We start from the raw sequence: 455,340 nt of genomic DNA, 5'->3' as shown, positions 1-455,340 counted from the left end.
GATTTCCGGCAGCAACGGCCGTGTCGTTGAGCGGGCCAAGAAAAAGGCCCGGGGCAAGGTTGGAGTTGTTTCCGGCGGCGGCTTTGGTCACTTGCCGTTGTTTGCCGGGTATGTCGGAGAAGGACTACTGGATGCCTGCGCTGTCGGGCATGTGTTCGCCGGTCCGTCTTATGACGACATATCGGAAAGCCTGAAGGCCGCTGACCACGGCGGCGGCGTGTTGTCGGTCATTGCCAATTATGGCGGCGACACCATGGTGTTTGGCATGGTCAATGACATGTTGACCGCTGAGGGTGGGGACTGCGCCACCGTGATTGTCGCTGATGACGTGGCCAGTGCCGACAAGGAGCGAGCCGAGACGCGCCGAGGTGTGGCTGGGATCGTCTTCGCGTTCAAAGTTGCTGGAGCCGCAGCGGAAAAGGGACTTGCTCTACCTGAGGTGAAAGCCGTGACTGAAAAGGCCATGGCTGGTTGCCGGTCCATAGGGGTAGCTCTATCGGCCTGCACAGTACCCCAGGCCGGCCAGCCTACATTTGAGCTTGAAGACGATGCCATCGAAATGGGCATGGGCATTCATGGCGAGAAAGGATTGTGGCGCGGGGCGCTTAAACCCGCTGACGAAATTGCCGCAGAGATGGTCGAGCGACTGTTGGACGATCTCAAACCCGTAGCGGGGACCAAGATAGCGGTACTAGTCAACAGTCTTGGCGCCACACCGCTGGAAGAACTTTATATCCTGTACCGCAAAGTAGCCCAGCTGCTCGAGGCAGCGGGTCTGAAAATCGCCTACTCGCTTGCTGGTGAATACGCGACTTCAATGGAAATGGCGGGAGCCTCGGTGAGCGTTATGCAGGTCGACGATGAACTGCTCGGTCTGTTGAATGCCCCTGCCCAATGTCCCCTGTGGAGAGCGTGATGGCGACCGTCTTCACGGGAACGGATGTCGGCGCAGCCATGCGGCGCGTCGCACTAGTGCTAGTCGCGAGCAAAGATCGATTTAACAAGCTTGATGCTGCGGGTGGTGACGGTGACATGGGCACTACCTTGGCGACAGTTTCACAGGCGTTGCTCGCCGATAAGACACTTTATTCGGATGATGTCGGCGAGAGTCTAATGTGGATTGCAAAAACAATTGCACGGACCTCAGGCTCCAGCCTGAGTGCCGTAGTAATGACGGGACTGATCACACTGGGAAAGACTTGGGCGGCAAAGCACGAAGTCGCCTGGATCGAGATGGCTCCCGCGTTGTCAAATGCCGTTGAGACCATGCAGGCTCGGTCGAAAGCCAGACTTGGCGACAAGACGGTGCTGGACGGAATAGCTCGGGTCGCAAAAAACATTGAAGGGATATCGACTGCAGAAAACATGAGAGCCACAGCGCAACAAGCGACCACTGATGCGCTGGCGGAGTTTCGAAGTCGCCCGGCAATCATGGGGAGGCTGCGGCTTGACCCATCCAAAGGTGTCGGAACCGACGATCCGGGCATGGTTGCACTGCATGTTGCCGTGTCGGCCATGGCAGGGTCGCTGTCTGATCGAGCAATGGGCGGATCCAACAAATGACCGATCCGCGCCCGAACTTTTCCACCATGTCTCACCAAACAGATCAGACGCCCAGGCGGATACCCGCGAGAGCAGATGTCGTTGTTGTGGGCGCTGGCATCATCGGAACCGCCACCGCCTTGTTCCTTGCACAACGCGGGCTGTCGGTCGTCGTTTGTGAAAAAGGTCGTGTCGCATGCGAGCAATCCAGCCGCAATTGGGGGTGGGTGCGCAAGATGGGGCGCGATCCAGCCGAGATACCCATGGCTATCGCCAGCGCAAAGCTATGGGCTGGAATGAATGCGCTTACCGGCACCGAGACAGGATTCCGCGAAACCGGCATCTACTATTTGTGCAAAGATCAGAAGGACATCCAAAAGTATGAAGAATGGCTAGCGTTCGCCAAGGAGCATGATCTCGATTCCTCGCTGCTTAGACAAAGTGGTTTGAAAGAGCGTTTCCCAACGCTCAAGGGTCATTGGGAGGGTGCGCTATTTACCAAAAGCGATGGACGCGCCGAACCTTCCATGGCGACGCAAGCCATGGCGGCATCATTGCGCACACGCGGCGGACAGATCATTGAAGATTGTGCCGTCCGTTGCATTGAAACAGCGGGGGGCTCCGTCCATTCCGTTGTAACGGAGCATGGCGAGATTCGCTGTAAATCCGTCGTCCTGGCAACTGGCGCCTGGACGAGGCTATTCTGCGGCAACTTGGGCATCGATTTCCCCCAGTTGAAAGTGATCGGATCGGTCATGCGCACGCAGCGGCTTGACGGGCCTCCTGAGTGTGCGGTCGCGGGTCGAGATTTCGCTTTTCGCAGGCGCCTTGACGGTGGCTATACGATCGCGCAGAAAAACGCGAACATTGCGCAAATCGTCCCGGATAGCTTCCGTTTGTTCTTCCAGTTCCTTCCCGCCTTTCGGTCCGAAGGGAATGAAATACGGCTTCGCTTCAGCGGTCAGTTCTTCAGGGAAATGAACACCCCGAAGAGGTGGCGATCGGATCAGGTCACCCCCTTCGAAACAACCCGGGTTCTCAACCCAACGCCTTCGGAAAAAATACTTAGCGAGGGGCTGAGCAACCTAACGAAAGCTTTCCCAGAGTTTGCCGATGCCAAAGTCGAAGAAAGGTGGGGATGTGCTATTGATGTCACGCCTGATGCGGTGCCCGTGATCGACACGTTTGACGAAATTCCGGGCTTGGTAATCGCCAGCGGTTTTTCGGGCCATGGATTCGGAATCGGGCCGGGGGCGGCCCATCTAGTCGCTGATATGGTGACGGCCCAAAGGCCGATCGTATCTGCAGAGCCGTTCAAATTGGCTCGGTTGAGGAAGTTAGCTGTATCCAGTATGGAGCAAGCAAGAGGGCAAGATTCCGGCTCGACTTCAGCCGCACGGAACGGGCCAGTCTAGGTGCGGCGAACCGGTGGGCGGCGCCACGCTGATGAGGAAGATGGGCATCGAGGCTCTTACCGCCGCCCCAACACCTCGGAGCCGGCGCCGGGCCACAGTCTATCCCTACCGCAACTGTATTGCTAGCTGAGCCGCGTCACGCAACGGGCCCAGCTCTGGATTCCGCAGCCATTTTGAGGAGCACGATGCCACCCTATAGATCTCAGCATCGTCATGCGAGCAAACAAATTCTTTTTTTGAGTCACTTTCGACTATCCGTCATCAATGGCGTGATGGACCAAGGAATCAAGTCGACGGCACGCCTAAGTATCGCTTTGCTCTGTTCGAGAGAGGGTGAAGTGGCGATAACATGTCCTATACAGTCGCGATAATCACCTTTACGGACGATCGGCGTCTGAGATTTAATATATAACTTAACCTCGGCAACACCTGATATAGCAGCCGCCTGACTGTCCCCGTCGATCCAATCAAGGGTGCCATCGCGATCAGGAACCAGGAACTGCGCGGCCGCAATGTGCGAATGCCTTCTGCGCAAATCCACGTCGCCGCCACTGGCAAGCTTGATATGTTCGGCTACGAGATCGATACCAGAAGCTAACTTGACCAGTTGAGGACCGGGCGAACCAGAAAGACGCGGATTAACTTCAATGACGACTGGCCCACGCTTCGTCCACCGGAGTTCAATGTTTGTTGGCCCCCAGCCAAGGCCAAGAGCGCGCAAGCAACTCAGCGAAACATCGCTGATACGCCCATGTTCCTCGTCAGTCAGCAAAGCCGGAAAGGTGTTCTCATGATAGACGAAGTTCGGTGGGGGACCGAAGTCCAGGGTGGAAATCCCAATGACCTCTTTCCCCATTATCTCAGCGACATAAAGGGGGCCTTGCGCGAATTCTTCGATCAGCATCCTTGGCGCAGACCGCCATATGTGCTGCCCGCCCAACAGATGGTTCGTGTGTTCGACCACCTCATCGGCAGTGGAGCACAATCGGACGCCGACGCTGCCGCTGCCCACCGCAGGCTTAACGATCACCGGCAGTCCGATTTCCGCGGCAGAATCGGCTACATCCGCTGCATTGGCCGCCAAGCGATAAGCAGGTACCGGAACGCCTGAGGCTGCGAGAAGTTGACGCTGAGTGTACTTATCTAAGCATTGTTCAATAGCTTCCGGGTTCGGTCCAGGTAGATTGAAGTGCCGACAAAGCTTGCTGGCTGTCGCATAGAACGAATCCGCAGCACTTGTGATGCCAGCAATGTCATAGGTTGCACGGAGCCGGGAACATTCGCGGATCAGCGCATCCAGATCGTCTGTATCAACACGGATTGTCTCAGCCCCTTTCGCCGTGAAATGGTCATACCGAGTTGGATCAGCCGAAAGGGTAATTGGCTGGAGGGCAAGACGTTGAGCGGCCTGGACGTAGAGCAGACCCGAGCCCATTACCGTACCTCCAATCAGGATCAGCGCTCTTGCCATCGGCTGTGGACCCTTCTATGCGTGCCGTGCAGCGGTCCGGAGGATTGTCGGCATCTTTGTAGCCGCGCTTGACCTCAGACCTTGCCCCGAGACTACCATCGTCAACGATCTTGCGGCGTTAAGACTCTGCGAATTTTATTTCGAGTTTTGTTGCAACGCTGCCGTTCGAACCTTCGTGTGCGCCTTTGCAGAGCCGGACAGGGAAGGAGTACACCTGTAACTGAGACACAGAAATCGCGGTCAGTTCTCCGTCTTAAACTTATGCTGCGTTTTCCATCTGTCGTCAGCGTGAAGGTGCGCGTGAAGGGCGTGAATGCTTCTGTTCGTATTCCTCCGGGGCTGAAATAGGCGAGCGCCGAATGCAGCTGCGTATTCCGTTGAAGCCGACCAGTCATTCCGACTCTGATCCTGGGTCTCATTGATGTTTGAAGCCGGCGACCCGACAATGCGCGAGCCGGAAACGCACTTCTCAGTCTCGACCGGCTCCGGGACCGGCAAAGTATCGCCCGTTCCTTCAGCCCCGTCGTAATCGCGAAGGCAGGCTCGAAAGCCCCGCTCTCCACGGCAGGTAAGGCGGCCATCAGGTCTGTCGGCATGGCTAGAAGCACTTCACGCGCCTGCCGGCGCCAGTCCGAAAGCGGATGCGCGCGAGATCATGCCGTCGCGCCACATCCATGAACCCGTGCGCCGGGCGGAAAGAGAGCATGAGGAACTGTGGGGCGGTGGCGGTGGCTCTCTGAACGGGCCGGAACCGCGCCACAGAAAGTGCCCGTTTGGTCCGCCGCAACGTGATTCCCCACAGTTTATGAATCGCGCTATCTGAAACTCTTTTCGATCACAATCCAAGATACAACCGATCAGTATTGCAGCAGTAGGCTTACTTTAAGTCTAGGTTATACAGATCGATGTTACTTACACAACCCGTCTCATTAAAACTGGGCGGGAGACTCTGAACTCTTCTGAGCCGCTGGCGCCCATGAGACCATTCATTATGCACCGATTGGGATGCGGACCTTGACGACAGTGCCCGCTCCGGGTTTGCTATCGATGAAAAGCCTCCCATTGAGTGTGGCGACCATCTGGGAACAGCCGGTGAGGCCGAGGCCGACGTGATTCCCGGCCCGGGTCGAAAAGAAGGGCGTCTTTGCTTTGCGCAGGACTTCTGGCGTCATGCCGACACCGTTGTCTGCGACCTCGAGCAACAGAACGCTGCGGCAAAAAATAGGCCGGTGCACGACCGATGCCTTTACGACAACGCTCGGCCTGTCGATGTTTTCGACCGCCGTGAGCGCGTTCTGCACGAGCTCGCTCAGCACCAGTTGAAACTGGGTTGCCGGCACGGCTTGCGTTCCCGCCTCGGAATCGACTGACAGTTGCACGATGCCGTCCCGATCTTTGAGGTCCAGCAAAAGCTTGGCGAGCGGCAGGACATGCGAATCTCGTTGCGAAAAGGCGATCTTGAGCAAACCGTCATTGATGGATTCGAGCTCATTCGCCGCACTGCGGGCAGCCTTCAACATCTCTTCTCTCGGAGGTTGCTCCGAACCGGTGCCCTCCAGAAACAGTCGCAAAGCGGTGACGCGGGAGCGCGTCATATGCGCGAACAGCGAGGCGAACGAGCGCATGTGTCGATCGCGACGGCTGACGTAAGCGTGACGCTGATGGGTTATGAGATAGAAGATCGCGATCAGTCCCAGCGCAATCGCGAACATGAACCAGTTGCGGGATGCGGCTATATCGATTTGAGCAGTTTCCTGGAGCGTCGTACTGTGATCAACGGTGGCACTAGAGATCTCGTACATGTCCTGTTCGAGATTGGTCATGTGGTCGAGGGCATCCGCATAGTTGGAACCAGCTTCGACGACCGGCGCGACGTTTTGCTCGACTGTCCGACGCACGTTTTCCAGGAGTTCGATGTCTTTCTGCGGGAAGAAATGCTGCAGGTACGGCAGCGCCAGAAGCTGAGCGATGTTGACGCTCACAAGAGCCATTTGCCGATTGATGTCAGGATCGAGCTTGCCGGCTTCGTCGGCGAGACGGATATAGCCATGGACCCTGACAAGCCGCTCGCGCACCTGGGTCGCACGCCATTGAATCTCGTAGGTCTGGTTGAGGATCTCGTCCGTCTCTTGCCTGTAGCGGTCCGATCGGACGAACGCCCAAGTGCTGAGGAGGAGGGCGAGCGCCAGCCCAAGATAAGGCAAGGCAGCAAAAAAGCGGCTGGTGCCGAATCTCATTGGTCCGCGCGCAGCACAACCGGGAAGAAGACCCAGATAGCATTACGGGCTGGGACATAGGAGGCGGGCAGGCGATCGAAGGGCCAGACCATGAAGATCGGACCTTTCTCGTTCATGGTGATGGGGCGGAACTGCTGATCGCCTTTGCATCGTCCTTGGCTGCGGTCATCCTTTGTACATTGGCGCTCGACCGCCAGGATAGGCGCATATGACTGGATCTCGTCCATGCGAAGTTCAGACACGAAGTCGTCGTAGGCGACCACCTTGACTTTAGCGACGTTGGCGAGCCCGGTTTTCGCCCATATGTCCTTCAGCAGGGGCCCCCGATAGACGATCTTCTCGTCCTCTTTCGTCCAGGGCGTGCGCGTATCGTAGGTCTGTTGCGGAAATTCGGTCTTCAACTGCTCGACGGTAAGGGTTTGGATGGCCTTGCCCGATGCATCTTCGAGCGTGAGCGTATCGGGATTCGTGAGGGCGCCCTTGCCGGCCGTTGGCCCGGCAACAGCCATCGCGACTGCGAAGGCAAGACAAGGAGCAAGAGTATCACGCCGCATCTGGTTCAACCTCTTCATATTCGCGTGGACCGTCGTCCTTGGCGAAAAGCACGCACGGTCCGCGGGACCCGCGGGGATCATACGCATAGCCTTTTAGCGCCAATGCCTGGGTGATATCGCGGATTCCGTCCAGTCCATACAAGTGATCATGCAATTCCAGGAAGACGCGCTCGATGCCCGGGAGCTTGGCGTGCTGCAAGAGTTCCCTTTCGGCGCCTTCTATGTCCATAACAAGGACGTTGGCGCCGTGCTGGACGATGAAGTCGTCGGCGTCAGTCGAGACAATCGTCATTTCGCGCTCGTACGGCCCCTGATCTTTGTCCATTGAGGACATCCAGAGGTCCTTGCGGAGATAGAAGGTGAATGGGCGTGGCGGACCGGCTGCAAGAATCCCTTTCAGTAGGACCACGTTGTCCAGATCGTTGGCGTCGACGACGCGCTGGGCAAGGGCAACCGACGCCGGATTTGCTTCGAAGGCCCATACCTGAACGTCCGGGATCTGAGCGATAAGCGAGGTGATGATGCCGATGCCTGAGCCGAGTTCCAGAACGCGATCGCCGGGCTTCACGGCCTTCGATATCCACTTGGCTTCCTTGGCTTCATAGGTTTCGTTGTCGAGAGCCTGCCAGATGACAGGCGAGACGTCGTTAGGGCGCAGGGGCACCTTGACCCCATGGACGGTCATCAATGACATCTGATTAAAGACCCTGCGGTAGCCTGTGTCCGTTCTTCATCAATTTTGCCCGCGCCTGTTTGTAATATTTTTCCGCCGAGCTGGGATCAATGCCGAGGCGACCTGCCATTACCTGGTAAAACTGCGTACGCGTCATGCCTGGCTCGCGACGGGTCATCATGTCGATAATCTCCTGTTCTCTTGGCGTCAGGACGGAATAGCGAACGTCGGGCATGGTCATCGCCACACGCGAAAGCCGAACTGCAAATCCGTTGGTGGAAATGTCGTCGAGCACGTCATTGAACACGCCGGGCTCCAGCCCGGTCTTACCGAGATAGCCGGCCGCGCCTATTTGCCGAAAAATTTCGGCCTCAGAATCTTTGTCTGAGCCCGTTACGACGATATGGATCGCGCTTGGCGAGGCTTCGATGATTGTGCCGACAACGGCCACGCGATCAGCGTCCAGCGTCGGGTCGAAGCCGGGAAGTCCCGGATCAATGACGACCAGATCGAACTCAGCGCTCCGAAGCTCGCGCGCAGCGATTTCCAACGTCTCGGCGCCAAGGACCACACAATTTCCGAGACTCGCCCGAATCTGGTCCATAAGCGCCAGCCGCATCAGATTCTGATCTTCGACAACGAGCGCACGAAACACTGGCAGCAGGTCCTCACCGATCGATTGGCAGGCAGGTTTTCATCTTTCGCGACGGAAAAATAGGGATGCCATCATCCCTTTTTTCTCCGGCGGGACCGGGACAGTGTTGCTATGCGGGAGGAGCCGAACCACTCGGAGCAGTCGATGCCGATCCAACTTGTGTGCAGCAGCAAGGGCAAGGCACGAGAGGCGGACGCAGTCGTGGATCTGATCGCGGCGCACCGCCGCGCCATTTCAGAGCTGGAGTGTCTCGGGAAACGTTTGATGCACGCCGAAGAGGCCGAGGCGCAGCTGATCGGGCCACGGCTTTTTGGCGAACGAAACGGTTATTCGACGGCAGGCAGCGATGGCGCCGGTGGCCGATGTTGGCGAGCTGAAAATGAAGGCCGCATATTTCGCGCGGCTCATCTTCCTTCGGACAAAGCTGGCAAGAGGATGGCGGCCCTTGAGAATAAGGGGATACAGCCTGACTAGATCAGCGGGGAATGTGATTTCGTCGCCATGACGCGCGCAAGAAACTTCCACTGGCTACGCATGGTAGGTGACCGCGGATTCGCCGCGTCGAGGGCGATTGCGGAGCTCGACCGGATAGGCGCTGCCAATCGGAGACTTCAGCGGATCTTGCGCTTGCGCTGGCAACCGATCAGATTGCCGCTGACTTGGATTATCAGACGAGATATGCGACGGGCGGTTGCCAAGTTGATTGCAGCTGAGCCCACGAACGCGCCGGACGCTTGCGATAAGATACTTGGTGTCGCAGCCGTCATGATCGCCACTGGCACCGACATTGGTGACGAACAACAAGCCCGGCTTCTTGCGTCCACGGCACGCTTCCGGGACGAAGTCGCGGAACTGTTTTGCTCGAAGCAACCGAAACCGAAATCCGCAACCAGGTTCGCCAGGCGGATCAGGCGCTAACGCCGCAGATTGAACCAGTGCCGGGACACAGACCCGTCTTTGGCAGAAATATCGAAGTAATACGGATCCCCGCGCGACGGACGAGGCATCGAAATCGTATCACTGCATCCTTCGCGACGGCTGCATGTATTGCGACCCTTCTGGACGCACAGACTCGGTTCGCTGCGCGTGCCGTGACCGACCTCGGAATATCCGACGCTCCAGCCGGCCGGACAATCGGCGTATTTTTCGTAGCCGGGCGAGCCGGTACCTGCTTCGGGGCAGGTGGGCCACGAGAAACCCCAGCTGCTCATGGCCGAGATCAATCGATCCATGGGCGGGTGGCAGGCAGGCACGCCATGCCAGGATGGGTTTGATGACGACGCGCACAAAAGCACTTCGCAACCCCACTCGCTGGCCTGCGTGTCAACAACCGCGGCTGCTAGCGAAGCCAATGCGCTCGACGCGAGGACAATGGTGGACCTGATGAGCCGCATAGTCATTTCTCCTGAGCATCCAAATTCAGCGGTCTGATCGGCGCGGCCGTTTGCGCGCGTCGGCGAATGGCGGAGAGATCTCTCGCGATCGCTCAGCCAGTAGATTGAAGTCGGCGACCGGTTGTCTCTGCAGCGTTCGATCGACGGCCCTTCCGCGCCACTCGTCCATGTCGAGCACGTAGGTGGCCCACATCCCGGATCGGGCCGTCATGGCGTGGCGTTGCCACGCGTCGTACCCTGGAAGGGCAGGGGAGGTGACCAGCGCCCAGCCGACCCGCAGCATCTCGACAGCGAGGTCGCGTCCCCTCGTGGAACAGGCACCGACATAGGCGCCGTCTGAATTAAACGCGGTCGCCCGACACGTCACGTGATCGTCGCCGACCACCCTCTTGAGCCAGGCCTTGGCAAGGGGGCCGCACGGCACGGGTTTCAGCACAGTGTTCTTGCCGTATCGGGTTGGATCGAAGGCCCATTGGGGCAGTTCGCACACATCTATACCGGCAAGACGGACTTTCTCGGCCGATCGCGGAAACCAGAGTGTCCGTCCATCGATGACCGCTACCCGGCCGACGATTGCCTTAGAGATAGTTTGGCTGGACGGCGAAGACGGCCCCGCTCCCGGCCCGATGGCGTCGGCCGGCCAGCTAGGGGAGGCGGCAACCGACAGCGCCAGAAGAGCAGCAAAACAGGTCGCTCGCATTCTCATTGGATCGTCGGGCTCCGTGCCGCGGCACGACCGAGCAGGATCGCCGGATGCTGCACGTCCTTGAACTGCCACAGGCCAGCGTGCTTTTCACGCGCAACCTGTTCAGCTACCGCATATGCGGGCGAGTAAGGAAGGCCGTCCGGCTGCAGAGCGGCGAAGGCGTAGCCAGACGTGATCACCAGATTGCCAAGATCCAACTGATCGGCGCCGACTGTCGCATAGCAAACGACATAAGTAACTTTGGCAATCGTCGCTATCGGCGAGCAGACCGGCTTGGTGTCAGCAATGAATGCCGCCATGACAGCAAGGGAGGCTTCGCCGCAATCCTCTCGGCGGCCGGAGCTATCCGCATAGTACGTGCCGCGCAGGCAAGACTGCACACCGTAGAGGTGATACCTCGCACCGGCGTCTGCCCAGCTGTCGCCGCTCTCGAGCGCCACGCCGGGCCGGAGATTGAAATAGCCTGCGGGGGCGGCGGCGACAGGCCCCGAAATCACGGCGGCCAATACGACAGCGAGCGATCTCATTTCGTCTTGATCCGGGGATCTGCCCACATGCCGTAGCCGCCACCCCGGCCAATCTTTTCTGCCTGCTCAAGATCTGGCCGTGCGAGGCCTCCGCCCGGCTTCTTGGCAAGTCGATGCGTGCCGAGCGATACCAATTGCTCCTCGAACATGTCGACCGTGTCGAGACTGCCGGGGTAGTTGTAGTAGCCGTAACAGGTCGCGTCCTGGATAGGCGCGTTGGCTTCGGTGACGAAGGCGCGGCAATAAATCACCTTTGGCGACTTCAACAGTGTCTTGAGCCCTTGCTCGGCATAGTCGGCGCAGCTGCCGGCGAAGTTCTCGCGACGGTTCACCATGTCGCCCTCGCAGGGCTCGATACCGAAGAGGTGGACGGTGACCTTGTCGTCGACCGCGAAATCGGTCGGCGAAACCGTTTTGAAGCCAGTGGCTGAGGCGAAGCCTTTACGATCCGTGACGCCGCCCTTGCCGTCGTAATATTCGATGACCAGCACGGTTTTCCCGGGTGCGGCGAGCGAACGGATATAGGCTTGGTCGACGGGACCCGCGGCAAGCGCCGGCATGGCCATCAAAAGGGACAGACCAAGGCTGCTGAGGCAACGTTTCATCGGGGCCGTTTTCCTCGGTTGCGGGCGGTGGTGCGAATTGCAATGTGCTCTTTTCGCATTTTCGACGCAAGAAAAAATCATAGGCAAATTGACATTCTTTTTTATCTGACATACCGATTCCTGCATTCGACGTTCCCGCCTCGGATGATCTGGAATGGCCTTGTCACGTTTTCACTCGCAAGTTTTGCACTACGTCGCGCCAGTCCTGCTCGCGGCCACAGGAATGCATTCCGCCGGCTCGGCACTCTCGGCAGAACAAAGGCGTGAGACTGCGCAATCCACCGTCAGTTCCACTCAAACTGCGGGTCCAGAGACCGATTCCGACGCAGTGGACAGCGTCTTTCGCAATCGTTGGCTCGATGGTGCCCGGCAATACGTTGTTTCCGCAGACGGCAAGCTTCAAACGGCGGATGGTCCACTTGGCGACGTCGATGCGAAAAGAGCAAGCACCGTCGAGTCTGCCAATGATGGCCCTGGCCGGCAGAGTCAATTTGACCTTTCTACAATCAAGACTGCATTGCCATGTGGGCCATCACCTCTAACGGCAGCGGAAATTGCTCGTCTGGTGGTCGAGGCGGCACAAAAGTACCGGGTCGATCCCGCTTTCGCGCTCGCTGTTTCGACGGCCGAGAGCCGTCTGGATCGCGATCGCAATTCGCCCAAGGGCGCTCGCGGGCCGATGCAGCTCATGCCTCCGACCGCAGATTTTCTCGGGGTCTCCGACGTTTGCGATCCCGCTGAGAACATCGACGGTGGGGTCAGGTTGTTGAAGTCGCTGTTCGAGACCTACCGGAATCCGCTGATCGTCGCGGCTGCCTACAATGCGGGCGAGACCAACGTCCAGAAGTACGGGGGCGTGCCGCCATTCCCGGAAACCGTCCGCTTCGTCGCCGAGGTGATCAATCGCCAGATCGGAATGCCCCTGCCAAGGGCAACGGACCAAGGCACGAAGGGGACTTTGAGCCAGAGAATTGACGACGGCGCCGCGACCGGCGTGCTTGCCAATGCCAAACCGCGCCAGTGGGTTGGCGGCGTGATGCAATTCTAGAAGGAGACCGACATGAAGAACCACATCCTCTCGCATATTGGGTCACCCGCCGTTCGACCCGCGTTGCTCCTGCTCATCGTCGCGGCACTGGCGGTCACAGCCGCTGAACCGGCCCTCGCCCAGCAGACGTCCGGCGCGTTCGCACCGCTGGAAACGGCCGTCCAGATGATCGTCGATTTCATCACTGGGCCTTTCGGGCGGCTGCTGGCGATCATTGCTGTGATCGGCCTCGGCTTCCTCGCCTTTGCTGGGCGGCTCTCCTGGTTCACGGCCGGCGCTGTCGTGATCGGCATCGGTCTCGTCTTCGGCGCCCCGGCGATCGTCGACCAGATGATCTCGGCTGTCGGGAAGTGACCCCATGCGCGAGTTCTCTGACGACAAGCCGCATCTGACGCCGCTGGTTATCGGCCTGACGCGGCCGCCGATGATGTGGGGCATACCGCTCACTGCCTTCTATCTGATCATCGGCGTCACACTGATCGCCTTCCTGGTGACGACGAGCTTCTGGGCCGCGACGATCGCCCCCGTCGCCTATCTGGCGCTCTTTGCGCTCACCAGCCGTGATATCCGCATCCTTGACCTCGCCCAGGTCGCTGGTCGCCGCACGCCGCGGACGCCGAACAAGCTGTTCTGGGGCACAAACTCTTACGGGCCATGACCATGCTTACTGTCGTTGCCGACGAACTGGGTTTCGGACGCGAGCGCCGCCGCGAACGGTCGATCGCCTCGCACATCCCTTACATGCGCCACCTTTCCGACACCGTCATTGGCCTCGCAAGCGGTGCCGTGCTCAGCGTCATCAAGCTCGATGGGTTGTTCTTCCAAACCGAGGACCAGGCCGAGCTCAACATGCGCGCCAGCGTGCAGAACACCTTGATCCGCGCGCTCGGATCAAGCCGCTATTCGCTGTGGTCGACGGTGATCCGCAGGCAGGTCAAGCCGGAGCTCGGCGGCTCGTTCTCCGATCACTTCTGCGACCTTCTCAATCAGCGCTACTCGGCGGTGCTTAGCGAGAAGCGCATGTTCGCCAACGAACTCTATTTGACGATCGTACGGACCGGCATGCGCGGTCCCTTAGGAACCGCCGAGGCGGTCTCAAGGCTGTTCGATCGGTCCACGCGGCCGCAAGTACGCCGGCAGCGAACCCACGAACACATCAACGAGCTGGAAGAAGTCGTCGGCAACGTCACACGCGAGCTCCAGAAATACGGCGCACGTGCTCTCGGCGTCACCTATCGCGACGGCGAGCCCTATTCCGAGCCGTGCGCGTTCTTCAACGCCATACTGACTTGCGGCCTGTCGCGGGACATGCGGCTGCCCCGCATGGGAATCCGCAGCTATGTCGGGACCTCGCGGCTGCATTTCTCACGACGAACGTTGCAGGCGCAGGGTGCCACGGACGCCGACAATCGCTTTGGCGCGATGCTGTCGATCAAGGAGTATCCGCCGTTTTCGGGCCCGGGCATGCTCGACGGCCTGCTCCAGGTCAATCACGAGTTCGTCCTTACCCAGTCCTTCACGCTTGCTGACAAGCCGGTCGCGCAGGAACGGATTTCACGCCTGCAGCGGCAGATACGCGCTTCCGACGAGGCCGGCAGTACGGTCGAGACGGACATCGACTTTGCGCTCAACAGCCTGGTCAATCAGGAAGCAGTGTTCGGCTATCACCATTTCAGCCTGCTCTGCCTGTCGCGCGAGTTGGCCGGGCTCGACAAGGCAGTCTCGGAGCTTGGCGCCTGCCTCACCGACATGAACGTCAACTGGCTGCGCGAGGACCTGAACATGGAGGCGTCCTTCTGGGCGCAACTGCCGGGCAACCATGCGTACATCGCGCGCTCCTGCATGCTGTCCAGCGCTAACTTCTCCGGCTTCTCCTCCATGCACAATTTCGCGACGGGTCAGGCGTCCGGCATCCATTGGGGCCTGCCGATCTCGATCCTCGAGACCACGTCGCAGACCCCCTACTGGTTCAATTTTCACCAGCGTGACGTCGGGCATTTTCTGGTCACGGGCCCGACGGGCTCCGGCAAAACCGTCGCGCTTACTTTCCTGCTTGCGCAAGCGTTTCGCATCTCGCCCGAGCCTCGGGCAGTGTTCTTTGACAAGGACGAGGGCGCCTCGATCTTCATTCGCGCCGTCAACGGCAACTATGAGGTCCTGCAGCCCGGCACGCCGACCGGTTTCAATCCGCTGCAACTGGAAAATACCCCCGCGAACCGCGAATTCCTGGTTCGTCTTCTGAAGGCCATGCTGTCGCCCGCAGGCGGTCACGGCTTCTCCCAGGAAGAGGAAGACACGCTCGAGCGCGCCATCAGGCGCATTTGCGAGGAGCCAGTCGAGCAGCGGACGCTCGCCAATCTGTCCGGGCTTCTCATGGGGCGCTCACGCTCGGCCGCCAATGATCTCCAGTCGCGGTTGAGGCCATGGTTCGAAGGCGAAAAGGCATGGCTCTTCAACGCGCCGCACGACGCACTCTCTTTTTCCGGCAGGCGCATCTTCGGGTTCGACATGACGCATATCCTCGATAATGAAGACGTGCGCACGCCGGCACTGATGTATCTGTTCCACCGCATCGAAGAACTGCTCACAGGCGATCCCGTCCTGATCTTCATGGACGAGGGCTGGAAGCTGCTGCAGGACCCAGCGTTTTCCAGCTATATCGTCGACAAGATGAAGACGATCCGCAAACTGAACGGGATCGTTGGCTTCGGCACCCAGTCAGCCGCGGATATAGCCCGGGCGCCGCAATCGCACACTTTGATCGAGCAGTCGGCGACAAACCTGCATTTCCCGAACCCGCGCGCGGATGAGGAAAGTTACATCCGACGCTTCGGTCTGACGGCCAAGGAATTTGCCTTCATCCGCAACACGCCGCCGGAGCGGCGGACCTTCCTCATCAAGCATGGCAACGATTCCGTCATTGCCCGGCTGGACCTTTCCGCGATGCCGGACATCGTCAAGGTGCTGTCCGGCCGCAAGGACACGATCGAAGCCTGCGCGGCGCTGCGTGCCCGCCTTGGCGAGGATCCGGCGGCGTGGCTGTCCGATTTCTGCGGATGGGGGAGGGCGGCATGATCCGACGAATTCCCCTGTTGCTCGTTCTTCTCGCGACGCCGGCCGCGGCCGATATTCCGACCATCGATGGAACTACACTGGATGAGCGCCAGGACCGGAACGACAAGACCACCGAAATCGATCATGTGGACCGCGATCGCTACACGACCAATGAAAGCGTCACCTGCGCGGTGTATCGGCCGGGCCGCAAGGATGATCCGGTCGCCGCGGCCAACGCAAATCCATCGATCGCAGGCATGGTGCGGCGTGTCGCGCGCGAAGAGGGGATCGACGAGAACCAGTTTCTGGCGCTCGTCTATCAGGAGAGCCGGTTCAATCCTTGCGCCAAGTCCAGCGCCGGCGCGATCGGACTGTCCCAGCTCATGCCAGGCACGGCTTCGGACCTCGGCGTCAATCCTTACAGCATCGAGCAGAACCTGCGGGGTGGCGCCCGCTATTTCAAGCAGCAGCTCAAGCACTTCGACGGAAACGTCTCGCTGGCGCTCGCCGCCTACAATTCCGGTTCGGGCAATGTCGAAAGCTATGGCGGAATTCCGCCGTATCGCGAAACACAGGATTATGTCCGCGTTATAACGCAGAAATGGCTGCCTGCCTTCGGCGGGTCGGACAAGTCGGGCATTCCGCTGAACTATGGGAGCACGAGCACAGCCTATGAAGGCATGCGCTCCAGCACCGTGAACGCTTTTGCGCTGACGAGCGCCACAGGCGACGGCTCAGGCGATGTTGCATCCTGGTTCGAGCAGTTCGGTTCTGCCGCGACCGGCACGGAGCAGGACAGTTGGGACCAGAATTCCGGTGCCCGCAACGCCAACATCGATATGCTCAATCGTATGATCGGTCTCGGCGCCAGCCTGGCCGATCTCGTCAACTCCAGGAATGCGGTCACCCTGAGCGACATTTCCGGCGCCAGCCGCTCCGGCCGCTACCAGGACGGTGACGGCGGTGACAATCGAGCCATTACCGGCTTCTGCGACGATCGCACCGGCCTGGTCTGGAATCCCGAGATCAAAGCTTGCGTCCAACAACTCAACCAGAACGCCGAACTGCTCCTCGTTCCTCAATGACTGGAGATTCCTCATGAGACGCATTCTCTTCCTTGCTGCCGCCACGGCCATCACTTCGACGGTAGCGCGTGCCGATATACCGGTCATCGACAAGACCAACTACGCCGTCGCCAAGGATACGGCTGAGAAGACCTCCAAGATCCTTGACACGAATAAGGATATCCTGACGACGGTCGAAAAGACCCTCCAGGCGGTCACCGGCGATCGAGGCAGCGATGCCGGATCGCTGAAGGACCTCGCCATCGGCAACGGCTTCAGCGTCACCTCGGTCCCGTCCTTCGACAGTCTTCTGCAGAGCGGCATGCCTAACTTCGGCTCGATGGGGCCGGAGATCGCGAAGGCGGCGACGCTTTTCGTAAACGGCCTCCAACTGGTGAAATCGCTCTCCGGCAAAGACGATAGTTCGCTTGCCAGCGACAAATCCTACGAGGAACTGGTCAAGACTGTGCTTGGCGTTTCGGCCCTGATCAACGGCTCGCAGCAAGCCGTCGAGAGCCGAAGGGCAGCGCTCGAGAGCGCGGGGCAGGGGATCGGAACCTCGAAGGACATCAAGGGCTCGATCGACCAGAACACGCAGCTTCAGGTGCAGACCGGCCTTACGCTGAACGAGATGATCGGCACGATGAACGGCGCGGTGCAGTCGCTGCAGGCCGACAACCAGCGCAAGCTCACCGACATCTCCAACACCAGAAAAGCGCTCACCTACGAATGAGCCCAGTGAAGGTTACCACCCTCATGTCCATTGTCGCGATCTCGCTCCTCGCTGCCGGCTGCGGCACGCCGAAGGAGAAGACAGCACCCTGCAAGCGGCCGGCCAATCTCACTGGCTATGCCGAGGATCCGCGTGTCGAGTGTGGACCAATGCGATCGATCAATCCGGACCGCGGGGCGGCGCTGGCCGCGATCGATGGCCTGGCCGGACAGGCAGAGTAGGACAAGGCAGTGGAGGACTTCATTGGCGACCTGCTGCAGCGTATCGACGCGTCGGGTCAGAATTTCTCGCAGCGTGCTTACGAAGCACTGAGCGCCGATCTCGAGCCGCTGCTTCGGTTGCTCTTCGCTCTCGTCGTGCTCCTTTACGGAACGCAGCTGTTTCTCGGAACATCCCGGCTGAGCGTTGCCGAGATCATCGGCCGTCTTGCCCGCGTCATCGTCATATTCATCCTTGTCGGCACATGGTCCAATTTCGACGCGCTCGTCTATGACTGGCTGACCAAGGTGCCGGAAGCAGCCGGTCGCGCCGTGCTCGCCGCCTCAGGCACCGGCGTGACGGAACCGACCAATGGCCTATCGCAGATCTGGAAGACGGCGAATGTCGCGGCCTCGACTTTTTCCGAACAGGCCGGCTATTTCTCGGTGCTGCCGGCACTGATCGGCATGGTTATCATGGTCTTTGCCGGCCTCTTCGTGGCGATCGCGCTCGGCATCCTGGTGCTTGCCAAGGTGATCCTGTGGGTGCTGCTCGGCACCGCGCCGATCTTCATCTCCTGCATGCTTTTCAATCCGACCCGCAATTACGCCATCGGCTGGCTGAACCAGTCGCTGCTTTATGCGGTGATCCCGCTCTTCGTCTATGTCATCGCCGCTTTCCTCATTGCGGCCATGGCGCCCGAGCTCACCAAGATCAACCAGATCTCCGGCAACCGGGAGCTGAAGCTCAGCGACTTCGCCGCCTTCATCATGCTCTGCCTTGCCGGCTCCTTCGTGCTGATCCAGATCCAGTCGCTTGCCCAAGGCATCGTCGGCGGGCTGGCGACGCCGATCGGACATCGATCACGCTCGCTCACCGACCGCGGTATCATGCTCGGGCGCATGGCGATCGGCACGTCGTCGCGACAGATGCAAGCCGCCGTCCATCGCGTGCAGGCGCAGCTTCACCCGCCGCGCAACATGGCCCGTGAGGCAATGCAGCGCGCCATCACAGCCAACGGAACACCCGGATAGTCGCTCCAGCCGACCGATGATTGTCCAAACCAAACTCGACGGAAAGCATGGCAGACAGCACCGACGACAGACTGCGATCATACTTCCAGCAAGGCGATATCTGGGAAGTAGAGATCATCAAGCGGGCGAAACGCTCGAGCCGCATCGCCTGGTTCTTCGCTCTGGTGTTTGCCGGCATTGCCGCACTCAGCGTTCTGGCAGTCGTTCTGATGCTGCCGCTCAAGAGCTTCGAGCCATACCTGGTCGAGGTCGACAGGAACACCGGCTACATCGAGGTGAAGTCGGGTCTGACCCGGCCGGCCAATCTCACCGAGCAGGAAGCAGTGACGCAGGCCAATGTGGTGCGCTATGTCCGCAGCCGCGAGGGCTACGATCCTTACGCGATCGAGGAAAATTTCGGGATCGCCGCCCTTCTTTCGACGGGCGACGCGGCGCGCGAATTGCAGGCGCTCTACAGCGCCGCCAGCCCTCAGAACCCCGCCAAGGTCTATGGCAAGCTGAAACGGGTCCTGGTCGACATCAAGTCGGTCAGCTTCCCGAACAATTCGACGGCGATCGTGCGCTTCTCTACCACGGAAAAAAGCGAGACCGAAGCGATCGACCGGCATTGGATCTCGGTCGTGCGCTTCCGCTACACCGACACGCCCATCAAGAACGAATGGCGCTTCGAAAATCCCCTCGGCTTTCAGGTTTACGACTATCGCCGCGACCAGGAAACCGTGACGCCGGGAAGCCCGTGATGAGGACGACAATGGTCCTCGCAACGGCACTATGCCTTGTCGCCTTCGGCTCCGCCGCCCTCGCCGCGCAGACGCCAAAAGGCGGGTCTCTCGATCGACGCATCACCAGCGTAGTCTACCAGGAGAACAATGTCGTCCAGGTCTCGGCGACCTACGGCATCTCGACCATGATCATTTTTGACGAGGAAGAGAAATTCCAGACGATCTCGCTCGGCGACACCGACAGCTGGCAGGTCGTCCCGGCCGACAAAGGAAATATTCTCTTTGTCAAGCCAATCGCCAAGAATGTGACCACCAACATGAACGTCGTGACCGACAAGCGCATCTACTATCTGGAGCTGCGCGACAACGCGCCGGAAGCGGGCAGGGAGATCTTCGGCATCCGCTTCATCTACCCGGAAAAGAACCTCAACGTCGCCTTGCGCAAAGAGGCGGAGCAGCGCGCTGCCTGGCCGAATATTTCCGCCATAGACAAGGCCAACGTCAACATAGACTATTCCTTCTCGGGCGACGCACGGCTGAAGCCGCTGATGGTCTTTGACGACGGCGCCAAGACGTTCTTCAAATTCGACCGGCGCGTGCCGGCGATGTTCGCCGTCAACTCCGATTTCTCCGAAACGCTGGAGAACTTCCGCAAGGAGGGTGAATACATCGTCGTCGACGGGACAGCCACGCAGTTCACGCTGCGCGACGGCGACGAATGGGTCTGCATCTTCAATCTCAGAAAACCCGATTTCGGCGCGCCTGACCCCGGTGTCCTTGGACCTGTCGAGGATCCTCATGCGACAAAGCGCAGGAGGAGTGGCAATTGATCCAGCGCAGCCCCGAGCTTGAGGTTCTGGCAAGCGGCGATGAGCCGGCGATCGCCGACAGAAATGTTCGGCGCAAGCAGCTCATCGGCGGCGGCGCGCTTATCTTGGCCGGCATGGTCGCGGGTTATTTCGTCGTCGCGGGCGGACGGCCGCAGCAGCGCGATATGCTATCCGGCCACGAAGAGTTTTCGACCACGACGTTTCGTCCGCCGTCCTTCGTTCGTGACGGCGGCGAGCCGCAGCCGAAACCGGCGGAGCCGGAAGTCCTGCAAATCCCGCCGCCGCCGCCGGCGAAGGAGGAAGCAAAGCCCGACACAACGGAGTTCAACGTGCCTCCTCCACCACCGCCTGCGGCAGGGCCCGAACCCGCCATATCGGCAGCGCCACCGGCGGACGAATTCCCGAAGCGCTACCGCTCCAGCATGGTGGTCTTCGACAACAAAGGCTCAAGCGGTGAGCAACTCGGTTCGGCCGCCGGAGAAGGGGAGCGCGCTACCGTCGCTGGCGAGGACCGCAACAGCAAATTCCTGGCGTCGGCGATCAGTCTGGGCGACCGCACAGCGAAGGCCAGAACGATCGACCGTATCGATGCGCTGGTGCCGGAAGGAACGCTTATTCCCGGCATTCTGGAAACGGCGATCGTGAGCGACCTGCCTGGCCAAATCCGCGCCATCGTTTCACAGGACGTCTATTCCTTCGATGGCCGGCGCGTCCTCATTCCGACCGGCACGCGGCTGATTGGCGAATATCAGTCCGACATCGTGCGCGGCCAAAAGCGCATTTTCGTAATCTGGACACGGATGCTGCGCGACGATGGCGTCAGCGTCCGTCTCGATTCCATCGGCGCCGACAGTCTCGGCCGGTCCGGCCTGACCGGGCAGGTCGACAACAAGTTCCGGGAACGCTTTGGCGCCGCGATCCTGCTGTCCATCGTCGGCGGCGGCGCCAGCTACCTGACCGGCTACGGCAGCCAGTCCGCGACCAGCACCAGCGACGACGGTCAGCGTGCAGAGGATATTGCTCGCACCACGCTCGCGCAGACCTTCTCCGACATGGCCAACCAGGCCCTCGGCGACAGCCTCAAGATCCCGCCGACCATCAACGTGGCGCAGGGCGAACGAATCTTCGTCTTCGTGCGGCAGGACCTCGACTTTTCCGCGCTCTACGATGATCCGGTATCCGAGGCACTCAAGGAAATCCGTCATGAACGTGGTCTCAACTGAGTTTGGCCGCAACGATCGTCACTATTTTCTCTATCGCGCGCTGGAGCCGCTCAAGCCATTTCTCGAAGATCCCCGTGTCGTCGAGATCTCGATCAACCGCCCGGGTCATGTCTATGTCGAGCGGCTTGGTGACGAGCATATGGCGTCCTTTTCCGTGCCGGAGCTGACGACGGCAGAGATCGTCAACATCGGCGAGCGTGTGGCGGCCTCGACGAACCAATTCATCAGTCCAGCGAGCCCGGTCCTGAGTGCCGCCTTGCCGACGGGCGAGCGCATCCAGGTCGTTTTGCCGCCTGCGGCGCCCGAGGGCGGCGCCGTCTCGCTGCGCAAGCAGGTCGTCAGCGACTTCAGCCTCGACGACTATCGCGACAGGGGCGCATTCGAACGGGTATCTGTCGCCGTCGGTGGTGTGAATGATGTCGACCGCGGACTGATCGAGCTCCTGCGCAAGGAGGATATCTATGGCTTCATTCGGTCGGCGATTGTCAATCGTGTTTCGATCCTCGTCAGTGGCGGCACCTCGAGTGGCAAGACGACCTTCCTCAACGCCTGCCTCAAATCGGTCGACGAGCGTGAACGCATCATTACGCTCGAGGACACGCGGGAGCTGTTTCCGCCGCAGCCGAATGCGGTCCATCTCCTGGCTTCCAAAGGCGACCAGGGCACCGCCAGCGTGACAATTCAGAGTCTGCTCGAGGCCTCGCTTCGCATGCGGCCTGATCGGCTGTTTGTCGGCGAGGTGAGGGGATCGGAGGCTTTCTCGTTCCTGCGCGCCATTAACACCGGGCACCCCGGCTCGATGACGACGGTACATGCCGACACACCGCTCGGCGCTTACGAGCAGTTGGCAATGATGGTCATGCAATCAGGTCTCTCCGCCGCTTACCCGAAGGCAGACCTGATCTCCTACATCCGCAGCGTCATCCCGATCGTCATTCAGCTTCGCCGCGACGGCGGCCGTCGCGGCGTTTCCGAGATCTTCTTTGCGCGTGGGAAATGACCATGATTGGCTCCCTACGACTCGTCTACATCGCGTTCTGTCTGGCGATTGCCTTCGCCACCTGGCTGCTTGGCTATGGCCTGGCGCTGAAGCTTCTCTACGGTGACGGCCGCATCATTCAGGCAACGATCACCACAAACCCGTGGGCGCCTCTCCAGCAGCTCGCTCTTTATGCTGACAATCCTGTACTGCGAAGAATCGGTCTCGGCGCCGCGATCCCCGCGCTCCTCGTCGCCGGCATAGTCGCCTATGTCGGTCTGCGGCCCGTATCCAATCCGCTTGGCGACGCACACTTCCAGAACGCCATGTCACTTCGCCGCGGTAAATGGTTTCGACGCAAGGGGCACATTCTCGGGCGTTTCGGCCGCCAGATCCTGCGCGTCGATGACGAGCGTCATCATCTGGTCATCGGACCGACACGCTCAGGGAAGGGGGCTTGCTACGTCATTCCGAACGCGCTCGCGCATGAAGGCTCAATGATCGTTACCGATCTCAAGGGCGAGATCTTCCGGTCGACCGCTGGCTATCGCAAATCGAAGGGCAGCCAGGTTTTCCTCTTCGCGCCCGGATCGGACCGGACCCACCGCTACAACCCACTGGACTTCATTCGCACCGACCGCGGGGACCGCACGACCGACATCCAGAACATCGCCAGCATCCTCGTTCCCGAAAGCATCGATTCCGAAAACTCGATCTGGCAGGCGACGGCACAGCAGGTGATGGCCGGCGCGATCAGCTACATTAACGAGAGCGTCTTTTATCGCGGTCGCCGCAATCTCGGCGAGGTCACAGCCTTCTTCAACAGCGGCGTCAACCTGCAGGCGCTGATGGAATTCATCAAGGAGAAGGAGCCTGGCCTGTCGCGCTTCACCGTCGAGAGCTTCAACGCCTACATCGCGCTTTCCGAGCGCGCCGCGGCCTCCGCGCTGCTGGACATCCAGAAGGCACTGCGGCCTTTCCGCAACGAGCGCGTGGTCGCGGCGACGTCGGCCACCGACATGGATCTGCGTTCCCTGAAATACAGGCCGATCTCGATTTATCTGGCGCCGAACATTACCGACATCACGCTGCTGAAGCCGCTGCTGGCGCTGTTCGTCCAGCAGACGCTCGACACGCTCCTGCTCGAGCATGATCGCCGGTCGATATCGGTTTATTTTCTTCTGGATGAGTTCCGGCAGCTGAAGAAACTCAGCGAGATCACCAGCAAGCTGCCCTATGTCGCTGGCTACAACATCAAGATGGCCTTCATCGTCCAGGATCTGAAAAACCTCGATGAGATCTATGGCGAAACCGCACGGCAATCCTTGATGGGAAACTGTGGCTATCAGCTCGTCCTCGGCGCCAACGACCAGGCGACCGCCGAGTCGGTCTCAAAAAGCCTTGGCCGTCGTACCGTCCGATATAAGACAGAATCTCGGACGATCGAACTGATGGGGTTGCATCGCCGCACCAAGGTGGAGCAACTGAGGGAACGCGATCTGATGATGCCGCAGGAAATCCGCCAGCTCCCGCCTGAAAAAATGCTCGTACTGGTCGAAGGACAGAGCCCAATCCTCGCCGACAAGCTGCGCTTCTTCGCCACGAAGCCATTTCTCGAGCGGGAGGCTTTCTCACGCAACCACGTCCCCTCGGTGCCAGCGATGGAATTCTTCCCGCCGATGGCCGTGCCAGCGACCACTGGGAGCTACGCCAGTTCGGGTGAGGAGCATGAAATTCTCTCCCATTTGCCGCCTACGGTTGGATCATTTGACCCATCGAAGGAAAATGACAGCAAAAAGTCCATTGTGAAAGGCAACACGGCTGTCGCCTCTCACAGCTCTCGGCGTCGGGAACCGCCTTTCGAGGCGCTGGAATCGCGTTTCGATTCAGCTACGGCGAAATTGAAGAAACTGGTGATGGCGAAATCGACAGGAGGCCCGAGAGATTGGTCGATGGTATTTGATGAGACCGTTCCAGACGCTGACTTGGAACGCGGGCTGGAAACGGCGTGAGCCAACCATATCGGATGGATACCTGCACTCAGGATTCGGTGAACCAGTTTTCGACCACCAGCCCAGGCACACGGGAGAATTCGCGCTCATTGTCTGTGACCAAGACAGCGTTGATGGCGAGAGCTTGTGCTGCGATCCAGGTGTCGTTTGCACCAATGGGTGTACCGTGACGCTCAAGGAGGGCACGGATTTTTGCATAATGCCGTATTGTGTCCTGGTCGATGCCGACCAGCGGTAGGCGCTGCGTCAAGGTGGCCAGACGGGCGCGATTGCGGTCACCATAGGCACTTTTCTCCGCGCCGAACTCCAATTCGCCCATTACGATCGCAGAGAGCCGGATAGCGCTTATTTGCTGGGCCTCCAGCCGTTTTCGCACCTCCGGGCGGCCTTTCATGGCTGCAATGAGAATATTCGTGTCCAAAAGATAGAGCGACGCCACGATCTAGTCGTCCAGCGAGGCCACATCCTCCGCAGGCTTGTCCTCTGGTGCAACCAGATCGAACTCGTCGGCATCCACCCAAAAATCACGAAAGGCGTCGGCGGCAACACGGCGATGGTCAGGCACCATGCGCGCGATGACCTTGCCATGTCGGGTGACAGCAATTTCCTCGCCCGCCTCGACTTCGGCGAGGAGCCCGGAAAAATTCGCTTTTGCCTCAACGACGGAGATACTCTTCATCGGCGCAAGTCCAATATATGGCCACATGGCCAGAATATAGAGGCTAGGGTAGTTTCGTCAAATGCTTGACCGGCCTTGTAACTTGAGATTGCTTGATGCTGGATTGCAATTTAAAGTTGCATAATCTATCTTATGGAACAACCTAACGCATTGAAATAAAAAGGTCATTTCCCATCTCATTCCCTTAACAGCCGGATGTCCAGCTCGAATCGCTCGACGCGCGCGATCTGAACTGCTGCGGCCGCAGAGTGGCGTGGATTGATAAGGACATTGCGATCAGGGCTATCCGCAATCGGTACGATTGCCGACGGAACAAAGAGCAGCGCGGTATCATTTGCGGTTAGCCATTCGTCGCCAAGGCGCTGCGTCATTGCTTCCTGCCGGCGCCAATCAGCAGGAAGGTCATCGGTGGTTCGATGCGAGGCAGGGATCTCATCCGCGACATCGTACATTACCATGCCGAGCGCCGGCAGTAGCGCGGGGTCTTCAACGTGGACGAGCTTCTCCAGGATGCAGAGCGAGGGCGACGTAGCGGCGTAGGTGACTGGATGCCCGACCGTATTCCAGCGGCCATCGAACAGCAGGCCGTAGCCGCCGTCCATCGCACTCGCATACTGGAGGCTCGAAAGCCGCCACAACCGCATCAGGCGGCGGCGCCCCAGGCGATCTTCCCGAGGATGGTTTCCACGACGCGGGCGCCGGCCTCGGTCTGGGCGACGCTCAAAGGCGTCTCGCCACCCAATTCGCCGAGCTCCTTACGCAGCCACCGATTGGCCTTTGCTGTATCCCCAAAGGTCTCTTCCGCCAGCGCCTGGATGCGAACCAGTCTCACGGCGCGGTCGGACTCTTCCACAGTCAGCGGCTGGTTCTTCTCGGCCCGATGGCGACGGGTGCGCTGCGGGATGACGAAGCGCTCGATCTCCTGCTCACTGAGGCCGGCAAGCGACAATCCCTTCAATGTGGCCAAGGGCAATCTGCGACGGACGATCATGGCGAGATCAGCCTGAGAACGAACATCTGTTCCCAGCACGCTCGGTCCGCCGAGCTTGCGTGAAACCTCTTCAATGACAGCAATGGCAGTGGCCATAGTTCAACTCCGGCAATGTGCCTACAAATTTAGGGCATATTGCCGGAAATTACAATGGTCGGAGTGCTGATGCACGCCACTAGCCCAAAAACCAATCCCGAACGGGTGAAAGCCAGCTTTCGACCGCTTTATAGACCTCGACCAGCCACGTCTCCATAGCACCCAGCTGATGCCCGAACAAAATCAATGGGCCGATGACAATCAGAGCCAACAGTGCCAATCCCACAAAGCCATCCGGACGATCAGCACTGTCGTCGGGCGGCGGAAGCGGTTTGATGTGCCAATGCTGCCTCATTGTCCTGACCTAGCGTTCCTGCTCGCTACGCTCGCGGTCGTGCCGCTGCTCGACTTCACGCTCCAACTCGCGCAAGCGCGGAACCTGCTGCTGTGGCGGATCCGCCCGATACTCCTCATTCAACTTCGCCGCACGGCTTCCCGGTTCAGATGGTCCAGATGTAACCCGTACGTTGTCGTCACGTCTCTGTTCTGCTTCTGCGCGGCGCCGGCTCTCCATGTGGATTTCGTTGTTCAGATCGTGTCTGATCGTTGCCATATCGCGTATGTAGCCGTTGCCGTCGATCGCGGCTCGGGCAGCCTCCCGCAACAGATCGGCGTATCGGATCTCCGCCTCGCTCAATTTTGCGATCCGGGCGTCACGCTCGGTTTCTGTTTCGGCAAGGCTCGAAGCGGGTGATCGGCTGTCGCGATTTTCCGGCTCGTAAAGGCGATGAACGGCGATCCTTGCGGCGTCGATGCGGGCGAACAACTCGTCACCGGCTCGCACCATCTGCTCGTCATGCTGTCGTGCAGGGAGATTCCTTGTAGGATCGTACATGTCGATCGCCCGCTGGGAAGCACGGTGCTGAGCCTCCTCCTTCAGCGCCTCCTGCAGGTTTTCCTCTCCCTTCGATTGTTCGTAGAGATAGGTGTTCCCGTCGAGTGCTTGCCGGGCGTAGCGTTGAAGCACGGCGTCATATCGACTTGACGCCGCAAGATAGTCAGCGCGAATGGTTGCACGCTCGTCATCGGATAGGTCACTGCGGGAATACTCATTCGAGAACCTGGTCGTGGCGCGCTCAAGTGATTGGGCGGCAGCATCATACCCGGCCAAGATCTCATCTCCTTCACGCACAGCCATTTCGCCATGGCGAGCGATTGCACTGTCGAAGAGATCATCCCGCGAGAGGAGTGCCTCGCTATCGAAGCGTCTCTGATCCGGATTATCTTTCACCTTTCCATCTGCTGTGCCGTCGGCACCGGCCCGCTCCGCCATCTGGAACTTGACCGCATCCTGCGGAAGCTGCGGCGCGTCCCGTTCGCCCTGACCCTGTGGAGCAGCCTCGAGACGCTCGGCCTGAGCCTGTCGCTCCGAAAGCTCCAGATACTCGCGACGGATTTCCACCACCTCGCGTGCCGTCGCGGCGATCTCGTCGAAATCCTTTTTCTCGACCGGCTCGATCGCGGCCTCGACGGTTGCGAGCACTGCTTCGACGCGCTTTTCATAGGCTTCGAATTCCGTTCGTGTCATCGAACGCATGGGCAGGCCTCCAACTGCGACCAATTTCTCTAACTCTATCATATTGGCTTTCAAATTTGTAGCATTATGCGAATTTTCAAATTTCCCGATGTCGATTTGACTTTCTCCTAATGCCGTCTGAAGGCGATCTATCTGCTTGGTCGCAAAGTCGGCGACGGCTTTTTCGGGCCTTCCGCGCATGACCTCGTCCCAGGCTTGGACCGCTTCGACAGCGTAGTCGGCGCTGCGCGCCGATCGGGCCGCAGACTGCTGGTTGGTACGTTTGCGATCATAGCGGACCTGTGCGGCCCTGCTTGTGCCTTCGTGCTCGGTCCGCCCGGCGTAACTCACCGGCCGCACCTGATTGCGCGCATATGCCGGTGGATTGCCAAATTCGCGGCGGTCGGTCATCTCCATGTCGATGCCATACTCTCTCGCCTTCTCGGCCATCAGCGCACGCCATTGCCGGAATATTTGCGGGCTGGTCACGATCCGATCACCCGTCTCAGAGCGCATGGTGACGATGGCATGGGCATGGACATGCGGACGCTGTCCGCCCTGCCCCATTTCCTTCGGATCGTCGGCCGGATCATGCAGTGCGAACACGTATCGGTGACCGCCAAACTGCTCACCAAGAAAATCGCGCACCGCGGCCTGGAATGCCGTTACACCTGTGCCGGCGCGTGCCGAGACGATGAGATGCATGACGTCCCTGCCCTTGCGGCTGTGCAGCTCCCGCCGCCATTCCTTCTGGACCAGGTCGCCGGCTTTTTCGAAGTCTCTGACGATGCGGGCCGTCTCATCACGCACGCCACCCTGTTGCATGCGCTCGACCAGATCTCGTACCCGCGCCGTGGCGAATTCCACGCCATTGCCGTAACCGCGGAACCGTAAACGGACTTCCGCTTCGCGGCTGACGTCGGAATTGTCTACCCTCTCCTGGACAATCGCCGTTGCCTTGGCGTCAGCGGTCAGGCGCTCGCCGCTTGGGTCGCGCAGCACGACGACGCCCCGAACCTCGAACTCGCCGACGTTCTTCTCCTCGACGGCATAGACAAAGCGCCGCTCGCCAAAGCCTGCTCTCAAGGCCTCACGAGCAAATTCCTCCCGATCGTCTATGCCCGCGACCGATGCCGCGATAATAGAAGCTTGAAACATGCCGACATCGCGACTGGCGGTGCGGTTGTCGAATAGACGCTCCCAATCCTCGCGCAATTCGGCGAGCGCTTGCTTGCCGACGATGCGCTCGCCTTTTTCGTTCTCCACCGGCAGTTCACCCGAACGCGATGCATAGCTCATCATGGCTGCCGCCCGGATGCCGCCGCCATAGGAGGCAAGCTTGACCACCGCCGGCTGGCTTCCCCGCGCCAGCGCCGCAAACCGAGCATGCATTGGCCGGCCACCACCGGTTCCGCGGAAAGCAACGGCGCGGCCCTGCCGCCGCGCGCCGCCCCAACCACCAACACCCGCCGGCAGATGGGCAACCCCTCCCCTTCGCGGCCGGTCCCAGTCGAGCTCCTCGTGCCCGCCCATCTGCAATTCGTGCAGCAGCGCCGCGCGCCGGCGCTCCCAATCCCGCTCGAAGGCGCCCAGGAAGAACTCCATCACGTCGCCTCACCGCGCCGGGATGCGCCGGCACGCTTCGTCATCGCAGCGAGCTCGGCCGCGACCGTGGTTGCGATCGCGCGGGCATCGTCGATTGCTCCTTTGAGATCCGAGCCAGCCACAGACCGACTTCCATTAAGGGCGCGGGCAATCTGATTGAGGTTGCCGCCAACGGCGCGCATGTCCTGGATGAGCATCTCGAGGACCGCCCGATCTTCCCTGTTCATGAACGGCCTGACACCGGCGCCCTCGAGCGAGAGCGATCGGATAAAGGCCGAAACGGAAAGCCCCGCTCGTTCTGCAGCGGTTTCCACGGCAGATATCTCATCCTCCGCAAAGCGGATGTGGGCGACCTTCTCCCGCCTAGCGGCCCGTCGTGAACGCAATGCGTCCGGCGCTTTCATCGGCGATCTTTCCTGCCTTTGCGGCCGCAGGCCGCGGATCGAGGGCTCGTCCCTCGATTGTCAGGAAAAATGTATCACATTTTTCCGTATCCTGCCAACCCAAACCGACATTGAATTTATCCTTAAACTGCCGAAATTCCATTTTTCTATGGTCATTATGACTCTACATTTCTATACTCGTGCAAGCGTGGAGTCATACGAATCCACATCTCCACGGACATGGGTTCGTGTGTGAGTAGAAACACATATTTGTAGGAGAACGCAGGATGTCGACCGTGATCTCCGCCATCAACGGCAAGGGTGGCGCCGGCAAGACCACCGCGCTCATGAATATTGCCGGCGAATATGCCTTGCGGGGCCTGACCGTCGCGATGATCGACATGGATGCCCGCAGCAATTTGACCAAGTGGTGGAGCGACTGCCGGGAAAAGGAAGCGCAGGCAGAGGGGATCGATGTCCTTGGCCATAAGACCGCCAAAGCAGTTAGCGCCTTTCTGGATCGTGCAGCCGACAGTTTTGACTACGTTCTGATCGACACGCCGGGAGAGGACACCGCGATCATCGATCCGGTGATCGGATGGTCCGACCTGGTGATCTCGCCGATCCAGGCATCGAAGCGGGAGGTGCTCGGGGCGATCGATTGTTTCGAGTCCGTCCTGCGCGTCAACGACGCGCTCGGTCGCGATTGCCGGCATGGCGTGCTGCGGACGCGCGTCTCGCTGACCGTTCGTCATACCGAGCTTTATCGCAAGATTCGTCCGATCATCGAGGACAAGGTCGGCACCTATCTGTTTCGGACCGAGGTGATGGAGCGCAACGTCTACAAGGACATCCAGAACGGCATCGGCACGCTGCAGATGCAGGATTTGACCGAGGCAGTCGCCAAGGCGCGCCGCGAGACGCGGAGCGTCGTCGAAGAGATCGATACGCTTCTCAAGCTTGGCGGCGAAAATGGGGAAGTGGAATGAGCCGCCGGGAAAACCTGTCGCTTGCTGAGTTCGCGACAGCGCCTCGAAAGCAGATCGCCGCTGGCCCCGTCAACGTGCGCCAACAAGACATAGCGACCAGATCGCCGGAACCGCCAAGCAGCAAGCCGGAGGTCGAAGTCGACATGCGGCAGGAGGCAAGAAAGGCACTGCGGCGGGTGAAGCGCGAACGGGTGAAGGGAGAAAACTTCTTCGTCAATGTAAGTCTCGACCGGCAGACAAAACGCCGGTTGAAGCTGGCATCGTTCAACACGGAAACGTCGATGCAGGCGATTATCGAAGCGGCGATCGTCAGATACCTCGATGAGATCGGCGCTTGAGGAAGACGGTGATTTGATCCGCGGCTAATTTTTCTGCTACTAATGTCAAATTGGCTCTGCTTTCGAATGAATTGAGCCGATAAGGGCGAATGCGCAGGTCAGACCGACGCGCATTTTTGGGCAACAGGGAACGGGCAGAAGCCGCCGCCATGGCGATCAAGGATGTGCAAAAATATATCGAGGAGCAGGGGCTCGTCGAAACGACCGATGAAGAATCGGAAAAGCCGATCTACAGGAAGCCCGGCTTTGAGGGTATTCGAAGCTTTGGCGAAATGGAGCAAATATTCAGCCAGTTCATCCGCGAGCACCGCGACGCCAAGCGGCTGAACCGCGCGCAGATGGGTACAATGGTCGGCCTGCACGAGACCATCTTCGCACGCTACGAGCGGGCCTTCTCCAAGCTCCAGGCGACGCGGCTGATCCATCTTTGCGAGATTCTCGACTGTTCGCCGGTGGAGATGATTCACGCAGCAGCCCCTCACCTGTTCGGGGAAACCCGGAAGGAAGCCGACGACAAATTGAAGCTGATGTTGCGAATCTTGGACATGCCCCCATCGACGGCATCCAGCCTGCTCGGCATGATCGAAGGATTGGTGGGCGAACGCGACCACTCAGGTCAGTCATAAAGGAAAAGGAGGCAAATCCCGGCGTGCGCAGTGCCCGCCCGCCCGCGACCTGCCGGTCACCCGCCCGCTTCGCGCTGGAGTCGTCGGGGATGCGCGCCGGCGGGCCGACCTTCGCGAGAGGATCGTCACGCGGATGCGCGGAGACCGCTTGCGGGCTCTGGGAGCGCCATATGGGGCGCGAGTAGAGCCGTGCCCGAAGGGCCTCGCCCAACGCTTTCTTACCGAAGACAAGCCAACCATGCGTCGGCCGACGCTGCGATCCATCATCGCCACGAATCGATCGAGCGGGATCGATTCAGCAATGTCGTTGGACGCCGCTTCCGCAGGAAGCGAGACTCCAGCCATGGATCACGACGAAACAACCCCGGTTCATCTTCACCGCATCGACCCGTCACGGAACATGCGGCGTTTCTATACGCTCGTGATCCAGCCAACCTTGTTCGGCGGCGTTTCCGTCATCCGTAACTGGGGCAGGATCGGCACAAACGGCCAGTCGATGATGGAGACGTTCGACAGCGACGACGCCGCGACCAACGCCTTCAGCCGGCTCGAGCGCACGAAGCGCCGCAAGGGATATCGCGACAGCGGACTTGCCTGACCCCACTCGAAGTAACGAAATACCAGGAATCCCGCGCTTTTCAGTGGATGCGGGCTGCAACCTAAGCGTGGCCTCTACCGCCGCGGCGAATTCGTCGCCATAGGAAAAGGATTGATCCAGCTGAAAGGGGACCCGCCCGACATGACTACAGCGACCGAGATTGCCGACAAGATTGCCGCAACTCAGAACCTGACCATGGCGCAGGCCAAGGCCATTGTTGACGGCGTCTTTAAGGAGATTGCGTCCGCGGCGGCGAGCGGGGCCGAGACGAACATCCCCGGCTTCGGAAAATTCAAGGTGAAGGCGACGCCGGCCCGTGAAGGCCGCAATCCGGCTACCGGCGGAACGATCAAGATCGCGGCCTCGAAGAAGTTGGCCTTCGTGCCGGCGAAGGCCGTGAAGGACGCGCTCAACGGCTGAGGCCGACAAGCGCGTCCAATGCGCGACACCCCTAGAAGGGCGGATCGCTGCTGAAGAGGCTTTCCTGCTCGGCCCAGATCGCCTCGCGCTCGGCCAGCGCCATCGCCAGCTCCTCCTTGATCCAGCGCCGCTCGTCGGCGTCGACGGCGTTCCGCAGCTCGGCCCGAAGCTCCTCAATGTGTTGATCGATCGACATCGTCATCTCCTTGATGTTTGTGAAGGACGACGCCGGCGGCGATGGCGGGCCGGAGGGGTCAAGGATCGCGCAGCGACCGCCGGAGGCGGCGAGTGGGGGAGCCGAAATGCGCAAGCATTTTGGGGGACCGCTCGTCCTTGAGGCCTTCGGAGCGCCATGGCACCATGGGACGACCTGAGCAGACACCCCGTGCCCGGATATGCGACCGGAAACCGAGAAGCACGCGCGGCACCGTCCCGTGTGAGGCGCCAACGTGACCACCGTGACAGGTCAGCGTTGTGATGACGTTCGACGGAGGCGGCCCGGGTTGGCAAAAAAAGAGGCCCGTGCCGGACGCTTGCCCGGCACGGGCCTCTTTCGTGGCTACTTCGATCGCAGATGCCGCAAGAATGCTGCGAGCGGGCCGTCATGCGGCTGTCCGTCAGCGCCCTTGGCGAGATGTTCTACAAGCAGCAGTGCGACATCGTCGGGAAGCGGCATGAAGTCGAACCCGCGTGATCGCGCTGCCGCGTGCAGCGCGTCGAGCGTTTCGTACTCGCAGTCGCTGGTGCCGAGCCACAAAGCGAGATCGTCGCCGCTCTCTTCGGGGAACGCCTGCAGGAACAAGGTGCGAAGCGGCGGATCATAGCCGATGACGGCGTTGGGATCGGAGCGGTGGTCGCTGGTGACGGTGATGGTGTAGCGGCTCATTGAAGCCTCCTGATCGGGTGGAGCGAAAAGAGAGCCGGCCCCTTGCGGAGCCGGCTCGCTGCGGTTCACTGCGGGTTGTTCCACAGGATCACCTTTTTGTTCTCGTCCCCGCCGGGGGCGGGAGCGAGGTTGCCGAAGATCACGCCGATCTCGGGGGCTTCCAGCTTGACCGAGAGGTATTCCTCGCCCGAACGCTGGGAGATGCGGTGCCAGCCGGCTCCGATCTCGAAGCCGGTGCGCTTGTTGACGATGCGGTAGTCGGGAGCATCCTCGCGGGTCTTGTTGGCGTTCGGGATCAAGGTGATCGGGGCGTTGACCCGCAGCGTGGCAAACACGCCTTCCATCGAGCCGTCGGCCTTGGCGGTGAGGTTTGCGATCGTGGTGGCCATGGTACTTCTCCTTCGGTTGCATCGGGATCATTCCCGATGGCGCCAAAGGAGGGGGCCGTCCTGCTGCGGTCACTCGGCACAAATTCTGGAAAATTCTATTTGCCGCAGACAGCGGGCCGCACTTTCAAGGGCCCCGCTTGCGGGAAGGAAAGTGCCTGGCCCGCAACAAAAACCGAAATCGAATTTTCCTGAATATTCGCCGAGTGTACCCCCAACGGGGGTTGACCGCACAAAGCAGGCGGTCGTCTACAAAGGCGACATGAAACGGGAATGGCCCCGGATGCAGCAGATGGACAAGAACTCAGGCCGCCATCGCTTGGCCGCACACGCTGCCGGATCGCCGGAACATGTTTGTCGCGCACCTCTCGGGTCATGTCGTCTGCGTTGTCACATCTCGAACAGCAGCCTGGCGCGTGAACTGCCCTGTGCGTTCGGTATGGCGGCACAGCGGTTTTGAGATCGGAGCCGACTGGCCACGAAATTCAAGCCATCGCTGGTGATGCCTCGCTGCCATGACGGATGACCGCGCAGGCCAGGATGTTCGGCAATCTCGCTGCCTCCCCCGGGTGGCGAGGCGGGCAAGATGATTGTCCTGCACAACGCCCTGCGGCTCTGCGCGTGGGCCGGTTTCGAAAGGGGCCGGCTCCGGCCACTCATACAAATGGAGTTGGGGGCTCGGGCCGGATCAAGCATCGGATCGCACCCGCCTGGCTGTCGGCGGGACCGCACCTACATCATCCTGGCAACGCCAGACGCTCGTCCGGCGTCATGCGGGCTTCGGCTTGGCGGCGAATGTCGGGATCGGCATGGCGGAGCATGGCGCACCAATCTTCCACATTGTACGTGGTCGCCATGCTGCCCCTGGCCAGATCGTAAATAACGCACGGCTTGTTCGAGATGGCGAGCCGAAGCACGTTGACGGCCGTGCCGGCTGATGAGCCGTCCCAGACCATCATGCCAAAGTCGGCCCGCCGCGCCATCTCCCGGTCTTTGGCGGCGTGGACCCAGCACCCTCTGGCATCCTCAGGAGAAGGAACATGGTAGGCGGCCCAGTCGCCCAGATTGTTGCGGGGTTCCTTGCCGGCATGGAAGACCCCGACATGCTCGTACTTGTAGCCCGCAAGCAGGCCCTGCATTTCGGCATCTGCTCCCGGCGCGTCACCGATCAGCACGCCGTGCTCGGCCGCAACGATCGCGCCGATGCGTTCGATCGCGGGGACCGGCAGCTCGAAGATGTCACGCGAACCGCCAAGGAATATTATCGTCATTGGTCGCTTTCCTTTCTCTCAGATCAACCGCCCCCCGGCCCGGCCGCCCTCTCCCTCTGGCCCCGCGCGAGGGATCGTCACCCGAAGTCCGAGACGGCGAAGCCGGCTCGGGGAGCGGCGGCACGCCGCGAGTAGAGCCCGGCCGGCCGGAGGCCGGCCCGCCCAACCCGTGTCGGAGGACTTTTGGCCACTCTCCATCCTGCGCTCTTTCGCACCGCGCTCCCGCCGGATTGCTGACCGGAACGGGTGTGCACACGCGAAGAACCCGACCGTGAGCGGGTCGGATTCTTCGACGCGGGGAATGAAAGCGGCGCTCACGCGCCACCTTCCGTGAACCGCCAGACGGGGATGCCGAGTCGTTGAGCCTTGTCGGCCAGGTTCTCGGTGATGCCGGAGCCGGGGAAGACGATCAGTCCGTAGGGCATGACCGAGAGCAGCTGATCGTTTCGCCGGAACGGGGCGGCCTTCGCATGCCGGTTCCAGTCCGGCTTGAAAGCGATCTGCGTGACCTTGCGGTTCTCGGCCCAGCAGGCGGCGATCCGCTCGGCGCCGCGTGGGCTGCCGCCATGCAGCAGCACCATGTCCGGGTGCTTCTCGCGGGCTTTATCCAGCGCGTCCCAGATCCGGTCGTGATCGTTGCAGTCGAGGCCGCCGGCGAAGGCGATCCTGGTGCCGGCTGGCACCAGCACCTCGGTCTCGGCGCGACGGCGCGCGGCGAGGAAGTCGCGGCTGTCGATCACCGCCGCCGTCATCGCCTGATGGGAGACCTTGGAGCCGGTGCGCGGCCGCCACGCCGAGCCGGTCTGTGCTTCGTAGAGGTCGGCGGCCTCGTCGCGCATGATTTCGAGGACGTTGCGGCGCTCGATATAGGTGATGCCTTCGGCCGTGAGCCGTTCCAGCTCGACGGACTTCACCTCCGAGCCATCCTGCTCGCGTTGGCTCGACCGCTGCGCCTCCTCGTTGCGGTCGAGGCTGCGGCCGACGCGTTCGGCCGCGCGATGGAAGACGTTGGTGAAGGACCAGAGCAGGTCGTCGAGGTCGGGTTCGAGCCTGGTGTCGCCGAGCATGCCGGCGAAGGTCTCGACGATCCCGGCCAGGCCGGCCCGGATCACGCTCTCGTCGGGGAGCGGACGGGGATCGGGCTCGTCCTGATGTGGACGATGGCCGTACATCTGCAGTTCGAGGATGACGCGGTCGGTCGGCGAGGAGGCGTGGTAGGGCTCGTAGGCGTCGTCGAAGGGAAGCTCGTAGGTCATGGCGTGTCTCCGTCGGTTGTGGCCGCGCTATAGCGGCCTGACAGCGCATCCCGGCCGCGCTCCGGGCGCGGCCGCACCGAAGGCCGGAGCGAAGCGGAGGACGGCGCAGCCGTTGCGGCCGTGACCGGGGGGTGGCAGGGATCGCCTCTCAGGCAGGCCGCGGGCGCGGCCTTTCCGGCGGACTGCGCGCCCATGGTTGCGAGACTTCCGGTGATGCCGCCCTACCCGCCTGTAGCCCCTTGACCGCTCATCCCGACGTCAGGAACTGACGGGCATCTTCCGGGGCGAGCTGATCGCTGAGCCATGCCGCGAGATGGGTCGCACCGCGATGGCGCAGATCGTCGTTGAAGTCGCCGAGCTGCGGGCGAAGCACTATAGCGAGAATGCCGGCCTCGCCTGCGCGCCGGCTGAGCCGCTCAATGCCATGTCGGCCGGCAGCGTCGGCATCGGCCGCGATGTAGAGGCGGCGGCAGTCGGGCGGGAAGGACAGGCCGGCAAGATGATTGGCCGAGGTCGCGGCGGCCACCGGCAGTGCCGGCATCACGACGCGGAGCGAGGCCATCGTCTCCAAACCCTCGCCGGCGACCATGACCGAAATTGATGCGCCAGGCTCTATGCCGAGCCAGATGGCGTTGCCTAGAAGATTGCCGAGCGAGCGGCGCGGATCGGCAACCGGCGCCTTTCCGTTGCCGTTCGAATCCAACCAGGTGCGTTGCAGGCCGGTGACGCGTCCGTCGAGGGAAGTGACGGCCGCGATCAACGCGGGGAGGGTCTGCGTCTCGCCGGTGACAAGATCGCGGTAGTAGCAGCCGGGGTGGAAGCGCAAGGCGCGTTCACGCGCGGCGAGCAGGATGCCGCGGCAAGCAAGATAGCGTTCGGCCAGCGTGCCGGCGATCGGCTGCGACATGGCGAACAGGCGACGCGCGGCGTCGGGTGAGCCGCGTGCCGCGGCTGGCTGGCGCTCCGCGCCGGAGTCTTGCGCCGGCGGTCGCGGCATGGCGAGGAAGCGGCGCGCCTCGTCCGCGACATCGCGGAACTCGATAAGCCCGCAGCTTTCGCGAATGACATCGAGGAGATCGCCGAACTCGGACGTCGCCTCGTCCACCCACTTGCCCGCCGGGCCTTTAGCGTTGCTTCTCAACCGCACATGCATGGAGCGGCCGCGCGTGTTGCGCACGTCACCGACGATCCAGTGATTGCCCGAACGATGGCCGTTAGAGAGATATTCGCGGCACACCGCCTCGGCATGATCGCCAAGACGGCGCGCCAGCTCGGAGGCCGAGCCGGTCATGATCGCCTCCTATCAAGCCGCCGCCGTGCGGTCGGTGACGCCGGTGAGCCGGTGGCGATCGAGAAGCGATGCGAGCATCGCGGAGCCTTGCTCAGCCGTCGGGATGAACAGCCTGAGCTTCCAGGAGATGATCTCCGCGATCAGGCCCAATGCCTTCAGGCGCGGCACCATGGCGTCGGTGAAGCCGATCAGCTCGACGCGGTAGTCGTTCATGACGCGGCTGCGGCGCAGGACCAGGCCATCGGCAAGCTGCAGGCCGATCCGTCCCTCCACAAGTCCGGTCCAGGCCTCCTCCGGCGCCAGTGTCGGGACATTGTCGATGCCGAGATTGCGCAACATGGTGGCGACCAGCGTCGGCGCGATGTGACGGCCGATGATGCGTTCTCCGGCATCGGTCTGGATCCGGTAGACCTGGCAATCATGGTCCGGCAGCCGCCGCCAGATCGGCAGCAACAGGCCGGTGACGATGTGGAAGGTGCTGGTCGTGAATTCCGGAACGGCGGTGACTTCTGCCTGCCACAGCTCGCAGAACAGCCTTCGGTCGGCGGGCTGCCAATGAGTTTCGGCAAGGGCATCGAGACCGAAGCGCAGCTCGTCGGTCGGCCGCAGCAGGCGCACCCGGTGCTCTATCGTCCCGTCGTCGAGCATCAGACTTGCCGTCGGCAGCTGGATCGCCGCGCGGCTTGACCGCGCGTTGACCAGGAGAACCGACTGCGGTTCCGCGCGTGCGATCGCCAGTGCTTCGGACAGGCCGAGCGGGCGGATGCGATCCTTGCGTGCCACGGTCAGCACATGAGACTGCGCGCCGGAGACCGGATGCGTGTAGACTGTGCGGCGATCGGTTACGATGATGCTTTCCGCCGTGATCGTCTCCAGCCCCTTGTCATAATTGCCCGCGGCGATGGCGCCTTCTATTCTTGCCGTCATCAGCTGCTCGAACACTTCGAACAGCAGGTTCTGGGTTTCGATGCGCAGCGCCAGCAGCCGGTTGAGCCAGGTCGTGATCGGCGGCAGCTCGTCGCGCAGACCGCCTTCTTCCGTGGTGAGAGACAGCCCGGTGACCGCCTCGAAGGTCGTCAGCGAGCAGCCCTCGATCTTGCCCTGGTGCAGCAGATGGTAGAACTGACGTAGCGCCGCACGGGCGTAGGGGCTTTCGAGATTGTCCTCGGACCGGAACAGCCCTGCCCCGCCGGTCTGACGCTGGCCGCGGGTGATCGCACCAAGCGTGTCAAGCCGTCGGGCAATGGTCGACAGGAAACGTTTGCCGGCCTTCACATTGGCGGCCATCGGTCGGAACAGTGGCGGCTGCGCCTGGTTGGTCCGGTGCGTCCGGCCGAGTCCCTGGATGGCGTTGTCGGCGCGCCAGCCGGCTTCGAGCAGATAGTGCTTGCGCAGTCTCTGGTTTTTCGCGCCGAGATCGGCGTGGTAGGAGCGGCCGGTGCCGCCGGCATCGGAAAAGACCAGTACAGTCTTGACGTCATCCATAAAACTTTGAGTCTCTGCGAGATTGGCCGAGCCGGGCCGGTTCTCGACGGCGAGCCGGTCGATGCCGTCGCGACCGGTCTTTTTGACGATGCGGCGCGAGCGACCGGTAACCTCGGCGACGGTGTCGGTGCCGAAATGGTGGAGGATCTGGTCGAGTGCGCTGCCGACGGGCGGCAGCGAGGCCAGCTTCTCGATCATCTCGTCGCGGCGGCGCACAGCCTCGCGGCACTGCACGGCATTGCCTTCTGCGTCATGCACAGGGCGTGAATAGACGTTGCCATCGGCATCGGAATATTCCTCGAAGAGCTGGGTCGGGAAGGAATGCATCAGATACCCGAGCACAAATTCGCGCGGGGTCACGTCGACGTGGAGGTCGGACCATTCCTCTGCCGGGATCTCGGCCAGCCGCCGTTCCATCAGCGCCTCGCCGGTCGAGACGATCTGCACGACCGCCGAATGACCGTCGGCGCGGTCCTGCTCGATCGCGCCGATCAGGGTCGGCGTCATCATCGAGGTGATGAGATGACTAAAGAAACGCTGCTTGGTGCTTTCGAAAGCCGAGCGTGCTGCGGCTTTGGCATTGCGGTTCAGCGTGCCGGTCTCGCTGGTGATATTGGCGGCCTCGAGCGCGGCGGTCAAATTGTTGTGGATGACCTGAAAGGCGTCCGCATAGGCGTTGTAGATGCGGATCTGCTCTTCCGTCAGTTCGTGCTCGAGCAGGTCGTATTCGACGCCGTCATAGGAGAGCGATCGCGACGTGTAGAGGCCGAGCGATTTGAGATCGCGGGCGAGCACCTCCATGGCGGCGACGCCGCCATCCTCGATTGCCGCGACGAACTCGGCGCGGTTGGCGAAGGGAAAATCCTCGCTGCCCCAAATCCCGAGCCGCTGGGCATAGGCCAGATTCTCGACGGCGGTTGCGCCGGTCGCGGAGACATAGACGACACGGGCGTCGGGTAGCGCATGCTGAAGCCTGAGGCCCGCCTTGCCCTGCTGTGAGGGTGCCACATCGCCATGTTCGCTTTTGCCTCCGGCGGCGTTGGCCATGGCGTGGGCTTCGTCGAATACTATGACGCCATCAAAAGACTTACTTGTTCCTATCGCGCCTCCGGCGCTCCCCGCCTCTTGGCTCACCCAATCAATGATCTGCGCAATGCGAGACTTCTTGCCGTCGCGCTCCTGCGAGCGCAGCGTCGCATAGGTCGTGAACAGGATGCCTTCGGCAAGGCGGATCGGCGTGCCCTGCCGATAGCGCGAGAGCGGCTGGACGAGAAGCCGTTCCTGCCCGAGGGCAGCCCAATCGCGCTGTGCGTCTTCCAGCAGCTTGTCGGACTTCGAGATCCAGATTGCGCGCCGACGGCCCTGCAGCCAGTTGTCGAGGATGATGCCGGCGACTTGTCGCCCCTTGCCGCAGCCGGTGCCGTCTCCCAGAAACCAGCCACGGCGAAAGCGAACAGCATTCTCTGCGCCGTCGGGAGCGGCCGCGACGACGTCGCAGGTTTCATCCACCGTCCAGGCGCCGGCGAGATGGTCGGAATGGGCTTCGCCGGCATAGATGACGCTCTCGATCTGGGCATCGGATAGCAGCCCTTCATCAATGATCGCATCAGGAAGGAGAGGCCGGTACGACGGTTTCGGCGGCGCGACAGCGGCCATCGCCGCCGACTGGACGAGCGGGCTCGGATGGGGTTTCGCACGCGGGATGTGAATCGACTGCAGCGCATAGCGCTCGTAGATCGTGTCAGTGAGGCGACCGCCCGCCTCGGGTATCCAGTCGCGCAGTTCATAGGAAAGAGGAACAGCTGATGTGCTGGCCGAGGTGGTCGGACGGACTGGCTTCGCCCGGGCGACAGGAAGAACTGGCCGCGTGCTCTTCGCGACAGCAGCCGATGCTGCGATCGGCGCAGCTCTGGCAGCAGAGCGCGCGGCCATGTGCGTGGCGGCATTCCGCAGGATTCCGTTCGACAGGGCGCCGATCGAATCCGGAAAGCCGCCCGGTGTGCGTGGCGGCAGGTCGGAAATCCAGGAGAGCAGTGTCTCGACATCGGTAGCCTTGCCCGGCGAGGCCGCGAATGCGGACGGATCGGACGCTGGCCTCTTGTCGATGATGGTCAGGCGGGTTTCCGCCGTCGTGCCGTGGCGGGCGTAGACGCGACCATCGATCGCTGCGGTGAAAACCACCCTGCCCTGCTGCTGGAGCCGCTCGAAGGCCGGCCGCCATTTGGGGTTTTCGGGCGAGAGCCCGGTGCCGGTTATGGCAACCAGGCGACCGCCAGCGCGCAGACGGGCAAACGCTGAAGAGACATGCCGCCATGCTGCATCGGCGACATGTCCGTCGACATAGGCGCCCACGGTGAAGGGCGGGTTCATCAACACCACGGATGGCTCGACGGCGACGTCGAGATGATCGTCGATATGGGCGGCGTCATGCCGAGAAACCGGAACGCGCGGGAACAACAGGCCGAGCAGATCGGCGCGTGTCGCGGCGATCTCGTTGAGCGCGAGCGGCGCCCGGGCAATCTCGGCATGGACGGCAAGAAGGCCGGTGCCGGCTGAAGGTTCGAGAACGAGGTCCGAAGAGGAAATCGCGGCAGCATGAGCGGTGACGAAGGCGAGCGGCAGTGGCGTGGATAACTGCTGCATGGCCTGGCTCTCGTCGGAGCGCCGCGTGTGAGTGGGGAGGAGTTCGGCGATGCGTTTCATCATCGCCAGCGCCGCCTGCGGCGAGGCCGATCGCGACAGGATCGCCGAGCCGAAGCGGCGCAGAAACAGGACCTGAGCGGCTTCCAGCGCCTCATAGGCGTCCTTCCAGACCCAGAAGCCTTGCGCATCGGTGCCGCCGAAGCTGTCGGTCATGGTCGCGCGCAGCGCTGCGGTGGTGACGGGCTTGCCCTGTTCCAGGACGGGAAGAAGCCGGGTGGCCGCCTGATGAATCGCCTGGGCGGTGTCGATGGTGCGGATCGCCGGCGCGGCAGGGGGAGCGACCGTCCGGGCGACGGTCGATGTGGTGGTGACGATGTTCATGGAGATGTCCTTCGAGCGAGAGTGTCCGCCCTGCCGGCGCGCTCTCTGCGCTCCGGCAAGGCCGCACTCCTCCCGGCCCCTCTCTCCCTCCAGCGATGTGGGCCGAAAGAACCGGCGAACGACTCTTGGACTGACGGCTAGGTGTCGCTGCTGTGCGGCGATCCGGGCCACGGCGGAACGTCCGGCGAGATGTCGCGTGCTTCAAGCGCGAAGCCTGCTAGAAGCGCGCGCAGGTCGGTCTCGCTCTGGATGTCATCGATCTTAAGTTGCGCCAGACGTAAAATTAGCGCCGCTGTCTTTGGAAACAGGGGGCGCGCGCCGTCGAATTCGATCGCCTCGGCGATTTCATCACGGCCCTCCATATCGACGCGATCGATATAGGAAATGAGCCCTTCACGGCGCTCATCGGCTTCGATGGATTCCGGATAGCTCGCCGAGAGCATCATCTCACTGGCAAGCTGCGGGGCCGCGGCAATCGCGTCAGCGTCGTTGCCGGCATCGATTGTCATACTGTCCCAGCAGCGAAGCCAGAAGCGGAGCTTGACGACATATTCGGTCATTGCCCGATCTCCCCTGTGCCGCGTGAAGTCGCGCGAACGCAGGGCTCAGCTGGCGCAGCCGTGGCGGTGTTTTCCAAGATTTCCAGTACGACGGCGTCGTCATCGAGTTTGTACGCAAGCGCACGGGAGAGAAGAAGGATGGCGTGCTCTTCCGGCAACCCGGGCCAAGTTTCTGTGACGACACGCAGGATGACGGCGCGATCGCGCGGGAAGGCATATGCGTTGATTGCCCATTTGATCAGGCCTGGAGCATGAACGAGCGGGCTCGATCCGAGTCGATATGTCGGCATGTGAACCTCCTGAGGGTTGGGCGGAGCGATCGCTATTTTTGCTCGTTGGAGTCTCGGCGTTCCTCGATGATCGCCCTGGCTTTTTCGACCGCTGCCATCGCCTTTGGCAACCAGCGTTCGAACTCCACCTGCGAAACGCCCATGGGTCGTGCGACGAAAGCGAGCTGGTCGAGCAGCTCAGAGAAATGATCGGCCTTGCGTTGGATGGTCTCGTCGAAATGCGACGGTACTGGGATCTCCTTGCCCTCATAGGCGGCGCCGCCGCCTTTCCAGATGCCCGTGACATAGGTGGGGCCGGCGCACTCATAGTCGGGCAGTTCACTCGACCAGTCGTCATCCTCGATGGCGAGGCGACATGCTTCTTCGGGCGTGGCGGCGTCGTAGACTCGATGTCGGTAGTACGGCATGCGGTAGGTGGTTTCGATCGTGAACCTTGACATGGTCTTGCTCCAGTCATGGAAAAGCGATGCCCGACGCAAGCGCCGGGCAGGGAAGGGAAGTCGGGGACTCGGTCCGGTTCCAGTCGGCGCGCCGAAACCGGCGATCGGTGATGTCGTCCTGATCGATTTAGTTTCTAGCTAGGTGATCAGGACGGTGCGGAAAGGAGGGATTTCGGCCGGTCGGGCACGGTCGACGACGAAGACCTCATCCGCATTAGCTTCGAAAAGCATCAGGATGCGATCGCCGACCGCGACGAATTCATTGATCCAGTGACGGTCGGTATCGCGGTATTTTTCAGCGCGATCGGGCGGCACGTAGACGATGGTAAAATGCGACAGCGTCTCGCCCGTCGGTGCCGCATAGAAGTATTCCTTCACCTCGATCACGACACCCCCGGTGCCGTAGGAGGTCGAGACCGTATCGCCGGGCCAAACCAGATCGGCGACGGTCGGGGAGCCGGGCGGTGTGCGCCGGTATCGGCACCTGTCCGGAGCTCCAAGGTCGGCAGTGTAAGCGGAGTGCGCCTCCCAGGTCGGCTCGTCCGCCTGTCGCGGCGGCTTACGATGGTTTCGCATCGTTGCCCCCTCTCTTCTTCGATCGTGCGTGGACTGCCGGCATGAGGCTGTCGATCTCTTCGTCGGTCAGATCCTCCAGAAGCTTGAGGGTCGTGCCCTGCCCGACGGTGTAAACAAGGATGGTCCGCTTGCCATGATGCTCCAGTGGCCAGGCATTGGGGTTAGTCTCGCCAGCGATGCCCCTGAAGTCCGCATGTGTGGCGGACCAGATCGCCTCGAGCTTTTCCTCGCGCGTCATGCTGTCGACCGCACCCGTCTCATGCGCGATGATCGCTGCCCGCATGGCATCGGGGCTGCGTTTGTCGGAGAGATCGCAGAAGCCGTGGAACCACCGTTCGCGGCCGCGGATCCTGATCGCGAAGAAGACGCTGGTGACATTGCCGGCCTTGTATTCGGACATGCCGAACATGCCGGTTCGCTGGAAGAGCGGCGGCAGAAGTCCGAGCATGAAGTGGTATTCGCTGGCCGAAATCTCGAACCACTCCGACGCATACGGCACGCCGGACAGGGGATCGACACCCGGCGTATCGCTGTGACGATCGAATAGGGCAAACATCTGCGACCGGGTCGCAACGCCCTCGAACACCTTTCGGAACGGGGGATGGGTGGACATGACATGTCTCCGGAATAGCCGGGCCTCCCGCCGCGCGGGGGTGCTACGGCGAGAGAGGGTCGGCGGTGGGGAATCGTGGGGCTGCTTCAGGCGGCGCGGCGATCGGCGGGCTGTGCTGCTTCGCGCCCGATACCGGTGATGGCGCGGACGGCGGCCGCGAGCGCCGGAACGTCGTCGAGCATGGCGAGCGCTACGAAGTGATTGGCTCCGCCGGTATAATCCTTGCGGCCCTTGCAGGTGCGGATCAGGATGCCGTGGCCGGAGGACATGGCGAACTGACCAACCTGGATGTATACCCGGTCATGGTGCAGGGTAATTTCGCCGGAAACGGCGATACCCGCCTTGTTCGAACGCAGGTCAAAGCTGCCAGGCGGCAGCGCCAGTTCTGCAGCGAGTTTCTTCAGCCGCGAGCGGGCGGTCGTGTGAAAGCGTCTTTTCTGCTGCTCGTCATAGGAGCAACTTCTGGTCCAGTCGAACATGTCGATCTCCATGAAACGGAACAGGCCCGGCGATCACTCGCGCGATCCCGGGCCTGTCGGTGGTTGGTTTATTCGGTGTAGAAGTCAGGCTGCCGCGCGGCCCTCGATGATGTCGGCGCCGACTTCGTCGGCTGAGACCTCTTCGAGATAGGCTCGGCTATACCGGTTGTTCGCGAGCCAGCGTTCGGCCGCCTCGCGGTCCCGGGCGAGATGCACCAGCTCCGGGCTGTCGCCGAGATCCTGCAGTACGCGGACCATGCCGATCGCCGGACGTTCGACGACGCAGGTTGCTCTCTACGGAGTAGGTGCGACGGACTGAGATGACGACAACGCCGCCCTCTCCGAAATCGCCCTCATGCAGGGTAAAATATGCTGGCGAGCTGTAGGTCGCGCGCGTTCGCGGCGGCTCCTTCTTCACCAGGCGGCCGGTGCCATTGCGGCTCTCCCAGGCGGAGAGCTTCTTTCTGAAACGGGCCAGCGGCTTTGGTGTTGAATCAAAGTATCGGATGACGCTCCCCAACGGGGCGGAATCGTAAACGATGTGGGCTGACATGCGGATCTCCATGTCGGAATACATAAAGGGCCCGGCGGGGATGCCGGGCCCGGTGCGAAGCAGGAGGCCGTTTACTCGGCGGCCTCTAGCTGGTCTGTTTCCTCGTCGGCGACGGTCGGTTCCTCGGACGCTGCGTCGGCGAGGAAGGCCGGCAGCTCGGCGGCATCGCCGTCAAGAGCCGTCTCGTCCGCGGTGACGGTCTCGCCGGCGTCGACTGACGAGTCGTCACCAGCGAGGCGCAGCGGCTCGGGCAGCCAGTTCGACCCTTCGAGAAGGCGAGCGGCCTCACGGGCCATCAAGTCCTTCTTCATGTGGTCGATCAGTTGCGCGGAGTCCTCGCCGCGGGCCTCGCGCACCGCCTGGACGATCCTGGCCTTGGTGACGCGGCCGAGATAGTTGTCGACGGTCGGTTCCCAGCCGGCGGTGACCATGTCGAAGCCGAGCGTCGCGGCGAGCGCATCGGCATGGGCCAGCGCACCCGGACGCTTGTTCCAGGGCTCGACCACGGCGTTGAGCGAGAGGGACGCGCAGTGCGCGAACAGCGCCTTGCGGCTCGCTTCGTCGAGGCCGAGCAGGAAGTCCCAGAGCTTGTCGCTGTCTGGCATATCCCTATCCCATGCCTCGTGACGCTCCGCGATCTCCTTGGCCCAAGCAGTCTCAGCAAGGCCCTGGACCTGGCCAAAACTGTTGCTCGCAAAAGTGACCTCGAGGCAGCTGTCCTTGGCGAAGCGGTAGAACACCTGCAGCACGAGGGCATGGAGAACGGCGACGAAGGCGACGTCGACGTCGCTCGCCAGCGCGTTGCGCAGCGCCAGCGTCTTCTGCGCGGTGAGGTCGAAGACAAGCCGTTCCGGCAGAGGCTTGATGCCTTCTTCCTCGGGCTCCTCGGTCGCTTCGGATCCGCCGTTCGTGGACCGGCCGTTCACGACGACGCCATTGGCGCCGTTCTCGTCGAACTGCGACGCGTCGCGAGCCCTGCCGTCGGCCTCCTCGTCATCGTCCACCTCGACGCGGGGTTCATCCTCGGGACGAACGAAGCCGGCTTCTACCTGCAACTGGCCGTTGGCGCCGAGCGTGACGAACGCCCCGGCAATGGCCTTCTGCGCCGGATCGTAGACCTGGGGACGATCGCCAAAACCGTCGAGCTCGGCGCCGAGCTGATCGAGCCTGTCCTCGATCTCCTGGTCGGCGTCTTCCATCTCGGCATATTTGGCGTCGAGCGCATCGTACTCCGCCTTCACCGCGTCGTGGCGGGCAATCTCCTCTGCGCTCATTTCCGCGGGTTCAGCATAGACCCGCCGCATGCCGGAGGTGTGGCCATAGGGGAAGCTGATCGCCGCCTCGACCCACTTCCATCCGTCGGCGCGGATGGTCTCGGCGTCGATCTTCAGCCTGTCGAAGACCAGTTGCTCGAGCAGTGCCGCATCCTGGAACCAGCCGCCGGAATCCTGCTCGAACAGGTCGCGCAGGATGACGCCGCCAGCAGCTTCGTATGCCTCGGCGCCGACATAGACCGCACGGCGATCATCGGCGCGAACCGTGGTCTCCGTCAGCAGGCGCCGGATGTAATAGGGCTCCTGCATGTGCGGATTGCCGGAGATGCGTTCCCAGACCTGCTCCTGGCGGGCATGGTCGTTGGAGATCGAGAACGCCATGATCTGGTCGAGGCGGATTTCGTCCTTCTCGTAAAGCTCAAGCAGCTTTGGCGATACCGAGGCAAGCCTCAGGCGCTGCTTGACGGTGGCTGCCGATACGAAGAAGCGGGCGGCGATCTCTTGGATGTCGAGACTCTGCTCCTTCAGTGCCTTGAACGCGCGGAACTGGTCGAGTGGATGCAGGTTCTCGCGATGCACGTTCTCGGCAAGCGAGTCCTCCTCGGCCGACGTCGTTCCGCTGCGATTGACGATGCAGGGGATCGGCTCGTTCTTCGCCAAGCGCTTCTGCTTGACGAGAATGCCGAGCGCGAGATAGCGGCGGCCGCCGGCGGGCACTTCATAGGTGCCGGTCTCCTCGCCGTCTCCAGCGAGAACGGGACGGACGTTCAGGCTCTGCAAGAGCTTGCGCCGACCGATGTCCTCGGCGAGTTGCTCGATGGTGACGCCGTCCTTCACCCGGCGGACATTCTGCTGCGACAGGACCAGCTTGTCGTAGGCGATGTTCTCCGAGGGGTTCATTGCGATCTTCTGAATGGCGCTTTTTGCCATGGTCAGGGTCTCCATGACGGGCGGCCCGGGAACTCTCCCCGAACCTCCAAACCCGTCAGGAACCCTCTCCTCCGCCCTCTGCCTCTCGCCGCCGCCGCGCCGGCGCAAGCCGGTGGCCTCAATGCGGTTCGGCGACATCGACTCGTCCAGCCTTGCACAGCGCGTCGAGCATGCGGGCATGGTCCATGAGGATGTGGATGAGCGCCTGGCGATCGACGGTGACCGTCTTGCTGGTGCTGCGCGTACGATCGTGCCGCTCGTGCAGGGTCTCGAACTCGGCAAGAGTGGTGTAGAGCTGGAGAATGGGGCGACCGCTCATGGCGCGGTCCTCGGTTCGGCCGGTGCGGACATGGCTCCGACGCCTGGGATGTCGCCGTCAGCATCAAGCTCGGTTGCAAGCCAGGTGCGGATCCCAACCGGATTGAAGAACTTGACCACCGGGACATGATCGCGATCGCTCTGGCGGCCGTTGGCGAGGAACTGTCCGCGCTGGTCAGCTGTCAGCAGCGGCATTTGGATCTTGGCAGTATCGTGCATGGGTGGCGCTCCATGACGGACGATCGAAAGCCCGCCTTCGGACCTCGTGGTCCGTCACGACGAAAGGCGCCGCCCTCGTGGTTGTGGGGACGGCGCCTTGAAGTGGCGATGAGAGGGACGCCGGCATGCGGTATGTAGATCGCCGGCCTGGGCGGGGATCAGTGGACGAGGTCGAGGAGCTTCTTGGCTTTGCCTTCCATTTCGAGCCGCACATCCTGATGCTGCTTGTCGCGCGCAACGCGCGTGATGCCTTGGACGAAGTCGAACACCGATGCCGGCGGATGGCCTTCGTCGGTGAGCACAGCATCGATAATCTTCGTGGTTTCGCCTTTCGAGAAGCCGCGCTTGCGCAGGAATGTCGTCCGATCATCGTCGTTGCGGGCAACAACGCGCTCGCGCGCTGCCTTGATGCCGTTGACGAAGGGCATGGGCGAGGATTCCGCGAACTGGATCAGCGCCGGTTCGGCTTCCAGCGCAAAGCGCGAGGCGGCGTATTTGGAGTGACGGATGGTGATTTCCTGGAAATCCTCGACGCCCCACAGATTGCGATTTTGGCATACGGCTCGCAGGTAAAAGCTTGCGATTCCTAGGGTTTTCGAGCCGACCTCGCTGTTCCAGGCGTAGAATCCGCGGAAGTAGAGATCCGGTTCGCCGTTGGGCAACCGGCCGGCTTCGATGGGATTGAGGTCGTCGACCAGGAACACAAAGATGTCGCGGTCCGAGGCATAGAGCGTTGTCGTGTCCTTCGAGATATCGACGTTGGGGTTGTAGAAGCCTGTTGACCAGTCGAGTACGCCCGGTACCTTCCAGCGCGTGTCGCCGGTGCCGTTGCCGGCGATCTTTTGAACGGCGTCGATCAGTTCTGAGTCGAATATTCTGCCGTAATCTGGACCTGTAATGGCTCGAAGCTCCAGACGGCCGTTCTCGATCTCGAGCGTTTTTACTTGCTCGGCGCGGTGCGTGGATAGGCCATACTGCAGATTGATCCCGGCAAGCGCGGCTGGCAGCTGGCGCAGATAAGTCGTAGGCGCACCGACCAGGCTGGCGAGTTGGCCAAAGCTCCAGTGTGTCGGCGTAACCGGCATATTGCCATCCGGGAGCATGAGGGTGAGCCGCTCGGGATTGTCGCGGGATGCTTCGACGCGGATCGCCTCGCTTTCCACGATGCGCGTCTTGCTGCGTTCGGACCGCCGCTTCACAGCACTGTTGAGGTCGGTGAGCGACAGGTAACGGTCGTCGTCAGGCCGGTTGAACCATTCCGATGACACGCGCCCGATACGCTGGCCGCGGCTGACATCGACCTTGTAACCATTGGGCGTCGTGCGTGACGGCGCCAGAATCTCCATATGGGTCATGATCTTTCTCCGCGACGGGTGCCGGGAGCCTCTCTCCTGGCCTCGACCCGCCATCGCATCCCGGCCTCCCCTCTGCCTCTCCAGCGCCGGCCAATGCCGGAAGGGCACCAACGCCGCGATCGCTCATGCCATAGGAACATCAATTATCTGCACCAAGGCCTCGGCTGCGTCAGTCATTCGTTGCAAAAGGCAAACTCGGCGACTGCCCTGCTCTGGGTCGCACGATTATCCAAGCGAGCGGGTTGCGCTTGTTGCAAAGGCGTGACTCAATGGGCTCACAGGGATGCGGCGGCGACCTGGAGCTTTGGAGGTGATGCGGCGGTTCAGGATTTGTGGTTCGCTCTATAGGGAGGATGCACCTGAGCTTCAGGAAGCTCTGACGATCGCTTATCAACGGCACGAGCGGCCGTTGTGCATGTGCCGGGGCGACGGTCTGCCCATGTACATCGCGCGCATGGGCGGCCTTTACGTGATCAAGCGCATGCCGCTCAGCGGCGACGAGCACGATCCCTCATGTGCGTCTTACGAGTCGCCATACGACCTTTCGGGTCTTGGCGCCCTGATGGGCAGCGCCATACAACTCGACCCGCAGACCGGGATGGCGGCGCTGAAGCTGGATTTCAGCCTGTCGAAGATCGGCAGTCGCGCGGCCTCGCCGCAGGCTGGTCCGGGCTCAGACAGCGTTTCGAGTGAGGCGAAAAAACTGTCGTTGCGCGGGCTGCTGCATTATCTGTGGCACGAGGCGGAGCTGACGGTCTGGACATCGCTTTGGGCGGGAAAACGTCATTGGTGGAATGTGCAGTGGCACCTGCGTGAGGCTGCAAAGCAGATGGTCGTTAAGGGTCGCCCGCTGGCCGAGACGCTGTATGTGCCGGAGGCATTCCGAGCCGAGAAAAAAGACGTGATCGAAAGGCGTCGCGCTGAAGCGCTGGCGCCGCTGGCGACTTCGGGATCGGGTCCACGCAAGCTGATGATCCTTGTCGGCGAGGTGAAGGAGTTCGAGCCGGCTCGCGTTGGTCAAAAGCTGGTCATTCGCCACGTGCCGGGCTTTCCGTTCATGGTCGAGGATGACCTGCATCGTCGCCTGCGGACGCGCTTCGAACGGGAATTTTCGTTGTGGGAGGCGGACGACCGCTCCCATCTTATCGCTATTGCCACGTTTGGGGTCAATGCGGCGGGGCTTGCGGTGATCGAGGAGATCGCAGTGATGGTCGTGAATGAGAACTGGATACCGTACGACTCCGTTCACGAACGGAAGCTGGTCGACGTCCTCGCAAGGATGAGGGACAAGAGCATCAAGGGATTGCGATATAACCTGCCGGCGGAGCAGCCGATCGCCAACGCGATGATACAGCGCCTCGGTCAGTCGATTGCGCTCTACATCGTGCCGGCTGGAGTCGACAACAAATTTGAGCTGATGCTGAACGACATGATCGAGGCGCGCCCGCAAATCGGTTCGTGGATCTGGCGCGTGAGTGACGGCGAGATGCCGTCACTACAACTGTAGCGGCCGCCTTAAGCGGCCGCGACAGGGCCGCCGCAAGCGCCTCGACGAGTTGAAGACTGGAGACGGGCCCGGCCTACCTGTCCACCTGAAAAGACAGGTCAGCTGAGAGCTGGTTCGCCTGGAGCTGCTGCTTGAACAGATTCAAATCTGTAGAGCCGAACGCAATGCGCTCCTTCGGTCTCAGGTCAAGAAAGCAACCAGCCTCACGAAATGCTCTGGGCATAAAGGGAATTGGCGTTGAGGTCGCCACGATTTGTGGACGGAGGCACAATATTGCCATTTCGATAATCCCCGGCGGATCGCCTCCTACGCGGGTATTGCCCCTACGCCGTGGCAAAGCGGTTCAATCGATCGGGAACAAGTCGAAGGCCGGCAATCCCCGCCTCCGGGTCACGCTTGTACAGACGGCTTGGCTCTGGTTGAGGCATCAGCCGAATTCAGCGCTCTCCAAGTGGTTTCGCGAGGTCGTCGGAAGAAATCAACGATCGTGGCGCTGGCGCGAAAATTGCTCGTGGCACTTTGGAAGTACGTGACATCAGGTGTGGTGATGGAAGGCGTCATCACAAACAAATCCTGATCAGTTCTGGCAGATCCAGGTCGACGAACCGGGGGTGCGCATGGCTAACCGCCGTTTTGCTAGAATGGTCTCGTCGTCCTGAGCCTGGCCGCCGTATGCGGGATATTGGTGCAGCCGAATTTTAAGGGCGACCGGATGTGAGGTTGATGGGCTCAGCTGTGAGCCGTGTCTTGGAATTGGCTCAGACCTGGATTCTAAAATTTCCGGAGGTTAGCATGCAGCATTGACAACAAAGGTCCCATGTGAGCGGACCCCCCCTGAGGGTTGATCGTGGAAGATCCGGAACAGGACCAGGAAAGCCATCGCAGAAGAGCGGGGTTGGGTTGCTCCTCATGGACAGCGCCGGTGCATGCCGATCTTGCGAACTGGATGAACGCCGAGGCTCTGTGCCGCAGCTGGCTGGTTGTTCAGGTGAGCTTGTTGCCGCGAACCCGCGAACCCATGCGATCCTCAGAGGTCGCAACCACGACACGGCCCGAAGACGCCAAGCCAACGGCGCCTGCTCAGCCGCGCACCCGAATTGCGACGCCTTGAAAGCAGAACCGCGCTCGCTGCTGGCCCGACGGAGCTAGCGCGCAATCGCTCGGCTTACGCCAGGCGCGATCATGGCGCTGGCGGATCGCAATGGAGAGAAGAAGCGACGCAATGCGCGTCGTAAATTCTCAATCGCCGCGCAGGATTTTTGCTTCAAGCGCCGCTGCGACGAAAGCTCGGCGGGCGGCCGGTGGATGGCTCTCACCGCGCAACACGCGCAGACACGCGTCCATCGCTGCCTTGCGCTTTTTCGTTTCACGCGTGAGATCCCGCAGCAAGATCGTGGCCGCGTCATTGACATCGAACACGACGCGCTCCGCGGCGTGGCGGCTTACCTGGACCACGACCGGCCGCTCAAATCTGCTCAACTCACCGTTCCCCCAAAGTCGTGCGGCAAGGTCCGCTCGGCCCAGCTTTATGCCTCACCCGAGGTGACAGAGGCGAACCCGAAAGCCCAACTCGATCGCTCGGCGGCTATCCGATCGCCATAAGCACTGTCATCCCGGCTTTCCGGAATTACCAGCGATGATGGAGATTCTTCCGCCCTTGTCCGCGCTCGGTGAAAATCTGAACGGAATACCCCCAAGCTTGGCTACAATCCACCCGTCCCTACGCGCGCCGCTTCTTGCAGGCGGCGATCCACTGCATGGCAGAGATTGGATCTTCGAGGATGGCGACCTGCCTGGCGAAATCGATAAAAGCATGCTGCGCGGCGGTCACGGGCTTGTGCCCATCCTCTGCGTCATAGCAAGCCCGAAGAGCGGTCTGGTGGGTCAGATCTTTTTGATCCTCAGGCCAGTCGTTGAGGAAATCGATGGCGTCCTCGAGGCTCGCAATCTCTTGGACGATGTAGGTCGCACGCTTCACGAAAATAGGGCTCCCGAACTCCTCTGCATCCATGCGCTCCTCCCACTTGGCGAACCCCTGCTTTGCACGAGCATTCCGCTCGGCAACCATCGCAATGTGCTGTCCGGACCGAGACGGTTCAAGGGGCTGGATCGAATATTTCTCCTTGGCGCAGGTGCCTAGGGGAGGTTGCGGGATCAGGGCATTAAGATGCGCGGCGCAGGTTGATTTTCGAGGCCGTCAAAGGCGGCGAAACGAAACCCATTCTGCTCGAAAGCAGTTTCATGAACCGCAAAACCCCTCGGCGGGTCCGACCGATTTTTTTGCCGGAAGCTGTCGGCATCAGGGTAGAACCATCGTGTGCCTCGGCCCGCAATTTGGGACCCAGTGCTACGGGAGCCCTGACTTTGATTGCATTCTGTGGCTGCCTTCATTAATAAAACCGATCCGCCGCCGTTTATCAAAGCAGGAGCATTGCGTGACAGAAGAAGCCGAAAACAATACTGACGCCCTCATCGAGCTTACCGCCGAAGTCGTGTCGGCCTATGTGTCGAACAATCCACTCCCGGTAGGTGAGCTTCCGGCCCTGATCGACCACGTGCATGCCGCGTTGCAGGGCACGATGGGCGGTCCGGCCGCCAAGCCCGAGGAGCTCAAGCCTGCAGTCCCGATCAGGAAGTCGGTCACGCCGGACTATATCATCAGCCTGGAGGACGGAAAGAAGTTCAAGTCGCTGAAGCGGCATCTTGCGACCCACTATGGTCTGACGCCCGAAGAATACCGGGCGAAATGGAGACTATCGGCAGACTATCCGATGGTTGCCCCGAACTATGCCGCCGCGCGCTCAGCTTTGGCGAAGACCATGGGCCTCGGCAGAAAACCCAATGAGACCCAACAGGCCGCACCGGTAAAGAGGAGCCGCAAAAAGGCGGCCGCCTGATCGTCCCGCTTGCTTGTTGGCCAGGTGCCGTTTGAAAGGCGGGATCTCCCGGCTTCGGCATCTCTGCGATCCACAGCGAACTCGCCTACGTCCCGCAGCGCTGACATGATCGTGGAGAAGGCCTCCTTGTGTCTGCCGGACCTCGGGACGGCTCGTCGAGTTGCCAGCCTTCAAAGGGTGAGAGCTCAGCATGGCTGCAGGGGGCTACCGGACAATAACGATGCTGCCCGGCTGATCCGACAGGGGAAGCCGAAGGTCCTCAAGGCGCATAGTGTAGATTTTCTGTGCCAGCGTGGTTTGGCAGCAAAGCCTGCGGTTCTTTTGGTTAACCGAATACAAGGCGGAGGGCCAACGGGGCATAATTGCGAAAACCTGGATCAGGTTAGCTCGGCGATGACCTAAGGGAAGATCGCGTTTTCACTATCTTCGAATTTCCAAAACCCTTGGCTTCCCAACTGGGCTGTCCAAATTTGCGGTTGAAATTTACTTTTTCAGAATTGTTCGGTGTTAGGGGACCGACCAATACGCAGCTGACTACTCTAGCGCGGGGGAGTGTAAGAGTGATGCAGCGTCTGTCTGCCGCAAGGCTCGGCGACCTCCTGGCGGGAGACCTGCGTGCTTTTGGCGGGCCCTCAACGATCGAACCGCTTGCCGGCCGCATCAGGGCGGAGCAGGTCAGTATCGTGCTTCGCAGCACGCTTCTTGGCATGGCTGCGAACATACTCAATGCGGCCACTTTTGTTATCGCGGTCTGGGGCTCGCCCGACCAGACGAAAGCCATCCTCTGGGCGAGTGTGATCATCGCCGCCGCTGGGTTCGTAGGCCTAAGAGCGAGATCATCGTTTCAGTCAGTCAAACCAAGGTCAGTGTCTCGCCGGACAACGCAAAACCTGGTGCGAAACGCCTTCCTGTTCGGCACTTGGTGGGGTGCACTTCCCGTTCTGTTCTTCGGAGGAGCAACGAGTGCCGCCCAGGTTGTCATTACCTGCCTGAGCGCTGGCATGATCGCAGGCGGTGCCGCTTCTTTTTCCACGATTCCTATTGCGGCCGTCGCGTATACGCTGCCGATCTTCGTCGGTTCGGCGGTTGCGATTGTGTGGCTGGATGGAGCCGTCAATGTGCCCGTCGCAATCCTGATGGTGAGCTACGCCGTCACGCTGTTTCGTGCCGTGCTTGCTCACGCGTCCGAATTTACCCGACGCTTCATTCTGCAAGCGGAAAGCGAAAATGCCATTCGCAGGGATGTTCTAACGAGTTTGCCAAACCGGTTCAGCTTCAACGAGCGGCTGGAAAACGCGTTGGTGGACGCAAAGCAGTTTGACCAGCACTTTGCGTTACTCTTGTTCGATCTTAACAATTTCGACGAGGTGAACGATCGCTTTGGCCGCGCAACAGCGGATGCCCTTTTGGTCGAAGTGGCTGCGAGACTTCGGAAATCGACGCGGGAGAGCGATGGCATCGCGAGATTGGAGGGCGACGAATTTGCTATAATCGTCACGTGCGATATTAGGCCAGATCAAATCAGGTCCTTAGCCAAACAGATCATCGATGGCATGCGCACCCCTTTCATGATTGAAGCACGCGAAATATATTGCAGGGCCTCTATCGGTATCGCTTTGACGCCCACTGACGGTTTGGATGCCAACCAACTCCTGCGCTGCGTCGACACCGCGCTACAAAGGGCCAAGACGCTGGGGACGGGCTCCATCCAGTTTTTCAGCGCAAACGACGATGAAGCTGCCACAAGGCGCCATGCCCTTGAACGCGATCTGGCATCTGCGCTCGCCAGTGACCAGCTTTGGCTTGCATTTCAACCCTTTCTCGATCTCGGGAGCGATCGCATCCGAGGTTTTGAAGCGCTTCTGCGGTGGCAGCATCCGACCCTTGGCGCAATCCCTCCCTCGGAGTTCATACCTATCGCCGAAGAAACGGGTTTGATTCACTCCATCGGACACTGGGCTGTCAAAACGGCTTGTTCGGCGGCTGCGCGCTGGCCGCGCGACTTGCGGGTCTCCGTCAACTTGTCGGCAGTGCAGCTTAAGAACAAGGCCTTGCTAGATGGAATTTTAGAGACCTTGGCTGAAGCCGGTTTGGAGCCCCGGAGACTGGAGGTCGAGATTACAGAAAATGTTCTGATTTCGAATTTTGAAGAAACAATTTCGTTATTACAATCGTTAAGTTCGTTATCCGTAACAGTTGCTCTTGACGATTTTGGTACCGGCTATTCATCGCTGACTTATCTTCGTAAATTGCCTCTTTCGCGGCTCAAGATCGACCGATCTTTTGTTCAGGATATGCTCACCGATGCGGACTGCGCCGCGATTGTGAGATCATTGGTTGAGTTGGCGCATGAGCTTCGAATTGAGGTAACGGCCGAAGGCGTCGAAACTCCCGACCAGCTCGACTGTCTGCGCCGCGTCGGATGTGATGAAGCTCAGGGCTATTTAATCGGGAAACCTGTCCGGATTGACGACATTCCTGGCATTGCTGCGAAGCCGTTTGGTCAGAAGCAGGTACTCGAATAGCAAGACCGGCACCTTGGCGGCGATGGTCTGGTTGTCTCGAATCTCGACGGGGACGGCCGCCTTGCTCAGGTAGGCTGAAGGCCGCAAATCCTTGTGCAAGCACTGGCAGTAGCCCTGTGACGAAGCATCACGTCGGTCGAGCGGCGCCGGCGCTGGTTTCGGGAGGAGAAGGCGCGGGTGTTCGCGGCGACGTTTGAGGCAGTGGCCAGGCGCGGGGTACGTCGAGACGGCATTGCGTCGAGATTTAGCAGATTTGAGAAGCGGGTCGTGTTCGGGTTAGCCGCCATAGCTCAGAGCGCATCGTGTTCAATGTTAGTGATGCTGCCGCTATCCTGCCGCATGATCTTCATCGTCAGACCGAGAAAACGGAAAGGCAGCGATGGACGCCTGTCTGCAGGGTATTGCGTGGTGAGGCCCATCCACCAGCTGCTCGAAAAGCTTTCGATGCAGCCGCGCTTGAAGCAATGATTATGCGCAGCGATTAACCCTTGCGCTGGATCTCGATCTCGGCCGACGACATCGTCGACCGCAAGCGCCAGCTCGAAGCGCATTTTCCGCTTAAGCGCTTTATTCAAGTTTTGGCCGTAGATTCTGGGATGTGCCGCTCGTCGCCGCCTCAATCATTCTTGGTGGGCTGTTCGGCGCGACCGCATTGCCGGTTGCCACCTGTGGCCGCATTCGTCGGAGGCAAAAGAGTTTCTCTCAATTTTGCCAGCCGCCACGGTTCAGTCGAGATTACATGCGAGACGGCCGATAACGGAAAGCAAAGGCTCGCAAAAAATGAGTAGAGTGGCTGGATCAGTTGAAGATTTGGCTGCGCCGACGACGTTTGCGCCCCTCATGCAGCCGACCTTTCGTTCGATCTGGCTCGCTACCCAGGTCTCTTCTCTCGGCTGGTTGATGCAGACTGTCGCCATCAGCTGGCTGATGGCGACGATCTCGACTTCCGATCTGATGGTTGCGCTGGTCCAGGCTTCATCGAACCTGCCCGCTTTCATCTTGTCCGTCTTCGCCGGAGCCCTCGCCGATAATTTCAGCCGTCGCAGGGTCATGTTCGCCGGCCGCTGCCTGATGGTGATAGGATCTGCGATGCTGACCGCTGTTGTGGCGCTCGGCTTTGTCAGTCCGTGGATGATCCTCGGCTTCAGCTTCCTGATCGCATGCGGGGGTGCTCTTCACGATCCCGCCTGGCAGGCCTCGGTTGGCGATATCGTCGACCGCCGCGATGTCCCGGCTGCCGTGACCCTGCTCTCCGTCGGCTTCAACACGGTCCGGACCGTGGGCCCGGCGCTCGGCGGCATCGTGGTTGCCTCGTTTGGGCTTTTGGCAGCTTTTACCGTGACCACACTCACCTATCTGGTTCCTTTGGGCACGATATGGCGCTGCAGGTGGAAGGTTCGCTCTTCGCCTCTCCCGCGCGAGTCGATGAGGACGGCGATCTATGACGGGCTGCGCTTCACGGCGATGTCTTCGGAAATCAAGGCGGCGATCGCACGCGGAACCCTGTTTGGCCTGGCAAGCATCGCCATTCTCGCACTGCTGCCGCTGGTAGTCCGCGATCATCTGGGAGGCGGACCGCTCGCCTATGGCACGCTCATGGCAGGCTTCGGGACGGGCGCCGTCTTCGCCGGCATCTCCAACGGCACATTCAGACGGAGCTTGTCGCAAGAACGTCTGATGAAGCTCGCGTGCGTCGCCTGCGCGGCCTGCTCCCTCTCCCTTGCACTGACCTCTTCGATTCCGGTGGCCGCACTTGCGCTCGCCTTGGGCGGCGCCGGCTGGGTCACCGCCTGGTCCGGGGTTGGCGTGAGTGTGCAGCTGGCGAGCCCGCGCTGGGTCGTGGGACGCACGATTTCGATCTACTATGCATTGATAGATGGCGGCATCGCGGCCGGCAGCTGGGTATGGGGCACGGTCTCCCAAAGCCATTCCCTGACGTGGGCGCTGGAGGGTTCCGCTGGAGCGCTACTTCTCGTCGCTGCAGCTGGCATTCTGTTTCCTCTACGCGAGCGCCGCGAGTCCGAGCCCGATCCCTTGGAGGAATTCGACGCCCCAGCTGTCGCTCTCAATTTGAAGCCGAGAAGCGGTCCTATCGTGGTCAAGGTCGAATATCGGATAGCCGAGAAAAATGTCGAGGCCTTCCTCGAGTTCATGCGGCAGCGCAGGCATATCCACAGCCGCGTCGGTGCTCGGAACTGGACGCTTCAGCGCAACCTGCAGAAGCCCATGCAATGGACAGAGACATTCCGCACGCCGACCTGGACGGACTACCTTCGCCTCAACCATCGTCTCACGGAAGTAGACAAGGAATTGGACGAGCGTGTCTCCCGGTTGCAGGCGGGAGAGGCAGCGCCTCAAATGACGCTTTCGATTGAGCGGCCGACCAGCACGCCTCGTAAACGCGCAATCCTCCCACTTCCCCGTCATTGAAGCCTGACCGTCACGTCTAGGCACCAGCGATTGCTAATGTTGGTACTGCTAATGGTCGTGGCGAACGCGGAACAACCACCGGGATTCGATGGTCAGCGGCGCAGATGTACAACAGGCTGTCTCGCGCGAGTGGGTACGCAATGTCCTGTTCCGCGACAGAAGCCAAAGACCAATTTCATCCGGTCAGGACGTGGCTCCTAACAGCCTCCCGGATGCGGATACCAATCGCGTGCTGGGTTGATGTGGAAAATGCGTGGACGACGGACACGATGGGCTTAGACGAACTTCGCAATCCCTCAAGCGCCGAGAGCACTATGAAGCAACAGCGATCCTTTGTCGTCGAGATCAGACAGAAGCGTGGCCTCGTAAAGCGGCCAGAGTCGATCTGGGCTGGCATCGACCTGGCCGCCATCACGAACGATGTCGCGAAAGCAAACACGAAAGGTGCGGTCGCTGAGGCGACGCGGCAAGCCGATTGGTCCTGGCGAAAATCTTTCCCAGCCCGTGTTCACCACCTCTGAAGAAGTGTCCCAGGCCAAGGAGATGACCGTGCCCGATGCATCGCCTCCGGAGCCACCAACGATCGAGAAAGCGCCGGTTCCGGATGCATCTCAGTCACCCACTGGAGACCGACGAACTCCGCAAGAAGCGGTGGCAGAAAGATGTTCCTCTGCCGCGAGGTGAACGATGGAAGCGGCGCCTGCCGTGGGCGCTGCGCCAGAGCCGGGCTGAGCGGTAGGTCGACTGTTCAACGGGCCAGAAGGAGAATAAAAGCGTGCCTGCGGCCCCCTCACTGGCATACCGCTCGCTCAAGACGATCCGTAAGCGCCAATGATGATCGATCAGAGCCTGCCCCGCACTCCGCTGACCACATGCCGGGCGCGCCCGAGGACGAGCGCGTGGCTGTGGCGCACAATCGTGTCCTCGACGTGCAATCGACCGCGGCGAGCGAGTCTTCAAGTGCCAGTGCGCCGGTCGCCAGAGCAGACCAACTGGCTCCTTCGTAACGAGCCGAACCCTTCAGGCCACCGCGTCCGGCGAACCGCTGGGCGATCGCCATCTGGTCGGCTCGAAGCACGTTGACGCAGAAATGCCGATGCTGGTTGATGGCTGCCCACGTTGACGAGTTCAGGTTGATGCTGACCACCATCACCTCGGGTTCGACAGACAAGGAATGGGCGGTGGTCGGTCCGCTTCGTTGACTGTCTCGCCGCGCTGTTTCGTCTCCTCGCGTTAGCGGAAGTTAAATTTCGAGCGTTTCAGCTTGCCGCAAATTAGGGTCTCGATGGCATGTTTGCATGACTTTTGGGGCGGGCAGGAAGACTGATGCGCGGACGGGGATGGATCAAGGCCTTGCGTCAGGATGAGGCGCGGCAGATGCGTGTGCGCATCGCGGAACTGGAGCGCAACCTCATGGCGACCACGCCACAGGGGCGCCATCGACGTTTTGAAGCCGGGAATGAACTTCGCATTGCGAAATTCCGCCTCGAGCGGCTCGAGGAATGCATCGCCGGAATAGCGGAAAAATGTGGGGCTTAGCGGATCTCGCCGCTCTCGAAATTGCCGCGCTCCGGCCGAACTGTGCCTCCGATGCTATGATCACAAAGCTGGTGGTTTGACGCCGGTCGAGAGCATCTCTTCAAGCAGCGCTGGGCGGCAGACGCGCAGGCGGCAGGATGAGTCTGCCTGGAGACAAACGCAAGGGGTTGGTTGGTGCGGACGAGGGGCAAACGCCTTCCGGAAAAGGGCTTTCCCTCCCACGCGTATCTTCCACAGGTAGGCAGCTGCACCCCGTGCGCCATCCTGCAGGACACAACTACCATAGCGAGGCAATCCCGGTTGAAGAGGCGTCGTTTGACTCGGAGATGTTCCTCTGGGGCATCGACCTCTTCATCATGGCTATTACTCGGAAGCCCATGAGTCTTGGGAGATCTGTGGCGCTCAAGCCATCGGCTTTCGGAAAGACCGGCGACGCTTCGTCTCAACGACTATTCCAGCCGTATTTTTCGCGTTGAAAGCGGCCGTTTGCTTCGGCTTCGGTTGGGGCGGGGCATCAGGCACCCTTGGCTCCGGCGTCTTCTTGGTCTCTTCCTTGTTCTTGCGGGCGCAAAGCAAAGCCTTGGCGCTCGCGGCCTCCGCATCCGATACCTCGCCGGCCGGCTCGCCATCAAGATCGACCCGCACAGCGCCAGCATTCAGTCCCGCCAAGTACCTGGGCATGCTGGTATAGGCGCGCAGGGCTCTCCTCAATTCATCATCTGACAGTTCGCCGTCCAGCACGCGAATGTCATGATGGATGCCGATCCTAAGCGGCATGGGCGCTTTCGGATTGAACGCCGCAGGCCACTTTGCCGATAGGTGCCGGAAAAGCTGTGCGGGCGATTTCCCTCGGTTGGGGGTCGTCATGATCAAGCCTCGCCCGATTTGTTTTGTTCCCAGTTCGGACGCTCCGTAGCACCCATATATGCAATGATTGTGGACGCCTGAAAAAGTTTCCGGGCAGGGGCAAAGCAGCGCATCCTAGCTTCCAGATGAATACCGTTGCCCTCCCAATCTCCTCGCGACTTCTGAGGAACGGAAACGATCAATCGGACGACCAACCTTCCGAACGCGCAAGAACTGTCGGCTATGCCGTTGGGCAAAGGACGGCTGCCCCGAGTTAATCGGCGGCAACTTGGCATGGGAAGAAAAAACAATTCCAATCAAGAAGCCAGCCGCGAAACGCTAGGCTAACGCCTAAGGTCCGGAGCTCGCCTTCTGCTCAACGCAATCACAAGGATGGCGTTGAGCAGCGTAACGAATCCTACATCCTGATGATGCCAAGGCGTCCTGGACGTGGCGATCTAGTACCCGATTTAGCGTAATAACGAAAAAAGCTTGCAGTTTTTTCGACACGCCGCCGCTCAAAAAGTCCCATGTTCGCCTTTGGCAACGGCTGGCTGGTCATGCGAGCTTCCTAACCGGGGCGGCTATTCCAAACCGATCGCTCTGAAGCTGCCCGCACCCGCTCGTCGCTAGCCACCGCGCCCGCGCCAGATGGGATGTCCAAGCCCGACGGGCCCGTTCCGGCTGGCGCTCTGGGTCAATGTTCAAGATGGCTCGTGACATCTTGCGCCAGTCGAGGCCCATCTCCTCCGACATCAGCAGGACGGAGTAAGTCTGAAAGTGCGCCACGTCGTAAGGCGTGACCTCGGCCAACTCGGGTGTTTCATTATCGATCCAGGCCTCCTCCTCCTCCTTTGGGGGCGCGTCGATGTAGCGGCCAATCGAGGCCAGGTGCTCCGCAATCTGATAACGCAAGTGATCGCGGCTGCCGTAGCGCGCATCGATTTCGCCGAGCTTCTTGTACAATCCCCTACGCTTGCCGCGCGGAACATCGGTATCGCCCAGGGAGTAACAACTCGGACCGACGGCGCAGATATCGCAGCCCGTTGCGACCACGTCCTGCACGAATGCGGGAATGTCCTTTTCTTGCATGCGCTTCATTTCAATAGGCCTCTTCTGATTTCACATTTCCTTATCACAGATCACCCAATTTGCAACCCTGCCGTGCAATCTTGGGCGTCACTGCGGCGCGCGAGCACCTTCCCTCCCAGTTCAGCCCAGTGAATCCGCCGCGCGCGCCTCGCCCCGGAGCCCGGAAGAATTAAATCTTCCCTGTGCAGGAAGAACCGACGCGCGAAGAACTCAAGATTTGGGTATTGCTCCCTTCCTGCGCAGCGCCCTGCCGATAGCGCAGCCTGTCGGGGCAGAAGGCAAGGAAGGTAGCCCGCAAGTGTCGGAGAAGCTGCGGCTTCCAAGTTGGCGCCGCTCGCACGGTTGCTGAGGCCGGTTTACCCTATCGAACACTATGCCGACCGAGAAAGATTGGGCGAAGCCAAAGCTCCGCCCGGTGGACACCCCAACCCACGCCGACCGTTAACTGGGGCTCGGGCGAATGCGTAGACGTGGGGACAAAGCTCTGGGACAGTTGGGAGGATGATGCGCTCGTCGCGAACCCGGAGGCGCCGGTCTGCCAGACTAGTGGTCGTAGGGAATCGGCCCACGCTCTCAGTTAAATCAGGAGACATGATCCGAAAACCGAAGCTTTGCGAGCTCAGTTCCTCTCCCGCTTAGTGGCTATTGTGTTCGCTATTCTGCCATACGCCTAATGAGATTGTCCCACCTGATGACCGTCCCTAACTTGGCTGAGATCGAACGCTCGCCGCGTCTTCACGGTCGGCAAAAAGGCGCGCCCTTCCGTTGCGTTACCTACCGCGGGTGTCGCGTTTGGACCAGTTTTATGCAAGTGCGAGCACCAAAACACCGTACAGGTACGCCGTTGACGAGCGGCCCGGCATGGTACACGTTTGATTAAATCGGTTTAGCCGCGTCACCTCACAGAGCACGGCCACGTTCTGCAACATGCACCACCAAGCAACACGAAACAAAAATGGCAACGCTCGGGAAAGCCGCGATATCAATTTGGACTTGATCGCGGTTGTCGCTGCCGTGACAGACCGCGAGCCTTGCGTCCTCACCATCGGAGAGCAGGATGCATTGCCCTCAGGGCCGTTCGAGCTCAGCCACCGATCGCTGCAGTCTGGCCTGAGGGACTGGGTCGAACAACAGACAGGCCATCCGCTGGGCTATATCGAGCAGCTCTATACCTTCGCTGACCGAGACCGCATCGAGGCTGGGCGCCAACAGCGCAACATCTCGATCAGCTATCTTGCGCTGACCCGGCAAGAAGCTATTGCCGTGTCACGCAAGAGCGACTGGAAAAGCTGGTACGCGTATTTTCCATGGGAAGACCACCGGTCCGGCGCGCCGGAAGCGCTGAGCATCCTGCACCGGCGTCTGATGGCCTGGGCGAAGGGTGCCAGCAGTATGGCAGCGCGGCGCGAACGCGGTCAGCGCGCGGCGATCGCGTTTGCCTTCGACGATCGCCCCTGGAACGAGGACCTTACGCTGCAGCGCTATGAGTTGCTTTTCGAGGCGGGCCTAGTCGAAGAGGCTGGCGGCAACGCGAGCATGACGCTCCCGGCAACAGTGTCAGGCAAGGCGATGGTCTGCGATCATCGCCGGATCCTTGCGACTGGCATCGCGCGGCTGCGCTCCAAGATCAAATACCGGCCGGTCGTCTTCGAGCTCATGCGACCGACCTTCACGCTGCTGCAACTGCAGCGAACCGTGGAAGCGCTGGCCGGCCGGCTCATCAACAAGCCGAACTTCCGCAGGCTCGTCGAACAGCAGGAGTTGGTCGAAGAAACAGGCGAAACCGCCCTCGATACGGGCGGGCGGCCGGCAAAGCTCTTTCGCTTCCGACGCGAGGTCCTCGATGACCGGGCAGTTGCCGGAACAAAATTGCCGCTTTCGCGGGCTTGACACCTTTATAGTCGGCGTAGATATATGCCGCTTGTTGTCACCCGGAACATAAGCGGAGGCGCGGATGATTGGCGCGTTACCTACGGCCGCGTCGCTCTATGAGCGCGTCCGGCGGGTGATCCCGCCAATCGAATGGCCGGCCTTTGCCGACGACATCGATGCGATCCTGGCGCTGAAGCGCGAGCGCAACGCCGTCATCCTGGCGCACAATTATCAGACGCCAGAGATCTTCCACTGTGTTGCCGACATCGTCGGCGACAGCCTGGCGCTTGCCCGCAAGGCAATGACGGTCGCGGCGGACGTGATCGTCGTCGCCGGCGTGCACTTCATGGCCGAGACGGCGAAGCTCCTCAATCCCGACAAGACCGTGCTCATTCCCGACCTTGCCGCCGGCTGTTCGCTGGCGGACTCGATCACGGCCGAGGACGTCCGCCTGATGCGCCAGCGCTATCCTTCCGCTCCAGTCGTGACCTACGTCAACACCTCTGCGGCGGTGAAAGCCGAGTCCGACATCTGCTGCACCTCCGGTAATGCGCTTGCGGTGGTGAAGTCGCTCAACGCGCCACGCGTCATCATGCTGCCTGACGAATATCTGGCGAAAAACATCGCGGCGCAGACCAAGGTCGAGATCATCGCCTGGAAGGGACGCTGCGAGGTGCATGAGCGCTTCAGTGCGAACGAAATTCGCGATCTGCGCGAGGCCCATCCGGGTGTGACCGTGCTTGCCCATCCAGAATGCCCACCGGAGGTGGTCGCCGAAGCGGACTTCGCCGGCTCGACGGCGGCGATGTCCGACTATGTCGGACGACACAAACCGGCGCGCGTCGTGCTGATGACCGAATGCTCGATGAGCGACAACGTCGCGGTCGAGCACCCGGACGTGGATTTTGTGCGTCCGTGCAACCTTTGCCCGCACATGAAACGCATCACGCTTCGTAACATCCGCAGCGCGATCGAGGAAAACCGTCACGTCATCACGATCGATCCGCGTGTCGCCGAGCGGGCCCGCTGGGCCGTCGAGCGCATGCTCTTCGTATGACCCCAGACGTCCATGACATTGGCGGGGCGCCGGTCATTGTCGGCGCTGGCATCGCCGGCCTGATGACCGCGCTTCACCTGGCGCCACAGCCGGTCGTTATTCTTTCCCGCGCTCCGCTCGGAACCGAAACCTCAAGCACGTTGGCCCAGGGCGGCCTTGCCGCGAGCCTGGGGGACGACGACAGTCCCGAACTCCATCTGACCGACACGCTTGCTGCCGGCGACGGCCTTTGCAATGAAGCGATCGCCAGGCGAGTCGTCGAGTCAGTCCCCGCAGCCGTCGACCACCTCATTCGTCTGGGCGCTCCTTTCGACCGCGCGTTAGACGGAAAACTGCGGCTCGGCCTGGAGGCGGCTCATTCGCGGCGCCGCATTGTCCATGCCGCAGGTGATGGCACCGGCCGCGAGTTGTTCCGCGCGCTGCTCGCCGTGGCGCGGCGAACCCGTTCGATCACAATCATGGAAGGTGCGACAGCCCTTCGCCTGGTCGTTGCAGAGGGCGGCATTGTGGGCATGTTGGCCGTCCTGCACAGTGGCGTGTTTGCTTTGCCCACCCGCCGTGTGGTGCTTGCGACCGGCGGTATCGGCGGCCTCTTTGGCGATACCACGAACCCGCTTTCCTCATACGGGCATGGCCTTGCGCTCGCCGCCTGTGCCGGCGCGGAGCTCGCAGATCTTGAATTCGTGCAGTTCCACCCGACCGCGCTCGACACGCCGCGCCGGCCAATGCCGCTTATAAGCGAAGCGGTACGGGGCGAAGGCGCGGTGCTGGTGGACGAATACGGTCACCGCTTCCTTGCCGCTATACCTGGCGCTGAATTCGCATCGCGCGACGTGGTTGCCCGCGCAATCGCCAATCAGCTCGCCGCCGGGCATCGTGTCTATCTCGACGCCCGGCGATGCCTCGGGCAAAAATTCGCAAAACGCTTCCCGGCGATCGACGCCGCTTGCAAGCAGGCCGGCATTGATCCGGCCATGGAGCCCATTCCCGTGCGTCCGGCAGCTCACTATCACATGGGCGGCGTGGCGGTAGACGCTGAAGGGCGCAGTTCCGTTGGCGGCTTGTGGGCCTGCGGCGAGGTCGCATGCACAGGGCTGCATGGCGCCAATCGTCTCGCCAGCAACTCGCTGACCGAAGCCATTGCGACAGCCGCCTGGGTCGCGGCAAGTGTGGCCGGGACCTCAACCGGCCGGCAATGGCCCAGGCTGCCGGCAGTCTTTCCATTGCGACCCGACCCTTCACCTTTACGCCAACTTGTCTCTAATGCGCTTGGCATCTTTCGAAATGGCAAAGCGCTGCGCGAGGCGATCTCGACCCTTCTGCCGATCGCCGTTGGCGAGACAGCAACGGCCGACCCGGCCCTGGTTGCGCTGTTGATCGCGATTGCGGCATTGCGCCGCGAGGAGAGCCGCGGTTCGCACTACCGGTCCGATTTTCCTGGGCGCGAAGCTGCCGCCCTCCCCTCGCGACTGACGCTCTGCACAGCCTTTGAGAGTGCCGTCGCGCTCAGCTGGCAGAGATCCGAACGGAGCCGTTGATATGACATCCCTTGCACCGCTTCCCCAGATGATAATGGAACCCATCGTGCGCAGTGCCCTTCTGGAAGATTTTGGCAGGGCCGGCGACATCACCAGCGATGCGATCATCCCCGCCGATTGCAAGGCGACGTTTGCATTGACTGCGCGGCAGGCTGGTGTTGTGGCCGGGCTCGATCTGGTCATGTTTGCCTTCCTGCTGGTCGATCCTGGGATCAGCATGCAGTTGCGCTGCCCCGAGGGCGGCAAGGTTTCGGCCGGCGAAACCATCGCGATCGTAAATGGGTCAGCGCGCAGCTTGCTGACTGCGGAACGGACGGCGCTCAATTTTCTATGCAAGCTGAGCGGCATCGCAACGGCGACAGCCTCGCTGGTCAACGCGGTGCGCGGCTATAACGCAAAGATCGTTTGCACAAGAAAGACGACGCCTGGCCTGCGTGTCCTGGAAAAATATGCCGTGCGCGCCGGCGGCGGCGCCAACCACCGCTTCGCGCTCGACGATGCCGTGCTCATCAAGGACAATCACATCGCTATTGCCGGTGACATCCGCACCGCGATCGAGAGGGCGCGTGGCGCCATAGGTCACATGGTCAAGATCGAGGTCGAGGTCGACACGCTGGACCAGTTGGAGATGGCGCTGCAGGCGAGCGTCGACGCCGTACTCCTCGACAACATGTCGCCCGAGGACCTGGCCCAGGCTGTGGCTATGGTCGCCGGACGCGCGATCACCGAGGCCTCGGGTCGGGTGACCCCGAGAACGGCTCCGGCAATTGCTGCGACCGGGGTCGACCTTATCTCGGTCGGCTGGCTCACCCACAGTGCCCCCATCCTCGACATCGGCCTGGATATGCCGGCTGACCGGAATTGCCGCAGGCATCTGAACTGACGGAGAGGATATGAACCGCAATCGCAGGAACTCCTTTGGCCGCAGGATGACCTGCGACAGGTCCGCTCCAGTTGCACCTCCACCGATTGCCGACGAAAGGCTGCGCAATGACCGGCAATACGGTTCCATGGGTGGGGAGGGAGAGTTGACGGAAAAGGGACAAGCAAAAGACCGCGTCGAAGCACTTGGCGTAATCGTCTGCCGGCTCGATGAGCTGCGCCAGCTGGCGGCCTCGCAGGGGCTTGAACTTATCGGTTATCTGCTGGACGTCGCTTTCAATGAGTCATGCGACGCGATCAGAAGGGAGCGTTTATCCGCTCACGGCCAAGAAACCACGGAATAGCGTCCGACACCACACGGGCCCCCAGGGGGCGGTGGGAGGATCGAGAGTCATTTTGGAGGACGGGATGCGCAAAATCGTTGCCGGCAAGCTGCACGGCATCCATGTCACCGAGGCCAATCTCGACTATCACGGCTCGATCACGCTCGATCCCGACCATTGCGATCAGGCAGGCATCCTGCCGATGGAATTCGTAGAGATCTGGAACAAGAATTCGGGCGCGCGGATTTCGACCTATGTCATCCTCGGCGAACGCGGCTCGCGCTGCTGCATTCTCAACGGCGCCGCGGCCCGCACCTGCCAGCCAGGCGACCAGATCATCATCTGCAACTCGGTCTATGTGGACCAGGCGGAGCTCACCGCGCTCAAACCGCGTGTGCTGACCTTCGACAAGGATAATCGGATCGTTGACCGCCTGACCTATTCGGTCGAGCGCGATGCGGGCGGAGGCTACAGCTTCTCCATCCTCGACGAAGCTCGCACTCCCCTGCCCGTGCCGGCGCTGGTGGGCAGATCGTGACGGGCTCCCAAGTCCGTTTTCTTGGCTGATACCCAAACCTTTTTGCTGATGGAGGTGGAATGAACGCGGAACTTGGCCCGGACCTGACATCGGACCCTCTCGGTTGGGCCCATCCGCCCTGGACGCGAGAGGAAGCCCAAGCTATCCACGATCTGCCGTTCAACGACCTGCTCTTCCGGGCTCAGACGATCCATCGCGAGAATTTCGATCCCAACCGGGTGCAGTTGTCGCGGCTGCTCTCGATCAAGACCGGCGGTTGCCCCGAGGACTGCGGCTATTGCAGCCAGTCTTCGCATCACCAGTCCGGGCTCAAGGCCTCGAAGCTGATGGAGATCAAACGCGTCATCGCCGAGGCGACGAAGGCGCGCGATGCGGGTGCCACCCGCTATTGCATGGGCGCCGCCTGGCGCAGCCCCAAGGAGCGCGACATGGACGCGGTGGTCGCCATGGTGGAGGGCGTGAAGGCGCTCGGCATGGAGACCTGCATGACGCTCGGCATGCTCGACCTCGATCAGGCGCAAAGGCTCAAGCGGGCCGGGCTCGACTACTACAACCACAACATCGACACCTCCGAGCGCTACTATAGCGAGGTCATCTCGACACGAACCTTCAATGAGCGGCTGGATACGCTCGCCAATCTCCGCGACAGCGGCATCAAGGTCTGCTGCGGCGGCATCGTCGGCATGGGCGAGGAGAAGGCCGACCGCATCGACATGCTGGTGACGTTGGCTAACCTGCCGGAGCCGCCCGACAGCGTACCGATCAACATGCTGATCCCGATCGAGGGCACACCGCTCGGCGAGGCCGAACCGATCGAGCCGATCGAATTCGTGCGCACCATCGCGCTTGCCCGCATCATGATGCCAAAATCGCATGTGCGGCTCTCGGCCGGCCGCACGGCGATGAGCGACGAGATGCAGGCGCTGTGCTTCTTCGCCGGCGCCAACTCTATCTTCGTCGGCGACACCTTGCTGACCGCCGAAAACCCCGGCGAGGACAAGGACAGCGCGCTGTTTCGCCGGCTGGGCATCAAGCCTTTTGCGCGCGAAGCCCAGTGAACGGGCGCGCGAACGGCCGGGCTTTGCTCGACCGCTACGAGGCCAGCCTGCGAGGGCTGGCCCGCAAGGACCGGCTGCGGAGCCTCAGCGCCCGCTGTGGCGCCGACTTCGCCTCCAACGACTATCTCGGCCTCGCGCGCTCGAAGCGCATGGCCGACGCGGTCGCGGCCGCACTCGCCGCCGGTACGCCTATTGGGGCGACGGGTTCTCGGCTGCTGCGCGGCAACGACCCCGAACACGAGGCACTCGAAGCCAAGGCGGCTGGTTTCTTCGGCGCCGAGCGCGCGCTGTTCTTCGGCGGCGGCTATGTCGCCAATTTCGCGGTGCTCACCACCTTGCCCCAGAAGGGCGATCTGGTCGTGCTTGACGAACTCATCCATGCCAGCGCGCATGAGGGCGCGAGAGCCGGCCGCGCCGAATTCACGCAAGCCGCGCACAACGATGCGAACGCCGTCGACGATGCAATCGCGACCTGGCGCGCCAGAGGCGGCGTCGGCCGCGCCTGGATCGTAGCCGAGAGCCTCTACAGCATGGACGGCGACCGGGCTCCGCTCGGCGAACTGATCGAGGTCGCGGATCGCCACGATGCATTCCTGTTCGTCGACGAGGCGCACGCCACCGGTGTCTATGGTCCGGACGGGCGCGGTCTGGCGCACGATCTCGAAGGCCGCGACAATGTCGTGGTGCTGCATACCTGCGGCAAGGCGCTGGGCGCATCCGGCGCGCTGGTCACCGCGCCGGCAGTGATCTGCGACTATCTCGTTAACCGTTGCCGGCCCTTCATCTATGCCACCGCGCCCTCGCCGCTGATGGCGGTGGCGGCGGCAACGGCCCTCGACATCGTCGTCCAGGAGCCGGATCGCCGCGAGCGTCTAGCGAGGCTGGTCGCGCTTGCCGGCAAAAGGGCCGAGGATCTTGGCCTGCCCGCGAGCGGTTCTCAGATCCTGCCGATCATCGTCGGCGACAATGCCCGTGCCATGTCGCTGGCGCAGGCCTTGCAGCAGTCGCGCGGCTTCGATGTGCGCGGCATTCGCCCGCCAACCGTGCCCGAGCGCACGGCGCGGCTGCGGATCTCACTGACGCTGAATGTCGGCGAAGCCGATGTCTCGGCACTGTTTGATGCTTTGGCTGCAGAATGGGAGCGCGCCCGATGACGGTGCAGATTGTCATTACCGGCACCGACACAGGCATCGGCAAGACGGTGTTCGCATCGGGCCTGACCGCGCTTCTCGATGGCATCTACTGGAAACCGGTGCAGGCGGGCAACCGCGAAGAGACCGACAGCGAGGTTGTCTCTCTTCTGGCAGGACTCTCTCCCGACCGGGTGTTGCCGGAAGCCTGGCGCCTGAGAGAGCCGCTGTCCCCACACCGCGCCGCGGAGTTGGACGGGGTGGAGATTGATGCAGGTCAACTCGCACTGCCTAGGACGGACCGTCCGCTCGTCGTGGAGGGCGCCGGCGGACTGATGGTGCCGTTGAACAGGCGCACATTCTACATCGACGTCTTCGCACAGTGGAACGCGCCGGTGGTGCTTTGCGCCCGCACCGCGCTCGGCACCATCAACCACACGCTGCTCTCGATCGAGGCGCTGCGCGCCCGCTCAATCCCGCTGCTCGGCGTGGTGTTCATCGGCGACAGGATGGTCGATACGCAAAAAACGATCGTCCAGATGGGCAAGGTGCGCGTGTTGGGTCGCCTCCCCTTTCTCCAGTCGCTGACACCTGGAACACTTTCCGCGGCCATGACGGCTTCGTTTAATGCCGCCGACTTCGCGGAGATCCGGGCATGAACCGCTCCGCTGTCTGGCATCCCTTCACCCAACATGCCACCGAGCCGGTGCCGACGACGATCGTGCGCACCGAAGGCGCCTATGTCGAGACGCGCGAGGGCAAGCGCATACTCGACGCGATCTCCTCCTGGTGGGTCATCACCCACGGCCATCGCCACCCGAAGATCGTGGAGGCGATCCGCGAGGCAACTGAGACGCTCGACCAGGTGATCTTTGCCGGCCTCAGCCATGAGCCGGCCGAGCGATTGGCTTCGGCGCTGGTGGACATGACGCCGGCGGGCCTCGACTGGGTCTTCTTTTCCGACAGCGGCTCGACCAGCGTCGAGGTGGCGCTGAAGATGGCGCTCGGGTTTCAGCGCAACAATGGCGCGCCGCGCTCGCGTATCGTCGTCATGGAACACAGCTATCACGGCGACACCATCGGCACGATGAGCGTCGGCGCGCGCGGCGTCTTCAACGCTGCTTACGAACCGCTGTTGTTTCAGGTCGACACCATCCCCTTCCCTGCCGCCGGCCACGAGCAGCAGACGCTCGATGCCTTCGAACGGCTTTCGCGTGACGGCGAGGTTGCCGCGCTGATCGTCGAGCCGCTGGTGCTTGGCGCCGGTGGCATGCTGATATATCCGGCCTCAGTTCTCGCCGAACTCAAGCGCATTGCCGAGCGCTCGGGGACGCTTTTCATCGCCGACGAAGTCATGACCGGCTGGGGCCGCACAGGCACCATGTTCGCCTGCGAACAGGCGGCGGTCGCGCCCGATATTCTGTGCACATCCAAGGGACTGACGGGTGGATCGTTACCGCTTGCGGCGACGCTTGCCACCGACGCGATCTTCCGAGCGCATTACTCGACGGATCGGTCCAAGACCTTCTTCCATTCGAGTTCCTACACTGCAAACCCGATCGCCTGCGCGGCAGCACTGGCGAATGTCGAAATCTGGAACGACGAGCCTGTGGCGGAACGCGTGACAACCCTGTCGAGGATGCAGGCGCAGAAGATTGCACGGTTCAACGGGGACCCGCGTTTCGACAATATGCGCACGGCCGGCACCATCGCCGCGCTCGACCTTCGTGTCGGCAATGCAGGCTATCTCGCCGAGGTCGGCCCAAGGCTGCGCGCCTTCTTCCTCGAGCGCGGATTGCTGGTGCGCCCCCTCGGCAACGTCATCTACGTGCTGCCGCCCTATTGCGTCACGTCGGACGAGCTCGACCAGCTTTACGACGCTTTCGACGAGGCTGCTGAACTTGCGGGCGACAAAAGATGAACCGCACGGCGCGCATCATCGGCCTTGGCCATCATGTGCCGGCGCGCCGGGTGGGCAATGCCGAGATCGAGGCAAGCCTCGGGTTGGAAGGCGGCTGGATCGAGAAGCGCACCGGCATCCGCTCGCGTTTCTGGGCGGAGCCTGGCGACACGCTTTCCGGACTGGCGGCCAAGGCAGGCGACATGGCGCTGCAAGCCGCCGGCATCGACCGCAAGGATATCGGCCTGCTGCTGCTCGCCACCTCGACGCCGGATCATCTCTTGCCACCGAGCGCGCCGCTGGTGGCGCACAGGCTCGGCCTTGAAAGCGCCGGTGGGGTCGACCTGGCCGGTGCCTGCGCGGGGTTCATCTACGCCATGACCTTCGCCGACGGCTTCGTGCGCCTGCACAACAAGCCGGCCATCGTCATCGCCGCCAACATTTTGAGCCGCCGGATCAATCCGACCGAGCGGGCGAGCGCCGTATTGTTCGCCGATGCCGCAGGTGCGGTGGCGCTGGCTCCGTCAAATGATCCCAGCCACGGCATACTCGGTGCCTCGGTTGCCTCGGATGGGTCCGCTTATGGCCTGATCCATATCCCGGCAGGCGGCAGCAACCGTCCGTTCTCCGACGAAATCGACATTGCCGAAACCCGCATGACCATCGCGAACGGCCGCGACGTCTTCGTCAAGGCCGTGGAGATGATGAGCCGCTGTTCCGTCGAGGCGCTGGCAGCGGCCGGCCTTTCGGCACCAGAGATCGCCCGTTTCGTGCCGCATCAAGCAAATGCCCGCATCTTTAACGCAGTCGGGAAATCGCTCGGCATCGAGGACGGGCGCATCGTCAAGACCATCGCCGACCATGGCAATTCGTCGGCCGCGACGATCCCCCTATCCCTGTCGGTGGCGCACGGGGCAAAACCCTTTCGACCGGGCGAGAAGCTGCTGCTGGCAGCCGCCGGCGCAGGCCTTACCGGCGGGGCGCTGGTGGTTGGCATTTAGACGGGCCGATTCTGCCCTGATGTGCGCCTGGCGATTACATTTTCATAAATCTTTACAACGGCATCAACAGTCATGGTCGATTCTGCGCCCCTCTGTTGCAAGGGTTGGGGACGGCCTGAGTGCGTCGGCTATAGGTCGTGTTGCCTGACGCGCTCGCTTCATCATCGCTCTACGATGACGAGGTGAGCCGTGTCTGCATCACCCGAGGATGGTTTCAACCGTCATCGCCTGCGCGGCAGAGTTCGCTACGATTGACACAGACCACGGATCGCCTCGAGCGCCAAGATCACAAGATGTGCGTCATTGCAGTGGCACTTTCGAGGCTCCCGTGGGCCTCAAGAGTTGACAGGGCGGCGTCGCATCGTCCAACCTAGGCGCCTCACCAGGGGAGTCCCGGCAAGGGGCTGAGATACTGCTATCGCGCGCAGTGACCCGTTGAACCTGATCCAGTTCATACTGGCGTAGGGACGGTGCGAGGTTTCGCGGGTCGGCAATCCGGCTTCGGCATTCGGGCGGTGCCCGTCTTCCATGCGAAGCGTCACTTCATCCTCTTCGCGTGGACTGGGTCTCCGTTGCAATCGAGCAAGGAGGCTCACTCATGAATGCCCTTACCCCGACCGTCACCGTCGGCGAATTGCCCGCTTCGAAGAAAGTCCACAAACCGGGCCAACTTCACCCGGGCCTGCGTGTCCCGATGCGCGAGATCTCGGTTCACCCAAGCGCCGGCGAGCCGCCGGTGACGGTCTACGACTCGTCCGGTCCCTACACCGACGCGACGGTGAAGACCGAGATCGAGCGCGGCTTGCCGCGGTTGCGCGAGGCATGGATCGAGGCGCGCGGCGATGTCGAGCGCTACGAGGGCCGCACGGTCAAACCCGAGGACAACGGCTTGGTCTCCGCCGATCGCCTGACGCCGGAGTTTCCGACGCGCAACAGGCCGTTGCGCGCTACCGGCGGCCGTGCCGTCACCCAGCTTGCCTACGCACGCGCCGGCATCATCACACCGGAAATGGAGTTCGTCGCCATCCGCGAAAACCTCGGCCGTGGGCAGTTGCGTTCGAAACTTCAACGCGATGGCGAGGGCTTCGGCGCCGCGATCCCGGACTTCGTCACCCCGGAATTCGTGCGCGAGGAGGTGGCGCGCGGCCGCGCCATCATTCCCTCCAACATCAATCATCCCGAGAGCGAGCCGATGATCATAGGCCGCAACTTCCTGGTCAAGATCAACGCCAATATCGGCAATTCCGCCGTCACCTCGTCGATGGCTGAAGAGGTCGAAAAGATGGTGTGGGCGATCCGATGGGGCGCCGATACGGTGATGGACCTCTCCACCGGCCGCAACATCCACAACATCCGCGACTGGATCGTGCGCAACTCACCGGTGCCGATCGGCACGGTGCCGCTCTATCAGGCACTCGAGAAGGTCGGCGGCATCGCCGAGGCGCTGACCTGGGAGGTCTATCGCGATACGCTGATCGAGCAGGCCGAGCAGGGTGTGGATTATTTCACGATCCATGCCGGCGTGCGGCTGCCCTACATTCCGCTGACCGTCGACCGCGTCACCGGCATCGTGTCGCGAGGCGGCTCGATCATGGCAAAGTGGTGCCTGCACCACCACAAGGAGAGCTTCCTCTACGAGCATTTCGAGGAGATCTGCGACATCTGCCGCACCTATGACGTGGCGTTCTCGCTTGGCGACGGCCTTCGCCCCGGCTCGATCGCCGACGCCAACGACGCCGCCCAGTTCGCCGAATTGGAAACGCTTGGAGAGCTGACGAAGATCGCCTGGGCCAAGGACTGCCAGGTGATGATCGAAGGCCCCGGCCATGTGCCGATGCACAAGATCAAGCAGAACATGGACAAGCAGCTCGCGGTCTGCGGCGAAGCACCGTTCTATACGCTCGGACCGCTCACCACCGACATCGCGCCCGGCTACGACCACATCACATCAGGCATCGGCGCGGCGATGATCGGCTGGTTTGGAACAGCAATGCTTTGCTACGTCACGCCAAAGGAACACCTCGGCCTGCCCGACCGCGACGACGTCAAGACCGGCGTCATCACCTACAGAATTGCCGCTCACGCGGCCGACCTCGCCAAGGGCCATCCGGCCGCCAAGGCCAGGGACGACGCGCTGTCGCGGGCGCGCTTCGAGTTCCGGTGGGAGGACCAGTTCAACCTCTCGCTCGATCCGGAGACGGCGCGCGCCTTCCACGACAAGACCCTGCCGAAGGAGGCGCACAAGCTGGCGCATTTCTGCTCCATGTGCGGCCCCAAATTCTGCTCGATGCGGATGTCGCACGACATCCGAGCGGAAGCCCAGAAGGAAGGGCTCGCGGCGATGGCGGCGAAGTACCGGGACGGCGGCGACCTCTACATGCCCGTCGACGGCACCGCGGAGCGCACGGACACGCCATGAAGGTGCTCATTCGCGGCGCAGGCGTTGCCGGGTTGACGCTCGCGTACGAACTGGCAATGCGCGGCGCCGATGTGACCGTGGTCGATAAACGCGAGGAGATCGCCGGCAATGCCTCCTGGCAGGCCGGCGGCATGCTCGCGCCCTGGTGCGAGCGCGAGAGCGCCGAAGAGGCGGTGCTGACGCTCGGGCGCGGCGCGGCCGACTGGTGGGACAGAGCATTGCCCGGTCATGTATCGCGTAGCGGTACATTGGTGGTGGCGCCTGCCCGCGATGCCGGCGAGTTGGATCGCTTCGGCCGCCGCACGTCCGGCTTCAGGCGGCTCGGCGCCGATGAGATCGCGGCGCTAGAACCGGCGCTCGCGGGCCGGTTCGGGCGCGGCCTGTTCTTCACCGACGAAGCGCACCTCGACCCACGCAAGGCGTTGCTCGCGCTAAGCGAAGCGCTGCTTGGCATGGGCACGCGCATCGAGTTCGGTTGCTGCACGGTGTCAGCCATCCCGGATGTCGAGGTGGACTGCACCGGCATCGCCGATCGGCGACCGGAATTGCGTGGCGTGCGCGGCGAGATGCTCATGCTGCGAACAAGCGAGATCTCGCTCGCCCGACCGGTGCGCCTGCTTCATCCGCGAATCCCGATCTATGTCGTGCCGCGCGGGGAAAACCTGTTCATGGTCGGCGCGACGATGATCGAGTGCGATGCCGCCGGCCCGATCACTGCGCGCTCGACCATGGAGTTGCTCAGCGCCGCTTACGCGCTGCATCCGGCCTTTGGCGAAGCTGAGCTGGCCGAAACCGGCGTGGGCGTGCGCCCCGCATTCGCCGACAACCTGCCTCGCGTCGAGTGCTACGGGAGGCGCATTCGCATCAACGGCCTCTACCGCCACGGCTTCCTGCTCGCGCCGGCCATGGCGCAGCAGGCGGCCGGCATCATCCTGGGAAATCCCGCCGCAAAGGAGTTGACCCTTGAAGCTCACTGTTAATGGCCAGTGCCATGAAGTCGCGGCAGGGACGCTCGCCGCGCTGCTTGTCGAACTCGACTTCCAGGGCGGTTGGCTCGCCACCGCACTGAACGGCGACGTTGTGCCGACCCAGGAGCGCGACAGTTGCCGTCTGACTGACGGCGATCGTATCGAAATCCTCTCGCCGATGAAGGGGGGCTGACCATGCTCGAGTTCTACGGAGAGGAACTGTCGTCCCGCCTGCTTCTTGGCACCGCGCTCTACCCTTCACCTGCTGTTATGGCCGATGCCGTGAAGGCGTCCGGCACGGAGATCGTCACGGTGTCGCTCCGCCGCGAGACCTCCGGCGGCAAGTCCGGCGGCCAGTTTTGGTCGCTGATCCAGTCACTGGAAGTTCGCATCCTGCCCAACACCGCCGGTTGTCATTCGGTGAGCGAAGCGGTCACGACGGCGCGGATGGCGCGCGAGGTGTTCGGCACTGATTGGATCAAGCTCGAGGTGATCGGCAATAGCGACACGCTGCAGCCTGATGTCTTCGGGCTGGTAGAGGCTGCAAGAATCCTCGCCTCGGAAGGCTTCGAGGTTTTCCCCTATACGACCGACGACCTGATCGTTGCCGAGCGCTTGCTTGATGCCGGCTGCAAGCTGTTGATGCCCTGGTGCGCGCCGATCGGCTCCGCGCGCGGGCCGCAAAATCCCGAGGCGCTGCGAAGCCTGCGCGGCCATTTCCCCGATATTCCCCTGATCGTCGATGCCGGCATCGGCCGTCCGTCGCATGCCGCAGCCGTGATGGAGCTTGGCTACGACGCAGTGCTTCTTAACACGGCGATAGCCAAGGCCGGCGATCCCGTGGCCATGGCCGCGGCCTTTGGCAAGGCGATCGAAGCTGGCCGCGGGGCCTATTGCGCCGGCCTGCTCGAGCCGCGCGACATGGCCGTCCCCTCTACCCCAGTCATCGGCATGGCAGCATTTTCATGAAGCTCGATCCGTTCTACCTGATCGTCGATTCCGCCGCCTGGATCGAACGTCTGGTGCCGCTTGGCGTGAAGCTGGTGCAATTGCGCATCAAGGTCCAGGACGAAGCGTCACTGCGGCGAGAGGTTCGTACCGCCAAGGCGATATGTGACCGCCACGGTTGCCAGCTCATCGTCAACGACTACTGGCGTATCGCGATCGAGGAGGATTGCGATTTCGTCCATCTCGGCCAGGAAGATCTTGCAGAAGCCGATGTGAAAGCGATCCGCGGGGCGGGCCTGAAGCTCGGCCTCAGCACCCACGACGACGCCGAACTCGAGACCGCGCTGCAGGCCGAGCCGGACTATGTCGCGCTTGGTCCGATCTACCCGACCATCCTCAAGGCAATGACATGGGCGCCGCAGGGACTGGGCCGCATCGCCATCTGGAAACAGCGCGTCGGCGCGCTTCCACTGGTGGCCATTGGCGGGCTTACGGTCGAGCGCATTGCCGGTGTCTTCGCGCAGGGCGCGCAATGCGCCGCAGTCGTGACCGACATCACCCGCAACACGCATCCCGAGGCGCGGGCGGCTGAATGGCTGGCGGCGACAGCCCAATGGCGATGACGCCGCATGTGCTCATCGTCGCCGGCTCCGATTCGAGCGGCGGTGCGGGAATAACCCGCGATGTCGAGACCGTTTCGGCGTTCGGGCTGCGCAGTTGCCTCGCTGTCACGGCCGTTACTGTGCAGACGCACTCTGCCGTCGAGCGGATCGAGCAGATGCCGCCCGAGCTTATCGCCGCCCAGATGCGCGCTGCCTTTGCCGCGAACACGGTCGCTGCGGTCAAGATCGGCATGCTGGGCACGGCAGCGGCGATCGAGGCGGTCAGTTTCGTCCTGGCGAGCAATCCGCAAGTACCGGCGGTGCTCGACCCGGTGCTGGCCTCAACCTCGGGACGGCGGCTGCTGGAGGACGATGCCATCGACGTGCTGTGCCGCGACCTGATGCCGGGTTGCCGGCTCGTGACGCCCAATCTGGTCGAACTGGCAGCGCTGATCGGATCGGGGCTGGCCCCCGATGAAGAAAGGGCGCGTCTTCAGGGCGAGGAACTGTCGAAGACCCTCGGGACGGCTGTGCTTGTCAAGGGTGGACACGGGCGCGGAAGGAAGTCGGTCGATTTCCTGTTGCAGCCAGACAATCCAGCCATTGAGTTTGAAGCGCCTCGCCTGCGGCAAGGGATGCGCGGCACTGGTTGCATGCTGTCTAGCGCCATCGCCGCATCTCTTGCGCTCGGCATCTCGTTGGAAGAGAGCGTGCGCGCTGGGAAGCAATTTGTCTTCGATGCGCTCGCCCGATCGGCGACAACCTGACCCTGGTCTATCGGTATTTCTCCAGGCGGATAGTTCCATCCTGGACCTCCGTCATTGTATGCAGTCCCTGCGAAAGCACAGCGCCAGGGTAGATATCCCGCCGCCGACCGACTAGCCCACTGCCTCGAGGAGATCATCTCCTGCCCCTGCGTCCGGCGCTGCTCCGCCACCTGAAATCACCAAAACTGTTTGCAGCAATCGACCGCCTCCCAGCTCTCGGCAAGCCCGCCGACATACGCACCTTCGAGGTTACGAATCCGGCGACCGGCGAGTTGCTGGCGGAACTCCCCGCCATGGGCGTGGAGGAGACGCGCGCCGCGATCGACAAAGCCGACGCGGCACGGCATGGGTGGGCGGCGCTGACCGCGCGTGAGCGCAGCGACATGCTTTGGCGCTGGCATCAGCTGATCATCGACCACACTGACGACCTTGCCTCCATCCTTACTGCCGAAATGGGCAAGCCGCTCGCGGAGGCGAAATCCGAGGTAGCGCATGCTGCCGCCTATCTGCAGTGGTACGCCGAAGAGGCCAATCGTATCTATGGCGAGACGATCTCGGCGCCCTCGACGGACCGCCGCATGCTGGTCATTAAGCAACCAATCGGCGTTGTTGGCGCAATCACCCCATGGAATTTTCCAGCTTCCATGGTGGCGCGCAAAATCTCGCCGGCATTGGCCGCCGGATGCACGATCGTGCTGAAGCCTGCCGAACAAACCCCGCTCGTGGCAGGCGCCATGTTCGCCCTCGCCCACGAGGCCGGTTTTCCCGACGGCGTCGTGAATTTGATCTACGCCTCCGAAGGCGGGGCGATCGGCCAGGAACTTTGCGCCAATCCCAAGGTGCGTAAGATCAGCTTCACAGGCTCAACCGAGGTTGGACGGCTGCTGATGCGGCAGTGCTCGGACCAGATCAAGAAGCTTAGCCTTGAGCTCGGCGGCAACGCACCGTTCATCGTCTTTGACGATGCCGATGTCGACGCGGCGGTTGACGGCGCGATCCAGGCGAAGTTCCGCAATGCCGGCCAGACCTGCGTTTCGGCCAACCGCCTTTACGTCCAGTCAGGCGTGCACGACGTGTTTGTTACAAAATTCGTCGAAAAGGTCCGTCAGCTTTCGGTGGGCGACGGCTTCAAACCCGACGTGGCAATCGGCCCGCTGATCGACAGGCAAGCGCTTGCCAAAATCGAATCTCATATAGCTGATGCCGTCGCGAAAGGCAGCACGATCCGGTGTGGAGGTGCTCGCATAGGCAAGGAAGGCACCTTCTTCCCACCGACGGTACTTACCGATGTGACGAGCGAAATGGCGGTTGCGCAGGAAGAGACATTCGGGCCATTGGCGCCGGTCATCTCGTTCGTGGACCCGGATCAGGTCGTTCGTGAGGCCAACGATACGATCTATGGGCTTGCTGCCTATTTCTACGCTTCAAATCTCAAGCGCGTCTGGCAGGTTGCCGAGGCCCTGGAATATGGAATGGTCGGCATCAACACCGGCCGCATGTCCTCGGAGGCAGCTCCCTTCGGCGGCATCAAGCAATCCGGCATCGGACGCGAAGGGTCGCGCCACGGGCTCGAGGATTACCTCGAGATGAAATACCTGTGTATCGGTGGGCTATGATCTCCCGGGTCTAGCTGCCAGTTCAGGTCCGCCGCGGCTTAGGATCGCTCGTTCGGCAGCTACGATGTCCGACGTGAACAAACAACAAAGGACGGCTGCCCTGACCCAAGGGCGGCGCCCTGCCGGATCTCCTCTCCCGGCACACGCTCATGGAGGACTGCTACGTTGAGCGCTTGTTATGTGACGAACGCAAGTTACTTTTTTGTTAGGACGCTGTGGCTGAAGTAAATGCTTCTTACGCGACAGCGGCCCAATTGCTGTGGGCCGCCAATACCCCTAACGGGGCCATCGCCCGTCGGCCCTTGCCGCAAATTAGTCGCTCAAAGTCAGGCGAGGGACCGACTGCTCGGTGGGTCAATCGGGGCTAGCTATTGGGGACGTCACGACACCTGCCGTCGCCGCTCCCGGCTTGCTGCGATCCAGAGGATCCTAAGCCAGGCCAAGCTTCATTTTGAGTTCCGCGTTCTCCTTGCGAAGGCGCTGAGCGAGCAGCGCTTTTAGACGCTTGTTTTCATCCTCGAGCGCCAGCAGGTCCTTGAGATCGTCGCCACGGGCTTCAGGTGCGGAGGCTCGCTTCCAGTGATAGTAGGTCTGTTCCGATATGCCAGCCTGCTTTGCCGCCAGTTTCAAAGTGGCGCCGCGGCCCATGGACTTTTGCATCTCGGAGAGCTTCTCGGCTCGCTCCTTTGCAGAGTAGATTTTGCGGCTGGTTCGAATTGGTGCCGCCGCGTCTGACGTCCGAGCTCTTTGTCTCGATGATGGCCGCCGATATGTCCAAATCCCCCCAAATGGACCGCGCCTGTTTTGGAATGCCGCGCTTACGTTTGACTTCCACGATAAATGGTCGGGCTTGACGCCTCATAATGGTTCCTGCGAGGTGATTGCCAAAGGATCCCGGGGGCAGTTCCGTGCCGCGTCGGCGTTTATCCGCCAGCATGCGGTCTTGGCAACTCCCATCAGATTGCATCCTCCAGCGCGAGTCGCCGCGAGCAGAACACCAGAGAATATGCCGGCGCACAACGGATTTCATCGCTTTGAAGGCTTTCGCTCCAACCAAGCACTTGACTTAAGATTCGTTGATCAAAGCCAACGCATGGCCTTGGCATTCGAGGTCATGGACACATCATGGCAGACAAATGCTGGTCTTCCGACGCGCAGGCAACGCCGAACGCCAAGCACCATCTCTACGACGCCCGAGCGTTCTGTCACGCCTTTTCGATTCAGGCAGCGGCTTGATGCAACGCTTCAGCGCGCGGCAACGCCACCTCGACATTGTCGATTAGCCTCGTTTCCCCGAGCCAAGCGGCGACGAGCAGCCGCGCTGGTCGATCTAATGTGAGCATTGGGGCAAGATTACTATCCGCGCGCAGTTCGAGATACTCGACCTTCGAGAAACCGGCGGCGAGGATCGCCTCGCGCCCGACACTCAGCGTGCGAGGTACAGATTCTCCTAAACTCAGCTGCCTGGCGGTTTGGATCAGGACTTCAGCCAACCGAGGCGCCTTGTTGCGATCAGCCAAAGTGAGCCGCGCGTTGCGCGACGACATCGCCAGGCCATCGGCTTCGCGCACCGTCGGACCAGCGATGATCTCGATTGGGATATCGAGGTCACGGATAAGCTGGCGCACGACGTGGAGCTGCTGAAAATCCTTCTCGCCGAAAAACGCCAGGTCGGCCCCAGTCTGCAGAAGCAGCTTCGTGACCACCGTCGCCACGCCATCGAAGTGGCCGGGCCGAAACGTGCCGCAAAGCCCGTCGCTGACACCGCCGACCGAAACGGTGGTCGCGAAGCCTGGCGGATACATGTCGGCGGCATTGGGAGCATAAAGGATATGAGTGCCGACAGATGCGAGCTTCGCCGCGTCATCATGTTCCGTGCGCGGATAGGCGGCCAGATCAGCGGCATTGTTAAATTGCGTCGGGTTGACGAACAGCGTCACGATCACGCGATCAGCCTTGGCAAGTGCTGCCCGCACGAGGCTGAGATGCCCTGCATGCAGGGCGCCCATGGTGGGCACAACGGCAATCCTTAGGCCCTCGCGGCGCCAGGCGGCAACGATGCTGCGCAGTTCGGAGACGATGCGGACGATCGCGGTGCTCATTCTGCTGCTCCTTCAGTGACTGCGCCCGGCTCGTGGCCGAAGACGTGCTCAAGCGCTGGAAAGCGGCGCTCGCGCACATCCTTTGCGTATGCCGCGATCGCTGCCTCGGCGTCGCTTCCAAGTTCTGCGTACCGTTTGACGAATCTTGGACGAAAAGCGCTAAACAGACCCAGCATGTCGTCGACAACAAGGATCTGCCCGTCGCAGGCCGGCGATGCACCGATGCCGATTGTTGGGATGGCCACTTGCTCTGTAATCAGCCGAGCCAGAGCCTCCGGTATCTTCTCAAGTATGACGGCGAATGCGCCAGCCTCGGCCGCCGCCGTCGCATCACGCAGGATCCGTTCGGCATCCTCGCCTTGTCCCTGAATGCGATAACCGCCGAAAGCATTGACCGCCTGCGGCGTCAGGCCGACATGGCCCATCACGGGTATGCCGCGCGCGGTCAAAAACCGGATTGTTTCAGCGACGCTTTCGCCGCCTTCGAGCTTGACCGCCGCCGCTCCGGTTTCGGTCACGACCAGGGCCGCATTGCGGAAGGCCTGCGCCGGGCTTTCCTCGTAAGAGCCAAAAGGCATGTCGACGACCATCAGGGCGCTTTGAAGTCCGCGCCGCACGGCCTTGCCGTGCAGGATCATCATTTCGAGCGTGACGCCGAGCGTTGAAGGCATGCCGCGCAACACCATGCCGACACTGTCACCGACCAGCACCACGTCGCAAAAGCCGTCGACCAGCTTGGCGACGGGCGTTGTGTACGCCGTCAAGCAAACAAGTGGCGTCTTGGCCTTCCGCGCCACTATTTGCGGCACCGTCAAGGCCTTCGATCCCGCGGTTGCGCTCACCAGCCTCTCCTTCCCCTGCGTCAGCGGATGGAAGCATGTGCCACAATTTTGTGCAGTTGCGAAGAGAGAATTTGCAGCGCACAATCATTTGCCGACGACATTCTTCGTCATGACCAGTTTCGCGCGCCTGCAATCGAATTCAGTTCGGCAAGCGTCCCCCGATTTGGGCCGCTGACCCTCAGCCGGTGGATCTGTCACAGCAGACAATCAACAGCGACCAAGTGGGCAGCCTTTGCAATCGCTCGCTCTAATTGACATTGGCGCAACACCGGTTAGGCATCGAGCCGTTTGCGCGTGAAGTCCAGTGAACGGCAAAGGGTTGTTCGACCGCTACGTCTTACTCGATCACCACCGGCTCCTCGCCGCTGGCGCAGATCATGGCGAGCGTGTTGCGCGAGGTGCCGCAAGCGGGGTTGTGGTAGATCGTGATCGTCATGGCTTGGCTTTCAGTGGCTCGGATTGCTCGATTTCGGGCCGCAGCAGCCAGCCCATCAGCGCTAGCGCGACCAAGGCGCCGATCAGTTCGGCGACGATGAAGCCCGGCAGGTCGAGCGGCCTGATGCCGGAAAAGGTGTTGGTGAGCGAACGCGCCAGCGCGACGGCCGGATTGGCGAAGGACGTGGACGCGGTGAACCAGTAGCCGGCGGTGATGTAGAGTCCGACCAGCCAGGGCACGGCTCTTTGCTCGAACCGAAAGCCGGCGAGAATGACCGCGACCAGCCCGATTGTCGCGACAGCTTCGGAGAACAGTTGCGCGGGGCCTGCACGGAGTTTCGTGGCAATCTCCAGCACCGGCAGGGCGAACATCAGATGCGCTGCGACCGTGCCGGCTATCCCGCCGACGACCTGCGCGACCAGATAGGCTGGAAGGTCGCGGGCCGGCAGCGTCCGGTTCAAGCAGAACACCAGCGAGACGGCCGGATTGAAATGCGCACCGGAGATCGGCCCGAGAATGGTGACCAACACCACCAGCATGGCGCCAGTCGCGAGCGTGTTGCCGAGCAGCGCCAGCGCCGTGTCATGCGTTAGCGTCTCGGCCATGATGCCGGAGCCAACCACGGTCGCCACCAGGAGACCGGTGCCTATGGGCTTCGGCGGCAAACCGGCGCGGCAGATCGAAGGTTGTCATCTTGTTCCTGCCGGGATTGATTGCGCCATAGCGGCGGCATGACCGTTTCCGAGTGGGTGATGTTGGCGTGGGTTTCCGGATCTGCCGCTACCGGCCAGATCGCCTTGCTGGAATTGCTGGGCCGCAAGCCTCTTTTGTCGCCCGCAACCGACTGACAGTTTCAGTCCGCTGACTCTTACTTGCCGCGGGTCGTGATCCGTGGGGTCTCATGCCGTTGGCCCGTCACCACGGCACGCCAGTGCATCGCGAGTACGACAACGGCCGCGAGGGTTAGCGCGCCAAAGATTGTTGGCTCAAGGCCCGGCAGCACGGTCGCATTGCCGATACACGGATCGGCAAGCTCCTTGTGAAATTCAGTGCAGATACGAGCGGGATCGTTTAGCGTCCGGAGCTGCGACCAATCCCAAAGGCTGGCGCCTGGGTCCTTCTTGCCGTCGTTCAGCATCACCGTCGCAGAGAGAAACGTACACCAGAAATAGACCAGCGCAATCGCGGGCAGCAGGGAGAAGACTGTAATCATGGCGCCTTGATAGACGCGGCCTTCACGCGAGCCCGTATCGATCCCGTCGAAGCCAACAACCGGTATTCGCTCATGCCATTTCGAGCCGCCGCGTAGGGAATAGACGCGTCCAACGAGTGAGGTTAGTGCGAGCAAAATTGAACATATCGGGATTGCGATCATTACTGCAGGCACCCTCGCCTTCATGACCAGCTTTGCATCGAATATCTCTTCCCCGCCTTGCGCTACCACCCAAGAATTCAGGGCGTAATAGAGAAGAAGCGCACTGACCACAAACCAAACCTTGCTAAGCTGCGATTGCGTCATTTGCACCTCTTGATCGTTATGGGCGGCCACGGCTCGTCGGCAGACGGGCTACTGACCCGATAGCGCCATATCGAAATTCATTTTGAGTCGGGCACGGGCAATCAGATTTTTCGGCCCCACAGTGATGTCGAGAAGTTCAATCGAAGGAGTGTCAGCGGAAATCTTCAATCCCGGAACGTTGGTATTGTGAACGGCCTTCAAAATCTCATCGGACGCGTCGTTGATCTGCTTGTTGAGATCGACTTTCGAATGAGCCTCTAAATCTGCCAGGATCTGGGTTTCGAATAGGGATTGAGCTGCCTTCCAGAAGGCGTTGTCCAGGACCGTCGCGAAATGCAATTCACTGATCGAGATCGCTGTTCCAGTTTTCTCGACGCGGGGTAGCCCTGAGAGGTAAACCCAGCCAGTCGTATTCAGGAACTTGCCCGGCAGCTTTGCCTTGACCTTCAAGCCCACCACGACGGAGCCAGCGCTAGGATAGAGATCAACATCGTCGATCTTGACATCGACGGTGCCTGCGGGCGTCTGCTGCTGGAAATCGCGACCCTTAAGGTTCTTTGACAGCTCGGCCGACAGCAATTCATACGGTGTAGTTGCTTGCAGGGTGATATCGGCCTGACTTCGATCGGCTGATGTTTTACCCAATGGCGGCAGAGGCTGGGACTGCGTGGCAACTGGTTCTGCGGCAAGACTGGTCTTTGCCGCGACACGCACGGTCATCTTCATGCCTTGCGCTTCACCGACCAGGCCCGAAAAGCTCGCCGCTGTGGGGACGATGTTGAGATAGACCGGCGTGCTGTCCGCTCGGTCGATCTTGATCGAAATGGCGTGCCACTGGGCCTCAACCTTTGACCGAAGTGCCTCACAGGGCAGAGCTTTGGCGATGGCATCCTGTATCTTGGAACGGTGGTCATTGACCTGGCCGTTCAACACGTCGGCCAGTCCCAGATTGATCGGCCCTGCGCAGACTTGGGGGTGCCCCAGGTTTCCAAAATCAAAGCCGAGGCAGTTTTTGCCCACTACCTCTACCGAAGCACTGCTCACCCATCTGCCGGTTGGGGTTCCCGCGAGCACGGGGCACCACTTATCGTTCATATCGAGCTGCAGATCGAGGCCGGGGACCAGCCGAGCCTCGAAGTTCTTCCCGGAAAGCGAAAGCAGTTTGGCGAGGTCGCCGCCGACGCCGGCCTGACCGCTGACAAACAGCGGCTGTTCGACGTGAACGCCATTGCCCGCCTGGGCCACGACAAGAGGGCCATCGGTTTTGATATCAGCGTGCCAATGATAGTCGGCGCATTGGTTCGTAGTGCCAATGCTCGGCGCGGTAAGGTCAGGCACTTCAGCGCAAACACGGACACCGATCCAACGGCACTCAGTATGGTGTCCTACGTGTCCGGGATTAATATGCGGAATACCGACACATCCGATTTGACCATCTCCCTGCACTGGAACGGATTGCGGTATCTTCGATTGCGCTGCTTGCACTAGCGTCTCATACGGGATTTGCGCCACCAGCGTGAGAACGCTGTCTGTCACGGGTGCTGGCGGCACATCGGCAGTGCCACCATGGGGTGGCGCCTGGAACAGATTTTTTTCGCAGCCCGAAACGCTAAGCAAGATGAGAAGGACCGGAACGAACCGGCGAGCGGCGGCGGCAAAGTGAGCGACACGCAACTTCGTGTCCGGTCCGGTAAGCGCTGTCATGGACGTCTCCCCCAAGAATGCTCTGCACCTGCTGAAGCGGTGGCGCAGAGGGTCACCGCTTTGCGATCTCTACGTGATCGAATGACCTTCAGGTCCCCCATGCGCAGGCCGCCGAAGCGACTGCCGCCAAAGACAACCGAACAAGCGATCCCGCCCTACGAACTTCGCCGAGAACTCTATTCTTCACATTGACCGCACATTACTCTTTGTTGCATAGTGATGTAAGAGGAGTCTGGGGTTTTGGAAAGAAATTTCCCGATCAGCAGCGTGAGCCAAAAGGCCTTCGAGTGGAAGTTGTTAGCCGCTTAAACATACACCCTCTGAGCGCTAATCGTTTTAAGTCCAATCTCTCAATTACTATCATCAAATAGAGTTCTATCGACTTTCCCTATTCCTTGGAGGGAGGAACCTACCATGGCCGCGACTAATTTGTTCGACGAGCGACACCGCGCGGTAATGATTGCGGCTGCAAAACGATGGAAAGCACAGCCGCCAACGCCTGCGACGACGCAAGTGACGCCTTCGGAACAGGCGCGCTACGACGCTCGCCGTTCGAGCTTTGATCAGGCGAGCGAACTGAAGGCACAAGGCCGTCTTCCGGTGTTCGTCGAGCGGAAGATAGGCCCTACCCTGGACTGGTACACCTTGCCGCCAGACGATGCTGCCCGAGCCGCTGGCCGGCCGGTCGCGCGCATCGTGGCCAACGTCGATCCCAAGGTCGATCCGGTCGGGTTTGCGACCGGGTTCATGGTCTCACCTAACGTTCTTCTGACCAACTGGCACGTATTTCCGGATCCCGGCTCGGTACGAGGAACCGGGGCCAACTTTCTTCATGATGAGACGGCATCGGGTGTCGCCCGAGGCATCATTTTCGAGTTTGATCCGGATGCCCTTTTCTTCTCGGCGGAGGATCTCGATTTCGCGCTCGTCGCGGTGAAGCCGAAGGCGATCACCGGCGAGCTTCTCTCCTCTGTCAACTTCCTGGCGATCAATGGATCGCGGTCAAAGATCCTGCCTGGAATGCCGATCCGGATGATCGAATATCCTGATGGCGGGCCAAAACGCTATGCGATGCAGAATTGCCGGCTGCTTGAGCTGCGGGACGACGGCTTCCTCCGGTACGAGACCGACACCGAGGAAGGATCATCGGGCTCCGCCTGCTATTCGCAGATGTGGGAGGTCGTCGGCTTGCACCACGCCTCCATCCCAAAAATGCGTGGCACCACGATCCTCAACAAGGATGGCTCTGCGTGGTCACCTGGGCAACCGGACGACGGAATAGACTGGATCGCTAACGAGGGTGTGCGGATAAGCGCATTGGTCAAGGCCTTCGGCGGGCTTGTGCCGACCACGCCCGCCTCCAAGCATCTTTTGGACGAATTGCTGGCCAACACGACCGATCCCACCGATGAGGTCGCGAAGCTGGCGACGCCTCGCGCGCCAGAAGCGCTGCTACCTCCTGATCCCTCCAAAATCTTCGCAAACACGAAAGGAAACGTGATGGGCGGCGTTACCATGAATTTTTCCGGACCAGTGACGATCTTCGTTGGTAGCGCCGTGCCGGCATCACAGCTTCCTCAGGCGGCGGCCGAGATCACGAGAGACGAGGCGATCGAGAAAGCACTTCGCTTCGACCCCAATTACGACGATCGAGAAGGCTATAACCCTGATTTCCTCGAAAACGATATCACCGTGCCGCTGCCTCGCATTTCGCAGGAACGGGACCAGGAGATGTATAAGGAAAATGGCCAGACCGTCGTGCTCAAGTACCATCACTTCAGCCTGGCAATGAACGCTTCCCGGCGAATGCAGATGTGGTCAGCGGTTAACGTCGATTACGATGCATCGAAAAAGACCTCCAGCGGCCGCGCCTTCTTCGGTCAGGATCGTTGGGTATTTGACCCGCGAATCCCGCAGCAATACCAGTTGGGTGATCCCGATATCTACGCGCCCGCCAAACAGATTGACCGGGGCCATATCGTGCGCCGGGAAGACAATGCCTGGGGTGATACGCCAACGGAAATCGAGTTTGCCAATTCCGACACGTTTCACTTCTCAAATTGCACGCCGCAGCACGCCGCCTTCAACCGCTCCCAACCGGGAAAGCAATGGCCGGGAGTTCAAGGCTTGTGGGGCGGCTTCGAAAATCACATTCAACGCGACTTGCAAACCGGTGACACGCGCGCCTGCATCATAGCGGGACCGATTTTGGACGCGAACGATCCGTCTGAGGATTTTGGGACCGGCGTCGTGCAGTATCCTCTTGTCTTTTGGAAAGTGGTTGCGGTCTCGGCGCGCGATACCAACGGGCGCCGGTCACTACGCACCTACGGCTTCAGGCTTTCCCAAAAGGATGTCGTCGACCGCTTCGGAGTGGAATTCGCGCCCGGCGAGTATGCACGCTATCAAGTCGCCCTGTCAGCCATAAGCGAACAGGCCGGCGTTATTTTTGACGATGTCCTCTTGCGCGCCGATACACACGCCGAGGCGTAACGAGGCACTCGGCGTGGCAGCGACGGCCAGCTGCCGCATATCTGATCGCGTCGCTCCAGAAGGCCGCCGCTCACGCGGCGGCTGCTTCGGAGGCGCTGAAACGCGACAGATAGTCTGCGGCGCGTTGCGCGTGTGCCGCGGCGGCGAAGATCGCCCGCTTGTCCCCCTTCAGCACGGACAGCCAGTGCCCGATATAGGCGGCGTGGTCGTCGCGATCCTCGAGCCGCAGCCCCAGGTCGGCGCAAAGGAACGCGGCGCCCAACTCGGCAACAAGCTCCTCGCGGGAATAGCCGTCGTCTCCGAACCGCTTGCCGCCGAGATCACGGTCAAGGCGCGTGGCGTGCCGGGTCCAATGTGTCGACTCGTGGGAAATTGTTGCATAGTACGCCTGTGCATCCCGGAAGGTCTCGAAGGGGGGCATTTGGATAAAGTCGAGAGCCGGGCTGTAGAAGGCGCGGTCGCCGCCGTGACGGATGTCCGCGCGCGTCGCGGCGAAGAAGGCTTCGGCATGGGCAATTCGCTCATCCGGGTTGCGGACATTTTCGGCGCGGGCATAGAAGTGAGCCGGCAGATCGTCGACCTGCTCGACATTGAAGACCGTGTAGGCCTTCAGGAACGGGATGAAGCGCTCGGCCTCATCGCCGGTGGCCTCGTCGGTCTCGGTGCGCCGCAGGGTGTCGGCATACACGACGGGAGAGCCCTTTTCGCCCTTGCGGACCCGACCGCCCAGCTCGATGGCCTGCTTGAAGGTCATCCAGATCGGCGCGGCATAGTGCCCGGTCATCGCGGACGCCCAGAGCGTCAGGACGTTGATGCCGGCATAGGGCTTGCCGTTGTGGCGAAGCGGCCGGGAGACGTGGCCGGCGGCATGGGCGGCACTCCAAGGCTGCGTCCAGGGTTTTACGCCCTGCTCGAGGGCTTCGATGATCTGGTTGGTGATGCGGCTGTAGACGTCCTGCCGCGGGGTTTCGTTGGTATCCGACATGACCTTGCTCCTTTTGCGTCGGGTTTTTCTCAAGACGCGGAGAAGCAGGGCCGGGCGATTGAGCCGGCCGGTCAGGCCCTAACACGGTCCCGCCTCTTCCCGGCGGGAGTGGTGCGGGCGGGGTTTGACCGGGCGGCGCGCCTGGCCGATATCGCGGCAAAGATTGAGAAAACCACTGCAATGGGCAGATCGCCGGAACGCAGACCCGCCGGCAGGGAACTAGACAGGAAGCGCTACAAAGGCAGGCCGCACGCGCGCCAAGACGAATGGACGTCGCTACGAGAGACGAACGCTGCCACAGCCGTTTTCAGGTACGAGCCCATGGCTGGCCTGTGCGACTGGGAAAACGATGACGTCTGGGCGAGAGCCCTGCGACCTCTACTTGGGCTATGTATAGTCGACCTTCTCGCCGTCTTCCTTGACGAATTCGCGCACCGGATGGTCGAGCAGAGGTAGCACCGCCTCCGACGGCCGGCAGAGCCTCGTTCCCTTGGGCGCCTCGACGATCGGCCGGTTGATCAGGATGGGGTGGGCGAGCATGCAATCGATCAGCTCGTCGTCGCTCCATTTCGGATCGGCAAGCCCAAGCTCGGCATAAGGCGTGCCCTTCTCCCGCAACAGCTCACGCGGGGTGATGCCCATCGCCGCGATCAACTCAAGCAGCCGTTCGCGACCCGGCGGCGTCTTCAGATATTCGATGACCACCGGCTCCTCGCCGCTGGCGCGGATCATGGCGAGCGTGTTGCGCGAGGTGCCGCAAGCGGGGTTGTGGTAGATCGTGATCGTCATGACTTGCCTTTGAATGGTGGGGCTTTCAGTGGCTTGATTGCTGAACGGTTTCGGGCCTGAGCAGCCAGCCCATCAGCGCCAGCCCGATCAGGGCCCCGAACAGCTCGGCGACGACGAAGCCCGGCACATCGACCGGTCTGATGCCGGAAAAGGTGTTGGTGAGCGAGCGCGCCACCGCGACGGCCGGATTGGCGAAGGACGTGGAGGCGGTGAACCAATAGGCGGCGGTGATGTAGAGGCCGACCAGCCACGGCACGGCCTTTTGCTCGAACCGAAGGCCGGCGAGAATGACGGCGACAAGCCCGAATGTCGCTACAGCTTCGGAGAACCATTGCGCGGGGCCTGCACGGAGCTTCGTCGCGACCTCCAGAACCGGCAGGGCGAACATGAGATGCGCCGCAAGCGAGCCGGCGACACCGCCGACGAGTTGCGCCAGCAGATAGGCCGGAAGATCGCGGGCCGGCAGCGTCCGGTTGAGGCAGAACACCAGCGAGACAGCGGGATTGAAATGCGCGCCGGAGACCGGCCCGAGGATGGTAATCAACACCACCAGCATGGCGCCGGTCGCCAGCGTGTTGCCGAGCAGCGCCAGCCCCATATCAGGCGTCAGCGTCTCGGCCATAATGCCGGAGCCGACGACCGTTGCGACCAGGAGGCCCGTGCCTAAGGCTTCGGCGGCAAACCGACGGCGAAGATCGAAGGTTGTCATTTCATATTGCTGCCTGGTCCCGGGATTCGCCTTTGATTAGACCGTCTCCGCGGCCAAAATGCCCTGCACCTGTTAGAACGGTCCTTCCGGAGTAAAACCTATAAAATCACGATACCCAGGTAGACGAGGGTAGACAGCGCGAAAGGCAGCCATTTGGATTGAATATTTAGCCGCCGCCCTATGGCTTTATGCTGGTCGGCGGAAAGGCCGGCCAATTCCTGCAGATCGGCAAGCGTTTTCGATCACTACGGCATCAATCTTCGACAACATGACAACATGAAAAAATAGAGGCTCCAGATGACAACGAAGGCAGCCGTTAGGCCGATAAGAACAAGGTAGTCAGGCCAAGTCCAACTGGACAGTTGCCAAAGCGGGCGCAGCATTTCAGCCTTATATTACCTACGATAGTCGAACATCATTAGATGGTATGACCGGTGGATAACCGCAGCCGTGCCGGCGTGGCTTACGATCTCGGTATGCCTCTCGGCCCGTATATGCGCTGCCTATCATCTATGGCTCGCTGTAAGCCGACAGCTTTAGATTGGGAGCCTGCTGCAACCCTTCCCGATCCGAAGGCCGGGAAGGGAGGAACAAAGCCCGATGAGCTTCATTCGAAGAGAGAGTGACCCCATAGCGAATCTCTAGCGGTGGGGAGTCCTCGCCGCGATGAGATGTACCTGCCCACCAGACGCCGAGATCGACGCTGCGGCTCAAAGTGCTCTAAGGGCATTCCGGAAGGCTCAGAAGATTGTCAGGCAAAAAACGATCCGTCTGCGTTTTCAGATAATCCCTGCCATTGTGCTGCTTGACGGTAACCCATACAGTTTTCTCACCCTCGGATACGAAGTATGCGCTGGGATCGCGCTTCACGTTAGCGATAGCCTCTTCCTCAGGCACTTTCCATCGGACACCGCCATCGACGCCACCAATGTATTGGATGCGGCGGTGTCGATCTTCATGAGTTGGATGTTTGATAATGCACTGGATTTGTCGGCTCACGGTGTGCAGCCCTTTCTTTGGCGTGCGCCACAGGACAACTTCACAGATTCACCGGTGGGATATTCTGGTGATCGTTTTCAATGCCCAGCTGTCCTGTGTCTTGGTTGCGATAAGTGGCGACCATTGTAGCGAATCGTCGCCGCAAGTCATTTGATGACAAGAGCCCCGGCAAATGCAAGGCTTGCGCCACAAACATCACGCAAGAATCTCAGGTGCCTTTCTTTCGTCGTCTTAACAACTTGCAAGCTTTTTTGCTTAGACGTGATCGGCTTAATCAATCCGCGAGTTATGTACGACGCTTCTCGCGAGCCGTGCGGAGCATATCCGCAACCAAAATTATGAGCTGGATTCGGATATACTTAGCCGAACAAGAGTGTGGTGAAAATAAAGCGCTTTGCACCCGGCGCGGAAGTGGACTTCGATGGAAAGCAGCGCTTAGTACGCACCATTACTGCCCCCCTTTCCGAGCGAGAAGCGGTATACATTGCTGTCGCGTTTCTGAAATCCAAGCCTTTGGTAAAGCCGGTTTGCAGCCTCTCTGGATGGGCGGGAAGTCAGATCGACGGTCTTCGCTCCCGCGGCTCCTGACCGAGCGAGCGCCTCGCGAGTGAGGGCTTCGGCAATTCCTTGTCCGCGATAAGCCTCGTCAACGACTACGTCCTCGATGATTCCGCGCACCCCTGTGGGAATGCGGAAGACCACAAGAGTGAGCATACCGACAATCTTCTCGGAGGCGCGTGCGGCCAAGACGATGGTGGCCGGAGAAGCCACAATCTCTTCAAGTTCACCCTTGCTAGGCATCCTGGCTGATGATGACAGCTGCCTCACCAGTTCTGCGAACGACTCAGCGACCGCCGGCGTGATCGCAATTACTTCGTCTATCTCAATCTGCAATGAGAACCCGCCCCCTGCTTCGACCATCGCAACGCGAAATTACCCACCGTGCGAATGACTGCAACGGCCTCCTCGCCGGGCACCGAGAGTAAGGTTTGATCAATAGTGTCCAACGCATATCGCGCTAGGCCTAACGCGCTAGAGAAACCCTCTTACGCGTTAGGCGTTATTCGCAGCAATACATACTCCTTCTGACTCTCAGAAGGAACTTCAAGGCCATTGATGCGCGTTAGTGCAAAATTTCAGGTTGCCACCTTTTTTATGTCGTCTCCGTCACATATAGCCGACTACATGATCACAGCTATCCAACGCTTATTACTTCCGTGGAATATTTTTGCGTGAGCTCAACCGCCATTATCATATCTATCCTTCGTGGCGATGCTTGCGCCTTGGATTGCGGCGCCCTTATCGCAATCACGATTTGCTGAGTCAAGCTTGTTTTGAACAAGATAATGTGACAATTGTCTTTCGCCAAAAAGCGTCGCTATGGCGTCACTGTTTATCGGTAAAAAACATTGGAGAAATGTCACAGTATTACAATTGCGTTTCATAGGTGAATTACTCATTTTTTCGGTTCCGTGCTGGGCGGCGAAGGCGGGGGTTATTGGTAGTGGTTGAATCGATTGAAACGACACTAGGGATATGGGACGCGTCACTTCGCGAAGTGAAGTCGCGCATCAGGGGGCTTTTCCCTCAGGAGCGAGTGGCGACTTCGGCCGGTTTGTTCCTTGAAGGCCTGCTCCGGGACGAGCACCGCAAGACCGGCTGGATGAGAGCTAAGGCTGCGGGCGACCCAGGGCCCTGGCGCCAACAGGCCATTCTCGGAAGGGCCAAATGGGACGCAGACGCTTTGCGCGACATCGTGCGTAAATATGCGCTCGAAACACTGGCCGACAGCGACGCAGTCCTCGTCATAGATGAGACGGGCTTCATCAAGCAGGGCAAGACGTCCTGTGGGGTAGCGCGGCAGATCAACGGCTCGACGGGCAAAATGGCAAATTGCCAGATCGGCCTGTTTGCGGCTTATGTGTCCAGGCACGGGCATGCATTCATTGACCGCGCCCTGTATCTTCCGAGGGCCTGGACGGAAGACTCCGCCCGCTTGGCGCGGGCCCACGTGCCTGTGGGCGCGACTTTCACAACAAAGTCCCGCATGGCGCTGGACATGATCGCACGCACTGTCGGTGCCGACGTACCTTTAAGCTGGATAGCTGTTGATCACGTCTGGGGTGTCGACATTGAGATGGCTCTGCGGCGCTGGTGCAAGGGCTACGTAGTTGGCGTCAGCGCGAGCCACAATTTCTTCCTCACCCGACCCGCTTTTTCCCAGCAGGTCGGGACGGCAGAAGACATCGCACGATCCGTCCATCCCTCTCAGTGGCGGAGCCTGCCTCTGCAAGAGGGCCTGCAAGGTTCCGAAACTTGGGCTTACTGCCCCTTCGCTGACCTGGATGTCGCGGAATACGATAACGCACGTTCTGGGCTTTGGACTGCAGGGCTCTTGATCCGGCGCGATGCGAACCATGCTTTCCGGTACTTTTCAACATGGTCTCCAGCAGGAACCGAAATCGAAACACTCTTCGCGGTGCGGCAATGTTGCAAGATCGCCGAGGACGGCCTCGGCGCGGCGAAGAGCGAACTGGGTCTCGAACATAACGAAACCCGTTCTTGGCACGGGTGGCATCGCCACGTCTCGCTGGTCATGCTGGCTTACGCGATGGTGCAGACCGTCCGTCACAAGACGGGCCACTGGCCCTCTGGACCGGTTGGACGATTCATGGTGGCCAGCCGCCGGTTCGACCGCTTGCCAAGGATCCCCAAGAGACCCAAACCGGGATCACTCGGCGCCGTGTCAATCACCCCCTGGAACGATCAATCTGGCGAATGTCGCCGTAAGCCATTCCTCATCAAAATGCCGGCCAAACAGTAGAAACCGATAGTTCTGCCATGAGATCACCCCTCAAGAGAGCTCCAAGGCGTGCAAAAGCCCTAATCGCTGTCAGGTCGATAGATCGAGATTTCAGTGGTCTTGCGGGAGCAACTGGTTTGGAAGCGGGAATACCAGTGAAACAGTCCAAAAAATTGCAGAACTTGCACTATGCCCAGGCAATGTTGAGGCAAATTCGTCAAACAGCGCAGGCAGACGGAGAGAGCCTCCTGACCTATTTGGTCGAGATGGCTTACCTGGGAGTCAGTGATCGGATTAGGGCAACTTGGGCTTTGAAAGGCAACAATCCCAATCCCGACCCCTAGATCCCTCGGTCGAGCGATTTTCCCGGCTGCGCGGATTGGGACAGCGACCCTGCTGGCCAAGGGAATGGTCCCCAGTTTGGGACCGGCTCGTACAGCGTGTTGTCCCTATGCACCACGCGCATTGGACCATCGAACGTTTTGAACCGTTAAGCTGAACAAACGCAAGGAGAATATTTGTGACTAAGAGCAATACAGAAGTGACGACGGCGGGCGGAGATAGTACTGAACAGTCACCCGTCGAGCAGTTGGATGCTGAACGGACAGCCGCTGAAGAGCATGAGGTGGGGCAGCCGACCATTGAAGAGAAAACTGAACTGTCAGCTGTGGATTTGTCGTCTCTCACGGCCGATATCGTGTCGGCCTATGTCCGAGCCAACGCGATGCCTGTTGACGCTCTTCCGGATTTGATCGCCAGCGTGAATTCTGCCTTGAGGGGGATTGTACAGCCGTTTTCGACGGAAGAACCTGACCTCGTTCCGGCGGTCAGTCGAAAGCGGTCTGTGTTCCCCGATTATATCGTGTGCTTGGAGGACGGAAGGAAGCTCAAGTCTCTCAAACGGCATCTCAGAACGCATTTCAATCTGACACCCGACGAATACAGAGCAAAGTGGGGACTTTCCGCTGACTATCCGATGGTGGCGGCCAATTATGCCGCTCATCGGTCCGTCATTGCAAAGTCCGTTGGTCTTGGCCGCAAGACAGCCGGTCGTAAGTCATCTGCAAAAAAGCAAGGGTAATACCTCGCCTGCTCCCACCCGCTCTCGACCTCTGCACCTTTTGCCGCGGCAAACGCATCCTCCCCTGCGGAGTGATGGTGATGGGAATGCGGTTCAGCCATGGCGTAAAGCGTGAACAGCACGGTGGCGCCCGCTTCTCAAAGCCTGTTTTGCAATCCTTCTAGCGCTGATTGGGATCTCGTCTGCCGCCTTATGTCGCGGCCGACGACCGCGGCTGCCGCTCGAACTCCTATGGACGTCATCGACAGCCCTACAGGGCGCAAGACAGATGACAGAATGGAAACGTCAACGACGGGGCGAGCATATTTGTGGCGTGCCGGTCAAGGAATATTATATTACTTGGCCCTGCGTACAAGAACCTTGGGCTTCTGCTTTGAATGGGAAGCATGTGGGCCGGTTGGCGAACGGCCAAAGTATGAAGAAACCTAGAACGTCCCTTCACGGATGTAGCCGCGAAATCGTGCTATTGTAGGGATGGGCAACCTCGTCCCTAGTTCCCCGGCAGCCAGGCGTAACCGCCTTTCTCCTATCTTCGCTATAACAGCGGCGGTCTTGGGCGGACCCGACGCCTTTTTGAGGGACGCGTGCCAGAAATGAGCATTGGAGACGAACAGCGTTTCTCTCTGGCAGCTAAGAACAGCATCCGATACTTTATCGTCTACATAATTGATAGACATACTGGACCTCGTGGAGCCATTTCCAAGGAGCAAGACGAGGATGTTAGCTGTGGAGAGATTTTCGAGAAGGAGGTTTGGCGCCCTCGTGGCCGCTTTTGCGGTGACCTTGGTTGCTTTTTCCGCCCCTTTCGGGGCCGAGGCGGGCAGTCCGGACGCGGGTAAGCTGCCGTCCAAGATTCCGGAAGGCACTGTGCTTCGCATCGGCGATCCCGAGACGCAGAGGGCTCTGGAACTTTCCGGACTGATCAATCAACTGCCGTTCAAGGTCGAATGGGCCAATATCAGCGGCGGCCCACAGACAATCGAAGCTTTTCGCGCCAACGCGCTGGACGTCGGATCCGTCGCCGACATCCCGCCTATCCACGCGACCTGGACGGGCCTCAAGGTCAAGATCATTGCCGCGAAGTTCCGCAAGGAACCGGTCGCGCACCCGATTTATCAACTCGGCATTGCGCCGGGCGTTGAGGTCAAGACGCTCGCGGATTTGCGCGGCAAACGGATCGCCTTCAGCCCTGGTCAGGCACAAGGCGCGCTGGTGCTGAGGGTGCTGCAGGCTGCAGGCCTTAAAAGAGAGGATGTCACTCTCATCGAATTGCCCAGCAAGGGTGATGCCTATCCGGTGGCACTTGCCAGCAAGCAAGTCGACGTCGCACCGATCTGGGGTGTCCTCGTCAAGCACTATCTGCACCAGTATGGCGCCGACGGCGCCACCACCATCCCACACGGCCTGCGCGACGATCCGGCCCATCTCTACGCTCCACAGGCCGTGCTTGACGACCCGGCCAAAGCTGCCGCTCTCGGCGAATATGTGCGCTACTGGGCTCTTGCGGCCCGATGGGTGCAGGAACATCCCAAGGAGTGGATCGCGGGCTACTACGTCGCCACCCAAGGCCTCAACGCCGAAGATGGCCAGTATCTCGTCGACGCCGACGGTCAGTTCGACATTCCCCCGGACTGGAACGATGTGATCGTGCGCCAGCAGTCGACGATCGATCTCCTGGCCAGGGAACTGAACAGGCCTAGGATCAAGGCCGAGGACCTTTTCGACAGGCGCTTCGAGACGATCGCCGCAAATGCGTTGAACGCGTCCTGACGCTCGCTTCCCGAGATTGGAGACGACCCAGATGAACGCAATCTCAAATACCGCCGCGGTTGCACTTCCCGTTCCCTACGCATCGGATGAAAGGGGGTGATTACGCCCGCCGTACAGGCCCGCAAGACCGCGACGAGGCGTCGCCTAGCGCTTGGGCGAGCGATCCCGTTTGGCGCGCTGATCGGGCCCGCATTTCTTCTCGTGATCTGGTCCATCGGCAGTATCGCCGGCCTGATCGACCCAAGAACGCTGCCGGCGCCCTGGTCGGTTGTCGGCACGGCCATCGATCTATTAGCCGAAGGGAAGCTTCAGGATCATTTGATGACGTCTGCCTGGCGGGCGGCACAGGGGCTGGCGTTCGGCGTCCTGATCGGGACCACCCTCGCCCTCATTTCAGGTTTGTCGCGGCTCGGCGAGGCCATCATCGACGGTCCGGTTCAGATCAAGCGGGCGATACCGACGCTCGCGCTGATCCCGCTGCTGATGCTGTGGTTCGGCATCGGCGAGGGCATGAAGGTGACGACCATCGCGCTGGCTGTCCTGATCCCGATCTATATCCAGACCCACAGCAGCTTGCGCAGCATCGACAGCCGTTATGTCGAACTGGCCCAGACCTTACGAATGGGCTACGGCGAATTCATCCGTGAGGTCATCCTGCCGGGCGCCCTTCCCGGGTTCTTCCTCGGCCTGCGTTTGGCGGTGACCTATGCCTGGCTATCTCTGGTGGTGGTCGAGCAGGTCAATGCCACCAGCGGCATCGGCTATATGATCGATCTAGCGCGCAACTACGGCCAGACCGACATCGTCATCGTCGGCCTCGTCGTCTACGCGTTGCTCGGTCTCGGCTGCGACGGCATCGTCCGGCTCTTCCAGGAAAGGTCGCTGTCATGGCGTCGCACCTTGGCGGATTGAGCGGCGCGCCGCTGGTGCGTGTCGAGAGGCTCGTGAGGAGTTTCGGGCCGCGGACCATTCTGGACGGCCTCAGCCTCGACATCGAAAAGGGAGAGTTCGTTGCCCTTCTCGGCCGTAGCGGGTCAGGCAAGAGTACATTGTTGCGCGCGCTCGCCGATCTCGATGACAAGGTCTCCGGGTCCGGCCGGCTCGAGACACCCGATAAGAAATCGGTGGTGTTTCAGGATGCCCGACTGTTGCCGTGGAAACGCGTGCTGGAAAACGTGGTTCTTGGCCTCGACCTGCCGGATGCCGCCGAACGCGGACGGACAGCTCTAGAAGAGGTTGGCCTGAGCGGCCGCGAGACCGCATGGCCGGTTGAACTGTCTGGCGGGGAGCAGCAGCGCGTGGCCTTGGCGCGCTCGCTGGTTCGTGATCCTGAACTGCTGCTTGCGGACGAGCCGTTCGGCGCACTCGACGCGCTGACCCGCCTGCGCATGCACGATCTGCTGCGCCAGCTCTGCGCCCGTCACCAGCCGGCCGTGCTGCTGGTCACTCATGACGTGGACGAAGCCGTGACGCTGGCGGACCGGGTCTTGGTGCTCGACAAGGGCGGCATCGCCGCCGACATCGTCATCGATATCCCCAGGCCACGCGATCATGGCCACCGCCGGTTCGGCGAAATCCGCTCCGAACTTCTGCGTCATCTCGGCGTCGAGACAAAGCCTGTCTGCCGGTCTGAGGGGCCCCCAAGACTTCTCGCTCAGCCTCACCCCCAGGAGACCAACATATGCCCGCCAAATCACGACAGTTGAATCTCAACCTTTTCATCTATCCTGGCGGCCATCATGAAGCCGGCTGGCGCTACAAGGATTCCGCCCCAGATAGAGTGCTGGACATCGCCTATTATCAGGAACTGGCGAAGAAGGCCGAGGCGAGCAAGTTCGACGCGCTGTTCTTTGCCGACGGGCCTGCGCTCGCCGACAACATCCGCTACGCGAGCCGCTTCAGGCTGGAGCCGCTGACCTGGATTTCGGCGCTCGCCGCCGTAACGGAAAGAATAGGGTTCATCGCGACCGCCTCGACCACCTACAACGAACCCTACAACCTGGCCAGGCTGTTTGCTTCTGTCGATCATCTGAGCGGTGGGCGCGCCGGTTGGAACATCGTCACGACGGGTGACGAGGCCGCAGCGTTGAATTTCGGCTTTGACCGACATCCAACCCACGCCGACCGTTATGAGCGCGCCGGCGAGTTCGTTGATGTGGTAACCAAGCTCTGGGACAGCTGGGAGGACGACGCGCTCGTCTCGGATCGGGAGTCCGGCATCTTTGCCGACACCGACAAGATCCATCCGATCAACCACATCGGCAAATATCATCGGGTGAAGGGTCCGCTCACGCTTCCGCGCTCTCCGCAGGGGCGTCCGGTCTACGTCCAGGCGGGTTCATCGGAAGACGGACGGTCGTTCGCAAGCCGCTATGCCGAGGCGATATTCACGGCCCATCAGACACTCGGCAACGCGCAGGAATTTTATGCCGACATCAAGGCGCGGGTGAAGTCGGTTGGCCGCAACCCTAATCACGTCAAGGTCTTGCCCGGCATCAGCCCGTTCATCGGTTCGACCGAGGCGGAAGCCAGGGCTCTGCATGACGAATTCAATGAGCTGACGCAGCCGGAATATTCCCTTCACCAGCTACGCCGCATCGTCGATGCCGACCTTTCCGGCTACAATCTGGACGGGCCATTTCCGCGCGAGCTCATCAGAGTCGAGGGCGAGCGCGGTGCGAGCAGCCGGTTCCATGTCGTGCTTGACATCATCGAGCGCGAGAATCCAACCATCCGCCAGTTGCTGCACCGCCTCGCCGGCGCGCGCGGGCATTGGGTCCAGGCCGGGACGCCCGAACAGATCGCCGACAACATCCAGGAATGGTTCGACAATGGTGCCGCGGATGGCTTCAACGTCATGCCGCCCTATCTGCAGGGCGGGTTCGACATATTTGCCGAGGAGGTGGTGCCGATCTTGCGCCGGCGCGGACTTTTCCGGCACGACTATGAGGGGGCAACGCTGAGGGACCATTTCGGTCTGCCGCGCCCTGACAACACCTTCAGCCAACCTCAAAAGGCGAGCGCCTGATTATTGTGGGCCATGTCTCACATTTTCCAAGGCCGCTGCACGGTAGAGTGACCAGCAACGCAGTAAGACGGCGCAGACCGTTAGGCTCTTAACAAGAGACCAATCTCCAGAGGGACCTCATCAAGATCCGGCCCTCGGCCGGCTGAAAGAGGCCGATGGCAATTGAGCGCTCACAAGGTGGATTGGATGATCCACACCAGATATCTGCACGGATCACCTCCCAGAAATGGGCGGCCGGTCCTGGAATCGAGCCGCCGTCGCGAGCCTTTCGGGGCCGCGGAGGCTTCTTTGTCTGCTGTCCTCAGGGCGAACGTTGCAGCAAATGAGAGTTTGCAGCGAGTGCACCAGTTCGTCGTTCGATCCCAGTTGCACTCAGCAATGCCGGCGATATCGTTCATTTTGCGATTCGTCGCCTGGAGGATCTATGCGTCAGCAGACAAAGCCGTTCGTCGTCGAGAAGAAGACGTCCCGAAAGCTCAAGACCGACAACCAGAAGACATCGATCTGGGGGAAGTTGGATTTGACGCTGAGGCAGGATCTTGCAGCGCAACGAGATGCGCCTGAACAGAGGGCCGCTGCAGAAGACATCACAGGCCGGGACTCGTAGACGGGAAAATCACCTGCGGCTGATGGCCCGCCAACATCTCGCCAGTCGAGGCATTGGGGCTCTGCCCCTCCCACAACGATCTATGCCTCTTCGCTGGGCTCCAGTGGCGACGCCTTCGCCGGCCGGTAATCATCTCAACCCAACCGATTTCATGCCTGTCTTAATCACGACATCAACGCCGTTCCAGCCCATCCAGGTGTCCCCCCCGCAATTTAGGCCTGCCAATCTTCGTCGCGCTAACATTCGGGCAGCACAAGAGTGTAGTCGGCGCGCCCGATTCCACGTCCAGCTTCACAAATCCGTTGCGACGATTTCGTACATGAAGGGGGCGGCTTTGCTTTGCGGCCGTTCCCCCGAACAAGGATGAAAAAATGTCCAAGGTCACCGGTAAGTCCGAAATGATCGAAAACGTCGAATTCTCTCCCGTCGACCCGTCCAAGGTTACCGAGCGAGTCCGTGCTGTCGCGGACCAGAGCATTGAGAAGTCGAAGGAAATATTTTCCAAATTGAGCTCGGACGCTGAAACGGCTCAAACGGCTGTCAAATCGACGTTTGAAATGGCCAGGACCACCGGCAACGAGCTCCTCGTGAGAACGCTTGCCGCACTGCAGGCCAATGCCGAAGCCGGCTTCACGCACCTCGAAGCGCTGGTTGCCGTGAAATCGCCGTCTGAGTTCCTCGAACTGCAAGCCGCATTCCTGCGCAAACAGATCGAAAATTCGGCCGAGCACGCAAAGGCAATCCAGGCATTGATGTTGAGAGCTAGCGAGGATGTGTCGAAGCCGATTAAAGATGCCTTTGAAAAGGCCTGGGAAATCCGCAAGGCCGCTTGATTGCTTGAAGCAATCCGGGACGAAAGGTCAATATCTCGTCGACTGTCTTATCAGGCGAGACCGGCCTCGCGCCGGTCTTTTCACATTTGAGCCGACAACGTTGTCCTTTGCTGCCCGCCTGCGTGGGCTTGACACCATTGCCCTTTGCCGAGACCCGAGACTTCAGCGTCAATGCTTTGAAAACACCGACCGCGTTCTTTGTGTCTTTGTGCGCGGGTGCGGCGGTCAAGGCATCACTGAGCGCCGGCCGCCGGAATTTCAGCCGCAGGCTCACGCCCTACGGAGACGCACCAACCGGAACAAACAGCTTGTCGCCATTATGGTCGACTTCCACCAACTCCGGGCTTTGGTTCCTGCACTCCGCAAACCCGCGATGAAAAATGATCGCATTCATATAGGCGAAGGTCATTGCGAGTGCGGCGGTGCGCAATGGGTAGTCGGCAAGAGAATGCACGAGCAAAAACACTACAGAAAGAAACGCTGTCTTTTGAAGGGCGTCTCGGCGAATTTTGGTAAACGCGATCAGAAGAAGGAATAGGTACAACGCCATCAAAATGGCAGCGATCACTCCGCCCTCGAAGGCAAGTTCAAGATACTCATTATGTGCATGGTTTACGTAGGCTCTGAATATCATCTCCTCTTTTTCGTATATCTGGTAGGCCTTCTGAAAATTCCCAAATCCGACTCCGGTGACCCAGTTCTCTTTTATTCCTGCCATCGTCGTGCGGGCAAACTCTGCGCGGTAGGGACCAGGCAGTGGCGCGCGCCTATGGAGCCGTATGCACCCCGGATTTCTTCGGCCTCAACAGCGAGCTGACGCTGCAATATCGCGGCCGGCTCGACGCATCGCGACGGGACGCCGGACCGCCCGGGCTGAGGCGCGATCTGTTCGAGGCGATGAAGCAGGTTGCCCGAACCGGCGACGGACCGCTTGACCAGATCGCTTCGATCGGCTGCTCGATCAAATGGAAGGAGGCCGCATGAATGTCGGCGCAAGCAGGCCGTTTCGGTCTCCGAGGGCGATCCTGTTCGATCTTGACGGCACGCTGATCGATTCGGCGCCCGATATTGCGGCGGCCGTCAACGAACTGCTGGCCGGCAGCGACCTGCCGCCGCTCAGCGTGGATCAGGTCAAGGCCATGATCGGTGGCGGCGTGAAAAAGTTGGTCGAACGGGCTTTCGCGGCATCCGGAGCCCCACTTCTCGCCAGCGCGCTCGAAGAGGCCAACCGCGCCATGGCGCCAATCTACCGCAGACATCTGACCGGCTTGACGAAGCTGATGCCTGGCGTCAGGGAGATTCTCACGCACTTCCACCTGAACGGCACAGCCATGGGCGTCGCCACCAACAAGCCGCAATTGGCGACCCGCGAAATCCTGCTGCATTTCCACTTGACGGAATATCTCGGCGCGATCGTCGGAGGAGACGCGGTGACACACCTGAAACCGGCACCCGACGCTCTGCTGCTGGCGCTCGATCAGCTCGGGGTCGAACCCACCGACGCGCTGATGGTCGGAGACAGCAGCAGCGACGTCGGCGCCGCGCGCGCTGCCGGCATGCCCGTCGTTCTGCTGCGCGGCGGCTACACCCAGATCCCCGTCCAAGAGCTTGGCGCAGACCTTGTCTGCGACAGCCTGCTCGATCTGCCTTCCGCGATGCAGAGGCTACGCGCCGCTGCTTGATCCGCAGCGTCGATTAAAGCATGTCTCCCGAAAGTGGGACCCGGTTTCGAGACAAAGACATGCGTAAAATCAATAGTTTAAAGCGCAGGGAGCGAATCTGAAAGATCGCGACGCGCTTTAAGGAGGCAGTCACCGGCCGATCGTAAATCGAACGGCCGGCGAAGCCGTTGTTTCGAGAATTGCCATTATTTCGAAAATTGCTTGAGATAGGCGATGACGTTGGCCACGTCCTTGTCGTCCTTGAGGCCGGCAAACGCCATCTTCGTGCCTTTCACCATGGCCTTTGGATCATGGAGATAGGTCGTCAGTGTGGGTTCGTCCCATTTGGTGCCGGACTTGCCGGCGGCCACCATGGCTTGGGAATAGCTGAACCCCGGATGCGTGCCGGCCGTCCGGCCGATGACGCCGTTCAACGACGGACCGACTTTGTTCTGGTCCTTGTCCGCGACGTGGCAGACCTTGCATTTCATGAAGACCTTCTCACCCGCCGCGGCATCCTGCGCATGGGATTGGTTCGTAAAAGCCGCAAAGGATGCGACGGCGAAAAATGCGATAGTGCGCATGGCATTTCCTCATTGATCGTCAAGACGCCCCTGATGATTTGCATGCCATTGCTTTGACGAAGTCAACCATACGAAGGTCCACAGCAACTGTCCTTTCGCCTTTGTTGACGGCCTTAGGGCGAACGCGTAGCTTCAGGGTCATTCCGGATTTCCATGGGCACCTCGGGAACCCGGTCAGGCTGAGTTTGTCCAGGCTGATATTTTCCCAGGCAATGGGGCGGGCAGGATTTCGCCAGAGCGGGCGTCTTTGCGCGCAAGAGGTGCTGAATGAATATGGTCGACCTCGTATTGACGGTTTGCCTGAGTGCCAATCCCGGCAATTGCCGAAACGAGCATCTCTATTTCGAGAGCCGCGGCTCGCTGTTCCAATGCATGATCCTGGCGCCCAGCGAAATCGCGAGATGGTCGCAGGAACACCCGCCCTTCAAGGTCAGGCGCTGGAAATGCGCCTTCCCGACGAAGGACCGGGCGATCTGACCGGCGCCCCTGGTTTGTTGCAGTCCCGGGAGGAAACATCATGATTTCGCGCCGGAAAACGCTCCGTTTGGCAGCTCTCGGAACGGCCGCGATACTTGGATCACATCCCATTGCCGCCTCCGCCGCGCCCAAGGTTCGCATTGGCGTGCTGAAGTTCGGCACGGTGAGCTGGGAGCTCGATACGCTGAAGCAACACAAGTTCGACGCGGCCAACGGCATCGATCTGGAGGTTATCTATTTCGCCGGCGAGGATGCGACCAATGTCGCGATACTGGCCGGCGCGATCGATATGATCGTGACCGACTGGCTGTGGGTCTCGCGCCAGCGCTCGGACGGCAGCGATGTCACATTGGCCCCCTATTCGACGGCCGTCGGGGCGATCATGGTGAAGGACGCATCGCCGATGCGCGCGATCACCGACCTCAAGGGAAAGAAGATCGGCGTCGCCGGCGGGCCCCTCGACAAGAGCTGGCTGCTGATCCAGGCGCTGGCCAGACGCGATTACGGTCTCGACCTGCCGGCGATCAGCGACGTCGTCTTTGGCGCGCCGCCGCTGATTTCGGAAAAGGCAATTCAGGGCGAACTCGATGCGGTGCTCAATTTCTGGCATTTTTGCGCCCGGCTCGAGGCCAACGGCTTTCGCCGGCTGATCGGCGCCACCGATGCGGAGAAGGCGCTCGGAGCTGCAGGCCCGGTATCCGCGATCGGCTATGTATTCCACGACAAATGGGCCAACGAAAATCCGCAAGTCGTCCGCGGCTTCCTCCAGGCTTCGGCGCAGGCCAAGGATCTGCTGGCAAGATCCGACGAAGAGTGGCTGCGCCTTGCGCCGATTGTCCGCGCAGAAGGCAAGGAACTGGCAAAGCTGCGCGACCGCTATCGCGAGGGCATCCCCAGGCGGCCGGTCGCCGAGGAAGCGGCCGACGCCGGCAGGCTCTATCGTGTGCTGGCCGGGATCGGCGGCGAAAAGCTGGTCGGCAGCGCGCCGGAGATGGCGCCGGGCACGTTCTGGCAGGAACCGGCGAAATGACCGCAGGAGACACCGGCGACCGCACGCCTGGCGACACTGCCAGCCGTTCCGACCCTCGAGCGACGCTGATGCCCGCGCTGACGGTGGTGGCCTCCCTGCTCGGGCTTTGCCTGCTGTGGAGCCTGGCGGCGAATGCCTGGCCGAGCCGAGCCTTTCCGGGGCCGGGACAGGTCTGGCAGGTATTGCTGAGGGAGGCGGCGAGCGGCGATCTCTTCTACCATCTCGGCGCAACTCTCGGCAGGGTTGCCGCGGCATACATCGTTGCGATGATCGTCGGATCGGTGATCGGCATTCTCCTCGGCAGCTACCGCGGCGCGGACCGGTTCTTCAACCCCTGGGTAATCCTGTTCCTCAATATCCCTGCGCTGGTGATCATCGTGCTGGCCTACATCTGGTTCGGCCTCAATGAGGTGGCGGCGATAGGCGCGGTTGCCGTGAACAAGATCCCGAATGTCGTGGTGACCATGCGCGAGGGCGCCAGGGCGCTGGACCCGAGTTACGCCGAAATGGCGGCTGTGTACCGCTTCGGGCCGCTCGACCGCGTTCGCCACATCCTGCTGCCGCAGCTGCAGCCCTACCTGGCCGCGGCCTCGCGTTCCGGCATCGCCCTCATCTGGAAGATCGTTCTGGTGGTCGAACTGCTCGGCCGCTCCAATGGTGTGGGCTTCCAGATCTATCTCTATTTCCAGCTTTTCGACGTCGCTGCCATTCTCGCCTACACGCTGGCGTTCGTGGCGGTGATGCTCGTCGTCGAACTTCTTCTGGTGCAGCCCGTTGAACGACATGCAACCCGTTGGCGCCGTCGTCCCGCTTAGGGTCGACATCGCCGAAAAGACCTTCAGGTCCGCGCAAGGCGTCTCGGTCACGGCGCTCAAGAACCTTTCCTTCGAGGTCCGGCAAGGCGAATTCGCTTGCCTGCTCGGGCCATCGGGGTGCGGCAAGACCACGACGCTGCGTATTCTGCTTGGGCTCGACAGGCAGTTTTCCGGCTCTTTCCAGCTGCCTGAAGGCGGCTCGAACCGCATAGCCGCCGTGTTTCAGGAACCCACCCTGCTGCCCTGGCGGACGGTGGAGGAGAATGTCAGGCTGGCGCTGCCGAAAGACCTGCGAACGAAAAATCTCGACGGGCTGTTTGACACGCTCGGTCTCGCCGGCATGCGCTCGCTCTATCCGGCGGAGCTTTCGCTTGGCCTTGCACGAAGGGCAGCCCTTGCCAGGGCCTTCGCGACCGAACCGGCGGTGCTTTTCCTGGACGAGCCCTTCGTCTCGCTCGATGGGCGGACCGCCGAGCAGCTCCGTCACCTGCTTCTTACGGTATGGTCGGCCCGGCCTACGACCGCGCTGATGGTGACGCACAACCTGACCGAGGCCCTGACGCTGTCGGATCGCATCATCGTGCTCGCGCCGCGGCCCGCGCATGTGCTCGGCATTTTCGACGTAAGCCTGCCCAGGCAGCACCGCAGCCCAGAGGCAACGAGCGACCTTTTGCGGTCGTTCCATCAGCAATTTCCAGGCGTGACCTGATCACCCTGCAGCGGGCCGGGATGCCCTTGATGGGCGACGTGTTAGAAGCAACGCACGTCGGCTTCCGCCTGCGCCCGCTTCAACTCCGTTCGCGCGGCTTTCGCCGGTGCGCTTTCGCGAAACAGGCCTGCATTCTCGCCTGTCGTCAGAGACATGCTCTTGAAGGTCTCGGCCCTCTCATAATGGTCGTAAGGAAGGATCGAGGCGATGACATCGATCGAGCAGGAACAACTCTCCAACGCCTGACGTGTCTGGCCATTTGTCTGCATGCAGCCGAGCACATAGTCGACAATCGTCGCCGTCGGGTAGTCTCCCGCAGCGCCTGCCGGGTTTGCAAGGACTATTGTCGACGAAAGGAGGAGCGGCAGGATCGAAAATCCAACATATCTGACCATGAGAAATTCCTCCTGTTGCCTGGGCGCGGTGCGGCGAGACAGCATCGTCGCGCCCAGTTGGCGACATGCCGCGAGCCCGGTCAACCTCTCACCGCCTCCATATAGGACCAAAGGAGGAATGCCCTGCCCGTCCTCAACAGCGATCGAGGGCAGCTTGGTGATTCGCCACGCACCTATTTTCCTGAGTTCTTTTCACGCCCCCCCTTACTAACGGCAGCCAAGGATGTCACAACCGGCAACTTTGGTAAAATATGCATTCAATAAAGATCAATCCAATTATAATTGTAAATACAGATCAGTATGAATTTTATATATATCGGAGCTTAAGTCAAGCTTTTGGCAACCCTCCATCAAGAGGTTTATTTATATGTCTTCTTTATATTGCGTCGCAACATTTGTATGCTGCAATGCAAAACCATCACGGGGGTTTTTCCTTGCCTGGCATTATGCGATGACATAGCTTTACCTTGTTTCCGGCTTCAAGGACGTCGCCGTAATAAGGGAGCGGCGGCAGTCTTTCGTAGGCCAATCGGGCGGGTGTAGGGCTAGGTCGACTGAGTTGAGAGCAGAAATGCGCCTCTGCTAGTTTGATCTAGGTCGTGACACGCTGCCGGAAATACTTCCCAAATTGAATTGATTGGACGAGCTCTTGTGAGCTTTAAGATCGATTTCTCGTTGTGAACCTGGGAGGATTTTGATGCGCGCACTAACGCAAGCAACCTACATTGTATCGACCTCGGCGCTACTGTCGTTTGGCGCGCTCTATACGGCGTCAGCCAACGAAGAGCTCGCGAAAATGGCCAAAAATCCGAAAGACTGGGTGATGCAGACGGGTGATTACGCCAACACTCGTTACTCCCCGCTCAAGCAGATCACCAAGGAGAACGTGAAGAACCTGCAGGTCAAGTGGACCTTCTCGACCGGCGTGCTGCGCGGCCATGAGGGCGGACCGCTGATTGTCGGCGATGTGATGTATGTTCACGCGCCGTTCCCGAACACCGTCTACGCTCTCGATCTCAACAAGGACGGAAAGATCCTCTGGAAGTACGAGCCCAAGCAGGACGCGAACGTCATTCCGATCATGTGCTGCGACACGGTCAATCGCGGCGTTGCCTATGCACCTGCCGATGGCGACCGCCCGGCGATGATCTTTCTTAATCAGGCTGACACCAACCTCGTCGCGCTCGACGCCAAGACCGGAAAGCTTATCTGGACAGCCAAGAACGGCGATGAGACCAATGGTGGAAAGGGCGAATCCGGCACGTCGGCGCCCGTGGTCGTCAAGGACAAGGTTCTCGTCGGTATTTCCGGGGCGGAATTCGGCGTCCGCGGCTGGATAGCCGCCTACAATCTGAAGGACGGCAAGCTCGCCTGGAAGGCCTATTCGGAAGGTCCGGATGCAGACACCTTGATCGACCCCCAGAAGACCACGCAGCTCGGCAAGCCGGTGGGAAAGGACTCCGGCACCAATACCTGGGAAGGCGAACAGTGGAAGACGGGCGGCGGCACGACATGGGGCTGGTATTCCTATGATCCCAAGCTGAACCTCGTCTACTACGGTACCGGCAATCCCTCGACGTGGAACCCGGTCCAGCGTCCCGGAGACAATCGCTGGGCTATGACCATCTTCGCCCGCGATGCCGACACCGGCATGGCCAAATGGGTCTACCAGATGACCCCGCACGATGAGTGGGACTATGACGGCGTCAACGAGATGATCCTTGTCGACGACATGGAGATCAAAGGCAAGAAGCACGACGTGCTGGTGCATTTCGACCGCAATGGTTTCGCCTACACCATGGATCGCGCCACCGGCGACCTTCTCGTCGCCGAAAAATATGATCCGGCGGTGAACTGGGCCACCAAGATCAACATGGATCCGAAGAGCGACAAGTACGGTCGTCCAGAGGTCGTTCAGAAATACTCACCCCAGGCGAACGGTGAAGATACCAACACCACCGGTATCTGCCCCGCCGCGCTGGGAACGAAGGACCAGCAGCCGGCTACCTACTCGCCGAAGACGGGCCTGTTCTACGTGCCGACCAACCATGTCTGCATGGACTACGAGCCTTACAAGGTGAGCTACACGGCCGGTCAGCCTTACGTGGGCTCTACCGTGTCGATGTATCCCGCACCTGGCGGCGACAGCATGGGCAACTTGATCGCCTGGGATGCCGCCAAGGGCAAGATCGTCTGGTCGAAGCCCGAGCAGTTCTCGGTGTGGTCCGGGGCGCTCGCGACGGCCGGCGACGTGGTCTTCTACGGCACGCTCGAAGGCTACATCAAGGCGGTCGATAAGAACGGCAAGGAACTCTACAAGTTCAAGACCCCGTCCGGCATCATCGGCAACGTCACGCCCTTCGAGCATGACGGCAAGCAGTACATCGCCGTTCTGTCCGGCGTCGGCGGATGGGCCGGCATCGGTCTGGCAGGCGGATTGCTTTCGCCCGACCAAGCCGCGGCCTGGCACGGCGCCGTCGATCAGGGCCGTGCGCAAGGCGACCAGGCCACAGTCGTCGGAACCGCGGGTCTCGGAGCAGTCGGCGGCTACGCTGCACTTGCCGACTACACGACGCTGGGCGGCCAGCTGACCGTCTTCGGTCTTCCGGACTGACAGCCGGGAATGGCCTTAGAGCGAAGGCCTGAAAACAGGAGAGCCCGGATAACCCGAAGGTACTTCCGGGCTCTCGATCTGCCGCGCATCCGAAACATCGATCAATGCCGCGGCGTAACGGCAAACCCTTTGTCCTTGGCAAAATAAGGAAGCGTCTGAATGTCTGTTCGCATTGTAATTTCCGTTCTCGCCCTGGCTCTTCTGCCTCTGGCCAGCTCAAGTCTGGCCCGGGCCGAGGACAGTGCCGATAAAGCCAAGGCGGTGAAGGAAGAAGGCGGCAAGTATTTGGACGCGGATGGGAACCCGACCTACAAGATCGAGAATGGAACCGTGGATTGGTACACGTTCAGCGGTTACCGCCGCTATCACTCGGACTGCCATGTCTGTCACGGACAGGACGGAACGGGTTCAAGCTACGCGCCGGCCCTGGCCAACAGCCTCAAAAACATCGACTACCCCACTTTCCTCTCGATCGTCGCCCAGGGCCGGAAGAATACCGGCAACGGCAAGGAAAACGTCATGCCTGCCTTCGGCGATAACAAGAACGTCTACTGCTATCTGGACGATCTCTACGTCTATCTGCGCGCTCGTGCCGATGGCGCAGCACCCCGCGGCAGGCCGCCCAAGCACGAAGACAAGGCCAAGGCGGCGAAGGATGCCGAAGCATCCTGCATGGGAGGATGAAGTGACCGGCTGCGTTGCATCGAAGGCGCGCGTCGTTCTGCCCATTCTCGGCGCGCTCGCCCTGCTGCCGTCGAGCGCCTTGGCGCAAGGCGCCGGCCTCGGTGCTGCGGGAGAGCTGGTCGATCCCGACATTCTACGCGTCTGCGCCGATCCTTCGAACATGCCGTTTACCGACCAGAGCGGCCAAGGCTTCGAAAACAAGCTGGCCGAGCTGGTTGCCAGGAAGACAGGGCGGAAGTCGGTCGCCTACACATGGTTTCCGACCGTCATCGGTTTCGTGCGCAACACGCTCGGAGCCAACCGATGCGACGTCATCATGGGCTATGCCCAAGGTGATCCGCTGGTGCAGAACACCAATGCCTACTATCGCTCCTCCTATGTGCTTGTGCATCCGAAGGGCGACGACCTCGAGGGTTGCGAGACGATCGAGGATCCGAGACTCATCGGCAAGAGGATCGGTGTCGTCGAACGCACGCCGCCAACTGCCAACATGGCCGCCAACAAACTCTTGCGAACGGCAAAAATCTACCCGTTGGCCGTCGACACGCGCGTCACCCCGTCGATGGCAGAGGTTGTGATCAAGGACATGCTGGCCGGCAAGATCGACGCGGCGATCCTGTGGGGGCCGATGGCAGGCTACTATGTCAAACAACTCAAGGCGAACGTTACGATGGTCCCACTGGTCAAAGAAAAGACCGGCTCGCGTATGTCCTACCGCATCACCATGGGAGTGCGTCCATCTGACCAGGAATGGAAGCGTACGCTCAACAAAGTGATCCGGGAAAACCAGGCGGAGATAAACAAGCTCCTGCTCGACTACAACGTGCCGCTGATCGACGAACATGACAACCCGATCACGGCGGCGCCGGGATGAGATTGACCGGCGCGAGACGGCACAGGTGATGGAGGTAAGGAAGCGATCTTTGAGACAGGCAGTTATGCCATTCATGTTTGTTTCTATTGTTTGAGAACCCAGTGTTTCATTTGTCCATTTGTGAGGTGATGGACGAGCCATTGCACCGCCCGCAATGGCGCCAACGACATGACCGGCCCCTTCGGGCTGGCAGAAGAGGAGAATGCCATGAAGAAAAAGAGCTGGAAGAAACCGACCATGTGCCAGGTTGCTGCGGGCTTCGAAATTTCGCGGTATCTGCCTGCTGAAATTCCTCCCAGGAAGTAGGCCGCAGAGGTGCGTGTCCCTGACAATAGGGGCACGCACCCCTTGCCGTGTGAGGTCTTCGCGACGGGCTTTGCCGCGGGAAACGTTGGCGCGAAGCCGTTTGACATCGAGAATTTCCTGCCGGTCAGATGGGCCGCGGAGCAGGCATTGCAATGCGCGTGAAGATCATCGGATCGGCGGCGGGAGGCGGCTTTCCGCAATGGAACTGCAATTATCGCCTGAGCCGCGCGGCTCGCAGCGGGACTGCGGGTGTGCATTCACGAACCCAATCGTCCATTGCCGCATCGGCGGACGGGACTGGCTGGGTTCTCTTCAACGCGTCGCCCGACATTCGCCAGCAGATTGCGCAAACGCCTGAACTCCAGCCCGCATACGACGCGCCGCTGCGTTCGACGCCCATCCGCGCGGTGGTGCTGACCAACGCCGACGTCGACCATATCGCCGGCCTGCTCAGCCTGCGAGAACGACAGCCTTTCGCAATCTATGCAACGGCACAGGTGCTGGCGACGCTGGAGGCGAATTCGATCTTCAATGTTCTCGATCCGCAGATCGTGCCGCGGCGCCTCCTGACGCCGACGGAGGAACTGGCGATCCGCGATGCGGACGGCCGCGAGACCGGCATGGTCGTGGAAAGCTTTCCCGTGCCTGGGAAGATCGCACTCTATCTCGAGCAAAGAGACGATCCAGGCGCCGACTTCAGCTCCGATACGGGCGACACGATCGGAGTCCGTATCACCGGGGCCGGCAGCCGCGGCGCTGTCTTCTATATCCCGGGCTGCGCGGGCGTCGATGCTGCGCTCCGCGCTCGTCTGGCCAATGCCGCCTGCCTGCTGTTCGACGGCACCGTCTACACGGACGACGAGATGATCACTGCCCGCGTCGGCCCGAAAACCGGTGCGCGCATGGGCCACATCGCAATGTCTGGAGAAGCGGGTTCGATTGCCGGTTTGGCCGATGTGAAGATCGGCCGCCGTGTCTTCGTCCATATCAACAACACCAATCCGGTTCTCGACGAGAATTCCGCCGAACACGCGGCGGTCAAAGCGGCTGGCTGGGAAGTCGCCAGCGATGGGATGGAGATGGAATTTTGAGCGATTTTCACGATGCAGCCAAAGGTGGCCTGTCCAAGAGCCAGCTCGAGGCCGTGCTGCGGCAGGTCGGTGACGAGCGCTATCACAACCATCATCCTTTCCATCACAGAATGACCAGTGGCGCGCTGTCGAAGGCCGAAATGCAGGCCTGGGCGCTGAACCGCTATTGCTACCAGGCCGTCATTCCGCGCAAGGACGCCATGATCCTGGCGCGTGCCGAGGATCCGGCGTTTCGCGCCGCCTGGCGCAAACGCATCGAGGACCACGACGGCGAGGACGGCTGGAGCGGCGGCATCGCGCGCTGGCTGCATCTGGCCACCTCGCTCGGGCTCGATGCCGAGGCCGTCAAGAGCGAAAGGCTGGCGCTGCCGGCGACCCGTTTCGCCGTCGGCGCCTACCTTTCCTTCTGCACGAACCGGACGCTGCTCGAGGCGGTCGCATCGTCGCTGACCGAGATGTTCTCGCCGACCATCATCGGTGAGCGGGTGCCGGCGATGCTGGCGAAATACGACTACATCACAGAGGACACGCTGGGCTATTTCAGCCGACGGCCCCAACAGGCATCGCGCGACGCCGAGTTCGCCCTCGCCTACGTGCTCAGCCATGCCGATACGGCCGAACGCCAGCAGCAGGCGATCGATGCGCTGGTGTTCAAATGCGATATACTGTGGGCCATGCTCGACGCGCTTCAACATGCCTATGGTTCGCCGGGAAACATACCGCCCGGCGCCTTCCGCCCGGAGGCAGCCTGATGATGACGCTGCGCGAAAGAGCCATCGTGTCGTTGCGATCGGTGCCATCGCTGCCGAAGCATGTGCGCATACAGTACGACCCCGTGCGGCAGGCCTTCGCCGTGCTTTCGCCGGAGAAGGTGTTCTGGCCGAACGAAATCAGTCTCGACATATTGCGCCGCTGCGATGGGCGATCCACGGTCGGCCACATCATCGCCGATCTTGCCTCCGATTATGACGCCGATCAGGAGGCCGTGGCGGCCGACGTCATCGCCTTCCTGCAGGAATGGTCGGACAAGCTGCTGGTGAAGCTATGAGCGAGCCCGTTCTCCCTCCGATCGGCATGCTGGCGGAACTGACGCATCGCTGCCCGCTGCAGTGCCCTTATTGCTCCAATCCGCTCGAATTGCTGAAGGCCAATCGCGAGCTCGACACGCAGACTTGGCTCGATCTCTTCTCGCAGGCCGCCGATCTTGGCATTCTGCAGGTGCATCTGTCCGGCGGCGAGCCGACGCTGCGCCGCGACCTCGAGCAATTGATCGCCGGGCTTTCGGCGCGCGGTGTCTACACCAACCTGATCACCGCCGGCGTCGGCATTGCCGAAGGCCGCATCGAGGCCTTTGCCGAAGCCGGTCTCGACCACTTGCAGTTAAGCTTTCAGGGTGCTCGTCCGGCCACGACCGACCGTATCGGCAACCACGGCGGCAGCCACGAAAAGAAGCTGGAGACGGCACGCCGCACCCGCGCGGCCGGGCTGCCGCTCACCATCAATGCGCCGATCCATCGTCACAACATCGAGGAAGTGCCCGAATTCATCGATCTGGCCCTTTCGTTGGGCGCGGAGCGGCTCGAGATCGCCAACGTGCAGTATGCCGGCTGGGCGCTGGCCAATCGCGATATGCTGATGCCCGAACGTGCCGCGGTCGAGCGGCAGGCGGACATTGTCGCGGCGGCTCAGGAACAGCTAGCCGGCGTTATGAACATCGACTTCGTCACGCCCGACTATTTTGCCATCTATCCCAAGCCGTGTATGGGCGGCTGGGCGCGCGATGCGTTCATGGTGGCTCCGGACGGTACCGTGTTGCCATGCCATGCCGCGCAGACGATTCCTTCGCTCCACTTCGAGCGTTTCGGCGAGCGCACGCTTGCCGAAATCTGGACCGATTCACCAGCGTTCAATGCCTTCCGCGGCACCGGATGGATGCAGGAGCCCTGCCGAAGCTGCGAGCGTCGCGAGATCGACTGGGGCGGCTGCAGGTGTCAGGCGATGGCGATTGCCGGCGATGCCGCGGCTACGGATCCAGCCTGCATCAAGTCGCCGATCCACAACCACATGGCGATACTGGCCGACGCCGCGCTGGCACAGGCAGCGCCGGAGAGAAATGGCGCGGAAAGTTTCATTTTCCGGCGGATCGGCGCCACAACTCGACCTGACAAAAGCGCTTGATCAACCACGCTTTGCCCGCCCCCGTCGATGGCGTGCCGTGGAGCCACTGATTATGTCGGATGCCGGTGGGACTGCAGCAGCACGACATCGGCACCCTGGCGACAAAACGCGGAGATTCCGGGCGCGGGCGGCACGCTCATCCGCGGCGAATGCTCCATCGCGCTCAGCCCGCTTCCGCCGAGGCCCGGAACGCAGTCCGGCTTCGAAGCCAGCGTCAAGTTCGCAACCGCAAGCGAGTCGAAGTCGTTGCATTCTGCAGCATAAACATTTCAAGCGTGACTTAGACCGCTGTTTGCTGCAGTCATACTCCTCCCACGGACCACCCGCTCAGCCTGCGAGGGCTGGAGAAATCAAGTCCGAGCCAACCTGCTGAAAACCGGGCACACCGCATAGTTTCAGACCGGTCGCGATTTCGTCGAGCAGGACGTCCAAGACCCGCTCGACGCCTGCTCGTCCCTCCACGGCTCCAAACAGCGCCGCCCGGCCGATGGCGGCAGCGGCCGCTCCGCGGGCTTTTGCCTTGATGACGTCCATATGCCCGTCCGGATGCCGGAATCGATCAGGATCGGAACCCGGCCGCCGACTGCATCCCGCACCATTGTGATCGCGTCTATGCTCGAAACCGCCCCGTCCAATTGGCGACCGCCGTGGTTGGACATCCAGATCCCGTCCGCGCCCTCCGCAATTAGCCTCGCCGCATCGCCGGGGTGCAGGACGCCCTTGACGATCAGCGGCCCCTTCCACCAGTCGCGGATCGTCCGGAACTCGTTCCAGTCGAAACCAGCGTGGAGGTTGCGACCGACGCGCGCGGCGATCGTCAGCCCCGCGCCGGTATCGCCCAGATAGCCGCGCACATTCTCGAATTGCGGGAAGCCACCGCGAAGCAGCCGAAGCGACCATCCCGGATGCGCGGTCCCTTCGATCAGGTGCCGCAGGCAAGGCCGCAGCGGGATCGAAATTCCGTTCCTCAGATCCTTTTCGCGCTTGCCGCCCGTCTGGAGGTCGACGGTGACGACGAGCGCGGAATAGCCGAACTCCTCCGCCTGACGCACCAGCCTGTGATTGAAATCGAAATCCTTCAGCACATAGAGCTGAAACCAAAGCGGCCCCTGGACGGCCCTTGCCATCCGCTCGATGCCGGTCGTCGCCATGGTCGACAGCGTGTAGGGAATGCCCCGAGCCGCTGCCGCCGTGGCAATCGCGATATCGGCGCCGGGGCGCACCAGCGCGCAGGATCCCATCGGGCTGATCACCAGCGGCGTCGGATAGGTCTTGGACCACAATGTCGTGGTCAAATCCGGCCGGGACACGTCGGTCAAAACACGGGGCACCAGCCGGATACGCTCGAAGCCTGCGCGGTTGTCCCGCAAGGTCAGTTCCTGGCCTGCCCCGCCATCGACGAACTCGAAGATGGATTTCGGCAGCCGGCGGCGCGCCAACTGGCGAAAATCCTCCACCGATATGTTTCGATCGAGCCGCCCCATCGCGTCAAGCTGCGAGCCGGTCGCAGACGTTCCCGGTGATTTCCGCGGTCGATGACTTTCCCTTCAGATCGGCGCTGAGCCATCCACTCGCCAGGCACGCTTCCGTCACACGGCGGATTTGTTCGGCGGCCCGGCGCAGCCTTTCGTCGTCATGTCCGCGGCCGAGCCAGTCGAGCATGGCCGCCGCCGACAGGATCGTCCCGTAGGGATTTGCGATCCCCTTGCCGGCAATGTCCGGCGCGGACCCGTGCGCGGCCTGGAAGAAGCCCTTTGCGTCGCCGACCTCCGCCGAGGGTGCCATGCCCATTCCGCCGACCGTCGCCGCCGCCAGGCGAGACGCCGCCGGTGGAGGCGACATTGAGAATGGCGCCGGATTTGACGGATTTGAAATGCGGGACCACCGCGCGGGCGCCGTTGTATATCGAACGCATGTTGACGTTGGCGATGCGGTCGAACAGGCCTTCGTCCATCGTCTCCAGGGGCAAGGGCGGCTGCGCGACACCGGCATTGTTGACCAGTATGTCGAGCCCGCCGAAGGCCGAGCGGGCCAGATCGGCGGCGGCCGCAAAGCTCTCAAGCGTCGAGACGTCGCCGGTGATCGGCCGCACCTTGTCGCCGGCTTCGCGGCTGACGCGCACCGCGGCGGCTTCGTCACGGTCCATCAGCACGACCGACGCGCCCTCTGCCACGAATTTGTTGACGATGCCTTCGCCAAATCCCGATCCGCCACCGGTGACGATGGCGACTTTGCCAGCAAGTCTCATATCTGGTCCTCCGTTGCTGGAACCATCGGGGAAGACGCGCGCGTTTCACAGTCCGATTATCTGAACGCCCTTTTAGCTTTCCTTGTTTGAGGTCACCCGCACCGGGAGTAATAGTCGGCGCGAAATTGCCAGGAGGAGACGATGACGCTGAACTTCGACCCGAAGGCGAAGGCCACCACGCTCTACCATGGCGAGTTCCGGCCGATGTTCATCGGCGGCAGGTGGGTCGCGGCGCAGTCCGGCCAGGAGATGCAAGCGCTGAACCCGGCGACGGGCGAAGTGTTGGCGACGGTGCCGCGCGGCTCGGCCGCCGATATCGACGCGGCGGTAGCCGCGGCGCGCGCGGCCTTCGAAGGCCCCTGGTCCAAATTCTCGCCCTACGAACGGCAATGCGTGCTGCTCAGGATCGCCGACCTGTTCGAGAAGCATTGGGAAGAGCTTAGCGTCTCCGACACGCTCGACATGGGGCTGCCGATCACACGCACGTTGGCCAACCGGCGCCGGGTCATCGGCATGCTGCGCTTCTATGGCGGCATGGCGACCGCGCTGCATGGCGAGGCGATCGACAATTCCATTCCGGGCGAGATCGTCACCTTCACCCGGCGTGAGCCGGTCGGCGTCGTCGGCGCGATCATTCCCTGGAATGCCCCGACCGCCGCCTCGGTCTGGAAGATCGCGCCGGCTTTGGCCACAGGCTGCACCATCGTGCTGAAGCCGTCGGAGGAGGCGTCGCTGACGCCGCTGCTGATCGCGCGGCTGATGCAGGAAGCCGGCGTGCCCGACGGCGTCGTCAACGTCGTCACCGGAACCGGTGCCGAGGCCGGCGCGCGGCTCGCCGAGCATCCGGATGTCAACAAGATCGTCTTCACCGGCTCGACGCTTACTGGTCAAGCGATCGCCCGGGCGGGTGTCACCAACCTCAAGCGCGTCTCGCTCGAGCTCGGCGGCAAGTCGCCGATCATCGTCTGCCGCGACGCCGATATCGACAAGGCGGTTCCGGTCGCGGCCATGGCGGTGTTCGTGCATTCGGGCCAGATCTGCATTGCCGGCTCGCGGCTGTTCGTGGCGCGCGAGATCCACGACGAGTTCGTCCGCCGGGTCGCCGAGTTTGCCGGCAAGCTGCGCATCGGCCACGGTATCGAGGCGGAAACCGAAATCGGCCCGCTCATCAATGCAAGGCAGGCCGGCAAGGTGGAAGGCTACATCAAGGCCGGCAGCGACGAGGGCGCTGAACTGGTTGCCGGCGGATCGCGACTGACGGGCGAGCTCTATGACGGCGGCAACTTCATCGCGCCGACCGTCTTCGGCGCGGTGTCGGACAAGATGACGATCGCGCGGGAAGAGATTTTCGGGCCGGTCATTTCGGCGATGCCCTTCGACACGCTGGATGAGGTGGTCGCGCGGGCCAACGCAACGCCTTACGGTCTGGCGGCCGGTATCTTCACCACCAATCTCGGCACGGCGCACAAACTCGCGCGGCGCGTCAAGGCCGGCTCGGTCTGGGTCAACATGTACCACGCCATCGACCCGGCCGTGCCGTTCGGCGGCATGAAGATGTCCGGCTACGGCCGCGAGGGCGGCGTCGAGCATCTGCACGAATATCTGGAAACCAAGTCGGTCTGGATCCAGACTGACTAAACCGAACGCGCCGGAAACGTCAGTGGGCGAGCTCGCGCAGATTGGTGCGGATCAGGTTCATCAGCTGCTCGGAAAAAGAGTGATGCACATAGCCCCGCGCGGTGATGATGGTCGATGCCGCGGCCGACCACAATCAGACCCATGCCGACTGCCAGCGTGCCGAGGATCGAGACGTTCTTGAGGATGGCGATGATGTTCACTTGGCTCAGGAAATTGTTGAGCGTCGCCGAGAACACGATGAAGAGGACGATCGAGATCGCAACGACCACGAGTTCCTGCGACGCCTTGAAGCCAAGGCGCCTGCCGTCCGATTTGCCCGAACCAGGCATTTTCTTCCTCCCAGGCAGCCTGTGGTTGGCGCCTTCCTCAGGCAACCGGCTGCTCCGGAATCCTCCCAAGACACCCGAGCCGTTCGCCTCGTTGGGACAATTACGACTGGAGAGGCAGCGGACAATTTCGTTTTTCTGACACGCTGTGCAGTTTGCTGGCGCGCGAGGCCTATCCGGAGCCGATGTCGCGCTGCGCCTTCAGAGCCGAGAGCGGTCTGACAGCCAATATGCGTGAAGCGGTCCGCGTCATGCAGGTTGGCGAAAGAAGAGAGGTTCTTCAGTCGAAGAAGCCCGCATCCTCTTCCCTGAGATATTTCCTGGCTGCTTCGGCGTCGATATCGAGACCTAGCCCCGGCGCTTCCAGCAAGTCCACCATGCTGTCCTTAACGATCTGCGACGGCAGGCCGATGACGAGGTCCTCCCACCAGGGGTCGGAGGCGCTCGGATACTCGAAGGCGATGTAGTTGGCGGGCAAGGTGGCGCAGACATTGATAAGCGCGCCGAGGCCGAGCAGGCCGTTCGCGGTTCCGTGCGGCGCCATCAGGATCGAGTGCATGTAGGCGTGCTCGGCAACCCATTTGAGCTCGGCAATGCCGCCGACATCGGCAGGATCGGGGCCGATGACGCGCACCGCCTGAGTCTCGATCAGCTCCTTGAAATTGTGCCGCAGGTAGATCTGCTCACCGGTATGGATCGGCGTCGAGGTGGAGGTGGTCAGCTCCCGATAAGCCTGCGGATTGACCCACGGCACATAGTCGCCCGTCAGCATGTCCTCGAGCCACATCAAATTGTATTTCTCGACCGCGCGGGCGAACTTGATCGCATCGGGCAGCATCCAACCCGGGCCGCAGTCGAGCGCCAGGCTGACCTTGTCGCCCAGCACTTCCTTCATCGCGATCACACAGTCGAGCATGTGATTGAAACCGCGCTCGCTGATCACGCCCTGATCCATGGCGCCGTGATAGCCGGCCTTCTTCTGCGTCACGCCGTAGTGGAAGCCTTCTATGCTGTCCTTCATGTTGGAGTGGAACGAGATGCCTTGCTTGATCATGAAGAAGTTCTGCGGCTGCTCCATCATCCATTTGACGTCGGCGGCGTAGTCCTCCGGCCGGTCGCCCGAGCGCTTGCGGCGGATCGAGCCGTTGTAGACGCGCACCTTGTCGCGCACCTTGCCGCCAAGCAGTTTGTAGACCGGCACGCCCGCGGCCTTGCCGGCTATGTCCCACAGCGCGTGCTCGATGGCGCTTACCGCCGCGCCATAGGGCTTGAACGAGCCGCGCTGGCGGATCTTCAGCATCACCCGCTCGACGTCGGTCGGATCCTCGCCGATCAGCGCCTCGCGGAAATGCAGCACAAAGGGCTTGAGGTAGCTCTTAGTGAACTCGACTTCGCCAAGGCCATAGAGACCCTCGTCGGTCACGATGCGCACGATCGGATGCTTGCCTATGACGGCGCAGCGCAGGTCGGTGATCTTCATGGCGCAGTCCTATTTCACAGACGAGAAAGCTGTCGGCGTGAGCAGCTGGCTGTTGATATTGGCAATGATCTGCCCGTCGCGCTCAGACTCGTCCCGGGCCCTGTGCCATGCCGGATCGGTGACGAAAGCCGCCCATTTCGCCTCACGCTCGGCCAGCGATTCCCAGGCGAGGAAATAGGTGAGGCGATTGCTGTTTTCGCCGATCGCCGTGGTGAAAAACCCGGCTTGGCGGATGCCATGCCTCTCCCAGATGGCCAGCGTTTGGTCGGAAAAGCGCATGAGCAAAGCCGGCAGCCTGCCCGGCAGGCAGTCATAGATACGCAGTTCGTAGATCATGGTTTCGTCCGTTTCTTTCTTCGCCTCTCCCTTGGGAGAGGTCGACACGAATGGTCGGTCGTTGGCCCTGTGAACCTGGGGGAATGAGGGCAGAGGTCCTGGGCTAACTCCAGGTCCGGTCCCAGCTATATTCATTGTCCCAATGCTCGGTGGATTGCCATATCCCTGTGACACCGGGCTGCAGATGCTGGCTGATCACCTCGTCGACCACATCGTCTATGCCCAGCCCCGGTCTGTCCGGAACGGTGATGAAGCCGTCCTTCACAAGCGGCTTGGGAAGGCCTGTGACGATGTCGTCCCACCAGTCGACATCGGCGGAATGGTATTCGAGCGCCATGAAGTTCTCGGTCGCGGTCGCGACATGCGCCGCGGCCATCGCGGCGATCGGGCTTTCGGCCATGTGGATCGCCATCGCAACGCCGTGGTCCTGCGCCATGTCGCCGATCTTCTTGGTCTCGAGGATGCCGCCGCTGGTGAGCAGGTCCGGGTGGATTATGGAGAGGCCGCCGCTCTTCAGCAGAGGCTCGAAACCCTCCTTGAGATAGATATCCTCGCCGGTGCAGATCGGCACCGAGGTCGCTTGCTGCAATTGCCGGTACTGCTCGGTGTATTGCCAGGGAATCACGTCCTCGAGCCAAGCCGGCACGTATTTCTCGATACGGCGCGACAGGCGAATGCCGTCCTGCAGCGAGATGTGGCCGACGTGATCGATGGCTAGAGGGATCTCGAAGCCGATGACCTCGCGGACCTCGTGGATATATTGCTCGAGCAGGTCTATGCCCTTTTCGGTGAAATGCAGGCCCGTGAACGGGTGCTGCACGTTCTGCGCATCGTAGGCGAGATTGCGGGCCTTGCGCTCCTCGAGCGTGCCGCCGCGGCCGCGCGGATTGGCGCGAAACCCTTCGAGCGCGCCGGCGGGCGCTGTCACGGCGCCCGGAATGTGGGCGATCTGCATCAGACCCAGGTCCATCTTGAGGAAGGTGAAGCCGCGCTCCATGCGCGCCTTGAGGCGCTTGCCGGTTTCGGTGCCGCTCGGCTTTTCCGCATCGGTATCGCAGTAGACGCGCACGTGATCGCGAAACTTGCCGCCCAGCATCTGGTAGATGGGGACGCCATAGGCCTTGCCGGCGAGATCCCAGAGCGCAATCTCAACCGCCGACACGCCGCCGCCCTGCCGCCCATGACCGCCGAATTGCTTGATGCGGCGGAACAGGCGGTCGATATCGCAAGGATTCTCACCGAGCAGCCGGCTTTTGAGCATCAGCGCGTAGGTGGCGCTTGCGCCGTCGCGCACCTCACCAAGCCCAACAATACCCTGGTTGGTGTAAATCTTGAGCAGCGCCGAGGTGAACGGCGCGCCGACGATTTCGGCCACCCGCATGTCGGTGATGCGAAGGTCGGACGGCTTGGAGTTCGTGTTCACCCGATTGAGGGCCTCGTCGGCTCCACCCGTCTTTGGCATGACTTATCCTCGTTCTGGTAGATTGGTTCATGCCCCGCACGTGGGGCGGCGCAGAGCGCTGCTAGCCCAGCTCAATCTCGTGGGCCTGCAGGTATTCGCGGTTCATCTCGACACCGAGACCCGGTTTCGACGTCAGCTTGAGGCTGCCGTTCGAGACGTCGAGCGGGCTGTCGATGAGGTGATCGTATTTGGAGAGGTTCCACTCGGACGTTTCCAGTTTGTAGAAATTGGGAACGGTCATCATTACCTGCGCTCCAGCCACCACATTGACTGGTCCCGCGGCGTCATGCGGCGAAACCGGGACGTAGTAGGCTTCGCATAGGGCGGAAATCTTCTTGAGTTCGGTAATGCCGCCGGTCCACGTGACGTCCGGCATGATGTAGTCGGCCAGCTTGCTCTCGAGTACCGGCACGAAATCCCATTTCGTATGGCCGCGCTCGCCCCACGAGATGGCGGCGCTGACCTTCTCGCGCACCTGCTTGAGGGCGTTGAGGCTCTCGGGCGGGCAAGGCTCCTCGAACCAGTCGATCTGGCCGGCTTCCTCGAGGCTGCGGCAGAGGCGAATGGCGGTGGGGACGTCGAAGCGGCCATGCGCATCGATCAGGATATCGACATCAGGGCCTGCCGTTTCGCGGATCAGAGCCGTGAGTTCGGCCGCCTCGCGCTCATCCTTGCGTGTCATGCTGCCATCGAGGTAGCCGTCTCGCCGTTCGCGGGGCACGCCATCGACGCTGCGGCCCTGATGGGGGAAAGGATCGAACTTGAGCGCCGTGTGTCCGGACTCGACGATGTCCTGAATTTCGCGGACCACCGCCTCCTTGCTGGTGAATTTGGCCTGGTTGGGATGGGTGTAGAGCGCGATTTCATCGCGTACCGCTCCGCCCAGCAATTCGTAAATCGGCTTGCCGAGGACTTTGCCGCGGATGTCCCAGAGGGCTATGTCGATGGCGCTCACGCATTCGACGGCGGCGCCGCGACTGCCCATGTAGGTGAAGCTGCGGAAGATCTTGTGCCAGAGATGCTCGATGCGCGCCGGATCCTCACCTGCCACGGCGGCACCGATCTGCCGCAGGATCGTGCAGAGCGCGCGGTTGGCGAGCTTCGTCGTGGTGGTGATCTCTCCCCAGCCACTAACCCCCTCGTCGGTCGTCACTTCGACGAACAAGTACTCTCCCCAATAGGAGGCATCGGACTTGATCAGCCACGGCCGAACGCTCGTGATTTTCATCTTAACTACCCTATCGAATGGTCAGGTTGACGGTGTTCTGGACCGGATATCCTATCCGGCCCGCGCGGCGTTGCGCGCACGCATGTGTTCGAGGATGTGCCGGCCGGAGCCCTCGACATGGCGGGCAACGAGTTCGGCCGCCTTGTCTGCATCTCCCGCCTTTACGAGCGCGATGAGCTCGCGGTGCTCGCGAATGATCGCGGCACGTCGCGCAAGCGTGAAATCGAAACGCCGGCTCACGGCGCGCAGCACTTCCCGATGCTTCCACCAAAGCTCGGCGGCATGGCGGTTGTAGTGCCGCTGGTACATCACGGTGTGGAAGGCGGTATCGAGCTCACTGTGCCTGAATGTGTCGGCAAAGTTGTTCTCTTCGATCAGGCCCTGGATACGTTCGAGTTCGGCGATGTCCTCGACGGTGGCCATGTTCACAAACCATCGCGTCAGGGCCGGCTCGATCAGAACGCCGATCTCGTAGATATCGCGGACAAACTCCTGATCGATGGGTCGGACGCGCGCCCCGCGGTTGGGAGCAAAGATGACAAAGCCCTCGCCGCGTAACAGCTGCAGTGCCTCGCGCACGGGATTGGTCGAAGTGCCGTGACGCCGGGCGAGATCGGTGACCACAAGCCGTTCATTCGCGGCCAGCCGTCCCTCGATGATGTCTTCCCTGATCAGCTCATAAAGCGAGGCGCCCTCGCTGGAGGCCCCTATGGGGTCGATCCCCGCAGGTGGCTTGGCTTTAAAATCATTTGGTTCGGCCAAGGCCCGCTCCCCTAGGATAATACACACTCTATCCGATTATCACGCAAAGTTTCGATAAACAATGTACGATCCAGCGCGTTGACAGACAATTCACGATCTGAAAACGTACAAGGAGACCGAATGGATACACAGAGCGGTGTCCCGCGGTCGAATGAGCAAGGACCGCTTGCCCCGAAGCGAAGCGGCGTGGGAGAGAACCTGGAGGATACCTATGACGAGGATTACACTCGGCGGTGCCGTCCTGCGCGGCACTGTTTCGACTGCTTTAATGGCATCGTTGATGTCGGCGCCGGCGCTGGGCGCGCCGCCGGTCGACTTGAGCAAGTGGTCGCCGGAATATGTGCGCTCGATCGCGGGCACGCAGGATTTTGATACGGCGGGCGATTGCGCCAAGGTCACCCCGCTCGACTACAAGGGGCGACTGACTTTCTGGTATCAGGGCGTGTTCGAGGGTGACCCCGATCTTCTGCGCCAGTACTACAAGGATTTCTTCGCAAACTTCCGCAAGACCTATCCGAACATCCAGCTCGAGGACCAAGCCCTCACCTACAACGACCTGCTCGACAAGTTCCGCACGGCACTCCTGGGCAATGCCGCGCCGATGGCCGTCCGCCTGCAAATCCTGGGTGGTACCGAGTTCGCCTCGAAGGGCTATTTGCAGCCGCTCAAGCCCGAGGATGTGGGTTATTCGACCGAGGATTTCTGGCCCGGCGCCATGAAGGCCGTGACCTGGGACGGGGTGACCTACGGCATTCCGACCAATAACGAGACGATGGCGTTCATCTGGAACGCCGACATCTTCAAGCGCGCGGGCCTCGATCCGAACAAGCCTCCGGCAACCTGGGACGACGTCGTGAAGTATTCCAAGCAGATCCACGACAAGCTCGGCATTGCCGGTTATGGCCTCGTAGCCCGCAAGAACGCCGGCAACACGCCCTATCGATTCATGCCGCAGCTGTGGGCCTATGGCGGCGGCGTCTTCGACGAGGCGAAGGCGGACCCGACCTATAAGGACATCGAGCTCAACAGCCCGCAGAGTAAGGCGGCGCTGCAGGCCTCGTACGACATGTATGTTCGGGACAAGTCGGTTCCGGTTTCGGCACTCACCAACCAGCAGGCCGACAACCAGCCCCTGTTCCTGGCCGGCCAGCTCGGCATGATGATCTCCCACCCGTCCGACTATAACGTCATGCTCGACCTGCAGAAGAAGGCGACGGGCACCGACAAGGACAAGGCGCAGACGGTTATCGACAACATGCGCTACGGCCTCATTCCGACCGGTCCCGACGGTAAGCGCGCCGTCGTGTTCGGCGGCTCGAACATTCACATCCTGAAGCCCGAATATGTCGAGGGCGGCAAGGTGGACGAGCCGGCGGCAAAGGCAATCATCTGCATGTGGACGAGCCCCGAATGGTCGCTGAAGATGGCCTACGCCGGCTCGAACCCCGGTAACCTCAACGGCTTCAAGACCAAATGGATGAAGGAGCGTTTGGACAACATCAAGTTCCTCGATGTCACCACCTCGATGCTGCCATACGGCATCCCGTTCCCGGCCCTGCCGCAGTCGCCCGAGATCATGAACATCATCGTCCCGGACATGCTGCAGAATGCCCTGACCGGAGCGATGACCGTCGACCAGGCAGCGGATGATGCGGCCAAGAAGGTAAAAGACCTGATGGGCGGCGGACTCTAGCCGAAGCCTGACCTGCGATCTCACCGGCTGCGCCAATAACGCGGCCGGTTCGTTCCGAAGAACAAGGGCACGCCAAAGTGACGATCGTGAGCGGCAAGACCGAGGTTCGCCGAAGATTGCAACCTGGTTGGTCGGGCATGCTGCGAAAGATTTGGGGGCATCGCGCGGACTACGCGTACGTCGTTCCTGCGATCGCCGTGATGCTGATCGTCATCGCCTATCCGATCTATTATACGATCGAGCTGTCTTTCTTTAACACGCCGCCCGGCCTGCAGCTCCGGGACAAGATCTTCGTCGGCTTCGACAACTACACGGCCATCCTCACAAGCGAGGTGTTCTGGAGGGTCACCTGGAACACCCTTGTCTGGACACTGGCATCCACCTTCTTCTCCTTTGTCCTGGGGTTTGCCGCCGCGCTGGCGCTCCACCGCGACTTTGTCGGCCGTGGCGTCCTGCGCGCAATCCTGATCATCCCCTGGGTCATCAGCGCGGTCGCCGCCTCCTATATCTGGAAGTGGATCTACCATTCGGATTTTGGGATCATCGGCGCGATCCTGATCGAGCTAGGATTGACCGACCGGCCGCCCAATTTCATCGACAGCGTCGGCACGGTGCTGCCCTCCCTGATCGTCGTCAATATCTGGCGCGAGTTTCCGTTCGCCATGATCATGATGATGGCCGGCCTGCAGACAGTCCCCGACCAGTTGCTGCGCGCCGCAAAAGTCGACGGCGCCAATGCATGGCAGCGCTTCTGGCACGTCACCTTTCCGCATTTGAGGAACGTCTCGACGGTGACGATCCTGCTGCTGGCGGTGGCCAACTTCAATTCCTTCATCATCCCCTGGATCATGACCGGCGGCGGGCCGTCGAACGCATCGCATATCTGGATCACCCACATTTACGAACTCGCCTTCGGCCGGCAGCGCTGGGGGGTGGCATCCGCCTATTCGGTGCTTCTGTTCCTCATCCTGATGACGCTCGGCTACTTCTACGTCCGTGCGCTGAGCGGCGACGAGCGAAAGGATGGGAGCGCATGAGCACGATTGCCGAGACAGCCGCTCGAGGCCGGACCCGCCGCCGCATGCGCATCGATGGATGGCGGTGGGGCGGGCGCGTCTTCCTGGCGTTCATGCTGCTTTACACGGCGTTGCCGATGATCTGGATGCTGCTCACCTCGATCAAGTCCGGCTTTGCGGCAATGCAACTCCCGCCGCAATGGTGGCCTGACCAGCCCACCCTTGCCAGCTATCAGAAGCTGCTCGATCCGCAGAACAGCGTCGGCCAGGACTTTCTGCGCTTCTTCTGGAACAGCCTTTTCGTCTCGACCGCCACGACCATCCTTTCGGTGATCGTGGCTGTCCCTGCGGCCTACGCGTTTTCGCGCTTCACCTTCCCGGGTCGGAATTTCCTGTTCTTCGCCGTGCTGCTGCGCAACATGTTCCCGGCGGTGATCTTTCTCGTGCCGCTTTTCATCCTGATGCGCGCGATCGGGCTGGTGAACACGCATGGCTCGCTTGTTCTCACCTACCTGACCTTCGGCCTGCCGCTAGCGATCTGGCTGCTCAAGGGCTTCTACGACAACATCCCGGTGCAACTCGAGCAGGCGGCGCGCATCGACGGGGCGACGCGGCTGCAGGCCTTCATCCTGATCGTGATGCCGCTTTCGGCGCCGGGCATCATCGCAACGGCGATCTATTCCTTCATCGGCGCGTGGAACGAATACATCTACGCCTACACCTTCCTCTCCAAGAACGAACAGTTGACGCTGCCGGTCGGCATCCAGCGCTTCTTTTCGGAAAACACGACGGACTTTCCGGGCCTGATGGCCGCCAGCTTCATGATGAGCGTGCCCGTCGTGGTGCTGTTCCTCGTCCTGCAACGGTACTTCGTACGCGCCCTTACAGAAGGCGCGGTCAAGCATTAGGGAGTTGCCGATGGCCCATGTGGTCCTCAAAGATCTCGTCAAGACCTACGGCAGCTTCAAAGCCGTCAACGAAGTTTCGCTGACGGTCAATGACGGCGAGTTCGTTGCGCTCGTCGGCCCGTCAGGCTGCGGCAAGACGACCACGCTCAATCTCGTCGCGGGCCTGACCCCGATCACATCGGGCGACATCGTCATCGGCGACCGGGTGGTCAACGACCTCGACCCCAAGGACCGGGACATCGCAATGGTGTTCCAGAACTACGCGCTCTACCCGCAAAAGTCGGTCTATATGAACCTCGCGTTCCCGCTGCAGATGCGCAAGCTGCCCAAGGACGAGATCGACAAGAAGGTCAGGGAAGCGGCGCGCGTGCTCGACATGACGCAGCTGCTTGAGCGCAAGCCGCGCGAACTTTCGGGCGGGCAGCAGCAGCGCGTGGCGCTTGGCCGCGCCCTCGTCCGCGACCCGGCTGTGTTCCTGATGGACGAGCCGCTCTCCAACCTCGACGCCAAACTGCGCGTGCAGATGCGGTCCGAAATCAAGCGGTTCCATCAGGACCTGAAGGCGACGATCATCTATGTGACGCACGACCAACTTGAGGCCGTGACCATGGCAGACAGGATGGCCGTAATGAACGGCGGCTATCTGCAGCAATACGATTCGCCGGCGCAGGTTTTCGCCCATCCCGCCAACATGTTCGTCGCGAGCTTCGTGGGCAGCCCGGCAATGAGCCTTATTCCGCTGGAGGCATCGACGGCAAACGGCGATACCGTTCTGACGAGCGCGGAGGGCTGGAGCCTTGCGCTCTCGCAAACCAACGCGCGCAAGGTCCTGCGGGCGAGCACCAAGAAGATTGTGCTCGGTGCACGCCATTCGACGATCAAGTTGCACAAGAGCTCAGTCCCCGGTGCCATCCCGACCAAGGCCTATACGGTGGAGCCAACTGGAGACGTCACCTTCGTGCAGGCGTTCCTCTCCGGCGCCATCGTCAACATCAGCGTGTCACCCAACATCGCCGTCACACCCGACGAGCAGATCTGGCTCGAGTTCGACCAGGAGCGCATGCACCTGTTCGACGGCGAAACCGAAATGGCCCTCAGGGCTAACTGACGCGTGCGGAACGTGACCTGAATGACGACGAAGCTCAAGATCGCAGCGATCAAGCCCTATCCGGTGTGGGTGGGAACGCGTAACCAGATGCTCGTCAAGGTCGAGACCGACCAGGGCATCTTCGGCTGGGGCGAGAGCGGCTTGAGCGGTCGCGAAAGAGCCGTCGCCGGCGCGCTCGAGCACTATCGCAAGTTTCTCATCGGCCGCGACCCGATGCAGATCGGCCGGATCTGGCAGGAAGTTTACCGCAGCCAGTATTTCGAAGGCGGGCGCGTCCTGCAGGCGGCTATTTCGGCCATCGACATCGCCCTTCACGACATCAAGGGCAAGGCGCTGGGGGTGCCGGTCTACGAGCTGCTCGGCGGCAAGCAGCGCGACCGCATCCCCACCTTCGCCTCGACCGGAGACGAGGCCGAGGGCGATGCTGCCATCGAACGAGCTCGCGAACTCCGAGCGCAAGGATGGCAGGCGATCCGCTTCTTCCCTCTCGGCCAAAGCAGCAGGGACGTCTTCGAGCCGCGCGAGTCGATAGGCGCCACCGCGAGCATGCTGAACAAGGCACGCGAGGCGCTCGGCGACGACATCGTGCTTGGCATCGACTATCATCATCGGCTGTCGGTGGCCGAAGCGGCGAGCTTCTGCAGCAAGCTTGGCCGCGGCGTGCTTGATTTCCTCGAGGAGCCGATACGGGACGAAACGCCGGAGGCCTACGAATCCTTGCGTAGGATGACCGACATCCCCTTTGCCATCGGCGAGGAATTTGCCAGCAAGTGGCAGTTCCTGCCCTACATCGAACGCGGCATCCACCAGTTCAATCGGCTCGATGTCTGCAATGTCGGCGGGCTCACCGAGGCGATGAAAGTCGCCGGCTGGAGCGAGGCGCATTATGTGGACCTGATGCCGCACAATCCCCTCGGTCCGGTGTGCACGGCCGCGACCATGCATCTCGCCGCCGCGGTGCCCAACTTCGCCTGGCTCGAGACCAGGGCGCCGGAAAGCAAGCTGGGCTTCGACAATTCCGAATTCTTCCCCGTGCAACCACGGCTCGACGGCACCGATTATCCGGTCAGCGATTTGCCGGGGCTCGGCGTCGAGGTCAACGAAGAGGCCATCCAGGCCCAGAGTTTCCGTTTTTGGGAAGCGCCTCACCTCAGGCGCCGCGATGGTTCCGTCACGAACTGGTAGTTCAATTTCAACCGGAGGCGATAATGACGCATACTCCCGACATCACGCGGCCGCCCAAAGGCCTGATCGACGGCCTAAGGGAGATCGGCGCCGCGACTGTTGCAGGCACGCTTGGCCACATGGGCTTCCGCAACCCGCACATGGTCGGTCCGGTGGCGCAGAACCACGGCAAGTCGATCGTCGGGCCGGCGCTGACACTGCAGTTCCTGCCGCAGCGGCCGGACCTCTTCACCGAGGGGGAATATGCCGATCCGGAGACGCAACTGCACCGGCACGTGCTCTATCACGCGCAGGAGGGCGACGTGGTCGTCGTCGACGCGCGCGGCGACATGAGCTCTGGCGTCTTCGGCGATATGATGTCGACCTATTTCAAGGGCAGAGGCGGCGCGGGCATCGTCATCGATGGATGCATGCGCGACCGGCCCAATGTCGAGAAGCTCGATCTGCCCCTATGGCTGCGCGGCTGGACGCCTAACTACCATGTTCAGACCAGTATCTATCCGAACGCCGTCAACGTTCCGATTGCCTGCGGCGGCGTCACGGTGATCCCCGGCGATATCATCGTGGCCGACGACGATGGGGTGGTGGTGGTTCCAGTATCAATGGCCCCGCAGGTGATCGAAGAAGCGAAGAGTCATCACGATTGGGAGGAGTTCTCGCGAGAGAAGCTCATGCAAGGCGCGCCGTTGCAACGCTATTATCCGCTGCATGACGATGCCCGCGGGGAATATGAGGAGTGGCGCAACGCAAGACGCCGACACGGCCGGTGACGATCACGATGTTGTCCACCCTGCGGAATAGGCGACACAGCGGAGGCAGTTGCTCACCGGCTACTTCCCTCTGATGGGGCCGCAACAGCTCACCGTAAGTCAACAAAATCAAATCGATGCGTGGAGGATCGCCACCCGTATCCGGCCAACCGAAGATGTAAATATGCACTAACCCATTGATCTCGTATTGTCTGGCGAACCTAAAGATGAAGGGCAGGAATGAACATCGATACGAGGGTTGTTGAACACTATAGTAGATTGGGCGGCCTGGCTCGCTCCTCGCTACGCCGACTCCCTGTCAATGCGAGAAGCCCATGGTGCAGCTTCATTTCTGGCCGATTGCTCAGTGCCTCGTCTTGTTAACTCTTGCGAACGGCGTGCCCGTGATCGCCAAGAAGGTGCTTGGCGACCGGCTCGCTTGGCCGATCGACGGCGGCTGGCATTTCTGGGATGGGCAACCGCTCCTCGGCAAGTCGAAGACGCTTCGAGGGCTCGTTCTGGCAGTCCTGGTGACTGCTATCGGCGGGGCTCTTGTGGGGCTCAACGCACCAACTGGAGCGCTTGTCGGTTTTGGTGCCATGGCAGGCGACATGCTGTCGAGCTTTCTCAAGCGTCGGCTGCGATTGGCTTCAAGCGCTGAAGCGCCGGGGCTCGATCAGGTGCCCGAATCCCTTCTGCCCCTTATCCTTGTCAGAGGCATTGTTGGCCTATCGGCTTGGGATATTCTGATTGGGGTCGGGGCCTTCTGGATCGGCGAGCTACTGGTCTCTCGGCTTCTCTACATGCTTCGCATCAGAGACAGGCCCTACTAGTTCCGTACGGGCAAGTTGATGGAGCGTGATCTCTGGAAGACAGTTCAGACGGACTGCGACAACACTCGAGCCCGCACCGACAGAGGTGTAGCCGAACATGCCGCGATACATCCAGGCACCGGCGCCCATCCTTCGAGGAAGCTTTGAATCCAGGGTAATTGGGATCCCTCCAGGCAGACAGATCTGGCCGCCGTGCGTGTGACCCGCGAGCAGCACGTCGAACCCGGCGTGCACCGCCTGACGATATATCTCGGGAGTGTGGGAAAGCAGGATCGAGAATGCCTCGCGCGGCACTCCGGCTGCTGCCTTTTCGATATTGTCGACCCTGAAGAAATGCGCATCGTCTATTCCGGCCAGGTAGATGCGCTCGCCATTGCGCTCGACCACCTCGAGCTCGTTCATCAGCATGCGAACGCCCATGTCCTCCAGCGCTGGGACCATTCGCACAGTGTCATGGTTGCCAAGCACGCCGTATAGAGGCCCCCTCAGAGACGCTCGCACACGCGCGACGCCATCCAAAGCCGCCTCGAAAGGGCCAAACGTCTTGGCGCGGAAGTCTCCCGTGAGGACGCAGATGTCGTAATCCAGGTCAGCGACCAGTTCGATAACCCGATCCATTGCCGGGCGGCTCATATCGGCGTGGAGATCGCTGAGCTGCAATATCCGGAAACCTTCAAATTGGCCTGGCAGTTTCGCCGACGCGATGTGGTTGGTTCGGACCTGGACGTTGCCGGCATTGCGGCGCCCGCGCCCGTAGAGGCCGCAGACCCGAAGCACGTTGCGGATTACAGCATGGACCGAATACCAGTTTTCCAGGTGAAAGAAGTTCAGACCTTGGCCGAAGACTTGCGCCTCGTGGTCGTCTTCTATGCCCAGGCGCTGCATTGCATGGATTCGGCCAAGGCGTTCGTCCAACCTGAGGCTGATGTCAGTCATCGCGGCCCAAATCCATCGCGCAGTCGTTGCTGCCCGAATCTAGTGCTGCAAGGTCTCGATGTAACCCGTCAGATTGTGGATGCGTTCGGTGGTCACCACCTCGCCACCGCTTGGACCGTACGTCTTGGCGTCCTCTTCAAGAAACTGCCGACCCCAGACCGGCATCTCGCGATCGCCATGGCTCGGTATGGCGTAGCGACCGTCAATGGTGGCGAAGACCCTCGAATAGGGGAACCTGCCACCGTTGCGCTCGGACAGATGCGTCAGATCGGGCGGATGCTTGAGCAAAAAGTCGCCCAGCGGTCCGTCGCCCCTGCCGCCGACGCCGTGGCACACCGCGCATGAGTTCAGGTATTCCGCCTCGCCGTAGGACATTTCCTGGGCGGTGGCCGCGCTCATGGTCAATCCGACGCATGCCGCCATCGTCAACAGTCTCATACCACGCTCCCATCGCTGCCCGACGAAAAACTCTAATCCATCCTGCAGGCCCTGCTTTGACGCAACGCAATGCCGGCGTGTGCGGTCTCGTTACTGTTCCCGAACCTTAACCAGCGGGAGTGGCTGCCATGTCATTCAAGACGGTACTGACGATCACCGGACCGGACATGGGCGATGGCGATCTGCAAATCGCCGCCCGCCTTTGCGAAGAGGTTAGCGCCCACCTTGCCGTTCTCGTCGTGGTGCTCGCTGCGCCGCCACCCGTTGGCGAGTATGCCGAATTGAGCGGCAGCGTGGCGAGCGAAATTGTCCGCGACGCTATCTGGGTGGCCGCGGAGAACGCACCGAGCGCCAAACAGGTGATCGATCACCTTAGTGTAGTTCCTCGAGCCTCTGGCTCGAAGGGACAGACATAGTGCTTTGCACCTTCGGAAGGGTTCGATGTCTTCCGCCCTAGACCCAATGTGTTGAGAAGGGACCGCGCGAAATGAGACTGTTTCTGTGCGGCGATGTGATGACCGGACGTGGCATCGACCAGATCCTGCCGCACCCTTGCGAACCGACGCTGTTCGAGCCGCATGTCCACTCCGCTCTTGGTTACGTGAAACTGGCGGAAAGCCGTTCAGGCGAAATCCCACGAGCGGTGCCTTTCGACTATATCTGGGGCGACGCATTGGACGAGATCGATCGCCACGAACCAGACCTGAGAATCGTCAACCTGGAAACCAGTGTCACGGCCGATGGTCAGCCTGAGCCGAAGGGCATCAACTACCGGATGCATCCGGCGAATTTGGGCTGCATAGCTGCCGCGGACATCGACTGCTGCGTTCTTGCCAACAATCATGTCGCCGACTGGGGATCAGCCGGCCTGAAGAATACGCTGTGCGCGATACGACAAGCGGGATTCGCGACGGCCGGCGCGGGGCTCGATGCCGATGCGGCTGCCACTCCCGCCATGCTCGAAGCCGCCCCGGGCAAGCGGCTTCTCGTGTTCGCCTTTGCCTGCCCATCCAGCGGAGTCCCGGATCACTGGGCTGCCGGGGAGAGGCGACCCGGCGTGAATGTCCTTGCCAGCCTGGGCGAAAATGCCCTCGCAGCCGTCATCCACAGCATCGATCGCTGGCGCCGGCCCGGCGACGTAGTCCTCGTCTCCGTCCACTGGGGACCCAATTGGGGCTATGATGTGCCCGCCGCGCATATACGCTTTGCCCACGGCCTGATCGACAGCGCCCGCGTCGACGTCGTCCATGGGCACTCTTCGCACCACCCCCTGGCGATCGAGATCCATGCGGGCAAGCCGATCCTCTACGGATGCGGCGACTTCATCAACGACTACGAAGGCATCGGCGGACACGAAGCGTATCGTCCTGAACTCTCTTTGGCCTATTTCATCGATTTGGACGACGTAAGCCACAGTCGTCTCAGGATGGAAATGGTGCCCTTCCGCATGCAGAAATTCCGGCTCGTTCGCGCCAGCGAAGTTGAAGCCGCATGGCTCGGCCAGACGCTGGACCGCGAATGCCGGCGCTTTGCACGGCGCGTTCGCCTGAGCGATCAGAACACGCTGATACTGTCGACATAGGCGCATTCGACGACTTGGTAGATGCGGCGTGATCGGGTGTCGGCGAGGAAGACCCGAATTAACTGCCGACACTTGACTGACGCTGCGACCCCGGCAAAGATGGTTGCGCGGGGCATGGGACGCACGCGGAGGATGCGGCACGATGGAGGTCGGTGGCGTCGGTTCCATGGCCGATGGTCGGGCGGCGGATCGCAGTTCAGTCGCCGGCTATTCGGGTGAAAGCACGCGTTCATCTTCCAGCGCGTCTTCATCAGTTTCCGGCAGAAGTACTTCAACAAGCAGTTCGGATTCGTCTTCCGACAGCCGTTCCGATGGGTCGGTGGCATCTGCTCGCGCCGCTGACCGAGGTTCCGTCAATGGGTATTCCGGCGACAGCCGGCAAGGCGGCGGGACACGATCCGGAGGCTCGATGGCCGAGGGCCGGGCGGTCGACCGGAGTTCCGTTGCAGGCTACGCGGGGGATGGCAGCCGAGAGTCGGCTTCGTCTTCTGAATCGGTCAGCTCGATGGCGTCGGCCCGCGCGGCCGACAGGCGATCGGTTGCCGGCTATGCGGCGGATTCCGGTTCATACTCGACTTCCGTGGCGAACGCCTATGCGGAATATGCACGCTCCCGGCTGCGGGCCGGCCTGCCGGTGGGTGGCTCTTTTCGCAGCAATGTTCCGGCGAGTTTCCGCCAGGCCGAGATCGCCAGTATGAATGCGCTGGCGGCCTATCGGGCCGAGGAAGCGGCAGAAGGGCCCTTGGGGGTCTACAGTCCCGCTAAACCGGGCTGGCACGATTACGTCACCTCAAACATGGTCTGCAGCGCGTGTTCGGCGCAGGAGATCGCCGATCAGTTGGCCCGTTTTGCCGTCCCCGGGCAGGACCCGGCCGTGCCGGTGGTCGATGGCGCTATCTATTCGGTTTATGATCCCTTCGCCGGGATTTATGCTGGAGAAGTGCTGACCCACGTAACGGAAAACGGACTTTCGATAACCAACCGCACTCTTCCTGAGCACCTCTTCTACGACGGGAAAATCACCCGGACGGCGTGGCAGGCGGCCGATGGCTCTTGGCATGTCACCACTCATGGCATCGGCAACAACGTCGTGCCGGGTATGAGCGCGGTCAACCAATGGTCCGGGCCGGATATCTTCAACGAACTGGACCGGCAGATGCGTGAAAACATCGAACTCCACCATGGAAGTGCTCGGGCATCATGGTAGGGCGTCGCGGACTGTTGGCTGGATTGTTCAGCTTCGTGGTGGGGTACGGAATCATGGTAAGGCAGGCGATGCCGGTCAAATCGAGAGTCCAACTGCCGCTCCACAAGATCACGTTTACGCTTCCCGAGGACACCAAGGATGCCTTTTTCAGGCAGCTTAGGCAGTTCGCAGACACCTATGGATTTGCCATCCGCATTGCCCCGATTACGCCGGACGGCGAGCAGTTCGGGGTGCAGATGTACCAGGAAAGCATCAAGCTGCTTGGCGACAACGCCTTGGACACGAAGGAGGTTTTCATCGGCTTCTACCAGCAAGGCGAGAATGCGGTGCCTGCCCCGTATTTGACCAAACTTGTCGATGGCTTGAAGCAGGCTGTCCAGGCTGTGCCGGGCGTCACCGTCTTGAAAGAGAGTTGATAGGGCGTCTGCGGACGGACGATCTCATGGCGGGCTTCAACACGATCATCCGACGCTGCGTGTTGACCGCCTTGCTTGGCCTGGCGGCCGCCTCGGTCGTAGTCGAAGGGTATGCCATGGCACCGAGACTTGGACCCGCGCAAAAGCCGATCCGTTCGGTGGTTGTCCCCGTACGCAAGGATGTGAGAGAACAATTCTTCAGCCAGCTTCGGTTCTTTGCTGACACGCACGGTTTTACAATCCGGATTGCTCCCGCAACTCCGGACAACGAGTACTTCGGCGTGGCCATGCATCGCTCGGATATCCTGGTCACGTGCGACAGCGTCTGGAACCCGGAGGAGTTCGAGATTTCATTCTATCAAGATGGCGACCATCCTGTTGCATCCGGTTCTGTCGACAAACTGGTCGGCGATCTGAAGCAAACCGTCGAACAGGTGCCAGGCGTTACAGTCTCGAAAGAGGATTGAATTGAGTGCTCGCCGGCGTACGTGGCAGGCGGCCGAGGTTCCTGGCATGTCACCGCCCATGGCATCGGCACAACGTCGTGCCGGGCATGAGCGAAATCAACCAATGGTCCGGGCCGGATCTGCCGCACTGTCGAATTTCGCTACGGTATGCTTCCTTAACGCCAACTTCGGATTCCAGGCGTCCGAACAAGTGCTCGCCCTCGCCGTTTCTTAGGCTAAGATTGTTCCAACTGGCGGGAGGTCCGTCCCTTGCGAGAAGAGCAACGCAGGCTTGCGGCGATCTTGGCTGCCGACGTGGCAGGTTACTCGCGGCTGATGGCGGCCGACGAATCGGGAACGCTGGGACGGTTGAGGCGGCTCCGAGCTGAGGTGTTCGAGCCCAAAATCGCGCGGTTCCACGGACGCATCGTCGGCTCGGCCGGGGACAGCCTGCTGATCGAGTTTGGGAGCGCGGTTAACGCCGTGCAGTGTGCGATCGAGTTGCAGCGCGAGCTGGGCGGCGAGAACGCCGGGCTCTCCGAAAACCGGCGCATGGCGTTCCGTATGGGCGTAAACCTCGGCGACGTGATCGTCGAAGACGACACGATATACGGAGACGGTGTGAACATCGCGGCACGGCTTGAAAAGCTCGCGGAGCCTGGCGGCGTTTGCATCGCGCGCGCCATTTACGATCAAGTAAAAGGCAAACTCGAATACGTCTATACGGATATCGGCGAGCAACGGGTCCACAACATTGCGGAGCCGGTGCGCGCTTACCGTGTCATGTCCATTGAGCAATCCCCCACCAGCTCGTCCTTGCCGCCGGCCAAGGATGCGCTTCTCCGCAACCGACCATCGATCGCCGTGCTGCCTTTCACCAACATGAGCGGCGACCCAGAGCAGGAATACTTCTCTGACGGCATCACGGAGGACATCATTACCGACCTCAGCAAGGTCGGGGCGCTGGCAGTCACCGCGCGCAACACGACCTTTGCCCTCAAAGGCAAGTCGATGGATGTCAGCGAAGCGGCGCGGCAATTGCGCGTTTCGCATGTGCTGGAAGGCAGCGTACGCAAGGCGGGTAGTCGCGTTCGCATCACCGCGCAGCTGATCGACGGGATGAGTGGGCATCATGTGTGGGCCGAACGCTACGACCGTGATCTTAACGACATATTTGCGCTCCAAGACGAGATCGCGCGGGCCATCGTCGATGCCCTGAAGATCCGGCTGATGCCGGCCGAGTATGCTGCCATCGGCAAGCGCACGACCGAGAACGTCGAAGCCTATCAATATTACCTCATGGGACGGCAGCATTTCTTGCGCCTGGGCCGTCGCAATCACCTCTCCGCCCGACGCCTCTACCAGCGGGCGCTCGAGATCGATCCCGAATACGCGCTGGCGCGGGCCGGGCTGGCGCTAGCTGAAGGCATGTTGCTGAGATCCGGAGATCCCAGTGCAAACCTTGTCACCTTGAGCGCCGAGGCGCAGCGCGCGCTGGCTTTGGACTCGACGCTGGCGGAAGCTCACGTGGCCCAGGCGATGGCGCATTTCCAAAAGGAGCAAATCGAGCTCGCAGGCGCCGCCTGCCGGCGAGCAATCGCGCTCGATCCCGATCTCTACGAGGCGCACAGGACCTTGGGCGACGTGCTGCGCATGGAGCGCAAGTTTGCAGAGGCCGCGGCCGCCTACGAGAAGGCGGTGGAGGTTGATCGCAACAGCTATGGTGCGATGTGCATGCTCTGGGATTGCCGCAAGACGCTGGGCGACGAGGAGGAAGCCCACAGGCTTTCAGGGGAGTTGCTTATCCGCATCGAGAAAGCCATGCAGCTCTATCCGGACGATGGGGCAGCCTATGCCTATGGTTGTTACATCCTCCACAATCTCGGCCTGGACGAACGCGCCCTCCAGTGGGCCGAGCGCGCGATCACCATCGACCCGGAGGACTATAACAGCCACTACAATGTCGCGTGTTTCCTGGCGGCGATCGGCGCCGTCGAAAAGGCGATCGACACGCTGCAGCACTGCGTGCCGCAGCTTGGATTGCAGCAAGTGCACTGGATGGCGCAGGATGTTGATATGAATCCTCTGCGCGATCATCCACGCTATCTGGCGCTGATCGAGCGCCTGGAGCTCAGTTTGGCGAAGGCAGAAAGCCAATCAGGAAGCGGAACCGAAGGACGGCCTTCCGGAGCTTAGAGCCATTCCCCGCTCGGGACTGCGAGACGGCTTTGGGTCATGACTTCCGATTTCGAAAGGCGGCGTCGCGCCGGTCGGTGAGGCTGCGCCGCCGAGCGACGCAAGCCGCATTCTGCCCGGCTTCTGGGCAATCTTCACCGACTGATTACGCCCCGATACCTTTTGACCCGCTGCGATGGTGGGGGAGGAGCGCCGATCTGGGCCATTCTCGCGGTGGCGGCGGGGCGTGCCCGACGCGCGGGCACATCCACGCGGTCGTCAGGACGCCGAATGGCAACGACGGCAAGGACTTGCTGCACCACAAAGCACACGCGCATGATCCGGGGCACGGCCACCGCCAACCGTTCGGAATAAGAGTTGCTCGACATCGTACCCAAAGGCTCAACGAAACATGAACTTCCGAGTCGGAACGCTTGAGAGGAAAGAGGATTCCAATTGACTATTCGGGGGTTAACCTGTCGCGTCCCCTCGACCCGGCTCCCTCGCATGTTCCGCCAACTGCTTCAATTGCTCGGCTTACCCGCACTGCAATGCTGCTGGATGAAGTCCGACAGGAAGGTTGAAGCGTGAACGCACCTCCGATGCACAGCGATCGCCTGAGGCACTTTCGAGAATGTCCCCTCAACAACGCGGAAACCTGGATTCTCTTCGCAGAAACGTGACAGGGACTCGGTCAAGCCCGCAGCCGCATCGCACTGGGAGGATATAAGCATGTCCAGGGCGGAGGCGGGATTTTCGGTATGAAGGAGGATTGCATTTCTAACCTGTCGCTCAAGCTGCTTTGTATACGCAGCGGTTCTGGCGGCGGCGATGCGCACCCCTTCGACGTCGACATGCCCCACGCTGCCTAGCGGGCTACTGTCTGACACCAGAAAGCTGGCGGTCACCGTGGTATAGGGGGGCGAGAAGGATAACCTGTCGGCACGTGACGGATCGGGAGCAATGAATGCAACGTCCCACTCGTTGCCTTCGGCAGCCGCAAGAATGTCAGCGGCCGATCCGTATCGAACCAGCGACAAACAGCAGTCGAGTTCTGCCGCAAGTGCGATCGCGATCTGCGCGCTCGGCCCTGTTAGAACGCCTGTCACTGGATCGAGTTGGACAAGTGCGGCATTCGACATGTTGACCGCCGCTCTGATGACTCCCGTCGGTGCGATTTCAGTGAGGAGTTCATCACGTTCCGGCATCGCGGTACGCTCCTTGCGATGCAAATCGTGCCGCGAGTGCTTCCGATCCCCTCGCCAGAACAGCGACATCGACACCAACGGCAGTAAATAGTGTTCCCAGTGAGATGCACCGTGCCGCGAACTTCTCATCCGGGGTAAGAATGCCCGCAGGCTTGCCCAGCGCTTTCAGGCGTTCAATCGCGTCGACAATTGCATCGACCACCTCCAGGTGGCTCGGTTGGCCCCTGTGTCCGAAACTCGCTGCAAGGTCTGCCGGTCCTACGAATACGCCATCCACTCCCTCTACCGAGGCAATCGACTCGAGGTTGCCAAGCGCTTCCCGCGTCTCAACTTGCAGCAACAGGCAAATTTCCCGTTCCGCATTTTGCGCATAGTGCGCAACTCGGCCGAAACGAGTGGCGCGCGTCAGGGCAGAAACACCACGAATTCCACCCGGAGGATATCGCACGGCCGCGACTGCGGCTTTCGCCTCTTCCGCGTTCTGAACGTAGGGAATGAGCAGTGTCTGAACGCCAATATCCAGGAAGCGTTTGATGAGAACGGGGTCGTTGATGGCCGGGCGGACGACTGGGGAAACGTCGTATGGTGCGACCGCTTGCAATTGTGGCAGGACGGTCAGAACGTCACCCGGAGAATGTTCCGTGTCGAACAGGAGCCAATCGAAACCTGAAGGCGCGACGATTTCCGCGGCGTAGTTTCCCGGCAGGCCACACCACAGGCCGATCTGACTTTGACCAGCAAGGAGCTTCCGCTTGAACCGATTGACAGGATGTTCCATCTAGCACCTCACACGAACGACACGCCGATGGAGCCAACAGGGCCATAGTCGGCCTGGATGACATCGCCTTTCGCGATATCGACAGGACGCGTGAAGGAGCCGGCCAGGACTATTTGTCCCTTCTTCAGGCCACCGCCCACAGCATGAAGTTTGTTGACCAGCCACGCGATGCCGGCCGCCGGATGTCCCATGATCGCCGCCGACACGCCCGATTCCTCGATGATGCCGTTCTTGGAGAGAGTCGCTCCGACCCAACGGATATCGATGTCCATCGGGCGAATTATACGACCGCCAACGACGAGGGCGCCGAAAGCCGCATTGTCCGCAATGGTATCCGTGATCGCTCGAGGGACTTCGGTCCGGTAGTCGATAATCTCGAGCGCCGGGACAACGAACTCGGTCGCACGCATGACGTCATAGATCCTGGTGCCGGACCCGACGAGATCCTCACCCATAACAAAGGCCAGCTCGACCTCGAGGCGCGGCTTGATAAACAAGTCAGCCCTGATCTGCGCTCCGTCGTTGTAAAGCGCATCGTCAAGAATGCAGCCGTAGTCCGGCTCCGTCATCTTCGAAGCCATCTGCATTGCGCGTGACGTCAGGCCAATCTTATGCCCGACGATCCGTGCGCCCTTGGCTACCCTCGCCTCCGCCCACAAAGCCTGAATTCGGTAGGCGTCCTCGAGCTCGAGGTTCGGGTAGGTCTCGCTAGGCTGTATGATCGGCTTGCGCTCGATTTCAGCTTTGAGCAGCGCGTCTGCCGCGGCCCGGCGTTCTTCTTCGGTGATCATATCGTTTGCTCTGCTGATCGTGATTTATTTGATCGGGGGACGCGGCAAAACGGCTTCGCCGGGCTCCATGACATAGGTGTAGTCGAGCGAGAACCACGGACCAGGAATATCCGCTTCGTTCGGACGGGGCTCCTCATGACGAATGAAGTCGCCGGTCAGCGCTGCCGTGACACCGAACTGAACATCGGAGTCGATGTTCGGGTCGCTGGGGTCGAAGACCTGGGAAATCAGCGTCTTGTATCCATGCTTGAAGATCAGTGCGTGCAGGTGCGCTGGTCGGTACGGATGGCGTCCCTGAGCTTTGAGCAGGCGTCCGACCACGCCATCGACCGGTATCGGATACCCGACCATCTTGACGGTCCTGAACCAGAACCGACCTTGCTCGTCGGTCATGAATTTGCCGCGCAAGTTCATCTCGGCCTGGTCCGGGTCCTGGTTTTCATAAAGACCGACGGGAGATGCATGCCAGACGTCCACTTCGGCGCCGGCAATTGGCTTACCGTCGCGGTCAACGACCTTGGCATGCACGAACAAGGGAGTGCCCGGCGTCTCGGATCGGATGATCGACCCGCCATTTTCGACTCGCGGAGAGTTGAGGCGCCAGAATGGGCCCAACAGCGACTGGGAGGTCTCAGTCTGTCCTCTGTCGCCATTGTTCAGCAGGCAGACAAGTGAAGACACGCCAAGAGAACCGGCCATCAGCACAAACTCGTTGTGGTGATCAGTATGCAGCTTCCCGATCTCGTTCAGCATGGCTGTCGCCTCCCGAAACTCGACCTCCGTCAGTCGAACCTCGCGCACGAAGGCATGAAGATGCGTGACCATTGCCACGAGGATTTCTCGCAGGCGGGGGTCTTCAGTGCGATTCATCACAGCGAGGACGGCTGGCGTCAGATCGCTTTCAGTTTTGATCACCAAGTGGGCTACCTCCCGATTTCCCCGACTATCAAAATAATCGATTATCTGTCAAGGCCGCCACCGTGCATTCTCGCGGCTCCGAGAGGCCGAGCGGAACAGGATTTCGACATATAGTACATTGATTTAATTATGTTTTGTTTTCATAAAAAAGCTAAGGCTTGGCTTTTTTGCAAATTTCAGCGCACTCAAGTTGACATGAATAATCGTTTATTATATCGATCATCGACGATTAGCTCGGGGAGCCCTGGGAGGAACAATGGTACCGCATGACGACGGCGCATTTGCTCCGACGACAGAAGATGCTCCACCGTCTTCTGGCTTTCTCGATGACGGCAAAAACACGATTGGGAGCCAGCTTGCATCCCGTCTCCGTGAGGCGATCATCTCCGGCGAGCTTCAGGCCGGCAGCAAGATCAATCTCGACAAGGCGCGCAAGACGTTCAACGTGAGCCTCAGTCCGCTGCGTGAAGGGTTGGCGCGGCTGATATCGGACGGTCTAGTGGAGTTCGAGGACAATCGCGGCTACCGCGTTTCATCAATTTCCTTGGCCAATCTGGAAGAGATCACCACCCTGCGCGAAGAGTTTGAAGTCTTTGCGCTTCGCGAGTCCATGCGGCTCGGCGATGTGGAGTGGGAGGGCAACGTCATGCGCGCGCTGCATCGCCTTAACCGCACCGAGCGCGACGCGGCTCGGCCGGAGACACTGGAGCGCTGGGAAGAACTCCACCGCGAATTCCATCTGACACTAATCTCTGGCTGCGGAAAGCCGATCCTGCTCCATTTCTGCAGATTGCTTCTTAATCTCAACGACCGTTATCGCCGGGTGTTTCTGACCCGCACGTCGGGTGACCGCAACGTCAGCCAGGAGCATAGTGAGATCGCTCAGGGAGCCGTCGCGCGGGATCTGGACTATGCGTGCGATATGTTGCGTCAGCATATTCACCGCACGGGAACCAACCTGCGCAATCACCTTGCGACAAAGGGGACCTTGTGATGACCGTCGCGACGCCAAGGCCGGGTCTTGAACTGGGCGTGGCGCACTTTTCATCGATCGGGCTGCCGCCAAAGGAATTCGCCGTGACAGCTGCTCGGGCGGGTTTTGCCTCGATGGGGCTTCGTCTGCACCCCGCCTTTCCCGGAGCCCCTTTCTACGAGTTGCCGATGGGCAGCCAGAGTGCCCAGGAGTTCAAGACAGTTGCCGATGGCGAAGGCATCAAGGTGTTCGATATCGAGTTCTTCGTGATCGACGAGAGCTTCGTTGCTGCCTCCCACGAGGCGACCGTGGCAGCCGCTGCGAACATAGGGGCGCGCCGGCTGAGTGTTTGCGGCGATGATCGAGACGGCGGCCGTCTTGCCGCAAACCTGTCTGAGTTTTGCGCCGTCGCGGCGCGATATGGCATGTCGGTCGACATCGAAAACATGGGCTGGCGGACGGTAAGGACCTTTCGGGACAGCATAGAGGTGTTGAATGCCTGTGGCGCAGAGAACGCCGGTGCCCTCGTTGACGGGATTCACTTCTTCCGAAACGGAGCTTCGATCGACGAGCTTCGCGCAAATGCAGGGAAGGTAAAACACATCCAGCTTTGCGACGTCCGCGGTCCTGCGCCCAAAACATCGGACGCAATGATCGCCGAGGCGAGAAGCGGTAGGTTCGCTCCTGGAGAAGGCGAACTGCCATTGGAGGACCTCTGTGCGGCAACTGAATACGGCGCTGCTATCTCGGTCGAAGTGCCACTCGTCGGGTCGGTCGACCCGGAGGCACATTTAAAACACCTGCATGCCAGCGCACTGGGAGTTTTGAAACCGGATCATTGATCCGGCGCCGACGCGGCCTAGGCCGTCAGGGAGGAGGAAGTCTTACATGCGGTATACGTTCGATTTCGGTGCGGTCCTCGACCGCGCCCCGGAATTGCTATGGGGTTCGCTTGGAACGGTTGGCCTTGCGTTAGCTGGGATGCTCCTCGCACTCGTCATCGGGCTCCTGGGCGTCGTTGCAAGGAGTTCCAAGAGCGAGATCACGCGGGCTGTCGCGATCGTGTTCGTCGAGGTTGTGCGCAATACGCCATTCCTGGTGCAGATCTTCTTCATATATTTTGCCCTTCCTCTCATGGGCATCCGCCTCAATCCGACCGTCACGGCGATCATTGCCCTCGGCATCAATGGTGGGGCCTACGCAATCGAGATCATCCGAGGCGGGATCGAAAGCGTGTCGCGCGGCCAGATCGAGGCGGGTTTCGCACTTGGTCTTCACAAGGCGGACGTCTTCCGGCTCATCGTGCTCAAGCCGGCGCTGCGGGCGATTTATCCCTCGCTCACAAGCCAGTTCATCATGCTGACACTGACAACGTCTGTCTGCACGTCGATCGCCGCCTACGAACTGACCTCGGCCGCTCAGCGCATTGAGTCTGACACCTTCCGCAGCTTCGAAGTCTATTTCACGGTGACCGCTATCTACCTGGTCATCTCAAGCCTGATGATGGGCCTCTTTGCGCTCATTTCCCGCCACTACTTCAACTACCCGACGCGATAGGAAGCAGCCATGGGTCCTATCGGAGAAGATCAATTTTTCTTTTTGATGCAGGGTTTGAAATGGACCGTGCTGCTTGCGATCGTGGGCTTCATCGGTGGGGGGATATTCGGAATCCTGATCGCGCTCCTGCGCACCTCGAACAACAAGGTCGCCCGGACGATCACCGCAGGGTATATCGGCGTCTTCCAGGGCACGCCCCTTCTGATGCAGCTCTTCGTTGTCTATTACGGCGTTGCGCTGTTGGGCATCGACGTTAACGCGTGGATCGCGGTCGCAGTCGCCTTCACGCTCCATGCCAGCGCCTTCCTGGGCGAGATCTGGCGCGGCTCCATCGAGGCTGTGCCGAAGGGCCAGACGGAAGCCGCCAACGCCCTCGGTCTGCATTATGTCTCGCGGATGAAAGACGTCATTCTGCCGCAGGCCCTGAAAATTTCGATGCCGGCCACGATCGGCTTCCTTGTCCAGCTCACCAAGGGCACGTCGCTGGCAGCAATCGTCGGCTTCATTGAACTGACTCGCGCCGGTCAGATCATTTCAAACCAGACCTATCGTCCGCTGCTCGTCTTCGGAATTGTCGGCGCAATCTACTTCATCATTTGCTGGCCGCTCTCCCATGCGGGAAGTCGCCTTGAAAAACGGATGGCGAAAGCTGCCCGCTAACCGCTTCGCTCGAAGCAAAACTCTCTGAGGAGGAGAATAAGCATGCATAACAGTCGTAGGATTTTTCTCGGACTTGCACTGGCAACTATTGCCTTCGCAACCGTTGGCACTGCCGCCGCCTCTGCGGCAACTGTAGAGGAAATCAAGGCAAAGGGCACGCTCGTGGTCGGCATCCAGGGCGACAATGCGCCATGGGGGTTCGTCAACACAAGCGGCGTGCAGGACGGCTTCGACGCTGACGTCGCCAACCTTTTTGCCAAGGAATTAGGCGTGAAGGTTCAATTCCAGCCGCTCGCCGTTGCCAACCGAATTCCGGCGCTTACCACCGGCAAAGTCGACATCCTGTTCGCAACGATGGCGATGACGGAAGAACGCGCGAAAGCAATTCAATACAGCAAGCCTTACGCCGCCAACACGATTTCGCTTTATGCCGCCAAGTCCGACACGGTTACGAAGCCTGAAGACGTTGCCGGATGGGAGATCGGCGTTCCGAAATCCAGTTCGCAGGACAAGGCAGTAACGAACGCCGTCGGATCCACCGCAACGGTTCGCCGCTTTGATGACGACGCCGCAACCATCCAGGCTCTGGTCTCCGGACAGGTAAAGGCGGTTGGCGGCAACCAGTTCTATGGTCAGCGTCTGGATGCGGCGAGTGCCGGCACGTACGAGCGCAAGATTAACTTTTTGACGACCTACAACGGCGTCGGTACCCGTCTCGGCGAGAAGGACTGGAACGAAGCCGTCAACGCCTTCATCGACAAGATCAAGGCCAATGGTGAGCTTGCCGCCATCACGAAGAAGTGGATGGCGATCGATCTGCCGCAGTTCCCGGAATCCATTCCGAACATCCCGTTCACCGTGAAGTAAAGCCCAAATGGAGGGTTCCGTGCTCAATTCCGCAAAAGATCAATCGACATTGATTTCCCTTGAGGACGTGCAGAAGTGGTACGGCACTTTCCATGCCTTGAAATCCATCAGTTTGTCGGTCCGCAAAGGCGAAAAAATCGTCCTCTGCGGGCCGTCAGGCTCCGGGAAATCAACGTTAATCCGCTGCATCAATGCCCTCGAGACGATCGAGGAAGGCAAGATCGTCGTCGAGGGTCACGTACTGGACGGAAGCACCAAATCCATCGATGCTGTACGTCGCGAAGTGGGAATGGTCTTCCAGAGCTTCAATCTGTTCCCCCACATAACCGTACTTCAGAACTGTACCCTCGCCCCGATGCGTGTTCGAGGCGTAAGCCACGCTGACGCAGAGCGACTGGCTCGAAAATATCTCGAGCGCGTTCGAATCCTTGACCAGGCGGACAAATATCCCGCGCAGCTATCGGGCGGACAACAACAACGCGTCGCCATCGCCCGCGCGCTCTGCATGGAGCCGAAGGTCATGCTCTTCGACGAACCGACCTCTGCCCTCGATCCCGAAATGGTGAAGGAGGTGCTCGACACCATGATCGGGCTCGCCCGTGACGGCATGACGATGATCTGTGTCACGCACGAAATGGGGTTTGCCCGTCAGGTCGCTGACCGCGTCATCTTCATGGACTCCGGAGAAATCGTTGAAGAGGCCGAACCGGAGGTCTTCTTCAAGTCTCCCGGGCACCAGCGCACGAAAACCTTCCTCGGTGAAATCCTGGCCCATCACTGACTCTCGAAAGCGATGCCAATGCACGACAAGAAATTCCTCGTGGGACTGATCGGTGCCGACATCCAAATGTCAAAGTCCCCGGCCCTCCACGAAATGGAGGGGCGACGCCAGGGCCTCGATTACCGTTACGAGCTTCTCGACTTCGCCGAGCGAGGCCTTCCCGCCTCCGCGCTGCCGGACCTCCTAGACGAGGAAGAGCAGCGCGGTTTTGCCGGCAGCAACATTACACATCCGTGCAAGCAGACAGTGATCGCCCACCTCAATCGCCTTTCCGAGGATGCAGAGATGCTCGGTGCGGTCAACACCGTGGTCTTCCGCAACGGCGAGAGGATCGGCCACAACACGGATTGGTACGGTTTCTACGAGAATTTCCAGCGCGGCCTTCCGGACGTCGCGAAGTCGCATGCCGTCCTGCTCGGCGCCGGCGGCGCCGGTGTCGCCGTAGCGCATGCCGCCATCAAGCTCGGTATTGAGAGATTATCGATCTTTGACCAGGATTCAAAACGGGCAGAAACCTTGGCTCGGCAGTTGAACGATCGGTTCTCAAGGGATTGCGCGCGTGCCACGACGGATGTCGGCAGCGCCCTGCGCTCCGCGGACGGCCTTATCCACGCGACGCCGACAGGTATGAAGAGCCATCCTGGTTTGCCGATCGATGCGGAATGGCTTCTGCCACGGCATTGGGTGGCCGACATTGTCTATATGCCGCTCGTCACAGAGCTCCTTGCTCTCGCCGAAGGAAAAGGCTGCCGGACCCTTCGGGGCGGCGGCATGACCGTCTACCAGGCAGCAGCGGCTTTCGAATTGTTCACCGGGATAGCACCGGACGCAGAGCGCATGTCCCTTCACTTTACGGACCTATGCCGCCTGTCGGTTTGATGGGGATATCCCAAATGCCGCATATCATCATCGATTATAGCCGGGGCGCAGGCGAGCATGTAGCCATGGACCGACTGACGCTGACCGTGCATCGCTGCGTTCGCGATGGCGGCCTTGTGAAACCTTCCGCCGTGCGCACGCTTGCGCGGGAGGCGACATACTCCTGCGTGGGTGATGAGCATGTCGATCATCATTTCATCCAAATCATCGTGCGGATGGCACCGGGTCGTACTGCAGAAACCAAGCAGAAGCTTCTCACTGCCGTTCTCGAGGCCGCGCGGACGATCGCCGCGCCTGCTCTCGAAGCTGGAAAGCTCGGCTTGCGCGCAGATCTCTACGAGTCGGACCCTGATTTTGCTGTTCAAGCAATCGCGTTCGTCTGACCAGAACAGAGTGCTCAAGAAGGACACTATGCTATGAGTCTGATCTACGTTCTCAATGGACCAAACCTCAATCTGCTTGGCAAACGCCAGCCGCATATCTACGGGCATGAAACGCTCGCAGACGTAGAGGCGGACTGCCGCAAGCTGGCAGCCGAACTCGGCCATGAAATCCGCTTTCACCAGAGCAACCGGGAATACGAGATCATCGATTGGATTCATGAGGCGCGCGAGGACGGTGCAGGCATCGTCATCAATCCGGCAGCCTTCACCCATACCTCACTCGCCATCCTCGACGCTCTGAACACATTCGAGGGGCCTGTGATCGAGATTCACATATCCAATGTGCACAAGCGCGAAAGCTTCCGACACCATTCGTTCGTTTCGCACCGCGCGGACGGCGTGATCTGCGGCCTTGGAACGGAAGGATACCAGCTTGCCATCCGACGCGCGGCGACAATGATCAAGGCGGCGGGCAAGGGCTGAGGTGACCATGACCCAACGGGTTAAGCTGGCCGTAGTTGGGGCAGGCCTCATCGGTAGGCGCCATATTCAGCACGTCCTGGCCGAGCCCTCGGCGCAACTCAGCGCCGTGGTCGATCCCACGCCGGCTGGCGAGACCATTGCCAAGGAAGCCGGCGTGAAGTGGTTTCCAAGCTTCGCAGAAATGATTGCCGCAGACCTACCTGATGGGATCATCGTGGCTACGCCCAACCCGGCTCACGTTCAGAACGGGTTGGAAGCCGTTGAAGCCGGCATTCCTGCACTCATCGAGAAGCCTATCGCCGACGACATTATATCCGGGGAAAAGCTGATCGCTGCGGCTGAGGCAAAAGGTGTTCCTCTTTTGACCGGTCATCACCGCCGACACAATCCGGTGATGCAGAAGGGAAAGGAAATCATCGAAAGCGGAAAGCTCGGCCGCGTTCTTGTTGTCAATGCGATGTTCTGGCTATTCAAACCCGACGACTACTTCGACATCTCGTGGCGTCGTGAGCGCGGTGCGGGGCCGGTTTTCCTCAATCTCATCCACGATGTTGATAGTCTGCGCTACCTTTTCGGCGATGTGGCTGCGGTTCAGGCACGCGAGTCCAACGCGGTGCGCGGCAACGCAGTTGAGGAAACGGCTGTGATCCTGATTGAGTTCAAGAACGGAGTGTTGGGAACTGCGACAGTTTCGGACGCGGTGGTCGCACCGTGGAGCTGGGAGATGACAACCGGAGAGAATCCGGTTTACCCCAAAACCGAGCAATCCTGTTACTTGATCGGAGGAACGCATGGGTCGCTGTCTGTTCCGTCACTCGAGGTCTGGCGCAATCCTGGTAAACGGAGTTGGTGGGAGCCCTTTGACCAAACGCGTATCGAGGTCGACGACGAGGACCCGCTCGTTCTGCAGATCAGGCAATTCTGCAAGGTGATCCGCGGAGACGAACCGCCGCTTGTCAGCGGGCGTGAGGGGCTCAAAACCTTGAGGGTAGTCGATGCGGTGAAACGCTCGGCGGCAACGGGAGAGCGTATCGAGTTGAACTGACGCCTGAGTAATGTGACCGCCTGCTCGCCCTTCGCGTCTCCTTGCATCCGATGCGATGAGACGCCGGCTCAACACCGACGTTAGGCATCGCGCTTCTGGCGGAGGAAATCGTCGCCGCCGCTCTGTCTTCGCCGCCATCGAAACGCGCCTGCTTCGGCAATGACGCAACGCTTCATCGAATTTCTGGGTGACTGCTTGAAGCCGACTTAAGGCAGAAATCAACGTTCGCCTTTACGTGCCTTTTTGTCATTCGGTGCTTGGAGCCGGATGTCCGAAACGGGTCGCACCATGCCGTCTACTAGGTGCCCGTCCAACCACCGTTGTATGGCGGAAACCGGCCATATCCCCGTCATGTGAACGTTGCCGTGGCGGTCGCCGCCTGGATCGAGCCCTGGCCAAGGCGCCGTAGCTCCACATTCCTTGACATCGGGTACTTATCCGAAATTATGCAGGAAAGAAGGATCGCAAGCATGACGGGAATCGCGCTGTCGGGCGTATCAAAGCACTTTGGCGCAGTCGAGGTGATCCGCGACGTGAGCCTGGACATTGAGCCAGGAGAGCTGGTCGTATTTCTCGGTCCGTCCGGTTCTGGCAAGACGACGCTGCTCCGTATGATTGCCGGCCTCGAAAGCATTGACGAGGGCACGCTGACGATCGACGGGGTGCGCTCGGAAAACCTTGCGCCGGGCAGGCGCAACGTTGCGATGGTCTTCCAGAACTATGCGCTTTACCCACATATGACAGTCTCGGAGAACATGGCCTTTGGGCTAAGGAACATTCGGGTCGCGCCGGATGTTATACGCCAACGGATCGCTGAGGCTGCGCGTATCTTGGAGATCGAAGCGCTGCTCCACCGGCGGCCGTCGCAGCTCTCCGGCGGGCAGCGCCAGCGCGTGGCCATCGGGCGGGCGATCGTCAAGGAGCCCAAGGCATTCCTGTTCGACGAGCCGCTCTCCAATCTAGACGCGGCGCTTCGAGCCCGCACACGCGTCGAGCTCGCCGAATTGCATCAGCGTTTGAAGTCGACGATGATCTATGTCACCCACGACCAGGTGGAAGCGATGACGCTCGCCGACCGTATTGTGATCCTCAACAATTGCCGGATAGAGCAGATGGGAAAACCCGTCGAGGTCTATTCACGTCCGGCGTCGCGATTCGTCGCGGCCTTCGTCGGGTCTCCGGCGATGAACATTCTGCCTGTTACGGTTTCGGGCTCAGGCGACAGGCTCAATGCGCGCTTGACGGATGGATCGCTCGTCGAACTTCCGGGCGGGCCCGTCAACATGGATTGGCGCGAACTAGGAGTGCGGCCGGAATCGCTGACTGTAGTCGCGGAGGGCGGGGACGCATTCGCCACGGCCACCGTTGTCGAGCGCCTTGGCGAGCGAACGCTCATCTATGCGCGGCTCGCGGATGGGACGCAGGTGACGGCACAAGATCGCGGGCTTTCGAGCGTCAAACCGGGCGACGCCGTTCGGCTGAAGTTCGACACCACGGCCCTGCATCTCTTCGCCGCGGACGGATCGACCTGGCACGCGCACGCTGACGGGGCCTGAACCCGTCGGGTCTGAATCCGGTTCTGCGCGACGCGTTTTAGCCCTTGATACCTGCCGAGAGCGTTATCGCTTCGGTTACTCGGCGCTGGAAGAAAAGATAGGCCAGCGCCACCGGAAGGCCGGCCAGTACGGCTGCCGACAGCTGGCGCGCGTAGTAGACACCGAAGGCGTCATTGACCTGCGTAATGCCGACGGTGATCGTCATTATCTCGGTGCGGGTCACGGAGAGGAACGGCCACAAAAACGCATTCCACGTCCAGATGAAGCAGACGATCGACAGCGCCGTCGTTACCCCCCAGTTCATCGGCATGTAGATCTTGAAGAGGATCCCGAATTCAGACGCATTGTCCATGACCGCGGCCTCGCGGAAGTCCTTCGGAACCTGATCGAAGAACTGCTTGTACACGATGATAATGACGGGGTGGATAAGCTGCGGTAACATGATTCCGGCCCAGCTGTTGATCAGGCCAAGGTTGGCGACCAGCACGAAATGATTGATGATAAGCGCTGAGATTGGCACCATGAAGGAGGCGAGGATCAGCCACCATAGCGCGATCCGCCCCGGGAACCGCAACTGCGAGATCGCGTAGCCGCACAGCATCGAGATGAAGATGGTGATGACCGTTACGCCGACCGCGACCGCCACCGAATTGACGTACCAGGCACCGATCTGTGTGGTGGTCAGGGCGTCAATGTAGTTCTCCAGCGTCGGCGTCTCGGGCCAGAGTTCGATGTAAGGCCGGACCACCTCGTCGTCCGGTTTGAGCGATGAGATCACACCCCAATAGAGCGGGAACGCCCATAGGATGGCCCAGACGAGCGTCAGTGCCGTGATTATCCCGCCCCAAAAGTTCCAGCGTTGCGCAGCCATGACGTTCATCGGCGCCGCCTTTCGGCGAACCGGAGCAGTTGGAATTGCAGGACCGAGACGACGACCACAAGGACGAAGAGGGTGACGGCGACAGCCGCCGCCCTTCCTCCCTGGTTCTGCTGGAAGGCCTTCTGGAAGACGTAGTAGACGAGCACCATGTTATCATTCGGCCGTCCGCCGATCGAGAACAGATAGACCTGATCGAAGATCTTGAGCTGCAGGATGAGTTGGATGGTTAATACCAGCGAGGTGATCGGCCATAGCAGTGGCCAGGTGATGCGCCGGAACGTGGTCCATCGCGTCGAGTTGTCGAGCGCCGCGGCTTCGTAGATCTCCGCCGGTATTGACCGCAGTCCGGCGAGGAAGAGGAGGATCGAGAAGCCCGCGGTCCACCAGATCGTCACCCCGGCCACCGCCGGCAAGAACCAGAGGCGCGACTTGAAGACCGGTACGCGCGGGATTCCCAGCCAGTCCAGCGCATGCATCGCGATCCCGAACTGGAAATTCAGCGTCCAGTCCCAGATCAGATAGACTACGGACACTGGCAGGATGTAGGGCAGGAAGAACAGCGCCAGAACGATCGCCTGGAACCGGCCCTTGAGGCGCGACACGCCAAGCGCGATCAACAGCGCGATGAGCGTTCCGGGGACTACCGTCATCAGCACGAAGTAAGCGGTGTTCCAGACCGCACGCCGGAACATCGGGTCGTTGTCGAGCCGCAGGTAGTTGTCGAGACCAACCCACCGACCCGCGCCGATCAGCGGCGCATCGGTGAAGGAGATGCGGAACATCTGGACCGTCGGATAGACGAACGCCAGCAGGTAGATCGCCATGAAGGGAGCGACCAGCACCAGCGCGACCAGACGTTCAGTGCGGGAGTTGCGAAGCATGGCTCTTCCTCAAATATGACTGGGACCGCTCTCGACAGGACGGTCCCAGCCTTTGAGCCCTACATGCTGTTCAGCTCTTCCTTGATGGATTTCACCGCCTCGCCGGGCTCCATCTCTCCATTGAGGGTCGGCACGAAATAATTGGACATGATGTCGAAGATCGGCCCGGCAACACCAGCCTTAGGCGACTTCGGATCGAAGATCATGTTGGCCGTCAGCGTCGAGTAGGTCGCGTTGGGCTCCATTGCCTTGTATTCGGCCGTCTCGGTGACTGGCTTGTATGCCGGGATGTGGCCTGCCGTGGCCCAGAACAGCGAGTGCTTGTCCATCCATGAGATCACCTCGAGAACGGCGGCACGCTTTTCCGGGCTGATCTCCTTGCCCTTGTTCTTCGGGATTGCGAATGAGTGGCTGTCCGCATAGGTGCAGGGCTTGTCGAAGATCACCGGGATCTCGACGGCGCCCCAGTCGAACAGCTTGCCTTGCTTGGCAAGGTCGGTCATCGTGGGAACTTCCCAGACGCCGTTGATCATCATTGCGGCCTTGCCCGAGGTGAATAGGGCGACGGTTGCGGGATAGTCCGTGTAGGTCGACTGCAGCCCGGCCTTCGTCCACCCTTGCAGAACCGCTAGCGCCCTCGCCAGCTTTTCGGGATTGTCGCCGGCGAGGAACTCGTTGCCCGTCAGAAGCTCGCCGCCTTGCTGACACACCAGCGAATAAATGGTGCGGTACATGAAGTTGCCGTCGGCGGTGACGCTGCCCAACGGGAACTCGACGCCGGCATCCTTCAACTTCTGCAGTGTCGCGGTAAATTCCTCCTTGTTGCCCATGCCCACGGGACGGCCGTCGCCGCCGAGCACGCCTGCCTTCTTCAGGAGGTCGCGATTGTAGTACAGGACGATTGGATGGGTATCGAGCGGCACTGCGTATTGCTTGCCGTCGACCGTCACGGCGCCCATCGTCGTCTGGGCGAAGTCCGAGGCCGAGAGGCCCATCTTGCTCATGTCGTCGGCGGTGATTTCTTCGAGAATGTCCTGGCTCACCGCCAAGGGGATGCGGCTGGCATGATAGGTCATGACGTCTGGCGCCTCACCGACCGCGACCGAGGTCTGCACCTTCGCGTAGAAGGGCGTTCCCCACTCCAGCGTCGTGGCGTCGATCTTGATCTTGCCGGCGTGGGCGGCGTTGAAGTCGGAGATCATCTGCTTCATGCGCACACCGTCACCGCCGCCGAGGAAATCCCACCATGCGACGGTTTCTTCGGCCTGGGCCGCGACGACCCAGAATCCTCCGGCCGCAACCACCGCTATGGCCATCATCTTGCGAAAGTTCATCTCAGCTTCCTCCCGAGTACGGCGGTTAGATCCACCTTGAACATTTCAATGCTACACCAAACCAAACCGCCCGCAACGGATTTTACGGTATATATCTGATGGTCGGATATTAACTCAGAGCGTCACGCGCACCATCGAGTAGGAGTGCGGCGGCAAAGTCAGCCTCATTCCCTTGCCGCTGAGCGCTGCTCCGTTGCCTTTGACCGGCGATACGTTATCCGGCGCGTCCTTCGTGTTGCAGGCCTCGAGATCGTCGTGACGGATGATCGTATGCTCGATGGACTTGGCGGCGAACCGCTCGAGGGCGACGTCGGCCTCTATCGTCTCGGACCCATGCCGGTTGATTGCGAAGAAGGTCAGCGTGCCGGCGTTCGAATCGTGCACGCCTGCAATGTCGAGCCATGGCACCTTGTCGGCCGCGGCCGCGTCATAGGTAGGCACCTCGACCGCGAGTTGCAGCGCGGTGCCGCGGCCGTGCCTGGAGGCCAGCATAAAAGGCCAATAGATCGTTTGCCGCCAGGCGGTGCCGCCGGGATCGGTCATGATCGGCGCGATAACGTTCACCAATTGCGCAATGCAGGCGATGCGAACAATATCCGACCGACGGATGAAGGTGTTGATGATGCAGCCGACCTGCAGCACGTCCTCGAAATTGTAGATGTCTTCCAGAAGCCTGGGCGCTTCCGGCCAGTCCCAGCCGCGCATCCGCTCGGCGTCCCGCTTGCGCTGATGGTACCAGACGTTCCACTCGTCGAAGGAGATCTTCACGTCCCGCTTCGAGCGGGTCTTGGCCTTCACATAGTCTATAATGCCTGCGACCGTGCCAATGTAGCGGTCGAGCTTGGCCGGAAGAGCGAGATATTCGGCCGTGTTCTTTTCGTAGTTCTCGAAATACATGTGGAGAGAGATGTAGTCGACCTGCTCGTAGGTCGCTTCCAGCACGGTTGCTTCCCACTGCGGATAGGTCGGCATATTGGAATGCGACGAGCCGCAGACGACCAGTTCCACCGTCGGGTCGAGGCCGCGCAGCGCCTTGGCGGTCTCGTTGGCGAGATGACCGTATTCTTCCGCCGACTTGTGGCCAACCTGCCAGGGACCGTCCATTTCATTGCCGAGACACCAGAGGCGGCAGTTCCAGGGTTGCGCTCGTCCGTTCTTGGCCCTGAGGTCGGACCAGTAGCTGCCGCTCGGGTGGTTGACGTATTCAACGAAGGCCCGCGCCTCGTCGAGGCCGCGGGAACCGAGATTGACCGCAAGCATCATCTCGGTGCCGGCCTTTTCGGCCCAGTCGGCGAATTCGTGGATTCCAACCAGGTTCGGCTCCGTGGTGCGCCAGGCAAGATCGAGCCGCCGCGGGCGGTTCTCCTTTGGGCCTATGCCGTCTTCCCAATTGTAGGCGGAAACGAAGTTGCCACCCGGGTAGCGGCAGATCGGAGTGTCGAGCGCACGCACCAACTCGATCACGTCCTTGCGCATCCCCTGTGCGTCCGCTTGTGGATGTCCGGGCTCGTAGATGCCCGTATAGACCGCTCGGCCAAGATGCTCGAGAAACGAGCCGTAAAGACGTTTGTCGATATCCGCGACGGCATAGGCCGCGTTCGCCGTGACTCTGGCCTTCATGATCCCTCCCACTGCGGATTATCAATCTGACTTTCCGGTCTATATCCGGATCCTCGGATCAGTTAATGGCGGAGTTCGTTCGCCCGTCAAGGGCCTAAGATGCCGTCAAGCCTTCAGCAGGCGCAGAACGATGTCGTTGCTGTAATTGCCGAAGCCGCTGCCGAAGATATTTATGCCGCCGGGGTGACGCGCATCTTCCTTCACGCCGATTCGTATCCGGATCGAGCGGTGCCGCCCAAGCTCCAGATCAGCCAGCGAGCATTTGGAAACCTTATCATTGTTGCGATAGGTGCCATTGTTCGTGACGCGCCAGTGTGCGAGGTCACCATACTGCGATCCGGCCAGCTTCCACCAGCCGGGCGTATGCTTGCCGCGCTTGTCCCCATAGTCGGCCGGCGCCGTCCAGGTATCTATCTCGTGTCCGTTGATCGCTACCGTGATGTCTGATGGCCAATCCTTCGATGTGCCCGGCACCTCCGACGAAAGCTCCATCGCTAGTTCCAACCCGCCGACTTTGACATTGGCAAGCGCCGCATTGTTGGGAAACTGGTATTCAACGAAGCCGCGCGTGAACCACAGCAGCCCTGCCCGCATACGGTCAGGATCGAGGAAGGTGTCGGGCACATCGAGAAGTCCGATGACGCCGTCCTTTGAACACAGGCCGCAGGGAGCGGAAACTTCGCATCTCGTATAGAGTCCAAGCGGCATCGCCACTTCTATGACGCCGAGATCCTGCGCCGGGGTGCGGTCCTTAAAGACGACAACCAACTCGGAGAAGGTCGAATAGCAAACCTTCTGGCTTCCCTTGCGCGCCTTCTGTGATTTCGTCTCGATCAAACCTACATCGACAAGAACCTGGATGTTTGCGGAAATCGTCGATTGCGGAAGATCCAGTTCTTCGGCCACTTGATTGACGTTTTTCGGCCCCTTGCGGTGCAGCAGATCGAGAATCCGGACCCGGACCTCGCTCGCGAGGCTCTTCAACAAGTCAAGCCGCTCAAGCGGATCGACAACCATGATTTCATTCGACATATGGCCCGCACTCGTCACACGGGGTTATGTATCAGCAGATCAGATACAAATAAAGACGGTGGCGTTATGAATTGACCCCCCTAGCTGGCGTATCTTTCGTAGCGACTTCGTCATTCAATAGTTGACCAGCACGGCCACCACGGCGGCGTCGCCTGCGTTGACCAGTCCGGGGAAATGCCTGGCCGTCAGCATGCCCATGCACTTGGCAAAAGCGTCGCGGAACTTCTCATGCGCCGTTTGAAACGTGAAACGCGCGCGCCCCAGAACGGCTCGTCTTGCCGACAGGGATCATTGAGCGCGGATCCGTTGGTCCGCCTGCATCGATCCGTCGCGTGCCAATCTGGGCGGCGATCTCGCACGCGAAGAGGAGGCCCTCCGCGGGATCGCGAAACGGCAAACCGAACAGTCGTCCCGCCGAAGGCCCCTGCCCGATCATCTGCCGCGTGAGAAGGTGCTGGTCGGCCAATATTGCCCCCATGCACGGCTCTATCGGCAGTCGCAGATCTCCGTCCGCCCTGTCGTCGACCTTCCTCGTTAGACGCTAGCCGGCCTCCGTCCACCACATTCTGATTAGTCCACTGACCCGTTCGGTGGTAAGGCTCTTGGAAGGTGCCCCACTACCGCGATGAGCAACCCTCTCCTGTCCTGCCAACCGTTTGATGTCAGCGCCTCTTCCAGGCCTTGGGGGATGCCCCCTGAGCGACATCTAAGCCTTCCGAGGTAGCTCCGATTTTGAGCCGATGTGCTGCGCTCCGGTGAATTTAGTGTAAGCCAAACCACGATAATCTTGAGAAAAAACCGATACTAGGGCACAATTTGCGAACGGAAGTGGACAGCTATCTCAAGTCCGACCCTGTTGCGCCGGGCGACAGTTCGCGTCGGAGGAGCGGCGTCGATGGATCAGGGGTTCTTTCTTCTGTTCGCGGCGGCGTCCGTAGTCGCGGCTCTGACCTTGGTCTTGGCGCGGAACCCAGTTCACAGCGCATTGGCGCTGATGGCGTGTTTCCTTCAGATATCGGCGATCTTCGTCTTGCTCGAGGCGCCGTTGCTCGCAGTCATCCAGATTTTTGTCTATGTCGGCGCGATCATGGTCCTGTTCCTATTCGTGATCATGATGATTGATGTACGCGAAGCGGTGTTGCAGCGGTTCTTGCCGGGCAGCAATCTGCCTGCCCTGGTGCTGCTCGTCTTGCTCGGGGTCGAGATGCTTGTACTGGTGCTCAGGAGCGATCGCTATTCGGTCGCCAAGCCCGTCGCAATGCGCACCAGCGGTGAGGTCAGGCAGCTCAGCACAACGCTTTTCGCAGACTATCTCCTACCGTTTGAAGTCGCCTCCATCATCCTGCTGGCGGCGCTGGTAGGCGCCATCGTGCTGGCGCGGAAGGAGCCGCGGTGATGGTGCCGCTGTGGTGGTATGTCGTGCTCGGAGTGGTCCTGTTCGTAATCGGAGCGGGGGGCGTACTGCTCAGGCGCAATATTTTGGTCGTGCTGATGTCTCTGGAACTGTTGCTCAATTCGGTCAACATCAATTTTATCGCTTTCGGGCATTACTACGACGACTTCCGCGGGCAGATATTTGCAATCTTCGTCATCGCAATCACTGCGGCGGAGGTTGCCGTTGCCCTTGGTATCTTGGTCGCCCTCGCGAGGAACAAGTCCACTCTCAAGGTCGACGAAGTGACCATTATGAAAGGATAGCCGGTGATATCGATCCGGCCACTGCTTGCCGTCGCCGTCGCAATTCTTGCGGCTCTTGCAGTACTCCTTCTAGATAAGCGCGAGAAACTTCGCGATGCCGTCTCGCCGTTGGCCGCGATCGCCATGTTCGCAATTGTCGCCTCGATGGCGCCCACGGTGCTGGCGGGCGGGACAATCGATTTGCGCCTGTTCGAAATTCTGCCAGGGATCGACTTCGCTTTCCGCGTCGATGCGCTCGGCATGGTGTTTGCCACCGTCTCGTCGCTGCTGTGGATCGTGGCGTCGATCTATTCCATCGGTTACATGCGGCACTTGAATGAGCATGCGCAGACCCGGTTCTTCGCCTGCTTCGCCGCCAGTCTCGCAGCAGCCGCCGGCGGCGCCTTCGCCGCCAACCTGTTCACGCTGGTAATCTTCTACGAGGCGCTGAGCCTTGTGACCTATCCGCTTGTCTACCACCATGAGGACGAGGAGGGATGGGCGGGCAGCCGCAAGTACCTCGTCTATTTGATGGGCGCGTCAAAAAGTGTGCTTCTGGCCGCGCTTGCGTTGACTTACCAGATTGCAGGGTCGCTCGACTTTGTGGCGGGGGGACTGCTGGCGAGGGTCGACGCATCGGCGTCGCTGCTGACCATCATCTATTTCTGCTACCTCTTCGGCTTCGCCAAGGCCGCGGTGATGCCGATGCACGCCTGGCTGCCTGCCGCGATGGTGGCACCGACACCGGTAAGCGCGCTCCTGCATGCGGTGGCCGTCGTCAAGATGGGTGTGTTCTGCGTGCTGCGCGTGGTGTTCCATGTCTTCGGCGCAGGGCTGGTGGGGGGACTGGGGCTTGGCATCGTTACGGCCTATATCGTCTCGTTCACGATCCTGATGGCGTCCATCTACGCCCTGACGCGGGACGATCTGAAGGCTCGGCTCGCCTATTCGACGGTCAGCCAACTCTCCTACGTCCTGCTGGGCGCGGTTCTGCTGTCACCCGTCGCGATGGTCGGGGGCATCATCCACATCGCGGCGCATGCCTTCTCGAAGATCACGCTGTTTTTCTGCGCCGGTTCGATCTACTGCGCGTCCGGCAAACGCAACATCAGCGACATGGCCGGCATCGGCCGCAGGCTGCCCTGGACGATGGGAGCGTTCTTCGTCGGCTCGCTCAGCATGATCGGCGTGCCGCCCGCGGCGGGCTTCATCAGCAAGTGGTATCTGGCGCTCGGCTCTGCGGAGGCCGGGCAGACCCCGTTCCTTATCGTGCTCCTGATAAGTTCCGTCTTGAACGCCGCCTACTTCCTGCCGATCAGCTATGTCGCCTTCTTCGGGACGGAGGCGCGGGAATGGCCGGCGACCGTTCGTGAAATTCCAATGTTGACGATCCCGCTGGTCGCGACCGCCATCCTGTCGGTGTTGATGGGCATCTTCCCGGACTATTTCCTTGCCCTGGCGGAAAGGATCGTCAGATGATCAAGCGCGTCGTCGATTTCTTTGGCGATCATAGATATGCGACGCGTCGTCGCCGGCTATTCTATCTGGTGCTCGTCCTGGTCGCCGTGGCCGACTTTCTGGTCTTCCGCGACCACGCCGAATACCTGTGGGACCGGCTGCCTGGCTGGTCTGCTTTCTATGGCTTCGGCTCCTGCGTGCTTCTGATCTTCGTGTCCAAGTTTCTTGGCCATCGGTGCGGGCTGATGCGGCGCGAGGACTATTATGACTGACTTCGTCCATCCCGGCCTGCTGTTCATTCTCGGCGCGCTTCCCCTTCCCTTCCTAAGAGGGTCCGTCCGCAAGGCCTATGTGCTGCTGATCCCGACGCTGGCGATCCTCGCCGTGCTGACGATGCATCCCGGCAGCTACGGCGCGGCTCGGTTCATCGGGCAGCAAATCATAATTGCGAAGGTCGACAAGCTAAGTGTCCTCTTCGCCACCGTTTTCAGCATCATGGCATTGATCGGCACGGTCTATGCATTGCATCTGACGCGCGCAGGCCAGCATGTGGCGGCGTTCGTCTACGTCGGCAGCGCGCTCGGCGTCGTGTTCGCCGGCGATTATCTGACCCTGTTCCTGTTCTGGGAAGGTATGACGTTTGCCTCCGCCTACCTGGTCTTTGCCCAGCGCGGCGAGCCGGCATTCCGTGCTGGTTTCCGCTACCTCATGGTCCATGTCACCGGCGGCGTCGTTCTGCTCGGCGGCATCATTCTCCGTGGGTTCGCCACCGGTTCGCTGCTCTTCGGTCCGGTCGAAGGGGGACTGGACTTCGGCACCTGCCTGATCCTTGCCGGGTTCCTGCTCAACGCCGCTGTGCCTCCGCTGAACGCCTGGCTGACCGACGCCTACCCGGAAGCGACCGTCACCGGGGCCGTATTCATGAGCGCCTTCACCACGAAGACCGCTGTCTATGTGCTGGCGCGCGCGTTTCCGGGGACCGATCTTCTCGTCTGGCTCGGCACAGTGATGGCGCTTTACGGGGTCATCTACGCGGTGCTGGAGAACGATTGCCGGCGGCTCCTGGCGTATCACATCGTCAGCCAGGTCGGCTACATGGTGGCAGGCATCGGCATCGGGACCGAGATGGCGGTGAACGGCGCCGTCAGCCATGCCTTCGCACATATCCTCTACAAGGCGCTCCTCTTCATGGGCGCCGGGGCGGTGATCCATGTCACGGGGCGGCGCAAGCTCACCGAACTGGGAGGGCTCTACAAAACCATGCCGGTAACGGTTGCGCTCTACATGGTTGGCGCCTTTGCGATCTCGGCATTCCCGTTCTTCTCTGGCTTCGTGACCAAGTCGATGGTGGTGGCCGCCGCCGGACAGGATCATCGCGCGCTGGTGGTGCTGGCGCTGACGATGGCGTCGTCAGGGACCTTCCTGCACACCGGCCTCAAGCTCCCCTACTACATGTTCTTCGGCAAGGACCAAGGACTGGAGGCGCGAGAACCGCCGCGCAACATGCTGGTTGCGATGGGCATGGCGGCCGTGCTCTGCATTGCGATCGGCGTATTCCCCCAGACGCTCTATGCGCTTCTGCCTCATCCGGTCGACTTCGAACCCTACACTGCCGTCCACATCACCGAGAGCCTCGGCGTGCTGATGTTCACCGCCTTGGGCTTCGTCATGTTCCTCAAGGCGCTCGACCCCGAGAATACGATCAGCATCGATACAGACTGGTTCTACCGCATGGGCGCGCGGCACTTCATGTGGCTCGCCGAAAAACCGCTGGCGCGCTACGAGAAGGCGGTGAGCGACGTCTCCGAAACCGCGGCGCTGCCCTTCCTGCACGGGGCGGCACAGGCAGGCCTGCGGATCGATCTCCACGGCGTTGATGCGCTCGTGAACGGCGTCGCCCGCGCGATCATTCGAGGCGGCGGGCTACTGCGGCGGCTCCAGAGCGGCGTCGTCACCAACTACGCGCTGGCGATGATCGCAGGTGTGATCGCGGCCATCGCGGTATTCGCTGCGGCGTGGCGGTAGAGGGCGCCATGGCGGTCCCCCTGCTTAGCCTCATCGTCTTCACGCCAGCCGTCGGGGCAACGGCGCTGATGTTTATCCGCAATGACGATGTGGTGCGGTGGACGGCACTGGGTGTCACGATCCTCGACTTCGCGCTTTGTATCGCCATGTTGAGCGGCTTTGACACCTCTACCTACGGGATGCAGTTCACAGAGACGCGCCCATGGGTGCCCACGCTGGGCATCACTTACGCACTTGGTATTGACGGGATCAGCGCGCTCTTCGTGTTCCTGACCGCGTTGTTGGGCTGGATCTGCGTGCTCGCCTCGTGGACTGCGATCGACCGCAAGGTGAAGGAGTTCATGGTCAGCCTGCTGGCAATGCAGGCGCTGATGCTGGGCGTGTTCTGCGCGCTGGACCTGTTCCTGTTCTACGTCTTCTGGGAGGCAATGCTGATCCCGATGTACGTAATCATCGGCGTCTGGGGTGGCGACGGCCGGATCTATGCAGCATTCAAGTTCTTCCTCTACACGCTGGCAGGCAGCCTCATGTTCCTGATCGGTGTCATCGTGCTCTATTTCCACGGTGGCGAGACCTTCGATATCCGCACCCTGATGGCGCAGGATTTGCCGTTCCAGGTCCAGTCATGGCTGTTTTTTGCCTTCCTGATCGCCTTCGCGGTCAAGGTGCCGATGGTCCCGGTTCATACCTGGCTGCCGGACGCTCATGTGCAGGCACCGACGGCCGGCAGCATCATCCTCGCCGCTGTGCTCCTGAAGATGGGCGCTTACGGGTTCCTGCGGTTCTCGCTGCCAATGTTGCCTCAGGCGACGGCGCATTATTCGACGCTGATGCTGGTCCTGTCGGCGGTAGCTATCGTTTATGGCGGCTTGCTCGCCCTGGCGCAGGACGATCTGAAGAAGCTGGTGGCCTATTCCAGCATCAGCCACATGGGCCTGGTGACATTGGGAATTTTCACGCTGAACCTGCGTGGGCTCGAGGGCGGCATCCTACAAATGTTCAATCACGGCGTAACGACGGGAGCGTTGTTCCTGTTCGTGGGCCTTATCTACGAGCGGACCCATACCCGCAGCATCGCGGATTACGGCGGGCTGATGAAGGTGGCGCCGGTCTATACGGCGCTTCTTGCACTGTTCGCCTTGTCATCTATGGCGCTGCCGGGAACGAATTCTTTCGTGGGCGAGTTGCTGGTCCTGTCGGGCGCGTTCGCCGCCAACCTGGCTATCGGCGGTGTCGCCGTGCTGGGGGCCTTGCTGGGAGCGGCCTATCTGCTTGGCATGTACAGGAAAGTCGCGCTTGGCCCGGCCAGCGTTGGCTTGCGGTTCAAGATCCGCGACGTGAACGCCCGCGAGATGGCGGCGATCCTGCCGTTGGCCGTTTTCGTTGTTTGGATCGGACTCTATCCGAAGCCCTTTCTCGGAATCATCGACGCCTCGGTGGGGCATCTTCTGGCGCAGGTGCACGGCAAGGGGGGCGCCCAATGACCGCCGCCTTGCTTTTCCAGTCGATCCTGGCGAGCCTGCCCGAGATCGTGGTGGTTACCGGGGCCTGCATCCTGCTGATCCTGGGGCAGCTTGTGCGCAAGGAGCAGGAACATTTCCTTGTCTGGGCTTCAGTCGCGATCGTGCTGATTGCCGCCGTTGCAACACTCATGCTGGCTGACGAGGTGCGGCCGGCTTACTCGGGCATGTTCATCGCCGACCGCTTCGCGGTCTTCTTCAAGGTCGTGTTCTACCTGGCTACAGTTCTGACATTCCTTCTTTCGCGAAGATATGCCGAGATCGAGAGGATCGGGAGCAGTGAATACTATGTACTGCTGCTCCTGGCGCTTTCGGGAATGATGATCATGGCCTCGGCGATCGACCTCCTGTCGATCTATGTAGGCCTCGAACTGATGGTGCTCTGCACCTATGTGCTGACCGGTTTCCTGCGGCGGCAGCAGCGGTCGAACGAAGCGGCGCTGAAATTCGTGATCCTTGGCGGGGTCTCGACCGGGATTTTCCTTTACGGCGTTTCGCTGGTCTACGGGCTCGTCGGCACCACGCAGTTGGACAGGATGGCTGCGGCGGCGACCGGTGGTCCGCTCGATCCCGGATTGCTTCTGGCCGTGGTCTTTATCGTCGCGGGGCTGGCATTCAAGGTCGGCGCCGTGCCGTTCCATATGTGGGTACCGGACGTCTATGAAGGCGCGCCGACGACGATCACCGCCTTCATGTCGGTGGGGCCCAAGGCAGCGGGCTTCGCCGTGATCCTGCGGGTGTTCCTCAACCCGCTGGTCGCAGCCTCGAACGCCTGGATCATCGTCGCGGTCATTGCAGCCGTGACAATGGCGCTAGGTAGTTTCGTGGCGCTGGTGCAGGACAATTTCAAGCGCCTTCTGGCCTATTCCAGCATCGCCCATGCCGGGTTCGCCATGTTCGGTGTGGCGGCCGGCGGTGCGGACGGAGTGGCCAGCGTGATGCTCTATTTGCTGATCTATGCATTCATGAACCTCGGCATCTTCGGCACCGTGATCATGATGCGGAACGGCGATTTCTCGGGCGAGGTCATCGACGACTACGCTGGCTTCGCCAAGTCGCATCGCGGGCTGGCGCTTCTGATGCTGCTTTATCTGTTTTCGTTGGCCGGCATCCCGCCGACAGCCGGGTTCTTCGCCAAGTTCTACGTGCTGGTCGCGCTCGTCGAGCGGGGCTTCGTCATGCTGGCGGTGATCGCAGTGCTGCTGAGTGCCGTTGCTGCTTACTTCTATATCCGCATCGTGATGGTGATCTACATGCGCGAGCCGGAAGGCGCGTTCGTGCCGGCGCTGACGCCCTCGGTCCGCGCCACGCTCGCCTTCACCGCTGCAGGCACCATCGGCATCGGCCTATTTCCGGCGTGGTTTCTAAGGCTTGCCCAACATGCAGCAACCAGCGGCTGATCGATTGGATTTGCAATGATCCAATCGTCGGAATACTCTGGCGAACTAGAAAGGAATGCCCTTGTCGCTTCCAGGGCGCCCGCATCACCGGCCTCAAGGCGTCGGTGGCGGCCTGAGCAAAGCCCGCGGCGGGTGACCGGGGCTGTGCGACGTGACCGGAATGGAGTTCCTGCCGGTACTGTTCATGGTCGCCGGAATTGTTCTGGTGGCGACAGCTACCCTTTTTGTTTCCTCGCTGCTGCGCCCGTCCAATCCCTACCCCGCAAAGAACATGCCCTACGAATGCGGCATGGACCCGGCTGGTGAGGCCGCCGGCGGCCGCTTCAGGGTGCAGTTCTTCATCCTCGCGATCCTGTTTGTCGTCTTCGATGTCGAGACGATGTTCCTGTTTCCCTGGGCCGTCGTCCTGAAGGAAATCGGGCCGGTCGGCTATGTCGAGATGTTCGTCTTCATATTGCTGCTTCTCGTGGGCTTCGCCTACGCCTGGCTGAAGGGAGCGCTGGAATGGGAGGTGTAAACAACGCCATCCGCGACAGTGTCCTGTTCACCACGGCCGACAGCCTGATCAGCTGGGGCCGGAGGTCGGCGCTGTGGCCGGAGACCTTCGGCATCGCCTGCTGCGCCATCGAGATGATCTCGGCGGGCTGTGCCCGCTACGATCTCGACCGCTTCGGCGTGGTGTTCCGGCCTTCGCCGCGCCAGTCCGACGTGATGATCATCGCCGGCACCATAACGCGGAAATTCGCTCCCGTGGTGCGCCGGCTCTATGACCAGATGCCGGAGCCTCGCTGGGTCATCGCCATGGGCACCTGCGCGATCTCGGGCGGTGTCTACAACACCTATGCGGTGGTGCAGGGAGCCGAGACCTTCGTGCCGGTGGACGTGCATGTGCCCGGCTGCCCGCCACGGCCCGAGGCGCTGATGCACGGCTTCCTCCTGCTTCAGGAGAAGATCAAGAAATCCAGGGCGCTGGCAGGGGCGCCTGCGGAACGGGCCGCAGTGCCATGAGCGTGGAGACACCCCTCATCCCTGCCCTGATCGTGGAACGCTTCGGCGGGACGATCGAGCAGCTTGGTTTCTCGCACGGGGTTCACGCTTTCGCCGCTCCGCCTGGCATGATCGTCGAGCTTTGCCGGTTCCTCAAGGAACACCCGGCGCTGCGGTTCGATTTCCTGTCCGACATCTGCGGGGTCGATCACTACCCAGAAGCACCGCGCTATGAGGCGGTGTACCACCTCTTTTCGCTGCCGAACAAATGGCGTGTGCGGATCAAGTGCCGCCTCGGCGATCCGCCGCGGGTTCCGTCGGTGACGGGGGTCTGGCGCACCGCCAACTGGCATGAGCGCGAGGCCTGGGATATGTACGGGATCAGGTTCGAAGGCCACCCCGACCTGCGCCGGATCTATATGTGGGAAGGGTTCGAGGGCTTCCCGCAGCGCAAGGACTTTCCGCTCCGCGGCTACAAGGACAAGCTGAACCCGTTCGGCGCAGAGGGTCCGCCGCCGACGCAGCCCGACCTTGCCACCAAGGACATTCCACAGGGAGGCCGTTCCACACCCGGGACTTGAGATGACCGAAGTCACGGAACTGAGCCGGCCGGAAGCCGATACGCCCAACACCAGGGAGGTGCTTCTCAACCTCGGCCCACAGCATCCCAGTACGCATGGCGTGCTGCGGCTCGTCCTCGAACTGGATGGCGAATATGTCGCGCGCGTGGACCCGCATATCGGCTACCTCCACCGCGGCACCGAGAAACTGGCCGAGAGTTTCGCCTACACCCAGATTTTTCCGCTGACCGACCGGCTGGACTACCTCTGTCCACCCTCGAACAACCTGGCCTTCGCGCTTGCGGTGGAGAAGCTCCTGGGCATCCAGGCACCTGTCCGCGCGCAATATATCCGCGTGCTGATGGCGGAACTGGCGCGAATTTCCGGCCATCTCCTGATCACCGGCGCGCTTCCGATGGACCTGGGCGCCATGACCGCGCTGCTTTACGCCATGCGCGAGCGCGAAATGATCATGGACCTGCTGGAGATGATCAGCGGGGCGCGGATGCACACCTCATTCTGCCGGGTCGGCGGCGTGCGCGAGGACCTGCCCGATGGGTTCTTCCCTAAGATCCGAGAGTTCTGCGACATCTTCCCGAACCGGATCCGCGACTATGAACGGTTGCTCGACAGCAATCGGGTGTTCCTGAAACGCACGCAAGGGATCGGTGTGATTTCGCCCGAAGACGGCATCGATCTCGGCCTGAGCGGCCCGAACCTGCGCGCCTCGGGCGTCGACTGGGATATCCGCCGCGACGAGCCTTACGAAATTTACGACCAGCTCGATTTCAGGGTCATCACCAGGCAAGAGGGCGATTGCTATGCACGCTGGCGATGCCGGGTCGAGGAAATGCGCGAGAGCGTCCGGATCATCGAGCAATGCCTCGACCAGATGCCCGACGGGCCGTTCCAGATCGACATGCCGACAATCGCCTTCCCGGTGGACAAGGACCGGGTGCACTGTTCGATGGAGGCGCTGATCCAGCATTTCGACCTGTCGGCCTATGGCTTCAAGGTGCCGAAGGGCGAGGTCTATTCGGCGATCGAGGCGCCAAAGGGCGAGCTCGGCTTCTACATCGTCAGCGACGGGTCGCCGAAACCGTTCCGCATGAAGGTGCGGTCACCCTCGTTCGTCAACCTTCAGGGACTCTTCGGGGTCACCAACGCGCGCTATCTGGCGGATATGATCGCCGTGCTCGGCAGCCTCGACCCCGTGATGGCGGAGGTGGACAAGTAGCAGAGGATCTGGACGCGATGACCATGCGCGAAAAAATCGAAGAGGCGGCGGCGCGATATCCCGACCAGCGCTCGGCGATCATGCCCGCGCTTCTGATTGCGCAGAGGGAACATGGCCATCTGCCCGGCCCGGTGCTGGAAGAGGTCGCCGACATCCTCGGCGTCGAGCGTATCTGGGTCTACGAACTGGCGACCTTCTACACCCTCTTCCACACCGAGCCGGTCGGCATTTTCCACCTGCAGCTCTGCGACAACGTTTCCTGCATGCTGCGCCGATCCGAAGACCTGCTGAGGCACCTGGAGGAGGTGCTCGGGATCAAGAAAGGCGGCACGACCCCGGATGGGCTGTTCACGCTTTCGACCGTCGAATGCCTCGGTGCTTGCGAGATGGCCCCGGTGATGCAGGTCGGCGACGACTATCACGGCAACCTCGACATCGCGCGGATCGACGCGCTCCTGGACAGGCTGCGCGCAACGGTGCGGCGAGCGACAAGCGCCGATCTCGCCGCCGCAGGGCCGCCGGGAGAATAGCGCCATGTTCGAACCGGTCCTTCTCAAGAACGTGGACGCGCCGGATGGCCATCTGCTGTCGACCTATGAGGCCGGCGGCGGCTACAAGGCGTTGGCCAAGGCCCTGCGGGAGCACACGCCCGACGAGATCATCGACCTTGTCAAGAAATCCAACCTGCGCGGTCGCGGCGGAGCCGGATTTCCTACAGGAATGAAATGGAGCTTCGTGCCCAAGCGTGCCGGCAAGCCGAAATACCTGTGCTGCAACGCCGACGAAGGCGAGCCGGGCACCTTCAAGGACCGGATCATCATGGAGCGTGACCCGCACCAACTGATCGAGGGCATGGCGATCTCCGCCTACGCGATAGGAGCGGAAACCGCCTATGTCTATGTCCGCGGGGAATACACGCTGGCGATCGCGCGGCTGGAGCAGGCGATCGCCGAGGCTCATGCGAAGGGTTATCTGGGAACGCGTATCCTGGGCTCGGATTTCAGCTTCGCCGTGCACATCCATTGCGGAGCCGGCGCCTATATCTGCGGCGAGGAGACCGCGATGCTCGACTCGCTCGAAGGCAAGCGGGCGCAGCCGCGCCTGAAACCGCCGTTTCCGGCGGTCGAAGGACTCTACGCCAGCCCGACCGTTATCAACAACGTCGAGACGCTGGCCTGCGTCCCGCATATCGTGGTGCGAGGGGCCGACTGGTTCCGCGGTATCGGACCGGACAAGAGCCCCGGCCCAAAGCTCTATTGCCTCAGCGGACAGGTGCGCAAACCTGGCCTTTACGAGCTGCCGATGGGGATACCGCTGCGCGAACTGGTCTGTGATCATGCCGGCGGGCCGCTGCCAGGGCGCCAGCTCAAGGCGGTGATCCCAGGCGGGGTCTCGGCGCCACTGATCCCGGAGCGCGGGCTGGACGTCGGGATGGACTTCGACTCGTTGGCCGCTGCCGGCTCGATGCTCGGCTCGGCCGGGGTGATCGTGATCGACGACTCGACCTGCATCGTCAAAGTCGCCACTCGGATCATCGAGTTCTTCCACCACGAGTCCTGCGGCAAGTGCACCCCCTGCCGCGAAGGGTTGAACTGGGTCGTCAAGGTGCTGCGCCGGCTCGAGGCGGGCCAAGGCGAGCCGGGCGATCTGGAACAGTTGGGGGCGCTCTGCAAGGGCATTTTCGGTAACACGTTCTGCGCTTTGGGCGATGGCGCGGCAATGGGCCTGCGGGCAGCACTGGCCCATTTCGAAGATGAATTCGTCACGCACATTGAGGAGCGGAGGTGCCCGTTTCACTGAAGAGGGCGCAACGAGAGGACCGCGAGGAAGCCATGGTTCGCGTGACAATCGATGAACGAACGCTGGAAGTGGAGGCGGGCTCCACGGTGCTCCAGGCCGCCGAGCGTCTGGGCATCGACATCCCGACCTTCTGCTACCTGAAGCGGCTGCCGGCGCTAGCCTCCTGCCGCATGTGCCTGGTGGAGATTGAGGGGCAGCGGCGGCTGCAGCCTGCTTGCGCCACCGCGATCACCGACGGCATGGTGGTGCACACGAACACGCAGCTGATCGACGAGACGCGCTCTTCCATGCTCGACATGCTGCTTGCCAATCACCCACTCGACTGCCCGATCTGCGACAAGGGGGGCGAGTGCGAGCTTCAAGACATGGTGATGGCATACGGTCCCCGCGCAAGCCGGTTCCGCGATGCCAAGCGTGTGTTCCACTCCCACGACATCCGTCTCAGCCCGGTCATCATCATGAACGTCAACCGCTGCATCCAGTGCCAGCGCTGCGTCCGGATGTGCGAAGAAGTCGTCGGCGCGGTCGCCCTGGGCACCGTTGAAAAAGGCATGGATACCGCTGTCACTGGCTTCGAGGGCAGTCTCGCGAGTTGCGACCAATGCGGCAATTGCGTCGAGGTCTGCCCGGTCGGCGCGCTGATGAGCTTCCCCTATCGCTACAAGGCGCGGCCCTGGGATCTGGTCGAGACCGACACGGTCTGCCCGCATTGCGGCACCGGCTGCCAACTGACCGTCGGTACACGCAAGGGCGAGTTCATGCGGGTCCGCTCGAAGGTGGAGCACGGGGTCAACCGCGAAACGCTCTGCGTGCGCGGGCGATTCGGCCTCGACTTCGTCGGCAGTCAGGATCGGATCAAGCGGCCGATGATCCGTCGTGGCGGGGTCCTGGTCCCGGTTTCATGGGACGAAGCGGGCGACTACCTCCGCCGGCGGCTGTCGGCCGTCGCCGGCAAGGTTGCGGGCGGGCTGGCCTCGCCGCGCCTGCCCAACGAGGTGCTTTATCAATTCCAGAAGCTGATGCGGACGGCATTCCGGACCAACAATATCGACTGCTCCTCGCGCTGGTCCACGCCCTTTGACGCGCTCGGCCCGTTGGTAGCCTCCTTCTACACGCGAGCGCCGCTGGAGGAGGTAATCGGCAACGACTGTGTGCTTGTAGTCGGCGGCAACGTGACGGACGAAAACCCTGTCACCGAATATTTACTGCGAGACTGTGCACGGCGTCGACAGACCGGCTTACTCATGCTCTCGGCGCGGCCATCCCGCCTCGACGCCGATGCGCGGGCGGTCGTTCGCGTGCCGCCAGGCGGTGAGGCTCAGGGCCTTGCCGCAGTGGTGAGCGGACTGGGGGCGGCTGGTCAGGCATTGCCGGGCGACGTTTTTGCGGACATCGGCGTGAAAACCGGCCGGCCAGCAGCGGCCGCCGACAGTGACGATCCGGACCGCCTGGCCGCAGCGCTGCTGGAAGGCCGGAGCGCCACTGTGCTTGTCAGCGCCGACCTCTTGAGATCACCCCGGGCGCGCGCGACGTTGTACCAGCTCAACAACCTTTTGCAGGTCCTGCGCGCACTCGGTAAGGGCCTGGCGATGCAGTTCCTCTTCGACCGTGCCAATCAACTGGGCGCCTGGGACATGGGCGTACTGCCGACGGCGCTGCCGGGGTTGCGCGCGCTCGCCGATGATGCGGCACGCGCAACGCTCGAACGGGCTTGGGGCGCCGAAATCCCGTCTGAACCGGGCGCGGATTTCGACGCCATGCTCGAGCTTTGTAACGGGAAGCGAGTGGGTGCGCTCTATATCGCCGGAAGCGACCCAATGATGTCCTGTCCCGACCGGAAATTTGTGCAGCGGGCGCTTCGTGCCGCCGATCTCCTGATCGTGCAGGACGCGTTCCTCACGGATACGGCGGGCCTCGCAGATGTCGTGCTGCCGGCAGCGAGCTATGGCGAGGAATCCGGCACGTTCACTAACAACGAAGGCCGGACCCAGAAGGTCTGCAAATTCCGCGAATCCGCCCTCGAGGCGCGGGACAATCTGGCGATATTCGACTTCGTTGCGGTGCTTCGCGGACATGCGTTGCGGCCATCGATCCAAGGCGAAGTCTTCGGCGAGATTGCCCGGCTGGTTCCGGCCTACCAGGGGTTGACGCAGGACGGATTTGGTCCCGACGGAGCATTTACGAAGGCGGCCCTTGCACCGCCGGCAGGCGAGTTCTTCGCCCCCCCGCCAGCCCCCATTGCCGCCGGCGGGCTCATGCTGATCACCGGCAACTGCTTGTTCCACAACGGATATCTTTCCGAGCGCTCTGATATCCTGAGCACGGTCGCGGATGACCCATATGTCGAGATGAGCGCGCCGGATGCAGCCCAGCTTGGCCTTGCGGATGGCGATCAGGTGGTCGTGCGATCGGCCCAGGGCGAACTGACGGCGAAGCTCAAGGTCAACAAGCGTTTTCCCAACGGCCTCGTGTTCGTTCCCGAGAACTACAGATCCATGCGTCTCAACAGCCTGCTGCGGCGGGGCGAATACCCATGCCCGGTGGAAGTTGAAATGGCGCACGCGGCTTTCGAGATCGCCACTCTCGCCGGCGTCGGGGCGTGGCCTGGCAATCCGGGCTGAGGCACCACGGGTTCCCCGGCGTCCTGCCCCCTGCGCCTTGACCCGGCGGTCAGTGATAACCGGTCCCGGCAATGTAATCGTGCAGCACCTGCTCGTTGCTCATCAATTCTTCGAGGCGGTGCTTGACCACGTCGCCGATGCTCACCACGCCGACAACTGTGCCGCCATCCATGACCAGCACATGGCGCGTGCGCTGATTGGTCATGATCGCCATCACCGAGGGCAGCATATCCAGTGTCGAGCAGCTCGCCACACCGCGGTTCATGATCTCGGCGACCCGCATCATGGGCGCGTTGGTTCCGTGCTCGGCCACTGCATTGCAGCAGTCCCGCTCCGACAGCGTGCCTAGGCAATCCCCGGGGAAACGGCTGACGACCACGAAGCCGATGTTGTTCTCCCGAAACAGCCGCAGCACTTCCACCATCGTCTGGCTTGGAGCGACCGAGACGACCTCGGGAGCCTTGCTCTTCAAGATTTGGCAGACCAGCATCTGAGCCTCCTGTCTGCGCGCTCCGGCTTGCCACCCGGCGCGCCTTCACGTTCGACGGATATTCCGCCACCAATTGTATCCCTGCGACTCGCGCGTCTCGACCAGCACGTCCTGTTCGGTGTTCAAACGTGCAGCGACCACGCCGCCGCCGGTCGTCGCCTTGCCCGGCTTGGCGAGCAGGTCGTCACGCCCGATCACCAGGCCAGCTGAGGAAAAACTCGAGAATTCGTACTGTTGGCCAAGCGCGATCGCGTCCGCCGGGCAGGCGTCCTCGCACAACCCGCAGAACAGGCACCGGGCCATGTCGATCTCGAATTTCGCCGGGTGTCGGTTGCCCTTCTCGTCCTCGTAGGGAATCACTTCGATGCAGTCGCACGGACAGATCCGTGCGCAGAGCTCACAGGCTACGCATTTGATCTCGCCCGCTTCGTCGCGCTTCAGGAAGTGATGCCCGCGGTAACGCGAATAGGGCAACCATTTTTCCTTGTCCGGATACTGCATGGTCACGGATCTGGAAAACATGTAGCCGAAAGTGAGCGCCAGCGCGTTCGCCAGATCGGCGAAGAACGCCCAGCCGATCCATCTTCCAGCTCTGTCCACTGCGCGCGACATCGTCGCCTCGTTGCAGCCCCCTAGAGGAAAGCAACACCGGTTATGATTATGTTCGCCATCGACAAAGGAAGCAAGACTTTCCACCCGATCGCCATCAGTTGGTCGTAGCGATAGCGCGGGAAAGTGAAGCGGAACCAGATAAACAGATAGACGAAGAAGGCGACCTTGAGCACGAACCAGAGGAGCGGCGGCAACGGGACCAGCACGCCGTTCCAGCCGCCGAAGAACAGGATCACCGCCAGGACCGACGTCAGGAGCATGACGGCGTATTCACTGACCATGAAGAATGCGAAGCGGATGCCGCTGTATTCGGTATGGAAACCGGCCCCCAGGTCGCCTTCCGCTTCCGCCAGGTCGAAGGGAATGCGCTGCGCTTCGGCCAGGCCGGCTACGAAAAATACAAAGAACCCTACCGGTTGGTAGACGATGTTCCAGACATTGGCTTGCGCCCGCACGATGTCGAGCAGGCTCATGGATTGCGCCAGCATGACCACGCCGATGACCGCGAACCCCATCGGGATCTCGTAGCTGATCATCTGCGCGCAGGTCCTGAGACTGCCCAGGACAGCGTACTTGCTGTTCGCCGCCCAGCCGCCGAAGATAACGCCATAGACCTCGATCCCGATCACCGCAAAGACGAAAAGCAGCGCCACATTCATGTTGGAGACGTAGAGAGTGATCTTGGTGCCGAGCACCGAGACGGATTCGCCGAAGGGGACCGCGACGAACACCACGAAGGGCGGAGCGAGCGCCAGGATTGGCGCCAATTTGAACAGGAAGCGGTCGGCCTCGGCCGGGATGTGGTCCTCCTTGGTCAAGAGCTTGACCCCATCCGCCACCGGCTGCAGCAGCCCATGCCATCCCACACGCATCGGCCCCATCCTCTGCTGCATGTGCCCCGCGATCTTGCGTTCCAGCCAGGTCAGCGGCAATGGCAGCAGCAGCAGGATCGCAATCAGAAACGCGACCTTGAAGACGATCAGCCCAAGAGCAACGACAAGTTCCATGGTCCGAGGCCACTCGTTCACGGGATCAGACCCGCGACCCGATTAGCACTGCACAGTGGTCAGGCTGCGCGGGCGTGGCAATTGCCAACCGCGGCGCAACTTGTGCAATGGTATCACAGCCTTGCCATCACTGGCTACGATGCGTGGGACAGGGCGGCAGGGCGAACCGAACTGCCATTCGATATTGTCTCGTACAATTTCGACAGAGCGCCTATCCTCGCGTCAGATCAACCGTGAAGCTCGTGTCACAACGCAGCCTCAAGGGGCGGCGCCCGCGCTTCCTACCAGTTTTGCCTGGCACCTGGCGTTTTGGGACTGAGTATTGCGCGGCGCGGCAACAGCGTTAGGAGCGACCCATGCAGCTCAGTTCAGGCAGCTTTGCCAACGGTACGACGATCCCGCGGCGCTTCACTTGCGACGGTGAGGATCGTTCCCCTCCCCTCGGCTGGACCGGCGCTCCGGCCGGAACCGGCAGCTTTGTCCTTCTCTGCGATGATCCGGACGCTCCGGCGGGGATCTGGCATCACTGGGCGGCCTATGACATTGCGGCCGATTGTGTAGGGCTGGCCGAAGGCGCCGCCCAGCACGCCGCCAAGCAAGGCTTCAGGCAGGCTACCAACGATTTCCGGCGACCAGGTTACGGTGGTCCCTGTCCACCGCATCGCCACGGCCCGCATCGCTACCACTTCCGGCTGCTGGCACTGTCGATAGATCACCTGCCGCTCGGCAACGACCCACCGTGTCAGGGAGTCGAACGAGAAGCGCGCAAGCATCTCCTCGCCGAGGCGCTCCTCGTCGGAATATATGAGCGATGATGGTCTTCGCTCGTGCGAACTCTGGCAAATTTGAGGAAAGCCTGCGGGTCATGAGCGACAGCACTTGTCGTAGTGGCCCCGGCTGCTTGCTCGGCGTCCGCTCGCGGTGGGCACCGTCATCCAATTGAGCTACTGTGCGCGATCGAGCACCGCAGAAAGTGGCCGTAGTGTCGCCAAGCGCGTCCAGCGGCCCACTTGGCTGCTTGGGTGCACGTGTTTTTTGTGAATGGCGCTCGTGCCATGACCACGCCGATCGTCCTGCCTTGGCCGTTGCAAAGCCTCTTGGAGGCGGTGACGCGGGCGGTGCTGCAACCTGGCGACCTGCCTCACATCGATTTCTCGCGACCGATCGGCGAGGCCGGACTGGTATCGCCGGACTCCGTGTCGTGGCGCGTATTCAAGAACCCGCTCTCGCTGTTCATCGGCGGCGTCACCGCGGTGATCCTGGAGCTTGCTGAACCGCGCGTGCGCACCGGCATATGGGAGCATACCTCTTTCCGCCTTGATCCAATTCAACGACTGCACACCACGGGGCTGGCTGCGATGGTGACGGTCTATGGCCCCCGCACCATGGCCGAGGCCATGATCGCCCGCGTTCGGCGAATACACGACCGCATTGAAGGCGTGACATCGTCAGGCGAGACGTACCACGCCAATGATCCCAACCTTCTGAACTGGGTTCAGGCCACGGCGGCGTACGGCTTTGTCCAGGCTTATCACGTCTATGTGCAGCAGTTCTCCGCATCGGAGCGCGACCGCTATTACGCCGAGGGCGTACCGGCTGCGCGCCTTTTCGGCGCCACAGGCGCGCCGGGATCGGAAGCCGAGCTTGAAGCGCTGTTCCATGCGACCGCCGGACGGCTGGAGCGCTCGGCCATAGTGTTCGAATTCCTCGCGATCATGTGTTCAGCGCCTATTCTGCCGCTGCCGCTGAGGCCGGCGCAGCTCCTGCTGGTGGCGGCCGCCGTTGATCTGGTGCCCTGTTGGGTGCAGGCGCTGTTGGGGCTCACCGGCCACGGATTGCACACTTGGGAATCTGGGGCAGTCCGGCAGGCTGGGGCTTTGGCGGATCGCCTCGTTACGGAATCCAGCCCAGCCGTTCAGGCCTGCCGGCGGATGCGCCTTCCGGCCGACTATTTGTATGTCCGTCGCAGCGCTATCGGCGCCCGCCCATGATTGTCTTGTTCACGGATTTCGGCTTGCATGGCCCCTACACGGGTCAGATGAAGGCTGTGTTGCACCAAATGGCGCCGGGCATCCCCGCGATCGACCTCTTCTCCGACGCGCCGGTCGGCAATCCCAAGGCGTCGGCCTACCTGCTGGCGGCCTACGCGGAGTGGTTTCCCGCGGGAACCGTCTTTCTCTGTGTCGTCGATCCAGGCGTCGGAGGGACGCGCCCGTCGGTCATCGTCGAGGCCGACGGTCGCTTGTATGTCGGCCCCGGCAACGGCCTCTTCGAGCTGATCCAGCGCCGCGCGGCTGAGACGTTCAGCTGGGATATCGACTGGAAGCCAAAGGCCCTGTCTGCCAGCTTCCACGGGCGTGACCTGTTTGCCCCCGTCGCGGCCATGCTGGCACGCCGTGAGCCGCCGCCCGGCAGGCCGCGCCTGGATGAAGCAGATCGCCGTAGAGACTGGCCGGAGGACCTCGCCGAGATCGTCTATATCGACCATTTCGGCAATGCCCTGACCGGCCTAAGGGCGGCCAGGCTGCCGGCGGGTGCAAGGCTCGCCGCAGCAGATCGCGTGCTGGAGGCCGCGACGACCTTCGGCGATCGTCCGCCGGGCACGGCCTTTTGGTACGAGAACTCGAACGGCCTTGCCGAGATTGCCGTCAATCAAGGCCGCGCTGACGGCGAGCTCGGTCTCGCGATCGGCAGTCCTGTGGAGATCGTCCTTTGAACGAAACCGGTTGTCCGTTGCGGCGTTGATCTATCGCGATGCGCAAGTCAACGAAACGAGGCCCGGGCGCCGATCCGCCGAAGCTGCAAAAAGGCGATGACAAGGCGCGGGCGACGACCGGCAACAAGCGGCTTGCCGAGCAGATTCGCAAGGTTCTCGCCAAGCACTATGCGAGCAAATACCGGGCGCGGTGAAAAACGCGATTGCCGCACCCGGAATGAGCACGAAGGGAGGTCGTCATGACCGATGGTATTGCTCAGAAAACCTGTACGCCCTGCCGCGGCGGCGTTCCGCCACTGACGCAGGAGGCAGCTGAGGGCTATCTGTCCCAGACCCCTGGCTGGGAATTGGAGGAGGCGCATCTGCTGCGCCGCAAATTCAAATTTGCGGATTTCCGTCAATCGCTCGACTTCGTCGACAAAGTTGGCCGATTGGCGGAACAAGAACGGCACCATCCCGACATCTGCTTCGGCTGGGGTTATGCGGCAGTCTCGCTGCAGACACACAAGATCAAGGGATTGCACGAGAACGACTTCATCATGGCCGCGAAGATCGACCTCATCGCCGGTTCGTAGAGAGGCACCCCGCACCCAACGGCCGGGACGGGTCCAGAAGTTCGCATTCATGATCCGCACGTCATGGGTGCGATGCCGCAACGAAGAAGTACTATGTGGTCGACACGCCGCCGAGCACCGTTGTCGTTTCTTGACCGCCTGTGGTTCGCGCACCCGGCTCGTGTTATCGTGGTTGCGGGAAACGGCGGACGCGCCGTGAGCGCCCCGCCGGTTCCCCATTGTGGGAGGAACCAATGGCTCATTACGTATTACTGTCGAACTTCACCGATCAAGGTATCAGGACTATAAAGGATACTCAGAAGCGGGCTGAGGCCTTCAAGGCGATGGCCAGCAAAAGCGGGGTCAAGGTTCACACGCTGTTGTGGACGCTTGGCAAACATGATGTCGTAGTGATTGCCGAGGCAGAAGACGACATTGCTGCGACCGCACTAGCCTTATCAATCGCATCAATGGGCAACATCAGAACTGAGACGCTGAGGGCATTCGACACGGCAGATATGACCAAGATATTGGCAAAGATGGCCTGACAGCCGCTTTGCCGACGTGCGCGGGTAATCGAAGCCGGCGCTGGGCTTGAGTGCTCGGCGCCCAAGTCGTCTAGCTATGTCTCATCCCGCCAGACCAACCCGCCTCTCCCAGTGGATCTTCACCATGCGCCGGAACCGGACCGTGTGCGCCTGCTCTCCTGTTCCGTGGAATAGCTCGGCGCTCGTGCATTTCCGGCTCTTGCGTTGCTGGCAGCGCCACGGCCCGGATATGACCAGATGTTGAAGATCAACCGCGCGCTCATATTTGCCTCTCACAAACGGCCCTGCACGTCACCGGAGTTCATTGGGTTCGTCGCCGAAAAGCATTTCCAGCTTTTGGCGTAACGCCATCATTACCGTGCGCGCGACCGCGACATCGCCCGCGGAGAGCCGGCCGCAAGCTCCCCAACCAGAGGGCTCCGCAGCCGCAAGGCCGCGTTATAGGTCGCCCTGCCGCGAGCGGTCAGGACGACGAGTTGTGCGCAACGCTGATGCGGGTTCGGATCGAACGCGACGATGTGCTCTCTGTGCAGATCGTTGACGATCCGCTGCACGTTCTGACGGTTCCCCCTTGCGGGATAGGGACCACGGTCGGTCCGCCTGCCCCGCCGCGATCCTTCTACTACGTTTGATGAGCCTCAGCAGCCCACAAGTCAACAAAATCAAGATGATGCGCGGAGGTTCGCCACCGGGACCTGGCTAACGGAAGGAAGAAATATGTGCTAAATCATTGATAAATAACGACAATGGTGGGCCCGGAGGATGTGCCGGGACCGTTGATTTCATTGGCTTTCTCGTGGGCCAAAATCAGAAATCTTCCCGTATCGCTCCGTATGGTTCCGCGCCTAAGCAAAGGACGCTGCACAAGATGGGGCTTCATGCAGGTCTGAGCCCCCGACCACTGTGGCGAGCGAGCAATCTTGGGTGAGATGAGCAATGCTGGCCGCAAGCTCCATAGGTCCACCTAGGTGTTCAAGCACCTGGCGGGCAAGCGACTCCGACTCCTCCTTGGAAAGAGGCGGTACGTCGATGACGCTCAGACGGTCTCCAGAAAAGGAATAGCTGCTTGCCTGGGCCCGGATATGCTCAACTCCATATCGTCGGAAGACAATGAGCAATTTTACACGACCCACGTTGGCCGCGGCGTAATTGAACAATGGCTGGAGACTTGTCGCTGTCATGAGCATCATCGACGACGAGGAGCAGGTCACCGGAACCAAGCTCTTCTAGAGACACCTTGGTGATCTCCATTGTCGGTGAGACAAGCCTGATCCTAGTCGCAGACTGATCGGCGGCGATTTGGTCCAGAATGGCTTGGAGCTCGAGATTTGCCGCCGCCGCCAGACCCCGTTACCAGCGTCACGCCAACGTCCGGATTCTTGTGTGCTTCCAAGGCTTCAGCAAGGGGAGCTTCTCTGCCGACCAGCTGCCAAGTATGGGTGAACAAGGTTTCCTTGCGTGCGAGAGCCGCAAAGAATTCCTGAGCCGTTTCCCACGGACTTGTGGGAGAGACGCCGAGAAGGCTATTGTCGATGTAGTCATCAGCATCCCAAAGGCTTCGGGTCGTTCCTAATATTCGGTTCAATCCGCTCAATGACGGGCTCGAACGCGGCATTAGCGACTTCGATGAGCACAGATCGATCAGCCCCGGCGACTGGCAGGGACGCAATGATGGCATTGGGATCCATGAGAGGATGATCCTTTTGGAGTGGCGTTTGGGACATCAGCCTGCGGTCGCCATGCCGACGGTGGTTCTTAGTGTGGTGGCCAATCGAGCCCAGGCGCTACCCTATGCTTACATGCGCACAGGCAGGATACGTGAGAATTTCGCAGATGCGGTCCAAAGCAGATGGGGCAGCACCTGCGGGCAGTCCGTCATCCAGGTCCTGCAAGGTGGGAGCTGAGTTGCTTACCTCAGCAGTGCCGCTCGCCCGCGCTATGGCCGGCAGTTCTAAGCTTTAGAGGAATAATGCGGGGCCGTTTTCGGATGAAAACGCCGATTGCCAAACGCCGCACCGGCTGGAATTTTTCGCGCTCAGCCTCTCCGTAAGCCGTAAAAGCGCGGAAAATTACGTGTCGCTGAATTTTCCGCGCTTTTGGATTCACGAGCGGGAATTTTCCGCGCTTTTAAACTGATCGGAGCTATTTAAATCGCTTGAGAATCCATCCGTTGCTACAATATCAAAGAGCGCACGGGGCAGACCGACACCAACTGGAGGCAAAGCAATGGAAGAGATTCAGAAGCGCCGCGTCGGCCGCCCAATTGGCAGCGGCGTCAAGAACAACGATCAGGCCCTTGCCAAGGTCGCAAGTATCTTGCTGGATAATCCTTCCATGAAGGCGACTTCAGCCATGAGGCGGGTCCTCAATGATATGTCCAGCTCGCGGAGGGAGACAGACGTTACCTTGATCCGTCGATGGCAGGGGCGCTGGAAGCTGAACAGACAGAAATTCATGAACGAAGCGGCGGCAACGAGAGCTGCAAGGACGGCGAGAGCGCCCTCGCGCACGACGTCATCGATCTCCGACTCGGCTAGCGAGTACCTTATGCGGAAAGCCAAAGAGACGGCGAGTATGTACAATTTTTCGGAAGCATCTGCTCTCCAAAAGGCCGCGGCTGGATACCTCGATACGCCCCTCAGGAAAGAGGTACATGGTGTTTTAGACTCACTGGCGCTGAGGACGGCGCTGGGTCTTCACGAATCGTCCATTCAGCGAGAATTGCGGCGCATGACGGATTCCACTGTCATGGAACGATGCTGAAAGCCTTGGAGGAGCAGGATCGCTTCCTTGCCGAGCTGAAAAAATGGGGTTGAGGCTACAAAAACTGCCCAATAACGGCAATTGACGCCAAGGCAGCGCGCGACCGGTTCGCGAAGGACAGATTTCGGCCCCAGCCGGGACTGAAACGACGCATTTTGTAGGTATAATTTTCTAAGATGGCGCTTTTGCAATTGACGCCTGCAAGGGTGCCTCATGCTTGCGCCGTAAAACGCAACACGAGCGCAGACGGTTCAGTCTGTCGTTTGAACCTGGAATCTGGTGAAGGCAACCGAACCAATGGACAAGATCACAATCGACTTCTGGGGCTTTGCAATAACGGCCGAAGGGTTTTACGGCGTCTTGGCCGCGTCGGGGCTGGTGATGGCCATTGTCATTGTGTTGAAGGTCGGGAGGCGTCGGGGTACCTAAGGCTGCTTCTCGGCAAGACGGAGGGCATCGATGTGCGAAGCCAGTATGACATTGTTAAAGATTGGGCACTCCTATCCGACGACGAGGCGATGGAAGCCGAGATCGAAGGCACGGCAAGGACGCTACCACGTCGGTCGCCTAGTGTCCCTTGGAAGTGTCTGGCAATCGTGAAGATGCCGAATATCGATTCTGGTTCGATCTGTTTTTGAGACTTTCCAGAAAGGACGACGTCGGGTGGGCTTAGCCCGTAGGAGACTAACCTAACCAATCTGTCCCAGTTCGCATGGGACGCCACTCCCGCAAACGATAGCGGCTGCTCTTCGTGCTTCACACGCTAAGCTGTAAAGTCAAAGCCGACGCCGTACCTCCGTTCTATGACCCACTCGGGGACCAGCATCCCGCCATCGGCCAACGCGTTGCCTTTGCGATTGGCAAAAGGATTGGCGGAAAGGGCCATGAACGAGGATGACGACACCCTCTTCTTGGTCTTCGATGAAACCGAACAACCCGAAAACGCCGCCAGGTGAGAATGATGGCGAAGCGCCAGAATAGCATTGGTCTCCTTAGCCTCGAACCTTCCGCCAAGGCGGACTACCCCAAAGACTTGACGTCGCAGTCCTCCGACGGCGGAAGCCTGCGCCCGTATCGTTGGTGAAGACGAAACGATTGTTTCGAAACTTCAGGAACGAGGGCCACGTTGGCGGAACCGGCCTGACAGTTCTCACGTGGATAAGCACGTCGTCATGCTCCCGAGCGTCGGGGGCATCTACGACTGCGTAGTGAGTATGAGTTTCGGTTCTGCCGTCGGCTACCGCCATAACCACGTCAAACCGACTCGGGGGTCGCAGATGCGCAACTGAGATCGCTATAGCTTGCACATCATCCCCAGAGCTACGCTCGCCAAAGTACAGATTTGCCGCGCAGTTCAGTACCTGCTGGTGGTTGCACGCAAGAATGTCCGCCGTATTTGACACATCGATCCAGCCACCGACGTGCTCGGCTTGATAGACGTCGCCATCCAGGAGAACAGCCAACAGCGTTGGCGAAAGCGGCAGGAAGAGAAGCGCACCTGCGCTGGAGATTCCAAAAGATCTGTGCTGCGCATGCCTGTGCTGTTGATGCCAGCGGTTGGCGAGAGCAGCAGGGTCATCTGATGTGAGAAACGGCACCGAGGTAAGGTTGCGAACAACCCGCACCTTTAGATCGTCTACGACGCTCATCGTTTTGGCGTAGTGATGCATCGCCGAGATCACCGCACTTTTGACGGCCTCCTTGAAAGACGGTTGTTCGAAGTCCGCACCTTTGACTGACGTGGCAGCGAAAGCAAACTCCGCGGATCGACGCGCGGCGGCTTCTGTGCGGACATGCTGCAGGTAGGCGAAACGCCTGAGGATTGTGGCATGAAGATCCTTGATGACCGCACGTGGCTTGAGCAACGACGAAACGCAGTCGCCATAGTGTCCCTCGACGGTCTGGATTGCGGTTTCGAGCCTTGGGTCCTGCCCGTAGAAGTAATCCCTGGAACACTGATTCTTCACCGGGGCATCGAAGAATGATTGGTTGCGATCAAGGTTAAACAGGTGAATGGCTTTGCCTTCGGCACACACGCTGAAGGGCGATAGATGTACCCGGGGAACAAAGTGCTGGTTCTTGTTCTCCGCCATGCAATTGAGCGATCCGCCATTCCGGCACTGCCGTGGGGGCGCTCAAACACCCGCGCCAAGCCGTTGCTATCACACAGAGCTTCCAGCGGGAATGTACGTCTCAGGCCCGCCCTTCCTGGCACTCAATCGAAGAGACGTGACGAACGCCGTCGCAGGGTGGCGTTCGTTTCACGAAGCGTCAGACTTGGATGCGGCCGACGCGCTGTCCCGGGAGGACGGCTCCAAAGGAGACGGCGTGCAGGGCTGGCTTGTCCCCAACACGGGAGCGCAGCGAAGGAGCGGGCAGGAACGGGACAAGACGGCCGCGCCGGCTAGACCCGAGTAACCTTCCGATACCATGCCAAGGCGTCCGAAGGCCGGCGAAAAAGAATAGCGGTCGATCCTCGCTCAGGGCGAACCAGTAGTTCCGCTGAACATGAAGTCGGCGCGCGAGAAAGTGCCATCCGTGCGGTTTTATCGAACACGGGGATATGCTGCGCGATCTCCCGTTCCTTGACCAACCAGGCGAGGTTCGCTGCCGATCCGTAGGCGCTGTCGGCGGCCAGATGCGTCGGCTTCTGGGCCGCAAGCGGACTATTTGTTTTCGGGTTGGCCGGTCTAGAAACGGACTAACACGTCCAGCATAGCGCGGACCGCTTGGCGCCAACAGCCGTCCTGAGAACTGTCCGGTTGACTCCCCGCGGTTCGCAAGCGAATTTTCATCCAGGAGGTCGACAGATCTAACGGCGCGGGTCAACGGCGAAGGCGACCTGAATAAGAGCGTGCCTGCCAACACGATCCCCACGGAGCAATCACCGATCCCTAACTAGGGACGTCGCAAACCCTCCAGCCCTCTGGCTACCCAATTCGCGCTCTGTGTATGCGGTGAACTGTAGCAATCTCTGCCAAAAGAGTTCTTCAACCCGAGTCGAGGCAAATTCTTTGGACAGTTCTCCGATGCGTCTTGCAGTGTAGCGGATGTGGCTACACTCGTCGCCACTTAACTTGCATAGCGTTCGACCCAGCATGTCTAGGTTACGGTGCGGGCAATATGCCTCGAGCACGGGCTCCAACAACTTCTGGTGAATGCGGGTCCTCACCTCACCGAGGTTCACCTGAATCAAATAGTCGAGCACCCTCCAGGTTTCGAGGCTAGCGGCCTCGACCTGGCTGTGCTGCATGGGGGGAAACTGGGTCTCAACGGCCCCGCGCACATTATCTGGCAATGCGTCTGGAAATACCAGATCGGCGAGACGAAGGTACATTCGGCAATGACCTGCCTCATCCTCGACATGCTGGCTCAGATCGTCAACAAGCCCGGCACTTGTGCAAGCGTTGGCAATCTTCGCTAAGTCGCGGGAACCCTCGCCCTCTTTGATCGCATTCGAGACAAGCGACTGCAGCACCCATACCGGGTTCTCAATATGCGACCTAAAACTGTTGCCGTAGTCGGCGAGGAAGTATGGCGGCACGTGACGTGCAACAGCGTCGCCAAACAGCCGAAGGTAGTCGCGCGTTGCTATGTCGCCTTGTTCGTCAAGGGCAGTTTCAACAAAACGCGCGACGTAGTCCATTGTCATTTTTCAACTTCGAGCGGGCCATTGCAAGCGATAAAAGGGGCCATGCCGTCCTTGAAGGGTGAACTGCTGATACCGATTATCCCTGCGTTGATGGCAATGTTGTCGACCTTCAGGGTTGTCCCATCGACATAACCGGAAATGCGTATGCCTTTACCTCCAGCGAGGGACCTGAGGGCCTTAGCTTGATCTTCACTCAGTTCGAAGGAAAGCGGTGCTTCAGACATAGTCGAAAACTCCTTTGCCATAGAATTCACTGAACGCCGTTATAATTGCAAATCTTGCGATGGGAGACAATTGCAAAAGGACACGCTTCAAAGCAGAAGCGCCGCCAAACTCTTCAAGGTCAGCCAAGAATGTCCTAGTATCCGCCACAACGATTGCAGGACGCTCCCAACGCTCTTGCCCAACGCTGTAAATGATCTCTGCCAAGTGGTTATCGAACCACCAACGCGACACCGAAATGCTAACTGAGAGGGATTGGACGTAATGCCAGTAACTGGGAGGGATATGCAGGAGGTCGCATGGACCGACGATTGCATGACGTAACGACGGCACGCGTTGCCAGACATTGGGGTCCGTCGGCGAGGCATCGCAATGGTGCCCTCGCACTGTGGCGCCGTCCGTGAGCGCGAAGGTATCCCGTGGGTGGCAGACTGCAACATATTTCCACCCAAACAACTGAATGAAGTAATTATGGTTCGTGACGTAGTCGTTGTGGTTATCTTGATGAAAGGTTTGCACCGTTCCTGGCGGACCGATCCATATGTTGTCGAAGTATGCCGGCTCGCGTGATCGAGGTGAAACAGGCAATCGATGCGCGATGTCGACGAAGGACGCGTCACTCTGCCTGAGATAAAATTCAGTTGTGTCGAGACCAGCGAGATAATCGCCCAATCTCTGTTGCGCCCGGAGGTTCCGCCATCGTTCCTTATGCTCGAGCGTGACCAAGCGCGTCCCATGCCGTGCCGCGATACGCTGGGGTGTGAGGAGGGCAGCAAGTTCATCCAGAGCGGAAACGTCTCGCGACACCCAGGGAGTTTCCATCAGCTCTGCTGCGCACTTCATTCCGATGATGGGGATGCAACCTATTTCCCGAAATCTCACATCGGGACAAACGTATGACAAGTCTGGAGGAGCCGTCTGCAACATCCTCAGCCTCCAAGGGCAGCAACATATCCGCTTGGCAACTGGTCAGCATCGAACGCGGTCCAAGGGATATGATAGTGCACTCGGCTAAGATCCGACTGCCCATTTGCTTGCCATCGTTCCCGATGGGCTGCCAAGGTGCCGGCAAATTCGAGGCCCAGATCACCGAACACGACTATGTCGCGGCCGTGATAAAGCGCGCCCGAGCGGCGCTCGCTATCGATGAGACCGAAAGAGTAGTGTGTGAGGTCGAATGTACGCTCGACGCCTAGGTTCACAGCGCGGAAATTCGGTTCAGCGCCAAAAAGGTAGCTCCGGAATGCCAAAGAATCCAAAACAGGGTGACCAAAGCCTCGGCCCTTTTCAATATGCAAGAAGGACTTCGGTCGCGGATCAATAAGCTTTTCAAGCGGGATGTACCATGTGTCCTCATCTGCAATGGAACCGGTTGTAGGGACGGACACGGACATCCTAGCGCCGACCGTGAGTAGTCCTTTCTCGGTTGCTAGGAAGATCGTAAAGCAGTCCCCGCCACCCGGAATCGCTACAGGCATAGCGAGCATGCCTCCCGGCACCCGCAACGCCTCGCGAAGCAGTCGCGGGATGCCACGAAACGCAGAAGTGGCTATTATGACGTCGAAGAGACCCAGCTCGGGCAGTCGATCGACCCAATCACCTAATTGCACGCGCACACCAGAAGTGCCGATGAGGGCGCGCTGTGATTGATCGAAGAGGTCGGGAATAATCTCGCAACCAAATATCAGTGGGACGTCTCCTTCCCTGCCGGCTAGCAAGGAGAGTACTGACACCAGATAACCAGTTCCTGTTCCAATTTCGTATATGCGCTTCCCCCTCAGATCGCCGAGTTCTCTGATTATCCACCTAAGAAACGTTCGATCCGATATTGCTGAGAGAGTTGTCCCATCTGCGTCTGAGAACGTTCGAATAGGACCATCAAAACGCTCATGCCCCCTCGGGGCAAATCGCGCTATGTCCACCCCCGCGAAAGCGGCGTTGATGTCAGTATCGCCCATGGCACTAGGTTTAGCTAATTGATCTTACCTTAAGCTAATAGAGAGCGTCAGTTCGCACCGCGATGCAAGCACTTTTGCCAATACTAGTCTCCAGCTATCCATTTCAGTTGAACCCACATTCCATGCCTGTTCATGGCGCGACCGCGACGGCGCGCGTTGTCAACCGAAATGTCTGCTTCCGGGCAGAGGTAAAGTTCGCCTCTATGGCCGACACGAGGCGCAAAAGCTGCCAGGCGGCGTTGGGCCGTTGCAGGTTGGCAGTTTTAAGGCACAAATAGTCGGAAACGAACGTTGAGGCACCCCGCTAGGCATAGTCGTGACCTGACCCAAAGCTACCGTTTCGGCCAACACGGAAAAGCCCTCCAAAAGGGCCTCGCACTCAGTTCGCCATAGGCCGATTGCAGTGCGACGAATAGATCGCTTGCTGCGCTCAAACCCGGCTACAGCGAGAAATTCGCTACTGGTGCGGCATCGTGATGCCGGCCGCGGTCGGCGGCAGCGTGGTCGGTGCCTGCCAATTAACGTCGACTTTGCCCGACGCGGTCAGCCCTTGCGGGAGAAAGGCGGCCTGATCGAGCCTAACGACAAGGACGTAGTCACGGCGCTGTCCTGTCGGTGTGATCTGGATCGACCCCTTCTGTCCCAGCGTTGTAGGGATCTTGCCCTTGGTCAGTTCCAACTTGAACCACAGGGGGACCGTACCTGAAAACACCGGCGTGACGACATGGGCGAGCATGTAGATCGGCTGCGTGAGCCGCACATGGTAGGTTGTGCTGTCGCCATTGGGCGTATCAAGCGATGTCGACCCCGTCGCCGACTTCGCGCCCAAGGTAACCAGCGCGCCGCCGATTGGAATGGTGCCGCTTATCTTGCAGAACTCTACTTTGCCGCCGACCACTAAGCCGGCAAGGCCAAGTGTATTTTGAATGCGAAAAGCGAGGCCGTCATTCTCATTCCAGCTGTGATCGATATGATCGACGTGGAGCGCGCCGTAGAAAGCTTCGTTGAATGCCGGCACAACCTCGAAACCAATGCGACCTGGAAGCGGCCAAGGGCAATCGGTCCAAGTTCGAGCGATATAGCCCGAGTAGCCGTACGATTGATCGTCATCGTGCGATCGTTAAATCCAAGATTGTTGAATGCCTCGATCGTGTCTTCGATTGGCCTTCCGTGACGTCGAACTGGACATCCTGGCCTGCGCGCCCGCGGTACGGTGCCGCCATTCTTGAAGTGACCAGTGTAGCGCTCGCGGGGAAATAGGAAGCCATCGCTGCCGATTTAGTATTTCTGAAGGTCGGATTATAGTCTTTGCAGGCCATCTCGCTCAGAATAATTCGCGGCGGAGGGCACGTAGCAAAGATGGGTTCGCAAGCTCGATCAACGGCATCTTCTCTGTCGAAACGCCAACAGTGACGCGCAGTAGAACCGCGAAGGCGTGACGAACGAGATCGAGAGAGTGATCGTCGGCCCAATAGTCGCTGGACGGTCTCTTGCGCGTTCTCGCCCAAGTTGGTGGCACGCCATGAGCGATGTCATTCCTGATCGCAAATGCAAGACTGGCCGCATTGGACCATGTCTGAAGAAGGGTGCGCTCGTCTCCCGCTGGCAGCGGTTGACGCGAATGTTTCAAGCATCCCGATCAAATCAGAGATCATCTTCGCGTCGGTCTCGGGTCGAATGCCCTTTGGATTGACGCCCTTGAGCTTCCACAACGCCGCTCCAGGTGATGTTCGATGCTGGCGGCGAAGATGATGATCGGCGCAATGCGCTGGCCAACCAGCGGCTTCAACCCAAGCCGCTCTTCGAGGGTATCGGCCCTTCCATAGGTCATTCGCGATCTCGCGACACCTTGCCCGGACGGGGCGGACCATACATTTTTGCGGCAGCATCCTTCAAGATCCATTGTCGAGCATCCGCTCCGCCGGCAGCTTCTTGAGCCGCGCGTTCTCGTCCTCCAGCGCCGTCAGGGGACGGGCGTCGGACAATTCCATCCCCGCCAAACTTCGCCTTGAACTTATAGAAGGTCGCTGCCGAAATGCCGTGCTTGCGGCAAAAGTCCGCCGTATTCGCACCGAGAATGTCTCGGGGCTTGAAGATCGATCAATCGAACCAACGTTGTGGATAGGTGGCAGAGCGGTCGATTGCGCATCCCTGATAAGGAGGTGGACCTTCATCGGTCTCGTGGGTTCGAACCCCGCCCTGAATTAGAAAAGCCCGCTCCTGGATTCAGTCGAGCGGGCCCTTAAAGGCTATTTTGTTTTCGGCTATGGTCCGCGGGTCACTTCGATGTCGACCGTCCGGATGGGCCCATTTCCCTTGCGTTTTGGCCCTTCGACATTCTGCTGTTTGAAGACATTGGAAACATCATTTCCGTTTGACCCTCAACCCGCTTGCGGCCAAGCTTTTGTGGCGAAACAGCCGGCTGTCTTCCTACTTCCGGAAGATCTATCATCCCCCAGGCGTTCGACGGGCGTCTTCTAAATCTGGACTTTAGGAACTTGCTTTGAGCGCGGGCCGACCTCACCCTCGGATGCAGCCTCTCTCAGCATCGGTGCCGTTGGTGGATCAAGGCAAACCAAAACGCCAATCTCTGCGCTCTCCAGTTTGTGGATGGCGTCGACGCCAACGTGCAGTCCACCTTTTCGGACACAACCAGTTCGCCGGAAACCAAACTCCTTGGCGCTCTTCTGAATGAGGCCAAAACTGCTCCATGTCTGTCAAACCGGCGCTATTTCTTTTTTTTCACCCTTTGCGTAAGAGCGGATCCCGCGACCGATTTGACTGCCTTTGAGGAGCTGTTAGAACGAAGCAACTTGGATGCCGTCGAAGCAACTTTCTTGCTCGTAGTCTCATTGGGTTTCTTCGCCATTGGTTTTCCCCGCGCGGTTGAGTCGGAGTAATACGCATTGTGATGCGTCTGCAATCAACTGCCGGAGAGCACTGTCCCCAACTTTCATTTTCCAACACTCGGTCCGGTTCCGCAAACAACCAAGCGGAGCAGGAACTATGCTCGCCTTCATTGCCTTTCACCTTTTGTCGGTCGGCATCGGCTGTTCTGCCGTCCTCCGTGATCAGCCACGCTAAGGCACGCAGGAATTCGAAATATGCGAGCACATCTTCGATGAAGATGTTGGCGATGCAACGTTTCTCATCACAGTATTTGACAAGGTAGCCGTTGCGACCGCCGAGCCTGCTGCCGTTTAACCAAAGACCAAGTCTCGCTGTCCATGTCGGCAATCTCTCATGATTGGTGAGATCGGCGACGGCGTAACTGCGAAGCCGGCGGCGCTTCGCGTCCTCGGCTGTGAGCGTGATCTCGCGGCGCTTCGCCTCCGCCGCGATCTAGCCGCGCCGGCCGATTAACGCGTCAATTGGCGCAAGGTCATTGTCAGCGCGCAGCTTGAGATATTCGAGCATCGAGAAGCCTGCAGCAAGGATCGCCTGTCGGACCTTATGCAGCGCCTGCTCGATGGATCCCATTGGTGGTGCGGTCCTGACATAATCCGCAGTGAAATGCCCTTGAGTCTTCACGTCAGTAGGCGAGGATACGTGGTCGCAATTGAGGGCTGTACGAAACCTCGAAAAGTTGCGCGATTGTTGGCCAGTAAGGCAATCCATCCCGGTCACGCAAATGGTCAAACGGCAGCAGTCTTCCGAGGTCGATAAATTCAAGGGCATCGAAATTGGGCAGCCGGATCCACTTCTGGTTCTACCACACATCGCGTCGCGTCGAGTAGTGCGAACTGTTCGCCGGTCGCAGCTGCGAGAAATCGTTCCCCTGTCTGATACGACCGTCTATGAGATGGAACAGCGTGGCGAGTTCCCACGACGCTTCAATCTCACCGCCCGCTGTGTTGTTTGGGACTTGGCAGAAGTCGAAGCGTGGATCGAGGAGCGGCGGAATGCGTCATCTGTCGGAAAAATCAAGACCAAGCCTGCGCCTGACGTAAGACTACGAAAGGCAAGACCCGTCAAATCGGATCAAGGATAACCGCTGCCTCTGCAGGCGGCTGGAGTCTGGGCGTGTGCTTTTTGCCTGCCGCCCACGCATCGACCATGTCCGCCCATTCCTGCAGCATATGACGACGCTGCGGCTCATATTCAGCTCTGTTGTAGACACCTCGAGAGGACCGCCTGTCGTCGTGGGCAAGGCATTTCTCAATCCAGTCGCGATTAAATCCGATCTCGTTCAGGAGTGTTGAGCCGGTGCGCCGAAGGTCGTGCACTGTGAAAGGCGCGAGCGGAAAGTCTTGCTGCTTTGCCCGCTCGACAATCGCCGCGGTTACCCGATTGAACGTCGCGCGCGACATGGGCTCATCGGCATCGTAGCGGGACGGCAGCACATATCGGGAGTTCGCCGCACAAGTCTTGAGCGCGATCATGATATCGAGGGATTGCTGTGACAGGTAGACGTTATGCGGCTTCTTCCGCTTCATTCGCTCTTTTGGGATGCTCCAGACGGCGTTCTCGAAATCGACCTCGTCCCAAGTCGCCTCGAGTAGTTCACTCTTTCGGACCATCGTGAGCAGGATGAACTTTAGGCCGACCCGAATCGTCGGCAGCGTCGGCACGTTTTCCAACTCTTTCAGCATTATCCGGATTTCTGCAGGCGACAGAGCGCGGTCTTTCGCCTCGAACGTGGCAATTGAGGCTGGTCCCACCTCGTCCGCAGGGTTGGCGATCTTCTCGCCGTGCAGAATGGCGTAGCTATAGATCTGCTTCACGACATCGCGGATATGGACGGCGGTTGCCGGCGCACCACGATCCCTCACCTTTGCGCAGAGCGCCCGCAAGTCGTCAGGTGTTATTTCGGTTAGGAGTCTTTTTTCCCAAATCGGCAAAATGTCGCGATCGAAAATAGCCTTGCGCATCGAGCGGGTGCTATCCGCCATCTTCGCTTCCTTTAACCAGCGCTTGCCTTGATCCCCGAAGCTCGCCGTGCCTGACAGGCGACGCTTCTCGCGCTGCTTTTCTTGCGCCGGCGACTTTCCGGCTGCCACCATTTTTCGCGCGGCAAGGCAGCGGTCGCGTGCCTCTGCCAGCGTGAGACCTCCGTTCCCATATCGGCCCAGCGTCACAGTCTCTCTCCGACCATTGGTCCGGTAGTCGTACCGAAACGCAATCTGCCCAGTCGGAGACACCGCAGCGTACATACCGTCACGGTCGGCAACTTTGTACATTTTGTCTTTCGGTTTCAGCCGCTTAAGGGCAATATCTGTTAACATAATGACAGAGGATCGGATCACAACTTTGGTTTCTCGGCCGCCAATTTTACCGTCATTAATTTTACCGTCAACTGTTAGGAACGATCATTGTATTTCAATGCTTTGATGGGCAAGAAGTGAGTGCGCTTGCAATCGGCGGGACGACGGTATTACATGGCAGGAAAGAGAACGCTGAAACGCATGCCGTCAAATTTACCGCCAAATGATTCCGCTTCCAGGCGATAGATGGCGATAGATGCAGTAAGGAAAACACACTTATTTCAGAGGCTTATACAACTCTGATCGATACTTACCGAAAGCTAGCTAATGATGCACCTTTATTCCCACTCGATGGTTCCGGGCGGCTTCGAGGTCACGTCGTAGACGACGCGGTTGATGCCTTTCACCTCGTTGATGATGCGGGTGGCGGCCGCACCCAGGAAGTTCATGTCGTAGTGGTAGAAGTCGGCCGTCATGCCGTCGACGGACGTCACGGCGCGCAGCGCGCAGACGAATTCGTAGGTGCGGCCGTCGCCCATGACGCCGACGGTCTGCACCGGAAGCAGCACGGCGAAGGCCTGCCAGATGGCGTCGTAGAGGCCGGCCTTGCGGATCTCGTCGAGATAGATGGCGTCGGCCTCGCGCAGGATCTCCAGCTTCTCGCGGGTGATGCCGCCCGGGCAGCGTATGGCAAGGCCGGGACCCGGGAACGGATGGCGGCCGATGAAGCTCTCGGGCAGGCCGAGTTCCTTGCCCAACGCCCTCACCTCGTCCTTGAACAATTCGCGCAGCGGCTCGACCAGCTTCATGTTCATACGCTCGGGCAGGCCGCCGACATTGTGGTGCGACTTGATCGTCACCGACGGACCGCCTGAGAAGGAGACGCTCTCGATGACGTCGGGATAGAGCGTGCCCTGCGCCAGGAAATCGGCGCCGCCGAGCTTCTTGGCCTCTTCCTCGAAGACCTCGATGAACAGCCGGCCGATGGTCTTGCGCTTCTTTTCGGGATCGCTCTCGCCTTCGAGCGCCGTGATGAAGCGGTCGGAAGCGTCGACCAGGATCAGGGGCAGGTTGTAGTGCTGGCGGAACATCTCCACCACGCTTTGCGCCTCGTCCTTGCGCATCAGGCCGTGGTCGACCAGGATGCAGGTGAGCTGGTCGCCGACCGCCTCATGGATAAGCAGCGCGGCGACCGAGGAATCGACGCCACCCGACAGCGCGCAGATCACCTTGCCCTTGCCGACCTGCTTGCGGATCGCTTCGACCGCCTGCTCGCGATAGGCAGCCATCGTCCAGCCCGTGCTGAGGCCAGCGATATGGTGGACGAAGTTGCCAAGCAGCTTCGCGCCGTCAGGGGTATGGACCACTTCGGGATGGAATTGCACGGCGTAGAACTGGCGCGCCTCGTCGGCGATGGCGGCAAAGGGCGCCCCGGTGGACGTGCCCACCACCTGGAAGCCATCGGGAATGGCGGTGACGCGGTCGCCATGGCTCATCCAGACCTGGTGCCGCGTACCCTTGGCCCAGACGCCGTCGAACAGCGCGCAGTCGTCCTCGATCTCCAGGAAAGCCCGGCCGAACTCGCGGTGGTGGCCAGCCTCGACCTTGCCTCCGAGCTGGGCGCACATGGTCTGCTCGCCATAGCAGATGCCGAGCACCGGAATGCCGGCGGAAAAGACCTCATCGGGCGCGCGGGGCGAACCGATGTCGACGGTCGAGTGCGGGCTGCCCGACAGGATGACGGCTTTCGGCCGGATGCGGCGGAAGCCCTCGGCGGCAGACTGGAACGGCACGATTTCGCAGTAGACCCCGGCTTCGCGCACGCGCCGCGCAATCAGCTGCGTGACCTGGCTGCCGAAGTCGATGATGAGAACAGTGTCGGGATGTGTCGTCATGGAGGGCCTTTAAAGAAAGAAACGAGTCGACGCAATGGTTGTGCGCTGCGGCCTTCGGTCCTTCCCAAGCCCTTAAGTAAGGCGGATCGCGCCGGATACAATCGCTTGCTCCAGCAACCCGATTGCCGCGGCCAGCTTCTCGTCGATGACGTGCAGATATTCGGTCCAGTCGCCGACATGCCTGAGATCGGCAGCGCCGTCGGAAATGCCGCGCAGGCCGATCAGCGGCACGCCGAACAGCTGGCAGGCGCGCAGGCAGGCGAAGGTCTCCATGTCGACCATGTCGGCGTCGATCGCGTCATAGGCGGCGCCGGTGACGATCGCGCCACCGGAGGACAGCGTCGCGCTCCTGATGCCGGGGATGACGAAGGGCAGCGGCACCGTCACCGGCAGGTCGAGGAACGGCGTCGCGCCTTTCTCGAAGCCGAGCGGGGAGGCATCCATGTCGCGGTAGCTGACCGACACGGCCTGGTAGATTTCAGCCTGCTCCAGCGTGCGGCTTCCGGCGGAGCCCAGCGAGACGACGAGATCCGGCAGCGCGCCCGCCGCCTTCAACGTCGCAAGCTCGGCGCCCAGCCGCACGCCGGCCTCGACCGGGCCGACGCCGGTCATCAGCGGCGTGAACAGCTTTTGCAGATGCGGGCCGTATTCGGCCTCCGCCGCCATGACGACAAGAACGGATTTGTCTCCTATCCGCGCAGCGGTTGCCATGGATCACCCTTCTATCCCGTCGCGGCCGACCACCGTCATCATCGTGCCGGTCATTGTGGCGATCAGCTTGGCCTCGCCATCGACGGCGAAGGCGTAGGCCTGGCCGTCGGCAACGATGATGGTGCGGCCGGGCTTGGTCACCGAACCGCGGAACAGGAAGCGCTCGCCCCTGCCCGGCGCCAGGAGGTTGACCTTGAATTCGATGGTCAGCACGCTGGAATTCTGCGGCATCAGCGAGAACGCGGCATAGCCGCAGGCCGAATCCAGCGCGGTCGAGATGACGCCGGCATGCAGGAAGCCGTGCTGTTGCGTCAGCTCGGCGGCGTAAGGCATCTCGATCTCGATAATGCCGGGCGTGACCAGCGTCAGTTCCGCGCCGATGGTGGCCATTGCTTTCTGACGGGCAAAGGAAGTCCTGACGCGATCCTCATAGTCGGGAGCGGGTACGATCTTGGCTGCCATGGGCCTTCGCCTTCACTTTTGCTGGCGAAGCTTATTGCAGAGGCAGGCAGGACAGGCAATCTCTTATGTTGCAGCGCAGCAAAATGCCGGCTGCCTCAGGCGGCCCTGCGCAGAGCGTGGAAATAAAATCCGTCGGTGCCGCTGAGCGCCGGCGACAGCGAGATGCCGCCGGCGTCGGCGATGCGCGCGGCGCCTTCGTGGCCGGGGAAATGGCTGTTCCAGAGCTGGCGATGATCGACCGGCGCAAAGTCGCCGTGGCGCCCGCGGAAGGCCGCGACCTGCTCGCCGTTCTCGGCATCGAACACCGAGCAGGTGATGTAGACCAGCAGTCCGCCGGGTTTGACGAAGGCCTGCGCCGCGTCGAGGATCGCCTGCTGCTCGCCCTTGCGGGCATCGAGCTGCCTGTCGGTCAGCCGCCATTTGGCGTCGGGCCGCCGCCGCCAGGTGCCGCTGCCGGTGCAGGGCGCGTCGATCAGCACGATATCCATATGACTGGCCAGCGGCGTGAGTTCCGCGGGTTTGCTGACGATTTGGATGTTGCGGCTGTGCGCGCGGCGAATGCGCTCGAAGATCGGCGCCAGCCGCACCTTCTCCGCATCATGGGCAAAGAGCTGGCCTGTATTGCCCATCTCGGCCGAGAGCGCCAGCGTCTTGCCGCCGGCGCCGGCGCAATAGTCGAGCACCTGCATGCCGGGCATGGCACCGGCAAGTGCCGCGGCAAGCTGCGAGCCCTCGTCCTGCACTTCGAACCAGCCTTTCTGGAAGGCGGGCTCGGCCTGCACGTTCGGATGCCTGCCGTCACCGTCGATCGGCGGGATGCGGATGCCGTGCGGCGCGATCGCGGCGGGCGCCGCACCCGTGCCCTCGAGTTCGGCCAGCACCCTGCCGCGATCGGACAGCAAGGCATTGACCCTGAGGTCCAGCGGCGGGCGCATGGCGAGAGCCGCACCCTCCTCGACCCAATCCTCGCCATAGGCCTGTTCGAGCAGCGGCGCGCACCAGTCCGGAACATCGGCCCGCACGGCGTCAGGCGCATCGGCCGGCAGGCGTCCGGCAACCGCTTTCAATTCTGTGGCGCTGAGCAGAGGCGGCGCGAACTTGTCGCCGTCGAGCGCGTCGTTGAGCGACTGCGCCGTCTGGCCCCATTCGAGCAGCAGCGCGCCGAAGCCGATGGCGCGCGGCGTGTCCTCACCGAAGAGCCAGCCGGCCGAGCGCTTGCGGCGCAGCGCGTCGTAGACGATGTTGCCGATCGCCGCTCTGTCGCCGCCGCCGGCGAAGCGGTGCGACAGGCCCCAGTCGCGCAAGGCGTCGGCCACCGGGCGGTGCCGCCGGCCGATGTCTTCCAGAACTTCGATGGCCGCCGCCAGCCTTCCGCCCAGTCTCATTCCTGCTTCCGTCAACCGTTGCTTTCGGCCCTGCTCATAGAGCTTTTCCTGCCCAGATTGAAACAGTTCTGTTGCGATGAGGCCAAAAACGATCTGCGCAATGCCATCCTGAGAGCGAAAAACGGAACGCTTTTCTCGAAGCAGTCGACCGCCGGCGGAAAACAAGAACAAATCGACCGAAACATGAAAGGTGTCTAATGTTTCGGTTGGCGGATACAAGCAAGTCTCCTGGCTTAACCTCTCAGCTTTCCAAGTTTTGCCGCCAGGAATACTCTTTCGCCTGTGATTCGCGGCGCGGGAAACGCGGTTTGGCGGATCCTTACGAGGAGAGGGCAATGAAGACTTATTTGGCAGAAGTTCTAGGCACGTTCTTGTTGGTGTTCATCGGCACGGCCTCCGTGGTCACGGGCGGTTTCGGCGGCGCGCTGCCGCTCGGCCAGGAGGGCATCGGCCTGGCGTTCGGCATCGGCCTGATCGCCGCGGCCTATGCGATCGGCCCGATCTCGGGCGCGCATCTCAACCCGGCGGTGACGCTCGGCGTGTTCCTTGCGGGACGGATGCCAGCCAAGGATGTCGTCCCTTACTGGATCGCGCAGATCATCGGCGCCATCATCGCGTCGCTGGCGCTGTGGATCATCGTCACCGGCCAGGCCGGCGGCCACACCGGCGGTTTCGGCGCCAATGGCTGGGACGAGGCAAAATGGGGCATGAGCTCGGCCTTCCTGTGGGAGCTGATCGGCACCTTCACCTTCGTCACGGTGATCCTCGGCGTCACCAACGCCAAGCACACGACGGCCTTTGCGGGCCTGGTCATCGGCCTGACGCTGGCAGGAATTCACTTCGCCATGATCCCGGTGACCGGCACCTCGGTGAACCCTGCCCGCTCGATCGGCCCGGCGCTGTTTTCGGGCGGAGCCGCGCTCGGTCAGCTATGGCTGTTCATCGTCGCGCCGCTGATCGGCGGGGCTATTGCCGGCGTCGTCGCCAAGGCGGGCATCTTCGAAAAAGACTGAGCTTTATTGAACTCAACGCAAAAAAGGCGCGGGTCATGCCCGCGCCTTTTCACCTGGGAGGATGAGCCCTTACTTCGCGGCGATCTCGAAGCGATCGAGGTTCATCACTTTCGTCCACGCCTTGACGAAGTCCTTGACGAACTTCTGCTTGGCGTCGGCCGAGCCGTAGACCTCGGCAAAAGCACGCAGCTGCGCGTGCGAGCCGAAGATCAGGTCGGCGCGGGTGCCGGTCCACTTGACCGCCTTGGTCTTGCGGTCGCGCGCCTCGTAGACCTCGTCCGAGCCCGGCTCGGAACCCGCAGCCGGACCCCATATGGTCGCCATGCTGAGCAGGTTGACGAAGAAGTCGTTGGTCAGCGTGCCGGGCTTGTCGGTGAAGACACCGTGCTTGGAGCCACCTGCGTTGGCGCCGAGCACGCGCAGGCCGCCGACCAGCACCGTCATTTCCGGCGCCGTCAGCGTCAGGAGCTGTGCGCGGTCGACAAGCATCGCCTCGACCGACATCGGCAGCTTGCCGCGGGCATAGTTGCGGAAGCCGTCGACCTTCGGCTCCAGCGCTGCGAACGACTCGACATCCGTCTGCTCCTGCGAGGCGTCCATGCGGCCGGGCGTGAACGGCACCTTCATCTCATGGCCGCCGTCCTTCGCCGCCTTCTCGACCGCGGCGACGCCGCCAAGCACGACGAGGTCGGCCAGCGAGACCTTCTTGTCGCCAGACTGCGCCGCGTTGAACTCCTTCTGGATGGCTTCGAGCTTCTCCAGCACCTTGGACAACTGAGCCGGCTGGTTGACGTCCCAGTCCTTCTGCGGCTCAAGGCGGATGCGCGCGCCATTGGCGCCGCCGCGCTTGTCGGAACCGCGGAAGGTCGAGGCCGAGGCCCAGGCGGTCGAGACCAGCTCGGACACCGAGAGGCCGGTGGCCAGGATTTTCGCCTTCAGCGCGGCGATATCCTGTTCGCTCACCAGCTCATGGTCGATCGCCGGGATCGGATCTTGCCAGATCAGCTCTTCCTTCGGCACGAGCGGGCCGAGATAGCGTACCACCGGGCCCATGTCGCGGTGGGTCAGCTTGAACCAGGCGCGGGCGAAGGCGTCGGCGAACTGGTCGGGGTGCTGGTGGAAGCGGCGCGAGATCTTCTCGTAGGCCGGGTCGAAACGCAGCGACAGGTCGGTGGTGAGCATGGCCGGCGCGTGGCGCTTCGAGGCATTGTGCGCGTCCGGCACCGTGTCGGCGCCGGCGCCGCCCTTCGGCGTCCACTGGTTGGCGCCAGCCGGGCTCTTCGTCAGCTCCCATTCGTAATTGAAGAGGTTGTCGAAGAAGTTGTTGCTCCACTTGGTCGGCGTCGTGGTCCAGGTCACTTCGAGGCCAGAGGTGATGGCGTCGCCGGCAATGCCGGTGGCATATTTGCTCGACCAGCCGAGGCCCTGCGCCTCGATGCCGGCGCCTTCCGGCTCCGCGCCGACCAGGGCGGCATCGCCGGCGCCGTGGGTCTTGCCGAAGGTGTGGCCGCCGGCGATCAGCGCCACGGTCTCCTCGTCGTTCATCGCCATGCGGCGGAAGGTTTCACGGATGTCGCGCGCGGCTGCGATCGGGTCCGGATTGCCGTTCGGCCCTTCCGGATTGACGTAGATCAGACCCATCTGTACGGCGCCGAGATGGCCCTGCAACTCACGGTCGCCGGAATAGCGCTGGTCATCCAGCCACTTGGTTTCGGAGCCCCAGTCGACGTCCTGCTCCGGCTCCCACACGTCGGCGCGGCCGCCGGCGAAGCCGAAGGTCTTGAAGCCCATCGATTCCAGCGCGACGTTGCCTGCGAGGATCATCAGGTCGGCCGAGGAAATCTTGCGGCCGTATTTCTGCTTGACCGGCCAGAGTAGCCGGCGCGCCTTGTCGAGGTTGGCATTGTCCGGCCAGCTGTTCAGCGGCGCGAAACGCTGCTGCCCGGCGCCGGCGCCACCGCGCCCGTCGCCGATGCGATAGGTGCCGGCGCTATGCCAGGCCATGCGGATGAAAAGCGGTCCGTAGTGGCCGAAGTCGGCCGGCCACCAGTCCTGCGAATCCGTCATCACATGGTGCAGGTCCTTCACCACCGCATCGAGATCGAGGCTTTGGAATTCCTTGGCGTAGTCGAAGTCCTCGCCCATCGGGTCCGAGAGGTTCGACTGCTGGTGAAGAACGCCAAGGTCCAGCTGGTTCGGCCACCAGTCGCGGTTGGTCCGGCCGGCGGATCCATGCGCCACGGGGCATTTGCCAGCGCTGTTGTCGTCGGTTTTCGCGTCCATCTTACTCTCCGATTTTGCCGAGTTTTGAATTGAGTTTCCGGGGCAGCCAGCGGCCGCGCCAATCTGGAACGATTCCAGACTAGGGCGGCTCGGCGATAAAGACAAATTGCCTTTCCTGTTTTTTCCGATAGGATTTCCTTATGATCGGTCTCACCGTCAGGCAGATGCTTTATTTCGACGCGCTGGCGCAGACGCTGCATTTCGGCCGCGCCGCCAAGCTTGCCGGCGTCAGCCAGCCGGCGCTCTCCGCCCAGATCGCCGAGATGGAAGAGCGGCTGAGCTGCCCTCTGTTCGAACGCGGCGGCAAGACGGTGCGGATGACCGACGAGGCGCTCGTCCTGCAGCCGCGCATCGAGCGCATCCTTGCCGACATACGTGACGTAGAGACGACAGCCCGGCGCGGCCGTCCCGCCATGGAAGGGCGCTTCCGACTGGGCATCATCCCCACGGTGGCGCCCTATCTCCTGCCGCGGGTCCTACCTGAATTGAAGCGGCACTTCCCGGCGCTGCAGCTCGAACTGCGCGAGGCGGTGACCGCATCGCTGGTCGAGGACAGTGCCTCGGGCCGGCTCGACGCTTTTATCGCCGCGCTGCCGCTCGACCACCCGGGGCTGGTCACCGAAGAGCTTTTCCCCGACCGCTTCTTCCTTGCAGTCCCAGCCGGCGATCCGGCTTTCGCCTCGCCGCCGGTGCCGCCGGAAAGCCCGGCGCTGGAGCGGCTGATGCTGCTGGAAGAAGGGCACTGCCTGCGCGAGCAGGCGCTGGCCGTCTGCGGCAATGTGCGGCCGGTGGCGATGGCAAGTTACGGCGCCACGAGTCTGACGACGCTTCTGCAAATGGTAGCGCATGGGCTGGGCGTGACGCTGGTTCCGGAAATGGCGGCAAGCGCCGCCGGCGTGATGCCGGACCTGAGGATCGTGCCGTTCCAGGAACCGATGCCGCAGCGCATGATCTGCATCGCGTGGCGGCGCAACAAGGTGCGCCAGGACGAATGCGTGGAACTGGCGAAGATCATCCGCGGGCTGGATCAGGCCGTGCTGGCGGCGTGAGGTGCCGGGCGAAGCCAGTTCTTCAGCGAGACAATGTGGTCCTGGTGCAAGTGTCAACCGGTTGGACCCGGAACCGTCCGCTCTCTCCACGCATTTCGATGGATGGTGAGCAAGCCTATTTTCAACAATGCTGCGAGCGGGTCGCCGGCAGGCTGGACGATCAAGCTTGGCGATTCCCCCGTCATTGGCACGGCGATCCACAGCGGCTCCGACGTCGGGCGCGCTTGCCAGTCGCTCATGTGCATCCCCGACCCTGATCGGCTGCGGGAGGAGGATCCCTTCACCGAGCACTTCATTGCCGATTTCCCAACCCAGATTATCGTTCATCGATCGCGCTTCCAAGTCGATCTGAACCGAGCGCGCGAGGCTGCGGTCTATCGGTCGCCGGACCAGTCCTGGGGCCTGCACGTATGGCGAGAGCCACCGGCCGAGGACGTTGTGGACGAGTCTCTCGCCTTTCACGACGCTTTCTACAGCGAGCTCAGGCGTGTCCTTGCCGATGTCGAGACACGTTACGGCAGGTTCGTCCTTGTCGACGTCCACAGCTACAACCACCGGCGTGCAGGGCCGAAAGCAGTGCCTGCGTCGCAAGATGGCGCGCCTGATATCAATATCGGCACGTTCTCGATGGACCGCGCGCGCTGGGCGCCGGTCGTCGACGCCTTCACGGAGGCGCTGCGCGGCCAGGATTTCAACGGCGAGCCGATCGATGTGCGTGAGAATGTGTCGTTCCAGGGCAAGGGCGAGCAGGCCCGTTTCGTCCATGCCAATTTCCCCGGGACCGGGTGTGCCATAGCGGTCGAGTTCAAGAAGATCTTCATGGACGAATGGAGCGGCGAACCCGACTGGGCAGCGATCGAACGGCTGCGTTCCATGCTTGGGTCCACGGTGCCAGTTCTCGAGGCTGCGTTGCGGGGCATGACATGAAGCCAAAGCTCGTTGAGGCTATGTCTCCGTTGGCCAGGATCGAAGCGGACTTGGACGCGCTTTTCCGGGAGAGCAAGCCAATCCGCCGCGAGTTCGGCGACGGCAACCGTTTACACATCGATCGGCCGCTGCCGTTTCTCTGCGTCCATGTCGGGTCGCAGCAGGATGCGGCGTTCCAAATTGTTTCCGCCAACGCCTCCTATCTGATCGCTGCCGATAGTGACCTCGCCGGTGAGGTCGAGCGGCTGGTGGCGCGAAGGATGCGCGATCATTGCGGGGCATTCCTCGTGCTCGACATCGGCGAGTTGGCCGAAGACCGGTTTCTGACGGAGGACGTACCGTTCCTGCCGCCTTTCGAGATTGCACTGGCTAGCGGCGACACCGCGGCGGAGAAGGCGGCGCTCAAGCGCTTTGCCGCTGCGGCGTCCGGACGCGAAGCGAAATACCGCACGCCGCGCGTGGACGAATTCGTTCCCACGACCCGCGCCGAAGCACGGCTCTCGGATGATCTCGACGATGTAGCAGGCCTGACGGTACGCTTCGCGCCGATCTACAGGGTGCCTGGGTGCGAGCGCATCTATCCCGAATTGCGCGATCTTGTCGTCGCCAACATGGTGGATTCCGCGCTCCAGGCGGTCAGCGCCTTTCTGAAGGCATCAAAGCTGGAACCGCCGGCAACCCATCGTTCGTTGGGGCGGCGCGCCTATATCGACGCTGTCGTGCGCGCCGACCGGGCACTCGACAGCGTCGCGTCGACATTCGATTTCCTGCTTGCCGTCACACCGATCAACGCCGAACCGGCCTGGCTGGAATTCCAGGCAGGCGGCTTCGAGCATGTCCCAGCACTGCTCTACAGGCCGCTCGAATTCGAGGTCGCCGCGCAGAAGCGGAAGCTCTACTCGGTCTCGCTCGATCATCTGGAAGATCCGCTGCTGACCACGCTGTTCTCGCAAAAGCAGCAGGAGCTCGATCTGCAGCTGTCGATGCTCGCGGCGCGCGAGACGCCCCGTTTCGTCGAGCTCGGACGAGCACTCTATGGCAGCGTCGAGCCGAGTCTGGCGACGCGAGCACGCGCCATTGTCGAAAAGGTGCCCGGCGCTGCGTCGTCGGTGAGGCAGGAGGGATTGGGCGCCGATGCTGTCGCCGCAGCCGCGCGTGACATGATCGCTGGATACCGTGCCGCCTATTCCGATTTCGATGCTTCCGTGGAGATCCGCGGCGACCTGCCGGCCGGCCTCCTCGTCTCTCGAAACCGGTTGCTGGTTTCGCGCGATACCAACCTTCCACCGGAGCGTCTGACCGCGCTGCTCAGTCACGAGATCGGTGTCCACCTGGTGACCTATTTCAACGGCGATGCGCAGGGGCTTGCCATCTTCCGCAATGGGCTCGCCGGCTACGAGGGCATGCAGGAGGGACTGGCCGTGCTGGCGGAATATCTGGTCGGCGGCATGACCGCGGCGCGGCTGCGGCTGATCGCGGCCAGGGTTCTCGCGTGTCAGGCGATGCTCGACGGCGCGACGTTCGAGGAAACTTTCCGCATTCTCCATAAGGATTTCGGTCTCGATGATCGCAGCGCCTTCAACGTCGTTCTGCGTGTCTTTCGCGGTGGTGGCCTGGCAAAAGACGCCATCTATCTGCGCGGCGTGGTGCAGGTCCTCGATCATCTGAGAGGCGGCGGCAGCCTTACGCCGTTTTGGATCGGCAAGATCTCCGCCGCGCATTTCGGCGCAATCCAGGAACTCAATGCGCGCGGCTTGCTGCGCGCGCCGCGCCTCGAACCTGCATTCCTTTCTTCCGACGCGGCGCGTCCGCGGCTCAAGAAGGCGATGGCGGGAATCGATCCAATCGATATGGTTGGGACTTGAGGGAGCATCCCCGATGCGCATTGCGTTCTTCGTCAATTCGATCGAGAGCGAGACGCCAGGCTACACGACGACAACGCTGGCGCTGGCTGCAGTCCAGCGCGGACATTCGGTTGTCTATGTCGAACCCGGAGACTTCATACTGCGTCCGGATGACAGCCTGGCTGTCAGCGTCGCAGTCTTGCCGGACGCTTCCTACAAGACGCCCGACAAGCTGCATGCCGCCCTGAAGGATGCCGCGAAGCAGAAAAAGACCTTCGTGATAAGCGATATCGATATCCTGTTTCTGCGCAACGACCCGTCGCTCGACGTCAGGGATCGACCATGGGCCGCCAACGCAGGCATCATGTTCGGGCGGCTCGCAGCGGAACAAGGCGTCATCGTCGTCAACGATCCGGATGGTCTGGCGCAGGCACAGAGCAAGCTCTACCTGCAGACCTTTCCCGAAGCGGTTCGGCCGGCGACCCTTATATCGCGCAGCATTGCCGAGATCCGCGCATTCATCGACAAACACTCGAAGGGCTGCATCGTCAAACCACTGCAAGGGTCGGGTGGCAAGAACGTCTTCCATATCGCGACGCCTACCGATTCCAACCTCAACCAGATTTTCGAGGCGGCCAGCGGTGACGGCTATCTCATCGCGCAGGCGTACATTCCGGAGGCCAAGGCTGGTGACGTGCGTCTTTTCCTGATGAACGGCCTGCCGCTGCTGCGCGACGGCAGTTACGCCGCCTTTCGCCGCATCCCAGCCAAGGGCGACGTCCGCTCCAACATCCACGCCGCCGGAACCGCCCGCAAGGTCAAGGTAACTGACACGATTTTGCGCATTGCCGAGATGGTACGCCCCAAACTGGTCAGCGACGGCATGTTTCTGGTTGGACTCGACATCGTCGGCGACAAACTTCTGGAGATCAATGTCTTCACGCCAGGCGGACTGGCACGGCTCGCGGAGATGTACAAGACCGATTTTGCCGCACGTGTCATCGTCGCGCTGGAGGAGAAGGCGACGCTGCGCCGAGCCTATGGAAAGACCATGCCGAATTCGCGGCTAGCGACGCTTTGAGGAACGCAGACAAGTCGGATAGCGACTTCCTGCCGGTCGCCGTCCCATCCCTGCGTCCGATTGCTAAATTAGCTCGCACCAAAGCTTTCATGGTATAAATATCAAAAATACGAAAGTAAAAAATACGACAATATGAACCATGCCTGTCAAGAATGTCGTTCTTTCGTTACTAAAGCTTACGCTGCATATGAAAAGCGCCAGGACCAAAAGGACCGCGTCAGCCGACGGGAGCCCCAAGGTCAAGCCTCTGCCCGTCAGCAGGCTGGCGGCGGCGACCGCCGGTATGGTCAAACCGATCGTAGCGCAAGCCGAACCCATCGCAACGTTCAAACCGCGCTGCAGCTCATTGTTGAGTGAAGCGCGAACCGCCGAAATGGCCTCCGGCATCAAAACCAGCCCCGCGATCAACGCTCCCACGATGCTGTCCGCCTGGGTCACCTGGTAGGCAACGAGCGTGTCCTCGACACTTGCTGCGACCTGCTCGGCGAGCATGACAATTCCGATCAGCCCGCTCAACAGCAGCAGAATGCCGACAAAAACGCTTTCATGAGAGGCAGTTCGCGTCGAAACGTCGTGCGCCTGTTCCTGGACGAAGTCGTCCCGGTGGCGGACAGTCTGGGCGAACACGAAACTTGCATAGAGCAGCACCGAAAGGACGCTTACAAAACCAAGCTGAGCTGCCGAAAACGTGCCGGGATCCGTCGTTTGAGTGTAGGTTGGCAGAACAAGCGTCATGACGGTCAGCGCGACCAGAACCGCCAGATACGCGCTGGTCCCTTGGCGAACGATTGCCTGCTTGCGATGACGCCAGCCGCCAAGCGTGAGACAGGTGCCGACAACGCCGGTGGAGGTGATCATCACCGTCGAGAAAACGGACTCACGTGCCAGCGTCGGATTGTTCGCTCCATGCAGCATTATGGAAACGATGATCGACACTTCGATTGCCGTCACGGCAAAGGTCAGCACCAGCGTTCCGTACGGCTCCCCCACGCGCCGGGCCACTGCCTCGGCGTGGTCGAGCACCACGAAAATGGTGGTGAACATGATCGCGCACGAAAGCGCCCCGACAAGAATCCTGACGTTCAGCGAACCTTCGTCCACCGAGAGACCGCTGGCTCTGACCACGACGGCCATCACCAGGGCGGCCAGTGGCATCGCGTAGGAAGTCGCCGACCGTGCGATACCAGTCATTCAAGCCCCCAAACGCCGCGCGTTTCGGCGAACTTGGCGGAAAAGCGTGTGGGGAGCACCTCTCACGCCGTCTTCTGCGCCACCAGCCCCAGTTCCTCGATCATCGCCTGGCGCATCAAGAACTTCTGCGGCTTGCCGGTTACCGTCATCGGCAACTCGGTGCGGAAGCGGATGTAGCGCGGCACTTTATAGTGGGCGATCTGGCCGGCGCAGAAGGCCTTGATCTCCTGCTCTGTGGCGATCTGGCCGGGCTTCAGCACGATCCAGGCGCAGAGCTCCTCGCCATATTTGTCGTCGGGAATGCCGAAGACCTGCACTTCCTTGACCTTGGGATGGCGGTAGAGGAATTCCTCGACCTCACGCGGATAGACGTTCTCGCCGCCGCGGATGACCATGTCCTTCACCCGGCCGACGATGTTGCAATATCCCTCGGCGTCGATGGTGGCGAGGTCGCCGGTATGCATCCAGCCGTCGGCATCGACCGCCTCGCGGGTCTTCTCCGCGTCGTCCCAATAGCCCTTCATCACCGAATAGCCGCGCGTGCAGAGCTCACCCGGCGCGCCGACCGCGACGGTGGCGCCGTCGGCGCCGATCGCCTTCACCTCGACATGCGGATGGATGCGGCCGACGGTGGAGACGCGCTTTTCCAGCGGATCGTCGACGCTGCTCTGGAACGAAACCGGGCTGGTCTCGGTCATGCCGTAGGCGATGGTCACTTGGCGCATATTCATCAGCGACACCACCTTCTTCATCACCTCGATCGGGCATGGCGAACCGGCCATGATGCCGGTGCGCAGGCTGGTGAGGTCGAAGGTCGAAAAATCGGCATGGTCGAGCATGGCGACGAACATGGTCGGCACGCCGTAAACGCCGGTGCAGCGCTCCTGCGCGATCGCCTTGAGCGTCGCGCCGGCGTCAAAACCTTCGCCCGGGAAGACCATGGTCGCGCCCTTGGTGACGCAGCCCATCGTGCCCATCGACATGCCGAAGCAGTGATAGAGCGGCACCGGGATGCAGAGCCGGTCGTCGACGGTGAGCCTGATTGCCGAGGTGACGAAATTGCCATTGTTGACGATGTTCGCGTGGGTCAGCGTCGCGCCTTTCGGCGCGCCTGTCGTGCCGGACGTGAACTGGATGTTGATGGCGTCATTCGGCTTCAGGCTTTCGGAGATGCGGTCGAGGCTGTCATGCTCGTCGCGGCCGGCCATGGCCAGCACATCGCCGAAATTGAACATGCCGGGCGAGTTGTCGTCGCCCATGCGGATGACGATTTTCAGCGTCGGCAGTTTTTTGGCCTTGAGCTCGCCGGGTTCGGCCGTGGCGATCTCAGGCGCCAGCGTCTCGATCATGCCGAGATAGTCGGAGGTCTTGAAGCTGACGGCGGTCACCAGCGCCTTGCAGCCAACCTTGTTGAGGGCATATTCCAGCTCGGTCAGCCGGTAGGCCGGGTTGATGTTGACCAGGATGAGGCCGATGCGGGCGGTGGCGAACTGGGTCACCAGCCATTCCCAGCGGTTCGGCGACCAGATGCCGACCCGGTCGCCCTTCTCCAGCCCGAGCGCCAGGAAGCCGGCGGCTAAAGCGTCGACCGTGTCCGACAACTCGCTCCAGGTGAAGCGCTTGTCCTGGCCGACGAACACGGCGGCATCGAGCGTGGCGTATTTGCTCACCGTGTCGGAAAACAGTTCCGGAATGGTCTTGTCGAGCAAGGACACCGAGCGATCGCCCGAGACATGCGCCCTGCCGTCCATCGGGGCAATGAAGGTGCCTCCGCGCCCGCGCAGATTCGTGGCGTTCATGAGCTCGTCGAGTTTGATCGCCATCGCCGTCTCCTCCCGGGATGAGCCAGCCTATCAGCCGATAGCGGCGGTGGAAATCCGCCAAAGGTCCCCCTCCCCCTTGAGGCTAGCGTGCGCACACATTTGCTTCGGGCTCATTTTTGCGAGGCCAGAACGAAGCCGTCTGTGATGGCGTTGAAGCGTCTGAGGCCGTGGGTGAAGGTGATGGGCCCTGGCGGGCGTTCCTTTTCGTAGCCGTTCCAGCCTCCGAGCCTGGCGATACACCAGGCGGCCCAGGCGAGCGTGTGCGTGGGGTGCGGGTTCTTCTGCTTTTGGGTCTTGCCTTCAAGCTTGGCGATGAGCACTTCCAGGACGGTGATCTCGGTGGGATCGAAGAGGTGTGCGGCCTGGAAGCGCTGGCCCGGCGAACCACGCCCGTGTACGAGTTGCATGACCTTGGTGGCGACGACCAGAGCGGTGGCGGCCAGACGTTCGAGTGCATCGCCGTCGGCGATGAGACTTTCCTCCAGATCGATGGCCTGCGACTTCACGGTCCGAAACAGCTGTTCGACGCTCCAACGCGAGCGATACAGGTCGACGATGCGGCAGGCATCGGCGAGCGTTTCGACGCTGTGGGTGGTCAACAGCCGCCAGATCACCGCGTCCTTGGCCGAAGGTGGATCGATCTCACGCACTTCCACCATGTTGAGCGTGAGTTCGCGCGGATCGCGGCTGTCGGCGCCAAGGCGGGGCTGGCGCAAGCTCACCGCGGTGAAGCGAACGGCCAGTTCGACGGTGCGGGCCGGCCGGCCGGGTCGGGCCTGCAGTTCGAAGGCAATGCGGCCGGCTTCCGGCGTCTTGGCGATCGCGCCGAACAGGCGCTCGCCCCGGGTGCCCAAGGCCCGATCCCGTACAGCGCGGATGAGCACATGGGTGCGCTCGTCGGGCAGCCTTGCAAACACTTCGTAGATGTCGGCCTCGCGGTCGCCGATCACCGTCATCTGCGGCGCGTCGGTCAGCGCCTGGCATGCCGCCTTGGCGGTGCCGATCCACTTGTGGCTTTCCTTGGCTTCGATCGGCAGCGCCTGGTAGTCATCCGCCTTCTCTGCCTCGCGCCGCCAGATCGTGGCGCCTGCAAGGCCAAGGACCGAGCCGTCCACGGCATCCACGGCCAACGCCGGATGCACGAACAGCCCGATATCCGTGCCATTGCCGACACGACCGAGGCCGCGCTTGCGCGAAGCCTTGGCTTCATAGTTGATCTCGCTGCTGTCCTCGATGATCAGCACGTGGCGGCCGGCGGCCAGTTCGGCGGTTCGCGCCGCCGCCGTGCGGATGATCTCTTGCGTGCTCACGTGGCGATTGCGAAACAGGCGTGTGAACGCGACCTTCTCGGCGCGCGTGTCGGCCAGCCGGCGCATGCCCGTGCTGACACGCGCAAACATGCGCTCCAGAACCATGCTCCCCTTTTTTGCAGGCGCAGGTCGCCGAAGTAGCCAAGCAACGAAGCCATCGTCAAAACCTCCAGAATCAACAATGGCGGCTACAGAATCACATACAATTCAACCGCTTCAAGCCATTTTCCGACGGCGCCTCTTCACGCTTGACCACAGCACGAAGCAAATGTGTGCGCACGCTAGCCCCCTTGAGGGGAGGGTGCCTCGCGAAGCGAGGCGGGCGGGGTCGTCTCACGTCGAGCACTGCCGCGATGACCCCTCCCGTCCATCCGCCTTCGGCGGCTGTCCACCCTCCCCTCAAGGGGGAGGGATTCTCGCGGCTATATCGCGCAATTGCGCCTGATCGACCGCATCACGCTCCTTCTTCGAAGCCACCAGACAGGCCTGCGACTTCAGGATCACGCCATCGCCCAGCACCTTGAGGTGGTTGGCGCGCAAGGTCGAGCCGGTGGTGGTGATGTCGACGATGACGTCGGCCAGCCCCGCCGCCGGCGCGCCTTCGGTGGCGCCGAGGCTTTCGACGATGCGGTAGACCTGGATGCCGTGCTTCAGCGAAAAGAACTGCTGCGTCAGCCGCCAATATTTGGTGGCGATGCGCAAGCGTCGGCCATGGCGCTGGCGGAAATCGGCGGCGACATCGTCGAGATCGGTCATGGTGTCGACATCGAGCCAGATGTCCGGCACGGCCACCACGACATCGGCGTGGCCGAAGCCGAGGCGGGCGACGATCTCGGCGCGCGCTTCCCAGTCGGCAAGGTTCTCGCGCAACAGGTCCTCGCCGGTGATGCCGAGATCGACCGCGCCCTTGCCGATCTCGCCGGCAATTTCCGACGCGGACAGGAACGCCACTTCGACAGTGTCGAGGCCATCGATGCGGGCGCGGTATTTGCGGTCGTCCTGCGGCAGGGTCACCGCCAGCCCGGCCTTGGCCAGCACTTCCAGCGATTGCTCCTTGAGACGGCCTTTGGACGGGATCGCCAGCGTGATCATTTCGCGCTCTCCCGCAAGGCCTCGATGCGGTCGAGCCAGACCGAGAAGCCGACGCCGGGGATCGGCTTTTTGGCGCCAAGCAGCGTCAGCAGCCGGTCGTAGCGGCCGCCGCCGACCAGCGGCCGGTCGCCGTCGGCGGCCGCGATTTCGAAGACCAGACCGGTGTAGTAATCGAGCGGGCGGCCGAAGGCGGCGTCGTAGCGGATCTTTTCGACCGGCAGGCCGTGCGCTTCGATCGCGCTGGCGCGGGCGGCGAAATTCTCGAGCGCCGCGCCCAGCGACAGGCCGGCATCGGCGGCGAATTTTTCGAGTGCCTCGGTCGCGCCACCCAGCGCGACGTCGATCCCGAGAAAACCCTTCAGCGCCGAGAACGCCTCCTTCGACAGCCGCACGCTGCGCAGTTGCGCCTTCTCGATCAGCCGGCGCGCGATGTCGGCCGGCGCACGGCCGGACGAAGCCGACAGGCCGGCCTCTTCCATGCCGGCGGCGATATGCGCGGCAAGACCTTCCGCATCGCCGTCGAGCACCAGCGTGGCGACCGGACCGGAGAGCTGGCTGTTGCGCGGCGGGTTGGCGAGATCGGCAAGGGCTGCCTCCAGCATCGGCGCCGAGCCGAAGGCGCGCGCGAGCCGCATGCGCCAGCCGCGCGGCAGGCCGAGCGCCGCCAGCACCGCCTCGAACAGGGTCTGGTCGCCGAGCGTGATCGCGAGCGCCTGCCCGGGCAGCACCAGCGACAGCAGCGCGTACGCGTCGGCCAGCGAGCGGGCATCGGCAGCGGCCGTGTCGCGGTCGCCGAGATCCTCGATGCCGGCCTGGAAGAACTCGTTGCCGCCCTCACGGCGCTGGCGGAACACCTCGCCGAGATAGGAATAGCGGCGCGGCGTGCCGGCCTGGCTGGCGATGTGGTCGAGGCAGACGGGAATGGTGAATTCCGGTCTGAGACAAAGCGTCTTGCCGGTCTCGCTCTCGGTCAGGAAGATGCGGCGGCGCAGATCCTCGCCGGCCATGTCGAGGAACGGATCGGCCGGCTGCAGCACGGCGACTTCGACGGCGTGCGTGTCGCGCGCGGCGAAGAGTTTTACGATGTCGGCGGCGATGGCGGGGTAGCGGGAGGTCATGGGAAGGCTGGGCGCGAGGCACCCCCCTCTGGCCTGCCGGCCATCTCCCCCGCAAGGGGGGAGATCGGCAGTTTTGCCGACGGCAATCGTCCTGCAACGTCGGCGATTGGCGAAAGCCAAGGCGACATCCAATCTCCCCCCTTGCGGGGGAGATGTCCGGCAGGACAGAGGGGGGTGCTCAAGCGCCACCTTTCGCGCGATCGGCCGCCTGCGCCGCCAGGATCTTCTTCACCTCGGCCACCAGTTCACCTTCCACCACAGTCACCTGTGCCGGCCTTGCGGCGCGCCATTCGGCGTTGTCGGTGATCTCGGCCGACAGGCGCGCGCCTTCGATCAGGTCCTTGATCTGCACCTCGCCTTTGGCGCGCTCGTCGCCGCCCTGGATGACGGCGATCGGGCTGCCGCGGCGGTCGGCATATTTCAACTGCGCCTTCATGCCGGCGCCGCCGAGATACATTTCGGAGCGGATGCCGGCCGCGCGCAGCTCGGCGACCATCTTCTGGTAGCGGCCGAGGCTTTCCGTGTCCTTGTCCATGACCAGAACGACGACCGGGGCGACGACGTCGGAAATGTCGAGCTTGCCGAGGTTCTTCAGCGCCGTCATCAGGCGGGAGACGCCGATGGAGAAGCCGGTCGCCGGCACCGGCTCACCGCGGAAGCGCGAGACGAGCCCGTCATAGCGGCCGCCGCCGCCGACCGAACCGAAACGCACGATCTGGCCGTCCTCATTGGGGATCTCGGCCAGAAGCTCGGCCTCGAAGACCGGACCGGTGTAATATTCCAGGCCGCGCACGACGGAGGGGTCAATCTTGATTCGCGCCGGTCCATATCCAGCCGCGTCGCAAAGCAACGCAATTTCTTCGAGTTCGTTCAAGCCTGCTTCACAAGCCGATATGTTCCCGAGAGAGCCTTTCAGATCTTGTACGGTGGCATGGTTGCTGGCGCGCATTTCGCCGACTGCCGCGACGCAGTTCATCACCAACTCGATATGCGGCTTATCTAGTCCGGCGCCCTTGGTAAAATCTCCGCTCTCGTCCTTCCGACCCGTGCCCAGAAGTAGCTGCACACCCTCAACACCCAGCTTGTCCAGCTTGTCGATTGCGCGCAGAACCGTCAGTCGGCGTCCTGCATTCTCGTCACCACCAAGCCCGATTGCCTCCAGGACGCCGTCCAGCACCTTGCGGTTGTTGACGCGGATGACGTAGTCGCCGCGCTTGATGCCGAGCGCCTCCATCACGTCGGCCATCATCATCGCCATTTCGGCATCGGCAGCCACGCCCGGCGTGCCGATCGTGTCGGCGTCGAACTGCATGAACTGGCGGAAGCGGCCGGGACCCGGCTTTTCGTTGCGGAACACCCAGCCGGAGCGATAGCTGCGGTAAGGTTTCGGCAGGCGGTCGTAATTCTCGGCGACGAAGCGCGCGGTCGGCGCGGTGAGATCATAGCGCAGCGACAGCCACTGGTCGTCGTCGTCCTGGAAGGAGAAGACGCCTTCGTTCGGCCGGTCCTGGTCGGGCAGGAATTTTCCAAGCGCGTCGGTGTATTCGATCATCGGCTGGTCGACCGGCTCGAAGCCGTAAAGCTCATAGACCGAGCGAATGGTCGCCATCATCTTCTCGACGGCGCGGATGTCTTCGGCGCTGCGGTCGGCAAAACCGCGCGGCAGCCGCGCTTTCGTCTTTTCCGATTTGTCGGCCATGGGTTGGGTCTTTTCGCTAGATAAACGCTGACTTATTTCGAGCGGGCGTGTCCTAGACGATACAGCCTTGGGCGGCAAGGGTTAGCGCCCCTTCCCTTCCCCCCTTGTGGGAGAAGGTGTCGCCGAAGGCGACGGATGAGGGGTGTTCCAGCTTCGCACTGACGGCACTGCGGCCAACACCCCTAATCCGTCTCGGCGCTGCGCGCCGATCCACCTTCTCCCACAAGGGGAGAAGGCAAAGACGCGCCTTCGAAACAATTCCGCCATCAGCGCGGCACGCTGCAGACACAATCCAAGACCATAAAGCGCCCCGGAAACAAGGGGTTCGGGGCGATGGCGGAACAGATCGACATCATCGAGAGCGGCAAGCCAATTGCCAGGCTGCGGCCTGCCGATAGGCTCGCGCTCAAGCCGGCGCAGCAGCCGGCCGGGCCGTTCGAGGTTGCGGCGGAAGCGCAAAAGCCGACCTTGCGCGACGCGCTGGTGACGGGCCTGCTGGTGATCTACCCGGCCTTCGCGGCCGTGGCGGCCATCCTTGCCGGGTTGTTTTTGACGGGCGCCGGCGGCGTTTGAGTGCACCCTGACCTTCTCCCCTTGTGGGAGAAGGTGGATCGGCGCGCAGCGCCGAGACGGATGAGGGGTGTTCCAGCGGAGTGAGGCGCTGGCGTTCCCTGGAGCACCCCTCATCCGTCGCCTTCGGCGACACCTTCTCCCACAAGGGGCGAAGGGAAAGAGTGCTCACTTCGGCCGCTTGAACCTCTTCCTCTCCGCCTCTACCTCGGCACGGCACACACAGCCTTCGAGATGATCGTTGACCAGGCCCATCGCCTGCATGAAGGCATAGACGGTGGTCGGGCCGACGAAGCTCCAGCCGCGCTTCTTCAATTCCTTGGAAATCCTGACCGAGACCGCCGTCGTCGGATTGGCGCGCAGGTGCGCGAGGTCGACGATTTCGGGCCGCTCGTCGGGACCCGGCTCGAACTTCCAGAACCAGGCGGCTAAAGAACCGAATTCATCGGCGAGCTCGCGGGCTCGCTTGGCGTTGTTGATGGTCGAGACGATCTTGCCGCGATGACGGATGATGCCGGCATTGCCGAGCAGGCGCTCGACATCATGATCGGTGAAGCGAGCCACCTGATCGAAGTCGAAATTGGCGAAGGCCTCGCGGAAATTCTCGCGCTTGCGCAGGATGGTCAGCCACGACAGGCCGGACTGGAAACCTTCGAGGCAGATTTTTTCGAACAACCGGCGGTCGTCCGCCACGGGTCGGCCCCATTCGTGGTCGTGGTAGTGGAGATAGTCCGGCAGATTGCCATGCCAGAAGCAGCGCGCGATACCGTCGGGGCCGTCGAGCAGGCCGGCATTTTCGTATCCCATTGCCACAAATCCGTTCGTTAATGCGCCTCGGCGCCCGTTTTACCGTGGCTTTACCAGATTCCTGAACCGGCCGGTAACCACACCAAAAGGTTTACTGACAAAGCGGCATTTTACGCATTCCGATTCATGTTTCGGTTGCCGCTCCACGCCAAGGATCGCGACACCCGAGGGCACTCCCTCGGACGAGTTCGACGATCGAGGGGCGTTCCGATGAAGACAGCGTTCACTTTACTGCTCGGCGCAGCCGCGGTTCTTGCCGCCGGCGCGACGACCTCACTTGCCGATGACCGTTATGCCGACAGGCCGCCGGTGATGGTGAGCCCCGATCTTTCGGCGCCCTGGGTGCTGCAGCTCGGCCACGCGCCCGGCATCGTGCGCCCGACCCGGCAGGCGACGCAGCAGCAGCCGCGGCGGCTTTTCCAGGCGCAGCCCGATCAGCAGCGCACCGCGGCCGTGCAGCAGCCCGCCAAGCGCATGGCGATGCGGCCGCAGATCAATCCGATCTATCTGCCGCAGGAAGTCGCCTATGACGGCCCGCAGAAGCCCGGCACCATCGTCATCGATACCCACCAGAACTTCCTCTATCTGGTCGAGAAGGACGGCAAGGCGCGGCGCTACGGCGTCGGCACCGGCAAGCCTGGCTTCGAATGGTCGGGCACGCACAAGATCACCGACAAGAAGGTGTGGCCGGACTGGCGCCCGCCAGCCGTGATGATCAAGCGCGAGGCCGCCAAGGGCCGCTACCTGCCGACCTATCTCGCCGGCGGCATCGAGAACCCGCTCGGCGCGCGCGCGCTCTATCTCGGCACCACCGAATACCGCATCCACGGCACCAACCAGCCCTGGACGATCGGCGGCGCGGTGTCTTCCGGTTGCATCCGCATGCGCAACGAGGACGTCGTCGACCTTTACGAGCGCGTGAAAGTCGGAACGACGGTCGAGGTGATATAGTCACCGCGCATCAGCCAGTAAGGCGGCGCTGAGGCGTTTTTGGCGCCTGCTGTTGCTCTGAAGCCATAGCGCGCTTTTAGGAGACGTGCTTAGACTGGCAACGAATACGGGGGACGGGCCGTGTGGGGATACGGCCAGTCACGAAAGGGCAGCACGGGAAACCGCGCTGCCCTTTTCGCTTTCACGGCTGGCGGCAGGTCGCGCCGAAAGCAGGCCGTTTCGTTTTCGGGGGCTGATTTCCCGGCCGTCCTCTGCTATTGCAGCGCACAATTTCCCACGCCAACGGTTCCAGCTCCAAAGGTCACAGTCATGTCCCGGTCCGACGACAGCCGCTATCTCCGGGGTGGTCCGGTCGCCCAGCGCATCATCGCTTCCGTGCGCGAGGACGCGGCGATTGCCACGGCCGAAGGCTTTCCGCCGAAGCTCGTCTCGATCTCCGTCGGTGACATAGCGGCGGTCGAAGTCTATGTGCGCAACCAGCGCGCCAAGGCCGAGCTTGCCGGCATCGGCTTCGAGGAAAGGCATTTTGCCGCCGACACCACGGCGGGCGAGCTGGAAGCCGCCATCCACGGCCTCAACGCGGACCCGCGCATCACCGGCATCATCATCCAGCGGCCCGTGCCGGCGCATATTCCGATCAAGACGCTGCAGGCCGCGGTGCATCCGCTGAAGGACGTCGAGGGCATGCATCCGGCCTCGATCGGCAACATCGTCTACAACCAGCTCGATCTGGCGCCGTGCACGGCGGCCGCCTCGGTCGAGCTGCTCAAGGAGACCGGCCTCGATCTCAAAGGCCTCGAGGTGGTCGTCGTCGGCCATTCCGAGATCGTCGGCAAGCCGATCGCCTTCCTGTTGATGAGCGAGGGCGCGACGGTGACGGTATGCCATCACATGACGCGTTCGGTGGCGGCGCATGCGCGGCGCGCCGACGCCCTGTTCGTCGCCGTCGGCAGGCCGCGGCTGATCAAGGCCGACATGGTCAAGCCCGGAGCCTGCGTCATCGACATCGGCATCAATTCCGAGATCGGCCCGGACGGCGAAAGCCGCATCGTCGGCGACGTCGACACGGAGAGCGTCAAGGAAGTCGCCTCCTGGATCACGCCGGTGCCCGGCGGCGTCGGCCCGCTGACGGTCGCGATCCTGCTGCGCAACACCATGGTGGCGCTCAACCGCCAGCGCGCGCTCTACCGGGCGACCTATGGCTCGGCGGACCAGCTCGCGGCGGAGTAGGCGCGGCACGGCCCTTCACCCAGCCTCCGCTTCGCTCGGCTGACCTCGCCCCGTCGGGGAGAGGAGACTGTCGGCGCCGGCGCCAACCTCTTCTCCCCTCGGGGAGAAGGTGGCCGCGAAGCGGCCGGATGAGGGGGCCGCCAGCGACGAAGTTCACTCCGCCCCGACCAGGTTCCTCTCCGAAACGCCTTCGGGCTTCGGCCCGCCATAGGCCCAGTCGAGCAGCTTCACCGTATGCACCACCGGCAGCTTGGCGGCCGACGCGATCTGGGTGATGCAGCCGATATTGCCTGTGGCGACGATTTCGGCGCCGGTCGCCTCGATATTCCTCACCTTGCGGTCGCGCAGCTTCTTCGAAATCTCGGACTGCAGGATGTTGTAGGTGCCGGCCGAGCCACAGCAGAGATGCCCTTCGCGCGGCTCGCGCACAACAAAGCCTGCCTTGGCGAGTAGCTCCTTCGGCTGGCGCGTGATCTTCTGGCCGTGCTGCATCGAGCAGGCGGAGTGATAGGCAACGATCGTGCCCGGCTTGCGCACCGGCTCAGGCAGGTCGAGGGCGGCGAGATATTCGGTGATGTCCTTGGCCAGCGCCGAAACGTGCGCCGCCTTTTCGGCATAGGCGGGATCGAGGCGCAGCATGAAGCCGTAATCCTTGATCGTGGTGCCGCAGCCGGACGCGGTGATGATGATGGCGTCGAGCCCGCCCTGCTCGATCGCGCGTGCCCAGGCGTCGACATTCCGCCTGGCCGAGGCAAGGGCCTGATCCTCGCGGCCCATGTGATGGACGAGCGCGCCGCAGCAGCCTTCGCCTTCAGGTACCACGACCTCGACGCCGAGCCTTGTCAGCAAGGAGATGGTCGTCTCGTTGATGGCCGGATCGAGCACCGACTGCGCGCAGCCGGTGAGGATGGCGACGCGGCCGCGCTTCGCGCCCTGGCCGGCATGCACGCCGGGCGTGGCCATCGGCGATGCCGGCGGGATCGACGAGGGCGCGAGCTTCAGCATGGCGGCGACCGGCCTCAGCACCGGCAGCTTCTCGAACAGGCCGATGAACGGCCTGCCGAGCCCGGCCAGCTTCAATGCGGCGCGGAAGCGGCCCGGGTAAGGCAGCACGAAAGCCAGCATCGCGCGCGTCAGCCGATCGGGCAGCGGGCGCCTGTAGGTCGCCTCGATATGGGCGCGGGCATGGTCGACCAGGTGCATGTAGTTCACGCCCGAGGGGCATGTCGTCATGCAGGCAAGGCAGGACAGGCAGCGGTCGATATGGGTGACGATCTCCTTGTCGGCCGGCCGGCCGTTCTCCAGCATGTCCTTGATGAGGTAGATGCGACCACGCGGTGAATCGAGCTCATTGCCGAGCGTCACATAGGTCGGACAGGTGGCGGTGCAGAAGCCGCAATGCACGCATTTGCGCAGGATCTTCTCCGATTCCGCGACATGCGGATCGGCAAGCTGCGTGGCTGAGAAATTGGTCTGCACACAAAAATCCTTACTGTCCGAGAAGCCAGCTTTGCGGGTTCTTGACCGGCTCGCCGCGCTGCAGCGCCTGCAGCCCGAGGATGCAGCGGGCGATGAACCAGACGGCGACCGCAAACATCAGCAGGAAGCCGATCGCGAGCATCATCAGGACCACCGAGATCAGCGCGTAGAGAAGGCCGATCCAGAACGTCCTGATCTGGAATGCGTAGTGGCTTTCGACGAAGCCGCCCGCCTTGCCGCGATTGATGTAGGCAAGCACGATGCCGATGATGGCGGTCACGCCGATGGCAAGGCTGGCGAGGTAAAGAATGTAGATGACCAAGGCGTTGGTCTGGCCCGGCTCCAGCCAGCGATCGGTCTGGCGCGGTCCGCTGCCCGGGCCTGGATCGGTATTGCTCATGATGCTGCTCCCTCGGTTGGTCGAGCGAGAGTAGCAGAGCCGGCACCCGGCGCCATGCGGCCGGGGTTGAGAATCTGCTTCGGATCGAACTCGGCCTTGAGCCTGGCCGACAGCGCCGCCAGATGCGGCGGCTGCGGTTCGAACACCGGGAGCGCCGCGCGATGCGAGGCAGACGCCCGCACCAGTGTCGCGTGGCCGCCGCCATATTTGCGGATCAATCCGCGCAGCAGCCCCGCCTCCGGATCATCCTCGCGCATGGAGAGCCACACCAGCCCGCCCTGCCAGTCGTAGAAAGCGTCGACGGCCGCCTGCATGCGCAGCGCCATCACCATGTGGTGCGCCTGCGACGGCGCCATCGACACGCGCCAGACAGGCCTCTCGGCGCCATCGGCGAAGGGTGTGCAATCGCGGATGTCGCGCCACATCGCCTTCGAGGTTTCGCCGTCGATTTCTTGCAGCGGACCGGCCTTGCCGAGCAGGTTCCGCAACGCCTCGATGCGGTAGACGACCGACGGGCCAAAGCCTTCGACGCGCAACAGCGTCGCGGCATCGCTGCCGAGATGGCCGGTGGCGACGCGCGAAGCGATCCGCTCCGGCAGATGCGCCGCGCTCGAGGCTTCGGCGCTGGAACCCAGCGCCAGCGCCATGGCGGCAACCGCGGCATCGTCGAGCAGGCCGCGGATGGCCAAGGTCACCTCGGTCTCGGCCGCGGGCAGGACCTTGAAGGTGACGTCGGTCAGCACGGCGAGCGTGCCCCAACTCCCCGCCATCAGCTTGGAGAGATCGTAGCCGGTGACGTTCTTGACGACACGGCCACCCGACTTGAAGGCCTCGCCGCGGCCCGAGACGGCGGCGATGCCGAGGATATGGTCGCGCGCGGCGCCAGCCTTGAGACGCCGCGGGCCGGACAGGTTCGAGGCAAGCACCCCGCCGATCGTGCCCCTGCCCGGCTCGCCGCCAAGCAGCGCACGATAGTCCATCGGCTCGAAGGTGAATTGCTGGCCGTTTTCGGCGAGCAGCTTCTCGATTTCGGCAAGCGGCGTGCCGGCTCTTGCGGACAGCACCAGCTCGGCCGGTTCATAGAGGGTGACGCCGGAGAGCTTCGACAGGTCGAGCGTGTGCTCGGTTTGCAGCGGGCGGCCGATGCCGCGCTTTGAGCCATGGCCGAGGATTTCCAGCGGCGTTTCCTCCGCCGCCGCCCATTGGACGGTGGAGAGGACTTCGGCGGAAGTGGATGGGGTGAAGGTGGTCATGAGAGCACCTGGTTCCTCGCCCCCGCGAGGCGGGGCAAAACAGATAGGCTGCGTTTCGTCGCACCCCCCTCTGTCCTGCCGGACATCTCCCCCGCAAAGGGGGAGATCAGACGTCGCGTAGGGTTTCGCCAATCTCCAACGTCGGCGGGAAGGCGGCGCGCCGAAGCTGCCAATCTCCCCCCTTGCGGGGGAGATGTCCGGCAGGACAGAGGGGGGTGCTCAAGCGCCGCCATATCCACTCAAAACCTCGGAATGTCCGGAAACGCCAGCTGCCCGCGATGCACATGCATGCGGCCGAGCTCGGCGCAGCGGCGCAGCTGCGGGAAGACCTTGCCGGGGTTGAGCAGATGGTTGGGGTCGAAGGCGCATTTGACGCGCATCTGCTGGTCGAGGTCGATCTGGTTGAACATTTCCGGCATCAGGTCGCGCTTCTCGACGCCGACGCCATGCTCGCCGGTCAAGACGCCGCCGACCTCGACGCAAAGCCGCAAAATGTCGGCGCCGAAGCTCTCGGCCTTGTCGAGCTCGCCCGGGACGTTGGCGTCGTAGAGGATCAGCGGGTGCAGATTGCCGTCGCCGGCGTGGAAGACATTGGCGACGCCGAGCCCGTATTTCTCGGAGAGGTCGCGCATGCCGGCCAGCACGCGCGGCAATTCCTTGCGCGGGATGGTGCCGTCCATGCAGTAATAGTCCGGCGAGATGCGGCCGACCGCCGGGAAAGCGGCCTTGCGGCCGGCCCAGAAGCTCAGCCGCTCCTCTTCCGTCTGCGAGATGCGGCAGGTGGTCGAGCCGTTCTCGTAGGCGATCGTCTCGACCAGGCCGATCAGGTGATCGACCTCGACGCTCGGCCCGTCGAGCTCGACGATCAACAGCGCCTCGACATCGAGCGGATAGCCGGCATGGACGAAATCCTCGGCGGCGTGGATCGCCGGCCGGTCCATCATCTCCATGCCGCCCGGGATGATGCCGGCGCCGATGATGTCGGCGACGCACTGGCCGCCCTGCTCGCTGGTTGGGAAACCGACGAGCAGCGCGCGTGCCGTCTCCGGCTTCTTCAGGATGCGGACCGTCACCTCGGTGACGACGCCGAGCAGGCCTTCCGAGCCGGTCATGACGCCGAGCAGGTCGTAGCCTTCCTGGTCGAGATGGCTGCCGCCGAGCCGCACCACCTCGCCATTCATCAGCACCATCTCGATGCCCAGCACATTGTTGGCTGTGAGCCCGTATTTCAGGCAGTGCACGCCGCCGGAATTTTCCGCGACGTTGCCGCCGATCGAGCAGGCGATCTGGGAGGACGGATCGGGGGCGTAATAGAAGCCCTCCTGCTCGACGGCGATAGTGATGCCGAGATTGGTGACGCCCGGCTGGGCGACGACGACGCGGTTCGGGTAGTCGATCGCGACGATACGGTTGAAGCGGCTCATCACCAACAGAACAGCATCCTCGAGCGGCAGCGCGCCGCCGGAAAGCGAGGTGCCGGAGCCGCGCGGCACGACGCGGATGTTGCGCTCGTCGCAGTATTTCAGCACGCGCGAGACCTGCGCCACCGTCTCTGGCAGCACCACCACCAGCGGCAATTGCCGGTAAGCGGTGAGGCCATCGGTTTCGAAGGCGCGCATTTCATTCGCCGTGTCGACGACACCCTCGCCCGGCACGATGATGCGCATGTCGGCGACGATCTCGGCGCGCCGGTGCATCGTCCCGGCATCTGGCTTGGGCATGGCAAGGCCGGACATCGGCACTTCCTCCGCTCGACTGGTCAAAATCTTTTACCAGCTAGGGCGGTTCCTTGCAAACGCTGCTTTTGTCGCAATGGACGACGGGCGTGGCCCAAGCTTCCGCAGCGGCAATCTGCCGCTGGCTTTCTCCCCCCTTGGGGGGGAGATGTCGCCGAAGGCGACAGAGGGGGTCGCCGCGCGTGAAGCGCCAGCTTCCGTAGCCCCGCAAGCGTCGGCGCTCTATGTGAGACGACCCCCCTCTGGCCTGCCGGCCATCTCCCCCTCAAGGGGGGAGATTACTTATTCGCCGGGGTGCTTTGCCGGCTCGGAGTGCATGCGTCGCACACGGCGCACAGCCCACCAGACGAGCAGCACTGCAACCGGCACCGAAGCCGCAGTGACGACTTCCGGCGCGAAGGTGTGGCCGAAGATCGAGGCGCCTTTGGCGAGATAGCCGATTAGGCCGACGACATAGTAGGACACGGCGGCGACCGAGAGGCCTTCGACGGTCTGCTGCAGTCGCAATTGCAGCCGGGCACGGTTGTTCATCGAGGCGAGCAGGTCACGGTTCTGCTTCTCGACCTCGACATCGACCCAGGTACGCAGCAACGTGGTGGTGCGGGTGAGTTTTCGCGACAGATTGGCCTGGCGCTCCTCCACCGAGCGGCAGGTGCGCATGGCCGGCGCCATGCGCCGTTGCAGGAAGCCGGCCCAGGTGTCGTAGCCCTGCACAGGCTCCTCCTCCAACGCCTCCAGCCTTTCGCTGACGATACCGTCATAGGCGCGGCTGGCGCCGAAACGGTAGAGACTGGAGGCGGCGTCGGCCTCCAGCTCGGCGGCAAGCTCGGTGAGGTCGGCGAGCAGCGTCTGGCTGTCGCGGGTCTCGGCCGCCTTCATTTCCAACGTGGTCTGGGCCAGCCGGTCCTCGATGCGGCGGGCGCGGCCGGACAGCGTCAGCGCCAGCGGCAGGCCAAGCATAGCAAGCGTCCGGTAGGTCTCGATGTCGATCAGCCGATGCGACAAGGCGCCGGTGCTCGCCGGCGTCAGGCCGCGGTCGAGCACCAACATGCGGGTCAGGCCATCGCCGTCCTGACGGAAGTCGGTGATGATGGCAGCCGCGCCCCGCTCGACCAGCGAATAGCAGAGGCTGGTCGGGTCAAAGCCGGCGATCAGCTTCTCGCTCGCCTGCGTCCACTTGCGGATTTCGAGCCGGATGCCGGAGATCACGGTTCCGGGCGGCGAGAAGCCGTTGCCGAAGGGCGAATCCTCCTGGCCCCGACCGTTCTCGGCGAGCGGCCCTTCCCAGAGATAGGTCGAGAATTCGGTGTGCCGCTCCCAGCGAACCGTGCCCTTGCCCCATTTCATGGCATGGTGACGGGCATGGCGTTCGGGCGCCGCGATACCGAGGCGCCGCGACAAGTCGGACAGCACGGCATGGTCGACGGCGGCGCCGCCCTCGGTCATGAAGGAGAGCTGGATGAGCACACGCGGCTTCTCGACCAGCGGATGCGGCCGGGCATGCACCTCGCCCAATGCGCCGGGCCGCCCCTCATGCGCCGGAAAGCCCATGACGCTGCCTTGGGCGCGCGGCTGGAATTCGAGGTTGGACGTCTCGTCCGACACGGCTGGTCCCCCTTGTTTCGGCCCTTCGTGCAAGCCCGTCCTCTTGCGGCAATCAGCATTGCACGTAAACAGCAAATTTAGCAGGCATGAATGGGACGGCGCGGCCGCGGAGTCTACCGGATCCGGCGAATTGGATAAATAATTTGACCAGTTGGCGGCAGTGGCTTTAATCTGCGCGACATCCGTCCCATTCCCAGGCGCCCTCCGTTGAGCGATATCTTCTCCAGGATCGAGCATTCGCGCACCGCCGACGAGGTGCTGCAGCAGATCGAGAACCTGATCCTGGAAGGCGTGCTGCGTACCGGCGACCGGCTGCCGGGCGAGCGCGAACTGGCGCGGCAGTTCGACGTGTCGCGGCCGATCCTGCGCGATGCGCTGAAGGCGCTGGAGGGACGTGGGCTGCTGACGACCAGGCCGGGCGGCGGCACTCATGTCGCCGACGTCATCGGCCAGCTTTTCACCAAGCCGGTGACCGACCTCATCTCCACGCACCGCAAGGCGGTGACCGATTATCTGGAGTACCGGCGCGAGATCGAAGCGGTGGCCGCCGAATACGCGGCGCGGCGGGCGACGCCCGAGGATCTGGCGCTGCTCGACCGCATCATGGCGCGCATGGACGAAGCGCACCGGACCGGCGATTTCGACGACGAGGCGGATATCGACGTCGAGTTCCATCACGCGGTCTGCGAATGCGCGCATAACATCATCCTCTTGCACACGCTGCGCTCGTGCTACCGGCTGCTCTCCGAGGGCGTGTTCCAGAACCGGCTCCTCGTGTTCACCGTGCCCGGGGCGCGCGACGCGCTGCTTCACCAGCACCGGGCAATCCATGCCGCGATCAAGGCGGCCGACCCTGCCGCCGCGCGCAAGGCCGCGATGGACCACATCACCTATGTCGAGCGCTCCATGGCGGAAGCCGAGCGCAGCGGCGACTGGCAGCGGGTGTCGCGGCTGCGGCTCAGGCAGCGCTCGGAAGCCGGCGACATCGAACCAACACGCAAACGCTCCTAAGCATCGATCAAGCGGGGACCACCATGAGCGAAATTCTCACCATCGCCGACCTCAAGGACCTGGCGCGCCGCAAGGTACCGAAGATGTTCTTCGACTATGCCGATTCCGGCGCCTGGACCGAGAGCACCTACCGCGCCAACGAAGAGGATTTCGGCAAGATAAAATTCCGCCAGCGCGTGCTGGTCGACATGAGCAACCGCTCGCTGGAATCGACCATGATCGGCCAGAAGGTGGCGATGCCGGTGGCGCTGGCCCCGACCGGCCTGACCGGCATGCAGCATGCCGACGGCGAGATGCTGGCGGCGCAGGCGGCAGAGGCGTTCGGCGTGCCGTTCACGCTGTCGACGATGAGCATATGCTCGATCGAGGATGTCGCCTCCGTCACCAAGAAGCCGTTCTGGTTCCAGCTTTATGTGATGCGCGACAAGGATTTCGTGCTCAACCTCATCGATCGCGCCAAGGCGGCGAAGTGCTCGGCGCTGGTGCTGACGCTCGATTTGCAGATCCTCGGCCAGCGCCACAAGGATGTGCGCAACGGGCTGTCGGCGCCGCCCAAGATGACGCTCGCCAACATCATCGACATGGCCATCAAGCCGCGCTGGTGCCTGGGCATGGCCGGCACGCCGCGTCGAACCTTCCGCAACATCGTTGGCCATGCCAAGGATGTCGGCGACGTCTTTTCGCTGTCGTCCTGGACGACGGAGCAGTTCGATCCGCAGCTTTCGTGGAAGGATGTCGCCTGGATCAAGGAGCGTTGGGGCGGCAAGCTGATCCTGAAGGGCATTCTCGACAAGGAGGACGCGCTGATGGCGGCCGAGACCGGCGCCGACGCGATCGTCGTGTCGAACCACGGCGGACGCCAGCTCGACGGCGCCGCTTCTTCGATTTCGGTGCTGGAGGAGATCGCCGATGCGGTCGGCGACAGGATCGAGGTGCATATGGACGGCGGCATCCGCTCTGGCCAGGACGTGCTCAAGGCGCTCTGCCTCGGCGCCAAGGGCACCTATATCGGCCGGCCCTTCCTCTATGGACTCGGCGCGATGGGCAAGGCGGGCGTCACCAAGGCGCTCGAAATCATCCGCAAGGAGATGGACATCACGCTGGCGCTGTGCGGTAAGCGTTTGGTAACCGACATGGGCAAGGACCAGCTGCGACGCTAGGGCCTATTCATCGATCCGCGCTAGTTTCCCGTGATTACGACACGGGAAGACGCATGCCTTGATTGAGACCGGCATTCATTATCTCGACGCTCGCGGGCCGGACGGCATGCGGCTCTATGCGATCGGCGACGTGCATGGCCGCCATGACCTGCTTGCCGCGATGCATCGCCGGATCGAAAGCGAGCTGGAATATGCACCGTCATCCGATTGGCGCATCATCCATCTCGGCGACTATGTCGACCGCGGACCGGATTCCAAAGGCGTCATCGATTTCCTGATCGAGGCAAGAGAGCGCGACCCGCGCAACCTGACGCTTGCCGGCAATCACGACATCGGCATGCTGGAATTTCTTGCCGAGCCCGACGCGGACGGCCTGTTCATGCGCTATGGCGGTATCCAGACCGCGGCGTCATACGGGGTGAAGCTCTCGACCGGCAGCAGCTGGTTCGGCAGGCCGGACGAGGTGCTGGCGCACGGACACGCGGCATTGGTCGAAGCCTTGCCGCAAGCCCATGTCGACTTCCTGCGCTCGCTGTCCTTTTCAGTGACCTTCGGCGACTTCTTCTTCTGTCACGCCGGCATCAGGCCCGGCATTCCGCTCGAAAGCCAGAGCCCGCAGGACCTGATCTGGATCCGCGACGCCTTCCACGACCACCCCGGCCTTCACCCGAAGGTGATCGTGCACGGGCACACACCGGTGCCAGAGACCGAGGTTTTGGCCAACCGCGTCAATGTCGACACGCTCGCCTGGCAATCGGGAATGCTGAGCGCCCTTGCCGTTAACGGCGGCGACAAGCGTATCGTGACCGTGCAGGGAAAGGCGTTCTAGCCATGATCCCGGCTGTGGGGTCAGCTTTTCGTTTGTCGGGAAGGATCAGGCTTTAGCGAAGCGCGGCGGTGACGCCGTAGCCGTCAACGGCCTGGTGATTGTTGGCTGCATCGGCGGCGTAGATGCCGAGGCCGCACACGATGATGGCAGACAGCATAACAAAGGACAAAAGCGCTGCTTTCACGGACGTCATCTCTGGTTGAGCTTTCTGCATCTGTGCACGAGGCGGTTACCAATGCGTTGAAACGATAAAATGCGTCTCAATGTTTCGACGATTTCGCGCTTCTAGGCAGATTCTGTATCGCCGGTGTGTCGCGCAGATCACACAGAAGGTTCATTGCGGTTGCACGAACGATACAGGGCGGGCGCCTTCTAGGATGGCGAGCGAGCACAGGCCAAGGACGAAGCAGGTTTTCCCCAGGCGGAACTGCCATCGCGTGCCAATTATGTCACGCTTGGCGAAACGATCGGTGAGATAACTAGATCGTCGCCACCCAGGCGCGGGCGATCGCCAGTCCGGCGGCGTCGGCGTCGGGCCCGTTGCGGGCCATCTCGTCGTCGAGCTTGCCGGCCCAGTCGGGGTTACGCTCGGCAATCGTTGCCGCGAAGGACGTGCTCCAGTCGCGCACCAGCGGGCGGTCGGCCTCGAAATGGAACTGGAAGCCATAGACGGCGCGGCCGATGCGAAAGGCCTGGTTCGTGGCGACCTCGTTGCCGGCGAGCCGGACGGCGGTTTCGGGCAGGTCGAACGTGTCGTCGTGCCACTGGAAGATCGGGAATTCTTCTGGCAGCGCGCCGAGCACGGGATCGGCCTTGGCTTCCCTCGTCAGCGACACGCCGCACCAGCCGAACTCAACCGCCCGGCCGATGTGGTTTTCGGCGCCAAAGGCGCGGGCGACGAGCTGGCCGCCGAGGCAAATGCCGAGCACCGACCGGTCCCTGCCGGCGAATTCGCGCGTCAGTTCGAGCAGAGAGGGAAAATAGGGGTAGTCGTCGTCGGCCAGCGCATTCTGCCCGCCGCCCAGCACGACCATCGCATCGTGCCCGGCCGCGTCCTGAGGCAGCGGGTCACCCTCATAGGGACGCCGCAGGTCGAGCTCGGCGCCGGCCTCCTTAAGTGCGGCGCCGACCTGACCGAGGCCGGTGTTTTCGTAGTTCTGGACCACCAGCACCCGCATGAGAATCCTGCTGACATGAAATTGCACGGGCGAGCGATATCATGCCGCCCGCATTTCAGCCAAGGTGCGCGCCGGAGAGAAAGCTATGCCACTGCAGAACCGGGTCGATCCGTTCGGCGCCATCCACGCCGCGCCCGAGCGCGGCCTGTTCATGGGCAATCGCGGCATCATCCATGATCCCGAGACGAAGACGCTACTGAAGAAGCGCTGGGCGTTACAGGCCTGGATCATCTGCGTCTGCGAGTTCCGCAACGTGCGACGCGAGCCGATGGGCCGCAACCGCCAAAGTGACGGCCAATTGGGGGGCAAAGCCGGCTGGACCGAGCTGTTCTTCCTCGACGAGGTGACGGCATTGGCCGCCGGCCACCGGCCCTGCTTCTTTTGCCAGCGCGAACGGGCGACAGATTTCGTGGGCCGTTTCGGCGAGGCAATCGGCATTGCCGAACCGCGCGCGCCGATGGTCGACAAGCGGCTGCACAAGGAGCGGCTGGCTTCGGGCGGCCGGCCACCGGCCGTCGCAGCCGTGGAGCTTGGCAACCTGCCCGATGGCTCGATGGTGGCCGACAACGACACCGCCTATGCGCTCCGTGCCGGCAAGGCGCTCGGATGGTCGTTCGCGGGTTATGCCGACCCTATCGCCCTCGACAGTCTCGCCGGTCGGCCGCTTCGTCTGCTCACGCCTGCCACCAGCGTTTCGGTGCTGAGGCAAGGCTACGCGCCTGTCTGGCATCCGTCCGCCGATACTTGACGGCAACGCTGCCCTCGCCCATTGCTCGGCCATGCGCGCCAACTACAAGATGCAGCGGCTGTTCGTGCCGGACGATCTCGGACCAGGCACCGAATTCGATGCCGGACAACAGCAGAGCCACTATCTCGCGCATGTGCTGCGGCTCGGCGAAGGCGCGGAAGTTCTTCTTTTCAACGGCCGCGACGGCGAATGGTCGGCGGCGATCGCCGCCAGATCCAAGAAGGCAGTCCGGCTCAAGGTGCTCTCCCTGCAGCGGCCGCAGCCGCCACTGCCCGATCTGGTCTATTGCTTCGCCCCGCTGAAGCAGGGCCGGCTCGACTATCTGGTGCAGAAGGCGGTGGAGATGGGCGCCGGCATCCTCCAGCCGATCGTCACCCAGCATACGCAGGTGGCGAAGCCCGGCATCGACCGGCTGCGCGCCAATGTCGTCGAGGCGGCCGAGCAATGCGGCATCCTGGCCGTGCCGGAGGTGCGCGAGGCGGCAAAGCTGGAGCGGCTGCTCGGCGGCTGGGACAAGGAGCGGCGGCTGATCTTCTGCGACGAGGACGCCTCGACCAACAACCCGCTGCCGGCGTTGCAGAAGGTGCGGGAGAAAAAACTCGCGCTGCTGGTCGGGCCGGAAGGCGGATTTTCCGATGACGAACGCAGGATGCTGAGGGCGTTGCCTTTCGTCACCGCCATCCCGCTCGGACCGCGCATCCTGCGCGCCGATACGGCGGCGGTGGCGGCGCTCGCGGTGATGCAGGCGACGATCGGCGACTGGTAGGATCTTCCCTTCTCCCCTCGTGGGCTAGCGTGCGCACACATTTGCTTCGTGCTGTGGTCAAGCGTGAAGAGGCGCCGTCGGAAAATGGCTTGAAGCGGTTGAATTGTATGTGATTCTGTAGCCGCCATTGTTGATTCTGGAGGTTTTGACGATGGCTTCGTTGCTTGGCTACTTCGGCGACCTGCGCCTGCAAAAAAGGGGAGCATGGTTCTGGAGCGCATGTTTGCGCGTGTCAGCACGGGCATGCGCCGGCTGGCCGACACGCGCGCCGAGAAGGTCGCATTCACACGCCTGTTTCGCAATCGCCACGTGAGCACGCAAGAGATCATCCGCACGGCGGCGGCGCGAACCGCCGAACTGGCCGCCGGCCGCCACGTGCTGATCATCGAGGACAGCAGCGAGATCAACTATGAAGCCAAGGCTTCGCGCAAGCGCGGCCTCGGTCGTGTCGGCAATGGCACGGATATCGGGCTGTTCGTGCATCCGGCGTTGGCCGTGGATGCCGTGGACGGCTCGGTCCTTGGCCTTGCAGGCGCCACGATCTGGCGGCGCGAGGCAGAGAAGGCGGATGACTACCAGGCGCTGCCGATCGAAGCCAAGGAAAGCCACAAGTGGATCGGCACCGCCAAGGCGGCATGCCAGGCGCTGACCGACGCGCCGCAGATGACGGTGATCGGCGACCGCGAGGCCGACATCTACGAAGTGTTTGCAAGGCTGCCCGACGAGCGCACCCATGTGCTCATCCGCGCTGTACGGGATCGGGCCTTGGGCACCCGGGGCGAGCGCCTGTTCGGCGCGATCGCCAAGACGCCGGAAGCCGGCCGCATTGCCTTCGAACTGCAGGCCCGACCCGGCCGGCCGGCCCGCACCGTCGAACTGGCCGTTCGCTTCACCGCGGTGAGCTTGCGCCAGCCCCGCCTTGGCGCCGACAGCCGCGATCCGCGCGAACTCACGCTCAACATGGTGGAAGTGCGTGAGATCGATCCACCTTCGGCCAAGGACGCGGTGATCTGGCGGCTGTTGACCACCCACAGCGTCGAAACGCTCGCCGATGCCTGCCGCATCGTCGACCTGTATCGCTCGCGTTGGAGCGTCGAACAGCTGTTTCGGACCGTGAAGTCGCAGGCCATCGATCTGGAGGAAAGTCTCATCGCCGACGGCGATGCACTCGAACGTCTGGCCGCCACCGCTCTGGTCGTCGCCACCAAGGTCATGCAACTCGTACACGGGCGTGGTTCGCCGGGCCAGCGCTTCCAGGCCGCACACCTCTTCGATCCCACCGAGATCACCGTCCTGGAAGTGCTCATCGCCAAGCTTGAAGGCAAGACCCAAAAGCAGAAGAACCCGCACCCCACGCACACGCTCGCCTGGGCCGCCTGGTGTATCGCCAGGCTCGGAGGCTGGAACGGCTACGAAAAGGAACGCCCGCCAGGGCCCATCACCTTCACCCACGGCCTCAGACGCTTCAACGCCATCACACACGGCTTCGTTCTGGCCTCGCAAAAATGAGCCCGAAGCAAATGTGTGCGCACGCTAGCCCCTCGTGGGAGAAGGTGTCGCCGAAGGCGACGGATGAGGGGTGCTCCAGAAGACACCAACGTCTCACTCCGCTGGAACACCCCTCATCCGTCTCGGCGCTAGCGCGCCGATCCACCTTCTCCCACAAGGGGAGAAGGGAAGGCGCGCCATGCAGATCAAATCCAGTTGAGCCGTGGCTCAGGATTTTTCGCTTGATCGGCTACTGACATTTCGTCCATCTAGCGCCCGGCGGTCGGTCGGCCGCTGCGGAGGGCTTTTTCATGGCGCGCGACACAACCGATACCAGTCCCATCGAAGGCATCGACGAACTCGTCGGCTACCTGGCCGCGGGCAACAAGCCGCGCGACAAATGGCGCATCGGCACCGAGCACGAGAAATTCCCCTTCTATGTCGACGGCAATGCGCCGGTGCCCTATGGCGGCGAGCGCGGCATCCGCGCCATCCTGGAAGGCATGCAGGAAAAGCTCGGCTGGGATCCGATCATGGATGCCGGCCGCATCATCGGCCTGGTCGAGCCGACCGGCCAGGGCGCGATCTCGCTGGAGCCGGGCGGGCAGTTCGAGCTTTCCGGCGCGCCGCTGGAGTCGATCCACCAGACCTGCCGCGAGGGCAACGCGCATCTGGCGCAGGTGCGCGAGATCGCCGAGCCCCTCGGCATCCGCTTCCTCGGCCTCGGCGGCAGCCCGAAATGGTCGCTCGCCGAAACGCCGAAAATGCCGAAGTCGCGCTACGAGATCATGACCCGCTACATGCCGAAGGTCGGATCGAAGGGCCTCGACATGATGTACCGCACCTGCACGATACAGGTGAATCTCGACTTCGAAAGCGAGACCGACATGCGGCGAAAAATGCAGGTGTCGCTGAAGCTGCAGCCGCTGTCGACGGCGCTGTTCGCCAATTCGCCTTTCACGGAGAGCCATCCGAACGGCCTTCAGAGCTGGCGCGGCGACATCTGGCGCGATACCGACAACCAGCGCTCCGGCATGCTGGAATTCTGCTTTGCACCCGACTTCGGCTTTGCCGACTATGTCGAATGGGCGCTCGACGTGCCGATGTATTTCGTCATTCGCGACGGCCACTATCACGACATGACGCGCTACACATTCCGCCAGTTCATGGCGGGTGCCGCCCGCGGCGAAGTGCCCGACGGGCTACCGACAATGGGCGACTGGGCCAACCACCTGTCGACCCTCTTTCCGGACGTGCGGCTGAAGCGCTTCCTCGAAATGCGCGGCGCCGACGGCGGACCATGGCGGCGCATCTGCGCCCTGCCGGCCTTCTGGGTCGGGCTGCTCTATGACGAGCAGGCGCTGGACGCCGCCGAGACGCTGACATCGAGCTGGACCTACAAGGAAGCTCTGGCGATGCGCAACGCCGTGCCGGAGCAGGGCATTGCGGCGCCGTTCCGCAACGCCACCTTGCGCGACGTCGCCCGCGACGTGCTCGCCATCTCGCGCATGGGACTGAAGAATCGCTGCAAGAAGAACCGCGACGGCTATGACGAGACCTCGTTCCTCAACACCCTCGACGAGGTGGTGGCGCGCGGCACCACCAGCGCCGAGGAGATGCTGTCTGCCTATCACACACGCTGGGGCGGCTCGATCGAGCCGGTATTCATGGAATACGCCTATTAGCCGTTCGCCTGCCGCCTGACAGCGGCTCGGCAAAAGCCGCTTCAATCGGTGATGGAAACGAACTAGGTTCCTCCGTGAGGATATTGCGGAGGAGACCCCATGCCTTCCCTGTTCGACATTTTTTCGCAAGCCCAGAACGGCGCCGGCATGCAGGCGCTGGCTCAGCAGTATGGCCTGTCGATGCAGCAGACCCAGGCAGCGATCCAGGCGCTGCTACCCGCCTTCTCGCAGGGGCTGCAGCGTAACACCGCCGATCCTTACGGGATGGGCGCCTTCATGACGGCGATGGCGAGCGGCCAGCACGCCAAATATTTCGAGGACGCCACCAGAGCCTTTTCGCCGCAAGGCATCAACGAGGGCAACGGCATTCTCGGCCACCTGTTCGGCTCGAAGGACCTGTCGCGCGCCGTCGCCGCCCAGGCCGCGCAGGCCACCGGGCTCAGCCAGCAGGTGCTGCAGCAGATGCTGCCGGCGATGGCCTCGATGATGATGGGCGGGCTGTTCAAGCAGACCAACAACCAGATGCAGGCCGCCGGCGGCTTCGGCGGCGGCAGCAACCCGCTTGGCGAAATCATCGAGGAGATGATGCGGCAGGCGGGAGGCGGCGCGCAGGCGCCGCAACCGGCGCCCAATCCTTATGGCGACAATCCTCTGGGCAAGGTGCTTCAGGACATGTTCGGCGGCGGCACGCAGCAGCCGCAAAGCCAGCCGCAGCAGACGCCGAACCCTTACGGCGATAATCCGCTTGGCAAGGTGCTGCAGGACATGTTCGGCGGCGGCGCGCAGCAGACGCAAAACCAGCCTCAGCAGACGCAGAGCCCTTATGGCGACAATCCGCTCGGCAAGATGTTCGAGGAGATGCTGCGCCAGGGCGGCGGCTTCGGCTTGCCGGGCGGTCAGCCGGCGCCGCAGCAGCCGCAACAGCGCCAACCCCAACAGAGTGAGCCGCAGCCGCAGACCAATCCGAGCGGCCGGCCGCGAAACCCGTTTGACGACATTTTCGGCCAGATGTTCGAGACCGGCGCGCAGCAGCGCGACGAGTATCAGAAGGGCATGGAAACGATCTTCGACCAGTTCAAGCGCGGCATGGAACGGCGGTAGCGCTCAACTCAAAAGAAAAATGCCCGGTCCGCAGGGGGAACCGGGCAATCTGCAGGCAGGCCGGCGGGGAACCGGCTGGGAGTGTGGGAGCCTGCATGAAGCTTGGTCGCGCCGAGCCCTCAAAAAGGTTCACAGGCGACCGAGAATGCAGCCGCTCAGGCCACCTTGCGGGCGAGGTCCTCGATCGTGTCGGCGCGGTCGCTGGCAATCGCGCGCAGCTTCGCCGTCGGATCGCGGCCAAAGGGCACGGCAACGGCGACGTGGAGGTCGGCGCGGGTGAGGCCGATATCGGCAAGCTCGGCGTCCGACATCTCGCCAAGGCGGTAGAAGGCGCGGCGGTTTTTCCAGGCGCGGTAGGCGTTGACGAGAGCATTGACCACAAGCGTCGCAACGGCCGGACGCGTGGTGATGCGCGGGGTCTTGGAGGCGAATTCGATCGTGGTCATGTCGGTCTCTCCTTCGGAGTCGAGCGGACGAAACCAGGCAACCGGCGCCTTGGGAGAAGCGCCGTTGCGGTCTCGATACACTTAAAGTGATGCATGTCGTCGCCCCCAACCCGGGAGCCACTTTTGGGCGACATGCAGTGCCTTCATGTGGACAATGCCAATTTGCCATCGCGTGATTGATTAATCCAACGAATGTTTTTAATCTGTAGCATCAACATCAATGATGGATTGGACCGATGAAAGCGCCGCTCGATCTCGATCAGTTGCAGACCTTCATCTCGATCGCCGACACCGGCAGCTTCACCCGGGCGGCCGAAGAGGTGCATCGCACGCAGTCGGCAGTGTCGATGCAGATGCGCCGGCTGGAGGAGCGGATCGGCAAGCCGCTGTTCGAAAAGGACGGGCGCACCAACAAGTTGACCGAGGAAGGCGACAGGCTGCTGTCCTATGCCAGGCGGCTGATCTACCTCAACCGCGAGACTTTAGCCGCCTTCGACGACCAGCGGCTGGAAGGCACGATCAGGATCGGCACGCCGGACGACTATGCCGACCGTTTCCTGCCCGAGATCATGGCGCGCTTCTCGCGCTCCAACCCGCGGGTCGAGCTGACCGTGATCTGCGAACCGACGCCCGGGCTGGTCGAGCACATCAAGCGCGGCAATCTCGACCTCGCGCTGGTGACGCACAACGACACCCGCGGCCAGTCGGAAGTGGTGCGGCGCGAACCGCTTTTGTGGGTCACCTCGGCCAACCACGCCACGCATGAGCAGGAAATCCTGCCGATGGCGTTCGGCCGGCCGAATTGCGTCTGGCGGCGCGCCGCCGTCGACGTGCTCGACCGGCAGAACCGCGAGTATCGCGTGCTGTTCTCCAGCTTCTCGGCCACCGTGATCACCGCCGCCGTGCTTTCCGGCCTCGCCATCTCGGTGCTGCCGGAATGCGCGCTCAGGCCCGGCATGCGCGTGCTTGGCGAGGCCGATGGGTTCGATGCGCTGCCGGACTGCCGGATCGGCATCATGCGCGGCCAGACCTCGCAGCCGGAGATCGTCGACGCCCTGGCCCGCCACATTGCGGAAAGCCTCGACAACATTTCCGTGCCCGTCGGCGAGGAGACGGGAAGCTTCGACTTCGCGGCGCTTGCTTTCGCCAAGATGAAGCGGACCAAGGCGAACCAGATCCTGCCCGGCTGGTAGGGATCAGGCGCGCGCGGCGGCCGGCTCGACCTCATCCGGCGAAGCCAGACCGGAAAGGCCGAGCAGTTGGACCGGCTCGAGCGGCGGCGACAGGAGATAGCCCTGCAGTTGCCGGCAGCCCATGGCGACCAGCAGCATCTTCTGCGCCTCGGTCTCCACACCCTCGGCGGTGACGTCGACTCCGAGCGCGACGGCGAGATCGATCAGCGCCTTGACGATCGCCGCCGAGTTGCCTTCGCCATCGAGAAGCCGCACGAAGGAACAGTCTATCTTGAGCTTGTCGATGGCGTGGCGACGCAGGTGGCTCAGCGATGAATAGCCGGTACCGAAATCGTCCAGAACGATGCCGACGCCCAACTGGCGCAAGGCGGCCAGAGCCGCCCTCGAAGCATCGCTGTTGTCCAGAAGCACGCTTTCGGTGATTTCGAACTGCAGGCGCTGCGGCGCCAGCCCGGTGTCGGCAAGGATCGACGCAACCTGTTCGGGAAAGCCGGCGTCGCGCAATTGCAGCGGTGACACGTTGACGGCGAGCCACGGCAAGTCGGTCCGCACGGCGAAGCGGCAGGCTTCCTGCAGCACCCACGCGCCGAGTTGGCCGATCATGCCGCGCTCCTCGGCGATGGCGATGAACTGCGCCGCCGGCAATGCGCCATGCACCTCATGCCCCCAGCGGATCAGCGCCTCTGCGCCGAGGATCGTCTTGCCGTTCGCCGCGAACACCGGCTGGTAGGCGAGCCCGATGCCGGTTCCGCCGTCGAGGGCCTTGCGAAGCTCGGTCTCGACCTTGCGCTTGCGCAAGAGAAGGTCGTCCATGTCGCCGGCGAAGACCTGGTGCCGGCCGCGGCCGTTCTTCTTGGCTTCGTAGAGCGCGATGTCGGCCTTACGCAAGAGATCGTCGGCATCCGTCTCGTCGCCGGCCGCCAGCGCGATGCCGATCGAGGCGCTGACGAAGACCTGATCGTCCATGAGCTTGAACGGCTCCTGCAACTTCTGCAACAGCCGCTCGGCGATATCCTCGGCGGCTCGGATATCGCGGATGTCGACGAGGATCAGCGCGAACTCGTCGCCGCCCAGCCGCGCCACGGTATCCACCTCGCGAACGGTGTGCTGGAGCCTGGCTGCCGTCTGGCGCACCAGCTCATCGCCCGCGGGATGGCCGAGCGTGTCATTGATATGCTTGAAGCGGTCGAGATCGAGATAAAGCAACGCCACCCCTCCCATGTCGTGAACCGCCATATCCTGGCTAGTCCTGAGCAGGGCCCGTCGCAAGCGGTCCTCGAACAGCGCCCTGTTGGGCAGACCGGTGAGCGTGTCGTGGAAAGCGAGATATTGCGCCTCATCCTGGCTTGTCTGCAGCGCGGACGAAGCGCGGCGGAGCCGGCGCAGCAGGAACGCCAGAACACCAGCCGCCACAAGCAGCGCCACGGCCAGCGCCGGCGCCATCTTGCGCACCAGGGTAAGGCCGGGCCGTTCCTGGTTCCAGCCTATATAGCCGAGGATGACGCCGCGCGAATCGACCAGCGGAACGGCCGCCGCGCCGACCGGTTGCGACAAGGGCACGAGTCGCGCGCCCTCGAGCAGGTATTTCTCGGCGATTTTGCCGATGACGGCGTCGTTGATGAACTCCACCGACACATGCAGATATTCGCTGCCGGGCTCCTGGGTGACCCTGTCGGTGCTCGGCACCAGCGGCATGACGCTGAGGATCGCCGGCTTGCCGCCCAGCGACACCAGATCCCCGGCGACCATCTTGGCCGGCTGGCCGGAAGCGTCGGCCTTCGGCGGCTGGGCGAGCATGGCGCGCAATTTCTCGATGGTGGAGAGCATTGCCGGCTCGTCCTCGCGATAGGCCGACGGATCGAGCACCTCGCCCTCCCGCATGGCATGGACCGGAAGGTTTGCGGCGTCGAGGAGGTAGACCCGGTTGTGGCCGTAATAGGTATACATCCAGACGCTGAGATTCTCCTCGATCCAGGCCTGGTTGCCGGCCTTCACATTGGTGACGGCGTCATCCCAGACCGAAACGCTTTCCTGCTCACGCTGAACCGTCGCGATCTGATCCTTCAGGCCATCGGCGATGAATATCTTTTGGCGTTCGAGCGCGGCATGGTCGGCCTGGACTGCCGCGTAGAGGCCGAAGCCGACGACGATCGCCAGCGCGCAAACGGCAAGCATCAGCACGGTCAAGGTGACCTGATGCGTCAACGGGCTGCTGTTGGGGCGCGGGCTCATGCGTGCTTGGCCGACTGTATCGGAGCCAGTCAAAGCAAATTCGGCTTAAGATCGCGTTATAATATTAGCGAGGATTGGTCCCTGCCTTGACGCAGGCCGATAAGCGTTCCCCAATCGCATGATGAGTGAAGCAGCAACCGAATCACGCAGCAACGCCACCGAATACACGGTGAGCGAGATTTCAGGCGCGCTGAAACGCACGGTCGAGGACGCCTTCGGCAACGTGCGGGTGCGCGGCGAGATTTCAGGCTATCGCGGCCCGCATTCCTCCGGCCACGCCTATTTCGCGCTGAAGGACGACCGCGCGCGGCTCGACGCCGTGGTCTGGAAGACGACGATGGCCCGGCTGAAATTCCGCCCCGAGGAAGGGATGGAAGTGATCGCCAGCGGCAAGCTGACGACCTATCCCGGCAAGTCCAACTACCAGATCGTCATCGACAATCTGGAGCCGGCGGGCGCCGGAGCACTGATGGCGCTGCTGGAAGAGCGCAAGCGCCGGCTGCAGGCGGAGGGCCTGTTCGATTCCGGGCGCAAGCGGCGGCTGCCGTTCATGCCTCAAGTCATCGGCGTGGTCACCTCGCCGACCGGCTCGGTGATCCGAGACATCATCCACCGCATCAAGGACCGGTTTCCGCTCACCGTGCTGGTCTGGCCGGTGAGGGTCCAGGGCGAGACGACGGCCAAGGAAGTGACCGCGGCCGTCAACGGCTTCAATGCGCTCGCCTCGGACGGCGCGATACGACAGCCCGATCTTCTGATCGTGGCGCGCGGCGGCGGCAGCCTCGAGGATCTTTGGGGTTTCAACGACGAAGGGCTGGCACGCGCCGTCGCAGCCTCGCATATCCCAGTGATCTCCGCAGTCGGCCACGAGACGGACTGGACGCTGATCGACTTCGTCGCCGATATGCGCGCGCCGACGCCCACGGGCGCGGCCGAGATTGCGGTACCCGTCAAGGCCGATCTCGAGGCCACGCTGGCGAGCCTCGGGGCGCGGCTCAATGCCTGCGCTTCGCGCAATCTGGAGCGCAAGCGCCAGGCGGTGCGCGCCGCGGCGCGGGCACTGCCTTCGCCCGATCAGTTGCTGGCGCTGCCGCGCCGCCGCTTCGACGAGGCGACCAGCCGGCTGGGCCGTGGCCTGACGGTGAGCATCGAGCGCAAGCGCTCGAGGCTGGACCGGCAGCGGCTGACGCCAGCGACCCTGTCGCGCCGCCTCAACGAGACCCGCACGCTGACCGGCCGCGACATTGCCCGCGCGCGGGCCGCATTCTTTGCCATCGTTCGCCAAGGCCGGGCGCGCTTCCAGCGCACCTCGGCGAGACTGTCGCCGGCGCCGATCGTCAGGCGGCAGAAGCTGCAGGCCGATACGCTGGCCGGGCTGATGCGAAGGCAGGACCAGGCCCTGGCGCGGCAGCTTGATCGGCTGCGTGCGGCGCTTACCCAGGCCGACCGGCTGCTCTCCACCCTCTCGCACAAGGCCGTGCTGGCGCGCGGCTTCGCATTGGTCAAGGACGCCGACGGCGCCGTCATAAAGCGCGTCGCGGAATTGGCGCCGGGCGCGGCGCTGCAACTGGAATTCGCCGACGGCAGTGCCGAGGCCATCGCCACAAGTGGCGGAGCGCGGCCGAAGCTGGCCGCCAAGTCCTCGGGCAAGGCCAAGGAGCCCGGCAGCCAAGGCTCGTTGTTCTGAGGACGGGATGATCATCGACGACCCGCATCTCCGCACGCCCTCCGGCAAGCCCCGCCTGCGTTCGTTCGCGATAGCCCTGGACGGCACGCCCGGGCGCTTCAACGCCATCACCGACGTGCCGGGTGTCACGGTCGGCTACACGACGCTGATTTCCGGAGACGGCCCACTCCAGGTCGGCAAGGGACCGGTGCGCACCGGCATGACGGCGATCCTGCCAAGACCGCCCGGCGAGCTCGCGACGCCGGTGTTTGCCGGCGTGTTCAGCCAGAACGGCAATGGCGAACTCACCGGCACGCACATCATCGAGGAGACCGGCGCCTTCAATCTGCCGATCACCATCACCAACACCCATTCCTGCGGCGTCACCCGCGACGGCACGCTGCGCTGGATGAACCAAGTGCTGCCGGCGGCACTCGACAGCGCGTGGGGACTGCCGGTGGCGGCCGAGACCTATGACGGTTTCCTCAACGACATCAATGGCCACCATGTCGGCTTCGGTCATGTCTCCGCCGCGCTCGATGGCGCGACAGGCGGCGCCATCGAGGAAGGCAGCGTCGGCGGCGGCACCGGCATGATCTCCTTCGGCTTCAAGGCCGGGTCCGGCACCGCCTCGCGCATCATCGAATGGCAGGAAAGAAGCTACACGCTGGGCGTGTTCGTGCAGGCGAACTTCGGCAGGCGGTCCAACTTCACCATTCACGGCCGGCGCGTCGGGCCGGAACTCACCGAGCCGGCGATCCGCGAAGGCACGCCGCGCGCCGAAAAGGGCTCGATCATCGCCATTGTCGCCACCGACGCGCCGTTCCTGCCGCATCAGATGAAACGGCTTGCCCGGCGCGTGCCGCTCGGCATCGCCATGACCGGCGGCTATGGCTACCACAGCTCGGGCGATATCTTTCTTGCCTTCTCGACCGCCAATCCGGGGGCCGCGCTGGCGGCTTCAGGCCGCATCGCCCGCGCGTATTTCATCCCGGACGTCGATATCGACCCGTTCTTCGATGCTGTTGTGCAAGGGGTGGAGGAAGCGATCCTCAACGCGCTGATCGCCAATGAGGACATGACGGGGCGTGACGGCAATTTCGTGCCGGCGCTGCCAAAGGAATGGCTGAAGAACAAATTCGGCTAAGCCCCGCGCCCAGCCCAGGGGGCACAGGGCTTCCCGGCGCGCCGGGCCGGTGTCTTACTCGGACAGCTTGTCCGACGGCGTCTCGTGCGTGCTCTCCTCGGCGACTTCCTCGAGCCGCGAGGCGATCAGTTCCTGGATATCGCCGACTTCTTCCTGGATGTCTTCCAGAAGAATGCCTTCCTCGGCGGCCTCGGCGCAGCATTCCTTCGCCAGGGTCTCGGCCTGCTTCTCGATCTTGGCTGGAGAATGCTGGCAATGGACCTTTTCGCCAATCCATCCGCGCAAGAACTCGATCGCGTGTTCACTCATACTGCTTCTTCCCTAGCGGCTAAGCCGGTTTGGTAGTCATGAACGCCCCCATCCCGCTAACGGATGCACGCCCCATTCGACCCGAGTCGGCCTCGACCGGCAAGACATCTTGCCCGAGATCCACACAGTGGGAGGAATTGGAGGGTTCAGGGAACACGTTCAGATCGGTGAGGATGATGATGCTTCGCCAGGACCGTCAAAGATCCGCTCTCTTGTTTCTGCTTGCTTTTTCCCGGTTTTTCAGGCCGATTTCCGTCACTATACGCAACGCATTTACGGCAATCTCGCAGGCGCAGCAAATGGGCGAGAAACCGAAAGCCGCCGGTATATAGTGATATCCTCACGCAATGTCGACTCCGCTCGCCGTCCTGCTTCCTTCCGCCGCGTCAGGTGAGGCAGGCAACCATCGGATCACGAGCATATGGGCCGCGTTCCCAGGCATAGATGCGACGCCGCCATTGGCCCTTGAACGGTCAAGTCAGGCCCGCGTAACATCGCGCTGCTTCAACTGAGTCTGCTTCATTCGTCCGGGCTAATGTTCGGATCTGGTTGGATATTTTCCTTGCATACGGATGCAAAAAGCAGCGCGCCGGAGCGTGGCAAATCCTTTGCCCATGTGGCGGAAGCCTCCTGGGGAAAGGGCTTCAGCACCCTGCTCCGCATCATGCGCATGATGCTGCGCCACCCCTGGCAGGTCGCTATCACCATCGTCTCGACCTTGATTGCCGCGACGCTGCAGCTTCTCATTCCACGCCTGCTGGGGCGCGCCATCGATCAGGCGCAAGGCGTGATAGCCGAGGGCGCCGGCACTGCCGCGGAGCACGCGCTCTGGAACACGGCGCTCACGCTGCTCGTCGTCAGCGTCCTGCGCGGCCTCTTCACCATGGCGCAGAACTACTATGGCGAGGCCGTCGGCCATCAGACCGGATACGAACTGCGCCTGGCTTTCTATGAGAAAATCCAGCGCCTGAGCTTTGCCTTTCACGACAGGGTTCACACCGGCGATCTGATCACGCTCGGGCTGCTCGATCTCGACGGCGTGCGCATGTTCTTTTCCACCGGCGTCCTGCGCGTGGTTCTGCTCGGCGTGCTGATCGGCGTCGGTGCCTATCTCTTGATCAGCACCGATCCGGTGCTCGGGCTGCTCAGCCTCAGCTTCGTGCCGTTCGTCGCCTGGCGGTCCTCCGTCACCCAGTTGAGACTGCGCAGCACCTGGCTGACCCTGCAGCAGCGACTGTCGGTGCTGAGCCGAGTGATGGACGAGAACCTCGGCGGCATCCGTGTCGTGCGCGCTTTTGCGGCGCAGAGCCACGAGCTCAAGAAATTCGACCGTGCCAAGCAGGACGCGCTGGATCTCGCCAACGAGCGCGTCGATATCCGCGTCGGCAACACCAGCGCGATGAACTTCTCGTTCCTGGCGGCCATGGGGCTCGTGCTCTGGTTCGGCGGCCAGAAGGTGATGGCGGGTCAAATCAGCGTCGGCACGCTGGCGCAGTTCCTCACCTTCATGACCATCCTGCAGATGCCGGTGCGCCAGCTCGGCCTGATGGTCAACTCGTTCGCACGCGCCTCGACCTGCGGCACGCGGCTGTTCGAACTGCTAGACACCGAGCTCGACATCAAGGACGCGCCGGGTGCCAGGGACCTCGTCGTCACCGAGGGCGTGCTGCGCTTCGACGATGTCGGCTTCCGCTATGGGGGTTCAGGCGGCCGGCCGACATTGTCCGGTATTTCCTTCGAGGCCAGGCCCGGCCAGACCATCGGCATCGTCGGTCCCCCCGGCAGCGGCAAGTCGACCATCGCGCATTTGATCCCGCGCTTCTACGATGTGACCCGCGGCACCATCACCATCGACGGCCAGGACATCCGCGCGGTCACGCTGCAATCGCTGCGCAAGGCGGTCGGCGTCGTGCAGCAGGACGCCTTCCTGTTCACGACCTCGATCGAGAACAACATTGCCTATGGCAATCCCTGGGCACGCGAGACCCGCATCGAGCGGGCGGCCGAATCCGCCCAGTTGCACAACTACATCATCGGGCTTCCGGCCGGCTACACCACGATCGTCGGCGAACGCGGCGCGTCGCTCTCCGGGGGCCAGCGGCAGCGCCTGACCATCGCCCGCAGCCTGATGCTGCGGCCTTCGGTGCTGGTCTTCGACGATTCCACCGCGGCCATCGATGCCGGCACCGAACAGCGGATCCGGGCAGCGATGAAGCGCTTCGCCAAGGACCGCGTGACGCTCATCATCTCGCATCGGCTGAGTTCGCTGATGCATGCCGACCAGATCCTGTTCGTCGAGGGTGGCCGGATTGTCGAGTGCGGCACGCATGAGGAACTGCTGGCCTTGGGCGGACGCTACCGCGCGCTCTACGACCTGCAGCTACGGCCCGACGATGCCGCATTGGGAGCCGCGTGATGCCGGACCCGCGCGACGACGAGAAGGAAGACACCAGCGGACGGCCGGCAAAGGCGGTCGTCGGCTCGCACCGCGACGAGGAGGAGGTCTTCGGCAAGGCCTACGATCCGCGCGTCGTGCGGCGCATCTGGAGCTTCGTCAAACCGTACCAGTCCCGCATCTTCATCTCGGTCGCTGCGGTGCTGGTGTTCACGCTGACGCAATTGGCGATCCCGCTGGTCATCCGCTACGCCATCGACCACGGCATGGCGCCGGGCAGGCTCGACCGTTCGGTGATGGGCTGGGCGACCGCTGCCTTTGCCGTGATCATCCTCATCAACTACGCGGCCAGCTATGTGCAGGAGAGCGTCGTCGGCAAGGTGGCCGAGAATGTGCTTTCCGACCTGCGCCGCGCCATGTTCAGCCATCTGCAGCGGGTCTCGCTGAGTTTCATGGACAAGACCGAGGTCGGCCGGCTGATGTCGCGCCTGCAGGGCGACGTCAATTCGATGCAGGAATTCCTCGAGACGTCGGTCATGTCGGTGGGCGACATCGTCTTATTGTTCGGCATCGTCAGCGTCCTGCTCTGGCTGGATTTCCGGCTCGGGCTGCTGACGCTGTCGACCATGCCGATGCTGTTCGTCGTCCGCCTGTTCTGGCTGCCGCGCGCCAAGGTCGCCTTCATGGCCGCGCATGAAACCAACTCGATCGCCAACGGGGCGCTCGCCGAAGGCATTCACGGCGTGCGCACCGTGCAAAGCCTCGAACGCCAGCACGTCAATTTCGACCTCTATGACGAGAAGGTGCTGGCCAATCTCAATGCCCATCTGAGGTCGGCCAAATACGCGCAGGTGATGGTGCCGATCGTCGATACGCTGACCGGCATCGCCATGGCGACGGTCATCGTCGTCGGCGGTTCGATGGTGCTGTCGCACAGCCTCGATGTCGGCGTCATGGTGGCATTCCTGTTCTACATCCAGCGCTTCTTCGACCCCATCCGCTCGCTTACCATGCAGTACAGCGTCATGCAGCGCGCCATGGCTTCGGGCCAGCGCATCTCCGAAGTGCTCGACGTGCCGGTGGACGTCAGCGACAGGCAAGACGCGGTGGCGCTGTCGCGCGACATGGACGGGTCGGTCGAGTTCAGGAACGTCACCTTCGGCTACCGGCGGGACCAGCCGGTGCTGAAGAATGTCAGCTTCCGTGTCAATCCGGGCGAAACCGTAGCGCTTGTCGGCCCGACCGGGTCCGGCAAGTCGAGCTCCATGGCGCTGGCGCATCGCTTCTACGATGTGTGGTCGGGTCAGGTCCTGGTCGGTGGCCACGACGTGCGCGACCTGACGCAGGATTCGCTCGGCGATCAGATGGCCATGGTCCTGCAGGAGCCGTTTCTGTTTTCCGGAACGGTGCTGGAGAACATCCGCTATCACAAGACCAATGCTACCCGCGAGGAGGTGGTGCGCGCGGCGAAGGCCGTCGGCGCGCACGACTTCATCTCGCACTTGCCCGGCGGTTACGACACCGAGCTCGAGCAGCGCGGCGGCAATCTCTCGCTCGGCCAGCGCCAGTTGATCAGCTTCGCGCGGGCGCTGGTGGCCGACGCCAGGATACTGGTGCTCGACGAGGCCACGGCCAGCATCGATTCCTATACGGAGATGCTGATCCAGAAGGCGCTGACAAAACTGCTGGAAGGCCGGACCGGGCTCGTCATAGCCCATCGGCTCGCCACCATCCGCGGCGCCGACCGCATCATCGTCCTGCAGAACGGCGAGATCGTCGAAAGCGGTAACCACGAACGATTGATGCAACGAAACGGCCTCTACGCCCGCCTCTACAACATGAACTACGCCTCGTTCGACGACATTTCCGAGGAAGACATGGGAATGGACGCGGCGGCCGGCAAAGCGACGTGACCGTCAGGGAGCCGATGGTACCGTTGGCTGGGCTCGAACCAGCGACCCCCAGATCCACAATCTGGTGCTCTAACCAACTGAGCTACAACGGCACATCTACCTGACCGCAATCGAGGAGAAACCGTTCTCCGCGTCCGCGCTGTCGTCGGCGATGCGTCCAATACGGGCTATCAGAGTCTAATTCAAGGCCTTTGATTAGGCAAAGGCCGGTTCAACGACCGGCACCCGTTTTAGCCGGGCAAAAGAAAAGGCCGGCGGGAGGAGGTGCCGGCCTTTTCCTGTTACGAGCCAGCGGGAGGAGGTGCTGGCTGGTCACCCCGGGAACGGAGGGAGGAGGTTCCATCCCCGGGTATTCATCCGATCAACTCATCGCACATCTATTTGTCTGATGAAATGCGACGTTTTGATGCAGCTTTTGGTTGTACCTGTCAGGCCGCCTTAACGTCCTTGATCGCCTTCTCGAAGGCGGTCTTGACCGGCTTGGAGACGTCCTCGACCGCCTTGGAGGCAACGGCCTGCAAGTCCTTGGCCTGCTCGAGGGCCATCTCGACGCGCTTGCGCAGGAAGGCGGTCTGCAGTTCGACGACCTCGGAGAGCGTCTTGGCGCCGACAAGGGCTTCGAGGTGCGAGAAGCCGGCTTCGGCGTTGGCGCGCAGCACGGCGATGGTCTTCAGCGACAGGTCGCCGGAAACGGTCTTGGCGGTCTCGTAGGTCGACTCCAGAACCTTCTGGGTCTCCTCGGCACCGGTCTTCAACTTGGCATAGGCCTCTTTCGACTGCTCGACGCCCTTCTCGGCGAAGGCGCGGATCTGGTCGGTGGCCTTGGAGGCGTCGAAGCTCGGGAATTCCACGTTTTCGATGGTGTCAGAAGTCTTGGCAATCTTGGACATTTTCCAACCTTTCAGAGGCAGCGGCTTTGTCAGAAAGCCGTCTCGTTCACGTATGATGGCAATATAAAGGCAAATTTTGTGCATTGCAACATCTTTGTTGCAGCGCACCATAAAAATCGTCCGACCATTAACCAAGAGCCCAGAGATTTCGGTCGCTACACGGCATGGCTTGTGGACCTTCGCCCCGCAGGCTTTTATTAACAAAGCGTTAACCGAAATGCCCGCTGCCGGAGGGTTCGCCAGCGCATGCCGCCCGAAAACTACTCCTTCCTTGATGTCGCTGTGCTCGATGCCGTGCGCCAGCGCTTCGCCGCCGGCGACGCACTCGCCATATTGTCGGCCGATCTCGAGCAGGTGATCTGGGCCAACGGGCCAGGCGCCGCGGTGTTCGGCTATCCGGATATCGAGGCCATCATCGGCGCCTCGGCGCGGCTGCCGCTGATCGCCAGGCGGCAGATCATGGCGACCAGCGGCTTTCCGGAAATCGGCAGCGACCGCGCCATCACGGTACGGCTAGCGACCGGCATGGTGAGCCGCGCCGTCGGCTTCCTGGCCAGCACGGTAACGATGCCGGACGGCGAAAAGGCGATCATGCTGGCGGTGCCCGCGGCGCAGACCGGTTCGCGCAGCGTCGCCGAAATCGCCGGCCGTGCCATCGGCGGCTTCACCGAGGCCGGACATTTCATCGCCTTCGTCGATGCCCAGGGGCAAACCGAGGCGGCTTCGGAGGGCTTTGCGGCGCTCGGCATCAAGCCGGAGACCCTGGCTGCCCTGGTCGCGGACGTGGCAAGCGCGGGAGACCGCATCGTCAAGCGCCTCGTTCCCGGAGCGGACACCTCCTATCCGGCCGGCTTTGCCCGGCTCACCGACCAGCGCCATCTTCTGGTGGTGATCGACGAGGACCAGCTCGACGGCGAGCAGAACGACCGGCCCGGCGGCGATGACACAGCGGCAGCGCCGGAAAGCGCGCCTGCCGTCTCTGAAGACAAGAGCACCGCTGCCGAAGCCGAGCCGGTCCGAGAGAACGATATCTCGCCCCCGGCAGCGACCGCGGGCGGAGAAGCAGTCACGGCCCTGGCGGGGTCTGCGGACAGCGCCCAGCCAACGAAAGAGACCGCGACCACGGTCGACCACGTGCCGGATACGACCGAAGCAGGTAGGCCGGCTGCCGATGCGGGCCCTGCGCAGCACGACCATTGGTATTTTAACGCCGGCGTGGACGAGGTGAGTCCGCCTGAACCGGAGGTACCACCGCGGGTAGAACCGGCGGATGCTGCCGCTGAGAGCCTGCAGCACACAGCCGAAAGCGGGGCGTCGGCGCAGCCGGGCGCGGCTCGCAATATCGACCGTTCGGCGCCGCCGTTGCGTTTCGTCTGGCGCACCGACGCCGAGGGTAGGTTCAGCGCGCTGTCGCCGGAATTCGCCGACATCGTCGGCAAGCCGGCCGCCGATGTGATCGGCCGCCGCTTCAGGGACGTCGCCACGACTTTCGGTCTCGACACGTCGGGCGAGATCGCCACGCTGCTCGAGCGGCGCGATACCTGGTCGGGGCGTTCGGTGCTTTGGCCGGTGGCGGGCACGGACTTGAAGATACCGGTCGATCTCGCGGCGCTGCCGGTCTATGGCCGCAGCCGCGCCTTCGAGGGTTTTCGCGGCTTCGGCGTTGCGCGCAGCGCCGACGCCATCATGGATCCAGAAGCGCTCGGCATGGCGCTTGTACCCAATGGCGCCGCACCAGCCGAACCCGAACCTGCCGCCGGGCAACCGGCAGCCGAGCCGCCGAAGCCTGCCGACCCGTTCCAGGGCGAGGTGCCGGCGCTGACCATCGTGCCGAAGCCGGAGCGGCGCTACGCCGACAAGGTGATCCGTCTGGCCGAGCACCGGCAGCCGGCCAATGAGCCAGGAAGTGAAAAGCAGGGAAGTGACAACAGGCCTGGAAATGACAGGGGCCTGTCGATCCTCGAACGCAGCGCCTTTCGCGAGATCGGCGAGCGGCTGAGGAAGGACAGTTCCGCCCCGGCCGAGCCGACGACCGCCGCCCCCGCCGGGACCGAAAAGCAGCCTGACGCGATCTCCGCCGCCGACAAGGCCGAGACAGCGGCGGCACAACCGAAGACCGGTGGGCGGAAGGCCGGCGAGCCCGATCTGACGGCGGCCGATACGCGCCGGGATGAACCCATCGGGCGCGAAGCCAAGCAAACGCTGCCCCAGGCCGAGGCCGATGAGACGGCGGAGGCGGAGACCGAGGCGGAAGATCAGAAGGATCTGGCCCGGCTCGACGGTATCGACGACGCTTCCGAGGCAGCCGCCGGCCAGGACGAAACGCCGCCCGTCTCCGGCTCGCTGCTCGACTATGCCGGGCCGGAGAAGGCCGCCGACGAAGCGGACCAAACGCCGGATTCCGAAACCCGCCAAACCGAAGCGGTGGAAAAGGCGGCCGAACCGACGGCTCAGCGGCCCGTGGCGGGGGCGCCCGCCCCCGACGCAGGCGCGGATGACGACAGCATGACCGCCGACGATTTTCGCGACGCGCAAGACAGCGAGGATTGGGCCGGTTCCGATAGCGACAGCGCCCTGCCCGCAGTCGAAAGGCCTGTCGAAGCGAAAGCGGTATCGCCGGAACGGCCGCGCCTCGAGATGCCGCCGCTCAAGCTCGAAGGCTTCGTGCCGTCGGCCTTCTCCACCGGAGAGGAAGCGAGGGCGCCCGACACGTCCATCGTCGCCAGGCTGCCGGTGCCGCTGCTCATCCATTCCGGCGATGTGCTGCATTACGCCAATGACGCCTTCCTCGAGCTCACCGGCTATGACGCGCTTGAGGACCTTACCGATGCCGGCGGGCTTGGCGCACTGTTCGCCGAGCACTACGCCAACGACGGCGAGGCCGACGAAAGCGACCGTTCGCTGAAGCTCACGACCCGCCAGGGTCAGGAATTCCCGATCGATGCGTTGTTGCGCTCCGTGCCGTGGCGCGGCGGCAAGGCGCTGATGCTGGTGGTGCGCCGCACGGGCGAGGACGAGTCGCCAGCGACGAGTTTCAGCGCGGCGAATGACGAGCCGAGCCAGCAGCCGGATGTTTCGGAGCTGAAGTCGCGCATCGCCGAAATGCGCACCATCATCGACACCGCCACCGACGGCGTGGTGCTGATCGGCCGCGACGGCAATATCCGTTCGATCAGCCGCCCCGCGGAAGCCCTGTTCGGCTTCGACACCGATGAGATCGCCGGCAAGCCTTTCGCTTCGCTGTTCGCCATCGAGAGCCAGCGCGCGGCGCGCGACTATCTCGCCGGCCTTTCCGAGCCGGGCGTGGCGAGCCTGCTCAATGACGGCCGCGAGGTCATCGGCCGCGAGGCGCAGGGACGCTTCATTCCGCTGTTCATGACCATTGGCAGGCTGCCCAACGACAGCGGCTTCTGCGCCGTCGTGCGCGACATCACGCAGTGGAAGCGAGCTGAGGAAGACCTCACCCAGGCGCGCGCCGTGGCCGAGCGCGCCTCCTCGCAAAAGACGGATTTCCTCGCCCGCATCAGCCATGAGATCCGCACGCCGCTCAACGCCATCATCGGCTTTTCCGAACTGATGGTGGACGAGAAGTTCGGCCCCGTCGCCAATGACCGCTACCGCGACTATCTGCGCGACATCAACCGGTCCGGCAATCACGTGCTCGACCTCGTCAACGACCTGCTCGACATCTCCAAGATCGAGGCCGGCCAGCAGGAAATGGCCTATGAGGCGGTGTCACTCAACGACACGCTGGCCGAAACAGTGGCGATGATGCAGCCGCAGGCCAACCGCGAGCGCGTCATCATCCGTTCCAGCTTCGCCTCGCGGCTGCCGGAGGTGGTGGCGGACTTGAGAAGCGTGCGCCAGATCGCCCTCAACATCCTATCCAATGCCATCCGCTACACACAGGCGGGCGGTCAGGTGATCGTGTCGACCGCGTACGAGGCCTCCGGCGACGTCGTCATGCGCGTGCGCGACACCGGCATCGGCATGACCCAGGCCGAGATCGAACAGGCGCTGAAGCCGTTCAAGCAGATCAATGCGCTGAAGCGCGGACGCGGCGACGGCACCGGCCTCGGGTTGCCGCTGACCAAAGCGATGGTCGAGGCGAACCGTGCCCGCTTCACCATCACGTCAACTCCCGGCGAAGGCACACTGGTCGAGGTCGGCTTCCCTTCCACGCGCGTGCTCGCCGAATAATCGCGTCTTGAGCGGTTCACCGTTTCACGGAAACGGCAAACCGCTCTATCTCTTTGTTTTGACGCAATTCCGGACGGAAGACCGCTGCGCACTTTTCTGGAATTGCTCCAGGAAAAGAAAAAGGCGTCCAGTGGACGCCTTGAAAGATGGGATTGCTGTCACAACGGGGACTTGAGCGAATCTGATCCTCAGGGGACGAGGAACGGGATTTCTCCCTCAAGTTATACGCGACTATCGGCGTCGTCCCTTAACAAGTCCTTACCGGGGGCCGAAAAAATTTACGAATGTGTACCACTCGTGAAATCTAGGTAAATTCGGTCGCCAGAATTCGTTTACCATCTCGAGGCGCTTATTCCGCCAGCTGCGGCAGGTTCCTGAACAGCTCCAGCGCCTCGGGGTTGGCGAGCGCTTCCTTGTTCTTGATGGCGCGGCCGTGGACGACGTCGCGCACGGCGAGCTCGGTGATCTTGCCGGACTTGGTCCTTGGAATATCGGTCACGGCGACGATCTTGGCCGGCACGTGGCGCGGGCTGGCGCCGGTGCGGATCCTGGCGCGGATGCGCTTCTCCAGATCCTCGTCGAGGCTGACGCCGGCGGCCAGCCGGACGAACAGCACGACGCGCACGTCATTGTCGAAATCCTGGCCGATGCAGAGCGCCTCCAGGATCTCCGGCATCTGCTCGACCTGGTTATAGATCTCGGCCGTGCCGATCCTGACCCCGCCCGGATTGAGCGTTGCGTCGGAGCGGCCATGAATGATGATGCCGCCATGCGCCGTCCATTCGGCGAAGTCGCCATGACACCAGACATTGTCGAAGCGTTCGAAATAGGCCGCGTGGTACTTCTTGCCTTCAGGGTCGTTCCAGAAGCCGATCGGCATCGCCGGGAAGGCTTTGGCGCAGACGAGCTCGCCTTTCTCCTGCCGGATCGGCTTGCCGTCGTCGTCCCACACGTCGACGGCAAGGCCGAGGCCCGGTCCCTGGATCTCTCCGGTCCAGACCGGCTCTATAGGCACGCCGAGCACGAAGCAGGAGACGATGTCGGTGCCGCCGGAAATCGAGGCCAGATGCACGTCCTTCTTGATGCCGTCATAGACGAAGCGGAAATCCTCCGGCGACAGCGGCGAGCCGGTGGACGAGATGGTGCGCACGCTGCCAAGGTCATGGCTCTTGATGGGCTTCAGCCCTGCCTTGCGCACGGAATCGATGAACTTCGCCGAGGTGCCGAAATAGGTCATCTTCTCCGCGTCGGCGAAATCGAACAGCGCATTGCCGTCGGGATAGAAGGGCGAGCCGTCATAAAGCAGAAGCGTCGCGCCCGAGGCGAGGCCCGAGACCAGCCAGTTCCACATCATCCAGCCGCAGGTGGTGAAGTAGAAGAAGCGGTCGCCGTCGAGCAGGCCGGCATGCAGCCGCTGTTCCTTGACGTGCTGGATCAGCGTGCCGCCTGCCGAGTGCACGATGCATTTCGGAATGCCGGTAGTGCCCGATGAGAACAGGATGTAGAGCGGGTGCGAAAACGGCAGCCGCTCGAAAGCGAGCGCCTTGGCGGCGAAGGGCGAGAGCGCTTCTTCCAGCGCCGCCGCCTTGTCGATGGTGGCGGCGACATCGGCCGAGGTGCCGAGATAGTCGACGATCAGCACCTTGCGCACGGTCGCCAGTTTCTCGGCCACCGCCCGGACCTTGTCGGCGACCTCGATCGCCTTGCCGTTGTACCAGTAGCCGTCGGGCGCGATGAAGACGACCGGCTCGATCTGGCCGAAACGGTCGAGCACGCCCTGCTCGCCGAAATCGGGCGAGCAGGAAGACCAGACCGCGCCGATCGAACTTGCCGCCAGCATGGCGGCGATGGTCTCGGGCATGTTGGGCATCATGGCGGCGATGCGGTCGCCCTCCTTGACCCCAAGCGACAGGAAAAGCTGCTGCAGACGCGAAGTGAGTGCGTTGAGCTCGTTCCAGGACAGCCGGCGCTCGACCTTGTCCTCGCCGCGAAAGACGATGGCCAGGCCGCCGCCGGTCTTCTTCAAAAGATTCTCGGCGAAATTGAGCTTGGCATCGGGGAAGAAGGCGGCGCCCGGCATCTTCTCGCCATCGACGAGAACCCGCTCGCCCTTGTCGCCGACAAGGCCGCAGAAATCCCAGACCAGGCTCCAGAACGCTTCGCGATCCTCGATCGACCAGCGATGGAGCTCGGCATAGCTGGAGAAAGTCTCGCCTGACTTCTCGGCGGCGGCCTTCATGAAGGCGGTCATGGGCGCGGAGGCGATCCGGTCCTGCGTCGGCGTCCACAAGGGGGTGTCGGCGGCCATGATCGTTCCTCCCAAAGCGCGTCGCGATTGCGGCAGTTAAGCCTGATATCGCCTGCGTCGTTGTCCCAAAACCGGCGTGGCGTTTGCGGGCCGGACGGGCCTATGGCTTATGCATACCGCAGCGCGGCAGGGCAAGATTTTGTTGGAATGGCCGACACGGAACCGGCGTAAATGCCATGGCAAGGCCATAAAGACTTGAAAAGCGTCGGCGCTCGGTTACACCCGTCGGGCGGTTTTGTCGGCAACGGAAGCATACGGGGCGAGATGCCATCATCTTTGATCCGGCGGGGGGTATGGGTGATCGGCGTTGCGGTGCTGGTCATCGCGCTGGCCGTGGCCGCCCTGCCGCTGATTGCCTCGACGCGCATCGTGCGCGACCGCATCGCCTGGGAATTGAGCGCCTGGAGCGGTTTTCGCGTGACGATCGACGGTTCGCCGCGCATCGAGGTGTGGCCGAAGTTCCGGGCAATCCTCAGCGATGTGACGCTGTCGCAATGGACCGAGACCGACGCGCCGCCGGTGGTCGAAGCCGAGCGCGTCGAGGTCGACCTCTCGGCCATGGCCGCCCTGCAGGGCGACGTCCAATTCTCGACAGCAAGGCTGGTGCGGCCGACCATCAGGGTCGAGCGCACGGCGAGCGGCTTCTATCTGCCGCCGCTGCCCAGCGGCGGCCGCATCACGCGCTCGATCGACACGGCGCGCGGCGTGGTCACCGCGAACCCGCAGAAGCCCGATCTCGGCAGACTTCCCTCCGATCCGTTCGGCACCGTCGAATTCCGCGACGGCCGCGTCGTGACCTCGGCGGCCGGCAAGGACACCGAGATCCTGAGCAGCCTCAGCGGCCAGGTGAACTGGGCGGCGATGAACAGCGACGCCACGCTCACCGCGACCGGCATATGGCGCGGCGAGAGCGTCCAGATCGATTTTTCCTCGGCGAGGCCGCTGGTGCTGTTTGCCGGGGGCACCGCGCCCGTCACGTTCGCCTTCAAGGCCGCGCCCGCCACCTTCTCCTTCGACGGCGTCGCCTCGATGTCCGACAACGCCTATCTGGACGGCCAGGCGAAATTCGCCGCCCCTTCGCTGAGACGCCTGCTTGAATGGTCGCAGGCCGGCATCGCGCCGAGTGCCGCGATCGGCTCCGTCTCGGTCGCCAGCAAGGTGACGGCGTCGGCCGGGCGGGCGAAATTCGAGAACACGACGGTGGCGCTCGACAACAACCCCGGCATGGGGGCGCTGGACTTTTCGTTCAGCGAGGCCCTGCCCGTCATTTCCGGCACGCTTGCCTTCGACACGCTTGACCTTCGATCGTTCCTTTCCGCCTTCACGCCGATCGCTCCCACCGGCGACAAAGGCCCAGGCGAGATCGACACCAGCTTCGCCGACAAGATCAACCTCGATCTCAGGCTGTCGGCGGCGCACGCCACCGCCGGCCCGGTACAACTGGCCGACGTCGCCGCGACCGCGCAGGTCAAGAACGGGCTTGCCGTCTTCGACATCTCCGACGCGTCAGCCTTCAACGGCAACATCCAGAGCAGCCTGCGTTTCGACCGCAAGCCGGACGGCACTCAGGTCGAGATGCGGCTCCTGGCGTCGGATGTCGACACCGGCGCCTTCGCCACCGCGGCGGGGATGACGCGGCTGGTGCCCGCCGGCACCGGTACAGTCTCGGTCATCCTCAAGGGGCCGGGCAAGGCCTGGGATTCGATCTTCGAGAATGCCGATGGGTCGTTCTCGGCAACATTCGGGCCGGGCTCGCTCAACGGCCTCAACCTGCCTGCCTTCCTCAAGCGCAACGAACAGGGAGGGTTCTTCGCGCTCGACGATGTCGCCGACGGCTCGCTGCCGATCGACGGCGCCGAGATAAAGGCGAGCATCTCGAAAGGCGTGGCGCGGCTGGACAAGGCCGAGGTCAATTCCCAGAAGTACAAGATCTGGCTTTCCGGCATCGCCTCTTATGCCGGGCACGGGCTGGCGCTCTCCGGCGGCATCATTCCGAACGGTCAGCCGGCACAACAACCCGCGCAGCAACCGCCGCAGCAACCGGCCGCCGGCGGCCAGACGGCCGTGCAGGCGCCGCAGCCCCTGAACCAGTCGCTGTTCTTCGTCGGCGGCAACTGGAGCACGCCGTTCATCTCGCCGATCAGCCGCGGCATTTCGGGCCAATAGGGTTCGGCAAAAGCCTGCAGATATTCTCTCCGCACGAGGTGGGGAGAACGGTGGGCGCCAGTCTCGCCCACCGTCTGTTGCCTATCCGCGCTGCGCCGCCTGCTCGTCGCGCTGGCGCTGGACCTCACGGCGCTTGTTGGCGATCGAGGCAATGATGACGCCGATCGCGACGACGGCGATCAGGATCGTGCAGGCGGCGTTGATCTCCGGCGTCACGCCGAGGCGCACCTGGCTGTAGATCTTCATCGGCAGCGTCGTGGCGCCCGGACCCGACGTGAAGCTGGCGATGACCAGATCGTCGAGCGACAGCGTGAAGGCCAGCATCCAGCCGGAGACGATGGCCGGCATGATGACCGGCAGGGTGATCTGGAAGAAGGTCTTCACCGGCGGCGCGCCGAGGTCCATGGCGGCTTCCTCCAGCGAACGGTCGAAGGAGACCAGGCGCGACTGCACGACGACGGCCACGAAGCACATGGTCAAGGTGGTGTGCGCGAGCGTGACCGTGAAGAAGCCGCGGTCGAGCCCGACCGCCACGAAGAGCAGCAGCAACGACAGGCCGGTGATGACTTCCGGCATGACCAGCGGCGCAAAGACCATGCCGGAAAACAGCACCCGCCCCTTGAAGCGCGTGTAGCGCGTCAGGGTGATCGCCGCCAGCGTGCCGAGCACGGTCGCCACGGTGGCCGAGATGACACCGACGCGCGCCGTCACCCAGGTGGCGTCCATCAGGCCCTGATTGTGGAACAGCGACACGTACCATTTGGTCGAGAAGCCGCCCCAGACGGTGACCAGCTTCGATTCGTTGAAGGAAAAGACGATGAGCAGCACGATCGGCAGATAGAGGAAGGCAAAGCCGAGCACGATCGAGGTGACGTTGAAGCGGCTCCAGGTGGCGTTCATTTGCCTTGCTCCTGCGCGCGCGCCTGGGCCTGCTGGAAGAACATGATCGGAACGGTCAGCACCAGGAGCAGGATGACCGCCACCGCCGACGAGACCGGCCAGTCGCGGTTGGCGAAGAACTCGTTCCACAGCGTCTTGCCGATCATCAGCGTCTGCGACCCGCCGAGAAGGTCCGGGATGACGAACTCGCCGACGGCGGGGATGAACACCAAAAGGCAGCCGGCGATGACGCCTGGCAGCGACAGCGGAAAGGTGATCTTCCAGAAGGCTCCGGTCGGTGGGCAGCCGAGGTCCTGCGCCGCCTCGATCAGCGAATAATCCATCTTCTCCAGCGAGGAATAGAGCGGCAGCACCATGAACGGCAGGTAGGAATAGACGATGCCGATGAAGATAGCGGTGTAGGTGTTGAGGATGACCAGCGGCTGGCTGATGAGATGCAGCGACAAGAGCATCTGGTTGAGCAGCCCTTCCGGCTTCAGGATGCCGATCCAGGCATAGACGCGGATCAGGAACGAGGTCCAGAACGGCAGGATCACCAGCATCAGCAAGGTCGGGCGCACCGTCGCCGGCGCGCGCGCCATGCCATAGGCGATCGGATAGCCGACGATCAGCGTCAGCACCGTCGAGATGGCGGCGATGATCAGGCTGGTCACATAGGCGTTGAAGTAGAGCGCGTCCTGGGTGAGCCAGGTGTAGTTGTCGAAGTTGAGTTCGCGCAATCCCGCGAGGAATCCGGAAACGCCGTCGGTGAAATCGAGCACGGGCGTGTAGGGCGGCATCGAGATCGCCGTCTGCGACAGCGAGATCTTGAAGACGATGACGAATGGAACGAGGAAGAAGAACAGCAGCCAAAGATAGGGGACGATGATGACGAGGCGGTCGACGAATACCTTCGCCAGCCTGGTCGGCAGCGCCGTGGCGGTTTCGGTCGACGGGGCGGCGGTGGCGGCGATGTTGCTCATGGGCCGCTCCTACCTGGTCAGCACGACGCCGGCGTCGGGCCGGAAGGAGACCCAGGCGCGGTCGTTCCAGGTCAGCGGGTCCTCGGTGACGCGCGAGGCGTTCAACGCGCTTGCCCGGACAATCTGACCGTCGTCGAGCCTGATGTGATAGACGGTCATGTCGCCGAGATAGGCAACGTCATAGACCTCGCCCTGCAGGGCATTGACGGCATCGGCCGGCTTCTTCGACGAGACCTTGATCTTCTCAGGCCGGATCGCGAAGACGATGTCGGCGCCGTTGGCGGCATCGGCGGCGTTCTCGACGACGATCTGCGCCCCGGTCGCGCCGGTGATGCGCGTCGTATTCGCCGCCCGCTCGGCGACCTTGCCCTCGAACATGTTCACATTGCCGACGAAATGCGCCACGAAGCGCGAGGTCGGAGCCTCGTAGATTTCCGCCGGCGTCGCCACCTGCATCACCTCGCCCTTGTCCATGATGGCGATGCGGTCGGCCATGGTCATGGCTTCTTCCTGGTCATGGGTGACGACGACGAAGGTGAGGCCGAGTTCCTGCTGCAGGTCCATCAACTCGAATTGCGTCTCCTCGCGCAGCTTCTTGTCGAGCGCGCCGAGCGGCTCGTCCAGAAGAAGCACCTTCGGCCGCTTGGCGACCGAGCGGGCCAGCGCCACACGCTGGCGCTGGCCGCCGGAAAGCTGATGCGGCTTGCGCTTGGCGAACTGCTCGAGCTTGACCAGCCTGAGCATCTCGGCGACGCGCTTTTCGATGTCGGAGGCAGGCATGCCTTCCTGCTTCAGGCCGAAAGCGATGTTCTTCTCCACGGTCATATGCGGAAACAGCGCATAGGACTGGAACATCATGTTGACCGGCCGCCTGTAGGGCGGGATGCCACGCAAGTCCTGGCCGTCGAGCAGGATGCGGCCGGCCGTCGGCTCCTCGAAGCCCGCGAGCATCCTGAGCAAGGTCGACTTGCCGCAGCCGGAGGCGCCAAGCAGCGCGAAGAACTCGCGCTCGAAGATGGTCAGCGACAGATTGTTGACCGCGGTAAAGTCGCCGAACTTCTTGGTCACCTTGTCGAACTGGATATACGGCTTGGCGTTCGGATCATTCCATGGCGCGAAATCCCTGCGGATGCTGCCAAGCGATTTCATTGTCCCCACTCCGGTTCTGCTTCATGCCGCTAGACGGTTCATCGTTTCAAAGAAACGCAGAACCGCTTTCGCCTTTTTGTTCTTGTCGCAATTCCGGACGGAAAACCGCTTCACACTTTTCCTGGAATTGCTTCCAAAGAAAGCGACCCCGGCAGTTGGCTGCCGGGGTCGCTTCTCGATGCTTATTGGCCGGTTACGATCTTGGTCCAGGTGCGCGTGATGATGCGCTGTGTCTTGGGATCGTAGGGCTGCACGGTATAGAGCTTCTTGGTCGTCTCTTCGTCCGGATAGACCGAGACGTCTTCCAGCAGGGTCTTGTCGACGAACTGCTGCGAAGCCTTGTTGCCGTTGGCGTAGAGCACGTAGTTCGACGACTTGGCGATGACTTCCGGCGTCATCATGTAGTTGATGAACTCAAGCGCTTCGGCGACATGCGGCGCATCGGCAGGGATCGCCATCTGATCGAACCACATCTGGGCGCCTTCCTTCGGCACCGAATAGCCGATCTCCACGCCCTGCTTGGCCTCCTCGGCGCGGTTGCGCGCCTGGAATACGTCGCCCGACCAGCCGACTGCCAGGCAGATATCGCCGTTGGCCAAAGCATTGATGTATTCCGACGAATGGAACTTGCGGATATAGGGGCGGACCTTGAGCAGCGCTTCCTCGGCCTTGGCGATGTCGTCTTGCGAGGTGCTGTTCGGGTCGAGGCCAAGATATTTCAGCGTCGCCGGAATGATGTCGGCCGGTGAATCCAGCACATAGACGCCGCAATCCTTCAGCTTGGCGAGGCTGTCAGGATTGAAGAACACGTCCCAGCTGTCGATCTTGTCGGTGCCGAGCGCTGCCTGCACCTTCTTGACATTGTAGCCGATGCCGACGGTGCCCCACATGTAGTTGACCGAGTATTCGTTGCCCGGATCGTACTTGGCGGTGCGCTCCGAAACCACATCCCACATGTTGGAGATGTTGGGCAGCTTCGCCTTATCGAGCTTCTGGAACACGCCGGCCTGGATCTGGCGCGCAAGGAAGTTGGCGGTGGGCACGACGACGTCATAGCCGCTGCCGCCGGCCAGCAGCTTCGTCTCCAGGATCTCGTTGGAATCGAAGGTGTCGTAGACGACCTTGATGCCGGTTTTCTTGGTGAAGTCATCGATGATCGAGCTGTCGATATAGTCCGACCAGTTGTAGACGTTGACGACGCGGTCCTCTGCATGGCCGCCTGCGGCAAAGAGGGTCAGGAATGCCGAGGTCGCCGAAAGCAAAAGCGCTTTGCGGATCATGATGTTCTCCTTTGGTGAATGTTCCCCTGCCGGCTCGGCGCGATATGGGCGCGGGGCGGCGTTTGGTTCAGATTATTGAGCTTTCCGGAAGGCAATAGGCGCGCGCCGCTGGTGCCGCGCCGGATCGTTGAGCAGCGGTTGCAGCCCTTGCACCCCCTCCGGGAAGGTATCAGGGCGGCGTCAGCGGCGTTCGCCGCGGCGTAAGCAGAAATATGACGTTGCGGTCCGGCCCCGATGAGGCCGGCGGAGACACTTGGCAAGATACGCCTGTCTTGTTGTTGCCGTAATTGCAGCCTGCCCGCCCGGCGACACGCTTGTCAATGGCAAACGCTTATGTAGCATCAATTAGGCGCCGGCAGGCCTGTGATGCCGGGCCGCTCGGGGCGTGTCTGCCGCTTGAACTCAAATGCGATATGGACGAGCAGCGCCGTGACGACGACCGCGCCGCCGATGATGGTGCGCACCGACGGCACCTCGGAATGGACGAGCCAGACCCAGATCGGGCCGAGGATCGGCTCGAAGGTGCCGAGCAGCGCCGCGATGGCGGCCGGCACCAGCCGCGCGCCCATGGCGAAGAAGGCAAGGCCGACGCCGAGATTGATGACGCCGAAGGCAAAGAGAAACCCCATGTCGCGCGCGGGGACGGCGAATTCCGTGGCCTGGGAGGCAGCAAAGGCACCGGCAAGCAGCGCGCCGAGGCATGTGGCCGGCACCATGCGCACATGGGCGAAGCGCCGGGTGATCACCGTCGCGAACGAAAACATCACCGCGATCAGCAGAGCCAGCCCATCGCCGATCGGCGAGACGGACCCGCCCAGGGATTCGGAGACCATGATGGCGACGCCGGTGATGACGGCGGCAATGGCGACCCAGGTCCCCGGGCTCACACGTTCGCGAAACAGCACCCAGGCGAGCAAGGCCGCCAGAAGCGGCACGCCGGCCTGCATCAACAAGATGTTCGCGACCGTCGTGTAGGCGAGCGCGACGATGAAGCTCGTCGAAGCGGTGGCGAAGCAGAAGGCGACGCCGAGCCCGGGCAGGCCCATGTCGCGGAACAGCCTCGAGGTGCCACGCCAGCCATCGCGCCAGAGCATGAAGGCGATGAGGAAGACCACCGCCCAGAGCGAGCGCCAGAAAACCACGGTCCAGCTGTCGCCGACATGGATGAAGCGGGCGATGGTGCCGCCAAAGCTCCACATCAGCGCCGACAGGAAGACCAGCAGCATGCCGATCCGCTCCTCGCGCGGCGAGACGGCAGGCAAGGCAAGGCGGGGCGATACGGTATCGGACATGGCACGACTGTCAGCGAGTTGCGGGCGGCACGATCCACCGGGGACGACAAGACGATGTCCCATTCGCGTAGCGCAAAGGCGGGCGCCAGGCGTGATCCAGCAACCGCTGAAATGTGGGACAAAGCCAACGCGCTCCCCGAAAACCGCGGGCCTTGGGGGCAGGCGCTATCCCTGGAAATCGAAAGCGCTGAGGCCGGTCACCATCTCGTCGAGGCCGAGCGGGCGCGTCACCGGCGGCTCGGCGCGGGCCAGGCAGCCGACGCGCTCGCAGAGCCTGCAGGCCGGACCGACCGGCGTTGCCAGTACCGTGCCCTGCGCGGCCTTGCCGGCGAACGGTCCGGGCAGCGCCGCGCCGTAGACGATCTCGTCGCGAAAGCCGATGTCGCAGCCAAGCAGAAGCGCGGTGCGCCGCGGCCGTTCGGAGAAGGCGCCCTGCGGCCCTTCGAGCGTGCGGGCGATGCAGAGGAATTCGGCGCCGTCGGGCATTTCCACCGCCTCGACCAGGATCTGGCCAGGTTGCGAAAAGGCGGCATGGACGGGAAGCTTCGGACAGGCGCCGCCGAAGCGGCTCTGCGGATAGCCCTGACTGCCCGCCTTGCGGAAGCGGTTGCCGGCGTTATCGACCTCCAGCATGAAGAACGGCACGCCAGAGACGCCCGGCCGCTGCAGCATGGTCAGACGGTTCGCCGCCTGTTCGAAGGACACGCCAAAACGGGAACGCAGGACGTCGACGTCGTAGCGGGCGCGGACCGCCGCCGCATGAAAGGCCTGATAGGGCATCATCAGCGCATGCGCGGCATAGCGGCCGAGCTCGAAGCGGGCGAGCCGGCGCGCCTCGTCGGTGCCGAGCTTCAACGCCTGGATCTCGCTCGCCACGGCGACCGTCATGCGCATCAGGCTCGCTTCCATGGCGACTTCGCGCAGTTGGTCGAAGGGCGAGAGCCGCTCGGACAGGAACAGGCGCTGCGAATGGCGGTCATAGCGCCTGCGCCAGTTCGGCATGGTGGCGACGGGCAGCACCTTGACCACGATGCCGTGCTCGCGCCTCAGCCATGCCTTCAGCGCGCCGAACAGATCGTCTCCAGGATCGAGCACCGAAATGAAGGCTTCGGCTTCCTCCTCCAGCGCCGCGAAATGGTTCGGCCGACGCTCGAGGGTTTCGTGCACCTCGTCAATCGGCAGGCGGGTGCCGGACAATGCGGTCGCCCTGCCCTCCCGCGCCAGGAGCTCGTTGAGATCCGACAGCCGCTCGGCCTGCTCGCGATAAGCGCGAAACAGCTTCACCATCGCAGCGGAAGCATTGGGCGCGGTCTCGGCGAGATCGACCAGCTCCTGGTCGCCCGGCAATTCACCGGCCAGCAGCGGATCGCCGAACATCTCCTTCAGCGCCGCGATTGATCCCTTGGTCTCGCCCTGCAATTCGTGCGGGTCGATCTTGTAGACTGATGCCAGCTTGAGGATCAGCTGCACCGTCAGCGGCCGCTGGTTGCGCTCGATGAGGTTGAGGTAGGACGGCGATATGCCCAACCCCTCGGCCATCGCCGTCTGGGTCAGGCCCTTGGCGTTGCGAAGGCGGCGGATGCGCGGCCCGGCGAAAATCTTCTGGTCGGCCAACTCAATATCCTTGACAAGAATTTACATACTTTTTCCGCACTCAGCATCAATGTCGGCATTTACAAGTTTGACAAATTTACAGCGACCCTTTGTCAAATGCAACACAGATTTTCCCTTATTTTTCGGCCGAAACGCTGGTTTCATTCGCGGTTTTTCGCAGCGCAATGTAAATGATGTCATATACCGACGGCGCAAATCCTTCCACAGGCGCGGCGTTCCAAGAAGTGGCTACGAACGATCTGGAGTGACCTAATGACCGATTTTTACAACCTTGTCCCATCCGCGCCCGAAGGCCGTTTCGACGGCATCGAACGGCCGTACTCGCCGGAAGATGTGAAGCGGCTGCGCGGCTCGGTCCAGATTCGCCAGACGCTTGCCGAAAATGGTGCGAACCGGCTGTGGAAGCTCATTCACGAGGAAGACTTCGTCAACGCGCTAGGCGCCATGTCGGGCAACCAGGCCATGCAGCAGGTTCGGGCCGGGCTGAAGGCGATCTACCTGTCGGGCTGGCAGGTGGCGGCGGACGCCAACACCGCATCGGCCATGTATCCGGATCAGTCGCTTTACCCGGCCAATGCGGCGCCTGAGCTGGTCAAGCGCATCAACCGCACGCTGCAGCGCGCCGACCAGATCGAGACGTCCGAGGGCAAGGGGCTTTCGGTCGACACATGGTTCGCGCCGATCGTCGCCGACGCCGAGGCAGGCTTCGGCGGGCCGCTCAACGCTTTCGAGATCATGAAGGCCTTCGTCGAGGCCGGCGCCGCTGGCGTCCACTATGAGGACCAGCTGGCATCGGAGAAGAAGTGCGGCCATCTCGGCGGCAAGGTTCTGATCCCGACTGCGGCGCATATCCGCAACCTCAACGCGGCGCGGCTTGCGGCCGACGTGATGGGGACGCCGACGCTGGTGGTTGCACGCACCGACGCGGAAGCGGCGAAGCTGCTCACCTCGGATATCGACGAGCGTGACCGGCCCTTCGTCGATTACGACGCCGGCCGCACGGTCGAAGGCTTCTACCATATCAGGAACGGTATCGAGTCCTGCATCGCTCGCGCCGTCGCTTACGCACCGCATGCGGACCTGATCTGGTGCGAAACCTCGAAGCCGGATCTCGAGCAGGCAAGGAAGTTCGCCGAAGGCGTGCGCAAGCATCATCCGGGCAAGCTGCTCGCCTACAACTGCTCGCCGTCGTTCAACTGGAAGAAGAACCTGGATGACGCAACGATCGCGAAGTTCCAGAAGGAACTCGGCGCGATGGGCTACAAGTTCCAGTTCATCACGCTGGCCGGCTTCCATCAGTTGAATTTCGGCATGTTCGAGCTGGCTCGCGGCTACAAGGACCGCCAGATGGCGGCCTATTCGGAACTGCAGGAGGCCGAATTCGCGGCGGAAGCCCACGGCTACACCGCGACCAAGCACCAGCGCGAGGTCGGCACCGGCTATTTCGATGCCGTGTCGATGGCGATCACCGGCGGCCAGTCTTCGACCACCGCCATGCATGAATCGACCGAGCACGACCAGTTCAGGCCGGCGGCCGAGTAACAGAAGAAAAGTCAGAGGAAACGCCCTAAGGGCACTTACGTCGAGGAGAACAGCAATGGCATCGATCAGCCGCGTCAAGGAAAGGGCCGAAGAACAGTCGAGCGCGATGAGCGTCGACCAGCAGGCGACGATCCGCATGCTTGCCAACGACCTGCACAGGCTGAACCAGTCGGTGATGAAGGCAGTCGAGGCCGGCGTGTCGGTGGAACTGGTGCGCTCCGCCAGGCACCACGGCGGAGACGGCAACTGGGGCGATCTTTTGATCCCAGTGATCGTCACCCACCAGAGCCAAGGTTGACGTTACGTCAGCAATCTTCCGCGAGTGTCTCCCGTGCGCTATACGTTCGGGAGACTTTCGTTTTTTTCGAATTCCGCCTTTGATGACAGGGAGAACTTGCCCCGAATTTTAGTAATTCTTGCCATATTCCCATTTTCCACTATTTCAGCTTGACACCGCCGGCGATCTCGCGCCAATTGCGCTCAGGTTTCAACCCTGCATTGAATCAGAGCGCCTGCCCGCTATGTGTCCCGCCAATCGTGACGACCCTCGAAAACCAATAAAACCGGCGGAGCGCGGCGCGGCAGGCCGGCCATCCGCGGATTTCTCCAAGGTGCTTGTGGTCGGCAAATCGTCGATCAACCGGGTCGTGGTGTCGAAGATCGTGGAGAAGTCGGGGCTGAAGCCGATCTCGGAGTCACCCGAGACGGCCGAGAAAGCTCTGGCCAGCCTGGTCCCCGGCGCGGTGATCCTAGACGGCGGCCCCGACAACAAGGATTGCGACGGGCTGTTGTCCGGCATCGATGCGCTGCGGCGCGCCTCCGGCAAGGCGCTGCCTTCCGTGATCCTGCTCTCAACCAGGAATGGCACGCCGGACAGCCTTGGCCTGTCGAATGTGGTCGACGTGGTGGTCGCCAAGCCAATCACACCTGAAAGACTGCAACCTGTGATCGATCGGATGGTGGGCCGCGGCTAGACGGCGGCTTTCAGCCAGCCCTCACGATGGCCTCGACCAGGGTCGGCAGTTCGCCAAGATCGGCAATCCGGCGAAAACGCGGCGCCGCGACGGGCGCCTCCGCATGTTCGACCGCCCAGGTCAATTCGTGCGGCACATGGATGCCCCAGCCGCCGGCCTCGATGGCGGGAACCACGTCGGACTTGAGCGAGTTGCCGACCATCATGCTGTTCTGCGGACCGTCGCCATGGCGGCTGAAGATGCGGGCGTAGGTGTCGGCGCTCTTGTCGCTGACGATCTCGACCGCATCGAAGAGATCGCCCATTCCCGACTGCGCCAGCTTGCGCTCCTGATCGAAGAGGTCGCCCTTGGTGATCAGCACCAGATGGTAGGACTCCGCCAGCCTTTCGACCGTCTCGCGCGCATGCGGCAGCGGCTCGATCGGGTGGCTGAGCATCTCGCGGCCGGCGGCCAGGATTTCGCCGATGACCAAACCAGGCACCTCGCCACCGGTGATCTCGACGGCTGTCTCGATCATCGACAAGGTAAAGCCCTTGATGCCGAAGCCGTAGAGGGCGAGGTTGCGCCTTTCCGCCTCGAGCAGCCTTGCCGCGATGTGCTCATGATCGCCGTGCTCGGCCAGCAAGGCGGCAAAGCGCTTCTCGGTCATGCGGAAGAACTGCTCGTTCTGCCACAGCGTGTCGTCGGCATCGAAGCCGATTGTCGTAAGAGCGGACATGGGCAGACCCTTTGCGGATAGGTTTCATCTAGACCTTGTCGGCTGGCGCCGCCAGCAAGAAGACAGACGCGGCGGCAGGTCGACACTCGTTGTGGCGACTCTGGCGCCTCCCCTTCCCTTCCCCCGCGGGGCCCGGCTATACTTCGAAATCCGCAACACAATCTGGTGAATGATGCCGCCTGAAAAAAAGGAAGTCCGTCCGTCGAGCCGGGGGGGACGCGCCCGCACGCCTGCCTTCCTGAAAAGCGAACGCGGTGTGAAGAACTGGAAGGAGGCCAGCGCCTGGCTGGAATGGCGCGGCATCGAGGACATCGAATGCATCACGCCGGACCAGGCCGGCGTCGCCCGCGGCAAGATGATGCCGTCGAAGAAATTCACCTCCAACACATCGCTTGCGCTGCCTTCGGCCGTGTTCATGACGACGATCTCCGGCGGCTACCCGGAAGACGGCAACGGCTTCCACTATCCCGAGGATGACGGCGACCTGAAGCTTTTGCCCGACCTCTCGACGCTGACCGTGGTGCCCTGGGAGGAAGATCCGACCGCTGCCGTGATCTGCGATCTCGTCCATCAGGACGGCCGCTCCGTCGAATTCACGCCGCGCAACGTGCTGAAGCGCGTGCTGGCCGCCTATGACGAACGCGGCCTGAAGCCCGTGGTGGCGCCCGAGATCGAATTCTATCTGGTACGCAAGAACCCTGACCCGGACTACCCGCTGACGCCGCCCGTCGGCCGCTCCGGGCGGCCGATCGGCGGCGGCGCCGGCTATTCGATCGCCGGCGTCAACGAGTTCGACGAGTTGATCGACGACATCTACCATTTCTCCGAGCGGCAGGGCCTGGAGATCGACACGCTGATCCACGAGGAAGGCGCCGGCCAGCTCGAGATCAACCTGCGCCATGGCAATCCGATCGAGCTCGCCGACCAGGTCTTCATGTTCAAGCGCACGATCCGCGAGGCGGCGCTGAAGCATGAAATCTACGCCACATTCATGGCAAAGCCGATCCAGGGGCAGCCGGGTTCGGCAATGCACATCCACCAGTCGGTCCTCGACAAGAAGACTGGCCGTAACATCTTCTCGGCCGAAGACGGTTCCGAGACCGACGCGTTCTTCCATTTCATCGGCGGCATGCAGAAGCACGTGCCGAACGCGCTGGTGATGTTCGCGCCCTACGTCAATTCCTACCGCCGGCTGACGCAGGCGGCCTCCGCGCCCGTCAACACCAAATGGGGCTACGACAATCGCACGACGGCCTTCCGCGTGCCGCGATCCGACCCCGCGGCGCGGCGCGTCGAAAACCGCATCCCATCCTCCGACGCCAACCCCTATCTGGCGCTCGCCGCCTCGCTCGCCTGCGGGCTGATCGGCATGACGAAGAAGGAAAAGGCTTCGGCGCCGGTGCTGACCACGGCCAATGAGGACGAGATCGACCTGCCGCGCAGCCTGCTCGAAGCCGTCGACCTGTTCGAGGGCGACAAGGAGCTCGGCGCCATCCTCGGGAAATCCTTCGCCGCAACTTACGCGGCGATCAAGCGAGCCGAGTTCGAGACCTTCATGGAAGTGATCAGCCCGTGGGAGCGGGAATATCTGTTGCTGAATGTGTGAGAGAGCGAATAGCGAATAGAACAACACCAACTTCATTCCCTATTCGCTATTCGCTATTCGCTATTCGCTACTCGCTATTCGCTTTCCCTTACTGAAAAAGCCTCGCGTTCTGGCGAATCATGCCCTACCAATCCCCCATCTCCCCCGGCCGTTCCTGGTATGAGGACACTGTCGGGCCGCGTCCCGAATATCCGGCGCTTGACGGCGATCGGACCTGCGATGTCGTCATCATCGGCGGCGGCTTTACGGGACTTTCGGCGGCGGCGCATCTGGCCAAGGCGGGCACGAATGTGGTGCTGATCGAGGCGCACCGCTTGGGCGATGGCGCGTCGGGGCGCAATGGCGGCCAGCTCGGCACCGGCCAGCGCGCCTGGGCGGAGGAACTCGAGGACGAATACGGTCTCTCCCGCGCCAAAGCGCTTTTCGATCTCGCGGAAGAGGCAAAGACGCATCTGCTGGACTTCGCGGCAGCCAACCGGATCGAGATCGACTACATGCCGGGTCAACTGTCGGTGGCGCATAAGAAGCGTTATGTCGACGACTACAAGCGCCATGCCGAGATCATGGCGAGCCGCTTCGGCTATCCGCACATCGCCTTCATGAATGCCGGCGAGACCGCGGAGCGGCTGGGCTCGGCGCGCTATTTCGGCGGCACGCGTGATACCGGGACCGGGCATATCCACCCGCTGAAACTGGTGATCGGCACGGCAAAAGCTGCGGCCGCGGCCGGCGCGCATCTGTTCGAGCGGACGCCCTCGACCGGCATCGCCGCCAGCGGAGGAAAGGTGAGGGTCACCACCCCGAAAGGCACGATATCAGCCGAGAAATGCCTGATCGCGGTCAACGCCTATGGCGGCAATCTCGAGCCTGTCAGCGCCGCCCACATCATGCCGATCGGCTCCTTCATCGGCGCCACCGTGCCGCTCGGATCGTCCTCCAATGTTCTACCGGGAGGCGAGTCGGTGGACGATTCCCGCTTCGTCGTGCGCTATTTCCGCAGGTCGAAGGACGGCAGGCTTTTGTTCGGCGGCCGCGAGGTCTACGCCGTCAACGATCCGAAGGACATCCATATCCACATCCGCCGGCAGATCGCCGAGCTCTATCCGGCGCTCAAGGATGTCGAGATCACCCATGGCTGGGGCGGCTATGTCGGCATCACCATGCCGAGAAAACCCTTCGCGCGCGAGGTGATGCCGAACGTGATTTCCGTAGGCGGCTATTCCGGACACGGCGTCATGCTGTCGAACTTCTTCGGCAAACTTTACGCAGAGACGGTCGCCGGCAACCGCGACAGGCTGAAACTGATCGAGGATCTGAAGATTCCCGCTTTCCCGGGGGGCCGTCGTTTTCGCGCGCCACTGCTGTTCCTGGCGCTCAACTGGTTCGCGTTACGCGACCGGATTTGAGGGTCGAGCATCCCGGTGGAAGTGCTTGATTCGATGGAGAGCGCGTCTCCGCAGCACGTTGCAGAATCGTTAACAAATGCAGGAAATTTCGTAAAAAGGCGCACTCATGCCACAATCGCCGGCAAGAGATGCCGGTTCTGGGCGATAAAACGGGGATTTGCGCGGGCCTGCCCGCTGGAATTTCGGGACCGATGCCGATCAACCGCGACATGTCGCGGCAAGATCGAAAGAACGTCGGCCCGGTTGTTGGAGGTGGTCTAAGTGTATGAGCCCTTCAGTTTCGGCGCGCCGGAACGACGGCGCTTTGCAATGCAGTTCGGCTATGACATGCGGCCTTCGTTCTGGCAGAGCCTGCAGTCGAACGCGCATCTGGTGATCGCGGCCGTCGGTACCGTGGCGCTGCTCGGCGTGGCGGGGGTGGCGCTTTGGCTGGCCCTGCCAGCCAATGAACGGCAGGCGATCGCAAGCGCGGAGCAGAGCGTGCCCCCGATTCCGGTCAAGACGACGAAGATCGCTCCGGCCGCGGCGAGCGCTGTCAGTGTCGCCGCCGCGCCGCAAGCCGCGCCCAAGGCAGACGCGGTTTCGCCTGTCGCCGCCACGCGCAAAGCCGCCATCCCGGCGCTGGCATCGAACAGCCCGCGCTGGACTGCCCCGGATGCGGCGGGCGCGTCCGATGCGGCAGAAGCTCCGCCGGCCTCATCCGGGCAAGCCGCGGAGAAGCCGGCAACGCAGGACGACAAGCCAGCCGTTGCGGCCTTCGCCGAATCCGCGTCAGAAAATGATGCTTCGACCGCCTTGTCCGAGGTCGCGGCTCCCGCTCCGGCGGCTGGCCAGTCGGCGGATGCGAAAAAGCCCGACGACAAGATGGATGGCGCCCAGACCGCAGCCATACCGGAAGCAAAGCCGCAGCCTCCCGAGGCTCAGTCGGCGGCAACCGAGGACGCGGCTCTGGACACGCCGAAACCTCAGCCGGTCAGCGCTGGCGCCAATGGACGAATCCTGAGGGCAGTCACCATGCGCAGCGGCCCCAAGAAGGGCGCATCCGCTATCGTCACGGTGCCGGCCAAGGCGTCGGTGCAGGTGATGGGCTGCAAGAAATGGTGCGAGATCGTCTATAACGGCAAGCACGGCTGGGTCTACAAAACTTACGTCAGGACCGGCGCCTGATCCGTTCCTCGGCCGAGCCAGCCGCAAATGCCGTGAACGGCCCGAGCCGTTTTCGCGCCGGAGCGGCCGCTCAGATGCAGCGCCCGCCGTCCACCTCCAGCGCCACGCCGGTGATGAAGGCGGCCTCATCGGAGGCCAGCCACAGCGCCGCATTGGCGATGTCGAGCGGCGTCGAGAACCGGCCGAGCGGAATCGAGGCACGGAATTTCTCACGAATCTCCGGCGTGTCGGCGCCCATGAACTTCTCCAGCATGCCGGTTTCGCCGGCAACCGGGCAGAGGCAATTGACGCGGATGTTTTTCGGCGCCAGCTCGACCGCCATCGACTTGGTGGCGGTGATCGCCCAACCCTTGGACGCGTTGTACCAGGTAAGGCCGGGCCGCGGCCTGATGCCGGCGGTCGAGGCCGTGGTCAGGATGACGCCGCCGCCCTGCCGATCCATGATCGGCACCACGGCAAGTGCCGCATGATAGATCGCCTTCATGTTGATCGCGGTGATCAGGTCGAAGGTTTCCTCGTCGACGCCCAGCATGTCGCCATTGCGATGGGTGTAACCGGCATTGTTGATCATGATGTCGACGCGGCCGAAGGCGCTCTTTGCGGCATAGACCATCTCGTCGAATTCGGAGCGCTGCGAGACGTCGGTCTGGGTCCAGATCGCGCGGTCGCCGATTTCTCCCGCGACGCGCTCGGCCCCCTTGGCGTTGAGGTCGGCAACGACGACGCGCGCGCCCTCTTCGGCGAAACGCCTGGCCATGCCCTCGCCGAAGCCGGACGCCGCGCCGGTGATGATGGCAACCTTGTTTTCCAGACGCATCGTTTTCCCGCTCATCGAGATCGTCCCCAATTTGCACCGGGAGCCTGTCCATGACGCGACAGATGTCGCACTCATGATTTTCTCCCTTAGCTTTCGTCACATTCACGTTCTATGTTGCAGCCGCGAACGCTGCCGGAAGACGTCGCTTTGCCGACAAGCCTCCCGGCAGCGCCAGTGTCAAGGGCACATGCAGACCCAAACGATCCCCTGCGATTGGCCCTTGATGTGACACCTTGGCACTGGACGATTTAAATCGATTAGAATATATCAGCCCCGTTACCGGCGACCGGCATCAAATCGGACTGACCATGACCAGCCAGATCATCCCCGTCGACCCTTTCGACTTCGTCATCTTCGGCGGCACCGGCGACCTGTCGGAGCGCAAGCTTCTGCCCTCGCTCTACCACCGCCAGCGCGGCCAGCAATTCACGGAGCCGACGCGCATCATCGGCACGTCGCGCGCGAAAATGACCGACGCCGAGTTTCAGGCCTTCGCCAAGAAGGCGATTTCCGAGCACGTGAAGCAGGCCGACGTCGACGCCAAGGAGCTTGAGACCTTCCTGGCGCGCCTTTCCTACGTCTCGGCCGACGCGACCACCGGCACCGGTTTCGACAAGCTCAAGAAGGCGATCGGCGACAGCGACCGCATCCGCGCCTTCTATCTGGCGGTGGCGCCGGCGCTCTTCGGCGACATCTCGCACCAGCTCAAGGAGCACAGGCTGATCACGCCGAACTCGCGCATCGTGCTGGAGAAGCCGATCGGGCGCGATCTCACCTCGGCACGGGCGCTCAACGACGCAGTGGGCGATGATTTCCACGAAAGCCAGATCTTCCGCATCGATCACTATCTCGGCAAGGAAACGGTGCAGAACCTGATGGCGCTGCGCTTTGCCAATGCGCTCTACGAGCCGTTGTGGAATTCCGCCCATATCGACCATGTGCAGATCACGGTGGCCGAGACCGTGGGTCTCGAGGACCGCGTCACCTATTACGACAAGGCCGGCGCGCTGCGCGACATGGTGCAGAACCACATCCTGCAACTGCTTTGCCTGGTCGCCATGGAAACGCCGTCGTCGATGGACGCGGATGCCGTACGCGACGAGAAGCTGAAGGTGCTGAGGGCGCTCAAGCGCATCAACGGCAACGAGGCGCCGAAGCAAACCGTGCGCGGCCAGTATCGTGCCGGCGCTTCCGCCGGAGGGCCGGTCAAGGGCTATGTCGAGGAGCTCGGCAAGGACAGCAACACCGAGACCTTCGTCGCCGTAAAGGCCGAGATCGGCAACTGGCGCTGGGCCGGCGTTCCCTTCTATCTCAGGACCGGCAAGCGGCTGGCGACCCGCGTCTCGGAGATCGTCATCGAGTTCAAGCCGATTCCCTATTCCATCTTCGGCGACAGCGCCGGTCCGATCTTCCCCAACCAGCTGGTCATCCGCCTGCAGCCGGACGAAGGCGTCAAGCAGTATATCATGATCAAGGATCCGGGGCCGGGCGGCATGCGGCTGCGCCAGATCTCGCTGGACATGAGCTTCGCGCAGTCGTTCCAGGGCCGGGCGCCGGATGCCTATGAGCGGCTGATCATGGATGTGGTGCGCGGCAACCAGACGCTGTTCATGCGCCGCGACGAGGTCGAGGCGGCGTGGAAGTGGATCGACCCGATCCAGAACGCCTGGGAAAGCGCCAGGCAGGAAGCGCAGGGCTATACGGCCGGCACCTGGGGACCTTCGGCCTCCATCGCGCTCATCGAACGTGACGGACGGACATGGCACGAGAGCAACTGAGCGCCGCCGCCTACGCCTGGAACGGCTTTGCCGACCGCCAGCAACTGGCGGCCGCACTTGCAGGCAACGTCGCCGCCCGCTTGACCAAAGCGATCGACGAGCGCGGCACGGCGCTGCTCGCAGTATCCGGCGGGACGACGCCGGCGAAGTTCCTCGCAGCGCTCTCCGCCATACCGATCGCCTGGGACAAGGTCACGGTGACGCTGGTCGACGAGCGCTTCGTTCCGCCCGCCTCGCCGCGATCGAATGCCGGGCTGGTGGCGGCCAACCTGCTTCAGAACAAGGCTGCCGCCGCGCGCTTCGTGCCGCTCTATCATCAGGCGGCAAGCATCGAAGATGCGGCGACACTGGACAACGGAATGCTTGATGAGTTGCCCTGGCCGCTCGACGTCGTGGTGCTCGGCATGGGCGGCGACGGCCATACGGCCTCGTTCTTTCCCGATGCCGGCAATCTCGGCGAATTGCTCGACCCCTCCTCGCGGCGGATCGTGCTGCCGGTGCACGCGCCAAGCGGCGGCGAGCCGCGATTGACGCTGTCGATGGCGCGGATCATTGCCGCCGGCTTCATCGCGCTCCACATCGAGGGTGAGGACAAGCGCACCGCCTTCGACGGCGCGATGGGAGCGGGCGCGAAGAAGCCCATCCGCAAAGTGCTCGAAGCATCGCCGATTGCGGTAGAGGTGTTCTGGGCACCCTGATTTCACCAAGGAACAGTCCCGGAGGCAGTGGGAGGACGTTTCCGGGGCTCGAAAGGACCGACCATGACAGCCAGACGCGACATCGAAGCCATCACGGAACGCATCCGCCAACGCTCGAAAGCCGGCCGCGAAGCCTATCTTGGCCGCATCGCGGAGGCATCCGGCCGCGCCGCCAACCGGGCGGTGCTCTCCTGCGGCAACCTTGCCCACGGCTTTGCCGTCTGCAGCCCGTCGGAGAAGGTCGCGCTCGGCGGCGACCGCGTGCCGAACCTCGGCATCATCACCTCCTACAACGACATGCTTTCGGCGCATCAGCCGTTCGAGACGTTTCCGGCGCTGATCAAGGAAGCGGCGCGCGAGGCCGGCGGCATCGCCCAGGTCGCCGGCGGCGTGCCGGCGATGTGCGACGGCGTCACGCAAGGCCAGCCGGGCATGGAACTGTCGCTGTTCTCGCGCGACGTGATCGCCATGGCGGCCGCGATCGGCCTGTCGCACAACATGTTCGACGCCGCCGTCTTCCTCGGCGTCTGCGACAAGATCGTGCCGGGACTGGTGATCGCGGCCCTCACCTTCGGGCATCTGCCGGCTGTGTTCATACCGGCCGGACCGATGACGTCGGGCCTGCCGAACGACCAGAAGGCCAAGATCCGGCAGCTCTATGCCGAGGGCAAGGCGGGCCGCGCCGAGCTGCTCGAGGCGGAGTCCAAATCCTATCACGGGCCGGGCACCTGCACCTTCTACGGCACCGCCAATTCCAACCAGATGCTGATGGAGATCATGGGTCTGCATACGCCCGGCGCCTCCTTCGTCAACCCGGGCACGCCGCTGCGCGACGCGCTGACTAGGGAAGCGGCCAAACGGGCGCTGGCGATCACCGCACTCGGCAACGCCTACACGCCGGTCGGGCGCATGATCGACGAGCGCTCGATCGTCAACGGCGTGGTCGGCCTGCATGCCACCGGCGGCTCGACCAATCACACCATCCATCTGATCGCGATGGCCGCGGCAGCCGGCATCGCGCTGACTTGGCAAGACATCTCCGACCTGTCGGAAGCCGTGCCGCTGCTGGCGCGCGTCTATCCGAACGGGCTTGCCGACGTGAACCATTTCCACGCCGCCGGCGGGCTAGGCTTCCTGATCCGCGAACTGCTCGACGAAGGCATCCTGCATGAGGACGTGCAGACGGTCTGGGGCGAAGGCCTGCGGCCCTATGCGGTCGAAGCCAGGCTGGGCGCCGACGGCAGCGTGGTGCGTGAAGCGGCACCGCTGGAGAGCGGCGACGAAAAGGTGCTCGCGCCGTTCAAGAAAGCGTTCCAGCCGACCGGCGGGCTGAAGGTACTTGCCGGCAATCTCGGCCATGCGGTCATCAAGACCTCGGCGGTCAAGCCCGAGCGGCGTGTCATCGAGGCGCCGGCAAAGGTGTTCGACAGCCAGCAGGGACTGAACGACGCCTTCAAGGCCGGCCACCTCACCGGCGACTTCGTCGCCGTCATCCGCTTCCAGGGCCCGAAGGCCAACGGCATGCCGGAACTGCACAAACTGACGACGGTGCTCGGCATCCTGCAGGACCGCGGCCAGCGCGTCGCGCTGGTGACGGACGGGCGCATGTCGGGCGCCTCCGGCAAGGTGCCGGCGGCGATCCATGTGACGCCGGAAGCGGTCGAGGACGGGCCGATTGCCAGGATCCAAGACGGCGACATCATCCGTCTCGACGCCGATGCCGGCACGCTGGAGGTCCTGGTGCCTGGAACGGAATTCGCGCTGCGCCGCACGGCCGAAGCCGATCTCATCGGCAACGAGTTCGGCTTCGGACGTGAACTGTTCGCCGGGTTCCGGCAATTGGTCGGCCGCGCCGACCACGGCGCCGCCGCCTTCGCAAACGGGTAGTGCCGAAGCATAGGTTTCCGGCTACCAGCTGAGCCAACGTGCCAGCATGGAGAGATATTGTGCGACCAGCGTGGCGGAGATAGCAATCAGCACTATGCCGATCATCTGGCGTCTATCGGATGATCGTGCCTGTCTCTCGGCTTTCTCCAAATAACGATGCCCTCCCCGGCCAAGCGTAGCTATGCGATACGCATGTGGGTTTTGCGCAATCAGCTTCGCCATTGCCTCCTGCTCGGCCGCGGGTGCCGCTTCTTCAGCTGCAACCGCCGTTTCTTCGGCCGTGCGAGCCGTCAGCCATCGTGCAATCCGCAGCTCGAGCAACTCCTGGGCGTAGAGCTTTCTCGAATGCTCCGACGCCGAAAGCGATTTGGAGTCCAACCACGCTTTGAACCGATCGGGCCTGATGCGGACATTGCGATGGTCATACCGGCGTTCTCTTCGCCATTGCGCCTGCGATGCCTCGAACAACACGCGCCACTCCTCCCACGTGGCCGGCAGATCGTCGGCGCCGGAGAGCTCGCGGATATCAGGATAGTCTTTAGGCGTGTAGACCGGAACTGCCGTCAGCCTTTCCATAGCAATCGCCCCCTTAAGGGCGAGACTAATTTGTTTTCACGAAGCTGCAATCGATAGAGCGGTGAACGGCCATTCCTCCAACGGCACAAAAAAGGGCGGCTCCGAGCCGCCCTTTTTTGTGTCAGCGATCGCAAAGCCTACTGAACGGTGATCTCGGTCCGCTCGCCGGCCTTGATCGTCACCGGCATTTCCTTGTCCTGGCCCTGGTCGGACATATGGCGCACCACGACATAGTCGCCCGCGGGGATCGTCTGCTGCCAGCTATCTCCATAGGTCAACCCAAGCGACTTGCGCTTGCCTTCGATATCCTTCTTCGACGAGAAAACCTCGATCGAATAGGCGCCGGGTGCCGACATCGCCAGCACGCCGGCGTCGAGCGTGACCTTGATGTCCTGGTTGTCGCCGGCCTTGATGCTGAAAGGCTGCTCGACGACCGCGAGGTCGAGCGTGGTGAGCGCGACATAGTCGTCCGGCGGCAGCCAGAACTTGCTGTCCGCGCCATAGGAGTGCTCGACGCTCTCGCGCGAGCCGTCGATCTTCTTCTTCGCCTTGACGATCTCGAAGCCTATGCCGGAATTGTCGGCCTTGTCGCCGCCGGCGGTGTAGTAAGCGTTGAGCACGGCGTGGCCGACGCCGACGACGACGTCTTTCTCGACGGTCTGCCCGGCGGCAAGCTGGATGGTCTCGGTTGCCGTGCCAGCGCCGATCTGCACCGTCACTTTCTGCTCGCCCGCCGGCACGGTGGCCTTGGCGTCGCCATAGTGCGTGGTGGTGCCGCCCGGATAATTAAAGTCGACACGCGCCTCGCCGCTGATCTCCGAGCCCTGGCTCGCATGCGGGTGAATGACCAAAGTGCCGGCGTTCAGCGTGAACAGCGGGCTATAGGTCTGGCCGGCCTCGACCTTGATCTTCTGCTCGCTCCTTGCCTCGTCGTCGCGGCCGACGACGATGTAGTCGCCCGGCTCGAGATTGGTCTTGAGCTCGCCATACTCGGTCATGACCTGATCGCCACGCGTGCCGTCGGCCGCGGCCTTATAAATCTCCCAGGCATTGCTGTCGGTGATCGGATCGCCGCCCTCGGCCATGACCACGCTCGGCATGAAATTGAATTCAGGCTTGGCGGGTTCGGGCGCAGGCGCCGGTGCGGGAGCCGGAGCAGGCTCAGGCGCGGGAGCCGGCGCCGCGACGGTCTCGACCAGCGCTTCCTGCAACGCCTTCCCGTCGGAGGCCTGGATGTATTTGCCGCCGGTGTTCTTGGCGAGGCAGGCGATCTGCTTGCCTTCATCGGCGGTCAGGCCGAAGCCGACCACGTCGGCGGTGAAGTCGACGCCGGTTTCCTTCAGCTCCTTGCCGAGCGCGCAAGGGTCGCCGCCGCAGGTCTCGAGCCCATCGGTGATGAGGACGACGGTGGCCTTGTCCTCGGTGTATCTGAGCGCTTCCGCCGCCTGCTTGACGGCTGCCGTCAGCGGCGTCTTGCCGAGGAATTTCATGCTGTCGGCGGCGGCCGAAATCGCGCTTGCGGAACCTGCCTGGGGCGGCACGATCAGCTCGATGTCCTCGCAACTGCCTTTCTGGCGATGGCCGTAAGCCATGAAGCCGATCTCGTCGTCTGCCGGCACCGACTGCAACACCGTGCGCAGCGATTCGCGCGCGATCTCCAGCTTCGGCTTGCCGTCGATCTGGGCCCACATGGAGCCCGATGCATCGAGAATGATGATGACCTTGTTGGCGGCAAAGCCAAAGCTGGTCATCGACAAAAGGAGGATCGCCGCAGCGACGCTCCGTGCCAGTCCCGCCATGAAAATCTCCTGAGTGTGCCCCCTGTCCGCGCCGGGAAAGCTATTTGAGGAGGCGTCGGGACACAAGTCCGCGGGTGGCCTTCCACACAGAGGGCCAAGTTCCCGGGTAGCCGCTGCTCAGTAGGTGGTGCGGCGCTCTTCCGACGGCGGGCGGCCGAACTGCAGCCGGTAGCTCTGCGCGAAATAGGAGTGCGAGGTGAAGCCGGTGGCGATCGCCACGTCGAGGATCGGCATGTTGGTCTGGCGCAGCAGTTCGCGTGCCCGCTCCAATCTCAGCCGCATGTAGTAGCGGCCGGGCGTAACGCTCAGGTGGCGCAGGAACAGGCGCTCGACCTGGCGCACCGACAGACCCGCCGACTTGGCGAGCTGCACCGCCGACAGCGGCTCGTCGAGATGGTCGGCCATCAATTCGACGATGCGCCTGAGCTTCTCCGACTTGCCGGTGAGATCCCGCTCGGGTCCGACGCGCTGGCGGTCGCCGGCCGAGCGAATGCGCTCGTGCTGGAACTGGTTGGCGACGCCATTGGCGAGGTTGGAGCCGAAATCGCCGCGCACGATCTCCAGCATCAGGTCGATCGAGGTGGTGCCGCCGGCGCAGGTGTACCGCTTGCGGTCGATCTCGAAGACGTTGCCGGTGCAGTTGATGTCGGGGAAGCGCTCCATGAAGCCGGCGCGGTTCTCCCAGTGGATGGTGCAGCGATAGCCGTCGAGCTGCCCGGCCTCGGCGAGAAGGTAGGAGCCGACCGACAGCGCGCCGAGCGCATTGCCGCGCCGGCCCCAGCTGCGCAGCGCCGCCAGCACCTTGCTCTTGCCGGGAAACTCTGTGGTGAGCCCGACCGAGACGAACAGGATGTCGACCGGCGGCATGTCCGCGACGGAATAGTCGATCTTGAGCGGCAGGCCGTTCGAGGCCATGACCGCGTCGCCATCGGCCGAAATCGTCGTCCAGCCGTAATAGTCGCGGCCGAGCAGACGGTTGGCCGAGCGGAAGCAATCTATCGCCGCGGCCAGCGAGAACATCGAGAATTTGTCGACGAGCAGGAAACCGAACTGCCGACCGCCCTGAACGGGATCGCCCATGACCGGCCGTTCGACAGGAGCAGTAAGGTTCGGCAAGGACGCTGCTTTCTGATCAGAAGGACGGCCGCTTCAACCCGGCCGCGAGGTAGGCGGAAGCTACAGTGTTGGCCATCAGCATGGCAATGGTCATCGGCCCGACACCGCCGGGGACGGGCGTGATGGCACCGGCTACCTCGGCCGCTTCGGCGTAGGCGACGTCGCCGACCAGCCGCGACTTGCCTTCACCTTTCTCGGGCGCCGGAATGCGGTTGATGCCGACATCGATGACGGTGGCGCCGGGCTTGACCCAATCGCCCCTGACCATTTCCGCACGGCCGACGGCGGCGACCAGGATATCGGCGGTGCGCGCCAGCGCCGGCAGGTCCTTGGTGCGGCTGTGCGCAATGGTGACCGTGCAGTTGGCGGCGAGCAGCAGATTGGCCATCGGCTTGCCGACGATATTGGAGCGGCCGACGACCACGGCATTGAGCCCGGAAAGGTCCTTGCCGCGCACGCGCTCGATCAGAAGCATCGAGCCGGCGGGCGTGCAGGGCACGAAAGCCGTTTCCAGCTCGCCGGTGCCGAGCTTGCCGACATTGATGAAGTGGAAGCCGTCAACGTCCTTCTCCGGCGCTATCGTCTGGATGACCTTGCCGGAATCGATATGACGCGGAAGCGGCAGTTGCACGAGGATGCCGTGGATGGACGGATCGGCGTTAAGGTCGCCGATGATCTTGAGCAACTGCGCCTCGGTGGTTTCGGCCGGCAGCGTGTGCTGGAGCGAGAGGAAGCCGCATTCCTTGGCCGTGCGCGATTTCGAAGCGACGTAGACCTGGCTTGCCGGATCCTCGCCGACGATCACCACCGCCAGGCCGGGCCTGGTCGCGCCCCTGGCCGACAGATCGGCGGTCAACGCCTTGACCTTTTGAACCACGTCTTCGGCGACACTCTTTCCGTCGATCACTTCGGCCATCACTCACCTTCTGCACTGTTTGCGCGGCCGCGCTCGGGCGACCCCAATCCCCAAATCAGCAATCGACCCGCGAGCGCCGGGCGCATGCGGTCGAATACAGCGCGGCATTTTCACGAAAATTCAGCCGGGCAATCCCGCCAAAGCGTCGTCGGATGCCGTAAACCCGAAACCGGCTGCTTTTATCGAGGGCAGCTTTTATCGAAGCCAGCTTTTATCGAAGACGGCGCGTTTTAGAAATAGCGGCGGCGCGAGCGGCTCTCGGTCAGATCGCGCACTGCCTCGCGGAATTCGCGCAGGCTGGCCCGCAGCTCGTCGATCTGGCCCTGCTGGTCGACTTCCGGGGACTGGCGCGCCCCGGCCGTCGGCGGTTGCAGATACGCATCGTCATGCGGGTCAGGCCGCTCGTAGTCCGGTCGATACGAATAGGATCCTTGCGCGGGCGGAGGCTGGACATCGGGCCGCCGCGGCGCTTCCGGACGGGAAGAACGAGCCTCGCCCATCGGCGCGCGCCGGGCACTTTCACCCGGGACGGCACCTGTATCGACCGCCTCACCCGGCCCGCGCTGCGTAAGGTAGCGCAACGACGAAGCCAGCGCCCCCAAGAGCCCTGGACGACCGCACCGCACCGGGGCCGGCGCGACGGATGTTGCCGGAGGCGGCGAAGCAACGGGTGATGCCGGTGAAGGCTTAACAGACGGCACTGGCGGAGCGGCCTGGTAGGATTTGCCCTCGGAGGTCGACGCGCGCCCGTCGGTCCTGCGGCGCGAGCGGGCATTGGCGGTTTCGCGCAAGCTCGCATAGGCGCCACGCAGCGCGCCAAGGCCGATGCCGGCGAAAAGGCCGGCCAGCAGACCTGCCAGCGCCTTCACGACACGCGATGGCCCCTTCGCTTCAAGCGGCGGGTAGGCCTCCGAAATGACGTTGATGTTGGCGGTGTTGATGTCCTTCTGCTCGCCCGTTTCCTTGGCGCGCAGCAGGAACTGTTCATAGACGGAGCGCTTGGCGGCGGCCTCCCGCTCGAGCTCGCGCAGCGAAACGAGGTTGTTGTTGACGTCGCCGCTCTGCACCTTGGCCTGCGCCAGGCGCGACGCAAGGTCCTGCTCGAGCTGGACGGAGCGCTTCAGATCGACCTGCAGCGAGGAGGCGATGCGCTGCAATTCGGCGCTGATGCGCTCGCGCGCGCCGGCAAGCTGGGCGTTGAGCGCCTCGATCTCCGGATGGCGCGGCCCGAGCCTCACCGCCGCGCGGTCGGCTTCCTGTTTCAGCGCCGCATATTGCGAGCGCAGCTCGCCCATCGTGTTGGAGTTGATCTCTTCCGGCAAGGTGCCGTTGAGAACCGAATTGACATTCAGCGCACGCGCCGAGGCGGCGCGCGCATTGAGCTCAAGCGTGCGGGCGCGGGCGACCGAAAGCTGCTCGTTGAGCTTCAACATCTGATCGTCGCTGATCAGGTGTCCCTGTGCGTCGACAAGATCGTGCGTCGCCCTGAAATCCTCGACCTTGCGCTCCGCTGTCTCGACACCCTTGCGCAATTCGTCGAGCCTGGCCGTAAGTTCGTCGGTGGCGCGGCCCGCCGTGTTGGACTGGATTTTGCTGGAGATCTCCTGGAAGGCCGAGATCATGGCGTTGGCGATCTGGGCCGACTTGTCCGGATCCTGGGTGGTGGCGGTAACCGAGACGACGAAGGTCTTGCCGCCGCGCTCGACATCCAAGCTCTCCGCCAAATTACGGACCGCCAGCGCGTTCCGGCGGGCATCGTCGGCCGGGCTCTGCGCATTCTGCCGCGACAGGATGGAGCGGAGTGTCGACATCAGGCCGAGACCGCCTTTTCCTTGGCCGTTGAATTCAGGGTCGTTGGTGAGGTTGAGATCCGTGACAACCTTGTTGAGGACCGTGCCCGAGGTGAGGATGCGGACCTGGTTCTCGACGATGGCGAGCGTCGCGTCCGAGGCGACCACATTCTGCGTCAGGTCGCGATCGGTGAGCTTGAGGTCGCGCGGGTCGACGATGACCTCCGTGGTGGCCTCATATTTCTTCGGCGTCGACAGCGCGATGGCAATGCCAAGCGCGGCGCCCAGGATCGTTGTCGAGACGATCAGCGCCTTGGAGCGAGTGATGCCGCGGACGACCTGCATCGGGTCGATCAGCGGCATCCACTCCTGCGCGTCGGTATCGTTGCCCGCCAGCGGCCGGCCTGCGTAGCGAGGTTCGGCATGGCGGGGCTCGAACGCGGGCGGAGAAGAATGGTCGGGGGAAGAATAGTCCGGGGAACGGCCCTCTTCGCGCGGTCCGGCTCGCGGATGAGCCTCTTGCGCGGCCCATTCGTCCCCGGCCCGGACCGTTTCCGAAAGCGGATCGACCTGAGGTTGACCGGGTTCGTCTATATGTGTCGTAAGTTCCGGGTTCGCGGCCTGTAGGCCTGACCGCCCTTCGCGCTCGAAGCGCGCCGCGCGATGGCGCGCAGCGGCATCCTCGCGCCATGACGGGTCTGCCTTGTCGCCGATCGAAACCAGCGAAGCGTCGGCTGTATCCTCGCCACGCACGGCCTGGCCGAGCGCAAGCAAGGAGCGCTCGCGCCTCCAATCGTCATGGTTATCCCTGTCGACCATGTCCTGGAACTTACTCTCTGGCGGCTTGGGAGCGGCAGTCGGCCAATCGTTAAGTCACGCTAAACAGGCATGGGAAATAAAAGGTTAATTTCGAGATCGGGACGTACAGTTTTCTCGCCTCGGTTGCAGCCTTTCCCGGGTCGCCAAGGCCGCCGCCAGAACGGCACGTTAAGCTTTCCTGCCTATGCTTTGACGGACACATGACCCAGACCAGCGACATACCGCAAAGGCGGACGCTCGCGCGGATCGGCCATTTCGTGGCCGCGCGCAGGAAGCTGGTTTTCGACTATTTCTCGGCGATCAGCGGCGCCGGCGGGCGGCTCGTCTTCTCGCTCGCCTATTTCGTGGCCTTGGCCAACACGCTGTCGATCGCCGAATTCGGCATGTTCGCCACGGCCTCGGCGGCAGGCGTGATGTTGTCGCGCGTGCTTGCCTTCGGCTTCATCTCGGCGTCTACCGCACGGCAACGATCCGTCCCAACCTGATCGGCGCCTTCACCGCCGGCTTCCTGCTTCTCAGCGTGATCTCGCTGCCGGTCCTCGCCGCCGCTTCCTACGGCGTCTACCTGATCTTCTTCGCCGGCACAGTGCCGCTGCCGGTCTTTGCCGCGGTCGTCTTCGCCGAAGCGCTTTTGTGGCGGCCGGTGGAAGTGGTGCTGATCGTCAACAACGGCCTCGGCAAGTTCGGCCGCGCCGCGGTGCTCGCGATCCTGGCCACGGCGCTCCGGGCGGTCGGCGCGGTGCTGTTCATGCTTGCCGCGCAACACACGATCGGCGTCTGGTCGTGGTTCTACATCGGCGCCAACGCCGCTTCGCTGATCGTCGCCTTCGCCTTCTTCTACCCGCGCCAGCGGCTGAGGCTGCGCACCGAACTCTATTTCAGGCGGCTCGCCGATTCCGTCTATGTCGCCGGATCCGAGGTGCTGTTCTATTTGCAGATGGAGTTCGACAAGCTGCTGGTGCTGTCGATCGGCGGACCGCATCTTGCCGGGATCTACGCCATCATCATGCGGCTGGTCGATCTCACGGCAATCCCGATCCGAACCTTCTCGATGATGCTGGTGCAACGCATGATGCGCGCGCCAGAGCTCTTGTCCCGGCTGGCGGTCAAGAGCGGCATCGAAGGCGGTGTCTTCCTGGTCTCGACGCTGGCGTTGCTGTCGCTCGGCATCGTGCTGCACTTCTTCCCCAATACGCTGGGTAAGAATGTCGCCGAGGCCGCGCCTCTGGTGGCACTCGCGGTCTGCGTGCCGGGCCTGCGCAATCTCGTCGAATACCAGGCAGAGTTGCTCTTCGCGCGCGGCCAGACCGCGGTGCGGGCGATCAATCTCGGGTTGCTCGCCGGCTTGAAGGCGGTGCTGCTCACCTACGTGCTGACGACGATCCCAGACACACCCGATCTGGTGCTGTCGCTCAACATCGTCTTCCTGCTGCTTTATCTGGCCTCGATGCTGCTGACCTATTCGGCGATGCGTAGGCCCGCCAAAGCGGTCTGATCTAGCACTCGAGCGCGATCAGCCGGCGGATACGGCCGACATCGGTGCCGATGAAGGATTGCATGCCGATCGCTACCTGCTCAGGCGCCATGGCATCGACGAAGCGGCGGAATTCCTCGTCCGACAGCGCCTCGCCATTCCAGTGGACGCGGCAGAATTCAGCTGTGTCGTGGAAATGGCCGGCCCCTTCGAGCACGTCGTCGACGTAACGGCCGTAGATCATGCATTCGGAGAATTTGCGCGCCGAGCCGACGACGCTGACCCAGTTGCGCCCGTGCGCTTTCTCGATCCGCTCGCACATCGCATTCACTGATCCGCGGCGCCACGCGATCAGCGTCGAGATGTAATCGTGGTTCGAAACCTTCGCCGGGTCCATGCCGAGCGCCGAGCCGGCATTGTGCGACCAGATGCGATGCTCGTCGTGGCCGTCGCCGGCCAGCACGCCATCGCGCCGGAACAGCCGCGCCTTGCCGTCGCGCCAGAAGGCGCTCGTGTCGAACGGCTTGAGGAAGGCGACGTCGGAATCGCAAAAGACGAGCACGTCCTCCCGGGCGTGCGCGGCAATGGCGATGCGGCGCAGCTGCTGCACGTGCCAGCCACGCAGCGGCTGGGTCCTGAAACTCAACCAGACGCGGCGGCGGAACAGGCTGAGCGGATCGTCGACGGCCCGCAGCCAGCGCGGCAGCAGATCCTGTTCATCGACCACCGTGCGGCGGCCACCCTCCAGTTGGCGAAACAGCGCGACATCGCGGTGCTCGACGAGGATGTAGTGCCGCGCGACGCCGGTCACATGTCGGTCCATCGTCTCGCAGAGCAGCCGGCAGCGCTCGAAGTCCGGCGCGTAGCTTGCCGTCACGATCGCGGCCGAGGGCGTGCGCGGCAGCGGCTCGATCCTAGTGGCGGCATCGGGCACGAAACGGCTGTTCAACGGCGCGCCTCCGCCGGCCGCGGTTCGTGCGCCAATTTCTGCTTGAAGACGCGCCACAGGAAGAGCGGGTTGCCGACCACGTAGCGGCGCCACAGGCGGCCGGGCTCGATCCACAGGCGAAACAGCCATTCGAGCCGCAGGCGCCGCATCCACAGGGGGGCGCGCGGCACGGTGCCGCTCAGGAAATCGAGCAGCGCGCCGACCGCGATCGGCAGCGTGCAGTGACGGGCGTCGATGTGGCGCGCGATCCACAATTCCTGGCGCGGCACACCCATGGCGACCAGCAGCACGTCCGGCCGCAGCCTGGCGATGCGCTCGACGATCGTCGGCTCCTCGGCGGGGGAGAAGTAGCCGTCATGGACGACCACGAATTTGTGCTGCACCGCGAGCGCCGAAAGCTTGACCGATGCCGCCTCGGCATTGACCCGCTTCGCGCCAAGCAACGCCACGGTCAGCGGCCGCGTCGATGCCTGCAGGAAAGCCGGGATGAAATCGGTGCCGTTGAGATTATCGGGGAAAGGCGCGCCGTAGAGCAGCTTTGCGGCGATGTCGACGCCGACGCCATCCGGCAGCACGAGGAAGTCGTCAAGCGCTTCGGCAAACACCGGATCGCTGTAAGCGAGGTTGGCGTTGTGGGCGTTGAGGAAACTCACCTTGGTGAAGCGCCGCTCGGCGATCAGCCGGGAAAGCAGTGCTATCGCCTCATCCCACCGGATGGCAAGCACGGAGATGCCGAGTATCCTCTTCAGCGTATCGAAGCCGAAGGCGGAGCGGGCTGCGTGCATGTTCATGCAGCGACCTCCCGCCTGACGGCGCCGAGCTTCTCCAGCCCAAGCCCGATCGCGGCGTCGAGCGCCCTGGCCTGCCGGCGATGGAAAGCACTGCCATCGGCATCGCGAATGTCGGCCGCCGCCGCTTCGAGCGCCGTGGCGAAGGCGACGGGATCGTCGGTCACGACACAGTTTTGCGGCCGGTAACCGATGCCGCGCAGCGAGCGGCTGGTGGCGACGCAAGGCAGGCCAAGCTCGAACGTCTCGATGGTCTTCAACTGCACGCCGCTGCCGGCGGTGCTGATCAGCGGGACGACGGCGGCGCCGCGCACGAATGCCTGGGCGTCGGGAACCCTTCCGACGAACTTGACCCCGGGATGCGCCGACGTCACGCCCGACGGCATGTTGCCGGCGATCCTGATCCGGAAATCCGGCCTGAGATGCAGGACGACCTTGGTCAAGAACCAGTCCAGCCCGATGCGGTTGGGCTGCCAGGTCCAGGTGCCGATCAGCGCCGCGTCGAAGTCGATGCGGCGCGGGCCTTTGTTCGTCGGAGCCCCGGCACGGGTCACCAGCGGCAGCACCGCCGAGCGGTCGCTGGAGGCGACACCGAGCGCGGCGCGATCCTCCTCGGCCAGAGTGAAGACGAAACGCGCGGCGCGGCAGAGACGCTCCTCCATCACCTCGAGCAGCCTGGCCTCGCGGCGAAACAGCCAGCGTTGAAAAGCGCTGCCGGCCGCGGCGGCGTTCTCCTCGGCCGAACGATGCTCGACATTGTGCGCGACGAAGATTGAAGGCCGGTCGCCGAAGAGACTTTCAAAGGCGCCTGCAAATTGCACGGAATTGAGGACATAGCCGTCGAACGGACCGGCATTATCGATCGCGGCGCGGACGTCTGCGTCGGAAACGACGCGCAGCTTGACCGAGGAAAAGGTGAGGCCGCAGACAACCGCCTTGCCCAGCCAGATGAGTTTCTGCAGAGCCGGGGCGCTTTCGGTACGCACCTCGACGGCGTCAAGCACGATGGTGTTCTGCGGATCGGACGGCGTCTTTCCCGGCCAGATGAAGCCCATCACCGTGACGCGCGCGCCGGCACGCCGCAGCGCATCGATGATCGCGGCGTTGGCAATCTCGTAGCCGGAGGCGAGAGCGCCGTCGGGCACGATCGATGTGGCGAACAGCAGATGCATCTCACCTATCCATTGGTGTAGCCGGTAGCAAAACGCGGTGAAGCCTTGATTAAATGACACCGTCAAAGGCCAAACGCCTCGGTTTTGCGGAGCTCGCCGCGAAAGGTGATTAACGAAGCGTTATCATCGGGCTGCTATCGAGGATCGAACCCACACGGCTGGAAACGGATGATCCCTTTGCCATCGGACGCTTCGGTATCGATTGCGGGGGTATCGATCGCGGGGCGGTCTCCGGGGCTCGCCGCGGAAACCGTCGAAGTGGTCGTGACGCTGCCCACCTTCAAGCGTTCCCAGTTGCTGCTGGAAACGCTGGCGTCGCTCCAGGCGCAGAAAACCGAGCGGCATTTTGCCGTCATCGTCATGGAAAACGAGGCGGAGGCGCGCGAGGGCGCCAAGGCGGCACTGCCGCTGTTCGAGCGCGGCGAGATGCCGGGCCTCGTGATCATCGCGCATGAGCGTGGCAATTGCAGCGCCTACAATGCCGGCTGGCAGACGGCGATGCTTTACTTCCCCAACTTCAAACATCTTCTCGTCATCGACGACGACGAGACCGCCGCGCCCGATTGGCTGGAACGCATGTGCAAGGCAGCCGAGACGCTTCGAGCCGATATCGTCGGCGGGCCGCAAGTGCCGGTGTTCGCCGAACCCTCCCATGCGAGATGGGCCGATCACCCCGTCTTCGCGCCGCCATACCGGCAAACGGGCCGCGTGCCGGCGCTCTACTCGTCCGGCAACCTGCTGGTCGGACGCAGTGTGCTTATCGCCATGGGGCCGCCCTTCCTCGATCTCAGGTTCAACTTCATGGGCGGCGGCGATTCCGATTTCCTGAGTCGCGCCGCCCAAAAAGGTTTCGTGCTCGGCTGGTGCGCCGAGGCGAAGGTCAAGGAAACGGTTCCGGCCCGTCGCGTGGAAGCCGACTGGATCCGCGCCCGCAGCCTGCGCAACGGCGTCATCTCCACGCTTGTCGAGAAGAAAAAGCGTGCGGGCACGCCGTTCGCCGGCGCCAAGGTTCTGCTGAAGAGCCTGGCGCTGCTTGCCGCCTCGCCGCTGCGCGGCGCCGTCCGACTGGCGCGCACGGGCTCGCTGACAACAGGCCTTTACCCGATCTATGTCGCGCTCGGCCGGGTGCTTGCCGAACTCGGATATGCCAATGAGCAGTACCGGCAGCCTGAGAAGAACTGAGCGCGCGCCGCTCAGCGCCGCCTTCACGCGCGAGGGCATAGCGACGACAATCGCGGCGCTGCTCTTTACCGTCATCATCGTCTCGTTCCGGCCCTTCCAGCCTGCGGGCGCGGAGCTCACCGGCGACGGCGGCGACATCGTCAACCAGCTCGGCTTCGGATCGCTCGGCGCCATCTCCATCTTCTCGCTGCTCGCCTTCGCCGATCCGCGCGTCGTGCGCTCGCTCATCAGCCCATCCTGGGCGCTGATGCTGGGCTTCTTCTTCCTGTCGGTGATCCTGGCGACCGATCCGCCCTCCGCCATGCGCGCCGCCTCCTTCACCATGATCGGCATCATCACCACGGCGACGATCCTGGTGCTGCCGCGCGACGCCGACTCCTTCGCCAGGGTCATCATCTTCACCGCTGTGGTGGTGATGGGTCTTTCCTATGTCGGGCTCATCGTCTTTCCGCACGAGGCATTGCACACCGCCGACTCGCAAGAGCCGGAGCATGCGGGCCTGTGGCGCGGCGTCTTCACCCACAAGAACATCGCCGGGCCGGTGATGGCCTGCTTCAGCTTTGCCGGACTCTATCTCTGGCGGCGCGGGCAACGCTGGTGGGGCATCGGCATCTTCTCAGCGGCAATGATCTTCATGCTGCATACCGGCTCGAAGACGACCGCCGGACTGGTGCCGTTCTCGATCCTGATCGTGTGCTGCCAAGCCTCATCGGCGTGCGGATCGGCACGCCGATCCTGTTTCTGTCCGCGATCGTCGCGACCGCGGTCGGCACGCTCGGCATCGTCTTCATCCCGCCGGTGAAGCAATTGGCGGCGGTCTATTTCCCGAACCTCACCTATACCGGCCGCACCACGCTGTGGGAGTTTGCCGGCGAGATGCTGGCGAAGCGGCCCTGGACCGGCTATGGCTATGAGAGCTTCTGGGGAACGCCGCTGCTGCTCAACCAGGACCAGCCCTTCGACCGCCCCTGGGACATCCGCACCATCGTGCACGGTCACGACGGCTATCTCGATATCGCCGTGCTGATGGGCATTCCCGCGCTCTGCGTCGCGGTCTACACCTTCCTGATCGCGCCGCTCGGGGACTACATGCGCATTCCGCTGCGCAAGGAAAACATCTATCTCGGCGACTTCTTCATGATGGTGGTGCTGTTCACCGCGCTCAACGGCTTCCTCGAAAGCTTCTTCTTCCGCCGCGCCGACCCGGTCTGGCTTTTCCTCGTGCTCAGCGTGTTTGGCCTGAGGCAGGTTTCGCTGCGGCCGATTCCGGCCCGCTGCCCCCACTGATCCGCGAGGGGGCGACCGATCCCTCCCGACAGGGCTTTCCCGACGCCGCGCGACCGTTTATGGGAGGAGCCTTCTTTCGGAGGCTTCCATGACCATCAGGCTCGTTCTCGCCGGTTGCGGCAATATGGGTTACGCGATGCTCTCGGGCTGGCTGAAATCCGGCAAGCTCGAGCCGTCCGCGGTGTTCGTGGTCGAGCCCAATGCCGAATTGCGCAAGCGCGCCGAACATCTTGGTTGCCGCGTGGCGGCCGACGCTTCCGGCGTTCCGGCCGATGCCGTGCCCGATCTCGTCGTCATCGCCGTGAAGCCGCAGGTCATCCGCGATGTGCTCGTCGCCTACAAGCGCTTCGGTGACGGCAGGACCACCTTCGTCAGCATCGCCGCCGGGACGCCGGTCGCCACTTTCGAGGAGATCCTCGGCGATCTGGCGCCGATTGTCCGCTGCATGCCGAACACGCCGGCTGCGATCGGCAAGGGCATGATGGTGGTGTTCTCCACCCCGCTGGTCCTGGACGACGTCAGGCGTTTCGTCGCCGAATTGCTCTCGGCGAGCGGTGTCGTGACGACGATCGATGACGAGAGCCTGATGGATGCCGTGACGGCGGTCTCCGGTTCCGGCCCGGCCTATATCTTCCATTTCATCGAAGCGCTGACGGTTGCCGCCGAGAAGGCCGGCCTGCCGGCCGAGACGGCCAAGCTGCTCGCCATGCAGACCGTCTACGGCGCCGCCTCGCTCGCCGCCGAAAGCGACGAGGAGCCGGGCGTGCTGCGCCAGCAGGTCACCAGCCCCAACGGCACGACGGCCGCGGCGCTTGCCGTGCTGATGGGAGAGGACCGGCTGACGAAGCTTTTGACCGACGCGGTGGAAGCGGCGCGGCTCAGGTCGATAGAGCTGGGGAAGTAGCGCTCGCGCCGTACAGCATCTCGTCCTGCAGCCGGCGCAAGGCATAGAGCCTTGTCGTCTTGTCGGGCGCGGCGTTGTCGCTGGTCAGCAGTTCGCCCTTCCTGACCGGCTTCAACACCTTGCCGCCCTCGAGCAGCCCGACCGGCACGGCGCGGCCGGCGCGCGCCTCGGCGACCGTCATGGTCCAGGAGCGGTAGCAGGTCTCGCCGATGGCATCGAAGGTCTCGCCGGCGGCGAGATCGCGCTTGGCGACGGCGCAGACCTCGGCCACCGGTTTCGGCAGCGGCACCATGTCGGGCCGGCCGTAGAGCATGATGCGGGCCGCGGTCAGCGGCACCTCCAGCGAGGTCAGGTGGTAGGGCCTGAAGAAGCTGTAATAGGGGCCGTGGCCGACATGGAGGTCGTCCATCCGCTCGACGACGCGCGGATGCGTCGCCTCGACGATGACGAAGACGCCTGGCGCAACGCCCTTGCCGACGGTGTAGTCGACGACACCCTTCCTCGACAGGATGCCGCCGTCCTCGCGCGGGATGAGCACCTTGGCGAGCTGGTCGCGGTCGGCCTTCGGGCCATGCATGCCTGGAACATCGGGCGCCAGGCCGGTGGCGTTGGCTATGGCGCACATCTCGACCATGGTCTTGGAACCGTCGACGAATTCGACCAGCATGCGCGGATTCATGTTCCGGCGCAGCGCTTCCTCGCGATAGTCGTCGGGAACGGCGTCGTGATTGAGAGGGTTGTTCTTGCCCTTGCCGGCCGAGACGATGGTGTAGCCGAGCGCCGAGGCGAACTCGATCAGTTCCATGCAGCTCGACGGCTCGTCGCCGGCGCCGACCGAATAGACGACGCCCAGGCGATCGGCCTGCTGCTTGAGATAGCAGCCGATGGTGACGTCGGCCTCGACATTCATCATCACCAGATGCTTGCCATGTTCCATGGCCATCAGGTCGAAATCGGCGGCGACGCCGGGCTTGCCGGTGGCGTCGATGACGACGTCGATCAGCGGATTGGTGACCAGCATCTCGTTCGAAGTGATGGCGATCCTGCCGCTTTCTATCGCCTGGCTGACTTTGGAAGCGGTCTCGGCTTCGGCAGCCATCGCGTCGTCGCCATAGGCGATGCGAATCGCCTCGCGTGCCGTGTGCGGGCGGCGGGTGGAGATGGCGGCGACCGAAATGCCCGGCATCAGCATGCCCTGGGTGACCAGATCGGTGCCCATCTCGCCGGAGCCGATGACGCCGATGCGCACGGGACGGCCCTCGGCAGCACGCCGGGCGAGATCGCGGGCAAGCCCGGTCAGGGCGACATTTGTCATACAAGAACGTCCATGCTTTGCTTTCAGCCCGCAATACAGGGATCGGTCCCCGTTTGCCAACAAAACCAGCCGCACATGGCAATTTCCGGCGCATGCCTTGCAGAACCGGAGCAGATTTGTCCCAGCAATTCCCGCAGCCTTCGGGCTCTCGCAACGCGACGGCCGGATGCTTGGGGAGGATGACGGGGCAGGATTCGCGCCAGGTCCGATTTTGCCCGGAAATTGGCGCTGGTTGCAGGCGCCTTTGGCGATTCCTTATGCGGACCGCTATTTGTTAATCATGATCGCCATCGGTTTTGCCCGAATGGCAATCCAGACGAGCATCGTTTCTGTGCCATTTTTGCTACATCCGCCGAGACTAATGGCCGGAACCCTCGCTTTTAGAGGCGCCTAAATCATTAAGCGCTCACAACTTCGAAAAATCTGATAGATACTGGTCGCAAGCTCCGGTGGCAGGCTTGGGCAAATAAGCGCCGACAAAAACAAAAAAGGCGCGGGGATAGTCACGGGGTAAAAATGACCAGGACGGGTAAAGTGACCGTCGGCTGGCGCTTTGCGCTTGCCATGACGGTGTCGATGCTGGCTTGTGGAAGCGCCAGCGCACTCACACTCAAGGAAGCCGTAGCAGTCGCCGTCGAGTCCAATCCTGAGATTGGGCAGGCGATCGAAAACCGCGAAGCCGTCGAATTCGAGCTGCGCCAGGCAAAAGGCCTCTATCTTCCCAGCGTCGATCTGGAAGCGTCGACCGGCGTTCGCCGCCTGGACAATCCTTCCCGTCGCGCGATCGGCGAGGAGCATGACGCCCTCTATCCGAACGAGGCCGACCTCACCGTTACGCAGACGCTTTATGACAGCGGGGCAAGGCGGGCCGAATTGAACCGCCAGGCCTCCCGCGTCGACGGCGCGTCTTTCAGAGTGCTGGAACGGTCCGAGTTCATCGGGCTTGCCGTCGTCCAGGACTATCTTGAATACATGCTGCAGGGGTCGATCGTCGCCGAAGCGAAGAAGAATCTCGCCTTCCATCAGTCTATACTCGGCGACATCAAGCAGGGCATCGCCGGCGGCGCGCTCAACGATGCCGACCGGCAACAGGCCGAGGAGCGCCTTTATGCCGCCAAAGCGCGCGTACAAGAGGCCGCGGAGGAGCTCGAAGCCGCCAAGATCCGGTTCTTCAAGAATGTCGGCAAGCCGCTGACCAATGCGTCGCGGCCGGCCGATGTCGCCGGCGCGCTGCCGCGCTCGCTCGATGACGCGATCGGGCTCGCCAGGCAGAGCAATCCGCGCGTCCATATGGCCAACAGCGACATCGACGCGGCGGCTTCGCTGGTCGACGCCGCGCGGGCGAAATACGGTCCCACGATCACAGCCGAGGGCGTCGCCCGGGGTGGATATGACATCGACGGCGACGACGGCGACACCAGCGACCTGCAGGCGCGCGTCGTGCTGCGCTGGAACCTCTATCGCGGCGGCATCGACAAGGCCAACGAGCAGGAGCAGATCCGCCGCACCAGCGAGCAGCGTCTTGCGCTGCACCAGGTGCTGCGCGAGATCGAGGAAGCCGTGCGCACCTCATGGGACCGCCGCTTCCGCCAGGCGGAACTCGCACAGACCCTGCGGCTGCAGGCCGCCACCAACGAAAAGCTGGTGGCTTCCTACCGCGAGCAGTTCAAGGTCGGACAGCGCTCGCTGCTCGACGTGCTCGACGCGCAGAACACGCGTTTCAACACCGCGACGCTGGCCGACACCTCGTCCTATGCGTCGCTGTTTGCCGAATACCGGTTGCTGGCCGCGACCGGGCAGTTGCTGAAGACGCTGAACATCCAGCCGGCGAAGCAGGCCACGGCCTACGCGCGAACGGAGTTCGGCGTGCCGGAAACGGCAGACACCGAAACCTATGCGCGGACGCCGTCGGAGCAGAAGAACGATCTGCCGTTCGACATCCTCGCGCCGGTCAGGAAGAAGCAGCCGATGTAAACATCGATCTCTGGTCCTTCGGGGCGGATCGTGAACCAGCAACCCAACATCGTTTCGCCCAAGGAGGCTTTCAAAGCCTGCTTCTCGGCGATTGCAGCCTATCTCGGTCGGCCGAGCGCGGAGACCGTGCTGTTTGCCGGGGTGCCGATTTCGGAAACGCGCATCGAGCCGGACGACATCAGGCACCTCGCCGAGCGAATCGGCCTCGAGGTCCGGGAGTTCAGCCATCGCGATTTCGGGCGCGGCCGCGTCGATCTTCCGGCCATCGTCTTCCGCGTCAGCCAACTGCCGGTCGCGCTGCTCGCCGAGACCGAAACCGGGCAATATCTGACGGCTCCGCAGGAAGACGGACGAACCGCGATCAGCAAATCGGAACTCGCCGGGAGCTACATCAGCGGCGGCGCCTCCTTCTCGATCACCTATGCCAACACCGCCGAGGAGATGACGGTGGGCAAGGCGCCGAGGATCGAAAGGCGCCATTGGCTGACCGGAACGATGGGAGCGTTCTGGCGCACCTATTCGAAGGTCGTGCTGTCGGCGATCTTCATCAACATGCTGGCGATCGCCTCGCCGATCTTCACCATGAACGTCTACGACCGCATCCTGCCGAACAAGGCGGTGTCGACGCTCTGGGTGCTGGCGATCGGGATCGGCGCGGCCATCCTGTTCGATCTGCTGCTGAAGACGGCCCGCGCCTCGCTCATCGACTACGCCGGACGCAAGGCGGATCTCAGGATTTCCTATCTGCTGTTCGAGAAAGTGCTCAACTCGTCCTTGTCGGCGCGGCCCGGGTCGACCGGCGAATACGCGAACCGCATCACGCAATACGAATTCGTGCGCGAGTTCTTCACCTCGAACACCATCAGCGTCTTCATCGACACGGCTTTCGTCTTCGTCTTCCTCTTGGTCATCTACGCCATCGGCGGCTGGCTGGTGATCATACCGGCGCTGGCCTTCCTGTTTTCCATCATCGTCGGCCTGGTCACGCAGCGGCGTATCGGCAAACGGGTCGCCGCCTCGATGAACGAGGCAGCGCAGCGCCAGGCGCTCCTAGTCGAATCCATCTCCACACTGGAGACGATCAAGTCGCTGCGCGCCGAGGCCTACCTGCTGCGCAAATGGGGCGAGCATTCGAAGAACGCGGCCAACACGTCGGAAAAGATCAAGGAGCTTTCGGCCGCCGCCGGCAATGTCACCGGCGCAATCCAGCAATTCGTGACCGTCGCGCTGGTGGTTGCCGGCGCCTATGCCTTCTCGGAAGGCCAGGTCTCGACGGGCGCGATCATCGGCACGGTCATGCTGGCCGGCCGCGCGGTCGCGCCGCTCGGCCAGATCGCCATCACGCTCTCCCGCTTCCGTCAGGCCATGCTGTCGCTCAGGATCATCAACACGATCATGTCGCAGCCGGAGGACCGGCCCGACACGGTCGGCTTCGTCAACCGGCCGATCCGCAGCGGCGCGCTCGTCTTCAAGAATGTCGGCTTCGCCTATCCAGGCACCGAAAACGAGGTCCTGAGCGGGTTGAACATCGCGGTCAGGCCCGGCGAGCGGATCGGCATCATCGGCCGCATCGGCTCCGGCAAGACGACGATGGGCCGTCTGGTCGGCCGGCTCTTCCTGCCGACCTCCGGAGAGCTGCTCATCGACGGCATCGACATGCGCCAATATCACCCGTCCGAGGTGCGCGCCGCAGTGGGCATCGTCGCGCAGGCCGGCGACCTGTTTTCGGGCACGGTCAAGGAAAACCTTTTGATGGCCGCTCCGGAAGCGACCGACGAGGAGATCATCGCCGCCGCGAAGGCCGCGGGCGTCGACGACTTCGTCTCGCGCCATCCGCGCGGCTACGACATGAATGTCGGCGAGCGGGGCACCAATCTGTCGGGCGGCCAGCGGCAGGCGGTGGCGATCGCGCGGTTGCTGCTGACCAAGCCGAAGATCGTCTTCCTGGACGAGCCGTCGGGTTCGATGGATCTCGCCTCGGAACGGCAGTTGATCAAGCAGCTCAAGGTCGCATTCGACCGCAACACGACGCTGATCGTGTCGACCCATCGCTACAGCATGCTGGAGCTGGTCGACCGCCTCATCGTCATCGAGCAGGGCCGCGTGGTCGCGGACGGAGCGAAGGAACAAGTCATCCAGGCATTGCAAAAGGCGAATGCCTGACCGGGGCACGTTGGGGAATGTTTGCAAGGGAAGATCGGCCGCCGCTGTTCGCATCGGCGTCCGTCTACATCATAGGGGCCTTGTTCGTGGCCTTCACCGCCTGGGCATCCTTTGCCGAGGTCGACGAGATCGCGCGCGGCGACGGCAAGGTCATTCCCGCCTCCAAGACGCAGATCATCCAGGCGAGCGAGGCCGGCGTCGTCCAGGAGATCGCCGTGAAGATCGGCCAGACCGTGAAGAAGAACGACCTGATCATCCGGCTCGACAACTCCGGGAACACCTCGAGCCTCGGCGAGGAGCAGGCCAAGGCGCGGGCGCTGCAGGCGCGCATCGCGCGGCTGAAGTATGAGCAGAGCGGCAATGTCGAGGGATCGTTTCCCTGCCCGGCGGAAATCCAGAAGGTTGCGCCGGAAATCTGCGACAATGAACAGAAGCTGCTCGTGGCGCGCCGCGACAACTTCGAGGTGAAGCTGTCGGTGCTCAAGTCGCGCCTCGATCAGCGCGAGAAGGAGCTCGACGAGGCAACCGCCAATTCCGATCGGCTGTCCAAGAGCCTGGCCGTCAGCGACCAGGAAACGGCACTGGTGGAGTCCATGGTCAAGAAAGGGCTGATGGCCAAGACCGAGCAGATCCGCGTCGAGCGCGAGCAGACCGACCTGCATGGGCAGCTCAACCTCGCGGGCGAGACCATCAAGAAGACGCAGGCGGCAATCACCGAGGCGCAGCTCCAGGTCAATGAACTCGGCCTGCAGCTCCAGCAGGAGGCGCTGAGCGACCTGACGCAGGCGCTGGCCGACCTTTCTGTGGTGGACGAAACCATCCGCGGCGCCACCGACAAGGTGGCAAGGACCGACATACGCTCGCCCGTCGACGGCATCGTCAACACGCTCGACGTCAACACGCTCGGCTCCTTCGTGCAGCCCGGCGCGGTGGTGGCGGGCATTGTGCCGACCTCCGAAACCCTCCTGGTCGAGGCGCGGGTCTCGCCGCGCGACGTCGCTTTCATCCAGCCGGACCAGGACGCGCTGATCAAGGTCACGGCCTACGACTTTTCGATCTTCGGCGGCATCGAAGGCAAGGTTTCGACAATCACCGCCGACAGCCTGGTCGACCAGAAGACGGGCGAACCTTACTATCAGGTGCGCGTCGCGACCGAGAAATCCACGCTGCAAAGGAACGGCAAGACCTACTCGATCATCCCCGGTATGATCTGCTCGGTCGATATCAAGACCGGTCGCAAGACGATCCTCAACTACCTTTTGAAGCCCATCAACAAGGCGCGTCAGGAGGCGATGAGTGAACGATAGCGCCGCCCGCCCCGATACTTCGCGCGAACGGCTGCTGCCGTCGCTCGCGGCCGAGGATTTCGGCCCGGAGTTCCGGGTCGTGGCGCGCGGCGGCGTGCGCCGCGGCATCCGGCTGGAGCGTGCCTTCTGGGTCTCGCTGAAGCAGATGGCCGAAAGCCGCAAATGCACGATCGGCATGCTGGTCGAGGAGATCGCCGAAAATCATCCCGACCAAGGCAATCTCACCTCGGCGATCCGGGTCGCATGCATGCGCGGCCTCGCTGAGGAAAGCATGGAGTTGCGCAAGCTCGCCTCGATCCGGACGATCAACGCGATCCTGGTCGCCTGCCCCTCGCCCGCCTTCGCGCTGTCGTCGTCGAAGAAGATCCTGGCGTTCAATACGGCGTTCCAGCAATTGGTCAGGCGTCAGTTGCCGAGCGCATCGGGCGACGACGGCAGGCAGGACCTCAAGCTGGCGCTGGACCTGAACGTCACCGACGTCTTCGCCCGGCTGGACGCGAATGGCGACACCCCGGTGACCACCGGCTTCGTCATCGGCGCCGGCGAGCGCCGCTACCGCGGCCAGCTCAGCGCGGTGCGCGCGCCGGTGGCCGAGCCGGAGCTTTTGATGGCGTTCGTCTTCAACGGGTAGGTTTGACGGGCCGGACAGCGCTTGCGCCGACACGTCGAATGCGCCGCTGCAGCGCAGAAATCCGCAACGTTGGCGGGACAGCACCCCCCTCTGTCCTGCCGGACATCTCCCCCGCAAGGGGGGGAGATTGGTAGCTTCGTCGACGGCATTCTTCCTCCAACGTAGGTGATTAGCGAAAGCCGCGGTGACGTCCGATCTCCCCCCTTGCGGGGGAGATGGCCGGCAGGCCAGAGGGGGGTGTGAAGGAACGCGGCGCCACAGTACCTTCTTAGTCGTCCCATCCCAGGGTCTTCGCTCCGCCCTGGGTGGCAGTCACCTCAGGCGCAGAGCCTTCGCCGGGAGCCACCGTCGCGAAACCGCCGGCGACGTCGGCGATCTGCGCGCCGGACTTCGATCCGTGGATCCAGGCGCGATCGGTGCTGAAGGAATAGAGCGGGACGTAGTCGGGAAGATCTCTGTCCATCGCCACGTTGTTGCCGAGGCTGTCCAGGATGAAGGTGCCGCTTCCCGTGCTCACCGACAGCACGGCGTGGAAGAATTTCCGGCGGCGGTCCTGGAGCACTACGAGCGACATGCTTTGCGCCGGGATCCCGGCGCGCAACAGCGCCGCCATCTTCAGTATGGCGAAATCCTCGCAGTCACCGGCGCGATGCTCGAGGATCTCCGACGGTTTTGCCCAATAGTCGAGCTTGCCGTAGACGGCGCTGTCCTTGCGATAGGCGATCAGCCTGTTGACGCTGCTGTTGACGAAGGCCAGCTTGTCGCGGAAGCCCTTGTTGCCGGCAATGTCGACGATCACGGCAAAAGCCGCGTTCTCGCGGTCGCAGGCGCTGCCCGGCGTGCAGTCGACGATCGCCTTGTAGACAGGCGCCCAGCGCGCGGCGACCGGGAAGTTGTGCATGGACAAGGCGACCGACCCGAACACGCCGGGGATGATCGCCCCGGTCTGGATAGGGTCAACCTGGATCGGGTCGATGCCAGGAGCGGCCTCGGCCTTCGCGGAACTCGTCGCCGGGTAGGCTGCAAGCGGTCCGTAGGCGCTGATGACGCCGGTTATCCGGTAGGCGGCGGCAGGCTGCCAGGGCTGCAGCCTTGCCAGCGAAACGCCGCCGAGAAGGACCGGCGCAGGCACCGTTTGTGAGGTCGGATTTGCCACGGAAACCGCGCTGGCGGATGATGGATTCGCCACGCAGGCCAGGCCGATAGCCAGCAGCAGAACCTTGATCCCCGATGCCCCCTGGGCAGCTTTTTGTATTTTCATGACGCCCACCTTTGACTGTGGACGCTAGCAATCTTGTCTCAAATTATCGGAAAGGAAGGTGGGTAAGTTTCCGCGAATCAATCTATTCTGTTTTCTGTCAAATTTTATTCAAATTTATACCTTAGTTTACCAAACCGGAGTCATGCCACGAAGTCGTCTGCGCGTCGCTTCCCCGGACACATAATTGGATATATGTTGCCGATTTACCAAGTGTAAAAAATGCAGATCTCTACATATTCAAGTATATGAAATAGGTTGAAGGTCTGTTGCAAAGATCGAGCCTCGCATGTCTCTTTCCGGGAAATGCCGAAGGGGGCTTGAGCTATGACGACCAGTATCGAATTCGACGCCGTTTCCGATTCCCGGGACGAGCACTCGACTGTTGGCGAACATCCGGTCACGGCGGGCGTGCAAGTCGCCCAGGCCGCCAGCGGCCAGGCCGCGGGTGAGCCGGTGCCGGTCGATGTGGGCAACGGCGCGCCGGCGCAGGGCGCGGGCAACGCACAGAACGCACAAGCGGCAGACAAGCCGGCGGCGGACGCCGACGCTCCTGCCGCCAATGCTCCTGCCGGGAACGCGCCGGCGGCGAATGCCGCGGCCTCGAATGCCCCGCATGAATATCATGCCGAAGCCGGCAATGTCGTGAAGCTTCCGGCCAATGTCTCGATCGATAACATCAAGGTCGACGGGCACAATCTGGTTCTGGTGCAGCCCGACGGATCCGAGATCGTCATCAAGGACGGCGCGCTGAACGTGCCGACCTTCATCATCGGCGACGTCGAGGTGCCGCGCGTTGCCCTGATCGCGGCCCTTGAATCCAGCCATGTCGATGTCGCCTTCGGCGCCGACGGCTCGATCTCGGCCGGCGGAAATGCGCCAGGCAGCGCCGGCGGAAACTTCTCGGTTCCTCCCGGCGGCATCGGCGACGGCTTCGACCTGACCGCGCTGCTGCCGCCGACCGCATTGCAGTTCGGGCTGCTCGACCGGCGTGAGCTCTTTCCCTCCGTTCTCGACAAAGGCATTTCAGTCGTAGCCACGTCATTGCTCAGCCCGGACGAGGCGGCCAGCGAGACCGGCTTGAACGGCGGCCCGTCACAATCGCCGGGCAGCGACGCGCCGAGCAATTCGGAAACATCCAGCACCGGAACGATCACCATCGACGCGCCGGATGGCATCGGATCGATCGTCATCAACGGCGTCACCGTCACCGGCACCGGCCAGCAGATCCAGGGCCAGTTCGGCTACATCACGATCGTCTCCTTCGATCCGAACACCGGCGTCGTCGAATACAACTACACGGTGACTGAATCGGTCACCCATCCCGAACATACGGACGGGTATGATCCCAACGACACGGTCCCGGACAATTTCAGCATCACCGTCACGGATTCCGACGGCGATACGGCCAGCACCACCTTTGCCGTCGCCATCATCGACGACGTGCCGACGGCGGTCGCCGACACCGACAGCGTCGCGGCCGGACAGATCGGGCCGGCGACCGGCAATGTGCTGGTTGGCGGCACCGACGCGGGCGATGCCAACACGACGGACGGCGTCGCCGACACCCAGGGCGCCGACGGCGCGACGGTGGTTGGCGTCGTCAAGGGCACGACGAATGCCGATCTGGACGACACGAGCACGCTCGGCGTGCAGATCCAGGGTGCCTACGGCAAGCTGACGCTCCACGCCGACGGCAGCTACACCTATGTGCGCGACGCCAACACGCCCGGCGGCGTCAACGACGTCTTCACCTATACGATCAAGGACGGCGACGGCGACACCTCGCACACCACGCTGACGATTTCGATCGGCAACTCGACGCCGGAGATCACCGACCTGACGCCGGAGGCCAACGGCGGCGACGTCACAGTCAACGAAGACGACCTCCTGGCCAGCCGCGGCTCGGGCGAATCGGCCGGTTCCGACACATCGAAGGAAAGCACCACCCAGGGCGGCACCTTCACCATCCACTCGCCCGACGGCATCGCTTCGCTGAACATCGGCGGACACGACTTCATCACCAATGGCGTGTTCACCGCCGGCTCCTTCACGACGGCGCTGGGCAACACGCTGGAGGTGACGGCCTACAATGCCGCCACCGGCGAGGTGAGCTACACCTACACGCTCAACGACAACGAGGCGCACGCCACCGGTCAGGACACCAACAGCCTGTTCGAGAATTTCGACGTCACGCTGACCGACCTGGACGGCCAGAGCGCCAGCAGCACGCTCTCCGTCGACATCGTCGACGACGTGCCGACGGCCTCGGCCGAGGCGTCGCAGAACGTCGCGGAAGGCGCGACGATCACCGGCACGCTGGACTTCGTCGCCGGCGCCGACGGCGCCACGGTGACGCATATCGACGGCACGCTGCTGGTCTTCGGCCAGGACGGCTATTCGCAGGCGATCGACATCGGCGACGGCTTCATCAAGGTCAAGGCCGACGGCAGCTATTCGTTCACCGCCGACAATCCGGTGATCGGAACGGGCGCGGCGTCCGCGACCTATACCGTGACCGACGGCGATGGCGACACATCAACGGCCGGCTTGAGCTTCGTCGTGACCGACGCCAATCATCCGACCACCGGCACGACCGCTGCCTCGGTCGACGATGACGGGCTCGTCGGGGGCAATCCTGCAAGCACGATTGATGACATCAACGCCAACATCGGCGACGCGGACGGTCCGGCCAGCAGTGAGGCGAGCTTCTCCGGCACGCTCGGCGGCAGCGTCGGCGGTGACGGCGCCGGCGCCAACGGCTTCTCCTTCGCCGGATTGAACGGCACGGCCGGCACGGTCGGCCAGGAGAACGTGACCTACGGCTGGGATTCCGGCACCAACACGCTGACGGCGACCACCACCAGCGGCGACCGCATCGGCACGGCCCTGTTCACCGTCCATGTCACGGACCCGGCGACCGGCGCCTACACCGTAACGCTGCTCGACAACGTGCTGCATGCGGGCGGCCCGAACGATGAGAACGCGGTCGATCCGACGACCAGCCTGACCTACACCATCACCGATGCCGACAATTCGTCCACGACCGGCACGCTGACCATCACCTTTGATGACGACGCGCCAACGGCTTCGGCCGAGGCCCCGCAGAACGTCGCCGAAGGCGGGACGATCACCGGCACGCTGGACTTCGTCGCCGGCGCCGATGGCGCCACGGTGACGCATATCGACGGCACGCTGCTGGTCTTCGGCCAAGACGGCTACTCGCAGTCGATCGACATCGGCGACGGCTTCATCAAGATCAAGGCCGACGGCAGCTACTCCTTCACCGCCGACAGCTCGGTCGCCGGCACGGGTGCCGCCTCCGCAACCTACACGGTGACGGACGGCGACGGCGACACCGCGACGGCCGGCATCAGTTTCGTGGTGACGGACGCCAATACGCCGACGAGCGGCTCGGCCGCGGCCACGGTCGACGACGACGGTCTTGCCGGCGCCAACGCCGCAAGCACCACCGGCGACATCGACGCCAATGCGGGCGAGGTTCCGCTCAGCGCCAGCGAAGCCATCTACAACGGCACGCTCGGCGGCAGCCTCGGCGGCGACGGCGCCGGCACCAACGGCTTCTCCTTCGCCACCCTTGACGGCACCTCCGGGACGGTCGGCCAGGAGAATGTGGCCTACAGCTGGGATTCCGGCACCAACACACTGACGGCAACCACAACCAGCGGCGACCGCATCGGCACGGCCCTGTTTATCGTCCATGTGACGGATCCGGCAACCGGCGCCTACACCGTCACGCTGCTCGACAACGTGCTGCAGGCGCAGGGCCCGAACAACGAGAACAACGCCACCGTCAATCTGGGCTATGTGATCACCGATGCCGACGGCTCGACGGCGCCGGGCACGCTGACCATCACCTTCAATGACGATGCGCCGACGATCTCGGCGCCGGGGGCGAGCGCCTCGCTGACGGTCGACGAGACCAACCTTGCGGTCAACGACACGCAGGCCTTCGCCAGCGCCTTCACCTCCAGCTACGGCGCCGATGGTCCCGGCACCATCACCTACGCGCTGGGCTTCAACGCCGGGGCGACCGGACTGGTCGACACGGCGACGAACCAGGCGGTCGTGCTCAGCCTGGAGAACGGCCAGGTGGTCGGCCGCGCCGGTGTCGGCGGCCCGATCGTGTTCACGGTCTCGACCGACGCATCGGGCAATGTAACGCTCGACCAGCAGCGGGCGGTCGTCCATCCGACGAGCAACCCGAACGAGCCGGTCAGCCTGTCGGCCGACAATCTGGTGACGCTGACGGCAACCATCACCGACAAGGACGGCGACAGCTCCTCGGCCACGCTCAACATCGGCCAGAACCTGACCTTCCTCGATGACGGCCCGTCGATCTCGGCGCCGGGGGCGAGCGCCTCGCTGACGGTCGACGAGACCAACCTTGCGGTCAACGACACGCAGGCCTTCGCCAGCGCCTTCACCTCCAGCTACGGCGCCGATGGTCCCGGCACCATCACCTACGCGCTGGGCTTCAACGCCGGGGCGACCGGACTGGTCGACACGGCGACGAACCAGGCGGTCGTGCTCAGCCTGGAGAACGGCCAGGTGGTCGGCCGCGCCGGTGTCGGCGGCCCGATCGTGTTCACGGTCTCGACCGACGCGTCGGGCAATGTGACGCTCGACCAGCAGCGGGCGGTCGTCCATCCGACGAGCAACCCGAACGAGCCGGTCAGCCTGTCGGCCGACAATCTGGTGACGCTGACGGCAACCATCACCGACAAGGACGGCGACAGCTCCTCGGCCACGCTCAACATCGGCCAGAACCTGACCTTCCTCGATGACGGCCCGTCGATCTCGGCGCCGGGGGCGAGCGCCTCGCTGACGGTCGACGAGACCAACCTTGCGGTCAACGACACGCAGGCCTTCGCCAGCGCCTTCACCTCCAGCTACGGCGCCGATGGTCCCGGCACCATCACCTACGCGCTGGGCTTCAACGCCGGGGCGACCGGACTGGTCGACACGGCGACGAACCAGGCGGTCGTGCTCAGCCTGGAGAACGGCCAGGTGGTCGGCCGCGCCGGTGTCGGCGGCCCGATCGTGTTCACGGTCTCGACCGACGCGTCGGGCAATGTGACGCTCGACCAGCAGCGGGCGGTCGTCCATCCGACGAGCAACCCGAACGAGCTGGTCAGCCTGTCGGCCGACAATCTGGTGACGCTGACGGCCACCATCACCGACAAGGACGGCGACAGCTCCTCGGCCACGCTCAACATCGGCCAGAACCTGACCTTCCTCGATGACGGCCCGTCGATCTCGGCGCCGGGGACGAGCGCCTCGCTGACGGTCGACGAGACCAACCTTGCGGTCAACGACACGCAGGCCTTCGCCAGCGCCTTCACCTCCAGCTACGGCGCCGATGGTCCCGGCACCATCACCTACGCGCTGGGCTTCAACGCCGGGGCGACCGGACTGGTCGACACGGCGACGAACCAGGCGGTCGTGCTCAGCCTGGAGAACGGCCAGGTGGTCGGCCGCGCCGGTGTCGGCGGCCCGATCGTGTTCACGGTCTCGACCGACGCATCGGGCAATGTGACGCTCGACCAGCAGCGGGCGGTCGTCCATCCGACGAGCAACCCGAACGAGCCGGTCAGCCTGTCGGCCGACAATCTGGTGACGCTGACGGCCACCATCACCGACAAGGACGGCGACAGCTCCTCGGCCACGCTCAACATCGGCCAGAACCTGACCTTCCTCGACGACGGCCCGACGGTTCTCGACAAGACCGATCTCTATTTCGCCAACAGCGGAACCGTCAGCGGCACCGGCGTGTTCGACTACTCCGTCGGAGCCGACGCCCATACGACGTACAGCAGCCTCAATTCGGACTTCGCCGCCATCACATTGGCCGGCACGGTGGCAGGGAACGCGATCAGCTCACCGACCGTGACCTGGGCTTCGGAGACCGCGACGACGGCTGTGTTCAACGTCAGCTTCGACTATCTGACGGGCGGGGTGTCCACTCACGAAACCGGCACCCTCACGTTCGACAAGGTGGCGGGGACCTACACCGTCGATCTTGCCGACCCGATCTCCGCGGTGACGATCAGCACGGTGAGCAATTCCTCTTCCATCACCGGCTACCAGCCGGGGTCTTCGACAATCGACAACACCCAGCCGGAAGTGGCGGTGGCCCAGGTCAATGCAAACCTCTTTATCCAGTTTACCGGCTATTCGGAACCTGGTTCCGGCACTGGAAACGACAACCTGCAAGCCGGTTCGATCGACGGTAATCCGCTGACTTTCGTAAACGGAGAATTTATCACGCAGGCTTCGTCATACGTGTCCATCTCCGGCACGGCAAACGGCGTTGCTGGCGACACGATGGGCAAAGGAGAAGTCATAGACATGGACTTCTTCACCACAAACCCGACCGGTTTTACAAACCAGATTCCCGATGCCCAAGTGAGCTCGATGTTCCTGAAGTTCGACGGCATCGGCAATACCGAAGACTTCATCGTCATCCTGAAACTCTACGATCCGACGACCAACCTATACACAACCAAGGCGATGTACGTAGAGAACGCCGACATCTTCAAGGGCCCGGGCTCGGGTCCCGGCGCTTACTCAAGTGTAAGCCTCGACAACAATGATGGCCTATTGATCATCGAATCGAATGACTACAACACTGCGGGTCAGCACTACGTTCTGGTGGGCGCACAGATCACTCCGACCGATGAAGGCATCACCGGAACCGCCATCAACCTCAATGGCGCCATCGGTGCCGGTGGAGCGAGCACCACATTCCAAAACCTGAGCTCCGATACCAATGATCTCGGGTTTAAGATCTCCGACATCGGACTGGTGAGCACGACGACTACGGCCCAAAATGCCGATCTGACCTTCAATGTCACCGTGAAGGACGCTGACGGCGATACCTCGACCGCGCAGCAGCTGGACGTTCACGTCGTCAACGGCGTCACCTATACCGGCACGGCGGATGCCGAGACCATGCAGGGCACTGCCAATGACGACATACTGAACGGCAACGGCGGCGATGACATCCTGCAGGGATTTGCAGGGGCCGACACGCTCAACGGCGGTGACGGAAACGATCTCCTGATCGGCGGCCTTGGCCATGACACGCTCACTGGCGGCGCCGGCGCCGATACGTTCAAGCTCGATCACCTCGAGCTGAGCATCAAGGACCTGATCACCGACTACAATGGCGCCGACGGCGACAAGATCGACCTCACGGCGCTGTTCCAGACCGGTGGTGCCAGTGTCACCGACTTCGTGAAATATGATGCGGGCACCGGCGCACTCAGCGTCGACACGGACGGAGCGGGCGCCGGCGCCACTTTCGTCGAGGTTGCGACGCTGACGCCCCATCCCGCGGCCGGCACGATCAACATCCTTTACGACGACGGAATACACGCGCAGCCGCAAACGACAACGGTATAGGCATGGTGCACGGCCAAAGTTCCGTGCTATGCATTAGCGAACCGTGAATTCGCAATTTGGAGAGGGACTTACATGAAGCGTGGTGCAAGACTTCTGGCTTCGGCCACGGCGCTGCTCTTGGCTGGATCGACGGGCTTTGCCGCCGACATCATCGGCGAGCCGGCGGTGAACTATTGCCGCACCGTGGGCGCGTCGGACCTGGTGCTGACCGACAACATGGTCGAGCTCAAGGACCATGTGGTGAAGCTGATGGACGAATCCATCGCCGTCGCCAACAGCCCGGAATGGATCAACTCGTCGCGCCCCGCCTTCGTCTGGGCTTCGGAAGCCAAGGTCGCCTGCGGCATGGCCTATGGCTACCTCAAGACGAACTATAAGGACGAAGATACGCTCAACAAATGCGAGTGCTTCCACGACCGCATGGTCGAATACATGCATTGAGCTGACGAGCGAACGCTGCGCCGATCGGCTGCGATGATGGCCATGAGAGCCTGGGCGGGGGCGAATGCCCTCGTGCGTCCAGCGCAGGTTGCCACGCCTGCCGAGCCTGGGCGGCAAACCCATTTCCGGCAGTCGCGAACCTTGGCGCTCGCGCTTGTCGCCGTCGCGGCCGTCTCCGGCTGCCAATCGAAGAGCGGCGCATCGGACGTGCTCGATCCGGCGGCGATCGCCGCGCCTGCCAGCCAGGCCAGCAGCACCGCCACGACGCCCGCGCAACTGACCGCCGGCTCCGCCGCGACCGCCGCGCCGAAGGGCAATCTGACGCTCGGCACGGGCGCGACCAAGATCACCATGCTTTTGCCCCTCTCCGCCTCGGGAAGCACGGGAGAGAACGGCAGGAAGATGTATGATGCCGCGCGGCTGGCGATGACCGATCTCGGCGACAAGCTGGTGACGCTGACAATCGAGGACACGCGCGGCGACAGCTCCCTTGCCAAGGACCTGGCGGTGAAGGCGATCACGTCCGGCGGCGCGAAGGTGGTCATCGGGCCGGCCGAGCTTGCGGCGGCGCAGCACCTTGCCAAGCTCTCCGGCACGACGCGGCCGCCGGTGCTGGCGCTGGCCGACAATTTCGCCGGCGGCCCCGGCGTCTATTCGGTGCGGCTCAGCGAAGCCGACAGCGCGGCCGCGGGCGCGGCCGCCGTCGCCGGCAAGGGCGCCAGGAAATTCGTGCTGATGGTGCCGGCCGGCGCCAATGCCGGCGCCATCGAGGCCAGGGTCGCCAACGCGCTCAGCATCTATGGCGCGACGCTCGCCGTGACGCTTCCCTATTCGGCATCGGACGGCGCCAAGGTGGTGTCCGACATGGGCTCGCTGGTCGAGGCGCCCGATGCGGTCGTCGTCGCCAGCGGCGACGGCAGCCCTGTCGCCGTGCTCAGCGCGCTGAAGGCGAAAGGCATTCCGGGCAAGGCCGTGAGCCTGATCGGCACCAACCGCTGGCTCGAGCATCCGGTGGATCCGCTCTATGAAGGCGCCTATATCGCGACGCTCGACCAGAGCGAGACCGGGCCGATCGCCGACCGTTTCAAGGCGACCTACAATTATCAGCCCGACGTCAACGTCGCCTATGCCTACGACATGGTGGCGCTGTCGGCCGGCATTGCGAGCTCGGTCGGCCCGAACGGTTTCTCCAAGCAGGTGCTGGAGAATGCCAGCGGCTTCCGCGGCTCGACCGGCCTGTTCCGCTTCCGCGCCGACGGCTCGAGCCAAAGATCGATGCCGTTCTTCAAGGTAGAGAAAGGCCAGCTCAAGCTGGTGGAGAAGCAGACGGCGGGGTTTTGAGGGGGAGCAAGCTCAGTTGAGCTGCTGCAGAATGCCGGTACTGGTTGCGACCATAAGGGCCTGGTACATCTGCAAAACTATCGTGCAGATCGCAGCCGCGGAGATGGGCACGCCAAACGGAACCACCCCTTTCCGATCCAAATGTTGCACATAGTGGCGAAACATCCCGGCCGGCAGCAGAAAAGGATTCTTGACCACGGCCGCCGTGGCGATGGCAAAAACCAGCAGCAACACGGAAAACACCGTAAGATTGCTTCCGCCAATCAGAAACGGCGTGACGGCTATCAGCTTCACATCGCCGGCGCCGACCTTGCGCAGGACCCAGAACGGAAAGAGCGCGATGAACAGGATCAGGCCGGCAATGGCGCTGAGGCCCATGCCCCACCAAGACCCCGCCTGAACCGAGAAAAGTTGCAGCGAACCGAGCCCTAAGCAAAGCAGCAAAAGAACGTCGCGGTTGGAGATCTTCTGGGTCGAGAAATCGACCCAGGCGACCCTCGCAAGCAATGGAACGGCCAACGCCTTGAGCAGCAGCGACGCGGCAAGCAAAAGGCTCATGACCGTTCTATGTTGCGCACACTGGATGACAGAAGCTTCAAATTGTTGGCGACCGTCGGATCGTTGGGCGCGAGCTCATAGGCCTTGAGGAAGTTGGCGCGCGCTTCCTGGAGCTTGCCGCGCAGCAGATAGGAATAGCCGACATTGTTGTAGTATTCGGGCGTGGCGCCGAGCAGCTTGTGGGCGCGGCTGTAAGCGAGGTCGGCAAGGTCGAAACGACGGATACGATCGCAGGAGGCGGCAAGACCAAGCCAGGCGACGCCATCATTGGGCGCCAGCCGTGTGGCCTTGTAGAACAGGGCGCCGGCATTGCCGTAGTTTTCCGAACGGAACTGGGTCTTGGCCTCGGTAACCGCTTGGTCCGAGGCATAGTAGTCGACATCGCTGACCGTCTTCAGACCATCGAAGGCATCGCCAAAGGCGGTGTAGTCGCCTTTAGCCGGCTCGTTGGTGCGAACCACACCGTCGGCGATGTCTTTTGTCTGGCAGCCCGCAAGGAAGACAAGCAGCAGGCTGATCGCAAATGCGAAGCGCTTTGGCCGTATCATTGTGTATCCCACGAGTCCCCGACTCAGTTTTAGAGGGTAATCATACGACCGGCTAGAAGAAAATGCCTCTCATGCGAATGATTACCGGCAAGAGGACGATCATGAGCACCACTGGGAAAATGCAGATGCCCAGAGGTATCATCATTTTGACCGGAAGCGCGTTGGCGCGTTCCTCGGCCTGAAGAATTCTCTGGGTTCGCATTTCATCACTGTAGACGCGGAGGGCTTCCGTGAGGCTGGTGCCAAGTTCTTCCGACTGGCGGAACAGGACGGCGAGCGCGCGCGCTTCCTCGAGACCGATCCGATCGGCCAGCTCGCGCAGCGCTTCACGCAGCGGCTTGCCGGCACGTAGCTGCAGATTCATGATTGCCAATTGGATACCCAGCCATTTATGGGTGCCGGCCATTTCCTGGCTCACCCGCTCGACCGCCGCCTCCAGGCTCATGCCGGCATCGGCGCAGGTGATCATCATGTCCATGAAGTCAGGAAAGCCACGGCGGTATGTCTGCTTCTGCGCATTCTCGAAACGATCGAGCGCTATGCTTGGAATGACCAGGCAAGCCAACCCGAACACGGCGGCACCGGCAAATGCAATGAAGCCGGGAATTTGGGGGGGCAGAACGGCAATCAAGCCAGTATAAACCGCCAGAAAGCCAACGGCGACAGCACCTATGCGGGACAGTGTGTAGAAAAGCGGCGCACTCGCGTGGTAGAAGCCTGCGCGAAACAGTTTTGCCTCAAGGGCGTTAGGCTCCCCGCGTTCCTTCTCGAGCGCGCGGAAGTATGCGTCGACCGGCCGCTGCGCCGCAATCTTGATCAGCTGCTGCTGTGCGTCCAGCGAACGCCGATTGAGCCCCCCTTCCGACAACAGGCTTTCAGTGACCAGCTTTCGAGTTTGAAAGGCGGGCAGAAAGATGAATGCGCCGAAAAGGAACAGCGCCACCGCCGCACCGAAAACCGAAAGCGAGACGAGAAGCTCGGAACTCAATATATTCGAAAGGGTGGTTATGTTCCGCTCCAATCAAAAATCGAAATTGATCATGCGATACATGATGAAGTCGCCGAGCAGCGCCCAGACGCCGAAGATCGTGAAAACCGGAAAGATGAGCGGATTCCCCCAGACCGCGCCGTAGTAGGTCGGGGCAACGATCCAAAGGATCCCGAACATGACGATCGGGAAGAGTGAGATTATCCATGCCGAGAATCGGCCCTCGGCGGAGAGGGCCCTGATCTTCATTCTAAGCTTTTGCCGCTCGCGCAGCACGCCAGACAGATTGGCAAGTATCTCGGTAAGATTACCGCCAGTCTTGGACTGAATGGAAAGCGACACCGAAAGAAGGTGGAGACCCTCGAAGCCCACCCGCTCCGACAGCTTTCGTACGGCCTGCTCGATGCTGAGGCCGAAGGTGATCTCGTCGGAAACGATACCGAATTCAGTGCCGAGCGGATCAGGCATTTCACGCGCTACCAGGCCGACCGCCACCGAAACCGGATGGCCGGCGCGCAGCGAGCGGACGATCATGTCGAGCGCATTGGGCAACTGCTTGGCGAATTTCATGATCCGCTTGTTGCGGGCCCGGCGAAGGAACAGCAGCGGCAGGATAAAACCTACAATGATGAAGGTCACGAAGGCAGCAATTGCGGAAAACCCCAGCAACAGCTTGAAAATCAGCGCGACAACCAGCCCCGCCAGGATGAACACCAAAGCGAAGGTCAGCGGATTTCCAGTGATGCCGGACTGCGTGTAAAGCCTGTTCAGCCCGACCGCGCCAAAGACATAGTCACCGGAATCGGTCAGACCACGTTCGCGCAGCAGGCCTTGCAACGCGTGCTCGGCGGGTCCCTCTTCGGCCAGACGCTTAAGCCGCCGGTTGATCGTGCCGGCCCGCGAGCGGCCCTTCGCATAGGAAACGTATAGCGTCTCGGCCGCGAGGATGACGGACGCGGCCGCCAGCACATAGATGAAATAGAGCAGGGTCTGGCCGGTCAACATCAGAGCGGCACCTGCGGATTGAAGGCGTCCTTGGCGAAGTGAAAGCCCAAGGTCGCTGCTTCCTGAGCAAAGCGGGGGCGGATGCCCGTGGCGCGAAACTCGCCGACGATCTGGCCATCGGCCGCGACGTCGCGGCGAACAAAGTGGTAAAGTTCCTGCAATTGAACGACATTGCCCTCCATGCCGGTCAGTTCCGAAATGGAAATGACCCGCCGGCCGCCGTCGGAAAGACGCTGCGTCTGCACGATGATGTCGATCGCTGAAGCGATCTGCGCCCGAATCGACTCGTGCGTCATGGGCATGCCGGCCATACCGACCATTTGTTCGAGGCGGGATAGCGCATCACGCGGGCTGTTGGCATGGATGGTGGTCATCGAGCCTTCGTGGCCGGTGTTCATCGCCTGCAGCATGTCGAAGGCTTCCTCGCCGCGAACCTCGCCGACGATGATGCGATCCGGGCGCATGCGCAGCGCATTCTTGACCAGCTCACGTTGGCGAACCTCGCCCTTGCCCTCGACATTGGGCGGACGCGTCTCAAGCCGGCCGACATGCGGCTGCTGCAATTGCAGTTCCGCGGCGTCCTCGATGGTGATGAGACGCTCCCTGGCCGGGATATAGCTCGACAAGGCATTGAGCAGTGTGGTCTTGCCGCTGCCGGTGCCGCCCGAAACCAGGATCGACTTTCGCGTCTGCACCGCGATCCGCATCAGGTCGACCATGGGCTGGCGGATCGAGTTGAACGCCATAAGGCGTTCGAGCGAATAGGGATGTTTCGAGAATTTGCGGATCGACACCAGCGGGCCATCCACCGAGATCGGCCGCACCGCGATGTTGACGCGGGAACCGTCATCGAGGCGCGCATCGACCATGGGTGAGGATTCATCGACACGCCTGCCGATATTCGAGACGATCTTATTCACGACGCGCAGCAGATGCGCCTCGTCGCGAAAGCGGATTGAAGTTTCCTCCAGCACGCCGCGACGTTCGATGAAGACGTGATTGTGGGTGTTGATCAATATGTCGGCAATCGAATCGTCCTTGAGCAAGGGTTCGATCGGCCCCAGTCCCAGCATTTCATCAGCGGTGTCGCTGGTCAGCTGATCGAGCTCGCGGGCGTTCAGCGGCACGTTTCGATTGCGAACGAACTCCCGCACGATCGGCCGAATCTCGTTCAGGATCTCATCCTTGGAAGCATTTTCGAGAGCCGTGAGATTGAAGCGGTCGATGAGATGGCGGTGCAGCTCGACCTTGAGGGTCAGGAAATCGTCATTCTGTTCGACTTCCACCGCGGGAGCGCTTGCCGATCCGTTAGAAGCCGCGATGGCTGGCGCCGGCTGCAGCGCTCGCTGTTCATTCGATCCTTTGATGAAGCGACCAAGCATGCCGCTCGACCCCCTGCGATTTCCCCGTCATCGAAACTAAGCGTTAACCACGAGGGGCACAAGCGCCCGCGGGACACACTGGACATATTACTTGCGACATAGTTAAGAAACGGATTTCGGGAAATCGTTTTATTTTTGCCTTACTCCAGGCTTACAGACTAAAGTCCTAGGACCTTCGTCCCAGCATGGACGGCCGCACCTCTAAACCACCAGATATAAAGAGTTATGCACGACTCCTAATATGACGAGACGCCGGTACGACTGCGGCGGAATTATGAATGAATGGTTAAGATCACTTGAAAATCAAGGCGAATCAAGCTGTTGTCGAAAATGAAAGAGTTCCGAATCGAGTATTGAAAGGTTAAGGGACTGTTAATCCGTTTGACTTGGCTTTTTTGCCGGACCTAGGATTGAACGTGACGGGGGATGCTTGGGTATGGGGTTCATCCTTAGCTCGTCTCGTCGGGTTCAAACCTCCAAAGGGAGAAATTGGCATGAAGAAGCTCATGACGATGGCCCGGCAGTTCCGCGACGACGACAACGGCGCTGCTATGGTCGAATATTCCATCCTGGTTGGCATCATCGCCGGCGCAGCGATCCTTGCGATCGTCGCCATCGGTCTGTGGGTCACCGGACGCTTTACGGGCCTGTGCAGCATTTTGAACGGCCACGGCGTGGTCGCGGGTGGCGGCACCGGCACGTGCAACGCTGGCGCCGGTACCGGTACCTGAGCTTATTCCATCAGGCCCGGGCCAATGGGTCCGGGCCTGGCTGGTTGGGTTTCAACCCTGCCATGAGGAGAATTCAAATGGAAAAGCTCATCGGTATGGCCAAGCAGTTCCGCGATGACGAAACCGGCGCTGCGATGGTCGAATATTCCATCCTGGTCGGCATCATCGCCGGCGCCGCGATCCTCGCGATCGTCGCCATTGGCCTATGGGTCAGCGGACGCTTCACGAACCTATGCGGCATTATGAATACTTCCGGTATCGGCACCTGCAACGCGGGTGCAGGAACGGGAACCTGACGCAGACATCAGGCCCGGGTTTTCGGGCTCGGGCCTGATGCGGTCGGTGGGGCTTACGACTAAGTATTTGCAGGCTTTTTTGGGGTTGGGGCTATGCGTGCAAACACAATCATAATGATTATCCTCGCCTGTGTGTTCGGCGTTCTGGCGGTTGTACTTGCCAATATCTGGCTCGCCAACCAGCGCAGCGCGTTGGCCCGGTCCGAAGGTGTGAAACGCGACACGGTGGTGGTGGCGGCAGTGCCGCTGAAATTCGGCGACACGCTGACCGCCGACAAGCTTCAGGAAATCGCCTGGCCCGCGGGCGCCGTTCCGGCCGGTGCCTTCAAGACGACCAAAGACCTGCTGGCCGGCCAAGGCAGCAAGCAAGCCCTGCAAACGATCGGCGTCAATGAACCTGTTCTTGCCGGCAAGATCACAGGCCCGGGCCAGCGCGCAACGCTTTCAGCGGTGCTCGGCGAAGGCATGAAGGCCGTTTCCATCAGGGTCAACGACGTGCTGGGCGTCGCCGGCTTTGTCTTTCCCGGTGACCGGGTCGACGTGCTGCTGACGCGCACGACGCAGGACGGTGGCGTGCAAAAGAGTTTCGTCGATGTGCTGCTGCAGAGCGTCAAGGTTCTCGCCGTCGACCAGGTTGCCGATGAGAGCAAGGACAGCCCGACTGTCGTCAAGGCGGTCACCGTCGAAGTCAACACAAAGGACGCGCAGAAACTGACTCTGGCTGCCGGCGCAGGGCAGCTGTCGCTGGCACTTCGCCAAGCTGCTGCCAGCAACGGCGAGTCGACAGAGCGCGTTACCCTCTCAGACCTGACCGGCGACACTCCCGAAGATGTCGCCAAACGACAGGCCGAACTCGAGAGGCAGAAGGCCGCCGATGCCGCAGCCGCTGCGGACCGCAAGCGCGCCGAGGACGAGCGCAAGCGTTCGGACGAAAAGATAGCCGGTTTGGCCCAGGCCGTCGAACGGGTAGGCAACAAACTCGACGACTTGAGCAAGGTCAAGCCGGCCCCGGCTGTGGCATCTGCGCCGCAAGGGAAGGAAATCGTCAAGGAAGAGATCAAGTATGTACAGCCGGAACCGCCGGCACGGGCGACAATCGGTGTGTTTCGAGGTATAAAGCTCGAAACATATGATGTGCCGCGACAAAAATGAGACCGGCACATTAGGATCTACGGAGTCCGAATCAGCCGGCAAGGGGGTCAGTGTAGATGTGTGTGTTCCGGAAACTGTTGGCGGCCACCGCTTTCGCCTTATCCTGCGCCTTGCTGTCACTGAGTCCCGTGGCGCGCGCCGCTGACCGCAGTATCGACGTGTCGAACCCAACTATCCATCGCCTCTTCGTGCCGGTATCGCAGTCGGTGACGATCCAGGTAAACTCCACTCTGGGCGACATTGTTGTGGGCGACGAAAAGATCGCCGATGCCCAGCCGATGACCGACAAGACGCTCTATGTCATCGGCAAGGGTGTCGGCACCACAACCGTCAATCTGTTTTCCGAAGACAAGCGCTCGCTGGGCACGCTCCAGGTCGAGGTCGGGCAAGACGTCAGCGATATGGCGGCCGCAATCCGCCAGGTGGCGCCCCGGGCCCGCATTGAAATCGGCTCGATCAACGGCAAGATCAGGCTGGGCGGTCATGTCAAGGATGCCGCGACGCTGGCATCCATCGTGGAAGTCGCTCAGCAATATGGCCCCGACGGCATCATCAACTCAGTCATCGTCGACGACAGCCAGCAGGTGAATCTTGAAGTGCGCGTGCTGGAAGCCAAGCGCAACGCCGGCCGCGATCTCGGCGTTTCAATAAAGAGCACCAATCGCAGCGGAACAACCCGCACCGGGACTGGCGACGCTGCCGTCGACGAAGATGGTGTGGTGCTCGGATCTGGGGACCTACTCACCGGCCTCTTGTCGAACACCAATCCTTTCGCGGCACTGATAACCCGCGTCGTCGACAGCAACATCAAGGTCGATCTGATCATCGAGGCGCTCGAGGCCAAAGGCGTGGTGCGCACGCTGGCCGAACCGAACCTGACCACGCTTTCCGGCGAGCCGGCCAGCTTCAATGCCGGTGGCCAGGTGCCCATTCGCAGCGTCAACAATGATGGCGAGGTGCAAATCGAGTACAAGCAATTCGGCGTCAATCTTCTGTTCACGCCGGTCGTGCTCGACGACAGCAAGATCCATATCAAGCTGGCGCCGGAAGTGAGCGACCTGACCGGCTTCACCAGCGCCGGCGACCCGATCTTCACAAACCGCAAGCTGGAGACCGTTGTCGAGTTGCGCGATGGCCAGAGCTTCGCGGTCGCGGGCTTGTTGTCCAGCAAGAACACCAGGCTGCAGAACCAGGTGCCATGGCTCGGCCAGGTGCCGATCGTCGGCGCGCTGTTCAGGAATTCGAGCACCCAGAAGGAAGAGACCGAGCTTGTCGTCGTCGTCACGCCGCACCTCGTGCGACCGGTCAAGCCCGGGCAACAACTGGAAACGCCTTTCGACAAAACGAAGCCATCCAATGACCCGGAGCTTTTCCTGCTCGGTCAGCTCGAAGTCAGCAAGGACATGATCCGCAAATATGAGCTGGGCGAAGGCGTCACCGGCCCCTATGGCCACATGCTGGATGTGAAATCGAAGGACAAGATGCTCTATGTCAAGAAATAAGCTCTTGCTCGTCATTCTGTGCAGCGGCCTGCTTGCAGGTTGTGCCGCTGACTATCTCAATAATTACGACACGATGACCTTGGCGTCGGGTGATACGCAGAAAGCCAATTCGCTGCTGCAGACAGTAGACCCGTATAACCCGGCTTCGAACAACACGAAGATCGAAGACGACGGCGAGCGTGCGGTGGGCGTCGTCAAAAGCTACAGGATTCCGCCACCCCCGCCGCCATCGACGAATATGACTGTCAATGTCGGGCCGTCGGGCGTGACCAACGGAGCGAATTAGCAGAAGGATGCGGTGCGCGGGCCATACGAGGGGTGGAGCGCGAAAGAGTAGAGAGTAGGGCCATGTTGCGGACCATTCGCGCGTTCTGGCACGATCAGAGGGGAATAGCGCTGATCCTCGTCAGCGTCATGCTGCCGGCGATCATCGGTTTCTCATTGCTGGCGATCGACATGAGCAGGATGAACAACCTGCACAACGACCTCCAGAAGGCCACCGATGCGCTGGCACTTGCCGCCGCAGCGGAGTTGAACGGCAGATCCGATTCGTGGACTCGGGCCGAGAACGCCCTTGCGAATCTGGTTTCCAACAGCACTACATTCTCCGATGCAGGTTTCGTTACGCTGCCGAGCACCGGTAGTACCACTGTCAATCCAACCTATTCCGCGTGTCGGTCAAGAGGGCAGATTTCGTGGTGTTTCCTCGCCAGTATCCCGGCCAATGATTCCAGCCCCATTACGTCAGCTAACTATGCAGCGTCGGCAGTTCTGACCCGTTTTATCCAGGTTAGCGCCCAGCCTGAAACGTTCACGTCGATTTTCCCGGTCTCGGTCTCTTCCTCAGGAAGTGCGACCGACACCAGTTACAATATCAGCGCCGTCTCAGTGGCCGGTTTTACCTCTGGCGTCTGCAACTACACGCCCGTGTTTATCTGCAACCCGTTTGAGATGGTGAACGGCACCAATACGGCCGGCGGCGTCACCCTCGAGCAGGCCGCTGCCGATCCGGCAATTCGTCGCCGGCTCATCGAGCTACGAACGGTGGGCAACAATGCTGCCTACGGGCCGGGCAATTTCGGCTTCCTTCAACCACCCGAGAACGTCGGCAATGGCGCGCAGGGTCTTGCCGAGACAATCGCCACCTCGACGCCGCTCGGCTGCTATTCGGCCGAGGGCGTAAGCACCAAGACCGGCCAGAACACGGGTCAGGTTCAAGACGCCTTCAATGTCCGTTTCGGCATCAGGGCCAACGGCAGCGCCTACAACAGCGCGGTATACGGCCCAGCCGCCAATGTCCGGAAAGGGGCGATATCGGGGGGGAATGGGAACGGCAATGGCGGCAATCAATGCCCTACCTACAACCAGTTGACGTTTGGCTCGCCCAATATGGGCCTGCCTCGGGATGCCACCACGCCCTATATGGGCGGGCGGATGGGCGATGGAAATTGGGACCTCTCTGGCTATTGGAGCACCAATTTCGGCTCCGTCAGCCATCCATCGTCATGGGATACCAGCGCGCCGACCCGCTACGATGTTTATAGATACGAGATTGCAAACGGTCTGGTTGGAACAGCCTCGGCGGGCGGCGAAGTGGGGACGCCAGAAAACGCTTGTCAGCCACCGGTGACCTCGGTCGATCGGCGGTTGCTCTATGGCGCGATCCTCGATTGCCAGGCGCTTCAGGCGGCGGGGAACAACCTCAACGGCAACAGCACCAACCTTCCGGTTGAAGCCTTCGCCAGCTTCTTCCTCACCGAGCCAGTCGCGTCCGCCTCGGTCGGAGCGTCGGTCATGGTGGAACTGGTCGACATAACCGGTCGCGGCGGACAGGGAACGCTCGACAATTTCCTGCGCGACGAACCCCAGCTTTATCGGTGATGGCGATGTCGAGCTGGTTGTCCCGCATCTTGAACCGCTTTCGCCGCGACGAGCGCGGCACGGTGATTGTGGAGATGAGCATCGTCGCGCCGTTGATGCTCATCCTGTCGGCGGGCGTGTTCGAGTTCGGCAACCTCATCCACGACAAGCTGCTGATGGAGGCCGGACTTTCCGACGGAGCCCGTTTTGCCGCGCGCTGCAACAGCGCGCTGTACACCAACGCTGGACTCACGATCGACTGCGCGGACACCGCCACCAACATCGCCGTTTTCGGCAATCCGGCGGGAACCGGCAGCCCGCGCCTCTACCTCTGGCAAAAATCCGACGTCACGATTTCCATCGCAGACCCCGCTACCTGCAGAAACACGGTCGACGTCAACGGCAACGTCATGTACCTCTCAACCACGTCGCAGGTCTGTATTGTGACGGCTTCCGGCTCTTATCCCTACAGCGTCCGCGACAGCATCGGGTTGCTGTCGCTGCTCAATATCAGTTCGATCACGCTCGGGGGAAGCCATCAGGAGCGGTTGATCCGATTTTGATGATGTTGACGCGGTTCGTGAAATCCGAGGACGGAGCAACGATGGTCGAGATGGCCATCGCCCTGACGCTGCTGCTCGTGCTAACGTTGGGTTTCGTTGACTTTGGCTATGCCTTCTTTCAATGGAACGCGGCGACAAAAGCCGTGCAGGTCGGCGCCCGGCTGGCATCCATTTCCGATCCGGTTGCCACGGCTCTTCTAACTGCCGCACCGACATCAACTCCTGGCGCGCCGGTGGTCGCTGGCGCCTATGGGCCGTTCGTCTGCAGCTACACCGGAAACACAGGCTCGTGCACCAACGGTGGTGCATTCAGCGCCGCCAATTTCAGCCGCGTCTTCCGCGGCGACACCGCAAACACCAATGACGACGCGTGCCCTGCTTTGGGGGCCAATCAGCGACCTGGCATGTGCCACTACTTCCCGGGGTTGCTGCGCAGCAACGTTGCGGTGGCTTACACTGCCACCGGACTCGGCTACCAGACCAGGCTTGGCGGTCCGGTGCCGACAATCACCGTCAGCCTTCAGAACATGAACTTCCAGTTCTTCTTCCTAGGCGGATTGCTCGGGTTCAACAACATCACAGTGCCCTCCATGCTGAGTACTGTAACCGGCGAAGATTTGAAGAGTACGTTCCCATGAACGCCATCGACACCAGAGTGCTGCCCACGAAACGCAAGCAGGTCGCCCTGTTTTCTTCCGACGCTAACTTCACGCGCGACGTGACGACACGGGCGGCTCGACGCGCTGGCGATCTATGACGTCAAGGTTCGGAGGCGGTCGAGTTTCTGAAAGGGCCGCCGGTCGACGCGCGGCCGGGCATCATCATCCTCGATCTCGGCGGCGGCGAACTGCTCGGCAACAATGCGCTGGTCGAGGCGCGCTCGGCCTGGGCGTCGATGCCGCTGATCGCGGTCTCGGGCGAGCTGACCTCCGAGCAGACGCGGGTGCTGGTGCGCATGAACGCGTCGGACTGGCTGCACAAGCCGCTCGACGCCAAGGAACTGCTCAACGCCGTCACCTTCCACGACACCGGCAGCCAGGGCACCAAGAGCCGGATCATCACCTTCATTGCCGCCAGCGGCGGCGCCGGCGCGACCACGCTTGCGCTCTCGGCGGCGGAGCATCTCGCCTCGAAATCGGCCGAGCGGGCGGCCTCGACCTGCCTCGTCGACCTCGACTTCCAGAGCGCCAATTGCGGCGCCTATCTCAACCAGTTCAACCAGTTCGACCTTGCCGGCATCATCGGCCAGCCGGACCGGCTCGATGTCGAGCTGATGGACGTCATCAAGCTTTCGCGGCCTTCCGGGCTCACGCTCTATTCCTTCGAGCGGCCGCAATTGCCGTTCGAGCCGCATGGCGCCGATTTCGTCTTCCGGCTGCTCGACCTCGTGGCCTACCGCTTCGACGACATCGTCATCGACCTGCCGAACATCGAGACGCCATGGCACGATTCGGTGCTTAGGACGAGCGACGAGATCTTCATCGTCTTCGAGCTCAACGTCGCGTCCTTGCGGCAAGGCAAGCGGCTCTACAAGAAGATCCGCGAGTTGCGCGGCAACGGCGTCTCGATCACGCTGGTCGCCAACAAGCACAAGCGCAAATGGTTCGGCAACCACTTCTCGCGCAGCGAGCTGGAGAAGATCTTCAAGGCGCCGCACATCAAGTCGCTGGCGCTGGACAACGCGCTTCTCACCGACGCGCTGAACCGCGCCATCCTGCCTTCCGAGGTGGACGGGCGGGCCCGCTTCAACAAGGACCTGAAGCGCATGTTCAAGGAGCGGCTGGACAATGCCCAGCGCTAAGCGCCGCATTGCTGCGAGCGTGGCGGGCGCGTGCCTGGCTGGCATCGCGCTGGTGTCGGCCTGCGGTTTCGCGGAAGCCGGATCGGGCCTGCCGCCGCTTCCCGCCATGGGACCCAGCCTGCGCAAGGCGGTCGCCTTCCAGACCGGCGAGCAGCCAGGCACGATCATCATCCGCAAGACCGAAAAGGCGCTCTACCTGGTGACGAGCCCGGGCGAGGCGCTGCGCTACCAGATCAGCGTCGGGCGCGACGGGTTCGGCTGGACGGGGACGGTCAAGGTCGCATCCAAGACCGAATGGCCGCAATGGCGTCCGCCCAAGGAGATGCGCGCCCGCCAGCCGGAACTGCCGGCGATGGTGCCGGCCGGCCCCTACAATCCGCTCGGCGCCAGGGCGCTCTATCTCTCGCGCGACGGGCGCGATACGCTCTATCGCATCCATGGCACCAACGATCCCAAGGGTGTCGGCTTTGACGGCACGTCCGGATGCTTTAGACTGACGAATACCGATGTGATCGATCTCTTCAAGCGCGTGGCGGTGGGCGCAAAGGTGGTGGTTGAATGACGATGATCAGCGTACCGGACGTTCCGGCAATCGAACTCGGCGAGCAGGAAAAGGCGCCCGGCAAGCCGAACCGGGCGAGAATAATCGGCGCCGTCGCGGTGGGTGCCGCGCTCGTCACCGCCGTCAACGTGACGGCCGCCGTCTATCTCTATCGCGGCGTCAACGATCTTCGGGCGATGGAGACGCGATTGGAGCAGCTTGGCCAGTTCGAGCAGCGGATCGGCGCCCGCATCGACACGGTCAACAACGGCTTCCAGAGCCGGTTCGAAACGCTGGACCGGCAGTTGCAGGCGAGTTTCGGCCAGATCAACAGCAACCTGGCCAAGCTGGAGCAGGGCCAGCCGGTCGCCACCGAGACGGAGACGCCTCGCGCGCCAGAACCCAGTTTCGCAGGCACGACCGTGGCGGAGGCGTCCGCGGTCGAGAACCCAGCCGAGCCGGACAACGCCTCGCCGATGTTCAAGCGGAAGGTCGCGCCGCCTGGACCCAACCCGTCCTACCAGCGCATCCAGCAGGCGGACGGCAAGGTCTATTACAAGAAGATCAACTGACCTCGCGCTGGATGCCAGGCTAAATTAGAAGTCGCGCTGGAGCGCCAGGATGCGGACGGCGCGGGCTTCCGTGCGAAGTTTCGCCTCGCGCAGGAAAGCGACATGGCAATAGGCGCAGGCCGCGAGGCCAAGGCACAGCACCAGGCTGTTCTTCCAGCTGAAGTCGATCGCCAGCGAGAACTGCAAACCGCGCGGCGCGGTGAAGGTGGCAATCGTGCTCGCCGTTTCGGCATGGCTGCCGACCGCGATCATCAGCCCGGCGAACAGCATGGCGGCATGGTTGGCGAGGAAAAAGCCGGCGGACCTCTTCGCCCGGCAGGCCATCCAGCAGGCGGCCGACGCGGCGAGGATGATGGCTGCGTCGAGAGCCATCGAGCCGCCGAGATAGAAGTCCACCTGCTGCCAGAACATCGTCGAGAAGGGCCGCAGCTCGAGCCAGACGCGCCACATCGCGGGGCTCGCCGAATAGGTTCCGAGAAGGAATGTCGCCGTCCGCTCCGCCGCCAGCAGGAACAGCATGAGCGCCGGGAAGGCAAAGAGCAGTGTCGGCTTGCGCGTCATGTCATCCCCTCGACAACCGATGCTTGAATGTAGGCCGCATTGGTTGCGCGAGGCTTAACGCAACGCCTTGCTTTTCAAGCAATGTCGCCAGTGCCTAATGTATGATCCGGTGAAACGATGGGGCGCGCTTGTGGGCGAGGTGAAATCGACCGGCCGGCTTGCCACGATGCTGGGCGGCCTCGGGCTGGTCGCCGGCGCACTGATGATTGCCGGGTCCAGGCACTGGTTGCCGACCACCCTCCCCTCCTATCCGCCGACCCCGGAGGCAGGCGAAGCGCGATCTGCCCCTCGCCTCCCCGTTCCTGACGCACGGCCCGGCCAGCCGGCGCGCCGGATCGCCGAGGATCTCATCGCGCCGCCGCCGCTCGACGCGGCGGGCATCGAGCGTATCGGGGCCCGCCCGCCGCTTGGTGAGCTTGGGCTCGCCTCGCCGCCGAAGACGGCAATGCCGCAGGACTGGCGTGAGACGCTGCTTTATCGTCCGGTCGCCGTCTCGTCAGCGGTCTTCGAAGCCATGGGACGCCGGGTCATCATCAGCGGCGCGGTCGATATCGACCCCGACAGGACCTGCTCGTTCGGCGACGCCGTCTGGCCCTGCGGCCAGCGCGCCCGCGCCGCCTTCAACGCCTGGCTGCGCGGCCGGGCGCTCAAATGTGTCCTGCCGCCCGATGGCGATCGCTTCGCCATCGCCGCTCCCTGCAGGCTCGGCAAGCAGGATGTCGGCGCCTGGCTCGTCGCCAATGGCTGGGCGATGGCGACGCCCGGCGGACTCTACGGCAAGGCCGAGGCCGTGGCCCGGGGCGCCCAGATGGGCATCTTCGGCCCGCCGCAATAGGCCATCCCACGAAAGGCGCGTGACGGCTTTCCGTTCGGAATTGCGTAATAACGGAATGGTTAAAAAAGTTCGGCGAGTCTACCAAACGCCGAGCTGCGACCGAATCGGATCGTCGAAGCGAACCCGGGCCGCGGCCGCTGACGAATGCCCATCCAACGCCGCCCACGGAGAAAGACGCTGAATTCCTTCAAATTGTAGGCCCCGCTGAAACAGAAATCGTAACACCCCGCCTTTAAGCCAATGCATCCAACAGGAGATTGGCCAGTGAGCACGAAAAACGAGACTGCACCGGCAGGGGCCTGGAAGCATGTCCTTTGGCTGTCCCTGCTCGGCACCGCCGCCTGCGTGGGTCTGTCGCTCGGCCTCAACTATCTGCTCCTGCTCAGCGACGTGCTGACGCCGTTCGGCCGCAGCATCATCACGGCCGCGCTTCTGCCTATCATCATCGGTCTGCCGCTTTTTGCCTTGCTCGGCTGGAGAGAGGTCGAGCTCCGCCGTTACCGGCAGGAACTCACAAGGTCCGGCACCTACGATCGCCTGACGGGCTGCCTCAACGGGGCGGTGTTCACCTCGATGGTCGACAGACGGGCGGCGAGACCGTCCGGCCCGCGCTCCGGCGCCTTTCTCGTCATTCACCCGGAGCATCTTGCATCGATCAATTTGCGCTTCGGTCTTGGCTGGGGCGACGAGGCCTTGCGGCTCATCGCCTCGGCCATCAAGTCCTCGTTGCGCAAGGACGACCTGATCGGGCGCATCGGAAACTCGATGTTCGGTGTTTTCCTCCCCGGCGCGACGAAGCAGGACGCCAAGGAGATCGGCGAACGCGTTCGAGACGCGGTCGGACAGATCTATTTCGCGCCGAAAGGCGACAAGGACGTGCTTGCCATCCGCGTCGGCGGCGTTGTCTTCGAGCATGAACTGGCGTTCGAGGACATGTTCCGGTCGGCGGAAGAACTCCTGTTGGAGGCCCAGGACGAGACCGACCTGGCATTGTCGCATATCAGCAACTGACGCTGCGGGCGGAACCCCAACGGCCTCCGCGGGCGACAATTCCGCGGCACATCGTTCTTCAAAAAGCGGCCTGGTCGTTTTACCTCAGATGCCGCCCATGCAGAGATACTTCATCTCGAGGTAATCCTCGAGGCCGTGGCGGGAACCCTCCCGCCCGATGCCTGACTGTTTCACGCCGCCGAAGGGCGCGGCTTCCGAGGACATGCGTCCGGTGTTGATACCGACCATGCCATATTCCAGGGCCTCCGCCACACGCCAGACCCGCTTCAGGTTGGAGGCATAAAAATAGGCGGCGAGGCCGTAGATCGTGTCGTTGGCTTCACGCACGACCTGATCCGCATCCTCGAAGCGGATGACCGGGGCCAATGGCCCAAATGTCTCCTCTTGCGCCACCGTCATTGCGCTGGAAATATCGGTAAGGACGGTCGGCTGGAAAAAAGTGCCGTCTCTGCCAATCCGACCGCCGCCGCACCGGATCGCACCGCCTTTTCCAACGGCATCGGCGATATGGGATTCGATCTTGGCGAGCGCCGGCCTGTCGATCAGCGGGCCGATGGCGACATCGGGAACGAAACCGTCGCCGACCTGAAGCTGGCGAACCCGTTCCACGAATTTATCGACGAACTCGTCATGAACGCCCGACTGCACGTAAAGGCGATTCGCCGAAACGCAGGTCTGGCCGGCATTGCGGAACTTCGCCTGGATCGCCCCGTCCACGGCGGCATCTATGTCGGCATCGTCGAAGACGATGAAAGGCGCATTACCGCCCAGTTCGAGGCTGACCTTCTTGATCTGGTCCGAGCACTGGCGCATCAGCAGGCGCCCGACCTCGGTCGATCCGGTGAAGCTGATCTTGCGCACTTTGGGATTGTGGCAGAGCTCACGCCCCACCGCGGCGCCCTCGGAGGCATAGACAAGGTTCACGACACCGTCGGGAAAACCGGCCGCGGCGGCGAGCGCGAACATGGCGCCCGCGACAAGCGGCGTCTGCTCGGCGGGCTTCAGCACGATGGCGCAGCCCGCCGCCAGCGCCGGCGAGATCTTGCGCGCCACCATCGATGCAGGAAAATTCCATGGCGTGATCGTGCCGACGACGCCGATAGGCTGCTTGATCACCAGCATGCGGCGGTCCGTCGATGGCGCCGAGATCGTCTCGCCATAGATACGATTGGCCTCCTCGGCGTACCATTGCAGGTAGGCGGCCGCATGGGAGACCTCCGATCTGGCTTCGGCAAGCGGCTTGCCCATCTCGGCGGTGAGGATAGCCGCGAGATCGTCGGTGTGGGTGACGATCGACTGATGCCAGCGCCACAAGATTTCGCTGCGCTCGCGGGCGGTCAGCGCTGCCCATTCGGCCTGAGCGACATAGGCCTTGTCAATCGCCGCGCGCGTCTCCTCGACGCCCATGTCGGGAAGTTCCGCAAGCAGTTCGCCGGTCGATGGATTGAAGACCTCGAACGTACGCCCGCCAGCCGGTGTGCCAAGCGCCGGCACACGGTCGATCGCGGCAAACAGGTCGGGGGATTTCAGGTGCCGGATCATCGGCAGGCACAGGGGCAATACCGGTCTCCTCCTCGAGCAGCTTGATGGTTGTCAATGGCGCCAACGTGTATGCCGCGCATCCACGCCTCTCATAGGGCCTGGGAAGGACGGCGGTAGACCCACCGTTGGAGCCAGCGTCACAATTGTCTCGCGGAGCCAAGTTTAGGCGAATCGTCCCTCGACCTTGCTTGGATTTCCGGTTGCGTTAGCATAGCAACGAATTAGCCATGCCTGAAAAGCCGGATTTCGCTGAGGGGGCGAAATTTCATGGAGATGCAGCAGGTCCGATATTTTCTGGCCCTATCCAGCACGTTGAACTTCACCAGAGCGGCCGAGGAGTGCAATGTCACTCAGCCCGCGCTGACGCGAGCCATCAAGACGCTGGAGGAGGAGCTAGGCGGAGAGCTTCTTCGTCGTGAACGCCAGCATTCCCACTTGACCGAGCTTGGCCGGCGCATGCTGCCCTTGCTGCAGCAGTGCTACGACGCGGCGACCTCTGCCAAGTCACTAGCCAAGGCAGTGCAAAGCAGCGACGTCGCGCCTCTCAACGTCACGATTTCGAACAGCATCAATATTGCGCTGCTGGTTTCGCCGTTCACCGAGCTTTTTCGGGCCTATCCCGGCGCGCATCTCAAAATCCACCGCGGCTCGCCGGCGGCTGTGGTAGAGGCGCTCAAGAATGGTGAGGTCGAATTGGCCGTTGCCGGTCCGCTGGGCCAGGTTTGGGATCGCCTCGACACCTGGTCACTTTTCCAGGAGGGGATCGAGCTCGCCGTGAATTCCGATCATCCGCTGGCGCGCCGCAACGAGGCCGACGTCGCGTTGGCTCAGCTTGCCGCCGAACCCGTGCTCAGCCGGATCGATTGGGAGACAAGCGAAGAGCTGTCGCGCTGCCTTTCCGCAAAAGGCTATTCGCCTCGGACTGCACATGAAGTGGAGACCGACCAGGACCTTCTTGCGTTGCTCGAGGCCAATGCCGGGGTCGGCTTTGTCTCGCTTACGGCACCCCGATCCGCGAACATCCGCCGGCTCAAGCTCCGCGATCTCGACGTTTCGCGGATCGTTTCCGTCTATGCGGTTGCCGGCAGGCAGCGCTCGCCGGTCGCGACGACGCTGCTCAACCTATTGAGATCGGCCGACTGGTCATCCTTCGGCGTCAGCGAGCCCGCCTGAGGGCGGCGATCAAGTCGTCAATATCCATCCGACGGCGGTAGTCCGGATCGACGAAGCGATCGGTGATGATCCCGTTCGTTCCGACGATGAAGGTTGCGGGTATCGGCAGAAACCAGCTGCTGTTGCCCTGGTAGCTCGGCAGATCAAAACCAACCCCCATCAGCCGCTCCATCTCGGCTCCGACCCAGATCGCAAGGTTGAGTGACAGGGCATAGCCGTTATCCATGTCGATCAGGAACGGAAACTGCGCGCCGACCGCGGCCTTCATGGCTTTCGCGAATTTGCGCCGCTCCGGCATGATCACGACCACCTGGCCTCCCAGTTCCGCGATCTGGCGCTGCACCTCGACAATGCCGATGGCGTTCACGCGGCAATAGGGACACCAATGCCCGCGCTGGAAGGTGACGACGGCTGGGCCCTTTGCAAGCATCTCTGCCAGGCTGACAAGCTTGCCCTCGTCGTCGGGCAGCAGGAACCCCGGCATGACTTCGCCGGCAACCGGAGCCATGGCGCCGGCTCCCAGCTTCTCCAGGCGATCCACCAATCGGTCCACGGCGTCCGCAAATTCGGAATTCAGGCGTCGGACCGCCGCGGCAACTACCGCCAGCCGTTCGTTGAGAGGCGCATCAAGTTCGATGGCGGCCTGGACGGATTGCTCGAATGTCATTGCCTCGGCGGCCATTTCTGCACTTTCACACGTCGCCCGCAGCCTACCACCGAAGCCCCTCGGCATTTAGCATGCTTTTCCTGCATGGTTTCGATGCCCCACGTGCATCGATGCATGCCAGGTTCATGTTCCATTCGCCGCCTCGGATCGGCGCGTTACATCATATTCCTGATATCCGCTGAAAAAGTCGGGAACCCGTAGACCATCTCGGACAGCGCCCGCGCCGGGATGCCGTGCTTCATAGCCAGCGCGAAGATGTGGATCAGCTCCTCGCCGGCATGGCCTACCAGATGTGCCCCGACAATCCGATCTGTCGTCTCCTCGACGATGATCTTCGACCATGCGACCGCCTCCGCATAGGTCCTGGCGGAGAGCCAGCCTTGCATGTCGTTCACATGGATCTTGACGTGAAGGCCCCGTTCCCTCGCCTTGGCTTCGGTCAGTCCGACGCTTGCCACAGCCGGGATGCTGTAGAGCGAGGCTGGGATATGACTGTAATCGGGTCGATGCTTCGGTCCGTCGACGATGTTGCGGCCGACGATCCCGCCTTCATAGGTGGCTATCGGCGAAAGCTGCGGGGAGTTCCACACCGCGTCGCCGCAGACATAGACATCGGGATTGGAGCGCGAGCGCAGGTGATCGTCGATTTCGATACGGCCCTCTCGGTGCACGATGACACCGGCCCCAAGATCGAGGCCCTCGACATTGGCCACGCGTCCGGCGCAGTTGACGACCCGATCCGCGTCCACCAGGCATTCGACGCCGTCTTTCACGAAACTCACCCGCAGTCGTCCGTCGGTCTCGTCGATCCTCTTGACCCACGCCATGGTATGGATGCTGATGCCGAGCCGCTCGCTCTCGCCACGCAGTTGGGCAACGGCATCCTCGTCGAAGCCTGCGAGAAGTTGCGGCAGGGCCTCGAGGATCGTCACGTCGACGCCGGCACGCGCATAGACATGCCCCAGTTCGAAAGCGATGACGCCGCCGCCGATGAACACCACCGCACGCGGCAGCACAGAATCGCTCAGCACATCGTCGGAAGTCGTCAGATGCTCGGCGCCCGGGATCGACAGCGGACGCGGCTTAGAGCCGGTGGCGATGACGATGTTCCTGGCTTCGAGTTCTCGGCCATCGACACGGATCGCGTTGCTGCCGATGAATGAAGCTTGGCCGGAGACGACATCGACCCCGCGCTTGGCCATCAATCCGGACAGTCGAGATGGGATGTCCCTGATGATCTCCTTTTCCCGTTCGATCAAGGCTCGCCAGTCGAGCCTTGGCCTATCGACCTTGATCTCATGTCTGCCGGCCCTTTCGATCTCGTCGAGCGCGTGGGCCGCGGCGACCAAGACCTTCTTCGGCGTGCAGCCGCGATTGGGGCAGGTGCCGCCGAGATCGCGGGCCTCAATCATCGCCACGGAAAGGCCGGCGGCGCGCGTCGCGACCGTGACACCCATTCCGGCGTTGCCGCCGCCGAGGATCACCACATCATATTTTTCCATCGCGCCGCCTCCGCGCTAGGCGCGTCGCGTCGAAACGGATTCGATCGACGCGCTTCAAGTCTTTGTTTCGATGCATGTCGCTCTCCCAAAACCGCTGCACACTTTTGGGCGACATGCGTTCTTTGTTTTGATGCATGTCGTTTTCCCAAAACCGCTCCGCACTTTTGGGCGACATGCATTCTTTGTTTGATGCATGTCGTTCTCCCAAAACCGCTGCACACTTTTGGGCGACATGCATCAGTGAAGCTTGATCCGCGGTCTGGCGCGCCTGACGATCATCTCGCCGATCGAAGCCAGTGCCGTCTTCGCGAGGCCGTGCACTGCCTTGAGATGCATCTTGTGCAGCGAGCGATAGGCAAGCCTCGCAACGAGACCTTCGATCTTCAGTCCTCCGATCAGGCTGCCGAACGCACCGTAGTCGGCGAGCGATACGAGGGAACCATAGTCGCGGTAGCGATAGGCCGGCACAGCCTGCCCCGCGAGACGTGCTGCAACCACCTTCGCCATGTGGTCTGCCTGCTGATGGGCTGTCTGAGCTCGGGGCGGCAAGGCGCTGTCATCGCCCGGGAGCACGCAGTTCGCGCAGTCGCCAATCGCGAATACATTCTCATCGCCGACCGTCCGCAAGGTTTCGTCGATGATCAGGCGGTTGATACGGTCGGTTTCGAGACCATCGAGGTCTTTCAGAAAATCCGGCGCCTTGATCCCAGCCGCCCAGACCACGAGCTCGGCCGGCAGGAACAGTTTTTCGCCAAGCCGGATGCCGTCTTCCGTGACTTCGGTGACTCTGATGCCGCATCGGATCTGCACACCCAGCTTGATGAGCAGGCGCGCCGAAGCGTGGGCCATATGCTCCGGAAGGGCGGGCAGGATGCGCGGTCCGGCCTCGACGATGGTGATGCGGATCAGCCTCTCGAAATCGATATTGTCGAGATTGTGCGAGGCAATTTCCCGCATCGATTTGTGCAATTCCGCGGCCAGCTCGACGCCGGTAGCTCCGGCGCCGACGATGACGCAGTGAAGCTGTCCAGGCGAAAGCTGCTCGTATTGAGCATTGGCCCGCAGACATGCGTCTATCATGCGCTTGTTGAAACGGGTGGCCTGCTCCGCCGTGTCGAGCGAGATGGCGTGGCGAGCAGCGCCCGGCGTGCCGAAATCGTTGCTGACGCTGCCGACGGCCATGACCAGCGTGTCGTAGCCCAGCACCCGTGGCGGCATGATCTGCCTGCCGTTGTCATCGAAGCTGGGTGCCACGAAGATCTGGCGCTTCGCACGGTCGATGCCGACGACCTCGCCGATACGGTATCGATAGTGGTTGCGGCTGGCATGGGCGATGTATTCGACCGCGTCGTGCGATGCGCTCAGCGCGCCGGACGCCACCTCATGCAGCAGCGGCTTCCAGATATGGGTGCGGCTGCGGTCGACCAGCGTGACGGAAAGCCGCCCCTTGCCGAACTTGCGGCCCAGACGGGTCGCCAGTTCCAGCCCTCCTGCGCCGCCACCGACGATGACCACGCGGTGCAGCGATTTGTCCCGGTGCGAGGGTGTCTCAGGGATCGTGCGGAAAAGCGCTGCGTTATTGGCGAGCACCGCTTCCGGAATGAGCCGCATGCCCGGAGTTATGATCTGCATCGGAATTCTCCGTTCCTTCTCCGGAACCGTTCACTCTTGGGATTCGTGGATGACGATGCCTTGCAGCATGTCGACTTCGCACTCCCACGGCTTTTCCGAGAGGACGCGCTGCCCATGCTCGTATCCCGCCTGCCAGCGAGTGCGAATGCCCGAACGGGTGAAGTCGATGTCCTTGGTATGGTCCTCGCCGTCGAGGCGCGGCGAAAGCAGCCGAACGAGGTGCATGACCGAAGGGCAGCCATAGGAGGCGAGTTCCTTGAACATCGGATCGTCGCGCCGCTCCTCCGGCACCAGTTTCCCCATCTCGCGCACGACGTGCCTGAGCCGATGCAATTGCTCCTGGCGGGCGACGTGGCTTCTGCCACGGCTGGCGTATTGGAGATCCTTCTGTCGCCCCATGACCTGCCAGATCGATTTTGGCTCGGAGCCCCGCGGCTGCCACATATTGACCGCGAAGATCAAAGCATCGCGCCGCGGCCGCGCGTCGAGCACGACCTCTATCGGAGTGTTGGAATAGACCCCGCCGTCCCAGTAGGGTTCGCCATCGATGCACACGGCCGGGAAGGCCGGCGGCAAGGCGCCCGACGCCATGATGTGGGCCGCCGACAGCGGCATCTGACTGCTGTCGAAGTATCTGAGTTCGCTGGTGTTGACGTTGACCGCGCCGACCGTCAATCGCGTATGGCGCCGGTTTAGATAGTCGAAGTCGACTAGGTTGCCGAGTGTCCTCTTCAGAGGATCCGTGGAGTAATAGGAGGCGTTCTCAACGCCCACTTCCCGGTTGATCCCGAACAGGGCGCTCGGGTTGGGTTCGAAGAAACCCGGTATCCCTCGCGTCAGCGTGCCCATGTTGGCAAAGATGTTGCTCGGGACCATCATCCGAAAGAATTCGTCGATTGGACTGCTCCGGCTGACGCCGTCCCAGAATTCCCGCAGCCTGGGCAGGCGATCTTGCGGCTGGTTCCCGGCAATCAGCGCGGCATTGATGGCGCCGATCGACGTGCCGATGACCCAGTCCGGCTCGATACCGCCTTCGACGAGTGCCTGATAAACGCCGGCCTGATAGGCTCCGAGAGCTCCTCCGCCCTGCAGAACCAAAACGGTCTGGCGCTGGGAGGAGACGTTGGCCGCCGGCCCGGCATCCGTCACAGACGCCGACTTCGAGGGATTTCGAATAATATTGTTCATGGCGCTGTCGCTCCTCGTCGTTGGCTTCTAGTGAGCGGTCCAGCCGCCTTCGATCGGCATGATGGCGCCGGTGATCGAGGCCGCGTCGTCCGAGGCCAGGAAAAGGCAGAGCGCGGCAACCTGCTCGACAGTCACGAATTGCTTGGTCGGCTGGGCGGCCAGCAGCACATCCTTGATCACCTGCTGTTCCGTGATCCCGCGGGCCTTGGCCGTGTCCGGGATCTGCTTTTCGACCAGCGGGGTAAGCACGTAGCCGGGGCAAACGGCGTTGACGGTGATGCCCTGTTCGGCGACCTCGAGCGCGACGGTCTTGGTCAGGCCGGCCACGCCATGCTTGGCGGCGACATAGGCGGATTTGTATGGCGAGGCGACGAGAGCGTGGGCGGACGCGACATTGATGATGCGGCCCCATTTGCGCGCCTTCATCGCCTGCAAGGCACGCCGGATCGTGTAGAACGACGACATGAGGTCGATCGCCACGACAGCTTCCCACTTCTCGATCGGGAAATCGTCGATCGGCGCCACGTGCTGAATGCCGGCGTTGTTGACCAGGATGTCGACCGCGCCAAATTCATCAATGGCCTTGTCCATCATCGCGGTGATCGCGCCACCCTTGCTCATGTCGGCATTGTCGTAGCGGACGTGCACCCCGTGGACGGCAGCGACCCTCGACCGGAGCAACTCGATCTCGGCGGCATCACCGAAACCGTTCAGAACGATGTTGCAGCCCTTGGCGGCGAAGGCCTCGGCGATGCCTTGGCCGATACCGCTGGTCGAGCCTGTTATCAGCGCCGTCTTTCCTCTGAGCATCGTCATTTCCTTTTGCTGAAGTCGCCGCCGAATTGACGAGCAAACGGCTGCGAGCAACGGGCTTGCGTGCGCCCAGGTCCGAAATTCTGATCAAGTATGGCGAGCAGCGCGAAGAAGCGGAAATGCCGTTGAGACATGGAATCGATAGCTGACGGTCTGATCGGTGCGTTCGCGATGCAGCCCGCAGGCCGGGTTGTTTGACCTAGGGGCAGCTAGTAAGATCGCCCGGCAACGCGGGTCGTGCGGCATGCACCGACCCAGGGGAAGCGTGCAGTGGAGATCAGCCAGGTCAGATATTTCTTGGCCGTTGCCAAGGAGCTGAATTTCACCAGGGCGGCCGAGCAGTGCAACGTCACGCAGCCGGCGCTTTCGCGCGCCATCAAGCTGCTGGAGGATGAGTTCGGCGGCGCGCTTTTCCACCGCGAGCGCCGCTTCACCCATCTCACCGAGCTTGGCCGCATGGTCGAGACGTATCTCGAGGGCGTTTTCGAGAACTCCCGCCAGGCAAAGCAGATTGCCGAGCAGTATGTGAATTTGAAAAGGATGCCGCTCAGGCTTGGCATCATGAGCACGATCGCTCCGGACGAGATCATCGAGCTGATCGCGGCCGTCCGTGGGCATCACCCCGGCGTGGAGCTTCACCTTTGCGATTCAGACGCCGTGAATCTTCGAAAGAGATTGCTCGAAGGCGATCTCGAGGCCGCCATCTATGCATTGCCGTCGGACGTTCCCGACGAGGAGGTTCACTCCCTTCCGCTGTTTCGCGAGCAGATGGTGATGGCGGTTCACCTGGCTCACCGGCTGGCGAACCAGCGGGTCGTGCGGGTGAAGGACATGAGCAATGAAAGTTATATTCACCGCAACAACTGCGAATTTGCCGGCTACGCGGATGCCATCCTTGCCCAGCAGGGCGTTACCGTCAGTCCGGTCTACTGGAGCGATCGCGACGACTGGACGCTCGCCATGATCGCTGCCGGGCTCGGTTTCGGTTTCATGCCAGAGCACACCGCCAAGCACCCGGGTGTTGTGGCCCTGCCGATCACCGAGCCGGAATTCTGGCGCGACGTCAATCTTGTCACCGTGCGCGGCCGCAAGCATTCGCCGGCGGTCGGCGCCCTAGTCCGCGAAGCGACCCAGAAGAAATGGTTCGGCGAGCGGGCAAACGCGTTGTCCGCCGCCGAATGACCTGGCTGTGCAAGGCTGACAGCGTCGAAGCGCCGAAGCATTTGGGCGCCTCGCGCCGGTCAGTTCTTCCTGATGGACGACGTGACGGACTGGATCACCTCGGTCGCCATCTTGAACTGCGCCTGCCGGTCGGTAATGCCATGCCGCTTCGCAATCCAGTCGAAGTCGCTATAGGCGGCGTAAACCTGCCCATCGGGCGTCTGGTAGACCAGCACGCGCACCGGCCAGTCCAGGCCCGCCTCGGGATTTGAGGTGATGAACGTCGTGCCGAGCGCCGGATTGCCGAACATGACGAGCCGCGACGGCCTGACATCGTTGCCGGCCTTGTTGCCGAGCTTTGCCTGGTCGATCACGCCAAAGAACATGATGCCCTTCTTGAGGACGTCCTTCTTGATGCGGGCCACGGTCTCGGCGACGGAATAGCCGCTCTTGATAGTGACGACCCCGTCGGAAGCGGCTGCCGGCAAGACAACTGTCATCAGCACGGCGGCACCGGCAATCATGGTTTTCAGGTAGGCTCTCATCGCATTCTCCTTGGTTGCTGAGTTGGCTATGGATTGAGTTTCTCGGGTGACCTCCGGCGCAGCTCCGGTGGTCACGCGGCTGGCGTTCTCAGCGTTCGGGCTACCGCGATCGCTGCCGCGAGAACCGCGACCAGTGCGGCCACGCAGGCCGTCCAGCCGACCCGGTCGTAGATCTGTCCGATGAGGAAGCTGCCGGCGAGCCCGCCCGCATAGTAGGAGGCCAGATAGATGCCGCTTGCGGCGGCGCGGTCGCGCGACGCGGTCCGACTGACATGTCCCGTTGCTATCGCCTGCGCCAGGAAGGTGCCGCTGGCGACCAGCGCCATCCCGGCGAGGACGATGGGAAGACTGGGTGTGAGCAGCAGAAGCAGACCGGCAATCGCCAGCGCAAGCGTTGCGCCAACCCCTACCCTCGGGCCGAGACCCGAGGCCACACGCCCGGCGAGCGGAGTGGTCAGCATTGACGGCAGGAAGACGAAATAGACCGCGCCCAGCGCCATCGGGGTCAGAGACAGGGGCACTGCTACGAGTTGAAAATTCACGTAGGTGAACGTGCCTATAAAGACGAAGAGGATGAGGAAGCCGATCGCGAAACAGGCCCGCAGCTCGACGTTCTGCAACGGGGCTTTCCAGGCCGCGCGGGCGAGTCCGCCCGTCGCATCTGCGCGCATCATTGCCGAGGTCTTCTGCAGCGTGAACCAGACAAGAACTGCGCCGAACAGATTAAGGGCGGCGAAGGTCAGAAAGTTGGTAGAGATGCCGAACGTGTCGGCGACGGCCGCCGACATCAGCCGGCCGAAGAAGTTGCTGGCAACATTGCCGGTCACATACGCCGCGAGCGCGCTCGTGGTCTGCCGAGCGGAAAAGTGCTCCGCCAGGTAGGCCATCGTGAGCGTGAACGCAGTCGACATGCACAAACCTTGCGCTACGCGCAGCAGGGCGAAGACCGCAATATTGTCTGTCTGCGAAAGCAGTGTCGTCGGGATCGCCAGGATGGCCAGGCTGATCCAGATGCCGTTGCGGCGATCGATGCCGCGCCCGAAGAGCGCGACGGCGATACCGGCCACCGCCATGCCGAAGGTGCTGGCGTTGACGGCGAAGCCCATGGTCGCGCGGCTGACGCCAAATCGTGTCACCAGCGAAGGCAGGATTGCCTGGGTTGCGAACAGATCGACGAGCGTCAGGAACGCGATCAGGGCGATCAGGCCGAAGCGCCAGGTATCTGCGGCAACGGTGCGGAGCCGCGTCTGTTCGGTATGTTCGCTGGTCGTCATGACAGGCTCCGTGGCCACGTCCCCGGGCGATCGCCCGAGGACGCGCTGTTGGTTGCTGCTGCTGCTGGGATCTGCAGGCCGCGACGAACGGCTCACATCATGTGATCGTTGTGCATCGCGGGCGGCAGGATGTCGGCGGAATAGAGCACCGCCGGAACCTTGCCGTTGTTCTTCCACCAGTGGGCGAGCTGGCCGAACTCGGCGGTCACGTCGCCAGCCGGATGCTCGATGCCGACCTTGCAGGTGCTGGCGTATTCGGTGATCGAGCCTTCGACGACGATGATGTTGGCGGGACGAACCGTGTGCTCATGCCACGGGACGACGCCGCCCGGCTGAACGACGAGCTTGCGCAGACGCAGCATGTTGCCTTTCCAGGCTTCGCCCTTGCTGCTCAGATCGATCGCCGAAAGGACCGTATCGGTCACGCCGACCGGCTTGCTGGGATGTTCCTGAATGTCGGTCGTAGCGGCCTGGCCGGCAGGGCAGTCGCCGGCGAACGCCGGGGCTGCGGAAAACGCAGCGGTTGCGGTAAGAAGTCCGAGTGTCAGCGCCGCCTCCAGCGGCAGACGCAACGCAATAGTCTTGGAAGCCATGTCTAATTTCTCCTTTGTCGGTGCCCAATCGCGGTGGCGGGGCATGAAAAGAGAGTGACGGCAGCCTCGACGAAAGAGAAATGCTGACTGGCTCTTAAATCGATACCTGAAAACTATGGTGGGTGATCGCACCAACGCGATCATCTCCGCCACGAAGTTCGCCGCGGAGTTAGGCTTCACTTCGGATTGTTACGCTGCAGTCTTCCTGACCGGCAGGTCGATGCCGCTTTCCGGCCAGCTGTGCGCCTTGACGCTGTTCACGAAGGTTGACGTCGCCGGCGAGAAACGGCGGCCCGCCACGACGACCAGCGAGACCTCCCGCCAGACTTCAGGATCGATGACAGGCCTGATTTGCAGACCCGGGATAACGGCGCTGAATTCCGGGATGAAACAAATCCCGAGCCCGCCGGAAACCATGTTCTGAATCCAGTCTTCGCGCTCGCTTGCGTAGGAGATTCTGAGCTTGACGCCGCGATCGTTGCAAAGGCCGGCGAGGTGATCACGATACTCGCAATTCAGCCGCCTGAGATAGTTCTCGCCGTCGAGCTCGGAGATGGCGACATTGTCGTTGCGGGCCAGCCGGTGACCGTTGGGGAAGGCCAGAACGAACCGCTCACGATAGAGCGGCGTGACGTCGAAGCGTTCCGGAAAACTGTTGCTGGACGCCATGATGGCAACATCGATTTCACCCGCTTCCAGCAGTTGCGATAAAGAGGCAGGCACGCCTTCCACCAGCTGCAGCTGAATGCCCTGCTGGCGCCTGTTGAAGTCCGCCAACAGACCGGTGAAGCGGCGCGGACCGATGGTGCACATGACCCCAACTTTGAGATTTGCGTTTTCCAGGCACAGGAACCTCGACGCCTCCTGCCGAACGCCGGTCACCTCATCGAGGATCTGCTGAAACCGTGGCCGAAGAAGCGCACCCAGATCCGTCAGATGCGTCAGGTTTCTTTCGCGGCGAAACAGCAAGCCGCCGACTTCATCCTCTAGCTGTTGGATCGCCCGAGACAGCGCCGGCTGGGTGACGTTGCACTTCTCGCCGGCGCGCGTGAAGTTTCGTGTCTCGCACACGGCCAGGAAGTAGCGGATGTGATGAATGTCCATACCGATTTGTCCCGCATTGCGAACGACGCTTTCCTGGCTTTGGACCCTGCCGCAAAGTGCTGTCCCACGCCAATGCGCTGCGGCTATAAAGTCGATAGCGATCGGTCATGATGTCTGGGGGCGAGGTGCGAACTCCGCCAAATAATGATGGCGAGCACGCTGCTCGCCATCATGTCGATGTTGCCCGAAACGGTGGGGCCGGCAGCTCAGTTGGCGCCGCCGAGCGCCTGCAGGTTGGCGCAGAATTCGGCGTGCGGCTTGCTCATCGCCGGGTCGTTGCACGCTTTCGTCATCTTGACCCGGTCATGCTTTGACAGGGCGAACCAAGCCTTCTTGAACCCAGCCATAGGTTTCATCGTCTTCATCGCGGCGTCGGTGTAGAACGTCGGCAACGCAGCAAGATCGCTGAAGGGGTCGGCGGACGCCGGATTTGCGCCAAGACTTATGGCAAGCACCGCCATACAGGTGAGTTTTGCTCTCATCATTATCCTCCTGGTTCCAGGCCGCGGCTCTAGCAACGGGGCCAAGCAAGCAACCTGGCCTGATCGGGATGAAGAGTGTGGCGCGCGAAGACCGACAGCCAATGCAATCTGCCTATGGACTTCATGCCACCTTGGCATTTCGGCTGAACAAGAAGATGCGGCAGTCTCTCTCCAGTCGCCTTGTTGACGATCTTGGGATGGAGACCAAACCATGCTTACCCAGCCCGCAATGAAAACAGACCAAGCCATCACATCAGTGGCTGATCTTAATGTAGGAGACCGGACGATCGACATCGTGCTGGCAAACGATGCACATGGCGCTTTCGTGTGGGGCGTGCTCGATCGCCTGCTGGACGAGCCGAGCTGCAGCTTCAGCAGCGTCACCGCGTCGGGCTTTGCAGCGATGGAGGCGGCGGTCTTTGCCTACGGCTTGAGTGTCGGCGGCAGGCGCGGCGCGCGGACGGCACTCGCCAATTTCTGGCGGCGCGTCAGCCACGCCTCGATTTTCGCCGATGGCAGAGCCAGCCTGCTTCGATCCGTCCTGGAACAGTCGATCGACCTCGAGCAAATCCGTGACGAAGACTGCCCGGTGAAACTGGGCGTCTTAACCGTCAACGCGCGCACGGACGCGGTGAAGATATTCACAAGCGACCAGCTGTCGATCAACGCGATCGTGGCGGCGGCCACGATCCCCTTCCTCTCGCTGCCTGTCGAGATCGACGGCGATATCTATTGGGGCGACGGCGACGTCTTGCAGTCGCCGCCTGTCCTATCACCTGAAGCTCGCCATCGCCTGATTGTCACCGGCAGACCTTGCGTATTCACCACGCCGTGTCCGGACCGCAGCCTTGCAGCCGGTCATTGCGTGACCAAATGCGTGCCGGTTCACACCATATTCGACAGTCGATACCGTGCCGGAGCTCCGCTGCTCCTGCGGCCCTGGATCGACTGGGGCGAACTGACCGACATGCGCGACACGGGGCGGCAGCGCGCAGCAGACTGGCTTGCCGCTGATCCTCTCCGCACTGGTGGAAGCCCGGCCACAAACTGCAAAAGTCGATACATCTAGGCGCCTCGCTCCCCGCCTAGCCGCGCCTGCTTCGCATACTCCCGAATGCAGGCGCCAGGCCCTCCGGTGCCCGGCCGGAGGGCCTTTCCGCGCCGCGCTCCAGAACATAGTGGCCGCGTATCAATTCCATGCCGAGACAGCATTTCAGCTCGGCACGCCGATCGGACAGACTGATTTGCAGACGGGCCCAAGGCCGGTCTTTCTCTCGAAACGCCAACCAGGAGACAAGCCTGTGATCAACACCAAAACCCTCATCGGATCGGCCCTCGCGGCCGCCACCTCGCTTGCCGCGACAGCGGCCTACAGCGGTCCTGCCGCCAAGCCCGGCTTCGCCTTCGAGAAGTGCTACGGCGTGGTCAAGGCGGGCCAGAACGACTGCCAGACCGCGACGCATTCCTGCGCCGGCACCGCAACCGCCGACAACCAGCCGGATTCCTGGCTCTACGTGCCCGCCGGCAACTGCGCCAAGATCGCGGGCGGCAGCGACAAGCCGAAAGCCTGAACGATCCAGACTTCGAGCCAACCCTCTAGAATGGAGCAGACCGATGTCCCGTGCATTTCAGCCCCTTGCGATTCCCGCATCGGCGGGCATCGGTCTTCGCTCGCCTCACATCAGCGAAATGCTGACGCGACGGCCTTCCGCCGGCTGGCTGGAGGTTCATGCCGAGAACTACATGGGAGACGGCGCCGGCGTCGAGGCGCTTGAACGGCTGCGCCAAATCTATCCGCTGTCGGTGCATGGCGTCGGCCTGTCGCTGGGCAGCGCGCGAGGCTTGGACCTCGACCATCTCGAAAGGCTGCGCAGGGTCTGCGAGCGCTTCCAGCCCGATCTGGTTTCCGAGCATCTGGCCTGGAGCGTCGCCGACGGCGCCTACCTCAACGATCTGCTGCCGCTGCGCTATGACGAAGAGGCGCTGGCGATCGTGGCGCGCAACGTCGATACCGTCCAGGAGATGCTGAAGCGGCAGGTGCTGATCGAAAATCTGTCTGCCTATGTCGCCTTTGCCGACTCCTCAGTGAACGAAGCCGAGTTCCTGGCCGAGCTCGTGGCGCGGACCGGCTGCGGCCTGCTGCTCGACGTCAACAACGTCCATGTCTCGGCGCACAATTTGCAATACGATGCAAAGACTTTCATCGATGCGCTGCCTGCGGGCGCTATCGGCGAGATCCATCTCGCCGGCCATGCGACCAATCAGGTCGGAACCGACACCGTGCTCATCGACGACCATGGCTCGCGGGTTCCGCCGGTCGTTTGGGCCCTCTATGAGCACGCCATAACGCGCCTCGGACCGCGACCAACCCTGATCGAATGGGATACCGACGTTCCGGTTCTCGACGTGCTGCTTGGCGAAGCGATGTGGGCCGACATGCTGACCGCTTCGATCATGTTCGGCCGCAAGCAGGCTGCGAGACAGGCCGCGACAACCAAGCCCCGGCCCGCGTCCCCTACCCCCTTTGAAAACGTGAGGACCAGCATGCCAGTGCTTGCAGCATGTGCTGCCGCCAAGGCCGGACTTGTGATGGCGAACGCTTTAACGCCGATGGAGGGAAGATACGATGTTGCCGCTTGAACACCTGCAGACCACCATGGCGCGCTCGGTGCTTGCCATCGAACCAATGGTCTCCGCGAAAATGCTGACCGCCGGCAAGGCCGATCCACTGGCCCGCCTGCGCATCTACCAGAACAACACGCGCAGTTCGCTCACCGCAGTGCTGATGGCGGTGTTTCCGGTCACCGTCCGCCTTGTCGACGAACGGTTCTTCCGTTACGTGGCGAGCGAGTTCATTCGACGCCATCCGCCGGCTGAATCGCGCCTTGCGCGCTATGGCGCCGGCTTCCCGCGTTTCCTCAAGACGATCGACACGCTGTCCGATATGCCGATCGTCGCCGAAACGGCGCGGCTCGAATGGGCCATCGCCGAGGCGCTCGATAGGGCTTCGCTCCCACCCCGCAGCCTCGCAGATTACGACAACACCGACCTCGGGCTCTCGCCGGATATCCTGCTCCAGCCCTCACTGCGCCTGATCGTCTCGCACTGGTCGATCCTGTCGGTATGGATGGCGCATCAACAGAAGACGGCGGTCGACGAAAACGTCACCTGGATAAGGCGCCCCGAACGCGTGGCGTTGTGGCGATCGGGCAATTACGTGCGGCTTTTTCTGCTAGACCGCGCGAGCTTCGCCTTCTGGCATTCGCTGAAGCACGGTTTGGGCCTTGAGCATGCCACTGGCCGTGCCTTGGCGCTCGACCCGGCCTTCGACCTGGTTTCAGCCCTTGTGCGTCTGTTCCGCGACAGGCTCGTCACCGACGTGCGGGTCGTCTCGAATTCCCCCTCAAACTGACGGAGACGGTCATGACCGCAATATCGGAACAATCCCTGTCCAGCCCGGCCGGCTTTGTCGGCCTCTACAAGCGTATCATCAAGCTGCCCGAACACATTCCGCTTTCGCTGGTCCAACTCGCCGCACGCGTCGCTGTCGCGCATGTATTCTGGCAGTCCGCCCAAAGCAAGCTGGCATCCTGGCCGGTCACGTTGCAGCTCTTCGCCAACGAATACAATCTGCCCTTCATTGATCCGTCGATCGCGGCGCCATTGGCGACCGCTGTCGAACTCACGGGCTCGGTTCTGATCTTCTTCGGGCTGTTCTCGAGGCTTGCTGCACTGATGCTGCTCGGCGTCGTTTCAGTCATCCAGATTTTCGTCTACCCGGAGAACTGGGCTGAGCACCTGCTCTGGTCTTCGCTGCTGTTGCTCGTGCTGACGCGCGGTGCCGGTGTCTTCTCGCTCGACTGCGTCGCCGCGCGGGTCCTTTCGACATCCAGAAAATGAATATCGAAACCGAGTGACAAAGCACGGTGCGCATCTTCATCGTTCATGCACACCCCGAGCCCAAGAGCTTCAACGGTGCCCTCACCCGCACGGCGCAAGAAGCTCTGTCCGCTTCGGGGCACGAAGTGGTCGTCTCCGATCTCTACGCCATGGGGTTCAATCCGGTATCGGACCGCCGCAACTTCACGGCCGTGCGCGACCCGAACTACTATCGCCAGCAGGTCGAGGAGGCGAACGCGGCTGCCCACGACGGATTTGCTCCAGACATCCAGACGGAGATGGACAAGCTTTTCTGGTGCGACGTCTTGATCCTTCAGTTTCCGCTCTGGTGGTTCGGGCTGCCGGCGATCCTCAAGGGCTGGGTCGACCGAGTGTTCGCGTCAGGGGGCCGCATCTATGGCGGCGGCAAATGGTATGACCGCGGCGTCCTCGCAGGAAAGCGCGCGATGTGCTCCGTCACGATCGGCGGACCGCCGCCGATCTATTCCGACCGAGGACTGAACGGCCCAATCGCCGAGATCCTGTTCCCAATCAATCACGGCATGCTCTACTTTGTCGGCTTCACGGTGATCGAGCCATTTCTGGTGCACGCACCAGCACGCATCGGCGACAATGAGCGCCGGATGTGCCTCGATCGCTACCGTGAACGCGTCCTCAGCCTCGCGCATGCTCCGACGATCGCGTATCCGAAGCTCGCGGAGTTCGACGATATGCATGTTTTGAAGTCGACGTGAAAAAGCCTCTGTCCAGTGCACCAAGCAGAGCGCCGCACGCCGGCCGCAGGTCCTGGCTGCGATTTCAATGGGATAGGCTGGTGCTGCGAGAGAGGATTGAACTCTCGACCTCTCCCTTACCAAGGGAGTGCTCTACCACTGAGCTACCGCAGCCTGCGATGGCGGCGCTTCTGCCATAACGAACCGGCAAGCGCAAGGCCAAGAAAACCTTAAAACGACGCATGTCGCTGTCCCAAAACCGCTGCGCGATTTTGAGTGATATGTATTGACTGCCGCAACTGTGAAAGCCGCTTCCAAGCGGCTTTCATGACATGGCGGCGCCACAATGTTAACTATGCCTGAAGCACAGCCGGCTATCCGCCGGCGGGGACGGACCCGTGAACGACAAGGCAAATCCAGCGAAAAAGGGCGACGGCGAGCGCAAGGACCGGCTCGCCGAAGCGTTGCGCGCCAACCTGCAGAAACGCAAGGCACAAGCGCGTTCCCGACGCGCCGGCGACGCTAACAAGCGCGCCTGCGATGTCGACGAGCGGCCGGAAGGCTTGCCAACTGCTGGAAAAATGCAAAAAAAGTAACCCAAATCAGCCACAGTGGCCGACCACACTTGGTCCACAGGTGGGGAAATCCTATTTCTTGAACCAAGCCGGCCAATAGTCTAGAGCCGGACATACTCAACCGATTGAAAGCGGCCCGTCCGGGCCGAGGGGACGTTTCTCTCATGGATCGCATCAGAATTGTCGGCGGCAATAAGCTTGCCGGTACCATTCCGATCTCGGGCGCCAAGAACGCGGCGCTGCCGCTGATGATCGCCTCGCTGCTCACCGACGACACGCTGACGCTGGAGAACGTGCCGCATCTGGCCGATGTCGAGCAACTGATCCGCATCCTCGGCAATCACGGCGTCGACTATTCCGTCAACGGTCGGCGCGAGAGCCAGCAGAAAGGCTATTCGCGCACCATCAATTTTTCCGCCCGCAACATCGTCGACACCACCGCACCCTACGAGCTGGTGTCGAAGATGCGCGCCTCCTTCTGGGTCATCGGGCCGCTGCTTGCCCGCATGGGCGAGGCCAAGGTGTCGCTGCCAGGCGGCTGCGCCATCGGCACGCGTCCGGTCGACCTGTTCCTCGAGGGCCTGCAGGCGCTGGACGCAGAGCTCGACGTCGACAACGGCTACGTCATCGCCAAGACGAAGAATGGCCGTCTCCACGGCAATCGCTATGTGTTCCCGAAAGTGTCGGTCGGCGCCACGCATGTGCTGATGATGGCGGCCTCGCTCGCCAAGGGCGAGACGGTGCTCGAAAACGCCGCGCGCGAGCCGGAGATCGTCAACCTCGCCGAATGCCTCATCGCCATGGGCGCCAAGATCCATGGCGCAGGCACCTCCACCATCACCATCGAGGGCGTCGAGGCGCTGTCCGGCGCCCGCATCCGCGTCATCCCCGACCGCATCGAGACCGGCACCTATGCCATGGCGGTGGCGATGACCGGTGGCGACGTGATGCTGGAAGGCGCGCGACCCGACCTGTTGCAGACAGCGCTCGACGTTCTTGTCGAGACCGGCGCCGAGATCACGCCCACAAACGAGGGTATCCGCGTCAAGCGCAACGGCGCCGGCATTGTGCCGGTCGACGTGACGACGGCGCCCTTCCCGGCCTTCCCGACCGACCTGCAGGCGCAGTTCATGGGGCTGATGACGATGGCCAAGGGCAAGTCTCGCATCACCGAGACGATCTTCGAGAACCGCTTCATGCATGTGCAGGAGCTTGCCCGCCTTGGCGCCCACATCACGCTCTCCGGCCAGACGGCGATCGTCGACGGCGTCACCAGGCTCAAGGGCGCACCGGTCATGGCGACCGACCTGCGCGCCTCGGTTTCGCTGGTGATTGCCGGCCTTGCCGCCGAAGGCGAGACCACCGTCAACCGCGTCTACCACCTCGATCGCGGCTTCGAGCGGCTGGAGGAGAAGCTTTCCGGCTGCGGCGCGGTGATCGAGCGGATTTCAGGCTGACAAAGCGCCTCGGTTGCGCAGAGCGGAAAGACCCACTAGAGCGTGGTTGGACTCGATCTAACCGGGTTCAATCCCGCTCCAGTCTCTGTTTGGGCATGACCTTTGCCGAAAACCGGTTTCCACTTTTCGGGATCATGTTCTAACAGAGGGCTGAACCATCAACCTTCAGGTGCGCATACCGCATGGCCGCTCTCAAGCTCATCGCGCTCGACGACCAGGACCTGAGCATCGTCTCGGCCCATGTCCAGGACGCCGTGATGAAGGTCTCAGACCTCGAATACCTGCCGGCGGCCAAGCGCTTCGTGCTGACCATGAACCGTTTCGTCTGGGAGGCGAAGCCCGGCTTCTTGCGCCAGCACAATGAGCGGCGGCAGAGCGTTCTGCATTTCGACCGCGTGCTCGGCGCCAAGACCAGCGGCATCGCGCGCGACAAGCCGGCCGAGGTGCTTTCGCTGCTGGCGATCAGCTTCGTTGCGATCAGCAAGCCGGCCGGTATCATCGAGCTGGTGTTTTCGGGAGGCGGCACGATCATGCTCGACGTCGAGTGCATCGAGGCGCGGCTCGCCGATGTCGGCGGCTCCTGGGAAGCCGCATCGCGTCCCGTGCACAGGAGCTAGGCGCCATGGCCATAACGCTCAACCAGCAGGACGCCGATTTCGACCAACGCTTCACCGCCTTTCTTTCGACCAAGCGTGAAGTGTCGGCCGATGTCGAGGCGGTGGTGCGCGACATCATCGCGCGCGTGCGCGCCGAGGGCGACAAGGCTCTCACCGACTACACGCTGAAATTCGACAAGGCCGATCTCGGCAAGCTCGGCATCGCCGTTTCGAAGGACGATATCGCCAGGGCCTTTGCCGCGGCCGACCCGGCCACCGTCGAGGCGCTCAAATTCGCGCGCGACCGCATCCGCTCCCATCACGAGCGGCAGAAGCCGAAGGACGACCGCTACACGGACGCCGCCGGCGTCGAGCTCGGCTCGCGCTGGACGGCGATCGAGGCCGTCGGCCTCTATGTGCCGGGCGGCACGGCGAGCTATCCAAGTTCGGTGCTGATGAATGCCGTGCCGGCGAAAGTCGCCGGCGTCGAGCGCATCGTGATCGTGGTGCCGGCCTCTGGCGGCGTCATCAATCCGCTGGTTCTGGTGGCGGCCGACCTCGCCGGCGTGTCGGAGATCTACCGCGTCGGCGGCGCTCAAGCCGTCGCCGCGCTCGCCTACGGCACCGAGACGATCAGGCCGGTCGCCAAGATCGTCGGGCCGGGCAACGCCTATGTCGCGGCGGCCAAGCGCCAGGTGTTCGGCACCGTCGGCATCGACATGATCGCCGGGCCGTCGGAAGTGCTGGTCGTGGCCGACAAGGACAACGATCCGGACTGGATCGCAGCCGACCTGCTCGCCCAGGCAGAGCATGACGCGTCGGCGCAATCGATCCTTGTCACCGACAATGCCGCGTTTGGCCAGGCGGTGGAGCAAGCGGTCGAGCGCCAGCTCAAGACCCTGCCGCGCGCCGAGACGGCCGCCGCGAGCTGGCGCGATTTCGGCGCCGTCATTCTGGTGCCGAGCATCGAAGCCTCGCTGCCGCTGGTCGACCGCATCGCGGCCGAACATGTCGAGCTCGCCTTCGACGACGCCGAAAGCTTTCTCGCCAGAATGCGCAATGCCGGCGCCGTGTTTGTCGGCCGCCACACGCCGGAAGTCATCGGCGACTATGTGGGCGGCTCCAACCACGTCTTGCCGACGGCGCGCTCGGCGCGCTTCTCCTCGGGCCTGTCCGTGCTTGATTTCGTCAAGCGCACGTCGATCCTGAAGCTCGGGCCGGAACAGCTCAAGGCATTGGCGCCGGCGGCGATCGCGCTTGCCAGGGCGGAAGGGCTCGACGCGCACGCACGCTCCGTAGCGATCCGGCTGAACATGTAGCGATGTCCGGCCACCACCAGAACCGCGACAGGCTGATCGACGTCGAGCTCGACGACACGATCGGCCGTTCGACGCCCGATGTCGAGCACGAGCGCGCGGTGGCGATCTTCGACCTCATCGAGGAAAACAGTTTTCGGCCGGTCAATGACGATGGCGCCGGCCCGTACAGGCTGAAGCTGTCGCTGGCCGAGCAGCGCCTGGTGTTCGCCGTCAGCCGCGAGAATGGCGCCGACGTGGTCACCCACATCCTGTCGCTGACGCCGCTGAGGCGCATCGTCAAGGACTACTATCTGATTTGCGAAAGCTACTATGAGGCCATCCGCTCCTCGACGCCCAGCCATATCGAGGCGATCGACATGGGTCGGCGCGGCCTGCACAACGAGGGATCGCAGACGCTGATGGACCGGCTTGCCGGCAAGATCGAGATCGACTTCGACACGGCGCGCCGGCTGTTCACGCTGGTCTGCGTGCTGCACTGGCGGGGCTAGATCAGGATGACGTTTCGTTGAATCGCCATCCTGATCTAACTCTTTGTTGGAGCCTGATCTTCTTCGAAAACCGGTTCCCACTTTTTGCGTTCGCTGACCTCCGGTTCGGGATCATGCTCTTTTGCCGGAGCATGATCTTCTCCGAAAACCGGTTCCCACTTTTTGCATTCGCTGACCTCCGGTTCGGGATCATGCTCTAGTGGCCGCGCTTCCGCATTCGATCCTGTTTGTGTGCGGCTTGAACGCCGTGCGCTCGCCGATGGCAGAACAGCTGGCGCGACGGTTCCTGCCGACCACCACTTTCGTCGCTTCGGCCGGCGTGCGCAGCGGCGAGCGCGATCCCTTCGTCGATGCCGTGCTTGCCGAAGAGGGTCTGACGCTCGGCGAGCGGCAGCCGAGAACGCTCGACGAGCTGGAGGACGATTATTTCGATCTGATCGTGACGCTGGCGCCGGAAGCGCACCACGCCGCGCTCGAGCTCACCCGCTCGCTCGCCGTCGAGGTCGAATACTGGCCGATGCCCGATCCGACCGACACCGGCGGCACGCGCGAGCATATCATGGCCGCCTACCGCGATGTGCGCGAGCGGTTGAAGGCGCGTATTGCCAAGCGTTTCGCGCCGCCGGAGTGAAAACGCGGCGCCGATTAGGAGCCTTTCCGGCCTGGATTGAGCCGTTCTGCCGAAGGTGCCGATTCTATCCAGGCCGGAAAGGTTCTAAGCATGTTCACAAGCGGGCGATTATCATATAGGTTCCGCCGCAAATTCCGGCCGGAGTCGGATGATTTCCGGTCTGTTAGGCCGGAAATCATCCGACTCCGGATCAAAGAAGTAGAGCATGATGTCATCCGAAAACCGCTTGACACTTTTCGGCATCATGCTCTAGGCGCCGGAACCGCCATCCAAGCAAAGGTATCGAATGCCGAAGGAAGAAGTCCTCGAGTTTCCAGGTGTGGTCACGGAACTGCTGCCCAACGCGATGTTTAGGGTGAAGCTCGAAAACGAACACGAGATCATCGCTCACACGGCCGGCCGCATGCGCAAGAACCGCATCCGCGTGCTGACCGGCGACAAGGTCCTGGTCGAGATGACGCCTTATGACCTGACCAAGGGCCGCATCACCTATCGTTTCAAGTAACAGTCTGGCGCGAACGGCGATGAGCATCCTGCAGAAGCTCGTGCTTGCCTCGGGTTCGCCGCGTCGCATTGAGCTGTTGCAGCAGGCCGGCATCGAGCCGGACCGCATTTTGCCCGCCGATGTCGACGAGACGCCGCTGCGCGCCGAACATCCGCGCTCGCTGGCAAAGCGGCTCGCCAAGGAGAAGGCCGAGAAGGCGCTCACCTCGTTGAAAAGCGAGGAAGATCATGCGCCGGCCTTCATCCTCGCCGCCGACACGGTGGTGGCGGTCGGGCGGCGCATCCTGCCCAAGGCCGATACGATCGACGACGCCGTGAACTGCCTCGGCCTGCTTTCCGGCCGCTCGCACCGCGTCTATTCCGGCATCTGCCTGATAACGCCGGGCGGCAAGCTCAGGCAGCGGCTGGTTGAGACCAGGGTTCGCTTCAAACGGCTGCCGCGCGAGGAGATCGACGCCTATATCGCGTCGGGCGAATGGCGCGGCAAGGCCGGCGGCTACGCCGTGCAAGGGTTGGCCGGCTCCTTCGTCGTCAAGCTGGTCGGCTCCTACACCAACGTGGTCGGCCTGCCGCTCTATGAAAGCGTGGCGCTGCTTTCCGGCGAGGGTTTCAAGGCGCACCGGAACTGGCACGTCGCGCGTCCTTGAGGATGGACGACCCATGAGTCTTGACGACAAGGTGACGCCGCTGCGACCGAAGCGGCCCTGCCCCGAATGCGGCAAGCCTTCCGCGCGTGAGCATTATCCGTTCTGCTCGGCGCGCTGCAAGGACATCGACCTCAATCGCTGGCTGAAGGGCGCCTACGTCATCCCCGGCCGCGACGGCGAGGAAGAAGAAGAGGACAGCTCGAAACAAGGCTCCTCGCCCAAGGACGAGGGGTGAGCGCGCGGCAATTTGCCATTTCCTTTCCGTGCGAAATCAGCACTTAGGCTAAGTGATTGTTTTTACGCAATTCCAGACCGGAAACCGCAACGCACTTTTCCTGGAATTGCTCTGGACAGGCCGAATACCCATGCTATAACCCACGCGCTTTCAGGGGGGCGCCATCCGGCGCTCTCGTGAACCCGGCGGGCGAACCCCGCTAGCCGGTCCAGGCCCAGATAGCTCAGTTGGTAGAGCAGCGGACTGAAAATCCGCGTGTCGGTGGTTCGAATCCGCCTCTGGGCACCATCCCCTCCTCTCCCGACACTCCCTTTCGCCGAATCTTCTACGCTTCTGTTTGCACAAACAACTGAAATCGTTCATCTTTTTGGGAAGGATGGCGCGATTGAGCGCGTTTCATGGAATTTCGGCGTATTTGGTCTAACGAGGCGGAGGGCTGGTATTTCCGTTGGTACTGGACATCCTGATGGTATCGAAACAGCCAAAGGGAGGTGTCCCACAAATGGCCCTTTCCGACGTGAAATGCCGAAATGCCCGTCCTGCTTCCAAGCTATTGAAATTGTCTGATGGTGGCGGGCTCCAGCTCTGGGTGCAGCCCACCGGATCCCGCCTATGGCGCCTCGCCTATCGATTTGACGGCAAGCAGAAGCTTCTGGCGTTGGGCAGCTATCCCCTTATTTCGCTCGCCGAAGCACGCAAGGCGCGCGATGACGCCAAACGTCTCCTCCTCACTGGCATCGATCCCGCGCAGGAACGCAAGTTGCGAAAGGTCGGTTCGGCAAAGGACAGCTTTCGATCAATCGCCGAGGAATATGTGGACAAGCTGAAGAAAGAGGGACGTGCCGACCGGACTATCACCAAGGTCAAATGGCTACTCGACTTCGCCTATCTCACCTGTGGGCACAAGTGCATTCGGGACATTGATGCGGCCACTATCCTTGCTGCCCTTCGTAGCGTGGAGGTGCGCGGTCGATACGAGTCGGCCAGGCGGCTGCGCTCGACCATTGGCAGCGTCTTTCGATACGCCATCGCCACTGCACGCGCCGACACTGACCCCACGTCCGCGCTGAGGGGCGCTCTCATCAGGCCAACGGTCACGCCGCGTGCCGCCATTACCGATCCGAAGGCATTCGGCGGCTTGCTGCGTGCGATCGAGACATTCGACGGACAGCCCGCAACCCGAGCGGCTCTGAGGTTGATGGCGCTGCTGTTTCCCCGCCCCGGTGAGCTTCGCGCTGCCGAATGGGGGGAGTTCGACTTCGAAAGTTCGGTATGGACTATCCCGGAAGCGCGAATGAAAATGCGACGACCGCACCGCGTTCCTCTTTCAACGCAGGCTTTGGATATCCTGGCCGAGCTTAAAAAAATCTCCGGCGCTGGGACGCTGCTGTTTCCAAGCGTGCGATCGCCTTCTCGTCCGATTTCCGACAATACACTCAACGCCGCCCTGCGTCGCATGGGTTTCAGCAAGAATGAAGCAACGGCCCATGGCTTCCGAGCAACGGCATCAACTCTGTTGAACGAATGCGGCAAGTGGCATCCAGACGCCGTAGAGCGACAGCTGGCTCATATTGAAAATAACGACGTTCGGCGCGCCTATGCCCGGGCGGAGCACTGGGAAGAGCGCGTCAAGATGATGCAGTGGTGGGCAGATTATCTGGAAAAAATTGAGAACGCCGGAACGCGCGGGTAAACTCAATCAGATGCGGGCAGCCAGCTGTCCGGCACGTATCGCGAACGTCCGGTTTACGCTGCATAGCGGCCGTTGAGGCCTGCGTTGCCGCTCTCCCGAAGCGGACATCCCTGGGGAACCTGGCGGCCTGAAGGCGGAATGGGTGATCCGACGAAGGCCGAGAGCGCTGCGATCTAGCGAGGGCTGGAACAAGGCATGGTTCAAGGCCAGTGCCGGAGCGCCGCGCTAGCTGATTCCACACTTGTTGAAGCCGACATGATGGGAGACATATCTAAGGCCCATGTCCACACGCCAGAAAATGGATGCAGCTGCGAATTTGATCGAAGGGTGGACGCTCCCGTCTGCGGCCACGCTTGGGTCATCGGTCCGAGCCAGAGGGATCGTTCGCGAAGTGCGAGCCCACCTGCCTTTGGCGGCGAAAAAGCTGCTCGGTATCGAGGTCGGGGTGCTCACCTTGCGCATGCCGGAAGGCGCCTATGGCGATTTCCGGACTGCGTCGGCGATTGTGTCCAAAACGCTGGAAGGCATCGAAGGCCTGCCCGTAATTCCCCGTGAAGTCGAAGACATCCTGACGATCTCTTCGGCAGAGCGGCACCGGTGGCTCAAGGACGGCCGCTTGCAAAGCACAGGCACACGTACGGTGAAACTTCGTGGTCGCGCAAGGAAGGTAACTTTTCACGTGTTTGACCCACGTCACATCGAGGACGTGCTCGATCGCGACTTGGTTACGGTCTGGCGCGAGGACGACGCGATAGCTGCTGCAGAGAATAGGCGGCGGGCCGCCGGAAAGGCCGCCCTGAAGCGTGCGCAAAAGAGCGGCCGCAGGGCCGCGTCTGCGCCTGACAGCACTCGGGACGAGGTGTCACGTCAGAAACTGAAGGGCTGGGACGAATTCGAGAGTGACGGACTTCTGCGCTGATTCAGCGAAAAAAGATTCTTTCGCTGCTCCTGCCCACTACGACCGCACTGGCCCGAATCCTGATCCGGGTCGCGCGCCTGACCTCCGGGAGTCAATGGGCGTAAACAGTCCGCGAGTCTGGTTCCGGCCCAGGTAGGCGACAGTAACGGGCCGCCATATCGGCCGTTCACCACGGGCGACACCATTTCCCGAAAGCAGCGAGCCGTTGGCGCGCGTCATCGGTATCCCTTTTAAGTCCCAGGGGATACTGTTGCCGCCCATCAGCCGTCTTATCGGTATGGCGAAGCCGCTGATCTGTGTTAAGCCGCCGCCCGAACAGCCGAAGGAGTACACCCGTGAGCGAGCCGACCGTGGCCGAGGCGACCGACAGCATCTATGCATCGCTCCGGGCGAACAATGCCGACATCGATGCAAATATCGCGGCGCTCAAAGCGGCGCTGACGCGAGAGGGGATAGAACAGGCGGTGCTCGATCCGACCAGGCTGGCGCAGAACAACCGTTCGAGCCGCAAGGTGATGCAGGCTTATTTTCGGCAGCGCGGCGTGACGTGAGGTGGGCCAATTCATGGAACACGAGCCCTGCAAGATACGTTTCATCTTGGCTGAGCATGGTGCTTAGCAGCGGGTCACTTGACCAGCCAAGCGTGCAAAATGCAGTGATGCCCGTCAGATAGACGTCCAGGCCCTGCCTCTGAAGTGCGACAGCGGTTTCAATCGCAGACCTTTTGGAGAAGTATCCTCGGTACGGAACGCATCCGAACACCGGAAAGCACCATGTTCGTGGCGTCAGCGAGAATTCCGACGCTGCGAAGACGGCCCATGTCACGGCGTCCCGACCAACGTTGACATGGCTGCGGTAGCTATTGTTGTCTGGAAGCGCTAGTTCATCTATCGCAAACTGTCGGATGGCGCTCGCCGATTCCATTCGAGCGCGTAATGTCCCAGGGATCGAAGGATCGTCGATCAGCTCTTCGACATCCTGGCGCGCCGCCATGATCTCCACGTGACCCTTCAAGGATTGTGCGTAGTAAGAAATGCTGGTGCAACCTGCCAGGCCGGACATCACGATCATCGCAGCAACCGAACGAAAAAATGCACGCATCACGGTTGCCCACGGCATTTGCTCACACGTCCGGACAGGGCAAACGTCGCAACTACGCCCGGTCCCAAACAGTGGCTCCAATTTGGTTGATGTCCTGGATGGGGGTTTAGGTTAGACGTTCGTCTTCGGCAAGATTGTCACAATGTGGTCATTCGCTGCCAAATTGCCGAATGTCCGCTATAAGCCGGACACGGCGACGTGGAACTATCCGCCTAGGAGGTCTTTTTCTCCTGAAGCTTCCGGTCGCATCCGGCCCAACGCTGTTGGTCCGCAATGCGCCCACGTCGGCCATAGACGCAAATTGTCTCCTCCCAGGAAGTAGTCGTTGCCGATGACCATGCTCCAGGTCGTAGTCGCGCTAATAGCTGCCATTGGGAATCGTTCCGCGAAGATAGTTCGGGGAAGCTGAACGACGACCGTGCAAGCGGCCTGCCGAGGCCGTCGAAATTGTCTTCGAAATCGTTCCTATTGTCGAAAAGTCCGCTCTCGCCCTCTAGGCGGCCTGCTCGCAGAGGAAAACTTCACAACTAATGCACAGTGTGTCACAATCTGAATTGGGAGCCTGGGGGGAAATATGGACGAGCCGCGTCTAGGTCTACGCGGCGCTTACGAGGCCTTATTCCGATCGCGCGGATTATCGCTCCCTGATGGGCGCCCACTTTATCGCTACCGATTCAGCCGACAAGAGTTCGAGGGCGTTCGGGAGGTCCTAAAACGCCATGGACCGACCGCGCTGAACGACTCCCATGGTCAGGCTTTGTTCGTTGCTTTCACAGCCGAGTGGTATCGCCGGGAACGCGCCGGGGGGGCTTGGGACTGGATCAGACCCTTAGCTGTCCTTGGAATTCGATATCACGCGAATGATTCGGCCGCCGACGTGCGCTACGCGGTGGTGCGGGAAGCCGCCGAAGCTGGCTTGAAACGGTGGCGACGCCCTCAGCCGACCGACGTGCCGCTCCTCTTCGGCGTAGTGCGCGAGGCGGGTTTTCCAGCTGCTGCCATCAAAGAGGGAACCTTGGGGTTATGGCTGAAGCGCAGCATCTTGGCGATCGAAATGGGCTTCACACCTGCCGAGGCCGTCGCAAGTGAGGCATGGCGGGCGGGCGAAACGCTTGTTCAGGCGCTGGTGGAGCCAGCCGTGGCGCTGTCCACGGTAATCGTTCGTTTCCGTCAACAATTGCCGCCCCTCCACGAACGAAATGACCGAGATCCCGTGCTCCACCTGGATTCTGTGGTGCCTGCTTGGCGCAACGATCTGCCTTTTGACTTGGAGGAAGGCGATTTTCGATCTCTGGTGGAAGACTTGGTCCGGACCCGGCGCGTCGAAGGGGGAGCCCTGGCGGCAAGCCGATTGCTGCGGCGCACCGCCGAAGGGTGGGCGCCGCGGGCCGAACTCACCTTGTCAGGTGAACTCGACGTGGTCCGAACATCTCCCCAATTGCAGGCAGCGATGGAAGGTGCCACTCGGCTGCGCATCTTTCCGCGGGGTGATCTGCCGGGTTTGAACCGGCCCATCGCCGTGCTGGAACAGGTGGAATCAGACGAGGCGACAGCGTGGGAGTCCCGTCCGCTGGTCAAGGCGTTCGAAGTTCCCGCTCGCCTGAACCAGGCAATTAGGTTGGCGGCAGTTGCAGGGGAGACCTTAGTCGAAGAGTTCACCGCGTTTGCCGGCGAGCCGGTAGACGCGCCTGTCCTCCTCTTCCAGCCAGATCCTGGCGTCGATTTTGAGAACGCGCTTGAACTAAGATTCATTGGCAGTTCGCCCTTTCGAAGCACTCGGCCATGGCTGGCTATGGCTGTAACGCAGGAGGCTCGTTCAGCACTGAAGTTCGAACACCCTCCTTCTGACTTGGGAGACTGCATCCTCGATGGACGCTGTCTTCTGGCCTTCGTCGGGCAAGCTTCGCTCGACCTTGGTGATGGGCGTCTCACGTGGCGTAGCGCGGCCGAGCGCGAGGATACGAAGCGACTGATCCTCACAGGAGAGACTCTACGGCGGGTGCGCGAGACGGTGTTCCTAGGGACGCCAAAGGCTTGGCTTTCGGATGGTCAGCATCACACGCTGGTTTCGTCGGAAGACCTAATTTGGCGGTCGTTGGGGAGAGGCTCGTGGCGTTCTTCGAACAAACACGCGCCCCTGGGCAGGGTCGAGATCGCAATGAGGCGGGGCGGTGAACTGGTCGCTTGGACCTGCGCCGACGTTGCGCCGCGTGAATTGGTGCTATCGGGAGAACCGCGAACCCACTCGTTGAAAATCGAGAATCTGCTCGGGGCCAGCGTTGCGGCGAAGGGCGGTCAGATCCTTCCGATCTCCAGGAATGGTGATGACGCGCGCGTCGATCTTCGACTCCACACCCCAGGCGCGATGCTACACGTGGCGCTGCGATGGGACACCCAACTCGACCTAACGCTCGCTGATCCGATTGCCGAGCCGCTCCTGTTGACCCCGGACATGCGGCCCGCCGTAAGCCGGGCCCAGATTTCGATCGATCGACTGCATGGGTTCCGCCTGTTGGCGCCTGGCGGTCGCGACCTATGGCTGGTGGTTCGGCAGGGCGCAGGACAGCCCGTGCAGGCCACGCGTCGTATCGACGGTCTCGTCCCGCTATCGGCCTTTCAAGACGAATTGCGGGATCTCCTTGGTAGCTTTCCGGACCTCGATGCGGAGGTGCGCCTGAGCTGGGCCGGTCGAGGTGACCACTTCGCCGAGATCGCCTGGTACGACGAAGACCAGCCGCTGGTGGCCGAGAAAGGCATTTCGCCGTTCTCGGGCCTTTCGAGTATCCTTGGTTGGAATCTGGATGCGCTAGCGCTGACGCAGCCTACCGCGAAACTCTCCAACAACCTTCCACGCCTTTCCTTGCAGGAATTGCAGACGCGACTCCTGCAAGAGCTCGGTCCGGGCCCCTGGCTGATCTTCGGGCGAACCAATGACGGGACCTCGCTCAGACCGAAGGTGGTCGCCCAACCACCGGGCGACGACGATCGTGGAAGTGCGCTTCGTCTGGCCTTCAGGATCGCACGACGTGACGCCCGGGACGATGCATTTGCTACAGTGTTAAAGCACCCGGAAGCCTTGAACCGCGCTGATCTCCGCCTCTTGGTCGATCTGAGCGTGGCCGCGCGGGATCGCAACGTGCCCGTGCCGGCGATCGATGCCCTGCGGTCACTTTGCCGTGCCCCCCAGGCGGCTCCGTGGATCCTGTCGACCTGCGACACTCTTGAGGAGCGCGACGCCGTGATCCGGCTACAAAGTGAGTTACCCTTCCTCTGGTGCGCAACGGAAGTCGAGCACTGGGTGTCTGCGTTTCGAACGAGAATTGACGAGTTGGAGCGCCGCCTGGAACGGTTGGAACTACCGACTGCCGACGCAGGGCGCAATGTGGCGGCCGCCCTCGGCCAAATCGCTGATCTGGAGCCCGGGCTAGCGACTCATGCGTGGATCACCTTCCTATTGGTCGCGCCACGAGCAGATTTGGAACCCGGCCTCATCGGAAGGCTATGCCGGCGTCCGAAGGAAACGCTTCGGGAACTCGCCGAAGCGTTCGTGACTCGTCAGAGTGAGCATCGCGAGCCACCGACCGGATTGCATCTCGCGGGGCTCCTGCCAGAGCGACGCGAGCTTTGGGAGCGGTACGACCCAGCCTTCGCGGATTTGATCGCTGCTCCCCTAGTGGCGGCGCGAATGGCGGCCGGCAAACTCCATCAAAACCCGCAGGTTGTCGGACGATGTCGGGCCGCTTGGCTCCACGACCGTCAGCTCTTCGAGAGCGCTCTCGCCGTCGCCCTTGGACGCGAGACTATAGACCCCGGCACCACCCAACGAATGGACCTGTGATGGAAATCGAGAGGCTTCTGGCGCGGCTGCCACGCGATGCTGCAGATGCGATTGTCGGTATGGCTCGACTCCGTTCAGTCGATCTCAATCGGCATCTGCGTGAGGGCTTGGGTGCGCGCGCTGGTCAGCCTAACTCGGCCCTCTCCGAACCGTTTGTCGAAGGCGCTTATCCCTGGTTGCCGTTAGAGGGCGGTTGGGGCGGATTGCCGGCTGGCCTTTTGCACCCAAGAACGCTCGAAGTTCTGCGTGAAGTCGCATACCCGCCCTACACCCACCAGGTGGACGCTTGGAAGCAGCTTTGCGGCGAACGCGCCGCTTCGGTGATCGTGTCGAGCGGCACAGGCTCAGGGAAGACAGAATGCTTTTTGACACCGATTTTGGATGGGCTGGTTCGATCCTCCGATAGCGGTGCAAAACCGCTCGAAGGAGTGCGCGCGCTGATGCTCTATCCGCTCAACGCACTTATCGCCAGCCAGGAGGAGCGGCTGTCAAAGTGGTTCGCCCCCTTCGGCGGAGCGCTGCGCTACTGCCTCTACAATGGCGACACGCCGGAGAGTGTGCGGAGCACCGCCGCGCGTGGGGAACCCTGGAAGGTCGCTGATAGGACGACACTCAGGCGCTCGCCTCCGCCGGTTCTTGTCACCAACGTTACCATGCTGGAGTACATGCTGATCCGGCAGAAGGACGCACCGATCCTGCGGGCGTCACAAGGTACGCTTGACTTCGTGGTACTGGACGAAGCGCACTCATATGTCGGCGCCCAGGCGGCCGAAATTGCTCTCCTACTACGCCGCGTCGCGCTTGCTTTCGGTCGCAAACCCGAAGAGCTCCGATACGTCGCGACCTCAGCGACGATCGGCGGCCCGGACGCCGCCGAGCTACGATCCTTCCTTCGAGATCTGTCAGGCGCACCAGAGCAAAATATTCACGTGGTAAGAGGTGTTAGGGCGTCGCTACCGGCCTCTCCTGCCCTCAATAGCAATCTCATCGAACTTGACGAGATAGCGGGCATGGAACCGCTCCAGGCCGGTGAGATCTTCGCTAAGTCTGCACCGCTAAGGGTCCTGAGGGAGCAGTTCAGAGCCGGCGCCATCGTAGGCTGGAGCGGCTGGAGCGCGCAGGCGCGCCAGATCGGCGGCGCGGACGTAGACCCGAGGCGCCTGCTTGTCGAAGCGTCAAGGGCGAAGGACCCACATTCCGATCCGGCGCTGGCCAGCGCTGGCGGAGACTCAATCCTGCCGGTCCGCCTACACCTCTTCCACCGGACGCTTTCCGGTCTCTGGGCCTGCGTGAACCCGACCTGTCCCGGGCGGCCCGCCGCATCTGAAGCAGCCGACTGGCACTTCGGCGCCGTCTTCCTCGAATCGCGAGAGCATTGCTCACACTGCGGATCGCTCGTGCTCGAATGGGCCTATTGCATTCAATGCGGCGATGGTGCGCTCAAGGCTGAAGAAACTGCCGACGGATCGCATCTTGTGGCCTGGACAGGCGGCACAGGGGACGGTGAGTTCGAGCAAACGCTCGATCGCGACGAAACCTTCGGCGCCGAAGACGACACACAAGACGATGCGCCGCTGACCACATCCCCGGTCGTGAACCGCCGATATTTAGGGGCGCGCGGGGCACGGCCGTCTCCGATAATCCGCTTCGAGCCAAAAACCGGTGCGATCGTCGAGACCGTGGACGGCGCGGGGTTACCAACGACCGCGAGCCGCCACGTAGGTGAGTGTCCATGTTGCGGCTGGGCACCCAAGAAGGTGGACCTCGAGGCCGGCGTGCTTCGATCGCTCGTCGCGGGTGCGCCCTACTTGATGTCTCAGATCACCCCTGGACTCGTCGGGCACCTATCGCCAAAACCTGACGCTGACGAGCCCTTGCCGCTCGACGGCCGGCAACTGATTACCTTCACCGATGCGCGGCAGGGCACGGCCCGACACGCGGCGAACTTGCAGGTGGCATCGGAGCGCGGCTTCGTCCGAAGCTTTCTCTACCACTTTGTGCAGGATCGTCCCGTGCGGGACGACCAGGCCATCGCCGCGATCGAGGCTAAGCTCAAGCGACTGGCCTCCGACGAGCAGGACGGGATCACTCTCAGCCTCATGGCTGACCTTCGGTTGGCGCGAATCAGGCTCGAAGGGGTCGCCACCCCGAAGGCCTGGCGCCAACTTGTCGATCGACTCGCCGCTGAGCCCACAATCAACCGCTTTCTCTCGAATCTCTGGGTCGAGCGCGAAGAGACTTTCTCCGACCCAGCGCGGCTCGCTGAATTCATGCTATATCGGGAGATCATGCGACGGCCCGTCCGCGCCAACAGCGCTGAGACATTGGGCCTTTTGCGCTTGACCATTCCCGGCCTGGACGAGCCCAACGTGGTCGTTCCGGCTTCCGCAACGCGCTTAGGGTTGAATGCAGACGACTGGCGCGACCTCGTGCGCCTTCTCCTTACGCATTTTGTCCGAACTAACGTCATCCTGGATTTCGACGCTAAACGTTGGATGCGTTGGATTGACCGCCGCCAGAGCCACGTGGAAATGGTACCTTTCGAGCCTGCGCTTCCCTCAAGCCGATACGTCCGCTTCTGGCCACACCCCTACGGTCCAAGACCTTCTCGCGTGGTTCGGATGCTTGTCCAGGCGCTTGGTCTCGATCGCGATGATCCAAGCGTTCGGGATGACTTGAACGAACTTCTGCGGGCAGCATGGTCGACGTTGCAAAGGTTCATGACGGTCAGTCCGAATGGCTTCCGGCTACGGCTCGGCGACATGAATGTCACGCCGATCGAAAGGGCCTTCTGGTGCCCCAACACTCGACGTCTGGTGGACACGACCTTCCGCGGACTAAGCCCATACGACAAGCTCGGTGTGCACCCGAAAGCCGAAGCCGTCGACATGCCGACCCTGCCGTTTCCATGGCGCCGTGATGCCCACGGAGGTCGCGTCTCCGATTCAATTCTCGACGACTGGCTAGCGACCGATGAACGTGTCTCGCTCCTGAGGGCCAAGGGGGCCTGGGGCGATCAGCAGGATCGCGCGGCGAGGTTCTCGCCGTGGCTGCGCGCGGCGGAGCACTCCGCTCAGCAACCGAGTTTCCTGCTCCGCGACTACGAAAACGCCTTCAAATCTGGAAAAGTCAACGTCCTTGGCTGCTCGACCACCATGGAGATGGGCGTTGACATTGGAAGCATCGAGGCGGTTCTAAACACCAATGCGCCACCGGCGATCGCTAATTACCGGCAGCGTGTCGGCCGGGCGGGACGGGCGCGTCAGCCGATCGCTCTTGGCCTGACGATTTGCAAGGATCGACCGCTCGACCGACTCGCGTTCGCAGATCCCGGCGCCTTCCTGGCGCGAGAAGCGCCCGCGCCGGTGGTCAGTCTCGAAAGCCCAACCATCGCTCGACGTCACGCCCACGCCCTTCTTCTTGCGCGCTTTCTGGCCACTCAGGGCGCCGAACTTCACAAACTGACGAATGGCGCCTTTTTCGGCCTCGGACTCAGCGCAGAAGTCCTGAATAACTTGCCTTGGCGTCGCTTCCTAGCATGGCTCGACGCCGCCGCTGCAGGTCTCAAGACGATGACATCGGATCTTGAGGAGGTGTTGCGCGGGACCCCCGTGCGACCAGACCCCGACCTCTTCGAAGGTGTCCGGGATACGATCGAGCGCATTCAGTCGGATTTGAGCGCGGAATGGGACGCACTAAGGGGCGATGAGCCGGATGCCGAAACCTCTGTGGTATCCAAGGCGCGGGACTTCCAACGTCGGAGGCTCCAGGGAAATTACCTTTTGGGTGAACTCGCCGGTCGCGGATTCCTACCGTCATATGGCTTCCCGAGCGACGTGGTGTCCTTCGTGACGGAGACTGGGGTCGAGCGACACAAGCGAGAGGACTCTGGCGAGAACCGCTTTAGTTCTCGAGGATACCCATCCCGACAACGCGACATCGCCATATTCGAGTATGCGCCTGGGCGGAGCTTGGTGGTGGACGGTGTCGTGCGAGAGTCCGCGGGCGTCACGCTGAATTGGAAACGTCCCGCCGATAAGGCCGGTGTGCGGGAGGTGCAAAGCCTTCGTCAGATGCGCCATTGTCAGTCCTGCGGCGCGTTACTGTCGGCGCCATCCGCCGTGTCTCCCGGCGCCTGCCCCGATTGCGGCAGCTCTGACTTCAAGATCATGCGATTCCTCGCTCCAGCCGGTTTTGCCGTCGACGCGCGCTACGAAGTTCATGATGACCCCTCGGACACCGGGACTTCAATGCTCGTCGACCCCTGGGTCTCGGCGCGCACTCTGGCTTGGCGCGCTCTCCCGGACCCAAACGTCGGGCGCCTCCGGACCGGCTCGGACGGTCTGGTCTTCTGGTTCAATCCAGGTCCGCACGGCCATGGGTTCGAGGTCTGCCTGCACTGTGGCCGCGCGGAAGCCGAACACCAAGCGGATGGCGCCGGGTCCCTCGCGGGGCACCGTCCACTTCGCGGAGGCCCCCGTGCGGCCGACGAACGCACCTGCACAGGCGCGCCGGAGATCAACCCCTATGCCGTGGCGCGCCATCTACGACTCGGTCACGAAATTCGAACCGACGTCTGCGAAATACAACTCTACGACTGCGCCAGCCGTGAAGTGGCGCTGACGGTGGCTTTGGCGATCAGAGAAGCGGCCGCGCGTCGCCTCGGCGTGGATGCTGACGAGATGGGCTTTGCGGCGCCTCCCGCCATCCATCCTGCCGGCCAGCGCAATTGGACCGCTGCTGTCTTCGACCGGGCGAGCGGAGGCGCCGGCTTCTCTGCCACGATAGCTCGTGATCCCATCGGCATACTTAACGAGGCTAGAGACTTGCTGGACTGCAGCAAGTTGGGCCGTTGTGGCGATCCCGATGCAGTATTCGCCTGCCCTCGCTGCGTGCTCTCGGTTGATAGCCAACATGCGGTCGAAGGCACCGACCGGAGGGCAGCGCATTCCCTACTCACCGCCATTGGACGCAGTCTGGACCTTCCCAAGCGCTTCCGACTGTTCGGACCTGCCACCGAATATGAATCCGCACCTCTCCCCCAAGCACTCTCCGACCGCCTTGGGGACGATGCGTCGAATACACTGGTCGTGTTCATGTCAGGGCCTCCTGCAGAGTGGGAATTGGAGACTTGGCAAATGGCGCCCGTTCTGGAACGCTGGGGCGCTCGCGGGCGCGGGGTGCAGATCGCAGTCGACGCGAGCGCGCTGACCGCTACCGATGCCGTCACGCGTCGGAACGTGGTACTATGGGCTCAGCGCGCACGCGTCGACATCGTAGCGCGAAACGAAGTCGACAACGACGCCTGGCTGGCGGGTGTGGTCTCGACACGTGGGCTAACCGCCTGGGCATCATCGTCTGCATCCGCGAAGGCCGTGGGTATTGGTTGGGGCTCTGTCTCCGATGCTCCGGTGGTACGAGGTGCAACGGCGCTTGCCGCGCCGCGGGAGCGGCTAGATGTATCCGCCCTGCTCTCGGCCGGCGGCAGTGAGGCCATTTTCGAGATTGCTGATGAGCTCGACGGACCAGCCGCGGGTTTCGGTGCCCGGCTCAGGGCGCTGTTGCGCGCGCGCTCGACGGAATTAGCGCAGGTATTCGCTGCCCCGTGTTTGGAGATTCGCTATTCGGACAAGTACCTGTTCAATCCGCTGTCCATCCGTCTCCTGACGGAAGTGGTCGCCGCCTTCAGCGACTATGACACCAACGTCAAAGTGCAGACTCTCGCCGCCAAGACCGGCGGTGGGGCTCGTACAGGACCGTGGTTGCATAGGGATTGGGCCGACCTAGTTACGCGTACGGCGGTTATGGAGCAATCGCTTGTCGAGGTGGTGCCGAAAGTGCAGGTGTCACAAGTCCAATCCGCGCCGCACCGCCGTCGCCTTGAATTTCGAACGCCGCGTGGCTCTGGCACGATCTTCTTTGATCAGGGAATGGGCTCATGGCGAGTTACCGACGAACACCACGATCATGCTAGCTCAATCTCTGAGCAGGTGACGAGCCTTAAACGACCGTTCTCAGTTCTCAACGGTCTAGATGGGACGTTCCTTGCGGTGAGACTTGACTGAGAGTCGACTCCTCAAGGAATGCACGGTTCAGCGTGAATGGCGCGTCCGGCCAACTTTGGCGCCTGAAGGCGGCTGTTTTTGCGACGTTCGCCTATAGCGTCGCAGGCGGCTGCATCCCTAATGAGCACTGAGAACCATGACCTGTGACCATATAGACAACGACGATTATCCCGTTAGTTCACAGCGCAGCAGGATAATGCGTTCGGTACGGCAAAAGGACACGTCGCCCGAGATGAAAGTGCGATCGGCTCTTCATGCCGCCGGTCTGCGATACCGCCTTCATGTTAAGGGCCTCCCGGGAACGCCGGATCTCGTTTTTCCCCGGCGAAAGGTCGTGGTATTCGTTCATGGCTGTTTCTGGCATCGCCATCCGGGCTGCCATCTCGCGACCACGCCAAAGTCCAGGGTCGCGTTCTGGACGGAGAAGTTTAGGCGCAATCGGGAGCGTGACGCCGCTGCTGCGGGCGCACTGCGTTCGCGGGGCTGGGCTGTCGTGGAGGTGTGGGAATGCGAGATAAAGCGTAACGACTACCTGGAGCCGCTCCTACAAATATTGCGACTGGCGATAGATGCGCGGATGAGCCAACCACACCGCCTTCATCGAAGCTTTAACGCTAGTCTCAGACGGAAAACTTCCGAATCCGGAACGCGAGGTGCGGAGGGAGGATGAATTCGAATTCGTCGCCAAGGTGCAGCACCGTGGTGACCTCGAAGTGAAGCTGGCGATGGTGATTTGGACAGACCGTAATGACGTTTTGCGGCCCCAGCACATCAACGCTGAGTGTCGATACCTGCACCACGTGGTGAGCTTCGACATACGGCATACCATCCGGTTTGAAGAACGTGGCCCAAGCCTGACCCAAGACGTCGCAGCCCTGACACCGGTGGTTGTTCGTTAGCTTCACCATTGCTCCGATCGGCCCGCGTTCCACGTATCGGCTAATCCGGTGCTTGATGATCGGAGTAGCATCGCGCGTCAAATCCCACACCGCTTTGCGTATTTCGGGGTTTTGCAGGTCGGGTGCGCTTGCGAGTAGGGGCAGCTGATCAACGTTCGTACTAAAGTCGACAAGTGAGTCGATGAAGGCTTGTGCGGTGGCGGTACCGCCCCGCAACGCCGGTTCTAGAGCACGTCCTGTGATCGATGAATCGATTGTGAAGTGACGGCTGCGTTTTGTGCTGATTCAACGTCCACCTCGATGGAGGTTGACGATGGGAAAAGCATTGAGCGTGGATCTTCGGTCGCGGGTCTTGAAGGCTTCGGACGAGGGCATGTCGGCGCGGCAAGCGGCGGCGCGGTTCGGCGTGGGAGTGTCCAGCGCGATCCGCTGGATTGCGCGGGCGAAGATCGGCGAACTGGCGCCCCGCCCGCAGGGCCGCCGCCGTGCCTCCAGCCTCGATGCGCATGAAGCCTTCGTCGTCGGGCTGATCGAGGAGCGCAAGGACATCACGCTGAACGAGATGGTGGAGCGGCTCGTCGCCGAGCAGTCGGTGCGCATCAGCCGCAGCGCCTTGAGCGCCTGGCTTCGCCGCCACGGCTGGACATTCAAAAAAAGTCCGCGCACGCACTGGAGCAGGATCGCCCCGACATCCTGAAGCGGCGCCGCGACTGGTTCGACGGCCAGCTCGACCTCGATCCGGCGAAGCTCGTGTTCATCGATGAGACCGGCCTCTCCACAAAGATGGCCCGCCTGCGTGGAAGAGCGCCGCGCGGCGAGCGCTGCCGGGCCGGCGTGCCGCATGGCCACTGGAAGACCACAACCTTCACCGGAGCGCTGCGGCTGACGGGCATGACTGCGCCCTTCGTCTACGACGGCGCCATGAACGGCAACGTGTTCCTGGCCTATGTCGAGCAGGTGCTGGTCCCGACATTGTCGGAGGGCGACGTAGTTGTCATGGACAACCTGCCCGCCCACAAGGCCGCCGGCGTGCGCGACGCGATTGAGGCCGCAGGCGCGAGCCTGCTCTACCTGCCGCCTTACAGTCCCGACTTCAACCCGATTGAGAACGCCTTCGCCAAACTCAAGGCGCTGCTGCGAGCAAAGGCCGAGAGAACCATCAAGGCGTTGTGGGACACGGTCGGCGCGGTCGTCGACCTCTTCACCACAGCCGAATGTGCCAACTACTTCAAAGCCGCAGGATATGAACCGGATTAAACAGGACGCGCTCTAGTCTCGGAAGAGAAGGGCGGATGTCGAAAGATACCGCTAGTCGTAACTTTTATTGCCGGTGCCGGCAGATCGACGTTCCGACCTTCCGATCGTTGAAACGCTCCGGCGGATCTGCAATCTGAGTTCGCCGATATCGGAAACGTCGGATAGACGAATGGGATAGTCGGCCGTCTCCAATTTAACTCGACGGTCGTTCGGGTCGAGGTCGGCGAGGGCCTTACTGTCGACCCACGCCCCCTCAAGATTGCCACCGAGCACCGCGAGGCGGGCTAAGATGGTTTCAAGGGTCGCGATATAGTCCGGGTTGTAGGCGGGCTTGCCTCGGGAGACGCCGCCATTCGAGTGAAGCACGATGTCGACCCCGATGGCCGTTTCTTCGACCTCGAACTCTGCGTCCAGTATCTGACCATCCTCACCGAAAGCCGTCAAGACATTTTCCTCACGGCGCCGAGTGTTGGGCGAGCGACGCAGGGTTCCGATTCTCTGCCTCGCTAGCGATCATGCCAAGAATCTGACATCTATGCATCTTGTCGGGACCAAAACCTTATGTCGAACCTTTTACTGCAGTTGGCAGACCCGGACGAAGTGGCTGCGATCGTCGATGATGTGCGCCGGGAGGCTCGGTACGTTGTTACGGACTTTTCCGTCGAACTGGTGGTTTCGAAATTTCGCGATGAGGCCGAGACGGAAGGGGACATCTACGTTCCGGAGTATCAGCGAAGCCTCGCTTGGAACGAGGAGCAAAGCTCCTATTTCATCGAGAGCCTCATCCTCAGGGTCCCAGTTCCTCCGGTATTCCTCTATGACGTCGAGGGGCGCTTGGAGATCGTTGACGGCTCGCAACGGATCCGAAGCCTAGTACGATATTTGCGGGATGGGTTCGCGCTGAGAGGTCTCGAGAAGCTAGACATACTGAACGGATATCATTTCGCCGATTTGCCGCCCTCGGTGCAGCGGCGTCTCAACAACACGCCAATACGTTCGTTCGTCTTGGACCAGGGAACCGACGAAAGCACCCGTGTTGAGCTGTTCAGGCGCCTCAACACATCAGGAAAGCGACTTGAAGACGCCGAAATACGGAAAGGCGTTTACCGCGGTGCCTTCCTCGATCTGGTGATTGAAAGGGCTGCATCAGACCTCTTTAAGAGCTTGACGCCCCATATGGCCAAGGGCGTCGACGCTCGCAGCGAGCGTCAAGAGCTAGTCACGCGCTTTTTCATCTACTGCGACCGCTACCTGGCGTTCCGCCACGATGTCAGGAAATTCCTCGACTCCAACATGGACAAGCTGAACAAGTCCACTGACGAAGCGCGGCTCTCGGAGATGGGCGCCGAATTCGAGCGGACAATGCAGTTTATCCGCATGTACTATCCGAAGGCCTTCTATCGGCCGGATGGAGGGAAACGCGTTCCTCGTGTCCGCTTCGAAGCCATTGCCGTTGGAACGGCGCTCGCCTTACGGAGCGATCCGGCCTTAAGGCCGCCATCGGATGCATGGCTGCGGTCGAAGCAGTTCGAGGAGCTGGTGCGGACGGACGCCAGCAACAGTGCTCCGAAGCTCCGGGGGCGTATCGAATACGTCCGCGACAGCCTGCTCGGCCGTCCGTATGAGCGTTGAGGGACGCTTTCGCGTCCGCGCGCAGGACGTGTCCGAGTACCTAAAGTCTCTGCAGTCGCTGGAGCGTGTTTACAACATACCCGGCCGCAGTTTCTACCGCGCAACGGCGGCGATCACGGCGTCCCGCGCCTCCGCCTTCATCATGATGTACAACTGCATAGAGTTCGGTTCCCGAGAGGCGTTGGTAGGGCTGCGACAGGAGATCCTGGCAGGCGGTGGCGGCTTTATGGCTCTGAAAGACTACTGGCAGGAAGAGATAGCCCGAGCTCACTTCCGCGACCGGCTCACCCAGGGCGCCAACCACGACAGCCTCATCCGCGCGCCTGGGGTCGTGGACTGGAAATCAGACCTGCGCCGTCTGCCGTTTTCCGGAAATGTCGACAACGAGGAATTGCTACGCTTCGTCGCGCGGATCGAAAGCCGATGGCGACCACCGCGATCTTGCCTCGGCGGTTCCGACCTGGTCCTTATAAGACAGATGCGCAACACACTTGCTCATGGCGCCGAGACGTTCGAGACCGTCGGTTCCCAATTCAGCACTCAGGACATTACCGAGAAGTTTCGACGGACAAGGATCTTCATGGTCTCGCTCATTAAGGGGCTTGAGCGCTACAAGACAAGGCAGCACTACCGCCGCGTTTAGGCGGGTACTTCTTCGAGACCGCAGTGGGTCGCCAGTGCTTGCGCGAAGTCTTGGTTCTTAGTTAGCCCACTCTTCATGTAGCGGCGAAGAAATCCCTCGGCGGCGCGGACGGATAATGTCTGTGCATCGTTCAAGCCAAAGCTCGCGATCGAGACGCGGCGTTCGTCTGCCGGTCCTTCACCCGCCCCAGGTATGTAGCGTGAAGTCTGCTTAGGGCCACCCCACGCCGCGTTGTGCTGGGAAAGCGTCTCGGTACCGTGTTCCTGATAGGCAAGGCTGTGGGCTTCCGAGGCCACCAGACGTTGTCCGACCCAGGTCGCCACAGGCACGCTCACAGCGTTGCCAACAAGGCGCCAGCGCCCGCGCTCGCCCTTATTGGTGTCGCGGGCAGCCGCCGTCCAGCCAGCGGGGAAACCTTGAAGGCGTTCCGCATCCTCGATGCCAGGCGTCTGAAACAGTCCAGTTTCCACCGTCCAAATAGCAGGCGGTGAAGGTATGCTTAGGCCGGAGCCCCCTTTTAGGGGTGGTACTGCATCAGGGGTCCAACCCACGCCACGATTGCCCTCAGTCCAGTAAAATCCGATGTTGGCCGCCCAATCGCTTGCGGGCGCTACGCGGTCGATACCGTCGAAGAGGAGGTTTCCGGGGTCACCCTCCAACATGCCGACGATGAAAATGCGCCGGCGTCGATGCGGAAGCCCAAATTCCCGAGTGTCCAGCACGCGGTACGCCCAGCGGTAGCCGCGTTCGGCTAGCTCGGCGGTAACGTACCGTACTGCCTTGCCCTTCTGCAGATTTAGGGAGAACGCAACGTTTTCGAGAACTATAGTATTCGGCTTCTTCGGTGTAGCGTCGAGCAACCTGAACACGTGCGACACCAGCCCGGACTGGCTGCCGTCCAAACCAGCCATCCGTCCAGCTTGACTGAGATCCTGGCAAGGCCAGCCACCGACAAGGGCGTCGCACTTGGGAAGACGAGGCATGGCCGTGACATCGTCGACAAGACTGATCTCCGGAAAGCGGCTTCGCAAGACGGCCTGTGCCGCAGAATCCTTTTCGCACATCAGGGACGTCTTTAGGCCCGCTTTGGCGAAACCCACCTCGAATCCACCAATTCCCGAAAATAGGCTTGCGACGGTCTGATTCGACATGAGATTCTCCGAATCCCTTATCAGTTAACAGAGATCCGTTTCAAACTCGAGAAAATAAATCGCAGCTTGGCTAGCGCCAAGCTGGCCAATATGGCTCGATCGCCCATCTGCGCAGGCAGGGCGAAGGTCGTGTTTCAGGAAAGTCGGGGAATTCACTCAGAGTTCAAGGTAGAACTTTCTAGCCGGTTGGCCCGAAAGCAGGCCTGTTGAAGCGTCTGCTTCGGGTCACGTCACGAAGATACTCGCACCGAATTGAAGGTCCGTTATGGAAGATCCGAGGCCCGAAGCTTCCAGTCCGCTATCGGCCCCAAGAATGACGGGCTGCAATGCGCCATATCGGTCGTATAAAGTGCCCCCATCCGTTCCCGAAAGCCGTCGTCTGTTACCTGGCTCGTGAGCTGCCGGCAGTCTATCCGAGGTTTCGTTACAATTGTCGGCGGACATCTCGAACATCGTTGCAATTGACGCACACGGATATCTATTAGATGGCGGTAAATCGGACGGTAGCCGCTATTCTCGAGACGGCGGATTCTGCCATTGAGGGGGATGTACCGGCATGCGACTCATCCAGAACAAGGCGTCCGATGATCATCGGACCGCTGTCGCCCATGTTTTGGAGGGCGCTGAGCAGATCAGCATCGCCGTCGCCTTCCTAAAAGAGGGTGGCGCACGGATCATCGGGCTGCTCCTAGAGGCACGCCTGAAGCAGGGCGCTAAAATTGAAGCTTTCCTCGGTACTGATTTCTACATCACCGAGCCAAAGGCGCTCGCGCATTTGCTCGCAATAAAGAAGCGGTTCGGGGCCTTCGAAATGTTTCTTGCAAACGGCAAGACCGCAACCTTTCACCCGAAGTCCTATGTCGGACGAAGCGAAGGCCAGGTTCGGTGTCTGATCGGGTCAGCGAACCTCACGACCGGCGCCCTGACAACAAACGATGAAATTTCAATCCTGGCGACGGTGAACTCGGACGAACAACTGTCGTCGGATCTGAAAGTCACCTTTGCCGATTTTCGTGAGAGCGGCAGCTTCCAAGAACTCGATGACCTGGTGCTTGGGCAATATGCCTCGCGACACAAAGACGCCGAGCGATTGCGACGCAAACTTGAGAAAGAGCTCGAAGACAACTTCGCCGCACAGTTCGATCTGCGGCGCTTGAATGGCTTCCTCCGCCAGTACCGCGCAGACAAGACCGAACGTTCCGCGCTGGCGAAGCGCCGGACCGATCGGGACAAGGCATTGAAGGTTCAGCAATTGATCGCGGATCTCGGCAACGCGCCGAGGATTTCGAAGGAAATGAGGAGCGTCTTCGCAGAGAATCTAAGCAATCTGATTTCTTCAAGAGAGCCTTATCAACATCTCTGGCATTCCGGCGACATTCATCGACGAGGGTCGGCGGCACTCGATCATCCCAAGAAGACGATCACACTGTTCGCCGCGGGCAGGAAGGCAGCCAAACTCGCGCCAGAACGGGGTTACGAGCAGATGCGTCAGCTAGCGCTCGGTATTCCTGGCGTGGGCGTGAATATGATCACGGCGATTCTCTGCACCTTCGCCCCGAAGCGGTACGCTGTCTTCAACGGCAATACCTCCGGCGCCCTAGCGGCGATCGGCATTGGCGCGCCTCGAAGTCCAACTGTCGCAACGCTGTCGGCCGAACGATACACGCAATTGTGCGCTACCATCGACGCGCTGCGGAGGCGCATCGGTGGCGCTGATTTCACGGACGCCGACGCGTTTCTCAACTGGCTGTATTTCAAGACGAAGCCTTCCAAGCGCGCGCATGAGGGAGGCGCCCCAAAAACCTCACCTTGCGTGTCGCGGCCACGCCAAGTTGTCCGGCAGCACCGCGCCTCTAATCGGCCGTTCAGGCAGAGTTTGCCTTCACCGAAAGCGGGCAGTCCGTTCGAGTGAACCACATGGCCCATAGTGCCCCAATCGAACGAATCTCGCTTCTATGGCGTGACCCGAACGGCGCTCTCAGCACGCCCACGGCATCAGAGTTGTCAGCTGGAAATAAATGCGCCAGGTGAGTAGCGCCCCGAGCCCGCAGACGACAAGGATGATGCCAAGGACGAATCGGTGAAGTGTAATCCGGTTTTCCAGCTTGCGATAAAGAGGGAGGAACTCCGCGGCGACGACCGAGTAATCGCCCTTCAGCTTGGTCTTCTGTCGGGTCAGATCGTCGTCTATCGTCGACAGCGTCAGCAGCTGGTTGACGATGGCAAACGCCAGGAGGGCAACGAACAGCGTTGCACCGAGCGAGATGGCGAGGTTTGCCCAGAAATTCACGTCGCATTGAGTTGCGGGCTTGAGCTGCGTGGCGATGATCACACTCGCGACGGGAATGCCCATTATCTGGTTCTGGATGTCATGGAATGTCTTATGGATCTTACCGGTGTAGTCCGCGATGGCCTCTTCCGCCTTCCCCCGGATCTTGTCGTACGAGAACTCCGACGCGAACAGCCTATAGCTGTCCTCGCACTTTGTGACGAAGTCCCGAAAGTGTCGAAGAAGGTACCTGAAGCGCTCGCCTTCGGGATGGGTGCGACACGTCTCGATGAGCGTGGTAGCAACGATCGCAGCCTTCTGGTCCTTGTGCACCTTCTGCATGACGAAGTTCTCGAACTCGTCGACCAGTATGGAGTTTACGGAGACAAGGTCCGATGACCTGAAGTCTACACGGACCATCAGCCGGATCGAGCCGAGGAACAGCATCTCCGCCTGGTACGGGTCGAGAAACGCAGCCGCCTCTTTTAAGGTGCGGACCAGGCGCAATGCGTTCCGGTAGCGCGCGACGGCGTCGGGAACGACGGTATCGTTGTAGGCGAACCTCTCCTCGATCAGGTAATAGCGCTCCGGCTCGGCTATGCGGTTGCGACGGTTCTCGAGCAGCCGGTCGAGGGTGAGCGCGAGGAAGCCAAGTCCTGTGCGTGGAGCGCCGATTTCGACGCTAACTGTCGCGCCTATGACGACCGCCGACGCTGAGTCGACCGTGAATGCCGCGTCGTCGAAAGCCTTCTCATCGCTTTCAATCTGCTTCAGCGTTTCCACAATGCTGTAATCGCGGACCGTCAACTTTCCCGCGGAGCCATCTTTCGAGAACTCCGTGTTGCGGTAGAGTGCTATCAGCTGGTCGAACGTGATCATGAGGCTACGCTACTCCTGATCGTGTTCCAGTCTTTCGATCAGGTCGGGAGGGAGTTCGGTGAAGGTCAGGGTCTTCTTGTCGTCGTTATAGACGATCTTGCCGTCGGTAAGGGCTTGCCGATTGAATTCGACCGACCAGAGCCGCGTCTTCGCGGAGAACTTCACCATCGGCGACAGCGCTCGCTTCTTCGGAACGAAGCCGTCGCCAAGTCCGACATCCGGATCTCCGAGCGATTTGGCGAGTTCTTTCGGGTTCTCTGGAAAGAGCTCGTTGGAGAATGTCTCGAGATCCAAAGGCTCGTTGTCCCGGATGTATCGCTGGCAGATGTCGTACGCCTTCTGCAGGAAAGCTTGCTTGTCCTTCACGAAGCCCTTCGCCGGCTCGGCGAAACCGTTCAGCACGCGCACCAGTGTCCTGGTATCCTCGAGGTCCTGAACGGTGCTGTCGCAACCGAGGAACTCCTTGAAGTACTCGGCGACGTTCCCCTTGCCCTTTAGGAAGCCGATGTAACGGTCCGCCGAGTTAGTCCATGCCGTCATGTTGATCCGGCCGGCGAAGCGGAAGCCGTCGAGGTCGAGGTGTTCGACTGACGCGATGTCAAAGCTTTTGGTGAGCGCCGCACCGAGCTTGTCGTTGATGATCGCCACTAGCAGAAACCGTTGCTCGTCCTTCTCGAGATGCGCGAAAAGGACGTGACCGCCCGTCGCCCCGGGCTTTCGGCGCGCCTGAACGGTCAGTGTCGTCATCAGCTTGGCCGTGAGCGTGGCGAAGTCCTTGAAGTCGCCCTTCCGGAACTCGTCAAGATAGGTCTGTGCCGGATAGTTGTCGGAGCTTGCCGCGAAGCGCCCGTGAGACTTCGAGGCGCGGCTCGCATACATGGCGTGCAGCTCGCCGACCACGCGCTCCACCGTTTCCGAGACCTTGAGGTGCGCGTTACCCGACACCGTTTCAAAACTCTCGGAATTCCTCTTCAGGTCGTGCACCGCGACCTGAATGACCTGCTCGACCATCGAATCCTCCCCCTCGTGATGGCAGTTATGCGAGACGTGAGGGCCCGAACGCAAGTGTTCGAAGGATTAGCAGACCGAATATCCACGCCATGCGTGTCGAAAGGCGGAACGTCTTTCGATCCGCTCATGGCCTACGATCGCAGCGCGGTTTGGATCTTCTTCCACTCAGGAATTTCATCGAAATGGTACTTACGCAGCCTCGTGAAAAGATCGAACGCGTGAAGGGTTCTTAGGATTAAGAGCGGGGCATTGAACGACGCCATTAGCACGCCCGAGAGAGTATCTTGCCGTTCAGCGAGCAACGCCTTGAGAACGACGATCTCGTTGCCGGGGTCTACGATCCAGGCTCCGGCATTGGCAACGAAGGTCACCGACACGGAGTCGGCAGCCGGGTGACCGATCTCGCAAAGTTTCGCGTAGGAACGGCTTTATGCCGGGAATCTTCATTCCATCCACGTGGTCGACGTACTGGAAGGTCTGCATCGCCTTGCGACTGCCGGTGTCTTTTCGGTCTTCAGCACCTTCCGGGCATGCGTGAAGTGTATCAGCGTGTCTTCCAACTCCTTAGCGGACAGCATGGGCTCCCCAGCCTGACCCGAAATCTCGGCTCGTATCGCATCCTTGTTGTAGGCGAGCGTCCGGGCCACTGGTCCCAGGCTGTGGTTTATATCGCCTGCGGATTCGATCAGGCTTCTACACGCCGACGCGCAGCCATATAGACTTCCCGCCTCATGTTCGCGGACCGCCACCTTGATCCACCTGGACGTACGGAACACCGATGCGACCGAAGCCATATGCGCCCGGTACAGCATCTCCGTCCAATAGATGTGCCCCATGTACGCCCGCCCGATCGATTCGTCGCGAGCCCTGTATTCGAAATCCGACAAGTCCTTGAAAGTGTACCTGTCTCTCATCAGATCAGGCGCAATGTCGTTGACGATGCGGCCGTAGAGTTCGGAATTCTTCCGAACACTGCGGACTTTTCTTAATGTCCAGATCGAGAGCTGGTGTCGAGGGCGAAACTTGGACCATGCAGCGATCGTCTTTCAAACACATCCTAACAGAGAAGCCGGACGCCATGCGAAGCACGTCGGTGACCGGCTGCTTTCGTATCTTCATTCGCCAAGACCCGACCGCCTACTGTCGGCCCAAACGGGACGTCTGAGTAGTGGCTCGCTGATCGCCACTCCTGGCGCAAAGCTGCCAATCGTTGTGCGGCGCCCTCGTCGACTTCGATCGACGAGCCGAAATTGCCTTGCTCCATCTAAAGTTTGAGCGATGAGTTAAAACCGATATGATTAGAAATATCGGTTTCAGCACCAAAGAGTGGCAACTCTGCGACGGCGGTTTTTCGACGGTCCTCGGGATAACGGCTCCGATTTCGACACTGAGGGAGGGTGCGCAAGAGGGCCAGCGGGATGTCGCAGGTGGTTAGCCCCGGTCGTGCACAATGCAATGTAGCCGTCCACCGACTTGCCCCACGAGTCCGCTTAGAAACGCTCTCCTCCCGTGATCCACAGTCCACACGTTGCTACCAGTTTACGCCGCACGAGCTAGTCAGGCCGCTTCCGCTTAACGAGGCTCTTCTTATTTTAGCCCAACACGATCTGCTCGCAGCGAAATGGCAACTAGGATGCGGCTTTGTGCTTCGACACCAACCCGCCCGGAGTATCAGGACCGAGGCAGCGTCCATGAAGAGTGACGCAATCTCGTATCCCCCACGAGGGCTATCTCGTGAGGAAGCAGCTCGTTACATCGGTGTCGGATCGACGCTTTTTGACGAGATGGTTGCCGATGGGCGTATGCCAAAGCCCAAGCGCATCAATAGCCGCGCTGTCTGGGATCGTGTAGCCTTGGATATCGCTTTCACCTCGTTGCCGGACAAAGACAGCGGCCTTCAAGAGCTGTTGGAACGAAGCAAACGGGGCGTGGAAAAAAGATAGCAACTACGCTCGTTGCGTATACGCTGCAGGCGTAGTACGATGATAGCCCGTGCGGAAGGCATGATGTGAACGAGAATGAGAAACTTGCGCAAGACGTGAAAGCATGGCGGGCAAAGGAAGGGTTTACTGCCGAAGCCGCGGCCAAGGTACTGGGAATACCGAGGCGCACCTTTGAAGGCATAGAGCAAGGAAGAGGGTTTCGTTACCCGGTGCTCCTGCGCGTTGCCATCAAAAGCAAAACCCTTTCGCTACGGGCGAGTCTGAAAGGGTCCCCCGGACTGAAAGGAGCATTTGATGGCTCGGCCATTTAAGGATGCCCGTTACCCTGGGGTATCTTCGCGCCTCAAGAACGGCAAGCTAATCTATCGCTACCGCGCAAAGGGCATGCCTGAAATCCGCCTTCCCGGTAAGCCCGGCGATCCCGAGTTCGAGGCGGCTTACGAGAAGGCCACGCAGGGTCAAGGCAAGAAGGCAGTTATCGTCGATTTGCCCGGTCGGGCACTGCCAAAAACCTTTGGTCATGCCGCGCGCCGGCTTGAAACGACAATGGAGTGGTTGGGCTTTGATGAAGCCACGCAGCAGAAGAATGCGCGACTGATTGAGCGTTTTCTCAACCTGCCGGTCGATCCCAACTACCCACTCACCTGGCGCAATACTCCTGTTGAACATCTCGACGCGGATCGGCTTCGCGCCATCATTGAAGGCATCTTCAGGACGAACCGCACAGTCGCCAAACACACGTTGGTCGCCATCAAGAAGCTTCTATGGGTCGCGACCGATGTCGAAAAATGGATCAAGCCGCAGGATGATCCGTCGCTATCTATCCGCGTGCGGGTGCCCAAATCGACCAAGAACCCAGCTTGGCCAATTGCGATGCGCGAAAAGTTCGAGGAGCGACACCCCATCGGTACAGCCGCGCGCACCTGCTATGCACTGGGGTTCTGGCTTGGAAATCGGCGCGGCGATATCGCTGCTCTTGAGTGGGACGATCTTTTAACCGAAGAGATCGAACTGTTCGACGGCTCGCTGGTGCTAATCGAGGCCTTTGATTTCCGCCAGAAGAAGAACCGCAACCGCCATGGCGGGCGGGAGATGTTCATTCCAGTCGTAGACAAACTAGCAACGGCCTTGGACCTGCTCGATCGCTCGAGAGGCGGCACGGTCTTAAAGAACGCCTATGGCAGGTCATTCTCGGAAAAGAGCCTGACCGGCATGATGCAGCACTGGACGCGGCAGGCGGGAATTCCAAGCGGCTACACGCTTCATGGCCTGCGCCGCACCTTCGGCACCTACCTCGCTGAATGCAACATCCAGGCGCGCGCCATCATGGAGGCGATGGGTCATTCCTCCATGACGGTAACAGATGAGTATGTGCGTGAGGCCAATAAGAAGCGGATCGCGGTTGATATTGCTCGTGCCATCAACGAGCGCGAGGCCAAACGCGACGCCATGAAGCGGCGGGCAAACCTCCGCATCGTCAGATAATCAAATCGAGTCGGAACAAACCGGGACCACGGTCCTGCTTTGGGCCCATAATGGGCCCAAAACGTTTTGGGCCGAGGGCACTTTTTGTGAATAAAAACAATGGTTATGGTGGGCCCGGAGGGACTCGAACCCCCAACCAAGCGGTTATGAGCCGCCGGCTCTAACCATTGAGCTACAGGCCCCACGCGGGCTGGCTTAGTGTTTTTCGCCTCGCGACACAAGGCTTTCCGAAGGCGCTGGCGACGCCCGCCCAAATCAGCCCATATTCGCGCTCTAGTTGCCAAAACGCGACTGGTTCGCAGACCGAGGAGATTTCGATGACCAGACATCTTTTGCCCATGGTGCTCGCGGCAGCGCTCGCGTTTCCGGCATTTGCAAGCGCGGCCGATTCACCGCCCCCGCCCCGCATCGTCGTTTCCGGCGAAGGCGAAGCGACCGTTGCGCCGGACATGGCGATGCTGACGCTCAGCGTCATGCGCGAGGCCAAGACCGCGCGCGCCGCGCTCGATGCCAACAACGACGCCATGGCGGCGGTTATCGCTGCGATGAAATCGGCCGGTATCGCCGATCGCGATCTGCAGACAGCCGGTATCCAGATCAACCCGCGCTACAATTACACCAACAAGGCGGACGGCAGCCAGGAAGCCGAGCTCGTCGCCTACCAGGTGACGAACACGCTGTCGGTGCGCGTGCGCGACGTCGACAAGACCGGCGACGTCCTCGACAAGGCGGTGTCGCTCGGCGTCAACCAGGGCGGCGGCATCGCCTTCACCAATGACGATCCGAAAACCACCATCGTCGAGGCGCGCAAGAAGGCGGTTGCGGATGCGATCGCCAAGGCCAAGACGCTCGCCGAGGCCGCTGGCGTGAGCCTGGGCAAGGTGATCGAGATCACCGACCAGAATGTCGCGCCGGTCCCGATGCCAATGAACGCCAAGGCCTTCGATGCCGCCCGCGCCGCCGTGCCCGTGCAGGCCGGCGAGAACTCCTACTCTGTCCAGGTCACCGTCACGTTCGAGCTGAAGTGATCGCCGCCCGACCGGTGGTCCGGATCCAGCCACAAAAAACCCCGGAGGACCGGTCCTCCGGGGTTTTTCGAGCCGCGCGCTTCAGGCCAGCTGAAAGGGCTCGCTACTCATAGCTGAGCCTCGCAGAGGATCATGCTAAGCGATCCTCACAGAGGATCGCCGTTCCTGGCGATCTCGCCCCTTAGCGATAGATGATCGGGCAGCCGCGCTCGTTGGCGAAGACCACCACCACGCGGTCGCCATACTGGCGACCGGCCACCTTCACCGTGCGCCGGTCGATGTCGACGATGCGGACGCGATGCAGGCCCATGCGCTCGGCCTTGTCAAGCGCGCGGTCCAGCGAGCAGCCGCGGCGGCGCCATTCCCGATCGCGACGATAATAGCCGTCATCGTCCTCGCCGGTGTAGACGCCGAAACGGGGATCGGGGCCGTTGCCGAAGCCGAGATAGAGGCTGTCCGCGTGCGCCGCCGGGATGGCACCGAGCGTGCCGAGCCCGACAAGGGCCGAAAGGGCTGCCGTCTTGATCGTGTTGAACATTGTCTCTCTCCTTGTTGGGGGCTTTCGCCCGTTCGAATCGGTAATTCGGCGAACCGATGGGCCAAGAATGCCCTTTCCTGTCTGAACTTCCCGCGAACCGGCTGTTCATTTCCGGTTCATGTGGCAGGAAAAGGGATTTTCCCGAACCTATCGCTTCTTTCCCTCGAAACTGCAGGCCGAAACGCGCCATGGCGCGGCCGGTCCCGCTCTGGGTTCGTCATCCAAATGCGAACCCGTCAGGGTTCGTCATCAAGGATATAGTCAAAATAATCGTCAGGCTCGGCCAGGTCGGTTTCCTTGGCCTTCACCCGGCCGCGGATCGAAATCCCGGCCTCGTGCACGGTCTCCGCGCTGCCCGAAACCAGTCTGTGCCACCAGTAGAGATCATGGCCTTCTGCAATGAGCCGGTAGGCGCAGGTCTTGGGCAACCAGGTGATGGTGCGCACGTTCTGCGGCGTCAACCCGACGCAATCGGGCACGCGCGACAGCCGGTTGGCATAGTCAGAACAAAGGCATTTTTCGGCGTCGAACAGCCGGCAGCCGACGCTCGTCCAGTAGATCTCGCCGGTATCCTCGTCCTCGAGCTTCGACAGGCAGCATTTGCCGCAGCCGTCGCAGAGCGATTCCCACTCGGCCGGGGTCATCGCCTCTAGCGTCTTGGTTTTCCAGAACGGTGCGGTCATGCGGCTGGATTTGGCCCTCCTGGGCCTTCCGGTCAAGCGCGCTGTCGCAGTGACCCGGTATCAACATTAGAAAAACACGAAATTGCCTTCAAAAGGCCGGCCAAGCATCCTTGGCTGCCGCCAATGCCCGACGGAACCAATTGCGGTTGATGTAAGTTTGGGCAGGGATGGGACCCCACTAGGAGAAAATCGATATGAAACGCCAACCACGGATTCTGGCGGGTACGGCAATCGGCCTGCTTATGGCATCCGCGCCGTTGGGCGCGTATCCGCTGCAGGGGAATGCCGTTTTCGGCGCCTCGCATGGAGCGCCGGTGATTCTGGCGCAGGAGAACTGCGCCGAAGGCCAGTCGGCCGAGGCCTGTGCGCAAGCCGGGGGCCAGCAGGGGGAAGCAGAGCAGCCGAAGAGAAAGAAGCGCGAGCAGCAACAGCAGACGCAATCGGCCCCGGCCGAACAGCCTGCAGAGCCGGAGCAGAAGCCGCGCCGGAAGCGGCAGGACCAGCAGCAGATGGATACCGGCCAGACGGAGCAGGCAGCCCCCGCCGAGCAGCAGCTCAAACCGCGCAAGAAACGCGATCAACAGCAACAGATCGAGGCAGCCCCGGCCGATCAGGGCGGCCAGCCTGCGGCCGACGAGCAGCAACCGCGCAGGAAGAAGCGCCAGTTGCAGCAACAGACTGAGACCGCGCCGGCCGAGCAGCCCGCGGAACAGGCCGCACCGGCGACCGACGAGCAGCAGCCGCGCAGGAAGAAGCGCCAGCTGCAGCAAACCGAAACCGCGCCGGCTGAGCAACCGGCCGAGCAGGTTGCCCCGGACCAGCAGCAGCAACTGCGCAAGAGGAAGCTCAATCAGCAGCAGAGCGAGACGGCTCCGGCCGAGCAGGTCGCCCCCGACCAGCAGCAACTGCGCAAGAAGAAGCTCAATCAGCAGCAGGAAGCCGCGCCTGCGGAACAGCCGTCAGAACAGCCGGCAAATGACAACCAGCCCGGCAAGAAACGCAAGCTGGGCCAGCAACCTGCCGAGCAAGGCCAGACCCCTGCCGAACAAGCACCCGCAGGTCAGGCCTCTCGTAAGCTCAAGCCGTTGCCGGTTCCGGGAGCCGAGCAGGCACCGGCCGGGACCGAGCAGGCGCCAGCTCAAGAGGAACAGCCTTCGAACCAGAACAAGAGGCAAGCCAAAAAACCGCTGACGGAGCAACCCGCAACGGGGCAGCAGCAGCCCGCCCCCGGCGAGCAGCCGGCCGAAGGCGGGGCAACCGCCGGCACTGCCGCGCAGGGCCAAGCGCCTGCCAATGCGAACGAGGCCCCCATCTTCGACAGCCAGAAGGATGTGGTGCGCAAGCGCAAGGGCCGTCGGCCGGCCGGCCAGAACGAAAGCGGTCAGGCTGGTGTTGAGCAAGGCGGTACCGGCCAAACTGGCAATCAAACCGAACAGCTTCAGGGCCAGCAGGCGCAGACGCCTGCGCCGGTCGACCAGGGTCCGCCGCCCACCGACGACAAGGCCGCGCAACAGGAAATCCAGCCTGAGAAGTTCGTGCCTGTCACCGAGGAAAAGGGCAAGCGGATTGAGCTTACGCCCGAGCAGGTTGTCCGCGATCGCCGCCGGCCGCAGGGCGCGGACGTGGTGAAGCAGTTCGGCGACCGCGTGATCCTCCAGTTCAACAACCAGACATTCGTGGAAAGCAACGAGGCGCCTCGCATCACGCGCGGCGCCAGGAACGTCTACTACGAGGATCTTTCGGGCGACCGCACCCGCGAAATCGTCGAGCGCGACAACGGCATCCAGATCGTCACCATCCGCAACCGCAATGGCGACGTCATCAGGCGATCGCGCATCACGCCGGATGGCCACGAATATGTGCTGAGCTATGTCGACGAGCGGTACTACAACGATGTCGACGAATGGCGCGATCCCGGCGACGACCTGCCGCCGATGCGGCTCGACATCTCGCGCCGCGACTACATCCTGGATTCGGAGGAAGTCGAGGATCCGGACGAGTATTACACCTTCCTCGAACAGCCGCCGGTGGAGAGGGTGCAGCGCCTCTACTCGATCGACGAGGTCAAGCGCTCGGCCCGCGTGCGCGACATCGCCCGCCGCATCGATCTCGACACGCTGAACTTCGACTTCGGCTCGGCCACGATCTCCGATGAAGAGGTGCAGAAGCTCGAAGGCGTGGCCACCGCCATGGAAAAACTCCTGAAGAAGAACCCGGCGGAGACCTTCCTGATCGAAGGCCATACCGACGCTGTCGGTACGCCCGACGCCAACCTCGCGCTGTCGGATCGGCGTGCCGAGGCGGTGGCCGAAGCGTTGACCAACGCGTTCGGCATCCCTGCCGAGAACCTCACCACGCAGGGTTATGGCGAGGAGTATCTCAAGGTGAATACGCCTGGCCCGAACCGCGAGAACCGTCGCGTCGCCATTCGCCGCATCACCTCGCTGGTGGCGCCAGTGGCGAGCAACACGGAGCAATGACTAATGCATGTCGCCCAAAAGTGCATGGCGGTTTTGGGCGACATGCACGAAACAAAGACCTGAAGCGCATCGCCTGAATCCGTTTCAGCTCGACGCGCTTTAGTTTTTGATTTCAAGATCCTGACCCGATTTTCGGAATCAGCGCGGCAAGACGAGGCCCGTCCGGATCCGGACGGGCCTTTTCATTGAAAATTCAAGAAGAATTGTCCTGCTTATGCCGCCACGCTCATTGAATCGCCGCATTGCGGCACCCAGATTCTAGCCAGGGCGTTCCCTGCCCTGTCCCGACTCCAGCGGGACACATGAGCCCCGCCGGCCCCCCTCTCCGGCGGGGCTTTTTGGTTTGCGCGGGCCAAGGGCAAGAAGGCCGAGGTGGAGCGAGACGGCTGCAACCCGTCAGTAGATTCTTTTGACGTTCGTCCGCGAGTTCGCGAACACCTCGTCCGGCACGAAGAAGTCGCCGGCCAGCGGCCCCTTTGCGCCCGGCGCATAGATGGAAAAATCCGTGACGCCCTCGGCGCGAAGCACCTCCTCGTCGATATAGAAATTGCCCGTCGCCTCGCGCGATGGGCGCAGGAAGATCGCACGCGCCGCATCGGCCATGATGTCGGGCGAGCGGCTCATCGCGGCCACCGTCGCGCCACCGAGCAGATTGCGCACCGCAGCGGTGTCGATGGTCGAGATCGGCCAGAGCGAATTGACGGCGATGCCGGCGCCGGCGAACTCGGCGCTCATGCCCAGCGTGCACATCGACATGCCGAACTTGGCCATGGTGTAGGCGACATGGTTCTTGAACCACTTGGCCTTCATGTCGAGCGGCGGCGCCAGATTCAGGATGTGAGGATTCTTTGCCAACTTCAGGTGCGGAATGCACATTTTGGAGACCAGGAAGGTGCCGCGCGTATTGATCTGGTGCATCAGGTCGTAGCGCTTCATGTCGGTTTCCAGCGTGCCGGTGAGCTGGATGGCGCTGGCATTGTTGACGCAGATGTCGATGCCGCCGAACCGCTCGACGGTCTTTGCTACCGCATCGGCGACCTGAGCCTCGTCGCGGATGTCGCAGAGCATCGGCAGCGCCTTGCCGCCGGCCTGCTCGATTTCTTCAGCGGCGGTGTAGATCGTGCCCGGCAGTTTCGGATGCGGTTCAGCGGTCTTGGCGGCGATCGTCACATTGGCGCCGTCGCGCGCCGCGCGCAGCGCGATCGCCAGCCCAATCCCGCGCGACCCGCCCGAGATGAACAGCGTCTTTCCCTTGAGCGACATCCTTAGCCTCCCTCAGCAACAGGGGGGCAACTTGCGCGGTGGACTAGCCTGACGCAAGGCCCAAGGGGCCAGTTCGAGATTACGCAACGTCGCGCCCAGGGAGGTCTAGACCAGGACCAATCCCTGCCGCATGGCGATCGCGATCGCATCGGTGCGGTTGGCGGCGCCGAGCTTGATCAGGATCGCGGCGACGTGGAACTTCGCCGTGTGCACCGAAATGTTGAGCCGCCTGGCGATCACCTTGTTGGGCGCGCCTTCCGCCAGCAGCGCCAGCACCTCCGCCTCGCGCGGCGACAACGCCGCGCGGGTCTGGTTGTCGTCGTGCGCTTCCTCTTCCGACAGCTCACCGTGGAAATCGCCTCGCGCGGCAATTTCTGCAGACCCGCCACTGGTAACGCGATAACCGGACGCCGCCAACCGCGCCGCGGCGGCGACCAGCAGGCCATCCGCGAAGGGCGGCAACACGGCGAGCACATTGCCGGGCAGTTGTTCGCGGCGGATGCGCCGGGAAAGCAGAACGGCAGGCGTATTCGAAGCAATGGCCCGGTTTGCCAAAGCCGCCTCATCGATCACGGCGACGTCCGCTGTCTGGCCGGCGCCGCTTTCGCCAAACGCCGGCAGCAGGTCGTCGCTGGCGCCAAGCGCATCGGCCAGTTGCTCGGCGCGCTCAGCATCGCCGAGCGCGATCAGCACCGTCAGCCGGTGGGTTGCCGGCTCCGGTCTCGCAATCGTTTGTGTCGCGCTGCCTGGCATCGCCCCTCTCAGCTCAGCGGCTTCTCGCCGATGGTGATCGAAACGTCCCGCTCAGCGCCGCCGCTCATGATACCGAGCGTCACGGTTGCGCCGGCACTGTCAGGCCCGAGCTTGCGGATCAATTCGCGCGGCCCACGCACCGCTTCGCCATTCCAAGCGACGATGATGTCGCCGACATGCAGGCCGGCGCCCTTGGCCGGACCGCTGTCGTCAAGGCTCATCACCATCGCGCCGTGGGTGTCGCCGTTGCGGATCGGGTGCAGCCCGGCGCCGAGATAGCCGCGCGCGACATGGCCCTTTTCGCGCAGCGTCGCCACTGCCCGCTCGATCGTCTCATAGGGCATGACCAGCGCCCGCCGCCGCGGCCCGAACAGGAGCATGCCGATCAGGCCGCCCTTGGCGTCGAGCACCGGACCACCCTCGAAGCGGCCGCCGGTATTGATGGCGAGATTGATGCGCCGATCGATGGTGCCTCCGCGCATAGAGCGCCAGGCAGGCCCGACCTCGCCGACCGTGCCGAACACCGCAAGCGCAGCCCCTTCGCTGCTGCCGACGGCGATCGCCACGTGGCCGGGACGCACGGCAGCGGCCTGAGGCAGTTGCGGCAGACCGGCCTGGGCGGAAGCCGGCTTCAGCAGGGCAACGCCCGTCGAAGGATCGCGGCCGACGAGTTCCGCCTTGACGGTTTCGCCGGAAGCCAGCGTCAGCTCGATTTCCTCGCCGGCCTCGACCGCCTCCTCGGCGGCGACGAAGTAGCCGTCCCGCCAGTGGAAGGCGCTGGCCGTGCGGTGGTGATGCGTTGCGAAGCTCGCCAGCGCCGGAGCGGCGGCTGCCGCGACATCGGCAATGGCGTCTGAAAATGCGCTGAGGTTGAAGTTGCTCATATCAATCATCTCCTGGGTTCTGTGACCCAGATATCGCTCCATGACGCGCCCGCTGGTACTCGCCTGACGGCTAGTCGGCTGCTGGACTGGCCATCTGGTCAGGTCGCGGCAAATGCGGCCGCTCCGCACATATAGTGCGTGTCGCCCAAAAGCGCCGCGCGGTTTTGGGCAACGACACGCACAAAAGAAAAACATCGTTCCGCCACATCACACGGGAACACGCCGATGGCCTTCGCCGCCGAAAAGCTCCAATCCGATGACACCCTGCTCGATGCCTATTCGGCCACCGTCGCCGATGCCGTCGATCGCATCGGCCCAGCCGTGTGCCGCATCGAGCGCATCGGCGCCGGCGGCCATGGCTCCGGCTTCGTCATCGCCCAGGACGGGCTGGTCGTCACCAACTTCCATGTCGTCGGCGACGCGCGCGCCGTGCGGGTTACGATGCCCGACGGCGCCGCGCGCGAAGGCCATGTGCTGGGCCGCGATCCCGACACCGACATCGCGCTGGTGCGCGCCGACGGCAGCTTCGCCGACGTCGCGCCGCTCGGCGATTCCAAGCGCCTGCGCCGCGGCCAGATCGCGATCGCGATCGGCAATCCGCTCGGTTTTGAATGGACCGTCACCGCCGGCGTCGTCTCGGCGCTCGGCCGCTCGATGCGCGCCTCGACCGGCAGGCTGATCGACGACGTCATCCAGACGGATGCGGCGCTCAACCCCGGCAATTCCGGCGGGCCTCTGGTGTCGTCGACGGGCGAAGTGATGGGCGTCAACACCGCCATGATCCACGGCGCGCAGGGCATCGCCTTCGCGGTCGCCTCCAACACCGCCAATTTCGTCATCTCCGAGATCATCCGCTTCGGCCGCGTGCGCCGCGCCTTCATCGGTGTTTCGGCCGACACGACCAATCTGCCGCGCCGGGCAGCGCTGCTGTCGCAGGTCTCGACCAACACGGCCGTGCGTCTGCGCAGCGTCGAGAAGAACGGCCCCGCCGCGAAGGCCGGCCTGAAGGAAGGCGACATCATCGCCGCTATCGACGGCCGGCCGGTCACCGGCGTCGACGACCTCGTGCGCATGCTCGATGCCGAGCGCATCGGCCGCGAGACGCTTTGCACCGTCGTGCGCCGCAGCGGCGTCAGCCAGGTCGTGGTGACGCCGGTGGCAAGGAACGGCTAGGCCCGCCGTCACCGGCTATCGCCCAGCTGGCCGTTGATCCCTCTACAAATTGCACCTGAAATTCGGGGCTGGGAGGGATTGCCTTGATGACGTCGATCAGCACGCCGTTTGGATCCCTGGTGATGAAATGGCGCTGGCCGAAGGGCTCGTCGCGCAATGTATGAAGGACCGGCAGACCAGCGGCAACGATACGCTCATAGACCGCATCGGGGTCGCGCACCTCGAAATTGATCAGCAGGCTGGAGGTCCGTCCGCGCCCCTGTTCGGGAATCGTCTCGTGGTCGCCCTGGACGATGCCGAGATTGACCCGCCTGTCCTCGCTCGAGCGCAGATGCACATACCAGCCGCTTGTAAACAGCGGCTCGAAGCGGAAATGCTTGATATAGAAGTCCGCCGTGCCCGCGACATCGCCGGTCATCAGCACCGGATAGTAGCTCGTCGTCTTCATCTTTCTTTCTCCTACCACATAACATACAGTCTGTATGTAAATGCAATAACATACAGGCTGCATGTATGCAACGAGAGTCTGGACGCCGCTCCAATCGGGACCGCACCGAAGCGACGCGGGCCGATCTGATCCGCGCGGCGCGAAGACTGTTTACGGAGAAATCCTATGCCGAGACCGGCACGCCGGAGATCGCCGCCGCCGCCGGCCTGACACGCGGTGCGCTCTACCATCACTTTGCCGACAAGCAGGCGTTGTTCGCCGCTGTCGTCGAGCAGGAGGCAGCGACAGTGGCGGCGGAGATCGATCGCGCCTCGGCGCCGTCGCTATCCGCCCGCGATGCCTTGATCGCCGGCTCCGACGCCTATCTCGCGGCAATGCGCGCACCCGGCCGCACGCGGCTTTTGTTGCTCGATGGCCCAGCCGTGCTTGGCCGCGCGGCGATGGACGACATCGACAACCGCCACGGCAACCGCTCGCTGCGCGAGGGGCTTGTCGCCGCGATGCGGGCGCGAGCGATGACCCGATTACCGGCTGAGGCACTGACCGCTTTGCTGGCCGCCACCTTCGACCGGGCAGCACTTGCCATCGAGGCCGGCGCATCAGAGGAGGATTATCGCGCCGTGCTTATAGCGCTCATGGACGGCTTGTCTCCGGCCCCTCCTCCGTCCAAACACCCGGCTCCAGCTCGTTGAAGCAGCCGAGCTGCCGCTTGAACTCATCGATCAGCCAGGACGCCGCTGGCTTCGGGCTGCGGTCGCTGCGGTGCATAGCATAGAGCGGCGAGCGCACCTCGCGATAGGGTTCGAGATCGAGCTCGACCAGCCGGCCGCTGGCGAGATCGTCGGCAATCAGCCAGCGCGGCAGGCCGCCCCAACCAAGACCTTCGCGCATCAGCGCGTGCTTGGTGCGCACATCCGTCAATCGCCAGGTGCGGTAGGCAAAGACGCCATAGTCGCGGCCGCGCGTCCGCTCCGACTGGTCGGAGACGACGAGCTGGATATGCTCGCGCAGATCCTCGATGGCCACAGGTTTCGGCAGTTTCGTCAGCGGGTGGTCGGGTGCCGCCGCCGGCACCATCGAGGTGAAACCGATGCGCAACAGATTGACATCGGCATCGCCTATCAGTCCGCCGAAGCCGAGATCTGACTGGCCATTGACGACCTGATCGACGATCAGGCCGAGCGAGCCGATATAAAGCCGCAGCATCACCGCCGGGAACTGCGCCTCGAAGGCTTTCAGCACCCGCACCAGGGCTGGCGAAGGCAGCGCCACGTCGACCGATACGGTCACCTCCGCCTCCAGTCCCTGCCGGTAGCCATCGGCGCGCGAGCGGATGCGCTGCAGGACGCCGATCATGCGCCGCGCGTCCTCCAGCATGGCCTTGCCGACATCGGTCAGCTGCGGCTCGCGCATACCTTCGCGCTCGAACAGCTTCAGGCCGAGCTGCGCTTCGAGATTGGCGATGCCGTAGCTCACCACCGACTGCGCCCGGTTGAGCTTGCGCCCGGCGGCCGAGAAACTGCCGGTGTCGGCCACCGCCACCAGGATCTGAAGTTGGTCGAGCGTTGGATTGGGCTGCATGATCAATCCATACTTTAGATGGATACCATGCAAACTATACCAGTTTTCCAGATAGAGCCGCAATCCCATATTGGCGGGGAAAGTTTCAATCCAACCCCAAGGGGACACCGCCATGTCTATTCTGCTTGTTACCTCCAGCCCGCGCGGCGCTGCTTCGCATTCGACCCGCGTCGCTACCGACCTTGCTCAGAAGCTGGTTGCCGCCGATCCGTCGAACACGCTTGTCGTGCGCGATCTGGTTGCCAACCCGCTGCCGCATATCGACCCCGACTATGCCACCGGCATCTATACGCCGGCCGAAGCCCGCACACCGCGTCAGGCCGAAGTCGTCGGGGTTTCCGACGCCGTGCTCGACGAGCTCTTTGCCGCCGACACCGTGATCCTTGCGACCGGTTTCATCAACTTCAACATCTCCTCGACGTTGAAGTCGTGGGTCGATCACGTCGCCCGCTCGGGCAAGACTTTTGCTTACGGTGAGAACGGCCCGAAGGGCCTCGTCACCGGCAAGAAGGTCTATATCGTGCTCGCTTCCGGCGGCATCTATTCGGAAGGTGCGGCCGTTCAGATGGACCACGCCATCCCCTATCTGCGCAGCGTGCTCGCCTTCCTGGGCATGACCGATGTCGAGGTCGTCCGCGTCGAAGGCGTCGGCATGGGCGCCGATGCGGTCACCGCCGCGCTCGCCAGGGCGACCGCCAAGGTCGACGCGATCGCCGCCAGGGCTGGCGATGCCGTCGCCGCTGCGGCATAGTCCATTGTTCTGATAGAAACGCAAAAGGCAGGCGTCACCGGCGCCTGCCTTTTCATTTGCCGGTTATCCCGGATACCGGTCCGGCTTCAGCCGAATATCCTCTCGCCCTGCTCGTCGACGAGTTGGATGCCTTTCTTGATCGAGATGTCGACGGCGTCGTCCAGACCGGCGAAACGGTCGGCGCGGATGAAGCGATGCTCCTTCATCACGCCGTCCACCTCCTTCGAGACGACGCCGCAGGTCTGGTACTGGCCGTCCGCCTTGTAGGGCGTGGCGCTGATCAGGAATCCCTTGTGCTCGACCTGCTTTGCCGGCTTCGCGCTTGCGGGCTCGTTCGCCTCGCCACCGCCGCCGAAAAGACGTTTCAGAAAAGACATAGCGCATCCTCCAACGGCAATCGTCCTGCATCACATAGCGTGTTGCAGGACGATTTTCACTACAGCATGATCCCGAAAAGTGCGCAGCGGTTTTCGGGATCCCTTGGCTTGGCGAGCAACAGCCGCCTCAAGCCTGCCCCGCTCAGTGGCGCGTCAGGGCCTCGAGCGCCGCGGCGGCGTCTTCCAGGATGCTGATCGCCTCGGCCTGCTTGTCTTCCGGCGCATCGACGATATCGCTGAGCGCGGCGCGCAGCCGGTGGCGCAGCGCACGGAAGCGGTCGCGCTTTTCATCCCGCTTTTCATGGCGGCCGCGCCGGCCGCCGTCTTCACTGTCGTCGCCCCAGCCGAACCAGTCGCGCGCCTTGGCCATCTTGCGGCCGAAACGCTCGAGATGGTCGAGCACATGGTCGATCATCTCGCGGTTTTCCTCGAGATGCGCCCTGCCCGCCTCGGTGATCGAAAACACCTTCTTGTTGCCTTCGCTGGACGAGACGGCATAGCCAGCCTCTTCAAGGAAAGTCAGGGTCGGATAGACCACGCCCGGGCTCGGGCTGTAGATGCCGCTGGTGCGCTCCTCCAGCGCCTTGATGATGTCGTAGCCGTGGCGTGGCGCCTCGGCCAGAAGCGACAGCGTGATCAGCTTGAGATCGCCATCAGCCAGCATGCGGCCAGCGCGGAACATATCGCCGGGGCCACCGCGGCCGCCGCCGCGCATGCCCTGCCCGAACGGCCCGAAGCCGCCGCCGCGGCCGCCGAAGCGACCGGCCATATGCATGAACATGCGCTCGCCGAAATGACTGTGTCTGTGCATGGATTGCTCCTTGAGTTATGTCTTACGATATATCTTAATTAGGTCGCAATCCCCACCGAGTCAAGATATATCTTACGATGTATCTAAAAGCGCCGCCAGCCGGATTGATTTCATGAGAGCCAGCCGCTAGAACGCCCCACGAGGGTCGCCGACCGCTCCGTAAGCGTCTGACGTCAAGCAACGCATCCACCCCGGTCCTTCCGGGCATATGCCGAGAGCCGGCAAGAGGATGCCATGCGACGGACCGATGTTTCGGGAAAATCCCAATGACTGCAAGAAATCGGCGCAGGAAGCTGCCTGCGCGCTATGCCTCTGTCGTCAGCCCTCTGGTGCTGTCGCTTTTGATGACCTTCATCGTCTCGTTCATCTCGACGCTGAAGAGCCTCGGCCTTCATCCCAACCTGCCCGCCATCTGGCTGGCCGCCTGGGGCCTGTCCTGGCTGGTGGCGTTTCCGACCCTGCTGCTGGTGCTGCCCGTGGTGCGCCGCATCGTCGGCTGGCTGTGCGAGCCGGCGGCCAAGTGACCGGTGCTGGGAAGGCCCGCAATGCATTCGGGCCTTCCCCATGGAGAGCAGGCAGACGAAACTCGGCTACCAGCGGCCTTTGCGGCGGTTCCAGGCGTAGAGAAGATCGGCGAAGCGGTCATAGGCAAAGCGCGTCAGCCGCAGCGCGATCGGGTTGCCCAACAGTGTCGCCAGCCAGCCCTCACCCGGTGTTATCCGCCAGACCGCGATCGCCACATCCGCGCCGACCAGCAGCCTGCCCCCGGCATCGGTCGCATGCAGCCGGCGGCGGATGTCCTCCAGCGAAGCGCCGAACGCGGAAAGTGCTGCCGGCTCGACATTGATGTCGCGGAATTCGATGCGACCGGCCCTGACCGCCTCGATCAGCCGCCGCCTTTGGCGCCTGATGCCGGCATCGCAGACCGGGCAGCGCGTGTTGTACCAGACGGTCAGCAGGGGCTTGGACATGGAATGACTTTATCGGGAATGCGGCGCGGCCGCGCAATGGCCGCGCCGGTCCATGCCTTAGCCGGAGCGTCACCCGAGCGAGCTGATGATCTCGCGATAGGCGAATTCCGGAAACGCCTTCATTGTCCGCGTCCTCACATTGCCGCCGGAGGACAGCATCAGCGCGAAACGGGCAAGCACCGCATCGTCCGGCGCCTCGACGATGGCGACCATGTCGCACTCGCCCATGGTCAGATAAAATGCCTTGAACGATCCGCCCATCTCCCCCAGCAGCTTCTTGGCGGCGTCGAGCCGCTTCGGCGACTCCCGCACGTTCCTGGCGCCCAATTCGGTCCAGTTGATAAGCACGATGTAGGTTGTCATGGCACACCTCCTCCGGGGCCACGGAGCAGGCGCCTGGCCGTCAAGGCCGGCGCCGGGGCGGGCATCCGGCTTGTCGCCCACAAATGCATCCGACCGCGAAAGTATCCTCCTGTCGGGTAGCCCCGGCAAGGCGGCAATGCGATGGCTGGAAACGCAAAAGGGCGCCCGAGGCGCCCTTTCAAATTGCTGGACTGATTTCCCTATCAGCGGTGCCAACCCTCATCGGGTGTCGCCCGCCCGAGTTAGTGAGCAACATCAATTCCCGCCACAAAAAGCCCGTCCGCGGTACCGCGCCCGGTCAATACGACCCGAACGCCGTGATAGAGTTTCTTACGAAAGTCGTCCGCAACGCCGCATAGAGTGCCGGTCATTGTTGGCATGCCCGCCAGGTTCACTCTATCCGGACAGCGGAATGACGGCCCTTCTACATAATCGACGGAAAATTCGAGCTGCGTATTTTGCCCTATCAAGGCAGCCGACCAGAGCGGGCACACAGTCAGGATAGTTGCGCGGACAATAACCCCGGAAATTAAAGGCAACACGAGAATACCAAACCCGGAAAGAAAGAGAGTCTTGCCGGATACGTTCGGGCTTTGGAGGTCCTTCGCAAACTTTCGGCAGCAAAGAGCCAAAATCAAGCAGCCGACCGGTATAGCTACCGATTTCGCGATCATATCGTGGCTGCTCACGTAAGCCTGCGACGGCACGAAGGAATAGCCGAAAGTCGTGGCTTCAAGCAGGATCAATGAGTGAATTGCGAAGCCGAATAGACAGAAGATGAAGACCCTTGGGAGGAGGCGGCGAAAGGGCCGTCTGACTACCGCCTCTCCCATCAGGGTGCCTGACCTAGCTGTCGAGGAAGCTTCTCAGCTTGCGCGAGCGGCTCGGATGCTTGAGCTTGCGCAGCGCCTTGGCCTCGATCTGGCGGATACGTTCGCGCGTGACCGAGAACTGCTGGCCGACCTCTTCCAGCGTATGGTCGGTGTTCATGCCGATGCCGAAGCGCATTCTGAGCACGCGCTCCTCGCGCGGCGTCAGGGAAGCAAGCACGCGGGTCGTCGTCTCGCGCAGATTGGCCTGGATCGCCGCGTCGATCGGCAGGATCGCCATCTTGTCCTCGATGAAGTCGCCGAGATGCGAATCCTCCTCGTCGCCGACCGGCGTTTCGAGCGAGATTGGCTCCTTGGCGATCTTCAGCACCTTGCGCACCTTTTCCAGCGGCATGGCAAGCTTCTCGGCCAATTCCTCCGGCGTCGGCTCGCGGCCGATCTCGTGCAGCATCTGGCGCGAAGTGCGCACGATCTTGTTGATCGTCTCGATCATGTGCACCGGGATACGGATGGTGCGCGCCTGGTCGGCGATCGAACGGGTGATCGCCTGCCGGATCCACCACGTGGCGTAGGTCGAGAACTTGTAGCCGCGGCGGTACTCGAATTTGTCGACCGCCTTCATCAGGCCGATATTGCCTTCCTGGATCAGGTCGAGGAACTGCAGGCCGCGGTTGGTGTATTTCTTGGCGATCGAGATGACGAGGCGCAGGTTCGCCTCGACCATTTCCTTCTTGGCGATAGCCGCCTCGCGCTCGCCCTTCTGCACCTGGTTGACGATCTTGCGGAATTCCAGGATCGAGATCGCCGTCTCGGTGGCGAGGCTCTGGATCTCGGCGCGCAGCTCCTTGATCGCGTCCTTCTCGTTCTTGGTGAATTCCTTCCAGCCGCGCGACGTCAGGTTGGCGATCGAGCGTGTCCAGTTCGGATCGAGCTCCGAGCCCTGGTATTCCTTGAGGAACTCCTCGCGGCGCACGCCGTAGCTTTCGGCGAGCCGAAGCAGCCTGCCTTCGTTCTGCACCAGGCGCTTGTTGATGTCGTAGAGCTGCTCGACAAGCGCCTCGATGCGCGCGGTGTTGAGCGACAGCGACTTCACCGCCTTGATGAGCTGGTCCTTCAGCTCCTTCAGCCGGCGGTCCTGGCTGGGCGAAAGCGTGCCTGCGGCGGCGAGACGGTTCTCGACCTGCTGGTCCTGCAGCTTGCGCAGCTTCTTATAGGTGTCGGCGATGACGTCGAGCGTCTCCATCACCTGCGGGCGCAGTTCCGCTTCCATCGCGGCGAGCGACAGGCTTGCCTCGTCCTCGTCGTCTTCTTCTTCCTCCAGCCCGCGCGTGTCCGCGCCGACATTGGTGATGTCGTCTTCTTCGTCGCGCGCTGCCGCGCGGCCGCGCGGCTTTTCCTCGGGCTTGGGCGCTTCCTCGATGCGTTCGACGACCGGCGCCTGCTTGGCCTCGGGGCCGGCATAGGTTGCCTCGAGGTCGATGATCTCGCGCAGCAGGATTTTCGATTCGTTGAGCTCGTCGCGCCAGATGATGATGGCCTGGAAGGTCAGCGGGCTTTCGCACAGGCCCGCGATCATCGTCTCGCGGCCGGCCTCGATGCGCTTGGCGATCGCGATTTCGCCCTCGCGCGACAGAAGCTCGACCGAGCCCATCTCGCGCAGATACATGCGCACCGGATCGTCGGTGCGGTCGGTCGGCTCTTTCTTGGTGGTCGTGGTGGCGACGGCGGTGCCGGTCTGCTCGGCAAGCTCGTTGGCGTCCTCTTCCGAATCGCCGCCGGCGTCGGCGGCCTCGGCCTCCTCGCCCTGCTCGTCGTCCTCGACGACGTTGATGCCCATGTCGGAGAGCATCGCCATCGTGTCCTCGATCTGTTCGGAGGTCACTTCCTCCGAAGGCAGCACCGAGTTCAGTTCGTCCATGGTCACATAGCCGCGCTTCTTGGCGGCCTTGATCATCTTCTTGACAGCATCATCGGAAAGGTCGAGCAGAGGGCCATCGGTGGCACCCTCACGTTCGGTCTCGACCTCTTCCTTTTCCTTTGTCGCCATTCTTTGTCGTCTCCAAGCGGCTGAATATCAACCGCGTAAGCTGCCGGACCGGTCATACCGGATGCGCTCGCAACAGAACGCTTCTTGCCGGGCCAGTAACCGCATCTCTCGTTAAGTCCAGATTAACCCTGGTATCTGTGGCAGGCGTTATGCCTGTCCAGTGACCAGCACCTCACATCGCTCAAATTTCCCGCCGACGCCGGGGCACGGTTAACGTTTCGAATCGTCCTGATTCCGCCAATCTGCCAGAAGGTCAAGCGCCTCTGGCATGATTCGCATGAAAAAAGCGAATCAATTACCCGACTTAGAGGCGTCGATTCGACGCGCCTGCGCATTTCCACTTCATTTTGGAGCAGGTTCGGACCTAAACGCGTCCAGCCCTGCCCGATGAAACGCCGAACCCTTCGATCAGCGCTTCCGTTGCCTGTACATCGTTGAATTGCGCTTGAATCTCGACGAGATGCCGGAAGTTTTCATCCGAAGGGTCTGCATCGAGCGCCGCCTGCGCCTGTTTCAGCTCTCTATGTAATGTGCGGGCGCTGCGCTGCAAGTGCAGCGCCTGGTTGAAGGCGTCGCGGGCATCGTCAAGCGCTGCGGTTTCGAGCGCCGGCCACTGCCTCGCCCGCTTGATCAGCGCCACCGCACGCTCCCAGATAGCGCCGCAGCCGGCGCGCTCGACCGTGGCGATGACCGCGTCGCGATCATCGGCCGCGTCATGCGCCATCGCATCGAGGATGGCGGCGTGCAGCCGCCTGAGATCCGAATTGGCGAGGTCGAGGAATTCGACATGGGCGAAATTCTCGTCGATCAGCGCCGGGTGGTTGATCAGCGCCACGATGATCGTCGCCTCGCGCACCGACATGCCCTCGCCTGCGCGCTTGACCAGCGCCGAGCGGCCGAGGCTTTCGGTGATGGCGGCGCGCCCGCCGGCCGCCGCACCCCGCCCGAACGCTCCGCCGGGCGCCGAACTCCTGCCGCGCTCGCCCGGCCGGCCGTCCTGGCGTCCCCCCTGATGACCTTGCCGTGCGCCGCGCTGCGAGCCGAAGAAGCTCAGCACCCTTTCGCGCATCTCCTGCTGATAGTGGTAGCGCAGGCTCTCGTCGCGGATGCGGCCGGCGAGCTCGCGCAGCGTCTTTTCAAGCTCCGCCCGCCGCTCGGGCGTGTCGAAGACGCCGCCGGCCGTCTCGCGCATCCACAGAAGGTCGGCAAGCGGTCTCGCTTCCGCCAGCACGGCGCGGAAGGCGTCGGGACCGTCCATCTTGACGAGGTCGTCCGGGTCCTTGCCCTCGGGCAGCAGTGCGAAGCGCGCCGAGCGCCCGGGCTGGATCGCCGGCAGCGCGAGGTCCGCGGCGCGCCACGCCGCCTTCAGCCCTGCCTGGTCGCCGTCGAAGCAAAGCACCGGCTCGCCGGCCATGCGCCACAGAAGCTCGAGCTGGTTCTCGGTAAGCGCAGTGCCGAGCGGCGCCACGACGTTCTCGAAGCCGGCCTGCGCCAGCGCGATCACATCCATATAGCCTTCGACGGCGATCACCGTGCCGCCCTTGGCCACCGCTTTGCGGGCGCGGGCGAAATTGTAGAGCACATTGCCCTTGTGGAAGAGCTCGGTCTCGGGCGAGTTCATGTATTTGGCCAAAGCGTCCGGCGCCAGCGCCCGCCCGCCGAAGGCGATGATCCTGCCGCGCGAATCCGGGATGGGAAACATGATGCGGTCGCGGAACCAGTCGTAGGAGACGGGGATGTCGTCGCCATGCCGCACCAGCCCGCAGGCCTCGATGTCGGCCTTCGGCACGCCCTTGGCGGCAAGATATTCCTTCAGCGCGTTGCGGCTGTCCGGCGCATAGCCGAGCCGGAAGGACTGCTGCGTCGCCGGCGTCAGGCCGCGGTCGCGCAGATAGGCACGCGCCTTTGCGCCTTCCGGTCCCTGCAAGCGCTCCTGGAAGAAGACCGTCGCCATCTCCATGACGTCGGTCAGGCTGGCGCGTTCCTTCTCGCGCCGTTCTTCCTGGACGTCGCGCACCGGCATCGGCACACCGGCCATCTCGGCGATCTTTTCGACCGCTTCGGGGAAGCTCATGCCGTCGAGCTCGGTCAGGAACTTGAAATGGTCGCCCGTCACCGAGCAGCCGAAGCAATGGTAGCGGCCCTTCTTGTCCTCGCAGTGGAAGGACGGGCTCTTCTCGCCATGGAACGGGCAGCAGGCCCAATAGTCGCCGCGCGACGTATTGGTCTTCTTCCTGTCCCAGGAGACGCGCTGGCCGATCACCTGGGAAATCGGCACACGGTCGCGTATCTCGTCGAGGAAAGCGGGCGGAAAGCGCATCGGGAAAGGCTCGTTTACCCTCCATATAATCGAGCCGCCCGGGCGCGACGACTCCTAAAGCCCATCGTACCCGCTTTTCACAGATGAAGAGAAGGCGGCCAAGCGGCCGCCTTCCTGGTGTTCGGATCGTTGCCGGATCAGTGCGCGGCGATCGCGCCGAAGACGATGCCGGAGACGATGCTGACCAGCAGGTAGTCGTTGCCGACGCGGATCCACTCCTGGCCGGGGCCGGGCCGGCGCAGTCCATAGCGGTGCCAGTCGCGAACCGCCTGATGGCGCTTCCAGCTGGAATATTTCTGGCCGTTGCGCCAATGGCTGCGCTTAACCATCACCTTCTTCTTGACCACGACTTTCTTCTTCACGACGCCCGGCTTCTGCCAGTCGACCCGGGTGTAGTTCGCCTGCGGCGCGGTCGGCTGAACGAGCGGCGCGGCCTGGCTCGAAAAGGCCGTGGCGGCCACCATCGCGGCGGTAACGGCGGAAAGTATGAGACGCTTCATGGTCGGTGCTCCTTGGTTGTCGATAGGCAAGGAGATAGCCGTGCCCGCATGAACCGAAACTGAACACTTGGATTACAATTCTGTAATGATTTCCAGCTCTTATATAAGAAAATTCAACAATCATAGGAAACTGAAACGACCGTCGGCTCGGCCCGCGCGCGACGGCCGCCGCCCGATCCCCGCGCCGCATGCAACCAATGTGCCCTCTATCCATTTCCGACACACGCCGTCGCGTGCCGAACGTCGGTCGCATCGGGCAAAATTTATTATCCGGCTAATGTAAACCGCTGTAGTCTTGACCTTCGAAATGCTCGCGATTCGCACCCTTTCCCGCTTCCTTGCCGCCTCGTCGCGAGGTCCGGCATGAGCGGTTCCGTCGTCCTTCTGCACCTTGCCGGCGCGGTGGCGCTGATGCTGTTTGCCACCCGTATGGTGAAGACCGGCGTCGAACGCGCCTATGGCGACGTGCTGCGTCACAGGCTGCGCGCCACCATGCGCAATCCGCTGATGGCGGTGCTGGCCGGCTGCGGTCTCGCGATCGCCTTGCAGAGCTCCACCGCCGTCACGCTGCTGGTCGGCTCCTTCGCCGGCGCCGGCATCGTATCGGGCGCCGCCGGGCAGCTTGCCGTACGCGGCGCCGAGATCGGCTCGGCGCTGGTGGTCAAGCTGCTGACCTTCGACCTGTCGCTTCTGGTGCCGGTCTGCCTCGTCGCCGGCACGGTCATGTTCATGGCCACCGAGCGGCGCGACTGGCGCCAGTTCGGCCGCATCCTCGTCGGCATCGGGCTGTTGCTGCTCTCACTGGAGATGATCGGCCAGGCCTCGGAACCGCTGCGCCAGAGCACGCTGATGCCGATGATCGTCAATTATTTCTCCGGCGATCCGGTGACGGCCTATCTGCTGGCCGCAATCATCACCTGGCTGTTCCACTCCTCCATCGCCGCCGTGCTGCTGATGGTGACGCTGGCCGGCCGCGGCTTCATCCCGCCGGAGCTCGGCATCGTGCTGGTGCTCGGCGTCAATCTCGGCTCCTCGATCATCGCGCCGCTGCTCACCCGCAATGCCGACCCAGGCGTCCGCGTGGTGCCGATCGGCAATCTCTTGATGCGCGGCATGGGCTCGCTGATCATGCTGATCCTGTTCATGACGCTGAAGCCGCCGGTCGGCTTTCTCGGCGCGACCGGGCCGGACCAGATCGTCAACGCCCATATCCTGTTCAACGTGATCATCCTGCTTGCCGGCCTGCCGCTCGCCGGCCTCGTCTATCGTGCTTCCGAGAGCATCGTGGCGCTCGGCGCCAAGCCCGAACCGGCGGCGGCGCTCGATGTCGTCGAATTGTCGGCGCTGAACGAGAGCGCGCTCGACACCCCGAGCCAGGCGTTGGCCAACGCCACCCGCGAAGTGGTGCGGGTCTGCGAGACGGTCGAGATCATGCTGAAGCGCATCATCGAGCTCTATGAAAGCGCCGACAGCGACAAGATCAAGGCGCTCGCGGCACTCGACGACCGCGTCGACCGGAAGCACGCGGCGATCAAGCTCTATCTCGCCAAGGTCACCAAGAACTCGCTCGGCGAGGACGAGGCGCTGCGCTGCCAGGAGCTGATCGGCGCCTGCGTCAAGCTGGAGCAGGTCGGCGACATCATCGTGCGCAACATGCTGGTGCATGTCAGGAAAAAGCTGGAGCGCGGCCTGGAGTTCACGCCCGAAGGCTGGCGCGAGCTTAGCGCCTTCCATGCCTCGGTGCTGGCCAACGCGCGGCTAGCCTTCAACGTGCTGGTGTCGCGCGACCCGGAAACGGCCCGCCAACTGGTGCTGGAAAAAGACCTGCTGCGCGAGCGCGAGAAAGAGACCAGCGCCAGCCATTTCGTACGCCTGCGCGACGGCACGGCCAAAAGCGTCGAGACCAGTTCCATCCATCTCGACACCATCCGCGACCTCAAGCAGATCAACTCGCTGCTCGCCTCCATGGCCTATCCCGTGCTCGAGGAACGCGGACTGCTCGGCGGCTCGCGGCTGAAGGCCGGCTGACCTCGCTCAAGAAAAGCTAAAGCGGCGCCGACAATTTCTGCATTGCCGGCAGCACGTATCCATGGTTTGACGCCCTGCATTCATTTCAAGCCTTTGCGCCATGCTGCCGCTGATTGCCCTGTTCATTGCCGCCTTCGCTTTTGGCACGACTGAATTCGTCATCGCCGGCGTGCTGCCGGAGGTGGCGGAAGGCCTCGGCGTTTCCGTGCCCACCGCCGGCTATCTCGTCTCCGGCTATGCCTGCGGCATTGCGATGGGCGGTCCGCTTCTGGCGCTTGCAACCAGCAGGGTCTCGCGAAAGCCGCTGCTCATCGGGCTGACGATTGCCTTCACCCTCGGCCAGGCCGCCTGCGCGCTGGCGCCCGATTTCACCTCGATGCTTCTGCTGCGTATCGCAACTGCCGTGGCGCATGGCTGCTATTTCGGCGTCGCCATGGTGGTCGCGGTCGGCCTGGTGCGCGAAGACCAGCGCGGTCGGGCCGTGGCGGTCATCCTCTCGGGGCTCACCGTCTCAAACGTCATCGGCGTGCCGGCAGGCACCGCGATCGGCGGTCTCTGGAGCTGGCGGGCGACCTTCTGGGTGATGTGCGCGCTGGGCGTCGTCGCGATCGTCGCCATGGCCGCGTTGCTGCCGCGCACCGCAGGCGCCGCCAACCGGCCCGCCGGCCTGTCGCGTGAAGTGCGCGTGCTCGGTCGCCAGCAGGTCTGGACCTCGCTGATCCTCATGCTCATGCTGATGATTGGCCAATTCGGCCTCTTCACCTACATCACGCCGACGCTGCTCGAAGTCACCGGCCTCGACGAAAGCCTGATCCCTTGGGTGCTGCTGCTCAACGGCGTGGGCGCCACGATCGGCGTCTTTCTCGGCGGCAAGCTCGCCGACTGGAAGCTGATGCCGTCGCTGATCGCCATGCTCTTCCTGCAAGCGGTCATGCTGGCCGCGATCTACGCCATCAGCCCCTATCCGGTACCGATGGTCGTTGCCATCGTCATCTGGGGCGGCCTCAACTTCGCCATCGGCGCGCCGATCCAGACCCGCATCCTCGCCTGGACCGCGGATGCCTCGAACCTTGCTTCTTCGCTCATCCCGTCCGGCTTCAATGTCGGCATCGCGCTCGCCGCCTCGCTGGGCGCGGCGATGCTCAATGCCGGCTTTGGCTATCGCAGCCTGCCGGTCGCCGGCGCTTTCGCCATGCTGGTGGCCGTGCTTGTGGCGCTGGCCTCCCAGGCGTGGGAATGGCGCAGCCGCGCGACGCCGCCGCTGCCCGCTGCCGCCGAATAGAGCGCCAGGCACCTTCGTTGTCGGTGTACCGCCTCAGACCGCAGGCGGCGAATGTCCGGAGCCGCCGGCAAGGATCGACGACAAGCCGCGCAGGCCCTCCTCCAGCCTTTCGCGGCTGGGTGCGGCGCCGAGCGCCAGGCGCAGGCCATCGGCGATACCGGGGACCACGGAAAACTCCACCGCCGGGCTGATGGCCAATCCGCGGCGCCTGGCTGCGTCGCCAAGCTCTGACGAGCGCAGTTGCCCTTCGAGCGGGTACCAAAGATGCAGGCTGGTTTCCGCCGAGGCGAAACCCGCGGGCAGGATTTGGCGTGCCATCTCCTGTCTGGCCTGCGCTTCGGCGCGCACGGCGGCGGCGATCTCACCGGCGAGGCCGCTTCGCACCCATTCGCAGGCGAGGCCCGTCATCAGCGGCGGCGCCATCATCGTGGTGCCCCGGATCGCAGCCGCGACCGGCTCCAAGGTTTCCGCATCAGGCGCCACCAGGAAGGCCGTGCGCAGGAAAGGCGAGAGGCATTTCGCCAACGTCGCGACATGGAAGGTCCGCTCCGGCGCCAGACTGAGGAAAGCTGGCGGGGAAACGGTCAGCAACGGGCTGTAGGGATCGTCCTCGACGATCAAAAGGTTAAGCTTGCCCGCCATCCGCGCCAGCTCCCGGCGCCGGTCCTCCGGCATGGTGAGCGCGGTGGGGTTGTGAAGCGTCGGGTTGAGGTAGAGGACGCGGGCGCCATGCCGTCGCGCCGCTTCCTCCAGGTCGTCGGGACGCATGCCGTCATCGTCACCGCCGACGCCGGCGAGCTTCCGCCCCGTGGCCTTTGCCAGCGCGATCAGGCCGGGATAGGTCAGCGCATCGGTAAGGATCGTGTCGCCCTCGCGGGTCTGCGACAGCAGGATTGCCGCAAGCAGCGCCTGCGCCCCAGAACCGACAGCCATGCACTCGGCCGGCATGCGGTCCCCGGCGGCCGCGAGCCACAACGAGCCGGCGGCGCGTTCGGCGGGCGAACCTGGGCCGGGATGGTAGGAAAGCAGCGCTTCCGCGCTGGAGCGCCTGAGCAGTCCCTCGATGCCGGCCCGGATCAATGCCGGCAGGCTGAGGCCTAAGGGTGCCGGTGGGATGTTCATGCTCAGATCGAGGATCGGCTCTTCCGGCTCGCCGGCCGTAATGAAGGTGCCGCGACCGGCCGTTGCGTCGATCAGGTTCCTGCGCCGGGCTTCGGTGAACGCCCTGGTGACGGTGGTCAAATCCACGCCAAGGAAGCGGGAGAGATCCCGCTGCGGCGGCAGCCTGTCCCCCGGCTGCAGCCGACCGCTCGAACGGGCAGCCGCCAGCGCATCGACGATCTTGAGATAGATCGGCCGGGGGCCCCCTTCCAGGGGAGAAAGCCAGTTGAGGTCGTTCTCGCCGCTCATGCCTTTTGTCCATACATTTTGTCGCATTGTATGCATACATTCATGATACTAGTATGCATGAGTGACCTCAAGGCTGATCGACGCCATGCGAGGTCTCTGGAGTGACGACGATGCAAGATCACGCGCACTATCCCCACCTCGAGCCATGGCGGGTCGGCGTCCGCGGCCGCTGCCCGCGTTGCGGAGAAGGCCGGCTGTTCGACGGATTTCTGAAGCTGGCGCCGAAATGCGACGTCTGCGGGCTCGACTATTCCTTTGCCGACCCGGCGGACGGCCCCGCCTTCTTCGTCATCTGCTTCGCCTGCGTCCCTTCCGTCCTGTTCGCAGTCTGGGCGCAGGTGACCTTTGAGCCGTCCATGTGGTTCCATGCTTTCGTGTCGGTACCCATAATCCTGGCGACCTGCATTCCGCCGCTCCGGCCGCTCAAGGGCTGGCTCGTGGCAAGCCAGTTCTATTACAAGGCCGAGGAAGGGCGGCTGGCCAAGCCTGGTGAGTAGCCCACCACTTGCCGGCAGGCGCCCCTAAAGATCGATCCGGAACCTGAGGCTTTCGGCGCCGCCATAGGCGGCGTCCTCGAAGAATCGGCCGACCAGCCTGCCGCCATTGGCTGTTATCACCTTATGCGAGGCCGGATTGCCCGGCTTGGCTGTGATCTCGACATAGTTGAGACCCACCGCCCTCGCCTCTGCCAACATCAACCGCAGCGCTTCGGTGGCGTACCCACGGCTTCGCTTCCAAGGCACCACGGCATAGCCGATATGACCGAGCACATGCGAAGGCAGCGCGGAGGTGCCTTTCTGCCAGCGAAAGCCGATCGAGCCGGCGGCCTCGCCATCCCATATCCAGCGCCGGAAGCCGGGGAGGCGCGGCACCTTGGTGCCATCGGGCAAGGTAACGGGCGGCCCCTTCGCCTCGGGGTCGTCGAGGCTGGCGAGAAATGCGGCAGGATCTTCCTCGATGGCCGCGAGTTGCTCGCGCGTCGCCTCCAGCAGCCGCACATTGTCGGGCGACCAGCCGCGCTCCAGCGCCGCCTTGTAGGACGGCAGGTGCTCGAGCGCGGGCTTGACGATTTCGACCATGGTCCGGCGTCCTCTTGCAGAGAGGGCCATAGCCGCGGCAAGGATTGCTCTCAAGCTGCATGGAAGCGGATTTCGCCCTTGTTCAGGAAGCACATCTTGTCGAAAAGCGATAAATCCAAAGGGTTCGGCAGCCGGACATCGTCAAGGTCCGGAAACGACTTCCTGGACGGATCGTACGACCGGTCGATCTGCGAGATGAAGACCAGGATCAGTCCCCTGTCGCGCGCGAAAGACCGCAGCATCGGAACCTGGATCATCAGTTCCGGATTCTCGCGCCTCTGGTCAAGCAGTTGCAGATAGTCGATGACCGCTAGCGTCCCGCGAGGCGCCGTCCGCAGCTTGCCGATGATGTAGTCGGCACAGATGGCGTCCGAATTGTCGAATTCGAACAGGCTGTCGAAGAGCGCCGGCTCGGCCCCGATGGCGCGAAACCGATCCAGAATGTCCGTGTGCGTATACTCCAGCGTAAAGAACACGCTGTGTCGGCCGGACTTCATCGCCTCGACCGCAAGCTCGAGGCTCATCAAGGTCTTGCCTTGGCCCGGCCTGGCGCCGACCAGCACGAGGTCGCCAGGCGCGAGTTGCGCAAGCAGGCTGCTGGCGGGTGTCGCCTCGGCGGCTTTGGCAGCGAGCAGGCTCCAGCTGGCGAAGCCTTCCCCGGCAGCGACCCGATCGAGGGCCTGGTGAAGCGGCACTCCTTCCCTGCGTGAAAGGAGCCTGGCCTGGCGCTTCAGATGATAGACGGGCGCGGAAAGCCGCATCGAAAAACCTCCTGGCGAGCAGTCTTCGCAACCCCTCCTTATGCTTTGCGCTCGAACAGTTGGTTGAGTGATCGAATGCCCCGCATGGACGATGCTTTCCCAATGGAGGGAGGAGGCGTGGGCACGCCGGAATCAGATGATAGCCCAACACGAGCGGACCGAAAATCACGGATATTCGGGGAGCGCTAAACCAGAAGTGTTTCGCCGATCGGCGCGAGGCCTCTATGATTGACGCAGGTGATTCACCACAAGCGATAACGGTTCGAGAGGGGAATTAATCCGGTGCGGTTGAGATCTGTTCCGCTGGGTGTCGCTGTTCTCTGCCTTTTCGCCGTTGCCATCGCCCTGACGATGTCAGCCCGATCTTTCGCGCGATCCTCAAGCGTTCCAGCCTGGCTGCAGGCCCATGTCGGCGAAGGCGAAGGCCAGATAGCGCAAGTGGTCCTGGAACGGGCGCGGGCGCTCTACCTGAAAAAGGTGAGCGAAGGTTCCGTCAAGAATCCCTGCTACTTCGCCATGGACGCGACCCGTCCCGGCGATTTGGGCAATAGCGTGCTGGGACGCCGTTACTACATCATCTGCGAGGCCGAGCAATCGTTCCGCGCGGTGTCGGCGGGCCACGGCGGCGGCCGCAACCTGAAGGGCGTCGCGGATTTTTCCAACGGCAGGCGTTGCGCGAAGAATTTCGGCAATGCGATGGATTCCGAACTGACGGCCGGCGGCGCCTACATGACCGCCGATACGAAGACGTCGTTCAAGGGCTACTATCGCACCGCCGCGAAACAGGACGCGGTTTTCATGCGCAGCTTCGTGCAGTTCGACGGCGAAGGCGAAACCGCGAACGCCAGGCAGCGCGTGATCGGCGGACATCCTGCCGCCCTGTTGCGAGGAATGTGTCTTCTGAAGAAGCCGCAAAGCTCCTATGCCGACCATGACGGCTTCGTGCCCTTCGGCAAGCTGGTGAATTACGCCGGCGGCCGCAGCAATGGCTGCACCAGCTGGTCGCCGTCGGACGCGCAACTGATCATCCCGATGATCAAGGACAATCCGACGACGCTTTACGTCTACCCCGAGTCGCGGGATATCGCGGCGATCGCGCGGAAAGCGGCATCAAGGCAATCGCTGTCGAGCGCCGGCCTCTATTGGAACGCATCCTGCCTGAAGGAGATCGGTGCCCCGAAATACTGGCCGAAGCAAACGCTGGAGCCGATCATCGCGCAGTACAAGCAGGATCACCCGGCACCGCCGCCGCAGCCCGTGCCGATCTGCAAGGGGCCGTGAGGCGGTCTTCTACTGCAGCAGCCCCTTGACGATGGCGCTGGCCTTGGCGAAGTCCATCTGGCCGGCATATTTCTGCTTCAGCGCGCCGATCACCTTGCCCATGTCCTTCTGGCTGGCCGCGCCGGTGACGGCAATCGCTTCCCGCGCGGCCGCCATGATCGCCGCATCGTCGAGCTGCTTCGGCAGGAACTCGCGGATGATCTCCATCTCGCCGCGCTCCTGCGCGGCCAGTTCCGGCCGCTTGCCGTCCTCGAAAGCCCTCGCCGATTCCTCGCGCTGCTTCACCATTTTGGCGAGGATCTGCAGGATCTCCTCCTCGCTCGCCGCCGGCTTGCCGGCGCCGCGATTGGCGATATCGCGGTCATGGATGGCGGCCTGGATCAGCCGCAGCGTCGGCAGGCGGTGCTTGTCCTGCGCCTTCATCGCGCTCTTCATGGATTCGGCGATTTTCTCGCGCATCGTGCTTCTCCTTCGATCGCGGCGGACAATAGCTTTGCCGGACGTCCAAGGCAAATCTCGGCAAGCCATTGATATTGCTCGACGAAATAAATCGATTCCGTTCGCAGGAAGCGTCATTGACCGCTTTGGCGCCTTCCCCTATGTACTGAGCCTCGCATGAACTGAAAATCTGGTTGCGCGCAGGCTCGCGAATTCGCCGCCGCGCGTCGTTTGCTGCGCGGATCGTCCTTCTAACGGGATGATCTGAAAAGCAGCCTCTTAGGAGTGCCGCCATGGCCACGACCGCCCCCTGGGCCACCGAAAAGCCGACCGCCCTTCTGGTGCTTGCCGACGGCACGGTGATCGAGGGCCGCGGTCTCGGCGCTGTCGGATCGGCGGTCGCCGAAGTGTGCTTCAACACCGCGCTCACCGGCTACGAGGAGATCCTCACCGATCCCTCTTATGCCGGCCAGATCGTTACCTTCACCTTCCCGCATATCGGCAATGTCGGCACCAATGCCGAGGATATCGAAGACCTCAATCCGGCGGCGCGCGCCGGTGCCGTCGGCGCGATCTTCAAGGCCAATGTCACCGACCCGTCCAACTACCGGGCAGCCGGACATCTCGACCAATGGCTGAAGAAGCGCGGCATCGTCGCGCTTTCGGGCATCGACACTCGCGCGCTCACCGTGCTGATCCGCGAGAAAGGCATGCCCAACGCCGTCATCGCGCACGCGCCCGATGGCGTTTTCGACCTCGACGACCTGAAGCGCCGTGCCGCTGCCTGGTCGGGCCTCATCGGCCTCGACCTCGCCAAGGAAGTCACCTCGGGCCAGTCTTCGCTCTGGCGCGAGACGCCCTGGGTCTGGAACAAGGGCTTCGGCGAGCAGGATGAGCCGTCGATGCACGTCGTGGCCGTCGACTACGGCGTCAAGCGCAACATCTTGCGCCTGCTTGCTGGCCTTGGCGCCAAGGTCACCGTCGTGCCGGCCAAGACCGGCGCGGAAGAAATCCTCGCCATGCAGCCGGACGGCATCTTCCTGTCCAACGGTCCGGGCGATCCGGAAGCGACCGGCGAATATGCCGTACCGGTGATCCAGGATCTGCTGAAGACCGATATTCCGGTGTTCGGCATCTGCCTCGGCCACCAGATGCTGGCGCTGGCGCTGGGAGGCAAGACCGAGAAGATGCATCAGGGCCACCACGGCGCCAACCATCCTGTCAAGGATCACACCACCGGCAAGGTCGAGATCGTCTCGATGAACCATGGTTTCGCCGTCGACGCCGACTCGCTGCCCGAGGGCGTGGAGGAGACACATGTCTCGCTGTTCGACGGCTCGAATTGCGGCATCGCGCTGACCGGCCGGCCGGTGTTCTCGGTCCAGCACCATCCCGAGGCATCGCCCGGCCCGCAGGATTCGCACTACCTCTTCCGCCGCTTCGTCAACCTCATCCGCGAGCGGCGCGGCGAGCCGGCGCTGGCCGAACGCGCCTGACGAGAACGACGTGCCTCAAGCCGCGTCGGTCACCGCTTCCTGCGCATGCATGCGCTCGACTTCCTTCGGTGTCGGCTTGGCTACCTTCGTCACGAAGACGATCACCGCCAGCGTGAGGAAAACAGCGCCGAGCACATAAGGCGCCCCGCCGAACACCACCGGCGCGTTCGGGCCGGTGAACCACGAAAAGATCGCCGTGTAGATAAGCGGCGTGACGATCGAGGTGATCGAGAAGATCGAGGTCATCGCCCCCTGCAACTCGCCTTGCGCCGAAGGCGGCACCTTCCCGGCGGCTAGGCTCCTGAGCGGAGGGTCGGCGAGCCCCTCCAGGCAGCCGGCGACGATAACCGCGTAGATCATCCAGCCTTGCGTCGCAAACGCGTAGCCGAAGGCGCCGAGCGCCGTGAAGGACAAGCCGATCGCCGCCGTCTTCCACTCGCCGAGCCTGGGGATGACCCGCGGCAGCACGGTCGCCATGACGATCGCGCCGCACAGGCCGAAGGCGCCAAGCGAGAAGCCGATCTGCTGCTGGTTCCAGCCGTAGCGGTAGCTGGAGACGAAGGACCACACCGCCGGATACATCATGTGGCCGAGCGTCATCAGGAAGAAGACGAGCCCGATCCAGCCGATGCCCGGATAATTGCGCATCTGGATGAGCGTGCCGACGGGATTGGCCCGCTTCCATTCGAAGCGGCGGCGATGCTGCGCGTCCAGCGTCTCCGGCAGGAAGACCATCGCGATCAGGAAATTCACCAAGGCAAGCCCGGCCGCGAAATAGAACGGCACGCGCGGCCCGAACGTACCGAGCAGCCCGCCGAGCACCGGGCCGATGACGAAGCCGACGCCGAACGCGATGCCGAGCAGGCCGAAATTCTTGGCCCGGTTCTCGTCGGTGGAGATGTCGGCGATGAAGGCGGACGTCGTCGAATAGCTGGCGCCGGAAATGCCGGCGAGGATCCGGCCGATGAACAGCATCGGATAGGACCAGGCGATGGCGCAGATCAGGTTGTCGATGGAAAAGGTGAGCACTGAGGCAAGCAGGATCGGCCGTCGGCCGAAGCGGTCGCTCAAGCCGCCGATGACCGGCGCGAAGAAAAATTGCATCGCCGCGTAGACGAAGAACAGCCAGCCGCCCTCGATCGCCGCCTCGCTGACGCCGACGCCGGTCAGCTCCTGCAGATAGGCCGGCAGCACCGGCATGATGATGCCGAAGCCGATGATGTCGAGCAAAAGCGTGGTGAAAACGAGCGCAAGGCCCCGCTTGGCGGTCTTCGGGTCGATCATTGTGATAAGCTCCTCGGCCGCCCTGGGGCGCGGGCGGGACGCACCTTATAGGCGAGCTTCTCGCCTGGAACAATAAGCGAACGACCGCAACTGCCTCATCCTGACATCAGGCGCACGGCCAAAGACCCCGGCCGTGTGTCGCCGCTTCAGACCGGATTGTTGAAAGTATCGCAGTCCGAAAGCTTGCCGCTCTTGTAGCCGCGCGCCAGCCAGGTCTGCCGCTGCGCCGAGGTGCCATGGTTGAAGCTTTCCGGAACGACATAGCCCTGCATCTTCTTCTGCAGCGTGTCGTCGCCGATCTGCTTGGCGGCATTCAGCGCGCTTTCCATGTCGCCCTGTTCGAGAACGCCCTTCTGCGCTGTGTAGTGAGCCCACACGCCGGCGAAGCAGTCGGCCTGGAGCTCGACCCGCACCGACATCTGGTTGGCCTCGGCCTCGCCCATGCCCTGCCGCATCTGGTTGAACTTCTGCATGATGCCGGTGAGGTTCTGCACATGGTGGCCGACCTCATGCGCAACCACATAGGCCCGCGCGAACTCACCCGAGGCGCCGAACTGCTGGTCGAGCTGCTGGAAGAAGGTCATGTCGAGATAGACCTTGTGGTCACCGGGGCAATAGAACGGCCCCGCCGCGGAGGAGGCAAAGCCGCAAGCCGAGCGGATCTGGCCGCTGAACAGCACGAGCTTTGGGTCCTCATAGGTAAGGCCGTTAGCCTTGAAGATGCCGGTCCAGGTGTCCTCGGTTTCGGCAAGCACCGTCGCCACGAACTGCTTCATTTCATCCGAAGCGGGTGCGCCGGTGCTGTCCTGCGAGCCGCTGTCGTCCGTGATCTGGCCGCCGCCGCCCGGTACCAGACCGCCGCTGCCGTCACCCAGGATCTGCGACGGATCGAAACCGAAATACCATCCGGCAAGAACGACCAGGATGACCAGGATGATGCTGGAACCGCCGCCGGCGCGGCCGCCGATCGGAATGCGAAACTGGCCAGGGCTGCCGCCCAAACCACCGCCGAGCCCGCCGCCACTGTCGCTGCGCTGGTCCTCGATATTGTCGCTCTGGCGACGGCCTCTCCAAAGCATGGCAACTCCTCGCACCACGAATGTCCTGGAAGGTCCGGCCCGCTACCGCCCCCTCGGCCAACAATTATCGCAATGGATACGTCAAGTCACAGCATTTTTCGCGCTGCGGCATCGCAACGTTGCGCTCCGCAACCGATCCTTGTCTTCGAGCTCCCGGGCTCAACGGGCTGAGGTCATCGCCCTGCGAAAAGCGTCCAGCGTCTCGGCGCTGACATGGTGCTCTATGCCTTCGGCGTCGATCCGCGCCGTCTCGGCGCTGACGCCCAGCGAGCGCAGGAACGCTTCGACCGTCTGGTGGCGGATGCGGCTCTCCTCGGCGACCTTCCGGCCGGTTTCGGTGAGGAACACGCCGCGATAGGGCTTTCTGGACACCAGCCCGTCGGCGCAGAGCCTGGTCAGCATTTTCGCTACGGTGGGTTGCGCGACGCCAAGCCTGGCCGCGATATCGACCTGACGGGCCTCATTGCCGTCCTCGATCAAGTCGGCGATCAGTTCGACATAGTCCTCGACGAGCGCGCTGCGGCGCGCTTCGCGCGTCTGCCGGAAACCTTCCGAATGGATTTCGGCATCGGGAAGCGGCTTTTCGCGTCGAACCGGTCTGTTCCTCAGCGCCAATACGCGCTCCTCCTCCTTGGTCGCCCGAAGGCTGAATCGGGATCGCATTCATAACACGAACCCTGCTGGTCCGGCCGTTTATTTGCATTCCCGCTCACGTGCAACCGGCCCTTTACGCCGCCGGATAAAAAGCACAAACAATGAAATATAGCCTATTGCATAATGTTGAGCCATGGCATAGATAAGGCGCATCCTTGATATATTCCAGTGGAAGTCCGTGATGTCCGACGCAGAAGCCGTGTCCCGTTCCTCGTGGCAATTTGCCCGCGCCGATGAGGGCGAGCAGCCCAGCCTGCGCGAGGTTAACGCCACGATCGCAGTGCCGCGGACCGGGATGTGGCTCCGCCGCCTGTTCGCCTTCATGGGCCCCGGCTACATGGTGTCGGTCGGCTATATGGACCCCGGCAACTGGGCGACAGACCTCGCCGGCGGCGCCCAGTTCGGTTACACGCTGCTTTTCGTCATCATGCTGTCGAACCTGATGGCGATCCTTTTGCAGGCGCTGGCCGCGCGTCTCGGCATCGCCACCGGCCGCGATCTTGCGCAGGCCTGCCGCGCCTACTATCCGCGCCCTGTCAATTTCCTGCTGTGGGTCGCCTGCGAGCTGGCGATCATCGCCTGCGACCTCGCCGAGGTGATCGGCACCGCTATCGCGCTGCAGCTTCTGTTCGGAATCCCGTTGATCGGCGGCGCCCTAATCACCGCGCTCGATGCCTTCCTCGTGCTCCTTCTGATGAACAGGGGCTTCCGTTACCTCGAGGCCTTTGTCGTTGCGCTGCTGATCATCATCTTCGGCTGCTTTGCCATCCAGATCTTCGTCGCCGCGCCGCCGGCCGCCACGATCCTGCATTCGATGTTCGTGCCGTCGTCCGAGATCGTCACCAACCCGGCGATGCTCTACATCGCCATCGGCATCATCGGCGCCACCGTGATGCCGCATAATCTCTACCTGCACTCCTCGATCGTGCAGACCCGTGCCTATCAGCGCACCGACGCCGGCAAGCGCGACGCCATCAAATGGGCGACGACGGATTCGACCATCGCGCTGATCCTGGCGCTGTTCGTCAACGCCTCAATCCTGATCGTCGCGGCCGTGGCCTTCCACGGCACCGGGCACCAGGATGTCGCCGAGATCGGCCAGGCTTTTGAATTGCTGTCGCCGCTCTTGGGTTTGAGCATCGCCTCGATCCTGTTCGCGATCGCGCTGCTCGCCTCCGGCCTCAACTCGACGGTCACCGCGACGCTCGCCGGCCAGATCGTGATGGAAGGCTTCCTGCGCCTGCGCATTCCGCAGTGGGCGCGTCGCTTGTTGACGCGCGGCGTCGCCATCGTCCCCGTCGTGATCGTGACCGCGTTCTATGGTGAAAAGGGCACGGCCCAGCTTCTGGTCTTCAGCCAGGTCATCCTGTCGATGCAGTTGCCCTTCGCCGTGGTGCCTCTGGTGCAGTTCGTGTCGGACAAGAAGAAGATGGGCAATTTCGCCATCCCGCGCGGCATTGCTGCGCTCGCCTGGATGGTCGCGGCGATCATCCTGGCGCTCAACTTCAAGCTGCTCTACGACACCATCGCCGGCTGAGATGGAACCGCGACATCCGAGCCGGCCGCGCTATCTTCTGGAAGCATGACCGGATCGGACGACGCCCGAAAATTCTACGCCAAGCTGATGGCCGCGCATGCGCGCTCCGCCGATCCCCGCATTGAGGAGGTGTTCGCCTCGGTGCCGCGCGAGGCCTTTCTCGGGCCCGGACCGTGGACCGTCTTTGCCGGCGACGGCGGGTTCAAGACGCCGACCGCCGATCCAAGCTACATCTACCAGAACGTGCTTGTGGTGGTCGATGCCGACAAGGGTATCAACAACGGCGAGCCGGTTCTGCACGCCATGTGGATCGGCAAGGTCGAACCGAAGCCCGGCGAAGCCGTCACCCATATCGGCGCCGGCACCGGCTACTACACCGCGTTGCTGGCGAAGCTGGTCGAACCGGGCGGCAGCGTCACCGCCTTCGAGCTCGAGACCGATCTCGCGGAGCGCGCAAGCCAAAATCTCGCGGCTTACGGCAATGTGAAAGTCATCCAAGGCAACGCAGTCACCAGCCTGCTCCCGCCTTCCGACATCATCTATGTCAATGCCGGTGTCGCGGCCCCTCCCGCAGCCTGGTTGAGGGCGCTCAAACCCGGCGGCCGCATGATCTTCCCCTGGCGTCCGGCCGAGCGCATCGGCCTGGCGGTGATTGTCACGCGCATGGAGCGCGGCTTTGCCTGCCAGCCTTTCATGGGCTCGTGGTTCATTCCCTGCGTCGGCGCCTGGGTCGCCGGACCGGAGGCAAAAGTGCCGACCCGCGAACGCGCCGCCCGCACGCGCTCGATCTGGCTGAGTGAAGACAAGGCGCCCGACCGCACCGCCACCGCCGTCTTCGGCGATGTCTGGTTCTCGTCCCGCCCTATCCGTGCCAGGCGTTAGAAATTTACAGGCTCGTGTCGGAGAGCAGCCACGTCGCTCGTCCTTAGGCTGAAATCCGGCCGTTACGGCGCGGATCGCGAAAGGAGAAAACAAATGCGCAAGATCATCGCCGCCACATTCGTCAGCCTCGACGGCGTCATGCAGGCGCCCGGCGGACCGGAAGAGGACCCGGCCGGCGGCTTCAAGTTCGGCGGCTGGACATTCCATTATTTTGACGAGGTTGCGGGCGCGGCAATAGACGAACTGTTCTCCAAACCCTTCGCGCTGCTGCTCGGCCGCAGAACCTACGACATCTTCGCCGCGTACTGGCCGTATCAGAAAGATCAGATCGCGGATGTCTTCAACCCTGCGACCAAATATGTGGCGACGCATCGGCCGGAGTCGCTCACTTGGCAGAACACGCAATCGCTTGGGCCGGATGTCGTCGCAAGGCTGAGGCAGCTCAAACAGGAAGACGGACCTGACCTGCTTATCCAGGGATCGGGCAATCTGATCCAGACCTTGCTCGCCAACGGGCTGATCGACGAGATCCGGCTGATGACCTTCCCGCTGTTGCTGGGCAAGGGCAAGCGGCTGTTCGGCGATAGCGCGATGCCGGCCGCCTTCAAGCTCATCAAGTCACAGGTCTCGAGCACCGGCGTCATCATGGCGACCTATGAACGCGCGGGCGAAATCCGCACCGGCTCTTTTGCTCAACAGGAGCCTTCGGAAGCCGAGCTTGAACGGCGCCGGAACTGGAAGTAGCGGGCCGAGGCATACACCAAGCTGGAGCACCCCTCATCCGACCGAGCTTCGCTCGGCCACCTTCTCCCACAAGGGGAGAAGGTGAGCTCGGCACATGCGGCCCAGCAGATGTCCAGCGTCGACGATTGGCTGCAACGCCGGCGCTGTCTTCCCTTCTCCCCTTGTGGGAGAAGGTGGATCGGCGCGCAGCGCCGAGACGGATGAGGTGTTCCAGCGAGATGCTACCTCACGCCGCCTGACGATAGCGCGCCAGACCCTCGCGGATATGAGCAGCGAATGCCTCTGCCGCGGGCGCGATGGCGTGCTTCGGCAGATGCAGGTTGACGGAAAAGTTCGGCAGAGCCGGCAGGTCGGCATCGGACAGGATGTCGAGATCGGCCGGAACCGTCGAGGCAAGCCAGGTGGTCACGGCAAGGTCCGAGCGCACGGTCGCCGTCGTGGCGTCGATGTTGCCGTTCTCGAACACGGTGCGCCAATCGAGTCCATGGGTGCCAAGCGCCGCCAGCACCGCCGGACGGAAGGCGCAGGTGTCCGCGACCATCGATACCGGCAGCGGCCGCTTCAAACGCGCCGAGCCGCCTCTGGCGCCGACCCAGACCAGGCGGTCGACAGCCAAGCATTCTCCGGCGGTCGGGCCGGCCCGCTCCTCGATAACGGCGAGATCGATCGTCCCTGCAGCCAGCGCCGCCGCGAGTTCCGGCGAGGAGGCGCAGACCAGCGAGATTTCCACCTGTGGATGGGCTTCCGCATAGGTCTTCAACACAGGTTGAAGCAATGTGCCGACAAGATCGTACGGCACGCCGATCCGCACCCGGCCCGCGACCGCCTTGCCGCCCATCTCGGCGATGATCTCGTCGTTGAGCTGCAAGAGGCGCTTGGCCCTGTCGAGCAGCCGCTCGCCGCAGCGCGTCAATCTCAAGCCACGCCGGCCGCGCTCGAACAGGCTCTGGCCAAGCACCTCTTCCAGCCGCTTGATCTGCTGGCTGACGGCACCTTGGGTGAGGTTGAGCGCATTGGCTGCCGCCGTCATGCTCGCCTTGTCTGACGTGGTGACGAAGGTACGAATGAGCGTGGTATCGAGATCTCGGATCATTTCGCCATTATAGATGCTAATGCAGATCATATCAAACATTGCATTTACTGATGAGACGAAGCGCCTAGCATGCCGGCTTCCTTCGACCGGGAAAGCCGCATGTCCGAAACCATCATTCCCCTTGTGCTGTTCGCGCTGATCTCCACCTCGACGCCCGGCATCGCCACGACGCTGTCGACGGCATCCGGGGCGCAGTTCGGCTTTCGCCGCTCGGTGCCGCTGATGGCCGGCAGCGCCGCTGGTCTGGCTTCGGTAGCGGCGGCGGGCGCGGCCGGCCTCGCCGGACTGCTGGCGGCCGTCCCTTCGCTGCAGGTCGCCATGAAGATCGCAGGCTCGCTCTATCTGATCTGGCTGGCGGTGAAGATCGGCCGCAGCGGCCCGCCCAATCTCGACGTGACCATCGCCAAGCCGAACAGCTTTTTCGGCGGCGCCGGCATCCAGTGGATGAACCCGAAGGGTTGGGCGATGGGGCTTGGCGCGGCCGCATCCTTCGCGGCGCTTGCCGACGGCCCGCTGCACCTTGCGCTGCTGCTCGGTGCCGTGTTCGGTCTTTCCGCGGCTCTCTCGCTGTCGTTGTGGTGTGTGGCCGGCACGCTGCTCGCCCGCCTGCTCCGAACCGAGCGGCAGTGGCGCGCGCTTAACGTCGTGCTTGGCCTGCTGCTGGCCGCCTCGATCCTGCAGATGTGGCGGCCAGCTTGACGCTGGTTCTTCGCCCCACAAAGTGGACTACGGCATGCACACGTTTCCAAGCGGCTGGTCTTTGGCGATAGCGTGCATGGCAGCTTGGCGCATGCATAGTCTTATGCTGCGCTGGTCGACCCCCACTCCGTCTCGGCTACGCCGAGCCACCTCTCCCCCGATCGACGGGGTAGAGGAAGGCGCCAAGCTTTTTGCCGTCGACGCTCGTCCAGCAACGCTCCCTTCCTTTCCCTCCGGAGGGGGGAAAGGTGGCGCTGCGAAGCAGCGACGGATTGGGGGAACCACGTGGCAATCAAGCTTCGGCCCGATCAGTCACGTCAGTCACAGAAGATGCGTGCATAGCGTAGCCGAAGGTGGCGGCGAGGTGCCTAGCTCTTAGACCGCATAGCGCGCCGCAGGCTTGGCGGCGAACAGACTGCCGTAGAACTGGTCCCGCGCGCCGAGATAGGTGTCCAGCCCGGCCGCATCGGCCAGCCCCGGAGCGGTGACGGTTTCGCCCTGGGCAAACCCGGCAAGGGCCGCATCGACCAGATCGTCGGCGCTCATCACCCAGTCCTGATTGATCCGGTCGAGGCTGATTCCGGAAGCGTCCCAGAACTCGGTGCGGATCGGTCCGGGCACCACGGACTGCACCCTCACCTTGGTGCCTGCGACTTCCTTCTGCAGCGCTTCGGTGAAGTTGACGACATAGGCCTTGGTGCCGCTGTAGATGCCGCCGACGGCGATACCATAGGCGACCACCGAGGCGATGTTGACGATGGCGCCGCGGTCGCGCTTAAGCAACCCCGGCAGCACCGCGCGGGTCAAACGCGTCAAGGCAACGACGTTGACCTTGATCATGCGCTCGGCAGCGTCGGCATCGGCTTCGGCCACCGTCTCGATGCCGCCCATGCCGGCGTTATTGACCAGCAGCGTCACGCTCTCGTCCGTCGCGATCGCCTGCTCGACCTGGCGCAGGTCGGCATCGTCGGCGAGATCGGCGACGAGCGTCTTGACCTTGCGGCCATAGGCATAAGCCAGTCTGTCCGCCACTTCCTGCAGCCGGTCGGCGCGCCGCGCCACAAGCACCAGATCATAGCCCTGCCCGGCCAGCCGGTCGGCATAGACCGCGCCGATGCCCGAGGAAGCGCCAGTGATTACGGCTGTACCTTTGTTATCTGTCTTGCTCATTGTCCTGCTCCTTTTCGTCCTGTTCGCTCTTGCTCGGCGTCGGCGACACGTCAGCCGCCGCGCCTATGTCCAATTTCCATTTAGTGGCATATGCCACTTTCTGCGAAGTAGGTATATGCCACTATCTTGTCAACGGCGGCCGCGAAAACTATTTCTGCGGCAAGGCCGGCGCGTGTTTTCGCCGGCGAGGAGTGGATATGACCGAAGCTCAGCAGCCGGGATTCAGCCGTTGCAACAACGCCACCTTGCGGCGCGCCGCCCGCAGGCTCGGCCGCTTCTACGATGACGCGCTGGCGCCTTCGGGCTTGAAGGGCACGCAGTTTGGCCTGCTCTTCCAGATCCAAGTCAGCAGCGAGCCGGCGATGGGCGCCATCGCCGAGGCGCTGATCATGGATCTCTCTGCGCTGGGCCACACGCTGAAGCCGCTGATCCGCGACGGCTATGTCGAGACTTTTGCGGACAAGGATGATCGCCGCATCAAGCGCGTGCGGCTGACGCTGCAGGGCCGGGCCAAGCTCGATGAGGCGATCAAGCTGTGGAGCGCTGCCCAGCGGCAATTCGAGGATAAGGTCGGCGCGGAGCAGGCCGCAAAGCTGCGCGCAACGCTGGACGCGGTGGCTGATCTGGATTTGGAAATGCCGGCGGCCGCTCCTTCCCTCTGAAGAAGCGGCCGCCAGTAGGCACCCGCGTTTTAGCGGAACCTATTCCGCCGGCATGGCGACCGGGCGAGCCAGCACCCGTCCGGCCAGCACCACGCCCAGTCCAACGATCGGGAACACGGCCGCGATCAGGCCGAGATCGGCCGGCGCGCCGAAGCGCAGCACACCACCGCCGACCACCGCGCCAAGCGCGACGCCGAGATAGAGCGCCGAGGCGTTGAGCGAGAGCACGATCGGAGCCGCATCGGGCGCGATTCTGATGATGCGGCTCGCCTGCGCCGGCGGAAAGGCCCAGCCGACGATGCCCCACGGCACCATCATTCCCATCAGCGCCGGGCCGGCGATGGAATGCGGCAGGAAGGTGGGGATCAGCGAGAATGTCGCCAGCATGGCCGCGCTCAGTGCTAAGGACCAGCAGACGGTGCGCGCAGCGCCGAAGCGGTCGGCTGCCTGGCCGCCGGCGATGTTGCCGATGACGGCGCCGACGCCGAAGGCGAGCAGCATGCCGGGCAGCGCAAGCGGGCTGAGACCGCCGCCCTCGATGGCCAAGGGCGCAATGAAGGCAAAGACCGTGAAGGCGCCGACCAGCGCCAGCACGGTCGTCGCGAGGATGGGCATCACGCCGGGACGGACCGCCGCCGCCAGCCGAGCCTTGAGCGGCAGCCTGGTGCCGACGATGCCGCGCGGCAGCCGCCACCACAGGATCGCGCCGGCCAGCGCGCCGAGCCCGGCAATGGCGAAGAAGGTGCCGCGCCAGCCGGCGATGGCCGCGACCAGCGCGCCGAGCGGCGCGCCGACCGCCACCGCCACCGTGGTGCCGCCGACGACGACCGCGATCGCGCGCGCCCGGTGATGGTCATCGACCAGCGCCACGGCCGTCCCTTGAGCGGTTGCCGCGAACAGGCCGGACGAGAGCGCCATGACGATGCGCGCGATGAGCAGCAACTCGAAGGACGAGCTCACCGCCGCGACGAGATTGCCGATCACGAAGAACACCAGCGTCCACAGGATGACGCGCCGCCGGTCCCATTCGCCGGTCAGCGTCGCCAGCACCGGCGCGCCGATCGCATAGGCGAGCGCGAAGGCGGTGATCAGCGAGCCGGCGAGCGGAACGGAGATGCCGGCATCCGAGGCAATGTCGGGAAGAAGGCTGGAGATGACGAAGCCTTCGGTCGAGATCGCGAACGATCCGAGCGCAAGCCAGTAGATCCGCTTGTCCATGAGGATGTGCCCTTAGTTCAAAAGTTATTGAACAATTGGACATGAAGGGGCATGATGTCAACCGAGCCAGGGGAAAATAGCTGAACCCTGCTGACAGCCCTGTGTCAGTACGGGGCTCGAAATGAAGATCTCATGTGACCCGGCATGACAAGGAGACGCGTTGAAGTTGGTTCCGTTTGTGCTTAATTCTCGGCCATGACCCTGCCCCACCCAACCACCGACCAGATCAGCCTGCCGATCGTGCTCGCCGTGCTCGGCGACCCGACCCGGCTTGCCATCGTGCGCTATCTCGCCAGCAAGGAAGGCGTGCCGCTGAACTGCAGCAAGTTCCTCGACCTCGCCTCCAAGACCAACCTCAGCTACCACCTCGCCAAGCTGCGCGAGGCGGGTGTGACACGTGCCGAAGTGGTCGGCACCAGCCGGCTGATCACGCTGCGCCGCGACGACCTCGACAAGCGCTTCCCCGGCCTGCTCGACAGCGTGATCGCGGCAGCCGGCGAGGACAAGGCGCTGCCCATCGTCGGCACCGCCGACAGCGAGATCGACGCCTGATGCGCATTGCCGTCCTCGCCGACATCCACGGCAACGTGCTCGCCTTGGATGCCGTGCTCGACGATCTCGAGCTGCGTGGCGGCGCCGACCTCATCGTCAATCTCGGCGATTGCGTCTCCGGGCCTCTGTGGCCGCGCGAAACGATGGAACGGCTTGAAGCACTCAACCTGCCGACCGTTCGGGGCAACCACGACCGCCGTGTCGCCGAGGATCCGGCCGGCGCGGACATGTGGCCGTCCGACCGCTATGCGCGGGAGCGGCTGACCGCCGCCCGGCGCGAGGCGCTGTTTGCCTTGCCGCTCACGCTCGAGATCGCGCCGGGCGTCGTGGCTTTCCACGCCCGGCCCGACCATGACGAAAAGTATCTTGCGGACGCGATAGTCGACGGCCAACTGGTGCGCGCGCCGCTGGCTGCCATCAAGCGGCGGCTGAAGTCGCTCGACCCCGCCTGCCGGATCGCGCTCTGCGGCCATAGCCATCGAAACGAGCTCATCCGCATTCCGGGCGGGCCGGTCATCTTCAACCCCGGCAGCGTCGGTTGCCCTGCCTATGACGACGACACGCCTCCCGCGCATGTTTCCGAGCAAGGCAGCCCATATGCGCGCTATGGCATCATCGAACTGGATGAGGCTCGCCGCGCCGACCGCTTCGAGGCGATCGCCGTCGACTATGACCATGAAGCCGCCGCAAAGCAGGCCGAACAGGCGGGACGACAGGAATGGGCGCACGCGCTGCGGACCGGTTTCATGAAGGATTGAGGATGAGGCGCAAGGTTGCGCTCCGATCGACGCTGCTGATCGCCGCTCCTTTGCTCACGGCCGCCCTGCCGGCTTTGGCTCAGGAAGCGCCGGGCATGATCATTTCGATCGTCGGCGGCCTCGCGCCGGAAGATCTCCTCAATATTCGCGCCACCGCTTCGCCGGGTGGGAAGGTGGAAGCCCGCCTGCCCAACGGCGCGGCCGTGAAGAATTACGGCTGCAAGCTCGTCAACAACTATCCCTGGTGCAAGGTCGAGGATACGCAGGACGCGCACATCACCGGATGGGCACCCGCCCGCTATCTCAGCCCCAACAACCCGGCGCCGGCACCTGAAGATGCCGCCGCGCCGGCGACCGAGGCCGCTGCGCCTCAGGAAGCCGTCGCGCCTCAGCCCTCCGAAGCGCCGACGCCGGACATCGCAGCGCGCCTGGGCGGCAACAAGCCGGCCGATCCGCCATCCGCGGCCGATATCGGCAGGACCGCCATGCAGGATGCCTATGGCCTCGCCTTCGCGGCCTCGGCACATGCTGAATCCGATGCCCCTGCCCCAGATGCCGCCGGCGACATCCCCTGCGCGCGCCATATCGGCCAGCCGATGACGCGCTGCGAGATCAGCGTCGCGCGCAAGGACGGCGACAGCGCCGTGACCGTGACCTGGCCCGATGGCGGCACCCGCGTCATCAATTTCCATGGCGGCCAACCGGCGGGCTCTGACTCGCCGGACGCGTTCCGCTTCACCCGCGAGGGCACGCTGAACATGATCCGCGTCGGTGTTTCCGAGCGTTTCGAGATCACCGACGCGCTGGCACTCGGCGAGTAGGTTTCAGGGGAGTAGGGGAATAGGGGAATAGGGGAGTATGTTTCACAGCACGCCCGAACCTATCCCTTACTCCCTTACTCCCTTACTCCCTTACTCCCTTACTCCCTCATTTTCGGGGTTTCATCCGCCAAAACTCTTCCCTATAAGGCCCTCCTAGCCTGATACCAGAATCGCAAGCACAACCGGCCGGGTCCTCCCCCCGCCCGGTTTTTCGTGCAAGCCGCTCGCCGAACGGAACCCGTAGACATGCCAAGACGCACCGACATCAAGTCGATCCTGATCATCGGGGCCGGCCCCATCGTCATCGGCCAGGCATGCGAGTTCGACTATTCCGGCACCCAGGCCTGCAAGGCGCTGAAGGAGGAAGGTTTCCGCGTCATCCTGGTCAACTCCAATCCGGCCACCATCATGACCGATCCGGAGCTGGCCGACGCCACCTATGTCGAGCCCATTACCCCCGAAGTGGTGGCCAAGATCATCGCCAAGGAGCGCCCCGATGCGCTGCTGCCCACCATGGGTGGCCAGACGGCGCTGAACACCGCGCTTTCGCTGCGCCGCATGGGCGTGCTCGACCGCTACAATGTCGAGATGATCGGCGCCGATGCACATGCCATCGACAAGGCCGAGGACCGCGCCCTGTTCCGCCAGGCGATGAGCAAGATCGGCCTGGAGACACCGCGCTCGATGCTGGCCAACGCCACCGACGTCAAGAACGCCGACCGCAAGACGCATGAGGCCGAGCGCGCGGCGCTCAAGGCGGAGAACCCCGAAAACCTCAATGCGGCACTTGACGCGCTGGAGACGCACTGGAACCTCGGCGAGGGCGACCGCAAGCAGCGCTACATCAGCCACGCCATGGCGATCGCCGCGGAGGCGCTCGACCATGTCGGCCTGCCGGCCATCATCCGCCCGTCCTTCACCATGGGCGGCACCGGCGGCGGCATCGCCTACAACCGCGCCGAATTCTACGACATCGTCCAGTCCGGCCTCGACGCCTCGCCGACCACCGAGGTGCTGATCGAGGAAAGCGTGCTCGGCTGGAAGGAGTATGAGATGGAGGTCGTCCGCGACAAGGCGGACAACTGCATCATCATCTGCTCGATCGAGAACGTCGATCCGATGGGCGTGCACACCGGCGACTCGATCACCGTCGCCCCGGCGCTGACGCTGACCGACAAGGAATACCAGATGATGCGCAACGCCTCGATCGCGGTGCTGCGCGAGATCGGCGTCGAGACGGGCGGCTCCAACGTGCAGTTCGCCGTCAACCCGGCCGACGGCCGCCTGGTGGTGATCGAGATGAACCCGCGCGTCTCGCGCAGTTCCGCCTTGGCCTCGAAGGCAACCGGCTTCCCGATCGCCAAGGTCGCGGCAAAACTTGCCGTCGGCTACACGCTGGACGAGTTGGAGAACGACATCACCGGCGGCGCGACGCCGGCTTCCTTCGAACCGACCATCGACTATGTCGTGACGAAGATCCCGCGCTTTGCGTTCGAGAAATTCCCCGGCGCCGAGCCGGTGCTGACCACCGCCATGAAGTCGGTGGGCGAGGTGATGGCCATCGGCCGCACCTTCCAGGAATCGCTGCAGAAGGCGCTGCGTGGCCTTGAAACCGGCCTGACAGGACTGGACGAGATCGAGATCCCCGGCATCGGCCGCGGGCCTACCGCCGCCAATCACGTCGACGACCGCAACGCCATCCGGGCAGCACTCGGCACACCGACGCCCGACCGGCTGCGCATGGTGGCGCAGGCGATCCGCATGGGCACCTCGCTGGAAGACGTGCACGCCATGTGCAAGATCGACCCGTGGTTCCTCGAACAGATCGCCGGCATCATCGCCATGGAGGAGCGCGTGCGCGAGCATGGCCTGCCTGAGGACGCCGCCAATCTGCGCATGCTGAAGGCGATGGGTTTTTCGGATGCCCGCCTCGCCTCGCTGACGAAGACCGACGCCGAACACGTTCAGAACGCGCGCGAAAAACTCGACGTTCATCCGGTCTATAAGCGCATCGACACCTGCGCGGCCGAGTTCGCCTCACCGACCGCCTATATGTACTCGACCTACGAGGTGCCCTTCGCCGGCCAGCTCTCCAACGAGGCGCGCGTGTCGTCGCGCAAAAAGGTCGTTATCCTCGGCGGCGGCCCGAACCGCATCGGCCAGGGCATCGAGTTCGACTACTGCTGCTGCCACGCGGCGTTTGCGTTGCGCGACGCCGGCTACGAAGCGATCATGATCAACTGCAACCCGGAGACCGTGTCGACCGACTACGACACCTCCGACCGTCTCTATTTCGACCCGCTGACGGCGGAAGACGTGCTGGAGATCCTGCGTGCCGAGCAGGCCTCGGGCGAGCTTGTCGGCGTCATCGTCCAGTTCGGCGGCCAGACGCCGCTCAAGCTGGCCGACGCCCTGGAACAGGCCGGCATCCCGATCCTCGGCACCTCGCCGGACATGATCGACCTCGCGGAAGACCGCGACCGCTTCCAGAAGCTGCTGCACAAGCTCGGCCTCACCCAGCCGAAGAACGGCATCGCCTATTCGGTCGAGCAGGCACGCCTCGTCGCCGGCGAGCTCGGCTTCCCGCTGGTCGTGCGCCCCTCCTATGTGCTCGGCGGCCGCGCCATGCAGATCATCCATGACGAGGGCATGCTGCAGACTTACCTGCTCGACACCGTGCCCGGCCTGGTGCCGGAGGACATCAAGCAGAAATACCCGGCCGACAAGACCGGCCAGATCAACACGCTGCTCGGCAAGAACCCGCTTTTGTTCGACACCTATCTCAAGGGCGCCATCGAGGTCGACGTGGATTGCCTGTGCGACGGCAAGGACACCTTCGTTTCCGGCATCCTGGAGCATATCGAGGAGGCCGGCATCCATTCGGGCGACTCGGCCTGCTCGCTGCCGGTGCACGCGCTGCACCCGGACCTCGTCGACGAGCTGGAGCGGCAGACGGCAAGCCTCGCCCGCGCGCTCAATGTCGGCGGCCTGATGAACGTGCAGTACGCCATCCAGGACGGCACGGTCTATGTGCTGGAAGTGAACCCCCGCGCCTCGCGCACGGTGCCCTTCGTCGCCAAGACCATCGGCCGCCCGATCGCCAAGATCGCGGCCCGCATCATGGCCGGCGAGACGCTGGAAAACGCTTTCGCCCATTACGGCGCGATGCCCGACCCGCGCAATCCCGGCCACATCGCGGTCAAGGAAGCGGTGTTTCCCTTCGCCCGCTTCCCCGGCGTCGACATCCTGCTCGGACCGGAAATGCGCTCGACCGGCGAGGTCATGGGCCTCGACCGCGATTTTGCCCTGGCCTTCGCCAAGAGCCAGCTCGGGGCGGGTGTTGATCTCCCCCGCGCGGGCACGCTGTTCGTCTCGGTCCGCGACGAGGACAAGAAGGGCATCCTGCCGGCGGTCAAGCGCCTCGCCGGCCAGGGCTTCAAGGTGCTCGCCACCTCCGGCACCGCGCGCTTCCTCGCCGAAAACGGCGTGACGGCGGAAAAGATCAACAAGGTGCTCGAGGGCCGCCCGCACATCGAAGACGCCATCCGCAACCGCCAGGTCCAGATCGTCTTCAACACCACCGACGGCCAGAAGGCGGTGTCGGACTCGAAGTCGCTGCGGCGAGCAACGCTGATGCAGAAGGTGCCGTACTATACGACGCTGTCAGGCGCGGCGGCCGTGGCGGAGGCGATTGCTGCGCTACGGGCGGGGAGCCTGGAGGTGACGCCGCTGCAGGAGTATTTTGGGTGAGGCGCCTATCCTTCTCCCCTTGTGGGAGAAGGTGGATCGGCGCGCAGCGCCCGAGACGGATGAGGGGTGCTCCAGCGGAGTGAGATGCTGGTGTTTTCTGGAACACCCCTCATCCGTCGCCTTCGGCGACACCTTCTCCCACAAGGGGCTAGCGTGCGCACACATTTGCTTCGTGCTGTGGTCAAGCGTGAAGAGGCGCCGTCGGAAAATGGCTTGAAGCGGTTGAATTGTATGTGATTCTGTAGCCGCCATTGTTGATTCTGGAGGTTTTGACGATGGCTTCGTTGCTTGGCTACTTCGGCGACCTGCGCCTGCAAAAAAGGGGAGCATGGTTCTGGAGCGCATGTTTGCGCGTGTCAGCACGGGCATGCGCCGGCTGGCCGACACGCGCGCCGAGAAGGTCGCATTCACACGCCTGTTTCGCAATCGCCACGTGAGCACGCAAGAGATCATCCGCACGGCGGCGGCGCGAACCGCCGAACTGGCCGCCGGCCGCCACGTGCTGATCATCGAGGACAGCAGCGAGATCAACTATGAAGCCAAGGCTTCGCGCAAGCGCGGCCTCGGTCGTGTCGGCAATGGCACCGATATCGGGCTGTTCGTGCATCCGGCGTTGGCCGTGGATGCCGTGGACGGCTCGGTCCTTGGCCTTGCAGGCGCCACGATCTGGCGGCGCGAGGCAGAGAAGGCGGATGACTACCAGGCGCTGCCGATCGAAGCCAAGGAAAGCCACAAGTGGATCGGCACCGCCAAGGCGGCATGCCAGGCGCTGACCGACGCGCCGCAGATGACGGTGATCGGCGACCGCGAGGCCGACATCTACGAAGTGTTTGCAAGGCTGCCCGACGAGCGCACCCATGTGCTCATCCGCGCTGTACGGGATCGGGCCTTGGGCACGCGGGGCGAGCGCCTGTTCGGCGCGATCGCCAAGACGCCGGAAGCCGGCCGCATTGCCTTCGAACTGCAGGCCCGACCCGGCCGGCCGGCCCGCACCGTCGAACTGGCCGTTCGCTTCACCGCGGTGAGCTTGCGCCAGCCCCGCCTTGGCGCCGACAGCCGCGATCCGCGCGAACTCACGCTCAACATGGTGGAAGTGCGTGAGATCGATCCACCTTCGGCCAAGGACGCGGTGATCTGGCGGCTGTTGACCACCCACAGCGTCGAAACGCTTGCCGATGCCTGCCGCATCGTCGACCTGTATCGCTCGCGTTGGAGCGTCGAACAGCTGTTTCGGACCGTGAAGTCGCAGGCCATCGATCTGGAGGAAAGTCTCATCGCCGACGGCGATGCACTCGAACGTCTGGCCGCCACCGCTCTGGTCGTCGCCACCAAGGTCATGCAACTCGTACACGGGCGTGGTTCGCCGGGCCAGCGCTTCCAGGCCGCACACCTCTTCGATCCCACCGAGATCACCGTCCTGGAAGTGCTCATCGCCAAGCTTGAAGGCAAGACCCAAAAGCAGAAGAACCCGCACCCCACGCACACGCTCGCCTGGGCCGCCTGGTGTATCGCCAGGCTCGGAGGCTGGAACGGCTACGAAAAGGAACGCCCGCCAGGGCCCATCACCTTCACCCACGGCCTCAGACGCTTCAACGCCATCACAGACGGCTTCGTTCTGGCCTCGCAAAAATGAGCCCGAAGCAAATGTGTGCGCACGCTAGCCCACAAGGGGAGAAGGGGGAGCGTTCCCTCACCCCTGCCCCGGATACGGCACCCCATCCTTGTGCAAAAACCGCCCATCCGAACTCGGGCTCATCATGTCGATGTCGGAGCAGGTGATGACATCGTCCGGATTGCGCGAGCCGACTTCCAGGTAGCGCGCCGTCACCGACGAGCGGTTGATCATGTGGTGGCCGTCGCCGCTGTTCTTGGCGAAGGCAGCACTATCGCCTGCCTTGAGCAGCGTTTCGCCGCCGTCCTCGACCAGCGTCAGCTCGCCCTCCAGCACATAGACGAGCTCATCCTCATGGCTGTGCCAGTGGCGCTGGCTCGACCAGCCGCCGGGTGGCAGCGTCATGAGGTTGACGCCGAAATCCTGCAAGCCGCCGGCGTCGCCCAGGCGCTGGCGCGTGCGTTCCGCACAGGGCTGATCGAAGGGTGGCGGGTAGCCCGAGCCCTTGCGGACGGGCACGGCGGATAGATCGATCTTGGGCATGGCCGATCCTTTCGGGCTCCCCCTTCTCCCCTTGTGGGAGAAGGTGGCCGAGCGAAGCTCGGTCGGATGAGGGGTGCTCCAGCTTGGCGATACGCTATTGTAACCGTCTCATCCGCACAGAGAAGGCACACAGTCGCCGCCGTCTTGTTCCTTCCAACACCCCTCATCCGTCTCGGCGCTGCGCGCCGATCCACCTTCTCCCACAAGGGGAGAAGGTAAGGACCGCTTCACCCCTGATGCGCCACCGCCAGCTCCTTCACATGCTTCTCGTGCATCTTGAGCACCGGCAGCTCCTTCTTGGCGAATTCCTTCATCGCCGGGTCGTCGCCGGACTTCGCATAGGTGCTGAACAGCGCGACGGCGTCCTTGTGCGCGTCGGTCTGCATCTTGATGTACTTCTGGTCGAACTCCTTGCCGCTCGCGCTCTTCAACTCGCCTAGCATCTGCTGTTCCTTGGGCTGCATCCCTGGCCCGGCCGGCTTGATCGAGGCCGTCGTCTGGCCCTGGCTCATCGCCGCCTTGAAGTCATCGCCAGCCTTGGTGTGGTCCTCGATCATCTGCCTGGCGAAGTCCTTCACGTCGTCCGACGCCGACTGCTCCTCAGCCAGCTTGCTCGACTGGATCTCGAATGCGTTGGCGTTGGGCACGGTGGCGACGAAGGTCTGGGTGTCGACCTTGTCCTCGGTCACCATGGGGCCGACCGCATCGGGGCTGGTATCCTCCGATTGGGCAAGGGCGGCCGGCGCGCCGGCAAGCAGCGCGACGGCGGTCGCGGTCAGAAGCGTTTTCATCTCAAATCTCCGATCAGCCCCTCGGATACCCAAACGCGGCATGAGCGCGCCGGTTGCGTGCTAACCTTTCACCCCGCCGGCGGTAAGACCCGAAACGATCTTGCGCTGGAAGATCAGCACCAGCACCACCAGCGGCACGGTGACGATGACCGACGCGGCCATGATGTTGCCCCAGGGAATCTCGAACTGCGAGCTGCCGGACAGCAGCGCGATCGCCACCGGCACGGTGCGCTGCGCGTTGTTGGAGGTGAAGGTCAGCGCGAACAGGAACTCGTTCCACGCGCCGATGAAGGCGAGCATCCCCGTGGTGGCCAGCGCCGGCCACATCAGCGGTAGGAAGACGCGAGTGATGATGATCCAAGGCGTCGCGCCATCGAGGATCGCCGCTTCCTCGATCTCGACCGGCAGGTCGCGCACGAAGGTGGTGAGCACCCAGACGGTGAACGGTAAGGTGAAGATCATGTAGGAGAAGATCAGCGCGATGAGCGAATTGTAGAGGCCGGCCCAGCGGATCATCTCGAACAGACCGGCCAGCACCGCCACCTGCGGAAACATCGAGACCGACAGGATGGCGAGCATCAGCGCCGAACGGCCGCGGAAACGAATCCGCGCCAGCGAATAGGCCGCGGTGACGCCGAGCAGCAGCGATATCAGAACGACCGCGCCCGAGACGACCAGCGAATTCACCAGGTTGCGCAGGAATGTGCCTTCGGTGAGCACATTCCGATAGTTGGCGAGACTGAGCGTCTTCGGCCACAAGCTCGCCTCGAACAGCTCGGTCCCGATCAGGGGGGGGGGGGGGGGGGGGGGGGGGGGGGGGGGGGGGGGGGGGGGGGGGGGGGGGGGGGGGGGGGGGGCGCGAATCGAGGCTGGTCGAGCGATGGCACGGATCGAGCGCTCAGCGAATCCGGCACAGAGCTCGCCGCGCTCGGCCCGATTCAGGCGGTGACGATGGCGTAATAGAACGGGAAGACGGCGATGAAGACGATTCCCGCCACCAGCAGGTAGAAGGCCGCGCGCTTCAGCATTGCCATCAGCGGCCTCCTTCCAGGCTTATCCGGGCGATGCGGATGTAGGAAATGGTGAGCAGCGCGAGGATCAGGAACAGCAGCGTCGAGGCGGCCGAGCCATAGGCGAACTTGTCGAACTCGAATAGGTTCTCGCGCGCGAACACCGACATCGACTTGGTCTGCACATTGTTGGGCGTCAGCACATAGATCAGGTCGAAGATGCGCAGCGCATCGAGCGCGCGGAAGATCACCGCCACCATCACCGCAGGGCGGATCAGCGGCAAGGTCACCCGCCAGAAGATCTGCCACGGATTGGCGCCGTCGAGCCTGGCGACCTCGAGGATCTCGCGCGGCAGCATCTGCAGCGCCGCAAGGATCAAGAGCGCCATGAACGGCGTCGTCTTCCAGATGTCGACGATCAGCACCGCCACCATCGCCGTGTCGGCGCTGGCGATCCAGGCGATCTTGGCATGGATCAGGCCGAGGCCGAGCAGCACGACATTGATGATGCCGAACTGGTCGTTGAGCATCCATTGCCACATCTTGGCCGAGACGATCGTCGGGATCGCCCAGGGAATGAGGATCGCCGCCCTGACGATGCCGCGCCCACGGAACTCGGCGTTGAGCACCAGCGCCACGATCATGCCGAGGATCGTCTCGCAGGTCACCGAGATCGCCGTGAAGCGCACGGTGTTCCAGACGGCGCGCCACCACACCGGATCGACCAGCAGCCCGTCATATATGGTGCGGCCGCTCGGCATGCTGAGCACCGAGAAATAGTTGCCGAAGCCGACCCACTGGCGGGCGTCGAGATCGGACAGCGAGGCATCGGTGAAGCTGAAATAGACCGTGCGGATCAGCGGCCAGCCGGCGACGGCGGCAAGCACCACAAGCATCGGCGTGAGGAACAGCCAGGCCGAGCGTACGCGCTGACGCATCAGTTGCGAGGATGGACGCCGGGCGGTCACCTCGGCTTTCGCCGGCGCGGACCTGCCGGCGCTCGCTCTGCCGGCGACGACGCCGGAGCCTGCCCCCGCAGGCTCCGCGGTCACCAGCCGTTGCCCTTCAGCTTGGTCAGCGTCACTTCGAGATCAGCGAGATTGTCGACGGCGCTGCCTTCGCCCGACAAGGTCTTGTGCACGGCGGTCCAGAACTGGCTCGACGCCTCGTTGTATTTGACCTTGACCGCGGCGGACGGGCGCGGCGCCGCGTTGAGGAAGACCTCTTTCCAGCGCGGGATGATCGGCTGTTCCTTGGCGATGTCGGCATCGTCATAGAGCGCCTGGATGGTCGGCAGGTTGGACGTTCTCAGCGTCCGGTATTTCTGCATTTCGGGCGAGGCGATGAACTTGACCATATCGATCGCCGCGTCTGGGTTTTTCGAATATTTGGAGACGGCAAGATTCCAGCCGCCGAGCGTCGCGGCCGGCCGCGCGCCCTCGTCCGTGCCGGCCGGCAGCGGCGCCACGTCGAACTTGCCCTTGATCGGTGCGTCAGGGCCGTTGCCCAGCGCATAGGCATAGGGCCAGTTGCGCATGAAGACCGCATTGCCGGTCTGCCAGACGCCGCGCGATTCCTCTTCCTGGTAGGCGAGCACGCCGGGCGGCGCGATGGTGCCGATCCACCCCTTGGCCATGTCGAGCGCCGTCGCCGCCTTTGCATTGTTGATGGAGACGGTGCCGTCGGGCTCGATGATCTGGCCGCCGCCATTCGACATCACCCATTCGAGCGCGTCGCAGGTCAGCCCCTCATAGGCGTTGCCCTGGAAGACGAAGCCCCACATGTCCTTGTTGCCGGCGGCCCGCTCCTTGTCCATGACGAGCTTGGCGGTATCGGCCAGCTCCTTCCAGGTGGTCGGCACCTTGGCGCCGTATTTGTCGAGCAGGTCCTTGCGGTAGTAGAGCGCCGGCGCGTCGGTGAAGATCGGCAGCGCGATGAGCTTGCCGTTGACGGTCTGCGACTGGATGATCGACGGGAAATGCGCACCGACGACATCCTTGGTCGCCGCGGTCAGGTCGACGAGCTGGCTGGCGAGCTGCGGCGCCCAGATCACATCGGTCTGATAGACGTCGATGTCGGTGTTGCCGGCGGCGAGCCACAGCTTGTACTGGCCGAACTGGTCGGTCGTCGACGGCGGCATGACGACGATGTTGACCTTGTTGCCGCTCTTCTTCTCATACTGGTCGAGTATCTCGCGCAGCACCTTGATGCCGCTGCCGGTGTCTCCCGACACGATCGACAGGTCGACGGCCCGTGCCGGGGCAGCCGACAGCATGGCGCCGACTGCCAGCGCTAAAAATGCATGGAAAAGCTTCAAGGCGGTGGACCTCCCTTTGGCGCTGGCGACGGAGACCGCGCGCGTCGACAGCCATCAGATGCCCACCCAGCACTTGAATGCGGAGCACCGCTTTGGGTTCCAATATGAGCCATTCGGCATGAACGGCGGCGTGTCGGCCCCTGACCGAAGCGCGCGCAGATGTGCAATCTGGTGGATGGATGGGCGGATTTCAAACGAAAGCGGGCGGGCTCCGAAACCCCCGCCCCGGAGCCCACCTTGGAGTGGCTGACGCATGCCGGCACAGCCTCCTCCGACGCCTTGCCAGCGTCGATCCGCCGATCGGCCGCCCGGCACGACGACGCATTAGCATGCCCTAACGTCAGCCTGTGTGAAGTGGTTCACAATGCCTGCACATGATGATCGCCGCGGCGCCGATGACTGCTGGAAATCGCCAGCCTTTCCAAGCCTAGCCTTCCGGGCCTAGCCTTCCCAGGCGACCGGAACCATGCCCAGCCGCTCGTACAGCCTGAAGGCGGCGGCGTTCTTGACCGTGTTGGTCTTGAGATCGACACGGGCGGCGCCCCTGTCGCGGAAGGTCACGAACACATGCCGCATCAGCGCTTCGCCGATACCATGCCCTCTGGAGTCCGGGTGAACGGCGAGATCCCTGACGAAGCCGGACGTCCGGCAAAGGGCCGCGCCCGCCAGCAGCCCCTTGCCGTCGATGACGAGGAAAAAGAGATCAGGATCGAACTCCGCATTGCCGAGGATGCGCGGCCACCAGTCCTCGAACGGCCCGTCGGTGCCGTCGTCGAACACCTCTTCCAGCAGCGCATGCACGGCCTGCGCATCCCTGTGCTCGAACGGGCGCATGATGAAACCGTCCGGCCAATGCGGCGCGGTCAGCGCATCGTCGAGCAACTTGCGAAGGCGAATGTCGTTGGGCGCCGCGGGGCGAGGACCTGGATTTTCATGCATGGCCAAAACCGCTACTTTTTTGGGCGACATGCGCTGAGGTTGCAACCTCAGGCGTCGGGCGGCAGCCGATGCCGCCTGCGGTCGACGCCTAGGCCCGTCTCCTCGAGCAGGCCCTTGCGCTTGGCGTCGTAATAATAGCCGGTCTGGTAGAGCGTGTCGGCCCGCTTGGCGTTGCCGCCGGAGACCAGCCAGGCGCCGCGCAGATATTTGACCGCGTATTTGAGATTGGTCTCGGCGTCGAACAGACCGGTAGCCGGCCCGTCATAGCCCATGCCGCGCGCCGTGGCGTGCTTGATCTGCATCAGTCCCCAATGGCCGTGATTGTAGGCTTTCGGGTTGAACGTGCTCTCGCGGTTGACGACATAGCGCACCAGATCGACCGGCACTTCGTAGATCACCGAATATTTCTCGATCAGCCGCTCGATCTCGGCGCGTGGGCCCGTGGCGTGCTTTTCGGCCTGGCCCGGTTGCGCAAGCAGCGCCGGGTTCTGCGGCACCACATAGGCGACCTGCTGAACGCCGGGCATGGGGGCCACCTTTGCAGACTGGCCAGTGACCGGCATGGCAACGCCGGCGGTCGCGTAGGTGGCTGCCTGCTTGAGCGAGCCAGGCCCGGTTGGCGACGCGCCGGCCATCAGCACGGGCGGTGGCGGGAACTGGCCGGCGACGGGCGTCGCGCCGGCAAACGCGGCGGGCTGCGCGGGCGGCGGCAGCGGCGCACCAGGCTGCGCGGGCGGCGGCAACTGTCCGCCTGCCGCGGCGGTGGCTGCGGCATCGCCGGTCAAAGCCGCCGTCTGCACCTGAGCAAGGCCGGAAGGCTCCGGCAGCACGGCAACGGTTTCGGGCAACGCGACGGTTGGCGTGTCATCCTCGACGGTCGGCGTCGAAGCCGCCGCAAGCTGGGGCGCAGCCTTCGTCTGCGAGGTCGAGGTACAGCCGCTAAGACCGGCAGCGGCAACGAGCACGCCGATCGCGGTAAGGATGATTTTCGCTGCCAAGCCCTGCAGGTCCGATTGTCGGTTGTTAAAAAGTCCTTACACCAGCGATTCCAAGCGGGCAATCGGGGCCGGTATGCGGTTTTCGGGTGGCGAGACTCGGGGGGAATTGCGATATTGTTCCCTATCTGTACTGTAGATGTACCCGTTTTTCGCGGTTTGCGAAAAGGAGCCCATCATGGAAAACGCATCACCGATCACGGCCGGCCACGCAGTGTTAGAAACAGTGATCGGCTTCATGGGCATTGCCTGGAGCGAAAAAGGCCTGATCCGGCTCTGCCTGCCCGAACGCAGCCGTGAAGCGATCGAGCGCCGGCTGTTTCGCCATGCCGGCGTTTCAAGCTCTACCGAACAGCCGAAATGGGTGGTCGAATTGATCGCCTCGATCAAGGCCTATGCGGCCGGAGAGGATGTCGATTTCTCCGGCGTGCCGGTCGATCTCGACGGCGTCGACGATTTCCGTCTCGCCATCTACGACGCCGCGCGCAAGCTCGGCTTCGGCGAGACCACCACCTATGGCGAATTGGCCAAGCGCGCCGGTCATTCCGGGCTCGCGCGCGAAACCGGTGCCGCGCTCGGTGCCAACCCGGTGCCGCTGGTCATTCCGTGCCACCGCATCCTCGCCGCGGGCGGCAAGATCGGCGGCTTCTCCGCGCCCGGCGGTTCGGCCACCAAGGAGAAGATGCTCGCCATGGAAGGCGTGCGCGTCGGCCCGCCTCCGGCCGCGCAGGCATCATTCGGTTTCTGACAAAACCTGCCGAACGCCGGGCTCCCCTAGCGATGCGGGAAGAGGCGGCGTCGAAAATGCCGGTCGAAGTCCGGCCGCTTGCAGACATAGACGGGGCAGGACTTGGTGTCGGCGCTGGGCACATAGGCCCTCGCCCTCACCTCGCCCATGTTGCAGAAGCGCTCGTCCCGCACATAGCGATCATAAAGCGGCAGCCCAGGCACGCGCGACGACTGGTAGCGCAGGATGATGGCGCCCTGCCTGGCGATCGTCGCCTGCACGCGACCGCAGCTCATGCGCGTCGGGTCGTAGCGCGAGACAGCCTGTGCCTCGGCGGCCACCAGCATCAGGCAGGCGGCAAGCAGAATGGTTCTCATGGTCCTCTCCTACAATCGCGCGCGTGTCTTCCCTCCACAACGCGCGCCTGACCTCAAAACTTCCACGCTATCAGGGCACCCATTGGGAGCATGCCTGCAACTCCATCTTGTTTTCATCCGCGAACCATACTATATCCGCTCCATTGAATTTGGCCGATCGATCGGGCCTCGCGATCTTCGCGTTTGCTGACGTCTATCTCCAAAATTTCGATACCGCCGGCTGGACTTCGGTCCGGTCAAACCAAAGCAAATGTGAAGGACATTCTAATGGCAACTGGTACGGTCAAGTGGTTCAACGCCACCAAGGGCTTCGGCTTCATCCAGCCTGACAATGGCGGTGCGGACGTTTTCGTTCACATCTCCGCCGTCGAGCGCGCTGGCATGACCAGCCTCATCGAAGGCCAGAAGATCAACTTCGAGATCGAGCAGGACCGCCGCACCGGCAAGTCCGCTGCTGGATCTCTGAGCAAGGCAGCCTGATTTCGCGCAGGGCGCGCGCTGGGCGAGAGCCTGGAGCGCGCGGCGAGTCACGGATGTACTGACGGTCGCGCGACAAGCGCGCCGGAGCGGAAGGACCCGACAAGCCGAAGCGGCGGATTGCCGACGGCCCGGCCCCAACGCTCCCGATCAGGCTACCGGCATAGGAAGGCGGGCATTGCCCGCCTTTTTTGTTGCCTGATTTCCGGCGATTGGCGAAACCGGCGAAGCTGCATCCTTCTCCCCGTCATTATACGGGGGAAGTGCCCGGCAGGGCGATGAGGGGCAGCGCGACGGGTCGCGACAAGCTTCGCTTGCTTTGCCGGAGATCCAGGTAGCAAATCAACGCCAGAGGTCGGCGCCGCCCTCATCTGGCTGCCACCATCTTCTCCCCGTATAATGACGGGGAGAAGGACGCTCTCGTCGAAGCTTTCGCCAATTGCCGACGTGGCCTGCTCAGGGCACCCACTCGATCGGCACGTGCCCTTCGTCCGCCTCGACCCGCTTCAGCCATTCCACCACGGCCGGATAGGCGTCGAGCTGGAAGCCGCCCTTCTCGGCGGTGTGGGTGTAGGCATAGAGCGCGATGTCGGCGACGCTGTAAGCGCTGCCGGCGAAGAAGGCGTTCTGCTCCAGATGCTTGTTCATCACGCCGAGCGCCTTGTTGCCGCGCTCCAGCGTCAAGGCGAGCCGTTCCGGTGTGGCGTCCTTGGCCCTCTCCGGAAAGGTCAGCAGCGCCTTGCGCACCGCGATATAGGGCTCGTGGCTGTACTGCTCGAAGAACAGCCACTGATAGGCCAGCGCCCGCTCATATCTGTCGGCCGGCAGGAAGCGCGTGCCTTCGGCGAGATAGAGCAGTATGGCGTTGGATTCGGCGATGCGCCTGCCGTCGTCGAGCTCGAGCAGCGGCACCATCGCGTTCGGGTTCTTGGCGACGTAGTCGGCCTTGCGCGTCTCGCCGGTATGCGAACTCACCTCGATACGGGTGAAGGGAATGCCGAGCTTAGCCATCAAAAGACGCGGCTTGTAGCAATTGCCGCTGTCGATCATGTCATAAAGTATCATGGCCCTCTCCGGCATATCGAGCGATCAAGAAGCCTCTAACTTGCTTCTGCGAGTCCCATCCATTGATTTGTTTTTGAGTGAAAGCATCAGCGACGCTGATGCAAGGGCACGACCTTGTTGTCCATGCCGAGCAGCGCGTCGACCGAGAGCGGCTCTTCGTTGAAGACCGTGCCGGCAAGCGCCGGCCGGGCAAGGTGGTATCCCTGCAGGAGGTCGACGCCACCGTCGAGTGCCACGCGCAGATGGGTGGCCTGCTCGATGCCTTCGACCAGCACCTTGGCGCCGCGGTCGTGCAGCATCGAGACCAGCGGCCGGAAGAACCGCTCGGCAGCGGCGTGGCGGCAGAATTCGGCGAACCAGCCCCCGTCGATCTTGACGATGTCGGGCGACAGCAGGCCGATGCGCGCTTCGGTCGAATGTCCGGTGCCGAAATCGTCGATGGCGATGCGGATGCCGTCATGCCTCATCTCGCGCACCAGGCTGGCGAGCACATGGTCATCGGCCGCCTGTTCGGTGATCTCGCAGACCAGCATGGCAGGCTCGAGTCCGAAATCGCCGAGATGCCTGGTCATAAGGCGGATCTCGGCCAGCGCCCGCCCGAGGTGATCGTTGATCATCGGGTCGTAGTTGAAGAACAGCGTAAGCCCATCGACGCCGATGTTGCGGTAGTTGCCGAGATGCAGCATCCGGCACATCGTCTCGACAAAGAGGCGATCCGATGCCGCTACGCTGTCGAAGAAAACCTGCGGCGCAACGGGTGTCGCGACCCGGCGCGGCTCGATCAGCGCTTCGACGGCGACAGCCTTGAGCGTCCTGCCCTGCGGCGCGAAGATCGGCTGATAGGCGCTCCACAGCCGGAACTCGCGATAGACACCGAACTGGAGGCCGATCTCGTCGGCGAAGATCGCCTCGGCGGCATTGCGCCGCCTCTCGGGCCGCGCATTCATGGCGTCACCTTGCGCCCGAACGCCTTCGCAGGCCGCGACGGCGGCACAGGAGCGGGACTGGTGGCAAAATTGGCCTTGCTCTCGTCAGCCGCAGGCACCTGCATGCTCTTGCCGAAACCGCGAAAACTGGTCGAGGCGAGCTCCGGCCGGGCAAGCACATAGCCTTGCACCATCGAGGCGCCGGATTTCTCGGCGAGGTCCAACTGCCAGCCTTCCTCGATACCTTCGAAAACCGTCCGGATACCCTGGCTTTCGAAGCTCTTCACCATCGCGCTCAGCAGCGCGAAACCGGCCCCGGACTCCATGAGCTGTGTGATCCAGTGGGCGTCGAACTTGACGATATCCGGCCTCAATTCCTTGACGCGGTTGATGTCGGAATCGTCGGCGCCATAATCGTCGACGGCGATGCGGAAGCCGTTGGCTCTGAGCGCTTCGACAAAGCTGTAGAGCGTCTCCTGCGAAGCCGACCTCTGCTCGGTCACCTCGCAGACGATGCGGCGCGGATCGATGCCAGCCTCGTGCAGCACCAGGCGCATGTCGCGCAGCGCCTTGTCGACAATGGCGCGGTCGGTGAACACCGACGGATCGAAATTGATGAAGATGGATGCCTCTTGCGGCAAACAGGCGCCGGCGTTGAGCAGGTGCAGCGTCCTGGTCAGCCCCTCGATAGGCAGCCGTTCGCCCGCCGGGCAGGTGCCAAAGAAGCTCATCGGCGACTGCGGCTCGCCGTCGCGGAACGGCCGGATCAGCCCCTCGAAGGCGGCGACAGAAAGCTTGCCCTCGTTGAAGGCGAAGATCGGCTGGAAGGCGCTCTGCAGCGTGTAGATACCCCAGACACCGCTGGAGGTGCCGTCATCATGACGGATGATATGGGCAAGCCCGGTGCTGCGCGACAAGGGTCCCTCGCTCCGCCAAACCAGCGGAATTCAATCAGCCATCCTGCCAGCCAAGGGTTTACCGGTCGTTGATGAATTTATAGTTGCCGCTCACGCCACCTTGACCTCTGGATCATCCGACAATGCTTGCGCTGGGGCCGATGATGCGACATGAGAGGCGCCGCGGCCGCTCCTGGCCGCCATTCTCTTGGAGACGCCCTGTCATGGCCTTTCTTGCCGACGCCCTTTCCCGCGTGAAGCCTTCCGCGACCATCGCGGTGACGCAGAAAGCGCGCGAGCTGAAAAATGCCGGCCGTGACGTCATCGGCCTCGGCGCCGGCGAGCCGGACTTCGACACGCCCGACAACATCAAGAACGCGGCGATCGACGCGATCCGCCGCGGCGAGACCAAGTATCCGCCGGTTTCCGGCATCGTGCCGCTGCGCGAGGCGATCGCCAGGAAGTTCAAGCGCGAGAACAATCTCGACTACCGGCCGGAGCAGACCATCGTCGGCACCGGCGGCAAGCAGATCCTGTTCAACGCCTTCATGGCGACGCTGAACCCCGGCGACGAGGTCATCATTCCCCGCCCCTATTGGGTGAGCTACCCGGAAATGGTGGCGATCTGCGGCGGCACGTCGGTTTTCGCCGACACTTCGATCGACAACGGCTTCAAGCTGACCGCTGAAGTGTTGGAAAAGGCGATCACGCCGAAGACCAAATGGCTGCTGATGAACTCGCCGTCCAACCCGTCGGGCGCCGCCTACACCGAAGCCGAGCTTCGGGCGCTGGCCGACGTTTTGCTCAAGCACCCGCATGTCTGGACGTTGACCGACGACATGTACGAGCATCTGACCTATGGCGACTTCGTCTTCAAGACCATCGCCGAGGTCGAGCCGAAGCTCTACGAGCGGACGCTCACCATGAACGGCGTGTCGAAAGCCTATGCCATGACCGGGTGGCGCATCGGCTACGCCGCCGGCCCGGTGCCGCTGATCAAGGCGATGGACATGATCCAGGGCCAGCAGACCTCGGGCGCCTGCACCATCGCGCAATGGGCTTCCGTCGAGGCGCTCAACGGCCCGCAGGACTTCATCGCCAGGAACAAGGCGATCTTCCAAGGCCGGCGCGATCTCGTCGTCTCGATGCTCAACCAGGCGCGCGGCATCACCTGTCCGTCGCCGGAAGGCGCCTTCTATGTCTATCCGTCCTGCGCTGAGCTGATCGGCAGGAAGACCAGGGCCGGCAAGGTCATCGACAGCGACGAGGTTTTCTGCTCGGAGCTGCTCGACGCCGAGGGTGTCGCGGTGGTGTTCGGCTCGGCCTTCGGCCTTGGTCCGAACTTCCGCATCTCCTATGCGACGTCGGAGACGCTGCTGGAGGAAGCCTGCACCCGCATCCAGCGTTTTACTGCATCGCTGACCTGAACGGCAGCGTAGCCACCCAGATAAAAAAAACCCGGCTTCGCGCGCCGGGTTTTTGTTGACGGCGCTCAGCCGCCATATTGCTCGTCGGAGACGGCCTCGAGCCAATCGGCGTGGACGCCGTCCATCGCCTCCTGCATGGCGACATGCGTCATCGTGGTTTTCGGCCCGGCGCCGTGCCAGTGCTTTTCGCCCGGCGCGAACGAGATGACGTCGCCCGCCCTGATCGCCTCGATCGGCCCGCCCCACGTTTGCGCAAGCCCGGCGCCCGAAGTCACATAGAGCGTCTGGCCAAGCGGATGCGTATGCCAATGGGTGCGCGCGCCGGGTTCAAAGCTGACCAGCGTCGCCCTGAGCCGCGCCGGCGCCTCCTTCTCGATGATCGGTGTCTGCAGCACCTTGCCGGTGAAATACTTTTCCGGCGCAATGATCGTCGGCACGCTGCCGCACGCAATGATCTTCATCGTTCAAATCCTCAATCGTTGACGAAACAGCAAGCCGGAAGCGGCGCATCTCAGGATGTAGTTTCAACCGGCTATGAGGCTAGTGCAACGGGTCTTTCCGCTGCCAATGATGACAGCGTCGAAGCAGCTTTAGTGGTGCGTCAAATCTTTCTGTCAGCTGTTTAAAATACTGTCATAAATTGTTGCTTTTTAACCATAAAATGAGGCAGTCGGCCGAGCATTGGGGAACGAAGCAAGACAGTCGCCGCGCTCAATGTCTTTTTAACCGCTCGGCTCTAGCCATGGCCCGTGCTGTGGGGGGCGCGGACATGAGCATCTTGGCGACAATCAAGGATCATAGCGGCAGGATTTACCGCGGCATTCAGGCACTGCTCGTGGCGAGCATCGCCGCTACGGCAATTGCCGCCTTCGGACTGACCGAAGATGCCTCGCGCGCCACGGCTCTCGCCTTGTCGGCGATATCGACCGGCCTGGCGCTGCTGGTGCTGATGTATATGCGCTCGAGCGTCGTCCAGCGCCTGCAGTCGGCGGCGGACGCCGAAGCCGAGAAGCACCGCTTCCTCAGCGTCGACGCAATGACCGGCGCCATGACCCGGCGCTATTTCCTCGAAGCGTTGAGCGACAGTCTGGGCACCTTGCGCAACCGCCGGCAAGCGAGCCTTCTGTTGATCGACCTCGACCATTTCAAGCAGCTCAATGACACCTTCGGCCACCAGTTCGGCGACCTCGCGCTCGCTTATGTGGTCAAGGAGGCTGAGCGCATCTTTGACGACAGCCTTATCGGACGGCTGGGCGGCGACGAGTTCGGCGTCATCGTCCCGCATGGCGACACGGCTGCCCTCAACAAGGATGTCCGCCGGCTGCTCGACGCGATGCGGGCCGGAAAGCGGCATGAAGGCAAGGTCGTTCCGCTGTCGATCTCGTTGGGGGTTGCGCTTGCGCCGCTGCACGCTTCCAACCCCACCGAATTGATGTTGCTTGCCGATCTCGCGCTCTACGAAAGCAAGGCGGCTGGCCGGGGTCGTGTCACGGTCTTCGACGAGGAGATGCTGTCGGACAAGCGTTATCGCCGGCTCGTGGAGCGCGAACTGCGCGCGGCCGTCTATCTTGGCGAGTTGGAGCTCCACTATCAGCCGATCATGGGCGCCGAGGGCTCCATCGACGCTCTAGAAGGTTTGATCCGCTGGCGTCATCCCGTCCGCGGCCTGATCTCGCCGGCCGAGTTCATCCCGATCGCCGAGCGCTCGACCTTGATCGACATGATCGGCGAATGGGTGTTCAAGCGCGCTTGCGCCGATATCGGCCAGTTTCCGGGGCGACGCATCTCGATCAACGTCTCCGGCGAGCAGTTGAAGCGCGATGAGATCGTCACGATGTGCGACCGCATACTGCGCGAGACCGGCCGGTCGGCATCCGAGTTCATCATCGAGATCACCGAGACGGTCGCAACCGCCGCGACGCCGGAGATCCTCAGGCGCCTGGAAGCCTTGCGCGGGCTTGGCTTCGACATCGCGCTCGACGACTTCGGCACCGGTCATTGCGGCTTCAACTACCTGAAGACCCTGCCCATCGACTGCGTCAAGATCGACCGTTCCTACATCCGCAGCCTCGCCCACGACCAGGTGGCGCAGATCTTCGTTTCCGCGCTCGCCCAGATCGCCCGCATCCAGGACATCACCATCGTCGCCGAAGGCGTGGAGACGTCGGAGGAGTTCACCCTGGCTCGTGCGGCCGGCTGCAGCCGCTTTCAGGGCTATTTCTTCGGCAAGCCGGCGCCGCGCGACAAGACGAGCGCGCTCTGCGCTGCCGATAAACAGTCGCTGGCCCTGAGCGCCTGACAGACTAGGCGCGCTGACAGGCCAAGCGCTGCACAAACTGGGCGCGCCTGACAAAACCAAAGCCGGCGCACTTCCTATTTTTCTTGCCCTCTCCGCGAACCCGTGTGACGATGGCCTTGGGCAGGCGGTGAGCAACAACCCCGCCCGCGACGGCCGAACAGGCCGGCCGCCGCTCTTCACAGAGTGCGATCGGACGCAAAACCGGTTTCCACTTTTGCTGATCGCTCTCTTGGGAAACGCCTGAGTGGAGGTCAGCCATGGGTACTCGCGCCGGAGGACGACGCACGGGACCGAAATGCATTGCCATAGTCGGTCCCTTCGCAAGCGGTAAGACGACACTTCTCGAAGCAATCCTCGCCCGCACGGGCGCCATCCCCCGCCAGAATCCCGTTTCATCGGGCAACACAGTTTCCGATCATTCGCCAGAAGCCCGCGCCCACGCGATGAGCGTGGAGGCCACCTTTGCCACCACGGAATTCATGGGCGAGCAGTTCACCTTCGTCGATTGCCCCGGCTCCATCGAATTCGCCTTTGAGGCCGAGCCGGTGCTTGCAGCCTGCGATGTCGCAGTCGTCGTTGCCGAAGCGGACGAAAAGAAGATACCCGCGCTGCAGCTCATCATGCGCAAGCTCGATGACCTCGGCGTGCCGCGCATCCTGTTCCTCAACAAGGTGGACAAGGCGATCGCCGGCGTGCGCGAGACACTGAAGATGCTGCAGCCGGCGAGTTCGGTGCCGCTGCTGCTTCGCCAGATTCCGTTGCGCAAGGACGGCGTCGTCATCGGCTCGATCGATCTGGCGCTCGAGCGGGCCTATGTCTACCGCGAATATGCCGAGAGCCAGGTCGCCGAGATTCCGAACGACGACAAGGCGCGCGAACTCGAGGCCCGCTTCTCGATGCTGGAGACGCTGGCCGATCATGACGACCAGTTGATGGAGCAGTTGCTGGAGGAGATCGAGCCGCCGAAGGACGCAATCTTCGATGACCTTGCCGCCGACCTCCGTGCCGGCACGGTAACGCCGGTGCTGATCGGCACGGCGGAGAAAGGCAATGGCGTACTGCGCCTGCTGAAGACGATCCGCCACGACGCGCCGGACATCGAGGCGACCCGCAAGCGCCTGGGCGCGCCGGACGGCAACCAGACGGTCGTGCAGGTGATGAAAACCATTCACACCGCGCATGGCGGCAAGCTGTCCGTCTCGCGCGTGCTTTCCGGGCAGTTGGCCGACGCGGCCGAGCTTTTCCTCTCCAACGGCGACACGGCGAAGGTCTCCGGCATCTACAAGATGCTGGGCAAGGACCAGTTGAAGCTGCCATCGGCCGGGGCCGGCGACACCGTCGCGCTTGGCAAGCTCGACAACGCCAGGACCGGCCAGACGCTGAGCTCGGCCAAGGGCGGCATCAAACCTCTGGTCACGCTGGAATCGCCACAGCCGGTGTTCGCCTTCGCGCTGCGCCCCAAGGAGCGCAAGGACGAGGTCAAGATGTCGGCGGCCATCCAGAGGCTTGCCGAGGAAGACCCTTCGCTCAGCCTGCATCACAATCAGGACTCCGCCGAGACCGTGCTGTCGGGTCATGGCGAGATGCACCTGCGCGTGGTGCGCGAGCGCCTGGAGGGCAAGAACCAGATCCCGATCGAAGGCCATTCGCCGGCGGTGCCTTATCGCGAAACGATCCGCAAATCGGCACAGCAGCGCGGCCGCCACAAGAAGCAGTCAGGCGGCCACGGTCAGTTCGGCGACGTGGTGATCGAGATCAAGCCGCTGCCGCGCGGCTCGGGCTTCCAGTTCACCGACACCATTACCGGCGGCGTCGTGCCCAAGACCTACATCCAGTCGGTGGAGACGGGCATTCGCGACTATCTGAAGAACGGTCCGCTCGGCTTCCCGGTGGTCGATGTCGCCGTCAACCTGTCGGATGGTTCCTACCACGCGGTCGACTCCTCCGACATGGCCTTCCAGATGGCGGCGAAGCTGGCGATGAAGGAAGGCATGGCGGCCTGCTCGCCGGTTCTGCTGGAGCCGATCATGAAGGTCGAGATCGTCACGCCGTCCGATGCGACCTCGAAGATCATCGCGCTGATCCCGCAGCGGCGCGGCCAAATCCTTGGCTATGACGCGCGGCCCGGCTGGCCGGGCTGGGACGTGGTCGAGGCGACCATGCCGCAGGCCGAGATCGGCGACCTGATCATCGAGCTGCGCTCGGCGACGGCGGGCGTCGCCAGCTACAAGGCCGGCTTCGACCATATGGCCGAGCTGACCGGCCGCCTGGCCGACGAGGCGATGAACGCCAACGGCAAGGCCGCCTGATCGACTTGTCGAGAACACGAAAACGGCGCCCGGATTTTCCGGACGCCGTTCTTATTGCGGACCGTTTCCTGGGAGGCAAACGGCAGGTCCGCCGCAGCAGGAAAAATGGTTCGGACGCGGTAGCTGCCTGAGCCCGGCCTGTCCGAGTGATGCCCCCATCTCCCGGACCGACCAACCGCGTCCTATGATCTACTTAATCGATAGAGTGCGTCCGCGACATGTTACCCGATGTTACATGTCACTGTTACGTGGCTCCCGCGCACGCATTTCCGGTATCGGCGTGATCTTCGGGCAACAAAAAAGCCGGATCAATAAAGATCCGGCTGAGTTTGATTGGAAGTGCCGATTAGGGCTAACCTCCAGAGGGGAACACTCGAGGGCGCTAATGGGAGGAGAACGCGCCCTGGAGATGAACTATATATGTGCTCATCATGCCCAAGAAACAAGCATCTATTTTGCAACACACGCATGCAAAAAGACGCAGGCTGTGGTCCAACCCATTCCATGGACCGATAGGACCAGAAAAAAATCGCCGAATCTTGGGCATTTTCGCACTGAAAGCGATTGCTGATATGCAAATCGGGTCGGATTCTGCTCCCGAAATACGCTAAATTCAAAATGATGCGGACTCGGGCAGGTCGCGGTTATTTTTGCGGCAGGAAGGGCCTGATGCGGACTTTTTCGGCAATCGCCGGCAGTGCGCTGTTCCTGATTGCGGCACCTGGCGTGGTCGCAGGGCTGATACCCTGGCTGCTGACCGACCATTATCGCATGCCGCTGTCCATGGTGCCGGGTTTCGTGCCTCTGGGCTGGATCCTGGTGATCGGTGCGGCGGGGATCCTGCTTCACGCCTTCGCCCGCTTCGCCCTGGAGGGCCTTGGCACCCCCGCCCCCGTGGCGCCCACCGAGAAACTGGTGGTCGGCGGCATCTACCGCCATGTGCGCAATCCCATGTACGTCGCGGTGCTCTCGATCATCCTCGGCCAGGTGCTCATCTTTTCGAGCTGGGCCGTTTTCGTCTACGGCCTGATCGCCGCGGCGGCGATGATCTCCTTCGTCAAGGTCTACGAGGAGCCGACGCTCGCCCGTCGCTATGGCGCCGAATACGAAACCTACCGCCGCGCCGTGCCCGGCTGGCTGCCGCGCATCACGCCCTGGCGCGGGTAGCAGCTTACGCCCGACGGCGTCTCAGAATGACCAGCTGCGCGCCTTTGCGATGATGAAATCGCGGAACACATGCAGCTTTGCCTGGTTCTTCATCGCATCCGGATAGGCGAAATAGGTGTCGAAGGACGGCACCTCGGTCTCGGGCAGCAACTGGACCAGGTTGGAGTCCTTGCTGATGACGTAGTCGGGCAGCATGGCGATGCCGGCGCCGCCTTGCACCGCGCGCTTGATCGACAGGATGTCGTTGATCTGCAACGTCGGCACCCTTTTCCCGCCCTCGAAATCGCCCACCGTCTCCAGCCAGTTCAGTTCCGACAGATGCGCGGGCACCGGCACGCCGAAAGTGACGATCCGGTGGTTCCTGAGCTCGGCGATCGAGGCCGGCTTACCGAACTTGGCCACATAGGAAGGGGCCGCATAGAGATGGAAATGCACGGTGAACAGCCGGCGCTGGATGAGATCCGGCTGCTGCGGCTGCCGCAGGCGGATGGCGCAGTCGGCCTGGCGCATGGTGAGGTCGAGCTCCTCATTGGCGAGGATGAGCTGCAGGCTGATCTCGGGATAGAGCTCGATGAATTCCTGCACCCGCTCGGTCAGCCAGCCGGCGCCCAGGCCTACCGTGGTCGTGACCCTCAGGACGCCGGAGGGGCGATCCTTGGTCTCGGTCAGCCGCGACTTGATCGTCTCCAGCTTCATCAGCACGTCATGTGCCGTGCGAAACAGCATCTCACCCTGCTCGGTCAGCACAAGGCCGCGCGCGTGGCGATGGAACAGCGCCACGCCGACGTCATGCTCCAGCGCGCTGACCTGCCGCGAGATCGCCGATTGCGACAGATGCAGCGTCTCGGCGGCATGGGTGAACGACCCAGCCTCCGCCGCAGCGTGAAACACGCGTAGCTTGTCCCAGTCCAGCGCCATGATTCCCCTCGTGTTGCCTTTGGCGTCTGAATGAAAAATCAGGCTTTTAAACGGCTTTTCTCAGCCGATCGCTTATTCCGCCGCTTCGCGGTGAACTTCGATCCCCGCCAGATATTTCTCCGCCTCGAGCGCGGCCATGCAGCCCAGCCCTGCCGCAGTCACCGCCTGCCGGTAGACGTCGTCGGTAACGTCGCCGGCGGCGAACACGCCGGGCACGTCGGTGCGGGTGGAATCGGGTGCCGTCCACAGATAGCCGTTCGGCTTCTGCTTCAGCTTGCCGGCGAAGAGCTCGACCGCCGGCGCGTGGCCGATCGCCACGAAGACGCCGTCGACCTTCAGCCGCGACACGTCTCCGGTCGCCACATTGCGCAGCTTCAGGCCCTCGACCGAAGGCGGCAGCGGCGCCTTGCCCGGCTGCCCGGTGATCTCGTCGACGACCGTATCCCAGATGACGCGCACATTGTCCTTCTTGAACAGCCGCTCGCGCAGGATGCGCTCGGCGCGGAAATCGCCGCGCCGGTGGATGACGGTGACGCTCTTGGCGAGATTGGCGAGGTAGAGCGCCTCCTCGACCGCCGAATTGCCGCCGCCGACCACAGCGACATCCTTGCCGCGGTAGAAGAAGCCGTCGCAAGTGGCGCAGGCCGAGACGCCGAAGCCCATGAAGGTCTGCTCCGAGGGAATGCCCAGCCACTTGGCCTGCGCGCCGGTGGCGATGATCAGGGCGTCCGCGGTGTAGACCGTACCGGAATCGCCGGCGGCGCGGAACGGCCGCACATTGAGGTCGACCTCGGTGATGATGTCGTTGACGATCTCGGTGCCGACATGCTCGGCCTGCTTGAGCATTTGCTCCATAAGCCAGGGGCCCTGGATCGGATCGGCGAAGCCCGGATAGTTTTCGACGTCGGTGGTGATCATCAGTTGGCCGCCCTGCTGCAGGCCGGCGACAAGCATCGGCTTCAGCATGGCGCGGGCGGCGTAGATCGCCGCCGTATAGCCGGCCGGACCGGAGCCGATGATGAGAACGGGCGCATGTTTGGTGTTCATGAATAAAGTCCCCTGCGGCTCAAGGCCGTGGTTTGTCGCGCGTAATGTAAGTGCTGCCCGCCAAGCCAGCAAGGCAACTCGGCCTTCGTCCCCGGAAAGCTTCGTCACATGCATACCGGGCCATATCGCTGCCCGTTATCAGAAAAATCATCGTAAAGGGATGGCCTCCGGCACGAAACCTAATTACAAAATCGCGAAAGATTCTTGCGCGAAAGCCGACCATGCCGCTCAAAGCCGATCTCGACGCCATCGACTGGAAGATCCTGCGCGAGCTGCAGAATGACGGGCGCATGACCAATGTCGAACTGTCGAACCGGGTCGGCATCTCGGCGCCGCCTTGTCTGCGGCGCGTCAGGCGGCTGGAAGAGGCCGGCATCATCCGCGGCTACCGCGCGCTCCTCAACGCGCCGGCGCTCGGCATGGATGTCGTCGCCTTCTGCCTGATCGGCCTGCACCATCAGGCCGATGCAGAGCTGAAGACCTTCGCCGAACGCACGCGCGGCTGGCCGATCGTCCGCGACGCCTGGATGGTGTCGGGCGAGTCCGATTTCCTGCTGCACTGCGTGGCGAGCGACCTCGGCACCTTCCAGACCTTCGTCATCGAGGAGCTCGCCTCGGCCCCCAATGTCGACACGGTGCGCACCGCGCTGACCATCCGTCGCGTCAAGGACGAGGGGCTGGTGGCCTTCGAGATGAAGCCCTAGACCCTGCCGCGCTCAGCAATAACGTCGCACAGCTTCCGATGATCGTTGCCTGTCATCAGCTTGCGCGCGGTGAAGGCGCCGTCGCCAAGTTTTCGGTTGACCCGGCTTCCGACTTGCCAGCCTTCCACCAGCCCGGCCCGCCGCCCTGCCTCCATGTCGTCGGCCTTATCGCCAACGATGATCGAGCGACCCGTGTCTAAGTTCAATAGATCGCGGGCGCACAGGAGCATTCCCGGATTGGGCTTGCGCATCGGATGATCGTCTACCGCCAGAACACCCGTGCCGCTTGAATGATAGGCACAGGCAAGCACAAGATCGATCTCGCATTCTTCCGCGTCGAGAAGCTGCAAGAGTCGGCCATTGACTGCCGCGAATTCCGGCCAGCCGAAATAGCCGCGCGCGATGCCCGACTGGTTCGAGACAATGATTGCCGGAAGCCCGACAAGGTTGGCGGTTCGGATGACCGGCAGCATCTCCGGCCGCAGGACAATATCTGCAGGGTTGCTCGGATAGCTGGTATCGACATTGATCGTGCCGTCACGATCGAGAAAGACCGCCGGAAGGCCGGCTGGAAAGGTTCTGGCGCTGGTCCGCTCGACCCACAGGCCGGGCTCGACAAGCGGAAACTCAGCGCCGCCGTCAGCCATTGCTGAGACGCGCTTCGACCGCCTCGCACAGATGGTGGTAGAGGCAAAGATGCCCCTGCTGGATGATTGGCGTCGAGGTCGACGGCACGTTGAGCAGGATATCGGTCAGCGGCCTGAGCTTGCCGCCGGTGTCGCCGGTGAGGCTGATCACCGTCATGCCCATCGCCCGCGCCTGCTCGGCGGCCGCAAGGATGCTCGGCGAATTGCCGCTGGTCGAGATGGCAAGCAGCACCGCGCCCTCCGATCCATGTGCCTCGACCTGGCGCGAAAAGACCGTGTCGAAGCCGTAGTCGTTGCCCCAGGCGGTCAGCACGGCGGCATTGGCCGGCAGCGCGATGACGTTGTAAGCCTTGCGCTCCTTGAGGAAGCGGCCGACCAGTTCGCCGGCAATATGGATGGCGTCGCTCGCCGAACCGCCATTGCCGCAGATCAGCAGCGCCTTGCCTTGCGAGAGCGCCGTCACGACCGTGCTCACCGCGCGTTCCATTTCACCGGTGAGGTCGCGCTCGACCATCGCCGAGATCGCCGCCGCCGAGCGGACCAGATAGTCGTTCAGTTCGGACATGAAATCCTCAATTCGTGCCGCCGGCGCGCAGCTTGCCTATCGTACCGGTGGTGCTTTTGCCGGCAACGAGGTCGACCAGCACCACGCGCCCGCCTGCCTTCTGGACCACGTCGGCGCCGACCACGGTGTCGACGGTGTAGTCCGCGCCCTTGACCAGGATGTCCGGCAAGAGCGCCTCGATGAGCGCCAGCGGCGTGTCCTCCTCGAAGACGACGACCGCATCGACCGAGGCAAGAGCCGCGAGCACGCAGGCGCGGTCATGCTGGTCGTTGACCGGGCGCCCCGGCCCTTTCAGCCTTCGCACCGAGGCATCGCTGTTGAGGCCGAGCACCAGCCGGTCGCACTGGCTGCGCGCGGCATGAAGCAGGCTGACATGGCCGGCATGCAGGATGTCGAAGCAGCCATTGGTGAAACCCACCGTCAGCCCCTCTTCCTTCCAGGCCGCCACCATCCGCGCGGCTGCACTGGCGTCCAAAATGGCATCCTTGTGGGCGACCGGCCCGTGCGAGCGGAACAGCGCGCCGGAGAGCTCCTCGACCGTCAGCCGTGCCGTGCCGCGTTTTCCCACCACGACGCCGCCAGCGGCGTTGGCGATTGTAGCGGCCTGCACGCGATCGGCGCCTGCGGCCAGTGACAGCGCGAAGGTTGCGATGACCGTGTCGCCGGCGCCGGAGACGTCGAACACTTCGCGCGCCTGTGTCGAGATATGGCGGGCATCCTCCGCCGTGACGACGCTCATGCCCTTTTCGCTGCGCGTGGCGACGATGAACTCGAAGTCATGCACGGCGATCAGGTCGCGTGCCGCAGCCGTGATCTCGTCGTCGCCGAACACCGCGCGTCCGACCGCCTCGCCAAGCTCCTTGCGATTGGGCGTGACCGCCGTCGCGCCGGCATAACGCGCATAGTCTCGGCCCTTCGGGTCGACCAGCACCGGCTTCCCGGCATCGCGGCAGATCGCGATCAAATCGGCCGCCACGCCGTCGAGCAGGATGCCCTTGCCATAGTCGGACAGGATGACGATGTCGGCGCGCGCAAGCGCTGCCTGGAAATGCTCGACGAGCGTCGCGCGCTCGCCGCGGGACAGCGGCTTGATCTCCTCCTCGTCGAAGCGCAGCACTTGCTGGTTGAGCGCGCTGAAGCGGCTCTTCGACGAGGTCATGCGGTCTTGCCGCTGTGTCAGGCCATCGGTATCGGCGCCGAGTTCGCCGAGCATGCGCATGAGGTTGTCGCCGGCCTGATCGGCACCGATCACGGACACAGGGATGGCAGCGCCACCCAGCGATACGATGTTGGAAACGACATTGCCGGCGCCGCCCATGGCCAGCATCTCGCCCCGCCCATGCAGCACCGGGATAGGCGCCTCGGGCGAAATGCGCTCGATGACGCCGCTGACGAAGCGGTCGAGGATGAAGTCGCCAACCACCAGCACGGTAACGTCGCCAAAGCGGGCGATGGCACGATGCAAGGGTTCCGGGGAAGGCAGATGCTGCTTGATCATCTCACTGGCACGCGCCTGAAAGGCGGTTTCTTGATCAGGGTTGCAGCGCCGGAAATCCGGCGCCCATGGTTCTTCGCGATGCCGATATACCGCAATTGGGGCCAGCGCAACGCCGGGCCGGGGCGAACACGCGCGAGTGAAGCGTGAGCTTTGCGGCGCGACTGTGGCCGAGCGAACGTCCTACATGCGTTTGACGTGCTTTATCGACACTCCCACCGGCGTCCCCTATAAGAGCCGGAATCGGCAACGGAACCAGAGGCCTTCATGATCATCGTCACGGGCGGCGCCGGCATGATCGGCTCCAACATCGTCGCCGCGCTCAATGCCGAGGGGCATGACGACATCGTCGTCGTCGACGATCTCACCGACGGGCACAAGATCGCCAATCTGGCCGACCTCCGCATTGCCGACTATCTCGACAAGGACGAGTTTCTGGCCCGGCTGGAGGACGGCGGGCTCGGCCGCATCGAGGCTGTCTTCCATCAGGGCGCCTGCTCGACCACCACCGAATGGAACGGCAAGTTCATGATGGACGTGAACTATGCCTATTCGAAGCGGCTGCTGCACGCTTGCCTCGCGCTGCGCGTGCCCTTCCTTTATGCCTCGTCGGCCTCGGTCTATGGTGGCGGCAGCGAATTCCGCGAGGAGCCCGAGTGCGAGCGCCCGCTCAACGTCTATGCCTATTCCAAGAAGCTCTTCGACGATTACGTCCGCCGCAACGTCGACACCGACCATTCGCAGGTGACGGGGCTACGCTATTTCAACGTCTACGGACCGCGCGAGGCGCACAAGGGCGCCATGGCATCGGTTGCCTTCCATCTCTTCAACCAGGTCGAGCAAGGCCAGAACCCGAAGCTGTTCGGCGCCTATGATGGCTTCGGTCCGGGCGAGCAGAGCCGCGACTTCATCCATGTCGGCGATGTCGCCGAGGTCAATCTGTGGCTTTGGAAACGAGGCCTGAGCGGCATCTTCAACTGCGGCACGGGCCGCGCCCAGCCGTTCCGCGCCATCGCCGAGACGGTGATCGGCACACTCGGCAAGGGTGAGATCGAATTCATCCCCTTCCCTGACCACCTCAAGGGCAGCTATCAGAGTTTCACGCAGGCCGATATGTCCCGCTTGCGCGCGGCCGGCTACAATGGCCAATTCCGAACCGTCGAAACCGGCGTCAGAGACTATGTCGAATGGCTGAGAGCCCAACGATCCTCGTGATCGGCCCACGCTGGGTGGGCGACATGGTCATGGCCCAGTGCCTGTTTTCGGCGCTGAAGGAACAGCATCCGAACGCCGCGATCGACGTGCTGGCGCCTGGCTGGGCCGCACCCTTGGTCAAGCGCATGCCCGAAATACGCTGTCAGATCGACTTTCCGCTGATGCCCGGCGCGCTGGAATTCCGCAGCCGCAGGCGCTTCGGCCGCCTGCTGCGCGGCCGCTACGACATGGCCTATGTGCTGCCGGGAAGCTGGAAATCGGCGCTGATCCCGTTCTTTGCCCGCATTTCGCGCCGCGTCGGCAATTTGAGGGAAATGCGCTACGGCCTGCTGACCGATATCGTTCCCCTGCCCGACGCCCTCAAGCGGCGCACGGCGCGCGCTTATTTCGGCCTTGCGCGCGGCGGCACGTTTCGCGCGCCGAAGCTCACTGTCGACACAGCCAACCAGACGGATCTGCTGGCGCGGTTCGGGCTCGACGAAAAGAAATTCGTCGCCTTGATGCCTGGCGCCGAGTTCGGCCCGGCAAAACGCTGGCCGAGCGAACATTATGCCGAGCTTGCACGAGGAATGATGGCAAAAGGTTTGGGTGTCGCCCTGCTCGGCTCGAAGAACGACGCCGAGGTTACCGGCGAGATCGCAAGGCTCGCGCCGGGCTCTGTCGATCTTGCCGGCAGGACGCGGCTCGAGGATGCCATCGACCTGATCGCCGCGGCGAAGCTTGCGGTCTCGAACGACAGCGGGCTGATGCATGTCGCGGCCGCCGTCGGCACGCCGATCGTCGCCGTCTACGGCTCGACCTCGCCCGAGAACACGCCGCCGCTGACCGATCGCTCGGAACTGATCTGGCTTCATCTTTCCTGCTCGCCCTGCCACAGCAAGACCTGCCCGCTCGGCCATCTCAACTGCCTGAAGACGCTCGACGTCGCACGGGTCGCTGCCGCGGCCGACCGGCTGCTTAGGGTTCCGGCAGCCGCATGAAGGTGCTGATCGTCAAGACATCGTCGATGGGTGATGTCATCCATACCTTCCCGGCTGTCGAGGATGCGCTCCGCGATCGCCCGGACATAAGCTTCGACTGGTGCGTGGAAGAGGCCTTTGCCGGCGTCGTCGCCTTGCATCCAGCGATAAAGTCTATCCACAAGGTGGCGATCCGGCGTTGGCGCAGGAAGCCACTTGACGGCGGCACTTGGCGCGAGATGGCCGGCCTGCGCCGCGCGCTGCGTGCTGGTCATTATGACCTGGTCATCGACGCCCAGGGGCTGTTGAAGTCGGCCGTTGTCGCCAGGCAGGCTGGCGCACCGATCGCCGGCTTCGACCGTTCGAGCGTCCGCGAGCCCTCGGCAACGCTGTTCTACGATCGCGGATACGCGGTCCCGCGCGACCTGCACGCCATCGAGCGCACGCGGCGGCTGTTCGGCCTGGCGCTTGGCTACGAGCCCGATCTTTCCCGTCTCGGGTCCGGCATAGTGCCGCCGGCAGGTAACCTTCCCATCCTTGAAGGCAGGCTTGCCTTCCTGCTGCACGGCACCAGCCGCGAGGACAAGAAATGGCCGGTCGACGACTGGATCGAGACCGCGCGCCAACTGGTGGCCAGGCAATTCGCGCCGGTCGTCACCTGGTCGAACGAACAGGAAAAGCGTGTCGCCGAAGCGATCGCTGGCGACGTGCCGAAAACGGTGCTGGTCCCAAAATCGCCGCTTGCCGAGATCGCCGCGATCCTCGGCCGGTCGACGCTGGTGATCGGCGCCGACACCGGTCTCACCCACCTCGCCAGCGCCTTCGGCCTTCCGACGGTCGCCATATTCCTGGCGACGGAGCCGGGCTTGACCGGCCCGCGCGGGCCGTTCTCCTCGACCCTGCTGGCGCCCGCAGGCGGCAGGGTGACGCCGGCCGAGGTGATGGCTGAAGCGGAACGGCTGCTGGCACAGCGCGCTTTCTCCCCCGCAAGGGGGGAGATTAAGAGCTAGATAAACTGCACCTGGACGATCTCGTACCCCCTGGCGCCGCCCGGAGCGTTGACCTCGATGGCGTCGCCGACTTCCTTGCCGATCAACGCACGCGCGATCGGCGAGGAGATCGAGATGCGGCCGGACTTCACGTCCGCTTCCTGGTCGCCGACGATCTGATAGGTCTTCTTTTCCTCGGTATCCTCGTCGACCAGCACGACGGTCGCGCCGAACTTCACCTTGTCGCCGCTGAGCTTCGTGACGTCGATCACCTCGGCGCGCGCGATCAGGTCCTCAAGCTCGTTGATACGGCCCTCATTGTGGCTCTGCGACTCTTTCGCGGCGTGGTACTCGGCATTTTCGGACAGGTCGCCATGCGAGCGCGCTTCGGAGATCGCCTCGATGATGCGCGGACGCTCTTCCTGCTGGCGCCAGCGCAGTTCTTCCTTCAATGACGCGAACCCCTCGCCTGTCATCGGGACCTTGATCATATACCTGACCTTTCCTGCCGCCGCCCCCGCTTATCGGGAGCAGCCTTGTCGATGGTACAAAAAGAAAACGGTCCGGCAGCCTCGGGCTAACGGAACCGTTTCACCACAATTTCCCCGAATATAGCGATCTTCGCGCGATTTTCACGCCCAAAAAATCAACTTTGGCAAAATCATCACCGCTTTCATGCGGTTGATGTGGCAGCGGCAAGCAAAAAACCGGCTGCGATCGCTCGCAGCCGGTTCGAAAAGTCTTGGGACTGAATCAGCTCCTCAGGAAATGGTCGATCTGCTCGGAGAGCATGCCATATTCGCGCGAGCCTTTGCCTGTCCGCTTCTCGATCTCCTTCAGCTGCTCCTGCGCGCCGGCAAGATCGCCGATCTGCAGATGGGCCTCGCCGAGATATTCGCGCACCAGCGTGTAGTCGGGATTGATGCGCAGCGCTTCCTCGTAATAGCCGAGGCCGACCGTGATGCGGCCGGAATGGCGGTGCGAATAGCCGAGATAGTTGAGGATGCGCGGATCCTGCTTGTTGGCGGCTAAAGTCAGCACCGAGATCGCCTCGTCATAGCGTCCGGCCATCGCGAGATCGTGGCCCGCTTCGTAGATGCTGTCGTCATCCAGCATGCCATATTGCGGCTTTACGCATTTGTTTTTCTTCTTGTCCCAGACCTCGCCCTTCTTGCACTGGGTGGTGCCACCACCGCTGCCGCCACCACCGCCTTCGCCGGCCGTGAAAGCTGGCGCCACAAACAGTGGCAGGGTCGCAACAGCCAGGACCTGAACAAGCAATCGTCTGCGCATCGATGCCTCCTTGAGCGTGACAATGGCAGACTAACGCCGCCTTGATGCGGTTTCATCCCGAAAAGCAGGTGACGGCCGAACTATTTCGAATGTTCAAGGCGGCTCGGCTGCTTGCGAACGGATGTGACGCGGGCCGCAAATCCGCTATCATCAGTCGAGCGCACGACGAGGAGAAAGGCCAGTGCAGCAGCGCCTCGAGAAGGAATGGGAGCTTTCGATCGACCCGGACACGGTGCGCCTGTTTATCCTCAAGGCCAAGGCGCTGAGCGCCGGCGTCAACGAGGATTACGACGACGGCGCCGAGCACGAGGTCGAGTTCGACGGCGACAGGCATGACAGCCACCACCATGACGGCCTTGTCGAAGAAGCGTCGGAAGACCTCACCGAGGAGGAGTTCCGCGAGTTAATCAACGATCTCAACGTCGATGAAGCGGCCGAGCTCGTGGCGCTGGCCTGGGTCGGCCGCGGCGACTACGATGCTTCCGAGTGGGTCGAGGCGGTGGCCGCGGCCCGCGAGCGAGCCAACAGGCGCACGGCAAAGTATCTGCTTGGCCTGCCGCAGCTCGCCGACTGGCTCGAGGAAGGCCTGGAGGCGATCGGCGCGTAACCGGCCCGTAACGGATTTTGATCGCAGCGCCGCTGCTTCCAAGGCAACCTTGCCGTGCCGGGCCCGTTTCCGGCCGATGGCAACGCTGAGCTTTTCCGGATTTTGCAGACTGGCGCTGCCTTTGGCGGCGGCCCTGCTAATCACGCCGGCCGATGCCAAGCATCGTTACAGGCAGCCGCTGACACCGCGTATGGAGCAGCCGTTGACGCAGCGGGCCGATCAGCCACTGAGGCCGAGGAGCAAGCACCGCATGAGATCGCGGGCCAAGCGGCATATCGCGCCAAAGCTGACGCAACAGCAAACGCAGGACCAGCCGACCTTGCCCGCCGATGTTCCGGTGCCAGAGCCACGTCCCGCGGAAGCGCGAAAGGCCGACGCCGCAACGATGGAAGAGCGGAAGGCTGCCGGTCCAAAGGACGCTGACGCATCCGACCGGATCAATCAAGAAAAGTCTCGTCAGGGAAAGCGTCCCGAGCCTTCAGCCCCGGAGCCGTCAACCGATATGGAAAGCGAACCAGAGGCGCCGGCCGCAGTGCCGATTCCGACACAAAGACCCGACATCGCGGAACCGGAGCCGCCCGCTGTCGCACCGAAGCCACCCGAAAAACCGGCTGATACCGGCGACAACAAAATGCTGCCCGATCCGCGCTCGGCTGAATTGCCTGCCGACAGGATGCCGGAAGAAGAGGTGGCGTGCCGCGATCGGCTGAAGGCGCTCGGCGTCGAATTCGAGGAGCACAAGGCCGAGCACGACGCCGAGATCGGCTGCTCGATCCCCTACCCCATCGTTCTGAAAACGCTGGGAAAATCGATCGGTATCGGTTCCGGCACCGAGCTCAATTGCCGGATGGCCGAGGCTGCCGCGCGCTTTGCCGCCGATGTCATCCGGCCGGCGGTAAGGGCCGAATTCGGCGCCGATCTGAAATCGATCGCCCAGGCCTCCGCCTTCGTCTGCCGTCCGCGCCACGGCGGCGGCAAGCTTTCGGAACACGCCTTCGGCAATGCGCTCGATATCGCCTCCTTCACGCTGTCGGATGGCAGGACGATCGAAATTGGTCCGGTGCCGCCCGAGAAGGATGCCAAGTTCCTGGCTACTGTGCGCAAGGCCGCCTGCGGGCCGTTCAAGACAGTGCTCGGTCCGGGCAGCGATGCCGACCATTCGCTACATTTTCATTTCGACCTCGAGCCGCGCCGCCACGGCGGAACCTTCTGCCAATAAAAAAGGATTTCAAGAACAGTCGCCGCAATTCGGCCCCAGGCATGAATGCCGGCGCTGATCTTTCCTTTACTGTTGGCGACTAAACTTGTGCCATCCGGGGATAGGAAGCCTTTCAATGACCGGAAGACTTGGCGCCATGCTTGCCATGGCGCGACAGAACGATTTTGCGCGCTCTGCCACCGTCTGGCTGGCCACCGGGCTTGCCGTCGCGGCCGTGTCGGCCT

423 protein-coding genes, 4 tRNA genes, 15 pseudogenes and 1 riboswitch (2 of these 443 cut by a window edge) are annotated in these 455,340 nt (G+C 62.4%); of the genes and pseudogenes, 238 read left to right on the top strand and 204 right to left on the bottom strand.

Features of this window, described 5'->3' with window-relative positions; translation table 11 throughout:
• The 3 genes in view from EJ070_RS19320 to EJ070_RS19310 are tightly spaced (each overlapping or abutting the next) and all read left to right on the top strand, a layout consistent with a single transcriptional unit that may run on beyond the window.
• A protein-coding gene (locus tag EJ070_RS19320) for a dihydroxyacetone kinase subunit DhaK (RefSeq protein WP_126092772.1) crosses the window boundary here: on the top strand, positions 1 to 916 show its 3' portion. Its footprint begins 83 nt before the window's first position; only the last 916 of its 999 coding nucleotides appear in the window; the start codon falls outside the window, past its left edge; its stop codon occupies positions 914 to 916.
• Positions 916 to 1,563 carry a DAK2 domain-containing protein gene (locus EJ070_RS19315; protein ID WP_189349949.1) on the top strand — a complete coding sequence of 216 codons (648 nt, stop codon included), beginning with the start codon at positions 916 to 918 and terminating at the stop codon, positions 1,561 to 1,563. The genes EJ070_RS19320 and EJ070_RS19315 overlap by 1 nt, the downstream gene beginning before the upstream one ends.
• Positions 1,560 to 2,957 carry an FAD-binding oxidoreductase gene (locus tag EJ070_RS19310; protein ID WP_126092770.1) on the top strand — a complete coding sequence of 466 codons (1,398 nt, stop codon included), beginning with the start codon at positions 1,560 to 1,562 and terminating at the stop codon, positions 2,955 to 2,957. The genes EJ070_RS19315 and EJ070_RS19310 overlap by 4 nt, the downstream gene beginning before the upstream one ends.
• A gap of 241 nt (positions 2,958 to 3,198) precedes the next feature.
• Here EJ070_RS19310 and EJ070_RS19305 read toward each other — a convergent pair whose 3' ends face one another.
• The 5 genes from EJ070_RS19305 to EJ070_RS19285 all read right to left on the bottom strand — a co-directional run bounded on the left by EJ070_RS19305 (position 3,199) and on the right by EJ070_RS19285 (position 8,547).
• Positions 3,199 to 4,428: an acetyl-CoA carboxylase biotin carboxylase subunit family protein gene (locus tag EJ070_RS19305; RefSeq protein ID WP_126092769.1), complete on the bottom strand. Its 1,230-nt coding sequence runs from the start codon at positions 4,426 to 4,428 to the stop codon at positions 3,199 to 3,201.
• A gap of 989 nt (positions 4,429 to 5,417) precedes the next feature.
• Positions 5,418 to 6,665 carry an ATP-binding protein gene (locus tag EJ070_RS19300; RefSeq protein WP_126092768.1) on the bottom strand — a complete coding sequence of 416 codons (1,248 nt, stop codon included), beginning with the start codon at positions 6,663 to 6,665 and terminating at the stop codon, positions 5,418 to 5,420.
• Positions 6,662 to 7,174 (bottom strand): hypothetical protein, encoded by a 513-nt coding sequence (locus EJ070_RS19295; protein WP_126092767.1) that lies wholly within the window; start codon positions 7,172 to 7,174, stop codon positions 6,662 to 6,664. The genes EJ070_RS19300 and EJ070_RS19295 overlap by 4 nt, the downstream gene beginning before the upstream one ends.
• 34 nt (positions 7,175 to 7,208) lie before the next feature.
• Positions 7,209 to 7,913: an FkbM family methyltransferase gene (locus EJ070_RS19290; RefSeq protein ID WP_126092766.1), complete on the bottom strand. Its 705-nt coding sequence runs from the start codon at positions 7,911 to 7,913 to the stop codon at positions 7,209 to 7,211.
• Positions 7,914 to 7,917: 4 nt separating this feature from the next.
• Entirely contained in the window at positions 7,918 to 8,547 is a 630-nt protein-coding gene (locus tag EJ070_RS19285; RefSeq protein ID WP_126092765.1) for a response regulator, read from the bottom strand.
• Positions 8,548 to 8,691: 144 nt separating this feature from the next.
• On the opposite strand from EJ070_RS19285, the gene EJ070_RS19280 reads away from it, so the two are divergent.
• Positions 8,692 to 9,021 carry a hypothetical protein gene (locus EJ070_RS19280; RefSeq protein WP_126092764.1) on the top strand — a complete coding sequence of 110 codons (330 nt, stop codon included), beginning with the start codon at positions 8,692 to 8,694 and terminating at the stop codon, positions 9,019 to 9,021.
• A gap of 945 nt (positions 9,022 to 9,966) precedes the next feature.
• On the opposite strand, the gene EJ070_RS19270 is transcribed toward EJ070_RS19280, so the two are convergent.
• The 3 genes from EJ070_RS19270 to EJ070_RS19260 are packed head-to-tail and all read right to left on the bottom strand — an operon-like array spanning position 9,967 to position 11,779.
• The gene (locus EJ070_RS19270; RefSeq protein WP_126092762.1) at positions 9,967 to 10,641 is read right to left on the bottom strand and encodes a thermonuclease family protein; all 675 of its coding nucleotides are present in this window, start codon (positions 10,639 to 10,641) and stop codon (positions 9,967 to 9,969) included.
• Positions 10,642 to 10,643: 2 nt separating this feature from the next.
• Positions 10,644 to 11,174, bottom strand: a complete 531-nt coding sequence (locus EJ070_RS19265; protein WP_126092761.1) for a thermonuclease family protein — start codon at positions 11,172 to 11,174, stop codon at positions 10,644 to 10,646.
• Positions 11,171 to 11,779, bottom strand: a complete 609-nt coding sequence (locus EJ070_RS19260; protein ID WP_126095824.1) for a hypothetical protein — start codon at positions 11,777 to 11,779, stop codon at positions 11,171 to 11,173. Before EJ070_RS19260 ends, EJ070_RS19265 begins: the two co-directional genes overlap by 4 nt.
• A 154-nt stretch (positions 11,780 to 11,933) precedes the next feature.
• Between EJ070_RS19260 and EJ070_RS19255 the strand changes: the two genes are divergently transcribed.
• The 13 genes from EJ070_RS19255 to EJ070_RS19195 are packed head-to-tail and all read left to right on the top strand — an operon-like array spanning position 11,934 to position 24,676.
• A complete protein-coding gene (locus tag EJ070_RS19255) occupies positions 11,934 to 12,827 on the top strand; it encodes a lytic transglycosylase domain-containing protein (protein WP_245464605.1) in 894 nt (297 codons plus the stop codon).
• Between the two features lie 12 nt (positions 12,828 to 12,839).
• Positions 12,840 to 13,181 (top strand): TrbC/VirB2 family protein, encoded by a 342-nt coding sequence (locus EJ070_RS19250; protein WP_126092760.1) that lies wholly within the window; start codon positions 12,840 to 12,842, stop codon positions 13,179 to 13,181.
• Positions 13,182 to 13,185: 4 nt separating this feature from the next.
• Positions 13,186 to 13,485 carry a VirB3 family type IV secretion system protein gene (locus EJ070_RS19245; protein WP_126092759.1) on the top strand — a complete coding sequence of 100 codons (300 nt, stop codon included), beginning with the start codon at positions 13,186 to 13,188 and terminating at the stop codon, positions 13,483 to 13,485.
• Positions 13,486 to 13,487: 2 nt separating this feature from the next.
• Positions 13,488 to 15,902, top strand: coding sequence for a VirB4 family type IV secretion/conjugal transfer ATPase (locus EJ070_RS19240; protein ID WP_126092758.1), 2,415 nt, complete (start codon positions 13,488 to 13,490; stop codon positions 15,900 to 15,902).
• On the top strand, positions 15,899 to 16,966 hold the full coding sequence (locus EJ070_RS19235) for a lytic transglycosylase domain-containing protein (protein ID WP_126092757.1): 1,068 nt from the start codon (positions 15,899 to 15,901) through the stop codon (positions 16,964 to 16,966). The genes EJ070_RS19240 and EJ070_RS19235 overlap by 4 nt, the downstream gene beginning before the upstream one ends.
• 13 nt (positions 16,967 to 16,979) lie before the next feature.
• Positions 16,980 to 17,678 carry a type IV secretion system protein gene (locus EJ070_RS19230; RefSeq protein WP_126092756.1) on the top strand — a complete coding sequence of 233 codons (699 nt, stop codon included), beginning with the start codon at positions 16,980 to 16,982 and terminating at the stop codon, positions 17,676 to 17,678.
• Positions 17,675 to 17,899, top strand: a complete 225-nt coding sequence (locus EJ070_RS19225; RefSeq protein ID WP_126092755.1) for a hypothetical protein — start codon at positions 17,675 to 17,677, stop codon at positions 17,897 to 17,899. The genes EJ070_RS19230 and EJ070_RS19225 overlap by 4 nt, the downstream gene beginning before the upstream one ends.
• Positions 17,900 to 17,908: 9 nt before the next feature.
• Positions 17,909 to 18,910 (top strand): type IV secretion system protein, encoded by a 1,002-nt coding sequence (locus tag EJ070_RS19220; protein ID WP_126092754.1) that lies wholly within the window; start codon positions 17,909 to 17,911, stop codon positions 18,908 to 18,910.
• Between the two features lie 47 nt (positions 18,911 to 18,957).
• Positions 18,958 to 19,650, top strand: a complete 693-nt coding sequence (locus tag EJ070_RS19215; RefSeq protein ID WP_126092753.1) for a type IV secretion system protein — start codon at positions 18,958 to 18,960, stop codon at positions 19,648 to 19,650.
• A complete protein-coding gene (virB9, locus tag EJ070_RS19210; RefSeq protein ID WP_189349947.1) occupies positions 19,650 to 20,462 on the top strand; it encodes a P-type conjugative transfer protein VirB9 in 813 nt (270 codons plus the stop codon). Before EJ070_RS19215 ends, virB9 begins: the two co-directional genes overlap by 1 nt.
• Positions 20,462 to 21,685, top strand: coding sequence for a type IV secretion system protein VirB10 (gene virB10, locus EJ070_RS19205; RefSeq protein WP_126095821.1), 1,224 nt, complete (start codon positions 20,462 to 20,464; stop codon positions 21,683 to 21,685). The genes virB9 and virB10 overlap by 1 nt, the downstream gene beginning before the upstream one ends.
• Complete coding sequence (virB11, locus tag EJ070_RS19200) at positions 21,666 to 22,685, top strand: P-type DNA transfer ATPase VirB11 (protein ID WP_126092752.1); 1,020 nt, start codon at positions 21,666 to 21,668, stop codon at positions 22,683 to 22,685. The genes virB10 and virB11 overlap by 20 nt, the downstream gene beginning before the upstream one ends.
• A 2-nt stretch (positions 22,686 to 22,687) precedes the next feature.
• A complete protein-coding gene (locus EJ070_RS19195; protein ID WP_126095820.1) occupies positions 22,688 to 24,676 on the top strand; it encodes a type IV secretory system conjugative DNA transfer family protein in 1,989 nt (662 codons plus the stop codon).
• A gap of 28 nt (positions 24,677 to 24,704) precedes the next feature.
• Here EJ070_RS19195 and EJ070_RS19190 read toward each other — a convergent pair whose 3' ends face one another.
• From EJ070_RS19190 to mobC, 7 genes are all read right to left on the bottom strand, one after another.
• Positions 24,705 to 25,115: a PIN domain-containing protein gene (locus EJ070_RS19190; RefSeq protein ID WP_126092751.1), complete on the bottom strand. Its 411-nt coding sequence runs from the start codon at positions 25,113 to 25,115 to the stop codon at positions 24,705 to 24,707.
• A 3-nt stretch (positions 25,116 to 25,118) separates the two neighbouring features.
• Entirely contained in the window at positions 25,119 to 25,355 is a 237-nt protein-coding gene (locus EJ070_RS19185; RefSeq protein ID WP_126092750.1) for a type II toxin-antitoxin system prevent-host-death family antitoxin, read from the bottom strand.
• A gap of 176 nt (positions 25,356 to 25,531) precedes the next feature.
• The gene (locus tag EJ070_RS19180; RefSeq protein ID WP_126092749.1) at positions 25,532 to 25,999 is read right to left on the bottom strand and encodes an RES family NAD+ phosphorylase; all 468 of its coding nucleotides are present in this window, start codon (positions 25,997 to 25,999) and stop codon (positions 25,532 to 25,534) included.
• Positions 25,999 to 26,442 carry an antitoxin Xre/MbcA/ParS toxin-binding domain-containing protein gene (locus EJ070_RS19175; protein WP_126092748.1) on the bottom strand — a complete coding sequence of 148 codons (444 nt, stop codon included), beginning with the start codon at positions 26,440 to 26,442 and terminating at the stop codon, positions 25,999 to 26,001. Before EJ070_RS19175 ends, EJ070_RS19180 begins: the two co-directional genes overlap by 1 nt.
• A gap of 79 nt (positions 26,443 to 26,521) precedes the next feature.
• A complete protein-coding gene (locus EJ070_RS19170) occupies positions 26,522 to 26,737 on the bottom strand; it encodes a hypothetical protein (RefSeq protein ID WP_126092747.1) in 216 nt (71 codons plus the stop codon).
• 9 nt (positions 26,738 to 26,746) lie between these two features.
• Positions 26,747 to 29,563 (bottom strand): hypothetical protein, encoded by a 2,817-nt coding sequence (locus tag EJ070_RS19165; protein ID WP_126092746.1) that lies wholly within the window; start codon positions 29,561 to 29,563, stop codon positions 26,747 to 26,749.
• Positions 29,563 to 29,967 carry a plasmid mobilization relaxosome protein MobC gene (gene mobC, locus EJ070_RS19160; RefSeq protein ID WP_126092745.1) on the bottom strand — a complete coding sequence of 135 codons (405 nt, stop codon included), beginning with the start codon at positions 29,965 to 29,967 and terminating at the stop codon, positions 29,563 to 29,565. The genes EJ070_RS19165 and mobC overlap by 1 nt, the downstream gene beginning before the upstream one ends.
• A 266-nt stretch (positions 29,968 to 30,233) precedes the next feature.
• On the opposite strand from mobC, the gene EJ070_RS19155 reads away from it, so the two are divergent.
• The 5 genes from EJ070_RS19155 (at position 30,234) to EJ070_RS19135 (ending at position 32,917) form a co-directional block, all read left to right on the top strand.
• Entirely contained in the window at positions 30,234 to 30,935 is a 702-nt protein-coding gene (locus EJ070_RS19155; protein ID WP_126092744.1) for a ParA family protein, read from the top strand.
• Positions 30,932 to 31,273: a hypothetical protein gene (locus EJ070_RS19150; RefSeq protein ID WP_126092743.1), complete on the top strand. Its 342-nt coding sequence runs from the start codon at positions 30,932 to 30,934 to the stop codon at positions 31,271 to 31,273. The genes EJ070_RS19155 and EJ070_RS19150 overlap by 4 nt, the downstream gene beginning before the upstream one ends.
• A gap of 149 nt (positions 31,274 to 31,422) precedes the next feature.
• On the top strand, positions 31,423 to 31,899 hold the full coding sequence (locus tag EJ070_RS19145) for an XRE family transcriptional regulator (protein ID WP_126092742.1): 477 nt from the start codon (positions 31,423 to 31,425) through the stop codon (positions 31,897 to 31,899).
• Positions 31,900 to 32,242: 343 nt separating this feature from the next.
• Positions 32,243 to 32,497: a WGR domain-containing protein gene (locus EJ070_RS19140; protein WP_126092741.1), complete on the top strand. Its 255-nt coding sequence runs from the start codon at positions 32,243 to 32,245 to the stop codon at positions 32,495 to 32,497.
• A 141-nt stretch (positions 32,498 to 32,638) separates the two neighbouring features.
• Positions 32,639 to 32,917, top strand: a complete 279-nt coding sequence (locus tag EJ070_RS19135; protein WP_126092740.1) for an HU family DNA-binding protein — start codon at positions 32,639 to 32,641, stop codon at positions 32,915 to 32,917.
• Positions 32,918 to 32,948: 31 nt separating this feature from the next.
• Here the strand turns inward: EJ070_RS19135 and EJ070_RS36340 are convergent, their stop codons facing one another.
• The 18 genes and pseudogenes from EJ070_RS36340 to EJ070_RS19050 form a co-directional block, all read right to left on the bottom strand.
• The gene (locus EJ070_RS36340) at positions 32,949 to 33,113 is read right to left on the bottom strand and encodes a hypothetical protein (protein WP_189349945.1); all 165 of its coding nucleotides are present in this window, start codon (positions 33,111 to 33,113) and stop codon (positions 32,949 to 32,951) included.
• A gap of 363 nt (positions 33,114 to 33,476) precedes the next feature.
• Complete coding sequence (locus tag EJ070_RS19130; RefSeq protein ID WP_126092739.1) at positions 33,477 to 33,803, bottom strand: hypothetical protein; 327 nt, start codon at positions 33,801 to 33,803, stop codon at positions 33,477 to 33,479.
• Positions 33,804 to 33,868: 65 nt separating this feature from the next.
• On the bottom strand, positions 33,869 to 34,192 hold the full coding sequence (locus EJ070_RS19125; protein ID WP_085462449.1) for a DUF736 family protein: 324 nt from the start codon (positions 34,190 to 34,192) through the stop codon (positions 33,869 to 33,871).
• Between the two features lie 734 nt (positions 34,193 to 34,926).
• Entirely contained in the window at positions 34,927 to 35,460 is a 534-nt protein-coding gene (locus EJ070_RS19120) for a hypothetical protein (RefSeq protein ID WP_126092738.1), read from the bottom strand.
• Positions 35,461 to 35,774: 314 nt separating this feature from the next.
• Positions 35,775 to 36,716 carry a DUF2493 domain-containing protein gene (locus tag EJ070_RS19115; RefSeq protein WP_126092737.1) on the bottom strand — a complete coding sequence of 314 codons (942 nt, stop codon included), beginning with the start codon at positions 36,714 to 36,716 and terminating at the stop codon, positions 35,775 to 35,777.
• A gap of 247 nt (positions 36,717 to 36,963) precedes the next feature.
• Complete coding sequence (locus EJ070_RS19110; protein ID WP_126092736.1) at positions 36,964 to 38,007, bottom strand: toprim domain-containing protein; 1,044 nt, start codon at positions 38,005 to 38,007, stop codon at positions 36,964 to 36,966.
• Between the two features lie 12 nt (positions 38,008 to 38,019).
• Positions 38,020 to 42,516 (bottom strand): strawberry notch family protein, encoded by a 4,497-nt coding sequence (locus EJ070_RS19105; RefSeq protein WP_126092735.1) that lies wholly within the window; start codon positions 42,514 to 42,516, stop codon positions 38,020 to 38,022.
• Between the two features lie 137 nt (positions 42,517 to 42,653).
• Positions 42,654 to 43,076 carry a hypothetical protein gene (locus EJ070_RS36335; protein ID WP_189349943.1) on the bottom strand — a complete coding sequence of 141 codons (423 nt, stop codon included), beginning with the start codon at positions 43,074 to 43,076 and terminating at the stop codon, positions 42,654 to 42,656.
• Positions 43,073 to 43,366 (bottom strand): hypothetical protein, encoded by a 294-nt coding sequence (locus EJ070_RS19095; RefSeq protein WP_189349941.1) that lies wholly within the window; start codon positions 43,364 to 43,366, stop codon positions 43,073 to 43,075. Before EJ070_RS19095 ends, EJ070_RS36335 begins: the two co-directional genes overlap by 4 nt.
• Positions 43,367 to 43,398: 32 nt before the next feature.
• Positions 43,399 to 43,806, bottom strand: a complete 408-nt coding sequence (locus tag EJ070_RS19090; RefSeq protein ID WP_126092734.1) for a hypothetical protein — start codon at positions 43,804 to 43,806, stop codon at positions 43,399 to 43,401.
• Positions 43,807 to 43,944: 138 nt separating this feature from the next.
• The gene (locus EJ070_RS19085; protein WP_126092733.1) at positions 43,945 to 44,382 is read right to left on the bottom strand and encodes a hypothetical protein; all 438 of its coding nucleotides are present in this window, start codon (positions 44,380 to 44,382) and stop codon (positions 43,945 to 43,947) included.
• Positions 44,366 to 44,995, bottom strand: coding sequence for a DUF1419 domain-containing protein (locus EJ070_RS19080; protein ID WP_126092732.1), 630 nt, complete (start codon positions 44,993 to 44,995; stop codon positions 44,366 to 44,368). The genes EJ070_RS19085 and EJ070_RS19080 overlap by 17 nt, the downstream gene beginning before the upstream one ends.
• 86 nt (positions 44,996 to 45,081) lie before the next feature.
• Complete coding sequence (locus EJ070_RS19075; RefSeq protein ID WP_189349939.1) at positions 45,082 to 45,474, bottom strand: hypothetical protein; 393 nt, start codon at positions 45,472 to 45,474, stop codon at positions 45,082 to 45,084.
• An 84-nt stretch (positions 45,475 to 45,558) separates the two neighbouring features.
• A pseudogene (locus EJ070_RS19070) lies at positions 45,559 to 46,027 on the bottom strand (hypothetical protein).
• Positions 46,028 to 46,098: 71 nt separating this feature from the next.
• On the bottom strand, positions 46,099 to 48,231 hold the full coding sequence (locus tag EJ070_RS19065) for a ParB/RepB/Spo0J family partition protein (RefSeq protein ID WP_126092730.1): 2,133 nt from the start codon (positions 48,229 to 48,231) through the stop codon (positions 46,099 to 46,101).
• A gap of 118 nt (positions 48,232 to 48,349) precedes the next feature.
• Positions 48,350 to 48,550, bottom strand: a complete 201-nt coding sequence (locus EJ070_RS19060) for a hypothetical protein (RefSeq protein ID WP_126092729.1) — start codon at positions 48,548 to 48,550, stop codon at positions 48,350 to 48,352.
• A gap of 47 nt (positions 48,551 to 48,597) precedes the next feature.
• A pseudogene (locus tag EJ070_RS19055) lies at positions 48,598 to 48,744 on the bottom strand (DUF2958 domain-containing protein); the annotation flags it as partial.
• 182 nt (positions 48,745 to 48,926) lie between these two features.
• The gene (locus tag EJ070_RS19050; RefSeq protein ID WP_126092728.1) at positions 48,927 to 50,123 is read right to left on the bottom strand and encodes a DUF932 domain-containing protein; all 1,197 of its coding nucleotides are present in this window, start codon (positions 50,121 to 50,123) and stop codon (positions 48,927 to 48,929) included.
• A 313-nt stretch (positions 50,124 to 50,436) separates the two neighbouring features.
• Between EJ070_RS19050 and EJ070_RS19045 the strand changes: the two genes are divergently transcribed.
• Positions 50,437 to 51,630, top strand: a complete 1,194-nt coding sequence (locus EJ070_RS19045; protein WP_126095818.1) for a DUF1173 domain-containing protein — start codon at positions 50,437 to 50,439, stop codon at positions 51,628 to 51,630.
• A gap of 253 nt (positions 51,631 to 51,883) precedes the next feature.
• Positions 51,884 to 52,207 (top strand): transposase, encoded by a 324-nt coding sequence (locus EJ070_RS37630; protein WP_348631416.1) that lies wholly within the window; start codon positions 51,884 to 51,886, stop codon positions 52,205 to 52,207.
• 662 nt (positions 52,208 to 52,869) lie between these two features.
• Here the strand turns inward: EJ070_RS37630 and EJ070_RS19040 are convergent.
• A complete protein-coding gene (locus tag EJ070_RS19040; protein ID WP_245464603.1) occupies positions 52,870 to 53,049 on the bottom strand; it encodes a DUF982 domain-containing protein in 180 nt (59 codons plus the stop codon).
• A gap of 301 nt (positions 53,050 to 53,350) precedes the next feature.
• On the bottom strand, positions 53,351 to 53,641 hold the full coding sequence (locus tag EJ070_RS19035) for a DUF982 domain-containing protein (protein WP_126092726.1): 291 nt from the start codon (positions 53,639 to 53,641) through the stop codon (positions 53,351 to 53,353).
• Positions 53,642 to 54,065: 424 nt separating this feature from the next.
• On the opposite strand from EJ070_RS19035, the gene EJ070_RS19030 reads away from it, so the two are divergent.
• Together EJ070_RS19030 and EJ070_RS19025 are read left to right on the top strand one after the other, a co-directional pair.
• Positions 54,066 to 54,527: a MucR family transcriptional regulator gene (locus EJ070_RS19030; protein WP_126092725.1), complete on the top strand. Its 462-nt coding sequence runs from the start codon at positions 54,066 to 54,068 to the stop codon at positions 54,525 to 54,527.
• Positions 54,528 to 55,090: 563 nt separating this feature from the next.
• Complete coding sequence (locus EJ070_RS19025) at positions 55,091 to 57,052, top strand: EAL domain-containing protein (protein ID WP_126095817.1); 1,962 nt, start codon at positions 55,091 to 55,093, stop codon at positions 57,050 to 57,052.
• A gap of 290 nt (positions 57,053 to 57,342) precedes the next feature.
• Here EJ070_RS19025 and EJ070_RS37625 read toward each other — a convergent pair whose 3' ends face one another.
• Positions 57,343 to 57,603, bottom strand: a complete 261-nt coding sequence (locus tag EJ070_RS37625; protein ID WP_189349937.1) for a hypothetical protein — start codon at positions 57,601 to 57,603, stop codon at positions 57,343 to 57,345.
• Between the two features lie 229 nt (positions 57,604 to 57,832).
• Here EJ070_RS37625 and EJ070_RS19015 point away from each other — a divergent pair, with 229 nt between their 5' ends.
• A complete protein-coding gene (locus tag EJ070_RS19015) occupies positions 57,833 to 59,482 on the top strand; it encodes an MFS transporter (protein WP_126092724.1) in 1,650 nt (549 codons plus the stop codon).
• A gap of 1,326 nt (positions 59,483 to 60,808) precedes the next feature.
• Positions 60,809 to 61,021, top strand: coding sequence for a hypothetical protein (locus EJ070_RS19005; RefSeq protein ID WP_066991369.1), 213 nt, complete (start codon positions 60,809 to 60,811; stop codon positions 61,019 to 61,021).
• Positions 61,022 to 61,423: 402 nt separating this feature from the next.
• On the opposite strand, the gene EJ070_RS19000 is transcribed toward EJ070_RS19005, so the two are convergent.
• Both EJ070_RS19000 and EJ070_RS37080 read right to left on the bottom strand, forming a co-directional pair.
• Positions 61,424 to 61,888, bottom strand: coding sequence for a ProQ/FinO family protein (locus EJ070_RS19000; RefSeq protein ID WP_126092722.1), 465 nt, complete (start codon positions 61,886 to 61,888; stop codon positions 61,424 to 61,426).
• 537 nt (positions 61,889 to 62,425) lie between these two features.
• A complete protein-coding gene (locus tag EJ070_RS37080; protein ID WP_245464600.1) occupies positions 62,426 to 62,968 on the bottom strand; it encodes a hypothetical protein in 543 nt (180 codons plus the stop codon).
• Positions 62,969 to 63,886: 918 nt separating this feature from the next.
• On the opposite strand from EJ070_RS37080, the gene EJ070_RS18985 reads away from it, so the two are divergent.
• The 18 genes from EJ070_RS18985 to EJ070_RS18900 all read left to right on the top strand — a co-directional run bounded on the left by EJ070_RS18985 (position 63,887) and on the right by EJ070_RS18900 (position 81,578).
• Positions 63,887 to 64,849, top strand: a complete 963-nt coding sequence (locus tag EJ070_RS18985; protein ID WP_126092721.1) for a hypothetical protein — start codon at positions 63,887 to 63,889, stop codon at positions 64,847 to 64,849.
• A 64-nt stretch (positions 64,850 to 64,913) separates the two neighbouring features.
• On the top strand, positions 64,914 to 65,888 hold the full coding sequence (gene nadA / locus EJ070_RS18980; protein ID WP_126092720.1) for a quinolinate synthase NadA: 975 nt from the start codon (positions 64,914 to 64,916) through the stop codon (positions 65,886 to 65,888).
• Positions 65,885 to 67,426 (top strand): L-aspartate oxidase, encoded by a 1,542-nt coding sequence (locus tag EJ070_RS18975; RefSeq protein WP_126092719.1) that lies wholly within the window; start codon positions 65,885 to 65,887, stop codon positions 67,424 to 67,426. The genes nadA and EJ070_RS18975 overlap by 4 nt, the downstream gene beginning before the upstream one ends.
• Before the next feature lies 1 nt (position 67,427).
• Complete coding sequence (gene nadC, locus EJ070_RS18970; protein ID WP_126095815.1) at positions 67,428 to 68,309, top strand: carboxylating nicotinate-nucleotide diphosphorylase; 882 nt, start codon at positions 67,428 to 67,430, stop codon at positions 68,307 to 68,309.
• Between the two features lie 10 nt (positions 68,310 to 68,319).
• Positions 68,320 to 68,652: a hypothetical protein gene (locus EJ070_RS18965; RefSeq protein WP_126092718.1), complete on the top strand. Its 333-nt coding sequence runs from the start codon at positions 68,320 to 68,322 to the stop codon at positions 68,650 to 68,652.
• A 64-nt stretch (positions 68,653 to 68,716) separates the two neighbouring features.
• Positions 68,717 to 69,169: an aspartate 1-decarboxylase gene (gene panD, locus EJ070_RS18960; RefSeq protein WP_126092717.1), complete on the top strand. Its 453-nt coding sequence runs from the start codon at positions 68,717 to 68,719 to the stop codon at positions 69,167 to 69,169.
• A gap of 59 nt (positions 69,170 to 69,228) precedes the next feature.
• Positions 69,229 to 70,227, top strand: coding sequence for a biotin synthase BioB (bioB, locus tag EJ070_RS18955; RefSeq protein WP_126092716.1), 999 nt, complete (start codon positions 69,229 to 69,231; stop codon positions 70,225 to 70,227).
• On the top strand, positions 70,224 to 71,381 hold the full coding sequence (locus tag EJ070_RS18950) for an 8-amino-7-oxononanoate synthase (RefSeq protein WP_126092715.1): 1,158 nt from the start codon (positions 70,224 to 70,226) through the stop codon (positions 71,379 to 71,381). Before bioB ends, EJ070_RS18950 begins: the two co-directional genes overlap by 4 nt.
• Positions 71,378 to 72,016, top strand: coding sequence for a dethiobiotin synthase (bioD, locus tag EJ070_RS18945; protein WP_126092714.1), 639 nt, complete (start codon positions 71,378 to 71,380; stop codon positions 72,014 to 72,016). Before EJ070_RS18950 ends, bioD begins: the two co-directional genes overlap by 4 nt.
• Positions 72,013 to 73,278 (top strand): adenosylmethionine--8-amino-7-oxononanoate transaminase, encoded by a 1,266-nt coding sequence (locus tag EJ070_RS18940; RefSeq protein WP_126092713.1) that lies wholly within the window; start codon positions 72,013 to 72,015, stop codon positions 73,276 to 73,278. The genes bioD and EJ070_RS18940 overlap by 4 nt, the downstream gene beginning before the upstream one ends.
• Positions 73,275 to 74,258 carry a beta-ketoacyl-ACP synthase III gene (locus tag EJ070_RS18935; protein ID WP_126092712.1) on the top strand — a complete coding sequence of 328 codons (984 nt, stop codon included), beginning with the start codon at positions 73,275 to 73,277 and terminating at the stop codon, positions 74,256 to 74,258. Before EJ070_RS18940 ends, EJ070_RS18935 begins: the two co-directional genes overlap by 4 nt.
• A 374-nt stretch (positions 74,259 to 74,632) precedes the next feature.
• A riboswitch (TPP riboswitch) is annotated at positions 74,633 to 74,744 on the top strand.
• A 112-nt stretch (positions 74,745 to 74,856) separates the two neighbouring features.
• A complete protein-coding gene (gene thiC / locus EJ070_RS18930; protein ID WP_126092711.1) occupies positions 74,857 to 76,677 on the top strand; it encodes a phosphomethylpyrimidine synthase ThiC in 1,821 nt (606 codons plus the stop codon).
• The gene (gene thiO / locus EJ070_RS18925; protein ID WP_126092710.1) at positions 76,674 to 77,657 is read left to right on the top strand and encodes a glycine oxidase ThiO; all 984 of its coding nucleotides are present in this window, start codon (positions 76,674 to 76,676) and stop codon (positions 77,655 to 77,657) included. Before thiC ends, thiO begins: the two co-directional genes overlap by 4 nt.
• A complete protein-coding gene (gene thiS, locus EJ070_RS18920; RefSeq protein WP_126092709.1) occupies positions 77,641 to 77,838 on the top strand; it encodes a sulfur carrier protein ThiS in 198 nt (65 codons plus the stop codon). The genes thiO and thiS overlap by 17 nt, the downstream gene beginning before the upstream one ends.
• Positions 77,839 to 77,840: 2 nt before the next feature.
• Positions 77,841 to 78,614: a thiazole synthase gene (locus EJ070_RS18915; protein WP_126092708.1), complete on the top strand. Its 774-nt coding sequence runs from the start codon at positions 77,841 to 77,843 to the stop codon at positions 78,612 to 78,614.
• On the top strand, positions 78,611 to 79,216 hold the full coding sequence (locus tag EJ070_RS18910; protein ID WP_126092707.1) for a thiamine phosphate synthase: 606 nt from the start codon (positions 78,611 to 78,613) through the stop codon (positions 79,214 to 79,216). The genes EJ070_RS18915 and EJ070_RS18910 overlap by 4 nt, the downstream gene beginning before the upstream one ends.
• Complete coding sequence (locus tag EJ070_RS18905) at positions 79,207 to 79,962, top strand: hydroxymethylpyrimidine/phosphomethylpyrimidine kinase (protein ID WP_126092706.1); 756 nt, start codon at positions 79,207 to 79,209, stop codon at positions 79,960 to 79,962. Before EJ070_RS18910 ends, EJ070_RS18905 begins: the two co-directional genes overlap by 10 nt.
• Before the next feature lie 140 nt (positions 79,963 to 80,102).
• Positions 80,103 to 81,578 carry an NAD-dependent succinate-semialdehyde dehydrogenase gene (locus tag EJ070_RS18900; protein ID WP_126092705.1) on the top strand — a complete coding sequence of 492 codons (1,476 nt, stop codon included), beginning with the start codon at positions 80,103 to 80,105 and terminating at the stop codon, positions 81,576 to 81,578.
• A 429-nt stretch (positions 81,579 to 82,007) separates the two neighbouring features.
• On the opposite strand, the pseudogene EJ070_RS18895 reads toward EJ070_RS18900, so the two are convergent.
• From EJ070_RS18895 to EJ070_RS18865, 7 genes and pseudogenes are all read right to left on the bottom strand, one after another.
• Positions 82,008 to 82,440 (bottom strand): annotated as a pseudogene (locus tag EJ070_RS18895) (transposase).
• 358 nt (positions 82,441 to 82,798) lie between these two features.
• Positions 82,799 to 83,680: a pantoate--beta-alanine ligase gene (panC, locus tag EJ070_RS18890; RefSeq protein WP_126092703.1), complete on the bottom strand. Its 882-nt coding sequence runs from the start codon at positions 83,678 to 83,680 to the stop codon at positions 82,799 to 82,801.
• Complete coding sequence (panB, locus tag EJ070_RS18885; RefSeq protein WP_126092702.1) at positions 83,677 to 84,522, bottom strand: 3-methyl-2-oxobutanoate hydroxymethyltransferase; 846 nt, start codon at positions 84,520 to 84,522, stop codon at positions 83,677 to 83,679. Before panB ends, panC begins: the two co-directional genes overlap by 4 nt.
• Positions 84,523 to 84,862: 340 nt before the next feature.
• Positions 84,863 to 84,958: pseudogene (locus tag EJ070_RS18880) on the bottom strand (arsenate reductase); the annotation flags it as partial.
• A pseudogene (locus tag EJ070_RS18875) lies at positions 84,955 to 85,651 on the bottom strand (MIP/aquaporin family protein). The pseudogenes EJ070_RS18875 and EJ070_RS18880, both read right to left, overlap by 4 nt.
• Positions 85,652 to 85,826: 175 nt before the next feature.
• Positions 85,827 to 86,477 (bottom strand): hypothetical protein, encoded by a 651-nt coding sequence (locus EJ070_RS18870; protein WP_126092701.1) that lies wholly within the window; start codon positions 86,475 to 86,477, stop codon positions 85,827 to 85,829.
• Between the two features lie 48 nt (positions 86,478 to 86,525).
• Positions 86,526 to 88,181, bottom strand: coding sequence for a DUF4403 family protein (locus tag EJ070_RS18865; RefSeq protein ID WP_126092700.1), 1,656 nt, complete (start codon positions 88,179 to 88,181; stop codon positions 86,526 to 86,528).
• A 414-nt stretch (positions 88,182 to 88,595) separates the two neighbouring features.
• On the opposite strand from EJ070_RS18865, the gene EJ070_RS18860 reads away from it, so the two are divergent.
• Positions 88,596 to 90,674 (top strand): DNA/RNA non-specific endonuclease, encoded by a 2,079-nt coding sequence (locus tag EJ070_RS18860; protein WP_126092699.1) that lies wholly within the window; start codon positions 88,596 to 88,598, stop codon positions 90,672 to 90,674.
• Between the two features lie 70 nt (positions 90,675 to 90,744).
• Here the strand turns inward: EJ070_RS18860 and EJ070_RS18855 are convergent, their stop codons facing one another.
• The 5 genes from EJ070_RS18855 to EJ070_RS18835 form a co-directional block, all read right to left on the bottom strand.
• Positions 90,745 to 91,659 carry a zincin-like metallopeptidase domain-containing protein gene (locus tag EJ070_RS18855; protein ID WP_126092698.1) on the bottom strand — a complete coding sequence of 305 codons (915 nt, stop codon included), beginning with the start codon at positions 91,657 to 91,659 and terminating at the stop codon, positions 90,745 to 90,747.
• Between the two features lie 387 nt (positions 91,660 to 92,046).
• Positions 92,047 to 92,448 (bottom strand): arsenate reductase (glutaredoxin), encoded by a 402-nt coding sequence (arsC, locus tag EJ070_RS18850; RefSeq protein WP_126092697.1) that lies wholly within the window; start codon positions 92,446 to 92,448, stop codon positions 92,047 to 92,049.
• 25 nt (positions 92,449 to 92,473) lie between these two features.
• Positions 92,474 to 93,157 (bottom strand): MIP/aquaporin family protein, encoded by a 684-nt coding sequence (locus EJ070_RS18845; RefSeq protein ID WP_126092696.1) that lies wholly within the window; start codon positions 93,155 to 93,157, stop codon positions 92,474 to 92,476.
• A gap of 720 nt (positions 93,158 to 93,877) precedes the next feature.
• The gene (locus tag EJ070_RS18840) at positions 93,878 to 94,156 is read right to left on the bottom strand and encodes a DUF3892 domain-containing protein (RefSeq protein WP_126092695.1); all 279 of its coding nucleotides are present in this window, start codon (positions 94,154 to 94,156) and stop codon (positions 93,878 to 93,880) included.
• A 435-nt stretch (positions 94,157 to 94,591) separates the two neighbouring features.
• Positions 94,592 to 95,050 (bottom strand): GNAT family N-acetyltransferase, encoded by a 459-nt coding sequence (locus tag EJ070_RS18835; RefSeq protein WP_210211952.1) that lies wholly within the window; start codon positions 95,048 to 95,050, stop codon positions 94,592 to 94,594.
• 604 nt (positions 95,051 to 95,654) lie between these two features.
• Here EJ070_RS18835 and EJ070_RS18830 point away from each other — a divergent pair.
• The 8 genes from EJ070_RS18830 to EJ070_RS18790 all read left to right on the top strand — a co-directional run bounded on the left by EJ070_RS18830 (position 95,655) and on the right by EJ070_RS18790 (position 104,278).
• On the top strand, positions 95,655 to 96,980 hold the full coding sequence (locus tag EJ070_RS18830) for an IS701 family transposase (protein WP_126092693.1): 1,326 nt from the start codon (positions 95,655 to 95,657) through the stop codon (positions 96,978 to 96,980).
• A gap of 619 nt (positions 96,981 to 97,599) precedes the next feature.
• Positions 97,600 to 98,040, top strand: a complete 441-nt coding sequence (locus EJ070_RS18820) for a MucR family transcriptional regulator (RefSeq protein WP_189350666.1) — start codon at positions 97,600 to 97,602, stop codon at positions 98,038 to 98,040.
• A gap of 717 nt (positions 98,041 to 98,757) precedes the next feature.
• The gene (locus EJ070_RS18815; protein WP_126092691.1) at positions 98,758 to 99,810 is read left to right on the top strand and encodes an ABC transporter substrate-binding protein; all 1,053 of its coding nucleotides are present in this window, start codon (positions 98,758 to 98,760) and stop codon (positions 99,808 to 99,810) included.
• A gap of 96 nt (positions 99,811 to 99,906) precedes the next feature.
• Positions 99,907 to 100,722, top strand: coding sequence for an ABC transporter permease (locus EJ070_RS18810; RefSeq protein ID WP_126092690.1), 816 nt, complete (start codon positions 99,907 to 99,909; stop codon positions 100,720 to 100,722).
• A complete protein-coding gene (locus tag EJ070_RS18805; RefSeq protein ID WP_245464599.1) occupies positions 100,698 to 101,516 on the top strand; it encodes an ABC transporter ATP-binding protein in 819 nt (272 codons plus the stop codon). Before EJ070_RS18810 ends, EJ070_RS18805 begins: the two co-directional genes overlap by 25 nt.
• A complete protein-coding gene (locus tag EJ070_RS18800) occupies positions 101,492 to 102,838 on the top strand; it encodes an LLM class flavin-dependent oxidoreductase (RefSeq protein ID WP_126092689.1) in 1,347 nt (448 codons plus the stop codon). The genes EJ070_RS18805 and EJ070_RS18800 overlap by 25 nt, the downstream gene beginning before the upstream one ends.
• A 424-nt stretch (positions 102,839 to 103,262) precedes the next feature.
• A complete protein-coding gene (locus tag EJ070_RS18795; RefSeq protein WP_126089420.1) occupies positions 103,263 to 103,445 on the top strand; it encodes a hypothetical protein in 183 nt (60 codons plus the stop codon).
• Between the two features lie 371 nt (positions 103,446 to 103,816).
• Positions 103,817 to 104,278, top strand: coding sequence for a phasin (locus EJ070_RS18790; RefSeq protein WP_126092688.1), 462 nt, complete (start codon positions 103,817 to 103,819; stop codon positions 104,276 to 104,278).
• A 277-nt stretch (positions 104,279 to 104,555) separates the two neighbouring features.
• On the opposite strand, the gene EJ070_RS18785 is transcribed toward EJ070_RS18790, so the two are convergent.
• Positions 104,556 to 104,996 carry an O-antigen ligase family protein gene (locus EJ070_RS18785; RefSeq protein WP_126092687.1) on the bottom strand — a complete coding sequence of 147 codons (441 nt, stop codon included), beginning with the start codon at positions 104,994 to 104,996 and terminating at the stop codon, positions 104,556 to 104,558.
• 29 nt (positions 104,997 to 105,025) lie between these two features.
• Between EJ070_RS18785 and EJ070_RS18780 the strand changes: the two are divergent.
• Positions 105,026 to 105,262, top strand: a pseudogene (locus EJ070_RS18780) (thioredoxin family protein); the annotation flags it as partial.
• Positions 105,259 to 105,960 (top strand): phosphoglycolate phosphatase, encoded by a 702-nt coding sequence (gene gph / locus EJ070_RS18775; RefSeq protein WP_126092686.1) that lies wholly within the window; start codon positions 105,259 to 105,261, stop codon positions 105,958 to 105,960. The pseudogene EJ070_RS18780 and the gene gph, both read left to right, overlap by 4 nt.
• Before the next feature lie 185 nt (positions 105,961 to 106,145).
• On the opposite strand, the gene EJ070_RS18770 is transcribed toward gph, so the two are convergent.
• Entirely contained in the window at positions 106,146 to 106,523 is a 378-nt protein-coding gene (locus EJ070_RS18770) for a cytochrome c family protein (protein WP_126092685.1), read from the bottom strand.
• Between the two features lie 267 nt (positions 106,524 to 106,790).
• On the opposite strand from EJ070_RS18770, the gene EJ070_RS18765 reads away from it, so the two are divergent.
• The 4 genes from EJ070_RS18765 (at position 106,791) to EJ070_RS18750 (ending at position 109,554) form a co-directional block, all read left to right on the top strand.
• Positions 106,791 to 107,000 carry a hypothetical protein gene (locus EJ070_RS18765; protein ID WP_126092684.1) on the top strand — a complete coding sequence of 70 codons (210 nt, stop codon included), beginning with the start codon at positions 106,791 to 106,793 and terminating at the stop codon, positions 106,998 to 107,000.
• A 67-nt stretch (positions 107,001 to 107,067) separates the two neighbouring features.
• Complete coding sequence (locus tag EJ070_RS18760; RefSeq protein ID WP_245464598.1) at positions 107,068 to 108,030, top strand: ABC transporter substrate-binding protein; 963 nt, start codon at positions 107,068 to 107,070, stop codon at positions 108,028 to 108,030.
• A gap of 68 nt (positions 108,031 to 108,098) precedes the next feature.
• Positions 108,099 to 108,845: an ABC transporter permease gene (locus EJ070_RS18755; protein ID WP_126095812.1), complete on the top strand. Its 747-nt coding sequence runs from the start codon at positions 108,099 to 108,101 to the stop codon at positions 108,843 to 108,845.
• Positions 108,814 to 109,554 carry an ATP-binding cassette domain-containing protein gene (locus tag EJ070_RS18750; protein WP_126095813.1) on the top strand — a complete coding sequence of 247 codons (741 nt, stop codon included), beginning with the start codon at positions 108,814 to 108,816 and terminating at the stop codon, positions 109,552 to 109,554. Before EJ070_RS18755 ends, EJ070_RS18750 begins: the two co-directional genes overlap by 32 nt.
• 41 nt (positions 109,555 to 109,595) lie before the next feature.
• Here EJ070_RS18750 and EJ070_RS18745 read toward each other — a convergent pair whose 3' ends face one another.
• The gene (locus EJ070_RS18745; RefSeq protein WP_126092682.1) at positions 109,596 to 109,949 is read right to left on the bottom strand and encodes a hypothetical protein; all 354 of its coding nucleotides are present in this window, start codon (positions 109,947 to 109,949) and stop codon (positions 109,596 to 109,598) included.
• Positions 109,950 to 110,646: 697 nt separating this feature from the next.
• Between EJ070_RS18745 and EJ070_RS18740 the strand changes: the two genes are divergently transcribed.
• From EJ070_RS18740 to EJ070_RS18730, 3 genes are all read left to right on the top strand, one after another.
• Positions 110,647 to 112,563 (top strand): methanol/ethanol family PQQ-dependent dehydrogenase, encoded by a 1,917-nt coding sequence (locus EJ070_RS18740; protein ID WP_126092681.1) that lies wholly within the window; start codon positions 110,647 to 110,649, stop codon positions 112,561 to 112,563.
• A 159-nt stretch (positions 112,564 to 112,722) separates the two neighbouring features.
• Complete coding sequence (locus EJ070_RS18735) at positions 112,723 to 113,247, top strand: c-type cytochrome, methanol metabolism-related (RefSeq protein WP_126092680.1); 525 nt, start codon at positions 112,723 to 112,725, stop codon at positions 113,245 to 113,247.
• Entirely contained in the window at positions 113,219 to 114,121 is a 903-nt protein-coding gene (locus EJ070_RS18730; protein ID WP_126092679.1) for a quinoprotein dehydrogenase-associated putative ABC transporter substrate-binding protein, read from the top strand. Before EJ070_RS18735 ends, EJ070_RS18730 begins: the two co-directional genes overlap by 29 nt.
• Before the next feature lie 83 nt (positions 114,122 to 114,204).
• On the opposite strand, the gene EJ070_RS36325 is transcribed toward EJ070_RS18730, so the two are convergent.
• Positions 114,205 to 114,534: a hypothetical protein gene (locus EJ070_RS36325; protein ID WP_189349935.1), complete on the bottom strand. Its 330-nt coding sequence runs from the start codon at positions 114,532 to 114,534 to the stop codon at positions 114,205 to 114,207.
• Between the two features lie 45 nt (positions 114,535 to 114,579).
• Here EJ070_RS36325 and pqqB point away from each other — a divergent pair, with 45 nt between their 5' ends.
• From pqqB to pqqE, 4 genes are read left to right on the top strand one after another with little or no spacing between them, the layout of a single operon-like run.
• Positions 114,580 to 115,518 carry a pyrroloquinoline quinone biosynthesis protein PqqB gene (gene pqqB / locus EJ070_RS18720; RefSeq protein ID WP_126092678.1) on the top strand — a complete coding sequence of 313 codons (939 nt, stop codon included), beginning with the start codon at positions 114,580 to 114,582 and terminating at the stop codon, positions 115,516 to 115,518.
• Positions 115,515 to 116,270: a pyrroloquinoline-quinone synthase PqqC gene (gene pqqC / locus EJ070_RS18715; protein ID WP_126092677.1), complete on the top strand. Its 756-nt coding sequence runs from the start codon at positions 115,515 to 115,517 to the stop codon at positions 116,268 to 116,270. The genes pqqB and pqqC overlap by 4 nt, the downstream gene beginning before the upstream one ends.
• Positions 116,270 to 116,566, top strand: a complete 297-nt coding sequence (gene pqqD / locus EJ070_RS18710) for a pyrroloquinoline quinone biosynthesis peptide chaperone PqqD (RefSeq protein ID WP_126092676.1) — start codon at positions 116,270 to 116,272, stop codon at positions 116,564 to 116,566. The genes pqqC and pqqD overlap by 1 nt, the downstream gene beginning before the upstream one ends.
• Positions 116,563 to 117,696, top strand: a complete 1,134-nt coding sequence (gene pqqE, locus EJ070_RS18705; RefSeq protein ID WP_126092675.1) for a pyrroloquinoline quinone biosynthesis protein PqqE — start codon at positions 116,563 to 116,565, stop codon at positions 117,694 to 117,696. The genes pqqD and pqqE overlap by 4 nt, the downstream gene beginning before the upstream one ends.
• A gap of 395 nt (positions 117,697 to 118,091) precedes the next feature.
• On the opposite strand, the gene EJ070_RS18700 is transcribed toward pqqE, so the two are convergent.
• The 3 genes and pseudogenes from EJ070_RS18700 to EJ070_RS37070 form a co-directional block, all read right to left on the bottom strand.
• Positions 118,092 to 119,153 carry an alpha-hydroxy acid oxidase gene (locus EJ070_RS18700; RefSeq protein ID WP_189349933.1) on the bottom strand — a complete coding sequence of 354 codons (1,062 nt, stop codon included), beginning with the start codon at positions 119,151 to 119,153 and terminating at the stop codon, positions 118,092 to 118,094.
• Between the two features lie 31 nt (positions 119,154 to 119,184).
• Positions 119,185 to 119,517 (bottom strand): annotated as a pseudogene (locus EJ070_RS37075) (isocitrate/isopropylmalate family dehydrogenase); the annotation flags it as partial.
• A 52-nt stretch (positions 119,518 to 119,569) separates the two neighbouring features.
• Positions 119,570 to 119,944: pseudogene (locus EJ070_RS37070) on the bottom strand (SDR family NAD(P)-dependent oxidoreductase); the annotation flags it as partial.
• A gap of 141 nt (positions 119,945 to 120,085) precedes the next feature.
• On the opposite strand from EJ070_RS37070, the gene EJ070_RS18690 reads away from it, so the two are divergent.
• Positions 120,086 to 121,582, top strand: coding sequence for an aldehyde dehydrogenase family protein (locus EJ070_RS18690; protein WP_126092673.1), 1,497 nt, complete (start codon positions 120,086 to 120,088; stop codon positions 121,580 to 121,582).
• Here EJ070_RS18690 and EJ070_RS18685 read toward each other — a convergent pair.
• The 6 genes from EJ070_RS18685 to EJ070_RS18660 all read right to left on the bottom strand — a co-directional run bounded on the left by EJ070_RS18685 (position 121,579) and on the right by EJ070_RS18660 (position 127,176).
• On the bottom strand, positions 121,579 to 121,911 hold the full coding sequence (locus tag EJ070_RS18685; RefSeq protein ID WP_189349929.1) for a hypothetical protein: 333 nt from the start codon (positions 121,909 to 121,911) through the stop codon (positions 121,579 to 121,581). The genes EJ070_RS18690 and EJ070_RS18685 overlap by 4 nt on opposite strands.
• 277 nt (positions 121,912 to 122,188) lie before the next feature.
• On the bottom strand, positions 122,189 to 123,388 hold the full coding sequence (locus EJ070_RS18680) for a mandelate racemase/muconate lactonizing enzyme family protein (RefSeq protein ID WP_126092672.1): 1,200 nt from the start codon (positions 123,386 to 123,388) through the stop codon (positions 122,189 to 122,191).
• A gap of 9 nt (positions 123,389 to 123,397) precedes the next feature.
• The gene (locus tag EJ070_RS18675; RefSeq protein ID WP_126092671.1) at positions 123,398 to 123,724 is read right to left on the bottom strand and encodes an NIPSNAP family protein; all 327 of its coding nucleotides are present in this window, start codon (positions 123,722 to 123,724) and stop codon (positions 123,398 to 123,400) included.
• A gap of 103 nt (positions 123,725 to 123,827) precedes the next feature.
• Entirely contained in the window at positions 123,828 to 125,186 is a 1,359-nt protein-coding gene (locus EJ070_RS18670) for a mandelate racemase/muconate lactonizing enzyme family protein (RefSeq protein WP_126092670.1), read from the bottom strand.
• A 61-nt stretch (positions 125,187 to 125,247) separates the two neighbouring features.
• Complete coding sequence (locus EJ070_RS18665; protein WP_126092669.1) at positions 125,248 to 126,414, bottom strand: mandelate racemase/muconate lactonizing enzyme family protein; 1,167 nt, start codon at positions 126,412 to 126,414, stop codon at positions 125,248 to 125,250.
• A 51-nt stretch (positions 126,415 to 126,465) separates the two neighbouring features.
• Positions 126,466 to 127,176, bottom strand: a complete 711-nt coding sequence (locus EJ070_RS18660) for a GntR family transcriptional regulator (protein ID WP_126092668.1) — start codon at positions 127,174 to 127,176, stop codon at positions 126,466 to 126,468.
• A 211-nt stretch (positions 127,177 to 127,387) separates the two neighbouring features.
• Between EJ070_RS18660 and EJ070_RS18655 the strand changes: the two genes are divergently transcribed.
• The 7 genes from EJ070_RS18655 (at position 127,388) to EJ070_RS18625 (ending at position 134,668) form a co-directional block, all read left to right on the top strand.
• Positions 127,388 to 128,869, top strand: a complete 1,482-nt coding sequence (locus tag EJ070_RS18655) for a sugar ABC transporter substrate-binding protein (RefSeq protein ID WP_126092667.1) — start codon at positions 127,388 to 127,390, stop codon at positions 128,867 to 128,869.
• A 77-nt stretch (positions 128,870 to 128,946) separates the two neighbouring features.
• Positions 128,947 to 129,906 carry a sugar ABC transporter permease gene (locus EJ070_RS18650; RefSeq protein WP_126092666.1) on the top strand — a complete coding sequence of 320 codons (960 nt, stop codon included), beginning with the start codon at positions 128,947 to 128,949 and terminating at the stop codon, positions 129,904 to 129,906.
• A complete protein-coding gene (locus EJ070_RS18645) occupies positions 129,903 to 130,793 on the top strand; it encodes a carbohydrate ABC transporter permease (RefSeq protein WP_126092665.1) in 891 nt (296 codons plus the stop codon). Before EJ070_RS18650 ends, EJ070_RS18645 begins: the two co-directional genes overlap by 4 nt.
• Positions 130,794 to 130,803: 10 nt before the next feature.
• A complete protein-coding gene (locus EJ070_RS18640) occupies positions 130,804 to 131,901 on the top strand; it encodes an ABC transporter ATP-binding protein (protein WP_126092664.1) in 1,098 nt (365 codons plus the stop codon).
• A gap of 21 nt (positions 131,902 to 131,922) precedes the next feature.
• Positions 131,923 to 133,086, top strand: a complete 1,164-nt coding sequence (locus EJ070_RS18635; RefSeq protein ID WP_126092663.1) for a mandelate racemase/muconate lactonizing enzyme family protein — start codon at positions 131,923 to 131,925, stop codon at positions 133,084 to 133,086.
• A 23-nt stretch (positions 133,087 to 133,109) separates the two neighbouring features.
• Positions 133,110 to 133,856: a ribonuclease activity regulator RraA gene (locus EJ070_RS18630; protein WP_126092662.1), complete on the top strand. Its 747-nt coding sequence runs from the start codon at positions 133,110 to 133,112 to the stop codon at positions 133,854 to 133,856.
• A 314-nt stretch (positions 133,857 to 134,170) separates the two neighbouring features.
• Positions 134,171 to 134,668, top strand: coding sequence for a CDP-archaeol synthase (locus EJ070_RS18625; RefSeq protein ID WP_126092661.1), 498 nt, complete (start codon positions 134,171 to 134,173; stop codon positions 134,666 to 134,668).
• Here the strand turns inward: EJ070_RS18625 and EJ070_RS18620 are convergent.
• Both EJ070_RS18620 and EJ070_RS18615 read right to left on the bottom strand, forming a co-directional pair.
• Positions 134,615 to 135,604: a metallophosphoesterase gene (locus EJ070_RS18620; protein WP_126092660.1), complete on the bottom strand. Its 990-nt coding sequence runs from the start codon at positions 135,602 to 135,604 to the stop codon at positions 134,615 to 134,617. The genes EJ070_RS18625 and EJ070_RS18620 overlap by 54 nt on opposite strands.
• A 39-nt stretch (positions 135,605 to 135,643) precedes the next feature.
• Positions 135,644 to 136,042 carry a c-type cytochrome gene (locus EJ070_RS18615; protein ID WP_126092659.1) on the bottom strand — a complete coding sequence of 133 codons (399 nt, stop codon included), beginning with the start codon at positions 136,040 to 136,042 and terminating at the stop codon, positions 135,644 to 135,646.
• A 128-nt stretch (positions 136,043 to 136,170) separates the two neighbouring features.
• Between EJ070_RS18615 and EJ070_RS36315 the strand changes: the two genes are divergently transcribed.
• Entirely contained in the window at positions 136,171 to 136,458 is a 288-nt protein-coding gene (locus EJ070_RS36315) for a hypothetical protein (RefSeq protein ID WP_189349927.1), read from the top strand.
• Positions 136,459 to 136,529: 71 nt separating this feature from the next.
• Positions 136,530 to 137,624, top strand: coding sequence for a CapA family protein (locus EJ070_RS18605; protein WP_126092658.1), 1,095 nt, complete (start codon positions 136,530 to 136,532; stop codon positions 137,622 to 137,624).
• 207 nt (positions 137,625 to 137,831) lie between these two features.
• Here the strand turns inward: EJ070_RS18605 and EJ070_RS36310 are convergent, their stop codons facing one another.
• Positions 137,832 to 137,981: a hypothetical protein gene (locus EJ070_RS36310; RefSeq protein WP_189349924.1), complete on the bottom strand. Its 150-nt coding sequence runs from the start codon at positions 137,979 to 137,981 to the stop codon at positions 137,832 to 137,834.
• 52 nt (positions 137,982 to 138,033) lie between these two features.
• Between EJ070_RS36310 and EJ070_RS18600 the strand changes: the two genes are divergently transcribed.
• The 4 genes from EJ070_RS18600 (at position 138,034) to EJ070_RS18585 (ending at position 141,889) form a co-directional block, all read left to right on the top strand.
• Positions 138,034 to 138,831 carry a hypothetical protein gene (locus EJ070_RS18600; protein ID WP_126092657.1) on the top strand — a complete coding sequence of 266 codons (798 nt, stop codon included), beginning with the start codon at positions 138,034 to 138,036 and terminating at the stop codon, positions 138,829 to 138,831.
• A gap of 14 nt (positions 138,832 to 138,845) precedes the next feature.
• Complete coding sequence (locus EJ070_RS18595; protein WP_126092656.1) at positions 138,846 to 139,247, top strand: hypothetical protein; 402 nt, start codon at positions 138,846 to 138,848, stop codon at positions 139,245 to 139,247.
• Between the two features lie 26 nt (positions 139,248 to 139,273).
• Positions 139,274 to 139,714: a hypothetical protein gene (locus EJ070_RS18590; protein ID WP_126092655.1), complete on the top strand. Its 441-nt coding sequence runs from the start codon at positions 139,274 to 139,276 to the stop codon at positions 139,712 to 139,714.
• A 249-nt stretch (positions 139,715 to 139,963) separates the two neighbouring features.
• Positions 139,964 to 141,889: an adenylate/guanylate cyclase domain-containing protein gene (locus tag EJ070_RS18585; protein ID WP_126092654.1), complete on the top strand. Its 1,926-nt coding sequence runs from the start codon at positions 139,964 to 139,966 to the stop codon at positions 141,887 to 141,889.
• A gap of 503 nt (positions 141,890 to 142,392) precedes the next feature.
• Here EJ070_RS18585 and EJ070_RS18575 read toward each other — a convergent pair.
• Genes EJ070_RS18575 through EJ070_RS18560 form a run of 4 tightly spaced genes read right to left on the bottom strand, consistent with a single transcriptional unit; the run spans position 142,393 to position 145,563 of the window.
• Positions 142,393 to 143,076 (bottom strand): transporter substrate-binding domain-containing protein, encoded by a 684-nt coding sequence (locus EJ070_RS18575; RefSeq protein ID WP_126092652.1) that lies wholly within the window; start codon positions 143,074 to 143,076, stop codon positions 142,393 to 142,395.
• Positions 143,063 to 143,854, bottom strand: coding sequence for a 4-hydroxy-2-oxoheptanedioate aldolase (hpaI, locus tag EJ070_RS18570; protein WP_126092651.1), 792 nt, complete (start codon positions 143,852 to 143,854; stop codon positions 143,063 to 143,065). The genes EJ070_RS18575 and hpaI overlap by 14 nt, the downstream gene beginning before the upstream one ends.
• A gap of 8 nt (positions 143,855 to 143,862) precedes the next feature.
• The gene (locus tag EJ070_RS18565; RefSeq protein ID WP_126092650.1) at positions 143,863 to 144,645 is read right to left on the bottom strand and encodes a fumarylacetoacetate hydrolase family protein; all 783 of its coding nucleotides are present in this window, start codon (positions 144,643 to 144,645) and stop codon (positions 143,863 to 143,865) included.
• Positions 144,646 to 144,669: 24 nt separating this feature from the next.
• On the bottom strand, positions 144,670 to 145,563 hold the full coding sequence (locus EJ070_RS18560) for an intradiol ring-cleavage dioxygenase (RefSeq protein WP_126092649.1): 894 nt from the start codon (positions 145,561 to 145,563) through the stop codon (positions 144,670 to 144,672).
• Between the two features lie 256 nt (positions 145,564 to 145,819).
• Between EJ070_RS18560 and EJ070_RS18555 the strand changes: the two genes are divergently transcribed.
• The 11 genes from EJ070_RS18555 to ugpC all read left to right on the top strand — a co-directional run bounded on the left by EJ070_RS18555 (position 145,820) and on the right by ugpC (position 154,747).
• Entirely contained in the window at positions 145,820 to 146,557 is a 738-nt protein-coding gene (locus EJ070_RS18555; RefSeq protein WP_126092648.1) for a GntR family transcriptional regulator, read from the top strand.
• Positions 146,557 to 147,378, top strand: coding sequence for a sugar phosphate isomerase/epimerase (locus EJ070_RS18550; protein WP_126092647.1), 822 nt, complete (start codon positions 146,557 to 146,559; stop codon positions 147,376 to 147,378). Before EJ070_RS18555 ends, EJ070_RS18550 begins: the two co-directional genes overlap by 1 nt.
• Positions 147,379 to 147,424: 46 nt before the next feature.
• Positions 147,425 to 148,093 carry an amino acid ABC transporter permease gene (locus EJ070_RS18545; RefSeq protein WP_126092646.1) on the top strand — a complete coding sequence of 223 codons (669 nt, stop codon included), beginning with the start codon at positions 147,425 to 147,427 and terminating at the stop codon, positions 148,091 to 148,093.
• A gap of 9 nt (positions 148,094 to 148,102) precedes the next feature.
• Complete coding sequence (locus EJ070_RS18540; protein ID WP_126092645.1) at positions 148,103 to 148,753, top strand: amino acid ABC transporter permease; 651 nt, start codon at positions 148,103 to 148,105, stop codon at positions 148,751 to 148,753.
• Positions 148,754 to 148,795: 42 nt separating this feature from the next.
• Entirely contained in the window at positions 148,796 to 149,620 is an 825-nt protein-coding gene (locus EJ070_RS18535) for a transporter substrate-binding domain-containing protein (RefSeq protein WP_126092644.1), read from the top strand.
• 7 nt (positions 149,621 to 149,627) lie between these two features.
• Positions 149,628 to 150,401 (top strand): amino acid ABC transporter ATP-binding protein, encoded by a 774-nt coding sequence (locus EJ070_RS18530; RefSeq protein ID WP_189349922.1) that lies wholly within the window; start codon positions 149,628 to 149,630, stop codon positions 150,399 to 150,401.
• A gap of 18 nt (positions 150,402 to 150,419) precedes the next feature.
• On the top strand, positions 150,420 to 151,280 hold the full coding sequence (locus EJ070_RS18525; protein WP_189349920.1) for a shikimate dehydrogenase: 861 nt from the start codon (positions 150,420 to 150,422) through the stop codon (positions 151,278 to 151,280).
• Between the two features lie 14 nt (positions 151,281 to 151,294).
• Positions 151,295 to 151,663, top strand: coding sequence for a 5-carboxymethyl-2-hydroxymuconate Delta-isomerase (locus tag EJ070_RS18520; RefSeq protein WP_126092641.1), 369 nt, complete (start codon positions 151,295 to 151,297; stop codon positions 151,661 to 151,663).
• Positions 151,664 to 151,696: 33 nt separating this feature from the next.
• Complete coding sequence (aroQ, locus tag EJ070_RS18515; protein WP_126088218.1) at positions 151,697 to 152,146, top strand: type II 3-dehydroquinate dehydratase; 450 nt, start codon at positions 151,697 to 151,699, stop codon at positions 152,144 to 152,146.
• Between the two features lie 7 nt (positions 152,147 to 152,153).
• On the top strand, positions 152,154 to 153,191 hold the full coding sequence (locus tag EJ070_RS18510) for a Gfo/Idh/MocA family oxidoreductase (RefSeq protein ID WP_126092640.1): 1,038 nt from the start codon (positions 152,154 to 152,156) through the stop codon (positions 153,189 to 153,191).
• Positions 153,192 to 153,661: 470 nt separating this feature from the next.
• Positions 153,662 to 154,747 (top strand): sn-glycerol-3-phosphate ABC transporter ATP-binding protein UgpC, encoded by a 1,086-nt coding sequence (ugpC, locus tag EJ070_RS18505; protein ID WP_126095811.1) that lies wholly within the window; start codon positions 153,662 to 153,664, stop codon positions 154,745 to 154,747.
• Between the two features lie 37 nt (positions 154,748 to 154,784).
• On the opposite strand, the gene EJ070_RS18500 is transcribed toward ugpC, so the two are convergent.
• The 6 genes from EJ070_RS18500 to EJ070_RS18475 form a co-directional block, all read right to left on the bottom strand.
• The gene (locus EJ070_RS18500) at positions 154,785 to 155,627 is read right to left on the bottom strand and encodes a carbohydrate ABC transporter permease (protein WP_126092639.1); all 843 of its coding nucleotides are present in this window, start codon (positions 155,625 to 155,627) and stop codon (positions 154,785 to 154,787) included.
• A complete protein-coding gene (locus EJ070_RS18495) occupies positions 155,624 to 156,508 on the bottom strand; it encodes a sugar ABC transporter permease (RefSeq protein WP_126092638.1) in 885 nt (294 codons plus the stop codon). The genes EJ070_RS18500 and EJ070_RS18495 overlap by 4 nt, the downstream gene beginning before the upstream one ends.
• Before the next feature lie 59 nt (positions 156,509 to 156,567).
• The gene (locus tag EJ070_RS18490; protein ID WP_126092637.1) at positions 156,568 to 157,842 is read right to left on the bottom strand and encodes an extracellular solute-binding protein; all 1,275 of its coding nucleotides are present in this window, start codon (positions 157,840 to 157,842) and stop codon (positions 156,568 to 156,570) included.
• Between the two features lie 114 nt (positions 157,843 to 157,956).
• The gene (locus EJ070_RS18485) at positions 157,957 to 159,462 is read right to left on the bottom strand and encodes an alpha-N-arabinofuranosidase (RefSeq protein WP_126092636.1); all 1,506 of its coding nucleotides are present in this window, start codon (positions 159,460 to 159,462) and stop codon (positions 157,957 to 157,959) included.
• A 105-nt stretch (positions 159,463 to 159,567) separates the two neighbouring features.
• Positions 159,568 to 160,494: a transcriptional regulator gene (locus EJ070_RS18480; RefSeq protein WP_126092635.1), complete on the bottom strand. Its 927-nt coding sequence runs from the start codon at positions 160,492 to 160,494 to the stop codon at positions 159,568 to 159,570.
• Between the two features lie 226 nt (positions 160,495 to 160,720).
• Entirely contained in the window at positions 160,721 to 160,960 is a 240-nt protein-coding gene (locus EJ070_RS18475) for a hypothetical protein (protein ID WP_126092634.1), read from the bottom strand.
• A gap of 429 nt (positions 160,961 to 161,389) precedes the next feature.
• On the opposite strand from EJ070_RS18475, the gene EJ070_RS18470 reads away from it, so the two are divergent.
• The 14 genes from EJ070_RS18470 to nuoG all read left to right on the top strand — a co-directional run bounded on the left by EJ070_RS18470 (position 161,390) and on the right by nuoG (position 175,779).
• The gene (locus tag EJ070_RS18470) at positions 161,390 to 161,890 is read left to right on the top strand and encodes an NADH-quinone oxidoreductase subunit J (protein ID WP_126092633.1); all 501 of its coding nucleotides are present in this window, start codon (positions 161,390 to 161,392) and stop codon (positions 161,888 to 161,890) included.
• Positions 161,890 to 162,192, top strand: coding sequence for an NADH-quinone oxidoreductase subunit NuoK (gene nuoK, locus EJ070_RS18465; RefSeq protein WP_126095810.1), 303 nt, complete (start codon positions 161,890 to 161,892; stop codon positions 162,190 to 162,192). The genes EJ070_RS18470 and nuoK overlap by 1 nt, the downstream gene beginning before the upstream one ends.
• 3 nt (positions 162,193 to 162,195) lie before the next feature.
• Complete coding sequence (locus tag EJ070_RS18460; RefSeq protein WP_126092632.1) at positions 162,196 to 163,650, top strand: monovalent cation/H+ antiporter subunit D family protein; 1,455 nt, start codon at positions 162,196 to 162,198, stop codon at positions 163,648 to 163,650.
• A complete protein-coding gene (locus EJ070_RS18455; protein ID WP_126092631.1) occupies positions 163,647 to 163,901 on the top strand; it encodes a hypothetical protein in 255 nt (84 codons plus the stop codon). Before EJ070_RS18460 ends, EJ070_RS18455 begins: the two co-directional genes overlap by 4 nt.
• Positions 163,894 to 165,654, top strand: coding sequence for a Na(+)/H(+) antiporter subunit D (locus EJ070_RS18450; RefSeq protein ID WP_126092630.1), 1,761 nt, complete (start codon positions 163,894 to 163,896; stop codon positions 165,652 to 165,654). Before EJ070_RS18455 ends, EJ070_RS18450 begins: the two co-directional genes overlap by 8 nt.
• An 8-nt stretch (positions 165,655 to 165,662) precedes the next feature.
• Complete coding sequence (locus EJ070_RS18445) at positions 165,663 to 167,138, top strand: NADH-quinone oxidoreductase subunit M (RefSeq protein ID WP_126092629.1); 1,476 nt, start codon at positions 165,663 to 165,665, stop codon at positions 167,136 to 167,138.
• Positions 167,135 to 168,574, top strand: coding sequence for an NADH-quinone oxidoreductase subunit N (locus EJ070_RS18440; RefSeq protein ID WP_126092628.1), 1,440 nt, complete (start codon positions 167,135 to 167,137; stop codon positions 168,572 to 168,574). The genes EJ070_RS18445 and EJ070_RS18440 overlap by 4 nt, the downstream gene beginning before the upstream one ends.
• 151 nt (positions 168,575 to 168,725) lie before the next feature.
• A complete protein-coding gene (locus EJ070_RS18435) occupies positions 168,726 to 169,091 on the top strand; it encodes an NADH-quinone oxidoreductase subunit A (protein WP_126092627.1) in 366 nt (121 codons plus the stop codon).
• Positions 169,079 to 169,582: an NADH-quinone oxidoreductase subunit NuoB gene (gene nuoB, locus EJ070_RS18430; RefSeq protein ID WP_126092626.1), complete on the top strand. Its 504-nt coding sequence runs from the start codon at positions 169,079 to 169,081 to the stop codon at positions 169,580 to 169,582. Before EJ070_RS18435 ends, nuoB begins: the two co-directional genes overlap by 13 nt.
• Positions 169,579 to 170,142 (top strand): NADH-quinone oxidoreductase subunit C, encoded by a 564-nt coding sequence (locus tag EJ070_RS18425; protein ID WP_126092625.1) that lies wholly within the window; start codon positions 169,579 to 169,581, stop codon positions 170,140 to 170,142. Before nuoB ends, EJ070_RS18425 begins: the two co-directional genes overlap by 4 nt.
• 1 nt (position 170,143) lies before the next feature.
• Positions 170,144 to 171,358, top strand: a complete 1,215-nt coding sequence (gene nuoD / locus EJ070_RS18420; RefSeq protein WP_126092624.1) for an NADH dehydrogenase (quinone) subunit D — start codon at positions 170,144 to 170,146, stop codon at positions 171,356 to 171,358.
• Between the two features lie 17 nt (positions 171,359 to 171,375).
• Positions 171,376 to 171,888, top strand: coding sequence for an NADH-quinone oxidoreductase subunit NuoE (nuoE, locus tag EJ070_RS18415; RefSeq protein WP_126092623.1), 513 nt, complete (start codon positions 171,376 to 171,378; stop codon positions 171,886 to 171,888).
• Positions 171,889 to 171,892: 4 nt separating this feature from the next.
• Positions 171,893 to 173,158 (top strand): NADH-quinone oxidoreductase subunit NuoF, encoded by a 1,266-nt coding sequence (nuoF, locus tag EJ070_RS18410; protein WP_126092622.1) that lies wholly within the window; start codon positions 171,893 to 171,895, stop codon positions 173,156 to 173,158.
• A 32-nt stretch (positions 173,159 to 173,190) separates the two neighbouring features.
• On the top strand, positions 173,191 to 175,779 hold the full coding sequence (gene nuoG, locus EJ070_RS18405; protein WP_126092621.1) for an NADH-quinone oxidoreductase subunit NuoG: 2,589 nt from the start codon (positions 173,191 to 173,193) through the stop codon (positions 175,777 to 175,779).
• 49 nt (positions 175,780 to 175,828) lie between these two features.
• On the opposite strand, the gene EJ070_RS18400 is transcribed toward nuoG, so the two are convergent.
• Genes EJ070_RS18400 through nuoH form a run of 3 tightly spaced genes read right to left on the bottom strand, consistent with a single transcriptional unit; the run spans position 175,829 to position 177,888 of the window.
• Positions 175,829 to 176,269 (bottom strand): CBS domain-containing protein, encoded by a 441-nt coding sequence (locus EJ070_RS18400; protein WP_126092620.1) that lies wholly within the window; start codon positions 176,267 to 176,269, stop codon positions 175,829 to 175,831.
• Positions 176,270 to 176,314: 45 nt separating this feature from the next.
• On the bottom strand, positions 176,315 to 176,881 hold the full coding sequence (locus EJ070_RS18395) for an NADH-quinone oxidoreductase subunit I (RefSeq protein ID WP_126092619.1): 567 nt from the start codon (positions 176,879 to 176,881) through the stop codon (positions 176,315 to 176,317).
• Positions 176,882 to 176,901: 20 nt separating this feature from the next.
• Positions 176,902 to 177,888: an NADH-quinone oxidoreductase subunit NuoH gene (nuoH, locus tag EJ070_RS18390; protein ID WP_126092618.1), complete on the bottom strand. Its 987-nt coding sequence runs from the start codon at positions 177,886 to 177,888 to the stop codon at positions 176,902 to 176,904.
• Between the two features lie 356 nt (positions 177,889 to 178,244).
• On the opposite strand from nuoH, the gene EJ070_RS18385 reads away from it, so the two are divergent.
• The 8 genes from EJ070_RS18385 (at position 178,245) to EJ070_RS37460 (ending at position 184,898) form a co-directional block, all read left to right on the top strand.
• A complete protein-coding gene (locus EJ070_RS18385) occupies positions 178,245 to 178,703 on the top strand; it encodes a YbhB/YbcL family Raf kinase inhibitor-like protein (RefSeq protein ID WP_126092617.1) in 459 nt (152 codons plus the stop codon).
• Positions 178,704 to 178,943: 240 nt separating this feature from the next.
• Positions 178,944 to 179,879 carry an oxygenase MpaB family protein gene (locus tag EJ070_RS18380; protein WP_126092616.1) on the top strand — a complete coding sequence of 312 codons (936 nt, stop codon included), beginning with the start codon at positions 178,944 to 178,946 and terminating at the stop codon, positions 179,877 to 179,879.
• Between the two features lie 5 nt (positions 179,880 to 179,884).
• The gene (locus tag EJ070_RS18375) at positions 179,885 to 180,604 is read left to right on the top strand and encodes an SAM-dependent chlorinase/fluorinase (RefSeq protein WP_210211951.1); all 720 of its coding nucleotides are present in this window, start codon (positions 179,885 to 179,887) and stop codon (positions 180,602 to 180,604) included.
• Positions 180,605 to 180,642: 38 nt separating this feature from the next.
• Positions 180,643 to 180,798, top strand: coding sequence for a hypothetical protein (locus EJ070_RS36305; protein WP_189349918.1), 156 nt, complete (start codon positions 180,643 to 180,645; stop codon positions 180,796 to 180,798).
• Positions 180,799 to 180,843: 45 nt separating this feature from the next.
• Positions 180,844 to 181,179, top strand: coding sequence for a 4a-hydroxytetrahydrobiopterin dehydratase (locus EJ070_RS18370; RefSeq protein ID WP_126092614.1), 336 nt, complete (start codon positions 180,844 to 180,846; stop codon positions 181,177 to 181,179).
• A 233-nt stretch (positions 181,180 to 181,412) separates the two neighbouring features.
• A complete protein-coding gene (locus EJ070_RS18365; protein ID WP_125000291.1) occupies positions 181,413 to 181,706 on the top strand; it encodes a GYD domain-containing protein in 294 nt (97 codons plus the stop codon).
• A 2,226-nt stretch (positions 181,707 to 183,932) separates the two neighbouring features.
• The gene (locus tag EJ070_RS18360; protein ID WP_126043593.1) at positions 183,933 to 184,469 is read left to right on the top strand and encodes a hypothetical protein; all 537 of its coding nucleotides are present in this window, start codon (positions 183,933 to 183,935) and stop codon (positions 184,467 to 184,469) included.
• Between the two features lie 297 nt (positions 184,470 to 184,766).
• Positions 184,767 to 184,898 (top strand): hypothetical protein, encoded by a 132-nt coding sequence (locus EJ070_RS37460; protein WP_268929511.1) that lies wholly within the window; start codon positions 184,767 to 184,769, stop codon positions 184,896 to 184,898.
• Positions 184,899 to 185,461: 563 nt separating this feature from the next.
• Here EJ070_RS37460 and EJ070_RS18355 read toward each other — a convergent pair.
• The 9 genes and pseudogenes from EJ070_RS18355 to EJ070_RS36300 all read right to left on the bottom strand — a co-directional run bounded on the left by EJ070_RS18355 (position 185,462) and on the right by EJ070_RS36300 (position 193,781).
• Complete coding sequence (locus EJ070_RS18355; protein WP_091595756.1) at positions 185,462 to 186,562, bottom strand: DUF4238 domain-containing protein; 1,101 nt, start codon at positions 186,560 to 186,562, stop codon at positions 185,462 to 185,464.
• Positions 186,563 to 186,973: 411 nt separating this feature from the next.
• Positions 186,974 to 187,107: pseudogene (locus EJ070_RS18345) on the bottom strand (IS5/IS1182 family transposase); the annotation flags it as partial.
• Positions 187,108 to 187,353: 246 nt separating this feature from the next.
• Entirely contained in the window at positions 187,354 to 188,115 is a 762-nt protein-coding gene (locus tag EJ070_RS18340) for a hypothetical protein (RefSeq protein ID WP_091595760.1), read from the bottom strand.
• A gap of 2 nt (positions 188,116 to 188,117) precedes the next feature.
• The gene (locus EJ070_RS18335; RefSeq protein WP_091595762.1) at positions 188,118 to 188,345 is read right to left on the bottom strand and encodes a hypothetical protein; all 228 of its coding nucleotides are present in this window, start codon (positions 188,343 to 188,345) and stop codon (positions 188,118 to 188,120) included.
• On the bottom strand, positions 188,338 to 189,270 hold the full coding sequence (locus EJ070_RS18330) for a cupin-like domain-containing protein (RefSeq protein ID WP_126092613.1): 933 nt from the start codon (positions 189,268 to 189,270) through the stop codon (positions 188,338 to 188,340). The genes EJ070_RS18335 and EJ070_RS18330 overlap by 8 nt, the downstream gene beginning before the upstream one ends.
• 2 nt (positions 189,271 to 189,272) lie before the next feature.
• On the bottom strand, positions 189,273 to 190,301 hold the full coding sequence (locus EJ070_RS18325; protein ID WP_091595766.1) for a hypothetical protein: 1,029 nt from the start codon (positions 190,299 to 190,301) through the stop codon (positions 189,273 to 189,275).
• Positions 190,302 to 190,758: 457 nt separating this feature from the next.
• Complete coding sequence (locus tag EJ070_RS18320) at positions 190,759 to 191,319, bottom strand: hypothetical protein (protein WP_091595768.1); 561 nt, start codon at positions 191,317 to 191,319, stop codon at positions 190,759 to 190,761.
• Between the two features lie 883 nt (positions 191,320 to 192,202).
• Positions 192,203 to 192,398 (bottom strand): annotated as a pseudogene (locus EJ070_RS18315) (transposase); the annotation flags it as partial.
• 1,245 nt (positions 192,399 to 193,643) lie between these two features.
• On the bottom strand, positions 193,644 to 193,781 hold the full coding sequence (locus EJ070_RS36300) for a hypothetical protein (RefSeq protein WP_164746654.1): 138 nt from the start codon (positions 193,779 to 193,781) through the stop codon (positions 193,644 to 193,646).
• Positions 193,782 to 194,037: 256 nt separating this feature from the next.
• On the opposite strand from EJ070_RS36300, the gene EJ070_RS18305 reads away from it, so the two are divergent.
• The gene (locus EJ070_RS18305; RefSeq protein ID WP_091595894.1) at positions 194,038 to 194,292 is read left to right on the top strand and encodes an AlpA family phage regulatory protein; all 255 of its coding nucleotides are present in this window, start codon (positions 194,038 to 194,040) and stop codon (positions 194,290 to 194,292) included.
• Here EJ070_RS18305 and EJ070_RS18300 read toward each other — a convergent pair.
• The 5 genes from EJ070_RS18300 to EJ070_RS18280 all read right to left on the bottom strand — a co-directional run bounded on the left by EJ070_RS18300 (position 194,273) and on the right by EJ070_RS18280 (position 199,958).
• Positions 194,273 to 195,526, bottom strand: coding sequence for a site-specific integrase (locus EJ070_RS18300; protein ID WP_091595769.1), 1,254 nt, complete (start codon positions 195,524 to 195,526; stop codon positions 194,273 to 194,275). The two genes, EJ070_RS18305 and EJ070_RS18300, sit on opposite strands and share 20 nt — an antisense overlap.
• 317 nt (positions 195,527 to 195,843) lie before the next feature.
• Positions 195,844 to 197,400, bottom strand: a complete 1,557-nt coding sequence (guaA, locus tag EJ070_RS18295; protein WP_126092612.1) for a glutamine-hydrolyzing GMP synthase — start codon at positions 197,398 to 197,400, stop codon at positions 195,844 to 195,846.
• Positions 197,401 to 197,472: 72 nt separating this feature from the next.
• On the bottom strand, positions 197,473 to 198,111 hold the full coding sequence (locus tag EJ070_RS18290) for a 5'-methylthioadenosine/S-adenosylhomocysteine nucleosidase (protein WP_126092611.1): 639 nt from the start codon (positions 198,109 to 198,111) through the stop codon (positions 197,473 to 197,475).
• A gap of 3 nt (positions 198,112 to 198,114) precedes the next feature.
• On the bottom strand, positions 198,115 to 198,573 hold the full coding sequence (locus EJ070_RS18285) for a PaaI family thioesterase (RefSeq protein WP_126092610.1): 459 nt from the start codon (positions 198,571 to 198,573) through the stop codon (positions 198,115 to 198,117).
• 95 nt (positions 198,574 to 198,668) lie between these two features.
• On the bottom strand, positions 198,669 to 199,958 hold the full coding sequence (locus EJ070_RS18280) for an RsmB/NOP family class I SAM-dependent RNA methyltransferase (protein ID WP_126092609.1): 1,290 nt from the start codon (positions 199,956 to 199,958) through the stop codon (positions 198,669 to 198,671).
• A gap of 335 nt (positions 199,959 to 200,293) precedes the next feature.
• Here EJ070_RS18280 and EJ070_RS18275 point away from each other — a divergent pair, with 335 nt between their 5' ends.
• On the top strand, positions 200,294 to 200,971 hold the full coding sequence (locus EJ070_RS18275; RefSeq protein WP_126085702.1) for an MIP family channel protein: 678 nt from the start codon (positions 200,294 to 200,296) through the stop codon (positions 200,969 to 200,971).
• Between the two features lie 69 nt (positions 200,972 to 201,040).
• On the opposite strand, the gene katG is transcribed toward EJ070_RS18275, so the two are convergent.
• Positions 201,041 to 203,254: a catalase/peroxidase HPI gene (katG, locus tag EJ070_RS18270; RefSeq protein WP_126092608.1), complete on the bottom strand. Its 2,214-nt coding sequence runs from the start codon at positions 203,252 to 203,254 to the stop codon at positions 201,041 to 201,043.
• A 140-nt stretch (positions 203,255 to 203,394) separates the two neighbouring features.
• On the opposite strand from katG, the gene EJ070_RS18265 reads away from it, so the two are divergent.
• The 4 genes from EJ070_RS18265 to EJ070_RS18250 all read left to right on the top strand — a co-directional run bounded on the left by EJ070_RS18265 (position 203,395) and on the right by EJ070_RS18250 (position 208,155).
• Positions 203,395 to 204,303 (top strand): hydrogen peroxide-inducible genes activator, encoded by a 909-nt coding sequence (locus tag EJ070_RS18265; RefSeq protein ID WP_126092607.1) that lies wholly within the window; start codon positions 203,395 to 203,397, stop codon positions 204,301 to 204,303.
• A 102-nt stretch (positions 204,304 to 204,405) separates the two neighbouring features.
• Complete coding sequence (locus EJ070_RS18260) at positions 204,406 to 205,230, top strand: N-formylglutamate amidohydrolase (protein WP_126092606.1); 825 nt, start codon at positions 204,406 to 204,408, stop codon at positions 205,228 to 205,230.
• 50 nt (positions 205,231 to 205,280) lie between these two features.
• Positions 205,281 to 207,095 (top strand): flavohemoglobin expression-modulating QEGLA motif protein, encoded by a 1,815-nt coding sequence (locus EJ070_RS18255; protein ID WP_245464597.1) that lies wholly within the window; start codon positions 205,281 to 205,283, stop codon positions 207,093 to 207,095.
• A 13-nt stretch (positions 207,096 to 207,108) separates the two neighbouring features.
• On the top strand, positions 207,109 to 208,155 hold the full coding sequence (locus tag EJ070_RS18250; protein WP_126092604.1) for a glutathione synthetase: 1,047 nt from the start codon (positions 207,109 to 207,111) through the stop codon (positions 208,153 to 208,155).
• 87 nt (positions 208,156 to 208,242) lie between these two features.
• Here the strand turns inward: EJ070_RS18250 and EJ070_RS18245 are convergent, their stop codons facing one another.
• The 6 genes from EJ070_RS18245 to hisS all read right to left on the bottom strand — a co-directional run bounded on the left by EJ070_RS18245 (position 208,243) and on the right by hisS (position 216,388).
• Positions 208,243 to 209,346 (bottom strand): calcium:proton antiporter, encoded by a 1,104-nt coding sequence (locus EJ070_RS18245; protein ID WP_126092603.1) that lies wholly within the window; start codon positions 209,344 to 209,346, stop codon positions 208,243 to 208,245.
• 62 nt (positions 209,347 to 209,408) lie between these two features.
• Complete coding sequence (locus EJ070_RS18240) at positions 209,409 to 211,169, bottom strand: AMP-binding protein (RefSeq protein WP_126092602.1); 1,761 nt, start codon at positions 211,167 to 211,169, stop codon at positions 209,409 to 209,411.
• Positions 211,170 to 211,279: 110 nt separating this feature from the next.
• Positions 211,280 to 212,584, bottom strand: a complete 1,305-nt coding sequence (locus EJ070_RS18235) for an IS4 family transposase (protein ID WP_126090276.1) — start codon at positions 212,582 to 212,584, stop codon at positions 211,280 to 211,282.
• 294 nt (positions 212,585 to 212,878) lie between these two features.
• Positions 212,879 to 213,571, bottom strand: a complete 693-nt coding sequence (gene hisG / locus EJ070_RS18230; RefSeq protein ID WP_126092601.1) for an ATP phosphoribosyltransferase — start codon at positions 213,569 to 213,571, stop codon at positions 212,879 to 212,881.
• Positions 213,568 to 214,689, bottom strand: coding sequence for an ATP phosphoribosyltransferase regulatory subunit (locus EJ070_RS18225; RefSeq protein ID WP_126092600.1), 1,122 nt, complete (start codon positions 214,687 to 214,689; stop codon positions 213,568 to 213,570). Before EJ070_RS18225 ends, hisG begins: the two co-directional genes overlap by 4 nt.
• A 178-nt stretch (positions 214,690 to 214,867) precedes the next feature.
• Positions 214,868 to 216,388 carry a histidine--tRNA ligase gene (hisS, locus tag EJ070_RS18220; protein WP_126092599.1) on the bottom strand — a complete coding sequence of 507 codons (1,521 nt, stop codon included), beginning with the start codon at positions 216,386 to 216,388 and terminating at the stop codon, positions 214,868 to 214,870.
• 333 nt (positions 216,389 to 216,721) lie between these two features.
• On the opposite strand from hisS, the gene EJ070_RS18215 reads away from it, so the two are divergent.
• On the top strand, positions 216,722 to 216,961 hold the full coding sequence (locus tag EJ070_RS18215; protein WP_126092598.1) for a hypothetical protein: 240 nt from the start codon (positions 216,722 to 216,724) through the stop codon (positions 216,959 to 216,961).
• A 165-nt stretch (positions 216,962 to 217,126) separates the two neighbouring features.
• On the opposite strand, the gene EJ070_RS18210 is transcribed toward EJ070_RS18215, so the two are convergent.
• On the bottom strand, positions 217,127 to 217,765 hold the full coding sequence (locus EJ070_RS18210; protein ID WP_126092597.1) for a DNA-3-methyladenine glycosylase I: 639 nt from the start codon (positions 217,763 to 217,765) through the stop codon (positions 217,127 to 217,129).
• Positions 217,766 to 217,975: 210 nt separating this feature from the next.
• On the opposite strand from EJ070_RS18210, the gene EJ070_RS18205 reads away from it, so the two are divergent.
• Both EJ070_RS18205 and EJ070_RS18200 read left to right on the top strand, forming a co-directional pair.
• Complete coding sequence (locus tag EJ070_RS18205) at positions 217,976 to 218,716, top strand: L,D-transpeptidase (RefSeq protein WP_126092596.1); 741 nt, start codon at positions 217,976 to 217,978, stop codon at positions 218,714 to 218,716.
• A gap of 309 nt (positions 218,717 to 219,025) precedes the next feature.
• The gene (locus EJ070_RS18200; RefSeq protein WP_126092595.1) at positions 219,026 to 219,946 is read left to right on the top strand and encodes a bifunctional 5,10-methylenetetrahydrofolate dehydrogenase/5,10-methenyltetrahydrofolate cyclohydrolase; all 921 of its coding nucleotides are present in this window, start codon (positions 219,026 to 219,028) and stop codon (positions 219,944 to 219,946) included.
• Positions 219,947 to 220,099: 153 nt separating this feature from the next.
• On the opposite strand, the gene glcF is transcribed toward EJ070_RS18200, so the two are convergent.
• From glcF to EJ070_RS18170, 5 genes are all read right to left on the bottom strand, one after another.
• Positions 220,100 to 221,425: a glycolate oxidase subunit GlcF gene (glcF, locus tag EJ070_RS18195; RefSeq protein WP_126092594.1), complete on the bottom strand. Its 1,326-nt coding sequence runs from the start codon at positions 221,423 to 221,425 to the stop codon at positions 220,100 to 220,102.
• Positions 221,426 to 221,435: 10 nt separating this feature from the next.
• Positions 221,436 to 221,825, bottom strand: coding sequence for a DUF4870 domain-containing protein (locus EJ070_RS18190; RefSeq protein WP_126092593.1), 390 nt, complete (start codon positions 221,823 to 221,825; stop codon positions 221,436 to 221,438).
• Positions 221,822 to 223,078 carry a glycolate oxidase subunit GlcE gene (glcE, locus tag EJ070_RS18185; protein ID WP_126092592.1) on the bottom strand — a complete coding sequence of 419 codons (1,257 nt, stop codon included), beginning with the start codon at positions 223,076 to 223,078 and terminating at the stop codon, positions 221,822 to 221,824. Before glcE ends, EJ070_RS18190 begins: the two co-directional genes overlap by 4 nt.
• Positions 223,079 to 223,317: 239 nt before the next feature.
• Entirely contained in the window at positions 223,318 to 224,814 is a 1,497-nt protein-coding gene (locus EJ070_RS18175) for an FAD-linked oxidase C-terminal domain-containing protein (RefSeq protein ID WP_126092591.1), read from the bottom strand.
• 282 nt (positions 224,815 to 225,096) lie between these two features.
• On the bottom strand, positions 225,097 to 226,419 hold the full coding sequence (locus tag EJ070_RS18170; RefSeq protein WP_126092590.1) for a DUF3422 family protein: 1,323 nt from the start codon (positions 226,417 to 226,419) through the stop codon (positions 225,097 to 225,099).
• Positions 226,420 to 226,626: 207 nt separating this feature from the next.
• On the opposite strand from EJ070_RS18170, the gene EJ070_RS18165 reads away from it, so the two are divergent.
• From EJ070_RS18165 to EJ070_RS18155, 3 genes are read left to right on the top strand one after another with little or no spacing between them, the layout of a single operon-like run.
• On the top strand, positions 226,627 to 227,430 hold the full coding sequence (locus tag EJ070_RS18165) for an FCD domain-containing protein (RefSeq protein ID WP_126092589.1): 804 nt from the start codon (positions 226,627 to 226,629) through the stop codon (positions 227,428 to 227,430).
• 23 nt (positions 227,431 to 227,453) lie between these two features.
• Positions 227,454 to 228,590, top strand: a complete 1,137-nt coding sequence (locus EJ070_RS18160; RefSeq protein ID WP_126092588.1) for an alpha-hydroxy acid oxidase — start codon at positions 227,454 to 227,456, stop codon at positions 228,588 to 228,590.
• A gap of 58 nt (positions 228,591 to 228,648) precedes the next feature.
• Entirely contained in the window at positions 228,649 to 229,419 is a 771-nt protein-coding gene (locus EJ070_RS18155; RefSeq protein ID WP_126092587.1) for a metallophosphoesterase, read from the top strand.
• 52 nt (positions 229,420 to 229,471) lie between these two features.
• Here the strand turns inward: EJ070_RS18155 and EJ070_RS18150 are convergent, their stop codons facing one another.
• Together EJ070_RS18150 and EJ070_RS18145 are read right to left on the bottom strand one after the other, a co-directional pair.
• Positions 229,472 to 229,612, bottom strand: a complete 141-nt coding sequence (locus EJ070_RS18150; RefSeq protein ID WP_189350748.1) for a hypothetical protein — start codon at positions 229,610 to 229,612, stop codon at positions 229,472 to 229,474.
• Between the two features lie 286 nt (positions 229,613 to 229,898).
• A complete protein-coding gene (locus EJ070_RS18145; RefSeq protein ID WP_126092585.1) occupies positions 229,899 to 230,597 on the bottom strand; it encodes a type 1 glutamine amidotransferase in 699 nt (232 codons plus the stop codon).
• A gap of 85 nt (positions 230,598 to 230,682) precedes the next feature.
• Here EJ070_RS18145 and EJ070_RS18140 point away from each other — a divergent pair, with 85 nt between their 5' ends.
• From EJ070_RS18140 to EJ070_RS18120, 5 genes are all read left to right on the top strand, one after another.
• Positions 230,683 to 231,345, top strand: coding sequence for a hypothetical protein (locus EJ070_RS18140; RefSeq protein WP_126092584.1), 663 nt, complete (start codon positions 230,683 to 230,685; stop codon positions 231,343 to 231,345).
• 31 nt (positions 231,346 to 231,376) lie between these two features.
• Positions 231,377 to 232,111, top strand: a complete 735-nt coding sequence (locus EJ070_RS18135) for a 16S rRNA (uracil(1498)-N(3))-methyltransferase (RefSeq protein WP_126092583.1) — start codon at positions 231,377 to 231,379, stop codon at positions 232,109 to 232,111.
• 204 nt (positions 232,112 to 232,315) lie between these two features.
• On the top strand, positions 232,316 to 233,620 hold the full coding sequence (locus EJ070_RS18130; RefSeq protein WP_126090313.1) for an IS4 family transposase: 1,305 nt from the start codon (positions 232,316 to 232,318) through the stop codon (positions 233,618 to 233,620).
• A gap of 290 nt (positions 233,621 to 233,910) precedes the next feature.
• Positions 233,911 to 235,284, top strand: coding sequence for a glutamate--cysteine ligase (locus EJ070_RS18125; protein WP_126092582.1), 1,374 nt, complete (start codon positions 233,911 to 233,913; stop codon positions 235,282 to 235,284).
• Positions 235,285 to 235,383: 99 nt separating this feature from the next.
• Positions 235,384 to 236,385 (top strand): DUF937 domain-containing protein, encoded by a 1,002-nt coding sequence (locus tag EJ070_RS18120; RefSeq protein ID WP_126092581.1) that lies wholly within the window; start codon positions 235,384 to 235,386, stop codon positions 236,383 to 236,385.
• A gap of 155 nt (positions 236,386 to 236,540) precedes the next feature.
• Here EJ070_RS18120 and EJ070_RS18115 read toward each other — a convergent pair whose 3' ends face one another.
• Positions 236,541 to 236,831 carry a DUF1127 domain-containing protein gene (locus tag EJ070_RS18115; protein ID WP_126092580.1) on the bottom strand — a complete coding sequence of 97 codons (291 nt, stop codon included), beginning with the start codon at positions 236,829 to 236,831 and terminating at the stop codon, positions 236,541 to 236,543.
• A gap of 236 nt (positions 236,832 to 237,067) precedes the next feature.
• Between EJ070_RS18115 and EJ070_RS18110 the strand changes: the two genes are divergently transcribed.
• A complete protein-coding gene (locus tag EJ070_RS18110) occupies positions 237,068 to 238,024 on the top strand; it encodes a LysR substrate-binding domain-containing protein (RefSeq protein WP_126092579.1) in 957 nt (318 codons plus the stop codon).
• Positions 238,025 to 238,027: 3 nt separating this feature from the next.
• On the opposite strand, the gene EJ070_RS18105 is transcribed toward EJ070_RS18110, so the two are convergent.
• Complete coding sequence (locus EJ070_RS18105; protein ID WP_126092578.1) at positions 238,028 to 240,256, bottom strand: EAL domain-containing protein; 2,229 nt, start codon at positions 240,254 to 240,256, stop codon at positions 238,028 to 238,030.
• A 121-nt stretch (positions 240,257 to 240,377) separates the two neighbouring features.
• Between EJ070_RS18105 and xseA the strand changes: the two genes are divergently transcribed.
• Together xseA and EJ070_RS18095 are read left to right on the top strand one after the other, a co-directional pair.
• Positions 240,378 to 241,943, top strand: a complete 1,566-nt coding sequence (gene xseA, locus EJ070_RS18100) for an exodeoxyribonuclease VII large subunit (RefSeq protein WP_126092577.1) — start codon at positions 240,378 to 240,380, stop codon at positions 241,941 to 241,943.
• A gap of 10 nt (positions 241,944 to 241,953) precedes the next feature.
• On the top strand, positions 241,954 to 243,069 hold the full coding sequence (locus EJ070_RS18095; RefSeq protein WP_126095809.1) for a P1 family peptidase: 1,116 nt from the start codon (positions 241,954 to 241,956) through the stop codon (positions 243,067 to 243,069).
• A 54-nt stretch (positions 243,070 to 243,123) separates the two neighbouring features.
• Here EJ070_RS18095 and EJ070_RS18090 read toward each other — a convergent pair whose 3' ends face one another.
• Entirely contained in the window at positions 243,124 to 243,378 is a 255-nt protein-coding gene (locus tag EJ070_RS18090) for a DUF768 domain-containing protein (protein WP_126092576.1), read from the bottom strand.
• Between the two features lie 562 nt (positions 243,379 to 243,940).
• Here EJ070_RS18090 and EJ070_RS18085 point away from each other — a divergent pair.
• Positions 243,941 to 245,794, top strand: a complete 1,854-nt coding sequence (locus EJ070_RS18085) for an ABC transporter ATP-binding protein (protein ID WP_126092575.1) — start codon at positions 243,941 to 243,943, stop codon at positions 245,792 to 245,794.
• Entirely contained in the window at positions 245,794 to 247,686 is a 1,893-nt protein-coding gene (locus tag EJ070_RS18080; protein ID WP_126092574.1) for an ABC transporter ATP-binding protein, read from the top strand. Before EJ070_RS18085 ends, EJ070_RS18080 begins: the two co-directional genes overlap by 1 nt.
• A 15-nt stretch (positions 247,687 to 247,701) precedes the next feature.
• Here EJ070_RS18080 and EJ070_RS18075 read toward each other — a convergent pair.
• Positions 247,702 to 247,778, bottom strand: a tRNA-His gene (locus tag EJ070_RS18075).
• Between the two features lie 336 nt (positions 247,779 to 248,114).
• Complete coding sequence (locus EJ070_RS18070; protein WP_126092573.1) at positions 248,115 to 248,576, bottom strand: phasin; 462 nt, start codon at positions 248,574 to 248,576, stop codon at positions 248,115 to 248,117.
• 246 nt (positions 248,577 to 248,822) lie between these two features.
• On the opposite strand from EJ070_RS18070, the gene EJ070_RS18065 reads away from it, so the two are divergent.
• Positions 248,823 to 252,776, top strand: a complete 3,954-nt coding sequence (locus tag EJ070_RS18065) for a PAS domain S-box protein (RefSeq protein ID WP_126092572.1) — start codon at positions 248,823 to 248,825, stop codon at positions 252,774 to 252,776.
• Between the two features lie 349 nt (positions 252,777 to 253,125).
• On the opposite strand, the gene EJ070_RS18060 is transcribed toward EJ070_RS18065, so the two are convergent.
• On the bottom strand, positions 253,126 to 255,084 hold the full coding sequence (locus tag EJ070_RS18060; RefSeq protein ID WP_126092571.1) for an acetoacetate--CoA ligase: 1,959 nt from the start codon (positions 255,082 to 255,084) through the stop codon (positions 253,126 to 253,128).
• A gap of 264 nt (positions 255,085 to 255,348) precedes the next feature.
• Here EJ070_RS18060 and EJ070_RS18055 point away from each other — a divergent pair, with 264 nt between their 5' ends.
• Entirely contained in the window at positions 255,349 to 257,250 is a 1,902-nt protein-coding gene (locus EJ070_RS18055) for an AsmA family protein (RefSeq protein WP_126092570.1), read from the top strand.
• 81 nt (positions 257,251 to 257,331) lie between these two features.
• Here the strand turns inward: EJ070_RS18055 and EJ070_RS18050 are convergent, their stop codons facing one another.
• The 6 genes from EJ070_RS18050 to EJ070_RS18025 all read right to left on the bottom strand — a co-directional run bounded on the left by EJ070_RS18050 (position 257,332) and on the right by EJ070_RS18025 (position 264,447).
• Complete coding sequence (locus EJ070_RS18050; protein WP_126092569.1) at positions 257,332 to 258,150, bottom strand: ABC transporter permease subunit; 819 nt, start codon at positions 258,148 to 258,150, stop codon at positions 257,332 to 257,334.
• A complete protein-coding gene (locus EJ070_RS18045) occupies positions 258,147 to 259,112 on the bottom strand; it encodes an ABC transporter permease subunit (protein WP_126092568.1) in 966 nt (321 codons plus the stop codon). The genes EJ070_RS18050 and EJ070_RS18045 overlap by 4 nt, the downstream gene beginning before the upstream one ends.
• Positions 259,113 to 259,121: 9 nt before the next feature.
• Entirely contained in the window at positions 259,122 to 260,261 is a 1,140-nt protein-coding gene (locus EJ070_RS18040; RefSeq protein WP_126092567.1) for an ABC transporter ATP-binding protein, read from the bottom strand.
• A 182-nt stretch (positions 260,262 to 260,443) separates the two neighbouring features.
• Positions 260,444 to 261,541, bottom strand: coding sequence for a polyamine ABC transporter substrate-binding protein (locus tag EJ070_RS18035; RefSeq protein ID WP_126092566.1), 1,098 nt, complete (start codon positions 261,539 to 261,541; stop codon positions 260,444 to 260,446).
• A 341-nt stretch (positions 261,542 to 261,882) separates the two neighbouring features.
• The gene (locus EJ070_RS18030; RefSeq protein WP_126092565.1) at positions 261,883 to 262,833 is read right to left on the bottom strand and encodes a DMT family transporter; all 951 of its coding nucleotides are present in this window, start codon (positions 262,831 to 262,833) and stop codon (positions 261,883 to 261,885) included.
• Positions 262,834 to 262,998: 165 nt separating this feature from the next.
• Positions 262,999 to 264,447: a helix-turn-helix domain-containing protein gene (locus EJ070_RS18025; RefSeq protein ID WP_126092564.1), complete on the bottom strand. Its 1,449-nt coding sequence runs from the start codon at positions 264,445 to 264,447 to the stop codon at positions 262,999 to 263,001.
• Positions 264,448 to 264,699: 252 nt separating this feature from the next.
• On the opposite strand from EJ070_RS18025, the gene aceA reads away from it, so the two are divergent.
• The 3 genes from aceA (at position 264,700) to EJ070_RS18010 (ending at position 266,963) form a co-directional block, all read left to right on the top strand.
• A complete protein-coding gene (gene aceA / locus EJ070_RS18020) occupies positions 264,700 to 265,989 on the top strand; it encodes an isocitrate lyase (RefSeq protein ID WP_126092563.1) in 1,290 nt (429 codons plus the stop codon).
• A gap of 55 nt (positions 265,990 to 266,044) precedes the next feature.
• Positions 266,045 to 266,287 (top strand): hypothetical protein, encoded by a 243-nt coding sequence (locus tag EJ070_RS18015; protein WP_067327258.1) that lies wholly within the window; start codon positions 266,045 to 266,047, stop codon positions 266,285 to 266,287.
• A 223-nt stretch (positions 266,288 to 266,510) separates the two neighbouring features.
• Positions 266,511 to 266,963 carry a response regulator gene (locus tag EJ070_RS18010; RefSeq protein ID WP_126092562.1) on the top strand — a complete coding sequence of 151 codons (453 nt, stop codon included), beginning with the start codon at positions 266,511 to 266,513 and terminating at the stop codon, positions 266,961 to 266,963.
• A 10-nt stretch (positions 266,964 to 266,973) separates the two neighbouring features.
• Here EJ070_RS18010 and EJ070_RS18005 read toward each other — a convergent pair whose 3' ends face one another.
• Positions 266,974 to 267,681 carry an HAD family hydrolase gene (locus EJ070_RS18005; RefSeq protein WP_126092561.1) on the bottom strand — a complete coding sequence of 236 codons (708 nt, stop codon included), beginning with the start codon at positions 267,679 to 267,681 and terminating at the stop codon, positions 266,974 to 266,976.
• A 172-nt stretch (positions 267,682 to 267,853) separates the two neighbouring features.
• Here EJ070_RS18005 and EJ070_RS18000 point away from each other — a divergent pair, with 172 nt between their 5' ends.
• The 3 genes from EJ070_RS18000 to EJ070_RS17990 all read left to right on the top strand — a co-directional run bounded on the left by EJ070_RS18000 (position 267,854) and on the right by EJ070_RS17990 (position 271,860).
• Positions 267,854 to 269,287: a glutamine synthetase family protein gene (locus EJ070_RS18000; protein WP_126095808.1), complete on the top strand. Its 1,434-nt coding sequence runs from the start codon at positions 267,854 to 267,856 to the stop codon at positions 269,285 to 269,287.
• A gap of 119 nt (positions 269,288 to 269,406) precedes the next feature.
• Entirely contained in the window at positions 269,407 to 270,693 is a 1,287-nt protein-coding gene (locus tag EJ070_RS17995) for an FAD-binding oxidoreductase (RefSeq protein ID WP_126092560.1), read from the top strand.
• Between the two features lie 261 nt (positions 270,694 to 270,954).
• Positions 270,955 to 271,860, top strand: a complete 906-nt coding sequence (locus tag EJ070_RS17990; protein WP_189349917.1) for an SH3 domain-containing protein — start codon at positions 270,955 to 270,957, stop codon at positions 271,858 to 271,860.
• Positions 271,861 to 271,930: 70 nt separating this feature from the next.
• On the opposite strand, the gene EJ070_RS17985 is transcribed toward EJ070_RS17990, so the two are convergent.
• A complete protein-coding gene (locus EJ070_RS17985) occupies positions 271,931 to 272,677 on the bottom strand; it encodes an SDR family oxidoreductase (RefSeq protein ID WP_126095806.1) in 747 nt (248 codons plus the stop codon).
• Positions 272,678 to 272,985: 308 nt separating this feature from the next.
• Between EJ070_RS17985 and zwf the strand changes: the two genes are divergently transcribed.
• The 3 genes from zwf to edd all read left to right on the top strand — a co-directional run bounded on the left by zwf (position 272,986) and on the right by edd (position 277,040).
• A complete protein-coding gene (gene zwf / locus EJ070_RS17980) occupies positions 272,986 to 274,455 on the top strand; it encodes a glucose-6-phosphate dehydrogenase (protein WP_126092559.1) in 1,470 nt (489 codons plus the stop codon).
• On the top strand, positions 274,437 to 275,153 hold the full coding sequence (gene pgl, locus EJ070_RS17975) for a 6-phosphogluconolactonase (RefSeq protein ID WP_126092558.1): 717 nt from the start codon (positions 274,437 to 274,439) through the stop codon (positions 275,151 to 275,153). The genes zwf and pgl overlap by 19 nt, the downstream gene beginning before the upstream one ends.
• Before the next feature lie 63 nt (positions 275,154 to 275,216).
• Entirely contained in the window at positions 275,217 to 277,040 is a 1,824-nt protein-coding gene (gene edd / locus EJ070_RS17970; RefSeq protein WP_126092557.1) for a phosphogluconate dehydratase, read from the top strand.
• 21 nt (positions 277,041 to 277,061) lie between these two features.
• Here the strand turns inward: edd and EJ070_RS17965 are convergent, their stop codons facing one another.
• The 5 genes from EJ070_RS17965 to EJ070_RS17945 form a co-directional block, all read right to left on the bottom strand.
• Positions 277,062 to 277,616 (bottom strand): hypothetical protein, encoded by a 555-nt coding sequence (locus EJ070_RS17965; protein WP_126092556.1) that lies wholly within the window; start codon positions 277,614 to 277,616, stop codon positions 277,062 to 277,064.
• Between the two features lie 137 nt (positions 277,617 to 277,753).
• A complete protein-coding gene (locus tag EJ070_RS17960) occupies positions 277,754 to 279,415 on the bottom strand; it encodes a VWA domain-containing protein (protein ID WP_126092555.1) in 1,662 nt (553 codons plus the stop codon).
• Positions 279,416 to 279,532: 117 nt separating this feature from the next.
• The gene (locus EJ070_RS17955) at positions 279,533 to 280,495 is read right to left on the bottom strand and encodes a GlxA family transcriptional regulator (protein ID WP_126092554.1); all 963 of its coding nucleotides are present in this window, start codon (positions 280,493 to 280,495) and stop codon (positions 279,533 to 279,535) included.
• 52 nt (positions 280,496 to 280,547) lie between these two features.
• Positions 280,548 to 281,447, bottom strand: a complete 900-nt coding sequence (folD, locus tag EJ070_RS17950; protein WP_126092553.1) for a bifunctional methylenetetrahydrofolate dehydrogenase/methenyltetrahydrofolate cyclohydrolase FolD — start codon at positions 281,445 to 281,447, stop codon at positions 280,548 to 280,550.
• 230 nt (positions 281,448 to 281,677) lie between these two features.
• A complete protein-coding gene (locus EJ070_RS17945; RefSeq protein WP_126092552.1) occupies positions 281,678 to 284,056 on the bottom strand; it encodes a GumC family protein in 2,379 nt (792 codons plus the stop codon).
• Positions 284,057 to 284,256: 200 nt separating this feature from the next.
• Between EJ070_RS17945 and EJ070_RS17940 the strand changes: the two are divergent.
• A pseudogene (locus EJ070_RS17940) lies at positions 284,257 to 285,551 on the top strand (lipopolysaccharide biosynthesis protein).
• 1 nt (position 285,552) lies between these two features.
• Here EJ070_RS17940 and EJ070_RS17935 read toward each other — a convergent pair.
• From EJ070_RS17935 to EJ070_RS17925, 3 genes are read right to left on the bottom strand one after another with little or no spacing between them, the layout of a single operon-like run.
• On the bottom strand, positions 285,553 to 286,479 hold the full coding sequence (locus tag EJ070_RS17935; protein WP_126092551.1) for a DUF6492 family protein: 927 nt from the start codon (positions 286,477 to 286,479) through the stop codon (positions 285,553 to 285,555).
• The gene (locus tag EJ070_RS17930; protein ID WP_126092550.1) at positions 286,476 to 287,270 is read right to left on the bottom strand and encodes a WecB/TagA/CpsF family glycosyltransferase; all 795 of its coding nucleotides are present in this window, start codon (positions 287,268 to 287,270) and stop codon (positions 286,476 to 286,478) included. Before EJ070_RS17930 ends, EJ070_RS17935 begins: the two co-directional genes overlap by 4 nt.
• Entirely contained in the window at positions 287,267 to 288,439 is a 1,173-nt protein-coding gene (locus EJ070_RS17925) for a glycosyltransferase family 4 protein (RefSeq protein WP_126092549.1), read from the bottom strand. Before EJ070_RS17925 ends, EJ070_RS17930 begins: the two co-directional genes overlap by 4 nt.
• Positions 288,440 to 288,607: 168 nt before the next feature.
• Here EJ070_RS17925 and EJ070_RS17920 point away from each other — a divergent pair, with 168 nt between their 5' ends.
• The 3 genes and pseudogenes from EJ070_RS17920 to proC all read left to right on the top strand — a co-directional run bounded on the left by EJ070_RS17920 (position 288,608) and on the right by proC (position 291,812).
• Positions 288,608 to 289,621: a glycosyltransferase gene (locus EJ070_RS17920; protein WP_126092548.1), complete on the top strand. Its 1,014-nt coding sequence runs from the start codon at positions 288,608 to 288,610 to the stop codon at positions 289,619 to 289,621.
• Positions 289,590 to 290,908 (top strand): annotated as a pseudogene (locus EJ070_RS17915) (O-antigen ligase). The gene EJ070_RS17920 and the pseudogene EJ070_RS17915 overlap by 32 nt, the downstream one beginning before the upstream one ends.
• A gap of 88 nt (positions 290,909 to 290,996) precedes the next feature.
• Positions 290,997 to 291,812: a pyrroline-5-carboxylate reductase gene (gene proC, locus EJ070_RS17910; RefSeq protein ID WP_126092547.1), complete on the top strand. Its 816-nt coding sequence runs from the start codon at positions 290,997 to 290,999 to the stop codon at positions 291,810 to 291,812.
• Here the strand turns inward: proC and EJ070_RS17905 are convergent.
• Positions 291,787 to 293,127 carry an NAD(P)H-dependent oxidoreductase gene (locus EJ070_RS17905; protein WP_126092546.1) on the bottom strand — a complete coding sequence of 447 codons (1,341 nt, stop codon included), beginning with the start codon at positions 293,125 to 293,127 and terminating at the stop codon, positions 291,787 to 291,789. The two genes, proC and EJ070_RS17905, sit on opposite strands and share 26 nt — an antisense overlap.
• Positions 293,128 to 293,643: 516 nt before the next feature.
• Here EJ070_RS17905 and EJ070_RS17900 point away from each other — a divergent pair.
• Genes EJ070_RS17900 through EJ070_RS17885 form a run of 4 tightly spaced genes read left to right on the top strand, consistent with a single transcriptional unit; the run spans position 293,644 to position 299,202 of the window.
• Positions 293,644 to 295,101, top strand: coding sequence for a TolC family protein (locus EJ070_RS17900; RefSeq protein WP_126092545.1), 1,458 nt, complete (start codon positions 293,644 to 293,646; stop codon positions 295,099 to 295,101).
• A 30-nt stretch (positions 295,102 to 295,131) separates the two neighbouring features.
• The gene (locus tag EJ070_RS17895; RefSeq protein WP_126092544.1) at positions 295,132 to 297,264 is read left to right on the top strand and encodes a type I secretion system permease/ATPase; all 2,133 of its coding nucleotides are present in this window, start codon (positions 295,132 to 295,134) and stop codon (positions 297,262 to 297,264) included.
• Positions 297,265 to 297,281: 17 nt separating this feature from the next.
• Positions 297,282 to 298,571 (top strand): HlyD family type I secretion periplasmic adaptor subunit, encoded by a 1,290-nt coding sequence (locus EJ070_RS17890; protein ID WP_126092543.1) that lies wholly within the window; start codon positions 297,282 to 297,284, stop codon positions 298,569 to 298,571.
• A complete protein-coding gene (locus EJ070_RS17885; RefSeq protein WP_126092542.1) occupies positions 298,561 to 299,202 on the top strand; it encodes a ribbon-helix-helix domain-containing protein in 642 nt (213 codons plus the stop codon). Before EJ070_RS17890 ends, EJ070_RS17885 begins: the two co-directional genes overlap by 11 nt.
• Before the next feature lie 268 nt (positions 299,203 to 299,470).
• On the opposite strand, the gene EJ070_RS17880 is transcribed toward EJ070_RS17885, so the two are convergent.
• Positions 299,471 to 300,463, bottom strand: coding sequence for a transglutaminase-like cysteine peptidase (locus EJ070_RS17880; protein WP_126092541.1), 993 nt, complete (start codon positions 300,461 to 300,463; stop codon positions 299,471 to 299,473).
• A 324-nt stretch (positions 300,464 to 300,787) separates the two neighbouring features.
• Between EJ070_RS17880 and EJ070_RS17875 the strand changes: the two genes are divergently transcribed.
• The 3 genes from EJ070_RS17875 to EJ070_RS17865 all read left to right on the top strand — a co-directional run bounded on the left by EJ070_RS17875 (position 300,788) and on the right by EJ070_RS17865 (position 309,670).
• Positions 300,788 to 307,888, top strand: a complete 7,101-nt coding sequence (locus EJ070_RS17875; RefSeq protein WP_126092540.1) for a DUF5801 repeats-in-toxin domain-containing protein — start codon at positions 300,788 to 300,790, stop codon at positions 307,886 to 307,888.
• A 72-nt stretch (positions 307,889 to 307,960) separates the two neighbouring features.
• Positions 307,961 to 308,329: a hypothetical protein gene (locus EJ070_RS17870; protein WP_126092539.1), complete on the top strand. Its 369-nt coding sequence runs from the start codon at positions 307,961 to 307,963 to the stop codon at positions 308,327 to 308,329.
• 141 nt (positions 308,330 to 308,470) lie between these two features.
• Positions 308,471 to 309,670, top strand: a complete 1,200-nt coding sequence (locus tag EJ070_RS17865; protein WP_245464596.1) for an ABC transporter substrate-binding protein — start codon at positions 308,471 to 308,473, stop codon at positions 309,668 to 309,670.
• 12 nt (positions 309,671 to 309,682) lie between these two features.
• Here EJ070_RS17865 and EJ070_RS17860 read toward each other — a convergent pair whose 3' ends face one another.
• The 5 genes from EJ070_RS17860 to EJ070_RS17840 are packed head-to-tail and all read right to left on the bottom strand — an operon-like array spanning position 309,683 to position 314,151.
• Complete coding sequence (locus EJ070_RS17860) at positions 309,683 to 310,228, bottom strand: prepilin peptidase (RefSeq protein ID WP_126092538.1); 546 nt, start codon at positions 310,226 to 310,228, stop codon at positions 309,683 to 309,685.
• The gene (locus tag EJ070_RS17855; protein WP_126092537.1) at positions 310,225 to 310,776 is read right to left on the bottom strand and encodes a tetratricopeptide repeat protein; all 552 of its coding nucleotides are present in this window, start codon (positions 310,774 to 310,776) and stop codon (positions 310,225 to 310,227) included. The genes EJ070_RS17860 and EJ070_RS17855 overlap by 4 nt, the downstream gene beginning before the upstream one ends.
• A 52-nt stretch (positions 310,777 to 310,828) precedes the next feature.
• A complete protein-coding gene (locus EJ070_RS17850) occupies positions 310,829 to 311,764 on the bottom strand; it encodes a type II secretion system F family protein (RefSeq protein WP_245464595.1) in 936 nt (311 codons plus the stop codon).
• 33 nt (positions 311,765 to 311,797) lie between these two features.
• Positions 311,798 to 312,769, bottom strand: a complete 972-nt coding sequence (locus EJ070_RS17845; protein WP_126092536.1) for a type II secretion system F family protein — start codon at positions 312,767 to 312,769, stop codon at positions 311,798 to 311,800.
• Positions 312,769 to 314,151, bottom strand: coding sequence for a CpaF family protein (locus tag EJ070_RS17840; RefSeq protein WP_126092535.1), 1,383 nt, complete (start codon positions 314,149 to 314,151; stop codon positions 312,769 to 312,771). Before EJ070_RS17840 ends, EJ070_RS17845 begins: the two co-directional genes overlap by 1 nt.
• Before the next feature lie 494 nt (positions 314,152 to 314,645).
• On the opposite strand from EJ070_RS17840, the gene EJ070_RS17835 reads away from it, so the two are divergent.
• The 12 genes from EJ070_RS17835 (at position 314,646) to EJ070_RS17785 (ending at position 323,169) form a co-directional block, all read left to right on the top strand.
• Positions 314,646 to 314,882, top strand: coding sequence for a Flp family type IVb pilin (locus EJ070_RS17835; protein WP_245464594.1), 237 nt, complete (start codon positions 314,646 to 314,648; stop codon positions 314,880 to 314,882).
• Between the two features lie 77 nt (positions 314,883 to 314,959).
• Positions 314,960 to 315,178 (top strand): Flp family type IVb pilin, encoded by a 219-nt coding sequence (locus EJ070_RS17830; protein WP_126092534.1) that lies wholly within the window; start codon positions 314,960 to 314,962, stop codon positions 315,176 to 315,178.
• 93 nt (positions 315,179 to 315,271) lie between these two features.
• Positions 315,272 to 316,330 carry a Flp pilus assembly protein CpaB gene (cpaB, locus tag EJ070_RS17825; protein ID WP_126092533.1) on the top strand — a complete coding sequence of 353 codons (1,059 nt, stop codon included), beginning with the start codon at positions 315,272 to 315,274 and terminating at the stop codon, positions 316,328 to 316,330.
• A gap of 158 nt (positions 316,331 to 316,488) precedes the next feature.
• Positions 316,489 to 317,832, top strand: a complete 1,344-nt coding sequence (locus EJ070_RS17820) for a type II and III secretion system protein family protein (RefSeq protein WP_245464592.1) — start codon at positions 316,489 to 316,491, stop codon at positions 317,830 to 317,832.
• A 4-nt stretch (positions 317,833 to 317,836) separates the two neighbouring features.
• Positions 317,837 to 318,118, top strand: coding sequence for a hypothetical protein (locus EJ070_RS17815; RefSeq protein WP_245464591.1), 282 nt, complete (start codon positions 317,837 to 317,839; stop codon positions 318,116 to 318,118).
• Positions 318,119 to 318,180: 62 nt separating this feature from the next.
• Positions 318,181 to 319,713: a pilus assembly protein TadG-related protein gene (locus EJ070_RS17810; protein ID WP_126092530.1), complete on the top strand. Its 1,533-nt coding sequence runs from the start codon at positions 318,181 to 318,183 to the stop codon at positions 319,711 to 319,713.
• Positions 319,714 to 319,718: 5 nt separating this feature from the next.
• A complete protein-coding gene (locus EJ070_RS17805) occupies positions 319,719 to 320,255 on the top strand; it encodes a TadE/TadG family type IV pilus assembly protein (protein WP_245464911.1) in 537 nt (178 codons plus the stop codon).
• A gap of 41 nt (positions 320,256 to 320,296) precedes the next feature.
• Positions 320,297 to 320,893: a TadE/TadG family type IV pilus assembly protein gene (locus tag EJ070_RS17800; protein WP_245464910.1), complete on the top strand. Its 597-nt coding sequence runs from the start codon at positions 320,297 to 320,299 to the stop codon at positions 320,891 to 320,893.
• Positions 320,890 to 321,012: a hypothetical protein gene (locus tag EJ070_RS37455; protein ID WP_281059660.1), complete on the top strand. Its 123-nt coding sequence runs from the start codon at positions 320,890 to 320,892 to the stop codon at positions 321,010 to 321,012. Before EJ070_RS17800 ends, EJ070_RS37455 begins: the two co-directional genes overlap by 4 nt.
• A gap of 138 nt (positions 321,013 to 321,150) precedes the next feature.
• The gene (locus tag EJ070_RS17795; RefSeq protein ID WP_245464909.1) at positions 321,151 to 322,056 is read left to right on the top strand and encodes an AAA family ATPase; all 906 of its coding nucleotides are present in this window, start codon (positions 321,151 to 321,153) and stop codon (positions 322,054 to 322,056) included.
• Positions 322,043 to 322,618: a L,D-transpeptidase gene (locus tag EJ070_RS17790; RefSeq protein ID WP_126092527.1), complete on the top strand. Its 576-nt coding sequence runs from the start codon at positions 322,043 to 322,045 to the stop codon at positions 322,616 to 322,618. The genes EJ070_RS17795 and EJ070_RS17790 overlap by 14 nt, the downstream gene beginning before the upstream one ends.
• The gene (locus tag EJ070_RS17785) at positions 322,615 to 323,169 is read left to right on the top strand and encodes a hypothetical protein (protein ID WP_126092526.1); all 555 of its coding nucleotides are present in this window, start codon (positions 322,615 to 322,617) and stop codon (positions 323,167 to 323,169) included. Before EJ070_RS17790 ends, EJ070_RS17785 begins: the two co-directional genes overlap by 4 nt.
• Before the next feature lie 24 nt (positions 323,170 to 323,193).
• Here EJ070_RS17785 and EJ070_RS17780 read toward each other — a convergent pair whose 3' ends face one another.
• Positions 323,194 to 323,730 carry a hypothetical protein gene (locus EJ070_RS17780; protein WP_126092525.1) on the bottom strand — a complete coding sequence of 179 codons (537 nt, stop codon included), beginning with the start codon at positions 323,728 to 323,730 and terminating at the stop codon, positions 323,194 to 323,196.
• Positions 323,731 to 323,860: 130 nt separating this feature from the next.
• Here EJ070_RS17780 and EJ070_RS17775 point away from each other — a divergent pair, with 130 nt between their 5' ends.
• Together EJ070_RS17775 and EJ070_RS17770 are read left to right on the top strand one after the other, a co-directional pair.
• The gene (locus EJ070_RS17775) at positions 323,861 to 324,565 is read left to right on the top strand and encodes a thermonuclease family protein (protein WP_245464908.1); all 705 of its coding nucleotides are present in this window, start codon (positions 323,861 to 323,863) and stop codon (positions 324,563 to 324,565) included.
• A 264-nt stretch (positions 324,566 to 324,829) separates the two neighbouring features.
• A complete protein-coding gene (locus EJ070_RS17770) occupies positions 324,830 to 325,576 on the top strand; it encodes a GGDEF domain-containing protein (protein WP_245464907.1) in 747 nt (248 codons plus the stop codon).
• Positions 325,577 to 325,660: 84 nt separating this feature from the next.
• Here EJ070_RS17770 and EJ070_RS17765 read toward each other — a convergent pair whose 3' ends face one another.
• Positions 325,661 to 327,136 (bottom strand): NAD-dependent succinate-semialdehyde dehydrogenase, encoded by a 1,476-nt coding sequence (locus EJ070_RS17765; RefSeq protein WP_126092523.1) that lies wholly within the window; start codon positions 327,134 to 327,136, stop codon positions 325,661 to 325,663.
• A 249-nt stretch (positions 327,137 to 327,385) separates the two neighbouring features.
• On the opposite strand from EJ070_RS17765, the gene EJ070_RS17760 reads away from it, so the two are divergent.
• The gene (locus EJ070_RS17760) at positions 327,386 to 328,291 is read left to right on the top strand and encodes a LysR family transcriptional regulator (protein WP_126092522.1); all 906 of its coding nucleotides are present in this window, start codon (positions 327,386 to 327,388) and stop codon (positions 328,289 to 328,291) included.
• Here the strand turns inward: EJ070_RS17760 and EJ070_RS17755 are convergent.
• From EJ070_RS17755 to EJ070_RS17730, 5 genes are all read right to left on the bottom strand, one after another.
• On the bottom strand, positions 328,275 to 328,973 hold the full coding sequence (locus EJ070_RS17755; protein ID WP_126092521.1) for a peroxiredoxin-like family protein: 699 nt from the start codon (positions 328,971 to 328,973) through the stop codon (positions 328,275 to 328,277). The two genes, EJ070_RS17760 and EJ070_RS17755, sit on opposite strands and share 17 nt — an antisense overlap.
• Positions 328,974 to 329,113: 140 nt before the next feature.
• A complete protein-coding gene (locus EJ070_RS17750; protein WP_126092520.1) occupies positions 329,114 to 330,460 on the bottom strand; it encodes an NAD(P)/FAD-dependent oxidoreductase in 1,347 nt (448 codons plus the stop codon).
• 237 nt (positions 330,461 to 330,697) lie between these two features.
• The gene (locus EJ070_RS17740; protein WP_245464906.1) at positions 330,698 to 332,092 is read right to left on the bottom strand and encodes an NAD(P)/FAD-dependent oxidoreductase; all 1,395 of its coding nucleotides are present in this window, start codon (positions 332,090 to 332,092) and stop codon (positions 330,698 to 330,700) included.
• A 30-nt stretch (positions 332,093 to 332,122) separates the two neighbouring features.
• Entirely contained in the window at positions 332,123 to 333,280 is a 1,158-nt protein-coding gene (locus EJ070_RS17735; protein ID WP_126092518.1) for a patatin-like phospholipase family protein, read from the bottom strand.
• Between the two features lie 27 nt (positions 333,281 to 333,307).
• Positions 333,308 to 334,090: a 3-hydroxybutyrate dehydrogenase gene (locus EJ070_RS17730; protein WP_126092517.1), complete on the bottom strand. Its 783-nt coding sequence runs from the start codon at positions 334,088 to 334,090 to the stop codon at positions 333,308 to 333,310.
• Between the two features lie 273 nt (positions 334,091 to 334,363).
• Between EJ070_RS17730 and EJ070_RS17725 the strand changes: the two genes are divergently transcribed.
• Positions 334,364 to 335,275, top strand: a complete 912-nt coding sequence (locus tag EJ070_RS17725; RefSeq protein WP_126092516.1) for a LysR family transcriptional regulator — start codon at positions 334,364 to 334,366, stop codon at positions 335,273 to 335,275.
• 59 nt (positions 335,276 to 335,334) lie between these two features.
• Here EJ070_RS17725 and EJ070_RS17720 read toward each other — a convergent pair whose 3' ends face one another.
• The 5 genes from EJ070_RS17720 to EJ070_RS17700 form a co-directional block, all read right to left on the bottom strand.
• On the bottom strand, positions 335,335 to 335,778 hold the full coding sequence (locus EJ070_RS17720; RefSeq protein WP_245464947.1) for a DUF302 domain-containing protein: 444 nt from the start codon (positions 335,776 to 335,778) through the stop codon (positions 335,335 to 335,337).
• 92 nt (positions 335,779 to 335,870) lie between these two features.
• A complete protein-coding gene (locus tag EJ070_RS17715) occupies positions 335,871 to 337,073 on the bottom strand; it encodes an MFS transporter (protein WP_126092514.1) in 1,203 nt (400 codons plus the stop codon).
• Positions 337,074 to 337,165: 92 nt separating this feature from the next.
• Complete coding sequence (locus tag EJ070_RS17710) at positions 337,166 to 337,666, bottom strand: cupin (protein ID WP_126092513.1); 501 nt, start codon at positions 337,664 to 337,666, stop codon at positions 337,166 to 337,168.
• A gap of 189 nt (positions 337,667 to 337,855) precedes the next feature.
• A complete protein-coding gene (locus EJ070_RS17705) occupies positions 337,856 to 338,770 on the bottom strand; it encodes a LysR family transcriptional regulator (protein ID WP_126092512.1) in 915 nt (304 codons plus the stop codon).
• A gap of 206 nt (positions 338,771 to 338,976) precedes the next feature.
• A complete protein-coding gene (locus EJ070_RS17700) occupies positions 338,977 to 339,231 on the bottom strand; it encodes a hypothetical protein (RefSeq protein WP_245464905.1) in 255 nt (84 codons plus the stop codon).
• A 232-nt stretch (positions 339,232 to 339,463) separates the two neighbouring features.
• On the opposite strand from EJ070_RS17700, the gene EJ070_RS17695 reads away from it, so the two are divergent.
• The 6 genes from EJ070_RS17695 to EJ070_RS17670 all read left to right on the top strand — a co-directional run bounded on the left by EJ070_RS17695 (position 339,464) and on the right by EJ070_RS17670 (position 343,886).
• Positions 339,464 to 340,321, top strand: a complete 858-nt coding sequence (locus EJ070_RS17695; protein WP_126092510.1) for a hypothetical protein — start codon at positions 339,464 to 339,466, stop codon at positions 340,319 to 340,321.
• A gap of 232 nt (positions 340,322 to 340,553) precedes the next feature.
• Complete coding sequence (locus EJ070_RS17690) at positions 340,554 to 340,823, top strand: DUF2282 domain-containing protein (RefSeq protein WP_126092509.1); 270 nt, start codon at positions 340,554 to 340,556, stop codon at positions 340,821 to 340,823.
• Positions 340,824 to 340,866: 43 nt separating this feature from the next.
• Positions 340,867 to 341,892 carry a DUF692 domain-containing protein gene (locus EJ070_RS17685; RefSeq protein WP_126092508.1) on the top strand — a complete coding sequence of 342 codons (1,026 nt, stop codon included), beginning with the start codon at positions 340,867 to 340,869 and terminating at the stop codon, positions 341,890 to 341,892.
• On the top strand, positions 341,879 to 342,664 hold the full coding sequence (locus EJ070_RS17680) for a DNA-binding domain-containing protein (protein WP_126092507.1): 786 nt from the start codon (positions 341,879 to 341,881) through the stop codon (positions 342,662 to 342,664). Before EJ070_RS17685 ends, EJ070_RS17680 begins: the two co-directional genes overlap by 14 nt.
• A gap of 11 nt (positions 342,665 to 342,675) precedes the next feature.
• Positions 342,676 to 343,152 carry a DoxX family protein gene (locus EJ070_RS17675; protein WP_126092506.1) on the top strand — a complete coding sequence of 159 codons (477 nt, stop codon included), beginning with the start codon at positions 342,676 to 342,678 and terminating at the stop codon, positions 343,150 to 343,152.
• A 26-nt stretch (positions 343,153 to 343,178) separates the two neighbouring features.
• Positions 343,179 to 343,886 (top strand): NAD(P)H-dependent oxidoreductase, encoded by a 708-nt coding sequence (locus EJ070_RS17670; RefSeq protein WP_126092505.1) that lies wholly within the window; start codon positions 343,179 to 343,181, stop codon positions 343,884 to 343,886.
• Positions 343,887 to 343,964: 78 nt separating this feature from the next.
• Here the strand turns inward: EJ070_RS17670 and EJ070_RS17665 are convergent.
• Positions 343,965 to 344,039, bottom strand: a tRNA-Thr gene (locus EJ070_RS17665).
• A gap of 224 nt (positions 344,040 to 344,263) precedes the next feature.
• On the opposite strand from EJ070_RS17665, the gene EJ070_RS17660 reads away from it, so the two are divergent.
• The 13 genes from EJ070_RS17660 (at position 344,264) to EJ070_RS17600 (ending at position 353,480) form a co-directional block, all read left to right on the top strand.
• Positions 344,264 to 344,461: a hypothetical protein gene (locus tag EJ070_RS17660; RefSeq protein ID WP_126092504.1), complete on the top strand. Its 198-nt coding sequence runs from the start codon at positions 344,264 to 344,266 to the stop codon at positions 344,459 to 344,461.
• A 143-nt stretch (positions 344,462 to 344,604) separates the two neighbouring features.
• Positions 344,605 to 345,897: a UDP-N-acetylglucosamine 1-carboxyvinyltransferase gene (gene murA / locus EJ070_RS17655; RefSeq protein ID WP_126092503.1), complete on the top strand. Its 1,293-nt coding sequence runs from the start codon at positions 344,605 to 344,607 to the stop codon at positions 345,895 to 345,897.
• A 182-nt stretch (positions 345,898 to 346,079) separates the two neighbouring features.
• The gene (locus EJ070_RS17650; protein WP_126092502.1) at positions 346,080 to 346,514 is read left to right on the top strand and encodes a DUF2948 family protein; all 435 of its coding nucleotides are present in this window, start codon (positions 346,080 to 346,082) and stop codon (positions 346,512 to 346,514) included.
• A gap of 5 nt (positions 346,515 to 346,519) precedes the next feature.
• Complete coding sequence (gene hisD, locus EJ070_RS17645) at positions 346,520 to 347,812, top strand: histidinol dehydrogenase (RefSeq protein WP_126092501.1); 1,293 nt, start codon at positions 346,520 to 346,522, stop codon at positions 347,810 to 347,812.
• 2 nt (positions 347,813 to 347,814) lie between these two features.
• Positions 347,815 to 348,300 (top strand): UPF0262 family protein, encoded by a 486-nt coding sequence (locus tag EJ070_RS17640; protein WP_126092500.1) that lies wholly within the window; start codon positions 347,815 to 347,817, stop codon positions 348,298 to 348,300.
• A 199-nt stretch (positions 348,301 to 348,499) separates the two neighbouring features.
• Positions 348,500 to 348,931 carry a low molecular weight phosphatase family protein gene (locus EJ070_RS17635; protein WP_281059659.1) on the top strand — a complete coding sequence of 144 codons (432 nt, stop codon included), beginning with the start codon at positions 348,500 to 348,502 and terminating at the stop codon, positions 348,929 to 348,931.
• 286 nt (positions 348,932 to 349,217) lie between these two features.
• The gene (infA, locus tag EJ070_RS17630) at positions 349,218 to 349,436 is read left to right on the top strand and encodes a translation initiation factor IF-1 (protein WP_006200926.1); all 219 of its coding nucleotides are present in this window, start codon (positions 349,218 to 349,220) and stop codon (positions 349,434 to 349,436) included.
• 19 nt (positions 349,437 to 349,455) lie between these two features.
• A complete protein-coding gene (locus EJ070_RS17625; RefSeq protein WP_126092499.1) occupies positions 349,456 to 350,082 on the top strand; it encodes a Maf-like protein in 627 nt (208 codons plus the stop codon).
• A 13-nt stretch (positions 350,083 to 350,095) separates the two neighbouring features.
• A complete protein-coding gene (gene yacG / locus EJ070_RS17620; protein ID WP_126092498.1) occupies positions 350,096 to 350,317 on the top strand; it encodes a DNA gyrase inhibitor YacG in 222 nt (73 codons plus the stop codon).
• Between the two features lie 212 nt (positions 350,318 to 350,529).
• Positions 350,530 to 350,605 (top strand) — tRNA-Phe (locus EJ070_RS17615).
• 214 nt (positions 350,606 to 350,819) lie between these two features.
• Positions 350,820 to 352,010, top strand: a complete 1,191-nt coding sequence (locus EJ070_RS17610; RefSeq protein ID WP_126092497.1) for an integrase arm-type DNA-binding domain-containing protein — start codon at positions 350,820 to 350,822, stop codon at positions 352,008 to 352,010.
• Positions 352,011 to 352,290: 280 nt separating this feature from the next.
• On the top strand, positions 352,291 to 352,929 hold the full coding sequence (locus EJ070_RS17605) for a hypothetical protein (protein WP_126034257.1): 639 nt from the start codon (positions 352,291 to 352,293) through the stop codon (positions 352,927 to 352,929).
• Positions 352,930 to 353,264: 335 nt separating this feature from the next.
• Complete coding sequence (locus EJ070_RS17600; RefSeq protein ID WP_091595108.1) at positions 353,265 to 353,480, top strand: hypothetical protein; 216 nt, start codon at positions 353,265 to 353,267, stop codon at positions 353,478 to 353,480.
• A gap of 10 nt (positions 353,481 to 353,490) precedes the next feature.
• Here the strand turns inward: EJ070_RS17600 and EJ070_RS17595 are convergent.
• Positions 353,491 to 353,991, bottom strand: a pseudogene (locus tag EJ070_RS17595) (aminopeptidase); the annotation flags it as partial.
• A 613-nt stretch (positions 353,992 to 354,604) separates the two neighbouring features.
• Between EJ070_RS17595 and EJ070_RS17590 the strand changes: the two are divergent.
• The 3 genes from EJ070_RS17590 to EJ070_RS17580 all read left to right on the top strand — a co-directional run bounded on the left by EJ070_RS17590 (position 354,605) and on the right by EJ070_RS17580 (position 364,603).
• Positions 354,605 to 357,868, top strand: a complete 3,264-nt coding sequence (locus tag EJ070_RS17590; protein WP_210211980.1) for an STY4851/ECs_5259 family protein — start codon at positions 354,605 to 354,607, stop codon at positions 357,866 to 357,868.
• Complete coding sequence (locus tag EJ070_RS17585) at positions 357,868 to 363,933, top strand: DEAD/DEAH box helicase (RefSeq protein ID WP_164748266.1); 6,066 nt, start codon at positions 357,868 to 357,870, stop codon at positions 363,931 to 363,933. Before EJ070_RS17590 ends, EJ070_RS17585 begins: the two co-directional genes overlap by 1 nt.
• Positions 363,934 to 364,069: 136 nt before the next feature.
• Complete coding sequence (locus EJ070_RS17580) at positions 364,070 to 364,603, top strand: very short patch repair endonuclease (RefSeq protein ID WP_091595102.1); 534 nt, start codon at positions 364,070 to 364,072, stop codon at positions 364,601 to 364,603.
• Here EJ070_RS17580 and EJ070_RS17575 read toward each other — a convergent pair.
• Complete coding sequence (locus tag EJ070_RS17575; protein ID WP_091595100.1) at positions 364,554 to 365,048, bottom strand: HNH endonuclease signature motif containing protein; 495 nt, start codon at positions 365,046 to 365,048, stop codon at positions 364,554 to 364,556. The genes EJ070_RS17580 and EJ070_RS17575 overlap by 50 nt on opposite strands.
• Before the next feature lie 97 nt (positions 365,049 to 365,145).
• On the opposite strand from EJ070_RS17575, the gene EJ070_RS17570 reads away from it, so the two are divergent.
• Positions 365,146 to 366,089, top strand: a protein-coding gene (locus EJ070_RS17570) for an IS630 family transposase (RefSeq protein WP_164784121.1) whose coding sequence is annotated in 2 segments (ribosomal slippage) — positions 365,146 to 365,482 and positions 365,482 to 366,089 — 945 coding nt in all. Because the reading frame shifts where the segments join, the coding sequence is not laid out codon by codon here.
• A gap of 51 nt (positions 366,090 to 366,140) precedes the next feature.
• Here EJ070_RS17570 and EJ070_RS17565 read toward each other — a convergent pair.
• Positions 366,141 to 366,533: a hypothetical protein gene (locus tag EJ070_RS17565; RefSeq protein WP_091595098.1), complete on the bottom strand. Its 393-nt coding sequence runs from the start codon at positions 366,531 to 366,533 to the stop codon at positions 366,141 to 366,143.
• A 117-nt stretch (positions 366,534 to 366,650) separates the two neighbouring features.
• On the opposite strand from EJ070_RS17565, the gene EJ070_RS17560 reads away from it, so the two are divergent.
• Entirely contained in the window at positions 366,651 to 367,721 is a 1,071-nt protein-coding gene (locus EJ070_RS17560) for a DUF262 domain-containing protein (RefSeq protein ID WP_091595096.1), read from the top strand.
• Positions 367,711 to 368,364: a hypothetical protein gene (locus EJ070_RS17555; protein ID WP_126092495.1), complete on the top strand. Its 654-nt coding sequence runs from the start codon at positions 367,711 to 367,713 to the stop codon at positions 368,362 to 368,364. The genes EJ070_RS17560 and EJ070_RS17555 overlap by 11 nt, the downstream gene beginning before the upstream one ends.
• On the opposite strand, the gene EJ070_RS17550 is transcribed toward EJ070_RS17555, so the two are convergent.
• Complete coding sequence (locus EJ070_RS17550) at positions 368,361 to 369,515, bottom strand: DNA cytosine methyltransferase (protein ID WP_091595092.1); 1,155 nt, start codon at positions 369,513 to 369,515, stop codon at positions 368,361 to 368,363. The genes EJ070_RS17555 and EJ070_RS17550 overlap by 4 nt on opposite strands.
• 556 nt (positions 369,516 to 370,071) lie before the next feature.
• Here EJ070_RS17550 and EJ070_RS17545 point away from each other — a divergent pair.
• The gene (locus tag EJ070_RS17545; RefSeq protein ID WP_091595090.1) at positions 370,072 to 371,427 is read left to right on the top strand and encodes a hypothetical protein; all 1,356 of its coding nucleotides are present in this window, start codon (positions 370,072 to 370,074) and stop codon (positions 371,425 to 371,427) included.
• A gap of 66 nt (positions 371,428 to 371,493) precedes the next feature.
• Here EJ070_RS17545 and EJ070_RS17540 read toward each other — a convergent pair whose 3' ends face one another.
• From EJ070_RS17540 to EJ070_RS17525, 4 genes are all read right to left on the bottom strand, one after another.
• The gene (locus EJ070_RS17540; RefSeq protein WP_091595088.1) at positions 371,494 to 372,663 is read right to left on the bottom strand and encodes a hypothetical protein; all 1,170 of its coding nucleotides are present in this window, start codon (positions 372,661 to 372,663) and stop codon (positions 371,494 to 371,496) included.
• Between the two features lie 9 nt (positions 372,664 to 372,672).
• The gene (locus tag EJ070_RS17535) at positions 372,673 to 373,674 is read right to left on the bottom strand and encodes a nucleoid-associated protein (RefSeq protein WP_091595086.1); all 1,002 of its coding nucleotides are present in this window, start codon (positions 373,672 to 373,674) and stop codon (positions 372,673 to 372,675) included.
• A 131-nt stretch (positions 373,675 to 373,805) separates the two neighbouring features.
• Positions 373,806 to 374,051: a hypothetical protein gene (locus tag EJ070_RS17530; protein WP_126034262.1), complete on the bottom strand. Its 246-nt coding sequence runs from the start codon at positions 374,049 to 374,051 to the stop codon at positions 373,806 to 373,808.
• 66 nt (positions 374,052 to 374,117) lie between these two features.
• Entirely contained in the window at positions 374,118 to 374,510 is a 393-nt protein-coding gene (locus EJ070_RS17525) for a hypothetical protein (protein ID WP_126034263.1), read from the bottom strand.
• Between the two features lie 855 nt (positions 374,511 to 375,365).
• Here EJ070_RS17525 and EJ070_RS17520 point away from each other — a divergent pair.
• From EJ070_RS17520 to EJ070_RS17510, 3 genes are all read left to right on the top strand, one after another.
• Entirely contained in the window at positions 375,366 to 375,617 is a 252-nt protein-coding gene (locus tag EJ070_RS17520; RefSeq protein ID WP_091595315.1) for a hypothetical protein, read from the top strand.
• 65 nt (positions 375,618 to 375,682) lie between these two features.
• Positions 375,683 to 375,928 carry a helix-turn-helix domain-containing protein gene (locus EJ070_RS17515; RefSeq protein WP_236387255.1) on the top strand — a complete coding sequence of 82 codons (246 nt, stop codon included), beginning with the start codon at positions 375,683 to 375,685 and terminating at the stop codon, positions 375,926 to 375,928.
• Complete coding sequence (locus tag EJ070_RS17510) at positions 375,912 to 377,102, top strand: site-specific integrase (RefSeq protein WP_091595079.1); 1,191 nt, start codon at positions 375,912 to 375,914, stop codon at positions 377,100 to 377,102. Before EJ070_RS17515 ends, EJ070_RS17510 begins: the two co-directional genes overlap by 17 nt.
• 106 nt (positions 377,103 to 377,208) lie before the next feature.
• Here the strand turns inward: EJ070_RS17510 and EJ070_RS17505 are convergent.
• Positions 377,209 to 377,284, bottom strand: a tRNA-Ile gene (locus EJ070_RS17505).
• 135 nt (positions 377,285 to 377,419) lie between these two features.
• On the opposite strand from EJ070_RS17505, the gene EJ070_RS17500 reads away from it, so the two are divergent.
• A complete protein-coding gene (locus EJ070_RS17500; RefSeq protein ID WP_126092494.1) occupies positions 377,420 to 378,130 on the top strand; it encodes an SIMPL domain-containing protein in 711 nt (236 codons plus the stop codon).
• 181 nt (positions 378,131 to 378,311) lie between these two features.
• Here EJ070_RS17500 and EJ070_RS17495 read toward each other — a convergent pair whose 3' ends face one another.
• Together EJ070_RS17495 and EJ070_RS17490 are read right to left on the bottom strand one after the other, a co-directional pair.
• A complete protein-coding gene (locus EJ070_RS17495) occupies positions 378,312 to 378,668 on the bottom strand; it encodes a hypothetical protein (RefSeq protein ID WP_126092493.1) in 357 nt (118 codons plus the stop codon).
• A 236-nt stretch (positions 378,669 to 378,904) separates the two neighbouring features.
• On the bottom strand, positions 378,905 to 379,351 hold the full coding sequence (locus EJ070_RS17490) for a YcgN family cysteine cluster protein (protein WP_126092492.1): 447 nt from the start codon (positions 379,349 to 379,351) through the stop codon (positions 378,905 to 378,907).
• Positions 379,352 to 379,545: 194 nt separating this feature from the next.
• Between EJ070_RS17490 and EJ070_RS17485 the strand changes: the two genes are divergently transcribed.
• On the top strand, positions 379,546 to 381,831 hold the full coding sequence (locus tag EJ070_RS17485) for an OmpA family protein (RefSeq protein WP_126092491.1): 2,286 nt from the start codon (positions 379,546 to 379,548) through the stop codon (positions 381,829 to 381,831).
• Between the two features lie 396 nt (positions 381,832 to 382,227).
• Here EJ070_RS17485 and EJ070_RS17480 read toward each other — a convergent pair whose 3' ends face one another.
• The 3 genes from EJ070_RS17480 to EJ070_RS17470 all read right to left on the bottom strand — a co-directional run bounded on the left by EJ070_RS17480 (position 382,228) and on the right by EJ070_RS17470 (position 384,731).
• Complete coding sequence (locus tag EJ070_RS17480; protein WP_126092490.1) at positions 382,228 to 383,094, bottom strand: NAD(P)-dependent oxidoreductase; 867 nt, start codon at positions 383,092 to 383,094, stop codon at positions 382,228 to 382,230.
• 105 nt (positions 383,095 to 383,199) lie between these two features.
• Positions 383,200 to 383,847, bottom strand: coding sequence for a LuxR C-terminal-related transcriptional regulator (locus EJ070_RS17475; protein ID WP_126092489.1), 648 nt, complete (start codon positions 383,845 to 383,847; stop codon positions 383,200 to 383,202).
• A gap of 8 nt (positions 383,848 to 383,855) precedes the next feature.
• Complete coding sequence (locus EJ070_RS17470) at positions 383,856 to 384,731, bottom strand: S1C family serine protease (protein ID WP_126092488.1); 876 nt, start codon at positions 384,729 to 384,731, stop codon at positions 383,856 to 383,858.
• Positions 384,732 to 384,956: 225 nt separating this feature from the next.
• On the opposite strand from EJ070_RS17470, the gene EJ070_RS17465 reads away from it, so the two are divergent.
• Positions 384,957 to 385,904, top strand: coding sequence for a trypsin-like peptidase domain-containing protein (locus EJ070_RS17465; RefSeq protein WP_126092487.1), 948 nt, complete (start codon positions 384,957 to 384,959; stop codon positions 385,902 to 385,904).
• Here the strand turns inward: EJ070_RS17465 and EJ070_RS17460 are convergent.
• Positions 385,864 to 386,352: a VOC family protein gene (locus EJ070_RS17460; protein WP_126092486.1), complete on the bottom strand. Its 489-nt coding sequence runs from the start codon at positions 386,350 to 386,352 to the stop codon at positions 385,864 to 385,866. The genes EJ070_RS17465 and EJ070_RS17460 overlap by 41 nt on opposite strands.
• 65 nt (positions 386,353 to 386,417) lie before the next feature.
• Between EJ070_RS17460 and EJ070_RS17455 the strand changes: the two genes are divergently transcribed.
• Positions 386,418 to 387,044: a TetR/AcrR family transcriptional regulator gene (locus EJ070_RS17455; protein WP_126092485.1), complete on the top strand. Its 627-nt coding sequence runs from the start codon at positions 386,418 to 386,420 to the stop codon at positions 387,042 to 387,044.
• Here EJ070_RS17455 and EJ070_RS17450 read toward each other — a convergent pair.
• A complete protein-coding gene (locus EJ070_RS17450; RefSeq protein ID WP_126092484.1) occupies positions 386,986 to 387,933 on the bottom strand; it encodes a LysR family transcriptional regulator in 948 nt (315 codons plus the stop codon). The genes EJ070_RS17455 and EJ070_RS17450 overlap by 59 nt on opposite strands.
• Before the next feature lie 112 nt (positions 387,934 to 388,045).
• Between EJ070_RS17450 and EJ070_RS17445 the strand changes: the two genes are divergently transcribed.
• The gene (locus EJ070_RS17445; RefSeq protein WP_126092483.1) at positions 388,046 to 388,684 is read left to right on the top strand and encodes an FMN-dependent NADH-azoreductase; all 639 of its coding nucleotides are present in this window, start codon (positions 388,046 to 388,048) and stop codon (positions 388,682 to 388,684) included.
• Between the two features lie 86 nt (positions 388,685 to 388,770).
• Here the strand turns inward: EJ070_RS17445 and EJ070_RS17440 are convergent, their stop codons facing one another.
• Together EJ070_RS17440 and EJ070_RS17435 are read right to left on the bottom strand one after the other, a co-directional pair.
• The gene (locus EJ070_RS17440; RefSeq protein ID WP_126092482.1) at positions 388,771 to 389,061 is read right to left on the bottom strand and encodes an HlyU family transcriptional regulator; all 291 of its coding nucleotides are present in this window, start codon (positions 389,059 to 389,061) and stop codon (positions 388,771 to 388,773) included.
• Positions 389,062 to 389,203: 142 nt separating this feature from the next.
• A complete protein-coding gene (locus tag EJ070_RS17435) occupies positions 389,204 to 389,872 on the bottom strand; it encodes a PadR family transcriptional regulator (protein ID WP_126092481.1) in 669 nt (222 codons plus the stop codon).
• Positions 389,873 to 390,138: 266 nt separating this feature from the next.
• Here EJ070_RS17435 and EJ070_RS17430 point away from each other — a divergent pair, with 266 nt between their 5' ends.
• The gene (locus tag EJ070_RS17430) at positions 390,139 to 390,396 is read left to right on the top strand and encodes a DUF2798 domain-containing protein (protein WP_126092480.1); all 258 of its coding nucleotides are present in this window, start codon (positions 390,139 to 390,141) and stop codon (positions 390,394 to 390,396) included.
• A gap of 66 nt (positions 390,397 to 390,462) precedes the next feature.
• Here the strand turns inward: EJ070_RS17430 and EJ070_RS17425 are convergent, their stop codons facing one another.
• From EJ070_RS17425 to EJ070_RS17400, 6 genes are all read right to left on the bottom strand, one after another.
• Positions 390,463 to 390,843 carry a DCC1-like thiol-disulfide oxidoreductase family protein gene (locus tag EJ070_RS17425; protein ID WP_189350567.1) on the bottom strand — a complete coding sequence of 127 codons (381 nt, stop codon included), beginning with the start codon at positions 390,841 to 390,843 and terminating at the stop codon, positions 390,463 to 390,465.
• A 69-nt stretch (positions 390,844 to 390,912) separates the two neighbouring features.
• Entirely contained in the window at positions 390,913 to 391,206 is a 294-nt protein-coding gene (locus EJ070_RS17420; protein ID WP_126092479.1) for a GYD domain-containing protein, read from the bottom strand.
• A gap of 242 nt (positions 391,207 to 391,448) precedes the next feature.
• Entirely contained in the window at positions 391,449 to 391,952 is a 504-nt protein-coding gene (locus EJ070_RS17415) for a hypothetical protein (RefSeq protein WP_126092478.1), read from the bottom strand.
• 100 nt (positions 391,953 to 392,052) lie between these two features.
• A complete protein-coding gene (gene rpoD / locus EJ070_RS17410; protein WP_126092477.1) occupies positions 392,053 to 394,083 on the bottom strand; it encodes an RNA polymerase sigma factor RpoD in 2,031 nt (676 codons plus the stop codon).
• 364 nt (positions 394,084 to 394,447) lie between these two features.
• Entirely contained in the window at positions 394,448 to 396,403 is a 1,956-nt protein-coding gene (gene dnaG, locus EJ070_RS17405) for a DNA primase (protein ID WP_126092476.1), read from the bottom strand.
• Between the two features lie 137 nt (positions 396,404 to 396,540).
• Positions 396,541 to 396,903 carry an RcnB family protein gene (locus tag EJ070_RS17400; RefSeq protein WP_126092475.1) on the bottom strand — a complete coding sequence of 121 codons (363 nt, stop codon included), beginning with the start codon at positions 396,901 to 396,903 and terminating at the stop codon, positions 396,541 to 396,543.
• A 363-nt stretch (positions 396,904 to 397,266) separates the two neighbouring features.
• Here EJ070_RS17400 and EJ070_RS17395 point away from each other — a divergent pair, with 363 nt between their 5' ends.
• Positions 397,267 to 398,931: a Na/Pi cotransporter family protein gene (locus EJ070_RS17395; protein WP_126092474.1), complete on the top strand. Its 1,665-nt coding sequence runs from the start codon at positions 397,267 to 397,269 to the stop codon at positions 398,929 to 398,931.
• A 100-nt stretch (positions 398,932 to 399,031) separates the two neighbouring features.
• Positions 399,032 to 400,213, top strand: a complete 1,182-nt coding sequence (locus EJ070_RS17390; RefSeq protein ID WP_126092473.1) for an MFS transporter — start codon at positions 399,032 to 399,034, stop codon at positions 400,211 to 400,213.
• 33 nt (positions 400,214 to 400,246) lie between these two features.
• On the opposite strand, the gene EJ070_RS17385 is transcribed toward EJ070_RS17390, so the two are convergent.
• Complete coding sequence (locus EJ070_RS17385) at positions 400,247 to 401,623, bottom strand: PLP-dependent aminotransferase family protein (RefSeq protein ID WP_189350565.1); 1,377 nt, start codon at positions 401,621 to 401,623, stop codon at positions 400,247 to 400,249.
• A gap of 110 nt (positions 401,624 to 401,733) precedes the next feature.
• Here EJ070_RS17385 and EJ070_RS17380 point away from each other — a divergent pair, with 110 nt between their 5' ends.
• Complete coding sequence (locus EJ070_RS17380; protein ID WP_126092471.1) at positions 401,734 to 402,120, top strand: DUF983 domain-containing protein; 387 nt, start codon at positions 401,734 to 401,736, stop codon at positions 402,118 to 402,120.
• A 24-nt stretch (positions 402,121 to 402,144) separates the two neighbouring features.
• Here EJ070_RS17380 and EJ070_RS17375 read toward each other — a convergent pair whose 3' ends face one another.
• Complete coding sequence (locus EJ070_RS17375) at positions 402,145 to 402,702, bottom strand: GNAT family N-acetyltransferase (protein WP_126092470.1); 558 nt, start codon at positions 402,700 to 402,702, stop codon at positions 402,145 to 402,147.
• 50 nt (positions 402,703 to 402,752) lie between these two features.
• Positions 402,753 to 403,463 carry a DNA helicase gene (locus EJ070_RS17370; protein ID WP_126092469.1) on the bottom strand — a complete coding sequence of 237 codons (711 nt, stop codon included), beginning with the start codon at positions 403,461 to 403,463 and terminating at the stop codon, positions 402,753 to 402,755.
• A gap of 282 nt (positions 403,464 to 403,745) precedes the next feature.
• On the opposite strand from EJ070_RS17370, the gene EJ070_RS17365 reads away from it, so the two are divergent.
• Complete coding sequence (locus EJ070_RS17365) at positions 403,746 to 404,744, top strand: hypothetical protein (RefSeq protein WP_126092468.1); 999 nt, start codon at positions 403,746 to 403,748, stop codon at positions 404,742 to 404,744.
• A gap of 9 nt (positions 404,745 to 404,753) precedes the next feature.
• Here EJ070_RS17365 and EJ070_RS17360 read toward each other — a convergent pair whose 3' ends face one another.
• Positions 404,754 to 405,203 (bottom strand): GatB/YqeY domain-containing protein, encoded by a 450-nt coding sequence (locus EJ070_RS17360; RefSeq protein WP_126092467.1) that lies wholly within the window; start codon positions 405,201 to 405,203, stop codon positions 404,754 to 404,756.
• 272 nt (positions 405,204 to 405,475) lie between these two features.
• On the opposite strand from EJ070_RS17360, the gene carA reads away from it, so the two are divergent.
• The gene (carA, locus tag EJ070_RS17355; protein ID WP_126092466.1) at positions 405,476 to 406,678 is read left to right on the top strand and encodes a glutamine-hydrolyzing carbamoyl-phosphate synthase small subunit; all 1,203 of its coding nucleotides are present in this window, start codon (positions 405,476 to 405,478) and stop codon (positions 406,676 to 406,678) included.
• A 15-nt stretch (positions 406,679 to 406,693) separates the two neighbouring features.
• On the opposite strand, the gene EJ070_RS17350 is transcribed toward carA, so the two are convergent.
• From EJ070_RS17350 to mntR, 3 genes are all read right to left on the bottom strand, one after another.
• Entirely contained in the window at positions 406,694 to 407,962 is a 1,269-nt protein-coding gene (locus EJ070_RS17350; RefSeq protein ID WP_126092465.1) for a TCR/Tet family MFS transporter, read from the bottom strand.
• 146 nt (positions 407,963 to 408,108) lie between these two features.
• Positions 408,109 to 409,041 carry a neutral zinc metallopeptidase gene (locus EJ070_RS17345; protein WP_126092464.1) on the bottom strand — a complete coding sequence of 311 codons (933 nt, stop codon included), beginning with the start codon at positions 409,039 to 409,041 and terminating at the stop codon, positions 408,109 to 408,111.
• 159 nt (positions 409,042 to 409,200) lie between these two features.
• Positions 409,201 to 409,656 (bottom strand): manganese-binding transcriptional regulator MntR, encoded by a 456-nt coding sequence (mntR, locus tag EJ070_RS17340; protein WP_189350563.1) that lies wholly within the window; start codon positions 409,654 to 409,656, stop codon positions 409,201 to 409,203.
• Between the two features lie 220 nt (positions 409,657 to 409,876).
• Here mntR and EJ070_RS17335 point away from each other — a divergent pair, with 220 nt between their 5' ends.
• The 3 genes from EJ070_RS17335 to EJ070_RS17325 all read left to right on the top strand — a co-directional run bounded on the left by EJ070_RS17335 (position 409,877) and on the right by EJ070_RS17325 (position 412,858).
• Positions 409,877 to 411,232 (top strand): Nramp family divalent metal transporter, encoded by a 1,356-nt coding sequence (locus EJ070_RS17335; protein ID WP_126092462.1) that lies wholly within the window; start codon positions 409,877 to 409,879, stop codon positions 411,230 to 411,232.
• Between the two features lie 45 nt (positions 411,233 to 411,277).
• The gene (locus tag EJ070_RS17330) at positions 411,278 to 412,114 is read left to right on the top strand and encodes an rRNA adenine N-6-methyltransferase family protein (RefSeq protein WP_126092461.1); all 837 of its coding nucleotides are present in this window, start codon (positions 411,278 to 411,280) and stop codon (positions 412,112 to 412,114) included.
• Between the two features lie 93 nt (positions 412,115 to 412,207).
• Entirely contained in the window at positions 412,208 to 412,858 is a 651-nt protein-coding gene (locus tag EJ070_RS17325; protein ID WP_126092460.1) for a dihydrofolate reductase family protein, read from the top strand.
• Between the two features lie 226 nt (positions 412,859 to 413,084).
• Here EJ070_RS17325 and EJ070_RS17320 read toward each other — a convergent pair whose 3' ends face one another.
• Complete coding sequence (locus EJ070_RS17320; RefSeq protein ID WP_126092459.1) at positions 413,085 to 413,951, bottom strand: LysR substrate-binding domain-containing protein; 867 nt, start codon at positions 413,949 to 413,951, stop codon at positions 413,085 to 413,087.
• Positions 413,952 to 414,050: 99 nt separating this feature from the next.
• Here EJ070_RS17320 and EJ070_RS17315 point away from each other — a divergent pair, with 99 nt between their 5' ends.
• On the top strand, positions 414,051 to 414,650 hold the full coding sequence (locus EJ070_RS17315; protein WP_126092458.1) for a LysE family translocator: 600 nt from the start codon (positions 414,051 to 414,053) through the stop codon (positions 414,648 to 414,650).
• A gap of 375 nt (positions 414,651 to 415,025) precedes the next feature.
• Here the strand turns inward: EJ070_RS17315 and EJ070_RS17310 are convergent, their stop codons facing one another.
• Positions 415,026 to 415,820 carry an SDR family oxidoreductase gene (locus tag EJ070_RS17310; protein ID WP_126092457.1) on the bottom strand — a complete coding sequence of 265 codons (795 nt, stop codon included), beginning with the start codon at positions 415,818 to 415,820 and terminating at the stop codon, positions 415,026 to 415,028.
• 197 nt (positions 415,821 to 416,017) lie between these two features.
• On the opposite strand from EJ070_RS17310, the gene EJ070_RS17305 reads away from it, so the two are divergent.
• Entirely contained in the window at positions 416,018 to 416,482 is a 465-nt protein-coding gene (locus EJ070_RS17305; RefSeq protein WP_126095799.1) for a MarR family winged helix-turn-helix transcriptional regulator, read from the top strand.
• Between the two features lie 39 nt (positions 416,483 to 416,521).
• Here EJ070_RS17305 and EJ070_RS17300 read toward each other — a convergent pair whose 3' ends face one another.
• On the bottom strand, positions 416,522 to 417,700 hold the full coding sequence (locus EJ070_RS17300; protein ID WP_126092456.1) for an MFS transporter: 1,179 nt from the start codon (positions 417,698 to 417,700) through the stop codon (positions 416,522 to 416,524).
• Between the two features lie 195 nt (positions 417,701 to 417,895).
• Between EJ070_RS17300 and EJ070_RS17295 the strand changes: the two genes are divergently transcribed.
• The 5 genes from EJ070_RS17295 (at position 417,896) to EJ070_RS17275 (ending at position 425,214) form a co-directional block, all read left to right on the top strand.
• Positions 417,896 to 418,252, top strand: a complete 357-nt coding sequence (locus tag EJ070_RS17295; RefSeq protein WP_126092455.1) for a helix-turn-helix transcriptional regulator — start codon at positions 417,896 to 417,898, stop codon at positions 418,250 to 418,252.
• Positions 418,252 to 419,010, top strand: a complete 759-nt coding sequence (locus EJ070_RS17290) for a metallophosphoesterase family protein (RefSeq protein WP_126092454.1) — start codon at positions 418,252 to 418,254, stop codon at positions 419,008 to 419,010. The genes EJ070_RS17295 and EJ070_RS17290 overlap by 1 nt, the downstream gene beginning before the upstream one ends.
• Before the next feature lie 2 nt (positions 419,011 to 419,012).
• Positions 419,013 to 419,831, top strand: a complete 819-nt coding sequence (locus EJ070_RS17285; protein WP_126092453.1) for an SH3 domain-containing protein — start codon at positions 419,013 to 419,015, stop codon at positions 419,829 to 419,831.
• A 246-nt stretch (positions 419,832 to 420,077) separates the two neighbouring features.
• The gene (gene carB / locus EJ070_RS17280) at positions 420,078 to 423,581 is read left to right on the top strand and encodes a carbamoyl-phosphate synthase large subunit (protein WP_126092452.1); all 3,504 of its coding nucleotides are present in this window, start codon (positions 420,078 to 420,080) and stop codon (positions 423,579 to 423,581) included.
• A gap of 328 nt (positions 423,582 to 423,909) precedes the next feature.
• A complete protein-coding gene (locus EJ070_RS17275) occupies positions 423,910 to 425,214 on the top strand; it encodes an IS4 family transposase (protein ID WP_126090276.1) in 1,305 nt (434 codons plus the stop codon).
• Positions 425,215 to 425,271: 57 nt separating this feature from the next.
• On the opposite strand, the gene EJ070_RS17270 is transcribed toward EJ070_RS17275, so the two are convergent.
• The 8 genes and pseudogenes from EJ070_RS17270 to EJ070_RS17240 all read right to left on the bottom strand — a co-directional run bounded on the left by EJ070_RS17270 (position 425,272) and on the right by EJ070_RS17240 (position 431,791).
• The gene (locus EJ070_RS17270; protein ID WP_126092451.1) at positions 425,272 to 425,736 is read right to left on the bottom strand and encodes a cupin domain-containing protein; all 465 of its coding nucleotides are present in this window, start codon (positions 425,734 to 425,736) and stop codon (positions 425,272 to 425,274) included.
• Between the two features lie 227 nt (positions 425,737 to 425,963).
• Entirely contained in the window at positions 425,964 to 426,527 is a 564-nt protein-coding gene (locus EJ070_RS17265; protein ID WP_126092450.1) for a DUF4142 domain-containing protein, read from the bottom strand.
• Positions 426,528 to 426,587: 60 nt separating this feature from the next.
• Positions 426,588 to 427,310, bottom strand: a pseudogene (locus EJ070_RS17260) (carbohydrate ABC transporter permease); the annotation flags it as partial.
• 158 nt (positions 427,311 to 427,468) lie between these two features.
• Positions 427,469 to 427,564: pseudogene (locus EJ070_RS36295) on the bottom strand (carbohydrate ABC transporter permease); the annotation flags it as partial.
• Positions 427,561 to 428,475 carry a sugar ABC transporter permease gene (locus tag EJ070_RS17255; protein ID WP_126095798.1) on the bottom strand — a complete coding sequence of 305 codons (915 nt, stop codon included), beginning with the start codon at positions 428,473 to 428,475 and terminating at the stop codon, positions 427,561 to 427,563. The pseudogene EJ070_RS36295 and the gene EJ070_RS17255, both read right to left, overlap by 4 nt.
• A gap of 110 nt (positions 428,476 to 428,585) precedes the next feature.
• Positions 428,586 to 429,854: an ABC transporter substrate-binding protein gene (locus EJ070_RS17250; protein WP_189350556.1), complete on the bottom strand. Its 1,269-nt coding sequence runs from the start codon at positions 429,852 to 429,854 to the stop codon at positions 428,586 to 428,588.
• A gap of 441 nt (positions 429,855 to 430,295) precedes the next feature.
• Positions 430,296 to 430,793: a GNAT family N-acetyltransferase gene (locus EJ070_RS17245; protein ID WP_126092449.1), complete on the bottom strand. Its 498-nt coding sequence runs from the start codon at positions 430,791 to 430,793 to the stop codon at positions 430,296 to 430,298.
• Positions 430,794 to 430,840: 47 nt separating this feature from the next.
• Positions 430,841 to 431,791 (bottom strand): lytic transglycosylase domain-containing protein, encoded by a 951-nt coding sequence (locus EJ070_RS17240; RefSeq protein ID WP_126092448.1) that lies wholly within the window; start codon positions 431,789 to 431,791, stop codon positions 430,841 to 430,843.
• A 175-nt stretch (positions 431,792 to 431,966) separates the two neighbouring features.
• On the opposite strand from EJ070_RS17240, the gene EJ070_RS17235 reads away from it, so the two are divergent.
• A complete protein-coding gene (locus tag EJ070_RS17235; protein WP_126092447.1) occupies positions 431,967 to 432,536 on the top strand; it encodes a methylated-DNA--[protein]-cysteine S-methyltransferase in 570 nt (189 codons plus the stop codon).
• 26 nt (positions 432,537 to 432,562) lie between these two features.
• Here EJ070_RS17235 and EJ070_RS17230 read toward each other — a convergent pair whose 3' ends face one another.
• Positions 432,563 to 432,892 (bottom strand): hypothetical protein, encoded by a 330-nt coding sequence (locus tag EJ070_RS17230; RefSeq protein ID WP_126092446.1) that lies wholly within the window; start codon positions 432,890 to 432,892, stop codon positions 432,563 to 432,565.
• A 267-nt stretch (positions 432,893 to 433,159) separates the two neighbouring features.
• On the opposite strand from EJ070_RS17230, the gene EJ070_RS17225 reads away from it, so the two are divergent.
• Positions 433,160 to 433,372: a cold-shock protein gene (locus tag EJ070_RS17225; protein WP_126092445.1), complete on the top strand. Its 213-nt coding sequence runs from the start codon at positions 433,160 to 433,162 to the stop codon at positions 433,370 to 433,372.
• A gap of 453 nt (positions 433,373 to 433,825) precedes the next feature.
• On the opposite strand, the gene EJ070_RS17220 is transcribed toward EJ070_RS17225, so the two are convergent.
• The 3 genes from EJ070_RS17220 to EJ070_RS17210 form a co-directional block, all read right to left on the bottom strand.
• Positions 433,826 to 434,434, bottom strand: a complete 609-nt coding sequence (locus EJ070_RS17220; protein ID WP_126092444.1) for a glutathione S-transferase family protein — start codon at positions 434,432 to 434,434, stop codon at positions 433,826 to 433,828.
• Between the two features lie 86 nt (positions 434,435 to 434,520).
• Positions 434,521 to 435,381: an EAL domain-containing protein gene (locus tag EJ070_RS17215; protein ID WP_126092443.1), complete on the bottom strand. Its 861-nt coding sequence runs from the start codon at positions 435,379 to 435,381 to the stop codon at positions 434,521 to 434,523.
• A complete protein-coding gene (locus EJ070_RS17210) occupies positions 435,378 to 436,277 on the bottom strand; it encodes an EAL domain-containing protein (RefSeq protein WP_126092442.1) in 900 nt (299 codons plus the stop codon). Before EJ070_RS17210 ends, EJ070_RS17215 begins: the two co-directional genes overlap by 4 nt.
• A 203-nt stretch (positions 436,278 to 436,480) precedes the next feature.
• Between EJ070_RS17210 and EJ070_RS17205 the strand changes: the two genes are divergently transcribed.
• A complete protein-coding gene (locus EJ070_RS17205) occupies positions 436,481 to 437,683 on the top strand; it encodes a pyridoxal phosphate-dependent aminotransferase (protein WP_126092441.1) in 1,203 nt (400 codons plus the stop codon).
• 65 nt (positions 437,684 to 437,748) lie between these two features.
• Here EJ070_RS17205 and EJ070_RS17200 read toward each other — a convergent pair whose 3' ends face one another.
• Positions 437,749 to 438,144 (bottom strand): cupin domain-containing protein, encoded by a 396-nt coding sequence (locus EJ070_RS17200; RefSeq protein WP_126092440.1) that lies wholly within the window; start codon positions 438,142 to 438,144, stop codon positions 437,749 to 437,751.
• A gap of 308 nt (positions 438,145 to 438,452) precedes the next feature.
• Between EJ070_RS17200 and EJ070_RS17195 the strand changes: the two genes are divergently transcribed.
• The 3 genes from EJ070_RS17195 to EJ070_RS17180 all read left to right on the top strand — a co-directional run bounded on the left by EJ070_RS17195 (position 438,453) and on the right by EJ070_RS17180 (position 443,458).
• Complete coding sequence (locus EJ070_RS17195; RefSeq protein WP_126092439.1) at positions 438,453 to 439,982, top strand: EAL domain-containing protein; 1,530 nt, start codon at positions 438,453 to 438,455, stop codon at positions 439,980 to 439,982.
• Between the two features lie 257 nt (positions 439,983 to 440,239).
• Positions 440,240 to 442,291, top strand: a complete 2,052-nt coding sequence (locus EJ070_RS17185; protein ID WP_126092437.1) for an elongation factor G — start codon at positions 440,240 to 440,242, stop codon at positions 442,289 to 442,291.
• 669 nt (positions 442,292 to 442,960) lie between these two features.
• A complete protein-coding gene (locus EJ070_RS17180) occupies positions 442,961 to 443,458 on the top strand; it encodes an isoprenylcysteine carboxylmethyltransferase family protein (RefSeq protein WP_126092436.1) in 498 nt (165 codons plus the stop codon).
• A gap of 21 nt (positions 443,459 to 443,479) precedes the next feature.
• On the opposite strand, the gene EJ070_RS17175 is transcribed toward EJ070_RS17180, so the two are convergent.
• Entirely contained in the window at positions 443,480 to 444,376 is an 897-nt protein-coding gene (locus EJ070_RS17175; RefSeq protein ID WP_126092435.1) for a LysR family transcriptional regulator, read from the bottom strand.
• A 72-nt stretch (positions 444,377 to 444,448) separates the two neighbouring features.
• On the bottom strand, positions 444,449 to 445,423 hold the full coding sequence (trxB, locus tag EJ070_RS17170; protein ID WP_126092434.1) for a thioredoxin-disulfide reductase: 975 nt from the start codon (positions 445,421 to 445,423) through the stop codon (positions 444,449 to 444,451).
• Between the two features lie 221 nt (positions 445,424 to 445,644).
• On the opposite strand from trxB, the gene EJ070_RS17165 reads away from it, so the two are divergent.
• Entirely contained in the window at positions 445,645 to 446,127 is a 483-nt protein-coding gene (locus EJ070_RS17165) for an Lrp/AsnC family transcriptional regulator (protein WP_126092433.1), read from the top strand.
• Here the strand turns inward: EJ070_RS17165 and EJ070_RS17160 are convergent.
• From EJ070_RS17160 to rfaE1, 3 genes are read right to left on the bottom strand one after another with little or no spacing between them, the layout of a single operon-like run.
• A complete protein-coding gene (locus EJ070_RS17160; RefSeq protein ID WP_126092432.1) occupies positions 446,124 to 446,774 on the bottom strand; it encodes an HAD-IIIA family hydrolase in 651 nt (216 codons plus the stop codon). The genes EJ070_RS17165 and EJ070_RS17160 overlap by 4 nt on opposite strands.
• Positions 446,767 to 447,339 carry an SIS domain-containing protein gene (locus EJ070_RS17155; protein WP_126092431.1) on the bottom strand — a complete coding sequence of 191 codons (573 nt, stop codon included), beginning with the start codon at positions 447,337 to 447,339 and terminating at the stop codon, positions 446,767 to 446,769. Before EJ070_RS17155 ends, EJ070_RS17160 begins: the two co-directional genes overlap by 8 nt.
• 7 nt (positions 447,340 to 447,346) lie before the next feature.
• Positions 447,347 to 448,837, bottom strand: a complete 1,491-nt coding sequence (gene rfaE1, locus EJ070_RS17150; RefSeq protein ID WP_126092430.1) for a D-glycero-beta-D-manno-heptose-7-phosphate kinase — start codon at positions 448,835 to 448,837, stop codon at positions 447,347 to 447,349.
• A 264-nt stretch (positions 448,838 to 449,101) separates the two neighbouring features.
• Between rfaE1 and rfaD the strand changes: the two genes are divergently transcribed.
• The 3 genes from rfaD to waaC are packed head-to-tail and all read left to right on the top strand — an operon-like array spanning position 449,102 to position 452,018.
• The gene (gene rfaD, locus EJ070_RS17145) at positions 449,102 to 450,049 is read left to right on the top strand and encodes an ADP-glyceromanno-heptose 6-epimerase (RefSeq protein ID WP_126092429.1); all 948 of its coding nucleotides are present in this window, start codon (positions 449,102 to 449,104) and stop codon (positions 450,047 to 450,049) included.
• Complete coding sequence (gene waaF / locus EJ070_RS17140; RefSeq protein ID WP_126092428.1) at positions 450,022 to 451,029, top strand: lipopolysaccharide heptosyltransferase II; 1,008 nt, start codon at positions 450,022 to 450,024, stop codon at positions 451,027 to 451,029. Before rfaD ends, waaF begins: the two co-directional genes overlap by 28 nt.
• Positions 451,026 to 452,018 carry a lipopolysaccharide heptosyltransferase I gene (waaC, locus tag EJ070_RS17135; RefSeq protein WP_126092427.1) on the top strand — a complete coding sequence of 331 codons (993 nt, stop codon included), beginning with the start codon at positions 451,026 to 451,028 and terminating at the stop codon, positions 452,016 to 452,018. Before waaF ends, waaC begins: the two co-directional genes overlap by 4 nt.
• On the opposite strand, the gene greA is transcribed toward waaC, so the two are convergent.
• Together greA and EJ070_RS17125 are read right to left on the bottom strand one after the other, a co-directional pair.
• The gene (gene greA, locus EJ070_RS17130) at positions 452,015 to 452,488 is read right to left on the bottom strand and encodes a transcription elongation factor GreA (protein ID WP_040970906.1); all 474 of its coding nucleotides are present in this window, start codon (positions 452,486 to 452,488) and stop codon (positions 452,015 to 452,017) included. The two genes, waaC and greA, sit on opposite strands and share 4 nt — an antisense overlap.
• A gap of 262 nt (positions 452,489 to 452,750) precedes the next feature.
• Positions 452,751 to 453,290: a tetratricopeptide repeat protein gene (locus EJ070_RS17125; RefSeq protein ID WP_126092426.1), complete on the bottom strand. Its 540-nt coding sequence runs from the start codon at positions 453,288 to 453,290 to the stop codon at positions 452,751 to 452,753.
• A gap of 181 nt (positions 453,291 to 453,471) precedes the next feature.
• On the opposite strand from EJ070_RS17125, the gene EJ070_RS17120 reads away from it, so the two are divergent.
• The 3 genes from EJ070_RS17120 to EJ070_RS17110 form a co-directional block, all read left to right on the top strand.
• Positions 453,472 to 453,897, top strand: a complete 426-nt coding sequence (locus tag EJ070_RS17120; protein ID WP_126092425.1) for a DUF3775 domain-containing protein — start codon at positions 453,472 to 453,474, stop codon at positions 453,895 to 453,897.
• A 190-nt stretch (positions 453,898 to 454,087) separates the two neighbouring features.
• Entirely contained in the window at positions 454,088 to 455,116 is a 1,029-nt protein-coding gene (locus tag EJ070_RS17115; RefSeq protein ID WP_126095796.1) for an extensin family protein, read from the top strand.
• 115 nt (positions 455,117 to 455,231) lie between these two features.
• Positions 455,232 to 455,340 carry the 5' end (the start) of an extensin family protein gene (locus EJ070_RS17110; RefSeq protein ID WP_126092424.1) on the top strand. Its footprint extends 716 nt past the window's final position, so 109 of the gene's 825 nt are visible here — the first part of the coding sequence; the start codon lies at positions 455,232 to 455,234; the stop codon falls past the right edge of the window.

Source organism: Mesorhizobium sp. M1E.F.Ca.ET.045.02.1.1, assembly GCF_003952485.1.
Taxonomy (GTDB): domain Bacteria; phylum Pseudomonadota; class Alphaproteobacteria; order Rhizobiales; family Rhizobiaceae; genus Mesorhizobium.
This window is presented reverse-complemented; position numbering and strand designations above follow the sequence as displayed.

Bases quoted from the DNA above. Each gene is read 5' to 3' on its own strand.
- EJ070_RS17510 (WP_091595079.1), top strand. From the start codon at position 375,912: ATGGCTCGGCCATTTAAGGATGCCCGTTACCCTGGGGTATCTTCGCGC.
- EJ070_RS18440 (WP_126092628.1), top strand. From the start codon at position 167,135: ATGACCGCCGCCTTGCTTTTCCAGTCGATCCTGGCGAGCCTGCCCGAG.
- bioD (WP_126092714.1), top strand. From the start codon at position 71,378: ATGACGGTGCAGATTGTCATTACCGGCACCGACACAGGCATCGGCAAG.
- rpoD (WP_126092477.1), bottom strand. From the start codon at position 394,083: ATGGCGACAAAGGAAAAGGAAGAGGTCGAGACCGAACGTGAGGGTGCC.
- EJ070_RS18010 (WP_126092562.1), top strand. From the start codon at position 266,511: ATGTGTCCCGCCAATCGTGACGACCCTCGAAAACCAATAAAACCGGCG.
- EJ070_RS17350 (WP_126092465.1), bottom strand. From the start codon at position 407,962: ATGATCGACCCGAAGACCGCCAAGCGGGGCCTTGCGCTCGTTTTCACC.
- EJ070_RS18480 (WP_126092635.1), bottom strand. From the start codon at position 160,494: ATGTCGAATGAAATCATGGTTGTCGATCCGCTTGAGCGGCTTGACTTG.
- EJ070_RS18770 (WP_126092685.1), bottom strand. From the start codon at position 106,523: ATGCGCACTATCGCATTTTTCGCCGTCGCATCCTTTGCGGCTTTTACG.
- EJ070_RS17715 (WP_126092514.1), bottom strand. From the start codon at position 337,073: ATGACGACCAGCGAACATACCGAACAGACGCGGCTCCGCACCGTTGCC.
- aroQ (WP_126088218.1), top strand. From the start codon at position 151,697: ATGAGTCTGATCTACGTTCTCAATGGACCAAACCTCAATCTGCTTGGC.
- EJ070_RS17290 (WP_126092454.1), top strand. From the start codon at position 418,252: ATGCGCATTGCCGTCCTCGCCGACATCCACGGCAACGTGCTCGCCTTG.
- EJ070_RS17115 (WP_126095796.1), top strand. From the start codon at position 454,088: ATGGAGCAGCCGTTGACGCAGCGGGCCGATCAGCCACTGAGGCCGAGG.
- hisS (WP_126092599.1), bottom strand. From the start codon at position 216,388: ATGGCCGACAAATCGGAAAAGACGAAAGCGCGGCTGCCGCGCGGTTTT.
- edd (WP_126092557.1), top strand. From the start codon at position 275,217: ATGACAGCCAGACGCGACATCGAAGCCATCACGGAACGCATCCGCCAA.
- EJ070_RS18325 (WP_091595766.1), bottom strand. From the start codon at position 190,301: ATGGGCGATACTGACATCAACGCCGCTTTCGCGGGGGTGGACATAGCG.
- EJ070_RS19090 (WP_126092734.1), bottom strand. From the start codon at position 43,806: ATGTCAAGGTTCACGATCGAAACCACCTACCGCATGCCGTACTACCGA.
- EJ070_RS19140 (WP_126092741.1), top strand. From the start codon at position 32,243: ATGGATCACGACGAAACAACCCCGGTTCATCTTCACCGCATCGACCCG.
- EJ070_RS18265 (WP_126092607.1), top strand. From the start codon at position 203,395: ATGATCGGTCTCACCGTCAGGCAGATGCTTTATTTCGACGCGCTGGCG.
- EJ070_RS18965 (WP_126092718.1), top strand. From the start codon at position 68,320: ATGAACCGCAATCGCAGGAACTCCTTTGGCCGCAGGATGACCTGCGAC.
- EJ070_RS17370 (WP_126092469.1), bottom strand. From the start codon at position 403,463: ATGCGGCTTTCCGCGCCCGTCTATCATCTGAAGCGCCAGGCCAGGCTC.
- waaC (WP_126092427.1), top strand. From the start codon at position 451,026: ATGAAGGTGCTGATCGTCAAGACATCGTCGATGGGTGATGTCATCCAT.
- pqqE (WP_126092675.1), top strand. From the start codon at position 116,563: ATGAGCGAGCCCGTTCTCCCTCCGATCGGCATGCTGGCGGAACTGACG.
- nadA (WP_126092720.1), top strand. From the start codon at position 64,914: ATGATTGGCGCGTTACCTACGGCCGCGTCGCTCTATGAGCGCGTCCGG.
- EJ070_RS17810 (WP_126092530.1), top strand. From the start codon at position 318,181: ATGTTGCGGACCATTCGCGCGTTCTGGCACGATCAGAGGGGAATAGCG.
- EJ070_RS18150 (WP_189350748.1), bottom strand. From the start codon at position 229,612: ATGACGTCCGTGAAAGCAGCGCTTTTGTCCTTTGTTATGCTGTCTGCC.
- EJ070_RS18120 (WP_126092581.1), top strand. From the start codon at position 235,384: ATGCCTTCCCTGTTCGACATTTTTTCGCAAGCCCAGAACGGCGCCGGC.
- EJ070_RS18740 (WP_126092681.1), top strand. From the start codon at position 110,647: ATGCGCGCACTAACGCAAGCAACCTACATTGTATCGACCTCGGCGCTA.
- EJ070_RS17835 (WP_245464594.1), top strand. From the start codon at position 314,646: ATGAAGAAGCTCATGACGATGGCCCGGCAGTTCCGCGACGACGACAAC.
- EJ070_RS17545 (WP_091595090.1), top strand. From the start codon at position 370,072: ATGCGACTCATCCAGAACAAGGCGTCCGATGATCATCGGACCGCTGTC.
- EJ070_RS17345 (WP_126092464.1), bottom strand. From the start codon at position 409,041: ATGCTTTGGAGAGGCCGTCGCCAGAGCGACAATATCGAGGACCAGCGC.
- EJ070_RS18645 (WP_126092665.1), top strand. From the start codon at position 129,903: ATGAGCACGATTGCCGAGACAGCCGCTCGAGGCCGGACCCGCCGCCGC.
- zwf (WP_126092559.1), top strand. From the start codon at position 272,986: ATGACCAGCCAGATCATCCCCGTCGACCCTTTCGACTTCGTCATCTTC.
- EJ070_RS17380 (WP_126092471.1), top strand. From the start codon at position 401,734: ATGCAAGATCACGCGCACTATCCCCACCTCGAGCCATGGCGGGTCGGC.
- arsC (WP_126092697.1), bottom strand. From the start codon at position 92,448: ATGACGATCACGATCTACCACAACCCCGCTTGCGGCACCTCGCGCAAC.
- EJ070_RS17700 (WP_245464905.1), bottom strand. From the start codon at position 339,231: ATGGCGGTGCTTGCCATAAGTCTTGGCGCAAATCCGGCGTCCGCCGAC.
- EJ070_RS18870 (WP_126092701.1), bottom strand. From the start codon at position 86,477: ATGACGCAATCGCAGCTTAGCAAGGTTTGGTTTGTGGTCAGTGCGCTT.
- EJ070_RS36300 (WP_164746654.1), bottom strand. From the start codon at position 193,781: ATGGGATCCATCGAGCAGGCGCTGCATAAGGTCCGACAGGCGATCCTT.
- proC (WP_126092547.1), top strand. From the start codon at position 290,997: ATGACCATCAGGCTCGTTCTCGCCGGTTGCGGCAATATGGGTTACGCG.
- EJ070_RS17305 (WP_126095799.1), top strand. From the start codon at position 416,018: ATGACCGAAGCTCAGCAGCCGGGATTCAGCCGTTGCAACAACGCCACC.
- EJ070_RS17445 (WP_126092483.1), top strand. From the start codon at position 388,046: ATGTCTATTCTGCTTGTTACCTCCAGCCCGCGCGGCGCTGCTTCGCAT.
- EJ070_RS17490 (WP_126092492.1), bottom strand. From the start codon at position 379,351: ATGACCGCACCGTTCTGGAAAACCAAGACGCTAGAGGCGATGACCCCG.
- EJ070_RS17435 (WP_126092481.1), bottom strand. From the start codon at position 389,872: ATGCACAGACACAGTCATTTCGGCGAGCGCATGTTCATGCATATGGCC.
- EJ070_RS18060 (WP_126092571.1), bottom strand. From the start codon at position 255,084: ATGGCCGCCGACACCCCCTTGTGGACGCCGACGCAGGACCGGATCGCC.
- EJ070_RS17605 (WP_126034257.1), top strand. From the start codon at position 352,291: ATGTCCACACGCCAGAAAATGGATGCAGCTGCGAATTTGATCGAAGGG.
- EJ070_RS19085 (WP_126092733.1), bottom strand. From the start codon at position 44,382: ATGCGAAACCATCGTAAGCCGCCGCGACAGGCGGACGAGCCGACCTGG.
- EJ070_RS19025 (WP_126095817.1), top strand. From the start codon at position 55,091: ATGCAGCGTCTGTCTGCCGCAAGGCTCGGCGACCTCCTGGCGGGAGAC.
- EJ070_RS18275 (WP_126085702.1), top strand. From the start codon at position 200,294: ATGAAGACTTATTTGGCAGAAGTTCTAGGCACGTTCTTGTTGGTGTTC.
- EJ070_RS17185 (WP_126092437.1), top strand. From the start codon at position 440,240: ATGGGTACTCGCGCCGGAGGACGACGCACGGGACCGAAATGCATTGCC.
- EJ070_RS17450 (WP_126092484.1), bottom strand. From the start codon at position 387,933: ATGCAGCCCAATCCAACGCTCGACCAACTTCAGATCCTGGTGGCGGTG.
- EJ070_RS18510 (WP_126092640.1), top strand. From the start codon at position 152,154: ATGACCCAACGGGTTAAGCTGGCCGTAGTTGGGGCAGGCCTCATCGGT.
- EJ070_RS19270 (WP_126092762.1), bottom strand. From the start codon at position 10,641: ATGCGAGCGACCTGTTTTGCTGCTCTTCTGGCGCTGTCGGTTGCCGCC.
- waaF (WP_126092428.1), top strand. From the start codon at position 450,022: ATGGCTGAGAGCCCAACGATCCTCGTGATCGGCCCACGCTGGGTGGGC.
- EJ070_RS17295 (WP_126092455.1), top strand. From the start codon at position 417,896: ATGACCCTGCCCCACCCAACCACCGACCAGATCAGCCTGCCGATCGTG.
- EJ070_RS18250 (WP_126092604.1), top strand. From the start codon at position 207,109: ATGCGCATTGCGTTCTTCGTCAATTCGATCGAGAGCGAGACGCCAGGC.
- EJ070_RS17610 (WP_126092497.1), top strand. From the start codon at position 350,820: ATGGCCCTTTCCGACGTGAAATGCCGAAATGCCCGTCCTGCTTCCAAG.
- EJ070_RS18620 (WP_126092660.1), bottom strand. From the start codon at position 135,604: ATGACTGACATCAGCCTCAGGTTGGACGAACGCCTTGGCCGAATCCAT.
- EJ070_RS19110 (WP_126092736.1), bottom strand. From the start codon at position 38,007: ATGACCGGCTCGGCCTCCGAGCTGGCGCGCCGTCTTGGCGATCATGCC.
- EJ070_RS17285 (WP_126092453.1), top strand. From the start codon at position 419,013: ATGAGGCGCAAGGTTGCGCTCCGATCGACGCTGCTGATCGCCGCTCCT.
- pqqB (WP_126092678.1), top strand. From the start codon at position 114,580: ATGCGCGTGAAGATCATCGGATCGGCGGCGGGAGGCGGCTTTCCGCAA.
- EJ070_RS19185 (WP_126092750.1), bottom strand. From the start codon at position 25,355: ATGAAGAGTATCTCCGTCGTTGAGGCAAAAGCGAATTTTTCCGGGCTC.
- EJ070_RS17650 (WP_126092502.1), top strand. From the start codon at position 346,080: ATGGCCGCTCTCAAGCTCATCGCGCTCGACGACCAGGACCTGAGCATC.
- EJ070_RS18975 (WP_126092719.1), top strand. From the start codon at position 65,885: ATGACCCCAGACGTCCATGACATTGGCGGGGCGCCGGTCATTGTCGGC.
- EJ070_RS17705 (WP_126092512.1), bottom strand. From the start codon at position 338,770: ATGGACATTCATCACATCCGCTACTTCCTGGCCGTGTGCGAGACACGA.
- EJ070_RS19235 (WP_126092757.1), top strand. From the start codon at position 15,899: ATGATCCGACGAATTCCCCTGTTGCTCGTTCTTCTCGCGACGCCGGCC.
- EJ070_RS17625 (WP_126092499.1), top strand. From the start codon at position 349,456: ATGAGCATCCTGCAGAAGCTCGTGCTTGCCTCGGGTTCGCCGCGTCGC.
- EJ070_RS19155 (WP_126092744.1), top strand. From the start codon at position 30,234: ATGTCGACCGTGATCTCCGCCATCAACGGCAAGGGTGGCGCCGGCAAG.
- thiO (WP_126092710.1), top strand. From the start codon at position 76,674: ATGAAGGTGCTCATTCGCGGCGCAGGCGTTGCCGGGTTGACGCTCGCG.
- EJ070_RS18635 (WP_126092663.1), top strand. From the start codon at position 131,923: ATGACGACGAAGCTCAAGATCGCAGCGATCAAGCCCTATCCGGTGTGG.
- greA (WP_040970906.1), bottom strand. From the start codon at position 452,488: ATGATCAAGGTCCCGATGACAGGCGAGGGGTTCGCGTCATTGAAGGAA.
- EJ070_RS18065 (WP_126092572.1), top strand. From the start codon at position 248,823: ATGCCGCCCGAAAACTACTCCTTCCTTGATGTCGCTGTGCTCGATGCC.
- guaA (WP_126092612.1), bottom strand. From the start codon at position 197,400: ATGACGACACATCCCGACACTGTTCTCATCATCGACTTCGGCAGCCAG.
- EJ070_RS19195 (WP_126095820.1), top strand. From the start codon at position 22,688: ATGATTGGCTCCCTACGACTCGTCTACATCGCGTTCTGTCTGGCGATT.
- aceA (WP_126092563.1), top strand. From the start codon at position 264,700: ATGACCGATTTTTACAACCTTGTCCCATCCGCGCCCGAAGGCCGTTTC.
- EJ070_RS17920 (WP_126092548.1), top strand. From the start codon at position 288,608: ATGATCCCTTTGCCATCGGACGCTTCGGTATCGATTGCGGGGGTATCG.
- EJ070_RS17420 (WP_126092479.1), bottom strand. From the start codon at position 391,206: ATGACAACCTACATCGTGCTTATCAACTGGACCGAATTGGGCGCCAGG.
- EJ070_RS17960 (WP_126092555.1), bottom strand. From the start codon at position 279,415: ATGGCGGGACTGGCACGGAGCGTCGCTGCGGCGATCCTCCTTTTGTCG.
- EJ070_RS19125 (WP_085462449.1), bottom strand. From the start codon at position 34,192: ATGGCCACCACGATCGCAAACCTCACCGCCAAGGCCGACGGCTCGATG.
- EJ070_RS18905 (WP_126092706.1), top strand. From the start codon at position 79,207: ATGGCGATGACGCCGCATGTGCTCATCGTCGCCGGCTCCGATTCGAGC.
- EJ070_RS17845 (WP_126092536.1), bottom strand. From the start codon at position 312,769: ATGTTGACCGGCCAGACCCTGCTCTATTTCATCTATGTGCTGGCGGCC.
- EJ070_RS17335 (WP_126092462.1), top strand. From the start codon at position 409,877: ATGTCCGACGCAGAAGCCGTGTCCCGTTCCTCGTGGCAATTTGCCCGC.
- EJ070_RS17840 (WP_126092535.1), bottom strand. From the start codon at position 314,151: ATGCTTGGTCGCTTCATCAAAGGATCGAATGAACAGCGAGCGCTGCAG.
- gph (WP_126092686.1), top strand. From the start codon at position 105,259: ATGAATGTCGGCGCAAGCAGGCCGTTTCGGTCTCCGAGGGCGATCCTG.
- EJ070_RS18355 (WP_091595756.1), bottom strand. From the start codon at position 186,562: ATGGCGGAGAACAAGAACCAGCACTTTGTTCCCCGGGTACATCTATCG.
- EJ070_RS18565 (WP_126092650.1), bottom strand. From the start codon at position 144,645: ATGATCACCGAAGAAGAACGCCGGGCCGCGGCAGACGCGCTGCTCAAA.
- EJ070_RS17955 (WP_126092554.1), bottom strand. From the start codon at position 280,495: ATGGGCGATCCCGTTCAGGGCGGTCGGCAGTTCGGTTTCCTGCTCGTC.
- EJ070_RS17965 (WP_126092556.1), bottom strand. From the start codon at position 277,616: ATGGAAAGGCTGACGGCAGTTCCGGTCTACACGCCTAAAGACTATCCT.
- EJ070_RS17440 (WP_126092482.1), bottom strand. From the start codon at position 389,061: ATGTCTTTTCTGAAACGTCTTTTCGGCGGCGGTGGCGAGGCGAACGAG.
- EJ070_RS18105 (WP_126092578.1), bottom strand. From the start codon at position 240,256: ATGAGCCCGCGCCCCAACAGCAGCCCGTTGACGCATCAGGTCACCTTG.
- EJ070_RS17805 (WP_245464911.1), top strand. From the start codon at position 319,719: ATGTCGAGCTGGTTGTCCCGCATCTTGAACCGCTTTCGCCGCGACGAG.
- EJ070_RS18080 (WP_126092574.1), top strand. From the start codon at position 245,794: ATGCCGGACCCGCGCGACGACGAGAAGGAAGACACCAGCGGACGGCCG.
- EJ070_RS18045 (WP_126092568.1), bottom strand. From the start codon at position 259,112: ATGAGCAACATCGCCGCCACCGCCGCCCCGTCGACCGAAACCGCCACG.
- EJ070_RS18665 (WP_126092669.1), bottom strand. From the start codon at position 126,414: ATGAAAATCACGAGCGTTCGGCCGTGGCTGATCAAGTCCGATGCCTCC.
- EJ070_RS19075 (WP_189349939.1), bottom strand. From the start codon at position 45,474: ATGTTCGACTGGACCAGAAGTTGCTCCTATGACGAGCAGCAGAAAAGA.
- EJ070_RS17500 (WP_126092494.1), top strand. From the start codon at position 377,420: ATGACCAGACATCTTTTGCCCATGGTGCTCGCGGCAGCGCTCGCGTTT.
- nuoK (WP_126095810.1), top strand. From the start codon at position 161,890: ATGGTGCCGCTGTGGTGGTATGTCGTGCTCGGAGTGGTCCTGTTCGTA.
- EJ070_RS17555 (WP_126092495.1), top strand. From the start codon at position 367,711: ATGAGCGTTGAGGGACGCTTTCGCGTCCGCGCGCAGGACGTGTCCGAG.
- EJ070_RS17265 (WP_126092450.1), bottom strand. From the start codon at position 426,527: ATGAAAACGCTTCTGACCGCGACCGCCGTCGCGCTGCTTGCCGGCGCG.
- EJ070_RS17270 (WP_126092451.1), bottom strand. From the start codon at position 425,736: ATGCCCAAGATCGATCTATCCGCCGTGCCCGTCCGCAAGGGCTCGGGC.
- EJ070_RS17455 (WP_126092485.1), top strand. From the start codon at position 386,418: ATGCAACGAGAGTCTGGACGCCGCTCCAATCGGGACCGCACCGAAGCG.
- virB11 (WP_126092752.1), top strand. From the start codon at position 21,666: ATGAACGTGGTCTCAACTGAGTTTGGCCGCAACGATCGTCACTATTTT.
- EJ070_RS19150 (WP_126092743.1), top strand. From the start codon at position 30,932: ATGAGCCGCCGGGAAAACCTGTCGCTTGCTGAGTTCGCGACAGCGCCT.
- EJ070_RS18680 (WP_126092672.1), bottom strand. From the start codon at position 123,388: ATGAAGATCACCGACCTGCGCTGCGCCGTCATAGGCAAGCATCCGATC.
- EJ070_RS17995 (WP_126092560.1), top strand. From the start codon at position 269,407: ATGCCCTACCAATCCCCCATCTCCCCCGGCCGTTCCTGGTATGAGGAC.
- nuoB (WP_126092626.1), top strand. From the start codon at position 169,079: ATGGGAGGTGTAAACAACGCCATCCGCGACAGTGTCCTGTTCACCACG.
- thiC (WP_126092711.1), top strand. From the start codon at position 74,857: ATGAATGCCCTTACCCCGACCGTCACCGTCGGCGAATTGCCCGCTTCG.
- EJ070_RS18730 (WP_126092679.1), top strand. From the start codon at position 113,219: ATGCCGAAGCATCCTGCATGGGAGGATGAAGTGACCGGCTGCGTTGCA.
- EJ070_RS17300 (WP_126092456.1), bottom strand. From the start codon at position 417,700: ATGGACAAGCGGATCTACTGGCTTGCGCTCGGATCGTTCGCGATCTCG.
- rfaD (WP_126092429.1), top strand. From the start codon at position 449,102: ATGATCATCGTCACGGGCGGCGCCGGCATGATCGGCTCCAACATCGTC.
- EJ070_RS17200 (WP_126092440.1), bottom strand. From the start codon at position 438,144: ATGAAGATCATTGCGTGCGGCAGCGTGCCGACGATCATTGCGCCGGAA.
- EJ070_RS18360 (WP_126043593.1), top strand. From the start codon at position 183,933: ATGGAAGAGATTCAGAAGCGCCGCGTCGGCCGCCCAATTGGCAGCGGC.
- EJ070_RS18800 (WP_126092689.1), top strand. From the start codon at position 101,492: ATGCCCGCCAAATCACGACAGTTGAATCTCAACCTTTTCATCTATCCT.
- EJ070_RS18915 (WP_126092708.1), top strand. From the start codon at position 77,841: ATGCTCGAGTTCTACGGAGAGGAACTGTCGTCCCGCCTGCTTCTTGGC.
- EJ070_RS17160 (WP_126092432.1), bottom strand. From the start codon at position 446,774: ATGGCTGACGGCGGCGCTGAGTTTCCGCTTGTCGAGCCCGGCCTGTGG.
- rfaE1 (WP_126092430.1), bottom strand. From the start codon at position 448,837: ATGATCAAGCAGCATCTGCCTTCCCCGGAACCCTTGCATCGTGCCATC.
- mobC (WP_126092745.1), bottom strand. From the start codon at position 29,967: ATGAAAGCGCCGGACGCATTGCGTTCACGACGGGCCGCTAGGCGGGAG.
- EJ070_RS18790 (WP_126092688.1), top strand. From the start codon at position 103,817: ATGTCCAAGGTCACCGGTAAGTCCGAAATGATCGAAAACGTCGAATTC.
- EJ070_RS19045 (WP_126095818.1), top strand. From the start codon at position 50,437: ATGCGGCGGTTCAGGATTTGTGGTTCGCTCTATAGGGAGGATGCACCT.
- EJ070_RS17875 (WP_126092540.1), top strand. From the start codon at position 300,788: ATGACGACCAGTATCGAATTCGACGCCGTTTCCGATTCCCGGGACGAG.
- EJ070_RS17485 (WP_126092491.1), top strand. From the start codon at position 379,546: ATGAAACGCCAACCACGGATTCTGGCGGGTACGGCAATCGGCCTGCTT.
- carB (WP_126092452.1), top strand. From the start codon at position 420,078: ATGCCAAGACGCACCGACATCAAGTCGATCCTGATCATCGGGGCCGGC.
- EJ070_RS18625 (WP_126092661.1), top strand. From the start codon at position 134,171: ATGGTGCAGCTTCATTTCTGGCCGATTGCTCAGTGCCTCGTCTTGTTA.
- EJ070_RS17235 (WP_126092447.1), top strand. From the start codon at position 431,967: ATGGAAAACGCATCACCGATCACGGCCGGCCACGCAGTGTTAGAAACA.
- EJ070_RS18600 (WP_126092657.1), top strand. From the start codon at position 138,034: ATGGCCGAGGGCCGGGCGGTCGACCGGAGTTCCGTTGCAGGCTACGCG.
- EJ070_RS17880 (WP_126092541.1), bottom strand. From the start codon at position 300,463: ATGAAAATACAAAAAGCTGCCCAGGGGGCATCGGGGATCAAGGTTCTG.
- EJ070_RS17165 (WP_126092433.1), top strand. From the start codon at position 445,645: ATGCCGCTCAAAGCCGATCTCGACGCCATCGACTGGAAGATCCTGCGC.
- EJ070_RS19130 (WP_126092739.1), bottom strand. From the start codon at position 33,803: ATGAGCCGCTACACCATCACCGTCACCAGCGACCACCGCTCCGATCCC.
- EJ070_RS18500 (WP_126092639.1), bottom strand. From the start codon at position 155,627: ATGAACGTCATGGCTGCGCAACGCTGGAACTTTTGGGGCGGGATAATC.
- EJ070_RS19230 (WP_126092756.1), top strand. From the start codon at position 16,980: ATGAGACGCATTCTCTTCCTTGCTGCCGCCACGGCCATCACTTCGACG.
- EJ070_RS37455 (WP_281059660.1), top strand. From the start codon at position 320,890: ATGAACGCCATCGACACCAGAGTGCTGCCCACGAAACGCAAGCAGGTC.
- EJ070_RS17225 (WP_126092445.1), top strand. From the start codon at position 433,160: ATGGCAACTGGTACGGTCAAGTGGTTCAACGCCACCAAGGGCTTCGGC.
- EJ070_RS17325 (WP_126092460.1), top strand. From the start codon at position 412,208: ATGCGCAAGATCATCGCCGCCACATTCGTCAGCCTCGACGGCGTCATG.
- EJ070_RS18525 (WP_189349920.1), top strand. From the start codon at position 150,420: ATGCACGACAAGAAATTCCTCGTGGGACTGATCGGTGCCGACATCCAA.
- EJ070_RS17930 (WP_126092550.1), bottom strand. From the start codon at position 287,270: ATGAACATGCACGCAGCCCGCTCCGCCTTCGGCTTCGATACGCTGAAG.
- EJ070_RS17900 (WP_126092545.1), top strand. From the start codon at position 293,644: ATGACCAGGACGGGTAAAGTGACCGTCGGCTGGCGCTTTGCGCTTGCC.
- glcE (WP_126092592.1), bottom strand. From the start codon at position 223,078: ATGACCACCTTCACCCCATCCACTTCCGCCGAAGTCCTCTCCACCGTC.
- EJ070_RS18655 (WP_126092667.1), top strand. From the start codon at position 127,388: ATGACGAGGATTACACTCGGCGGTGCCGTCCTGCGCGGCACTGTTTCG.
- dnaG (WP_126092476.1), bottom strand. From the start codon at position 396,403: ATGCGCTTTCCGCCCGCTTTCCTCGACGAGATACGCGACCGTGTGCCG.
- EJ070_RS17590 (WP_210211980.1), top strand. From the start codon at position 354,605: ATGGACGAGCCGCGTCTAGGTCTACGCGGCGCTTACGAGGCCTTATTC.
- EJ070_RS18285 (WP_126092610.1), bottom strand. From the start codon at position 198,573: ATGGCAGCCAAGATCGTACCCGCTCCCGACTATGAGGATCGCGTCAGG.
- EJ070_RS17195 (WP_126092439.1), top strand. From the start codon at position 438,453: ATGAGCATCTTGGCGACAATCAAGGATCATAGCGGCAGGATTTACCGC.
- EJ070_RS18035 (WP_126092566.1), bottom strand. From the start codon at position 261,541: ATGATCCGCAAAGCGCTTTTGCTTTCGGCGACCTCGGCATTCCTGACC.
- EJ070_RS18575 (WP_126092652.1), bottom strand. From the start codon at position 143,076: ATGCCGGAACGTGATGAACTCCTCACTGAAATCGCACCGACGGGAGTC.
- EJ070_RS19035 (WP_126092726.1), bottom strand. From the start codon at position 53,641: ATGGATGCAGAGGAGTTCGGGAGCCCTATTTTCGTGAAGCGTGCGACC.
- EJ070_RS17800 (WP_245464910.1), top strand. From the start codon at position 320,297: ATGGTCGAGATGGCCATCGCCCTGACGCTGCTGCTCGTGCTAACGTTG.
- EJ070_RS18210 (WP_126092597.1), bottom strand. From the start codon at position 217,765: ATGGGATACGAAAATGCCGGCCTGCTCGACGGCCCCGACGGTATCGCG.
- panD (WP_126092717.1), top strand. From the start codon at position 68,717: ATGCGCAAAATCGTTGCCGGCAAGCTGCACGGCATCCATGTCACCGAG.
- EJ070_RS19225 (WP_126092755.1), top strand. From the start codon at position 17,675: ATGAGCCCAGTGAAGGTTACCACCCTCATGTCCATTGTCGCGATCTCG.
- trxB (WP_126092434.1), bottom strand. From the start codon at position 445,423: ATGAACACCAAACATGCGCCCGTTCTCATCATCGGCTCCGGTCCGGCC.
- EJ070_RS18815 (WP_126092691.1), top strand. From the start codon at position 98,758: ATGTTAGCTGTGGAGAGATTTTCGAGAAGGAGGTTTGGCGCCCTCGTG.
- EJ070_RS17315 (WP_126092458.1), top strand. From the start codon at position 414,051: ATGTCCGAAACCATCATTCCCCTTGTGCTGTTCGCGCTGATCTCCACC.
- carA (WP_126092466.1), top strand. From the start codon at position 405,476: ATGGCCACGACCGCCCCCTGGGCCACCGAAAAGCCGACCGCCCTTCTG.
- EJ070_RS17230 (WP_126092446.1), bottom strand. From the start codon at position 432,892: ATGAGAACCATTCTGCTTGCCGCCTGCCTGATGCTGGTGGCCGCCGAG.
- EJ070_RS18235 (WP_126090276.1), bottom strand. From the start codon at position 212,584: ATGGTTCTGGAGCGCATGTTTGCGCGTGTCAGCACGGGCATGCGCCGG.
- EJ070_RS19315 (WP_189349949.1), top strand. From the start codon at position 916: ATGGCGACCGTCTTCACGGGAACGGATGTCGGCGCAGCCATGCGGCGC.
- nuoE (WP_126092623.1), top strand. From the start codon at position 171,376: ATGACCATGCGCGAAAAAATCGAAGAGGCGGCGGCGCGATATCCCGAC.
- EJ070_RS18805 (WP_245464599.1), top strand. From the start codon at position 100,698: ATGGCGTCGCACCTTGGCGGATTGAGCGGCGCGCCGCTGGTGCGTGTC.
- EJ070_RS19260 (WP_126095824.1), bottom strand. From the start codon at position 11,779: ATGAAACGTTGCCTCAGCAGCCTTGGTCTGTCCCTTTTGATGGCCATG.
- EJ070_RS17860 (WP_126092538.1), bottom strand. From the start codon at position 310,228: ATGAGCCTTTTGCTTGCCGCGTCGCTGCTGCTCAAGGCGTTGGCCGTT.
- EJ070_RS18670 (WP_126092670.1), bottom strand. From the start codon at position 125,186: ATGCCAAAGACGGGTGGAGCCGACGAGGCCCTCAATCGGGTGAACACG.
- EJ070_RS17320 (WP_126092459.1), bottom strand. From the start codon at position 413,951: ATGATCCGAGATCTCGATACCACGCTCATTCGTACCTTCGTCACCACG.
- EJ070_RS18115 (WP_126092580.1), bottom strand. From the start codon at position 236,831: ATGACCACGATCGAATTCGCCTCCAAGACCCCGCGCATCACCACGCGT.
- EJ070_RS17525 (WP_126034263.1), bottom strand. From the start codon at position 374,510: ATGGGGCACATCTATTGGACGGAGATGCTGTACCGGGCGCATATGGCT.
- EJ070_RS19105 (WP_126092735.1), bottom strand. From the start codon at position 42,516: ATGAACATCGTCACCACCACATCGACCGTCGCCCGGACGGTCGCTCCC.
- EJ070_RS17695 (WP_126092510.1), top strand. From the start codon at position 339,464: ATGCTTACCCAGCCCGCAATGAAAACAGACCAAGCCATCACATCAGTG.
- EJ070_RS17400 (WP_126092475.1), bottom strand. From the start codon at position 396,903: ATGAAGCGTCTCATACTTTCCGCCGTTACCGCCGCGATGGTGGCCGCC.
- EJ070_RS18520 (WP_126092641.1), top strand. From the start codon at position 151,295: ATGCCGCATATCATCATCGATTATAGCCGGGGCGCAGGCGAGCATGTA.
- EJ070_RS19300 (WP_126092768.1), bottom strand. From the start codon at position 6,665: ATGAGATTCGGCACCAGCCGCTTTTTTGCTGCCTTGCCTTATCTTGGG.
- EJ070_RS19305 (WP_126092769.1), bottom strand. From the start codon at position 4,428: ATGGCAAGAGCGCTGATCCTGATTGGAGGTACGGTAATGGGCTCGGGT.
- EJ070_RS18215 (WP_126092598.1), top strand. From the start codon at position 216,722: ATGGCGGAACAGATCGACATCATCGAGAGCGGCAAGCCAATTGCCAGG.
- EJ070_RS18280 (WP_126092609.1), bottom strand. From the start codon at position 199,958: ATGAGACTGGGCGGAAGGCTGGCGGCGGCCATCGAAGTTCTGGAAGAC.
- EJ070_RS17780 (WP_126092525.1), bottom strand. From the start codon at position 323,730: ATGACGCGCAAGCCGACACTGCTCTTTGCCTTCCCGGCGCTCATGCTG.
- EJ070_RS18630 (WP_126092662.1), top strand. From the start codon at position 133,110: ATGACGCATACTCCCGACATCACGCGGCCGCCCAAAGGCCTGATCGAC.
- EJ070_RS18070 (WP_126092573.1), bottom strand. From the start codon at position 248,576: ATGTCCAAGATTGCCAAGACTTCTGACACCATCGAAAACGTGGAATTC.
- EJ070_RS17175 (WP_126092435.1), bottom strand. From the start codon at position 444,376: ATGGCGCTGGACTGGGACAAGCTACGCGTGTTTCACGCTGCGGCGGAG.
- EJ070_RS19115 (WP_126092737.1), bottom strand. From the start codon at position 36,716: ATGACCTACGAGCTTCCCTTCGACGACGCCTACGAGCCCTACCACGCC.
- EJ070_RS17785 (WP_126092526.1), top strand. From the start codon at position 322,615: ATGACGATGATCAGCGTACCGGACGTTCCGGCAATCGAACTCGGCGAG.
- EJ070_RS17535 (WP_091595086.1), bottom strand. From the start codon at position 373,674: ATGGTCGAGCAGGTCATTCAGGTCGCGGTGCACGACCTGAAGAGGAAT.
- EJ070_RS17220 (WP_126092444.1), bottom strand. From the start codon at position 434,434: ATGATACTTTATGACATGATCGACAGCGGCAATTGCTACAAGCCGCGT.
- EJ070_RS17475 (WP_126092489.1), bottom strand. From the start codon at position 383,847: ATGCCAGGCAGCGCGACACAAACGATTGCGAGACCGGAGCCGGCAACC.
- EJ070_RS17680 (WP_126092507.1), top strand. From the start codon at position 341,879: ATGTTGCCGCTTGAACACCTGCAGACCACCATGGCGCGCTCGGTGCTT.
- pqqD (WP_126092676.1), top strand. From the start codon at position 116,270: ATGATGACGCTGCGCGAAAGAGCCATCGTGTCGTTGCGATCGGTGCCA.
- EJ070_RS18470 (WP_126092633.1), top strand. From the start codon at position 161,390: ATGGATCAGGGGTTCTTTCTTCTGTTCGCGGCGGCGTCCGTAGTCGCG.
- EJ070_RS17925 (WP_126092549.1), bottom strand. From the start codon at position 288,439: ATGCATCTGCTGTTCGCCACATCGATCGTGCCCGACGGCGCTCTCGCC.
- EJ070_RS18380 (WP_126092616.1), top strand. From the start codon at position 178,944: ATGACCACGCCGATCGTCCTGCCTTGGCCGTTGCAAAGCCTCTTGGAG.
- EJ070_RS36315 (WP_189349927.1), top strand. From the start codon at position 136,171: ATGTCATTCAAGACGGTACTGACGATCACCGGACCGGACATGGGCGAT.
- EJ070_RS18495 (WP_126092638.1), bottom strand. From the start codon at position 156,508: ATGCTTCGCAACTCCCGCACTGAACGTCTGGTCGCGCTGGTGCTGGTC.
- EJ070_RS18675 (WP_126092671.1), bottom strand. From the start codon at position 123,724: ATGATCTACGAACTGCGTATCTATGACTGCCTGCCGGGCAGGCTGCCG.
- EJ070_RS18940 (WP_126092713.1), top strand. From the start codon at position 72,013: ATGAACCGCTCCGCTGTCTGGCATCCCTTCACCCAACATGCCACCGAG.
- EJ070_RS18400 (WP_126092620.1), bottom strand. From the start codon at position 176,269: ATGCTGGTCTGCCAAATCTTGAAGAGCAAGGCTCCCGAGGTCGTCTCG.
- EJ070_RS17430 (WP_126092480.1), top strand. From the start codon at position 390,139: ATGACTGCAAGAAATCGGCGCAGGAAGCTGCCTGCGCGCTATGCCTCT.
- panC (WP_126092703.1), bottom strand. From the start codon at position 83,680: ATGAGCACCGCGATCGTCCGCATCGTCTCCGAACTGCGCAGCATCGTT.
- EJ070_RS19240 (WP_126092758.1), top strand. From the start codon at position 13,488: ATGCTTACTGTCGTTGCCGACGAACTGGGTTTCGGACGCGAGCGCCGC.
- EJ070_RS17310 (WP_126092457.1), bottom strand. From the start codon at position 415,820: ATGAGCAAGACAGATAACAAAGGTACAGCCGTAATCACTGGCGCTTCC.
- EJ070_RS17560 (WP_091595096.1), top strand. From the start codon at position 366,651: ATGTCGAACCTTTTACTGCAGTTGGCAGACCCGGACGAAGTGGCTGCG.
- EJ070_RS18845 (WP_126092696.1), bottom strand. From the start codon at position 93,157: ATGACAACCTTCGATCTTCGCCGTCGGTTTGCCGCCGAAGCCTTAGGC.
- EJ070_RS17760 (WP_126092522.1), top strand. From the start codon at position 327,386: ATGGAGATGCAGCAGGTCCGATATTTTCTGGCCCTATCCAGCACGTTG.
- EJ070_RS18455 (WP_126092631.1), top strand. From the start codon at position 163,647: ATGATCAAGCGCGTCGTCGATTTCTTTGGCGATCATAGATATGCGACG.
- nuoD (WP_126092624.1), top strand. From the start codon at position 170,144: ATGACCGAAGTCACGGAACTGAGCCGGCCGGAAGCCGATACGCCCAAC.
- EJ070_RS17685 (WP_126092508.1), top strand. From the start codon at position 340,867: ATGTCCCGTGCATTTCAGCCCCTTGCGATTCCCGCATCGGCGGGCATC.
- nuoH (WP_126092618.1), bottom strand. From the start codon at position 177,888: ATGGAACTTGTCGTTGCTCTTGGGCTGATCGTCTTCAAGGTCGCGTTT.
- hpaI (WP_126092651.1), bottom strand. From the start codon at position 143,854: ATGGAACATCCTGTCAATCGGTTCAAGCGGAAGCTCCTTGCTGGTCAA.
- EJ070_RS18260 (WP_126092606.1), top strand. From the start codon at position 204,406: ATGGTGAGCAAGCCTATTTTCAACAATGCTGCGAGCGGGTCGCCGGCA.
- EJ070_RS18050 (WP_126092569.1), bottom strand. From the start codon at position 258,150: ATGAACGCCACCTGGAGCCGCTTCAACGTCACCTCGATCGTGCTCGGC.
- EJ070_RS17550 (WP_091595092.1), bottom strand. From the start codon at position 369,515: ATGTCGAATCAGACCGTCGCAAGCCTATTTTCGGGAATTGGTGGATTC.
- EJ070_RS17330 (WP_126092461.1), top strand. From the start codon at position 411,278: ATGACCGGATCGGACGACGCCCGAAAATTCTACGCCAAGCTGATGGCC.
- EJ070_RS18000 (WP_126095808.1), top strand. From the start codon at position 267,854: ATGCCGCCTGAAAAAAAGGAAGTCCGTCCGTCGAGCCGGGGGGGACGC.
- EJ070_RS37460 (WP_268929511.1), top strand. From the start codon at position 184,767: ATGGACAAGATCACAATCGACTTCTGGGGCTTTGCAATAACGGCCGAA.
- EJ070_RS18555 (WP_126092648.1), top strand. From the start codon at position 145,820: ATGGTACCGCATGACGACGGCGCATTTGCTCCGACGACAGAAGATGCT.
- EJ070_RS18535 (WP_126092644.1), top strand. From the start codon at position 148,796: ATGCATAACAGTCGTAGGATTTTTCTCGGACTTGCACTGGCAACTATT.
- EJ070_RS17375 (WP_126092470.1), bottom strand. From the start codon at position 402,702: ATGGTCGAAATCGTCAAGCCCGCGCTCGAGCACCTGCCGTCCTACAAG.
- EJ070_RS17390 (WP_126092473.1), top strand. From the start codon at position 399,032: ATGCTGCCGCTGATTGCCCTGTTCATTGCCGCCTTCGCTTTTGGCACG.
- EJ070_RS18370 (WP_126092614.1), top strand. From the start codon at position 180,844: ATGACCGATGGTATTGCTCAGAAAACCTGTACGCCCTGCCGCGGCGGC.
- EJ070_RS18130 (WP_126090313.1), top strand. From the start codon at position 232,316: ATGGTTCTGGAGCGCATGTTTGCGCGTGTCAGCACGGGCATGCGCCGG.
- EJ070_RS18090 (WP_126092576.1), bottom strand. From the start codon at position 243,378: ATGAGTGAACACGCGATCGAGTTCTTGCGCGGATGGATTGGCGAAAAG.
- EJ070_RS17905 (WP_126092546.1), bottom strand. From the start codon at position 293,127: ATGACAAATGTCGCCCTGACCGGGCTTGCCCGCGATCTCGCCCGGCGT.
- EJ070_RS18545 (WP_126092646.1), top strand. From the start codon at position 147,425: ATGCGGTATACGTTCGATTTCGGTGCGGTCCTCGACCGCGCCCCGGAA.
- EJ070_RS17640 (WP_126092500.1), top strand. From the start codon at position 347,815: ATGTCCGGCCACCACCAGAACCGCGACAGGCTGATCGACGTCGAGCTC.
- EJ070_RS18030 (WP_126092565.1), bottom strand. From the start codon at position 262,833: ATGTCCGATACCGTATCGCCCCGCCTTGCCTTGCCTGCCGTCTCGCCG.
- EJ070_RS17720 (WP_245464947.1), bottom strand. From the start codon at position 335,778: ATGATTGCCGGTGCCGCCGTGCTGATGACAGTTGTCTTGCCGGCAGCC.
- bioB (WP_126092716.1), top strand. From the start codon at position 69,229: ATGAACGCGGAACTTGGCCCGGACCTGACATCGGACCCTCTCGGTTGG.
- EJ070_RS18140 (WP_126092584.1), top strand. From the start codon at position 230,683: ATGCCACTGCAGAACCGGGTCGATCCGTTCGGCGCCATCCACGCCGCG.
- EJ070_RS17520 (WP_091595315.1), top strand. From the start codon at position 375,366: ATGAAGAGTGACGCAATCTCGTATCCCCCACGAGGGCTATCTCGTGAG.
- EJ070_RS19005 (WP_066991369.1), top strand. From the start codon at position 60,809: ATGCGCGGACGGGGATGGATCAAGGCCTTGCGTCAGGATGAGGCGCGG.
- EJ070_RS18340 (WP_091595760.1), bottom strand. From the start codon at position 188,115: ATGGACTACGTCGCGCGTTTTGTTGAAACTGCCCTTGACGAACAAGGC.
- EJ070_RS18935 (WP_126092712.1), top strand. From the start codon at position 73,275: ATGAACCGCACGGCGCGCATCATCGGCCTTGGCCATCATGTGCCGGCG.
- EJ070_RS17985 (WP_126095806.1), bottom strand. From the start codon at position 272,677: ATGCGTCTGGAAAACAAGGTTGCCATCATCACCGGCGCGGCGTCCGGC.
- EJ070_RS18750 (WP_126095813.1), top strand. From the start codon at position 108,814: ATGCAACCCGTTGGCGCCGTCGTCCCGCTTAGGGTCGACATCGCCGAA.
- EJ070_RS18245 (WP_126092603.1), bottom strand. From the start codon at position 209,346: ATGACTGGTATCGCACGGTCGGCGACTTCCTACGCGATGCCACTGGCC.
- EJ070_RS17480 (WP_126092490.1), bottom strand. From the start codon at position 383,094: ATGTCGCTCAAGGGAAAGACGCTGTTCATCTCGGGCGGGTCGCGCGGG.
- EJ070_RS18040 (WP_126092567.1), bottom strand. From the start codon at position 260,261: ATGAAATCGCTTGGCAGCATCCGCAGGGATTTCGCGCCATGGAATGAT.
- EJ070_RS19265 (WP_126092761.1), bottom strand. From the start codon at position 11,174: ATGAGATCGCTCGCTGTCGTATTGGCCGCCGTGATTTCGGGGCCTGTC.
- nuoG (WP_126092621.1), top strand. From the start codon at position 173,191: ATGGTTCGCGTGACAATCGATGAACGAACGCTGGAAGTGGAGGCGGGC.
- EJ070_RS18395 (WP_126092619.1), bottom strand. From the start codon at position 176,881: ATGTCGCGCGCAGTGGACAGAGCTGGAAGATGGATCGGCTGGGCGTTC.
- EJ070_RS19255 (WP_245464605.1), top strand. From the start codon at position 11,934: ATGGCCTTGTCACGTTTTCACTCGCAAGTTTTGCACTACGTCGCGCCA.
- EJ070_RS17945 (WP_126092552.1), bottom strand. From the start codon at position 284,056: ATGGTCGACAGGGATAACCATGACGATTGGAGGCGCGAGCGCTCCTTG.
- EJ070_RS17890 (WP_126092543.1), top strand. From the start codon at position 297,282: ATGTTTGCAAGGGAAGATCGGCCGCCGCTGTTCGCATCGGCGTCCGTC.
- EJ070_RS17385 (WP_189350565.1), bottom strand. From the start codon at position 401,623: ATGAGCGGCGAGAACGACCTCAACTGGCTTTCTCCCCTGGAAGGGGGC.
- EJ070_RS18145 (WP_126092585.1), bottom strand. From the start codon at position 230,597: ATGCGGGTGCTGGTGGTCCAGAACTACGAAAACACCGGCCTCGGTCAG.
- EJ070_RS17155 (WP_126092431.1), bottom strand. From the start codon at position 447,339: ATGTCCGAACTGAACGACTATCTGGTCCGCTCGGCGGCGGCGATCTCG.
- EJ070_RS36335 (WP_189349943.1), bottom strand. From the start codon at position 43,076: ATGACCGAATATGTCGTCAAGCTCCGCTTCTGGCTTCGCTGCTGGGAC.
- EJ070_RS18450 (WP_126092630.1), top strand. From the start codon at position 163,894: ATGACTGACTTCGTCCATCCCGGCCTGCTGTTCATTCTCGGCGCGCTT.
- EJ070_RS18985 (WP_126092721.1), top strand. From the start codon at position 63,887: ATGCACCACCAAGCAACACGAAACAAAAATGGCAACGCTCGGGAAAGC.
- EJ070_RS19120 (WP_126092738.1), bottom strand. From the start codon at position 35,460: ATGACGATAATATTCCTTGGCGGTTCGCGTGACATCTTCGAGCTGCCG.
- EJ070_RS18855 (WP_126092698.1), bottom strand. From the start codon at position 91,659: ATGTCGGATACCAACGAAACCCCGCGGCAGGACGTCTACAGCCGCATC.
- EJ070_RS18755 (WP_126095812.1), top strand. From the start codon at position 108,099: ATGCCCGCGCTGACGGTGGTGGCCTCCCTGCTCGGGCTTTGCCTGCTG.
- EJ070_RS19175 (WP_126092748.1), bottom strand. From the start codon at position 26,442: ATGGCCACTGCCATTGCTGTCATTGAAGAGGTTTCACGCAAGCTCGGC.
- EJ070_RS18445 (WP_126092629.1), top strand. From the start codon at position 165,663: ATGGCGGTCCCCCTGCTTAGCCTCATCGTCTTCACGCCAGCCGTCGGG.
- EJ070_RS18690 (WP_126092673.1), top strand. From the start codon at position 120,086: ATGACGCTGAACTTCGACCCGAAGGCGAAGGCCACCACGCTCTACCAT.
- EJ070_RS17750 (WP_126092520.1), bottom strand. From the start codon at position 330,460: ATGGAAAAATATGATGTGGTGATCCTCGGCGGCGGCAACGCCGGAATG.
- EJ070_RS17870 (WP_126092539.1), top strand. From the start codon at position 307,961: ATGAAGCGTGGTGCAAGACTTCTGGCTTCGGCCACGGCGCTGCTCTTG.
- EJ070_RS18590 (WP_126092655.1), top strand. From the start codon at position 139,274: ATGGCGGGCTTCAACACGATCATCCGACGCTGCGTGTTGACCGCCTTG.
- EJ070_RS17425 (WP_189350567.1), bottom strand. From the start codon at position 390,843: ATGTCCAAGCCCCTGCTGACCGTCTGGTACAACACGCGCTGCCCGGTC.
- nadC (WP_126095815.1), top strand. From the start codon at position 67,428: ATGACATCCCTTGCACCGCTTCCCCAGATGATAATGGAACCCATCGTG.
- EJ070_RS18550 (WP_126092647.1), top strand. From the start codon at position 146,557: ATGACCGTCGCGACGCCAAGGCCGGGTCTTGAACTGGGCGTGGCGCAC.
- EJ070_RS18175 (WP_126092591.1), bottom strand. From the start codon at position 224,814: ATGTCCGGCCTTGCCATGCCCAAGCCAGATGCCGGGACGATGCACCGG.
- EJ070_RS17205 (WP_126092441.1), top strand. From the start codon at position 436,481: ATGGCCTTTCTTGCCGACGCCCTTTCCCGCGTGAAGCCTTCCGCGACC.
- EJ070_RS18785 (WP_126092687.1), bottom strand. From the start codon at position 104,996: ATGGCAGGAATAAAAGAGAACTGGGTCACCGGAGTCGGATTTGGGAAT.
- EJ070_RS17180 (WP_126092436.1), top strand. From the start codon at position 442,961: ATGCGGACTTTTTCGGCAATCGCCGGCAGTGCGCTGTTCCTGATTGCG.
- EJ070_RS19060 (WP_126092729.1), bottom strand. From the start codon at position 48,550: ATGAGCGGTCGCCCCATTCTCCAGCTCTACACCACTCTTGCCGAGTTC.
- EJ070_RS18015 (WP_067327258.1), top strand. From the start codon at position 266,045: ATGGCATCGATCAGCCGCGTCAAGGAAAGGGCCGAAGAACAGTCGAGC.
- EJ070_RS17790 (WP_126092527.1), top strand. From the start codon at position 322,043: ATGCCCAGCGCTAAGCGCCGCATTGCTGCGAGCGTGGCGGGCGCGTGC.
- EJ070_RS17740 (WP_245464906.1), bottom strand. From the start codon at position 332,092: ATGCAGATCATAACTCCGGGCATGCGGCTCATTCCGGAAGCGGTGCTC.
- EJ070_RS19145 (WP_126092742.1), top strand. From the start codon at position 31,423: ATGGCGATCAAGGATGTGCAAAAATATATCGAGGAGCAGGGGCTCGTC.
- EJ070_RS19065 (WP_126092730.1), bottom strand. From the start codon at position 48,231: ATGGCAAAAAGCGCCATTCAGAAGATCGCAATGAACCCCTCGGAGAAC.
- EJ070_RS18490 (WP_126092637.1), bottom strand. From the start codon at position 157,842: ATGAACTTTCGCAAGATGATGGCCATAGCGGTGGTTGCGGCCGGAGGA.
- EJ070_RS19215 (WP_126092753.1), top strand. From the start codon at position 18,958: ATGGCAGACAGCACCGACGACAGACTGCGATCATACTTCCAGCAAGGC.
- EJ070_RS17795 (WP_245464909.1), top strand. From the start codon at position 321,151: ATGCCGCTGATCGCGGTCTCGGGCGAGCTGACCTCCGAGCAGACGCGG.
- nuoF (WP_126092622.1), top strand. From the start codon at position 171,893: ATGTTCGAACCGGTCCTTCTCAAGAACGTGGACGCGCCGGATGGCCAT.
- ugpC (WP_126095811.1), top strand. From the start codon at position 153,662: ATGACGGGAATCGCGCTGTCGGGCGTATCAAAGCACTTTGGCGCAGTC.
- EJ070_RS18605 (WP_126092658.1), top strand. From the start codon at position 136,530: ATGAGACTGTTTCTGTGCGGCGATGTGATGACCGGACGTGGCATCGAC.
- EJ070_RS17360 (WP_126092467.1), bottom strand. From the start codon at position 405,203: ATGCGCGAGAAAATCGCCGAATCCATGAAGAGCGCGATGAAGGCGCAG.
- EJ070_RS18735 (WP_126092680.1), top strand. From the start codon at position 112,723: ATGTCTGTTCGCATTGTAATTTCCGTTCTCGCCCTGGCTCTTCTGCCT.
- cpaB (WP_126092533.1), top strand. From the start codon at position 315,272: ATGCGTGCAAACACAATCATAATGATTATCCTCGCCTGTGTGTTCGGC.
- EJ070_RS18540 (WP_126092645.1), top strand. From the start codon at position 148,103: ATGGGTCCTATCGGAGAAGATCAATTTTTCTTTTTGATGCAGGGTTTG.
- hisD (WP_126092501.1), top strand. From the start codon at position 346,520: ATGGCCATAACGCTCAACCAGCAGGACGCCGATTTCGACCAACGCTTC.
- EJ070_RS18425 (WP_126092625.1), top strand. From the start codon at position 169,579: ATGAGCGTGGAGACACCCCTCATCCCTGCCCTGATCGTGGAACGCTTC.
- EJ070_RS17735 (WP_126092518.1), bottom strand. From the start codon at position 333,280: ATGAACAATATTATTCGAAATCCCTCGAAGTCGGCGTCTGTGACGGAT.
- EJ070_RS17710 (WP_126092513.1), bottom strand. From the start codon at position 337,666: ATGGCTTCCAAGACTATTGCGTTGCGTCTGCCGCTGGAGGCGGCGCTG.
- EJ070_RS17255 (WP_126095798.1), bottom strand. From the start codon at position 428,475: ATGCGTCAGCGCGTACGCTCGGCCTGGCTGTTCCTCACGCCGATGCTT.
- EJ070_RS18365 (WP_125000291.1), top strand. From the start codon at position 181,413: ATGGCTCATTACGTATTACTGTCGAACTTCACCGATCAAGGTATCAGG.
- EJ070_RS17730 (WP_126092517.1), bottom strand. From the start codon at position 334,090: ATGCTCAGAGGAAAGACGGCGCTGATAACAGGCTCGACCAGCGGTATC.
- folD (WP_126092553.1), bottom strand. From the start codon at position 281,447: ATGGCCGAAGTGATCGACGGAAAGAGTGTCGCCGAAGACGTGGTTCAA.
- EJ070_RS18530 (WP_189349922.1), top strand. From the start codon at position 149,628: ATGGAGGGTTCCGTGCTCAATTCCGCAAAAGATCAATCGACATTGATT.
- hisG (WP_126092601.1), bottom strand. From the start codon at position 213,571: ATGATCACGCTGGCGATCCCGTCCAAAGGCCGTCTCAAGGAGCAATCG.
- EJ070_RS18055 (WP_126092570.1), top strand. From the start codon at position 255,349: ATGCCATCATCTTTGATCCGGCGGGGGGTATGGGTGATCGGCGTTGCG.
- EJ070_RS36340 (WP_189349945.1), bottom strand. From the start codon at position 33,113: ATGTCGATCGATCAACACATTGAGGAGCTTCGGGCCGAGCTGCGGAAC.
- EJ070_RS18485 (WP_126092636.1), bottom strand. From the start codon at position 159,462: ATGAAGGCCAGAGTCACGGCGAACGCGGCCTATGCCGTCGCGGATATC.
- virB9 (WP_189349947.1), top strand. From the start codon at position 19,650: ATGAGGACGACAATGGTCCTCGCAACGGCACTATGCCTTGTCGCCTTC.
- pgl (WP_126092558.1), top strand. From the start codon at position 274,437: ATGGCACGAGAGCAACTGAGCGCCGCCGCCTACGCCTGGAACGGCTTT.
- EJ070_RS18865 (WP_126092700.1), bottom strand. From the start codon at position 88,181: ATGACAGCGCTTACCGGACCGGACACGAAGTTGCGTGTCGCTCACTTT.
- EJ070_RS18135 (WP_126092583.1), top strand. From the start codon at position 231,377: ATGCGCGCCAACTACAAGATGCAGCGGCTGTTCGTGCCGGACGATCTC.
- EJ070_RS18200 (WP_126092595.1), top strand. From the start codon at position 219,026: ATGTCCCGGTCCGACGACAGCCGCTATCTCCGGGGTGGTCCGGTCGCC.
- EJ070_RS18125 (WP_126092582.1), top strand. From the start codon at position 233,911: ATGGCGCGCGACACAACCGATACCAGTCCCATCGAAGGCATCGACGAA.
- EJ070_RS18225 (WP_126092600.1), bottom strand. From the start codon at position 214,689: ATGACCTCCCGCTACCCCGCCATCGCCGCCGACATCGTAAAACTCTTC.
- EJ070_RS18765 (WP_126092684.1), top strand. From the start codon at position 106,791: ATGAATATGGTCGACCTCGTATTGACGGTTTGCCTGAGTGCCAATCCC.
- EJ070_RS18110 (WP_126092579.1), top strand. From the start codon at position 237,068: ATGAAAGCGCCGCTCGATCTCGATCAGTTGCAGACCTTCATCTCGATC.
- EJ070_RS18205 (WP_126092596.1), top strand. From the start codon at position 217,976: ATGAAGACAGCGTTCACTTTACTGCTCGGCGCAGCCGCGGTTCTTGCC.
- EJ070_RS18240 (WP_126092602.1), bottom strand. From the start codon at position 211,169: ATGGCGATCAAACTCGACGAGCTCATGAACGCCACGAATCTGCGCGGG.
- EJ070_RS17245 (WP_126092449.1), bottom strand. From the start codon at position 430,793: ATGCATGAAAATCCAGGTCCTCGCCCCGCGGCGCCCAACGACATTCGC.
- EJ070_RS17540 (WP_091595088.1), bottom strand. From the start codon at position 372,663: ATGATCACGTTCGACCAGCTGATAGCACTCTACCGCAACACGGAGTTC.
- EJ070_RS36305 (WP_189349918.1), top strand. From the start codon at position 180,643: ATGCGCAAGTCAACGAAACGAGGCCCGGGCGCCGATCCGCCGAAGCTG.
- EJ070_RS17465 (WP_126092487.1), top strand. From the start codon at position 384,957: ATGGCCTTCGCCGCCGAAAAGCTCCAATCCGATGACACCCTGCTCGAT.
- EJ070_RS19245 (WP_126092759.1), top strand. From the start codon at position 13,186: ATGCGCGAGTTCTCTGACGACAAGCCGCATCTGACGCCGCTGGTTATC.
- EJ070_RS18745 (WP_126092682.1), bottom strand. From the start codon at position 109,949: ATGGTCAGATATGTTGGATTTTCGATCCTGCCGCTCCTCCTTTCGTCG.
- EJ070_RS19250 (WP_126092760.1), top strand. From the start codon at position 12,840: ATGAAGAACCACATCCTCTCGCATATTGGGTCACCCGCCGTTCGACCC.
- EJ070_RS37080 (WP_245464600.1), bottom strand. From the start codon at position 62,968: ATGAAGCGCATGCAAGAAAAGGACATTCCCGCATTCGTGCAGGACGTG.
- EJ070_RS18860 (WP_126092699.1), top strand. From the start codon at position 88,596: ATGGCCGCGACTAATTTGTTCGACGAGCGACACCGCGCGGTAATGATT.
- EJ070_RS18640 (WP_126092664.1), top strand. From the start codon at position 130,804: ATGGCCCATGTGGTCCTCAAAGATCTCGTCAAGACCTACGGCAGCTTC.
- EJ070_RS17585 (WP_164748266.1), top strand. From the start codon at position 357,868: ATGGAAATCGAGAGGCTTCTGGCGCGGCTGCCACGCGATGCTGCAGAT.
- EJ070_RS19180 (WP_126092749.1), bottom strand. From the start codon at position 25,999: ATGCGGTTGTGGCGGCTTTCGAGCCTCCAGTATGCGAGTGCGATGGAC.
- EJ070_RS18330 (WP_126092613.1), bottom strand. From the start codon at position 189,270: ATGTTGCAGACGGCTCCTCCAGACTTGTCATACGTTTGTCCCGATGTG.
- EJ070_RS17215 (WP_126092443.1), bottom strand. From the start codon at position 435,381: ATGAATGCGCGGCCCGAGAGGCGGCGCAATGCCGCCGAGGCGATCTTC.
- infA (WP_006200926.1), top strand. From the start codon at position 349,218: ATGCCGAAGGAAGAAGTCCTCGAGTTTCCAGGTGTGGTCACGGAACTG.
- EJ070_RS19165 (WP_126092746.1), bottom strand. From the start codon at position 29,563: ATGGAGTTCTTCCTGGGCGCCTTCGAGCGGGATTGGGAGCGCCGGCGC.
- EJ070_RS18290 (WP_126092611.1), bottom strand. From the start codon at position 198,111: ATGGCAACCGCTGCGCGGATAGGAGACAAATCCGTTCTTGTCGTCATG.
- EJ070_RS17755 (WP_126092521.1), bottom strand. From the start codon at position 328,973: ATGGCCGCCGAGGCAATGACATTCGAGCAATCCGTCCAGGCCGCCATC.
- EJ070_RS18615 (WP_126092659.1), bottom strand. From the start codon at position 136,042: ATGAGACTGTTGACGATGGCGGCATGCGTCGGATTGACCATGAGCGCG.
- EJ070_RS17495 (WP_126092493.1), bottom strand. From the start codon at position 378,668: ATGTTCAACACGATCAAGACGGCAGCCCTTTCGGCCCTTGTCGGGCTC.
- EJ070_RS18795 (WP_126089420.1), top strand. From the start codon at position 103,263: ATGCGTCAGCAGACAAAGCCGTTCGTCGTCGAGAAGAAGACGTCCCGA.
- EJ070_RS17830 (WP_126092534.1), top strand. From the start codon at position 314,960: ATGGAAAAGCTCATCGGTATGGCCAAGCAGTTCCGCGATGACGAAACC.
- EJ070_RS18685 (WP_189349929.1), bottom strand. From the start codon at position 121,911: ATGCCTGGTTCGGGCAAATCGGACGGCAGGCGCCTTGGCTTCAAGGCG.
- EJ070_RS37625 (WP_189349937.1), bottom strand. From the start codon at position 57,603: ATGCGCTTCGAGCTGGCGCTTGCGGTCGACGATGTCGTCGGCCGAGAT.
- EJ070_RS19310 (WP_126092770.1), top strand. From the start codon at position 1,560: ATGACCGATCCGCGCCCGAACTTTTCCACCATGTCTCACCAAACAGAT.
- EJ070_RS19080 (WP_126092732.1), bottom strand. From the start codon at position 44,995: ATGTCCACCCATCCCCCGTTCCGAAAGGTGTTCGAGGGCGTTGCGACC.
- katG (WP_126092608.1), bottom strand. From the start codon at position 203,254: ATGGACGCGAAAACCGACGACAACAGCGCTGGCAAATGCCCCGTGGCG.
- EJ070_RS19050 (WP_126092728.1), bottom strand. From the start codon at position 50,123: ATGACCCATATGGAGATTCTGGCGCCGTCACGCACGACGCCCAATGGT.
- EJ070_RS18005 (WP_126092561.1), bottom strand. From the start codon at position 267,681: ATGTCCGCTCTTACGACAATCGGCTTCGATGCCGACGACACGCTGTGG.
- EJ070_RS18335 (WP_091595762.1), bottom strand. From the start codon at position 188,345: ATGTCTGAAGCACCGCTTTCCTTCGAACTGAGTGAAGATCAAGCTAAG.
- EJ070_RS17675 (WP_126092506.1), top strand. From the start codon at position 342,676: ATGACCGCAATATCGGAACAATCCCTGTCCAGCCCGGCCGGCTTTGTC.
- xseA (WP_126092577.1), top strand. From the start codon at position 240,378: ATGAGTGAAGCAGCAACCGAATCACGCAGCAACGCCACCGAATACACG.
- EJ070_RS17580 (WP_091595102.1), top strand. From the start codon at position 364,070: ATGACCTGTGACCATATAGACAACGACGATTATCCCGTTAGTTCACAG.
- EJ070_RS17855 (WP_126092537.1), bottom strand. From the start codon at position 310,776: ATGATACGGCCAAAGCGCTTCGCATTTGCGATCAGCCTGCTGCTTGTC.
- EJ070_RS19095 (WP_189349941.1), bottom strand. From the start codon at position 43,366: ATGCCGACATATCGACTCGGATCGAGCCCGCTCGTTCATGCTCCAGGC.
- EJ070_RS19290 (WP_126092766.1), bottom strand. From the start codon at position 7,913: ATGTCATTGATGACCGTCCATGGGGTCAAGGTGCCCCTGCGCCCTAAC.
- EJ070_RS17395 (WP_126092474.1), top strand. From the start codon at position 397,267: ATGAGCGGTTCCGTCGTCCTTCTGCACCTTGCCGGCGCGGTGGCGCTG.
- EJ070_RS19015 (WP_126092724.1), top strand. From the start codon at position 57,833: ATGAGTAGAGTGGCTGGATCAGTTGAAGATTTGGCTGCGCCGACGACG.
- EJ070_RS19170 (WP_126092747.1), bottom strand. From the start codon at position 26,737: ATGAGGCAGCATTGGCACATCAAACCGCTTCCGCCGCCCGACGACAGT.
- EJ070_RS17275 (WP_126090276.1), top strand. From the start codon at position 423,910: ATGGTTCTGGAGCGCATGTTTGCGCGTGTCAGCACGGGCATGCGCCGG.
- EJ070_RS17470 (WP_126092488.1), bottom strand. From the start codon at position 384,731: ATGAGCAACTTCAACCTCAGCGCATTTTCAGACGCCATTGCCGATGTC.
- EJ070_RS36325 (WP_189349935.1), bottom strand. From the start codon at position 114,534: ATGTCAAACGGCTTCGCGCCAACGTTTCCCGCGGCAAAGCCCGTCGCG.
- EJ070_RS18910 (WP_126092707.1), top strand. From the start codon at position 78,611: ATGAAGCTCGATCCGTTCTACCTGATCGTCGATTCCGCCGCCTGGATC.
- EJ070_RS18300 (WP_091595769.1), bottom strand. From the start codon at position 195,526: ATGTTAACAGATATTGCCCTTAAGCGGCTGAAACCGAAAGACAAAATG.
- EJ070_RS18385 (WP_126092617.1), top strand. From the start codon at position 178,245: ATGCAGCTCAGTTCAGGCAGCTTTGCCAACGGTACGACGATCCCGCGG.
- EJ070_RS19000 (WP_126092722.1), bottom strand. From the start codon at position 61,888: ATGACGACCCCCAACCGAGGGAAATCGCCCGCACAGCTTTTCCGGCAC.
- EJ070_RS19135 (WP_126092740.1), top strand. From the start codon at position 32,639: ATGACTACAGCGACCGAGATTGCCGACAAGATTGCCGCAACTCAGAAC.
- murA (WP_126092503.1), top strand. From the start codon at position 344,605: ATGGATCGCATCAGAATTGTCGGCGGCAATAAGCTTGCCGGTACCATT.
- EJ070_RS19280 (WP_126092764.1), top strand. From the start codon at position 8,692: ATGCCGATCCAACTTGTGTGCAGCAGCAAGGGCAAGGCACGAGAGGCG.
- EJ070_RS19295 (WP_126092767.1), bottom strand. From the start codon at position 7,174: ATGGCTGTTGCCGGGCCAACGGCCGGCAAGGGCGCCCTCACGAATCCC.
- yacG (WP_126092498.1), top strand. From the start codon at position 350,096: ATGAGTCTTGACGACAAGGTGACGCCGCTGCGACCGAAGCGGCCCTGC.
- EJ070_RS17125 (WP_126092426.1), bottom strand. From the start codon at position 453,290: ATGCGCAGACGATTGCTTGTTCAGGTCCTGGCTGTTGCGACCCTGCCA.
- EJ070_RS18190 (WP_126092593.1), bottom strand. From the start codon at position 221,825: ATGAGCAATACCGATCCAGGCCCGGGCAGCGGACCGCGCCAGACCGAT.
- EJ070_RS18160 (WP_126092588.1), top strand. From the start codon at position 227,454: ATGAGCGAAATTCTCACCATCGCCGACCTCAAGGACCTGGCGCGCCGC.
- EJ070_RS17460 (WP_126092486.1), bottom strand. From the start codon at position 386,352: ATGAAGACGACGAGCTACTATCCGGTGCTGATGACCGGCGATGTCGCG.